This is a genomic window from Azospira inquinata (assembly GCF_018905915.1).
Classification (GTDB): Bacteria; Pseudomonadota; Gammaproteobacteria; order Burkholderiales; family Rhodocyclaceae; genus Azospira; species Azospira inquinata.
Window position 1 is genome coordinate 285,876 of the sequence record NZ_CP064782.1, and the last position, 458,891, is coordinate 744,766.

Sequence of the window (458,891 nt, forward strand, 5' to 3'; positions counted from 1 at the left end):
AGGAGAAGTTCAAACTGCCCACGGTCATCGGCCCCACCCCCATCGGCATCCGCAACACGGACACCTTCCTGCGCCACCTGAAGATGCTCACGGGCAAGCCCATTCCCCCGTCCCTGGTGAAGGAACGGGGCATCGCCCTGGACGCCCTCACCGACCTTACCCACATGTTCCTGGCGGAAAAGCGGGTAGCCATCTACGGCAATCCGGACCTGGTCATCGGCCTGGCCGAATTCTGCCTGGACCTGGAAATGAAGCCGGTGCTGCTCCTGCTCGGGGATGACAACGTCTATTACAAGGACGATCCCCGGCTCCGGGCCATGGTGGAAAACGTGGATTTCGACATGGAAGTGGTCACCAACGCGGATTTCTGGGACCTGGAAGACCGGATCAAGAACAAGGACCTGAAGCCGGACCTGATCCTGGGCCATTCCAAGGGACGCTTCGTGGCCATCGACAACGGCATCCCCATGGTCCGGGTGGGCTTTCCCACCTACGACCGGGCCGGCATGTACCGCTACCCGGTGCTGGGCTACGAAGGCGCCACCTGGCTGGCGGAGCAAATGGCCAACGCCTTGTTCACCGACATGGAATACAAAAAGAACAAGGAGTGGATTCTCAACGTCTGGTAGCCCCTTCCGGTGAGGGGCGCTCCCCCTTGAAGCCAACCACCGGCGGTGGGGAGCGCCCCCGCCCAGTCTGCACGGGCACAGCCATGAAAATCGCCGCCTACGTGAATTCCCGGGGTAACCCGGTGAGCCTCTACGAGCCCGGAGCCCTCCGCCTCTACGAGGCGGAAAACCTGCCCCCCGCCCCGCCCTCCTGGCGGCTGGTGCGGGAAATCCCCTTTGCCGTGGATCGAACCATGGGGCTGCCCGCCGTCAAAGCCGCGGTCCATGCCCTGGGTGCCCAGCTGGAGGATTGCCGCAGCCTGGTTTCCGGGGAAGTGCGGGGCATGATTTACACCGTTTTCCAGGAAGAACTGGGCTTCACCACCTGGAAATCCACCGGTCCCCTGGTTCAGCAGCTGGACAGCGTTCAGGCCCGGGAAAAGGAACAGGCGGCGCAAAAACGCTTCGACCTCATTTCCCTGGCGGGCAAGCCCATGCCCACTCCCCTGCTGATCGGTGATCCCCGGGAAGGCAGCTTCTGGATCGACCTCAAGGAAGCCCTGGAACACCCTTCGGGCCCCACTTCCCGGCAGATTCTCATCCCCTTCCTGGAAAAAATTCCCTTCCGCAAACTGGAAATTGTCTGCGACCACCTGCCCAAATGGCTGGCCTGGGAACTGGAACGGCTGGACATGAGCGCGGAAAGCGATCTGGTGGATGTGACCGGCAACGGCCTGCGGGTCACCGTCTATCCCCGCAACACCCCGGAAGGCCGGGCCCGCAAGGTGGGCCTGCTGGGGGCCGGACCCGCCCTGTGCCTGCCCTGCCCCCGGGAAAAACGGCGGCGGGCCGCGGACCTCCAGGACATTACGGACCTTTAACTCCCCATTTCCTTTAAGCCCTATTTGCCAAGGACCTCCCATGACCTCCACCCCGCCCCCCAAGCGTCTGCACTTCATCTACGGCGTTCATCTGGACCCCAAACTCCTGGCCACCCACTGTTACGGGGCCCAGGCCCTGGCGGTGGCCCGGCTGGACGGTTTTCAGCTGGATTTCTGCGGCTACACCATGAAATGGGACGGGGGGGAAGAAGCCCTCCAGCCCTGCCCTGGCGCCGCCACCTGGGGCGTGGTCTATGCCCTGGACCTGCTGGACGGGGAACGCCTGGACCAGGAGTTTTCCGTGCGCCTGGACGGCACGGGCAGCTATTTCCACTATCCGGCGGAGGTGGTGGACCGCCAGGGCAACGCCCACTCGGTGCTGCTCTACATGCGCAACAGCTTCGGGGCGGCCCGCCCCCCCAGTGGGGAATATCTCCAGCGCCTGGTAGCAGGCGGCCGCCAGATGGGCCTGCCGGAAGACTACCTGACCGCCCTAGCCGCCCACCCGGCCGTCCCCGCCGCTTACCCGGTGCCCAAGGGGGGCACCTTGCGCCACATCATCAACCTGGAACAAAGCGACTGCCACTGCTAGGGAGCCCGGCGCTCCCCTTTTTGCCAAGGAAAGAAACCGACCATGTCCGAGACGCCCCATACCGCCGCCTATCCCCACGGCCCCATGCGCCGCAAAAACCGTGAAATCAAGGACCGGGGGGAGATAGACACCATCCTCCACCGGGGCACGGTGATGCGCATTGCCCTGGCGGAGGACAACCTGCCCTTTCTGGTGCCCGTGTTCTATTGCTACGACGGCCAGGCCCTCTATTTCCACTCCGCCCCGGCGGGCACCAAGATCGAAATGCTGAAGCGCAATAACCGGGTCTGCTTCGAAGTCAGCATCGAGCAGGGGGTCATCGAAGATGAAAAGGCCTGCGATTTTGAAGCCCGGCACAAAACCGTGATCGGCCTGGGCCAGGCCAATTTCGTCACCCTGGAAAAGGAAAAAATCGCGGCCCTGGACGGCATCGTGGCCCGCTTTACCGACCAGCATTTCACCTACCCCCAGGCCAATCTGGACCGCACCGCCGTCATTCGCATCGACATCGAATCCATGAAGGGCAAGCAGTACGGCTTTGCCTGACCGCCCCTGCCACCGCCCAGCCCCCCCACCCGAAAGGAAAAGCCATGCCCCAGGAAGCAACCATTACCGCCCTCCCACTGAACGACCAGGACCGGCCCCGCATTGAAGCGGTACTGGCCGAAATCCGCCCCCTCATTGAGGCAGACGGCGGCGCCCTGGAACTGGTGAGCGCCGCCGGGGACACGGTGGTGGTGCGCCTGGGAGGCCAGTGCATGGGCTGCATCCAGACCGGGGAAACCCTGGGCTGGATACGCCGCCTGCTCATGCAGGCCCTGGGCAAGGCCCTGCGGGTGCTGCCGGCCCGGCCCGAGTAGGGGCCGCCCCAGGGGAGGTTCTTCGCCACGGACCACGGAAAGCCTGCCATGCCCATCTACTTCCCCTGGAGCCCCACCCTATCCGTGGGGCTGGATGAAATCGACGCCCAGCACAAACTGCTGGTGGACATCATCAACCGGGTCTATCAGGCCATGATCGACCGGGCGCCCCGGGCAAGCTCGGCCCGGGTCCTGGATGAACTGGTGCAATACACCGCCGTCCATTTCGCCGTGGAAGAAAGCCTCTTCCGCATGACAGACTACCCGGGCTACGAGGGCCACAAAGCCCAGCATGAACGGCTGAAACGGGAGGTGATGCAGATTCGGGAAGATTTCGCCGCCGGACGGATCGGCCTGGACCTCCATCTCATGGCTTTTCTCAAGCGCTGGTTGGAAAACCACATCTGCCGGGAAGACAAAACCTACGTGGGCCATCTGCTCAAATCCGGCATCAAAGCCCATTGGAATCAACCCGGCTGGGTGGGCCGGATCTGGAGTTCCCTGCGGGCCTAGGGCCCCTTCCGGCGCCCCGTCCCCACCCGGGCGGCTCGCCCCTTACCGGAATAAGCCATGGCCCCCGAATCCGCCCCCCTGCCCCCCGCCAATCCCACCCCGGACCTGGAGGCCCTTTACGCCATTGGCCGGGAACTGGGCCGGGGGCCGGAGCTGGCCCTCAGCCTGGGCCCGGCCCTCCAATGCCTGCAAACCCGGCTCGGCGCCCAGGAAATCCGGCTCCTGCTCCAGACCGGCCCGGGCCTCTGGCAATGCCATGGCACCCGGCTGCCCAGGGAGGAAGGGCCGAACGCCGCCGCCACGCCGGAAGCGTGGCTCGAGCGCCTGTCCGGAGACCTGTCCGACCCCGGCGCCACCAACCCGGAGCGAATCACCCGGGCCGTCCCCGTGGGGGACGCCCGACCGCCGACGGGCTGGCTCCTGGCCCGCTTCGACCGGGCACCGGCGGGGGAATCCACCCTGCTGGCCCTTACCGCCGGACTGGTGGCCCAGCAACTGGCTGTCCGGGCCCAACCGGCACCAGGGGACGGCCAAGCCCCCAGCCTGGGGGTGCGCCGCCAGATCGCCGCCTGGGAACAGTTGGAAGGTCTGGTGGGCACCTCCCGGGCCATGGAGGAGATTTTTACCGATCTGCTGCGCATCGCCCCCAAAGCCGGTCCCGTCCTGCTGGAAGGAGAACCGGGCACGGGCAAGGCCCGGGTGGCCCAGGCCCTGCACCGCCTCTCCCCCCGCCAGGGCGGGCCCTTCGTGGCCGTGGATTGCCATGACACGCCGGAAGCGGTGCTGATCCGCCGCCTGTTTGGTCCGGGGGAAGGGGGGGAAACGGGCGCCTGGCACCGGGCCCTGGGGGGCAGTCTCTATCTGGACGGCATCGGAAGCGTGGGGCCCGCCGTCCAGGCCCGCCTACTCCATCTGCTCCAGGCCCAGGAAGGGGGCCAGGGAACCGCAAGGGAAGACGTGCGCCTGCTGGTGGCCACCCCACCCAATCTGGAAAGCCTGGTGGTGAGCGCCCGTTTCCGGACCGACCTTTATTACCGCCTGCACGGGGAAGCCCTGCGCCTTCCTCCCCTGCGGGAACGGCGGGAAGACATCCCGGCCCTGGTGGCCCAGGTGCTAGGCCGCTTGAGCCGAAACCGGCCCCAGCCCCTGGAGCTGGCCCCCGGGGTGCTGGAAACCCTGTATCGCTGCCAGTGGCCGGGCAACGTGGCCGGGCTGGAAAGCTGTCTGGCCCAGGCCGCCGCCCAAAGCCCGGAAGCCCTCATCCGCCACCTGCCCTGCGGCACCTCCCGCTGTCAGGCCGCCGGGCCCCACGGCCTGCCCCCCCAAGCCACCGCCCCGGCATTGGCAGCGCCGCCTCCGCCGGAAGAAGGCCCCCGCCCTCGCCCCGCCTCCCAGGTCCCGCAATCCCCCCCAGGAGCCACCGCCAGAAACGGGGACATCATCGACCGCCAGAGCGTTCTCTGGGCCCTAGAAAAATGCGGCTGGGTCCAGGCCAAAGCCGCCCGCCTCCTCCACATCAGCGCCCGCCAGATGTGGTACGCCGTGCACAAATACGGCATCCAGCTCAAAAAGCTCTGAATCTTTCCCCAGAACCTGGGGGGAAAGCTGGGGATAAGTCCGGATTTCCCTGGCCCATCAGGGATATGACGAAGCGGTGAAAAATCAGGCAAAACGGGGTAAAACCCCGAAAGGACGGGACACCAAGGGCCAGGGAAAATCCAGGCTCGGGGCAAAACCATAGGCCGGAATAAATATCCCCCTAAGACCTCAAGCCGAAACTCTGGGATTCGGCTCCCCCTGATTGTCAATCCCCCATGCAAAGACCATAATGCCGTAGGTATTCTCCGTGCAATCCTTTGTTTTAGCTTGCACATAATTCTAATGTCATCAAAATTACCTAAAGCATTTCCCATGTTCCCCCGTATGCTCCCCCGGCTTTTCCCCTTGGTATTGTTTTGCGCTTCCGTTTTCACCCTGGCCCAGGCCGATACCTGGGATGGCTGGTTGGTTGGTCTGAATGCCGGGATGGCAAGCACCACCGCCAAATATCAAACCGGCCCCGATGACACATCCTGGTTTTATAACGCACACCAAACCGCAGGAATGTGGGCGAATGGCCATAAAACCAAGACAGACAATAGTGCCGTGGCTGGCCTTTCCCTAGCCTACAATCGTCAAACCGGCGCCCTGGTTTATGGTGGAGAAATGGGATTTGATTTTGCGGATATTTCCCTGGAAAAATCCACCACCTACCCTTATAACCAAGGCGCTTACGCCTACCATTACAACTACAAGCAAAACGCTAAACTCAACGGGCTCCTGATCTTAAAAGGCCGGGCCGGATATGCTTTTGGCAATTCCCTCCTATCCGCGACGGCGGGTGCGGCTTGGACCCAATTGCGAACAAGCATGGACTATGTGGATTCCTACACAGGCAGCGCTCAATATTCTGCCAGCCACGAAAAACGGAATCTCCGGCTGGGATGGACAGCGGGCATTACCTACCAATATAAATTACCCAGCAATCTTATCCTCAAAGCAGAATACCAATATTTCGACTTTGGCCGGTCCAGTTTCAATACCCCCATCCATGCAGCCAATGGCCAATACATTGCGCCAATGAACTTCTCAGCCAAAGTGGATGTAAATATGTTTACGGTTGGGGTGGAGAAACAGTTCTGATACTGGGGGGCTATTTGGTGAGATTTAAATCCTACCGAGACCGAAATCGGCCAGTAGCGGCCAGTAATTAAGTTGCCCAAAAGTAACCGTATAATGCCATTGATACTTTCAAGCACCCTTACAAGGTTTGACGGGACATTTAGCACTGGAATGAACTAATATTACTCAAAAAATTCAGTGAAAAACAGTGGATTGCTCCGATGAGTACCGCCAGGTTGTCCGCCATGACGCCGAGGAACCCTGCAAAATTGCTGCCCACTTTACGTTGAGCATCTATAGGCTTTGAGATATTTCCATATGCTCAAGAAAGAACTAGCTGTTATTGGTGAAGATATAATTGTCAAAAAACCAGACAGTCCAATGAACAACAAGCTCGGCCAAATCTTGAAAGTAAAGATTGATGCGGGGCTGTATCGACTCTCTGTCTCATTTGAAGGCGAGATTTACAACTTCCAACTCAGCGATTCAATTCTTGCGTAGGAGTAATTGAAATGTCAGTCTCAATAAGTGACCTCAAGATCATTGCTAGTAAAGGCGGAGGCATGATTCTCGATGCACGAAATATTCCAGCCAGCGATCTGAAGATCATCGCTTCAAATGCGAGTTACAGTGGAGCTCAGATAACTCTGAAAAACGTGGATGCCGTTAGCCTAAGTGACTTAAAAATCATTGCATCCTATTCCAAGGGTTGTGTCGTATTTGATTTCTTTGGTTCTTAGGCCTATGCCCACCCCATCATTCCACCGGGCCTTGCGCATAAAGCAGCGCAAGGCCGATGAATTCAGACGTTAGCCATTTTGCATGCAAAAAAAAGGTAGCAAAGCCCAGTTACGAGCCAAGCAAGATTTGCTTTCCAGTCTTGAGACGGCAATGCGTATCTACGGCCCTGCAAAGGAGATGTGCAAGTTTGATGGTGAGTCTTTCGAAGAGACGACTTATCAACCAAATGTCGCGGCAAAGGTTGTCGGGCTCGCTTTTCTCAGTGCAGTCGCCGCATGGGAGGACTTTGTAGCGAATGTCTACCTCGGTTATCTAAGTGGTTATCCAGCTCCAAATGGGAGTCTACCGGAGCTGCGTGCAGGAAAAGCAGAAGACAAAAACCATGCACTCCTACTTGCGGCGGGAGAATCAAACAACCGAGAGGCTGAACGACGTATGAGGTGGAGCAGTTTTCGTTGGGTGCAATCGATTTCCGAAGTCCATTTCAAGAAGGCGAATCCTTTCCTCGTAGTGTCTATTAAAGACATTGAATGGTTAGATTTTTCTGTAATCATTCGGAATCGTGTTGCACACAACTCCGACAAAGCAAAAAAACAGTTCAAAGATTCATTCAATAAGTTAGTCGGCAATCCAAAAGACGCGCCTTTACCTAACGGCTTTTCCCCGGGATGGCTACTAAATGCAATCCTCCAATCGCATCCTAAGCTCAAGACCCTAGATTCATACGATCACCATTACGGAGACCTATTTGAAGGCTATGTAAGTCTCTGGCTTCGGATCGCCGAGCTCATTTGCCCAGGGGAGATCAGCAATGGCTAATCCATCACTCAACACGGACTAGCGCGATAAAACCGCGCAGGCCGGTGAATTCAGACGTTCCTAAAAGTCTCGTCTGCTTTTCAAAATCATCAACTTCCGCTTTGGGTCGTCACTTGCCTGACAGTCAGAAATGGTAAAGATTTGCTAATCTTCTGGCCAGTGGCCAGTTTCCAATAATAAGAATTCATAGAAAGAAATCCATGTTATTTAAAAAGATATTTTGCTTTCCGTTTAGCGTTTTTCTTTTTCTCACCTCTCAGACACTTCTTGCCCAAGAATTAATTCCGCCAGAACAGATTAACCTATCTGGTCGGGTATTCAATCTAGCCTACAAAAGCGCAACGAAAAATGGGCGGGCAATTTACGAATACACGGCAAACGGGGAAAACATCGAGAATTGGATAACCTTGGTCACGCTCAACTACGCGAAGGACGTCAACGTCACTCCCGAAAAGTGGGTAAAGTCAGTCGGAATTTCACTTGAGGCAACCAAGCCGAAACCACATTACAAGCTTTATTTGAAGGCTGACCATGGTTTTGCTCGATTCATCTTTGAGCCTGACCCGAATAATCCCACCTACGAATCCAACGTTCACAAAAGCTTTCACATGGGGACTTGCGGCACGGTGGTCTTTCAGTACGCCAGCAAACATCCAATGGGTGAAGATCCCGCCAATAGTGGGACCTTGCTGAAGACAATTAACACAGAGAATGAAAAGATGGCGGCCGACCTGGAACAAAGCGATTGGAAGCCGACGTGTAACTAGGCAGTAGGCTGCTTCCATGACAAGCAACTTCATCAGCAAACATGGAAAGGTAGCCCTTCATTCCACTGGATTGCCTACGGTGGCCGATAAATTCAAGGGTTTCTGAACATCCGTTTTCCTAGGCCAGCAACTTCCGCTTAGGGTCGTTTCCCGCCCTTCAATGAAAATCCCGACTACTCGTCGGCAGTTGTCCTAGCCACGGCGTCAGGTCCACCAGCCGTTTGGCCAGCAGGTGGGCGGTGCCTTCTCGAGATTCCAGGACGCCGTAGACGCCCAGCAGGCGGGCGCCTAGGAGTTCCCGGCGCTGCTTTTCCACCAGGTCCGGTTTGACCACCACATTGACGTTGCCCGTTTCGTCTTCCAGGGTGAGGAAGACGATGCCGCTGGCGGTGCCCGGGCGCTGGCGGTTGGTGACGATGCCCGCGCCCCGCAGGAGTTTGCGGTCCGGGGCGGCCCAGAGCTGGGCGGCGGTGACGAAGCGGCGGGCGCTCAGGGCGGTACGCAGCAGAGCTAGGGGGTGGCGGCCCAGGGTAAGGCCCAGGCTGGTGTAGTCCGCCACCAGGTTTTCCCCTTCCGTGGGGGCGGCCAGGGTAACGGGGGCTTCGGCGGGGGCCAGGCCGGCGAAGAGGTCGCCCTGTATTCCCTGCCCGGCCCGGGAGCCCCGTCCACTGGGCCCCTCCAGGGCCGCCACCGCCCAGGCGGCCTGACGGCGGTGGGTGGCGGGGCGACCTTCCGGAGACGGGCGATTCTCGGGCATTTGCGGGGTGCCTGCAAGGAGAAGGCCGTCGTTCTTCCCTGTCCCCTGGGCGTTAAGGAAAAAGTCCGTCCCTTGGGGTTGAGAGGCCGTTTTTTGGGGAGGAGTCAGGGCGAATTCGAGGGGGCTAAAGCCGGACCGCGCCGCCGGCGCTGCTGACGCCCTTGGACCGGAAGCGCCGCCTTCTCCTGGGGCCTCCGCTCCGGCCAGAGGGGAACCTGCCCCCCTCCGCTCCGCCGGAAGTTCCCCCGCCTGCATCTTATCCCGCCCTCCATTCCGCACCTCATTCCGCTCCCCACCCCGAGCCCCACCCCGAGCCCGACCCAGCCCCCCATCCCGCTCCCCATCCCAAGCCCTACCCTGCTCCTTATCCGGCTCTCCATCCCGCCCTCTCACCCAAGACCTCTCCTCAGCCCCATCCGCCCGCCCCTCCCCGCTCCCCAGCAGCCGGGCCAGGGCGTTGGCGGCGGCCAGGGCTTCCAGGTCCCGCCGGTCCAGGCCGCTGCGGGCGGCCAGATCGGCCAGATGGGCGAAGGGCCGCTCCCGGCGGGCGGCCAGGAGCCGTTCTGCCCCCGTCTGGGAGAGCCCGGCAATGCGGCCCAGGCCCAGGCGCAGGGCGGGTTTGCCGAAACGGCCCGGGGGCGGGGGCCCGTCCCGGTCTTCCAGGGTGCAGTCCCAATCGCTCACCGTGACCTCCGGGGGCAGCACGGTCACCCCGTGGCGGCGGGCGTCCTGGACCAGTTGGGAGGGGGAGTAGAAGCCCATGGGCTGGCTGTTCAGGAGGCCGCAGTAGAAGGCGGCGGGGGCGAAGCGCTTGAGCCAGGCGGAAACGTAGACCAGGAGGGCGAAACTGGCGGCGTGGGATTCGGGAAAGCCGTATTCCCCAAAGCCCTGGATCTGGGCGTAGATGCGCTGGGCAAAGCTCTGGGGCAGGCCGTGGGCGGCCATGCCCTGGATCAGCTTGGCCTGGAAGGGTTCCAGGCCCCCCTTGCGCTTCCAGGCGGCCATGGCCCGGCGCAGCTGGTCCGCCTCCCCCGGGGTGAAACCGGCGGCCACCACCGCCAGCTGCATCACCTGTTCCTGGAAAATGGGCACCCCGCAGGTCCGCTCCAGGACCCGGTCCACCGCCTCGGAGACCCGTTCGATGGGTTCCCGGCCATGACGCCGTTTCAGGTAGGGATGGACCATGTCCCCCTGGATGGGGCCGGGGCGGACGATGGCCACTTCCACCACCAGATCGTAAAAGCGCCGGGGCCGGAGCCGGGGCAGCATGGCCATCTGGGCCCGGGATTCCACCTGAAACACCCCCATGCTGTCGCCCTGGCAGAGCATGTTGTACACCCGGGGCTCTTCCCGGGGAATCTGCTGCATGGCGAAGGGGTGGCCCAGGCGGGCGGTGATCAGGTCCAGGCTGCGACGAATGGCGGAAAGCATGCCCAGGGCCAGCACGTCCACCTTCATCAGGCCCAGGGCGTCGATGTCGTCCTTGTCCCACTGGATCACGCTGCGCCCGGCCATGGCGGCGTTTTCGATGGGCACCAGGCGAGACAGGGGCCCCCGGGAAATGACAAAGCCCCCCACGTGCTGGGTCAGATGGCGGGGAAAGCCGATGAGGGCCTCGGTCACCGCCAGCCACTTGGCCACCCGGGGGCTGTCCGGGTCCAGGCCCACGCTGCGCAGCCGCTCCGGCAGCTGGTCCCGCCGGTCCCACCAGGCCAGGGTGCCGGCCAGGGCATCGATCTGCTCCCGGCCAAAGCCCAGAACCCGGCCCGCGTCCCGCAGGGCGCCCCGGGTGCGGTAGGTAATCAGGGCGGCGGCTAAAGCCGCCCGGTCCCGACCATATTTTTCGTAGATGTGCTGGATCACCTCTTCCCGGCGCTGGTGCTCAAAATCCACGTCGATATCCGGCGGCTCCCCCCGCTCCTTGGAAACAAAGCGCTCAAAGAGCAGTTCGGACTGGGCCGGGTCCACCTCCGTAATGCCCAGGGCGTAGCACACCGCCGAATTGGCCGCCGAGCCCCGGCCCTGGCAGAGAATGCCCCGGCTGCGGGCAAAGCGGACGATCTCGTACACCGTGAGGAAATAGGGCTCGTAGCGGAGTTCCCCGATCAAGGCCAGCTCGTGGGCAATGCGCTCTGTCACCGGGGCCGGGGTGCCTGCCGGATAGCGCCGTTCCAGGCCCACCGCCACCTCCGCCGCCAGATAGGCGGCCGGGGTCAGGCCCGGGGGCACCACCTCGTCCGGGTATTCATAGCGCAGCTCGTCCAGGGAAAAGGTGCAGCGGGCCGCCACCGCCAGGGTTTCCGCCAGCAGGGCGGGGGGATAGACCCGGGCCAGGCGCAGCCGGGACCGCAGGTGGCGCTCCCCGTTGGGAAAGAGGGCGTGGCCGGCGGCAAAGACCGTAGTTTTCAGACGCAGGGCGGTGAGCACATCCTGGAGGGGGCGGCGGGAACGGAGGTGCATATGCACGTCCCCCGCCGCCACCAGGGGCAGGCCGCAGGCGGCCCCCAGGGCGGTGAGGGATTCCAGCCGCCCCCGGTCGTCCGGCCCGGCGTGGAGTTCCACCCCGATCCAGACCCGGCCAGGAAAGCGCCGGGCCAGCCAGGCCCCATCCTCCGGATCCCAGGGCAGGAGGTGGTCCGGCGCGGTAGCGGAGGAGGAAGCCTCCGCCCCACCGGCGCCCGGGGGAGTCGCCGCGCCCCCTGCCCCCAGGCCGCCCCAGCTTGCTGCGGTGGCAGAGGGGGCGGATAGGGGGGAAGCGTCCGGGGCCCAGGCGGCGCCCTCGCCGGGCACGGGAGGAGTGCCGGGGGCCCCCGCCTGATCCCCCGCCTGATCCCCCGCCTGATCCCCCGCCTGATCCCCCGCCTGATCCCCCGCCTGAGTTCCCTGAGTTCCCTGAGTTCCCTGGGTTCCCCACCCCGCTGGCGCCCCGGGGCCGAACCCAGTCACGGCCCTGGCCCCCCTGGACCCAGGATTCACGCCCTTTTCCGCCGGATGGGGCGCCCCGGGCCAAGCCAATCCTTCCTCTCGCTCCTCTGGGCCAGCCCCGCCCTCGGCGGCGGGGCCGGGTAGCCACAGCACCAGGCAATCGGGGAGCGCTCCCTGGGGGCCCACCGGCCCCAGATCGCCCCGGGTCAGGTGATAGCGGCCCTTTTCCGCCCGCCGCCGCCCCAGGGTCACCAGGGCGGAAAGGTTGCCGTAACCGGCCCGGTTGCAGGCGAGAAATACCAGCCGCAGGCCGTCCGCCAGGGTCACTTCCGTGCCGTGGATGAGGTGGAAATCCGCCCCCAGAGCCCGGGCCGCCAGATGGGCCCGGGCCGACCCGGCAAAGGAGCATTCGTCCGTAATGGCCAGGGCCCGGTAGCCCAGGTCCCGAGCCCGAGCCACCAGTTCTTCCGGGTGGGAGGCGCCCCGCAGAAAGGTGAAATTGGAAAGGCAGTGGAGCTCGGCGTAGTCGGGCAGGCCGGGGGCTTCGGGGGCGGAGGGTGGGGTGGAAGTGACCATGGCGGGCGCCCAGGCTCAGAGAAAACTGCCGTGGAGGAACCAGCCCCGGGCATCCCGAAAAATCCACAGCCATTCCCCCCGGGGATTGGCGGCCACGAAATAATCCCGGCACAGGTCGCCGGTCAGGGCCGGGGCCTCCCCGGGGGCCTCCGGGCCCTCCTCTCCTTGATCCCACCAGCCGCTTTCGATCCGTTCCGGCCCGGCCAACAGGCTCAAGGGGCCGGCATGCCAGGGGCGGCCCTGGCGCTCGTCCAGAGGACGGGGAGGCTCCAGCAGCCAAAGGGGACGGGGCCCGGGGGGCGGGGGGGCGGCAGAGGGCCTAGCCTCGCCCCCCTCCCCGGGCCGGGTGGCCAGCAGCCCGTCCGGCGGGCATTTGCGGGACGCCCGTTCCGGGCGGTAATCCGCCACCGTGGTCAGGCCATAGACCTTGTCCTCCCCCAGCCGGGCCCGGAGCCGCTCCAGCACCACCGCCACCCGGGCCGGGTCCCCCTCCCCGGGGCCAGACTGGCCGGGCAGGACGCCCTCTTCCCCGGCCAGTTCCCCCACCTCATCCGCCTGGAGCACCAGGGCCCGGACCGGGGCCGCCAGGGTGAGTTGCCCCAGCCGTTCCCCCAGCACCCGGGTCAGCCGGGCCCCGTCCCGGGTCAGGCCGGCAAAACCCAGCACCAGATCGGTGGGGGCCCGGTACTCGTGTTCCAGGGTCAGGGTACAGCGGCTCACCCCGGCGCCCCGCACCGCCAGCCAGCCTTGCAGGCTTTCCAACAGGCGCCGGGCGGCAAACAGCAGGGCACCGGCCTGCTCCACCCGGGCAGGGAGTTCCAGGGACTGGCGGAAATGTTCGGGAAAGGGGAAACGGGCCCTGGGGTCCGGCACTTCCCCCAGGGCCCGGGCCAGATCCCCGGCCAGGGAGGGCCCAAAACGGCGGGACAGCCCGGCCCGGGGCAGGCCCAGCAGGCCCCCCAAGGTGGTCATGCCGAAATTGGCCAGACGGCGGCAGACCCCCGCCTCCAGGTCCAGACAGGCCAAGGACAAGGGGGCCAGGATGGCGGCCAGCGCCGCCCCCCCGTCACTGCGGGGCACGGCCCGAGCCAGACAGGCCAGAAAATCCGGATCAGCGGACAAGGCCTCCGGGGCCTCGTCCGGTAGCCAGGGAAGGGTTGAAGCGCCAGAGGCCGTCATGGCGCCCTCTTGGGGTTGGGGTTGGGGTTGGGGTTGGGGTTGGGGTTGGGGTTGGGGTTGGGGTTGGGGTTGGGGTTGGGGTTGGGGTTGGGGTTGGGGTTGGGGTTGGGGTTGGGGTTGGGGTTGGGGTTGGGGTTGGGCCTGAGACGCGGTCGGGGTCGTGGTCGGGGTCAGGCCAGCGGGGGCAAGCTTCCTGGCGCGGAGCTCGGGGGAAAAAGAAGGAGTTGCGTCTGGCTGGCCCGCCGCCCCGGTCCCAGCCTCGGCGTCCCGGTGCCCCGGCCAATCTTCCGATTCCAGCCAGGGGGCGCCGTTGGCCAGCCAGCGGGCCGCCAGGGGAGTGGGGGCACAGGCGGCGCAGAGGGCGTAGCCCTGGGCCAGTACCCCGCCGCAGGCCCGGGCTAGCAAGGCGTCCAGGCCGCCGAAGAGGCGCAGGCAGCCGCCGATTTCCAGCACCAGCCCGGCCGGGCCGTCCAGGCTCACCTGGGGGGTGAAACGGCCCGCCCAACAGGCCAGGGCATCCAGGGCCCGGGCTTCCGCCGCCCCGTCCCGCTCCTGCACCGCCAGCCGGGGCGCCAAGCCCCAGGCGGAAGACTGGCCCATGCCCGGTTCCACTCCCAGGGTCCGGGCCAGACCGTCCGCCGCCACCACCCGCCCCCGGGCCACCACGGCCCGGGGCAGCGCGTCCCCGCCAGCCTCAGACGGGGAGCGGCAGGGGGACAGGGCGTCCAGGGGCAAGCGGGGAAATCGCAGGGCGAGCCAGAGCACGATCACGCTCCAGAAAACGGGCCACGGGCAGGGGCGGCACCAGGGTCAAGGGCCGGGTTAGGGCGCCGCCCCGGCGCTTTAACAGGGTCACTTCCAGGCCCTGGGGCAGGGATTTCAGGGCCAGCCGCAGGGGGGCGGGGGACGCTTCCCGGGCCCGGGCCGGGGGGCGCACCAGAAAGGCCGCCCCGGCAAAGCCCTCCGCCGCCAGCTGGAGCCGGCGCAGGCCCCGGGCGTCGATGTCCGGTAACCAGGCCAGCACCGCCCCCAGGCCCCCTTCCGCCAGGGCGGTTTCGCAGGCCCAGGCCCCGTCCCGTCCGCCGGCTTCCACCACCAGCAGCCGGGCCGGGTCCAGGCCCACCGAGGCCCAGCCCGGGGCATACACCCCCCGGGGGGGCGCCACCAGGAGCACCCCGCCTCGGGCCGCCGCCAGAGCCGGGGCCAGCAGCCCGGCCACCCCCGTCCCCGGGGCCGCCAGAATTTCGCTCAAGGACTGGCTAGGCCAGCCGCCCCCGGGCAATTGCCGATCCAGAGCCCGGTAACCGGTGGGCAAGCCGGGCAAGGCCGTGGCTGCCAGGGCATCTCCCCGCCACAGATCGGGCCGGGCCAGCAGATCCGCCAGGGCCACGGGGGTCGGGCCGGAAAGCGGAGTGGGAGCAAGGGAGGCGGAGGCGTTCATGACAAGCACGGGGCGGGGTCAGGAAATGGGGAGGGAGACAGACGGGGTTCGGGGTTCGGGGTTCGGGGTTCGGGGTTCGGGGTTCGGGGTTCGGGGTTCGGGGTTCGGGGTTCGGGGTTCGGGGTTCGGGGTTCGGGGTTCGGGGTTCGGGGTTCGGGGTTTGGGGTTTGGGGTTTGGGGTTTGGGGTTTGGGGTTTGGGGTTTGGGGTTTGGGGTTTGGGGTTTGGGGTTTGGGGTTTGGGGTTTGGGGTTTGGGGTTTGGGGTTTGGGGTTTGGGGTTTGGGGTTTGGGGTTTGGGGTTTGGGGTTTGGGGTTTGGGGTTTGGGGTTTGGGGTTTGGGGTTTGGGGTTTGAGAATCTGGATGTTGGTGAATCGCCCAATCGGCGGTCGGCGGCGAGGCTCGGGGCCGGGACTATGACCGTCAAGCTCTCCCACTCGGGATCAGGCGGGCGGACCGGTGGCGGGGCATCAGCGCCCTGGCCTCCGGTTAGAAGGCCGAAGGAGCTGGTCCAGAGCAGGTATCCAGCCTCCGGAATGGGCTGCCTGGGAACTACCTTGGACCGTCCTGGAGAGCCCGCCTTGCTGAGCTTTAGCGGGCGCTTGATGGCCCGATCCCGCCTCGCCCCGCCCCTCTCCGGCTGCCAGGGCGCCTAGCTCAAACTTCCGGCAAAGCCGCCCCGGATCAGGCCCACGGCCACCCCTTCGATGGCGAAATCTTCCCGGCCCGGCTCCACCAGAATGGGGGAAAAATCCGGGTTTTCCGCCACCAGCTCAATACGCCCCAGCTGGCGGCGAAAACGTTTTACCGTGACCTCGTCCGCCAGCCGGGCCACCACGATCTGCCCTTCCCTCACCTCGGTGGTGCGGTGCACCGCCAGCAGGTCCCCATCCAGGATGCCGGCGCCCAGCATGGACAGGCCCCGCACCTTGAGGAGGAAATCCGCCCGGGGGGAAAAGAGTTCCGGAGCCACCCCGTAGCGGCCCTGGATGTTTTCCACGGCCAGGATGGGGGAACCGGCGGCCACGCTACCGATCAGGGGCAGGCCCAGCTGCTCTACCAGACGGATGCCCCGGGCGGAGCCGGGCTCCAGCACCACCGCCCCTTTTTTCGCCAGGGCGCGCAAATGCTCCTCCGCCGCGTTGGGGGAGGCGAAATCGAAGGCCCGGGCAATCTCCGCCCGGGTGGGGGGAGCCCCCAGGGTTTCCAGGTGATTGCGGACGAAATCGAGAATTTCCTGCTGACGGGGGGTGAGCTTGACCATGGGAGACTCCGGTGTGACTTGTGGCGTTATCTGTATATATATACAGTACACCGGTTTTTGGCAAGCACCCGGCCCCCCCGGCACGCCCTTTCGGGAAAGGAAGGCGAGCTATGGGCGGGGCCTGGGGGTGAGGGGGAGCGGCGGCCGAAAGGCTGGTTTTCCCTTCTCTCCACTGGGTAAAACGCTGCGGGTAGCGGTGCGGCAGCGGGCGCCCGGACACCTAGGTTGGAGATCTGCTCCCGGGGAACTTGTTGCTAGAGCCAGTTTTAGAGATCGGCTTCCCAGACCATTGGGGCCGCCTATTTGCAACAAACAGACGCCAAAGTAGGTTTCCGGGCTTAGCACCGGCCCTGGTTTCCCATGCTTGGCGGCGAACCAGGGACGTACCGGACATGGCCCAGGCCGCCGCACTGGCTTGGGAGGCTTATGATGATGTCTTCAAATCTTCTCTTGCCCCTGCTGCCCCAGCCCAGTTTCTACGACACCGCTCCACCCTGAAGTCTTTCCCCCACCCTACCTTTTTCTGAAAGCCTCCCATGTGGACACACCAAGACAGTATCGACACCCTGGCCGATCCGGCCACCGTCTGGCGGTTTTTTGCCGACGTTCCCGGCTGGCAGCGCTGGAACGAGGGCATCGCCCGGATTGAAATCCACGGTCCCTTCGCCCCGGGCACCCAGTTTTTCATGGAGCCCCCGGGGGAAGAAGGCTTCACCAGCACCCTCCTGACGGTGGAGGAAAACCGGGGCTTTACCGACGAAACCTGGATCGGGGAAACCCGGGTGCTGGTGCACCACCGGCTGGAACCCCTAGCCCGGGGCACCCGGATCACCTACGCCACGGAAATCACCGGCCCGGAGGCGGCCAGCTTCGGCCCCCTGGTCACCGGCGACTTTCCCCAGGTGTTGGCGGCCCTGAAGGCCCAGGCGGAGGCAGACTGAGGCGGCCCCGCCCCGAGCCCGCCCCGGCAGACGGAGAACGGCGCCCGGCGGCCTTTCCCAGCCCTTTTCCCGCGCCCTGTTCCCCCCGGGTTATAGGGCATAATGGGGACCGGGACGGGGTGCCCGGCGGGGCCCGGCAGCGGGCCACCGGGGTTGGCCCCGTTCCGGAAAACCGCGCCCCTGGTGCCCCCTAGCCCTAATCTACCCCTTTACCCGAGCCCAATTTGTCTCCGGCCAGCCCTTTCTCCTACCAAAAACTACGCGCCCTGGGTGCCGTGGTGGTGGGACTGGCGTTTTATTTTTTCGCCACGGCCGATCTGGATCTGGACAAGCTGCGCCTCTCCTTCATTTCCCATTTCAACGCCGCCCACGGCAGCGCTCCCTTAAGGCGTTTTGACGACTGGCGCCGCCTGCTGCTGGACAGCCGGGAGATGGGAGAGACGGAAAAAATTCACCGCATCAACGATTTCTTCAACCACACCGTCCGCTACGACACGGACCAGAATATCTGGGGACAGAACGATTACTGGGCCACGCCCCTGGAAACCCTGGCCCTGGCCCGGGGCGATTGCGAGGACTACGCCATCGCCAAATATTTTTCCCTGATCAACCTGGGCGTACCCCTGCAAAAGCTGCGCATCGTTTACGTCAAGATCACCATCAGCGATTTTTCCGGCCGGCACCAGGAGCCCCACATGGTCCTGGCCTATTACAAAACCCCGGAGGGGGAACCCCTGATTCTGGACAGCCTGAATGGGGAAATCCTGTCCGCTTCCCAGCGCCCGGACCTGAAACCCATCTTCAGCTTCAACAGCGCCGGCGTCTGGTTCGGCACCGGTAATCTGGCCACCCAGAGCAATCTCTCCCGCTGGCAGGATTTGTTGAAACGGGTCCACGCCGAAGGTTTTTGAAGGGATATTTCATGTCACTTATCCGCCAACTCTGGCTCACCATCATCGCCAGTACCCTGATCGCCTTTCTTGGCAGCTTTGCCATCAGCCTGGTCACCGCCCGCCAATACCTGGAATATCAACTGGCGGTGAAAAACAATGACAATGCGGCTTCCCTGGCCCTATCCATGTCCCAGCTGGATAAGGACCCGGTAACCACGGAATTGCAGATCGCCGCCGTGTTCGACAGCGGCCAGTACAGCCTGGTCAAGCTCATCAGCCCCACGGGCAAGACTCTGATGGAAAAACAGCGCAGCGGCGCCCTGGCCAATGTGCCCGCCTGGTTCATCCACCTCTTTCCCATTGAATCCAAGCCGGGCTACGCCCAGGTTTCCGCCGGATGGAAGCAGTTCGGCACGGTGGAAGTGGTGAGCAGCACCCAGTTCGCCTATGGGGAATTGTGGCGGGGTGGCATTAAGCTGGCCTATCTGTTCTTTTTCTCTGGCCTGGTGGTGGGCCTGCTGGGCACCGCTTTGCTCAAGCGCATCAAAGGCCCCCTCCATGCGGTGGTGGAACAGGCCAAGGCCATCGGCCAGCGCAATTTTATTCACCTGCCCCTGCCCAAGGTCCCCGAACTGCGCACCGTGGTGAAAGCCCTGAATGCCATGGTGGGCTCCCTGCAAACCCTGTTCAATGAACAGGCCAAGCACCTGGAAGAACTGCGCCGGGAAAATCTGCTGGATAAGCTCACGGGCCTGGCCAATCGGGAAAATTTCCTCGACCAACTGAACAACGTCCTACGCGGCAACGAGGACCTGCCCCCCACGGGCAGCCTGGTACTGCTGCGCATCACCAACCTGCTGGACATCAACCGGCGCCATGGCCGGGAAGCCACGGACGACCTGCTGCGCCAGGTGGGCACGGCCCTGGCGGCCACGGCCCGGGATCAGCACGGAGCGGCGGCCCGGCTGAACGGCTCCGACTTCATTCTCCTGCTGCCCAGCGTGGAAGACCCGGAAGGGGCGGTGAAGCACTTGATGGGCGCCCTCCAGGCCCTGGGGGACACGGGCTGGGAAGACATTTCCGGCACCTGGCACCTGAGCAGCTGCCCTTATCTCCAGGGGCAAAGCGCCAGCCATCTGCTGGCCCGGCTGGATCAGGCCCTGGCCACGGCGGAATGGCAGCAGGATGAGGTCTGGCGCCGGGCGGACAACCCCATCGACCTGCCCCTGACCAACCACGGGGAATGGAAAGCCCTCATTGAAACGGCCCTCCGGGATAAGCGGGCCAAGCTGGCGGAATACCCGGTCCAGGCCTTCGCCGGCGGCCAGCTCCTGCACCTGGAATGCCCCCTGCGCCTGGGCGCCCCCACCGCCGATGACTGGCTGGTGGCCGGGAAATTCATGCCCATGGCGGTGCGCCTGGGGCTCACGGATCAGCTGGATCTGCTCACCCTGCAATTGGTGCTGGAGCGGCTCACGGAGGAAAGTCCGGCCATGGCCATCAACCTTTCCGGGGAATCCCTCCGCAGTCCCCAGTTCCGGGAGCAGTTCTATAAGACCCTGGTCAATCACAAGCCCCTGGCCCCCCGGCTGTGGATCGAAATTTCGGAAACCGGGGCCTTTGAAAACTTCCTGGACTTCCTCGCCTTTTGCCACCTGATCCGGCCCCTGGGCTGCCACCTGGGCATTGAGCACTTCGGCCACCGCTTCAGCAATATCGGCCAGCTCTACCAGACCGGCCTGGAATACATCAAGGTGGATGGCAGCTTTATCCAGGATTTGGACAGCAAACCGGGCAACCAGATTTTCCTCAAGGGGCTGTGCGGCATCGCCCACGGCATCGGCCTACAGGTGATCGGGGAAAACACCCGGACCCAGGCGGAAATGGAATGGCTGGAAAAACTCGGCTTTGACGGGGTCACGGGCCCGGTGCTGGCCTGATCCGCGCAGGGAGGGGCTCTGGGCTCTGGGGTCTGGGGTCTGGGGTCTGGGGTCTGGGGTCTGAGGTCTGAGGTCTGAGGTCTGAGGTCTGAGGTCTGAGGTCTGAGGTCTGAGGTCTGAGGTCTGAGGTCTGAGGTCTGAGGTCTGAGGTCTGAGGTCTGAGGTCTGAGGTCTGAGGCTTAATGAGGGTTGGCCGCTGGCCGGAAGCAGGCAAGGCCAGCCCCCAAGCCAGCAGGGGCCGAAGACTGAAGCCCCCGCGGGCGGGGGCAACAAAGCTTGGACCCCTTTCCCCCAGGCTGCCTTGCCCCCAAAGGACACCGGCCAATCCGCCTCCCTGAATCGCCCCCAGCCAACAAAAGGGCGCCCACCGTTGCCGATGGGCGCCCTTGTTGTATCTGCCCTTCAGAAGATCACCGGGCTGCCCCGGTCACCGGACCTCAGGCAGGCAAACCGGCATCGGTGAAAATGCCGTCGAAGAGAATGGAGCTCAGATAACGTTCGGCGGAGTCGGGCAGGATGGCCACAATGGTCTTGCCCTGATTTTCCGGCTGGCGGGCCAGGCGCACGGCGGCGGCCACGGCGGCACCGGAGGAAATCCCGGCCAGAATGCCTTCTTCCTTGGCCAGACGGCGGGCATAGGTCACCGCATCCTCGTTGCTCACCTGCTCCACCCCGTCGATGAGGGAGAGGTCCAGCACTTCGGGCACAAAACCGGCGCCGATCCCCTGAATCTTGTGGGGTCCGGGTTTGATTTCCTGACCGGCCCGGGCTTGGGTCAGCACCGGGCTGGTGCTGGGTTCCACGGCCACGCTGCGAATCGCCTTGCCCTTGGTCTTTTTCAGGAAGCGGGTGATCCCGGTAATGGTGCCGCCGGTGCCTACCCCGGCCACCAGCACATCCACTTTGCCTTCCGTGTCTTCCCAGATTTCCGGGCCGGTGGTGGCTTCGTGGATGGCCGGATTGGCCGGATTCTTGAACTGTTGCAGGAGCACGTATTTATTGGGATCGGAGGCGGCGATTTCTTCCGCCTTGGCCACCGCCCCCACCATGCCCTTAGGCCCTTCCGTGAGCACCAGCTTGGCCCCCAGGGCGATGAGCAGTTTGCGCCGTTCCAGGCTCATGGTTTCCGGCATGGTCAGGGTAATGGGAATGCCCCGGGCCGCCGCCACGAAGGCCAGGGCGATACCGGTGTTACCACTGGTGGGCTCCACAATTTCCTTGCCCGGGCCGAGCAGACCCTTCTTTTCCGCGTCCCAGATCAGGGCCGCGCCGATCCGGCATTTCACGGAATAGGCCGGATTGCGGCCTTCCACCTTGACCAGCACGGTGGCCCCGGCGCCATCCGTAATCCGATTCAGTTTCACCAGGGGCGTATGGCCGATGGACAGGGAATTGTCTGCATACCAGTGGGACATGGTGTTCTCCTCAAAGGGTTCGGTGTTGGGGCGGCTGTCGCCGGAAGGGGCCCGGGCGGCAGCGGCAAAGCGTGGAAAGCACTATAGCCCGGTTACTTATACGAAAATAGAATGTTTCATTATTATCAATAAACCGCTGGTTATAAGCCTTGGATTCCGCCCCCTTCAGGCCTTCAGACCGGGCCCCGGCGCCCCCGTTCCCGGTATCCGGCCCGGGAACGGGTAGAATAGGGCCACCTTTCTCAAGCCGGTCCCATGTCCCCCGCCACTCCGCCCCAGCCCCCCGCCCATCCCTGGATTGCCGTCGTCGGCGGAGGCCCGGCCGGGCTCATGGCCGCTGAGGTGCTGGCCCGGGAAGGCTGGCCGGTCAAGGTTTTCGACGCCATGGCCAGCGTCGGGCGCAAGTTTCTCCTGGCGGGCAAGGGGGGCATGAACATCACCCACGGGGAAGCCATGGAGCGCTTTCTCGACCGTTACGGCCCCCGCCGTCCGGTGCTGGAACCCCTGCTCCGGGATTTCGGCCCCCCCCAATTGCAGGAATGGATGCGGGGCCTGGGCATCGATACCTTTGTGGGCAGCTCGGGCCGGGTCTTTCCCATGGACATGAAAGCGGCCCCCCTGCTCCGGGCCTGGCTGCAACGGCTGCGGGCCCTGGGGGTGGATTTCCGCATGCGCCACCGCTGGCAGGGCTGGGACCGGGAGGGGGCCCTGAGCTTCCAGGGGCCGGAAGGCCCCCTGAGCCTGCGCCCCGCCGCCACGGTCCTGGCCCTGGGGGGCGGTAGCTGGCCCCGGCTCGGCTCGGACGGCGCCTGGGTACCCTATCTCCAGGAGCAGCGGGTCCAGGTCCACCCCCTGGAACCTTCCAACTGCGGCTTTGACGGGGGCAGCCCCAAGGGCCCCTGGAGCCCCTATTTCCAAGAACAATTCGCCGGCCAGCCGGTGAAAAACGTGGCCGCCTGGGTGGCCACCGGCAGCCCCCACGCCTTTGCGGAAGGGGAAGCAGCGGCCCCCACCCAGGCCCGCCGGGGGGAATTTCTCCTCACCGCCAGCGGAGTGGAGGGCAGCCTGATCTACGCCCTTTCCGCCCCCTTGCGCCTGGCCATCAAGAGCGACGGTCAGGCCATCCTCCTGGTGGATTTGCTCCCCGATCACAGCCCGGAACAGGTGCGTCAGGAAGTGCTGCGTCCCCGGGGCTCCCGCTCCCTGTCCAGCCACCTGGGCCTGAAAGGCCCCCGGGCCGGGCTCTTGCGGGAATGCCTGGACCGGGACAGCTATCAGGACCCGGAACGGCTGGCCGCCGCCATCAAGGCCCTGCCCCTCCGCCTTACCGCCCCCCGCCCCCTGGCGGAAGCCATTTCCAGCGCCGGGGGGGTGGATTTCGCCGACCTGGACCCCCAGCTCATGCTCACCCAGCTCCCCGGGGTCTTCTGCGCCGGGGAAATGCTGGACTGGGAAGCCCCCACCGGGGGCTATCTCCTCACCGCCTGCTTCGCCACGGGCCGGGCGGCGGGCCTGGGCGCCCTGGCCTGGCTGGACGCCCACCCGCCCCGCCAGGCCTGAACCTTGGCACGGCTGCATACCAGGGCTAAGCCCTGGAACGGCAGAAGTCCACTGCCCGCTTAGCCCCCAGCAGCAACGCGCCTACACCGCCGGCCCCACGCCACCTACCCTGGGGCCCCTTTCCCGCCCCAGCCACCTTTTCCCTCGCCCCGATTAATCCTGGGCAAAGCCCCTGGTTTATGCCATAAACATAGACAGGAGCCGAGCCGTTGCCCCGGCTCCCCCTAAGCGCCGCCCGCCGGGCGGGGTATGGGGAAATCCACCACACCAAGGGGAATCATCATGGAAAAGACACTGGGGGAACTGGGAAATCTGCTCAAACCCACCGTACTGCGGGAACTTCAGGGCCGCCCACCCGCCGCCCTGGCCGCCACGCCCCTCACCGGCCTTCAGGGCCTGACGGCGGAACAGCTGGGGCGGCTCAACCAGGCGGGGCTGAAAACCATGGAAGATCTGGCCAGCCTGAAGGACCCAGAGCAGCTCAAAGACCTGAAAATCGATCCGGAAATACTCCAGGGCGTAATCTGCGCCCTTTTCTACCCCCAATATGACCGGGGCCCCGGCTGCGCCTGGGAACAGCTCTTTCTGGCCGCCCCGGTAAATGACTACGTCAACTATCCCAACCACCCCTTCCACACCCGCTTTGGCCCGGTCTTCTACCGGGGGCGGCTGGACGGCTCGGCCCGGGTCCTGGTGGTGGGCCAGGACCCAGCCACGGACGAAATTCTGGCGGCCCGTATTTTCGTCGGCCAGGCCGGGCAGCTGGCCCAGAATTTCCTCACCAAACTGGGCCTGACCCGCTCCTACCTGATGTTCAACACCTTTCTCTACGGAGTACAGAGCGCCTCCCTATCCCAGGACATGGTCACCAGCCCGGCCCTCCTGGCCTACCGGAATAAGCTCCTGGACCGGGCCCGGGCCACCAACAAGCTGGAAGCCATCATCACCTTTGGCAAATACGGGGCCCTGAGCGTCCAGAACTGGCCGGGCAAGGGCAATCTGCCGGTGTTTGAACTCACCCATCCCACCGCCCCCAATGGGGTGGCCACCTCCTGGAACAGCAAACTGGCCGCCGCCCACGCCGCCATCGCCCCGGATTTGGGAGCCCCGGTGGATACCAGCCCCTACAACACCAGCGTCCCCCCGCCCGCCACGGACATCCCCCGCTACGACCTGCCCTTCGGCCTGCCCTCCTGGCACGGCACCGGGGGCCACACCTGTAGCGCCCGGGGCGCAGGCAACCTTTTTGAAACCCAGATACTCTGGAGCGCCCCCTAGGCCGGTTCCCGGCGGGTAGAGCCATCCGTCCAAGCCCAGGCCCAGGCCCGCGCACAGCCGCACAGCCGCACAGCCGCACAGCCGCACAGCCGCACAGCCGCACAGCCGCACAGCCGCACAGCCGCACAGCCGCACAGCCGCACAGCCGCACAGCCGCACAGCCGCACAGCCGCACAGCCGCACAGCCGCACAGCCGCACAGCCGCACAGCCGCACAGCCGCACAAAAAAAGGCAGCCCGAAGGCTGCCTTTTTTGCTTTCGCCCCTGGGGCGAAAAGCCGGGCTCAATCGTAGTTGAAGAAGCCCTTTTTGGTCTTGCGGCCCAGGTAACCGGCTTCCACCATTTCCACCAGCAGGGGAGCGGGACGGTACTTGGGGTCCTTGAAGCCTTCGAAGAGCACCTGCATCACCGCCAGTTCCACATCCAGGCCGATCAAATCGCCCAAGGCCAGGGGGCCAATGGGGTGATTGGCGCCCAGCTTCATGGCGTCGTCGATTTCCGCGGCGGTAGCCAGACCTTCGCCCAGGGCGAAAATGGCTTCGTTAATCATGGGGCAGAGCATGCGGTTCACCACGAACCCCGGGCTGTTCTTGATCTGCACCGGAGTCTTGCCCACGGCCTTGGCCACGGTTTCCACGGCGGCATAGGTGGCGTCGGAGGTTTGCAGGCCCCGGATCACTTCCACCAGGGCCATCATGGGCACCGGATTGAAGAAGTGCATCCCGATCACTTGGCTGGGACGGCTGGTATCGGCGGCCAGCTTGGTGATGGAAATGGATGAGGTGTTGGAGGCCAGCACGGCTTCCGGCTTGGCCAGTTCGTCCAGCTGCTTAAAGATTTTCAGCTTCAGGCCCAGGTTTTCCGTGGCCGCTTCAATGATCAGATCCGCATCCTTCAGCACGGACACGTCGGTGCTGGTCTTGATGTGGCTCAGGGCCGCAGCCTTCTGGGCTTCGGTCATTTTTTCCTTCTTGATCAGGCGGTCCAGGCTCTTGGTGATGGTAGCCAGACCTTTTTCGACTGCCGCATCGGCGATGTCGGTCATGGTCACGTCAAAGCCCGCCACGGCAAACGCCTGGGTAATGCCATTGCCCATGGTGCCGGCGCCGACGACGCCAATTTTCTTCAGTTCCATCGAAAAACCCTCCAAGGAGTTGAAACAGAACGCGCCGGCCATACCGTCGCGTATGGAAACCGCTAATGTAACCTATTGCGCCGCACCATTCCACCGGGAAGCTGAACCGGGAAAGGGCCTCCCCCGGACCCGGGGAAGCAAAGGGAGAACGGCTCCCCGCTTCCCGGGCAGGGCCGGAAGGGCCGAGCAGCGGCGCCTTTCCCGGCCTTGCTTCCAGGCTTGAGGGCCACCGGGGGCCGGAGGGAGGACCAACCGCGGAGGGTACTGGCTGGCTGGCTGGCTGGCTGGCTGGCTGGGCTGGGCTGGGCTGGGCTGGGCTGGGCTGGGCTGGGCTGGGCTGGGCTGGGCTGGGCTGGGCTGGGCTGGGCTGGGCTGGGCTGGGCTGGGCTGGGCTGGGCTGGGCTGGGCTGGGCTGGGCTGGGCTGGGCCTGGGCCTGAGACGGAGACGGAGACGGAGACGGAGACGGAGACGGAGACGGAGACGGAGACGAACGAAAGCATCGGCATCGGGTCCGGGAACAGCGGTTCAGCGGTTCAGCGGTTCAGCGGTTCAGCGGTTCAGCGGTTCAGCGGTTCAGCGGTTCAGCGGTTCAGCGGTTCAGCGGTTCAGCAAATAGCGTACAGATGAAACTCCGTTGCATTTGCAACCCGATTGTGTTTTCATTCGCCCCTATGTCCGCCCCCTCCCTTTCCCCTCTGGAATCCGCCATCCGGGCCACTGGCGCCCGGGTGACCCCGGCCCGGCTGCGGGTGCTGGGGCTGTTGCGGCAGGCCCCCACTCCCATGAGCCACGGGGAAATGGAGGAAGCCCTGGGCCGGGAAACCGGGCCCGGGGTGGACCGGGTCACCCTGTACCGGGTGCTGGACTGGCTGGTAGCCGCCGGGCTGGCCCGCAAGGCGGCGGATGCCCGGGGGGTGTTCCGCTTCACCCCCCAGGAGCCGGACGGGGAACACGCCCGCCACGTGCATTTCCGCTGCACCCGCTGCGGCGGCGTGTTTTGCCTGGATTTGCCCGCCCCCGTGGCCCCCGCCCTACCCCCGGGCTTTCGCCTCAGCGGCATGAGTCTGGATTTACACGGTAGCTGCCCGGCCTGTAGCGCCACGGCGGCAGCCCCGGCACTGGGGGCGGAAGACGCCCAGGGGACGGCCTCCGCCACTCCGGCACCTTGCCGCCCCAGCAAAGACGCCCCAACCCGCCCGGATTCCCGGCCAGCCCAAGCCCTGGGCGCCGCTCCGGCTGCTTTGGTGGAAGACTGAGACGCCATGGGCCTCTCCAGCCTTTTTTCCATGTCCTCCGGCGCCCCTGGCCCTCTTTTCCCGGTCTCTGGGAAAAGCCCCGGCCCCCTGGCCCGGGAAAATCAGGCACCAACGGCCTCCGCCCGGCCAGCTTCGGCTTCGGCTTCGGCTTCGGCTTCGGCTTCGGCTTCGGCTTCGGCTTCGGTTTCGGTTTCGGTTTCGGTTTCGGCTTCGGCCCAGGCCCAGGCCCAAGTGCCCGCCCAAGCCGGTGGCCGCCGGGCTCCCTGGGTTCTCTGGCTGGTAGCCCTGGTATTTCTCTGTCTGGTGGGTCTGCGGCTGGTGGAATCCACCCACCTGCACTTAACCGATGCCCTGGAACGGGATTGCCCGGTGTGCCAGATGGGGGGCCAGCCCGCCCTGGATGCCCCGCCCCCCCTGCCCACGGCAGCCCTGGCCCTGCTGTTCCTGTGCTATTGCCTGCCCCCCCTGCCCCGCCCGGGGCGACGGGAAAGCTTTCTCCTGCTCCGTCCCCACCCCCGGGGACCGCCCGCCGGCGCCGAGGAATCGGAAGCCGGATCGGACCACTGAACCAGCCCCCGGGCGCCCCTGAGCCTGAGCCTGAGCCTGAGCCTGAGCCTGAGCCTGAGCCTGAGCCTGAGCCTGAGCCTGAGCCTGAGCTTTGAGCTTTGAGCTTTGAGCTTTGCCCGTGGAGCTTGGCACCCCCTGCCCCCCCCAACCCCAACGGACACGACGGGGAAGTCCCTTTCCCGCCGTGGCAAGGGGCGGTGCCAACCCTGGGGCAAGCGATCAGTCAGTGCTTTTGCCGGGCAGACAGTGCCCCACCGCTTCGCCCTAGCCCAGGTCCATCCGGGGCCATCCCCCGAACCGGTCCCCTTCCTTTTCCCGATCCCACTCTCCGCCCCTTCCCCCTAGGAAGCTTTGATCGATGCAATAGGGCCTTGCCGCCCCGGCGCCGTTTCCCGGCCCCCGGCGCCCATGCCCGGATTTGGAAAAGACCATGGATTTTCACGCACCCCACCAACCCACCCGCCGTCCCACCCGGCGCCACCCGCCCCTGCCCGGCGCCCTGGCCCCCCTCACCCTGGCCGTGGCGGCCCTGTTTTATACCCTGCCCGCCGCGGCGGAAGACCTGCAAGGTCAGGTGAAAGACGCCCTAGGCCGTCCCCTGGCAGACGCCGCCCTGGCCCTCCAGGATGGGGCAGGCAAGACCCTGGCCAAGACCCGCAGCGACGCCCAGGGCCGTTATCACTTCACCGTGCCCGCCGGGGCCTATCTGGTGCAGGGGGACAAGACCGGCTTCCAGTCCGGTTCCACCTTTGTCCAGGTGGCCGCCGGTAAAACCGGTACGGCGGAGGATCTGACCCTGGCCGCCAGCCAGGCCCTGGAGGTGACGGTGAGCGCCCAGCGCCTCAACCGGGCCCGCAACGCCCTTTCCCCCCGCACCGGCAGCAGCGTTTACCGCTTTAGCGCCGACGACGTGGAAGCTTTGCCGGAAGGGAGCAACACGGCCTTCAACCAGGTGCTGCTCCAGGCCCCCGGGGTGGCCAACGATGCCTATGGCCAACTCCACATCCGGGGCGACCACGGCAACACCCAGTACCGCATTAACGGGGTCATTCTGCCCGAGGGCATCAGCGGCTTCGGCCAGTCCCTGGACACCCGCTTCGCCCAGCGCATTGACCTGGTCACCGGGGCCCTGCCCGCCCAGTACGGCTACCGCACCGCCGGGGTGGTGGAAATCGACACCAAAAACCGGTTTGAATCCGGGGGCCGGGTGGATTACACCTTCGGCAGCCGGGGCACGGGCAATACCAGCCTGGAATACGGCAATACGGTGGGTAATTTCAGCTACTACGTGAGCGGTTCCTTCCTGGATAACCAGGTGGGGATCGAAAACCCCACCAGCAGCACCACGCCTCTCCACGACCGCACCCAGCAGAGCAAGGGCTTTGGCTATTTCTCCTATCTGGTCAATCCGGAAACCCGGATCAGCGCCATGGTGGGCACCTACGACGGCAGCTTCCAGATCCCCAACAACCCGGGCCAAAGCGCCGATCCCAACTTTATGGCCGCCGCCGGGGTGACTTCGGTGGATTCGGCCAAGCTCCGGGCCACCCAGCACGAATCCAACCGCTACGGCATCCTCACCCTGCAAAGCACCCTGGGGGCGGATGTGGATTACCAGATTTCCCTCTTCAACCGCTACACGGAAACCCGCTACAACCCGGACCCGGTGGGGGATCTGGTCTTTAACGGGGTTTCCGCCAAGGTGCTGCGCAGCAGCAACAGCAGCGGTATCCAGGGGGATGCCAGCTACCGGGCCAACGACCGGCACACCCTGCGCTTCGGCCTCTTCGCCAGCACGGAGGACGTGCGCAGCAACAATACCTCCACCGTCTTCCCCGTGGATAGCAGCGGCAATGTAAGCGGCGGCCCCTTCACCATCGTGGATAACAATCCCCGCAACAACAACCGGCTCCTGGGCCTTTACGTCCAGGACGAGTGGAAGGCCACGGACCGGCTCACGGTCAATTACGGCCTGCGGGCGGATCAGGTGGATGCCTACATCAAGGCGGGCCAGCTGAGCCCCCGGCTGGGCATGATCTACCAGCTCACCCCGGCCACCACCTTCCACGCCGCCTACGCCCGCTACTTCACCCCGCCCCCCACGGAACTGGTGTCCTCCGGCTCCCTCTCCCGCTTTGCCGGCACCACCAACGCCGGGGCCAATGATCTGAATTCCAGCGTTCAGGCGGAGCGCTCCCACTACCTTGACGCGGGCATCAGCCACCGCTGGAGCCCGGCCCTGACCCTAGGGGTGGACGCCTACTACAAGGAAGTGACCAATCTCCTGGACGAAGGCCAGTTCGGCCAGGCCCTCATCTTCACCCCCTTCAATTACGCCAAGGGCAAAATCTACGGCCTGGAACTGTCCGCCAACTACAAGCAGGACAACCTGGGGGCCTACGCCAACCTGTCCCGTTCCGTGAGCCTGGCCAAGGAAATCACCTCCGGCCAGTTCAACTTTGACCAGGACGAGCTGAACTACATCGCCAACCACTGGGTGCATACGGACCACGATCAGGCCTTCACCGGCTCCGCCGGGGTGTCCTACCGCTGGGGCCCCACCACCTACAGTGCCGACGCCTTCTTTGGCAGCGGCCTGCGGCGCGGCTTCGCCAATACGGACCACCTGCCCGCCTATACCCAGGTCAATGTGGGGGCTTCCCGGCAATGGCTGACCCCGGGCATTGGCAAGGTGGAAACCCGGGTGGCGGTGGTGAATCTCTTCGACAAGGTCTATGAACTGCGGGACGGCAGCGGCATCGGCGTGGGCGCCCCCCAATTCGGGCCGCGCCGGGGCATTTACGTCACGGTGGGCAAACTGTTCTAAGGGAAAAGCCGTTCAAGCAGGCTTAAAAAACCGGTGGAGAGGCCCGTGGATAGGGCTTCTCCTTTTTTGCCCCGCCATCATGGCCGTTTTACGCCCATCTCCAGCCCCTCCCTTGGAAGAAGCTTGAACCACGGGCCCCCCCGAATACTCTGGCTTTGATTTTCCCGGCAAACCGCCCCTATTCCGCCAGCCGTCAGCCCCCTCTTTTACCCTGAACCCCCAACCCCTGTTTCACCCCTAACGAGGAAAAAATTCGTGGAAAACCTCAATGAAATCCTGGAAGCCCTCCGTTTCGGCGGCGCCATGGTCTATCCCCTCCTGGTCCTGGCCCTGGTGGCCCTGGCCATCGTCTTCGACAAGGCCTACGTCTATTGGCGCTTTGTGCGCCTGCCCGGGGAATTGCAAAGCCTGGCGGAAACCTACGCCTTCTCCTGGGAAACGCTGAACGCCCGCCTCGCCGCCATCGGCCCCCGCAACTACTTCGCCCGCTTTTTCCGCACCATTGCGGACAACCGGCAGCAGCCCGCCTGGTGGGTGGAATCCCGGGCTGGGGACGAGGCCCAGGTGATTGAAAAATCCCTCAGCCGGGGCCTCTGGGTGCTGGAAACCGTGGTCACCGCCGCCCCCCTCCTGGGCCTTCTGGGCACCATCGCGGGCATGATGCACTCCTTCAAGGTCATCGGCGGCAACGGCCTGGTGGATCCCACCGGGGTCACTGGGGGCGTGGCCCAGGCCCTCATCGCCACCGCCCTGGGCCTACTCATCGCCATCGTCGCCCTCTTCGCCTTCAACTTCTTCTCCCGCCGTCAGGCCCAGGCCCTGGACGAAATGGAGCGCCTGGGCACCCGGCTCATCGACAACATCCGCCTGGGCCAGGAAGGAGCGCCGGACCATGAAGCTGCGTAAAACCCGCAGTGCGCCCAAGGGACGCATCGAGATCATTCCCATGATCGACGTGATGTTCTTTCTCCTGGCCACCTTCATGCTGGCCTCCCTGTCCCTGCAAAATCTCCATTCCCTGCCAGTAAATCTGCCCCAGGGTCAGGCAGCGCCCCTGCACGGCAAAAATCCCGTGACCCTCACGGTGACCAAGGACAGCAAAATTTACCTGGACAGCACCCCGGTCACCCTGGAAACCCTGGCCGCCACCCTCAAGCCCCGGCTCCAGCCCCAGGGCGACGTCATCGTCGCCGCCGACAACGACGCCCCCAACGGGGTAGCCGTACGGGCCATGCTCCAGGCCCGGGCCGCCGGCGCCCAGCACTTTCTCATTGCCGTGAAACATGGCCAATAAGCCCATTCTTCCTCCCAAGCCGGAACCGGGGGAGCGGGCCATCCCGGCCCCTCAGACCGCCTCGGTTCCCCAAGCTTCCCTGGCTGCTTCAGGCGCCCAGGCCAGCCCGGACGCCCAGGCTAGTCGGGAACCCCAGACGGCCCCCTCCGCCGGGCCGGATCGGGCCGTTCCCCAAGAGGCAATCCGGACGCCGGAGGACCGAGGCAATGCCCTGGCGGGGGCCCCGGCCACTGGCCTTGCCCCCTTGGCCAGCCCCCTGGCCGCCGCCCTGGCCATCCCGGCCCTCCCCAGCCTAGCCCGTCTGGACAATCCCTGGCGGCGCCTGCCCTACACCCTGGGGGCGGCCCTGGTCTTCTGGCTCCTGCTCCTGGCCGCCTTCACCGGCCTGCTCCAGCCCCCGCCCCCCAGCCCCGAACCCCTGGCCCCGGTGGATGCCCAGCTCATAGAAGAGCCCCCGCCGCCGCCCCGGCAGACAAAATCTACCCCGACCCCGGCGCCCAAAGTGGAACCCAAAGGGGCGCCCCAACCCGCCCCTGCCGCCCCCCGGCCCGCCCCGACGCCGCCGATACACAGCGTCCCGGCCCCCTTGCCCAAAGCCGCCCCCAGCCCCAACGCCCTGCCCTCCCCACCGGCCAAGGCGGCCCCAGCACCAGCCCCGGCAGAGGCCAAGGACAGCCACGCCGATGCCCAGGCCAGCAGCGGCGCCCGGGCCGTGACCAAGCCCATGCCCACCATTCCGGACGACCTGCGGGATGAGGCCTTCAGCGCCTCGGCCCTGGCCCGTTTCCATGTGGCGGCGGACGGCAGCGTCAGCGTGGAACTGGTCAAACCCACCCAGAATCCCCGGCTCAACCGCCTGCTCCTGGACAGCCTGAAAAAATGGCGCTTTTTCCCCGCCATGAAAAACGGCAAGCCGGTGGCTACCACGGAAGAACTGGTGGTGCACTTTCAGGTGCAATAGGGTCGGTACGGGGCAAGGGGCAGAGCGGGAGGGCCGCTCCGGGGCTCGCCCTCGGGGAACGCCCCGGTCTGCCCCGCTCCGCTCCAGAAGCAGTTTCCTGAGCTTGCCTCCTGAGCTTGCCTCCTGAGCTTGCCTCCTGAGCTTGCCTCCTGAGCTTGCCTCCTGAGCTTGCCTCCTGAGCTTGCCTCCTGAGCTTGCCTCCTGAGCTTGCCTCCTGAGCTTGCCTCCTGAGCTTGCCTCCTGAGCTTGCCTCCTGAGCTTGCCTCCTGAGCTTGCCTCCTGAGCTTGCCTCCTGAGCTTGCCTCCTGAGCTTGCCTCCTGAGCTTGCCTCCTGAGCTTGCCTCCTGAGCTTGCCTCCCTGGCCGCCGTATCCGGCGGCCAGGGAGCAGGGCCCGGCGCCCGGTCCGGAGGGGGCGGGGAACAGGTGCTTGTGCTATCATTTCGCCCGCCATGCGCCAATCCTGCCCCTTCTCCCTACCCCCTTATTGCGCCTATCGCGCCTCGCGGCGGTAGGGAAGCAGGTATCCCAGTCCGCCCGAGGTGCGGACTGGCCCCTTTCCAGTCTCTCCCGGGCCTTCGCCCCCTATCCCTTGGAAACTGACATGCCCGAAGCTTCATCCCAGACCCGCGATCTCTTCCAGCTGTTGCAGGAACGGGGTTTCGTCCATCAAGCCACCGAAGGCCTGCCCGCCGCCCTGGCGGAAGGCCCCATCACCGCCTATCTGGGCTTTGACGCCACGGCGGACAGCCTCCACGTGGGCCACCTGCAAGGCCTGATGCTCATGCGCTGGCTGCAAAAGGCCGGCAACCAGCCCCTGCTTCTGGTGGGCGGCGCCACCACCCGCATCGGCGACCCCAGCTTCCGTGACACCAGCCGCCCCATGTTGGACGAAGCCACCATCGGCGCCAATATCCGGGGCATCAGCCAGGCCTTCAGCCGCTACCTGGATCTGGACGGCGCCTCGAACCGGCCCAACGCCGCCAAGCTGGTGAATAACGCGGACTGGCTGGATAACCTGAGCTATCTGGATTTCCTCAACCAGACCGGGCGCCACTTCACCATCAACCGGCTGCTGAGCCTGGACGCCATCCGCAACCGGCTGGAACACAGCCTCTCCTTCCAGGAATTCGGCTACACCCTGCTCCAGGCCTACGATTTCGTGGAACTGCAAAAGCGTTACGGCTGCACCCTGCAAATCGGCGGCGCCGACCAGTGGGCCAATATCATCAACGGTATCGAGCTCTCCCGGCGCAAAAACGGGGTGCCCCTCTACGGCCTCACCATGCCCCTGCTCACCACCTCGGACGGCAAGAAAATGGGTAAGTCCGCCAACGGGGCTGTGTGGCTCAACGGGGACCGGCTCTCCCCCTACGATTTCTGGCAATTCTGGCGCAACACGGATGACCGGGACGTGGGCCGTTTCCTCGCCCTGTTCACCGAACTGCCCATGGAAGAAGTACGCCGCCTGGGCGCCTTGGAAGGGGCGGAACTGAACGACGCCAAGGTCATCCTGGCCAACGCCGTCACCGCCCTGGCCCACGGGGAAGCCGCTGCCCAGGCCGCCGCCCAGGCCGCCAGCAACGCCTTCGGCGCCGCCCACAGCGACGAAGGCCTGCCCACCCTGACTTTAAGCGCCCAGCGTTGGCAAGCCGGGGTCACCCTGGCTGAACTGGCGGTGGAAGGCAAACTGGCCGCCTCCCGCAGCGCCGCCCGGCGCCTGGCCGCCGGCGGCGGTCTGCGCCTGGACGGCCAGCCCGTGGCCCAAGCCGAATCCCCCCTGCCCCAGGACAAACGGGAATGGCGCCTCTCCGCCGGCAAGAAATCCCACCTGCGGGTAGTGATCGGCGACTAAGGCTTTTGCCGAACCGCAAAAAGGCCGGACGCCCCTAGGGCGTCCGGCCTTTTTTTATCGCTTCCCCGGAGGAACCGCTTTTCCGCTGCCTATCCCCGGCTACCCCGGGGAATCACGCCGCCCTTAAAGCACTCCCTCGGCAAATCCCACGCCTAACCCAGGCTATCCACGATTTTCCCCAACTGGGCGTATTTCTGAGGTTGAAACCAGCTCAGATACTGGGCCAGACCATAGCCCACCAGGGCCACGCCCCCCACCAGATAGGGCAGCAGGAAAATGGTCCGGGAATTGGAGCCACTTAACACATCCAGGTGAGCCGCCACCATGTAAAGGGCACCGAACATGCCCAGGGCCGCCAGGACCGGAGCACCCCGGGTACTCCAGCGGGAACCGGAAAGATGGGGATTGCGCAGGAAGAAGCAAAGTACGGCCACGGATACCAAGCCTTGCAGGCTCAGGATAGACATGGTGCCGATGGCGGAACACCAGGCAAAGACCCCTTCCAGGGGATCCAGGGCCGCCAGGCTAACCCCGGCCAGGAGCACCAGCATCATGCCCGTCTGAACTATGCTGGCCACGTAGGGGGTATGGAAGCGGGGATGGACCCGGGCCATTTTTTTCCAGAGAAAACCGTCCCGGGCAATGGAAAACAGGTAGCGGGACATGGTGTTATGGAAGGCCTGGGTGGCCGCAAAGAGGCTGGTCACCAGCAGCAGGGACATCAACTGCACGGCCCAGCCCCCCAGCACCGAATTGGCCACATTAAAGACGAAACGCCCCGGGTCTTTGGCCGCCACCTGGGCCACATGATCCTGGCCGTACATTTCCACAAAACCCCAACTGGTGGTGGCAAAAAACAGGCTGATGAGGATCACCGCCAAAATGGTGGCTCGGGGAATGACCTTTTCCGGTTCCTTGCATTCTTCGGAATAGATGGCCGTGGCTTCAAAGCCAACAAAGGAAGAAATGGCGAAAATCATGGCAATGCCCATGGAACCGCTCAAAGCCAGCTTGGGCGTAAAGGAGTTGAAGTCCAGGGAAGCCACCCCTTTGGTCAGCAACACCCCCAGCACGGTAAGCAGGGCAATGCCGATTTCCAAGAGCATGAGGGAGCCGAGAATGCGCCCTCCCAATTCCACCTTGCCCATCCCCAAGCCCAGCACCACCACCAGCATAACGGCACTGAAGGCCCACCAGGGGCCGGTCAGGCCCAGGTGGTCGGCACAGAACTGGGCGGCGAAAAAGCCGAACATGGCCACGACAGAGAGCTGGATGGCGGTGTAGGCCAACAGGGCCAGACTCAGGCCGGCAATGCCCAGCTTGCGCCCCAGCCCCACGGAAATGTAGGAATAAAAGGCGCCCGCATTGACCACATGGCGGCTCATAGCCACAAAGCCGAAGGTAAACACCAGCAAGATCAGGCCCGCAATCACATAGACCCCGGGCACCCCCGCCCCGTTGCCCGCCATGAAGGCGATGGGCAGCGCCCCGACGATACCGGTCAGTGGGGAAGCGGCCGCCACCACAAAAAAGATCACCGCCCAAAGTCCCAGGCTGTCTTTTCTCAAGGATTTGTTTTCCATCATGATTCTCCTAATCCGTCGCCAAAGCCGACTCAGAAGGTTTTGCTGAGCGCAAAAGAAAAGAGCTTTTTGCCCACATTTCGAGTGGCATTGGCATCGTTATTGGAGGGGGTGTTATCCAGCAGACCCCGGTTGCTGTTCCAGGTATAGGCCAGGTTGGCGTTCCAGCCCTGCCCCAGATTCTTGTTTAAGGCCAGGCGGTAATCACTGAAATCCGTGTGGCGACTGCCGTTCACCGTAGGCGTCACCAGGTCGGCGGCCAGATTTTCATGACCGGCGTGGAGGTTGAGGGTCCAGGAAGGTGCCAGGGGAATGTTGGCGGACAGATCGGTATAGACCGAGCCCCGGGTGGAACCGGTGTAACCGGTATTTTTGTTGAAGCCCATAAGGTCGGTCAGGGTGTAATAGAACTTCAGGCTCAACCACTTGTAGGAAATACCCCCATTTGCCTCGGTGAAGTTGTATTCCTGGTGAGGGAAAGGGGCGTACTTGATCTTGCTGTAATCCCCATCCGGGTAAAACACCCGCATCACCCCGAAGGTATAGCCCCAGTCCGGGTTAATCACCCCGTTGTAGCCCGCCGACAGGTCGATTTCCTGATTGGCTCCGGCCATTACGTTGGAATCCACGTTGGACGTCCAGACACTGGCATAGACGCCGTTCGCCCCCACGTAATCCAGACTGGCCTGGAGGGCTGGTTTGCCCCAGGTTTGGGTCATGCCCCGGAAAATGTAATCGGAAGCGAAGGTGACCGTAGCAGAGAGTTCCTTGGGGGCCTCCTGCACCTCCTCACCATGGGCGTTGGCCCAGACCAAACCCGCCAGCACCAAACTCAGATATTTTGCTTTCATGTTTAACCCCGTTTGCTTGGATTGGAAAAATGCCGTTTTAAAAATCTGTTGCGGTCATTTTTGCAAAAGGGGGTTTTCCGGGTTATCAAAATCCGGCAATCCTAATTACGCTATTTCCAATAAACGGCCGTCATGATGACAATAAGATAATGCCATTTTCTTTTCTGAGGAGGAGCCCAGCGCTTCGTCTCAATATTTCAGCCATTCCAATAACGGCGGGCAAAATGCAGCGTAGCAGAGGGAGATTCACCAAACAGGCGCTTGTAGTCACTGGAAAATTGGGAAAGGTGCCAAAATCCCCATTCCGCTGCCACATCTCCAATACTTTTAGCGTTCAAGGGGGCGAGTAATTCCCGACGTATCCCATTGAGGCGCTGGGCCTTGAGAAAACTGGCCGGACTTTCCCCGGTAATTTTTTCAAAACAGTTTTGTAAGGTCCGACGGGAGGTATAGGTGCGCTGGCAGATTTCGTCGATCGCCACCGCTTCCCCCCGCCGCTCATCCACAAAGCTGCGGGCTTTCTCCACCACATCTTTGGCCCGGCCAGCAGCCAGCTGGGGCCCCCCTTGGGCGCTCTGACAGATGAAATCGGAAACCAGATTTTTGATATTCAGAGCAAACAATTCCCGGGAGCGCTGACTGCTATAGCTCAAGGGACGGGACACGAGATGATTCAGAGCCCCCAGAATGTCTCGCCGCAGGGAATTGGCGAGAGCCGAGTTACGCACGTAAGTCCGATTTAAAGACCGTTCCAGGTCCCCGCAGTCAAACAGCCGTTCCGGCAAACTCAAGACCAGCAGGGAGCTGCGATGGGGTGTGGTGAGCAATAGCTCGTCCTGGCTGCCCAGATACATCACGTCATCCGTGGTCAGGCTTTCGCCAAACCATCGGGCCTCCCCGGAAAGGGCGGTAAATACCCCCAGGCAGATGTGCCCGTCGCAGGCCATGCCGGTCTGGAACACCTTCTGGGAGAGGGATTCCTGATAAAGATGAATGCCGTTGATCCAGGCCTCCCGCAGCGCTCCCTCAAACTTGCCGCTGGATAGCTGTTCATAGCGCAGATGCCAGTTTTGCAGCAAACGCATATGGTCCGAGGCTTCCTGGATACGGGAGGAAAGGCGCACCGCATAATTGCCGCCGGTCGCCCCTAAGGATTCATGAAGTAAGGCAGACATGGAAATTTATCCTGGCCAAAGATTTTTATTTAATAACGCAAAATTCAGGCCAAATAAAATGACACACCAAGAGAAGCCATGGCAGCGCACCAAAAAAGTTCGCCGCCCTAAAACAGGGCAATTCATTTAAATAAAGCACCAGAATGGATAACGCTGCCATTCATTTTTCCCAATCTCTGAAAAAGAAAGAGAGGGGTTTAAAACCCCTCTCTTTCTTTACTTCAGTCGCTCCGTTTTAAACGGCGGCGAAATAATGCTTAATGCAATAGTCGCTTTCCACATCCCAAATCACCGTCGTCCCCTTGCTCACCACCCAGCTGTCCCCCGGACCATAGACGGCAGACACACCGGTGGCGACCTCGGTCACCTTGACCTGCCCGGCCACAACGGTAGCTTGCTCATTGAAGGGGTAGGTCATTTTGAAAGCGCCCCGATTCACCCCAAAATATCCGGCGCTCACCGGGTCCACCGGTTGGCCCAAGGTGCCCAGCCCGTAAGCGGTCACCGGACCGTGAATGATTTCGGCACCCAGCACTTCCACCGAACCAATTTCCTGCATTTCCGCCAGGGTCACATCCCGACGAATGGTCATAAGGGTCATATTTTCTCTCCTTGGTAAAAATCAGCGACGCCCGGTCCAGTAGCCGGAAATCTGATGCCAGACCTTGCCAGCGGTACAGATCAGAGGACGGAAATCATCTTTGCCGTAAATGGTGGAACGGTTCACGGAACTAATCAGGTCATAACGCTCCGAGCCTTCCGCCATGCCTTCCGCCAGAACCTTGCAAATAATGTGGCTGGGGGTAACGCCAAAGCCGGAATAGCCCTGCACGTAGAACACATTGTCCTGACCTGGCAGGGAGCCGATCTGGGGAAACAGATTGGCGCCGCAGGCCATGGGACCACCCCAGGCCAAATCAATCTTCACGTCCTGAAGGTAGGGGAAAACCTTGAGCATCAGGGCCCGATTCCAGGCCTTCAGGTCTTTCGGAATATGGTCCACCAGGGGGGTGGCCGCGCCGAACAAAAGACGGTTCTCCCGGGTAACCCGGTAGTAGTCGATGACCGGGCGGATATCGCTGTAAGCCCCGCGGATCGGGCTGATGCGTTCGATCAATGCATCCGGAAGGGGCTCGGTCATGCACTGAAATGCGTAGGTATTGATGGTGCTGCGATGGAGTTCCGGTTCCAGCTTATTGAGGAAGCTGTCACAGGCCCACAGCAATTTGTTCGCAGTGACGCTGCCCTTGGCGGTCCGCACCTTGATGCGCGGTCCATAGGTCACCTCCACCGCCGGGGAATATTCAAAAATCCGCACCCCATGCCCATGCAAAGCCTGGGCTTCCCCCAGAAGCAGGTTGAGGGAGTGAACATGGCCGCCCCCCATGTGGAGCAAGGCACTGGAGTAGGCATCCGAGCCAATGATCTGCCGGACTTCCCCCCCTTCCAAATAGCGGATTTCGTGCTTGGAATTGAGGGATTTGAATTCTTTTTCCCACTGACGCAGGGTCTTGGCTTGGCGATGGTTGTAACCCATATAGCCGTAGCCATGGCAAAAGTCGGCCTTGATATCGTATTTGTCGATACGGGCCTGGATGATATCCGCCCCCATATCGCTGATTTCAAAGATGGCCTTTATGCCCTCCTCCCCCACATCCTTGCGAATCTTGTCCAGGTCATGGCCGATACCCGCCATGATCTGGCCACCGTTACGCCCGGTGCCGCCAAAGCCCAGGTAACGGGCCTCCAGCAGGACAATGTTTTTGAAGCCCTTCTCCGCCAGTTCCAGGGAGGTATTGACCCCGCTGAAACCACCGCCGATCACCACAATATCGGCATCCAGGTCCTCTTCCAGACTGGGGAAGTTCAGTTCATATTTTTTGGTCGCGGTGTAGTAAGTGGGCGTTTCGATATTGATCATGGCCGTCTCGCACTTTCGTGCGGCTCCTTAAAAACTCAGGGTGAGGCCAGTATGGGAGGCCCCAGGAAACGGCGTTATCGAAATCCGGCAAACCCTGCCCTCGGCCCCTCCCCAGGGCGCCACCCAGGCTCAGTGCCTTTCCCCCTTTTCCGCCACCTCCAGCACCGCCTGCCGGATAAAGGTTTGTACCGGGTCCGAGTCTAGGCGGGGGTGCCAGAGGAGTTCGATGGTGAAACGGGGGCAGTCTGGTGGCAGGGCCAGGCTGATCAGGTTGGGGAGAGGGGCGGCGGCCCATTCGGAGACGATGCAGCGGGGCAGGAGGGCCACGGCCTGGAGTTTGGCCAGCAGGGCGGGGATGGTGAGCAGGTTGGCGGTGGACACCAGGATGTTCCGGGCCAAGCCCTTTTTTTCCCAGAACCGGTCCATGACCCCGGCGCTGTTGCCCAGATAGGAGGTATGCACGTGGGCGTAGGTGGCCAGGGCTTCCCAGGTGGCCTGGGGGGCCTCCGTCCAGGGGCGACGGTCAAAGAAGGCGAGGAAATCCGTGGTCAGCAGGGGGGCCCGGGAAAGGGGCCGGGTCAGGCTGGGGAAGTAGCCCACAGCGGCATCGATGGTGCCCGATTCCAGGGCGTCTTCCACGGCGCTGGCAGGCATGGCAATGACCGCCAGGGAAATACCCGGAGCCCGGGCCTGCAAGGTGCTCACCAGATCGGGCAGGAGCCAGGATTCCAGCAGGTCCGGCATGGCCACCCGCCAGCAGCGGCGCACCTCCGCCACCGCCACGGGGGCCCGGGCCACCAGCCATTCCTGGGCTTGCATGAGCCATTCCGCCAGGGGCTGTTTGAGGGATTCCCCGTAGGGGGAGAGGCGCATGCCCCGGCCATAGCGGTACAGCAGGGGGTCCCCCAGCAATTCCCGCAGGTGTTTCAGCACATGGCTTACCGCCGGTTGGCCGAGACACAGCTGGCGGGCGGTCAGGCTGACGCTGGCGGTCTGCAACAGGCTGTGGAGGACCACCAGGCTGTTCAGATCCAGGCGGCGCAGGCCCAGGGCATTAATATTATCCAAAGTAATAACTCCCTATCGATTTATCAATTTTATTGTTAGACCAGGGAAAAATAAAATCCAGGTTTTGGCTGCCGTTTCCCATGGTCCTTTCCGCCCGCCCCGCCGCTCCCGGGCTTTTCCTCTTCAGCATCATGAGCATTACGGTGCTGGAGTTTTTTCAGAACAGTCAGCTCAATTTCGCCGCCACCTATGTGATGGGCGGCCTGGGCGCCACGCCGGAGGAATACAGCTACGGGGCTATGGCCTACGGGGCCTGCGCCGTGGTGGCCATTTTTAAGCACCGCTGGCTCAGTGACCGGCTGGGGGTGCGGCGCTTTGTCGCCATTTCCCTGGTCCTCTACACCCTGGGCACCGCCCTCTGCGCCCTGGCGGAACGCCCGCCCCTGTTCATCCTGGCCCGGGCCATTCAGGGGGTGGGGGGTGCCACCTTTTTCACCGCCGCCCGGCTCCAGCTCAACCGTTTTGAGGGCAAGGACCGGCTCCTGGCCCTGCTGGTTTTCGGCTACACCATGATGATCGGCTCGGCCCTGGGGCCCCTCCTGGGCAGCTACATGTTGCAGCGCTACAGCTGGCGCTGGGCGTTCTGGAGCGTGTTGCCCTTTGTCGCCCTGGCCGCCGTCTGCGTTCCCCGGCTCCAGGAAATTCCCCCGGTCAATCCTCCCATCGAATACCACCCGGGGGCCATGGTCTGGCTGCTGGTAAGCGCCTTTGCCCTCCAGTTTCTTTTTCAGCAGACCCCCTACGACTTTTTCAGCCGCCCGAACCTGCTCCTGGGCCTGGGGGGCCTGTGGCTGGTAAGCGGCCTGGTTTTCCTCTTCCGCTACCGGCGCAGCGCCAGCGACACGCCCTACTGGGATCACTTGGTGCAGAAGCGTTATCTGTTCGGCCTCAGCGCCTATCTGCTGCTCTATGTGCTGGTGGCGGGCAACAATTACATCCTGCCCCAGCTGCTCCAGGCCATGGGCTTTGACCTGCCCACCGCCGGGCTGCTGCTGTCCGTCAGCTTTTTCTCCGGCATGGTCTTCGCCACCCTTTACGCCAAAACCCTCCTCTCCCCCTGGCGCCCCGGGCTCAAGCACGCCATGGCCTTCGCCACCTTGCTCCTGGCCGCCTACGGCTATCTCATGGCCCACCTGGACGACACGGCCACCCCGGGCCAGATCGCCGCCCTACTGGTGATTAACGGCGGCTTTCTCTCCATTTTCATTGCCGCCGTGGCCATCGGCACCTTTCAGGAAATCCGTCCGGAGGTCTTTGCCCACGCCTACATCACCAAAAACGTGCTGCGCCAGACGGCCCTCTCCTTTTCCGTCTCCGCCGCCAATGTTTTTCTCCAGTCCCGCAACAGCCTCCACTACAACCGGCTGCGGGAGCGCTTTTCCCTGCTGGACAACACTTTTCTGGACCTGATACGCCGCACCCGGGAACTGTTGCCCCAGCTTTCCCTGGAACAGGCGGTGGGCCTGTGGCAGCAAACCCTGGTGCGCCAGAGCCAGCTGCTCTCCTGCCTGGATTTTTATCAGCTCTTTTTCGTCGCCGGCCTGGGCCTGGCCCTGATCATCACCTGGCAGCGGGTATTCCGTTAGCCCATAAAAAAGCCGGAAACCTTCCGATTTCCGGCTTTGGACTGCCAGGCCCCGAACCACCGGGGCGGAGGCTTATTTGCCCCCCAAAGACAGGGCCAGCATCAGGTCATTAATCCGTTTGACGAAGCCCGCCGGATCTTCCAGCTGACCGCCTTCCGCCAGTTGGGCCTGTTCAAAGAGCAGATTGGCCCAGTCGTCGAAGCGACTTTCCTCGTACTTCAAACGCTGCACCGCCGGATGGTGGGGATTGATTTCCAGGATGGGCTTCACTTCCGGCACAGCCTGGCCGGCGGCCTTCAGCATCCGGGCCAGATTGCCGGACAAATCCTGGTCGTCGGACACCAGGCAGGAGGGGGACTCGGTGAGCCGGTGGGTGATGCGCACGTCCTTCACCCGGGCGTCCAGAGACTTTTTCACCTTTTCCACCAGGTCCTTGTATTCCCCGGCCTCCTTTTCCTGTTCCTGCTTTTCCGTTTCATCCGCCAGCTTGCCCAGGTCCAGGCCACCCTTGGCCACGGACTGGAGGGGTTTGCCGTCGAATTCGGTGAGGTGGCCCACCACCCATTCATCCACCCGCTCGGAAAGGAGCAGCACTTCGATGCCCTTTTTGCGGAAAATTTCCAGATGGGGGCTGTTCTTGGCGGCCAGGAAGGTTTCCGCCGTGACGAAGTAAATCTTGTCCTGGCCTTCCTTCATGCGCCCCACGTAGTCCGCCAGAGACACGGTCTGATCCGGGGTGTCGTTGTGGGTGGAAGCGAAGCGCAGGAGCTTGGCCACCCGTTCCTTGTTGGCGAAGTCTTCCCCCACCCCTTCTTTCAGCACGGCGCCGAATTCTTTCCAGAAGGTGGCGTATTTGTCCTTTTCTGCCTGGTCGTCGCTGTTGGCCATTTCTTCCAGCAGGCTCAAGACCTTTTTCACGCAGCCGCCCCGGATGTGTTCCACATCCTTGCTCTGTTGCAGGATTTCCCGGGAAACATTGAGGGGCAGGTCCGCCGCATCCACCACCCCGCGCACAAAGCGCAGGTACTGGGGCATGAGCTGATCCGCGTCGTCCATGATGAAGACCCGCTTCACATAGAGCTTGACCCCGTGACGGGTGTTCCGGTCCCACATGTCGAAGGGGGCCTTGCTCGGCAGGTAGAGGAGTTCCGTGTATTCCTGTTTGCCTTCCACCTTGGCGTGGGTCCAGGCCAGGGGGTCCTCGAAATCGTGGGCCACGTGCTTGTAGAACTCCCGGTACTGTTCCGGGGTAATGTCGTTCTTGGCCCGGGTCCACAGGGCGCTGGCCTGATTCACCGTTTCATCTTCGTCGGTGAGCACCTGCTCCTTCTTTTCCTCGTCCCATTTTTCCTGCTTCATCACGATGGGCAGGGTGATGTGATCCGAGTATTTGCGGATGATGGATTTGAGGCGCCAGGCGGAGAGGAATTCCTCTTCCCCGTCCTTCAGATGCAGGGTCACATCCGTGCCCCGGCCTTCTTTTTCCACCATGGCCACGGAAAAGTCCCCGGCCCCTTCCGATTCCCACTGCACGGCCTGATCCTGGGCCACCCCGGCCCGGCGGGAAACCACCGTGACCTTGTCGGCAATGATGAAGGAGGAATAGAAGCCCACGCCGAACTGACCGATCAGATGGGCGTCCTTCTGGGCGTCACCGGTGAGGGCCTGGAAAAATTCCTTGGTGCCGGATTTGGCGATGGTGCCCAGGTGGGCGATGGCGTCGTCCCGGGTGAGACCGATACCGTTGTCGGAAATGGTGATGGTCTTGGCGTCCTTGTCGAAGGACACCCGGATTTTCAGTTCCCCGTCGTCCCCGTAGAGGGCGGCGTTGTTCAGAGCTTCAAAACGCAGCTTGTCGCAGGCGTCAGAAGCATTGGAGATCAGTTCCCGGAGGAAGATTTCCTTGTTGCTGTACAGGGAGTGAATCATCAGCTGCAGGAGCTGCTTCACTTCCGTTTGAAAGCCGAGGGTTTCCTTGTTGTTTGCGCCCATGTGGGTCTCCATGCGATGAACGTATGGGCCTCCACATGGGGGCGCCGGGCGTTATTTCAAGAGCTGATTTAATCCTGGTGACTCTCCAGCCCGGAAGCCGGGCCCGTATCCACACAGACCCGGTTGCGCCCGGCCCCCTTGGCCTCATACAGGGCCCGGTCCGCCCGGCCCAGGAGCCGGTCGATATTCCGGTCCCCGGGCTGCAATTCCGCCACCCCGATACTCACGGTGAGGGGAATGGTCTGGCCCGGGCCGATTTTTACCTGGGCCTTGGCCACCGCCCGGCGCAGTCGATCCGCTGCCTCCAGGCCGCCCTGGGCGTCGCTGCCGGGCAGCAGCACGGCGAATTCCTCCCCGCCCATGCGGCCGCACAAATCTACGGCCCGCAGTTCCTGGGCGATGAGACTGGAAATGGCCTTGAGGGCCAGATCTCCGGCGGCGTGGCCCCAGGTGTCGTTGATGCGCTTGAAATAGTCGATATCCAGCATGAGCACCGCCACCGGCCGTTCCAGGCGGAAAGCCCGGTTCAGCTCCGCCTCCCCCTGCTCCAGGAAGTGGGCCCGATTGGCCAGGCCGGTGAGGGTATCCACGGTGGCCAGGCGTTGCAGGGAACCGATGGCCCGGTCCCGCTCCACCGCAATGCTGGCCAGGTGACTGAGGTGGGAGATCACCTCTTCTTCCCCGCCGCTTAAGCGCCGTTGGCCCCGGAAAAATAGGGTCACGGTACCCAGCACCTCCCGGTTGGCCGCCAGGATGGGATTGGACCAGGCGCTGTTGAAGCCCTTGGCCCGGGCAAAGGCCTGGCTGGTGCCCCAGGAGGGGTCTTCCTGCAAATTCATCGCCTCCACCAGGCGACCGCTGTGGGCAGCCTGGGCGCAGACGCAGCCCTGGCCCGCCGCCGGACATTGCTCCGTGATGCGGCAGCAGCCCCGGCCCAGGGTGGGGGCCGCCCCCAGGGTCATGGTCTCATTCAGGCCGTCATAAAAGAGGAGCACCACCCGGCTGTCGGCGATGAGGGATTCGATACTGCGGCACACCGCATCCAGCACCACGGCCAGGGAAGCATCCCCGGCAATGAGTTCCAGCACATGCTTTTCCGCCGCCAGCAGATTCACCGTCTGGCGCCGCTCCGTAATATCGGAGGAGGAACTGATGAGATAGCGGCTGTCGCCGATCTGCACGGAACGCTTGTGGGTCAGCAGGTAGCGGGGCCCTCCCACGGTGCGATGCAGCACCTCTTCTTCCTGCACCTGGGGGGACGCCAGGGCATTCAGATCCCCCTGATGCACCCGGGCCGCCATTTCCGCCGGAAACAGGTCGAAGTCGCTCAAGCCCGCCACCTCGCCCCGGTTGCGGCCAACGAAATCCGCCGCCGCCTGATTCATCATCAGATAGCGGCCCACCTCGTCCTTAACGAATACCATGGCGGGTAGGGTGTCCAGGATCATTTCCGTGAGACTGGATTGCTGGGCCAGCTTTTCCTTGCTCTGCTGGAGATCCTCCCGCACCCGCTTCTGCTCGGTGACGTCGGTGAACACGCAGACATAGCTCAGGAGCTTGCCGTTACTGCCCCGCACCTCCGTAATGGTGAGGCTCTCCGGGAAAATTTCCCCGTTCTTGCGCCGGTTCCACACCTCCCCGTTCCACAGACCGTGCTGTTTCAGGGAGGCGTACATGGCCTGATAAAAGGCGTCGTCGTGGAGCCCGGATTTGAGCAGGCGGGTCTTTTTGCCCACCGCCTCGTCGGCCAGATAGCCCGTAATGGCGGTAAAGGCCGGATTCACGGACTGGATGACGTTCTCTTCATCCACGATCATGATGGCCTGGTGGCTGGTCTCCGCCACCTTGGACGCCAGCAGCAGGGCGTGGTAGGACCGTTCCAGGCGCAGGCTCTGTTCCTGAAGGGCGGCCTGGAGTTCGGCCACGTATTCTTGCTCCACGCTTTCCAGAATGTCCGCGTAAGACAGGAGCCCCACCACCTGGCCCTGGGTATCCACCACCCCCAGGTGGCGGATGCGGTGCTCATCAAAGAGCTTGCGGGCGTGGTAGAGGGTGGAGCGGCGAGGCACGGTCATGAGGGGGAAGGAAGCCATGTCCCCCGCCGTGCGGTGGGGTAGCCCTTCGCAAATCAGGCGCAGCACGTCCCGGCCGGTGAGCAGGCCCCAGCGTCCCCCATCCTGAACGATCACCGCATCGCTCTTGCGCTCCTTCATGGCTGCCAGAACCTGGACCATGGGCATGTCCGAAGGCACCAGGGGAGGAGAATCCTTGACCACGGAATTCACTTCCCGCATGCGTACGTAAAATTCCACCCCCTGGTGATTGACGATGTCGGTCTGGGTGACGATGCCCAGACGGCGGCCGTGGCCGTCCACCACCAGCAGATGGCGAATGCCTTCCTGCTTGAAGCGGATGGCCGCCTCCGCCACGGTCTGCACGTCCAGGATGGTCTTCACCGGGGTGGACATGACCCGGGCGATGGGCTGTTTCAGGCTTTCCGGATCGGCGATGTCCAGTTTCAGGGCATCCCGATCGGTCCAGATGCCCTGGACTTCCCGCTTATCCACCACCAGGATGGAACCACAGCGGGCCACGTGCATACGGGCCGCCGCCTCCGCCACCGGGGTCTGGGGCGGGCACTCCAGCAGGTCGTGATGGAGAATGCGGCTTAAGGGCTGGTCGTAGTGCATACCCTAGGCTTCCAGGGCCAGATAGGCCACTTCCACCACCTCGATTTCCCGCACTCCCACCGGGCTGGCAAAGCGCACCAAATCCCCTTCCCGAGCCTTGAGCAGGGCCCGGGCCAGGGGGGAAATCCAGCTAATACGGTTACGGGTCACATCCGCCTCATCCACCCCGACGATGGCAAAGGTTTGGCTTTCCCCCGCCTCGTCGCAGATGGTCACGGTGGCGCCAAAAAAGACCTGGGTCTGGTTCTGCTGCAATTCCGGGTCCACCACCTGGGCAATATCCAGGCGCTTATTAAGGAAGCGGATGCGCCGGTCGATTTCCCGCAGGCGCTTTTTGCCGTAGATGTAATCCCCGTTTTCCGAGCGGTCCCCATTGGACGCGGCCCAGGCCACGGTCTCCACCACCTTGGGACGATCCACCTTAATGAGGAATTCCAGCTCATCCTTGAGCTTGGCGTGGCCCGTGGGGGTAATGTAGTTCTTGGTCCCGGGGGGCAGATGGAAAGCCGCAGGGAGTTGTTCCTCGTCTTCCGCGTCGTCGTTTTCTTTGGTGAAGGCCTTGTTCATAGCTACCTATCCCTATAACCCGGGAATGATAGAGCAAACCCTTCCCCACGCCCAGCCCGATCCCGGGCGGAGGGCCCGGAAAACCTGGAAAAATCTAATGTCCCTGACCGAGAAAGGTCTTCAGGAAACCCCGCCGGGCCGGTTCCTTATCCGTCCGGGAGGGTGCCTGTTCCCCAGCAGCCGGGGACAGGGGAGCCTCTGGACCGTCAAGAGAGGCTAAAAGGGGCGTATTGGGGGCTTCTACAGGGCCTCGGGCCGGGCCTTCCCCGGGGAGAGCCATTTCCGCCGCCTCCCCTTCCGCCGCCACGGGCAGCAACAGGGTATCCAGGGCCTGCCGGGCCACCGCCGCCGCTTCTTCCTGACCCGTCAGGTCTTCCACCGGAGCCACCAGGGGACAATATTGGAAAGGCCCCAGGGCCGGGGCCTGATCCCCGAGGAAATCCATTTCCCCCACGGGCAGAGCCACCCGGCGCCGTTCCCCCTGGGACAGGTCCTGCCATAGGGTGCCGCCCCCGGGCAGAAGGAAGGCGTTGAGAAACCAGGGGGTCCACACCACCCCCAGCCAATCCCCTTCCACCCGGCAAAACGGCAGGGCCGCCACGGTGAGTCGGGGATTATAAAAAGGCAGATCGGCCATGTTGGCCGCCACCTCCTGGTAATAGGCCACCAGCCGGGCGCCCGGGTCTTCTCCCCAGGCCACCCCCGGCAGGGGCGGCGGTGGGGTCCAGGCGGGGCGGCGCACAGGATGCATGATCAGGCCAGGTCGGCGAAGTGGTCGGCGGGCCGGTAATCCCCGGTGAGGGAATCGGCCAGGGCTTGCAGGGCGTCTTCGATGAGTTTCAAACTTTCCTCATCCAACACCTCCTTGGCCAGGCCCAGGGAGGCCAGAACCCAGGTACCCAGGGGTTGGGGTCCCACCAGCATCATGTTCAGCCGTTCCCGGCGCAACTGGTCCCCGGCGCCCCGTTCCACCCAGGCGAATTCCCCGTCCCCTTCCACTTCCACCACCTGCATGGGTATGGAGAGGCACATCAGACGGCTCCTTCCAGGTGGCAGGCGCCGTTCACGGCTCCGGGAGCCGGTCCGCTCAGGGGAGTGATGCCGTGAGCCGCCAGTTCTTCCACCACGGTACGGACCATGAGGGGCAAGGCGGCCTGGGCGGCGGGGGTCAATTCCATGCCCGTGGCCAGGGACACGGGTTGGAGGCCCACCACCACCACCTGGCCCGGATACTGGCCGGTCAGGGCCAGGGTGGCGAGGACGTCGGAGAGTCCGATCTGGTGGGGGGACAGCTTGGTACGGAAAAAGGCAGGCACCTGATCCCCCCGTAGCACCGCCACGCTGCCCGGTTCCTGGCCCACCCGCACCGCATCGGCGATGATCAGGCAGTCCAAGCCTTCCAGGGGCTCCAGCAATTCCATGCCCGTGGTGCCCCCGTCCAGGAGTTCCAGGCCCTGGGGCCAGGTGTAATCCCGGCCCAGGGTATCCACCACCCGGACGCCGATGCCTTCGTCGCTCAGGAGGACGTTGCCCACCCCCAGTACCGCGCTGGTCATGTTAGACCGCCTTTACGGAAACGGCAGAACCCTGTTCCTTGTCCATCACATGGACGGCGCAAGCCAGGCAGGGATCGAAGGAGTGGACCGTGCGCAGCACTTCCAGGGGACGTTCCGGGTCCGCCACCGGGTTGCCCAGGAGACAGGCCTCGTAGGCACCGATTTCCCCCTTGACGTTGCGGGGCGCCGCATTCCAGGTGGTGGGCACCACCGCCTGGTAGTTCTTGATTTTGCCGTCGTCGATGACGATCCAGTGGGAGAGCACGCCCCGGGGCGCTTCCAGGAAGCCCACCCCGGCCACTTCGTCCTTGGGGAACACGGGCTTGTTGAAGGTTTTCACATCCCCCTTGCCGATGTTGGTGACCAGCAGTTCCCATTGCTGGGCCAGGTTGTCCACATCCACCGCCGCCATGATCGCCCGGGCCGCATGGCGACCGATGGTGGAGTGCATGGCTTCCAGGCCCACCTTGGTCTTGGCCAGGGAAGACACGGTGTCCAGGGTTTGGGTGGCGTACTTCATGCCGGTTTCGTGCTTGGTGGCCACCATGGCCATGAGCCGGGCCAGGGGCCCCACCTGGGCGGGCTTGCCGTAGAAGGTGGGGGACTTGAGCCAGGAGTATTTGCCTTCGTCCTGGAAGTCCGTGTAATGGGGCGTGGTTTCCCCCTTGTAGGGATGGAGCACCTGATCGTCCCCGTCCTTGTAGGTGTACCAGGCGTGCTTGACCCCTTCCGCCACCCCGTCCTGGAAGTACTTGTCCCCGTACTGGCTGATGGGCTTGAAGGTGGCGATATCCGCGTGCTGGATATAGCCCCCGGGAGTGGCAAATTTGGTGCCCTTACCGTCCAGGGCCAGTTCGGGCACGGACAGGTAATCCACCACGCCCCGGCCATACTTGGTCCATTCGGCGTAATGGGCGCCGATCAGGGCCACGTCGGGCATGTAGACGTTCTTGATGAAGTCGTCCAGCTTGGCGATCCATTCCTTCACCGCCAGGAGCCGTTCCAGGGTGAGCACGGACTGGGAGTCCAGATTCAGGGGATTGGCCACCCCGCCCACCGCCACGTTCTGGATGTGGGGGGACTTGGAACCCAGCACGGCCACGATCTTGGAGGCAAAACGCTGGTATTCCAGGGCTTGGAGATAGTGGGTTACGGCAATCAGGTTTTCTTCCGGAGACAGGGTCATGGCCGGATGGCCCCAGTAGCCGTTGGTAAAAATGCCCAGTTGGCCGCCCTTCACAAAGCCCGCCAGCTTTTCCTTCACCTTGGTGAATTCGGCCTTGGAATTCCGGTTCCAGGAAGACAGCCCTTCCGCCAACACCGCCGCCTTGCCCGGATCGGCCTGGAGGGCGGAGACCACATCCACCCAGTCCAGGGCGGAGAGGTGGTAGAAGTGAACCACGTGGTCATGGATGGAGTGGGCCGCCAGAATCATGTTGCGGATGTACTGGGCGTTCACCGGGATTTCCAGTTGCAGGGCGTTTTCCACGGCCCGCACGGAACACAGGGCATGCACCGTGGTGCATACGCCGCAGATACGCTGGGTGATGGCCCAGGCGTCCCGGGGGTCCCGACCGATGAGGATATTTTCCACCCCACGCCACATCTGGCCCGAGGCCCAGGCCTTGGAAACCTTGCCCCCATTCACTTCCACATCCACCCGCAGATGGCCTTCGATACGGGTCACCGGGTCGATCGTTACACGCTTGGTCATAGTCGATTCCTTGCTTTCTTAAATTCGGTAAAGGTGCCGGAGCACATCCGGCGTGGCATGGGGCTCAGGCGGCCTCCCCGTCTTCCCGGGGCAGTACCGGGAAGCGGCGGCTGATGGCGATGTAGCCGAAGACCTCAATGGCGAACATGCCCAGGGTCACCAGCATTTCCGGGACCGAGGGGAAGTAGTGCCAGCCCTCCCCGGTTTCGTAGCCGATCAGGTAGGAGTTGATGCGCAGCAGCACCGCCCCCAACATCAAGAGTATGGCCCCGACAAAAAGCCGGGCCGGATTACGGCGGGAAGATTCCCGCCCCAGGATGAACAGGGGCGCCACGAAGCAGGCGTTTTCCAGCCAGAACATGAAGGCTTCCAGGGTGGGTTTGAAGGCTTCCACCCAGGCCCCCCGAATAATCAGGTCGCCCCAGCGCACCGCCAGGAAAACGCAGAGCAGCCCCAGCATCACCTTGGAAAGGGGCGTGAGGATGTGCATTTCCAGCTTGCGCCGGTAACCGGCCGCCGCCAGGCAAGACTCGAAGAGCACCACCGCATAGCCGATGGTGACCGCGGAAAGGAGGTAAATCAGGGGCAGGGCCAGGGTGCGCCAGAGGGGATGTATCTGTACCCCCAGCACCACCAGCAGGGAACCCAGGGAGGATTGGTGCATCATGGGCAGCACGGTCCCCAGGGCGATGAAGAAGAACATCACCTTGTTGAGCTTTTTGCGCTGGACATGAAGGCCCCATTGTTCCAGGAAGGCGGGGGAAAACTCGATCCACATGACGCAGATGTAGATGGAGATACAGGCTGCCACTTCAAACATCACCGAATTGGGGGAGGCATAGCCCGGGGTCAGGATGTGCCAGAAGTTCCACCAACGGCCCAGGTCGAAGATCACCCCCACCCCGGCCAGGGTATAGCCGAAGAGGGAGGCCAGCAGGGCCGGCCGGACCAGGGGATGGTATTCCCCCCGATTGAAGATATAGACCAGCATGGCCACGGAAAAGCCGCCGCAGGCGAAAGCGGAACCGATGACCACGTCGCCCACCACCCAGAGGCCCCAGGGGAAACCGTCGTTCAGGTTGGTGACGGCCCCCAGACCGAAGAGGAAACGCACCAGGAGGACCGCCAGGGTCACCCCGATCAGGGTCAGGGCCACATAGGTGACCGGGTTGAGGATGCGGCCGCCCACCGGGGCGGGCACGGCATGGGAATGAACGGACATGAATGCCTCCTTAGCGACCGGACCGGTCCTTGGGGTCGCCGTCGTCCTGGTCCTCCGGCTTGACGTTGCGCTTGGCGAAATAGGTCATGCCCCCCAAGACCACCAGGGGCAGGGCCATATGGCCATACAGGGTGTGTTGCAGGGTTTCCGACTTGGAGGAGGAGGATTCCTCCGGCAGGGGCCGCTGGCCCACTTTGTCGAAGGGCACGGCGGACAGCTTGATCACCTGGGTGCCCCCCACTTCCTTTTCCCCATACACATGCTGCTGGTAATGGCCCACCACGTTTTCGTAGCTCTGGTCCTTACCCCCCAGTTCGCCCCGGGGAAACACGGCGGTAGTCCCCGGCTTCAAAGCCAGGCGGCGCTTGGCTTCAGCCAGCAGGTCGGTGGCCTTGCCGAACAGGGTGGCCCCGGTGGGGCAAACTTCGGCACAGGCAGCGTAATGGCCATCTTTCATGCGATGGCGGCAGAGCTGGCACTTGCCGATCTGACCCGTGGGGGAGGAATAGTCGTACTTGGGAATACCGAAGGGGCAGGCCGCCACGCAATACCGGCAACCGATGCAGATATTGGGGTCATAGCCCACGATGCCCGTTTCCGGATTCTTGGTCATGGCCGAGACCGGGCAGGCGGACACGCAGGAAGGATCGTTGCAGTGCAGGCAGGAGGTTTTCATGAAGGCGTAGCCGTTATCCGGATCGTCCTTCGTCTCCATGGTGCCGATGCGGAACATCTTGATCACGTTGAAGGTCTTGGCGGTGGTATCCACCGGGGTATCCCACAACTGATCGGGAGTGGTGAATTCGGCGGGCAGGTTGTTGGCTTCCTTACAGGCCGCCACACAGGCCTTGCAGCCCACGCAAAGGGCCGCGTCGTAGAGCAGGCCCACCGCGTTCTTGGGCTGGGGATTGTTGCCCCGGGCACAGGCCGGTTCGCTGACGGTGCTCACCGCCGCCGCGGCGGCCCCTCCTAGCAAAGCCCCTTTGAGAAAATTACGCCGGCTGGTCATGGTTACACCCGCTCCGCCGGTTTTTCCGCCTCAGCCTTGGCCGCTTCGGCCTTCAGCCGGGCCTCTTCCGCCTCGTGGGAAAGGCCCAGGTTTTTCGCCACCCGGGCACCGGCCCCGGCAGCCACCCCTACCACGGCGGCCAGCACAGCGGCGGCCCCCAGGGTCGCCCCCTTGCCCTGCTCTTCCACAATGCGGGGGAAGGTGGCGGGGGGCGAGAAGGTCTTGATGTGGGCCGTCTGGTGGATCGGCTTGGCAAAGCCCACCCCCTGCTCCGTACAGCCGATGCAGGGGTGGCCACAGGCCACGGGCCAGGTGCCAGCCCCCGCGTCACCGAAGAGGATGACGGAGCAGTTGGCGTAGGTTTCCGGCCCCTTGCAGCCCAGCTTGTAGAGGCAGTAGCCCTTGCGGTGACCTTCGTCGCCGAATTCCTTGGCAAAACGTCCGGCGTCGAAGTGGGCCCGGCGTTCGCAATTTTCGTGGATGAGGCGGGAATAGGCGAATTTGGGACGCCCCAGAGCATCCACCGCCGGGAAGCGGCCGTAGGTCAGGTAATGGACCACGGTGGTCAGGAAATTGTAGGGATTGGGGGGGCAGCCCGGAATGGTGATCACGGGCTTGTCGATGACCTTATTGACCCCGGAACAGCCGGTGGGGTTGGGGCCGGTGGAGGGCATGCCGCCCCAGGAGGCGCAGGAGCCGATGGCGATTACCGCCGCCGCATCCGCCGCGCATTCCCGCACCAGTTCGATGGCGGTCTTGCCACCCACCTTGCAATAGACGCCGCCGTCCTTGGCGGGAATGGCCCCTTCCACCACCAGGATGTACTGGCCTTTGTGCTTTTCCATGGCCTGGAGCCGGGCCGCTTCCACCTGGTGGCCGGCGGCGGCGAACAGGGTTTCGTGGTAATCCAGGGAAATCATGTCCAGAATCAGCTTTTCCAGGGTGGGGTGTTCCGCCCGCAGCAGGGACTCGGTACAGCCCGTGCATTCCTGGAAGTGAAGCCAGATCACGGAGGGACGGGGCTTGGTCGCCACCGCCTCGGCCACGGCCGCTTCCGCGCCAGCGGGCAGGCCCAGGGTGGCCGCCGCCGCCGTGCAAAAGCGGAGGAAATCCCGCCGGGACATTTCCAAGCGGTCCGCTGCGGCAATGATATTGCTGTCGTTTTCCAGCAATTCGAATTTTTGTTCTTGCATGACTAACCCTCTGTCCAGGTCCCGGTGGTGGCCGGGTTTTCCGAATCTGGCACGGGATCTCCGCACCCTCGGGTTAGCTCTTATACAAGAATCGTGCCACAGTCATCTATAAGACATAACTCATTAGATTAATTACAAGTTTCCCGATGTCATGTCACAAAAGCGAAAACTTATTTGTAGCTTAGGTCACACAAGTGCAAACCTAGTTATCAGACCGGTAAGCAATCTCTCAGTAAACCGGCCCCACCCTTTTCCCCAGGGGAAAGCCTTGCACTTCCCCCACCTTCCCACCGGGGAGATGTCCCCGATGGGAAGCCAGAGCGTCACACATCCACCGTCAAACCTTCCACGTCGATGCGCAGCACGTCCTTACCCAACACCAACGCCGCATACAGGGCGTAGCGCTTTGCCCAGGTATCGCCCTGGGCAAAGGCCGCCGGGCCCACGGCCCGAGCCACGCCGAGAATGCGGTCCAGCACCAGGACCTTACCCACCGGATTGGAAGGTTCGCAGGCCAGTTCCTCATACTGGGTTTCGAACCAGCGTCGCGCTTCCTCCGCCGTATGGCCGGCCAATTCGCTTTCGGTGAGGCCGATTCCATATTCCTGATGCTTACCGAAAGCTACGATAACGTTATAAGACATGGTCTCCTCTCTCGGTTAGAATTGTTCATCCATTCTAAGCTCAAATTCCGGCGCGGGCGTCGGCAGACGCACCGCGCCAGCCCCCGTGGGAGGCCGGGCCCAGCCATCATGACCGAACTGACGGAAGAGGAAGTCGCTGCCATCCGGGGGCAACTTCACGAAATGCGGGTAGAACACCGGGATCTGGATCTGGTCATCGACCACCTGACCCTTTCCCCGCCCCCCGATCAGCTCCTGGTCCGCCGCTTGAAAAAGCGTAAGTTGCTGTTGAAAGACCGCATGGACCAGCTGGAACGACTGCTGGTGCCCGACGTCCCCGCCTGAGCTTGTGTCGCCCGATCCGGGCTAAATTCACAAGGAGTCTGCCATGGCCGGTACGGACGGCTTTAACCTGGACACCCTGGCGTTGCACGCCGGGCAATCCCCCGATTCCCAATTTGGCGCCCGCGCCACCCCCATCTACCTGTCCACCTCCTTCGTTTTCAAGGACTCGGATCAGGCCGCCGCCCTCTTCAATATGGAACGGGCGGGCCACGTTTATTCCCGCATTTCCAATCCCACCGTAGCAGTTCTGGAAGAACGGCTGGCCGCCCTGGAAGGAGGGGTGGGCGCCATCGCCACCGCCTCGGGCCAGGCCGCCCTGCACTTAGCCATCGCCACCCTGATGGGGGCCGGCGGCCATATCGTCGCTTCCCGGGCCCTCTACGGCGGCAGCCACAATCTGCTGGAATACACCCTGCCCCGCTTCGGCATTGAAACCACCTTCGTTCCCACCCGGGACCTAGACGCCTGGCGGGCCGCCATCCGCCCCAACACCCGGCTCCTGTTCGGGGAAATCCTGGGCAATCCGGGCCTGGACGTGCTGGATATTCCCCGGGTGGCCGACCTGGCCCATGAACACGGCCTGCCCCTGCTGGTGGATTCCACCTTCACCACTCCCTACCTGATCAAGCCCTTTGAACACGGGGCGGACCTGGTCTACCACTCCGCCACCAAGTTCCTCTGCGGCCACGGCACGGTGGTGGGCGGGGTACTGGCGGATTCGGGCAAATTCGACTGGGATGGCTCGGGCAAATTCCCCACCCTCACCGAACCCTACGACGGCTTTCATGGCATGGATTTCACCGAAGAATCCACCGTGGCCGCCTTCCTCCTCCGGGCCCGTCGGGAAGGCCTGCGGGATTTCGGCGCCTGCCTTTCCCCCATGAACGCCTTCCAGATTCTCCAGGGCATCGAAACCCTGCCCCTGCGCATGGCCCGCCACGTGGAAAACACCCGGCGCATCGTGGCTTTCCTGGCGGAACACCCGGGGGTGGAACACATTTCCTACCCGGGATTGGCGGACCACCCGGATCACGCCCTGGCGGAGAAGCTCCTGCCTCGGGGCTGCGGCTCCGTGTTCAGCTTCAGCCTCAAGGGCGGCCGGGCCGCCGGGAAAAAATTTATCGAAAGCCTGAAACTCTTTTCCCATCTGGCCAACGTGGGGGACGCCAAATCCCTGGTAATCCACCCGGCCTCCACCACCCACTTCCGCATGACCGACGAAGCCCTGCTGGCGGCAGGCATCGGCCCGGGCACTATCCGCCTGTCCGTGGGTCTGGAAGACCCGGAAGACCTGCTGGAAGACCTGAACCGGGGCCTGCGGGCCGCCGCCAAGGTTCAGGCGTAAGGGGAACACCATGGAACTGAATGTCCTCGGCCAAGCCACCTACGCCTACACCGGCGGTAAAACCTTCGACCCGGCCAAGCCCACCCTGGTATTCGCCCACGGGGCGGCCAACGACCACGGGGTCTGGGGACTGCAAAGCCGCTATTTCGCCAACCACGGCTACAACGTGCTGGCCCCTGACCTGCCCGGCCACGGTCGCTCCCAGGGCGCCGCCCTGGACTCCGTGGAAGCCCTGGCGGACTGGCTGCCCGCCCTCCTGGACGCCGCTGGCGCCCGGGAAGCGGGCCTCATCGGCCACTCCATGGGTTCCCTGGTCACCCTGGAAGCCGCCGCCCGTTATCCGGAGCGGATCAAGACCCTGGCCCTGCTCGGCACCGCCGCCCCCATGGCCGTTTCCGACGCCCTGCTGGAAGCTGCCCAGAAGGATCCGGACCAGGCCTATCGGATGATCAACCAGTGGTCCCACGGCCGCCCCCTGGGGGGCAACCCGGCCCCGGGCCTGTGGCAGCCGGGTTGCGGTCTGGCCCTGCTGCGCCACGCCCATCCGGGGCTGATCCACCGGGATCTTCTCAACTGCCGCCAATACACCCACGGCCTGGAAGCAGCCGCCGCCGTGCAGTGCCCCACCCTGCTGATCATCGCCTTAAATGATCTGATGACCGCCCCCAAGGCTGCCCGAGCCCTGCTCCCTGTTTTAAGGGGCACCCCCCGGGTGGCGGAAATTCCCGCCTGCGGCCACGCCATGCAGGGGGAACAGCCGGACGGAGTGTTGGACGCCCTGCGGGCCTTCCTGCTGTAAACTGACGGGCGGAGCCCTTCCCAGCCCCGCCCCCGGACTTGGTCCCAGCTTGGGCAGCGGCCGCCGGCGCCCAAAGGGGCCACGGGGAAAAACCCACCCCAGGGACTCCAGCGTCACCCAGTTCGGTGTTTCGTGAAAGGCATGCCATGATTTCCCCAATTCCGTTGTTCCGCCCCCGGGCACTGCCCCGCCTGCCGGCCCTGGCCCTGGCCGCCGCCCTGCTGGGGGCCGCCCTCCCCGCCGCCGCCGAAGACATTGGCCGCAGCCGGGGTCAGACCCTCTACCTGCCCATCTATTCCCATCTCTGGCACGGCAACCGGGACAAGGCAGGCAATCCGGAAATGTCCCTGCTCTCGGCGCTGGTGAGCATCCGCAACACGGACCCCCGCACCCCCATCCGGGTCACCTCGGCCCGGTATTACGACACCGCCGGACGGCTGATCCAGGAATATCTGGCCGCCCCCCGGGTAATTCCCCCCCTGGGCACCCTGGAACTGTTCGTGGAGCGGAAGGAAACCGCCGGCGGCTCGGGGGCCAATTTCCTCATCCGCTGGCAAAGCGAAGGCAACGGCACGGCCAACGCCCCCCTGGTGGAAGCGGTCCATGTGGATATGTATGGCACCCGGGCCATTTCCTTCACCACCAACGCCCGGGCCATTCAGGACTGAGTCCTGGCCACGCCGCCTCCCTTCCTCCCCCACCAACCCACAACAAAAAAGGCAGGCCCGTTATCGGTGCCTGCCTTTTTTATCCTTACCCCGTTCCCGGGTAAGTCTGCCTAGCTTCCTTCTTCGTCCCGGGAAACTTCTTCCCGGCCCTTGGGCGGACGGGTAAGGATGTAGGCGATCATGCCGATCACCGCCGCCAGCCCGATTTCCCACAAAAAGGGGAAATGGTAGATGAGCACGGCCAGAAGTCCGGTGATGCCAACAAATCCCAACCACAGCATGGCGGTGTTCCCTGCCCCGGTAAGGCTTACAGAATCCGGCTACCCACCCACCAGGCGGCGGCGGAAATCAGGGCCGTCCCCGGAATGGTGAGAATCCAGGCCCAGACAATGCCCCCGGCCACGCCCCAGCGCACGGCGGAAAAGCGCCGGGTGGAACCCACCCCGACGATGGCGCCCGTAATGGTGTGGGTAGTGGACACGGGAATGCCCATGGCGGTAGCCAGGAACAGGGTCATGGCCCCGCCGGTTTCCGCACAGAAGCCGCCCACGGGTTTGAGCTTGGTAATCTTCTGCCCCATGGTGCGCACAATGCGCCAGCCGCCGAACAGGGTGCCCATACCGATGGCCACATAACAGCAGGCCACCACCCAGATGGGCACGGAACCGTGGGGATCGGACATCCCGGCGGCGATGAGCAGCATCCAGATAATACCGATGGTTTTCTGGGCGTCATTGCCCCCGTGGCCCAGGCTGTAAAGGGAAGCCGAAAACAGCTGGAGGCGGTGGAACCATTTGTCCACCTTGCGGGCTGGGGTATGGAAAAAGGTCCAGCCCACAATCAGGGTCATGATGGAGCCCAGAATGTAGCCCAGCAGGGGGGAGATGAAAATAAAGGCAATGGTCTTCCAGAGCCCGCTGGCAATGAGGGACTGGGGCCCGGACTTAATCAGGGCCGCCCCCACCAGACCGCCGATCAGGGCGTGGGAAGAAGAGGAAGGAATGCCGTAATACCAAGTGATCACATTCCAGGCGATGGCCCCCACCAGGGCCCCGAAGACCACCACATGGTCCACGATGGCCGGGTCGATGGTGCCCTTGCCGATGGTAGCCGCCACCTTGAGCTGAAAGATGGAAATGGCCACCACATTAAAGAAGGCGGCGAAAGCCACCGCTTGATGGGGTTTCAGGACCCCCGTGGAAACCACGGTGGCAATGGAGTTGGCGGCGTCGTGGAAGCCATTCATGAAATCGAAGGCTAGGGCCAGACCCACCAGAAGGACAATCATGCCCAGGCTGATATGGATGCTGCTCATGGCAAAGGCTCGGGATCAGGCGTTTTCGAGAACGATGCCTTCGAGGATGTTGGCCACATCCTCACAGCGATCCGTCACCGTTTCCAATAATTCGTACATGGCCTTGAGTTTGATGATCTGGCGCACGTCCGGCTCATCCCGGAACAACCGGGACATGGCAGAGCGCATCACCCGATCCGCTTCCGACTCCAGGCGATCAATTTCCTCACAGGTTTTGAGAATGGCCACCCGCTGTTCCGCCGTGCGCAGCCGGCTGACGGCCTGCTGCACCCCGCTACAGCAGGCCATACAGAGATCGGCCAGCTGTACGGCTTCAGCGGTGGATTCGCGGATATCGTAAAGGGAAACGGTCTGGGTCACGTCCTGGATGAGGTCCAGAATGTCGTCCAGCGCATTGATCAGGGAATGGATTTCGTCCCGATCCAGGGGCGTAATGAAGGTGCTGTGGAGCAGGGAGATGGTGTCGTGGGTGATCTTGTCAGCCTGGGCTTCAGCGGTATCCACGGCATCCGAAGCTTGTGCGGCGAGTTGTTCGTCTTTGCCCAGATTGGCGATGAAGCTGACCAACGCGTTTCCCCCTACGACGATCTGCTCCGCGTGGGCATTGAACAGATCGAAGAATTTGCCCTCTTTGGGCATCAGGCGACCGAACATATATAGATTAATTTTATGTGACAGCTTGCTAGTTTACCACGTTGCCCCCTCCCCCAAGGGGGTGTTACGCCAAGGAAAAAAGCGGGGGCGGCAGCGACCATTCCTTCGTCATTTTCCGTCCAGCCAGAGACCGGGCCCGAGGTCCCTCAAGCCCCCAGGCGGAGGGCGAAATTCCGGGCCTCCCGGGCCCACAGATCCGGGTCCGGCGTCGCCAGCAAAGGCTGGAGAAATGCCCAAGCCGCCTCCAGATGTTTGAGGGCGGAGGGGCTGGGACTATGGCCCAATTCGAAGGCCGCTCCCCCCAGGGCCAACACATAGGCAGGGGGAGGCGGCGTTCCCAGGGCTCGGGTATGCACCGCCAGCACCTCCGCCGGTTCCAGGCTGTGACTGCTATGCACCGGATGGCGGGCCGGGCCCACCGGACCAAAGCGGAAGGGGCGGCCCAGACCCACCGCTGCATCCATGAACAGGGCCAGATCCCGGCCCTGCAAATCCAGGGCGTGTTCAATCTGGAGCTGGAAATCTTCCACCGTCACCAGGGCAGGAAACTGGCTTTCAATGCGCCGCAACAGGAGGGGCCCCAGGGCATCGTCCCCCCGGCTGGGATTGCCGACGGCGAAGACGATCAGACTGCCCATCATTCCCGGACCAGGCGGTCCACCAGTTCGCCCCGGACGTCCCGCAACTCCAGGGCCAGGGGCATCTGGCCCAGGGCATGAGTGGCGCAGGACAGGCAGGGATCAAAGGCCCGGATCGCCACTTCAATATGGTTCAGCAGGCCTTCCGTGAGGTTCTGACCATCCAGGTAACGCACCGCCACCTGGCGCACCGCCTCGTTCATGGCCTGGTTGTTGTGGGTGGTGGAAACAATCAGATTGCACATGGTCACCAGATCGTCTTCCCCCACCTGATAGTGGTGGATCAGGGTGCCCCGGGGCGCCTCGATAAGGCCCACCCCTTCCCGGCCCCGGGGGCCCGTGGCCATACATTCCCCTGCCAGCAGGTCCGGGTCGTGGAGCAGTTCCTTAATGACTTCGGCGGCGTGGAGCATTTCGATCATGCGCGCCCAGTGGTAGGCCAGCGGGGCGTGGATCAAGGAACCCTGGCCATAATCCATGAATTCCCGGCGCTCCGCTTCGGCCAGGGGCGAAGGAATAAAGTCGCAGTTCTGCACCCGGGCCAGGGGCCCCACCTTGTACCAGCCCGCTTCCTTGCCCAGGGCGGTCAGGTAGGGGAATTTCATGTAGCTCCAGGGTTTGACCTCTTCCCGGATCAGCTGGGCGTAGCCCTGGTAATCCGCCCCATCCACCAGGATTTTGCCGTCCCCGTCCCGGGCCCGCAGTACCCCGTGGTAGAAATCCAAGGCCCCGTCGGCCCCCACCAGGCTCAGGAGATTGGAGCGGAAGGTGCCAAACACGTCGTAAAGCCCCGGATTGGCCGTATGCAGCCGCTTCACCAGCTGTACCGCTTCCCGGGCCCAGGCCACCATCTGATAGGCGTCCTTGAGTAGCAGGTCCCGGTCTTCCGGAGCCAGATGTTTATTGATGCCTCCGGGCACCGCCCCCGTACCGTGAATGCGCTTGCCCGCCGTGACCCGAATCACTTCCTGGCCGAATTTGCGCAGCAGCACCCCCTGCTTGGCCACCTCCGGATATTCCGCCGCAACCCCGACGATATTGCGCTTTTCCACCTCCGCCTCGAAACCGAAGAGGAGGTCCGGGGAGGAAAGGTGGAAGAAATGGAGGGCGTGGGACTGGAGCATCTGGCCGTAATGCATGAGGCGCCGCATTTTTTCTGCCGTGGGGGTAATGCTGTGGGCCCCCACAATCAGATCCATGGCCTTGCAGGCCGCCAAATGGTGGGACACGGGGCAGATGCCGCAAAGCCGCTGCACCATCACCGGCACCTCCCAATAGGGACGGCCCTGGATGAATTTCTCGAAGCCCCGGAATTCCACAATGTGCAGACGCACTTGATGCACCCGGTTGGCCTCGTCCAGCAACAGGGTCACCTTGCCGTGCCCCTCCACCCGGGATACCGGATCAATGGCCACCCGGCGCAATTTTTCCGGATGGGCGGCAGTTTCCAGTTGAAAAGCCATACGGCAACCTCTTCGCCAAAAATGGGGAAGACCGGCCAGAGCCGGGCCTTCCGCCTCAATCGAAATGGAGCAAACCGTGGGTCAGCCGGGGCGTGTGCCCGGCGATGAGATCGGAGAGGAATTTCCAGATGGCGTCCCCAGAGGGAGGACAGCCGGGAATGAAGTAATCCACCCGCACCACCTCATGGAGGGGCCGCACCTTGTCCAGCAGCAGGGGCAACTCCGGGTCGTTGGGAATCTGGCCGTTCTCCACCCCCAGGCTGTAGTGGTACACCTCCTGCAAACAGGCCCCCAGACCCACATGGTTACGCTGGGCGGGAAGGCCGCCGGTCACGGCGCAGGCCCCCAGGGCAATGAGGGTTTTGCAGTTTTTCCGGAATTCCCGGAGCACGTGCACGTTTTCCCCGTTGCAGATGCCCCCTTCAATAATGCCGATGTCGCAGGGGCCGCAATGCTTGATATCCGTCAGGGGAGAACGGTCGAATTCCACCAATTCCAACAACTGTAAGAGGCGCTCGTCGATATCCAGAAAGGACATGTGGCAGCCGAAACAGCCCGCCAGGGAAGTGGTGGCGACCCGCAGTTTTTTCTTCGGAGCTGAGGGCTGAGTCATGGCCGCACCTCCCTCGCCGTTTCAACGTGCCCCGCCAATGGGCGGCGGGCAAACCGTCCCCGGGCTGCCTGTAATTGGCGCTTGGTCATTTTTCCCCCTTTTCCCCGGCCATGGCCACCACACTGATGGGGGCCCGGTCATAACGGCGCTCACCGATGGGTACCCGGAAACCCTGGCGCTTGGGCAGGATCACCCCCACCGGGCAGATGTGGGCGGCCCGGTCCTCGGCGCTGAAATCCGTGTCCGCCAGACGGCCGCTTTCCGCATTGACCGTCAGATGTTTGTGAATTCCCCGACCGGTGAGGGCAAAGACATTTTTGCCATCCATATCCCGGCTGGCCCGCACGCACAGTTCGCAATAGATGCAGCGGTTGAAATCCAGCAGGATGTCCGGGTGGGAGGCATCCACGGGACGGTCCGGGAAAAAATGGGCGAAGTGGGCGGAAAGCATTTCCAGGTCGTAGGCCAGGGCCTGCAACTGGCAATTGCCGCTCTTTTCGCAGGAGGGGCAGAAATGGTTGCCTTCCACGAACAGCATTTGCAGCAGGGCCCGCCGCTCCCCGTTCATTTCCGGGGTGTTGCTCTCCACTTCCATGCCTTCCTTGGCTGGGGTCGCGCAGGAGGACACGTGGCGCCCCCCCACCTTGACGATGCACAGCTTGCAGGAACCGTGGGGCGGAAAATCCGGATGCCAGCACAGGTGGGGAATGTAATGGCCCGCCGCCCGGGCCGCTTCCAGAATAGTCTGGCCCTCGAAAAAGGGCACGGGCTGGCCGTCCAGGATAAATTTTTTACCGTCGCTCATGACCTATTCCTCTTCCAGGGAAGTGAGGTGGGCCCCCGCATCGTCCCGGCCCGTCATCTGCCGGGCCTCGGCCAGGGCCTGATCCAGATCGAAAGCGGGCTCGAAGTCCAGGGTCTGAAGCCGCCGCTCATAGGCCGGGCGGAATTTCACCAGGGTGTCGATCACCGGATTGGCCGCCGCCGCCCCCAGGCCGCAATGGCTGGCCCCCTTGAGCAGGCGATTCACCCATTCGATATCCACCAGGTCGTATTTAGCGCCCCGGCCCACCGCCAGCTTGTCCATGAAATTTTTCAGGAGGGAGGTGCCCACCCGGCAGGGAGTGCAGAAACCACAGCTTTCGTGGGCGAAGAAGTGGATGAAATTGCGGGCCACTTCAAACATATCCCGGCTGGAATCGAAAATCATGAAGGCCCCCGCCGTGGGCACGTCTTCGTAGGCGATGGAGCGGTGAAATTCGTAGGAGGAAATGCAGGTGCCGGAAGCGCCCCCCACCTGCACCGCCTGAACATCCGTGGCACCGCAGTCATCCAGGATGCGGCGGATTTCCACGCCGAAGGGGTATTCATAAACCCCCGGATAGGCGCAGTCCCCGGAAATGGAGAGGAGCTTGGTGCCGGTGGACTGGGATGTCCCTTCGGCGGCGAAGGTTTCGCCCCCTTCCAGGGCCACCAGCACGGTCTTGGCCAGGGTTTCCACGTTATTGACCACCGTGGGCCGCCCCAGATAGCCCTTGGTCACGGGGAAAGGCGGGCGAATGCGGGGGGTGCCCCGCTTGCCTTCCAGGGATTCAATGAGGGCCGTTTCCTCGCCGCACACATAGGCCCCAGCCCCCAGATGGATTTCGATGTCGAAGTCAAAACCGGTCTGCCCCAGGATGGCGCTGCCCAAAAGGCCGCTTTCCCGGCGCCGGGCCAGCACGGAAAGGAGATGATCTAGGAGGTAGCGGTATTCCCCCCGCAAATAGAGAAAGCCCTGGTGGGCGCCCACGGCGTAGGCGGCCAGGGTCATGCCCTCGAAAACGTGGTCCGCGTAGGAGGTGAGCAGCACCCGGTCCTTGAAGGTACCCGGTTCCCCCTCGTCCGCGTTGCACACCACCACCCGTTCCCGCCCGGGAGCATTGCGGCAGGCTTCCCACTTCACGCCGGTGGTAAAGCCGGCGCCGCCCCGGCCCCGCAGATTGGATTTCTGCACTTCCGCCAACCAGCCCGCCGAGCCCTTTTCCACGGCCACCTTGAGGGCCGCCCCGGGAATCAGTTCGCTATTGAGCAGCCAGTCCCGGCGGCAGATGTTGTCCTGCACCCGGAAGAATTCGCTGGGCCACTGGCTTAAGGGTTTGCGATGGCGGATCAGCTCGCAGATTTCATTGACCCGCTGGTGATTCATCATGGTCACCGGCATGCCATTCACCAGCAGGGCCGGGCCCTGATCCCCCATCCCCGTACAGGAGGTGGTGGTGACGGAAACCAGGCCGTCTTCGGAAACCTTGCCCGGCTCCACCCAGAGCTTCTGGCACATGGTTTCCAGCAGCTCCTGGTTGCCTAACAGGCGATCGGTAGCGTTGTCGGAAAACAGAACCCGGTATTCCCCCACCGGTTCCAGATGGAGAAAGGAGTAGAAACCGGCCACCCCTTCCACCCGGGCCCGGGGCAACTGGAGCCGCTCCGCCACAAAGGTGATGGCTGGCGGGGGCAAATAGCCCAACTGATCCTGAATAGCCAACAGGATCTGCAACAACCGGGAAGGGTCCCGGCGATGCCGGGCCAGGATGCCTTCCAGGGTCTCAACTAAAGACACTTCCGAACCGAACGCCACGTTGACCTCCCGCTACGGAAACAGGTGGGGCATTATAAGCACGGCCCGGCTCATCCGTCATAGAAACTCACGGCGAGGACGGCCGAGCTTTTTCCCGGCACCAGATTGTCACAGCCCTGCAAATCGGCGGGTGTCCAATGGGCTAGGCAGCCCGTCCGGACGCCTTTTCCGGAAGTTTCCGGAAAAATGACCGATGTATTGCCAGGGGCGGGGAAAAGCCGTTATGCTGCATCGCAACACGTCCTCTCGGGGGGAGCGTGTGGTAGCCCTTTTTCCAAAAACACATCACGGGAGTCCTCGCCATGTTTAACCTGAATGGCAAAAAAGGCCTGGTTGTCGGCGTCGCCAACAACCACAGTATTGCTTACGGTTGCGCCAAGGCTTTCAACATCTGCGGTGCCGAGCTGGCCATCACTTACCTGAACGACAAAGCTGAGCCCCACGTCCGTCCCCTGGCCGAACTCCTGGCCGCTCCCCTGATCTTGCCCCTGGACGTGGAGCAAGAAGGGCAGCTGGAAGCGGTCTTCGAGGCCATCAAGGAAAAATGGGGCCATCTGGACTTCCTCGTCCATTCCATCGCTTTCGCCCCCAAGGAAGACCTCCACGGCCGGGTGGTGGATTGCTCCCGGGAAGGCTTCATGCGGGCCATGGACATTTCCTGCCACTCCTTCCTGCGCATGGCCAAGCTGGCCGAACCCCTGATGGTCAATGGGGGCACCCTGCTCACCATGAGCTACCTGGGCGCCGATGAAGTGGTGGAAAACTACGGCATGATGGGGCCGGTCAAGGCCGCTCTCCAGGCCTCCACCCGTTATCTGGCCTCCGAACTGGGCCCCAACGGCATCCGGGTGCACGCCATTTCCCCGGGGCCCCTGGCCACCCGGGCCGCCTCCGGCATTGCCCACTTTGACAATCTGATGCGGGAAGCGGAAGAACGGGCGCCCCTGCACCGGCTGGTCTCCATTGACGACGTGGGCGCCCTGGCCGCCTATCTGTGCAGCGATGTAGCCAAGACCCTGACCGGGGGTACGATCTTCATCGATGGCGGTTTCCACATCGTTGGCGGCTAGCCCCGGATCAACCTCACTTCAGGGAGTTCTTATGGATACGGAACATAACAACGACCAATTCATCGAAAATCGGACTTTCGACGAAATTCAGATTGGCGATTCCTCCCAGTTGGCGCGCACCCTGCGCCCGGAGGACATCAAAATGTTTGCCGTCATGTCCGGCGACGTGAATCCTTCGGTGGTGGACCCGGAATTTGCCCATAGCGGCATTTTCCGGGAGGTGGTGGCCCACGGCATGTGGAGCGGGGCCCTCATTTCCACCGTGCTCGGCACCCAGTTCCCCGGCCCGGGCACCATCTACATCGACCAGTCCCTACACTTTTCCCGCCCGGTCACCCTGGGGGACACCATCACCATTACGGTGACCGCCAAGCAGAAGTTTGAGCACAACAAGCACATCCTCTTTGACTGCGTCTGCACCAATCAGGAAGGCTTGCTGGTGGTGGGCGGCACGGCGGAAGTCTTGGCGCCCACGGAAAAAATCCGGCGCCCCCGGGTCCACATGCCCCAGTTCACCATTTCCGACAAGGAAGAGCGTTACCAGGCCCTGCTGGCCCTGGCCAAGGGCCTGGAAGCGGTGCCCGTGGCCGTGGCCCACCCCTGTGACGCCGAATCCCTGAAGGGACCGGTGATCGCCGCCCAGGCCGGGCTCATCGACCCCATTCTGGTGGGGCCGGAAGCCAAAATCCGGAGTCTGGCGGCGGAACTGGGGCTGGATATTTCCCCCTACCGCATCGTCAATACCAAGCACAGCCACGAATCCGCTGCCATGGCCGTTTCCCTGGTGCGCAACGGGGATGCGGAAGCCCTGATGAAGGGTAGCCTGCACACCGACGAGCTGATGGGGGAAGTGGTTTCCCGGGCCACTGGCCTACGCACCGGACGGCGCATTTCCCACGTCTTTTACATGGACGTGCCCACCTATCCCAAGCCCATCATGATTACGGATGCGGCGGTGAATATCGCCCCGGGCCTGGAAGACAAGGTAAGCATCATCCAGAACGCCATCGACCTGTTCCATATTCTGGGACGGCCGGAACCCAAGGTGGCCATTCTTTCCGCCGTGGAAACGGTGAATCCCAAGATCCAATCCACCCTGGACGCCGCCGCCCTGTGCAAAATGGCGGATCGGGGCCAGATTAAGGGCGGCATCCTGGACGGCCCCCTGGCTTTCGATAACGCGGTGTCCATCGTGGCCGCCAAAACCAAGGGCATTAAGTCCGTGGTGGCCGGGCAGGCGGACATTCTGGTGGTGCCCGATCTGGAATCGGGGAATATGGTGGCCAAGCAGCTGGAATACCTGGCCAATGCCCTGTCCGCCGGGGTGGTGCTGGGGGCCAAGTGCCCCATCGTGCTCACCTCCCGGGCTGACACGGCGGAAGCCCGCACCGCTTCCTGCGCCATCGCCGCCATCATGGCCCACGCTTATCGGAAACAAACCCCATGACCGACTGCATTCTGACCCTTAACGCCGGCTCCTCCTCCATCAAATACTCCCTCTATGAGTTGCTGCCGGAGGGGGGCATTGCTGCCGGCCCCGTCATGTCTGGCCAGATCGACGGCATCGGTAGCCAGCCCCACATCAAGGCTGTGAATGGGGAAGGCCGTTCCCTGGACAACGTGGACATTCCCCTCACCGGGGACATGGACAGCCAGCACCACGAGGCCCTGGAATTTCTGGTGAGCTGGCTCCACGCCCACGAACAGGGCTGGCGCATCGTCGCCGTGGGCCACCGGGTGGTCCACGGAGGCGAACGCTACAGCCGCCCCATGGTGCTGGACGACAACATCATCGAGCACTTGGTGGATCTGATCCCCCTGGCCCCCCTGCACCAGCCCCACAACCTGGACGGGGTGGCGGCCCTGCGCCAGCTCCTGCCGGAAACGCCCCAGGTGGCCTGCTTCGACACCGCCTTCCACCGCACCCAGCCGGAGGTGGCCCAGATGTTTGGCCTGCCCCGCTGGATCAGCGGCGCCGGGGTCAAGCGCTACGGCTTCCACGGCCTCTCCTACGAGTACATTGCCCGCCGCCTGCCCGAATACACCCGCCGGGCCGATGGCCGGGTGGTGGTGGCCCACCTGGGCAACGGTGCTTCCATGTGCGCCATGGAACGGCGCCAGAGCAAGGTTTCCACCATGGGCTTCACGGCGGTGGATGGCCTGATGATGGGCACCCGTACCGGCAGCCTGGACCCGGGGGTGATTCTCTTCCTCCAGGAAAGCAAGGGCATGGACACCAAGGCCATTACCAAGCTCATCTACAAGGAATCGGGCCTCCTGGGGGTTTCCGGTCTGTCTCAGGACATGCGCACCCTCCTGGCCAGCGAAAAGCCGGAAGCCAAGGAAGCGGTGGATTTGTTCTGCTACCGCATTAACCGGGAACTGGGTTCCCTGGCCGCCGCCGCTGGCGGGCTGGATGCCCTGGTATTCACCGGGGGCATTGGCGAACACGCGGCGGAAATCCGCCGCCGGGTCTGTCTGGCCGCCGACTGGATGGGCATTGTGCTGGACGAGGCGGCCAATTCCCGCCATTCGGACCGGATCAGCGCCCCCCGCAGCTCGGTGGATGTGATGGTGATCCCCACCAACGAAGAGTGGATGATCGCCCACCACACGGCTACCCTGCTGAATCTGTAAATTTTTTCCGCACCAAGGCGGTGCACCGGTCCCGGTGCACCGCCTTTTTTGTTCCCGTCAAGGGTTTCCATCCCGCCCCATCCCGGGTCTATACTCCGCCCCCCGTCGCCCGGACCGCCCCTTTCGGCCCCCTCTTCGGGCACCCCTCCGACCCCCGCCCCAAAAGGGGGGAAACGCCCTGTTTTCGAGCACAGGAGCATGTTTCCGGCCCGGAGTACCGACAACTACATTTAGTCAACTGTTTGCCACCACCCACTAGATGTAGTAGCTTACACGCCGATTTCATTTCTCCGGACCCATCCTGTCCCGGGGAGATATGACCTCTTTCATACCCACCTTAAAAGGATGCTCACCATGAGCCAGGTTGCAGAACAACTCTCATTGTCCGCCATCCCCGACGCACCGGAAGTCACCCCCCTGCCCGACCAGGAGATTTCGACTGAGGTGTTGCTGGAGAAATATGCCAAAGGCAAGGAACTGGATGTGCACGACGTGCGCCGCCGGGTCGCCCGAGCCCTGGCCGGCATTGAGCCGGAAAAAGACCGTAGCAAGTGGGAGGAGAAATTCCTCTGGGCCCAGGAAAACGGTTTCATTCCTGCGGGCCGCATCAACTCCGCCGCCGGTACCGATCTGGCCGCTACCCTGATCAACTGCTTCGTCCAGCCCGTGGGCGATTCCATCGTGGAAGTGGTGGATGGCCGTCCCGGCATCTACACCGCCCTGGCCCAGGCCGCTGAAACCATGCGGCGGGGCGGCGGGGTCGGCTACGACTTCTCCTCCATCCGTCCCGTGGGCGCCCAGGTCAAGGGCACCCAATCCCGGGCCTCCGGCCCCGTTTCCTACATGCGGGTCTTCGACCGCTCCTGCGAAACCGTGGAATCCGCCGGGGCCCGCCGGGGCGCCCAAATGGGTGTGCTGCGCTGCGACCACCCGGACGTGGAAGACTTCATCCACGCCAAGGACAAAGGGGATCTGACCAATTTCAACATTTCCATCGCCGTTACCGACGCCTTCATGCAAGCCGTGGAAGGGGACGGCACCGTGGAACTGGTGCATAAGGCCGAACCCAATAGCGAAATGAAAGCCTCCGGCGCCTTCCAGCGGGAAGACGGCATGTGGGTCTATCGCAAGGTTCAAGCCCGGGAACTGTGGGATCAGGTGATGAAATCCACCTACGACCACGCGGAACCGGGCATTCTGTTCCTGGACCGGATCAACAAGGACAACAACCTCTATTACTGCGAAGAAATCGAGGCCACCAATCCTTGCGCCGAACAGCCCCTGCCCCCCTACGGCTGCTGCTGCCTGGGCTCCATTAACCTGACCCTGTTCGTCTCCCAGCCCTTCAGCGAAGGAGCGGACTTTGACTTTGACAGCTTTGCGGAAGTCATCCGGATTTCCACGCGCATGCTGGACAACGTGCTGGACGCCACCCACTGGCCTCTGGAACGGCAGCGGGAAGAAGCTTCCAACAAGCGCCGGGTGGGCCTGGGCTTCACCGGCCTGGGGGATGCCCTGGCCATGCTGCGCCTGCGCTACGACCGGCCGGAAGCCAAGGCCATGGCCACCCGCATTTCCGAATTCATGCGGGATCAAGCCTACCTGGCCTCCGTGGAACTGGCCAAGGAACGGGGCCCCTTCCCCCTCTTTAACGCGGAGCTGTACCTCTCCGGCGGCAACTTCGCCTCCCGCCTGCCCGCGGAAATCAAGGCGGAAGTCCGCCAACACGGGCTGCGCAACTCCCACCTGCTCTCCATCGCCCCCACCGGCACCATTTCCCTGGCCTTCGCCGACAATGCCTCCAACGGCATCGAGCCCCCCTTCTCCTGGACCTATAACCGGAAGAAGCGCATGCCCGACGGCACCCTGAAGGAATACGCGGTGGAAGACTACGCCTGGCGCCTTTACAAGCACCTGGGCGGGGACGTGGAAAAGCTGCCCGACTACTTTGTCACCGCCCTGGAAATCTCCGCCGCCGCCCACAAGGACATGGTGGCCGCCGTGGCCCCCTACATCGACACCTCCATCTCCAAGACGGTGAATGTGCCCGGGGATTACCCCTACAGCGACTTCCAGGACCTTTACCTGACCGCCTGGAAGTCCGGCCTGAAGGGCCTGGCCACCTACCGGCCCAACAGCGTTCTGGGCTCCGTGCTGTCCGTGGAATCCAGCAAGCCCAAGACGGACGAAAACAAGCAATCGCCCCAGGATTTCGTCTCCGACGCCAACCGGCGCCTGTCCATCAAGAACCTGCCCGCCCCGGTGCTCTCCTCCCTGCGCTGGCCCGGCCGCCCCACCCTGCCCGACGGCAACATGGCCTGGACCTACATGCTGGAGTACCCCCAAGGCAAGTTCGCCATTTTCGTCGGCCATGTGGATCAGGAAGACGACGCGGGTCACCCCTACTCCTGGCCCTTTGAAATCTGGGTCAACGGCCCGGACCAACCCCGTGGCCTGGGCGCCATCGCCAAGACCCTCTCCATGGACATGCGGGCCAATGACCGGGGCCTCCTGAACGCCAAGCTGGATATTCTGGCCAAGGTACCGGGGGACGCCTTCGACATGCCCTTCCCGCCCCACGGGGAACGGAAGCGCATGCCCTCCATCACGGCCGCCATGGCCCAGGTGGTGCGCTGGCGCATCGACCAGTTGGGCAAGCCGGAACACGAAGAAACCACCCCGGTGATGGACGCCATGTTCAGCACCAGCGAGCCCAAGACCGGCACGGACGGCACCCTTTCCTGGACCGTGGATGTGATCAACCCCACCACCAGCGAAGATTTCGTCCTGGGCCTGAAAGAAATCACCCTGCCCGACGGCGTCACCCGCCCCTACTCCATGTGGCTCTCCGGCAACTACCCCCGGGCCCTGGACGGCCTGTGCAAGCTCATGTCCCTGGACATGCGGGTGGTGGACCCGGCCTGGATCGGCATGAAGCTGCGCAAGCTCCTGGACTACTCCGAACCCCTGGGGGATTTCATGGCCTTCGTGCCCGGCACCCGGCGCCAGACCAACTACCCCTCCACCGTCGCCTACGTGGCCCAGCTGGTCATCCACCGCTACGCCATGCTCGGCATCCTGGACGAAAAGGGCATGCCCCTGCAACAAATGGGCATCCTGGAAACGCCCCAGGACGGCACCGCCGCCAAACCCATGCAAGGCAAGCTGTGCAAGGAATGCGGCAACACCACGGTGATCAAAAAAGACGGCTGCGAATTCTGCACCGCCTGCGGCGCAGTAGGCTCCTGCGGCTAAACCAGTTAGCCGGATAGGCCCGATGCTGGAAGGACGTTCCAGCAGAAGCTAGCAGCAAAAAAGAAAGCCCCAAGATCGTTGGTCTTGGGGCTTTTTTAATTTGCTAAGGAACGGGGGAGAACTCCGGCCGAAATTCGGCGAGTGTTTGCGGTTATCGGCCGATTCCATTGTTCACAAATGAAGAAGGCCCGACAGGTTTCCCTGCCGGGCCGGATTCGGTCGTCACCCGAAGGTGACACCTTATTGTAGCAACGGCTCTCACCCCGGAAAGCTACATGGCGTTATTCTACGCACTCTAGATAAAAAAATACAAATCATGAGTACGACATACACCATTGGTCTTGATATTGGGATTGCCTCAGTTGGGTGGTGCGTTCTTGGTGAGAACCACATCATCAATCTAGGTGTTCGAGCATTTGACAAAGCGGAAACGGCTAAGGAGGGAGAGTCACTAAATCTCGTACGACGGAACGCTCGACTGATGCGCCGACGCTTGTTTCGACGGGCATGGCGATTGAAGAAATTGTCCCGCCTATTAAAAAATGAAAGGCTGATCACTGACACCAAGATATTCCAGCCAAAGCACCCTTTTACCCGCCCGCTCTGGCAATTGCGCGTTTTCGGCATCGACCACCGCCTGAACGACGAAGAATGGGCGCGTGTCATTTACCACCTGTGCAAACACCGGGGCTTCCACTGGATCAGCCGCGCCGAAGCGAAGCAAGCGGAAGGCGACAGCAAGAGCGAAGGCGGCAAAGTCAAAAAGGGATTGGCTGGTACGGCCGAGCTAATGGCGGGAAAAGGCTATCGCAGTGCTGCAGAAATGGTCGTCAATGAATTCGTAAAACCCCAACTCGACAGTGACGGCTTGATTAGGACAGACAAACAGGGAAACCCGATCCCAACAAGCGCAGCGCGAAACAAGCAGGGCGAATACACCAAAGCGCTTTCGCGAGAACTGCTCGCCAAGGAACTGACCCTGCTCTTCGAAAAGCAACGAGAATTCGGCAATCCACATGCATCAAGTAGGCTAGAAACCACCATCCTCGGCAACGGCGACAAAAAGAGCGGATTATTCTGGCAGCAAAAGCCCGCTTTGGCCGGAGCCGACCTGCTCACGATGCTTGGTGCCTGCACCTTCGAAAAAGACGAATACCGCGCTCCTAAAGCCAGCTTCACCGCCGAACGTCACGTCTGGCTGACGCGCCTGAACAACCTACGCATCGTTACCGGTGGCGTTACCCGCCAGCTGACTGAACAGGAACGCCAACTCTGCCTGCTTCTACCTTATCAACAAGCTGGCGACCTAACCTACAAACAACTCGGTAAAGCACTGACCCAAGCCGGGCTGTTGGAGGCTGGCAGCTTCAAATTTATCGGCCTCGCTTACCCCACTGAAGGGCAAAAGGCCAACAGCAAGACGGAAGACCCGGAGTCCGCCACGCTGATCAAAGTCCCGGCCTGGCAGGAACTGCGCAAAACGCTGACCAAGGCCGGCCTCAACGAGGAGTGGAAAAAACTCTCAGGCGATGCGCTCTGCGGTCAGCCAGAAATTTTCGACCAAATTGCCTGGGTACTCAGTGTCTACAAAGATGACGATGAAGTCCGCGCCGAACTCGCCAAGTTGTCGCTCCCCAACCGCGACGCGCTCATCGACGCCCTGCTTAACATCCGTTTCGACAAATTCCACGCTCTTTCTCTAAAAGCCCTGCGTGCCATCGTGCCGCACATGGAAAAAGGGCTGCGCTACGACGAGGCCTGCATTGAGGCCGGCTATCACCACAGTCAGTTGCACAAGATAGGAGAAGGCGAACACAAGTATCTGCCGTCGCTCTATGCCGGACGCGACGAAGATGGCCGCATGCGCTTCACTGAAGATGCCGACATCCCGCGCAACCCCGTCGTCCTACGTTCATTGAATCAGGCGCGCAAGGTAGTCAATGCCATCGTCCGCCGCTATGGCTCACCGGCTGCAGTGCACATCGAAATGGCCCGCGATCTTTCGCGCCCCCTCGACGAGCGCAACAAGATCAAGAAAGAACAGGACGAATACCAGGCCCGAAATCAACGCGATAGGGAACGGTTCATCGAGTTGTTCGGCTACCCACCCAAAGGTCTTGAATTTGAAAAATGGCGCCTGTACAGGGAACAGAACGGGCAATGCATTTACACGCAGAAGCCGCTGGCGCCTTCAGGCAACGTTGCCGAAATCTTCCTGGATGGCTCTACCGAAATCGACCACGCCCTGCCCTACTCGCGCAGTTTCGACGACAGCAAGAACAACAAGGTGCTGGTCCTGACCCGCGAAAACCGCGACAAGGGCAACCGTACCCCCTATGAATATCTGGGCGGCGCAGAAAATAGCGAGCGATGGCAACGCTTTGTCGCCTTTGTTGAAGCGAACAAAGCTTATCGGCTAGCCAAGCGCACCCGCCTGCTTCGCAAGGATTTTGGCGAAAAGGAAGCAGAAGAGTTCAAGGAACGTAATCTTAATGACACCCGCTACATCTGCAGGTTTTTCAAGAACTATGTTGAGCGTTATTTGAAACTGGCAGACGGAAGTCAAGCCAAGCATTGCGTTGTCCTGAGCGGCCAACTGACCAACTTCCTGCGCGCCCGCTGGGGGCTGCTCAAGGTGCGTTCCGACAGCGACCGCCACCATGCGCTTGATGCGGCGGTTGTCGCGGCGTGCAGTCACAGCATGGTGCAGCGCCTATCCAATTACTCGCGTACCCGGGAATTGGAACAGGTCCGCAATGGCTTTGTCGATATTGAAACCGGCGAAATCGCCAATCCGGCCATGCACAAGCAACTGCGCGAACACTTTCCCGATCCGTGGCCCTACTTCCGAAACGAACTCGAAGCCCGTCTAAAAATCGATTCGCCGGAATTGCTGCGCGAAGAAATGGCTCGCCTGGGCAGCTACAGCGAGGAAGAACTCGCGGCACTGAAACCGTTGTTCGTTTCCCGCGCACCGCAACGCCGCAACGGTGGTGCTGCTCACAAGGACACCATCTACGGCCAACCAGAAAGATTCAAGGGAAAAGGCAGCGTCACGCAGAAGGTTGCCCTCGCCAGCCTGACATTGAAAGACCTCGAGTCGCTCGCTGATCCGCACCGAAACACCAAGCTTTACGGAGCCATCCGGGAACGCTTGGAAGCCCACGGCGGCAAGGGCGACAAAGCTTTTCCGGCCAGTAACCCATTACGCAAACCCGACAAAGACGGCAACCCAACCGGCCCCATCGTTCGAAGCGTCACAAAAGTCATCGACAAACTGTCCGGTATCCCCGTTCGCGGTGGCATCGCCAAGAACGACACGATGCTGCGGGTGGATGTCTTTACCAAGGCTGGCAAGTTCCACTTGGTACCGGTTTATGTGCATCACCGGGTAACGGGTTTGCCGAATCGGGCAATTGTGGCTTTCAAGGACGAAGAGGAATGGACGCTGGTTGATGAAAGTTTCGAGTGGTGCTTCTCACTGTATCCAAACGATCTCGTCCAGATACGTCTTAAGAAAGAGAGTTTTTTGGGGTACTACACAGGAACCGATCGTTCCACAGGAGCTATAAGTTTGTGGGCTCACGATAGAAATCAAGCCGTTGGGAAAGAGGGTTTAATGCGCGGCATTGGAGTTAAAACAGCCGTGAGCATCGAAAAATTCCACGTCGACACCCTCGGCAACATCTACCCCGCCCCGCCGGAGAAACGTCGTGGGCTGGCGTAGTGTAATGATTTCCCGGCCAGCCAAACTGCGCCGGGAGCATTTTTCCCTGGCCATCGAGCAGGAACAAACGGCTTTCGTCCCCTTCGAGGACATCGCTATCATTGTCCTCAACCACCGAGAAATTCTACTCACCCATCCTGTTCTCTCGGCCTGCGCAGACTACGGGATAGGTCTCTACGCCACAGGCGACAACCACCAACCCAATGGCGTCTTCCTCCCGTTTCTCGCGCACTCCCGCACCACGCGCCTGATGCGCAGACAGATGGACCTTCCCCGCCCACTCGCCAAACAAGCCTGGGCCAGCATCATCCGACGCAAAATCGAAAACCAGGCGGCCGTGCTGCGTTTTTGCGCGAAGAATGGCGTCGACCGCATGGATTCCTATGCCCGGCGAGTTCGTTCAGGCGACACGGGAAACCTGGAAGGTCAAGCCGCCGCCTTCTACTTCACCCAGCTTTTCGGCCAGGGTTTTTATCGCGCCGAAGAACATTGGGCCAACGCCGCGCTTGATTATGGCTATGCCGTGTTGCGCGGCGCCATTGCCCGGGGATTGGTAGCCCACGGCATGCACCCACCCATCGGCCTTTTCCATGCCAGCGAGCAGAACGCATTCAATCTAGCCGACGACTTGATCGAACCTTTTCGCCCCCTGGTCGACCTGTACGTCGCCAAAAATCCTACTTTCATCGAAGACGATCTCAGCCCGCAGCACAAGGCAGAACTGGTCGCCTTGCTCAATGTCGATGTCGGTATGCCGCAAGGCAAGATGTCCGTACTATCCGCCATCGAATACACGGTCGAGAGCCTTGCCCGGCTATTCGAGGAAGGCAACAGCGAACTCGAACTTCCAGCCTTAATCGGATTGCAAGCTCACCGGCTGGAATGCTAAGGCATGGGACAGGAGACACGACGCTTTATGCGACTCATCGTCTTCTTTGATCTACCCATGGTCACCAAGATAGAGAAACGCGCCTACGTTCAGTTTCGCCGCTTTCTGCTCAACGATGGCTACGACATGATCCAATGGTCAGTCTACGCCCGCTTGCTAAACGGTAGTGATGACCATGAAAAACACCTCAAACGCCTGATCGACAGCCTCCCGCCCGCTGGCTCAATCCGATGCATGACCGTCACGGAAAAGCAATTCGCTGGCATTCGCCTGCTGGTCGGCATGCCACTTTTTCAGGAAAAAAAGGTTCCAGCAAATCAAATGCTGCTGTTTTAATAAACTTTTTCACAAAAAAAAAATCCCTCCCAGCTACACCAGGAGGGATTTTCACTTCGGTCTGATTGTAGCTTTCCGGGGTGAGAGAGGGAGCTACAACAGCCGTAGGCGCACAGCAGCACCAGGACGCGATTGTAGCTTTCCGGGGTGAGAGAGGGAGCTACAACGGACTACGGACTCGCTGCTCATTTGGGGACGATTGTAGCTTTCCGGGGTGAGAGAGGGAGCTACAACCCTCGATATGGTGGTGGTGGACAACTGTTCGATTGTAGCTTTCCGGGGTGAGAGAGGGAGCTACAACACCCGTCCTTGTCAGGCCGGGTCCAGGTGAGATTGTAGCTTTCCGGGGTGAGAGAGGGAGCTACAACTGCTGCCGTATTGGGGGTGATCGGTCTTGTGATTGTAGCTTTCCGGGGTGAGAGAGGGAGCTACAACGCTCAAAGCCTAGGTTCGTCGGATAAATATGATTGTAGCTTTCCGGGGTGAGAGAGGGAGCTACAACCAATAGATCGGAGGGAGAAAATGGAAAATCGATTGTAGCTTTCCGGGGTGAGAGAGGGAGCTACAACCCTCTCTAGCCAGATTCTGGACAAGAACATGATTGTAGCTTTCCGGGGTGAGAGAGGGAGCTACAACAATTTTTCCGCGAAGGGTTCTTGTTTTTTCGATTGTAGCTTTCCGGGGTGAGAGAGGGAGCTACAACGGTGCTGGCGTACTGCCCACCAAGAATATCGATTGTAGCTTTCCGGGGTGAGAGAGGGAGCTACAACCCACTTATTGAATGGCATATGCCCTAGCTGGATTGTAGCTTTCCGGGGTGAGAGAGGGAGCTACAACCAGCGTGGCACCGTCCTTGTCACGCTCTCCGATTGTAGCTTTCCGGGGTGAGAGAGGGAGCTACAACCACGTAGATGGAGAGGCCGCCGTAGAGGGCGATTGTAGCTTTCCGGGGTGAGAGAGGGAGCTACAACTCGGTGCGGTCTGCTATATCGGAGGACCAGGATTGTAGCTTTCCGGGGTGAGAGAGGGAGCTACAACCAATTCGATCACGTAGCGGATCATGGGTTAGATTGTAGCTTTCCGGGGTGAGAGAGGGAGCTACAACCGGATCAAACATATCCTCCACCCCAACGCCGATTGTAGCTTTCCGGGGTGAGAGAGGGAGCTACAACCACGTAGATGGAGAGGCCGCCGTAGAGGGCGATTGTAGCTTTCCGGGGTGAGAGAGGGAGCTACAACTCGGTGCGGTCTGCTATATCGGAGGACCAGGATTGTAGCTTTCCGGGGTGAGAGAGGGAGCTACAACCAATTCGATCACGTAGCGGATCATGGGTTAGATTGTAGCTTTCCGGGGTGAGAGAGGGAGCTACAACCGGATCAAACATATCCTCCACCCCAACGCCGATTGTAGCTTTCCGGGGTGAGAGAGGGAGCTACAACCCGTCACCGTGTCACCCGCATGGATGCGGCGATTGTAGCTTTCCGGGGTGAGAGAGGGAGCTACAACCACCTTCACGAGTCGGGTATCGATCCCGTTGATTGTAGCTTTCCGGGGTGAGAGAGGGAGCTACAACTCGGCTGCCCGTTGGAGCGCTGACGAAAAAGATTGTAGCTTTCCGGGGTGAGAGAGGGAGCTACAACCTGGGACTGCTTCTGGATGTATCCGCCTTCGATTGTAGCTTTCCGGGGTGAGAGAGGGAGCCGACGTCCCCCCGGAATTGAGTAGCACCTGACTTTAGAGTCCAATCTTTCAAGACAAGGAGATTGGACATGAAGAAGCGATTCACCGAAGAACAGATCATTGGGTTCCTGCGGGAAGCGGAGGCAGGGATGCCGGTGGCGGAGTTGTGCCGTAAGCACGCTTTCTCCGAAGCGAGTTACTACCTCTGGCGCAGCAAGTTTGGCGGCATGAGCGTGTCGGACGCCAAGCGGCTCAAGGAACTTGAAACGGAGAACACGCGCTTGAAGAGGCTGCTAGCCGAAACGATGCTGGAAAATGAGATCGCTAAGGAAGCCCTGCGAAAAAAGTGGTAAGCGCACCGTCACGACGTGATCTGGTGCGCTATCTAATCGACAGGGGACTCAGCGAGCGAAAGTCGTTGCGTTTTGTTGGCATGAGTCCGAGTTCATTCCGTTACCAACCAGCGACGGATCGCAATGCTGCTTTGAAGGAGAAGATTGTTATGCTCGCCCAACGTCATCGGCGCTACGGGGCCGGGATGATCTATTTGAAGCTGAGGCAGGCTGGCATGGTGGTGAATCACAAGCGGGTGGATCGGCTCTACGCCGAGGCTGGTCTGCAAGTCAGAAGGCGCAAGCGGAAGAAGATTCCGGTGTCGGATCGTCACCCGTTAGAGCGGCCTTCGGCCGCGAATCAGGTCTGGTCGATGGATTTCGTGTTCGACCGGACGGCAGAAGGGCGAGTCATCAAAAACCTGACCATTGTGGATGATGCGACCCACGAAGCAGTCGCGATTGTTCCGGAACGTGCCATCGGCGGCATGCAATTGACCAGAGTGCTTGATCAGTTGGCCGAGACGCGAGGATTGCCCAAGGCGATTCGGACCGATAACGGCAAAGAATTCTGTAGTCGAGCCATGCTGACTTGGGCTCATGCACGGGACGTTCAGCTCTTCCTCATTGAACCTGGAAAGCCCAACCAGAACGCCTACATCGAATCGTTCAATGGACGCTTCCGGGACGAATGTTTGAACGAGCATTGGTTCACCAGCCTACGCCATGCTCAGGTCGTTATCGAAGGCTGGCGCCGAGAATACAACGAGGAGCGACCCAAAAAGTCCCTGGGCCGTTTGACGCCTGCGGCTTATGCCAAATCACTTACCCAGAAATCGGGTAAATTACCCCCGGACTCTAAAGCCCTCTGCTACTGAAAACGGGGGAACGTCGGAGCTACAACGTCTCTTGTTGATGAACTAACTAGCAAAACGATTGTAGCTTTCCGGGGTGAGAGAGGGAGCTACAACTGTCGCCCCAGGGGCTACGCAACGGGAAGCGATTGTAGCTTTCCGGGGTGAGAGAGGGAGCTACAACTGGAATGTCTACAATCTTATATTCCGGAGGGATTGTAGCTTTCCGGGGTGAGAGAGGGAGCTACAACCAACAGGCCGCCGCAGCTTCCGGGGAAACCGATTGTAGCTTTCCGGGGTGAGAGAGGGAGCTACAACTGCCCCGCCGATGGTAATGGTGGCGTTTAGGATTGTAGCTTTCCGGGGTGAGAGAGGGAGCTACAACGATGCGGTCGCCGCTGGCGTCGAAATTCAAGATTGTAGCTTTCCGGGGTGAGAGAGGAAGTCACAATCAAAGGTAAGAAAATATAAGGCAAAAGAAAAGCTCCACTCCCTCCTCACCCCCGTCCCCAAAGAATCATCTGGGTACAACGAAACAACGCAATACGGCGGCCGGTGATTTCGTCGCTGACCACCCCGTCCCAGACCTGGGTGGTTTTGCCCAGGTGCTGGGGGGTGGCGACGCATCGGATGGCGCCTTCTCGGCAGGTGCCCAGGTGGTTGCTCTTCAGTTCAATGGTGGTGAAGGATTCCGCCCCCTCGGGCAGGTGGGCCATGGTGGCGTAGCCGCAGGTGGTATCCGCCAGGGCCACGATGCTGGCGGCGTGGAGGAACTGGTTCGGGGCAAAGTGCCGGGGCTGAAGCACCATGCGGGCACTCAGCCGCCCCTCGCTCAGATCCGTTAGCTCAACGCCCAAATAACCGGGCAGGTAATCCGTACCGATTTGATTCAGGTGATCCAGGGTCACGTCTGCCCGCAATTTGGTCATGGGCTTGTCTCCTTATTTTAGTGAGGGCACAACAAAAAAACTTTGCTTGCCCTGGAGATACTAGCGGGCTAGAGCCCATGGGGCTTATGAAACCAGGACACCTTCCATCCAGAATCCGCCAAATTGGGCTTATTCCACCCCCCCGTCCTCTGCGGTACCCAATTCAATAGCGCTCCAATCCTGATTCTCCCGCCCCTTGGCCAGCGCCGACAACAAGCGGGCATGCAGTAAATCCGCCAGAGGCATGGGTTGAGCAACAGACTCTGCGGTCTCCCGAACCAGGCGCAGGTCTTTCATCCCTAACGAGAGTTTGAATCCGGCGGGTTCATAGCGCCGCTGAGCCAGGAGATTGGCATAGTTTTGATAGATGGGGCAGGCAAACACGGTCTGGCTCAAAAAGTTCGCCAAATCCTCCCGACCCACCCCATTCTTTTCCCCCAGCGCCAGGGCTTCGGCCATAGCTTCCACGGCAGAAAGGATCAGAAAATTACCAGAGAGTTTGACCACATTGGCGGCCTGGGGGGCCTCGCCAAAATCGAATACCCCTTGTCCCAGCGCCTCCAACAGAGGCCGGGCCCGTGCTTTAGCCGCTCCCTCCCCCGCCAGACAAATCCAGAGTTTACGGGCAGCCGCCGCTTCTGGGCGACCAAACACCGGTGCAGCCAGAAACTCACAGCCCACGGCCTGGTGCAACTTTGCCAGACGGGCCGAGGTTTCCGGGGCCACGGTGCTCATGGAAATATGTAATCCCCCGGGGCCCAGCCGGGATAACAGCCCCCGAGTTCCCAGAGTCACCGCCTCCACAGCCTGGTCATTGGCCAACATGGAAATCACCACGCCCCCGGGCACCACCGCGTCCTCAGGGGACGTCACGACCTGGGCACCGAGTTGGCGAAAGGCTTCCGCTTTTTCCGGGTGCCGGTTGTATACCGTCAAGGAAAAGCCTTGGGCGATCAAATTGCGCGCCATGGGAGCCCCCATGTTCCCCAACCCCAAAAAACCCACACGCTGCTCAACCATCGAAAACTCCTAGAAAAAAGCCCCGTCCGAAAGGGACAGGGCATCACAGGAAACTGGAAACCGGGCCACACTCAATGAAAGTTGAGCCGCTCCGCCAGACGCCTGATTTCCGCTACCGTATCCAGGTCCGCCGCATGGTAGGCGGATTCCAGATAGCCCACATAGGCCCGGGCTTCCGGGTCCGGCCCTTCCGCAAAGGAGGTTTGATAGGTAAATCGCAGGAACAACCGATCCGGCTCCGGTTCTTCAATATGGATAATCAACGATCCTCCGGCATGATGCTCCGTGGCTTCGGTGTCAAAGCGTACCCAGTGCCCCACTGCATAGGTCACCCGATCCCGCACCTGCGCGGCGCCGAAAACCAGCAGACGCTCCACCTGATTGTCTCCCCGGGAAAGAATCTGACACTCTTCCAGCCCGTGGACGAAAGACCGGGCATCCTCCACCCGGCACATCAGGCCCTGCCAGAGCTGGTCCCGGGAGAGGGAAAAGACCAGGGGATTGTCCCCGTCATTAATTTCCACCAGATGTTCGAATTTCATTGGACCTCCGGCAGACGGCGACGGAATACGTAGGTTTTGGCGTCGGAAACTTCCGGCACAAAGGCGTAGCCCTCCGCCGTAAAGCTTTGCAGGCCCTCGGGCCGGGTCAGGCGATGGGTGACGATGTGGCGGGCCATGAGGCCCCGAGCCCGCTTGGCGTAGAAGCTGATGATCTTGTATTTGCCGCCTTTCCAGTCCTCGAAGACGCAGTTCAGGATGTCCGCCTTGAGAAGCTTGGGCCGCACCGCCTTGAAATATTCCTCGGAGGCCAGATTAATGAGCACCGGGGCATCCTGATTGGCCGCCAGCTGGTCGTTCAGGGCCAGGGTCAGCTGGTCGCCCCAAAAGGCATAGAGATCCTTGCCCCGCAGGTTGTCCAGGCGGATGCCCATTTCCAGCCGGTAGGGGCGAATCCGGTCCAGGGGCCGGAGCAGGCCGTAAAGGCCGGAGAGAATGCGCACATGGTCCTGGGCCCAGGCCAGATCCTCCGGGCTCAGGGTGGCGGCCGCCAGGCCTTCGTACACATCCCCGTTAAAGGCCAGAATGGCCTGCTTGGCCGCTTCCGGCCCCATTTCCGGGGACCATTCTTGGAAACGGGCCGTGTTCAGGGCAGCCAGGGCATCGCTGATGCCCATGAGCCGGCTTAAGTCCGCCGGGGTCATTTGGCGCAGCCGTTCCACCAGCAGGGCGGACTGATCCAGGTACGGGGGCAGGGTAAAATCGGGGACCTGGGGCGGGGTTTCAAAATCCAGGGTCTTGGCCGGGGAGAGGACTAAAATCATGGTTCAATCCAGCTGAGAAGAATTCGCAATGGAGCATCAATTATGACACGCCGGGAATCCCTGGAAAGCGTTTTGCTGCGCTTCGCCGAGGCCTACGAGCAGCCCCGGAGCGAAGGTCATGGGCCCCGGGACACCACGCCCCTCTTCGCCGATCTGGTGGATCAACTGCGTCCGGACCGGCCCGAGGACGGCAACGCCGCCCGGGAACGGCTCCACGCCCTGTGCTATCTCCTGGAAACCCGGCCCGAATTGCAAACCGCTCTGCGCCAAGGGGTGCTGGATCTGTTCGCCCAGAAAAAGCAGGTGTCCCTGTACGTGGATAGCGGGGTTTTTCCCGCCACCGGCTTTTTCTCCGAAACCGCCCGGCGCTTTTCCCGCTCCCTGCTCCCGGACGTAATCGACACCGCCTACCTGAAAGACGTGCTGGGCCTCATGTTCCGGCGCGGCGACGACCACCTGTGGGTAAGCCGCATCGGGGATGGGGACTGGATCGGCCTAATCCACGCCATGGGCCTTTTGGAGGCGGAGGACGCCGCCCCCGGTAGCGCCCTGCCCCCGGCCCTGGCCCAGTTGCTGGAAGCCTTGCGGGTCCTTTCCTACCGTATTTCCGCCATCGGTCTGGAGCCGGAATTGCTCCGGGTGGAGCCGGTGATCGAGGAATTTGAATCCCCCTTCCTGGCCCAGAACGTGGAAATCCAGCGCTTCGTCGGCCAGTTTTCCCGCTGGTGGCAGGAACGGGATTTCCCGGCGGAGGACGACCGGCAGATTCTGGTGCTCTTCGACCAGTGCCGCACCATCCGGGAACGCATCCGCACCCGGGCCGGCCGGGAAGGCACCAGCCTCTCCCTCACCTTTCTGCTGCAACGGCTGCGCCAGCACCTGGAACGGGCGGAAACCCTCCTGGAAATATTGCGGGACCTGCGGGAAGCGCCCGATCTGGCCGGGGTGCTGCCCCGGCTGGTGCCCTTTTTCAAGGAACTGGTCCAGGCCGAATGCCGCAAGAACAATCTGGGGGATTACTGGCGCCAGAATGTGGAATTGCTGGCCCGCCGGGTGGCGGATAACGCGGGGCGCACCGGGGAACACTACATTACGGAAAGCCGCCGGGATTACTTCGCCCTGCTCCGTTCCGCCCTGCTGGGGGGCTTTGTCATCGCCTTCATGGCCTGGAACAAGCTGGAACTGGCCAAGCTCCACCTGCCCCCCCTCACCGAGGCCTTAAGCTTCTGCCTCAATTACGGCCTGGGCTTCGTCCTCATCCACATTCTCCACGGCACCGTGGCCACCAAGCAGCCTGCCATGACCGCCAACGCCATCGCCGCCAGTATGGATGAGGCCAGCGGTGCCAACGGCAGCAATGCCAAGGCCCGCAATCTGGAAAATCTGGTGTCCCTTATCGCCCGCCTGGGCCGCAGCCAGATGGCGGCCATTGCGGGCAATGTGGGCCTGGCCATTCCCATGGCCATGGCCATCGGCTACCTCTTCCAGCTCAGCACGGGCCATCCCCTGATTACCCCGGAAAAGGCCCGGCACCTCCTGGCCGACGTCCATCCCTGGGCCAGCGGCGCCATTATTTACGCGGGCATTGCCGGGGTCTGCCTGTTCCTGGCCGGCCTCATCGCCGGGTATTACGACAATCTGGCGGCCTACAACCGTATTCCCCAGCGCCTGCGCCAACTGGGCTGGCTGCGCCGCCTCCTGGGGGAAGACCGGCTGGACCGGGTGGCCACCTATGTGGAAGACAATCTGGGGGCCCTGGCGGGTAATTTCTTTTTCGGCTTTCTCCTAGGGGGCGTCACCGCCCTGGGCACCCTCCTGGGCCTGCCTTTGGATATCCGGCACATTGCCTTTTCTTCCGCCTACCTGGGTTTTGGGGAAGTGGCCCTGAATTTCGCCGTGCCCACCGCCGCCCTGGCCACCGCCTTTCTTGGGGTGCTGGCCGTGGGGCTGGCCAATCTCAGCGTCAGTTTCGGGCTGGCCCTTTACGTGGGGCTCAAGGCCCGTCAGGTCTCCTTCGCCCAGCGCCGGGATCTGGCCCGCCTGCTCTGGGAACGGCTGCGCCATCATCCCCGGGAATTTTTCCTGCCTCCCAAGCATTGAGCCCCCCCGGGCCCGGCTTTCCCCCCGGGCCCGTTTCCCCGTTTTTTCCCGCCTCCCCTCGTTCCGGCCCCCGGCCCGGCGGGCCAGGGTTTTTCGCCCTCCCGCTCCCGGGTTGCTAGAATGGCCCCTTCTCCCGCCGGGTGTCCCCCGGTCCACTCTTTAGGCTCCCCATGAAACGACCCCGCTTCGGTTCCCGCTCCCGTCTCTCCCGCGACGTCACCCAATTGTGCTGGCTGGCCACCGGCCTGGCCGAATCCGGGGGACGGCTGGAAGACGCTTTCTGGGAGCCGAAACTGGCGGCCCTGGTGGACGGCCTTCTGGAAAGCGGCGGGGACGAGGACATTACCCTGGCCCTGGACCGGCTCTATGAAACCCAGCCCCGGGCCCACGACGAGCTGGCGGATATGGTGGAATCCCGGGCCGAATCCTGCATCCTGCGCCAGGAAAGCCAGGAATTCGACGTGCTGCTCATCGCCGCCCCCATCCTCTCCTGGTCCCGCTTCACCATTCCCACCGCCACCCTGCCCGCCGCCCCCCTGGCCACCCTGAAGGTCCATCTGGGCGCCCATGTGCTGGCGGCCGGGGCCCGGCTGGCCCTGTGCGACTACCTCTTCAGCCCGGACCAGCTGCCCCGCAGCTTTGCCGATACCCGCCAGCTGGTGGCCCAGCTGGGACTCCGAGCCCTGGCCGGGGAAGACCTGGCGGTGGATACCCGGAATCTGCCGGAAACCAACCGTTTTCTCTCCGACACCCGCTATCTCCTGGGGGCCGTGGTGGTGCCCCGGGGCCAGGGGCTGTTTTTCTGGAACGAAAACGACGGCAACCGGGAAGTGGCCTTAAGCCAATGGCAAAGCCAGGCGGGCCCCACCCTGGAACCCCTGATGCCCGGCTGCGCCTGGGAAATGGTCCTGCCCGACGCCTATCACGCCGCCTGCCGGGCCGCAGACCGGCTCTCCCGCCCCTATTCCCTGCGGGCCTCCGTGGCCTTCCTGCAAACCGTCCTGAACGCCCCGGCGGACCAGCTCCACGTGGCCATGGGCCCCTTCCACGACCAGCGCCTGGAGGAATACCGCATCGGCTTTTCCTTCCAGGACCGGCCCGAAGTGGTCCACGGGGTGGTCTGGCCCCTCCTGGGGGACGAGGATGAAAACACGGACGTGGCGGCGGAAATCGAAGCCACCCTAAAGGATTGTGGCGTCACCCATCTGGTCTGCCACGAACACCGTTTTCCCTTTGAATTCTGCGAAGACTGCGGCGCTCCCCTCTACCCCAACGGGGAAGGGGAACTGATGCACGCCGAGCTACCGGAAGGGGAAATGGAACAGCAACCGCCCCGCCTGCTGCACTGAGTTTCCCGGGCCTGGGGGCTGGGGCGGGGTGTCCCCCTCCCCCAACCGGTGCCCCACTCCGTCCGGGAAGGCCCGCCGGGACTAGGGATTTCCCTGGATTGCCCCCCGGGCGCTTACAGCAGGGGGTGGGGAACGAGTAAAATAAAAAGTTATCTTTTTGTCCCCTGCATTCCGCCTATCCATGTCCGCCAATCAACGTCTCCTGGAGCGCAGCCTGGCTGCCGTGTGGCATCCCTGCACCCAGATGCAGCATCACCTGGATGGGGACGGCACGCCCCTCATTCCCATCGCCCGGGGCCAGGGCCCCTGGCTCTATGATTTCGACGGCAAGCGCTACCTGGACGGGGTGAGTTCCTGGTGGGTCAATCTTTTCGGCCACGCTAATCCCCGCATCAACGCTGCCTTGAAAGCCCAGCTGGACACCCTGGAACACGTGATTCTGGCCGGTTTCACCCATGAACCGGTGGTAGAACTGTCGGAACGGCTGGCCGCCCTCACCGGGGGCCGCCTGGGCCATTGCTCCTACGGCTCCGACGGGGCGTCCGCTACCGAAATCGCCCTGAAAATGTCCCACCATTACTGGCGCAACACGGGGCATCCGGAAAAAGACCGCTATCTGTGCCTGGAAAACAGCTACCACGGGGAAACGGTGGGGGCCCTGGCGGTCACGGACGTGAGCCTGTTCAAGGAAGCCTACGCGCCCCTGGTGCGCCCTGCGGGCACCGTGCCCAGCCCGGACTGGCGCCGGGCCGAAGCCGGGGAAACGGCGGCGGATGTGGCCCGACGGGCCGCCGCCGCCCTGGAAGCCCGGCTGGAAAAGGAACACGCCCAGCTGGCCGCCCTCATTGTGGAGCCCCTGATCCAATGCGCCGGGGGCATGGCCATGCACGACCCCCTCTACCTGAAGCTGGCCCGGGAACTCTGCGACCGCTACGGGGTGCACCTCATCTGCGACGAAATCGCCGTGGGCAATGGCCGCACCGGCACCTATTTCGCCCACCAGCAGGCGGACATCATTCCCGATTTTCTCTGCACCTCCAAGGGCCTCACCGGGGGCTACCTGCCTCTTTCCGTGGTGCTCACCACGGATAAGGTTTATGAAGCCTTCCTGGACGAAAAGGTGAGCCGGGCCTTTCTCCACTCCCATTCCTACACGGGCAACGCCCTGGCCTGCCGGGCGGCCCTGGCCACCCTGGATATTTTCCAGGAAGACCGGGTACTGGAGCGCAACCGGGAAAAATCCGCCCGGTTCGACGCCCTCCTGGCCCCCCTCAAGGACCATCCCCAGGTACGCCATTACCGGCATCGGGGCATGATCTTCGCGTTCGACGTGGCCGACGCCCCGGCGGACTTTTCCCGCCGTTTCTACAAGGCCTGTCTGGCCCGGGAAATTCTCCTGCGGCCCTTCGGCAACACGGTCTATTTCATGCCCCCCTACGTGGTGGAGGAAGCCGAACTGGCCTTCCTCAGCGAACGGGCCGCCGCCGCCCTGGAAGAGGCCCTGTCATGATCTGGGAAGACCTGGGCCCCCAACTGGATGCCATCGACGCCGAAGGCCTGACCCGGCGCCGCCGCATTCTGGATTCCAACTGCGGACCGGAAGCGGTGGTGGATGGCCGCCTGCTCCTGGCCTTCTGTTCCAACGATTACCTGGGGCTGGCCAACGACCCCCGCATCGCCCAGGCCATGGCCGATGGGGCCCTGCGCTGGGGCGCGGGCTCTGGCGCCGCCCATCTGGTAAGCGGCCACCTGCGCCCCCACCATGAGCTGGAAGAAGCCCTGGCCTGGTTCGAGGCCCGACACCGGGCCATTTATTTCTCCACTGGCTACATGGCCAATCTGGCCCTGGTCCCCACCCTGGTGGGCCGGGGGGACGCGGTATTCGCCGACAAGCTGAACCACGCTTCCCTCATCGACGCGGTGCAGCTCTGCCGGGCCGAGAGCCACCGCTACCCCCACCGGGACATGGCCGCCCTGGAACGGCTGCTGGCCGCCTCCGAGGCCCGCCACAAGCTCATCGTCACCGATGCGGTATTCAGCATGGACGGGGATATGGCCCCCCTGGACACCCTTTACGAACTGGCGGAAAAGTACGACGCCTGGCTGGTCATTGACGACGCCCACGGCTTCGGCGTTCTGGGCCCCCACGGCCAGGGCTCCACGGGCCACTTCGGCCTGCCCCCTTCGGGACGGGTGCTCTACATGGGCACCCTGGGCAAGGCCGCCGGGGTTTCCGGGGCCTTTATCGCCGGCAGCGCCCGGGTCATTGAATGGCTCTTGCAACGGGCCCGCACCTATATTTTCACCACCGCCTCCAGCCCGGCCGTGGCCTGCGCCCTGTTAAAGAGCCTGGACATTATCCGGGGCGAGGAAGGGGATCAGCGCCGCGCCCACCTGCAAACACTGATCGCCCACCTGCGCCAGCGTCTGGCGCCCCTGGCGGAAGCCGCGGGCTGGGAGCTGGCGGCCTCGGAAACCGCCATCCAGCCCCTCATCATCGGCGGCAACCAGGAAACCCTGGCCGTGGCCAAGGCCCTGGACGAGCGCAACATCTGGGTGCCCGCCATCCGTCCCCCCACCGTGCCCAAGGGCCATTCCCGCCTGCGCATTTCCCTTTCCGCCGCCCACACCCTGGAACAGGTGGATCGGCTGGCGGATGCCCTGACGGACATCGCCGCCCGCCACCCCGCCCCGGCGCCCGCAGGGGCCTCGGCGTGAGCGGCCCCGCCGCCTCCCCCTCTGCCCTGGTACTGATCCACGGCTGGGGCCTGGACAGCCGGGTCTGGCAGGGTCTGCTGTCCCCTCTCCATGCCTACCTGGGCCGGGACTTTCCCCTGATATGCCTGGATTTGCCCGGCTACCAGGGCCGCCCGGACCTGGAAGACCCCATCGCCCGCAGCGTGGACGCCCTGCTGGAACAGGTGCCCCCCGGCGCCGTGGTGGCCGGCTGGTCCCTGGGGGGCCTGCTGGCCCAGCTCATGGCGGTACGGGACCCAGCCCGGGTGGCCCGGCTGGCCCTGATCGCCACCACCCCCTGCTTTGTCCGGAAAAAAGCCTGGGCCCACGGCCAACCCGCCGCCCTGTTAACCGCCTTTGCCGCCGCCGTGGACGAAGACCCGGCCGGGGTGCTGCCCCGCTTTTCCGCCCTGATTAACCAGGGGGACCACCAGCAGCGGGCCCTGGCCCGCCAACTGGCGCCCCTGGCCCACCCTCCCCTGCCCGCCACCCCGGCCCTGGCCCGGGGCCTGGCCTGGCTCAAGGACCTGGATCTGCGCCCCCTGGCGCCCCGCATCCACCAGCCCACCCTGGTGCTGCACGGGGACCAGGACCCCCTCATGCCCCTGGGAGCCGGGGCCTGGCTGGCGGACCATCTGCCCCAGGCCCGGCGGGTCACGGTGCCCGGCGCCGCCCATGTGCCCTTTCTGGCTGATCCGGAAAGCACCGCCCGGGCCCTGGCAGAACTGATTCAGGATGGGGAGCCCCGGCCTTGATCCGCCCTGCCGACAAAATCCTAGTGCGCCGCTCCTTTGACCGGGCCGCCGCCACCTATGATCGGGCCGCCCAGTTGCAGCGTCAGGTCTGCGAAGCCCTGGCCGCCCGCCTGGACGGCGCCCCCCAGGGCCCCTTGCTGGACGCGGGCTGTGGCACGGGTTACGGCGCCCGGCTCCTGGCCCGGCGCTTTCCCGACCAGCCCCTGATCCTGGCGGACTTCGCCCCGGCCATGCTGGGCCTGGCCCGTCAGGCCCAGCCCACGGCCAGCAACACGGCGGCCCTGCAAAATCCGGTGGGCGCCCCCATCGGCCTGCCGGTCTGCGCCGACGTGGAAAGCCTGCCCCTGAAATCCGCCAGCCTGGGCCTGTACTGGTCCAGCCTCACCCTGCAATGGTGCGACCTGCCCCGGGCCCTGGGAGAAGCCCACCGGGTGCTATTTCCTGGGGGACGACTGGCGGTGAGCACCCTGGGGCCGGGCACCTTTCAGGAATTGCGTCAGGCCTTCGCCGGGGTAGACCCCCACCGCCATGTGCTGCCCTTCCGGGATGCCCCGGCGGGAGCCGCTGCCGCCCTGGCCGCCGGTTTTTACGGGGTACGGGCGGAACGCCTCCAATTCCGCCTCCATTACCCCAACCTGCGCCAGCTGCTGCGGGCCATCAAGGACGTGGGGGCCAATCAGGTGGGGGGCCCCCGCCGCCCCGTGCTCATGGGCAAAGCCGCCTGGCGCACCGTGGAAGCGGCCTACGAACGCTGCCGCACCCCCCAGGGCCTACCCCTGAGCTACGACGTAGTCCTGCTCACCGGCCACAAATAGGGCGCGGCCCCCAGGCCCGGGCGCTACCTCGCCCGGCGGCCTGCCGCCGCCATCCCGTCCCTTTTTTACGGGCCCCGACGCTCCGCGTCGGCCACCCACTGCGGCCCGGCGTTTGACGCCCGCCGCCCTTTTTAGAAAGGACAAATTATGCAAAAAGGCTTTTTCATCGCCGGTACGGATACGGAAATCGGCAAGACCTTCACCGCCTGCGCCCTGCTCCACGCCGCCCGCCGGGCCGGATACAGCGCCCTGGCCATGAAGCCCATCGCCGCGGGCGTGGAGGCCGACGGGGAAAACGAAGATGTGCGCCGCCTCATGGCCAATGCCTCCGTGGCCGCCCCCCGGGACTGGGTCAATCCCTACCTCTACGATCCCCCCATCGCCCCCCACGTGGCCGCCCAGGAAGCCGGACGCCCCATTGAACTGCCCGTGATCCTGGACGCCTACGCCAAGCTCCAGCCCCTGGCGGAGGTGGTCATTGTGGAAGGCGTGGGAGGCTTTCGCGTGCCCCTGGGAGACACCATCGAGGCCGCCGATCTGGCGGTCCAACTGGGCCTGCCGGTGATCCTGGCCGTGGGGGTTAAGCTGGGCTGCATCAGCCACGCCCTCCTCACCGCCGAAGCCATCCAGGCCCGGGGCCTGACCCTGGCCGGCTGGGTCGCCAACTGCGTGGATCCGGCCATGGCCCGCCGGGAAGAAAACATCACCGCCCTGGAAACCCGCCTAGCCGCCCCCCGCCTAGGCACCCTGCCCTTCCAGGAACAATTGAATCCGGCGGAAGCGGGGGCGTTGCTGCGTTTGCCTTGAGGGTGGATTTCCCGGCTTGGGCCGGGAATGCAGGGGGAAAGCGACCGCAGGTAAATCCTCAGAGTCCCCCTCCTCTCTTGAGGAAAGGCATAAGGATTGCGAAGGCAACAATTACAAAAGCAAAATAGTGCAGCGGAATCCAAAAGATTGTGTGCTTTTCTTTAAGCACCACCTTCTGCTGGGTTTGTGGATCAATGAGCTCTTTTCCAGGCAGATCGTTAAGACGTTTTCCGAACCACCAAACAACCATAGCCGATAAAATCAGCACAAACATCGGCGCCCAAGCATGAGAGGAATAGTAACCGTCACCAAAGACTTTATCCAAGCCCAAATTTCCCAGCAAGACAAAAACCAAGGGAACCAATACACCAGCAAAGCCCGCCCCTTGCCATACAATCATTGAAAACCCCTTAAATAAATACAACGCCCGCCGCATTCAATATAATTTTGCCAAACAAATTAGCAGCACCAATTATTTTATTAACCTTCAATCAAGCACCATTTCACCAAAACCAGTTAGCAAGCAGATACTTGACAACAGCATTATATAACCAATTTATGCAATTTGGGCAAGCCTCTACTCCAGGGCACAGGCGTACTCGCCCAGTTTTTCAGATCAGCGGTATTGTTTGGCCAACGCCCCGAATCGTTATTATCTAAGGACTCCCGCCACCATCAGCACACATATATTAGATTGGCAGTCATTGGCGTACGTCCCCGATTGACTGATACCTCCAGGCCGGATGGGTTCATACTTTTGTGCCGCAGGTGGATTGAACCTAACTGCCACAAAAGAACTACCGACACTTTTAAACCCAACAAAATTTTGAATTGTATGCTTATGACGGAAAAAATGGGTCAACAGAAAATGTATCAGCAATATAAGATAGACCGCGTAGCGCATCCTATATACGATTCATTTATTCGCCAGAAATTTACTAAAAACAACAGTTGAGCATTTATCCGGATCAATATACCCCCAATACACCAAGTCCCCACATAGCCAAATTATTTTATTCACTTGGTAGCCACCATTAATAAAATAGGCTATTTTAAATATATATTTCTTGATACTGTCACCCTGTATTCGCCCCCCCTAAAAGCGCTCAAATATTGCCAATAGCATTACAACCGCTTTCGAACAAAATAACCACGGGCCGCCCCTGCTCACCTCTAGCCCAGCATTATCTATAGGCTATCCCCACTCAGTTTATTCCCAACGTTTCTGCTTCCGTATCAACAAAAAACCCAATCTTTAGGACAGCCATGCCCCGTATTCTGCTTCGCTCCCCCACCCTTGCCGACCAAGACGAGTTCTTAGCGCTCGCAAAAGCCAGCCGGGCATTGCACCGGCCCTGGGTGTCCGCGCCATCCACACCAGAAGCGTTTCGCGACTATCTGGAGCGCATGTCTCAACCAGAAAATGCGGCTTTCCTGGTTTGTGCTGCCAACTCTGGGCAGATTGCAGGGGTAATTAATCTCACCAACATTGTGCTTCGCGTATTTCGCAGCGGCTATCTGGGTTACTACGCCTTTGCTGGCTTCGAGGGCCAAGGGTTTATGGGCAGCGGCTTGCGTGCGGTGGTGCGCCACGCTTTCACCCAGCTCAAACTCCATCGCCTTGAAGCCAACATTCAACCAAGCAATGTTGCGTCTATCGCCCTGGTTAAGGCCTGTGGTTTTGCTCAGGAGGGGTACTCACCGCGCTACCTCAAGATCGGCAATCGGTGGCGCGATCATGAGCGTTGGGCCATTCTCGCCTCCTAGTCCCTTGATCAATTGATCAACGCCCCTCAGCGCTTCCCCTCCCCCTAACCGCCTTCCCAATCTCCCCCGCTACCCGGCGCAAAGCCTGGCGCTGGGCGGCGACTAGGGTCAGAGGATCTTCCGGGGTGCCGGCCAGGGGCTGGCGGAAGGTGCTGCGGCCGGTGAGGGATTTGCCGTTGGGGGCTTCCAGGCGCCAGAGCACGTCCACATCCACGCCCTGGCCCACCAGGGCGTCCAGCTGCTGGACTTCTAGGGTGAGTTTGTAGTCCAGGGGGAAGCCCGCGTCGTCCGGCAGGACGGCGGCGACCCGGCGGGAATTGAGTATTTGGCCCAGGTCCTGGGCGATGAGGCGGGGGATTGCCTGGCGCAGGGGTTCGGCCCAGCGGTATTGGTCGCTTAAGACTACGTGATTGGGGTCCTGGCGCAGTACCAGCTGGGGCCGGTCGATGAGTTCGGGCACATTGGCCCGGACCACGGCGATGGCGGGGGTGGTGGCGGTTCCGGCCTGGGGCGCCCGGTCATCCGCCAGGGTGACGTAGCGGGTGGGGGGCGCGCTGGCGCAGGCCCCCAGGGTGGTGAGCAGGGCCAGGCAAACCAGGTGGGCGGCGCTTTTCATGGGTTGGGCTTCTTTCCGGTAATGAGGGCTTGGGGCTGCTGTTCCAGCATGTCGGACAGATTGCGCACCGCCGTGGCGGCCCGCCCCACTTCCCGCAGGGCATCCCGCAGTTCGCTCTGGGCCGGGGAGTCTTTGTCCAGCACGGCGTTGGCCCGGTCCAGGGTCTTGCGGGCATCCCGCAGGGTGGGGGCCAGTTCGGGCACCACGTCCCCATCCACGTGCTTGATCAGCTGATCCGTGCGTTTCAGGGTGCCCTGCAAGGATTCCACCACGGCCAGCAGCTGTTCCTGGAGGGAATCCAGGCTACCGGGCTGGGTGGGCAGTTCGGGAATGGGGCCGTTCCAGTTAATGCGCCCGGCCTTGGCCTTGGGGAAGTAATCCAGGGCCACGTAGCGCTGGCCGGTGAGCAGGTTGCCGGTGCGCAGCTGGGCGCGGAAGCCCTTGGCCACCATGTCCTCCAGCATCTTGCGGATCACCTGGCGGCTGGGGAGTTCCGTGGGGCGGTAATGTCCCTTGCCGGTAAAGCGGGCCGGATAGAGGTTGATTTCCACGGCCATGGCCACATCCTTGGAACTCCGATTGAAATCCACGTCGATGCGGGACACTTCCCCGGCCAGGAAGCCCCGGAAGTCCACCGGGGCGCCCACGGTGAGGCCCCGTACCGATTCGTTAAAGAACAGAACGTACTTCTGCACCACGCTGTCCGGCACCCGGAAGGCCGCCGTCTGGTCGGCAAACAGGGTAAAGCGGGACTCGGAGGGGGCTTCCGCCTCCCCTGGGTCGCCACCGGCAAAGGCGATGCCCCCGGCCACCACGGAGAGCAAGGACTGCATTTCCAGCTTCATGCCGTCCGCCCCCACGGAGAGGTCAATGCCGCTGGCGTGCCAGAAACGGGTCGCCCCGGTGACGAAGTGGTCATAGGGCGCATCCACGAACACCCGCACATCTACCCCCTTGCCGTCCGGGCGCAGGGCGTAGCCCACCACCTTGCCCACGGGAATGTGGCGGAAATACAGGGGAGCGCCGATATCCAGGGAACCCAGGTCTTCCGCCCCCAGGACAAACTGGCGCCCGGGCATGTCCCCCACCACCAGGGGCGGGGTTTCCAGGCCGACGAAGTGGCGCCGGGCCTCGGGGGATTTACCCGGGTCCAGGGCGATATAGGCGCCGGATAGCAGGGTGCTCATGCCGGATACCCCGCCAGCGGCAATGCGGGGACGCACTACCCAGAAGCGGCTGTCCTCCACCAGCAGGGGCTGGGCCTGCTTGTCCATCTGGACGGTGACCTTGACGGCCCGCCGGTCGTCGGAAAGGGCGATGGCGGAGACCGTGCCAATATCCACGTCCTTGTACTTGAGCTTGGTCTTATTGGCCTCCAGCCCTTCCGCCGAGGCGAATTGCAGCTCGATTACCGGGCCCCGCTGGAGCACCGCGCTAATGGCCAGCCCGGCGCCGATCAGCACGGCCACCAGGGGCACGATCCAGATCAGGCTGATGGGGGAATGGAAGCGGGAGACGATCTTGGTCTCCGGGAGGTCTTGACTCACGGCAGGGGTTCCTTGGCGGCGGGGGAATGGGCCGCGTCCCAGATCAGGCGCGGTTCAAAGGCCATGGTGGCCAGCATACTGAGGACGACTACGGCGGCAAAGGCGATGACGCCGCTGCCGGGGCGAATGGAAGCCAGGGTCTGGATTTGCACCAGGGCGACCAGGATGGTCACCACATAAACATCCAGCATGGACCAGCGGCCGATTAATTCGAGAAAGCGATAAAGCTTAGTGCGGGGCTGGGTCTGCCGCCGCCAGCGGCCCTGGACGCTGATCAGGAGCAGGGTGAGGGAAACCAGTTTCAGCAGGGGCACCGCAATGCTGGCGATAAAAACCACCAGGGCCAGCACCCAGGAACCACTGCCCCAGAGATAAACCACCCCGCTCATGATGGTGTCCCGCTGCACGCCAAACATGGAACGGGTTTCCATAATGGGCAGCAGATTGGCGGGCAGATAGAGCACGTAGGCTGCAATGAGCAGGGCCCAGGCCCGTTCCAGGCTCCGGGGCTTGCGAAAATGGAGGGGCGTGCCGCAGCGGCGGCAGACCGGGCTTTCGGCGGGGGCACCCAGCAATCCGCAGGTGGGACAGAGGGCCTTGCCCAGGGAAGCGGCTTGCACGTCACTCATGGCCGAGCTTCCTCCCAGGCCTGCCAGATATCCCGGGGCTCCATGAGGGAGGTCATGGTAGTGAGTAGTAGCATCAGCACCCCAAACCCCAGCATGGCCGGGCCGGGCAGCACGTCCGCCAGGTGGGAGAGTTTCACCAGGGCCACCAGTATGCCCAGGATAAACACCTCCACCATGGCCCAGGGATGGGCGGCCTGCATGGCCCGGAACACGGGGGCAAAGCCCGGGGGGCGCCGGCCAAGCAAAAGGGGCTGCATGAGCCAGATGACCCCAAGGATTTCCAGGAGGGGCATGACGGTGGTGGTGGCCAGCACCAGGAGGGACACCTCCGGCATATCGTCCCGCCAGAGCTGGAGCGCCGCCCCAATGATGGTGGTGTCGATGCGCTGCCCCTGTATTTTCATGCCCACCACGGGAAAAGCATTGGCGATGATGAGCACCACCAGGGCGGCCCAGGCCAGGGCCAGGGTGTGCTCCAGCCCATGGCGGTCACGCCGGTAAAGCAGGGCCCCGCACCGGGGGCAGAGGCTGCTGTAGGGCGGCTTGGCCCCATCGCTCTGATCACGGACGAGCAGATCGCATTCCGGGCAAGCCGTAAGGGTTGGGTCCTGGGTCTGGGTCGGCATTTGGAATCAGGCTCCCTGGCCCAAATACTCGGCCACCGCCCGGGTGGTGGCACAGAGGGCGGTGACCAGTTCCCGGGCCTGATCCGGGGCGGGGGCGCCGGCGGGGGTATCCCGGGCCAGGCGTTCCAGGCTCAGGGCCAGGGCGGCCCCGGCGTCGGCGGAAAAAGTGGCCAGCAGGCCTTTCACCGTATGGGCTTCCCGGGACAAGGCCTCCCAGGCCCCCTGGGCCAGAGCGTCTTCCAGCCGCTGGCAGTGGCCGGGCACGTTAGTGGCAAACATCTGCACCAGGGTATCCAGAAGCTGGGCATCCCCTTCCAGGCGGGCCAGGGCTGCCTGACGGTCCGCCGGGGGTGCCCCTTCCCACGCCGCCGATTTCCCGGAGGGAGCCCCAGGGGCAGAGGGATGGGCCGGAGAGGAGGGGATCGAGTTTTCCACCTCCCCGGAAACAACCGTTGGCATCATGGCTTCCCTTTCTTCCTCCGCCGTCCGGGGCAAGCCCGCCTCGGGCGGCACACAGGACTGAATGACCGCAAAAAAATCCGCCTGGCGCAGGGGCTTGGCCAGATAGCCGTCCATGCCCGCCGCCAGGCACTGTTCCCGGTCAGAAGCCATGGCGTTGGCGGTCATGGCCACAATGGGCAGGGGCGCCGTAACGCCCCGGATGGCTTCTTCCCGGCGGATGCGGCGGGTGGCTTCCAGGCCGTCCATTTCCGGCATCTGCATGTCCATGAGCACCAGATCGTAATCCTCCCGGGCCACCGCGGCCACCGCCTCCCGGCCATTGTCCACCAGCACAGGCCGGTGCCCGGCCTTTTCCAGGAGCAGGGCCACCAGACGCTGATTCACCGGATTGTCTTCCGCCACCAGCACCTTGAGGGAACGGCCCCAGGCCTGGGCCGCCCGCAGGGAAGCGGCCGGATCGGGCCGGGCCGGGGCGCTTTCCCCGCTCAGGGCCAGGCATAGGGCCTGGCCCAGGTCGAAGGGGGAAACGGGTTTGCAGAGGTAGGCATCCACCCCCAGCTGGCGACAGCGTTCCCCGTCCCGGGCCAGCCGGGCGGCGGGCAGCATCATCACCGTGCGTTCCGGGTGGGCCCCATCCCGGGCCAGGGCTTCCACCAGGGCAAAACCGTCGGGCAGGGGCATGTCCCCATCCGCCAGCACCAGGGCATAGGGCTGTTCCCGACTGCGGGCCTGGGCTAGCTCCACCAGGGCATCCCCCCCGTCAGCCAGGGCAGTGACGGCCACGCCCCAATGGCTCAGGGAGTTTTCCAGGGCTTGCCGGGTGGCCGGGTTGTCATCCACCAGCAACAGGGTCGCCCCCGCCAGGGCGGGGAAAGTGGGACCAGCCCCGGGCAGGGCTTCCAGACGGGCGGTGCAGTGGAAGACACTGCCCTTCCCCACTTCGCTTTCCACCCACAGCCGTCCCCCCATGAGCCCGGCCAGCCGGGCGCAGATGGCCAGCCCCAGGCCGGTGCCGCCAAAGCGCCGGGTGACCGAGCTGTCGGCCTGGGAAAAGGCGTCGAAAATCAGGGCCTGCTTGTCCGGCGCAATGCCAATGCCGGTGTCCGCCACAGCGAAATGGAGACAATCCGGCTGCTCCCGGTCCGGCGCCACGGAAACCCGGATATGGCCCCGGTGGGTGAATTTGATGGCATTGCCCACCAGATTGAGAAGCACCTGGCGCAGGCGCCCCGGATCGCCCCGGTACTGTTCCCCCAGGGCCGGGTCCAGATCCGCCACCAGTTCCAGGCCCCGGTCTTCGGCCCGCAGGGCCTGAAGCTTCAGGGTATCCATGACCAGGGGGCGAAGGGGGAAGGGAATTTTTTCCACCTCCATCTTGCCCGCCTCGATCTTGGAAAAATCCAGGATGTCGTTGATGATGCCCAGCAGGGCATCGGCGGAGGATTTGACCATCTCCAGGTATTCCCGCTGCTCCGGGCTCAGTTCCGTCTCCAGGGCCAGGTCGGTCATGCCCAGAATGCCGTTCATGGGGGTGCGGATTTCGTGGCTCATGTTGGCCAGAAATTCCCCCTTGGCCCGATTGGCCAGTTCGGCCTGCTCCTTGGCCTGATGCAGTTCCGCCGCCTCCTGCTTGCGTCCGGTAATGTCCCGGAAGAGCCAGAGATGGCCCCGGTAATCCTCGGGCTGGGCCACCAGGGGAAAGAGGAAAATGGGGATGCAGTCCCGCTCCAGAATGCGGCCATCCTTGAGGCGGATTTCCTCCCCCACCACGGGACGGCGGGCGGCCACCACCGCCTCCACCCGGGCCCCGTGACCTTCCCCGTCCTGAAACAGGGGCCAGAGATGAGCCTGAACCCGGCGGCTGTCCGCGCCGATCAACTCTTGGGGATTCACCTCCAGGCGGAACAATTCCCCCAGGGCCTGATTGGCCAGGACAATCTGGCGGTTTTCATCCTCCACCAGAATGCCCACCTGCATACTCTCGATGAGAGCGGAAAGGCGGGAGGTGGTAGCCAGGAGGAAATCCTCGTCCCGCTTCCGCTCCGTAATGTCCTGGAAGGCCAGCACCGCTCCATGGGGCCGGTCCCCTTCCAGGAGGGGCACGGACACCAGGGAGACGGGAAAAATACTGCCGTCCTGCCGGGTAAAGGCGTCCAGATCGGAGCGATAGGCGTGTCCGGCGGCAGCCGGGCCATGGAGGGGGCAATCCGCCTGGGCCAGGGGCAGGCCCGTGGCGGTCTGGAAATGCACCTTATCGTGAAAGTTCTGCCCCAGGAGGGCCTCCCGGGGCCAGCCCAGGAGCCGGGCCGCCTCCCCGTTCACAAAGGTACAGCGCCCTTCTCCGTCCGTGGCCACCACCCCTTCCCCCAGGGTGTCCGTGACACTGGTGAGAAAGCGGTTATTTTCCTCAATGGTGTCTTCCTGGTCCTTCAGGCGCCGGGAAACCCGGTTCAGGGTCGCCACCAGACGCTGGATTTCCACATTGCCCCGATAGTCGGGGAGCCGGTCGCCCCGCCGGTCTTCCAGGCGGGCGGCAAATTCCGTCGCCCGATCCAGGGCCTGCAACGGCCGGGCGAGGAAGAGGAATAGCAGACCGTTGCTGCCCACCAGGGCCGCCAGGGCGGCCACCACGCTATCCCGCCAAATGTGGGCCTGGAGGGCGGTGACCCGCTCCAGGCTGACTTCCAGACGTAGCCAGCCGGCGCCGGCGGCCAGGGGCTGCCAGAGCACCAGGGCGCCCCCCCGATCTTCTTCCTGGTCCCCCCGTCCGGCAGGCGGCGTCAGCCGGGAGGTGGCTTGCCCCCGGGCCCAGGTGCCCGTGCGCACCCGGCCATCTGCCCCCACCAGGGCCAGGGACATGAGTTCCGGGCTCTGCACGGCCCGGCTCAGGAGGGCCGCCCCATCCATGTCCTGGGGCAGAGCGTCCAGCAACCGGCTCAGATCCCGGGCCATGGCCCGGCTTTGCTCCAGGGTCGCCTGCCGGGCCATGGCCGCCTGTTCCCCAGCGGTGTACCAGGTGTAGCCGAACACGGTGGCCATAAACAACAGGGACACCAGCAGGGCGATCTGGGCACTGAGACGGTTGGGGAAAAAACGTCGGCGAAAGGAAGGGGCGTCCATGGTTGGCCTGAAAACGGGACGGGGCGGGCCGCCGCCCAAAGGGGACAGGCGCCCATCCTAGCATTTCGCCTCTGCTCCGGGGAGCGCCATCCGGGCGCCCTGGGCTGCCCCCACAGGCGCGGCCCGTCGGGCTTTTCCGGGTGGGGGCGCATGGACAGTGGTCAGGAAAAGGGGCCATAATCACCGTCCCCTTTGCCAGGTTTTGCCATGAAGTTTCTATTCGACTTTTTCCCCGTTCTGCTCTTTTTCGTCGCCTTCAAATTCGGCGGCATCTACGCCGCCACCAGCGCCGCCATCCTGGCCTCTATTGCCCAGATCGCCTGGGTCAAATTCCACGGACGCAAGGTAGATGGCATGCTCTGGGTGAGCCTGGTGATTATTCTGGTGTTCGGCGGCGCCACCCTGCTGCTCCACGACGAAACCTTCATCAAATGGAAGCCCACGGTGCTTTACTGGCTGTTCGCCGCCATTCTGCTGTTTTCCACCCTGTTTATGGGACGCAATCCCATGGGCGCCATGCTGGGGGAAAAGATCCAGCTGCCTCCGGCCGCCTGGCACAAGATGAATCTGGCCTGGGGCGGCTTTTTCGCCTTCATGGGGGCGGCCAATCTCTACGTGGCCTTCCACTATTCCCTGGATACCTGGGTCAATTTCAAACTCTTTGGCGGCATGGGCCTGATGCTGGTTTTCACCCTGCTACAAGGGCTCATGCTGGCTCCCTACCTCAAGGAACAGGAGGAAAAATCCTGATGCTCTACGCCATTATCAGTGAAGACCGGCCCGGTTCCCTGGCCCTGCGCCTGGAAGCCCGACCGGCCCACCTGGCCCGTCTCCAGGTGCTACAGGACGAAGGCCGGCTGATCCTGGCCGGCCCCTGCCCGGCCATCGATAGCCCGGACCCGGGCCCGGCAGGCTTTACCGGCAGTCTGGTGGTGGGAGAGTTCCCTTCCCTGGAAGCCGCCCAGGCCTGGGCGGATCAGGACCCCTACGTGGCCGCCGGAGTCTATCAGGCGGTCACGGTGAAACCCTTCCGCCAGGTTTTTCCCGCATGACCGGGGACGCCGCCAAGGCGGCTCTGCTGGCCCAGATTCAGGACCGGCTGGCCGCCCTGACCCCCACCCATCTGGAACTCCAGGACGAATCGGCCCGCCATGCGGGTCATGCCCACAACGGCGGCGGCCACTTTCGTCTGGAAATTGTTTCCCCCGCCTTCGCCGGGCTTTCCACCCTGGCCCGGCACCGGCTCGTCTATACGGCCCTGGGGGAATTGCTGCAAGGACCGGTTCATGCGCTTGCCATAAAGGCCATGACACCGGAAGAAGCTTCGCTATAATCACCCTTTCCTCAACACCCTTTTATAAAAGGATCATCCATGCATAGCGCATCCAAGCTGGCCGTTGCTCTGCTGGCCGGCGTTCTGGCCTCCGCTCCCGTCTTCGCCGCTGGCAAGAGTGCCAAAGGCCCGGCTGTGGCCACGGTCAATGGCGTGGCCATTCCCGAGTCTTACGCTGAGTCCTTCATCAACGAACAAAAAGCCCAAGGCACCCAGGACTCGCCCCAACTGCGCAACGCGGTCAAAGAAGAACTGATCCGCCGGGAAATCCTCAGCCAGGAAGCCCGCCGCCAAGGTCTGGAAAAGAATCCGGCTGTCACCTCCCAAATGGCCCTGGCCTCCCAGGCCGTGCTGATCCGTGCCTACATTCAGGACTATCTGCGCACCCATCCGGTGAGCGACACCCAACTGCAAAAAGACTATGAGGCCATTACGGCCAAGCTGGGCGGCACGGAATACAAGGCCCGCCACATCCTGGTGGAAAACGAGGCGGATGCCCAAGCCATCATCGCCAAGCTGAAGAAGGGCGAAAAGTTCGACGACCTGGCCAAGCAGTCCAAGGACCCGGGCTCCAAGGACAAGGGCGGCGATCTGGGCTGGAGCACTCCGGCCAGCTACGTGAAGCCCTTTGCCGATGCCCTGGTGCAACTGAAGAAGGGCCAATTCACCGACACGCCGGTGAAGAGCGAATTCGGCTGGCACGTGATTGAACTGGAAGACACCCGTCCCCTGACGCCCCCCAGCTTCGACCAAGTGAAGCCCCAGCTGCAACAACGGGCCCAGCAACAACTGGTGGAACAAATGGTGCAAAACCTGCGGGCTAAGGCTCGGGTGAATTAATCCGGCACTCCAGTTTTCCACACCCAGAAAGGGGAAGGCTTGGCCTTCCCCTTTTTTTGTCCACCGGCCAGGATGGCGACGCTTCACGTCCCTGTAACCTCCCCCCCTTATAGTCTGAGGCCCTGTTTTCGGTCGCCCGCGCCCATGACCGCCGCCCCATTGATTCAACGTCTCGCTTCCAGTTTTCTCAAAGAGGATAGTGATCCCATGGATGAGGCCCATGCCCTGCAAGCCCTGATCGATGGAGACGCCCTCACTCCGGTGTTCCAGCCCATCCTGGACTACCGCTCCCACACCTATATCGGCTATGAAGGCCTGATCCGGGGTCCCCAGGACAGCCCCTGGCACATGCCCCTGGCCCTGTTCGAGGCGGCCCGCCGCCACCAGCTCACCATGGCCCTGGAACGGGCCTGCCGGGAAGCCATATTCCGCCGCTTTGCCGAACTCCAACTGGCCGGCAAACTGTTTATCAACGCCAGCCCGGGCTGTCTCCAGGACCCGGCCTTCCGCAATGGCCGGACCATGGGCCTGCTCCGGGACCTGGGCTTGAGCCCTTCCCGCATCATTATCGAAATTACGGAAAACGAGCAGATCGAGGATTTCGGGGAAATTCACGACGCCCTCCAGTATTACCGGGGCCAGGGCTACCAGGTGGCCATCGACGACCTGGGGGAAGGCTTTTCCAATCTGCGCATGTGGTCGGAACTGCGCCCGGAATACGTAAAAATTGACCGGCACTTCATCGCCGGCATCGCCCAGGACGGGCTCAAATTCCAGCTGGTCCGTTCCATGCACGAACTGGCGGAAGCCTGCGGCGCCTTCATCATCGCCGAGGGCATTGAAACGGAGGAGGATTTCGCCACGGTGCGGGATCTGGGCATTGCCTGCGGCCAGGGCTTTTTCATCGCCCGCCCCCATCCAGCCCCGGCCAGCCAGCCGCCCCTGGAGGCCCTGAATGCCCTGCGGGACCGGCATATCGCGGTTTTTCCCAAGGGCACCCATGGTCACGGAGCCAAGACCGCCCGCCACCTGGCCCAGCCCATCCAGCCCATTTCCCCGGAAACCCTGAATGACGCGGTGTATCAACGCTTTGAACAGGACCCCCAGCTCCACGTTCTGCCCGTGGTGTGCAACGGCCAGCCCCTGGGCCTCATCAACCGGCACAACCTGATCGACCGCTTCGCCCGGCCCTACCGGCGGGAGCTGTACGGACGCAAGGCCTGCACCCTGTTCATGGACCCCACCCCCCTGATCGTGGATCAGGACCTGTCGGTCCAGGAGGTGGGCCTGCTCATTTCCCGGGCCGCCCAGCACAATCTCTACGATGGCTTCATCGTCATCGCAGACGGCGCCTATTTGGGGGTGGGCAGCGGTCAGGACCTGATGGCCCTGATTACGGAAATGCAAATCTCCGCCGCCCGCTACGCCAATCCCCTGACCCAGTTGCCGGGCAACGTGCCCATCAACGAACACACGGAGCGGCTGCTGGAAAACCGCACCCCTTTCGCCGCCTGCTACTGCGATGTGGATAACTTCAAGCCCTACAACGATGCCTACGGCTACCGCCGGGGGGACGACCTGATCCAGCTCCTGGGCAATGTGCTGACGGCAGAGGGAGACCCCCATCTGGACTTTATCGGCCACATCGGTGGCGACGATTTCATCGTCCTGTTCCAGAGTCCGGATTGGGAAAGCCGCTGCGCCCGCATTCTGCGGCGCTTTGATGACTGTCTGGTGGACTTGATCGATGCCCCGGACATGGCTCGGGGCGGCTTTATCGGGGAGGACCGGAAGGGACGCCGGGTCTTCAATCCCCTGCCCAGCCTGTCCATCGGCGCCTTACGGGTGGAACCCGGGCTCTACGCCTCCCATCACGACATCGCGGCAGCGGCGGCCCAGGCCAAGAAACAGGCGAAAAAACAGGCGGGCAGTTCCTTTTTCATCGAACGCCGCAAGCCCGGCTTCCCCACCCCCTAAGCCCCGGGGAAGGCCCTTTACCCACAAGAACGGCTCTGGGCCTTATTTGACGCCCTGGGCCTTGAGGAAGGGGGCGTAGGCCCGATCCACCTGGCAAATGTGGTGCACCAGCCATTGCTTCAAAAATTCCAGGGCTTCCTGCCCCACCCTTTCCCCCGCCTCGAAACGCAGGAGAAGCTTGGTGGCGGTGGAGGTGAAGGCGTCGTGCTCCGCCCTGTGGTCTTCCGTTTCCGGATAGCCGTACTGGAGGAGCAGCACCTCTTCCGCCACAAAGTGGTTATAGGTGTAATCCACCAGGCCTTCCAGTACCTGCCCCACCACCTGGGGCCGGGGGTCGGGGCGGGAAATTTCGTCGTACAGAGCGTTGGTTAAATCCACCAGCCAGTGGTGCTGGCGGTCAATCTCAGCCAGGCCCAATTCCAGGTCCTGGGTCCAGGGCATAAACGCCATGGCTTTCCTCCCTCGCGGTATATATGCGATGTGTTTTTCTTGATTCTACCCGAGGCATTCCCCGGCGGGCCCAATTATTACCCCCCTGGGCCCATAAAAAAACCCCGATGCATATCGGGGTTTTTCGGGACGGGGAAGAAAGGGATTAACCCACCCACACCCGGGCGTTGCGGAACATGCGCATCCAGGGACTGTCTTCGCCCCAACCCGCGGGGTGCCAGGACATCTGGACGGTACGGAAGACCCGTTCCGGATGGGGCATCATGATGGTGAAGCGGCCATCCGCCGTGGTAAAGCCCGTCACCCCGGCGGGGGAACCGTTGGGGTTGTAGGGATAGGCTTCCGTGGCCTGACCTTGGTGATCCACGTAGCGCAGGGCCACCAGGGCCCGGGCCTGATCTTCCGCCGAGGCGAACTCGGCCCGACCTTCCCCGTGGGAAACCACGATGGGCATACGGGAACCGGCCATGCCAGCGAAGAACAGGGAGGGAGACGGGGTGACCTCGGCCATGACAAAGCGGGCCTCGAACTGCTCCACCGTGTTGCGCTTCAGGGCGGGCCAGTGGTCGGCCCCGGGAATCACTTCCTTCAGGGCGCTCATCATCTGACAGCCATTGCAGACCCCCAGGGCGAAGGTGTCCTGGCGGCCAAAGAAGGCGGCAAACTGGTCCCGGGCCCGGGCGTTGAAGAGAATGGTCTTGGCCCAGCCCTGGCCGGCCCCCAACACATCCCCGTAGGAGAAGCCGCCGCAGGCCACGGCTCCCTTGAAGTCGGCCAGATCCACCCGGCCCCCCAGGATGTCGCTCATATGCACATCCACGGCGGCAAAGCCGGCCCGGTCAAAGGCGGCAGCCATTTCCGTATGGCTATTCACCCCCTGCTCCCGCAGGATCGCCACCCGGGGCCGGGCCCCGGTGGCAATGAAGGGCGCGGCCACGTCCTCGGCGGGATCGAAGTCCAGCTGGGCGGACAGCCCCGTGTCCTGGGTATCCAGCAGCCGGTCGTATTCTTCCTGGGCACAGGCCGGATTGTCCCGCAGGGACTGGAGCCGAAAGGAGGTTTCGGACCAGGCCCGTTGCAGGTCCACCCGGCTTTCGGAAATCACCGCCTTGGCGTTGCGGATCACCCGGATATGGTCCCGATCGTTGGGATAGCCCACCAGGGCGTAGCAGGCGCCCAAGCCGGCGTCCCGCAGGGCCTGGCAGACTTCGTCCCGCTGCTCCCGGCGAATCTGGATCAGGGCCCCCAGTTCTTCGTTGAACAGGGCCTTCACCAGCCGTTCGTGGGAACGGCCCCCCAGCACGTCGGGCTGCTTTTCGTAGCCATCCACGTCGTTCATCAGGGTGTCGTAGGTGAGAATGTCCATGTTCAGACTCACCCCGCAGCGGGAGGCGAAGGCCATTTCGCAGGCGGCGGCGAACAGACCACCGTCGGAGCGGTCATGGTAGGCCAGCAGCTTGCCCTCCTGGTTCAGGGACTGGATTACCTTGAAGAAGGCCGCCAGACGGGCGGGTTCGTCCAAATCCGGAGCCTCGTCCCCAGTGGCGTTGTACACCTGGGCCAGGGCCGAGCCCCCCAGGCGGTTTTGTCCAGCGGACAGGTCGATGAGGACCAGTTCCGTTTCCCCCTGATCCAGTTGCAGCACCGGGGTCAGGGTACGACGCACGTCCGGGCTGGGCGCAAAGGCGGTGACGATGAGGGACAGGGGAGACACCACCTGATGCTTGGTCCCCTCCCCTTCCCAGGCGGTACGCATGGACAGGGAGTCCTTGCCCACCGGGATGGACAGGCCCACCTGGCGGCACAGTTCGCTGACCGCCCCCACGGTGTCGAAAAGACGGGCATCTTCCCCGGGGTAACCGGCGGCGGCCATCCAGTTGGCGGAGAGCTTCACCTGGCCCAGATCCGCCACCGGAGCGGCGGCCAGATTGGTGATGGCTTCCCCCACGGCCATGCGGCCGGAGGCGGGAGCATCCACCACGGCCACCGGGGTCCGTTCCCCCATGGCGAAGGCTTCGCCCTGATAGCCCTGGTAACCCATGAGGGTCACCGCCACATCGGCCACGGGCACCTGCCAGGGGCCTACCATCTGATCCCGGGCGGTCATGCCGCCCACGGACCGGTCGCCGATGGTAATAAGGAAGGTCTTGTCCGCCACGGCGGGCAGTTGCAGCACCCGGTAGGCCGCTTCTTTCAGATCTACCCCCGTGGGGTCGAAGGCCAGGGTAACGGGGAGCTGATGCTGGGCGTCCCGGGTCATGCGGGGGGGCTTGCCCAGCAGGGCTTCCATGTCCATATCCACCGGATCGGCCCCCAGCAGTTCGTCCTTCACCCGCAGACGGCCGTCATCCGTGGCCACCCCCACCACGGCGAAGGGACAGCGTTCCCGTTCGCAGAGGGCGCGGAATTCTTCCAGTCGGGTGGGAGGCACGGCCAGTACGTAGCGTTCCTGGGATTCGTTGCTCCAGATTTCCGCCGGGCTCATGCCCGCCTCTTCCACGGGCACCGCCCGCAGATCGAAGAGGGCGCCACACTGGCCCGAATCCGCCAGTTCCGGGAAGGCATTGGAAAGGCCCCCGGCCCCCACGTCGTGGATGGAGAGAACGGGATTGCCGTCCCCCGGGGTGGCCGGGTCCAGCCGGGGCGTGCCCAGCTGCCAGCAACGGTCGATCACCTCCTGGGCACGGCGCTGGATTTCCGGATTGCCCCGCTGCACGGAGGCGAAGTCCAGGTCTTCCGCATTGGCGCCGGTGGCCATGGAGGAGGCGGCACCGCCCCCCAGGCCGATGAGCATGCCCGGTCCCCCCAGCTGGATAAGCAGGGTGCCGGCGGGGAATACCTCCGCCTTGTGGGACTGGCCGGCGGCGATGTTGCCCAGGCCCCCGGCGATCATGATGGGCTTGTGATAGCCCCGCACCTCCGTGCCCAGATTTTCCTCATAGGTACGGAAGTAGCCGGTCAGGTTGGGGCGGCCAAATTCGTTATTGAAAGCCGCCGCGCCGATGGGCCCTTCCAGCATGATGGAGAGGGCGGAGGCGATGCGGGAAGGCTTGCCCACGGTCTGTTCCCAAGGACGCTGGGCATCGGGCAGGAGCAGGTTGGAAACGGTGAAACCGCAGAGCCCAGCCTTGGGCTTGGAGCCCCGGCCCGTGGCCCCCTCGTCCCGAATTTCCCCACCGGAGCCGGTGGCGGCGCCGGGGAAGGGGGAAATGGCGGTGGGATGGTTGTGGGTTTCCACCTTGGCCAGGATATGGGTCAGCTCTTCCCGATAGCGGTAATGGCCTTCCCCATCCGGGTAGAAGCGGGGCACGGCGGCCCCTTCGATAATGGAGGAATTGTCCGAATAGGCCACCACCGTGCCCTGGGGATGGGCCTGGTGGGTGCTGCGGATCATGCCGAACAGGGTTTCCGGACGGGCTTCCCCATCCACCACCCAGGAGGCGTTGAAAATCTTGTGGCGGCAGTGTTCCGAATTGGCCTGGGCGAACATCATCAGTTCCACGTCCGTGGGATTGCGCCCCGCCTTGCGGTAGATGTCCAGCAGGTAATCGATTTCGTCCTCGGAGAGGGCCAGACCCAGATCCCCGTTGGCCCGCACCAAGGCGTCCCGGCCACCGGCCAGTACATCCACGGAGGCCAGGGGACGGGGGTCGAAATCCTGGAACAGGTCGGCGGTGCGGGCAAAATCTTCCAGCACCGACTCGGTCATCCGGTCATGGATCAGGGCCGCCAGCTGGCGCCGCTCCCCTTCCGTAAAGACGTACTTGGCCTTGGCCTGAAAGTAATAGGCGATCCCCCGTTCGATGCGCCCCACCCCGGTGAGACCCGCGTTCACCGCAATGTCCGTGGCTTTGGAGGACCAGGGGGAAATGGTGCCCACCCGGGGCGTGACCAGGAACAGGTCGCCCCGCCCCTTGGCCTCGGTTGCCCGTTCTTCCAGGAGCCGCCCGAGCTGGGCCCGGGTCCCTTCCGTCAGGGGCTGGTCGAGCTGAACGAAATGCCAGTATTCGGCCTGGAGGGCGGCCAGGGAAGGCACGGCCTGGGTCAGGCGGGCTTGCAGGCGTTGCAGACGGAAAGCGGAAAAGGCGGGAGCCCCCCGCAGGAAAAGGATATCGGCCATGGAAATCTTGGGAGAAGGAGGAGCGAAAAGGGAAGATTATACCCGGCCTCCCCGCCCCCCGCCCCACCAGCTTCCCCGGGCCCGCCCCCATCCGAGCGCCATCCCCCGGCGCCCCGGGGCCGGATTCAGGCGGCGCTGCTGCCGTCCCGCCCCGGCCCTTCCAGATCCACAAGCCAGTCGTCGAAAAGCCGAGCCGGGCCGAACCAGTCGCCCTGGCCCCAATCCACCCCTTCGTCCTGCAAGGCCAGGAAGGTGCCCTCCCCCTCCACCCGGGTCGCCACCACCTGGAGCCCCAGGGTCCGGCAGATGGACTGGACGGCCCGGATCAGGCTGCTGCTGATGGGATTGGTGTTCAGTTCCCGGGTCAGCTTGGCGTCCAGCTTGACCCAGGAGAGGGGCAATTCCTTCAGGTAAGCAAAGGAGGAGAGGCCGGAGCCGAAGTCGTCCAGGGCCAGTTGGCAACCCAGGCCCCGGACCTGGGCGGCAAAATCCCGCACCCGGGGGCCATCCCGACCCACCAGGTCTTCGCTGATTTCAAAGCACAGCTGGTCCGCCTCCAGACCGTGGCTGGTAAGCCGTTCCCGGATGAAGGTGAGCAGCTGGGTCTGTTCCAGGCTTTGCAGGGAAAGGTTGATGCAGCAGCAGGCCCGGCGCCCGGGGAAGCGGGCCTGTAGCCGCTCCAGCCCGGTGCAGGCGGCCTCGATCAGCCACCGGTCCAGGGGGGCCAGCAATTCAAAGCGCTCGGCGGAGGGCAGAAAAGCGGCGGCCGGAATCACCGTTCCCCCATCCTCCAGCAGGCAGGGGAAAACTTCGTAACGCAGATCTCCGGTCTGGGCTCCTTGCAGGGGCACCAGGGACTGGGCGAAAAGGAGAAAGCGGTTTTCCTGGAAACCCCGCTGCAAGCGGCTGGCCCAGCCCATGTCGGCCTGACGCTGCATCAGTTCCCGCCCGTCCAGCTGGAACTGGACCACCCGGTTGCGGCCCTGGGCCTTGGCGGCGTAACAGGCGTTATCCACCGCCGAGAGCACCTCCTCCAGGGTGCCCAGGGTGCCATCCAGGGCCACCAGGCCAATGCTGGCGCCGATGGAAAAGAGCTGCTGGTTCCACTGGAAGCGGAAATCCTGGACCAGACAGCGGAGGTTTTCCGCCACCTGGAGGGCGTCCGACACCGGGCAGTTTTCCAGGAGAATGCCGAATTCGTCGCCCCCCAAGCGCCCCAGCACATCCCCCTCCCGCAGACGCTCCTGGAGCAGGCGGGTAATCTGGCGCAAGAGCTCGTCCCCGGCCCCGTGGCCGCAGGTGTCATTCACCGCCTTGAAGCGGTCCAAATCCAGGTAGCAGAGCACATGGGAATTATCCGGGGAAGCGGTGGCCAGCACTTCCAGAATGCGCCGCTCGAATTCCCGCCGATTGACCAGACCGGTGAGGGGATCATGGCTGGCCTGGTAGGCCAGCTGGGTGGTAGCGGCGGCAATCCGCTCCTGCTGGATGTGGTAGTTATTTTCCAGCCGCTCCGCCATGTGATTAAAGCCCTGTTCCAGTTGCCCCAGTTCCCCTTCCGACACGTTGGGCACCCGGGTTTCCAGGGAACCGGCGGCCATGGCCCGCACCGCCCCCACCAAGCGGCTCACGGGGCGGGAAAAGGAGCGGGCCACCCGCAGGGCGAAGAGGCTGGTGGCCCCCATGACCAGCACAAACAGCAGCACGGCCCGAAGCAGAAAACGGTGTTTCTGGGCCGCCAGACCGTCCGTGCCGATTTCCACGTAGGCCACGCCGATCCGTTCCCCCCCCGCTTCCGTCCCGGCGGACCGGGCCCCGGTGGGGGCGCTCAGATCCAGGTCGTCCAGGGCCACCTCCGCCCGGCGGATGGGGGCGGCAAAGCCGATCCAGCCCTTCCCCTGGGACTGGAGCAGACCGCCCCGGCCCTGGGAGGCCACCTGATTGGGGCTCTGGGTAGCCCGGCCGCTCAGGGCCATGGGCTGGCCTTCCATGTCCAGTACCATCACCGCCCGCACATCGGATTGCTGCATGGCGGCCTGAGCCAGGGCTTGCAGCCCCGCCCGGTCCCCCGCAATCACCCCATATTCACAGGCCGGCGCCAAATAACGGACCGTGGCCTGGCCCCGCTGGCGCAGCTGGGCGTCCAGCACATCCAGGCCGCTGATGGCGTAATACAGGGTCAACAGGGCCGCAATCACCGCCGCCGGGGCCAGGGCCAGGAGCAACACCCTTTGTCGGATGGTCCAGCCGGTGGGCGTCATTCCCCGTCCCCACCTTTCGCCAGCGCCTCGGCCAGGCTGTGTTCATCCCCTACCTCCAGGCCCAGGGAACGGGCCACGCTCCGATTCACCGCCACGTTGAAATAGGCGGGATACTGGGGGGCGGGCAACTGCACCCGCCCGGCGGGCATGGCCCGCAGCCAGTCCCCCACCTGACGGGCGATATGCTGGGGCGAGGAATAGACCGCCGCCAGGGCCCCCGCCGCCACATAGGCCTGGGAAAAACCAAACACAGGGCGGCGGAACCGGTAGGTGGTGAGCAGAATGGGCCGGGCCGTCTCCCGGGTGTAGACCATACTGTCCGGCAGGGCCCAGAGCATGTCGGAGAGGGGCAGAAGCCGGTTCAGCACCGGCACAATGTCGGCGCCGTTACTGATCTGTTCGGTCTGGACCTCCAGCCCCTGGTGGGCGGCAGCACTGCGTAAATGGCCCTGCTGGGCAGCGGAATCCGGCCCCACCAGCACCGCTACCTTGTGCTTGCCCGGCATGATGAGGCGCATCAGGCCCAGCTGACGACTAAGGGGCTGATCCAGGTAAATGGCCGACTGGCCCCCGTGGCGCCGCCCCATTTCCAGGTGCTCATAGGCCTGGCGGGGCACCAGCACATGGAGCACGGGCACCCCCAGTTCCATGTGATTCACCGCCTGTCCCGCCTTCACCCCCACCGCCAGCACCAGGGCTGCGTTGCCCAGTTCGGCCCCATCCAGGTGCTGGCCCGCCACCCCGGCCAGTTTCACCGAGCGGCGCACTCCGGACTGGGCCAGGGCCGCATTCAGGGCATCAAAAAATTCCCCGTACACGCCCCCCCGGTCGGAGAGCACCACCGCCACCCCGTCCCCGGCCCAGACCCGGGGCGCGCCCAGGCACACCAGGAAAAATGCCATAAAAATATGACAAAAGGCCAGGCGGCGCAAAAGGGCGGGGAGGATGGGAAAAACCATGGACGAAAAACCTAAAAATCCAGAGTCAGGCTGAGGAAAGCCCGGCGACTGTATTGGTTTTCGTAGAAAAATTCCTGATAGGCCCGATTGCCCATGTTCTGGATGGTCAGGGCCACCTCGCCACGGAAGACCGTATCCCGGAAACGCTTAGCCAGCTTGCCGTCCCAGCGGAAATAGCCGGGCAGGGCGTCCCCGTCGCTTAAAGGCCGCACCCGGTCCATATCGTAGCGGGACAGACTCAAGGTCCAATCCGTGCCCAGATCCTGGGCCACCAGCAGATTGGAGGTATGGCGGGGGGTAGATTCCCCGTAATTGAAATTACCGGTCACGGACTGGCCATTTACTTTGGTGTAGGCCCAGCTCCAGTAAATCCGGGTTTTCTCTCCCCAATACCATTTCAGCTGGGCTTCCAGGGAACGCACGTCCGCCTCCCCGCCCCCCACGAAGGTCACCGCCTTGCCCGCGTCACTGCCCGGTCGGGCAAACAGGGCATTGATGTAATCCACGGAGGAAGGCAAATAACGGGTGGTTTCGATGAGGTGGTCCAGATGGTCCAGGGAATACTTCAGGTCTAGGCTGCTGCGGGTGTTGATTTCCCAGAGGTAGCCGATTTCCCGGGAATAGATATTTTCCGAATCCAGCCCCTGGGTGGTGCCGAAACTCAGGGCGGAGCAGGTGTTGCCCCGATGCAGGAAGCTGGGACAGGGGGTGAAGTCAATCTGGGAATGGACCGCCTCTTCCAGGATCACCGGGGAATGGGTGGCCTTACTCAGGCCCAGACGCACCGTCTGGCCGGGCAGAAAGCGGTAATTGGCAGCCAGCCGGGGGGAAGCGTGGGTGCCGTTATAGCTGTTGTTTTCCACCATGAGGCCCCCGTTCATCACCAGATCGTGCCAGGGCCGCCATTCCAGATTGGCGAACAGGTCGGACTGGTGGTAATTGCGGGAATCGGAGGTGCCCAGGTAAAGCCGGTCACTGACCCGATCCAGACGGAAACCGCCGCCCCACACCAGGCGGGTATTTTCCGTGGGGGCAAAGGTATGTTGCAGCTCGAAATCATCCCGCTCCGCCCAGCTGGATAGGGGGGCGTTGTAGGGGGCGGGCAGGGGCAGCATGCTTAGGCCCGGGTCCATGGAGGCAGTCTTGGAAACGTCCATGTCCAGGGAATCCCGGTTATGGTAGAAGCGCAGGGACAGCTGGCGGTCTGGGCCATCGCTACGCTGCCATTTGAGCATGGCGTACTGACTCTGCAAGCGGTTTTCCCGCTCCGGGTTCAAGTTGCCCGAACCCGGGTCTTCCCGCACCCCGGCCTGATATTGACCCACAGACAGCCCCAGCTGGGCTTCCAGGGAATCCAGGTCATTGATCTGATATTCCCCCCGGAAGGCCAGGGTATTAATGTATTTGTCGTCGTGCCGGGGATAAACCGTACTCCGTCCCGGATCCTGATCCGGGGTATCCGTCACCCCTTTATCTTTGACGTAACCCAGGGTAATGCGATAGTCCAGATCCCCCTGGCGCCCGCCGTAACGGTAGGAACCGGTCAGGCCCGGGGTGCCCCCGGCCAGGGAAACATGCTGGCCCTGGGTGTCGGTGGCAGAGCGGGTGATGATATTGATCACCCCCAGGAAGGAATTGGCCCCATAGGCTGCTGAAGCCGGCCCCCGCACCACCTCGATACGCTCGATTTCATCCAGGGTCACGGGCAGGGCGCTCCAGATGGGGCCGCCGAACAGGGGGGTGTAAATGGAACGGCCGTCCACCAGCACCTGCATGCGGCGGGAATAGGAATCCGCCAGACCGTGGTAACTCACCGTGGCATTGGGGACGAAGGCTCCCTTGTCCGCACTGTTGCCCACATACATGCCGGGCACCAGACGCAGCACATCCGTAATATCCCAGGCCCCCGAATCCCGGATCATCTGCCGGTCAATCACGGTCATGGCCGCCGGGGCCTCACTCACCGGTTGCTCCAGGCGGGAAGCGGTGAGCACCGTAGGCACATCCGCCAGCAGATCCTCCTCGGACAATCCACCCCCGTCTCCCTCTGCCCCATGGGCCAGGGAAGACAGGGCCAGCACCAACAGCGAAAGGGCTCCCGATTTATGCATTTGTCAATTATGTTCCATTTTTTGTCGCCGGCGGAAAATGCCCCATAGGCCTGTGGCGTAGGCCCTATCTCTCCCGGGATTTCCGACCGCTACTTTTAGCATATTTTAAAGTCCCGTCACAGGAAAAATCCCACCCCCGCCCTTCCACGGCCCCCATCCCCCTCCGCCACCGGGCCGATTACAATAGGTCCCTATGAACACTCAAAACTCCCTCCCCCTTTACCTGTCCCGGGAGTTGCGCCAAATCGAACAGGCGGCCCGGGAACTTCCCCTCATGCAGCGGGCTGGTCAGGCCGCCGCCAAGCTGGCGGCCAAGCTGGCCTTACCCGGACGGCCGATCCTGATTCTGGCCGGGCCGGGCAACAACGGTGGCGATGCCTGCGAAGTAGCCTGCCATTTAGTAGCCCAGGGCCAGGACGTGCGCCTGGTGTTGAGCGCCCCGGAGGCCAACCTGCCAGCCCAGGCGGCGGCCGCCCTGGCCCGCAGCAAGGAAGCCGGCGTGCGCCCCCTAGGCACCATTCCCCAGGGTCAGCACTGGGGGCTGATTGTGGATGGCCTGTTCGGCATCGGCCTGGGCCGGGCCATAGAAGGGGACCATGCCCGCCTGATTGAGAGTGCCAATACCCTGGCGGAGCAGCACGCCTGCCCCCTCCTGGCCCTGGACTGCCCCTCGGGCCTGGACAGCGACCGAGGCGTACTGCGGGGCGCCGCCATCCGGGCCAGCCACACCCTCACCTTCATCGCCGCCAAGCCGGGCTTGCTCACCCTGGACGGGCCGGATCAGGTGGGGCGGCTGGAGGTGGATAGTCTGGAACTGAATCCGGAAGCCATTACCGCCCCCTCGGGCCGGAGTATCGCCCGAGATCTGTTCGCCCATCGCCTCCATCCCCGCCAGGCCAACAGCCACAAGGGCAGCTACGGCTCCGTGGGCATTCTGGGGGGCGGGGAAAGCATGGTGGGAGCGGCCATCCTGGCTGGCCGGGCCGCCCTCAAACTAGGCGCCGGGCGGGTCTATCTGGGCCTCCTGGCCCCCAGTCGTCCGGCTTTCGACCCGGCCCAGCCCGAGCTCATGCTGCGCAGTCCGGAAGCTCTTTTTGCCGCCCCCCTCACCGCCCTAGCCTGTGGCCCGGGCCTGTCCATGGCCCCCGCCGCCCAGCCCTGGGTGGAAAAGGCAGTGGCCACGGACCTGCCCCTGGTGCTGGATGCGGATGCCCTCAATCTCCTGGCGGAAGACGAGCCCCTGGCCGCCGCCTGCGCCGCCCGCCAGGCCCCCACCCTGATGACCCCCCATCCGGCGGAAGCAGCCCGGCTGGAAAGCTGCGGCGTGGCGGAAATCCAGCAGGACCGGATCGGCGCCGCCCGCTCCCTGGCCGCCCGGCTCAATGCCTGGGTGGCCCTGAAAGGGGTGGGCACGGTGGTAGCCGCCCCGGACGGCCGTTGGTGGATCAACACCAGCGGCAACCCGGGTATGGCCTCCGCGGGCCAAGGGGACGTGCTCACCGGCCTCACCGTGGCCTTCCTGGCCCAGGGCTGGGAGGCAGAAGCCGCCCTGCTGGCCGCCGTGTATCTCCACGGCAAGGCGGGGGATGCCCTGGTACGGCGTAACATCGGCCCGGCGGGCCTCACCGCCGGGGAAACGGGGGATGAAGCCCGCCGGGTCTTCAACCGCTGGCTGTCCGGCCCCCGCTAACTCCAGCACCAGGGGCCCCAGCCCCCAGCGCAGCACCCATAATTAAAACCAGCCCCGGCACCGGATGCCGGGGTATCTCCCCGACCCATGACCTCTTCCAAGCCCCTGCGCGGCGTCTGCCTCATTCTCGCCGCCGTGTTTTTCTTCGCCCTCCTGGACGCCACCACCAAGCAACTGGCCAAGACCTATCCGGTGACCTTCATCGCCTGGGCCCGCTACCTGCTCCACGGCCTGCTCATGGCCATCATTCTGGGACCCCGCATGGGGCGGCGCCTGGTGCTCACCGCCCGGCCCGGCCTCAATGTGCTGCGCTCCCTGATGCTGGTGGGCACCACCTGCTTCGCCATCGCCGCCTTTCGCACCATGCCCCTGGCGGAAACCTCTTCGGTCATCAACATCTCTCCCCTGCTGGTGGCTCTCCTGGCCGGGCCCTGGCTCGGGGAAAAGGTGGATCGGGGCCACTGGCTGGCCTCCGCCGCCGGCTTTCTCGGAGTCCTGCTCATTGCCCTACCCACCGGTCACGGCGCCCCCCAGTTCAACGCCCTGGGCCTTGGCTTTGCCCTGCTGGCGGCGGTGAGCAACACCTTTTACCAGATGTTCACCCGCCAGCTTTCCGCTACGGAAAACACCCTGACCATGCTGTTCTACAGCGCTCTGGTGGGGTTTTTCGCCATGACCCTGACCCTGCCCTGGGCCGGCCCCATCCACGCCCCCCAGGGCAATGAGGCCTGGCTCATCGCCGCCACCGGGGTACTGGGGGCCCTGGGCCACTTTCTCCTCACCGCGGCCTTCCGCTACGCCCCGGCCTCGGTGATTTCCCCTTTTCTCTACGTGCAACTGGCCTGGGCCACCCTGCTGGGCTGGCTGTTCTTCCACCATCTGCCCCCCTGGAGCGCCGCCGCTGGGATGGTGGTAATTGCCGCCAGCGGCCTCTGGCTGGCCCTACGCCCCCGGGCCAAGCCCTAGACCGGCACGGTAAGGGGATAGGGGTAGAGGGAACTCAAGGCCACGCTGTCCCCGTTGGGCTGGACCAGGCGCACATGCTGGCGGCGGAATTCCCGGGCATGGTGCAGGCCGCAGGCGTGGGCGATCATGTCAATTTCCTGGCCCATGTTGCGGCAATAGGCGGCCACCCGCTCCGCCTTATCCTCCACCACCAAGCCCCGCTGGAGCCGGGGATCGTGGGTGGTAATACCCGTGGGGCAGGTATTGCTGTGGCAGCGCAGGGCCTGGATGCAGCCCAGGGCAAACATGAAGCCCCGGGCCGTATTGACGAAATCCGCCCCGCAGGCCAGGGCCCAGGCCACCTTGGCCGGGGTCACCAGCTTACCGGCGGCAATGACCCGGATGCGCTCCTTCAGACCCGCCTCCATCAGGGCATCCACGGCCCGGGGCAGGCCTTCCATGATGGACAGGGACATATGGTCCGCCAGAGCCTGGGGCGCCGCCCCCGAGCCCCCTTCCCCCCCGTCGATGGCAAGAAAATCCGGCGCGCTGTGTAGGCCCCGGCGCTGCACCGCTTCCCCCAGGAGATGGAGGAATTCCCAGCCGCCAATGGCGGTCTTCACCCCCACCGGTTTGCCCGTCGCCTCCCGCACCCGCTCCACCATGTCCAATAGCTGGTCCATGGTGGCGATATCCCGATGCCGGTTGGGGGAAAGGGAATCCTGCCCCACTGCAATGCCCCGAATGGCGGCGATTTCCGGGGTCACCTTAGCCCCCAGCAAAACGCCCCCCTTGCCTGGCTTGGCCCCCTGGGAAAGCTTGATTTCAAAGGCTCGCACCGTCTCGTGGGCGGCCAGCTGGCGCAGTTTTTCCAAGGACAGGCTGCCATCTTCGTTGCGGCAGCCGTATTTGGCCGTGCCAATCTGGAAAATGATGTCGCCGCCCCCTTCCAGATGATAGGGAGACAGGCCCCCTTCCCCCGTATCCATCCAGCACCCGGCCTGGGCTGCGCCCCGGGACAGGGCCTGCACCGCCGGTTTGGAAATGGCGCCGAAACTCATGCCGCTGATATTCAACGGGGAGCGGGCGGTGAAAGGCTGTTGGCACCAGCCCTCCCCAATAATCAGGGGCGGGGTGGGCAGCTTGTCCTCCTCCAGCACCGGAAAGGGGGCGTTGACGAAAAGGATGGCCCCCGTCTGCTGCAAATCGTAGGTGGAGCCGAAACCCAGCATGCCCCCTTCGTTTTTGGCCAGACGATAAACCCAGCGCCGGGTAGCCCGGTCGAAAGGACGCTCTTCCCGGTCGTTAAGGAAGAAATACTGGCGGAAATATTCCCCCAGGCGCTCGAAGAAGTAGCGCAGATGGCCGATCACCGGGTAATTGCGCAGCACCGTATGGCGTTTCTGGGTAATGTCCTGCACATACCAGTAGACCACCCAGAACAACAGGCCAAAGGCCAGCAATACCCCCAGTCCTACCCACAGCACCTGTAGCCAGACCATCACCATGTGACCTCCCCCGGCCTGCGGCCGATGCTAGAATGCGCTCCCAGCCAATCTAGCATGACGAAAGACCGCCGTGGAACTGATCCTGCCCCCTGCCGCTGAAATTGATCGCAATGTGGATGCCGCCCTGGCCGAAGATGTGGGAGCCGGGGATTTGACCGCCCAGCTCATTCCCGCCGGGCAGATGGGCAAAGCCACGGTTATCTCCCGGGAACCGGCGGTACTGGCCGGAGCCCCTTGGTTCAACAAGGCTTTCCGCCGGGTCAGCGAAAATGTGACCCTGCACTGGCACGTCAAGGACGGGGAGCGGGTGGCCCCCAATCAGCTGCTGTGCGAAATCACCGGCCCGGCCCGGGCCCTGCTCACGGCGGAGCGCACCGGCCTCAACTTTCTCCAGCTCCTCTCCGGCGTGGCCACCCACACCCGCCAGTTCGTGGATGCGGTGGCGGGCACCCGGGCGCGCATCGTGGATACCCGGAAGACCCTGCCGGGCCTGCGTCTGGCGGAAAAATACGCGGTCACCTGCGGCGGCGGCGCCAATCACCGCATCGGCCTCTACGACGCCATTCTCATCAAAGAAAACCACATTCTGGCCGCCGGCAGCATTACCGCCGCCCTGGCCGCGGCCCGCAACACGGCGGCTGCCGCCGGGGAGCGCTGCACCTTCATTCAGGTGGAAGTGGAAAGCCTGGGGGAACTGGACGAAGCCCTGGCGGCGGGCGCCACCATGGTGCTGCTGGACAACATGAGCCTGGACGACATGGCCGAAGCCGCCCGACGCAATCAGGGCCGGGCCGTGCTGGAAGCCTCCGGCGGGGTCAATCTGGACACGGTGCGGGCCATCGCGGAAACCGGGGTGGACCGGATTTCCATCGGCAGCCTGACCAAGGATGTGCGGGCCCTGGATTTGTCCATGCGCTTCAAAGCGGACTGAGCTGGCTCTGGGGTCGAGGGCCAGCTTCGGGCCCCCCCCAGCGCTCCCGCCCCATCGCCTCAACGGCAGTGGGACGGCCTACAGGTGTAGGTACAGGCTGAGACAAAAATTCAGGCCGGGATTGCCCGGCCTTTTTCTTGCCGGCTTTTCCCTTGTTCCTTAGAGGAAAAACCGGCCCCTGTCCGCCCGCCGGTTAGTCCGCCGGGCGACGGGCCACCAGATCGATAAGGGCGGAACGGCCCCGGTGAGCTTCCCCTTCCTGCATTAGGGTTTCATATTCCCGCAGTTCCTCGATCTCCAGGCTGGCAAAGGACTCACGGAGCAGCTCGCCGGTGTAGAGGTTTTCCACCGCCTTGGGGCCGCCGGTGCCGTATACCAGCTGTTTCGGGGTGTAGCCGTGGAGCAGCAGGCGCCCCCCCGGTTTGAGGGCCTTCACCATGCCCCGGAACAGCCGTTCCCGTTCCGCCGGGGCGGCAAACTGGATGAACATGGCCACCACGAAGTCATAGGCGCCTTCCGGCCACTCCCAATTGAGGGTGTCGGCCACCAGAAAGTCCACGGCCACATGGCGTCCCGCCGCCAGTTTGCGGGCCTTTTCCACGGCCACGGGGGAAATTTCCACGGCGGTCACATTGAGCCCCTGCTCCGCCAGCCAGACACTGTTGCGCCCTTCCCCATCGGCCACGGACAGGGCGCTCTGGCCCACTTCCAAAAGATGGCTGTGGGCGGAAAGGAAACGGGTAGGAGCGGTGCCGAACAGGTAATCTTCCCCGGCGGCCCGAAAACGTTCGCTCCAGAAAGCTTCATGTTGATTCATGGGAACTCCCAACTTGAAACCCAAGAAAAAGGGGCGCGGAAACGCGCCCCTGGGAATGTCGCTCCTGCCGTCGGATCAGGCTCCGGCGTTGGCAGCGATATAGGCTTTGACCGCCGCCGCATCCGGGTCCATGGACTGGACCCGTTGGGGCAGCAGTTCCAGACCGGCCAGCTTGGCGGGAATATCCGGGTCCCGGTTCAGGGCTTCCCGGATGGTGTCAGCGAATTTGGCGGCCTGGGCGGTTTCCAGCACCACGGTGGGAATTTCCACCGCCCGGTGATCCCGGGCCACCTTGAGGCCGTCCGCCGTGTGGGTGTCGATGAGCACGTTGTAGCGCTTCCAGGCATCCCGAATGGTGGCCAGCCGGTCCGGGTGGCGGCTGGAGCCGGACACCATGCGGTAGTCGGCCAGGGCGTACCAGGGCTCCGTCCCCTTCAGGTCGAAACTGCCCCCCTTGTCCACCTCGGCCCAGAGTTCCCGCACCATGGCCGGGTCCCGGCCCACCAGGTCGAAGACGAAGCGTTCGAAATTGGAGGCCTTGGAAATATCCATGGAGGGGCTGGAGGTGACCACGGTTTCATCCAGACGGCGGGGCCGGTAAACCCCGGTGCGGAAGAATTCGTCCAGCACATCGTTTTCGTTGGTAGCCAGAATCAGCTTGCCGATGGGCAGGCCCATTTGACGGGCGATGTGGCCAGCGCAGATATTGCCGAAGTTACCTGAGGGCACGGCAAAGGCCACCCGCTGGTCATTGCGCTCGGTGGCGGCGAAATAGCCCTTGAAGTAATAGACCACCTGAGCGGCAACCCGGGCCCAGTTGATGGAATTCACCGCACCGATCTTGTACTTGGCCTTGAATTCGGCGTCGTTGGACACGGCTTTGACGATGTCCTGGGCTTCGTCGAACATGCCGCCCCGGATGGCGATATTGAAGATGTTGGCATCCTGAAGGGAGTACATCTGGGCCCGTTGGAAGGCGCTCATCTTGCCTTCCGGGGAAAGCATGAAGACCCGCACCCCCTTCTTGCCCCGCATGGCGTATTCGGCGGCGGAACCCGTGTCCCCGGAGGTAGCCCCCAGGATATTCAGGGTTTCGCCCCGCTTGGCCAGCACGTATTCAAAAAGATTGCCCAGGAGCTGCATGGCCATGTCTTTGAAAGCCAAGGTCGGGCCATTGGACAGTTCCAGCAGGGCCAGACCGCCCCGCCCGTTCTGATTGGGTTCCAGCCAGCGCAGGGGCACGATCTCCTGGGCATTCTCCCCTTCCCGCACGTTGCAATAGACTTCCGGGGTATAGGTCTTGAGACAGATGGCGTGAAGGTCTTCCGCCGGAATGTCGTCAATGAACTTGGAGAGAATGCGGAAGGCCAGCTCCCCATAGGGCAGGGTCCGCCATTCCTCCATCTCCGCCCGGGTCACCCGGGGGTAGGTTTCCGGCAGATAGAGGCCCCCATCGGGAGCCAGACCGCCTAGCAGGATGTCACAGAAGGGAAGAGCCGGCGCAAGGCCGCGAGTGGAAATGTAGCGCATGGGAAAAATCGGAGGGTTCAAAGACTTGAGCAAGGGCGGAAGGATACCACGCCGCCCCCCCGGACGCCGAGGCTTGGAGGACGGTCACGCCCCAAGCCCTGGCAAGGACATGAAAAAGCGGGGAAATCCCGGCGCCAAGGGCCCCAAAGAAAAGCCCCCGCACCGGGCGGGGGCATCTGGGAAGGAGCGATGACGACCGCTTAGAGCAGCTCTTCCAGACGCAGCCGGATGATCTTGGCCTTGACCACGGGCAGGGATTCTATTTTGGCGATGGCCGCGTCGATATGCTTTTCCCGGGTGAGATGGGTGAGCAGGATGATGTCAGTCTGCTCTTCCCCTTCCCCCGGTTCCTTCTGGATCATGGCGTCGATGGAAATGGACTGGTCGGCCAGGATGCGGGTGATCTCCGCCAGCACCCCGGGACGGTCTTCCACCCGCAGACGCAGGTAGTAGCTGGTCTGCACCTCGGCCAGGGGCAGGATGGGCAGATCCACCATGGCGTCGGGCTGGAAGGCCAGGTGGGGCACCCGGTTTTCCGGGTCGGAGGTGTGCATCCGGGTCACATCCACCAGGTCGGCGATCACGGCGGAGGCCGTGGGTTCGGCCCCGGCACCCTTGCCGTAGTAGAGGGTAGCCCCCACCGCGTCCCCCTTCACCAACACCGCATTCATGGCCCCTTCCACATTGGCGATGAGGCGTTTGGCGGGAATCAGGGTCGGATGAACCCGCAGCTCCACCCCTTCCGGCGTATGCCGGGTCAGGCCCAGGAGCTTGATCCGGTAGCCCAGCTGTTCCGCGTATTTGATGTCTTCCGCGTGGAGCTTGGTGATGCCTTCCACGTGGGCCTTGTCGAAATGGACCGGGATGCCGAAGGCGATGGCCGCCATAATGGTCAGCTTGTGGGCCGCATCCACCCCTTCCACATCAAAGGTGGGATCGGCTTCCGCATACCCCAAACGCTGGGCTTCCTTGAGCACCACGTCGAAGGGCAGGCCCTTGTCCCGCATTTCGGAGAGAATGAAATTGGTGGTGCCGTTAATGATCCCGGCAATCCATTCGATACGGTTGGCGGTGAGGCCTTCCCGCAGAGCCTTGATGATGGGAATGCCCCCGGCCACGGCAGCTTCAAAGGCCACCATCACGTTCTTGGCCTGGGCGGCGGCAAAAATTTCGTTACCGTGGGTGGCGATCAGGGCCTTGTTGGCGGTGACCACGTGCTTGCCGTTTTCAATGGCCTTGAGCACCAGATCCTTGGCTACCCCGTAGCCGCCGATCAGTTCCACCACAATATCCACTTCCGGATCGGTCACCACGGCAAAGGCGTCGTCCGTCACCCGCACGTCGCCGCCGGTGATTTCCCGGGCTTTTTCCACGTTCCGGTCTGCGACCATCGTAATGCGAATGGGCCGGCCGGCGCGCCGGGTAATTTCTTCCTGGTTGCGCTTAAGAACGGTAAAAGTGCCGCCACCGACGGTGCCGATGCCCAAAAGCCCTACGTTGATCGGTTTCATGTAAGTTTTTTCCTAAAGCTGAAAGAAGGGATGAAAAAGCCTTCCCGAAAGTAAAAACGATGGGCGTCGCCCCGCTGCACCCCGGAATCCAGGGCCAGCGCGGCGCACCCCAGGCGCCCGGCGGTCATTTCCAGCCAGGCCAGGAGGCCGTGGCCCACGCCCCGGGAGCGACAGGCGGCGTCGGTGACCAGGTCATCCACATAGAGACGCCGGCCTTCATAGGTGTTGTCCACCACCCGCCACAGGGCCAGGCCGAGCACCCGGTCCCCGTCCACCGCCAATACCAGACGGCCGCCCGTGGCGAAAATTTCCGTCAGGCGGCCCCGGTAATCGGCCGGTAGCTTATCACGCAACTGCCGGTGTACGGGCTCCGCCCGTGCCAGCCACTGGGGTTCCAGGAGGACGCCCCGGTCGTCGGTCACGGGCAGAATGTCCATTTGACGCCCTATCCGGCCAGGCTGGCGGCGGGCTTGCCGCCTCGACGCCGATAGCCATCCAGGAAGCGGCCAAGGCGGCCCAGGGCTTCGTGGAGGTCATCCACATTGGGCAGGAACACCACCCGGAAGTGGTCCGGCTCATGCCAGTTGAAACCGGTCCCCTGGACCAGCAGCACCTTTTCCTCCATGAGCAGATCCAGGATAAATTGCTGGTCGTCGGTGATGGGGTACATCTTCAGATCCAGGCGGGGGAAGAGGTACAGGGCCGCCTGGGGCTTGACGCAGGAAACCCCGGGAATGTCGTTGAGCATCTGCCAGGCCAGGTCCCGCTGCTTGCAAAGGCGACCGCTGGGAGCCACCAGATCGTCGATGCTCTGATAACCGCCCAGAGCGGTCTGAATGGCAAACTGGGCGGGCACATTGGCGCACAGACGCATGGAGGAAAGGATGTTCAGGCCTTCGATGTAATCCCTCGCATGGCGCTTTTCCCCGGACACCACCAGCCAGCCGGCCCGGTAACCGCAGGCCCGGTAATTTTTGGAGAGGCCGTTGAAGGTGACGAAAAGCACGTCATCCGCCAGGGAGGCGATGGAGACGTGCTTGCGGCCGTCGTAGAGCACCTTGTCGTAAATTTCGTCGGCGTAAATGATGAGCTGGTGCTGGCGAGCGATTTCCACCACTTCCTGGAGGAAATCCGTGGGATAGAGGGCGCCGGTGGGATTGTTGGGATTAATCAGCACAATGGCCCGGGTAGCCGGGGTGATCTTGGCCCGGATGTCGTCCAGGTCGGGAATCCAGCCCGCTTCCTCGTCGCACATGTAGTGCCGGGGCGTGCCCCCGGCCAGACTCACGGCGGCGGTCCACAGGGGATAGTCGGGGGCCGGCACCAGCACTTCGTCCCCGTTGTTGAGCAGGGCCTGCATGGCCATGACAATGAGTTCGGACACCCCGTTACCCACGTAGATGTCGTCCAGCTTCACATTGGCGATGCCCTTCTGCTGGCAGTAATGCATGATCGCCTTACGGGCGGAAAACAGGCCCTTGGAATCGGAATAGCCGGAGGCGGCGGGCAAATTGCGGATCATGTCTTCCACAATCTCTTCCGGGGTTTCGAAGCCGAAGGTGGCCGGATTGCCGATATTGAGCTTGATGATGCGCTGGCCGTCCTCTTCCATTTTCTTGGCGTGGGCCAGCACCGGCCCCCGGATGTCGTAACAGACATTGGCGAGCTTGGCGGATTTCAGTATGGGTTGCATGGTTTCCTCTCGGAAGGGATTCGGGAAGGGGCCGGCGGGCGGCCCCAAAAGGGATCAGGCGCGGCGCCGGGATCGCCGGCGGGCCAGAGGCAAGCAACGGTGGGGCGGGTTCGGGCCCCGGCGCCCGGCCGGGGCGCCGACTCCGGCTAGAGCAAACCGTCCTTGCGGAACATTTCCTTGATGCCCCGGACAGCCTGCCGGGTGCGTTCTTCGTTTTCGATCAGGGCGAAACGCACGTGATCGTCCCCGTATTCCCCGAAACCGACGCCGGGGGACACGGCCACATGGGCCTCGTGGAGCAGCTTTTTGGCGAACTCCAGGGAACCCAGATGGGCATAGGCCGGGGGAATCTTGGCCCAGATATACATGGAAGCCTTGGGCACTTCCACCATCCAGCCCGCCTCATGGAGGCCCTTGGCCAGCACATCCCGGCGCAGCTGGTACATCTGGCGCACCTCTTCCACACAGTCCTGGGGACCGTCCAGGGCAATGATGGAGGCCACCTGGATGGGGGTGAAGGTGCCGTAATCGTGGTAACTCTTGATCCGGGCCAGGGCAGCACAGAGTTCCGGGTTGCCCACCATAAAGCCCACCCGCCAGCCGGCCATGTTGTAGCTCTTGGACATGGTGAAAAATTCCACCGCCACGTCCCGGGCGCCCGGCACCTGCATGATGGAGGGGGCTTTATAGCCATCAAAGACGATGTCCGCGTAGGCCAAATCATGGACCACCAGAATGTCGTGCTGCTTGGCCAGGGCCACCACCCGTTCAAAGAAATCCAGCTCCACACAGCGGGCCGTGGGGTTGCTGGGAAAGCCCAGAATCATCATCTTGGGCTTGGGAATGGTTTCCCGGATGGCTTTCTGCAATTCGTCGAAGAAATCCACATCGTCGGTCATGCGCACGGAGCGGATGTCGGCCCCGGCGATAATGGCCCCGTAGATATGGATGGGGTAGCTGGGATTGGGCACCAGCACCGTATCCCCCTTGTCCAGGGTGGCCAGCATGAGGTGGGCCAGACCTTCCTTGGAACCGATGGTGACCACCGCTTCCTTGTCCGGGTCGAAACTCACTCCGTAGCGGCGTTGATACCAGTCACAGATGGCTTTGCGCAGCCGGGGAATGCCCTTGGAAACGGAATAGCCGTGGGTATTGCCCCGCTCCGTCACTTCCACCAGCTTATCCACGATGTGTTGGGGGGTGGGCTGATCCGGATTGCCCATGGACATGTCGATGATGTCTTCCCCGCGCCGCCGGGCGGCCATCTTCAGTTCGCCGGTGATATTGAATACGTAGGGGGGAAGACGCTTGATGCGGGGAAAGTCTTTCATGGCGGCGACGGCGATAGTTGGGTGGCGGTGAAGCCGAACCTGAGCCCCGGCGTTCTGGGCCGCCTGGGGCAGGACGGTTAAAAAGGCTATAATGCTACTCTTTCTTCCCCGGTTTGTGCATGACCCGGACCGGGCCCCTGGAGGCCGCTTTCCGCCCCTTTTCGCCCCACTTCGGGAGCGGCAAACGCCCTCTTTTTTGACCCTGCCCCACTGCCACCGATCCGCCATGAAACTCCACCTCGCCCAGAATTCCGGCCGCTATGCCTTCACCGGCTACGGCGACGACTATGTGGCGATCAACGAGGTGCGCCATCGAGCCAGCGTCATCGTCACTCCCACCCAGGTGTTTCCCCAATGGACCGAGGCCCGCTTTGATACCCTGACGTTGGCGGAATTCGAGCGTCTGGCAGCCCTGGAGGCGGAGGTTCTACTGTTCGGCACGGGCACCAGCCTGCGCTTTCCCGCCCCCGAATTGCTGCGTCCCCTGATCGCCCAGAACCGGGGCTTGGAGGTCATGGACACCCGGGCCGCCTGCCGTACCTACAACATCTTGCTGGACGAAGGCCGCAAGGTGGCCTGCGCCCTGTTGCTGTAAGTCTTACACCGCCCTTCCCGCCGCCCATTCTTTTTCTTCTTACTCCCCAACTCCTGACCCTGCCCCCGACCCCATGCCGGACCGCGACAATATCTCACGAGGCCTTCTGGTCCTCCTCTTCGTCTGCTTCACCGCCGTCTGGTTCGGCACCCTGGATTACCGCAAACTCATCGGCCCGGACGAGGGCCGTTATGCGGAAATTCCCAGGGAAATGGTGGCTTCCGGGGACTGGACCACGCCCCGCCTGAACAATCTCAAGTATTTCGAAAAACCGCCCCTGCAATACTGGGCCACGGCCGCCGCCTTCGAGGTCTTCGGGGAACACGACTGGGTGCCCCGGCTGTGGCCCGCCCTGACCGGCTATCTGAGCATTCTCCTGGCCGGATTCGCCGCCCTACGCCTATTTGGCGGACGTAGCGCCCTCCTGTCCATGCTGGTGCTAGGTAGCGCCTTCTGGCACAACCTGATCGGCCACATTGCCACCCTGGACATGGGCACCAGCTTTTTCCTCCAGCTAGCCCTTACCGGGGTGCTCTTCGCCAACGCCCAGGACACCCAGGAAAACCGGCGCCGCCCCTGGATGCTGGTGACCTGGGCGGCCCTGGCCCTGGCCATGCTGTCCAAGGGCCTCATCGGTCTGGTCCTGCCCGGCGCCACCCTGGTGGCCTACAGCCTGATTACCCGAGACTGGAAACCCTGGCGGCGCCTGGAAATTCTCCGGGGTCTGCCCCTCTTCCTGGTCATTGCCGTACCCTGGTTCGTTTCCGTATCCCTGGCCAACCCGGAATTTCCCCGGTTCTTTTTCTGGCATGAGCATGTGGAGCGCTTCCTCACCAAGGTGCACCGGCGCTACCAGCCCGACTGGTATTTCATCCCCATTCTGCTCATCGGCTTTTTGCCCTGGTCCCTGGCCGTGGTCCAGTCCTGGTTCGCCAATCTCTTTGGCCGCCCAGGCCGGGAAGACGGCAGCCGCATTTTCCATTCCTTCCAGCCCGGCAACTTCCAGCCCCGGCGTCTGCTGGCCCTCTGGAGCCTGGTGATTTTCGCCTTCTTCAGCCTCTCCAGCTCCAAGCTGCCCTCCTACATCCTGCCCATTTTCCCGGCCCTAGCCATACTGGCCGGGGATACCCTGGCCAATATCTCCCGCCGGGCCCTGCTGCTCCATCTGCTAGTAGCCACGGCCCTGGCCGCCGCCGCCCTGGCCCTCCTGCCCCAGGCCGCCCACCTGAATACGGTGAATGCCCCCGCTGATCTAGTCCCCCGCTACGTCCGCTGGCTCACCGTAGCCGCCGCCCTGTGGCTGGCGGCAGGGGTCGCCGCTCTCTGGCAGACCCTGCGCCACCGGCCCCTGGGAGCGGTGCTGACCCTGGCCATGGGCACCTTTTTGAGCGGCAACATCGCCCTCCTGGGCCACGACATCCTGGGCCGCTCCTATTCCGCCTACGACCTGGCCAAGGACATCCGCCCCCTGGTCCAGGCCGAGACCCCCTTCTACAGCGTGGGCATGTACGAACAGACCCTGCCCTACTATCTGGACCGCTTTGTCACCCTGGTGGATTTCAAGGATGAACTGGCTTTCGGCATCGGCCAGGAGCCGGACAAATGGCTGCCCAGCCAGGAAGCTTTTATTGCCCGCTGGAAACAGGACCGGGACGCCTTTGCCGTCATGGAACCGGGCACCTATGAACAACTCCAGGGCAAACTGCCCATGGCCGTGGTGGCCCGGGACCATGACCGGGTAATTGTCAGGAAACCCCAATGAACGCCATCAGTTTCGCCCTTATCCTTACCGGGGTGCTGCTTAACGCCGCCGCCCAGTTGCTGCTCAAGGCAGGCACCACCGCCGTAGGTCATTTCGCCTTTACCCTGGAAAACGCCCTGCCCATGGGCCTGAAGCTGGCCTTCGAGCCCCACATCATGGGGGGCCTGGGCTGCTACGTGATCAGCGTGGTGGTGTGGATCATGGCCCTCTCCCGGGTGCCCGTGTCCGTGGCCTACCCCATGCTCTCCATCGGCTACGTGGTCAATGCCCTGATCGCCTGGCAATGGTTCGGCGAAGCCCTGTCTGCCCCCAAGCTCCTGGGCATCGGGATCATTATCGTCGGCGTCTTTCTGGTGGCAAAATCCTGAACTTTTCCCCGTCCTTCCGTTCCCCCGCCCCCCGCTTCCGGAGGGCGCGCCGGGACTGGAAGGCAACCAGGCCAATCCATGTCCGCTGATTTCCTGCCTTTCACCCGCCCCGCCATCGACGAGGCCACCATTGCCGCCGTAGGGGAGGTCCTCCGCTCCGGCTGGATCACCACCGGCCCCAAGTGCGCCGAACTGGAAGCCGCCCTGTCCCGCTATTTTGGCGGCCGCACCGTGCGGGTGTTCAGCTCCGGCACCATTACCCTGGAAATCGCCCTGAAGCTGGCCGGGGTCGGCCCCGGGGACGAGGTCATTACCACGCCCCTGTCCTGGGTGGCCACGGCCAACGTCATTCTTCACGTGGGGGCCCGGCCCGTGTTCGTGGATGTGGCGCCGGATACCCGCAATCTGGATCTGGACCGGCTGGAAGCCGCCATCACCCCCCGCACCAAGGCCATTATCCCGGTGGATCTGGCCGGGCTGCCCGTGGATCGGGACCGGCTCTACGCCATCGCCCAGCGCCACTCGCTGCGGGTCATCGAGGACGCCGCCCAGTCCATGGGCGCCTCCTGGCAGGGCAAGCCCATCGGCGCCCAGGGGGATTTCGTTTCCTTCAGCTTCCACGCCAACAAAAACATCACCACCACGGAAGGGGGCTGTCTGGTGCTGCCCCCGGATATAGATCCGGCCCGCTGCGAACGGCTGCGCCTGCAAGGAGTGCAACGCTTCCCCGACGGCACCATGGACGTGGCGGTGGCCGGAGACAAGGGCAACATGACCGACGTGGCCGCCACCATCGGCCTGGGTCAGCTGGTCCATCTGGACCACTTCACCGCCCGACGCCGGGAGCTGGCCCGGCGCTACTTTGAAGGGCTACCCCGGGACCTGGGTCTGGAACTGCCCGTAGCGGATTTCAGCCAGTCCAACTGGCACATGTTCCAGGTGCTGCTGCCCGTGGACCAGATGACCCTGAGCCGGGGCGACTTCATTGCCGCCATGAAGGCCCAGGGCATCGGCATCGGCGTCCATTACCCGGCCATGCACCTCTTCAGCCTTTACCGGCGCCAGGGTTACCAGGACGGGGATTTCCCCGTGGCCGAACGCATTGGCCGCAGTACCATCACCCTGCCCCTTTTCCCCGCCATGGCGGATAGCGACGTGGATCGCGTCTGTCAGGCCCTTTCCCAACTTCTCCAACAAGCGCAAAAATGAGCCATCCGGAAGTTTCGGTCATCGTTCCCGTCTATAACGAGGAAGACGGCCTGGCCGCCTTGTTCGACCGCCTCTACCCCGCCCTGGACGCCCTGGGCACCACCTACGAAGTCGTTTTCATCAACGACGGCAGCCGGGACCGGTCCGCCGCCCTGCTCCGGGAGCAATGGCAGCAGCGCCCGGACGTGACCCGGGTAGTGCTCTTCGCCGCCAATGCGGGCCAGCACATGGCCATCATGGCGGGCTTCGAGCATTGTCGGGGGGACATGGTCATCACCATTGACGCGGATCTGCAAAATCCCCCGGAAGAAATCCACAAGCTGGTGGACGCCATGCGGGCGGGCCACGACTACGTGGGCACCATCCGCCAGGACCGCCGGGACACGGCCTTCCGCCGCTATGCCTCCCGGGCCATGAACCGGCTGCGGGAGCGCATCACCCGCATCAAGATGACGGACCAGGGCTGTATGCTGCGGGCCTACAGTCGCTCCATCATCGACGCCATCAACAGCTGCCAGGAAGTGGCCACCTTCATCCCCGCCCTGGCCTACACCTTCGCCCGCCGCCCCACGGAAATCGGGGTGGCCCACGAAGAGCGCCATGCGGGGGAATCCAAGTATTCCCTCTACAGCCTGATCCGGCTCAATTTCGACCTGATGACCGGCTTCTCCCTGGTGCCCCTCCAGTTCGTTTCCGTCTGCGGCATGGGGCTGTCCTTCGTCTCCGCCGTATTCGTGGTCTTCCTGGCCCTGCGCCGCATCATCGTGGGACCGGAGGCGGAAGGCCTGTTCACCCTCTTCGGTATCGCCTTTTTCCTCATCGGCATCCTGCTCTTTTCCGTGGGCCTGCTGGGGGAATACATCGGTCGCATTTACATGCAGGTCCGCCACCGCCCCCGCTACCGGCTAGAAGCGGTGCTGGGCCTGCCCGATGAGCCAGCGGTCCATCCGGGCAACGGGGAGGACCGCCCCCAATGAGCGCCACCGCGGTAGTCTTCGCCTACCACAACGTGGGGGTGCGCTGCCTGGCTACCCTCCTGGCCCACGGGGTGAAGGTGCCCCTGGTGCTCACCCACCAGGACAGCCCGGGGGAAAACATCTGGTTCGGCAGCGTCGCCCAACTGGCCCAGGACCACGACATTCCGGTCATCACCCCGGAAGACGCCAACCAGCCTGACGTGTTGGCCCGGCTTCGGGAAGTGGGCGCGGATTACTTCTTCTCCTTCTACTACCGGCAGATGCTCAAGCCCGAGCTCCTGGCCCTGGCGGCCAAGGGCGCCTACAACATGCACGGCTCCCTGCTGCCCCACTACCGGGGCCGGGTGCCGGTGAATTGGGCCATTATCCGGGGCGAGGGGCAAACCGGCGCTTCCCTCCACGAAATGGTGGAAAAGCCCGATGCGGGACGTCTGGTGGATCAACAGGCCGTGCCCATCCTGCCCGACGACACGGCCCTGGACGTGTTCAACAAGGTCACGGTCGCGGCGGAAATCTGTCTGGACCGGGCCCTGCCCAAAATTCTGGACGGCAGCGCCCACCCCACCCCCCTGGACCTCCGCCTGGGCAATTACTGCAAGGGCCGCAAACCGGAGGACGGCTGCATTGACTGGCACCAGCCCGCCCGGGATATCCATAACCTGATCCGGGCCGTGGCCCCGCCCTACCCGGGAGCCTTTACCGATCTGGGGGACCGGCGCCTCTTTGTGCTGAAGAGCCTGCCCCAGCCGGAGCGGAGCCCCCTGCCTGGCGGCCCGGGGCTCTATGTGGAAGGCGACCGGCTCTTTGCGGACTGCGGCGATGGCCGGGTTTTGCGCCTGCTGGCGGCCATTCTGGCCCCCGACCAGCCCCGCACCGTGGACGGCCTCACCGGGCTTTTGACGGCGGAAGCTTTCACGGAAGCCTTCGGGCGTGGGAAAATAGCGCGTTAAAGATTTCCGGGCGCCTCGACCAGACGATTTGGCCGGCTCACCCTTTTCGCATTTCCGACTTTTCTGGACTGACCCATGAAAAAAGTACTCATCCTCGGCGTCAATGGCTTCATCGGCCACCACCTCTCCCAGCGCATCATCAACACCACCGACTGGGAGGTGTACGGCATGGACATGAACTCCGAGCGGGTCGCCGATCTTCTGGACCATCCCCGGTTCCACTTTTTCGAAGGCGACATCACCATCAACAAGGAATGGATCGAGTACCACGTGCGCAAGTGCGACGTGATCCTGCCCCTAGTGGCCATCGCCACCCCGGCCACCTATGTGAAGGAACCCCTGCGGGTTTTCGAGCTGGACTTTGAAGCCAACCTGCCCATCATCCGCCAAGCGGTGAAGTACAAGAAACGGGTGATTTTCCCCTCCACTTCCGAAGTGTACGGCATGTGCAAGGATCCCCAGTTCGATCCGGAAACTTCCGAATTCGTCCTGGGCCCCATCAACAAGCCCCGCTGGATTTACTCCTGCGCCAAGCAGATGATGGACCGGGTGATCCACGCCTACGGCCAGCAGGAAGGCCTGGATTACACCCTGTTCCGCCCCTTCAACTGGATTGGCCCGGGCCTGGATTCCATCTACACCCCCAAGGAAGGCTCTTCCCGGGTGATCACCCAGTTCCTCGGCCACATCGTCCGGGGCGAATCCATCAAGCTGGTGGACGGGGGCAGCCAGAAGCGGGCTTTCACCTACATCACCGACGGCATTGACGCCCTGATGAAAATCATCGAAAACAAGGACGGCATCGCCACGGGCAAGATCTACAACATCGGCAACCCGACCAACAATTATTCCGTGCGTGAATTGGCCACCCTCATGCTCAACCTGGCCAAGGAATATCCGGAATATGCGGAAAGCCTGGCCCAGGTGAAGATGGTGGAAACCACCTCCGGGGAATACTACGGCAAGGGTTATCAAGACACCCAACACCGGGTGCCCAAGATCGACAACACCATGGCGGACCTGGATTGGGCGCCCAAGGTGCTCTTCGAAGATGCCCTGAAGCACATTTTCGAAGCCTATCGGGGTCAGGTGGCGGAAGCCCGCAAGCTGGTGGACTAAAAGCGCCAGCCCCACGCCGGGAGCGCAGGGAGACGGGCCGGTCCCATCCCCTGCGCTCCCGGCGTTTTAGCAACTGGCCAGCCCCCGGATCGGGGGCGGCCGGTTAAAATCCGCCCAGTCCCCTAACCTTTTTCCTTTGTCCCTCGCCCCCATGAAGCTTGCCCTGAAAATCGACGTGGATACCTATCGGGGTACCCGCATCGGCGTGCCCCGGCTGGTGGAACTGCTGCAACAACACCAGGCCCAGGCCACCTTCCTCTTTTCCCTGGGCCCGGATCATACCGGGCGGGCCATTAAGCGGGCCTTTCGCCCCGGCTTTATGAAAAAGGTGAAGCGCACCTCGGTGACCGAGCATTACGGTCTGCTCACCCTCATGTACGGCACCCTGCTGCCCGGGCCGGACATCGGCAAGCGCTGCGCCCACATTATGCAGGCGGTACGGGACGCAGGCTTCGACACGGGCATCCACTGCTGGGACCACGTACTGTGGCAAGACCGGGTCACGGAAGCGGACAACGAATGGACCGAAGTGGAAATGGCCAAGGCGGTGCAGCGCTACGAAGATATTTTCGGGGAACGGCCCCATACCTTCGGGGCCGCCGGCTGGCAGATGAATGCCCATGCCCTGCGCCTCACCCAGCGCCTGGGCCTCCAATACGTATCCAACGCCCGGGCCGGCCGGGAACCCTTTATTCCGGTGGTGAACGGAGAAGTCATCCGCTGCCCCGAATTACCCAGCACCCTGCCCACCCTAGATGAACTCATCGGGGTGGATGGCATCACTCCGGACAATGTGGCCGACCACTTGTTGCAGATGACCGCTGGCGGCGCCCCGGATGGCCATGTCTATACCCTCCACGCGGAGCTGGAAGGCATGAAGCTGGCCCCGGTCTTTGAAAAGCTCCTGGAAGGCTGGAAAGCCCAGGGCTATGAACTGGTATCCCTGGCCCAGATGGCCGCTGATCTGAATGAGGCCACCCTGCCCCGTTGCGAAATGCACCGAGGGGAAATCCCGGGCCGTTCCGGCACCCTCATGGTCCAGGGTCAGGAATTTCTGCCGGGCCGTTAAGGCTCGAGCTAGTCGCCCTCGGGCCCCGGTCCGACCGAGAAGGACGGGGCCGGGCTGGTGATCCCAAGCCCTCCCTGCCGCCCCTATTCCCCTAAACGGGGCAGGCTCCAGACTTCCCGTATTCTCCAACGGCCCCCCCGGACAAACTCACGTCCGGATTCACCGCCAGCCTTTCTCCCCTATCCCCTTCCCGCGCCACCACCAACCGGTGGCTTCCTAGTTCTTCGCCCCAAGCGCATTTTCCACCCCTCTGGCGGCTGCCCAGACGCATTAGCCCCAAAACCCAGGTTACTTCAGGCGCCCCCTATTACCCGGGTACGCGATTCCAGGAAACCCGCCCCCCCTGAAACGGCGGGCCGGTCCCAACTGGAAATTACAGAGAAGCGGCCGAATCCCCCGCCCCGGCCCGGGCCACCAGAACCCCATTGCTGCCACCGAAGGCGAAGGAATTGGAGAGGAAAACGGAGGAAGCAGGCGCCTGGCGACTCTCCGGGGCGACCCAAGCCAGATCGCAGGCCGGGTCCGCCTGTTCCCGGTGCCAGGCGGGCAGCAAACGCCCCCGGGCCAGGGCGGTCAGGCTGGCGATGAATTCCACTGCCCCGGTGGCCCCCATGCAATGGCCATGGAGGGCCTTGGTGGAGCTCACCGGTACCCGATTGCCCAGGACCTGGGCAATGGCTGCCGCTTCCACCTGGTCCCCCACCCGGGTGGCAGTGCCGTGGGCATTCACATAGCCCACTGCCTCCGGCCCCAGGCCGGCTTCCGCCAGGGCCTGGGTCATGGCCCGCACCTGGCCGTCCACGGCGGGATGGGAAAGATGGCTGGCATCGCAGCTGCTGCCATAACCCAGCAGCTCCCCGTGAATCCGGGCGCCCCGGGCCCGGGCGTGTGCCGGGGATTCCAACACTAGGGCCCCCGCCCCTTCGGCCAGGACCAGACCGCTCCGGTCTGCGGCAAAGGGGCGGCAGCTGGTTTGGGGCGCTGCGGGGTCCGGCGTGGCCAGGGTGGCCATGGCCTGCCAGGCCCGCAGGGTAGCGGGGGTCAGGGGGGCGTCGGCGCCCCCCACCAGCACCACCTCCGCCAGCCCCTGGCGTATCCAGCGGGCCCCTTCTCCGATGGCCATGGCCGACGAGGCACAGGCATTGGAGAAGGTGACGGAAGGACCCCGCAGGCCGTGGGCCATGGCGATGTGGGCCGCCGCCGCATTGTGCATGGCCATGACCACGGTGAGGGGCCGCAGGCGCTGGCTCTGGCGTTCAAACAACTGGCGATAGGCGTCTTCCAGGCTGTGGATGCCCCCCATGCCCGTGCCCCAGGCGATACCCGCCTGCAAACCCTGGTCCCCGGAGAGGCTCAGCCCCGCATCCCCCATGGCCTGGTGGGCAGCGGCCAGGGCTAGGCGGCTGCACCGGTCCAGGGAGGCCTGCTGGGGCTTGGACAGGCCCCATTCCGGGATTTCCTGCAAAGCGCCCACCACAGCGGGGGCCAGGCCCAGGGATTCGTCCCCCGGGTATAGGGTCACCCCGGAACGGCCCGCCAATAGGGCATCCACCAGGCTATCCGGGCTGTTACCGCAGGGGGACAGCACCCCCATGCCGGTGATGCAAACCGGGGTTTCCACCTCAGGCACCGGCTTTCTTTTGCAGTCCTTCCACATAGGCGGTGAGCTGAGCCAAATTAGTCAGGGGCTCATCCGCCGTGGGGGGAATGGTGATGTGGAAGGCGTCTTCCAGTTCAAAAATGAAGTCGATGAGGGCCAGGGAGTCGATGCCCAGCTGGTCAAAAGGAGTTTCGGGGGTGACGCCGGCCAGATCGATGCCGAAATGGTCCGCCGCCAATTGCTTGATGGTTTCCAGGGTATTCATGGGAAGGGGGCCTTAAGCCACGTGTTGCAGGGGAGGAAGGGGGAGATGGCGGTGCAGGAAATCCACACAATGGGCCTCTACCGCCTCCCGGTCGTTATCCAGGGTGAGCATGTGATAGCTATCGTGGAACCAGTGCAGCTCCTGGGCCGGACTGCCCAGGTACTGGGCCAGATAGCGGGCGTTGCGGGGGCTGGCCACCTCGTCCTCCTCCGCATGGAGAATCAGGGCCGGCACCCGGATATTGGGCAGGTCGGCCCGCACCCGGCGCATCAGGCGGGAAGCTTCAAATACGGCGGAAACCGGCATGCTGGCGGCCCCGGCGGGGGAATCCCCTTCCCCGGCCATGAGGGCCGCGATCCATTGGCGGCGCCGTTCGTTTTTCAAGCCGAAGGGCTCGGTTTCCTGAAAGCGGCAGCGCTCCCGCAGGGGGCGAATCCAGGCCAGGGGCAACAACCAGCGTTGCAGCCGAGGAATATTCCAGCCGTCGTAGAACAGGGTGGTGGAAATGAGCAGCAGGGCTTTGAGCCGCCCCGGATTCCGGGCCGCCAGGGCCAGGGACACCACCCCGCCCATGCACAGCCCCCCCGCCGCCACCTGGGTGCAGCTTTTTTCCAGGCGGGCTAAGGCCTGCTCGGCCCGTTCCACCCACACCGGCCAGGGGGCCTGTTGACGCCCGTCCAGATTACCCCCGTAAGCGTCCAGAAAGGGGGCATAGACCGTGTAGCCCTGGCGGTGGAGGCGCTTGGCCACGGGCTGGACTTCCAGGGGATTGCCGCACAGGCCATGGAGCAACAACACGCCCCGGGGGCCGCCGGCGAGAAAGAGAGATTTACTCATCTTTACAATTATCCGGTGCCAGACTGCCGCTTTCCTGACGGCTCCCCCAGGCCCGCCGACCCTTGACCCGGCGGGCCTTTGCCCCAACAATTCCCCCATACCTTAACAACAACAGGAGCCCCAGATGGCCGCAACCCTCCCCGACTTTTCCCTGCCCGCCACGGGCGATAGCGACTTCACCCTTGCCGCCCACCGGGGTCATCCGGTGGTGCTCTATTTCTACCCCAAGGACAGCACCCCGGGCTGCACCACGGAAGCCCAACAGTTCCGGGACCTGTATCCGGAATTCCAGGCCCTGGGGGCAGTGGTGGCCGGGGTTTCCCGGGACAGCGTGAAATCCCACGAAAATTTCAAAACCAAGCAAAACCTCCCCTTCCCCCTGATTTCCGACAAGGAAGAAAGCCTCTGCCAGCAATTCGGGGTCATCAAGCTGAAAAAAATGTATGGGAAAGAGGTAAGAGGCATTGAACGCAGCACCTTCGTCATTGACGCTGGGGGCGTGTTGCAACGGGAATGGCGGGGCGTGAAAGTGCCCGGTCATGCCCAGGAAGTGCTGGATTTCGTCAAAACCCTGTAATTTCAGCCAACCACCAGGAAACCTCCCACTATGGTCCGTAAAACCGGCGCGCGTAGTAAAAAGGAAACCTCCCCCGAACCCGGCAAGCTTTTTGTGCTGGATACCAACGTGCTGATGCACGATCCCACCAGCCTGTTCCGCTTTGAGGAACACGATGTCTTTCTCCCCATCATGACCCTGGAGGAGTTGGACAACAACAAAAAAGGCATGTCGGAAATCGCCCGTAACGCCCGGCAATGCAGCCGGACCCTGGACGAGATCCTGGCCCACCTGGAAGACGACAACATCGAGGAGGGCATTCCCCTGGAGGGGCCTTCCAACAAGCTGGCCAGTGGCCGCCTGTTCCTGCAGACGGAGGCCATTAATTCGGAACTGCCCCCGGCCCTGCCCAAGACCAAGTACGACAACCAGATCCTGGCCGTGGTCATCCACCTCCAGCGCCGCTATCCCAAGCGTTCCGTGGTCCTGGTGTCGAAAGACATCAACATGCGCATCAAGGCCCGTTCCCTGGGCCTGGCGGCGGAGGATTACTTCAACGACAAGGTGCTGGAAGACACGGACCTGCTCTATACCGGGGTCCGGGAACTGCCCCCGGATTTTTGGGATAAGCACGGCCAGGGCATGGAATCGGGCAAGAAGGAAGGGCGCACCTATTACCGCCTGCAAGGCCCCCTCTGTGCCCAGTTGCTGGTCAATGAATTTGTCTTCCAGGAAGGCCCCCAGCCCCTCCATGCCATTGTGCGCAGCGTGGAAGGGAAAAAGGCGGAACTGGAAACCCTGATCGACTTCACCCATCCCAAGAACAATGTGTGGGGCATCACCGCCCGCAACCGGGAGCAGAATTTCGCCCTCAACCTGCTCATGGACCCGGAAATCGATTTCATCACCCTCCTGGGCCAAGCTGGCACCGGCAAGACCCTGCTGACCCTGGCGGCGGGCCTCACCCAGGTCCTGGAAACCAAGCATTACTCGGAAATTATCATGACCCGGGTGACCGTTCCCGTGGGGGAAGACATCGGTTTCTTACCGGGCACGGAAGAGGAAAAAATGGCCCCCTGGATGGGCGCCCTGGAGGACAACCTGGACGTGCTCAACAAAACCGAAGAACAGCCAGGTTCCTACGGCGGCGACTGGGGACGGGCGGCCACCATGGACCTGATCCGTAGCCGGATCAAGGTCAAATCCCTCAATTTCATGCGGGGCCGCACCTTTATCAACAAATACCTGATTATCGACGAGGCTCAGAATCTCACCCCCAAACAGATGAAGACCCTCATCACCCGGGCCGGGCCGGGCACCAAGGTGGTCTGCCTGGGCAATATCGCCCAGATCGACACTCCCTATCTGACCGAAGGCTCCTCCGGCCTCACCTACGTGGTGGATCGCTTCAAGGGCTGGCCCCACTCGGGCCACATCACCCTGCAACGGGGTGAACGCTCCCGTTTAGCGGACCATGCGGCCGAAGTGCTATAATTTTCCTCGTTAGTCATTCTTTATAGCCGCACCCGTCGCGGGCGCGGCTTTTGTTTTTTTCCCCGGAGGGACGACGATGAAACGCCGCGCTTTCCTCGCGCTTGCCGGCGGCCTCGCCCTGGCACCCGTACCGGCACTGGCCGGTAAGAAAAAAGGCGGTGGTGCCGCCAAATCCGCTAAGTCTTCCGCCAAAGCGGGGGGCGCCGCCAAAGCTTCCGGCAAGGGCTCCAAAAGCTCCGCCAAAGGTAGTCGCTCCAGCAAACGCCACGGCGGCGTGGAAAAGGCAGATCGCTCCGAACGCATCGCCACCGCCCGGGCCGCCGCCCACCGGGCCCCTCCCACGGGTCTGCGCCCCCTGTCCAACGGCGGTTTCGGCGCCCCCGCACCGGCTCCGGTGCGCAAGGACAACGAACCCTGGCGCCACTATGAACTGACCCTCAAGGTCACCCCCCCGGCCCAGGGCGATGCCCTGCGCCTGTGGATGCCCATGCCCATGGAAACCCGCTGGCAGCGCCTGGAAAGCCTGGAATGGTTGGGCAATTTCAGCCACGGCGGCATTCTTCGGGATAACGATTCGGGTCTGCTCACCTTTCTTGGGGACTGGAAGCCGGGCACGGCCAATCCCAGCCTGACCCTGACCATGAAGGTGGGCACCCGGCAGCGGCTCTTTGACATCACCCGCCGGGCCCCCACTCCGGAAACGGAAGACACCCTGTCCCCCTTCCTGGACCCCTACGGGCCCTGGTCCGACGAGGTCATTTCCGAGCTGGCCGATACCATCATCGGCCGCATCCGGGAACCCATGCCCCAGGCCCTGGCCGTTTTCAACTGGGTCACCGAACACGCGGGAGCCGCCGGCAGCAGCTGTAAGGGCGGGGAAGTTCCGGAAAGCGTCGCCCCGGCCCTGTGCAGCGTCCGGGAAGAGGATGACGGCCACGGCGTGGCCGGGTTGTTTGTGGCCCTGTGCCGGGCCACGGGCATCCCCGCTCGCATCGTGGTAGGCCAACGCCTGGGCCTGTCCCGTCAGTCCCCCGCCCTGGGCCGCAGCGGCGATGTGAGCCGGGCCTTCCACGTCCGGGCCGAGTTCTACGCGCCTTACTACGGCTGGGTCCCGGTGGATCCGGCGGATGCGGCCCGGGTCGCGGTGCTGGACCGGAGCAACGGAGAAGGGGCCGCCCTGCGCCGCCGTCTCTTCGGCTTCTGGGAAATGAACTGGATCGCTTACAGCAACGCGGACAGCGTCCATCTGCCCCAGGGTCCGGACCAGTCCTACCTGCTCAACAGCCCGGTGCTGGCCGCCTCCGTGAGCGGCAACCAGGTGCGCATGTTGGCCCGCCCCACCAGCCTCAGCCTGGAAGCCCGCCCCACCGACGCCTGATCCGTCCCCGGCGCCCTGCCCCCATCCGCGGGGGCGGGAAATGGGGCCTCACCCTCGCCCCCTTAATCGGGGAACCGTGACCTCATCGAACGGCTCCCCGGACCTACCGGCAAGCAAAGCAGACACAAAAAAAGGACGGCTTCCCGTCCTTTTTCTTTTGGAGGTGCGCCCCCTGGGCGGCGCCTCCGCCTTCCCCGTATTCCGGGAAACCTCAGTATTCGCTGCCCGTGGCCAGATTGTCGAAGCGGGTGTATTCCCCCAGGAAGGCCAGGCGCACCGTGCCCGTGGGGCCGTTCCGCTGCTTGCCGATAATGACTTCCGCCGTGCCTTTGTCCTGGGTGTCCGGTTTGTAGTAGTCCTCCCGGTACATCATCATGATCACGTCCGCATCCTGTTCGATAGCGCCGGATTCCCGCAAGTCGGACATCATGGGGCGCTTGTCGTTACGCTCTTCCACCTTCCGGGAAAGCTGGGACAGGGCGATGACCGGCACTTCCAACTCCTTGGCCAAGGCCTTCAGGGAACGGGAAATTTCCGACACTTCCGTAGCCCGGTTTTCCGAGCCCCCGGAACGGGCGGAGACCATCAATTGGAGATAGTCGATGACGATCAGGCCCAGCTTGCCGCCAAACTGGCGCGCCAGACGCCGGGCCCGAGCCCGCAAATCCAGAGGATTCAGGCCGCCGGTTTCATCGATATAGAGGGGCTTTTCGTGCATTTTCCCCAGGGCGAAGGACAGCCGGGACCATTCATCGTCGTTGAGCCGGCCAGTACGCACCTTGTGGGAATCCAGACGCCCCAGGGAGGCCAGCATCCGCATGGCCAGCTGGGCGCCTCCCATTTCCATGGAAAACACCCCCACGGGCAAGCCCTGCTCCACCGCCACATATTCGGCGATGTTCAAGGCGAAAGCGGTTTTCCCCATGGACGGCCGACCGGCCACAATAATCAAATCCCCGGGCTGGAGGCCGGAAGTCTTCTGATCCAGGTCCAAAAAGCCCGTGGGAATCCCGGTGATATCGGAGGGGTTGTCCCGGTCATGGAGTTCCTGGATACGTTCCACCACCTGGGTCAGCAAGGGGTTGATGTGGACAAAGCCCTGCTGGTGGGCGGCGCCCTTTTCCGCAATTTCAAAGACTTTGGATTCCGCATCGTCCAGGAGGGATTTGGCATCCCGGCCCATGGGATTCAAGGCGTTGGTGGCGATTTCGTCCCCGGCGCTCACCAGCTGGCGCAGGATGGCCCGCTCCCGGACAATTTCCGCATAGCGGCGGATATTGGCAGCGGAAGGGGTATTGGCGGCCAGTTCCCCCAGATAGGCCAGGCCGCCGCTATGTTCCCCGTCCCCCGCCGCATCCAGGGCTTCCGCCACGGTCACCACGTCCGCCGGTTTGCCCGTGGTAAAGAGCCGGACAATCTGGCGGAAGATGCGCCGGTGTTCGTCCCGGTAAAAATCCCCTTCGTTAATCAGGTCCCCTACCTTGTCCCAGGCCTGGTTGTCCAGCAACAGGCCGCCTAACAGGGACTGCTCCGCCTCCACGGAATGGGGCGGCACCCGCAGCTGGGCGACCGCCGGATCAAGGGCCGAAGGGGAATCTTTTTTACGGGGGAAATCAGGCTTGCTCATGGTGGTCTTCAAATCGGGAGGGGGACGATTTTACACGCCCTCCCCCCGCCCCGATCAGGGGTTTTGCAGGGAGGCGCCGCATTCGGCGCAAAAACGCTGACCCGCTTCCACAGTGACGCCGCACTTGGGGCAAAGGGGCGCGGCCTCGGGGGCCGGAGCCACGGGTTCCGTGCCCAGCAGACCGGCCTGGACCGCCTTGACCGCCTTGACCGCGTCTTCCAGCTTGACCCCGGCGCTTTCCCCGCCGAGCCGGTTGATGGCTCCCAGGGCCGTGGCCCGGCGCAAGTCTTCCGTGGACGTGGGGGCCACCAGCAGGCTCTGGCCAGCGGCAAAGCGTTCCAGATGTTCCCCATAGACCTTGGCCAGATCGGGGCGGCCCCGCATGGCCACCACGGTACGACCGCCTTGGCGGCCGTAAATGATGCTATCCACTTCCGCCGCCCAAACCCGCAGGGTCATGTTTTCAATATTGAACAATTCCTTGGCAGTTTTTACCCGGTCCTGGAACTGGTTGCCGTAATCCACCCGGGCGGACTGGCAGCTGCCCCGCATTTCAATCCAAAGCAGGGTGGAGGTGAAATCAAAGCGGCCCCAAAGGAACTGGCTGCCCCGGAAGGCGTAGGCGCTGGCCATGAGCATCCCCAGGCCAAAGGTGAGGAAGCCCCAGGAGCTGTCCCCATCCGTCAGCCGGGCCGCAAAGAGGGCCACCCCCAGGGTCCCCAGAAGGGCCAGCAGGGCGGCGTAGAAGCTCAGGGCGGTGAGCCAGCGGAACGGATTGGCTTCCAGGCAATTGGCGAAGCTGGGATAGAGATGGTTGCTTTGGGGGAAGGGCTGGGTTTCTTCCAGCAGCTCGGCCCCAAACGCCCCCTTGGCACCAATCACCGGGGGCTGGCGCACGTAGCGCCGGTTGGGAATCTGCTCCTGCCACTGGGCCTGCAACTGGCGTTCCAGTTCCTCGGTCAATTGGGCCGGATGGGCGTTCATGGTCAGGGTGCGCTGGTCACAGGCCACCGGGGTGATCTGGGGGCGGGAACCGAGCTGGGCCATCATGGCGCCGAAAAAGAGGCCCGTGGCCACCAGAATGGCCAGCAGGGTAGCCAGCACCTGGCCGTTCACGGAAACGCTTTCCAGGGGCGGCAGCACATGGGACACCAGGCCAATGATGGCCGGCAGGAGAATGGCCAGGAGAATCAGCACCACAAAGCCCCCCAGGCCCACCTGGGCGGAGGCGGTGGCGCCCCCCACGGACAGGCGGCGCAGGATGGTGCGGGTGGCGAAGAGGCCGTAGAAAATCCCCACCCAGGCCCCGTGGGTGGAACCGGCGAAGAAGAACCAGGCCAAGAGGAAGCTGGCCAGGGTGGCCAGCACCACCAGGAGATTGTGGAACTGGGCTTCGGCCCCGTAGCGTAGGGGCTGGGGCGCGTAAATCAAATCCCGCAGCCAGGCGTGGAGCAGGCCGTTGATGGGGCCGCTGGGCTCCTCGTAGGTCAGGGCGCTCTGGCGCAGCATGTCTTTGACCCGGTCCGCCCCCCGGCCCGCGCCGGTGGCGTCGGAAGCCAGTTCCTGAGCCAGGCTGACCGGCTTGCCCCGGCCAAAGTAGAAGCGCAGCTGGGTGGCGGCCAAGGCCACGGCCAGCAGGCCCAGCACCAGGAGCCCCAGGGAGGCCACCAGGGCCGCCACTTCTCCGGCGTGCACCCCGTCGGTCTGGAGATGGTGGCGGATCAGGAACAGCAGCAGCACACCGGCGATGATGCCGACGCCACCGGCCAGGACCAGGGCCAGATTCTGGATGGAATAGGGATTGGGTAATTCCAGACGGGGACTATTGGGGTTGTATTCGTAGCTCATGGGGACAAACAAACGGCCCACCCGGAGGAAGGCCGGCAATGGAAAAAGGAAAGGGGACGAAGGAGAACCGCGAAGGGGATGACCCGGCGGGGGCATCAAAACGCCCAGGCGGAATCATCCCCCTCTTTCCGGCCCATGGGAATGGGCCTTTTCCCGCCGGACTCAGGCGTGGAACTGCTGCTGATCCGTGGGCTGGACCCGCAGATAGGGCAGGCTGCCCTTCTTGTAGGGCACTTCCTGAATCTTGGGCGGCGTCGTGTCATTGGCCGCCGTGCCTTGCTGGAAGCCGTTGTTGAGCCAGAAGAGCACATTTTCCCGCTGCTTCGCCGGGACGCTCACAATCACCGTGGTGGACTCGTGGCGGGAAACCGCCAGCTGACCGGCCAATTCCACGCTATGTTGCAGATCCGGGTCCCCCGCCGCCAGGGCCTTGGGGGGCAGGCCCACATTGGTGCCCCGCCAGGCCGTATAGGCCACGGGCTGGCCCTTGTCGTCCTGGTGCCGCACCGTGCCCGTGTCGGTCTGCACCGGCACCTTGGACTGGCGCATCTTGTCCGCGAACGCCTGGGCTTCCGCCAGATCCTGCTCCTTGCCCTGCTTCCAGCCGATATAGCCCCCGGCCGCCGCCCCCACCACCGCCAGATTGCGGCAGGCCACATTGGAGCCCCCCAGGAGCTTGCAGCCCAGATAGGCGCCGCCCCCACCGATCACCGCCCCCACCGCCGCCTTATCCCCGGCGTGGGAACCGGTGGCCGTACCATTGCCATTGGAAGCGCAGGCGGAAAGGGTAAGCAGGGCCGCCAGGCTCAGGGAAAGTTTCATATCCATGGTGGATTCCTCAAGGTCAGTGTTGTTGCAGATCCCGGATCTGCCGTTCCAGTTGGTCGTTCATCTTGCGAATGTAGGCGGCTTCATCCCCATCCTTGGCGCCGCTTTTAGCCGCTTCCGTCTTATCCTTGGCAGCCCCCTTCGTTCCCTTATGGCTGCCTTTCTTGGTCCCTTTGGGGGATTCGGAAGCAGGCGCCGGAGCCTCCTCCGGGGCTGGGGCCGGGGCCGCCGCCGGGGCGCTGGGCGCCGGAACGGCCTGGGGAACCGGAGCGGGCGCCGGTTGGGGCGCGGCGACCGGAGCGGGTTGGGAGGAGGGAGGCACGGAGGCTTGAGGGGCGGGCATCGGGACTGCGGGGGCATTAGCCTCCGCCGGCGCCGCCTTGCTGGCCTGGAGATACCACACCACGGCCCCAAAAATCACCAGGGCAATGACGCTGACCCCGGCCCCCAGCAACAGGGGCAGGGCGGACTTCCGGGGCGGCGCGTCCTCTCCGGCACTTGCTTCCCGGGGCGCGGCGCTTCCCGTATCAGCAGGGGCGCCAGCAGGCCCGGCGCTTAACTGGGCACCCAGGGCTACAGCCGCGGGGGCAGAAGGAGTCTCCGGGGGGGCCATCTGGAAGGTCCGGGGGGGCACCTCCGGGGATGGGGTCCCAGTAGGTTCGGAGAAAAAGGTCAGGGGGGGAACGACTGCAGCGGCCGCCGGAGACTCGGCAGCGGGCACGAACGCTGGCGCCGGCGACGCTGGAGGGGCCGCCGCGGGAATAGGTTCCCCAGGGGCTACCTGGGCCTCCGGCACCACGGGAGAGGCAACCTCCAAGGCCTGGCCGCAGGCACCGCAGAAGCGGGCACCGGGTTTCAGGGGATGGCCGCAGGCGGGACAGGTCGGCCCTACGGGTTGAGGATCGGCGGAAGCGGGAGCGCCGACAGGGGTCTGACGGGCCCCGCAATGGGGACAAAACTGGGCGCCGGGCTTGAGTTCAGCACGGCAGGCGGAACAGGTGGACATAGGGCCTTAAAACGGAGAAAAAAGGGAAAAATCGGGAGAGGAAAAACAGGCCTAATCCAGGCGCCGCCCGCAGCTACCGCAGAAGGTGTCCTCCGGCCCCACGGGCTGGTGACAGGCGGGGCAGAGGCTGGGCCGGGTCGGTTGGAGCACTTCCCGGAAAGAGGTGGGCGCCGCTTCCGCCAGACGGGGATTGGCAGGGGCGCCACCCAGGCTCACCTGGGCGGGCACCGGCGTACCGGCCAGCAGGTGTTCCACAATGGCGATAATGCGCCGCAGGGCTTCCTCGTTGATTTCCTGACCTTCGATGACGGAACGCTTAAAGGTGATGCCCAGGGCCGCCCCGCTGTCCTCATGGAAACCCAGGGTCAGTTCCCGGTTGAGGAAGTAATAAATCAGGGCGCCAACTCCGCCCACCAGGAGCAGAAGCAACCCCAAGGTGCTCAACACGCCTCCCTTGCCCACCAGGGAACCGCTCACAAACAGGGTAAACAGCAGCAGGCCGCCAGCGGTTTTCCAGGGCTTAAATCGGCCGTAAAAGGCCGAGCTCATGTGGGCAAACGGGGTAATGCGGCGGATGAAACCGGACAGGGAGCCGGTTTCAAATTCCATGTGGGTGTGGGTAATGACCAGGGTGGTGGTGGCATCCACCCCCACCAGGGAAAGGAGAAAGGAAAGCAGACCGCTTTCCCGCCCCAGAATACGCACATAGGGCTCATTTGCGGTCGGTGAAGTTTTCACCGACCAGGACTTGATGACCAGCGCCATACCACCCCCCTTATTTTTTGAAGGGCTTATGGTAACGACAGGGGCATGGCAGGACAAGGGAATTTGCCACGGCCCGCCCATCTCCGGGAACCGCCATAAAAAAACCCCGGCCGTAGCCGGGGTTTTTCCTTTTCCTTAACGGAAAAGCTTAGTGTTCGCCGAGGACGGACACGGTCACTTGAGCGATCACATCGGTATGCAGGGCGATATCGATGGTGTAGTCGCCAATGGCCTTGAGGTGACCCAGGGGCATGCGGATGGTGGCTTTTTCCACCTTGTGGCCTTGGGCTTCCAGAGCTTCGGCGATGTCGAAGTTGCTCACGGAACCAAACAGGCGACCGTCCATGCCAGCCTTACGGGTGATTTGCACCATCAGACCGTTCAGCTGTTCGGCCTGGGCCTGGGCAGCGGCCAGCTTGTCAGCTTGGGCCTTTTCCAGATCGGCGCGCTTCAGTTCGAACTCGGCCATGGCGGCGGGAGTGGCCCGCTTGGCTTTGCCGGAGGGGATCAGGAAGTTACGGGCGTAACCGTCCTTGACCTTGACCACGTCACCCAGTTCGCCCAGGTTGACGACCTTTTCCAGAAGAATGATTTGCATGTTACGGTCTCCCGATTAGGCGTGGTTGTCGGTGTAGGGCAGCAGGGCCAGGTAACGGGCGCGCTTGATCGCAACCCCCAGCTGACGCTGGTAGTGGGCCTTGGTACCGGTCAGGCGGGCGGGCATGATCTTGGCGTTTTCGGCGATGAAATCCTTCAGCACGTCCACGTCCTTGTAATCAATCCATTCCACTTTCTCGGCAGAGAAGCGGCAGAATTTCCGACGCTTGAACATGCCACCACCACGACGCTTCTTTTTGTCATCGTCCTTTTTCTTGAAAAAGGGTCTAGCCATTTTCGTTTCCTTCCAAAAATTCGATTCGTTCTACATGCAATACGGGCTGTCGGCTGTTGCGGCTGCGGGAGGCGAGGAATCCGATGATCTTCATCCGCCCGCCGGCTGCCGCGCTTTGTAACCACTGAGCTGAATCTCCCAGGGCAATTACCCCGATTTCACATTCGACCAGCCGTGGTTTTCCCGCTTCCGTCAATTCCGACTCGTGGCGCAGGCGCCCTTCCGAGACCGGGACTCCGGCCGGCGTATAACGCAAGGCCTTGCGTTCAATGAGAACGCCGGAGATTTCGACGTGATTCGCGGAAACAGCCAACGTCCGATTAGGCGGCGGGCTGTTCAGCGGCAGGCTGCTCAGCAGCGGGCTGAGCGGCGGCTTCAGCCTTGACCTCGCCCTTAGCTTCCAGCAAGGACTTGGACTTTTCTTCCTTCATCATGGGAGAAGGCGTGATTACCGCAGCCTTCATCTTGACGATGAGGTGACGCAGCACGGCGTCGTTGAACTTGAAGGAGTGTTCCAGTTCGGCCAGGGTTTCCGCATCGCACTCGATGTTCATGAGCACGTAATGGGCCTTGTGCACCTTCTCGATGGGGTAGGCCAGTTGGCGACGGCCCCAGTCTTCCAGACGGTGAATGAGACCACTGCGGCTGGTGACGATGGACCGATAACGCTCGACCATGGCCGGAACCTGCTCGCTTTGGTCCGGATGGACGATAAAGACGATTTCGTAATGGCGCATGTATTCTCCTTTTGGCAGTAAACCCTCCGCCATGCGGATTACGGTAGGGTAAGGTTGGAAAGGCGGGCATTCTAGCGTAGAATCCGCCGCAAATCAATGTGTTTGGCTGATTTCCAGGGTTCCCCTCCGGCGCCCGCCCCCTCCGGGAACCGGGACGCGCCCCTTGCCCCCACCGAGGTTGGGCCCGAGCATTTAGCAGCAAAAACCGGGTTCAGGCAGCCAAGCGCCAGGTGTCACCAGATCGTCCTCGGGGCGCCCCCCATAAGGCCTGCGCCCCCCTTTTCCGACCGACCGGAACACCGCCGACCTTCGCGCCGCCCATGCCCAAGTCCGCTCCCCTCCGCCCCCAAGCCCACTTTTCCCCCGTTGATATCGGTGCCCTGATCCTGGCCGGACTGGCCCTGGTCCTGGTGCTCTGCCTCCACCTACTGCCCGCTCTCCTGGCCGGGCTGCTGATCTACGAACTGACCCACCTGCTGGCGCCCCACGTGCCCGCCTTTCTCTCCCGGGCCGGACGGCCCAAGATGGTGGCGGTCATCCTCCTGGCGACCCTGATCATTACCATTCTGGTGGCCGCGGCCATGGGCATTACCACCTTCATCGCCCAGGAGGGAGGCTCCCCTGCCGCCCTGCTGCAAAAAATGGCGGACATTATCGAAGGCACCCGGCCCCACCTGCCCCTCTGGCTGGGGGGCACCCTGCCCAGCGATCCGGAAGTATTGAAGGGCTACATCATTGACTGGCTGCGTAACCACGCCACGGAATTGCAGGGCATTGGCAAGGACGCGGGCCGGGGCCTGGTCCATATTCTCCTGGGCATGGTGGTGGGGGCCATTGTGGCCCTGCACCAGGCCCGTCCCCCCAAGGACAGCCGCCCCCTGGCCGCCGCCCTGACCCTGCGGGCCGCCCGGCTGGGCAACGCCTTCCGCCGCATTGTCTTTGCCCAGGTGCGCATCGCCGCCCTGAACGCCTGCCTCACCGGTCTCTACCTGGAAGGGGGTCTGCGCCTGAGCGGCATCGACCTGCCCTTCAGCAAGACCCTCATCGTCCTCACCTTCTTCATCGGCCTAATCCCGGTGCTGGGCAATCTGGTCACCAACACCATTATCGTGGTGGTCAGCCTGAGCGTTTCCGTCCCCGTGGCCACCGCCTCCCTGGTGTTCCTCATCCTCATCCACAAGCTGGAATACTTCCTCAACGCCCGCATCGTGGGCGGCCAGATCGACGCCCATTCCTGGGAACTGCTTATCGCCATGCTGGCCATGGAAGCGGCGTTCGGCGTACCCGGGGTGATCGCCGCCCCGGTCTATTACGCTTACCTGAAGACAGAATTGCGGGCTGCCCGGCTGGTTTAATCCCCGGGAAAAACGCCCCAAAAAAAGGCCGGGAAATCCCGGCCTTTTCTTTTGCGGAGACGGCCAAGACCGCCCGTCGACCTACAACTGGTATTCGTCCGCCCCGCTCAGGGCGCCCTGCATGGAGCGCTCCACTGCCTTGCGGGTCAGGTGGGGAGCGAAGAATTCGATGAAATCGTATTCATAGCGGCGCAGGTAGGTACCCCGGCGCAGGCCCAGACGGGTGGTATTGGAGGGGAACAGGTGGGCCGCGTCCAGAGCCTGGAGGCCCGTGTCCCGGGCCGGATCGAAGGCGATGCGGGCGATGATGCCCAGGCCCAGGCCCAAACCCACATAGGTCTTGATCACATCCGCATCGATGGCGGAGAGGACGATGTTGGGGGTCAGGCCCTGGCGCTCAAAGGTCTGGCTGATGCGCCCGCCCCCGGTGAACGCCGGATCATAGGTGATGAGGGGATAGCGGGCCAGGAGGGACAGGGTAAGGGGCCCCTGGTTCAGCACCGGATGGCCGTCCGGGGCAATGACGCAGTGGGTCCATTGGTAGCAGGGCATGGTGAGCAGCTGAGGGAAACTATCCAGGGCCTCGGTGGCAATGGCCAGATCCGCCTCCCCGCTGGAGGTCCATTCCGCAATCTGGGCGGGACTGCCCTGGTGAATGTGCAGGCGCACCTTGGCGTAGCGCTCGGTAAAGCGTTTCACCACCGGCGGCAGGGCGTAGCGGGCCTGGGTGTGGGTGGTAGCTACCACCAGACTGCCCGAATCCCCGCCGGCGAATTCTTCCCCCACCCGCTTCAGGTTTTCCGCTTCCCGCAGAATGCGGTTGGAGATTTCCAGCACCGCCTTGCCCGGTTCCGTAATGCCGGTGAGGCGCTTGCCGCTACGCTCGAAAACGATGATGCCCAGCTCGTCTTCCAACATCTTGATCTGTTTGGAAACCCCGGGCTGGGAGGTGTAAAGTGCCTCCGCCGCCTCGGAAACATTCAGTCCCCGCCGGGAGACTTCCACCAGGTAACGTAGCTGTTGCAGCTTCATGACAGCGGCCTTGTAATAACTTTAAGTTATAACAAGATACCACAATATTCTTTTGTGGCAAATTTACCCCTGTTAGGATGCGCCCCGTTGATATAAGGACGGCGCAAATGGACTGGCTCTACACCCTTTCAGGCTTCATCGTCGGCACCATTGTCGGGTTCACCGGCGTGGGAGGCGGCTCCTTGATGACGCCCCTGCTGGTCCTCCTGTTCGGGGTCCATCCCAGCACCGCCGTGGGCACCGATCTGCTCTACGCCGCCGTAACCAAAAGCGGCGGCACCCTGGTACACGCCCGCCAGGGCCAGGTGCGCTGGGACATCGTGGGCCGCCTGGCCATCGGCAGCATTCCGGCCACCGCCCTGACCCTCACCATTCTGGCCCAATTGCCCAAACAGGGCCCGGCCGCCGCCCACCTCATTTCCATTGGTCTGGGCCTGGCCCTGCTGGGCACCGCCGCGGCCATTCTGCTGCGCAAGCGGATTCAGGCCCTGGGCCAGAAACACAGCCATCCGGAAGGCGGGCCCGCCGCGCCCCGCCATCTGACGGCCATTACGGTGGCCGTGGGCGCCCTGCTGGGAGTGCTAGTCTCCCTCTCCTCCGTCGGGGCGGGGGCCCTGGGCACCGCCGCCCTGTTTTTCCTCTACCCCCGCCTGCCCACCCAGCAGATCGTGGGCAGCGACGTGGCCCATGCGGTGCCCCTGACCCTGGTGGCGGGCATTGGCCACTGGTTTATTGGCAGCGTGGATTTCCACCTGCTGGGCACCCTCCTGCTAGGCTCCCTGCCCGGCATCTGGATCGGCAGCACCCTGTCCGCCCGGGTGCCGGAGCGGGTGCTGCGGCCCCTGCTGGCCGGTACTCTGGTCCTGGTAGGCACCAAGCTCATCGCCGCCTAAAATCCCGGCCTGACCAATATAGACAACCCCAACGACCTCCAAGAGGCCCCCGATGTATCAATACAACGAAGACGACAAACGCTTTCTCCAGGAACGGGTCAGCCAGTTCCGGGGGCAAGTGCAACGCTGGCAGAGTGGCGAACTGAGCAACGACGAGTTCAAGCCTCTGCGCCTGCAAAACGGCCTCTACGTCCAGCGCTATGCCCCCATGTTCCGTATTGCCGTGCCCTACGGGCTCCTGGCTGCCCGCCAGCTGCGCCGCCTGGCCCGCATTGCCCGGGACTACGACAAGGGCTACGGCCACTTCACCACCCGGCACAATCTCCAGTTCAACTGGATTCCCATCGAACGGGTGCCCGACGCCCTGGGGGAACTGGCGGAAGTGAATCTCCACGCCATCCAGACTTCCGGCAACTGCATCCGCAACGTGACCAGCGACCAGCTGGCAGGGGTGGCCCCGGACGAAATCCTGGACCCCCGGCCCTTCGCGGAAATCGTCCGCCAGTGGAGCACCTTCCACCCGGAATTCGCCTTCCTGCCCCGCAAATTCAAGATCGCCATTTCCGGCGCCCGGGAAGACCGGGCCCTGACCTGGTTCCACGACGTGGGCCTGCGTCTGGTGGAGGATGCCCAGGGGGAACCGGGCTTTCAGGTCATTGTGGGGGGCGGCCTGGGCCGTACCCCGATCCGGGGCCAGGAGATCAAAGCCTTCCTGCCCTGGGCCCATCTGCTCACCTACCTGGAAGCCATCGTCCGCACCTATAACCGCTACGGCCGCCGGGACAACGCCTTCAAGGCCCGCATCAAAATTCTGGTCCAGGCCCTGGGGGTGGAGAAATTCGCCGCCGAGGTGGACCTGGAATGGCAGTACCTGAAGGATGGCCCCAGCACCTTGACCCGGGAAGAATACGACCGGGTGGCCCAAGATTTCGCCGCCCCGGCCTACCAGACCCTGCCCGCCCAAAGCGCCGCCCAGGAACAATTGGCCGCAACGGACAAAGCCTTCGCCCGCTGGCTGGAGCGCAATGTGGCCCCCCACCGGGTGCCGGGCTACGCCGCCGTGACCCTGTCCCTGAAAGCCCCGGGCCGGGCCCCGGGAGACGTGACGGCGGAACAGATGGACCTGGTGGCGGACCTGGCGGAACGCTACAGCTTTGGCGAGCTGCGGGTCACCCACGAACAGAATCTGGTCCTGGCCGACGTGGTCCGGGACCAGCTCCCGGACCTGTGGCGGGAAGCCCGGGCCGCCGGCCTGGCCACCCCCAACATTGGGTTGCTCACGGACATCATCTGCTGCCCCGGGGGGGATTTCTGCGACCTGGCCAACGCCAAGTCCATTCCCATCGCCAACGCCCTCCAGGCCCGCTTTGAAGACCTGGACTATCTCTACGACATTGGCGACCTGGAACTCAATATTTCCGGCTGCATGAATTCCTGCGGCCACCACCACGTGGGCCACATCGGCATTCTGGGGGTGGATAAGGGCAAGGAGGAGTGGTACCAGATCACCCTGGGGGGCCGTCAGGGCAACGACGCCCGCCTGGGCAAGGTGCTGGGCCCCTCCATTCCCGGGGCCGAGGTGCCGGATGCGGTGGAAACCATCATCCGCCTCTACATTGATAATCGCCAAGAAGGGGAAAGCTTTCTCCAGGCCCTGGACCGGATCGGCACCGGGCTCTTCAAGGAAACCCTCTTCGGCGCCCGTCTGAAGGGCGTCAATGCTGCTCCTGCGGCCTGAACCGGATTTGAGACAAGGAAGCCCCATGGCACACATCATCAAAAATCGCCGCCTGGTGGAAGACACCTGGCAACGCCTGATCCTGGCGGAAGGGGAAACGGCGGCCACCGTGGCCCTGCCCCCTGGCCCCCTGCTGGTTCCCCTGACCGTCTGGCAGGCCCGCCAGGCCGACCTGGCGGAGCGGGCCGCCGCGGGAGAAATCGGCGTCTGGCTGGCCGCCGGAGAAGCCCCGGAAGCCCTGCTCCCGGACCTGGACCGGATGGCCCTGGTGGCCGTGGATTTCCCCAAATTCACCGATGGCCGGGGCTATTCCAGCGCCCGCCTGATTCGGGAACGGTATGGCTACCAGGGGGAAATCCGGGCCGTGGGAGACGTGCTGCCGGACCAGCTCTTTTACATGAGCCGTTGCGGCATCGACGCCTTTGCCCTCCAGGAAGGCCGCAGCCCGGACACCGCCCTGGCGCTCCTGGACACCTTCCACGACGCCTACCAGACCGGAACGGACCGGCCCGTTCCCCTTTTCCGCCGGAGATAAGCCCATGAGCGTCATTCCCAGCCAATTCAAAGTCAGCCCGGAACTCAAGGCCGCCGTGGCGGCCAAGGCGGACAGCGCCCGCCGCCTGCTGGCGGACATCGCCCGGGATTTCAGCCCGGTGGCCTTCGCCAACAGCCTGGGGGCGGAAGACATGGTGCTCACCGACCTGATCCGCCAGGACCAGCTCCCCATCACCATCTTCTCCCTGGATACGGGCCGCCTGCCGGCGGAAACCTACGATCTCATGGCCGCCGTGGAAGAACGCTACGGCTTCCACCTGGAGGTGTACTACCCCCGCCATGAGGCGGTGGAAAGTTATGTGCGGGACCAGGGTATCAACGGCTTTTACCGTTCCGTGGAACTGCGCAAGGCCTGCTGCCACGCCCGCAAGGTGGAGCCCCTGAGCCGGGCCCTGGCGGGCCGCCAAGCTTGGATCACCGGCCTGCGGGCCCAGCAGTCCGCCACCCGCCAGGGCCTGCCCCTGCGGGAGCGGGACGAAACCCACGGCCTGGAAAAATTCAATCCCCTGGCGGACTGGACGGAAAAGGAAGTGTGGGCCTACCTCCTGGACCATGAGGTGCCCTACAACCGGCTCCACGACCAGTTCTACCCCAGCATCGGCTGTGCCCCCTGCACCCGGGCCGTGACCCCGGGGGAAGACATCCGCTCCGGCCGCTGGTGGTGGGAAGCCCCGGCCACCAAGGAATGCGGCCTCCACGTCAAAGGCTGAGCCGCCCAGAACAACCCTGAAACGAGACCATTATGGCAACCATCCCCCCTCGCACCCTCTCCCACCTGGACCGGCTGGAAGCGGAAGCTATCCACATCCTGCGGGAAGTGGCCGGCCAATGCGCCAACCCGGTACTGCTCTTTTCCGGCGGCAAGGATTCCATCTGTCTGCTGCGCCTGGCGGAAAAAGCCTTCCGCCCCGGCCATTTTCCCTTTCCCCTGATGCACATCGACACCGGCCACAATTACCAGGAGGTAGTGGCCTTCCGGGATAAGCGGGCCGCCCAGCTGGGGGAACGGCTGATCGTCCGCTCCGTGGAAGATTCCATGGCCCGGGGCACGGTGGTGCTCAAATCCGCCGGGGAATCCCGCAACAAGCACCAGTCCGTGACCCTGCTGGAAGCCATTGAAGAATTCGGCTTTGACTGCTGCATCGGCGGCGCCCGGCGGGACGAAGAAAAGGCCCGGGCCAAGGAACGGATTTTTTCCTTCCGGGACGAATTCGGCCAGTGGGACCCGAAAAATCAGCGCCCCGAGCTGTGGAGCCTTTACAACGCCCGAGCCTTCAAGGGGGAAAACATCCGGGCCTTCCCCATTTCCAACTGGACCGAGCTGGACGTGTGGCAGTACATCGAACGGGAAAACCTGGAACTGCCCAGCATCTACTTCGCCCATGAACGGGCCGTGATCCGCCGCCAGGGCGCTATTTTCCCGGCCAACGTGCCCCTGGCGGACGGCTCGGTGATCAACCAGCCCAAGCCGGGCGAAGCGGTGGAAACCCTCCAGGTCCGTTTCCGCACCGTGGGGGACATTACCTGTACCGCCCCGGTGGAATCGGACGCGGACACGGTGGCCAAGATCATCGACGAAACCGCCACCACCACCATTACGGAGCGGGGCGCCACCCGCCTGGACGACCAGACCAGCGAAGCTTCCATGGAGCAACGCAAAAAGGAAGGCTACTTCTGAGCGCCCCGGCCCCCTGGGCCGCCACCGAACATTCCAGAGGATTTTCCATGTCTGCCACCGAACAAAACACCCAAGACCACGGCCTGCTGCGCTTTCTCACCTGCGGCAGCGTGGATGACGGCAAAAGCACCCTGATCGGGCGCCTGCTCTACGACACCAAGGCCATTCTGGCCGACACCCTCCACGCCATCGAGCGCACCTCCCACAAGCGGGGCATGACGGCGGTGGATTTGTCCCTCCTCACCGACGGTCTCCAGGCCGAACGGGAACAGGGCATTACCATTGACGTGGCCTACCGCTACTTTTCCACCGGGCGGCGCAAATACATCATTGCGGACGCCCCGGGCCACGAGCAATACACCCGCAACATGGTCACCGCCGCGTCCACCGCCGATCTGGCCATTATTCTGGTGGATGCCCGCAAAGGGGTGCTCACCCAGACCCGGCGCCACTCCTTCCTGGCCCACCAGGTGGGCATTCCCCAACTGGTGGTGGCGGTGAATAAGATGGATCTGGTGGATTACGACCAGGCCGTCTTCGAAAAAATCCGCCAAGACTACCTGGCCTTCGCCGAGCAGCTGGGCATCCAGGGGGTGCGCTTCATTCCCCTTTCCGCCTTAAACGGGGACATGGTGGTGGATCGGGGTGAAGCCCTGTCCTGGTACGACGGTCCCACCCTGCTGGACATCCTGGAAGCCGCGGGCACCGCCGACAGCGAAGCCGCCGCCGGCTTCCGCTTTCCCGTCCAATACGTGTGCCGGCCCCAGGAATCCGCCAATCCGGAACTCCACGACTACCGGGGCTTCATGGGCCGGGTGGAAACCGGGGCCGTGGCCGTGGGGGACCCGGTGGCCGTGCTACCCTCGGGCCGGGAAACCCGCATCAAGGACATTCAGCTGGGGGGGGAATCCCGGCCCGACGCCATCGCCGGGGAATCGGTCACCCTGCTCCTGGAAGACGAGATCGACATTTCCCGGGGCGACATGATCGTCCCCGCCGCCCCGGCAGAAGCCCGGCCCGACGCCGCCAAGCAAATCCAGGCCGTGGTCTGCTGGCTGGGGGAAACGCCCCTGGATCGGGCCCGCACCTACCTGATCCGCCACACCACCCGGGAAGTGAAGGCCAAGGTGGCAGCCATCGTCCATAAGCTGGACATCAACAGCCTGGAACACCTGCCCGCGGACCGGCTGGCCATGAACGACATCGCCCGGGTGGATTTCAAGCTGGCCCAGCCCGTCTTTGCCGATGCCTACCGGGATAACCGGGCCACGGGGGCCTTCATCCTCATCGACGAAAGCACCAACAACACCGTGGGCGCCGGCATGATCGGCTAAGGCCCAGGGGGCCGGAACGCCTAGGTTCCAGCCCCTTCTCAGCGAACAACGGCGGGAATATCCCGCCGTTTTTTGTAAGGGCCCGCCACAATTTTTACCCGCCTTTGCACTTCTTTCCCCACCCCCGGGCCACCCCGGCCCAGTGCCCGTGTTTGCCCCGCGCCGCCCCCCATTTCCCGGGCAACCCCAGGGCCAATCCGCCCCGCCCAACCCGGCTTAAGCCCATGATTTCCCTGGGGAACCCCAAGAACCGCCCCCCTCCCCTGGTTTTACCCTCTTAAGCCGGCTCCCTTTCCCGCCCTTTTGCCCCTTTGAAAATAACCCTACCAGAAACAGGGCCATGCCCCGCAAACCCAGCATTTATCCCTATTTCAGGCTAGGCAGGCCGAATTGGTTATGCCAGAATGCCGCCCTGGTACGGATTTCCGCGCCAACTTCGAAACCAAGGAGAATTAGTCAATGAACAAAAGCGATCTGATCGACGCCATTGCCACCGGTGCTGATATCAGCAAGGCTGCTGCCGGCCGCGCCCTGGATTCCGCCATCGAAGCCATCACCAAGTCCGTCGCCACGGGCGATAGCGTCACCCTGGTCGGTTTCGGTTCCTTCAAGTCCGTGAAGCGTGCCGCCCGCACCGGTAAGAATCCCAAGACCGGCGCCACCATCCAGATTCCGGCTTCCACCAGCCCCAAGTTCACCGCCGGCGCCGCTTTCAAGGCTGCCGTCTCCAAGAAGAAATAATTTCTTCCTGGCCTCCGGGAAGCGCCGGGCCTTGGCCCCCCGCTCCCGGCCTGTAGCCCCTCTCTGTAGCCCCCCTCCTCCTGGCCGTTCTGGCTGGTGCAGTACCCTCCCCCGAAATCTCCCCGTATTGCTTGGCCTAGAAGACGCTTGTCGTCCACAAGCGGCCTGTTGTCGCGTCTCCCCAACACCGCCGTATAATGCCATTGGCACTCTTTAAGAGTTTGCAGGGTTTAACGGAATATTTAGTAAAAGATTTGGCGCGTTTGCCGCATCACGCAAATGAACCTACCCATTCATTCCAACGGACCGTCAAAAGCTGCGCTTTTGCCGCCCGCTGAATTCAAACGTTGGGGGTGTCCATGATCCGCGACTTTGATCTCATCCGAAAAATCCTCCTTGAGGTGCAATCGTCTCCCGCGGGAGCACATCCGTTTTCGATTGAGTTCCCCGGCGAGTACGAGCAGGCCTTCGTCAATGAGCACGTTGAACTTCTCATTGAGGCCGGATTGATTAAGGGCAAAGTCATCAAGGGATTGTCCGGCGTCGTCGGCATGGCCATCCTGGGTCTCACCTGGGAGGGGCACGACTTCATCCAGGCCGCGGAAAAAGATGCAATCTGGAAAAAGTCCCTCGAAATCGTCAAAGACAAAGGGGGCGCCATCACGTTCGACCTCCTGAAGGAACTACTGAAGTCGGTGGCAAAGTCTGCGCTAGGGCTTCCTTGAGATCTTGCGCACAGTTGAAATAGCACATCGTCCCATGCTCAATCAGCCGCCGCCCCATCTCGTCAGGTTCGCTATCCACATCGGCAAATTTTCGCCGCGCCATCGCTTCCCATTTGCCTATCAGCGTGAGCAGTTTGTCTTTACTCATCGCGGCCACCCCCAACCCGGCGGTCGAGAGGGACCGTCGGCCCCCCACCTAGCACGTTAGGCACTATGGAAACCTCAACTGCACAAACGATTAAATTGGCAATTGTCCAGGCCACAGGACTCTCGAAAGATGCACTCCACATTTATGTCGGCCTTGCCGTTATGTTTACGGCGGCTGTTGTCTTACATAAGCCGCTACGATCTATTGTTCCTTGGCTTGTGGTTCTCGCCGTGGCGGTTGCAGGAGAGATGATCGATATGCATGACGACATTACAAGCTTGGGTTACTGGCGCTGGGGAGCAAGCCTTCATGATGTAGTCAATACCCTTTTCTGGCCCTCAGTGCTTTTGTTTCTCGCTCGGTTCAGCATTTTTTTCGGAGCTTCAAATGACCGCAATGCCTAACATTGCGGTCAAGCGGGACGCGCCAAAAGCGGCGCGCCCCTTATACCTTTACGTTAGCCATGAAAATCTCTCGCAACCATTTATCCTTGGTCTCAAGCATTATTTTGCTGGCCTCCGCCATGGTTGTTTGGCCCAATCTTTTTCTTTGGTCAAAGGTTGCTCATCTTCCTGCCTGGGCGGAGCATCTTCCAGCACCTGTTTTTACTGGTGCCTATGTCTCTTTCGTATGCCTCATCCCGGCAGCGTTGTGGACTGATACATTCTCAAGCGCCAAACGAGCATTGCTATCCGCTGTAATCGTGGCCCCGGTTTTTGCAGTTGCCACCTACACGTTATCTCCTGAACATCAGGATCAATACTTGTTGTTCAATGTGTTGTTTCACTATGTTTGGGTAATTCTGTTTTGCATGTTTGTGCCAGCATGCGCCTTGGCGGCCATAAGAAAGATCATTGGTAATCGGAGGCCCCATGGCGACACCTCACGGCAAACCTTGGACGTCATGAACCTAGAACCTCCGAGCCTCAATGTTCCGCTGTACCGTCGTGATTCCTCAAAGATTTGGCTTCCCATCCTTGCAGGCCTTACCGCTTGGCTTTGGCATCGTCCAATGGCTATACCCCAAGCCGCTATCTCGTTTTTCGTCGGTGGTGCGTTTCTATGGCTCGTTTTCTGCTCTGATATTAGCGATCGCATTTCCAATCACCGCGTCCCCGTCATTCGCGGGCTGTGGTTTGTGGCCATCATTTTGGGTATCACTTGGTTCATGCGGCACGTTATTCCTTATCTTCATGCACTCGTTTAGGCAGCCCCCAACAAAAAACCCCGCCCAATCCGGCGGGGTTTTTCTTATCTGCCGCCCGTTGCCGGGCGGCCCGCCCTTCCCCTATTTCAGAGCGAAATCCGCCCGGCCGCCTTCCGGGGCGCCTTGGGGGGCGTCCAGGCCGACTTTGGGAGTCAGGAGAAAGACCCGGTCCGGGGGAATGGCGCCCTTGTCCAGGAGCCAGGCCTGGACGGCGGCGCCCCGGCGTTGGGCTAGTTGTTTCAGGTCGTCTTCCTCCAGGGTGGCGTTGGCCAGGAGGAGCCGCTCCATTTCCGCCGGGGGCAGGCTCTTGGTGAGGCCGATGAGGTTGCGGGGCTTTTTGAAGTCCGCCGCCTTGTAGGCCTTTTCCAGGTAGTGGTTGTATTCCTCCGGGCTCAGGGTGATGTCCGCCAGGCTGCCCCCATCCTTGCCCGCCTTGGCCAGATCGGCGGCTTTAGCGGCCTTAAGCTTCCGTTCCAGCAGGGCCTGTTTGAGCCCATCCGCGTCCTTGGCCGGATCGGCGTGGCCGGTGATTTCCAGGTCCAGGGAAGGCCGGTCCCTCAGGGCCTTGGCCAGATTGCCCAGCTGCTTTTCCATGGCCGGGGTAATGCGGGAGCGGCCCGGATCGAAGGGCAGATAGGACAGGTCCGCCCCGTCAGAAAAGAGGGAGGAAATGAGGGAGAAGGGAGCGGTGGCGGCTTTGACGATCAGGTTGCCGATCATTTTCAGCACAATGCCCCCCACGCTGAACTGGGGATCGTTGATGGAGCCCTGGATGGGCAGGTTCAGGTCGATCTCGCCCCGGGAATTTTTCAGCAAGGCCACCACCAGCTTAATCGGGCCGGAAATGGCGTCCGGGCTCTCCACCTTGTCCCCCAGGGTGAGCTGGTCCAGGAAAATATGGTTGCTTGCCTGCAAGCTGCCCTTTTCCACGTGGTAGGCCACGTCCATGGAGAGCTTGCCCTTGTCGATGGTGTAGCCCAGGTAGCGGCCGGAATAGGGGGTGAAGCCCGCCATTTCTATGCCCCGGGCCTTGCCCTTCAAATCCAGGAACAGGTCCTTGCCCAGCGGGTCCACCTGGCCGCTCATTTCCATGGGGGCGGACCGATCCACCCGGCCCCGCAGGGACACGGGAGTGCGGGTGCCCGCCGCCAGGGTGCCCAGGGAGCCGGTGAGATCGGTGAGGTTGGCGTTGTAATTGGGCTTCACGTAGCGGTCGGAGAAATTCACGTGGCCGCCGCTAAACACCACCTTGCCAATGCGCAGGGGCAGCCCGGCCCCACCGCCGGAGGCGGGGGCTGGAGTCGGAGCCTTGGCCTGGACCGGGGCAGGTGCGGCCCGGCCCGGGTGTTCCAGCGCCGGGGCGGTGGTCAAATCCTTCTGGGCTTCCCCGGGGGACTTGAGGGCGTCCCGCAGATTGAGGCGACCATCCTTATTGAGGATGATCCGGGCGTAAAAATCCTGGGCCGTCACCTGGCCGATGCGTACCCCTTCCGGCCCCGTATCCGCCGTCACTTCCGCCAGGGCCAGACGCTTCCAGCGCAGCAGGTCCGTGGCATTGAGCCGGTCCAGCACATTGAAATCCGCCAGTTCCGTGGCCCCGGTAAAGCGGGCCCGACCAGCCTGGTAATCCAGCTGGCCCTGGACGCTTACCTCGCCCCGGGTCAGCACCACATTGAGCCGATCCGCCACCCAGCCTTGCAGGGCCACCAGATTAACCCGCTCCATATCCAGCTTGAGCCGGGCCGTAGGGGGCGCCCAGCCGCCCTGGCCGGTCAGGGCCAGGCGGCCCCGGTCGTTCACCTTGGCCAACAAGCTCAGGGGCACGGCCTTACCGGAGGAAGCCAGCCCATCCACCTTCAGGCTCAGGTCGGCTACCTTCAGGGGAGGCACCTTGTCCAGGCCCAGATCGGCATAATCCGCCCGGCCGCCGCTCACCCGAACCTTATCCACCTGCCAGACCCAGGCCTTAGACCGGGCCTGGGGCGCAGGAACCGAGCCCCGGCTGGGGGCGGATGCACCGGGCCGGGCCGGGGAACGGGCTCCACGGCTCCCCTTAGCAGGGGCCTGGGGCCCCTCCTTCAGCAGGGCGGCCAGATCCAGATTGCCATCCGCCCGCCGCTTCAAAGAAAGCTGGGGGCCGTCCCAATCCACTTCTCCCACCCGGGCCCGCTGGTGGCCCCAATCCACGGCCACATCCTGCACCACCAACTGGTGGAAGCTGGCGAAGGGGGCCTTTTCCCCGCTGCGTCGCAGGGCCAGGTCGTCCAGTTCCAGCCCCCCCTTGTCCAGGCGCTGCTGTTCCAGGTGCAAATCCCGGAAATGGGCTTCCCCCTTGGCCAGGGTCAGGGCCACCCCGGAACCGGGGCGCAGCAGGCTCACGTCCCGCAGGCTCACGTCCCCGGCCAGGGAAATGCTGGGCTTTTTGCCGGTGGGGCGGGCAAAATCCACCGCCAGCCGGGTATCGGCCCAGGCCTTTTTCAGCTGGAACGGCAGGAGCACAGGCACATAGTCATCCAGGCGGGACAAATCCAGGTCCAGCACCCGGAATTCCAGGCGGGCCACCTGTTCCGGGCCGAAGGGCCGCAGCTTGCCGCTCAACACCAGGGGAGCACCGTTGAGCTTGGCGGAAAAGCGAGGCTCCACGTCGATGTTGGTGGCAGACGGGGTGTTGGCAATAAAGGGGATGGACAAATCCACGTCCGTGAGCCGGTGGCTTTCCCCCATGGGCCGGTCATCAAAATCCACCTGACCGTCGCTGATTTCGATATTGGCCACGGAAAATTCCGGGGTAGGCCCGGCGGGCCGGGCCAGCCAGGCCTGGATCAGGTCGGAAATGTTGTAGTGCCCGGGAGCCACCCGGCTCAGATATACATAGGGCTTTTCCAGGCTCACGGCGCTGATTACGGGAATCAGGCGGAACAGGCTTTCCGAAGAAATATCCAGGGCAAGGCGCTGAAAGCCCGCCAGACGGCGCCCGTCCCGGTCCTTCACCTCCAGGCCATCCACCGCCGCCCGCAGGGCGAAAGGTTCCACCTCAATGCGAGCCACGGTCACCGGCCGCTGGAGCTGGGCGCTCAACTGGGTTTCCAGCTGGGCCTTGGCGTAACCGGGCAGCCAGTAATAGCCCAGCAGGCCAAAGGCCGCCACCAGCACCACCAGGGTAGCCAGGGCATAAAGGCTGAAACGCCCAGCCCGGCTGCGGCGCCAGCGATGCCAACGGAAAAGGGCGGAATCCGGCCGCCGGGGCGGCTCACCGGCGGGGGAAGGAGAAGAGGAGGGGGAATTGGGCTGGGGGGTCTCGGTCGTCATAGGGAAATACCAGGCGAAGCGGGAAGAAACCGGATACGGGGCCCCTGGGGGCCGGTCGCCGCCGTTCCGGTGCCGAGCAAACTGACTGCTAGTGTATGCGCTCCCCCGCCCCGGGCCCAGTCCCCAACACCAGGGACCAGCCCGGAGGCGGGCACTGGCAGGGTTAACGGATGGCAGGGGCGGTGGGAGGACAAGGGGATATGGGAGGTGCAGGTTACGGGGTGGGCGCGATGACAAGCAGTTGGTGGGTTGGTGGGTTGGTGGGTTGGTGAGCGGGTGGCGGGTGGCGGGTGGCGGGTGGCGGGCGGCGGGCGGCGGGCGGCGGGCGGCGGGCGGCGGGCGGCGGGCGGCGGGCGGCGGGCGGCGGGCGGCGGGCGGCTAAAGTATGAATTTTTCCACTGGAAAAACAAGAAGCTAAGCCTCGCCGCCCCAGCCGCCCCTAAAGTCAGTCGATCCCCCGTCGGCCCCTCCCCCCGGCCCTTTGCCTGCCGCCCCGGGCAACAGAAAAATCCTTCTACCCCACCCGGGAACGTTTTTCCGACAAAAACTGTCAACTTTATGAAGAAAAAACCCGGGATTTACACAAATTTCCGCTTTTTTTCCATTTTTTTGGCGAAAAGGGCGACTTATGACAACTCCCACGGACAAATCCACCCCGGTCAGCCTGCTCCAGGTTCGACATTGGACAGATAAACTCTTTTCCATCCGCACCACCCGCCCCGCCGGATTCCGCTTCGAGGCCGGCCAGTTCGCCCGCCTCGGACTGGAAGACGGGGCGGGGAGTCGCCTCTGGCGCCCCTATTCCATGGTGTCCGCCCCCTACGAGGAAGCCCTGGAGTTTTACTCCATCCGGGTGCCGGAAGGGGCTTTCACCACCCGTCTGGCCCGGCTTAAGGCCGGGGACCGCCTGCTCCTGGACCCCACGGCCTATGGCTTTCTCGTCCCCGGGCGCCTGGAAAGCGGGCCCCGGCTCTGGCTCCTGGCCACGGGCACCGGGTTGGCCCCCTTTCTCTCCCTGATCCGGGACCCGGGGGTATGGCAGCGCTTTCCCCAGATTTTTCTGGTCCATAGCGTGCGCTACGGGGAAGAGCTGAATTACCGGGACCTGCTGGCCGACCTATCCGCCCATCCCCTGGTGGGGGAATACGCCCCGGGCCTCCGCTACCAGGCCGTGGTCACCCGGGAAACGGCGCCAGGCGCCCTGCACCAGCGCATTCCCGCCCTTTTGCTGGACGGTTCCCTGGAGCAAGCCCTGGGCGCCCCCCTGGCGCCGGACCAATCCCGGGTCATGCTCTGCGGCAACCCGGCCATGGTGGAAGAAACCCGCCAGCTCCTCAGCCAACGGGGCTTCGCCACCGGCCGCCGGGGCCAGCCAGGCACCCTGGCGGTGGAAAATTCCTTTTAGGGAACGGCGAGGGGGGGCCGTCGGCCTCCAGAGAGGAGGCCGGAGACCGTACAGGCCCCAAGGGTAGGCGGCTGGAGCCTACCCAAAAACTGAATCGCCCGCCTCTTTCCGGACTCGGGCAAGCCCCGTCGCCCGTCGCCCGTCGCCTTCCGCCTTCCGCCTTCCGCCTTCCGCCTTCCGCCTTCCGCCTTCCGCCTTCCGCCTTCCGCCTTCTGCCTGCTGCCTGCTGCCTGCTGCCTGCTGCCCGCTGCCCGCTGCCCGCTGCCCGCTGCCCGCTGCCCGCCAGCATCAGCCTAAGGCTTCCCCACCCTGAAGCCCCTGCTCTTTCTCCCGCCCACCGCCCAGGCGCCGGGCCGTCCTTCCCCATGCCCCCTTTTGGCCCCCCCCTTTTCCGGCCGTCTTTCCCTTCCAATCTGCGCCCGGGCCCTTGCTGGCATGGGCTGTTTCATATTCTGCAACGATATAAACAAACCACTATTTATTCTTTTCATTTCTTTTCCGTCTTCCTTAAAGTACCCCTGTCCCGGATTTTTTTGGAGCTTGTCCATGCCCGCCCCCACTCTGACTTGTCGAATGTCCCCTCCCCTGGCCCCTGCCCTTGGCCCGGAATTACCCCGGGAACTTCCCGCCCTTCGTCTTCGAGGAGACCACCATGCCCTTGACCGATCTGGTCCATTACCTGAACACCCGTAACCGGGAGCAATACGGCCTGCCCCTGACCCGGGAAGATGGCCTGATTAACCGGCACGACCACATTCTGGGTCGCTTTGCCGATCTGAACCTGTCCTCCGTTTTCCAACCCATCGTGGATACCCGCAGCGGCCGGGTGTCCGGCCACGAAGCCCTGCTCCGGGCCCATACCGCCCAGGGCCAGCCCCTATCGCCGGAAGCGGTGTTCGTACTGCCCAGCGATGCCACGGAACTGGTCTTTCTCGACCGCCTCTGCCGCACCCTGCACACCCTCAATTTCCTGCTGCAAAACCAGCGCCAGAACGGCTATCTCTATCTCAACGTCCATCCCCGCCACCTGCTGGCCGTGGGGGACAACCACGGTCTGGTGTTCGAGACCATCCTCAAGCGCTGCGGCGTAACGCCGGACAACGTGGTCCTGGAAATCCTGGAAAGCGCCATCGACGACAGCCCCCGGCTGGCGGAGGCGGTGTCCAACTACCGGGACCGGGGCTATCGCATTGCGGTGGATGATTTTGGCCGCCATAGCTCCAACTTTGACCGGCTCTGGCAGCTCTCCCCGGACGTGGTGAAAATCGACCGGCACCTGCTGGTGCGGGCGGAACAGGACGACCGGGCCCGGCGCCTGCTGCCCAAGCTGGTGGAGTTGGTCCATGAACTGAACGCCCGGGTGGTCATTGAAGGGGTGGAAACGGAAAACCAGCTGGCCCTGGCCCTGGGGGCCGGCGCCGATCAGGTCCAGGGCTTTTACCTGGCCCGCCCCGCCCCCCATTGCCTGGCGGTGGATGCCCAGTTGGTGAACCGGGACATCCGGCTGCCCTTCCTCACCGCCCTGCCGGAGGACGAGGACGGCCCACCCCCGGGCAAGGACGACTTGCCCCACATCCGGTCCGCCTGGCAGGCCGCCGCCTAGCCCGCTCCCGGCGGTGCCGGGAAGCCCGGGGAAAAGCCCCGGACTGTGCCGATGCGCCCCCTAAAAAGACCGGCCCAGGCCGATCCACCAGGCCCGCCCGGGAAGGGCCAAAGCACGGCCAACATATAACCTTACGAACTAAACAAATCTAAAAACATTATTTTTCGGTTATTTGCCACCTGCCTATAGTGGCCCCATTCAACCGATAAACAGGAGCAACCATGATCTCTCGTCGTTTCGCCCAACGCCTGCTGGCGGCCCTCGGGGTCGCCGCCGGGATCGCCGCCGCCCAGGCGGAAACCCTCAAGGTGGGCTATCTCCCGGTCACCGGCCACGCCAAGTTCTTTGTCGCCAAGGAACAGGGCTTCTTCAAGAAAGAAGGCCTGGACGTGGATTTGATCGAATTCCAAAACTCCGCCGACGGCCTGAACGCCGTGGTGGCGGGCAAGCTGGACGTGGGGGCCTTCGGCACCACCGCCCCCCTGGTGTTCTATTCCAAGGGGGCCAACATCAAAATCATCGGCGGCATCATGGGGGGCGACGCGGCCCTGGTGGTGAAGCCGGAGGTGGCTGCCTCCTTCCGCAGTCTGGCGGACCTGAAGGGCAAAAAAATCGCCACCGTGCGTCTGGCCTCCGGAGACGCGGTACTGCGGGGCGCCCTTAAGGACGCCCACATCAACTGGAAAAAAGACCTGCACATCTTCGAACTGAAGAATCCCCCCGCCGTCATTGAGGCGGTGAAATCCGGCCAGGTGGATGCGGGCCTGGTGTGGGGTCCCCACGATCTGCGGGCGGAACAGCAGGGCCTCAAGGTGGTGCTCCACTCCACCGCCCTCCAACCCGGCCACCCCTGCTGCCGACTGGTGGTGAGCGGCGGCAAGCTCAAGGACACAGACACCCTGGAGCATTTCCTCCGGGCCATTCTGGAAGCGGAGCACTACACCGCCACCCACCGCAAGGAAACCATCGACGCCATCCAGAAATACGTGAAGCTGGACCGGGCCCTGCTGGAAAAGGGCTACTACTCCCCCTACCTGGATCAGCGTAGCGATCCCAATGTGAAGGGCACGGAAAAGTTCTGGCTAACCATGGTGTCCTCCGAGTTCGCGGAAGGAAAATGCCCCCTCCAGCCCATTTTTGAACTCTCCCTCTACCAAAAGGCCCTGGAATCCCTGGCCAAGGAAAATCCCAAAGACCCCTTCTGGCAAACCCGTCTGAAGGAATTCAAGCAAAGGGATGTGCTATGAGCGCCCAACCGATCAAAGCCAACTGGAATCAGGCCCCCGCCGCCCCGGCCCCCCGGGAAGGGCTGGTCATCGACCAGGTGTCCTTCGCCTACGGCGACGGGGAGCCAATCCTCCGCAAGGTAGCCCTGGAAGTGCCGGAAGGCACTTTCCTCACCCTCCTGGGCCACAGCGGCTCGGGCAAATCCACCCTGCTGCGCCTCCTGGCCGGCCTGGAAAGCCCCAGCGGCGGCCTCCTGAGCTGGCGCGGTGAGCCCATCACCGGCCCCGGCATTTCCCGGGCCGTGGTGTTCCAGAACTACTCCCTCTTCCCCTGGATCAAGGTGGTGGACAACGTGGCCCTGGCCGTGGCCAAGGCCCACCCGGATTTCAGCCGGGCAGAACGGCGCAAGCTAGCCCGGGAGGACCTGGCCCGGGTGGGGCTGGCGGAAGCGGCAGACAAATACCCCTTCCAGCTCTCCGGGGGCATGCAGCAGCGGGCGGCCATCGCCCGGGCCCTGGCCCTGGAATCCCCGGTCCTGCTCATGGACGAGCCCTTCGCCGCCCTGGACCCCATCAACCGGGGCAAGCTCCAGGATCTGCTCCTGGAAGTCTGGCAAAGCACCAGCCCCCGCCGCACCATCGTCTTCGTCACCCATGACGTGGATGAAGCCCTCTATCTGGGGGACCGGGTAGCGGTGCTGGGTTCCTCCCCGGGCCGGGTGCTCACCGAACTGGCCGTGCCCTTCCCCCGCCCCCGGGGCCGGGCCCAGTTCTTTGCCGACCCGGTCTTCCACCGGCTCCGGGAAGAAATTTCCGACCGCCTGGATACGGACGTGTTGAGCGGTCTGGCCGCCGCCTAAGACCCGACCCTAACGAGAAACAAGGAGCAAAACCATGAGTAAAACCTTAACCCTGGATCAGGAAGCCGCCCTGGTGGCGGAATCGGAAAGCGATCTCGCCCCCCGGGCCGCTAAGAGCGGCAGCGGCTGGCGCTTCAACTGGGAAGCCGCCCTCCTCTGGCTGGCCCTGCTGGGCGCCTGGCAGGTCTATAGCCTGTTCGTGGATCAAAGCACCAATCCCATTCTGCCCGGGCCCCAGACCGTGGCCCACGCCCTCTGGGAATCCCTTCCCGAACTGGGCACGGGCACCCTTTCCTCCCTGCTCATCCTGGTGCCCGGCTATCTCCTGGCCGTGGTCCTGGGGGTCAGCCTGGGCCTCATCACCGGCCAGGTGCCCCGCCTGGGCCGGGCCCTGTTCCCCTTCGCCAAGGTGGTGGCCCCCGTGCCCCCCACGGTGTACATCCCCTACGCCATCGCCGTTCTGCCCACCTTCCACCTGTCCGCCACCTTCGTGGTCTTTATCGGCGCCTTCTGGCCCATTTTCCTCAATGCGGCCTCCGGCGCCCTGGCCCTGGAAAAGCGCCACCGGGACAACGCCCGGGTGCTGGGCTTCACCCCCTGGGAAAGCCTGCGCCGGGTGGTCTTCCCCGCCAGCCTGCCCCACATTTTCTCCGGCATGGCCGTGGGCCTGGGCTTCTCCTTCATTCTCCTCACCGTGGCCGAGCTGTTCGGCGCCAACGCGGGCCTGGGCCGCTTCGTCCAGTATTACGCGGACTTCGCCGACTACCCCCGCATGGTGGCGGGCATTCTCTACACCGGCCTGATCACCTTCCTGGCCATGACCGCCCTGGACAAGCTGCGCCATCGGGCCCTGTTCTGGCTGCGCTGACCCCTGGAATCGAGGCCCCCATGTCCGCCCACGCCCTCCGCCCCTCCCGGCCCGCCGCCCCCCAACAAGGGCAACGCCGCCCGTCCCGCCCCGCCCCCGGATCGGGACGGGGCCTGCTCCTGGCCGGACTGGTGGGCCTGACCCAGGCCGCCTGGGCCGGGGAGGCCCTCCCGTCCCGGCCCCTGTCCGGCCCCGCCCCGGCGACGGAAGCGTGGACCACCGGGGCCCCTCAAAGCATAAACACCGCCGGCACCCCGGGGGAGGCTCGGGAAGCCGCCCCCCTCTTCGCCAGCAGCAGCAACGATCTGGCGGCGGAGGCGGCGGCCGCCCGGCGGGAAGGGCGGCGGCTGGTGGTGGCCTTTACCCTGCCCGACTGTCCGGGCTGCCGGGAAATGGGCCGGGAGGTATTCCCCGATCCGGCCACCCGGACCGCCTTCGCCCACCGTTTCCGCACCGTCCACGTGGATCTGGCCGCCAGCGCCCCCTTGGTGGGTCCGGACGGCAAGACCTGGAACCGAGTGGAATTCGCCCAGTCCCTCCACGCCTACGCCACCCCCTCCTTCGCCTTTTTCGATGACCAGGGGGCGTTTCTCTACCGCCACACGGGCACCCTGGACCGGGCCGAATTTCTGCGCCTGGGGGATTACGTGGCCAGCGCCGCCTATGAGGACCAGCCCTTTGTGCCGGGCCAGGCTGTCGGCCACCAGACCCACGCCGGTAAAAGCCACCAGGCCTCCGGCGTGGCCCCGACCCTGCGAGCCGACGCCCCGGACCCGGGCCTGCCCCGCCATCCCCAGTTCCGCCTCACGGACAGCCAGGGCCAGAGCCGCCGCTTGAGCGACTTTCGGGGCCGGGTGGTGGCCCTGGCCGTGGGTTACACCCGCTGCCCGGATGTGTGCCCCACCACCCTGAGCAGCCTCAAGGCCGCCCTGGAAGCCCTGCCGGAACGGCTGCGCCGCCGGGTCCAGGTGATTTTCGCCACCCTGGACCCGGAGCGGGATAGCGCAGCCCTGCTGGGGGAATACACCGCCGCCTTCGCCCCCCGGGGCGGCCTGCCCTTCCTGGGTCTGGGGGGCAATCCGGAAGAAACCCAGGCCCTGATCCGCCAACTTTCCCTGGTGGCGGAAAAACGCCCGGCCCCGGGCATGGATTACACCCTGGATCACACGGCGGGCATTTTCCTCATCGACGCCCAGGGCAAGCTCCAAGGGCTGGAACCCTACGATGGCCCCCTGGCGGACCTTCAGGCCGATCTGGCCACCCTGGCCGCTGGGGCTCGGCCGGCCAAGGCTCTGGCCCCCACCGCCGAACATACGGCGTCCCCTCGGGCAGCCCCTTCGATCAAGGCCTCTCGCCACGGTGGCCCCACCGCCCGGGCCCCCAGGGCCGCCCCAGCCCCAGCGCCCCTGGGGCTTCAGGATCAGCCGCCCCCCAGCCCTGAGGCCCACCCGGCGCCCCGATCCGAGCCGGTGGCCCGGGCTGCCCTTTCCCCTTCCGGGCCGGACCCTGTCCCTCCCCTTTAACTGGAACGTTTCGGACCTTTTCGCCCTTCACTTTTGCGAGCCTGCCATGTCTTTGAACAAACTGCTCCCCCTGGCGGAAGCCGCCAGCCGTTATGCCGCCGACGGCATTCAATACGCCTCCGGCGCCGCCCTGCCCGTGGGGGCCGACCCCACGGTTTTTGGCCGAGAACTGGTGCGCCAGGGCCGTCGGGACCTCCACGCCATTTTTAACTGCAACACCCAGCAACTGAATCTGCTGGCCGCCGCCGGGACGGTGAGCAAGGCGGAATGCGGCTTTTCCGGCCTGGAGGGCTTCGGCTTTGCCAACGGCCTGCGCCGGGCCGTGGAAGGGGGCAAGCTGGCCCTGGAGGATTACTCCAATCTGGCCATCGCCCTGCGCTTTCTCGGCGGCGCCCTGAACTGGCCCTTTGTCCCCGCCACCACCAACATCGGCTCGGACATCCAGTTCCGCAGCGCCTTCGCCCCGGACGACTACCCGGCCCAGGCCAAGATTCCGGACATCACGGACCCCTTTTCCGGCCGCACCATCGGCGCCTTCTCCCCCTTGAAGCCGGACCTGGCGGTCATCCACGTCACCCTGGCGGACCCGGAGGGCAACGCCATCATGATCGGCTCGGAATGGAGCCGCTTTGAAATGTCCCGGGCGGCCAAGCGCCTGGTGCTGGTGGCGGACCACATCGTGGATGGGGCCTGCATCCGCCAGTATCCCAATCTGGTCCGCATTCCCAGCCTGATCGTGGATGCGGTGGTGTGGTGGCCCTTCTCCGCCTGGCCCGCCGCCTCCCCCGGGGTCCATGACGTGGACGAAGCCCACATGAAATTCATGAACCAGGCCCTGGCCACGGAGGAAGGCACCTACCGCTACATCCAGGACTACATTTTCAGCTACCAGACGGTGGACGATTACCTGGCCCTCATCGGCCAGGAAACCCTGGAAAAACTGGCCGCCACCCCCAGCGCCTTTCTTCTGGACCCCTACCGGCAATGGATCCTGCCCCGCCAGGACGTGGAAGCCCTGCTGGCGGAAAACCGGGTACTGCGGAGAGCCGCATGAATCGGACTACTCCCGGCAGCCCTTCCGGACAAGGCCGCCCCACGGCCTTAAGGGGAGAGGCAAACGCTAGATCGCCTATCCACGCCACTCTCCAGGCGATTTTTGGGGCCATGGGGCGGGGTTTTGGCCCGGTTCCGGCCTTGGGAGGCCCATCCCTCCGCCGAGTCAGGAGCCAGGGGGGTTCCGTAGAAGGGACCAAGGCCGAAGGAGAAGGACGCCCCGCTGCCCCCCGGCTGGCCCGTGGGGAACGGCACCCGGCAGCCCAGCCCCAGACCAGGGCCTTGGCCCAGGCCGGTACCCAAACCCGACTTCAGTCCCGGGCCCCGCTTCCGTCCCCAGGCCAGCAGCCCTGGCCTGCCAAGGCCGAGCAGCCGACCTATCACCCCCATCAGCCCCCGGTTCAGCCCCATGCCGATTGGCACGCCTACACCCGGCAGCGGCTCCTGGCCGCCTGGCTGGGACGAGCCCCCAAGTCTGGGCAAACAGCTCCTGGCCTGGGTCCTGCCCCCGCAAACCCGGTAGCCCCTCTCCCCTCCTTTTTTCCCCTTTGAGATTGCCATGACCACTGCCACCGCCTCCCTCGCCCCCCGGGCCGAAAAGCCCAGCCTCAGCCGCTATACCCGTCAGGAAATGATGGCCATTGCCGCCGGACGGGAAATCAAGGATGGGGAAATGGCTATTTTCGGTGTCGGCCTCTCCCTCCTGGCCGGCTTCTTCGCCCAGGCCCACCACGGCCCCCATATCCGCTCCCTCACGGAAGGGGGCGTCTATGGCGCCACCCCTATCGGCGGCCTGCCCTGGGGCATTGAATGCAACCGGCTGTGCACCAACGCCACCTCCTTCACCAACGGCCTGGACGCCCTGGGCTTTCTCGTCGCCTCCGGGCGCTGCGACGTGGGCATTATCGGCGCCGCCCAGGTGGATAAATTCGGCAACGTGAATACCACGGGCATCTGGAACGGGGAAATCGGGGACCATTTCCGCCCCCCCAAGACCCGCCTCACCGGTGCCGGGGGCGCCAACGACATCGCCAGCGGCGCCAAGCGCACGGTGATTATGGTGAGCCACGAGAAAAAGCGCTTTGTGGAAAAGGTGGATTACCTCACCTCCCCCGGCTACCTGGAAGGAGGGGATTCCCGGGAACGCTACGGCTTCGTCGGCCAGGGCCCGGCGGCCATTGTCACCACCCTGGGCATCCTCCGCCCCCACCCGGAAACCAAGGAATTCTGGCTGGACGCCTATTTCCCCTTTTCCAGCATCGACGAAATCAAGGCCAACACGGGCTGGGACCTGCGGGTCGCCAACGACGCCCACATGGTGCCGCCCCCCACTCCCCGGGAACTGGAAGTGCTGCGGGAGGTGGATGAAACCGGGATGCTGCGGCGGGAAAAATAGGGCGCCCCCCAGGGCACCAGGCACAAAAAAGCCCGGGAAGGATCGCTTCCCGGGCTGCTTTTTTTGGGGCTGGGGGTTCCCCGCCCCAAGGCGCCGTCAGAACTTGGTAGCGTTGATGGCGTAGTTATCGGACAGGGGCACGAACTGCTTGCTTTCCCCATCCAGGGCGTCGATCACGCCCCGTTCAATGTCATAGACCCAGCCGTGCAGATTCAGCCGCCCGTGGGAAATGGCCAGGGCCACCGCCGGGTGGGTCTTGATATTGGCCAGCTGGGCAATGACGTTTTCCCGAACCAGGGCGTCCGCCTTTTCCCGCTGGGTGGCGTACTCATTGGACTCCACGATGGCCTTGGCCGCATCCGCATAGCGCAGCCAGTGGCCCACGGCGGGCAGATGGTCCAAACACTGGCAGCTGGAAATGGCGCCCATGGCCCCACAGTTGGAGTGGCCGCAGATGACGATATCCACCACCTTAAGGGCGGATACCGCATATTCCACCGTGGCCGAAACACCGCCGGGTTCGGGACCGTAGGGGGGAACGATATTCCCCGCGTTGCGGATGACGAACAGGTCGCCCGGATCCTGCTGGGTAAACAGCTCCGGTACCACCCGGCTGTCGGAACAGGTCACAAACAGCGCTTTGGGGCTCTGTCCCTCTGCCAGCGTCTTAAACAGGCCGGCTCTCTGGGGATACACCTCACGTTGAAACTTCAAGAACCCTTCTATTATTTTTTGCACAGACAAAGCCTCCAGATTGAAACAACACACCCCGTTACCGGGCGCAGGCGCAACCATCCGAACGGCCCCCTCTCTCCAGGAAACCGCCCGTCCTGCTGATGGTGATATTAGGCCCTTCGGCCTAGGGGGCCAAGGGGCGGGGGTGCGCCTGAACTAGCCCCGCTGGCGCCGGGGGAAGCCCTTGGCCCGCTTCGATGCGTTGCGGTAAGCGGACCACCGCCGGGCTGGTTGGTAATGGAGAAAGGGCCACCCCAGCCGAGGAAAAGGGATTCTCAACGCTGGGCTATTCGACTGAAGGAGAAGGAAATGGTTCAGAAGATGAGGGTTCCCAAAACCTCACCCCATAAAGCATCGCGGGGAAACTATCCCAAAGGCTTTTAAATAGATACCCACTGACTCGGGTCAGGTCTCCATTGGTCTGAAATGGGCTTTTCAAGAAGAGCGCACACATAATGTCCCAAATCAATTCCCAAACAATCCTTGGCCGCCTGCAACCCACTATCCTCAATCTTGGCTTGGCGGACAAATTTAACGAAGGCAGGCCAATTCTTGTTCATTTGTTCGACAAGAATTCTGGCCAATTCGTAAGAAAGCAAACTTCCCTCGTCTGGGCGGAAAAAAGACGCTCCACTCCAAAACTGTTGGATTCTCCTTTCTTCCCAGAATGAAGCATGCATATTCCGAAGTTCGTTTATGGAATAGAGCATATATTTTGTACCGTCAATGACCAAGCGTTCCGTATTGACGGCCAAGCCCTCATCTATCCAGTTGGGCAAGTGTAAATAAGCCAAGGCACAATGGGTCAGCTCATGGGCAATAATCGGCTCCATTTTTGTTAATTGGTTTGCCGTCGCCACAAAATGTCCAACCCCCTTCTTTATAAACATCCCAGAGGAAAAGGAAAACTCCCCTTCATCCGGGTAATAGCAACCCACGTAGTTGTAGTAGGTATCCTCGTCATGCAGCACGACGAAAATGATCGTCTCTTCGCTATCCCACTGGGCAATCTCTTCGCTAAGAATACTGAAAATTCGCTGACGGGCGGTGACAATAAAATTGGCCGTAGCCATAGCCACGCGAGGCTCCAGGGGTGACAAAACGAAAACACCATTTTTTTCAAACAGTGAATATTTTTTGCCAAGCATCTCTCGCAGGTAAATTAACCACGCTTTTTTGGCATCAACCATGGCTTTCCGGCGCAATTCCTCGCTTTCCAGCTTTTCCAAGAAATTTTCAAAAGCATCCCAATCCAGCAAAGGAAAGCCATTGACCATGGACAAATTGGACTTCACGGAAAATTTTTCCGATGCACCGACGCCGATCTCATCGACAGCCTCTTCCAGCACAAAACCAGGCGGTAATTCACCAATGGGTATATTTTCGAATTTTTCTTTTCTGGTTTTACCTATTGCATTTAGAATCGTCATAAAAGACAAAACATAAGGCACAAGCCAAACACCGACTATTTTTATGAACTTACGATGCTCGAATTCATCTTCTTTTTGAATGAGATAGGTCGCAGTTAAATTCAGCGCCCCCCAAATTCCCAAAAACACTAAAAATCCAGACATTGAATCGCCCAATTCAACAAATTCAAAAAAAAATGGCGAGCAACTCACCTCATAATATTATGACATAAAACTAATCATAAAAAATTTTTGACTTATTTTTATGTGATTTCAATTAGTTACAAAAAAAATGGGCAGCACCATCAGCCATTCCAATTCACCAGCCCCCCTAGCAATTAGCCATAACAGACTGATTCCATTAAAAATGTGACGGCTTGGCGCCCCCTACTGCCGCCACGGCAGCTGTTTATTCCGCCAGCCATTCACCGTGCGCTGACCCCGGCCATCCTTGTCCCCTTCAAAACCTTCCAGCACATTGAAGCATTGCCGGTAGCCGGCCCGGGCCAGTTGGGTGGCGGCCCGGTGGGAGCGTTGGCCGGAGCGGCAGAGGAGGAAGACCAGGGCATCCGGGGCCACTTCCTGGCGCAGGCGGGGGAGAAAATCCGGGTGTTCGGTCCAGTCCGGGTATTCCATGAATTCCACTTCCAGGGCCCCGGGCACCCGGCCCACCAGCTCCCATTCGGGGCGGGAGCGGATATCCACCAACCGGGCGTCGGGCCTGAGTTTGAGCAGCAGCCAAGCCTCTTCCGGTAACAGGGCCCCCGCGTAGGGCAGTTGCTCCGCTTCTCCCCGGGCGCGGGCCCGGGCCAGGATGATGTCTTCTTCCATGTCCCGCTCTCCTTGTTGATCAATGGGAGCCCGCACCGGGCCGGCGGCTTCCGGTAGGGGCAGGCCATCCCCCAGCACCTGGCGGATGGCGGCATTGCCCCCCTGGCCTACGGCTTTATCCAAAGGGTGGGGGCTCCCGGCCGGGCCACAGCCTGCTTCCGCCAGGGGCCGTACCGTGCCCGCCGCCAGGCTGCCCAGGGCCCACACCGCCCGGGCATCCCCCGCATCCGCCGCATTGACCAGGGCCAGCAAGCGCTGGGGCTGCTGCCGGGCCCCCAGGCGCACATCCACCAGGGCCCCGGGGCGATGGCGGCGAATACGGTCCAGCCGTTCCGGCAGATCGGCCCGCCGGGCGGCGGCGGGGTGGCTTTCGATAAGAAAGAGGGGCATGGGGCACTCCGAGGGCAAGGGAATGACATGATCCTAGCCCGGCGCCAATAGCTCACGAAGTTATATTTAATTATTTTTTTATACCTAAAACTTATCTTAAGGTCCGGCCACTCCCCCTGCCCTCCGCCCCAAAACCCAGGGGAAACCGGGTCCAGGCCCCCCCTATCCGGTTTTTCCCCGGGCCTTATATAACCGTCTGTTATCGTTTTATCGCCACTTATTCTTTTATAGCCATGGCATCCGGTTCTAAAGTGTCCGGGTCTTTTCAACGCCCCTCACGGGAGCCCTACCATGACCAAAACCGCTTTAGCCACGCCCCCCCGCAGCAGCCTGGACCTGATTGGGGCCACTCCCCTGGTGGAAGTGACCCACTTTGATACGGGCCCCTGCCGCCTCTTTCTTAAACTGGAAAGCCAAAATCCGGGGGGCTCCATCAAGGACCGGGTGGCCCGGACCATGGTGGCGGCGGCGGAACGGGACGGCCTGCTGAAACCCGGCGGCACCCTGGTGGAAGCCACGGCGGGCAACACGGGCCTGGCCCTGACCCTGGTGGCGGCCCAACGGGGTTACAAGGTGATCCTGGTGGTGCCGGACAAAATGAGCCAGGAGAAAATTTTCGCCATCAAGGCCCTGGGGGCCCGGGTGATCATGACCCGCTCCGACGTGGGCAAGGGCCATCCGGAGTATTACCAGGACATGGCAGAACGGCTGTCCAAGGAAATTCCCGGGGCCTGGTACGCCAACCAGTTCAGCAATCCGGCCAATCCCCTGGCCCACGAAACGGGCACGGGCCCGGAAATCTGGTCCCAGCTCAAGGGCCGGGTGGATGCGGTGGTGTGCGGCGTGGGCAGCGGCGGCACCCTCACCGGCCTGACCCGCTTTTTCCGCCAGAAATCCCCCCGGGTGAAAATGATTCTGGCGGACCCGGCGGGCTCCGTGCTGGCGGATTACGTGGCCCACGGCTACATCAAGGAGGCCGGTTCCTGGCTGGTGGAAGGCATCGGGGAAGACTTCGTGCCCCCCATCTGCGACCTGTCCGGGGTGCGGGAGGCCTATACGGTGCCTGATTCGGAAAGCTTCGCCGCCGCCCGGGAGCTGCTCAAGAAGGAAGGCATCATGGCCGGTTCCTCCAGCGGCACCCTGCTGGCCGCCGCCCTGCGCTACTGCCGTACCCGCACCCGGCCTGAGCATGTGGTGAGCCTGGTGTGCGACCACGGCAACCGCTACCTGTCCAAGATGTACAACGATTACTGGATGTCGGATCAGGGCTTTCTGCCCCGGGAAGTGCGGGGCGACCTGGGGGATTTGATCGCCCGCCGGGCCGAGGAAGACGGGCTCATCACCGTGGCCCCGGAAGACGCCCTGCTCACCGCCCATGGCCGCTTCAAACTCTATGACGTTTCCCAGCTCCCGGTCATCAACGGGGACGGCAAAATCGTGGGCATTATCGACGAGTCGGACGTGCTCCTGGCGGTGGCCAGGGATCAGGCCAATTTCCGCCTACCGGTGAAAAAGTTCATGACCACCCGGCTCACCACCCTCTCCCCCAGCGCCCCCATCAGCGACCTGCTGCCCCTCTTTGACCAGGGCCTGGTGCCCATCGTCATGGACGGGGACCAGTTCCTGGGCCTGGTGACCCGCATCGACCTGTTGAACCACCTGCGGCGCAAGCTGAAATAGGCCCCAGGCGACAGGAGGAGAAGGAAGCGACGGGCCAAGGTGCAAAGCAAGGAGCGAAGCCGCCTTAAGCCGATCCCCTCGGCCCCCCACCGGGGCAGAAAAATGCCCGGACAGGGAAGCAGGACGGCCTTCCGGGTTTTATCCCGGTGGAAAGGGCCGAGGGACGGGCACCTTCCCGGTAACTCCGGGGAAAAGCCCAGCCCTCGGGCTTTTCCCTGGTCCGGCAGTCCCCAGCCCCTTTGTTCGGCCCCTTCCGGCCCCGTGGGATAAGGCCCGCTCCGAAACGGCCCTTTCCGCCCCCACACGGGGGACAAGCCGGGGGCCGGGAGGGCTTAGGGGTAAAAGGCGGACGGGAAGCTCGAAAGGGAAGCGCCATGCCCGGTTCCCCAGCCCCAGTCCTCTACCCCCCCGCCCAAGCCCAGTCAGGCCCTTCACCGCCCCTAACCCGCTCCAGCCGGTCGCTGCCTGCCCAACTCGCCCCCAGCCCTCATTGACCAACCAGACCAACCAATTAACCCCCAGACCTCGTTTGAAAGTTGCCCCATGACCCAACCCGGTTTTTCCACCCGCGCCATTCACGCCGGCCAAGCGCCGGACCCCAGCACCGGCGCCGTTTCCGTGCCCATTTACGCCACCTCCACCTACGTCCAGGACGGCCTGAACCGGCCCAAGACCCGGGACGGGGCGGTGTTCGACTACGCCCGCAGCGCCAACCCCACCCGGCTGGCCCTGGAAGCCTGCGTCGCGGACCTGGAAGGGGGCCGTCAGGGCTTCGCCTTCGCCTCCGGTCTGGCCGCCGCCGCCACCGTGCTGGAACTGCTCCCCGCCGGTAGCCACGTGGTGGCCTCCGACGATCTGTACGGCGGCTCCGTGCGCCTCTTCAACCGGGTGCGCAGCCACTCCGCCGGGCTCACCGTGACCTACGCGGACTTTTCCAGCTGGGAAAGCATCGCCGCCGCCCTTACCCCGGAGACCCGGATGCTCTGGGTGGAAACCCCCAGCAATCCCCTGCTCAAGGTGGTGGATCTGTCCCTGGTGGCCGCCATCGGCAAGGAACGGGGCCTGCTGACCGTGGCCGACAACACCTTTGCCAGCCCCTGGATACAACGGCCCCTGGAACTGGGAATCGACATCGTCACCCACTCCGCCACCAAGTATTTAAACGGACATTCGGATGTGGTGGCTGGCGTGGCGGTTACCGCCCGGGCCGATCTGGCGGAGCGCCTGGCCTTTCTGCAAAACGCCGCCGGGGCCGTGCTCGGCCCCTTCGACGCCTTTCTCGCCCTGCGGGGGGTCAAGACCCTGGCCCTGCGCATGGAGCGCCACAGCGCCAACGCCCTGGCCGTGGCCCGCTGGCTGGAACGGCATCCGGCCATCGCCCGGGTCTATTACCCGGGCCTGGTCAGCCATCCCCAGCACGCCCTGGCCCAGCGCCAGATGCGGGCCTTCGGCGGCATGGTGTCGGCGGTACTGAAAGGGGGCCTGGAAGCGGCCCGGGGCCTGATCGAACACACCCAGCTCTTCGTCCTGGCGGAAAGCCTGGGAGGGGTGGAAAGCCTGATCGAGCTGCCCGCCCTCATGACCCACGCCTCCGTGCCCCCGGAACAGCGCCGCCGCATCGGGGTGGAAGACGGCCTGGTGCGCCTCTCCGTTGGGGTGGAAGACGTGGCGGACCTGATCGCCGACCTGGATCAGGCCCTGAAACAGGTGCCCCACTGAGGACTGGGGACGACGGCCCCGGCGGCGGCTTTTCCCACCGTCACCGGGAACCGGCCGGAGCGGGGCGCACCTAAGCTTTAGGCCCCCGGCTTCCGGGCCGGAGGGCCCCGGGGCCATGGGCGAATCCCACGCCCCGGCCCCGCCCCAGGCTTTAGGCAAAACCGTCGTCCCCGGCTTTATTTCCCTTTTCCTTTTTTCCGGAGGACCCCATGTCCCAAGAAGAACCCATCCTGCTGCGCCAGGACGCCGACGGCGTCGCCCACCTCACCCTCAACCGGCCCCGGGCCCGCAACGCCCTCTCCCGGCCCATGATCGCCGCCCTGCAAAAGGAACTGGACGCCATTGCCGCCGCCCCGGATATCAGGGTGGTAGTGCTGGCGGGCAACGGCCCGGCCTTCTGCGCCGGCCACGATCTGAAGGAAATGCAGGGGGCCGACTATGGCCGGGCCTACGCGGAAGAGCTGTTTGCCGCCTGCGCCACCCTCATGGAACGCATTGTCCATCTGCCCCAGCCGGTGATCGCCCGGGTGCACGGCATTGCCACCGCCGCTGGAGCCCAGCTGGTGGCCAGCGCCGACCTGGCCATCGCCGCCGCCGACGCCCGCTTTGCCACCCCCGGGGTCAATATCGGCCTCTTCTGCTCCACCCCCATGGTGGCCCTGTCCCGCAATGTTTCCCACAAACACGCCATGGAAATGCTCCTCACCGGGGACCTGATCGACGCCCCCACGGCGGAACGCTTCGGCCTTATCAACCGGGCCGTACCGGCGGAGGAACTGGATGCCACCGTGGCGGCCCTGGCCGCCAAAATTGCCGCCAAGTCCCGGCTCACCCTGGCGGTGGGCAAGGAAGCCTTCTACCGCCAGGCCGAGCTGCCCCTGGAACAGGCCTACGCCTACGCCAAGGGGGTGATGGTGGATAACCTCCAGGCCAAGGACGCCCGGGAAGGCATTAACGCCTTTATCGAAAAACGGGTACCGGTGTGGTGCCACGCCTGATGTACCGGGGGCCCCGCCGGGCCCCCGGATTGGCCCCCCAGTTTTCTCCAGGAGACGCCCCATGAGCGACATTGCCACCCTGCGCTCCGTCCTCAAGTCCTGCCACACCATCGCCGTGGTGGGGCTTTCCGCCGAATGGCACCGGCCCAGCTATTTCGCCGCCAAATACATGCAGGAACACGGCTACCGGATTATTCCGGTGAATCCCAAGTATCCGGAAATCCTCGGGGAAAAGTGCTACCCCAGTCTGGCCGCCATTCCGGAGCCGGTGGATATGGTGGATGTGTTCCGCAAGCCGGAGGATTGCCCCCCCATCGCCCGGGAGGCGGTGGCCATCGGCGCCAAGGTGCTCTGGCTCCAGCTCGGGGTGGTGAGCCCGGAAGCCCAAGCCATAGGGGAAGCCGCCGGGCTCACGGTAGTCATGGACCACTGCGTCAAAATCGAATACGCCCGGCTTTTCGGCGGCCTCAACTGGATGGGAGTGAATACGGGCATCGTTTCCTCCCGCCGCCCCACCTGACCTTTTTTCCGGAGTCCCCATGGCCGACCGCTCCTACGGCTTCGACACCCTCGCCCTCCACGCCGGACACATTCCCGATGCCGCCACAGGCAGCCGGGCCGTGCCCATTTACCAGACCACCTCCTACGTTTTCGATTCCCCGGAGCAGGCCGCCAGCCTCTTCAATCTGCAAACCTTCGGCAACGTCTATTCCCGCCTCTCCAATCCCACGGTGGCAGTGCTGGAAGAACGCATCGCCGCCCTGGAAGGGGGCCGGGCAGCCCTGGCCACGGCCAGCGGCATGGCCGCCACCAGCGTGGCCCTCCTGGCCCTGTGCCAGGCCGGGGACGAGATTGTCGCCAGCCGCCGCCTCTACGGAGGCACCTATTCCCAGCTGGACGTGAATTTCCGCAAACTGGGCATCCACACCGTCTTTGTGGAAGAAGACACCCCGGAGCATTTCGCCCGGGCCATCACCCCCAAAACCCGCCTCCTGTTTGCCGAAACCCTGGGCAACCCCAGTCTGGAGGTGCTGGACCTGGAAGGGGTGGGCCGGGTGGCCGCCCAGGCGGGCCTGCCCCTCTTCGTGGACAACACCTTCGCCAGCCCCTACCTGTGCCGCCCCTTCGACTGGGGTGGGGCGGTGGTGATCCATTCCGCCACCAAATTCATCGGCGGCCACGGTACCACCCTGGGGGGCCTGATTGTGGAATCGGGGAAATTCCCCTGGGACAATGGCAAATTCTTCTCCATGACCGAACCCAGCCCGGGCTACCACGGGGTGAAGTTCTATGAAACCTTCGGCAATTTCGCCTTCACCGCAAAATGCCGCATGGAGGTGCTGCGCACCTTCGGCCCCGCCCTCTCCCCCTTTAACGCCTTTCTCCTGCTCCAGGGCACGGAAACCCTGTCCCTGCGCATGGAGCGGCATTGCGCCAACGCCCTGGCCGTGGCCCAGTATCTGGAAGCCCATCCCCGGGTGGCCTGGGTCAATTACCCCGGGCTAGCCAGTAGTCCCCAGCGAGAATTGGCCCGAAAATACCTGCCCCGGGGCGCCGGCGCCGTACTCAGCTTCGGCATTAAAGGGGGGGCGGCAGCGGGCCAGCGCTTTATAGAAAAGGTCCAAATCCTCTCCCACCTGGCCAATATCGGGGATGCCAAAACCCTGGTGATCCACCCGGCCTCCACCACCCACCGCCAGATGACGGAAGAACAGCAACGGGCGGCGGGCATTTCCCCGGACCTGATCCGCCTCTCCGTGGGCCTGGAAACCCTGGATGACCTACTCTGGGACCTGGATCAGGCCCTGGCTCCGGACCATGGCTGAACTCGCCCGCAGGGGCGGGAGGCCGCCCGTCCCTGGGGCCTTGGCCACATTCCGGCCTATGCCCTCTTCCGTCGCCCCCACGCCCCAGCGCCCTGGCCCGGTTCTCCGGACCGCTACGCACGCCCCCTGGGCCCCCCCGACCGGGCGCCAAACTCCGCCCCGTCTTCCCCCCGTTCCCTCCGGCTCCGCCCGGGCCCGGCACCCGGCCGCCCCATGCGCGGCCCCGGGGAAAAGACTAGAATGGACGCCACTCTCCGAACGCCGTCCGCCCCATCCTCCAGCGGCCAGCACCCGGGAAAGGCTTTGGGAATGGCGCCTTTAGGGGATCGACCGGCAAACCCCGGTAGGCCGGGCACCTCGGACCGCCCCCAGGGCCAGAGGCAATTCCCCTCCGACCCCGAGGGCTTAGGGTGGGGAGCCCCGCCTTCCTCCCCGTTCCCGATGACCGTCGCCCCCGCTTTTTCCCGGGAGCACTACCAGGACCAGGGTCAAGGCAAAACCACGGCTTTTTCGGTAAAACGGAGAAACCCGAATACCCTGAACCGGGCTGCCGCCCCCTTGCCATCACGGCCCACCCACCGGGATCGGCCCTGAAAGCGGAGGGCCGCCCCTAAACGCCCTCCAACTTCAATTCCACCCCCCCCTGTCCCCGACCTTCACCGTTCCAGCCACCATGAACTCCCATTCCCCCGTCCTTATTCTTCCCGGCTACCAGGGCTCCGGCCCCAGCCATTGGCAATCCCGCTGGCAGGCCCTGCACCCGGAATTTCTCCGGGTGGAACAGGCCGACTGGGCCCATCCGGATTACCGGACCTGGCGGGACCGGCTTGAAGCGGCCGTGGCCGCCCTGCCCCAGCCCCCTATCCTGGTGGCCCACAGCCTGGGTTGCCTGCTCACCGCCTTCTGGGCAGGGGAAACCCGGCTGCCGGTGAAGGGCGCCCTGCTGGTGGCTCCCCCCAATTCCACCCGGCCGGACTTTCCCCCGGACATTTCCGGTTTCGGTGCCCCGCCCCGCCAGCCCCTGCCCTTTCCCACGGTGGTGGTGGCCAGCAGCGACGATCCCTACGGCTCCCTGGATTACGCCGCCGACTGCGCCGCCGCCTGGGGCGCCCGCTTTGTGGCCGTGGGGCCCCGAGGCCACATCAACGCGGACAGCGGCCTGGGGGACTGGCCGGAAGGTTACGCCCTGCTGGAAAGCCTGTTTTAAGCGCCCGGCCCCAGTAAGGGGAAACCCAGGCAGGTAGGGAAGATTTCGGCCAGGGGGCGGCCTTTCCTGCCTTTGCCTTTGCGTCTGCGGCCCCTATCCCGCCGCGCCAGGAGCCTTTCCGGCCACCGTTCCCGAGTGCTTCCCGGCCGCTACCGCCCCACCCCGTTTCCCCGTCCCTTCATGCCGCCTGGGAGCCACCGGCCCTTGGCGCTACAATAGCGCCGCTCTGCCGGAAGGGCGGTTATGCCGCTCCGAACCCGACCTCCCTTTTCCCTTGCTGCTGCACCGGATCGCTCGCCCTCCATGGATCAACTCAACGTCGCCCGCCTGGGCCAGGTTTTCACCCCGGACAGTCTGGTGGAGCGCATGCTCCAGCTGCGGCGGCGCCAGGGCCGGGTGCTGGAGCCCTCCGCCGGGGCCGGGGCTTTCAGCCGCCGCCTGCCGGACTGCGTGGCCATTGAGCTGGACCCCAAGGTGGCCCCCCCGGGCGCCCTGATCCAGGACTTTTTCGCTTACCCGGTCACCGAGCGCTTCGACACCATTATCGGCAACCCGCCCTATGTGCGCTTTCAGGACATCCAGGCCCAAACCAAGCGGCGCCTGGATCGGACCCTGTTCGACGGGCGTTCCAACCTCTACCTGTTTTTCATCGAAAAGGCGGTGCGCCATCTGAATCCGGGGGGGGAGCTGATCTTCATCGTGCCCCGGGATTTCATCAAGCTCACGGCGGCCAAAAAGCTCAATCGCTTTCTTTTCGACCAGGGCACCATCACGGACTTTTTCGAGACCGGGGATGCCCGGGTCTTCGACGGGGCGGTGCCCAACTGCGCCGTATTCCGCTTTGAAAAAGACCGGTTCGACCGGCGCCTGGAAGATGGCCGGACCTTCCATTGCGTGGACGGCCAGCTCCTTTTCCTCAAGGGGGATTACACCGTGCCCCTGGGAGACCTGTTCGAGGTGCGGGTGGGGGCCGTTTCCGGGGCCGACCCGGTCTTCCGCCATCCCCAGGGCAATGCGGAATTTGTCTGTTCCAAAACCGTGGATACGGGGGAAACCCGGACCATGATTTTCGGCATCCGCCACCCCCATCTGGAGCCCTACAAGCGCCGCCTCCTGGCCCGAAAAATCCGCCCCTTTGACGAAAGCAACTGGTGGATGTGGGGCCGGGTCCATCACCAGAGCGACCGGCCTCGGCTGTACGTGAATCAGAAAACCCGCCGGGCCCAGCCCTTTTTCCGCCACCCCTGCCCCAATTACGACGGCTCCATTCTGGCCCTGTTCCCCAAGGATCCGGAGATGGACCTGGACCTGGCCCAAGAGCTCCTCAATACGGCCGTGGATTGGCAGGAGCTGGGCTTTGTCTGCGACGGCCGCTACCTCTTCGCCCAGCGCTCCCTACAAACCTGCCTGCTTCCCGCCGCTTTCAACACCCTTAGGCACCTCCATCCGGTGGGCCAGCCCCCGGCCCCGCCCGTCGGGGATACGGCTAACACGACTGGGACGGCGGCCGCCTCGGACTTGAAGCGGGCTTAGGCGCCTGGCGGCCCCAGCGGAGGCTTGGGCTTGGGCTTGGGCTTGGGCTTGGGCTTGGGCTTGGGCTTGGGCTTGGGCTTGGGCTTGGAGCCAGGGTCCGGGTCGGGGCCCCCCCTTAACGCCCCCTTACCGGTTCGTCCCATTCACCGTGCCGGTCCGCTCCGTCCCGCCTTCCCCGGCGGAGTGCCCCCCAAAATCAGGCCACAAAAAAGCCGACCGGCAACACCGATCGGCTTATTAGGTTTTTCCGGCAAACCGGTCCGCTAGCCTTAGCTCCCCAAACGCCGCTTGGCCTCGAACAGGCACACCCCGGCGGCCACGGAGACGTTCAGGCTTTCTACCGCCCCGGCCATGGGGATGCGCACCAGCTGGTCGCAGTTTTCCCGGGTCAGGCGGCGCATGCCTTCCCCTTCCGCCCCCATGACCCAGGCAGTGCCCGTGGGCCATTGGGCGGTGTAGAGGTCGTCGCTCCCCTGGTCGTCCGTGCCGATGACCCAGATATTCCGTTCCTTCAGCTCCCGCAGGGTGCGGGCCAGATTGGTGACGGTGATGTAGGGCACGGTTTCCGCCGCCCCGCTGGCCACCTTGATGGCGGTCTGGGTCAGGCCCACAGCCCGGTCCTTGGGGGCAATGACAGCATGGGCCCCCACCGCATCCGCCACCCGCAGGCAGGCCCCCAGGTTATGGGGATCGGTGACGCCGTCCAGGATCAGGAGCAGGGCCGGTTCTTCCAGGGTATCCAGCACGTCATCCAGGGCGGGCTGGCGCTCGTTGGCATCCACCCGGGCCACCACGCCCTGGTGGCGCATCCCCGGGGCCATGCCGTCCAGGCGCTTGGCTTCCGTAGGAATGACCCGCACATCCTGGGCCTGGGCATGGCGCAGCAGATCCTTGGCCCGACCGTCCTGACGCCCCTGTTCCAGGTAGATTTCCTGAACGGCGGCCGGATTGTGGCGCAGCTTGGCGATGACGGCGTGGAAGCCGTGGATGAGACGGGAGGGGCGGGTGTCGTTCTGAGCCATGGGGAACCAAGGGGGAAAATCGGGAAAGGCCGCCATTCTAGTCCAGGGGGGCGAAACCTGCTGGAAAAGCGCGGTTAGGGTAGGATGATCCCCACAAGTAGGGATAAAGGGCAAATTTACGGAAATATTCCCTTGTTTCCGGCCGAGGGCCTCTCTAGTATGGAGAAAAAGCTCAAGAAATCCCGGGGGGCTCCGTTAAATCAGGAGCTTGGAGACAAATCTTAGCGTAACTTTTTAAGCGCCACGCCATCATGCTCGATCAAGCCCTGCCCAATCTGGATTCCTGGGTCAGCTATTTCAGTCAGGAAAACCTGCCCATCCTGCGCCGTACCGCCCGGCAGCTGGCGGCTGCCCGGGAAAATATTGACGACATCAATGGCCGGGATATTGCCGCCATCGTGCTCCAGGACCCCCTGCTCACGGTGCGGGTGCTGGCCTACATCCAGCCCATGGCCAATCAACGGCTGCGCAACGACATCACCACCATCGACCAGGCCATTGTGATGCAAGGGGTGGAGCCCTTCTTCCGCCGCTTTGAAAACCTGCCGGTGGTGGAAGATGGCCTCAGCGCCCATCCCCAGGCCCTTCTGGGGATGCTGCACACGGTGCGCCGGGCCCAGCGGGCGGCCCGCTACGCCAACGACTGGGCCTACTGGCGCCACGACATGAATGTGGAAGAAGTGGTGGTGGCCACCCTGCTCCACGAGCTGGCGGAAATCCTTATCTGGTGCTTTTCCCCCACCCTGGCCCTGCGCATCAAAGCCATGAAGCGCATGGACCGGAATCTGCGCAGCACCGTGGCCCAGCACGCCGTGCTGGGGGTGACCCTGGCGGACATCCAGCAGGCCCTGTGCCGGGCCTGGCACCTGCCCGAGCTGATGATTACCCTGACCGACGACAAACAGGCGGACCATCCCCGGGTGCGCAATGTGCTCCTGGCCATCAATCTGGCCCGTCATTCCGCCGAAGGCTGGGACGACGCGGCCCTGCCCGACGACTACAAGGACATTGCCAATCTCCTGCACCTGAACCTGGATACGGTGAAAAAGCGTATCGGGGTGCCGGAAGCGGTAGTAGAGCCTGAGGAAGAAAACGCCCCGGCGGATGCCGAGACCGGGACCCCCCCGGCCCCCTCAGTCTCCCCGGCCCCGACAGACCTTCCCCCCGCCCACTGAAGCTGTCACCGGCGCCCCAGGCCCGGACGAGACGGCTGGGGGCGGGATCGGTATGATGGCCGAGTTTTCCCTTTCCCCTCTGCTTCGGGAGTATCCATGAGCATCTCCTCCATGATCGGCCTGGGTGTGGCTGTGGTGGCCGTTTTCTATGGCATTACCCTCTACAACGGCCTGGTGACCCTGAAACACAACGTGGCCCGGGCCTGGGCCAATATTGACGTGCTTCTCAAGCAACGTCACGACGAACTGCCCAAGCTGGTGGAAGTCTGCAAGCAGTACAAGGAATTCGAGCAAAGCACCCTGCAAAAGGTCATTGAGGCCCGGGCCCAGGTGCATAACGCCCGGGAACAGCAGGACATGGCCGCCCTGGGAGGCGCGGAAGGCGCCCTGCGCCAGGGCCTGGGGCGCCTCTTTGCCGTGGCCGAGGCCTACCCGGACCTGAAGAGCAACGAAAGTTTCATGCAGCTGCAACAGCGCATTTCCAACCTGGAAAACGCCATTGCGGACCGTCGGGAGCTGTACAACGAAGCGGTGAATATCAACAACGTGCGGGTGGAGCAGTTCCCGGATGCCCTCATCGCCGCCCTGTTCCACTTCGGCCCCCGGGCCCTGCTGGAATTTTCCTCCACGGAAAAGGCGGATGTGGATATGGCCGCCCTCTTCAAGCAATCCTGATCCCCTCCCCCCGGCGGCCCCGGGCATCCCGGGCCGCCTGTCCCCTCGCCTATGCTGGAAAAATTACAGCAGCAATACGCCCAACTGCTCACCTCCGGGGTTCAGGTGGTGCTGGTCATTTTTGGCTTCAAATTAAACAGCAGCCTGGGCTGGACCGTGATCCTGGCCCTGGTGGCGGGCCTCAGCCTGCTGGCCTGGAGCAGCACCCTGAGCCGCCGCCGGGCCATTGCTGACACCCCCACCGCCAAGGTGGCCTCCGCCGCCCAGGGCTATGGGGAACTGGAAGGCCGGGGCCGGGCCCTGGAAGGCCAGCCCCTGCTGGCCCCCCGCTCCCTCCTGCCCTGCCTCTGGTACCGCTATCAGGTGGAGGAAAAGGACAGTGACAATAACTGGAAGGTAGTGGATCAGGGCCGCAGCGACGCTTGCCTGATTCTGGAAGATGAAACGGGCCAATGCCTAGTGGACCCGGCGGGGGCGGAAATTCTCACCCAGCACAAGGACACCTGGACCCTGGGGGACCAGCGCACCACCGAGTGGCTGCTCCAGATCGGCGATCCCCTCTATGCCCTGGGCCAGTTCCGCACCCTCACCGGAGGAGACAGCCTGTTGGACCCGGCAGAAGACGTAAAGCTGTTGCTGGCGGAATGGAAAAAGCAGCCGGAAACCCTGCTACGCCGCTTTGACCTGGACGGTAACGGGGAACTGAGCATGGAAGAATGGGCCCTGGCCCGTCAGGCCGCCCGGCGGGAGGTGGCCAAGGAACGCCAGGCGGTGCAGGCCCAGCCCGACGTCCATATTCTGGAAAAGCCCCGAGATGGCCGTCCCTACTTGCTTTCCAACTATTCCCAAAGCGCCCTGGCACGCCGCTACGGCCTCTGGGCCCTGTACCACCTGAGCGTCTTTTTCCTCAGCCTGGGGGCCATTCCCTGGGCCCGCCACTTTTATCTGGCGGGCTAGGGGGCAACACCGGCCGGGGCAGTCTCCTGCCCCGGAGCCCCGAAGACCCAGCGCCCCCGCTTAACCCGCCTGGCCGTTGGCCTTGGCCTCCAGGGCTTCCCAGCGTTCCAGCAGCACCATCAATTCTTCGTCAATTTCCCCCAGGCGGGCGGAAAAGCGCTGGGCTTCCTGGGGATTGGCCTGGTACAGGGTGGGATCTTCCAGGCGCTGGGTGAGACCGGCCTGTTCCGCCTCCAGGGCGCTGATCCGGTCCGGCAGGGTCTCCAGCTCCTTGGTTTCCTTGTAGGACAGTTTCACCGCCTTGGGCTTGGCGCTCTTCCCCCCTTCCGCCGGGACCTTGGCCTTGTCCGCCTCCCGTTCCGCCTTGGCGGCCTGGGCTTCCGCCGCCTTCACCTTGGCGTGGTAGGCCGCCCAATCGCTGTAGCCCCCCGCGTATTCCCGCCACAGGCCGTCCCCTTCGGCGGCGATGGTCTGGGTCACCACATTGTCCAGGAAGGCCCGGTCATGGCTCACCAGGAACAGGGTGCCGTGATAGTCCTGGAGCAGGGATTCCAGGAGCTCCAGGGTTTCGATGTCCAAGTCGTTGGTGGGCTCGTCCAGCACCAGCACATTGGCGGGACGGGCGAAGAGCCGGGCCAGGAGCAGCCGGTTGCGCTCCCCCCCGGAGAGGGATTTCACCGGGGAGCGGGCCCGTTCCGGGGCGAAGAGAAAATCCCCCAGATAGCTGATGACGTGCTTTTTCTCCCCGCCGATATCCACGAAGTCGGACCCGGGGGAAATCACGTCCGCCAGGGCCGCCTCGTCATCCAGCTGGACCCGGAACTGGTCGAAATAAGCCACTTCCAGCTTGGTGCCCCGGCGCACACTGCCCGAATCCGGCTCCAGTTCCCCCAGAATGAGGCGCAGCAGGGTGGTCTTGCCCGCCCCGTTGGGGCCGATCAGGCCCACCTTGTCCCCCCGCATGAGGCGGCAGGAAAAATCCCGGATCACGGTACGTTGCTGGGCACCGCTGGCAAAGCTCTTGCTCACATGGTCCAGCTCGGCCACCAGCTTGCCGCTTTTTTCCCCCGCATCCACCGCCAGACTTACCTTGCCCTGGCGATCCCGCCGGGCCGCCCGTTCCCGCCGCAGGGCTTCCAGACGCCGCACCCGGCCTTCGTTCCGGGTGCGCCGGGCCTCAATGCCCTTACGTATCCACACCTCTTCCTGGGCCAGGAATTTATCGAATTTGGCATTGACCACAGACTCATCCGCCAGCATCTGTTCCTTGCGGGCCAGATAGGTGGAAAAACTGCCAGGGAAACTGGTCAGGATGCCCCGATCCAGTTCCACGATACGGGTCGCCACATGTTCCAGAAAAGCTCGGTCGTGGGTGATGAACAGGAGGGTGAGGCGGGACTCCAGGAGCAGGTTTTCCAGCCATTCAATAGCCGCCACGTCCAGGTGATTGGTGGGCTCGTCCAGAAGCAGCACCTCCGGTTCACTGGCCAGGGCCTGGGCCAGGGCCAGGCGTTTTTTCTGGCCGCCGGACAGGCTGCCCACCCGGGCCTCCGGATTGAGGCCGAAGCGCTGCATGGCCTGCTCGGCCCGGGCCGTGTAGGACCAGGCCCCCAGAGTCTCCAGCTCCCCCTGCAAGCGGGTCAGGCGGGCCAGCAGAGCTTCCTGATCCCCCTTGCCCTCCGCCAGCTGGACGGAAACCTGGTGGTATTCCCCCAGCAGCCGGGAGGTTTCCCCCATGCCCGCCACCACCGCCTCATACACCGTGTCTTCCGGGGCAAAGGGCGGCTCTTGGGGCACATAGGCGAGGCGCATGCCTGGCTGGCGCCAGGCCTCCCCGTCGTCCAGGTGGCTCAGCCCGGCCAGGGCCGAGAGCAGGGAAGATTTGCCCGTGCCGTTACGACCGATCAGGGCGACCCGCTCCCCCGGGTCCAGCTGGAATTCCGCATGATCCAACAGGGGCACATGGCCGAAAGCGAGGGAAGCATCCTTGAGTTGCAGATAGGGCACGGTGGGGGTCGCCAGAAAGAAAGGGGGCTATTTTACCGTTCATCGGGGAAAGGCCGGGGGATAGGGCGCTGATCCGGGAAAAACAGGCCTCCCAGCTCCCCCTATTCAGCTCCCGGGGAAGGATGAATCCCGGCAGAAAGGGGGCGTCACCGGGGCTCCGTTTTAGATCGGGGCCCCCTCGGTGACCACCCTCCCGCCCTCCCCAGGGCGGGAAAGGGGAGGTTCAGGCAAGCAAGAGGGCCAAGGGAGCCGGGGTCACGGCTTTGCCCCCGGAGAAGCCGCCGCCTCGGGCTCCGGCTCCAGATCCCAGTCACCATATTCGAGCCAGTCTTCGCCGAACAATTCCTGGGGATGGGGAGTCCGCTCCGAACCATTGCCGCAACTGAGGGCATTGACGGCGCAGTATTTGTCACACCCCCAGCAGATGCGCTCCGGATGCTTGGGATGGAGAGGAATTTTCTTGGTCGTCATACCGGTTTCAAGGCCTGCACCGCTTCAAACAGCTCCCGTTCTTCAAAACGGACGTGGTCGGCCAACAGATGGGCAAAGCTGGCCAGGGTCTCCCTCTCCGCCTGGGTTGCCAGGGCATGGGCCAGCTGTCGCAGTTTTTTGTGGTCCGCCACCGTCCGATCCGCCAACAGGGGCTCGCCCCCCGTTTCCAGCAGGGGCAGGAGGTCCAACTCCTCCCGAAGGAAATGGGGGTCCAGGGTCAGGGGAAATTCCTGTACCACCAGCCGGGCCGCTGCCAGAACCGCTTCATCATCGCCGGTTTCGGCGGCCAGACGGGCTTTGCGGGCCAGTTTCAGGGCCCCATGATGCTCCCGGGAGAGCTGGAGAAGCGCCGCATGTCGTTTCATTTTTTCCTATCCGAGGAAAGGGCGGAAAGGGGACCGGGACGGGGGGAGACCTTTTCCCTGGAAGAACGGGAGGCCATTAGCGGCCTCCGGGCGTCTCTTTCCGTCCCCGAATAACGCTGACCACCACGGTAACAATGAACAGGGCCAGGGCCACCCCATTGAGGAGTCCGCCCAGGTGGCGCAGGGGGAAACGGTCCGCCAGGCTGCCACACACCCGCAACACCAGGGAACCGTGCAATACCACCAGGGGCAGGTAAAGAACCGGCGTATAGGGAATTTTGACCCGCACCACCGCCGGAAAAATAATCGGCGCGTGACCCAGGATCATGGAAAACACAAAGCCCAGACAGACCCCATGGAGGGTAGCGTCCCGCCAGGGATGCCCGGGCAGCAGGCCGCCGGCCAGACCAAGGCCACCGGCCAGGGCCAACCAGCCGTAGCCGGAAAGGAGACACACGGCAATGAAGCGGGTCAGGCCCTGCTGATGAACATTGCGCCGGGCCAGGTCATAGCGTAGCAGCCAGAGGGCCAGGGCCAGCATCCCGGCGGAAAACAGGGCCAGGCCCCCTGCCAGGCGCCAGAACGCGATGGCGGCACCGACCAGAATAATGGTCACGATAAGGGCAAACAGCTTGGCTGCCCCGGGCGGGGTGGGCAGGAAACGGGTCATTTCCAGCCGTTCCCCCGCAATGGTGAGAATCAGGAATCCCAGCCACCAGGGCACCACCGCCCCCAGGGAACCGTCCAGGAGCCAGACCAGACTGCCCACCAGCCAGCAGGCCGCGCCGATCACCAACACCACGGTAAAGGTAGCAAACACCCGCTTCAAGACCTGGAGGCTGGCCCCCACCATGATGGTCGCGGCAGCGATGGCGAGGACCTGGGGCAAAAGGAGGGGCGCTCCGGCCAACAGGGCCAGGCCGCTGAATCCGGCCACCAGGGGCGCCAGATAGGCCCAGCGCCGGGCCAGGGCCACGGCCCGTTCCAGGCTGATCACCGTGCCGAGAAAGGCGGAAATCATCAACACCCCGTGGCCGGAGGCCGCCTCAGCCGTAATGTCGGGGGTTACCCAACCCAGCCGGGCCAAGCCTGCCAGGACCCCGGCAACCAGGGACAGCATGCCTAGCAGCAGAAGCGGCAACCGGGCCGCGGGGCGTAGGTCGGCCATGTTAGTGGGCGCAGCAATGACCGGAGGAGCAGGCATCACCCTCACCGGCAGGCTTGCCGATTCTCACCTGCCAGACATCGGGACCGGACGCCAGGTAATCCCAGGTAAACCGGCCTTGGGACTCGGCCTGGAACTGGTAGTAGAGGGGCTTGGGATCATGGTCGTTCACCAGCAGCAGGGCTTCCCCGGCGGCCAGTTGATCGAAGGTGCCGAAAATCAGGGGATGGCGGTAGCGGGGCTCAACGGTGCGAACGTCGATGGTGGTTTTCACATTCTGTGCACTGCTCATGGTTTGCCTCTAAGGGTCGTGGGGAAAAAAGAGTGAGGTCGGGGCCCGGGCCCTAATCCGGCGTCCAGCCGAAATGGTCCTTTGCCGCCTGGGTCATCATGGCCGGGTTCCAGGGCGGCTCCCAGACCAGGCGGACGTCCACCGTCAGGTGTTCCGGCAGGGTCTCTGTCAGGGCCGTCACCACCTCGTCATGAATCATGTCCCCCATGGGGCAGGCCGGAGAGGTCATGGTCATTTCAACCAATACCTGGTCGGGCGAAATATCGACCCGATAAACCAAGCCCAGGGCAACGATGTTCATGCCGATTTCCGGATCGATGACTCCGCTGAGAATGTCCCGGATGGCCGACTCATCCACCGGCGTGCCGGTGGGGGTGCTGACAGGTGTGGTGGTCATGGCGTCACTTAAAGCTGTATAATTTTTACATGTTAACCATAGCACCAGCCCTTCCCTAAAGCAATATATTATTTACCGCTTAACAGACCGGGCCCGGCACCATGAAACTTTCCTCTTTTTCCGACTACACCCTGCGTGTCCTGATGTACCTTGCCATTCACCGAGACCGCCTGGCGACGATCCCGGAAATCGCGGCGGCCTACGGCATTTCAGAAAATCACCTGATGAAGGTGGTGCATCAACTGGTGCGGGGAGGCACCCTGGAATCGGTGCGGGGCAAGGGGGGCGGCATTCGTCTGGCCCTGGCTCCGGAGCAGATCCGGCTCGGGGCCGTGGTACGGGCCAGCGAAAGCGGCGCCCCCATCGTGGAATGTCTTTCCGAAGATCGGGGCAGCTGCCGCATCGCCCCGGCCTGCCACCTCACGGGCATATTGGTGCGGGCCTTTGATGCCTTGTACAAAACCCTGGACGAATACACCCTGGCCGACCTAGTCCGCACACCCCAGACACTGGAAACCCTGCTCTCCGCTCCCTGAACGGCCCCCCAGATCGCCCTCTATCAAGCCTTGGGAAAGACAAAAGAGGCTTCTGTAGTTCGCAGAACTTCGTGGGGAAACGGCCCCCATCCCGCCGACGCTCCCGCCCACCGGGAAGGAAGAAAAGGGAGAAAACCTCTCGCAGAAAACGGAAGGGGCAGGAAAGCCCTTCAGAGCAATCAACCGATAGGCCACCCCAAACACCCCAGGGAGGGTTAGGTCGTCCGGGGCATTCCTCAAGCCCCGTTTCCATCCATCATCAATTCACCTCGGCTGAATTATCGGCAGAGCAAAACCGATAACCCAGCCATACAAATATGCTTAATGGCTAGTCCCTTCCGACCGATTTATTTTATTCCACACATTATATTTACCGATCGGCTTACTCATTGGAATACGCTTCACCTCTTTCAGGGTCACTCCATCGAATACGATAATGGCGCCCTTATTCTCCATTAAGCTCGCCAAGGCATAGCGCCCATCCCGGGTGAATTCCACATGGGCCAGGGTTTTTCCGGGCTCCGGCGTCAGGTTTTTGACGACAGTCAGGCTTTCCTTATCAATCACCTGCAAGGTATCCTTGCAAGCCGGGCTCATCATGGAATCCACAAAGGCATAACGGGAATTTTCATGGCTGCGCAGGAAAAAACCCGGACCGCAGGTCGGAATTTCCTTAATCGGCTGCCAGGTTTCCATATCAATAATGGAAACCCGCCCCTCTTTCAGATTGGTGGTCGCCATGACCATCCGCCCCTTCCATTTCCAGGTAATACCGGAGCCGAGATGGGGCATTCCCGCCAGGGGCAGATCGGCAATTTTTTTCCTCACATCCAGGCTAATCACCTGCCCCATGCCTTCCCGGGAGGTTCCCATCACCTCTGAGTAGGAGGCGTTAAAAAAGAAATCATCCAACGGAGCCGCCAGCTGAATACGCCGCGGATTCAAAAAGCCCGGCTTACCCAGCCCCTCCTGCATTTTGTAGTCATGGACATAACCATCAAAAATCGGGGCGGCGTTCGGGTCATAACTGATTTCCCAGACTTCCGGAATATCTTTAAGGGCCGCAATAAAGCTTTTGCGGGGCGCCGCATCGTACACCGCCGATACTCGGGAACTGTCTTTTCCGTCCAAACTAGTGGCGGGAAGGATTTTTATCAATTGCAAATCCCCGTCCAATAAAACCAGGTTACGGGGCAAATAATTGGCCGCAATTACGTATTTGCCATCATCGCTGATAGCCAGGTTGCGGGTATTAATGCCGACCCGGATTTCCGCAAGGATTTTGAATTTCCACAAATCAAATTTCGTCAGCCAGCCATCCCGGGAGGCAAAGTACACATAGCGGCCATTGGGAGAAAATTTCGGCCCCCCATGGAGGGAAAAGCGGGAGGCAAAGCGGTAAATCGGCGTCAGGCTATCCCCATCCAGAATGGACACATGGTGGTCCCCCCCCTCCACCACCACAAACAGATTCAAGGGGTCTCCCTTGAAAACCGGCTTGTCATCCAAAGACGGGGCTTCCTTGTTTTCCACCCTCGACGCTTTAATATCCGCCGACGTCCACTGGGGCGCAGGAAACACGGGGGTATAAATCCATCCAGCCAGGGCGCGGATCTGGGCATCGCTCAAGGTAGGGGCAAATCCCTGCATCTGGGTGGCGGGGCGGCCTTCCCCGATGACCTTGATGGCCTCTCCCTGACGCAGGCGTTCCAGATTTTCCGGCAGCAAGGCTGGGCCCATTCCCCCCCGGCGGTCGGCGCCATGGCAACTGGCACAATGCTGGGCAAACAACTGGGCGGGCCCCCCTGCCCCCCCTTCGTCGGCCATGGTCTGCTCACAGGCGATCCAGGCCCCCAGCATCAGCAGGCACAGAATGGTCAAGCCTCTGCCCAGGCTTCCGGGCCAGGGCAGAGAGAAAAAGGAAAACGGGGAGCGGCTCATGGCAGGACTTTCAGGGGAATAAGAGTTTTCTCAAGGGCCTGGGCGGACGCTTCAGGGGACATACCAATTTCCCTATCCTCCAGATAGCAACCCGGATCTTCTGACCAGGGATCACCGGTCAGCTGTTGGGCCCTCACCCGGGTATTTCCATTGCAAATATCCAGGTATTGGCATTGGCCACAGCGGCCGGTCACCGGGCGGGGATGCTGTTTCAGGCCCGCCATGAGGGGATCAGAAACGTCATTCCAGATTTGGCCAAAGGGTCTGTCTCGCACACTGCCCAAGGGGTAATGCCACCACATGGTGTCCGGATGAACGATACCCAGGTTGTCGATATTGGCCACATTCACACCGCTGGAATTGCCGCCCCAGCGCTGAAGCATGGCTTTGACGGTTGCGGCTTTATCGGGGAAATTTCGCGCCACCCAAAGGAGGAGATATACCCCGTCCGCATCATTATTCCCGGTCACAAATTCTTTTGTTCCCCCCTTTTGAATATTTTCCAAACAGGTGGAGAACAATAAATCCATCGCCCGGCGGATAGTCAGATGCAGGGCGTCTGATTTTCTATTTTTATTGCCCCGCCCGGCATAATTGAGATGGGAGAAATAAAACTTATCAATATTTTCCGCCTCCACCAGTTTTAAGATGGCAGGAAAATCCTGGGCATTATTTTCTGTCATGGTGTAGCGCAGCCCCACTTTCACACCACGGGCCTGGCACCGCTTTATACCGGCCAGGGAGGCATCATAGGCCCCCTGGCTGCGGCGAAACTGGTCATGGGTCGCCCCGATACCATCCAGGCTAATCCCCACGTAATTAAAACCCGCTTCGGATATTTTATCCGCCAGACCGTCGTCAATCAGGGTTCCATTGGTGGATAAACCCACATAAAAACCCAGGGCTTTAGCCTGGGCTGCCACCTGGAAAATATCGGGACGCAGGAGGGGTTCCCCCCCCGAAAGAATAATGGCCGGGACGTGAAAAGCTTTCAGGTCCTCAAGTACGGCAAAGATTTCCTGGGTAGATAATTCCCCGGGGAAATTGGTATCGGCGGAAATGGAATAACAATGGAGGCAATTCAGATTGCATCGCCGGATCAGATTCCAGATGACGATGGGACCGGGTCTATTGCCCCCCGGTTTCCGGCGGCTCTGGTCCCCGGTGGGGGAAGAAACTTCCTTCAAAAACTGAGAGACGCGCAGCATATTTCCTCCGGAACCAAATTTTCCTCATTGCAAACGACAAACCAGGCCCTGTCCTTGACTTGTATCAATTTGATTCCGGCAGCCCCTCTGGGAGTTAGTTCCCCGCCAATATGCCCAAGCGGTATCTCCTGCCTTCGGGGATTTTTGCCGTTGCAAGGGGCAGCTAATTGGTCACTTTCGCCTTGGCGCCGGGGGCTTCTTTTCCCCCTCCTTTTCTGCCCAATCGGCAGAAAATTAATGCAAATAGAATCGCAAAATATTCCAAAAGGAATTCACCGATATTCCGGTGTGGGTGCAATCCGCAGCCCCGTTTTTTTCAGAATACGGGAAGAGAACAGAACGTCGTGGGAACGGAGAATGTCTTTGCCAAATTCTCGGCCTAGGGTTTCCGCCAGGGCATCCACTTGAACCATCACTTCGTCCCGTGATTTGCCATGCACCATGGCAAAGAGATTAAAGGGCCAATCGGGAAGCCGGCGGGGACGACGATAGCAATGGGTGACCTGGGACAGGGCCCCAAATCTTTCCCCCACCCGGTCCACAAATTCGTCCTGCACATCCCAAACGGTCATCCCGTTGGCCACGTATCCCAGGGCGTAATGATTGGGAACGGCGCCGATACGACGAATCACGCCCCGATCCAACATATGCTGCAACCGGGCCAAGACCAATTCCGGAGAACACCCCAGGGATTCGGCCAGCCTTTGGTAGGGTCGGCTGACCAGGGGTAGACCTTCCTGGGTTGCCAGCACTAGGCGGCGATCAAGTTCATCCAGGTCCCTTGAATCCATGGGGTCAGGCCCTTAACTGTAGATTGACGAAGTATTCCCGCTCTTTGGGAAAGGCAAAAACCGGCAGCCCGGTGGCTCCTTGAATGCGCTCAATCACCCCAGGAATCCCCTCGGGGGTTTCCGTCGCCAGGACAAACCACATATTGAATTTGTGGTTACGGCGATAGTTATGGGCAACTTCCATAAAATGGTTAACCACGGCACAGACCTGATCAAAACGGTCTTCCGGCACGCTCATGGCCGCCAGGCAAAACGCTCCCCCCATCCGCTCAATTTGGAACAGGGGGCCGAACCGGGACAACACCCGCCGGTCCAGCAAGCGTTGCAGGCGGGAGAGCAATTCGGACTCCCCCATCCCCAGCTGGGAGGCCACCTGGGCATAGGGTTCGGCACAGAGGGGAAAGCCCCCCTGCATACAGTTGATAATCGCCCGGTCCGTGGCGTCCAGGGCCTCTCCGGCCCCCAGACTATCCGCAGAGGGCGCCCCTCTTGGGCGCTTATCTTGTCCCATAGCAGGCCCCCTGTTGTTTGTACTGGCGTAGGGAAAACAAAATCTCATGGGGCCACCCATCCAGCCCCAGCTTTCGCCCAATGGACTCCCGTAGGGCCATCACCTCCTCCCGAGCCTTGCCATGGATCATGCAATAGAGGTTATAGGGCCAGTCGGGCAGTGCCCGCCGCCGCTGGTAACAGAGGGTGACGCCGGCTTCCTGCCCGAGCAAGGGCCCCAAAACCGGCACCTGCTCATCGGGCACGTTCCAGACGCACATGGCATTGGCCACATACCCCAGTTCCGCATGGCGCAACACCACCCCGAAGCGTTTCAACACCCCTCCTTCCAAACATCGGTCTAGCACCGACAGCAGGTCCGCCTCCGTCAATCCCAGGGTCTCCGCCAGATCATGGTAAGGCCGGGGCACCAGGGGCAGACCTTTTTCCAGGCCCCCCAGGGTCAACCGCTCCCCCTGGGTGAGCCGAACCGGTGTTTTTTCCTGGGGAAAAGCGCTGGCTTTTTTCTGCCCCCCCAGGAAGTCAAAGCCCAGGTCAATATGGAATGACGCCTCCATGGGCAAGACAATCAGGGGGTGGGCATGGTGCCGGGCCATATGGGCCAAGACGGAATCCAGATGGGTCTGATCCGAGGCAGTGACCACAAACCAAAGGTTGTAGTCATTCTCCCGGCGGTAATTGTGGTTCACCTCCGGATAATCGCTGATTAAAGCGGCGACCCGCTCCAACTCCTGGTCGGGAACGGCCATGGCGGCCAGGGTGCTCTGGCCGACCCGGCCTGAGGCGAAAACGGGGCCGATCCGGCTAATCAGGGATTGGGCTTGAAACCGGCGATAAAGCCCCAGGGCGGTCTCCTCCCCACAGCCCACCGTTTCCCCTATGGCGGCGAAAGGCCGGGAACACAGGGGAAAGTTATGCTGGAAGTCATTCAACAGACGTTGTTCAAGCGCCGAAGAATTCAACATAAGGGTTAAAACCCGATACGGGCCGCACGGGACGTAAAGAAAATACCGCTGGGACTTTCCGCCGAAAGGGTTGCGGTGGGCCGATGGGTCCGGGTGTCGTAGACCGTGACCTTATTATCGTCCCGAGCCGAAATCCAGACGCTCTCCCCCCTGGGGGTGAACTCCAGGTGGAGAACGGCGCGCCCCGGTTCAATGGTTTCCATGACCTGATCCCTGAGGGTATCGATAATCTGCACGTAGCCATTATCCGGGAAGGCAAAATTGGCCCAGATCTCCCGTCCGTCCGGGCGGGCCATGACGAAGACCGGCTGGCTTTTCACCGGAATACGATCAATTTCCTGCCAGCTCCGGGTATCCACCACCAATATTTCGTGGTGCCCGATGGCGGGCAGATAAATCTTGTTTCCGGCAACGGCCCAGCCGCGCAGGTGGGGCATCTTGTAAACCGGCAGAGGCTGTTCTCCCCGGCCATAGCCGCTCAGGATTTTCCGCACCCCCTGCTCCGGCTTCCAAGTATCCAATAGGGCCAGACCATCTTCCCCAAACAGACCGGCCAGATAATAGCGGCCATCCGGGGTCACCAGGCCGTCATAGGGCTGTTTGCCCGCGGCAAATTTCTGGGTTTGGGGATGGGCCGGGTCGCTGAGGTCGGTGATGCGAATTTCACCGGCATCAAACAAGGCATAGGCAAACCGGTTGCCGGGAAGGTCGGCCAGGCCAACCACCTTGGAACGCTTGCCTTCCTGGCCGTAATAGGCGGGAATATCCGCCAGTAAATCCAGGGTCTGGGCGTCAAAAGCCTTGATACCGCCCGGTTCATAGTTTTGGGCGACAAGCAGCTTGCCGTCCTGGGAAATGGCGCCGCCAATGGAATTTCCCGCTTGCACCACCCGCTTAACCAAGGTGCCGGTGAGCAAGTCCACCTTGCTGATCGCCCCGTCCCGGCCGAAAACGTAGGCATATCGCCCGTCCCGGGAAAAGACGGCGGAGGCGTGGGACAAATCCCCCAGTCCGCTAACCTTGGTAAGGATGGCGTTCTTGCTGGTGTCCACAATTTCCACCCGCCCCGCGGCACGCTCAATCACCACCCCCAGATCTCCGCTGCCCCGTAGGGCGGCCGGTTGGCTGGCGCAACCAGCAAGAAGGAGGATTAAGCACAGTACTATCGGATTATTTTTCATGGCTCCGCCCCTTGGTCAGGTGAGCGCTTATTCATGGGGAAAGCCGGACAACAACTGCCCGGCGATCCAGGTGGCTTCCGCATCGGTAACAATCCCATGGAACGGCGGCATGGGCGTGGAGGGCCGCCCCCACAGGATGGTGGCCCTCAATTCTTCCACCGAGCGATTCTTTAAAGCTTCGGCGGTAAGCGCCGGGCCAATGCCCCCCTTCAAGGTCAGTCCATGACAGGAACCGCAGTCCTGACGCACCATATGCACTAACTGGTGGATGCGTTCAGGGGAAAGGGGGGCTTGCTCCCCCGGCTGGGCCCAGGCGGAGGTAACCAGCAACAGCCCCAGACCAACCAGGGCCAGAGGCCGGATTCCACGCCCCAGCCCCCGGGCAAAGCATAGGCCCGACGCCCCCATGGCCTTATCCCTTCAGAATCCACTCGATCACCGACTTCAGGTCGGCGTCGCTGATTTTATCCACCGGATTGGGGGGCATGGGAATGGGACCCCAGACCCCCGATCCCCCCTTCCGGACCTTGGCCGTCAGCTCCGCCACCGCGTTGGCCTTGCCCTTGTACTTGGCGGCCACGTCCTTGTAGGCGGGGCCCACAATTTTCTTGTCCTTGGCATGGCACGCCAGGCACCCGGCTTTGGAAGCCAGGGCCTCATTGGCCTGAACCGTGGATGCGCCAAAACACAGCAGCGCCCCGGCCGCCAGCCATCCCATTGCAGCTTTTTTCATAAAACCCCCTCTGGTCAAAAAGACGGAAAAGGCAGCGGCTTCCGCCGCTGCCCCAAGGATTAGTAAATGTCGTGCAGGGTGTTATTGACGTTGAATTTACCGGTGGGCGTAATCAGGCGCGGGTCCTTAATCACCGCCTTCAGTTTCCGGGTCTTGTCATCCACCACCACAATGGCCGATTCCTGATTCTTGGCGGACCAGACGGAGAACCACACTTCGTCCCCAGCCTGATTGTATTCAGGCTGCAGCACCCGCTTGGCCCCTTCACCCAGGCCGGACCATTTGGCGATAGGCAACACGGTGGGCCCTTGTTCCAGATGCCGGATATCAAAAACGGCCACGGACTGGCTGATATTGGGATCCGGATTCAGGGCCGTATCCACCCACAGATTGGTGGACTTGGGATTGGTCTTGATAAACAGGGAACCGCCGCCCTGGCCCTTCAGGGTCCGCACCACCTTCCAAGCGTACTGCTTGTGCTTGTCCGGATCGGTGCCGATCAGGCTGATGCCGTCATCCCCCAGATCCCCGGTGGCCCAAACGGGACCGTACTTGGGATCAACGAAGTTGGCGCCCCGGCCCGGGTGGGGAATCTTGCCCACATCCACAATGGCCACTTTCTTGCCCGTCTTGGTATCCACCACCGCAATCTTGTTGGATTGGTTGGCCGCCACCATGAAGTAACGATGGCTGGAATCCAGACCGCCGTCATGGAGGAAGCGGGCCGCCGGGATTTCCGTGGTGGTCAGATTGACGATGTCCTTGTAATTGACCAGGAGGATTTTGCCCGTTTCCTTCACATTCACCACAAACTCGGGCTGGAAGTGGGAGGCCAGGATGGAGGCCACCCGGGGTTCCGGATGGTATTCCTGGGTATCCACGGTCATCCCCCGGGTAGCCACAATCTTCAGGGGCTCCAAGGTGTTACCGTTCATGATCACGTACTGGGGCGGCCAGTAGGAGCCGGCGATGGCGTATTTGTCTTCGTAGCCCTTGTACTTGGAGGTTTCCACGGACCGGGCTTCCAAGCCCACGCGGATTTCCGCCACCGTCTCCGGCTTGGGCATCCACAGGTCAATCAGGTTAATCCGGGCATCCCGACCGATCACAAACAGATAGCGCCCGGAAGCGGACATCCGGGAGATATGCACCGCATAGCCGGTGTTGATGACATTGATGATTTTCTTCGTATCACCGTCAATCAAAGCAATCTGGCCCGCATCCCGCAAAGTGGTGGAGAACACGTTGGCCAAGTTGTAATTGTTCATTTTCTTGGTCGGACGTTTTTCCGGCGGCACCAGCACCTTCCAGGTTCCCTTCATTTCCGCCATACCGAATTCCGGCGGTTGGGGAGGGGTTTGCTGCACGTAGCGGGCCATCAAATCCACTTCCTCGTCGCTCAGTACACCGGACGTCCCCCAGTTCGGCATCCCGGCCGGCGACCCGTATTTGATGAATACCTTGAGATATTCCGTGCCGTTCGCCAGGGTCTTATCGGGGGTCAGGGGTTTCCCCGTCGCCCCCTTGCGCAGCACCCCGTGACACCCGGCACAGCGTTCGAAATAAATTTGGCGCGCCTTGTCGAACTCCGCTTTGGTCATCGCGGGCGCTTTCGGGTTGATGTCCTGATACATCTCCACGTCTTTCACCGGCGAAGATGCCCCCTGGTAAGCCGCTGTCGCGGGCGAGATCGCTTTATGCCCGCCGTCATCGGCAGCGGCGCTGCCGATAGCGAATGGCATGACAGCCATGGCCATCATTCTTCCTAATTTCTTATTCCCCATTTTGGTTCCCCTAGTCGATGAAAACAGCGTTGGACAATCAGAATCACGAAGCATCTTTTGCTACGTGCGGAAAGAATGACTGGTCACCCCCCGAATTTCATTGATAGCAATCAATTTTTTTTTGGCCGCGAACTTGTACATTGGGCAGCAGAGATGGCGAAACGCCCGGCATTAAAAACGGGCTTTACCAAGGAGACAGGAGCATGAGAGATACCCCCCCGTGGCGTAACCTCGACGGTTGCACTCCTCGTTCAGGCGCGCCGAAAAACACCTTGGGCCGCGTCTATCTGGTGGGTTCCGGCCCGGGGGACCCCGAGCTGCTCACAGTCAAAGCCGTCCGGCTCCTGGCGGAAGCCGAGGCCGTGGTCTTCGATCATTTGGTGGGGGACGCCATTACGGCCCTGATTCCCGCCAGCGCCCGGCGTATTTATGCGGGCAAGGAGGCGGGACGGCACACCCTGCCCCAGCGGGACATCAACCAGGTATTGATTGACCTGGCCAGAGAAGGCCTGCGGGTCGTCCGGCTCAAGGGAGGAGACCCGTCCATCTTCGGTCGGGTGGGGGAAGAAATGGAGGCCCTGGCGGCCGCAGGCATTCCCTATGACATCGTGCCCGGCATTACCGCAGCGGCGGGAGCCGCCGCCTACACCGGCTTTCCCCTCACCCACCGGGATCATGCCCAGACCCTGGTGCTGACCACCGGGCACCGGCAGGACGGCAGCATCAACCTGGATTGGGAAGCTTTGGCCCGGCCAGGGCAGACCCTGGTCATTTACATGGGCTTGGGCGCTTTGCCGGAAATCTGCGACGGACTGATACACCACGGGCTTCCCCCTTCCACGCCGGCATCGGTTATCCAACAGGCTTCCACGCCGGAGCAACGGTATGTCACCGCAACCCTGGCCACATTGGCCGCCAGGGTTGCAAAAGCGGGACTACAGCCCCCTTCCCTGATCGTCGTGGGGGAAGTGGTGGCTTTACAGCAGACCCTGGCCCAGCTGGGCAGCGGGGGCGAAACGGCCGCTTCGCCCGCCCAATCAAGCCTTGGGGGGATTCCGGTCACCCAGGAGTTGGCCGGATTGGTGGCATCACTATAAGGGGAAAAGCCCCGGGGAAAAATAAATTTTCTATATGACAACGGGGCTATACACCAAACTTTTTCAATCGTTGTACGTCGTGGATAAGGATCTGCTTACCCCGCACATCGATGAGCTTAGCCCGGGTGAGATCATGAAAAATCCGGGACAGGGTTTCGGGCGTCAGGTTCAGGCGGGAAGCGATCACGTTTTTGGAGGTGGGCAACAAAATTTCCACGGCACCGGCATCCCGGTCCGGGCAGAGCTGGAGAAGGTAACCAATGACCCGCTGGGCGCTGGAGCGGACCGAATAGGCCTCCACGTCTTGCACCAGGGAATGGAGACGTTTCGACAGACCGGCCAGCATGGCACAGGCAAAAGACGGGTCCCGTTGCAGCAGATGCTTGACCGGGGCCTGGGGAATATGGACCAGCACACTTTCCACCACTGCTTCCGCAAACACCGGATAGGGACGATTCATGAACATCAAGGCCTCACCAAAACTCTGGCGCGCCCCCAATATTTCCACCACCTTTTCGTTGCCCTGGGCCGACGGAAAAGCCAGTTTCACCTGACCGGTAATCACCACATAGAACCCGTGGGCCTGATCATCTTTGTGAAATAACACTTCCCCCTTGGGTAAGCGAATTTCCCTGGACTCGGCGGCAATATCAATTAATTGATCAGCGCTCAGTTCATCAAATAACGCCAACCCAGAAATAACCTCAATAATATCCCGTGGAGCCCGCTTCGCCTCAATCATAATCTCTCACCTTTTTTGATCTTGGACCTTAAATTATCCATGCTTATAGGGGAAACGCAATCCCCCAATAACCCTAGATCGGGTGAGTCAATCGACTTACTTGCGGAGTCAATCCCCCTCAAGCCCCCTTCATCTACTAATAAACCATAGGAATATAAACAAACACTGATTTTCAAATAATATTTTTCTTTCGGCTCACCGCTGCCCCTCTAAAACCAATATTTATTACCTAAACCCCAAGGAGAAATAATGCCCGCTATTATCGATGGTCGCAAAATGACCCCACCGGAACCTTTGGTAAAAACCCTGGCCGCCCTGGATGGACTGGCCCCGGAAGACGAGCTTATTGTCATACTCAACTGTTACCCCACCCCCCTATTTTCCGCTTTAGAACAAAATGGATTTGTCTGGGAAGAAATCAGCAAAGAAAGCGGGGAAATGGAAATACACATCCGCCGCGCCCCCTAAGCATTACCCCCCAACCCTGGACACCTCCATACCTGGCCCGGAAGATCCCGCCAGGGTGGAGGTGGCTCCTAGGCCCTGCCTGGCCACGGCAAAGGCCCCGGGGCAAAGGCGACGACCCGGATTTAGCACGGATCAAAGAATCCCGCCCCCGGTTCAACTATAGTCGGCGGCACTTTTATCCTGACCGGGCAACAACCTTGAGCGATTCAGCAACCTCCGAGCGTCAGCTACCGGGAGATTTGGCTATCTGGTTTTTCATCATAGCCGAGCTACTGGTCTTTGCCATTTTCTTTATCGCCTATGGGTATACCCGGACTAAACACATTGATTTATTCAATGCGGAGCAGCTCACTTTAAATCGCAATGCGGGGGCTTTGAATACCGCATTCCTTCTTTCCGCCAGTTACTTTGTTGTTCGTGGTGTGCAGGGAGCCCGCACCGGGAGCCGATCCATTGCCTCCTGGTTACTCGCAGCCATTTTCTGTGGACTGGGTTTTGTCGTCACCAAATTATTTGAATACTCCGACAAAATAGCGGCAGGTTTCAGCCTTTCCAGCAATATATTCTTTACCTTCTATTTTTCCCTGACCTTTTTCCATTTTATGCACGTCATACTGGGCCTCGTCATTCTGGCCGTGCTATGGAGAAATGCCCGGCGCGGTTTTTATACCCCGGATAATTTAAATGGCCTGGAATCCGGGGCTTCTTATTGGCACATGGTGGACCTGGTCTGGGTCGTCCTGTTCCCGCTCCTCTATATTCTTCGCTAATACCATGACGACACTGCGGCATCCATGCAGCCATAGCACCGCCACCTGGCTCCTCCTCATGATCGCCACCTTCATTTCCTGGAGCATTGGGGAAAAAGGGGAGTCCGGATTGGCATGGGCCGGAGTGCTTTCCCTGATTACGGTCATAAAAGGGAGCGCCATCATTCTGGATTTCATGGGCTTGGCCAAAGCGCCGGCCCTGTGGCGAGGATTGGTGCTCGGCTGGCTGATCTTTGTCTTGCTCCTTATCGGCCTCATCTACTGGAACGGGGTATCCCAATGAATAGGACCACTGAGCAGCTGCCTTATTACGCCCAGGCCGGTAATGAGATCGGCATTTTTGAAAACGCCTGGAAAAATCGCTTACCCCTGTTAATCAAAGGCCCCACCGGCTGTGGCAAAACCCGCTTTGTCACCCATATGGCGGCCCGCCTGGGCGTGCCCTTATACACGGTGGCCTGCCACGACGACCTGACCGCAGCGGATCTGGTGGGTCGGCACCTGATCGGCAACGGGGAAACGGTATGGTGCGACGGGCCACTCACCCGGGCCGTGCGGGAAGGGGGCATTTGCTACCTGGACGAGGTCATCGAAGCCCGCAAGGACACCACGGTGGTCTTGCATCCCCTGGCGGATGACCGCCGTATTCTGCCCATCGACAGAACGGGGGAAATTCTGTCGGCGCCCCCCTCTTTCATGCTGGTGGTGTCTTACAACCCGGGCTATCAGAATCTGTTGAAGGGGATGAAGCCGTCCACCCGGCAGCGCTTTGTCTCCCTGCGCTTTGACTTTCCCAAGCCAGAACTGGAAATGTCCATTTTGCAGGGGGAAACCGGCATCGACAGTGATCTGGCCCGGCGCCTGGTATCCATCGGCAACGCCTGCCGCTCTTTAAAGGACCATGACCTGGAGGAAGCGGCCAGTACCCGGCTGCTGGTCTACGCGGCCACCCTCATCACCAACGGCATGGACCCCATCACTGCCTGCCACGCCTGTATCGTGGAAAGTCTGACCGACGATCAGGAGACCACCGAGGCGTTGTTGGAAGTGGTGCGGGCCACCTTTGGCGCCTAACGGGGGGGCAAAGCCCCGGGCCTGCCATGGGAAACCGGGCTTGCCCGGTACCCCACCCCCGGCCTTGACCGGTTCAACCGCCCGCCCCACCCCGGCTCAATGAATGGCTAGCCTATCCCCCTCCCGGCCTTTGCTGTCACGCCAGCGCCAGCGGCGGCTCTGGCAAATGGCGTTCTTTGTTTTATTCCTCACCGCCCCCATTTTTGACCTGTTGCGCTACGACCTCTATGCCGGCCACGCCTGGATACTGACCTTTGAATGGCACCTGGGGTTTGACGCCGCCCCGGGCCAAGGCCCGGCGGCCATCCGGCCCCTGGCCATACTCACCGGCCTGTTTCTCCCCATCATCGGGGTAGCCCTGACCTTTCTCCTGGTGGCCTGGCGCTGGGGCCGCCTCTACTGCGGCTGGCTGTGCCCCCACTTTTCCGTGGTGGAAACCCTGAATGGCCTGATGCAGCGGGCCACCGGCAAGCAGAGCCTGTGGGACCGGCAGTCCGCCCCCTGGCAAGCGGACGGCAGCCGGATTACCCCCAATCCCTACCAGTGGGCCCTGGTCATTCCCCTGGCTATCGGCTTCGCCTTTGTCTGGGCCCTAGTCCTGCTCACCTATCTGGTGCCTCCCCGCCATGTCTACGGCAGCCTTTTCCAGGGCAATCTGAGCCTCCACGAAACCCTCTTTATCGCCGTGGCCACCCTCCTCTTTTCCCTGGAATTTCTCTTCGCCCGCCATCTGTTTTGCCGGTACGCCTGCGCCATCGGCATATTTCAGAGCATTCCCTGGCTCGCCAATCCCAAAGCCATGGTGGTGGGCTTTGACCACCGGCGGGCCAGCCAATGCGCCAACTGCCTGCCCCAGCAGTATTCGGCCTGCGACACGGTATGCCCCATGCGGCTAAAGCCCCGCACCCTAAAGCGGAATATGTTCACCTGCACCCAGTGCGGCCAATGCATTGAAGCCTGCCAGATCAGCCAGGGCCACCAGCCCCAGGGCCCCCTGCTGAAATGGATCACCGGCCAGGAGGCCAAGGAAACGAAGGCCCGTTTTTCCGCCACCGGGCTGAATCACCAGGCATCGCCGGGAGAGAAATCATGGAAGAATTAATCGGCAAATTCTGGCATCGCTACATTACCCGCCTGGCCTCCTCCGACTATCCCAAAGCGGCGGTCCGCCTTAAGGAGGTGCAAGGCACTTTGGCCATCCTGTTTCGCGCCTTTGGTGGCGACCCGGGCCTGCGCCTTGCCACGGCGGTGGAACGACGCCATGGGGCCCGGCGCAAACTCCTTGCCCGGGTGGCTGGTACCGATGAAAAGACGGCTCAGGGCTACATGGACGAGAGCACCCTGCGCCTGCCTACGGAAATCGCCATTTTTCCCGAGGCCCCCCTCAATCGTGACCTGTATGTATGGCTAGTGGCGCTGGCCGCCGCCGCCATCAGAACCCCGGCCCGGGAGGATGCCCTGGTACGCAATCAGGAGGCCACCAGCCTGGCCCTGACCCTTTGGCCGGGGCTGGCTCCCCGCTACCGCCGCTTGGTGGAAGCCCACATCGCCCAACGCCTCCCCGAAGAGCGCCTGCCTGGGCCGGAGCAGGCCCAGGAGGCGGCGATTCGCCGCGCCCTGAGGCGCCCCGGGAGCGCCACCCAAATTCCCTCCGCCCCCACGCCCCCGGCCCCCGTGCCGCTCTGGTTATGGGGCTTTGAGGAAAATGACGAGGCCAGGGGGATACGCCGCCCCACTCCCACGGGGGAAAACGCCGGGCCCCGGCCCACCGCGCCGGTCAATGAGGACCAGCAGGCCCATGCTGCCAAAAACATCGAGCACCAGCAGGAAAAAAACGGCCTGCTCCTGCATTTCCGTGCGGAAAGCCTGCTGTCCTTAGGGGAGTTCATCAAAGTCAATCGGCCGGACGAGGAGGACCCGGACCCCCACGCGGATGGGGCCGCCCGGGATCTGGATTATTTATCCATCGCCCCGGACGGTCAGCGGGTGGCCTCCCGGGTTCGCTTTGACCTGGATCTGCCCTCCGCGGCGGAGGACGACCAGGTGCTGGGGGAAGGCATTCCCTTGCCCGAGTGGGATTACCGGAAGGAAACCCTCCGGGAAGATTTTGTGCGCCTGTTGGAAATGGCGCCCCGCAACACCGCCCCCGCCCCCTTGCCTTCCCATTTGATCAGGCTCGCCCGGCGTCTCCACCAGCAATTTCTCCTACTTTCCTCCGCACGCCGATGGCTCAAAGCCCAATCGGACGGCCCGGAGCTGGACCTTGACGCTACGGTGCGGGCCATTACGGACAAGGCCTGCGGCAATAATCCCTCGGATAATCTCTATCTGTCCCTGGAACGGCGGGACCGGGATCTGGCCTGTCTGGTGCTGGCCGACCTGTCCCTCTCCACGGACGCCTGGGTGAGCAGCCAGGCCCGGGTGGTGGACGTGATCCGGGACACCCTGTTGGTCTTTGGGGAAGCCTTGACCGCGACCGGGGATCGCTTCGCCCTGTGCGGCTTTTCCTCCCTCAAACGGAGCCATGTGCGCTTTTCCCGCCTGAAAGATTTTGATCGCCCCTTCGACGCCACCGTCCGGGGACGCATTCTGGGCATCAAACCCGGCTACTACACCCGGCTGGGGGCCGGGATTCGCCACGCCAGCAACCAGCTGGTGAAACAGGCCGCCAACCAGCGCATTTTGCTCATACTCTCCGATGGCAAGCCCAACGACCTGGATTTGTATGAAGGCCGCTACGGTATCGAAGACACCCGCAGAGCCATCATGGAAGCCAAGAAAATGGGGCTGCAAGCCTTCTGCGTCACCATCGACCGGGAGGGCCAGTCCTATCTCCCCCATTTATTTGGTCCTAAAGGCTACGCGGTCATCCACCGTCCGGAAGACCTGCCCAAAGAGCTGCCCCAGCTCTACGCCCAGCTAACCCGCTAAGTCGGGAGCAACGGCCCGGGCCCATCCCGGCGCCGGAAAGGGGCACCTCTCACCCTAGCCCGGGCTGGGGATGCCAAAGCTCGCCCCCTCTCCACCAGACATCGGGGAGAGGGGCTTAGGGCTTGGACATTCCGGCCAAAGCTTCTCGGGGAGACCGGGCTATGGCGCGTGCCTCCAAGATGCCAGGCCAACCTGGCCTGAGCAGGCCAGAGGGTTATAGCCGAGGCCATATCATTTGGCCTAAATCAATCGCCCCAAAGCAGAAGCCCGACTGGAAGCCGTTTTTTGCCAATGTCGCCGGTGACATGGCCGCTCCTTCCTTGCCCAGGGAAAGGGCAAAAGTCCCTTCCCGCCCCCCCATAAAAAAACTGCCACTACCGTCATCTTCCACGGTAGTGGCAGCCGTTTTACGCCGGAGGCTTACCCTTAGGCGGACTGTTTTTCTCCTTTGACGAAGAAGCTGGCCACATAGACCACCAGGCCGATAAAGAAGCCCACACCGGCCCATTCACGCATCCAGTAGAAAATGCTGATTTTTTCCTGGACATCCATAAAGGGCAGGGGATTATCGGAAATCCGTTGCAGCCACACCTGCAAAATACCGGCAGCGGTGAGGAACAGGGTGATCAGCAGCATGGAAATGGACATCAGCCAGAAGCTCCACATTTCCACCAGCTGAGCCTTGGCGGAGTTGGCCGCCCGACCCCGCAGGATAGGCATGGCGTAGGAAATGATGGTCAGGACCACCATCACATAGGCCCCGAAGAAGGACAGGTGGCCGTGGGCGGCGGTGATCTGGGTGCCGTGGGTGTAATAGTTCACCGGCGCCAGGGTATGGAGAAAGCCCCACACACCGGCCCCCAGGAAGGCCATCACACTGGTCCCCAGGGCCCACAGGGTTGCCACCTTGTTCGGGTGTTCCCGACGCCGCCGGCTGACCATATTGAAGGCAAAAATGGTCATAGCGAAGAAGGGAATGGGTTCCAGGGCGGAGAACACGGAGCCCAGCAGCTGCCAGTATTCCGGCGTACCAATCCAGTAGTAGTGGTGCCCCGTCCCAAGAATGCCGCTGATCAGGGTCAGGGTAATGATGACGTACAGCCATTTTTCGATCACTTCCCGGTCCACCCCGGTCACCTTGATCAGCACGAAGGCCAGCAGGGAACCCAAGATCAATTCCCACACCCCTTCCACCCAAAGGTGCACCACCCACCACCAGTAGTATTTATCCAATACCAGGTTGGTCGGGTTGTAGAAGGAGAACAGGAAGAAAATCGCCAGCCCCCACAGCCCCAACAGCAGGACCGAGCTGATGGCAGTTTTTCTGCCCCGCAGGACGGTCATGGTGATGTTGAACAGGAAGGCCAGGGCCACGATGACGATGCCGATCTTGGTCAACAAAGGCTGTTCGAGGAATTCCCGCCCCATGGTCTGGACGATGTTATTCCCGGACCATTCCGCCAGGGTGGCGTAGGGCACGGCCAGATAACCCAGGATAGTGAGGGCCCCGGCCACCAGGAAAATCCAGAACATGATCAAGGCCAGCTTGGGACTGAACAGTTCCGTCTCGGACTCTTCAGGAACCATGTAATAGGCGGCCCCCATAAAGCCGAACAGCAGCCACACGATCAGCAGGTTGGTGTGGACCATACGGGCCACGTTAAAGGGAATCGCGGGAAACAGAAAATCCCCGATCACATATTGCAAGCCCATCGCCAAGCCAAAAACGATCTGCCCCACAAACAAGGCAATCGCGGCAATGAAATAGGGCTTAGCCACTACTTGAGATTTATACTGCATTAATAACTCCTTATATTCGGCTTCAATTCCTTAGTGAGCACCCAACATTAACCTTGGATATTGGGCGGCCAATTGGAAGTTTGAATTTCCGAAACATATTTAAAGAATGCAGTCAGATCATCCAAATCCTTGTCACTGAAATTGAAGTGAGGCATTTGGCGCCGTCCGGGAGCCCCCGTGGGCTGGGCTTTAATCCACGCTTTAATGAAATCCGGGCCACGGCGTTTGTAAACATTGCCCAGCTCGGGAGCAAAATAAGCCCCTTCCCCAAGCAGGGTGTGGCAACCGATGCAATCGTTGGTTTCCCACAGTTTTTTGCCATGGGCCACCGATTCATTAATGGCCCCCCGGTTATCGCGCTTAGGCGATGAACTTTGTGTATCGAATGTCAGGGCTAAAAATAACAGGAAGAAAAAAACCGACCCCCCGTAGAAAATATTTCTCGCCATTGACTTGGTGAATGTTCCGCTCATCGGACCCCCTCAGATAATCAAATACTGCTTGCGCAGCGTGGGCGGATAATGCTACGCACACAAAAACTTTCCCTTGATACCTATCAAATTATTCCAATGACATTGATTTCAAAATAATCCCGCCCGGAGAAGCCTCTCTCTGCCCTGGAAAATGGGGAAATCCGCCGCCTTTTCCCGGGGTATCCCCCGCCGGTGAATTCCATAGACCGCCCCCCGGCTGGTCGCCCTTTTTTCCCCGGCCCAGTGCCCATCCCCCCAAACCAAGCCCGCCGCCAGCCCCGGGAATAACGGTTCCTGGAGAGGTATCGCGCCCCCGGGACGGAGAATGGGGTAGAGCGCCCCTAATGCCCGTCCCAGCAACGGCCCCAGCAGTCAGGCCCGCCAAACCCAAGCCTCTCCCCGGGAATGCCTCCGGCCCTGACCGGGAAGGGGTTCCAGGGCGGTCCATGGGTGGAGCGAGGGGAAATGGGGCTGCCCTATCCCCCCGAATCCCCGACGAAGTCCGGAATAGGGAATTCGATCTGCCCAGGCGCTCGCCACAGGTGAGCCCTTACACCCTACCCCGCCCTCCTGCCATTCCCCAATCGGGCATATGGCCCCCTCCCCTTGCCCTAACCGGCATACGTCCTTCAGCTTAGGTCCATCGACTTATTTAATCTCGTTATATATTTTTATATATTTCGATGTTTAAAAATAATGTCTTCTTTACTCTGACAATAAGTCCCCATCCCGAATTTATAAAAATTCCGGGAATGGGGAAAACAACGGGGTCATTTAATTAACGCTTTCAACGAGGGATTTATGCCTGATACCGCGAGAAAAAACCATTCCCCCTATTTTTATCTCTACTACCTATTACCCGCTTTGACCGCCTTACTCGCGTCCCAGCCCTCCCCGGCGAGCGATACGGCCAATACTCCCCCGGCAGAAGCACCCGCTCCTTCCAAAATGTTTACCCTGGGGGAAATTACTGTCACCGCATGCCAGTCCCAGGATAATTTTCCCGGGACCAGCACCATTACCAGCGAAGACATGTGGGATTTTTCCCGGGACTCCCTCCCCGACGCCTTAAATCTCATTCCCGGGGCTACTACAACACCGGGGGCGGGAAGCCGAAACGAATCCCTCATCAGTATCCGGGGCTTTGATCGCAGCCAGGTGCCTCTGTATATGGATGGGATTCGCCTCTATCTCCCGGCGGATAACCGCATCGACTTTGACCGCTTTCTGACGCCGGATTTATCGGAAATTCAGGTATCCAAGGGCTACGTATCCGTCATCAATGGGCCGGACGGCATGGGGGGAGCCATCAATCTGGTCACCAGAAAGCCTACCAAAGCCCTGGAGGGGGAGATTCGGACTTCCGCTTCCCTGGATAGCGCAGGCAAATTCAGTGGCAATACGGAATATCTGGATGTGGGTTCCCGGCAGGAAAAATTTTATATCCAGGCCAGTGCGGAACAACGGGATGTGGGGCATTGGCGTCTCCCCGACAGCTATCAATCCACCCCGGCGGAAAATGGGGGGGACAGAAACCACTCCAGTAAAAACGACAGCCGCTTTAATTTTAAAGCGGGAATAACGCCTAATCCGACGGATGAATATTCCATTAACTACGTCCAGCAGTCGGGGGAAAAACATGGCATTGGCTCCGTAATGGGAGCGCCGGGCACCGGGGTCAGCGCCTGGGATTGGCCTACCTGGGATACTTCCAGCCTCTATTGGCTTTCCCATACCCAGCTAAACGACACAACTTATCTCAAAACTAAAGCCTATTACAATACCTTTAAAAATTCCCTATTGGCCTATACCGATAGCACCCTGAGCCAGAAAAACTGGGAGAGCTATTATGACGACAAGGCCACCGGCTTTAGTGCGGAATTGGGCACCGATTATTTCCAGCAGCAGACCATTAAGGGCGCAATCCATTACCGGAGGGATGAACATACGGAATGGCAATACTTCTACAAAAAAAGCAACAGCCCTTCCATGCCAGCCGGGTCCACGGAGCCTAAACAAAAGTCCGTGGAAGACCTGTGGTCCATCGCTCTGGAAGATACATGGCATCTGACTTCACGGCTCGACATCGTTGGCGGTATTAGCCACGATAAACGCCACACCCTGCAAGCCCAGGAATTTGCCAATACCCCCACGCCGCCGAGCCCGCAATTATTTAGCCAGCCCATGGCGGACAGCAGCGCCACCAACTATCAGGCCGCCGCCATCTACCACTACAGTCCCGCCGGGAAAGCCCACTTCTCTGTTTCGGACCGTACCCGCTTCCCGACCATGGCGGAACGTTACAGCACCCGGATGGGGGGCGCCGTTTCCAATCCCTGGCTGGCTCCGGAACGTGCCCTAAACATGGAGCTGGGAGTGGCGGACAAAATCACCCCTAAGACCTCGGGTGAAATCGCGTACTTTCACAACGATGTGAAGGACGCCATTCAATCCACGAATATTCTTTATCAGGGGGGCATTTATTCCCAGAGTCAAAATATCGGGAATGCGGTATATCGGGGCGTAGAATTATCCTTGACTTCGGCAGTGGAGAAAAATCTGGAGATTGGGGGCAATTACACCTATATCCAAACCTCCCTACACAACCCCAATGATGCGGCCGCCCAATTGACCACCACGCCCCAACATAAGGCCTTTATCTACGCCAAATGGTCTCCCACCGCCCGGCTCAAGGTCATCCCAACCATCGAATATGGGGGCAGTCGTTGGTCTTCCAAATCCACGGGCACCGGCTATATCCAAACCGGCTCCTATACCCTGGTGGGAATAAAAACCGAATATCAGGCCACCAATGACTTTTCCGTTGCCTTTTCCGGACGAAACCTAACGGACCGGAACTACCAGGTCGTTGATGGCTACCCCCAGGAAGGCCGCAATTTCATGCTGTCAGCCCGCTTGCAATTCTAATTTCCTCTCCCCCTATCCTTCTAATTTTTAAAAGTATTGGAGAATTTTTTATGGCAAATCCAGTTAGCAGAAATCTAGCCGCCGGCCTGCTGTTTTTTTTAGTGGCTCTCACCTCCTCCGCCTACGCCGCAGAGGATCCCGGGGAGCTGGCTCAACGGAGCGGCTGCCTGGCGTGCCATACCAGTGACACCACAAAAATCGGCCCCCCCTTCAAAGCGGTAGCCCAAAAATACGCCCATCAAACCAATGGGGCCCAGGTGATGGCGGACCACATCATCGGGGGCACGGAGCCCAATGGGGTTGGCTGGATGAAGGAAGGGAAGGCTAACTTACCGGCCATGCCCCCTAACGGCTACGTTTCCCGGGAAAACGCCGTCCGCCTGGCCAAGTGGATACTAGAAAGTGGCGGCATGACCCATGGCAATGAGAAATTCGTCTCCCAGCACCTGGAAATTGCCGGTTTAATCAAACATCCGATCACCCTGGATGTAGGCGATTTGAAAAAATTGGCACAGCAATCCATTGGCGACACCCCACTCACCTGCCAATCCGGCGCGGATATGGGGAAAACGGGAAAACTCCAAGGGGTATTGCTACGGGATGTGCTGGAGCGGGCGGATGTTATTTCCAAAGCCCATAACGACGTAAAGAAAATCATCGTGGTGGCAACGGCTACGGATGGCTACAAAGTGGTCTTTTCCTGGAGCGAATTATTCAATTCCCCGGTAGGCCAAGGCGTCGTTATTTTCTTTCAACGGGATGGTAAGGCTCTGGATGACGATGAAGGGCGGATTGCCCTTATCTCCACCCAGGATATTCGCACCGGTCCCCGCCACGTTAAATGGCTCAACAAAATCGAGGTAATCAAGGTGGTGGATTAGTTTTCCACACGCCCCCGCCTAGGCCGCGCCCCCTTCCCCGGGGAGCGCGGCTTTTTTTCTGCTCATTAGACGCTTTCCCCGAGCGCCCGCCCGAATTGACCGGCCAGATCGGGGGCTTGAGCCCCATCCCTCCATCCCCGAACCAGCGCTGACGGGAAGAAAAACGGCGTCTTTCTTCCCTAACCTATGGCCACCCAGGGCAAATATTAGGCGAACAATCTGCCAATCCAGGGAGCCCGCTCCTTGACCCATCATGGCCAATATCCCAACCGGGCAACCTATGGGAATTTGCCCTAGGGGATAGCCATTACGCGACGGTTCGCAATATTGTTATCTTTACTACGGATAGCCTTTATCTCGAATATGGAGAGCCTGATACCCATGAACAATTTTTCTTAGATTATTTTTAACCTGGATTAAAGATAATGGGGCCGGGAATTGCTCTACTAGGCAGATCACCATTTCCTTCTACGTGACATCGTGAGGAACCACCGGATTGTTTTAGGGGTATGGGCCTTCCTGGCATTTTTAGCCCCCATCGGGGTCGACGCCGGCCCTGAGCGCCTCCACCTTTCTCCCGGGGTGGTTTGTGATGGCTGCCACGGCCCCAGGGGAAACAGCCAGGGGGCCTCCGTCCCCACCTTGGCGGGCCAACCGGAAGCCTATTTCCTTACGGCAATGGACGCCTACCGGTCGGGAAAGCGCAGGGCAACGGTGATGGGGGGAATCGGGAGGGGATATTCGGATGCCCAGTTAAAGCAAATGGCCGCCTATTACGCCCAGCAGCGGCCCCAGCCTAATCGGGAAGCCCTTGATCCCGACCAGGTAAAGCAGGGAAGCAAGGTGTTTTATCAGCGCTGCAATACCTGCCATTTGGATGGCAAGCTGTGGTCCAGCACCCACGCCAACCGTGCCTATGAAGCAAATTGCAGTGGCCAATGTCATCTGGACTACGGCCCGGAGAATAAAGCCCCCACCCCTTTTATTGGCGGACAACGGGCCGCTTATATGGAAACGGAGCTAGGGGATTTTGTCACCGGGGCCCGTCCCATGTCCCCCCGGAAATCCCGGGCACTCAAGAATCTATCCGAGAGCGACATCCGGGCAGTCGCCGCTTTTTATGCAAGCCAGCTACAAATACCCCAATGATGAATATAACGCGCCGATCTTTCGGAAAAATACTGGGCGGCACCTTAAGCAGCACCATCCTGGGCTGCGCCAGTGAAATCGTACCTAAAACAAACCGGCGGGTAGTCATTGTGGGCGCCGGTTTTGGGGGAATGACGGCGGGCAATTACATCCACCAATTAGACCCTTCCATCGAAGTCATTTTTATTGAGCGCAACAAGCAATATGTGGCCAATCCCTTCAGCAATGAAGTCCTGGTTGGCAGAAGGCAGATTGGTGATTTGACCCTGACTTACCCGGGTAGCCAGGGGAATAAGAAATTTCTCCACACGGAGGTGACGGATATTAATCCGAACCGCCAGCAGGTCTTTACCCCCCAGGGCCGGGTGAGTTACGACGCCCTGATTTTAGCCACGGGCATTGATTTCTCTGGCACCAATATCGAGGGATATGATGAAAAAACCACGCCCCTTCTCTTCCCCCATGGCTGGCAAGGGGGAGAACAAACCCTCCTCCTGCAACGCCAAATTCAGGCAATGGGGGACGGAGGTGTAATCATTGTCAGTATTCCCAAAGCCCCCTACCGATGCCCCGCGGGGCCCTATGAGCGGGTCTGCCTGCTGGCGGAATACCTGAAAGCCCAAAAGCCTCGCAGCAAGCTCCTGGTCCTGGATGGGAACAGGGACATCGTGGCGCTGCCGAAGCAGTTCAAGGCTGTTTGGCAAAGCCGCTACCCCCACCAGATTGAATATCTGCCGGACAGCACGGTAGTCGGAATTCACGGTCATACCCGCAGCCTCATCACCAACGACGGCAGCACCTATGAGGGAGAGGTGATTAACCTGATTCCTCCCCAGGGAGCCGGCCCTCTGGCCCGTCTGGCGGGTCTGGTGGAAAAAAATGAACGCTGGTGCGCCGTTAATGGGCAATTTGAATCCATCCACCAGCCCCAGATCTATGTGCTTGGAGATGCGGCCAAGGTTGGAGATATGCCCAAAACGGCTTACGGGGCCAACGTCCAGGGGAAGCTTTGCGCCCTAAACGTGGTGGCAAAACTCAACAATCTAGCCCCCATGGATTTTCCCCTGCTCAACGTCTGCTATGGCTCCATTGGCACCAATGAAGCGATTAGCATCGCCCAGGTCTTTAGAAATGAGGAAACAAGCCCATTCAAACTCATCCCCGGAGCTGGCTCAAGCTCACCCTTGGATATGTCTTTAACCCACAGGGAATATATAAATGGGGAAGGCTGGCTGGCCAATATGCTGGCGGAGTTTGCAGAGACAACCTGAAGGATTCCATCACCCATTTTTCAAAAGCCAATCGCCTATATTTTTTGAAATACCTCGACATGAAACACCCCGGCAGTTGGCCTACATCGGCCATCTCATCACAATACCGACTTGATTTTCAATAAAAAATCACACCCCAATTTCTCCGAACCCCCCCAGCCCAAACTCTACCAATCCCTATAGCTTCGCATACAGGAAAGTCAACTTCTCCAGAACCTCCAATATATTTTCTGACGCCACCGCCAGATCATTCAACCGGGTTCCTTTTTTAATATTTGAAAAAAACTGGTCGTAGAAAGACCATTGGCTATCGCCCAAGGTAAGCCAGGACAAGGTTTCCGGGGTATTTTCCGGTGCCGCTTTAAGTATATTCATGGCAGAGGAGAATTCTGATCTTGCCCGGATAATATCCTGGGTGTAATTCTTCTCGCTATAGCCGTTCGCGGAAAAGAACAAATATTTGGCCAGTTGCTGAGATAGCATTCTTTGCCTGCCCGAGAGATTCACAATCCCGCCGATTTTCGATCCCACGCTCCGTTGCAGCAGGTCGGCAAGGCTGTTGGCCGCGCCCAGTATTGCATCACTGTATTCCGAAATCTCGGGAAGCTTGGCCACCGAGGGTTGGCCAGCCAGAATAGCCTTGTACTTCCCCCATTGCCGCCCCATCAGGTCAAGATATTTTTCCTGGCCCTTTTCCCCTTTGAGAAAGCTCTTCAAATAGGACAACTGCTGTTCAAACTCCAATATCGTCCCATTGATATTCTTTTTCGCCACATCGACCCGGATATTCAATAATATCTGGGCGTAAAGCTTGGCCCCCCGTTGGGACAACATCCGTTGCCGCCCCGCCAGATTAATGGCCTGGGATATTGTTTTCGGTAATGAGATCAGCCCCAGTTCGCCAGAAGCGTAGCATTTAAAACCGTACAGCACCCCTATAGCGCCAAGCAAAAAACTTCTGCGTTTCTTCAAAAAGCCAATATTTTCTACAGTATTTTGTTCTTGGCTTTGAGATTCTCCCACATACAAATGCATGTCGATCTCTGGTAGAAAAATACTTTCAGACTATTCCTCTCTCGCGCCTAAATCCTTAATTCAAATCAATTATTTAACTTACAAGATATAAATCGAAGGCCTCCTGTCAGCCCCTGATTGCAGCCCTAGACGGCCGGATAAGGGAGTATCCTTTTTTCCCCATACACCATAGTTATCCCTATTCCCAATAGGCTCTTTTCAACAGCCCCCCGCGCTTCCGTCTCCCCGAGGAATTGGAGGGCGCAAGCTTTCTTTGGGGACAGTTTGCATATAGACTTGTGGCCCTCGCGGTGGGAGGGAATCTTTCCCGCCGTCCTTCGACGGCTTAGATGCCTGCCCTCCGCAAATGCAGAATGGCAGGGCATCCTCCAGCTCGCCGAGGGATACACAAGGCAGGGTGTCCGCGCCTCGCGGCGAAGCCTCCACTCCTCGTAGTTCAATGGATAGAACGAGTGCCTCCTAAGCGCTAAATACAGGTTCGATTCCTGTCGAGGGGACCAAATCCACCGAGAGGTCCCGCCTGGCAACAGCTCCGCCCCAGGGCTTTATCCGATCTCCCCCTCCCCTCGCCCCACCGCCCGATGATCCTTCAGCCAGGCTTCTCGGCGGGCAAACAGGGGGGGAACGGCCCGGTTGGCGTCGGCAATCAGGGCATCCAGATCGGCGCTGAGCAGGCGTCCCCCCTCCACCAGCACCTTACCCGCCACCATGGTGAGATCCACGTCTCCGCCTTGGACGGCAAAGACCAGGTTGTGATGGAGGTTGAGGTAGGGGCCGGTGAGCAGGGGCGTCATACGGGGAGTATCCGTACGCACGGCGATCATATCCGCCGCCGCACCGGGCTTCAGACAGCCCAACCGGTCTTCCTGGCCCAGGGTACGGGCTCCATACACCGTGGCCATGCGCAGTACTTCCCAGGCATCCAGGTGGGCCGCATCCATGGTGGCGAATTTGGCCAGGAGGGAAGCCACCTTCATTTCCTCAAACAGATCCAGGTTGTTGTTTTCCTTTTCCCCGTCTGTCCCCAGCCCCACGGGAACACCGGCCTCCAGCAGGCGGCTGACCGGGGCGGCGCCGCTGGCCAGTTTCATGTTGCTGGTGGGATTGTGGATGACGCCGATATTGCCCCGGCGGGCCAGGATGGCGATTTCCGCCTCGTCCAGCCAGACCCCGTGGGCCAGCATCACCCGGGGCACATCCAGCAGGCCGAATTGCTCCAGCGCCTGGACCGGACGCAGGCCAAAGCGCCGCCCCATTTCCCGGATATCCACCTGGCTTTCGTTGCTATGGGTGTGGAACCCCACCCCGTAACGGCGGCACATTTCCGCCGCCCGGCGCCAAGCTTCGGGCACCGCGTAAAACAGGTGTTCCATGCCCACCCAGACCTGGATACGACCGTTTTCCGCCCCGTGCCAGGCCTGGATCAGGGCTTCGTTGCTGTCCAGGGTCTCGAAATAATTGTGATCCGGATGTTCCGCCACATAGGGCACCAGCACGGCCCGAATGCCCAGATCCCGGGCCGCCCGGGCGCCCCCATCCAGATAGCGCCACATATCGGTGATGGTGGTGGTCCCGGACAGCAGGGCTTCCCCATAGCAAAGCCGGGAGGCGATTTCCGCCTCTTCCGCCGTGAGCACCCGGTGCATGGGGTCGATATAGCGTTGCAGCCACTCATAGACCGGCAAGCCCTCCGCCGTGCCCCGCAGCAGGCCCGAATGGCAATGGCCGTTAATCAGGCCGGGCATGAGTAAGCGCTTGGGCAGATGGCGGCAGGGCGCCTGGGGATAGGCGGCCATCACCGCCGCTGCCGGACCCACCGCCGCCAGGGTGCCGGTGGCTTGATCCACGGCCACCGCGCCGTCTTCAATCACCGGATTACCTTCGGTCATGGGCAGCACATGGTCGGCCCGGAACAGTTCTATGGACATGGGAACTCCTGAAAAAGTAAGCAGAAAGGAAGGCTGCCGCCGGGAGCGGCTCCCTATCAATCGCCCCCATGATTCAGCAAAATTCCCGATGGTAAAAATCAACCACCATCGATTTTCTCGATGGATAATGGACCCATGCGCTATTCACTGGATCAACTGGAAATGTTCGTGGCGGTGGCGGACCGGGGCGGTTTTTCCGCCGCCGCCCGGCACCTGGGCAAAACCCAATCCACCGTCAGCAGCGCCGTCGCCAATCTGGAGCTGGATCTGGGAGTCAGTCTCTTCGCCCGGGACAACAAACGCACCGCCCTCACCCCCCCGGGGGAAAGCCTGCTCAGGGAGGCCCGGGAAATTCTGGAGCGCTGCCTGGCGCTGGAAGGCCACGCGGGCAGCCTGGGCCAGGGGGTGGAGGGGGAAATCACCATCGCCATCGAAATTCCCCACGACGTGCTCATGGGGGCCCTCACGGATTTCGCCAACCAGTTCCCCCACCTGGACCTCCACGCCCGCCATCCCCGCCAGGGGGATATCCGGGCCCTGCTCCTGGAGGGAGGCGCCCAGTTGGGCATTCTGTTCGCCCAGCCCCACTACCCGGCGGAACTGGACTTCACCCAGATGGGACGCCTCACCCTCACCCACGTGGTCAGCCGGGACCATCCCCTGGCCCGCCTCCCCACGGTGCGCTTCGCCGATCTCCACGTGCATCGCCGCCTGGCCTTCAGCCCCCACGCCCACCGCCTGCCCACCACCGAGTACCTGGCTGCCACCCCCTGCTGGCAGGCGGAAAGCTACCCGGCCCTCCTGGAAATGGCCCTGGCCGGACTAGGCTGGACCACCCTGCCCCGGCAGATGATTCGCCGGGAGCTGGCCCGGGGGGATTTGGTGGAACTGGCCCTGGAAGCCTATCCCCACACGGATTGGCAGGTGGGGGTGGATCTGGTGTGGAGCAAGACCGCCGCCCTGGGCCCCGCCGCCCGCTGGCTGAAAGCCCGCCTGCTGTCCCGGGCCCTGGGGGAAGAAAAGGCCTGAGCCGGAGGTTGCCCGGGAAGAGGGGCCCCGTACCCTGCGCCCCAATCCGCCGCCCCCGAAAGCCTACCGATAACGGCAGTCTGATTCACAACACTGGGTCCCAGCCAAAAACGCCGAAGGCCCGCACAGGGCGGGCCTTCGAGGCGGCTACCCCATGCCTTAGCACGGGGTGAAGCGGAATTACTTGCCGGTGCTGGGAGTGGCGACGGGAGCGGCTTCGCCCTTTTCCGTTTTTTCCACCTTTTGCACCGCCTTCTTTTCTTCCTTCTTTTCCACTTTCTTCACCTTCTTTTCCACCTTTTTGGCAGGCTTGGCGGCCTTTTTGGCGTCAGGGGCTTCCGCCTTCGGGGCGCTGGCGCTGGCCGTGGGAGCAGGCTTGGCGGCCGGAGTGGGGGCAGTGGTTTGGGCAAAGGAAGCGGAGGTGAAGCCAGCGGCCACCACCAGGGCGATCAGGGTCTTGGAAACTTGCATGGTGTAACTCCTTCAAGAAATAGGGGGTGAAACCTTGGCTCGGTACCGGCTTTTTCCAGCACCTTGCTTCCTTTAACGCCTTCCCCCCGGCCCTTGATGTCAGGAGCTATGTAAGCCCAGGTATCCGACTGTCACCGAAAAGTAAGGGATTTGTATCCGGGGCCAGAAGGAGCCACTTTTCCCCCGGGCGTGGGAAGAAAAGGAGTGATCCTGTATGCTCCCGGTCCCCCCACGGGCCCGCCTATTTCCGGCATTTTTCCCCCTTACTCCCTTACCATGATCGTCCGACCTCCCCAGCATTGGTTCCGCCGCCTCTTTGATTGGCGCGGTTCGGTTCTGCCCAATATTCTCTTCCGCCTCAGCCTCAATTTCATGATGGCCGTGGCGGCAGTCATTTCCTTTCCCTGGTACGAGCGCCTCAGCCTCCGGCTTACCACCGCCCCTTTTAGCCTCCTGGGGGTAGCCATCGCCATCTTTCTCGGCTTCCGCAACAACGCCAGCTACGCCCGCTTCGTGGAAGCCCGCCAGCTCTGGGGCAACCTGCTCATCACCGAGCGCTCCCTGCTGCGCCAGGCGAAAAGCCTGGCCCTGGCCCCGGCGGCCCGACAATCATTCACCGCCCTGCTGGTGGCCTTTGCCTGGGCCCTTAAACACCAGTTGCGCCAGACCGCCCCCCGGGAATATCTGGAACGTCACCTGCCCGCCCGGGACCGGGCCGAAATCCTAGCCAGCCCCCTGGCCGCCAACCGTATCCTCCTGGCCCTGGGCCGCTGGCTGGGAGAACAGCGCCAGCAGGGAGCCTTGAGCGACATGCTCTATACGGGCATGGATCGCAATCTGGACGAGCTTTCCCACATCCTGGGAGGCTGCGAACGCATCGCCACCACCCCCATTCCCTTTGCCTACAGCCTGATCCTGCACCGTACCGTCTACCTCTTCTGCACCCTGCTGCCCTTTGCCCTGGTGGAGGACCTGCGCTATATGACCCCCCTGGTGTCCGTGTTCATTTCCTACACCTTCCTGTCCCTGGAATCCCTGGCGGAAGAGCTGGAAGATCCCTTCGGCACCGCGGCCAACGACCTGCCCCTGGACGCCCTGTGCAACACCATCGAAATCAATCTGAAGGAAATGGACGATCAGTCCCCCCTGCCGGAAAAACACCAGCCCGACGCCCACTTCAACCTCACCTAAAAAGCAAAAGGGGAAGGCCTCAGCCTTCCCCCCGTGGCGTTGCAAAAAGCCCCGCTCCTAGCCGCCGGAAGATTCCCCGGTACGCTCCCGCACCCCGCCCCCCAGCACCTTGTACAGGGTGACCAGATTGGTCTGCCGGTTAAGCTTGGCGGTAATGAGACTCTGCTGGGCGCCGTAGAGGGAGCGCTGGGACACCAGCAAATCCATATAGCTGGAAATCCCCGTGTTGTAACGGGCCCCGTAGAGCTTGAAGCTTAAGGCCGCGGCCGCTTCGTTGGCCTGGAGGGCCTGGAGCTGATCCCCCAGGGTGCCCCGCTGAGCCAGGGCATCCGCCACTTCCTTGAAGGCGGTCTGGATGTCCTTTTCGTACTGGGCCACCCCAATTTCCCGGTCCGCCTTGGCAGAGGCCAGGGCGAAGGTTAGGGCGCCGCCCCGGAAAATGGGCAGGTTGATCTGGGGCACGAAATTCCAGGTGCCGTTGCGCCCGAGGAACAGGCGGGACATTTCGTCGCTGCCCGTGCCCACTCCGGCGGTCAGGGTAATGCTAGGGAAAAAGGCGGCCCGGGCGGCACCGATATTGGCGTCATAGGCTCGCAGCAAATGCTCGTCCGCCACCAGATCCGGGCGCCGCAGCAAGACCTGGGAAGACACCCCGGCAGGCACGTCCTGCAACACCGGCGCCCCGTCCAGCAATTCCCCGCCGGGCAAAAGCTCCCCGGCCACCGGGCCGCCCACCAGCAGGGTCAGGGCATTCATATCCTGAGCCACCGCCGAGGTATAGGCCGCCACATCGGCCCGGGCCGTTTCCACGCTGGTCTGAGCACCGCTCACATCCAGTTGAGAGCCCACCCCCAGGGCAAAACGCCGCCGGATCAGGTCCAGGGTTTCCCCCTGGCTCCGTTCCGTGGCCTGGGCCAGGCTCAGCCGGGCCTGATCCGCCGCCAGGGTCAGATAGGCGCTGGCCACTTCCGCAATCAGGGTGATCTGCTGGGAATTGCGGGCCTCCACCGTATTCAGATAACGCTGGAGGGCGGCATCCTTGAGATTGCGGATACGCCCGAAAAAGTCCAGCTCATAGGCACTGAAGCCCAGGCTGGCCCCATAAACGTGGGTGGTACGGGCCGTGTCGGCGGGGGTCAAATCCTGGGCGGTGCGGGCATGGGTTCCGCTGGCCGCCCCATTCACCGAGGGGAAAAGGTCCGCCCGGGCGATGCCGTACTGGGCCCGGGCTTTTTCAATATTCAGGGCGGAAATACGCAAATCCCGATTCTGGGCCAGGGCCTGCTCCACCAGGGCCGCCAGACGCCGGTCCAGGATAAAGTCCCGCCAGCCCAGTTCCACGGCCGCCGGGCCCTTATCCCCCTGGGGCGCCCCAGCATAGGCCGGGCCCGTGGGCCAGGCCTGGGGTATGGGGGCGGCAGGCCGCTGATACTCGGGGGTAAGCAGGGAACCGCAGCCGGACAAGGCCAGGGCAACCCCCAGGGCCAGCAGGGGATTCCGCCAGGCACCGGGGAAAGGTGGGGGAAGGGGCAGAGAGGGAGCGGTTCTCATGGCTGGGACTCCTGCTGGGAGGCGCTGCTGGCACTAGGGCTGGCGCCACTATCACGACTGAAATATTTGCGGACCTGCACGAAAAACAGGGGGATAAGGAAAATACCCAGGGCCGTGGAGGCCAGCATGCCCCCCAGCACCCCGATACCGATGGCGTTCTGAGCCCCGGACCCGGCCCCGTTGCTGATGGCCAGGGGCAGCACCCCGAAGCCGAAGGCAATGGAGGTCATGAGAATGGGGCGGAGCCGCATCCGGGCCGCTTCCAGGGTCGCATCCACCAGGGACTTGCCCTGTTCCTGCAAGGTCTTGGCGAATTCCACGATCAGAATGGCGTTTTTGGTGGCCAGACCAATGGTGGTGAGTAGCCCCACCTGGAAGTACACGTCATTGGAAAGCCCCATGAGCTTGGTCAGGGCCAGGGCCCCCACCACCCCCAGGGGCACCACCAGCATCACGGAAAAAGGTACGGACCAGCTTTCATACAGGGCCGCCAGGCAGAGGAAAACCACCAGCATGGAAATGGCGTAGAGGGAAACGGCCTGGGAACCTGCCAGCCTTTCCTGGTAAGAAAGGCCGGTCCAGGAATAGCCGATGCCCGAGGGCAACTGGGCGGCCAAGCTTTCCATGACCTTCATGGCGTCCCCGGAGCTCTTACCCGGCGCCCCTTCCCCCAGGATTTCCACGGACGGCACCCCTTCGTAGCGTTCCAGTCGGGGAGAGCCGAAACTCCAGTGGGCCTGGGCAAAGGCGGAGAAAGGCACCATCTGGCCATCGCTATTGCGCACATACCAACGGCCCAGGTCCCCGGGCTGCATCCGGAAGGGGGTGTCCCCCTGGATATAGACCTTTTTAGTCCGGTTCTTGTCCAGGAAGTCATTCACATAGGTGCCGCCCCAGGCCGTGGCCAGCACGTCATTCACGTCCCCCATGCTGAGGCCCAGGGCCCCGGCCCGGGTCTGATCCACATCCAGCTTGTACTGGGCGCTGTCGTCCATGCCGTTGGGCCGTACCGCCACCAGATCCTTGCGCTGACTGGCTTGCATGAGGAGCTGATTACGGGCGGCGATGAGCTTTTCGTGGCCCAGGCCGGCCTTATCCTGCAACTGGAAGTCGAAGCCGGAGGCATTGCCCAGGTCCATCACCGCCGGAGGCACAAAGGCGAAAACCTGGGCCTCCCGCAGCTTGGAAAACGCCCCCATGGCCCGATTGGCCACGGCTTTGGCCTTCTGGGCCGCGGCCTTGCGCTGATCCCAATCCTTCAGCATGACGAAGGCAATGCCGCTGTTCTGGCCGCTACCGCCGAAACTGAAGCCCTGGACGGCAAACACGGAGGTCACGTTTTTGCCTTCCTCATTGAGGAAATAATCTTCCACCTTTTTCAGCACCTGGACCGTGCTTTCCTGGGTGGCCCCGGGGGGCAACTGAACCTGGGTGAAAATCACCCCCTGATCCTCATCGGGCAGGAAGGAGGTGGGCAGGATGAAGAAGAGCCCCACCATGCCCCCCACCAGGAGCAGATAAATCAGGGAAAACCGGGTGCTGCGGACGAGAATACGGCCCACGGCGCTCTGGTAACGGTTGGTGTTGCGCTCGAAAAAGCGGTTGAACCAGCCGAAAAAGCCCCGGTGGTGCTTGTCGTGGCCCTTTTCCACCGGCCGCAGGAAGGTGACGCACAAGGCGGGGGTCAGGATCAGGGCCACCAGCACGGACAGGGCCATGGCGGACACGATGGTGATGGAGAACTGGCGGTAAATCACCCCGGTGGAACCGCCGAAAAAGGCCATGGGCACAAAGACGGCGGAAAGCACCAGACCGATGCCCACCAGGGCCCCGGTAATCTGGTCCATGGAGCGCCGGGTGGCCTCCTTGGGCCCCACCCCCTCCTCACTCATCACCCGCTCCACGTTTTCCACCACCACAATGGCGTCATCCACCAGCAGGCCGATGGCCAGCACCATGGCAAACATGGTCAGGGTATTGATGGAAAAACCGCAGGCAAAGAGCACCCCGAAGGTGCCCAGCAGCACCACGGGCACGGCGATGGTGGGAATCAGGGTGGCGCGGAAATTTTGCAGGAACAGGTACATCACCAGGAACACCAGCCCCACTGCTTCCACCAGGGTTTTCACTACCTCATGGATGGAAATGCGCACAAAGGGAGTGGTATCGAAGGGATAAACGGTCTTCATCCCCCGGGGATAGAACTTTTCCAGTTCCGCCACCCGGTCCTGCACGGCCCGGGCTGTGGCCAGGGCATTGGCCCCGGTGGCCAGATTAATGGCCATACCGGTGGCGGGCTTGCGGTTGAAACGGGAAACGAAGCCGTAGCTTTCCTGGCCCAGATACACCCGGGCCACATCCTTCAAATGCACCGTGGAGCCATCCGGCAGGGTGCGCAGCAGAATGTTGCGGAATTCCTCCGGAGTCTTGAGCAAAGACTGGGAAGTGACGGTGACGCTGAAGCGCTGACCGGGCTCCGCCGGGGTGCCCCCCAGCTGGCCCGCGGACACTTCCGCATTCTGGGCATTGATGGCCGCCACAATGTCCGCGGGCACCATCTTGTAGTTGTTGAGCTTATTCGGGTCCAGCCAGACCCGCATGGCCCGGGGAGAACCGAAGAGCTGGATGCTGCCCACCCCGCTCACCCGGCTGATGGGATCCATGATGTTGGTGGAGACGAAATCCGCCAGTTCCGCATCGCTCATGCGCCCGTCTTCCGAGACAAAGCCCAGCACCATGAGGAAGTTGGGGGTGGCCTTGGCCACCGTAATGCCGGATTTCTGCACAATGGCGGGCAACCGGGGGGTGGCCAGTTGCAGCTTGTTCTGCACCTGCACCTGGGCGATGTCCGGATTGGTCCCGGCCTGGAAGGTCAGGGTGATCTGGGCGTTGCCCGCCGAGTCGCTGCTGGAGGACATGTAGGTCAGACCGTCCAGCCCCTTCATATTCTGCTCGATGAGCTGGGTAACGGTCTTTTCGATGGTGTCCGCCGAAGCCCCCGGGTAGAAGGCGTTAATGGACACCTGGGGCGGGGCGATGTTGGGATACTGGGAGATGGGCAAGCCCGTAATGGCCAACACCCCCGCCAGCATGATGATGATGGCGATAACCCAGGCAAAAATGGGCCGGTCAATGAAAAAGCGGGACATGGTTGGGGGCTCCCGGGCTTATTTGCCGCTATTGGTCAGGGCAGACACGGTCTTCACCGTCACCCCGGGGCCGATGGACTGAAGACCGTCCACCACCAGCTTGTCTCCGGACTTCAGGCCCCCCTTCACCAGCCATTGGTTGCCCACGCTACGGGGGGTCTCCACGCTGCGGGACTGGACCTTGTTGTCCGCCCCCACCACATAGACCGAGGACTTGCCCTTGGAATCCCGGCTCACCGCGTCCTGGGGTACCAGGATGGCCTGCTCGTTGATCCCCTCCGTAAGCCGGGCCCGAACGAACATGCCGGGTAAGAGCTCATGCTTGGGATTGGGGAAAATGGCCCGGAGGGTGATGGCCCCGGTGCTTTCATTAACCGTCACGTCGGAAAACTGGAGCTTGCCCTCCAGGGGATAAAGACTGCCGTCTTCCAGGATCAACCGGGCCACGGCCCCGTTGGCTCCGGCTTTTTTCAGGGTACCGTCCGCCAGATCCCGCTTCAGTTGCAGCAATTCCCCGCTGGAGCGGGTCACATCCACATAAATGGGGTCCAGCTGCTGCACCGTGGCCAGGGCCGTGGTCTGATCCACCGTCACCAGGGCCCCCTGGGTGACACTGGACTTGCCGATGCGCCCGGTCACCGGGGCCAGCACCCGGGTATAGCGCAGGTTGATGTCGGCTTGCTCCAGGGCAGCCCGATTGGCCTGCACCGTGGCCACCGCCGCTTTGGCCGCCGCCGCCGCGTCATCGTATTCCTGCTGTCCCACCGCCTTCACGGCCAGGAGCTGCTGGTAACGCTCCGCCTTGAGGCGCAGGGTGGTGAGATTGGCTTCGGCCTGAGCCAGATTGGCCTTAGCGCTGTCATAGGCCGCCCGGTAGGTGGCCGGATCAATCTGGTACAGGGACTGGCCTTCCCGCACGTCCGCCCCTTCGGTGAACTGGCGCTTGAGAATAATGCCCCCCACCTGGGGCCGGACTTCCGCCACCTTATAAGCGGAGGTCCGGCCCGGCAAATCCATGTCCAGGGCCACCATCTGGGGCTTGATGGTCACTACCCCCACGGTGGGGGTGGGTGCCTGGCCCTGGTCCGCCGGACCGCCGCAGGCTGCCAGCACCAGGCACAGGCCCAGGGACAGGGCGGCCCGGGAAGACAGGGGGGAAGGGAAACGGGGGGCGGAAAAGGGCTTCATCGGGTAGCCTCGTCGCAGAGATTTAAAAGGTGGTTGAGGAGCGCCGTACGGCGCGCTTCGGAAATGGCATAGATATCGAACATCTGGGCACACCAGAAACCATCCGCCGCCAGACGCAGGGCCAGGAGCTGATCCACCGCGGCGGGAGCTTCCTGGCGGTCTTTTTCCAGTTCCGCCAGCATGTCCTGGCGCCAGCGCTGGGCCGCATCCGGCCAATTCAGGGTGAGCAGGCCAATGGCCTTCTGGCGGCGGGGATCCATGGGCAGGAAACTGGTGCGGATATAGGCCCGGGCGTGGCGGCCGGGTCGGTCATCCTCCTCCGCCAGCACTGCGTCCATTTGGCGAAAGCACTCGTCGGTGAGGTGCAGGTAAAGTCCTTCCAGCAGGGCGGCTTTGGAACGGAAATGGTATTGCAGACCGCCCTTGCTCACCTCCGCCCGCCGCGCCACCCCATCCAGGGTCAGGGCGTGGAAGCCCTCATCTACCAGGAGATCCAAGGCGACGGAAAGGAGCTGGGCGCGCAACTGTTCCGGCTGTTTGGGGCGACGATGGGCGACTGACATAGAAACAATCCGTCCGGATGGATTGCATATGATTCCACAACCCGAAATGAATTACAACTTTGGGGAACTTTTTATTTTTGCTGGATTTTACCCATAAAAAAGGAGCCCCCAGGCTCCTTTTTTATGGGGCTTGCATAGCCCTCAGGACTTTTGGCCGCTGCTGCTGGAACTGGTGCTGGTGGCAGCGCTGGAAGAGGTGGTAATGGTGTGGATGAGGGAATTGAGCATGGAGGTCAGGGAGCTGGAACTGGTGGACGAAGCGCTGCTGCCGCTCATGCCGATCTGACCCGGCAGGGTCACGCCCCCGTTCTCATCCCCGGAGGCCAGCAGGGGGTCGGTCAGACCGCTCTGGGCGTTAAGCTGAGCCATCAGGCCCTGGGCGTTGTAGGTGCTGGTGGTACTGGAATTCGTGCTGCTACTGCCGGACAGGGAGCTTAGGGTCACCAGGCTCTTGTAGAGGCTGGCCGCCGTGCTATCCCCATTGGCTATGGCAGAGGAGACGGCGGCGGAAAGCTTGTCGGACAGGGTGGAGTTGGCACTGGAACTGGAGGAACTGGTGCTGTTGGAGACCGACTTCAACAGGGCATCCACCTGGGTCTGGGTATAGGCCGAGTAAATGGACGAAACGCTCATGGGGTTCTCCTAAATACGCCCCGCCGCCCCTACCGTTATCCCCCCGGCTTACCAAAGGGCGGCAATTCCTGCCGCCCGGACGGCAGCAAGCCCCAGGGGATGAATAAAAACCGGCAAAGTCGGCGCAGCTAGTGGGTGATGCCGGTGTTACAGCAGATTCCATGCCTGAGCCCAAGGTCGGCCAGGGCAGGCAGGGGCCTAACAACCGCCAGAGGATTGCCCCCAGGGCATAAGAACCCAGAAAATCCTTGTATTTCCTGGACCCTATTCATATTTCAGGTGGGCGAAGAAGTTCATCAATTTATCAATTTCGGAACGGGGGGCCTGCTGCTCACGGCTTTTCAGCAGCTTCTGGTAAGCCTCCGGGTCATTTTTCGCCAGGGCCTCGTACTCGGCCAGGGTCATACCCTGGGCCTTGCCCGCCTCTTCCCGCACCATGAGGTCCTGGGCAGAGCCCGTCTCCACCACCTGCATACGGTCATGGCCACTCAGAAAAGTCACCATTTCCGGACTGAACCAGCCAATCAGGCATAGGGCCACCAGGGTGGTGAGTAACAGGGCTTTCATCTTTCCTCCTTCAGGGAAATAGGGGCGGTGGGAGGATAAGCCCGGTGTTTCCAGGCCAACCCACGGCGGCCAATAATACCATTCACATAACCCTGTCACTCTTCCCGATAAAAATCGGAAAAAGCCTCCATCAAGAAAAAAGGCGCCCCGCAAGGCGCCCTTTTTCCATCCTCGGAAAGGTTCAGCTAGCCAGCGCCCGGCCAATCACCAGGCGCTGGATGTCATTGGCCCCTTCGTAGATCTGGCATACCCGCACGTCCCGGTAGATGCGCTCCACGGGAAAATCGCTCACGTAACCGTAGCCCCCGTGGATCTGGATGGCGTCCGAAGCCACCTTTTCCGCCACTTCGGAAGCGAACATCTTGGCCATGGAAGCCTCCGTCAGGCAGGGCCGACCCGCGTCCTTGAGCTGGGCGGCCCGCCAGACCATGAGCCGGGCCGCATCCACCTGGGTGGCCATGTCGGCCAGACGGAAATTCACCGCCTGGTGCTGGATGATGGGTTTACCGAAGGTCTCCCGCTCCTTGGCGTAGCGCAGGGCCGCCTCCAGGGCTGCCCGGGCCATGCCCACGGACTGGGCGGCAATGCCGATGCGCCCGGCTTCCAGATTGGAGAGGGCGATCTTGTAGCCTTCCCCTTCCGTCCCCAGCATGGCGCTGGCGGGCACCCGGCAGTTGTCGAAGAGAATCTGGGCCGTGTCCGAGGCCTTTTGCCCCATTTTTTCCTCCAGCCGGGCCACCTGGTAGCCCGGGGTAGCAGTGGGCACCAGGAAGCAGGAAATGCCCTTTTTCCCCGCTTCCTTGTCGGTAACGGCAAAGACAATGGCCACCTCCGCGTGTTTGCCCGTGGTAATGAACTGCTTGACCCCGTTAATGACCCAGTGGTCCCCGTCCCGCACCGCGGTGGTTTTTATGGCGGAAGCGTCCGATCCCACGTGGGGCTCGGTAAGGCAGAAGCAGCCCAGGGCTTGGCCGGAGGCCAGCCGGGTGAGCCATTCCTGCTTCTGGGCCTCGCTGCCGTATTTGAGGGTAATGCCGCAGGCCAGGGAATTCTGCACGGAAACGATGGTGGAGGTGGCCCCGTCCCCGGCAGCGATTTCCTCCAGGGTGAGCACCAGGCTCAGGTAATCCATCCCCGCCCCCCCGTAGGTGTCGGGCACCACCATGCCCAGGGCCCCCAACTCCCCCAGCTCCCGGAGGGCTTCCCGGGGGAAGGTGTGGTTTCGATCCCACTCCGCCGCAAAGGGCGCCAGGCGCTCCTGGGCAAATTGGCGCATGGTGTCTTGAATCATCTGGTGTTCCTGATCCAGCAGCATGGTTTGTCTCCTGATGTGATTGTTATGGCGGCCGGCCCCCGCCCCCAGGCAGGGTTCGGCCAGAATCGGCGCCAGGCGCCGAAGGGACGCACCGGGGTGAGCCGGCGCAGAAAACAATGGGAGCGGACGTGGGGGAAAGGGGAAGGAGGCGGGGGCCCCCCCCGGGACATCGGCAGGGCTGGAGGGTGGAAAAACCATCAGTACCCTGCCAAAAACCGGCCGGAAAGGGGCGTGGTTGCTGCATCTAGCCCAGCACCCCGGGCCCTGCCCCGTGGATCGGGCCGATGGGCCTAGCCCCGTCCCCCAGCCTTAAGGGCCGGGCCGAGCTACCCCACTAGGCCGCTCCACCTGATGGGACGGGCTTCACCGGAGGGGCCCGCCCGGGCTTGAGCCTTGGCACGCTCCGGGGCGATTTCGCCCCCGTCCCTGGCTTTCCTGCCCTTCCCTTGCTTTTCCCTTGCCCTGCCTTACTTGGCGGCCATGCGAATGGCCCCATCCAGACGGATCACTTCCCCGTTCAGGTAGGGATTGACCAGGATGGCTTCCACCAGGGCCGCGTATTCCGCCGGTTTGCCCAGCCGGGAGGGGAAGGGCACCATTTTTCCCAGGGCTTCCTGGACTTCCGGGGGCATGCCCAGGAGCATGGGGGTTTCCATAATGCCCGGGGCAATGGTCATGACCCGGATGCCGGAGCGGGCCAGTTCCCGGGCCACGGGCAGGGTCAGGGCCACAATGCCCCCCTTGGAAGCGGCGTAGGCGGCCTGGCCCAACTGGCCTTCGTAGGCCGCCACGGAGGCGGTGTTCACCATCACGCCCCGCTCCCCGGTGGCCAGGGGTTCCTTGGCCATGAGCCGTTCCGCCGCTAGGCGGATCATATTGAAGGTGCCCACCAGATTGATCTGAATGACCTTGCTGAAGCTTTCCAGCCGATGGGGGCCTTCCCGGCCCACCACCTTTTCCGCCGGGGCAATACCGGCGCAATTCACCAGGCCCCGGAAATCCCCCAGGACTTCCGCGGCATCGAAGGCGGCCCGGGCGCTGGCCTCGTCGGTCACGTCCGTGGCCACAAAACGGGCGTCCGGGCCCAGTTCCTCGGCCATGGCGGAGCCAGCTTCCCGGTTCACATCCGCCAACACCACCTTGGCCCCCTTGCCCAGCAACATGCGGGCCGTAGCCGCCCCCAGACCGGAGCCACCGCCGGTCACCACAAACACCTTATTTTGAATTTCCATTGTCCTTGTCTCCTTCACCGAAAATGGGGACCGGCCTGGGTCCGGCGCCAGGGCACCCTCTGGGCCCGCCGCCCGGCTTGGACCGGTTTTTGTGCGTCAGCCAGTCTAGGGAAGGGCCGCCCGGGGGCCCATGCCGGAAGCGCTCAAATGGGGTGATAGAATTTGCCAGATAGGAGTTGGCTGCCCGCCCCCAAAACCAGGAGATGGGGGCTTGCCGTGCCGCCGCTCAGGCCCCGCCAGGCGCCGGGCATCGAACCACGCCCCCGCCGCCCAGCGCCCCTGGGCGGATTGCTGCCCCCATTTCCCAACCACCTTCCCCGACCCTTCCCCTCTTCCACCATGCCCCCCCGCCCCGACGCTCCCGACAAAGGCACCATCGCCATCGCCTTCGTCCATGAGGCCCTGGCGGAAGTGCGGCGGCGGGGGCTGGAGGAGGGGCCGATTCTGACGGCGGCGGGCATTTCTCCAGAACTGCTGCACACGGACCAGGCCCGGGTATCCTCGGAACGCTACGGCCTACTCTGGCACGGCATCGCCCAGTTGCTGGACGATGAGTTTTTCGGCATGGACCGGCACCCCATGAAAACCGGCAGCTTTACCCTGCTGTGCCACGCCGTGCTCCATGCCACCACCCTGGAACAGGCCCTGCGCCGGGCTCTGCGCTTTCTCCGCCTGGTGCTGGACGGGCTGGCCGGGGAGCTGGTGGTCCAGGGGGAAACGGCCACGGTGCGCCTCCTGGAACCCGGATCGGCGGCGGACGCTCCGCCCCGCCGGGCCTTTGCCTACGGCACCTTTCTCCTCATCGTCCACGGCCTGGCCTGCTGGCTGGTGGGGCGGCGCATTCCCCTGAGCCGGGCGGATTTTCGATGTGCCGAACCGGCCTACAGCGGGGAATGGCGGGTGCTGTTTTCCCCCCAGCTGGCCTTTGACCAGCCCTGCTCCGCCATTCACTTTCCCGCCCATTACCTGGCCATGGCCACGGTGCCGGACGAGGGGGCCATGCGCCAATTCCTGCGCCGGGCCCCGGCCAATTTCCTGATCAAATTCAAGAATAGTGCCGGGCTCACCGCCCGCATCCGGCGCCGCCTGCGGGAAATTCCCCCGGAGGCCTGGCCCGATTTCGACACCCTGGCCCGGCGCCTGCACCACTCCCCCGCCACCCTGCGCCGCCGCCTGGAAGGGGAAGGCCAGACCTACCGCAACATTAAGGAAGACCTGCGCCGGGATCTGGCCATTTACCTGCTCTGCCACTCCCCCAAATGCGTGGCGGAAATCGCCGCCGATCTGGGCTTTGCCGAGGCCAGCGCCTTTCATCGGGCCTTCAAGAAATGGACCGGGGCCCGGCCCGGGGAATACCGGCAAAGCCTCCGCCCCCCGGCCACGCTGGCCGGTCGCTAAAAAAAAACGCCGGCGTCAAAGCCGGCGTGGGGAGGGCCGCCGGGCCTTTAAGGGCCGGCGGTTACAGGGGCACCCCTAGCAGGGGCATTTGCTGATCTTGCCGTTCTTGCCCGGATAGCGGGCATCCTGGCAGGCCCGGAAAAACTCCACCTCGGTCATGACCTTGTGGCCCGGATGGCATTGGGCCATGTGGGCCACATAGGTGGGGTAATCCTGCACCCCCACCATGAGCCGAGCGGTGCGGGCCGCTTGGCCCGCGAAATAGCGCAGTTTTTCAAGCATGGGCAGGCTCCCGGCGTTGGGGTTCCGACTCTTTCACCGTGGCGTGGGAAACGGCCAGGGCCTTGAGACCGGCCCGGATGCCGAAAAACACCATGCCCAGCACCACGGCCATGAAGAGACCGGTGAGAGTGGCATCCACATAGTCGTTGAAAATGATCTGTTGCATCTGGCCCAGATTCTTGGCCGGCGCCAGCACTTCTCCGCTGGCCGCCGCCGTGGCGAACTTGTGGGCGTGGGTGAGGAAGCTGATCTTGGGATTGGCATCGAAGAGCTTTTCCCAGCCCCCCAACAGGGTCACGATGAGGAGCCACACCGTGGGCACCAGGGTGACCCAGAGGAAGCGTTCCTTCTTCATCTTCACCAGCACCACGGAGGCCAGGATCAGGGCAATGCCCGCCAGCATCTGATTGGCGATGCCGAACAGGGGCCAGAGGGTGTTAATGCCCCCCAGGGGATCCACCACCCCTTGGTAGAGGAAGTAACCCCAGCTGGCCACGGCCAGGACGGTGGCAAGGAAATTGGCCGTCCAGGAATCAGTCCGGCCCAGGGGCTTGATAAAGCCCCCCAGCAGATCCTGAATCATGAAGCGGGTCACCCGGGTGCCCGCATCCACGGTGGTGAGGATAAACAGGGCTTCAAAGAGGATGGCGAAGTGGTACCAGAAGGCCATCATGGCGTGGCCGCCGATCACCTTGGAAAGGATGTGGGCCATGCCCACGGCCAGGGTGGGAGCGCCCCCGGCCCGGGAGAGGATGGAGTTTTCCCCCACCGCCTGGGCCGTCTGGGTCAGCATGTCCGGGGTAATGACAAAGCCCCATTGGGAAATCACCTGGGCCGCTTCCGCCGCCGTCTTGCCGATCACCGCCGCCGGAGCATTCATGGCGAAGTAGAGCCCGGGTTCCAGCACACTGGCGGCAATCAGGGCCATGATGGCGACAAAGGACTCCATGAGCATGGCGCCGTAGCCGATGGCCCGGGCGTTGGCCTCATTGTCCAGCATCTTGGGGGTGGTCCCGGAAGACACCAGGGAGTGGAAGCCGGACACGGAACCGCAGGCGATGGTGATGAACAGGAAGGGGAACAGGTTGCCGGAGAACACCGGACCGGAACCGTCGATGAAACGGGTCACCGCCTGCATTTGCAGGTCCGGGGCCACAATACAAATCCCCAGGGCCAGGGCCGCGATGGTGCCGATTTTCAGGAAGGTGGACAGGTAATCCCGGGGAGCCAGGAGCAGCCACACGGGCAGCACGGAGGCGATAAAGCCGTAGGCCATCATGGCCCAGGCCAGGGTTTCCCCGTTCAGGGTAAACCAGGGGCCGAAGGTGGGGCTCTTGGCAATGTCACCGCCGTAAATCAGGGCCAGCATGAGCAGGACAAAGCCGATGACGGACATTTCCCCGATCTTCCCCGGCCGGATAAAGCGGCAATAGATCCCCATCAGGAGGGCGATGGGAATGGTGGCGGCAATGGTGAAGGTACCCCAGGGGCTGCCCGCCAAGGCCTTAACCACCACCAGGGCAAGCACGGCCAGGAGAATGACCATGATCATCAAAATGCCCACGGAGGCAAACAGGCCGGGCACCGGCCCCAGTTCCGTACGGATGATTTCCCCCAGGGACTTGCCGTCCCGCCGGGTGGAAATAAACAGAATAATGAAATCCTGGACCGCCCCGGCAAACACCACCCCGGCCAGAATCCACAGGGTACCGGGCAGATAGCCCATCTGGGCGGCCAGCACCGGGCCCACCAGGGGACCGGCCCCCGCAATGGCGGCAAAGTGGTGGCCGAACAGCACCCATTTATGGGTCGGCACATAGTCCAGGCCATCGTTCAGGCGTTCGGCGGGGGTCAGGCGGTGGGGGTCCAGCTCCACCACGGTTTTCGCCAGAAAGCGGCTATAAAAGCGGTAGGCGATGGCGTAAACGGCCAGGGCGGCAGCCACCAGCCAGATGGCATTAACGCTCTCGCCTCGATTCAGGGCCACCACGCCCAGGGATAGGGCACCGCCCAGGGCAATGGCGGACCACAATAAGGTTTGTTGGAGTTTTCCCATGTCTCTCTCTCGGTAAAGCGGGCCCCAAGGGCCCACAATGTTGCCGGCGTAAAGCCGGAACCTCCTGTCGGGGGACCGCGTCGCCGAGGGATGGCCGGAGACGGCCCCGCGTCCGGGTGGCGCACGCGGGGGGAACGGAAGGGCAGCCGGGATGGGGCAGAGCTTCCGACGGTGAAGGGGAAAGAAGCCCAGTCAGGCTCCTATCCTGGGGAAGGGGTATACCCCAGGGAAAGTCCCCTGACAATGAGGGCTATCCCCTAGGATTGGCAGCCTTCTCCAGGGGGCACAGGGACGCTTGAGAAAAGACACGGAAGAGCGCCCCGGCAAGGCCAAGGGGAAGGGGCCGGGAAAGAATGGGGCAGGGCACCCCGCCCCCGGCCAGACGCGGGAAAAGCGGCCCCCCTTCCCTGCCCAAACGGGAGGAGCAGGGGGCGCTCAGGTCTTGGACTTAAGTCTTGAAATCAAATCTTGGCCTCAGCTCTTGGACTGAGGCCTGGAACTCAGGCTTTGGCAGCGGCCAGGGGCGCGGCGGCAGGGACGGGGGCCGGGCGCCGCAGATTGAGGTGGGTATGGATACGGCGAGGCACATCCAGCTGTTCCCCCTCCGCCTCGGGCAGGGAAATCCATTGGTTGAACAGGCCGGTGATAAAGGCTAGGGAATCCGCCGCCATTTCCTCCGGATCCAGGCCCGGGCGCAGTACCCCCTGGCTAGCCGCCTTTTGGTAAGCCAGACCCAGCTTGTGTTTAAAATCGCTGCAAGGCTCATTCACCACCTGGAGCACGGGGGTGAATTCCTCCACATATTCGCAGCGCAGCATCATGATTTCAAAGGTCTGCCGGGCATGGGGGGAAGCTTTCAGCAGACGGAAAAACTCCAGCATGGACGCGGCGATACCCTCCAGGGCATCAGGGAATTCATCGGATAACAGGGCCGCATCCGCCGCCTGAACCCCCTGGGTAAATTCGTCCCGCACGGCAAAAAACAACTCCGCCTTATTGGCGAAGTGCCAATACACCGCCCCCCGGGTGACCCCCGCTTCCTGGGCCACCTTTTCCAGGGAACTGCGGCTCACGCCGCAATTGTGGAAAACGCGGCGGGCCGCGTCGAGAATCTGCAAGCGGGTCAGCTCCGCTTCCGCTTTGGTTTTCCTGGCCATGATGCCGTCTCTCCTCCGTAGCCCCAGTATCGGGGCGGCTTCGGGGCTGCCTGCGCCAGACGAAAAGGCTGGCGCAAGGGCGATACTCTTTGTCTGATCCGACACAGTTTCGGACAGCCCGCCGCTTTACATACAACCGTGATTGTATATAATTCTGCGCTGTATTGCCAATAATGGAGAATTCCATGTTTCGCCACCCTCAACGGAAGAACGCCCCCTACCCCGCCCTCGCTGCCGCCGCCCTGGTGGCCGCACTGACCCTGGGCTGCTCCAAAGCCCCGGACGGCCAGGGCCAGGCCATGCCCCCCCTGCCCGTCTCAGTCCTCAGCGTCCAGCCCACCCAGGTCCCCAACGCCATTGAAATCATGGCCCAGACCGAAGGGGCCAAAGAAACGGAAGTCCGCCCCCGGGTGGGCGGCATCCTAATGAAGCGGCTCTATGAAGAAGGAGCCCCCATCAAGGCCGGTCAGCCCATGTACCAGATTGACCGGGCCCCCTACGAAATCGCCCTGGCCAACGCCAAGGCCAGCGCCGACCAGACGGCCCGGGAAGAAGCCCGGCTGAAGGGCCTGATTGCCCAGCAAGCGGTGAGCCAGAAGGAATACGACGATGCGGTTTCGGCCAATGAAATGGCCCAGGCCAATTTGCGCAACGCCCGGCTGAATCTGTCCTGGACCACCGTGGTGGCCCCGGTGTCCGGTGTCTCGGGCCGCTCCAACAAGTCGGAAGGCAACCTGCTGACCATTTCGGATGCCCAGGCCCTCACCTCCATCTACCAGACCAACCCCATCTGGGTGCGCTTCGGCCTGTCGGATAGCGACATGGCCAAACTGCCCCAGGGCCACATCACCCCGAAAAACGTCACCGGGGTGGAACTGGTCCTGCCGGACGGCACGGTGTACGACAAGAAGGGCAAGCTGAACTTCACCGCCAGCAATATCGACACCGCCCTGGGCACCCAGCAACTGCGGGCCGAATTCCCCAACGGGGATAACCGGCTGCTGCCCGGCCAATACGTCAAGGTGCGCCTGATCACCGGTATGCGGGACGGGGCCTTCCTGGTGCCCCAAGGCGCCGTGATCCAGAGCGACCAAGGGTCGGTGGTGATGGTGGCGGATGCCCAGAACAAGGTGGCCCCCCGTCCCGTGCAGACCGGCAACTGGCTCGGACAGAACTGGGTGATCCTGGGCGGCCTCAAGGCCGGTGACCGGGTCATCATCGACAATCTGATGAAGCTCAAGCCCGGTGCCACCGTGGTGCCCCATCCGCCCCAAGCGGCAGGTGCCCCTGGCGCCGCCCCTGGTGCTCAAGCCGCTCCGGCCAAGCAGCCCAAGGCCTGAGCGGAGACTAAACCATGTCAAAGTTCTTTATTAACCGCCCGATTTTCGCGGCGGTCATCTCCATCATTATCGTCATCGCCGGGATCATGGCCTCCCGGGTGCTGCCTATCGCCCAGTACCCGGACATCGCTCCCCCCACGGTGATTATTTCCGCCTCCTACCCGGGGGCTTCCGCGGAAACCCTGGCCAAGACCGTGGCTGCGCCTATCGAGGAGCAGCTTTCCGGGATTGAGCACTTGATGTACTTCAATTCCACGGCGGCTTCCAACGGCACCCTGACCATCACCGCCACCTTCGAGGTGGGTACGGATGTGGATATGGCCACGGTGAACGTCAATAACCGGGTGAAGATCGCCGAACCCCGTCTGCCCGACGTGGTGCGTCAGTACGGCGTGACGGTGCAGAAGCGTTCCAACGACATCCTGATGGTGGCTTCCATCACCTCCCCGGACGGCAGTCGGACGCCTCTCTACCTGTCCAACTACACCCTGGTGAATATCCTGGACGATCTGAAGCGCATCCCCGGGGTCGGGGACGCCCAGATTTTCGGCGCCCTGGACTACTCCATCCGGGTGTGGCTGAAGCCGGACCGGATGGCCCAGCTGGGGGTGACCACCACGGACATCGCCAACGCCATCACCGCCCAGAACAAGCAGAACGCGGCAGGTAAGATCGGCCAGGAACCGGCGCCCAACGGCCAGCAGCTCACCTTTACGGTGACCGCCAAAGGCCGCCTGGTGACCCCGGAACAGTTCGGCAATATCGTGGTCCGGGCCAAGGGTCCCCAGGGGGTGTTGTACCTGAAGGACGTGGCCCGTATTGAACTGGGCGCCCAGAACTATGATGCCTCCACCTCCCTGCTGGGCAAGCCGGTGGTGGGCGTAGGCATCTTCCTCCAGTCCGGGGCCAACGCCCTGGAAGTGGCAAGCGCCGTGCGGGCCAAGATGGAGGAACTGAAGCAGAAGTTCCCCAGCGGGGTGGATTACGTCGTCCCCTTCGATACCACCAAGTTCGTCGATGCCTCCATCCATGAAGTGGTCCACACCCTGGTGGAAGCCCTGATCCTGGTGGCCATCGTGGTGTACGTGTTCCTGCAAAACTGGCGCGCCACCCTGATTCCCATGATCGCCGTACCGGTGTCCCTGGTCGGCACCTTCGCCGGGCTCTGGGTCTTCGGCTTTTCCATCAACACCCTGACCCTGTTCGCCATGGTGCTGGCCATCGGGATCGTGGTGGATGATGCCATCGTGGTCCTGGAGAACGTGGAACGGCTGATGTGGGAAGAGAAAATGGCGCCCAAGGCGGCAGCCATTGAGGCCATGCGGGAGGTATCCAGCGCCGTGGTAGCCATTGTGCTGGTGCTCTGCTCCGTGTTCATCCCCGTGGCCTTCCTGGGCGGTATCGCCGGGGCTCTGTACAAGCAGTTCGCCGTGACCGTGGCCATTGCCGTGACCCTCTCCGGCATCGTCGCCCTGACCCTGACCCCGGCCCTGTGCGCCCTGCTGCTGCAAACCAAGCACGAGGAACACACCCTCTTCAAGCCCTTCAACCGGCTCTTTGAGCGCTTCACCAAGTCCTACACCACCACGGTGAACAAGACCCTGCACCACCGCATCATCGGCGCTACGGCCAGCACCATCATCGTCGGCGGCTGCATCCTGCTGTTCCGTCTGGTGCCCGGCGGCTTTGTGCCGGCGGAAGACCAGGGCTACCTGATCAGCGCCCTGATGCTGCCGGACGGGGCCAGCCTGCAACGGACCCGGGCCACCGGGGAGCAGTTCCGTTCCATGATCACCCAGGATCCGGGGGTGGATAAGGTGTTCGTCATCGCCGGTAACGACATTATCGGTGGCGGCGTCAAAACCAACGCGGGTACGGTCTTCATCCCCCTGAAGGATTGGGATCAACGGAAGACCGGGGCGGACGATCTGGCCAAGAAATTCACCGGCATGGGCATGATGCTGCCGGACGGTCTGGGGCTGGTGTTCAATCCCCCGGCCATCCGGGGCCTGGGCTCCGCCGGCGGTTTCGAAGCCTATATCCAGGCCCGGGGGGACAGCGATCCCATGAAGCTGGCCGGGGTCATCAAGCAGTTCATGGACGGCCTGAAGAAGCGGCCGGAGCTGGTGGGCATCAACACCTTCTTCCGCCCCACCTCGCCCCAGTATTACGTGGAAGTGGATGAAAGCAAGGCCATTTCCCTGGGGGTGTCGGTGGCGGACGTCTATACCACCCTCCAATCCACCATGGGCGCCTTTTACGTGAATGACTTCAACCTGAATGGCCGGACCTACCGGGTCCAGCTCCAGGCGGATGCCCCATTCCGTAGCAAGCCGGAAGACCTGGGCAAGATGTACGTCCATTCCGACAACGGAGACATGATTCCCGTCTCCGCCCTGATCAAGACCAAGCCCGTGGTCGGCGCGGAACAGCTGGAACGCTTCAATGGCTTCCTCGCCGCCAAGGTGCTGGGCAATTCCCTGCCCAACATCAGTACGGGGGAAACCATCAAGATCGTGGAAGAGGTGGCCAAGGAAACCCTCCCCGCCGGCTATGAGCTGGCCTGGACCGGCCAAGCCTTCCAGGAAAAGCGTACCGGCTCCACCTCCGCCATCGCCTTCGGCTTCGGTATTGTCATGGTGTTCCTGATCCTGGCCGCCCAGTACGAAAAATGGTCCCTGCCCCTGGCGGTAATCATGGCCGTGCCTTTCGCCCTCTTTGGGGCCCTGGTGGCAGTGCTGTTGCGGGGTATGCCCAATGACATCTACTTCCAGATCGGCCTGGTGGTGCTAATCGGCCTGGCCTCCAAGAACGCCATTCTGATTGTGGAATTCGCCGCCCAGAAACGGGCGGAAGGCATGGGCGTGCTGGAGGCTGCCCTGGAAGGGGCCCGCCTCCGCTTCCGCCCCATCGTCATGACCTCCCTGGCCTTCATTCTCGGGGTCTTCCCCCTGGTGATTTCCACCGGGGCCGGCGCCGCCGCCCGGAAGTCCATGGGGACGGGGGTGTTCGGGGGCATGATGGCCGCCACCTTTATCGCCACCCTGTTCATCCCCATGTTCTTCACCTGGATGACCGGTCGCAAGCCGACCCACCGGCCCGGGGACAAGACCCTGGAAAAACCGGAACAGGGCCCGGACCAAGAGGAGAAATCCGAATGAAATCCCTAAGCCAAACCCCAGCCGTCTTTCCCCTGAAGCGGGGAACGGCGGCGGCCCTGACGCTCCTGGCCCTGGCCGGGTGCGCCGTGGGTCCTGACTACAAGCGCCCCGCCACCGCCCTGCCCCAGGCCTACCAAGAAAACCAAGCCACGGCGGAAAGTACCGCCCCGGTGGAAGCCCAATGGTGGACCCTGTTCCAGGACGCCACCCTGAACGATCTGGTGCAGCAGGCCCTGGCCAACAACACGGACATGCTCACCGCCGTCGCCAAGGTAGAAGAGGCGGACGCGGTAGCCCGTCAGGCCGGTGCCGCCCTGTTCCCAGAAATCGACCTGGACGCCAACGGCAACCACAGCCGGGCCAGCCAAATGGCCAACAACCAGGTCAACAACCCGGTAACCAAGGATACCAAGGTGGGCCTCTCCACCTCCTTTGAACTGGACGTGTGGGGCCGCCTGCGCCGGGCCAAGGAAAACACCCTGGCCCTGTCCCTGGCCAGCCGCTACAACCAGGATACGGTGAAGCTTTCCCTAGCCGGTCTGGTGACCCAGTATTACCTGCAACTGCGGGCCCTGGACGCGGAACTGGCGGTGACCCGGGATGCCATCCAGACCCGGGAAACCAGCCTGAAAATCACCCAGGCCAAGCTGGCCCGGGGCCTGGTCTCCCCCATCGACGAGCAACAGGCGGTGGGCGCCCTGGCCGCCGCCCAGGTTTCCCAAGCCCAACTGGTGCAACAGCGGGCCATCGCCGAGCATCAACTGGGGGTCCTCACCGGCAAGCTGGATCTGAAGCTGGCCGCCGGGGATCTGCGCCAGCTGCCCCTGCCCCCCCTGCCCCCCGCCGGCCTGCCTTCCAGCCTGCTGGAATCCCGGCCTGACGTGCGGCAGGCGGAAGAAAACCTGGTGGCGGCCAATGCCAAGATCGGCGCCGTCAAGGCCACCCTCTTCCCCAAGCTGACTCTGACGGCGGGAATCGGCAGCGAAAGCGCCGCCCTAACCAACCTGTTTTCCTCCAAGGCGGGAACCTGGGCCCTGGGCCTGGATATTCTCCAGCCCCTGTTTGACGCGGGCCTGCGCTCCGCCCAGGTGGCTCAGGTAACGGCCCAGCAGAAACAGACCGCCGCCGGTTACGTGGCCACCCTGCGCACCGCCTTCAAGGAGGTGAATGACGCCCTGGTCACCGTGCGTCAGACCAAGGAAGCCAACACCGCGTTGGAAACCCAGGTGCAAGCTACCCGCAAGGTGCAGCAGCTAGCCACGGTACGCTATCAGGCGGGCTACGTGGCCTATCTGGACGTGCTGGATGCCCAGCGCACGGCAGACGACGCGGCCATCAGTTACATTACCAACCGTCAGGCCCAATTGCAGGCCGCCGTGGATTTGTTCAAAGCTCTGGGCGGCGGCTGGAAAGATGAACTGATCGCCAAGAGCGAAGCCCGGCCGGGCAAGGGCAGCTAAAGCCCACCGGCGGTTCCGGCAGCCCCGGACCGCCGCCCATCAACACTGGCAGCGCCCCCGCATCGGGTCTGCCGCAAAAGAAAGGGGAAGGCCTTAGCCTTCCCCCTCTTTCCCCCGAGGATCGGCCTGTGGCGGGCCGGTCCTTCTTTTCCCGGATCGTCTCCTTGCGGAGCGATCCGGTTTTTTTTTTGCCCGGATTCCCCGGTCAAGCCCCTTGTTCTAGGACGCCAGACCATCCGGACCAAGCCCGGAAACCCGGGACAGCCGCCACCTTACCCCATTCCCCGCCCCTCGGCTGGACGCCGATTAGCTACCTAGCCGGGGGAAAAAGCTTAAGAAAAGTCAGCAGGAAGGCGAAAAAGAGCGGCAAAGGGGGAAAATCGAGGGAAAAGGGCACCCAACCTGCGACACACGGCGCCATAAAGCGGACCGGAAGGCCCGAATTCCAACTTGATCCAACCCGACCCAACCCCGTACACGCCCCGTATCCCAGCCCGGCCCTGGCCCGGCCGCCTGACCGCCCTGGCAGGGAAAGCCCCAGTCGTTTCCGCAGAAAAAAGACGAACGGAGCCAGGAGCATCAAGGGCTACAGGGGGGTAACCCTTGGCCGAAGTTAGGCCGACGCTTGCCCCTTCCCCCGGCAGTCCGACAACGCCCTTCCGGCAACCCACCGGCGCTGGCACCAGCCCCCAGCAAATCTCCCCGCTAGGGAAGCCGCCCCGCCTCGCCTTAGGGCCGCCCTTCCACGCAGTAATCCAGCCGTCCCCGGGGAGCCAGATATTCCACCACGGCCAGGGGTAGGGTGCGGGGGTTCAGGGCCTGTTCCACCTTCAGATCCGCTTCTTCCAGATCCACCATGAGGGCTTCATTACGGGGAATATCCGGGTCATGGACCAGCACCAGGGGGCGCAGCAGGCGGGCCCCGTCACTTTCGATGACCAGCCCCACGGTGCCGTTGGAAAGGGCGACGAAGCTGCCCGGGGGATAAACCCCCAGGGTTTTGATGAACAGGGGCAGGAGGGCCGGGTCAAACGCTCCCCCTTCCCGCTTGAATATCTGGGCCAGGGCTTCCGCCGGGGTCGCGGCCAGCTTCAGATCAAAGGGATTGCAGAGATTGTCGTAACGGTTGGCAATGGCCGCCAGCCGGGCAAGACGGGGAATGCGCTCCCCCGCCAGCCGGTTGGGAAAACCTTCCCCGTCCCAGCGCTCGTGGTGGCAGGCAATCACGTTGCGGGCCGCCACCGCCAGGTTTTTTAGCCCGGCCACGGCCTTGATGCCGTAACCGATGTGGGCCCGGTAGAACTCTTCCTCCGGCGGGGTGCGGCTGGCCGCCCGCAGAATGCGGGGAGGGATTTCCGTCTTGCCCGCGTCGTGGAGCAGGCAGCCCAGGGCCAGAGCCCGCATTTCCTCCCCGGACAGTTCGGCGCTTTTGCCCAGGAGCAGGGCCAGCATCATCACATTCAGGGAATGGAAAGCCAGGCCCCCGTCCCGGCTCGGCTGATTCACCAGTTGAACCACCGCGCTGCGGGCTTCCAGCAGGCCGGACACCACCCGCTCCGCCAGGGCCTGGGCGTCCACCAGGGCTTCGGCGGGACGGCCGGGCAGGCGCTGGAAAACGGTTTCCAGGCGGGCCGCCTCCTGTTCGTACTGCCGTTCCCGCCGGGCCAGGGTTTCCCGCTGGTGCCGCACCCGGTCGATGCGCCGCTGCTTTTCGTCCAACATGCCCGCCAGGGCCGCCGCGCCGAAATCCAGCTCCTCCCCTGCCTCTGACTTGGCAGCCTCGGGCAGGGGCCGGGCGGTGCTGCGGCCCGGGTCCCAGACCACTTCCTTAATGCCCATTTCCCGCAGGGCCCGAATCTGCTTGGCGCTGGTCAGGCGAAATTCATTGAAGAGAAAGGGATGGCGAATCCAGCCCAGGGAAGCGAGGGAAATGAAAATGCCCGGTTGCAGGCGATCGACGCTCAAAGACGGCATGGAAGACTCGGGGAAAAAAGGGGAGCCCCGCCATTTTAGTGCACAGCTTGGAGAAAACGCGGCAATATCGGGGGTGAGCCAGGTGGCCAAAGGGGGGCGGCGGACGTAATATGCTTATGTATTAACGCTTTTCTCCCCCACCTTGTCTGCCCACCGTCCTTCCTCCCCGTCCTCTTCGCGCCCGCCGGAGCCTGACATGACTTCGACCTCCTCCGCCTCCCGCCGCAGCCGGCAGCTGGTCTGGCTTTTCGCGGGAGCCCTGCTGGCCCTCACCTGGTTCGCCATTCTCTACAAAATCCAGACCGAGCGGACCCGGGAAATCGACAATATCAACCGGGCCAATCTGAATCTGGCCAGCTCCCTGGAAGAACACACCCTGCGCACCTTGAAGGAGGTGGATCAGGCCGTACTGTTCCTCAAATTCCGCTACGAAAAGGAAAAGGGCCGGGTGCCGATCCGGGAATATGTGCAGGAGGGCATGTTGCTCAGCAACCTGTTCAACCAGATGGGCATTATCGACGCCCGGGGCATGTATATCCTGTCCAGCCTGCCCCGGCACCAGGTTATCGACCTGTCGGACCGGGAACATTTCAAGGTGCACCGGGAACGGGACTGCCATTGCCTGTTCGTCAGCAAGCCGGTGCTGGGCCGGGCCTCGGGCAAGTGGTCGATCCAGCTCACCCGGCGCATCAACCGGCCGGATGGCAGTTTTGACGGGGTGGTGGTGGTGTCCCTGGACCCCTTTTATTTCATCAAGCTGTACGGGGAAATGGACCTGGGCCGCCAGGGGGTGATTGCCCTGGTGGGCCAGGACGGCATTGTCCGGGCCCGCCGCTCCGGGGATCAGGTGTCCGTGGGCCAGGACCTGCGCTACACCCATTCCCCTCTCATCGCCCAAGCCAAAGACCAGACCCAGGGGGTTTATCACGCGGACAGCAGCATCGACCACATCCCCCGCTTTTACGCCTTCCGCCGCCTCCCCGATTACCCCTTTGTGGTGCTGGTGGGGGTAGGGGAAAAGGAAGCCCTGGCGGATTACCACAACCGGGTGCGCACCTATCTGCTCTTCGGCCTGTTCACCAGTCTTACCATCCTGGCCTTTTCCCTGGCTTCCCACCGGCTCATTGTGCAGCTGATCCGGGCCCGTAACCGGGCGGAGGAAGCCAACCAGCTCAAATCCGAGTTTCTCGCCTCCGTTTCCCACGAGCTGCGCACCCCCTTAAACGGCGTCATCGGCTATGCGGAACTCCTGGAAGACGGCCTGCCCCCGGGGGACAGCCAGCGGGAATACGCCCAGACCATCCGGGAAAGCGGCAATCACCTGCTCCATCTGGTCAATTCCATCCTGGATCTGGCCAAGGTGGAGGCGGGGCGCCTGGAACTGGATAACCAGCCCATCTGTCCCCAGGCCCTGGCCCACAGCGTGGTGGCCGCCCACCAGCCGGAAGCCGGACACAAAGGCCTCCATCTCAGCCTGGAAACAGCCCCGGACCTGCCCCCCCGCCTCAGCTGTGATCCCCTGCGCCTGACCCAGGTGCTCAACAATCTGGTCCATAACGGGGTGAAATTCACGGACCAGGGTCAGGTCACCCTGATCCTGGAGCGGGAAGGGGATCGGCTGCGCTTTACGGTGCGGGACACGGGCCCGGGCATCCGCCCCCAGGATCAGGAACTGATATTCGAGAAATTCCGTCAGGCGGATGTGTTTCTCACCCGCCCCCACCAGGGCGCCGGCCTGGGCCTGGCCCTCTCCCGCCAACTGGTGGAACTCATGGGGGGCCACCTCCGGGTAAAATCCCAGCCCGGTTCCGGTAGCGATTTCTTCTTTTCCCTGCCCGTGGCGGGACCGGACGCCCCCCTCCCCCCCTCCGGAGACCGATCATGATAGTGCTGGTGGTAGACGACCAGGAAATCAACCGCAAGTTACCCCTGGCCATTTTAAAGAAGCAGGGCGTGGCAACGGCGGAAGCCGCCGACGGGGAGGAAGCCCTGGCCCTGCTGGCCCGGGCGCCGGAAATCCGCCATATTCTCCTGGACGTGAGCATGCCCGGCTTAAGCGGCACGGAGGTCTGCCAGCGCCTGCGCAGCCAGGCGGACGGCGGGCGTTACCACATCGTGGCCTACACCGCCCACGCCTTCGATAACGAAACCCGGGCCATTATGGCGGCGGGGTTTGACCGGCTGCTGATCAAGCCCATCAACCGGGCCAGCCTGCTCCAATCCCTGGGCCTGGAAGAGCACCCGGCCCCTTAAGCCCGAGCCTCAGTGTTCCGCCGCCCCCGGGGAACTTTCCAGCCGGGCGGCCAGGGCCCGGTTCAAAGCCTCCAGCTCCCGGGTCAGGGCCTCCAGCGACGGCACCGGGCTCCCGTTTTTCACCGCCTTTTCCACCGCCGCCGCCCCGTCCACCACCGGACTGGGGCCAAAATTGGCCGCCGCTCCCTTGAGACTGTGGGCCAGACGACCCAGGGTAGCCCAATCCTCCGCCGCCCTGGCCGCGGCCATGGTGCCCAGATCCGCCACCGACTGTTGCAAAAACAGGGTGCCGATAATTTCCAGCACTTCCCCATCCGCCCGGGCCAGCAGGCTGGGGTAATCCACGGGAGCAGACACCGGGCTTACAGCGAGGGCGGAGGCTGGCGCGGAGGGGTCCTTGGCCTTGCCTAGCCCGTCGCCAAGGTCCGATCCCTTTGCCTGAGCCCCCCCTTCCCCGTTGAGGGAGGACGCCCCAGGAGGCCGGGCCTTTGGCGCACCGGACCGGGCCTGGGCCGCCCCCGCCGTGCCGGAATGCCCCAGCAGGGCCTCCACCCCTTCCAGGGTCAGGGGTTTAGCCAGACAACCATCCAGCCCCGCCGCTTTTGCCCGCTGCCGGATATCCGGCGCCAGATCGGCGGATAGGGCGTAGATGGGCAGGGGGGCGCTTCCCTCCGCCGCCTCCCGCTCCCGAATCTTGCGGGTGGCGGCCAGGCCGTCCAGCACGGGCATCTGCACATCCATGAGGACCAGATCAAAGGGTTCGGAAGCCGCCAGGGCCACGGCCTGGGCCCCGTCCTCCGCCAGACGCAGGCGGTAACCCGCCCCTTCCAGCAGAGCCTGGGCCAGGCGCCGGTTCACCGGATTGTCGTCCGCCACCAGAAGGCGGGGGGAAGCCCCCGGGGCGGGCACCTCGGCCGCCGGAGGGGACAGCCAGACATCGGCCAGGGCCTCCGGCAGCAGGGGACGGGAGAGCAGCACCACCCCGGGCCAGTCCTGGACCCGAGCCGCCAGACGCCCTTTGGTCAGGGCCCCGCCCAAGAGCACCGCCCAGGCCCCCTGCCCCGCCCCCCCCTGGTCCCGCCACTGCTGCAACAGCCGCCAGGCCCCGTCTTCTGGCCAATCCCCATCCAGCACCAGCCGCTCCCCGGAATGCGGGGGTGCCGCCAGGGCCTGGACCAGCCCCTCCGGCCCGGCCGCCAGACAAACCTCCCCGCCCCATTGTTGTATCCAGGGCGCCAGGGCCCGGGCCCGATCCCCGTCCTGGAGCACCAACCAAACCCGGACCCCGCCCAGGGCCGGGCCCGGGCCTGGGGACAGGTCTTCCCCTGCCAGGGGCAGGCTGAAATGAAAGCAGCTACCTTCGCCCAGCCGGCTTTCCACCCAGATTTCTCCCCCCATCAGGTCCATCAGACGGGAGCAGATGGTGAGCCCCAGGCCCGTGCCCCCGTAGTGGCGGGTGGTGGAGCTGTCCCCCTGGGTAAAGGGGGAAAAAATGTGGGCGCATTTTTCCGGGGCAATACCAATGCCCGTATCCTGAACCCAGCCCCGCAGGCAGACCCGGCCCGGGCCTTCCCGGGTAATGCCCAGGCCCAGGGTGACCCGGCCCGTTTCCGTGAATTTCACCCCGTTGCCCAGGAGATTGACCAGCACCTGGCGCAGCCGGCCCGGGTCCCCCACCAGACGGGCGGGCAGATCGGGGGCCAGATCGGCGCCCAGCACCAGGCCCTTCTGCTCCGCCTTGAGGGCCACGGTGGCCAGGGCCCCCGCCGCCACGGTCTGGGGATCGAAGGGCACGGCTTCCAGTTCCACCTTGCCCGCCTCGATCTTGGAGAAATCCAGGATGTCGTTAATGATGTCCAGCAGGGATTCGGCGGAGGCCTTCACGGCCAAGAGATATTCCCGCTGTTCCCCGTCCAGGGCCGTATCCAGGGCCAGATCGGTCATCCCCAGAATGCCATTCATGGGGGTGCGGATTTCGTGGCTCATGTTGGCCAGGAATTCGCTCTTGGCCACATTGGCCGCCTCCGCCGCCTCCTTGGCCTGGAGCATTTCCTCTTCCCAGCGCTTGCGCTCGGAAATATCCAGAATGGAGCCCACCAGGCCCCGGATGCTGCCGTCCGGCCGGGTCAGCACCGCCTTGCTGAAAATGGCGTGGCCCCGGCTGCCGTCGGGCTTGAGAAAGTCCGCCTCATAGACCTGACTGCCGCCCCCCGCCACCATCAGGACCCGGTCCTGGTCCGCGTGGGTACGGGCCATATCCTCCGGCAGCACGTCGAACACCGTGAGCTGGGCCTCTGCTTCCAGGGACTGGCCGAAAAATTCCGCGCAGGCCCGGTTAATGCCCTGGTAATGGCCCTGGGTGTCCTTGAAATAGAGAGGCACGGGGACGGATTCCACCAGCTGGCGGGTGAGCAGCAGCTGTTCGTCCAGCCGTTCCTCCGCCACCTTGCGGTCCGTGATGTCGGTGCGGATGGCGATGTACTGGTAGGGCCGCCCCTGGTCGTCAAGAAAGGGCACGATGGTGGCGTTGACCCAGTAGAGGGAGCCGTCCTTGTGCCGGTTGCACATTTCCCCCTGCCATACCCGGCCCTGGCTGATGGTGCGCCACAGGGTGGCGAAAAAGTCCTGGGGGTGTACCCCCGAATTGACCAGCCGGTGGTTTCGGCCCACCAGTTCTTCCCGCCCGTAACCGCTCAGTTCGCAGAACTTGTCATTGGCGTAGGTGATGACCCCGTCCACGTCCGTAATGCTCACCACCGCGTGCTGGTCCATGGCGAATTTCTGCTGGGCCAGGGCCCCGTTCAGCTCGTGGAGGCGGCGCTGGCTTTCCCCCTGCTCCCGCACCAGCTGGCCCACCAGGGCCGCCAGGGTTTCTAGATTGGCCTCCCCTTCCGCCATGGGCGGCAGGCCAGCCTCCGCCAGCAGCCGGTTCACCGTCTGGCCCAGGGAATCCATGGCCCCCTGGCGGGTTTCCAGATCCTGGCGCAGCCGGTCATTGGCGGAAACCAGCTCCTGGGAGCTCAGGTCCAGGCTGCGGGTACGCAGGGTCAGATCCCGCTCGCTCTGGGCATAGGCGGTGGAAACGGCCTGGAATAGGCCTTCCAGGCCGGCCATGGCTACCGCCAGGCGCGGCGGGGTGTCCCGCCGCGCCCCCAGTTCCAGAAGTTCTGCCAGGAGACTGCGGCATTCCTCCTCGTCCGCCACCCCCAGGGTGCGGCGCAGCTGGCGCAGCAGCAGCCGGTGCAGGGCGTTATCCGGCGGCAGGCCGGAGGGTGGGAGAACGGGGGACATGGAAGGACTCCCGGGCAGAGGGCTTCACCGCTCCGCCCACAGGGAAACAGTCATGGTCTGGTTGTGCAGGCGGCCATAATTGGCCCCGTCCAGGGGACTGATTTCCCCGTAGGCGTAAAAGCCGGTGAGGGGCACCCCGTGGCCTACCACGTCGGCCACCGCTTCCACCTCCTCGTCGGTCTGGGTGCCCATGACCACCCGCCGCCCCACGCAGCTCACCAGCAGGGCCAGCTGGGGGGGCACACCCAGGCGGGTGGCAGCGGACTTGGCGGCCCACAGGGCCCCGTCCACCAGGGCATCCCGACTGGCATGCATGAGCCGGAGATAGCCTTCCGGATCGATTTCCCCGGCCAGAATCATGCTGCCCTGCTGCCCATCCACCCCCAGGACGGAACGGATCAGGCCCGAACATTCCCGGTTGCGGCCTTCCATGGCCAGGGGGAAATGGAGGGCGGAGGCGGGCAGATCCACCGCATAGTCCCCCAGATAGCGCTTGTACACCTCCAGGGCCGGCTCCCCATCCAGTTCGTAGAGCACGTTGCCGGCACAGCGGGTCACCCGGCGGGCCGGGCCAAAGGGAGTCCAGCCGCCGAAAGCCCCGTAGCCCAGCTGCAGGGCCGAGCCATAAAGGCCCACCGCCACCAGATGGGTGGTACTGGGCCCCTGGTTAGACAGCACCCAGGTCTGGCGGAAGGCCGTACCGTCCCCGGCCAGACCGCCGATGATGGGCAGTTGGTCCCCCAGCACATCGGCCAGCCCCGCCACCACCGCACTGCCATTGACCCGTACCCCCTGGGCGAAAACCAGAACGGCGTCCAGCTCCGGCCCCACCAGCTGTTCCCCCAGGCGCATGCCCGCCGCCCGGGATTCCCCCATGTGGCTCAGTTCCGTCACCGCCTGGCGCACCTGGGTGTGGTCGAAATGGAGGGCGGTGACAGTGGCGGCCCCGGTCATGGCGCCACCGGGTACGATTTCCCCCGCCGTGCTGCATCCCGCCAGGCAGGCCTTGGGAAAGGCCTGGGCCAGGACTCCGGCCAGTTCACCGGCGATAAAGTGTTCCGGGGCGGCAAAGACCAGCACCAGCTGGGGGTCCATGTCCTGCCAGCCCTGCCATTGCAAGGGGGTCAGGGGGCCGCCGCCGTGGGCCCATTGTCGGACTTTGAGGGTCATGAAGGATTGTCCTTATCGGCTTCAGGCTCGGGCCTGTCCCCGTATTGGTCCCGGATGGTCAGTACCGCCCCCCAGTCATCCAGGAAGGCGTTCACACAGCGGGGATCGAAGTGGCTGCCCGCCCCTTCCTTTAACAAAGCTACCGCCTTTTCCAGGGGCCAGGCCGGCTTGTAAGGGCGCACCGAGGTCAGGGCGTCGAACACGTCCGCCACGGCGGTAATGCGGCCAAAGAGGGGAATGGCTTCCCCCGCCAGCCCTTGGGGATAGCCACTGCCGTCGAATTTTTCGTGGTGGCTGTGGGCGATTTCCGCCGCCGCCTGGAGCAGGGGGGAACGGCCCTGGCTGAGAATGTCGTGGCCCAGGGCCGCATGGCGCTGCATGATGCGGAATTCATCCGGGTCCAGGCGCCCGGGCTTTAAGAGAATGTGGTCCGGAATGCCCACCTTGCCCACGTCGTGCATGGGGGCGGCGGCCAGGAGCAGTTCCAGGGCCGCTTCGTCCAGGCCCAGATGGCGGCCGATGAGGCGGGCGTAGCGGGCCATGCGCAGAATGTGGGCCCCGGTTTCCGGGTCCCGGTATTCCGCCGCCTTGGCCAGACAGATGATGGTTTCCTGCTCCCGGGTCACCAGGGAGGCGGTGGCCTTGGCCACCTCTTCCGCCAGCCAGGCCGCCCGGTCATGGAGCAGGCGCTGGCTGCGGCGCAGTTCGCAGAGATTGCGCAGGCGGGCGAGGAATTCGGCCTTATCCACCGGCTTGGTGAGGAAATCGGAGGCTCCCGCCTCCAGGGCCTGGTAGCGCACTTCCCGCTGTTCATTGGCGGTGACCATGAGCAGAGGCACGGTTTCCATGCCGGGCATGGCGCGAAAACGGCGGATAAATTCCAGGCCGTCCGGGGCGGGCATCATGTAGTCCACCACCACCATGTCCGCCTGGCCTTCGGCGCACCAGGTCAGGGCTTCCCCGGAGCGGGGAAAGCACCATATCCGGGTTTCCGGGATGCGTCCGGCCAGGGCCTTGAACAGAGCCAGATTAATTTCCGCATCATCGACGATGACGATGTTGAGCAGCACGGCGCCTCCAGGGCAGAAGGGGTGGGAGCTGCCCCCGGGGCACCGGCCAGGGTGCGAATGGGGCCGGAGTCATTATCCCCAATTCCGGGGAAAAAAGCCTCGGTCTAACGCGGCTTTTTCCCCGTCGGATGGCTTCCCCTGGCCTTTTCCCGGTCAAAGGGAGCGGCCAGCCCCGCCCCCCGGGGATTTCGCCCTTCCGCCTCAGGCGGCAGGGCCGTCGCCGTCCAGGCCGGAGACTTCCCACAGGGCTTTGCCAAAGGCTTTCCAGGCGGTGCCCCCGTGGGTGAAAAAGCCCTCTTCCGCACTTATGGCCATGGTGCGCAGCATGAGGGCGGCAAAGCCGAACAACTCGGCCTTGGCCTGTGCCTGGTGATCCTTGCCCCCGTGGGCGGCCTGACGGGAAGCGTCCCGGCCATGGGAGAGGGCTTCCTCCGCCAGGGCCCGGACTTGGGCCGTATCGTTCCAGTCGATGCCCAGGATCACGCCGCGCCGCTCGATTTCTTTTTCCAAGGCCCGGGTATCCCGGTCCAAACTGGTCAGGGGACCGGTTGCCTGTGGCTTATCTGTCATGGTCTCTCCGGGGGAATAGGATTTTTGGTCGTCTATTTTCGCCCAGGGCCGCCCGAATCCCAAGGGGGAATTGGGCGGGCCCCGGCCTCAGGCCACCCGGCGGGCGGCTTCCCCTTCTCCCTCCCCTTCCCGCAGGCAGGCCAGCAGGGCCCGAATAGCCGCCGTATCGCCGCCCTGGCGCCAGACGGCCAGGGTGGCCACCCGACCCTCGTCCCCCGCCAGGGGATGGAGGCGCAGGCCGCTGCGGGCGCCGTAGCTTTCCACCACCCGCCGGGGCAGGAGGGCCACCCCCATGCCCGCCAGCACACAGCCCAGAATGGTCTGGTAGGAGGACACGGGCACGATGCGCTCCGGCATGATCCCGGCCCGGGAAAACCAGGCTTCCAGCCGGGTCCGGTAGGCACAGCCCTCTTCAAAGGAAATGATGGTGCGGCATTGCAGTTCGGTGGCGGCCACCATGGGGGGCTGGGCCGCGTCGGAGACCAGCACCAGCTCTTCCTCGAACAGGACTTCCCGGGCCAGGCGGGGATCGGCCACGGGGGAGGCCACCAGGGCCAGATCCAGTTCTCCGGCCAGGACCTGAGCCACCAGGCCCCGGGTGCCCCGGGTCTGCAATTCCAGGCGCACATCCGGATAGCGGCGGTGGAAGCGAGCCAGGGGCTCGGCCAAGCGCACGCCGGCGGTGGTTTCCATGGAGCCCAGGCGCAGCTGGCCCCGGGGCACGTCGTCCGCCAGGGATTGGCGGGCCTCGTTGGCCAAGGCCAGGAGCCGATCCGCATAGTCCAGCAGCTGGCGCCCGGCGTTGGTGGGCACCAGACGCCGCCCTTCCCGGAGAAACAGGGTCACCCCCAGGTCCTCCTCCAGCTGGCGTATGCGGGTGGTCACATTGGACTGGACCCGGTTGAGCCGGACCGCCGCCCGGGTAACCCCCCCTTCCCGAATAACGGTACGGAAGATGTGCAGATCGTTCAGGTCCATGGACGGGGCTCCGGTGTATTCATCTCAAAAAATGATCGTTTCGATCTTAATAATTCATTTTTCAAGAACATATTGCCCGGCTACAGTGCTTAGCACAAGACCCAACCCCAAGGAGAAACCATGCATCCCCAAAACGCTGCCTCCCCCGGCGGCCCTTCCCTCCGGAGCGGCTACCTGTGGGCCGGGCTCACGGTCATGATCTGGTCCGGCTTTATCCTCATGTCCCGCTTCGGCGGCAAGAGTCCCCTCACCGGCTGGGACATCACCGCCCTGCGCTTCGGCACCGCCGCCCTGGTGCTGCTGCCCGTGTGGCTGCGCCACCACCGGGACCTCCACTTCAACGGCCAGACCCTGGTGCTGGCCCTCACCGGGGGGGCCGGTTTCGGCATGCTGGTCTATTCCGGCTTTAAGTTTTCCTCCGCCGCCCACGCCGCCATTCTTCTCCCCGGCATGTTGCCCTTTGCCGTCTCCATCATGGCCTGGCTGATACTGGGAGAACGGCCCGGGAGTCAGCGCTGGGCCGGGCTGGCCGTTATTGGCGGCGGCCTGGTGTGCCTGGGCATGGATAGTTTCAAGGACGGCCTGGGCCACTGGCAGGGGGATCTGCTACTCCTGTCCGGCTCCTTTTCCTGGGCCCTGTACACCGCCCTGGTGCGGCGCTGGCGGGTCTCCCCCTGGGACGCTACCCTGGGGGTGGCCCTCACCTCCGCCGCCCTCTACATGCCGATTTATCTACTCTGGTTGCCCAAGGAGATCAGTCAGGTGAGCTGGGGTTTTCTGGCTTTTCAGGCGGCTTACCATGGCATTTTGGTGGTGATTGTGGCCATGCTCTTTTACATGCGGGCCATGGTCATCCTGGGCCCCACCCGGGTCGGCACCCTAATGGCCCTGGTACCGGCCATTGCCGGTCTGGCCTCCGCCCCTATTCTGGGCGAAGCCCTCTCCCCCCTGATTCTGCTGGGTCTGGGGCTGGTCAGCGGCGGCGCCTGTTTCGGTAGTCTCACCCGTATTCCTTTCATCCGGAGAAGCCCATGCCCTACGTAAATATCAAAATCACCCAGGAAGGCGCCACGGCGGAGCAGAAGGCCCGCCTGATCCAAGGCGTTACCGAACTGCTGCGGGACACCCTGGGCAAAAATCCCCAGACCACCGTGGTGGTCATCGAGGAAGTGCCCACGGATAACTGGGGCATAGGCGGCGAAACCATTACCCAGCGCCGCAGCCGGGGCAGCTGAGGCGGGCGGAGGAAGACCCCGGGGACGGGACGGTAACCGGATTCCCGCCCCCCAACGGTTCTTTCCCTCCCCCCGCCCCTAAGCCAGATAATACGGGCCTCTTGAGGCTACCCGCCGCAAGAGGCCCGTATTGCCTTCGGCTGCCAGAAGCCCTTAGCTAAATCCTTTATCCACGCCACTCTCCAGGCCGTTTTTTAGCCCGCCGGAAAAACTTTCTTCCCCCTTCCCCGGCCCCCCTTCCCCCCCGCCCCCTTTCCGGTCATCATGGCGCCCGTTTTTCTCTCCGCCCGTGCCCCATGCCCGATCTGGATCATCCCATCGACGTCAGCGAAGCAGCCGGCGTCCGCTATCTCCACTTTGGCTCCGACTGGGTCCAGGGGGCCATGCGCATCGCCCGCCCCTATTCCCTGGAGCTGGCCTATACCCGGGAAATGATGGCCGGGCTGCTCCTGCGGGAACGGGAGCCCTGGCCGGAGACCCTGCTGCTCATCGGCCTGGGGGCCGGTTCCCTGACCAAGTTCGCCTGGCGCCACCTGCCCCACTGCAAAGTCACCGTGGTGGAAATCAATCCCCGGGTGGCCGCCATGGCCCGCCAATGCTTTAAATTGCCCGAGGCGGGCCCCCACCTGGACTACCGCTTTGAGGACGGGGCCCGCTTCGTGGCCCGGGCCCGGGAGGCGGGGGAGCGTTACGACTGGATACTGGTGGATAGCTTCGATCCCCAGGCCCGGGCCGGCGCCCTGGATCGCCAGCCCTTTTACCGGGACTGTGCCGCCTTGCTAGGGCCCCGGGGGCTGCTGGGGGTCAATTTTCTCGGCCGCAGCCGGGGCTTTGGCGCCAGCGTGGCCCGGCTGGAAGAGGCCTTCCCCGGGCGCACCCTGGTCTTTCCATCCTGCGACAGCGGCAACGCCATTGCCTTTGCCGCCGTGGGAGAGCGGGTGGATGGGAGTCAGGAGGAATTGAAGGAACGGGCCCAGGCCCTGAAAAAAGACACGGGCCTCAACCTGCTGCCCACCCTGGCCCGGCTGGAGCAGGCCGGCCACTTTCAGGGACGGCGGCTGGTGCTTTAGGCACCACGGCCTTCTTCGGCACCACGGTCTGCTCGGGGCTTTGCCCCGAAAATGGGCTTGGGGAGAAAGGTGCCACCGGCGCCATGCCCGGCCCTCGCCCCCTTGCTCCGCCCCCAGCCTTAGCCCAGGCTGTCTTCCTGGAAACGGTTCTGGATGGCCGTCACCAGATCCGGGTGATCCACCAGTACCGCCACACAATCCTGATCCAGCTTGGCCCCCATTTCCCCGGTCATCACCGCCAGGGCTTCCCCGTTGCTCCAGGCTTCCTTATAGGGACGGCGGCTGGTGAGGGCGTCAAAAACATCGGCCACCGCCACAATCCGGGCTTCCAGGGGAATTTCCGTGCCCGCCAGCCGGTCCGGATAGCCGCTGCCGTCCAGGGCTTCATGGTGGTGGCGCACGATGTGGCGCAGCATGGCCGCCTGGGGCAGGCCGGAGAGGCCGAAATTGGCCAGCATGGCGTCCACCATTTCCGCCCCGTGCACCGGGTGTTCCTGAATGACCCGGAATTCCTCCCGGGTCAGCTTGCCCGGCTTCTGCAACAGGGCGTCGGGCACCGCCACCTTGCCCAGATCGTGGAGGGGCGCAAAGAGAAAAACGTATTCCACAAAGCTGTCGTCCAGGCCCTGGGCCGCCCCCAGCAGGCGGGCGATAAGGTGGGAATAGTGGGCCATGCGCTCCAGGTGCAGGCCGGTTTCAAAGTCCCGGTGCTGGGCGATCTGGGCCATGGTGCGCACCCCGGCCCCCAGGGTCCGCAGGCAGACCAGTTCGTTGATCACCACCAGGCTTAATTGGTGCCCCACTTCATCGAGGAAATCCAGGTCCTTTTCCTTGAAAGCGAAGGTCTGGCGGGAATTGAAAAAAATGAAGCCGAACAATTCCCCGTTGTAAATCATGGGCAGGGTGTAGCTGGTGCCGTAACCCTGGCCGCTAATGCGCCGGCTGTGCTCCCGGGAGCGCCAGTTGGCCGCCGCAATGTCATTCACCAGCCGGGGATGGCCCCCCTGGGCAATGGAGGAAAGGGACTGGGACTGGGCCAGGGGGCTGGCGTAGAAGGACAGGGGATCGGCGCCCCCGCTGGCGTGGAGAAAGGTTTTCAGCAGATCGGTACGGGGGTCGTAGGTGACCACCGCCACCCGGTCCAAATCCGGCAGCCGTTCCCGGGCGTAGCGGTGCAATTCCTGCAGTTTGTCCGGCAAGGGCTGGCTGGCATGGAGAAAGGCCAGCTTATCCCGGCGAAACACCGTATTCGGCAACACTTTGTCCTGCCCCAACAAACCGAAGGATTTGTCCCAATCCATCCTGACTCCCGAGCAAAAAAATCCCGTGCCGTGGCCCTTGTCACGCTTCCGACACGTAAGCCCTGCAACATGACTGTCATTGGTACGCCTGAAGGCGTTCTTTTTGGTGTGACCGGAAGTAAAACAGAAGAAGGGGCGGCATGCACGTACTGATGATATCCGACGTTTATTTCCCACGAATTAACGGGGTTTCCACCTCCATCGAGACCTTTCGCCGGGAATATCAAGCCCTGGGCATCCGGGTCACGGTGGTCGCACCGGACTATCCCTTAGCAAAACCCGAGCCAGGCATTATCCGCATCCCCTCCCATGCCATTCCCTTCGACCCGGAAGACCGGCGCATGGCCTACGCCCCCCTGCTGGCCCTCCTGCCCCAACTCAAACAGGAGGGGGTAAGCCTGGTCCATATCCAGACCCCCTTCGTCGCCCATTACGGCGGCCTACGCCTGGCCCGGGCCCTGGGAGTCCCCTGCTTGGAGACCTACCACACCCTGTTCGAGGAATACTTCCACCACTACATTCCCGGCTTGCCTCGGGCCTGGCTGCGGGCCGCCACCCGCCTCCTTTCCCGCCGCCAATGCAATGCCCTGGACGCCATTGTGGTGCCTTCCCGGGCCATGGCGGAGCGCCTCACCGCCTACGGCATCACCCGGCCCCGCCACATCATTCCCACGGGCATTCCCCTGGAACGTTTCCGCCCGGGTAACCGCCAGGCCCTGCGCCAGCGCCTGGGCATTGGGGAGGCCCCCATAGCCCTTTACGTGGGCCGGGTGGCAGGGGAAAAAAATATCGATTTTCTCCTCCACATGACCCGCCACGCCCTGGACAGCCAACCGGACCTCCATCTGGTGGTGGCCGGGGAAGGCCCGGCCCTCCCGGGCCTACAACGCCTGGCCCAAAAACTGGCCATCCACCAGCGGGTCCATTTCATCGGCTATCTGGACCGAAACCGGGAACTGCCCGACTGTTACGCCGCCGCGGACGCCTTCGTCTTCGCCTCCCAGACCGAAACCCAGGGCCTGGTGCTCCTGGAAGCCATGGCCATGGGCATTCCGGTGGTGGCCCTGGCGGAAATGGGCACCCGGGACATTCTGGAACCGGGCCGGGGCTGCCTGGTGCCCCCGGCGGAGCCCGGGGCTTTCGCCCAGGCCCTCACCGGCCTCCTGGCCGATCCAGCCTTGCGCCAGCGCCTCGCTCGGGAAGCCCAGGAGTACGTGCAGGAGTGGTCCGCCCCGGCCTGCGCCAAGCGTCTGGCGGATTGCTGCACCGCCATTTGCGCTCCCCAAAATCTTGGATAAACTGGAAGTCGGTTCTCCCACCCACAACACCCTGAACTTAAGGGGGAGCTCGCCGCGACCGGCCCTCGGGCCGACGGCCCGCCCCGGAACACCCGGTTCCGGGCATCCCCCAGGATGAAAACGTAGGAGAAAGCCCATGTTAACCCTGCAAGATTGTCTGGATTTTTGCGACATGGAGCGTGGCGAAATCGACGCCATCGCCTGCCATGAACACATTCCCCCGGTGGTGGCCGTGGAGCTGTGCGACACCCTGCTCCATTCCCCGGAAGGTCTGTGCAACCTCCACGCCATGTTTCTGGAAAATATCGAAAACGCCCTGGCCCATGGGGAAGGGGCCCGTGCCCAGGCCCTAACCTGCCAATATCGGCACTTTCAGGCCACCCATCCCCTGCCCTTGCCGTAAGCACCCTGGGCAAAAAGTAAAAGGCCGGAGCCTGTAAAGGTCCGGCCTTTTATTTGGGAGGAAGGGGCCTTTTCGTGCCCTTTTCCGTGCCCCTTGCCCTCCCTCGCGGCTCAGGCAACCGGCCCCAGGGCGTAGGCGGCCATGGCCGCCATGACTTCTGGCGCCTCCCCCACGGGCCCCAGGAGTTCCAGGGCTACCTGGGGAAAGCGTTGGCCCAGCATCTCCAGGAGGGCGGGCAAATCCCGGGTCAGATGGCCGCTGGAGGCCATGAACAGGGGCACCACCCGAATCCGGGTCATTTCCAGGCCCGCCAGTTCTGCCACGCAGGCTTCCAGACTGGGGTTCTGGGTTTCGAGAAACGCCAAACGGGTGACCGTGGTCGGAGACCGCTCTGCCACCATTTCCCGCAGCCGTTCCATAGCGGAGGCCCAGGCCGGGTTGCGGGAGCCGTGGGCAAAAAAGATCAGGGCTTGGGGAGGTTGTTCTAGGGGCATAGGGGGCAAAACTAAACGGTGGCGGTCAGACCATTGCCTTCCAGGGCGACGATGGCCTTGGCCTGGTTGAAATCCTCCGCATAGCCGCAGGCGTAAAGGCAGCAGGCCAGCTGATTGGCTAAGGGCATGGGGAGCGGCGCCTGGCCGTCCAGAATGCGCCGTATCCATTGGGCCGTGGCCTTGGCGTCGCATTCATCCGGGAGGCTGGGCAGGGATTTTAAGCTTTCGTGCTCCGCCTCGAACAGCACTTCCAGGCTTTCCTCATGGATGTATTCAATGCGGGGCCGGCGTTTGGGATTGGCGAAGGGTTCCCCTTCCGTGGCCCGCAGCAGCAGGGCCCGGCCCCCCAGATAAGAGAACACGTCCCGCATCAAATCCATGTAGGCCGGATGGGTGGCCGCTCCCAGCACCACCCCGGTGCCTTTGAAAGGGTCCAGCATTTTCACCAGGCTGTGGGCGCTGTTTCGCAGCCCCAACCGTCCCCGCAGGGCCAGCAGGCCGTTCAGACCGGGGGACAGGACGGGCAGGGGGATGAAGGCCAAGCCCTTTTCATTGAGGGTCTGCTGGGCAGAAACCACGGTGGTGCAGGGCATTACCCCCAGTTCCCGAAACACCTGGGCGGTGGTCACCCGGCCATAGCCTTCCAGCAGCCCGTGGACCACCACCGGGATATTGAAGCGCTGGAGCAGCAGGGCCAGCAGAGGGGTAAGATTGGCCCCCTTGCGGGCGCCGTTGTAGGAAGGAATGACCAGGGGGCGAATGCGGTTGGTGGCGCATTTGAGGCCATGGACCCGGTCATTGACAGCGGCCAGGAAGCCGATCATTTCGTCGGCGCACTCCCCTTTCACCCGCAGGGCCAGGGCAATGGCCCCCAGTTCCAGGTCCGGCACACCGCCGTCCAGCATGGCCCCGTAGAGCTGCTGGGCCTCTTCCAGGGTTAAATCCCGGGCACCGTCGGCGCCCCGGCCCAGTTCCTTGATATAGGGTACGAAATTCATCGGTCTCCGCTCCTCTCTTCCGGCCCGCTTCTTAGTTAGGGTGAAGCGGTCCTGTCGGCAGCTAGGCCTGGGTGCTGAACGCTTCCGGGAATTAGAACCCGGATGGTCCGAAAAAAATCCCCAAGGCCCCTCTTATCGCCAGGCGCGAAATACATACGCATGGCATAACTTTGGTTCGTGGACAATTAGCAACAGCCGTGCCACGCCTGGATTTGGGGAGAATCGGGGATCAGGGGCCCGGCCAGGGGGGCCGGGCCGCCTCGGGATGGTGCGTCAGCGGAGAGTTGGGCGCCACCCTGGTGCCGGGCGGCCCAATTTACTTCACCCGCTGCAACTTGGGGCGGCCGCCAGCCGGAGGGGCGGGAGGCTCGGGCTCGGGAGAAGCATCCGGCAGAGGGGTGTCTTCCACTTCGAAGGCCATGCCGGCGCCGTTTTCCTTAGCGTAGATGGCCACCACGTTGCCCACGGGAAAGGAAATATTCCGGGCCACGCCGCCGAAGCGGGCGACGAAGGAAATGTAGTCGTTGTCCATGGCCAGCCGGGACGTGGCGTCGGCACTGATATTCAGAACAATCTGGCCGTCCCGGGCGAATTCCCGGGGCACCTCGGTCCGTTCATCCACGACCACCGCGATATAGGGCGTAAAGCCGTTATCGGTGCACCACTCGTAAATGCCCCGAACCATGTAGGGCTTGGTAGATGGTAAATCCATGATGATGGGCCGAAAAAAGGGCGCCGCAGCGCCCGTGGTTGCTTACTTGCGCATGACCTTTTCCGACGGGGTCAAAGCATCGATAAACCCTTGTCGGCTGAAAATGCGCTCCGCGTACTTCATCAAGGGCGCCGCGCTCTTGGGCAGTTCAATGCTGTAATGGTCCAAGCGCCACAGCAAGGGGGCGATGGCCACGTCCAGCATGGAAAATTCGTCCCCCAGCATAAACTTTTGCTTGGAGAACATGGGCGCCAGTTCGGTGAGCCGGTTTTTCACTTCCGTGCGCGCCTTCTCCGCCGTCTTCTGGTTCTTTTCCAGGGCTTCGATGTGCACGAAAATCTCCCGTTCCATGGTGGACAGGAGCTGGCGCGCCCGGGCCCGCATAATGGGATCCGGCGGCATCAGCTGGGGATGGGGGAAGCGCTCATCAATGTATTCGTTGATGATATTCGGTTCATACAGAATGAGCTCCCGCTCCACCAAGACCGGCACCCGGTTGTAAGGGTTGATGACGGCGATGTCTTCCGGTTTGTTGAAGAGATCCACGTCGATGACCTGGAAATCCATGCCCTTTTCGTACAGGACGATGCGGCAGCGATGGCTAAACGGGTCAGTGGTCCCGGAGTAGAGGTTCATCATAGTCAATACCTCAAAATGGAATCGGCACCGCCGCCGGGGAAAGCCCCCGGCAAACGATGCCGTTGCCTGGATCAGGCGGGGTTAATGCACGTCTTTCCAGTATTCCCGCTTCAGCAGGTAAGCCAGAACACCCAGCACGGCGAGGAACAGCAGCACGCCGACGCCCAGTTGCTTACGGAAATTGGCGCCCGGTTCGCTCATGAACACCAGGTAGCCGACCAGGTCAGCCACTTCCTTGTCGTACTCGGCGGGGGACAGCTTGCCGGGCACTGCAAGTTTCAGGTGCTTATGTTCGTTACCGGCGGCATCCTTTTCCACGTCCAGCACTTGCTGGCCTTGGAGTTCCCACAGGACGTGGGGCATGCCGACGTTTTCAAACACGGTGTTGTTCCAGCCGGTCGGACGGTTGTCGTCCCGGTAGAAAGAACGCAGATAGGTGTAGAGCCAGTCGGCGCCGGAACCCGCCTCGGATTCCTTGGCCCGGGCGATAACGCTCAGGTCAGGAGGCGTGGCACCGAACCACTTCTTGGCTTCGTCAGGACGAATCCCGACGCGCATGGTGTCACCCACTTTTTCGCCGGCGAACATCAGATTGTCCTTAATCTGTTGCTCGGTCAGACCGATGTCCTTGAGGCGGTTGTAACGCATGGAGGAAGCGCCGTGGCAGCTCAGGCAGTAATTCACGAAGAGCTTGGCACCGTTTTGCAGGGCGGCCTGATCGTGGGAAACGTCAGGAGCCTTGTCCAATTCCAGGGGGGCACCACTGGCCAGCACCGTCAAGGGTGCGAAAAGCAGTGCGAGGAGCAGTTTTTTCATTTCTCTCGTCCTTTGCTTAGTGGGTGACCCGCTCGGGTTCCGGGCTGTACTTGTCCACCTTCGAGTACCAGGGCATGGTCAGGAAGAAGGCAAAGTAGATAACGCCGCAGATCTGGGAAATCTTTTCACCCCAGAAAGACGGCGGTTGGGTACCCAGGTAGCCGAGAATGACAAACGCCACCACAAACAGGGCCAGGAAGGTCTTGTAGATAGGACCGCGGTAACGGATGGACTTCACCGGGCTGCGATCCAACCAGGGCAGGAAGGCGATGATCACCACGGAAGCGCCCATGGCCACCACACCCCAGAACTTGGCATCCAAACCGAACAGGGGGTAGGTCACCGCCCGCAGGATGGAATAGAAGGGGGTGAAGTACCACACCGGAGCGATGTGGGGCGGAGTCTTCATGGGATCGGCCGGAATGAAGTTGTTGGATTCCAGGAAGTAACCGCCGCCTTCCGGCGCGAAGAACACCACGCAGGAGAAGACGAAGAGGAACACCACCACGCCAACGATATCCTTCACCGTGTAGTAGGGATGGAACGGAATCCCGTCCAGGGGAATACCGTGTTCATCCTTGTGCTTCTTGATTTCCACACCGTCCGGGTTGTTGGACCCCACTTCGTGGAGGGCCAGCAAGTGGGCAACCACCAGACCCAGGAGAACCAGGGGCATGGCGATAACGTGGAAGGAGAAGAAGCGGTTCAGAGTCGCATCCCCCACCACGAAGTCACCCCGCAGCCACACGGACAGGTCCGGGCCAACGAAGGGAATGGCGGAGAACAGATTGACGATCACCTGGGCGCCCCAGAAGGACATTTGTCCCCAAGGCAGGAGGTAGCCGAAGAAGGCTTCACCCATCAAGCACAGGAAAATCCCGATCCCGAACAGCCAGATCAGTTCCCGGGGCTTACGGTAGGAACCGTAGAGCAGACCGCGGAACATGTGCAGATAGACCACGATGAAGAAGGAAGAAGCACCGGTGGAGTGCAGGTAGCGGATCAACCAGCCCCAGGGCACGTCCCGCATAATGTACTCGACGCTGGCGAAGGCCACCGGCACACCGGCAGCGTTCAGGGAAGCATCGGGCTTGTAGTGCATGACCAGGAAAATACCGGTCACGATCTGGATCACCAGCACCAGCAGGGCCAGGGAGCCGAAGAAGTACCAGAAGTTGAAGTTCTTCGGTGCGTAGTATTCGGCCAGATGGCCACGCCACATGGCCGTGGCCGGGAAACGGGCATCCACCCATTCGAGCAAGTTGCCGGCCTTAGAGCCGTCGGACTTGTACTTTTCAAAGTTGGTATTGGCAGCCATTCCTTACGCTCCCTTCTTGTCTTCGCCAATCATCAGGCGGGTATCAGAGAGATACATGTGGGGCGGGACTTCCAAGTTGAGCGGCGCGGGTTTGCTCTTGAAAACCCGACCGGCCAAGTCGAAGGTGGAACCGTGGCAGGGGCAAAGGAAACCACCCAGCCATTCTCCGGGCATCCCTTCTTCCGTACCAGACTTGAACTTGGAACCGGGAGAACAGCCCAAGTGGGTGCAGATACCGATGGCCACCAGGTATTCAGGCTTGATGGACCGGTGTTCGTTGGTGCAGTAGGTCGGTTGCTGGGGCTTTTCGGACTTGGGGTCCAACACTGCGCCATCCAGCTTGGGCAGGGTCGCCAGCATTTCCTTGGTGCGGTTAATAATCCACACCGGTTTGCCGCGCCACTCCACGGTCATCATTTGGCCCGGCTCCAGCTTGGAAATATCCACTTCCACCGGAGCGCCAGCCGCCTTGGCACGCTCGGACGGCAGCATGCTGGAGACGAACGGCACGAGGGTGGCGACTGCCCCCACTCCACCGACGGCCGCAGTAGCGACCAGCAAGCGCCGCCTCCCGCAGTCCACTTTGTTCTCTTTGCTCATAGCGCTGATCCCTAAACTTAGAACGTAGAAAATTTTTGAAAGGCAAACCGCACACTATCCGACGATTAGCCGAATAAAACTTTGTGATTATACTTGAATCGCTCCGGGAACTGGAAGGCGGCCCCGAGGATCAAAGGCCCTTTTTATCAGGCTTTATCCGGGTCCCGCCGGTCCCGCAGGGCCTGGGCTAAGGTACCCGGGTCCACAAATTCCAACTCGCCCCCCACCGGCACACCCCGGGCAATACGGCTAACCTTAAGGCCCCGAGCCTTAAGCAGCTCCCCCAGATAGTGGGCGGTGGCCTCCCCTTCGTTGGTGTAATTGGTGGCAAGAATCACTTCTTGAACCGTGCCGTCGTCCGCCCGGGTAAGCAGGCGATCCAGGCCTAAATCCTTGGGCCCCAGGCCGTCCAGGGGGGAAAGGCGGCCCATGAGTACATAGTAAAGCCCGTTATAAGCCAGGGTCTGCTCCACCATATTCATGTCCACCGGGGTTTCCACCACACACAGCAGACTGGCGTCCCGCTTGGGGGAAGCACAGCGCTCACAGACTTCCTGCTCGGTCAGGGTATTGCACCGGGCACAATGACGCAGCCGCTGCAGGGCGTCCTGCAAAGCCCCCACCAAACGCTGGGCCCCTTGCCGATCCTGTTGCAGCAAATGAAACGCCATGCGCTGGGCGGATTTTGGCCCGACGCCGGGCAGGCAGCGCAACGCGGCCACCAGCCCGTCCAGACTGTTACCGATCATCAGAAGGGGAGCTTCAACCCGGGGGGCAGATTCAGGCCGGAGGTAAAGCCGGACATTTTATCCTTGGTCAGCTCTTCACCCCGACGCACCGCATCATTAACGGCTGCGGCAATCAGGTCTTCCAGCATTTCCTTATCGTCCATCACGGAAGGATCAATGCTGACCCGCCGGACGTCATGGGCGCAGGTCATTTGCACCTTGACCATCCCAGCCCCGGCCTGACCTTCCACTTCCAGCAGGCTCAGTTCTTCCTGGGCTTTGCGCATATTTTCCTGCATCTGCTGGGCTTGTTTCATCAGCCCGGCAATTCCACCCTTCATCATAAAGGTCTCCTCAAAGGGGTTTAATGGATGATTGAATCAACGTGGCGTCCAGCAACTGCACCGCCGCGTTAACAAAAGAATCTTGGGCCAGGGCCTCGGTAGCCTGGGCCAGCCTGGCTTTACGGGCCTTGGAAGCTTTAATGGCCGGCGTGTCCCCTGCCACGTCCCCCACCTGGATATGTAAGGACACTGGCCGCCCCAAGCGGGCCTGGAGCGCTTCCCGGAGTTTATCCTGAGAGGCCTTCAAAAGGAGATGGGATTTATCCTGGGCCAGACGTAAATTCACCGCCCCTTCAACCAGGGATTCCAACAAACAGTTCTGGGCCAGCTCCCGGGCCATGCCGCCGATGTCCAATTGACGCAACAGGCCTTCCCAGGTGCTAGGCACCTCCAGTTCCCCAGAGGCCTCGGACACGGGGGCCACCTCCGCCTTAGTCTGGGGAGCGGGGGAAGGTTCCTGGGCAGGAGGCGTTGAGCGGGAACCTGGGCGCTCAGCGCTCGAAGCTTTTTTTGCTGGAGTCTCGGGGGGAGGCGCCCCCAGCCCTTTGGCAGGGGAAAACGTTAGCAAACGCAGCAGGGTGACGAGAAAACCGCTGTAGGGATCTGGAGCCAAGGGCAGGTCTTTACGTCCCTGAATCAATATCTGGTAGGCCAACTGCAAGCCTTCGGGATCGAAACGCTCCGCCAATCCCTGCAAGACTTCCCGGTCAGGAGCATCCGGGGGTAAAGCCCCCGGCGCCAACTGGGCCACCTGGATTTGGGTTGCCAAAACAGCCAACTCTTCCAGGGCGGAGTTGAAAGAGAGGGATTGGGCCGCCATATCACCGGCCACACGAACCAGCGCCTCCCCATCCCCCGCCAGAACGTGGTTCAGAATCGCCGTCAAATGGCCCCGATCCACCGTCCCCAGCATTTCCCGGACTAGGGCGCTTTCCACTTTACCACTGCCGTAGGCAATGGCTTGATCCAATAGGGAAAGGGCATCCCGCATACTGCCATTGGCAGAGCGGGCCAGCATAGAAAGTCCCTCGCCCTCAAACGGAATCTGTTCCTGGCCCAGAATATAGGCTAGGTGATCCACAATGGCGTTGATGGGCATCTGCTTCAGATTGAACTGCAAGCAGCGAGACAGAACCGTCACGGGAATTTTCTGGGGGTCCGTGGTGGCCAGAATAAACTTCACATGTTCGGGGGGCTCTTCCAAGGTCTTCAACATGGCGTTGAAAGCCGAATTGGAGAGCATATGGACTTCGTCAATGACGTAGACCTTGAACCGGCCACGGGTGGGCGCATACACCGCATTTTCCAGCAGCATGCGCATTTCATCGACTCGGGTATTGGTGGCCGCATCCACCTCCAGCAAATCCACAAAGCGACCGCTATCGATTTCCTTGCAGGCAGAACATTCGCCGCAGGGCTCGGGGGTAATGCCCTTTTCGCAATTCAGGGATTTCGCCAGAATGCGGGCCAGGGTAGTTTTTCCCACCCCTCGGGTGCCCGTAAATAGATAGGCGTGATGTAGTCGGTTTTCCGCGAGCGCATGGGTCAATGCCTTAACAACGTGCTCCTGCCCCACAAGACTCGCAAAGTTCCGTGGGCGCCATTTCCGCGCCAAGACCTGATAACTCATAGTCGCATCGACAAAAGGGGAATCGGATATTCCGCCCGTAAAAACAAAAGTGGCGAGCCTTACCCCCGGCACTTGCAGTAAGTAGCTGTGGCTGCTTCCTTCCGGACCTGACCCGATTCACTACCCTGCAATGCGGGGAGACCCGCCGAGGGCCATTATACTGGGGAACGGGGGAATACACCAATAAACAGGATGGAGGAAGCTGTACGAGTTAATCACGGAGACGCAGAAGGACGTCACGGGGATCATGGAGGAGCACTACAACAGCCTGTCCCAGCGGGCGGCGTCGGCGATTGAAACGTCTTCGTCCAAGGCGCCGTTGGGAGGCGACGTAATGGCGGCCGCCATGAAGACCCTGATGGGAGCCTCCACCCAGGCTTTCGAGAACTTCACGAAGTTGAGCAAGCAGATCACAGAGATAACGGAGGGAGGGGTAACGGCGGGGAGCGTGACGGCGAAGGCAGCGCGGAGCACGGCGAAGAAAGCGTAAGCCAAGGAATAGGAAGAAATGGAACCCGGCGGAAGCCGGGTTTTTTTATGGGGGGGGCTGGGGGAAGGAGTTGGCGGGAAGCGCTGGCGGCGGGGAGAAAGGAAGCCTAGAGAGGGGATGCAGGGGTTTTCTCCGTCGGAGGCCGGGAAGCCCACAGCGGATAGCCTAGGCAGCAAGGAAACAAGGAGAGGGAGGAAGGTAAAGCGAGGAGAAACGAGTGGGGGGAGATACAAAAGTAAAAGCCCCCGCCAAGAGAATGGCAGGGGCTTTTGAGGAGGAGCCTGGCGGTGACCTACTTTCGCACAAGAGATATGCACTATCATCGGCGCAACTCCGTTTCACGGTCCTGTTCGGGATGGGAAGGGGTGGGTCCAGAGCGCTATGGCCGCCAAGCGTAACTTGTCCGTGCTCCGCTAGGCGGGGCACGCAAAAAGGAGAAAGAGTTGTGATTGCAGCTGAGTTGCTACTTAAAGTTATAGGATCAAGCCTCACGGGCAATTAGTATCGGTTAGCTTAACGCATTACTGCGCTTCCACACCCGACCTATCAACGTGGTGGTCTTCCACGACCCTACAGGGGGATTGAATCCCCAGGGAAGTCTCATCTTGAGGCGAGTTTCACGCTTAGATGCTTTCAGCGTTTATCTCTTCCGAACTTAGCTACCCGGCGATACGACTGGCGTCATAACCGGTACACCAGAGGTTCGTCCACTCCGGTCCTCTCGTACTAGGAGCAGCCCCTCTCAAACTTCCAACGCCCACGGCAGATAGGGACCAAACTGTCTCACGACGTTTTAAACCCAGCTCGCGTACCTCTTTAAATGGCGAACAGCCATACCCTTGGGACCGGCTACAGCCCCAGGATGAGATGAGCCGACATCGAGGTGCCAAACACCGCCGTCGATATGAACTCTTGGGCGGTATCAGCCTGTTATCCCCAGAGTACCTTTTATCCGTTGAGCGATGGCCCTTCCATACAGAACCACCGGATCACTATGACCTGCTTTCGCACCTGCTCGACTTGTGGGTCTCGCAGTCAAGCACGCTTATGCCATTGCACTATTAGCACGATGTCCGACCGTACCTAGCGTACCTTCGTACTCCTCCGTTACTCTTTGGGAGGAGACCGCCCCAGTCAAACTGCCTACCATGCACGGTCCCCGATCTGGATTCACAGACCAAGGTTAGAACCGCAAACAAACCAGGGTGGTATTTCAAGGTTGACTCCACCAGAACTAGCGTCCTGGTCTCACAGTCTCCCACCTATCCTACACAGGTCGGTTCACAGTCCAATGCAAAGCTACAGTAAAGGTTCATGGGGTCTTTCCGTCTAGCCGCGGGGAGATTGCATCTTCACAAACATTTCAATTTCGCTGAGTCTCAGGAGGAGACAGTGTGGCCATCGTTACGCCATTCGTGCAGGTCGGAACTTACCCGACAAGGAATTTCGCTACCTTAGGACCGTTATAGTTACGGCCGCCGTTTACCGGGGCTTCGATCAAGAGCTTGCACCCCATCACTTAACCTTCCGGCACCGGGCAGGCGTCACACCCTATACGTCCACTTTCGTGTTTGCAGAGTGCTGTGTTTTTATTAAACAGTCGCAGCCACCATTTCACTGCAACCCCATCGAGCTTCAATCGCGAGGATCTACACTCTACCGGGGCGCACCTTATCCCGAAGTTACGGTGCTAATTTGCCGAGTTCCTTCTCCTGAGTTCTCTCAAGCGCCTTAGAATTCTCATCCTGCCCACCTGTGTCGGTTTGCGGTACGGTCTCTTTGTAACTGAAGCTTAGAGGCTTTTCTTGGAAGCTTGGTATCAATCACTTCGCGGTCAAAGACCACTCGTCATCACGCCTCAGCTAAGCTTTCCGGATTTGCCTAGAAAGCACGCCTACACGCTTAAACCGGGACATCCAACACCCGGCTGACCTAACCTTCTCCGTCCCCCCATCGCATTACAAAGAGGTACAGGAATATTAACCTGTTTCCCATCGACTACGCTTCTCAGCCTCGCCTTAGGGGCCGACTCACCCTGCGCCGATGAACGTTGCGCAGGAAACCTTGGGCTTTCGGCGAGCGGGCTTTTCACCCGCTTTATCGCTACTCATGTCAGCATTCGCACTTCTGATACCTCCAGCATCCCTCACGAGACACCTTCGCAGGCCTACAGAACGCTCTCCTACCATATCTAAAAGATATCCGCGATTTCGGTGCATAGTTTGAGCCCCGTTACATCTTCCGCGCAGGACGACTCGACCAGTGAGCTATTACGCTTTCTTTAAAGGGTGGCTGCTTCTAAGCCAACCTCCTGGCTGTCTAAGCCTTCCCACCTCGTTTCCCACTTAACTATGTCTTTGGGACCTTAATCGGCGGTCTGGGTTGTTTCCCTCTTGACACCGGACGTTAGCACCCGATGTCTGTCTCCCAAGCTCGCACTCCACGGTATTCAGAGTTTGCTATGGCGAAGTAAGTCGCGATGACCCCTTCAACCATTACAGTGCTTTACCCCCGTGGGTGATACTTGAGGCACTACCTAAATAGTTTTCGGAGAGAACCAGCTATTTCCGGATTTGTTTAGCCTTTCACCCCTATCCACAGCTCATCCCCTAACTTTTCAACGTTAGTGGGTTCGGACCTCCAGTGCGTGTTACCGCACCTTCATCCTGGCCATGGATAGATCATCCGGTTTCGGGTCTACGCCATGCTACTAATCGCCCTTATCAGACTCGGTTTCCCTACGCCTCCCCTATTCGGTTAAGCTCGCAACATAACGTAAGTCGCTGACCCATTATACAAAAGGTACGCAGTCACCCCACGAAGGGGCTCCCACTGTTTGTATGCATGCGGTTTCAGGATCTATTTCACTCCCCTCCCGGGGTTCTTTTCGCCTTTCCCTCACGGTACTGGTTCACTATCGGTCGATCACGAGTATTTAGCCTTGGAGGATGGTCCCCCCATGTTCAGACAGGGTTTCACGTGCCCCGCCCTACTTGTCGCAAGCTTAGTTCCACTAAAGGGTTGTCGCGTACGGGGCTATCACCCACTACGGCGCAACTTTCCAGATGCTTCCACTAACCCTTCAGCTAAAACTTGCAGGCTGTTCCCAGTTCGCTCGCCACTACTTTGGGAATCTCGGTTGATTTCTGTTCCTCCGGCTACTTAGATGTTTCAGTTCACCGGGTTCGCCTCCCATACCTATGTATTCAGTATGGGATACTCCTTGCGGAGTGGGTTTCCCCATTCGGATATCTCTGGATCAAAGCTTTATTGCCAGCTCCCCAGAGCTTTTCGCAGGCTTACGCGTCCTTCATCGCCTGTGATCGCCAAGGCATCCACCACATGCACTTAGTCGCTTGATCCTATAACTTTAAGTCCTCCGAAGAGGCGTTATAGGCAACTCAGTTTGTGCGTATCGTGCTAGCTGTAACACGATACGATGCAATCACAACTTGTATCTGGTCTTCGGTTGTCGGCAACCAGATACATCTTTCTCCAATTTGTTAAAGAACGAACAGCATTTAAGCTTTCTGACCAAGGGTCAGAGATAAGAGCACTGCGTGCGCTTATCTCTAAGTCCTGGTGGAGGCAGACGGGATCGAACCGACGACCCCCTGCTTGCAAAGCAGGTGCTCTCCCAGCTGAGCTATGCCCCCGATAAGTTGGTGGGTCAGGTTGGAATCGAACCAACGACCCCCGCCTTATCAAGACGGTGCTCTAACCGACTGAGCTACTGACCCTGTTTGTCGGGGCCAGCGGCAAGACCAGGAGCCAGCACCTTTCGGTTACTCCTCACTCCTTGCTTCTTACCCCTTGCTGCTCTTTATTGACAACCGATAGGTTGTGGATACTTGGCGGATGCTTTCTCTAGAAAGGAGGTGATCCAGCCGCACCTTCCGATACGGCTACCTTGTTACGACTTCACCCCAGTCATGAATCCTACCGTGGTAATCGCCCTCCTTACGGTTAGGCTAACTACTTCTGGTAGAACCCACTCCCATGGTGTGACGGGCGGTGTGTACAAGACCCGGGAACGTATTCACCGTGACATGCTGATCCACGATTACTAGCGATTCCGACTTCATGCAGTCGAGTTGCAGACTGCAATCCGGACTACGATCGGCTTTCTGAGATTAGCTCCACCTCGCGGCTTGGCAACCCTTTGTACCGACCATTGTATGACGTGTGAAGCCCTACCCATAAGGGCCATGAGGACTTGACGTCATCCCCACCTTCCTCCGGTTTGTCACCGGCAGTCTCATTAAAGTGCCCAACTAAATGATGGCAATTAATGACAAGGGTTGCGCTCGTTGCGGGACTTAACCCAACATCTCACGACACGAGCTGACGACAGCCATGCAGCACCTGTGTCCAGGCTCCCTTTCGGGCACCAATCCATCTCTGGAAAGTTCCTGGCATGTCAAGGGTAGGTAAGGTTTTTCGCGTTGCATCGAATTAATCCACATCATCCACCGCTTGTGCGGGTCCCCGTCAATTCCTTTGAGTTTTAACCTTGCGGCCGTACTCCCCAGGCGGTCAACTTCACGCGTTAGCTGCGGTACTAATGGGTTTAACCCCACCAACACCTAGTTGACATCGTTTAGGGCGTGGACTACCAGGGTATCTAATCCTGTTTGCTCCCCACGCTTTCGTGCATGAGCGTCAGTACTGGCCCAGGAGGCTGCCTTCGCCATCGGTATTCCTCCACATCTCTACGCATTTCACTGCTACACGTGGAATTCTACCTCCCTCTGCCGTACTCTAGCCTCGCAGTCACAAGCGCAGTTCCCAGGTTAAGCCCGGGGATTTCACGCCTGTCTTACGAAACCGCCTGCGCACGCTTTACGCCCAGTAATTCCGATTAACGCTCGCACCCTACGTATTACCGCGGCTGCTGGCACGTAGTTAGCCGGTGCTTCTTATCAAGGTACCGTCATCTACACCAGGTATTATCCGGTGCAATTTCTTCCCTCGCGAAAGAGCTTTACAACCCGAAGGCCTTCTTCACTCACGCGGCATGGCTGGATCAGGGTTGCCCCCATTGTCCAAAATTCCCCACTGCTGCCTCCCGTAGGAGTCTGGACCGTGTCTCAGTTCCAGTGTGGCAGATCATCCTCTCAGACCTGCTACGGATCGTCGCCTTGGTGAGCCTTTACCTCACCAACTAGCTAATCCGACATCGGCCGCTCCAAGAGCGCGAGGCCCGAAGGTCCCCCGCTTTCCTGCTCACAGAATATGCGGTATTAGCGTAACTTTCGCTACGTTATCCCCCACTCCAGGATACGTTCCGATGCATTACTCACCCGTTCGCCACTCGCCACCAGGAGCAAGCTCCCGTGCTGCCGTTCGACTTGCATGTGTAAGGCATGCCGCCAGCGTTCAATCTGAGCCAGGATCAAACTCTTCAGTTCAATCTCTGCTTAAAACTCGCTTGACGGATGTGAATTCAAGTTTCCTTGAACTACATCTGTGTAAGCGCTCAATCTTTTGCCTGACTTACGTCAGTACATCCAACCAAGCACCCACACCTATCGGTTGTCTTCTTTTTAAAGAACTCTCTGCAAATTCAACTACTTACCGCTCTTTTGCAGCGCTGCCGTAGCAACGAAAGATGCGCATTTTACGCTGTTTTCTCAAAAAATCAACAAAAATTTAATTTTTGTTGATTTGGTTGCGGGGGCAGGATTTGAACCTACGACCTTCGGGTTATGAGCCCGACGAGCTGCCAGACTGCTCCACCCCGCGACCGAGAAGGCTGATCATTATATCAGAACAACCCATCTTCGCAACCCCTGTTTTTTGCTTTTCGCTTTAAAAGCTGGAAGCAGAAGAGCCAGACGGCTGCGACGAGGGGCGAACTATAGGCTATTCATTGAGCCATTGCAAGAGCGGCGCCCACTGTTCGATATCTTTCTTATTTTTACCCCTTGGGGGATCGAACAGACTTAGCCCGGAAACCGCCACGTTTACATAGCTTTGGGTGGTGCGCAGGTAAGTCACGATCGGGATATCAAAATGGGCCAGGAACTCCTCCAACATGGCGGCAGCCCTGGTGCGGGGCGCCACTCGCATGGCGACGATACCCACCCGCTCCCGAGCAGCAGGCGATTCCCGGCGTAAGGAGTGAAGGAAATCCTCCGTCGCCGCCATATCAAACACAGAGGGAACAACAGGGACCAGGATTTTGTCCGCTTTGTGCAAATATTCCGAGAGCTTGAAGCCCTGAAGGCCAGCGGGGGCATCCAGCACCACCCAATCTGCATCCTTCGGCGGGGAATAGAGCAGCTGGTTGCCGCCGAAATACCCGGTTACCGCAGGCACCCCCGCATCCCGAAAGGCCAGCCAACGCAGCGCGGACTGTTGACGGTCCAGATCGCACAACGTCACGGACTTTCCTTCGTTGGCAAAGTACCCCGCCACATTAGTAGCCAAGGTCGTTTTCCCGCACCCCCCTTTAGGATTCGCAACCAATACCGATCGCATCGCTCACCTTTCGATGTAGATATTTGAGGTGCATTCCTTATACCTCGCCGGAGCCCGGGGCCACAAGAGACTGAACTCGTGTAGTCCCCCTCAGGGGCTCAAGGGCAACACGTCGGTAACCAAGCGAGTTAATCTCTCCGGAGGTCCAATAACTCTCGCAACTGTCCAAGAGTTCCCTCATCTTTGATTACACTTCCCAGCCACTGGTCCAGGGGCATTTCTGCCCATTTAGCCGCTCGCTCTACCAAATAGGAGACCGGGCTATGGGGTTCGTGTTGGCGGAAATATTGGGCGACCTGGCGTAGCTGGTTTACGGCCGAGGCTCGATCCAGCCCCGCACGACCAGTCCCCAACTCTTCAGACTTGCTGCCAAACAAAGCCGAAAGAATTTTTTTGGGCGCGACACTCAGGTTGGAGGAACTTCCCTCTTCTGGAGAACCCTCTTCGCCTCCACTACAAAGCTCCGCTCCCTCAACGCCCCCACCTAACCGAGTAACCAAACCTAGACAGTCTGTTAAGGCCTGGCGAATATCCTTTAAGCTGGGGCTTTCCGATCCAAACAACCGATCCACATTGCCTTCCAGTTCTGACAGGCGCTCCAGGGATTCCTTTATTTCTTTGTGCAAACCTTCATAGAAAGCTCGGCCTGAGGCTCCCGCTGCCTTATCAAACACTTCCCCCGTCAGTTTGCCCTCTGCTACGGCTGTTTTCATAGCCTCAGCGTCTTTGAGGCCAAGGTTATTCACTTCCCGCGACTCTTCCCAATCTCGCCAGGAATAGCCTCCCGCATCTCGGGCCACGAGAGGGATGGCGCGGATAACCAGAGGCAGCTGGGAGTTAAACCACTCCAGCTTGCCCGCCCTCTCGTCCAAATCTGACAAATCCAGTTCCGGATAACAAAACTCCCAGAAATCCGACACGACCCCATTAAGAACAGCCACACCGAGGCTCAGCCCAGAAAAACCATCCAGATGGGTCAGGGCTTCTCCATACCAGCAGGCCACCTGAATGTCCTTGCTTTTGGTTTCGAGCAACACTTCGCATAACTGACGAACCCGCTTCCAATCGGAAGTTTTGAGCTCTCGCTCCCAATCGCCTTGAGCCAAGGCCGGGTCATCCGCCCGACGCGCCTCTTTTATTTCATCAAACTCCTGGCTGTAGGAAATATCTTGGCCCCCAGGGTTTTCTCCTGGGATAGGCATCAAAAGTCTGGACAACACATCTTCTTGGCCCATGCTTACCCCCTTCCCAAAGCAGACAACGTGGAAATCAACGTCGCTCCGCAACTGGTTTTATGCCCCTCCAGAGCTACCGCCCGTCCATCGATAACCCAATTGGGGTCACCCTCCACAATGACGGCCATAGGATGCCCCTTTATGGGACAGGTGACCTGATCCCCCACTCGAGCAACGGGTTTTCCCATAATCGTGTAGTTACCTGCGGCACTCACCACAACCCCACCATGGCTGGTGGGGTCTCCTAAACGAATCACGCCTTTCATGAGCCTCTCCCAAACAATTTAGACTTCCTTGGCGGCACCCACAGGGTTAGCGAAGCCTAAGAAAAAGCCAGCATCTTCTCGAAACCGAATCCAGCAACACGGGCCTTGAGTCTCTTCCGTCTTATTTGCCACCTGAGCCAACATCGCCAAAGGCAATACCGCGCCCAGATTTCCAACTTTCGCAGGGAAATTGGTCGCCTCATCAACGGGATTCATTTCCTGAGAAAATCCATGCAACGCCAGCCCAAGTGCAGCTAGCCGAGGGCCACAGACATCGACCCCCCCCGCGTTGTGGACTAACCATTCACACTGATACTGCTCGTCTTCGGATGAGTTTTCTTCAGCAGCCGTAGCTTCCATTCCAGGCAATAGGGCTGCATTCACCATGGCTCTTTCCATTGCTAAGCGCATCACCTCTCCAAGGCGATTGGAGCGCCCGCTTTTCTCCTCCCAGCGCCCTTCCGACGACTTATGAAAGCGAGCCAAGGCCCTTACGTTACAAAGGAAACCGCGACTCTCTCTCGGCAACTGAGCGAGGAAAATTTGATTCTGAGAAAATGCAACGCCCCGCTCCCAAAAAGGGGTATAGCAGTCCGCGATCTCTCCCTCGCCAGATAAATTTTCTTCTACTGACGCCACCAAACCTTTTAGCTCCGTGTTTGCAAACACCATGGCGACTACACCTTGGGAGGGTCGTCCGAGCCACTTATCCTGCGCAGACGGTGGCGGAGGCACCGCATCAAATTGCTGAGGTTGGGTACGACAGCAAGGGGCATCAAAGCCTACCACCACCACCCCTGGCAGATCGGGCTGCCCCTGGAATCGCTCAATCAGGCAGTCGATCAACGCCCGCCCCTCTCCCCCCAGGCAAGAAACGGGTGGAAGTAAGCGTGAAGCGTGATCCTCTCCTCCCTCCCCCATATCATAAGGCGACTCACCCTCAGCCACGGCCTGCACACGACGAATCAGGGTGCCAAGCATTTCCTCCGGCAGGGAATCCGGCCCTAACGCTAAAATCGGAAATGCCTCGGATCCAGGACATTGGGCATAGATATTGGAAAGCGTCTGGCCTATGACTTCCTCTAAATATTCCTCCGCTGGCGGGGCATCCCTATCCTCGTCCTCGTCAAAGAAATATGGGGGACGATCCAGCCTATCGACGCTCACCCGTTCATTGACGGCTTCGATAACGGACTCATCAGAGCCTGATCTTTCCCACAAGCCCCCAAATGCAACGGAAAGGCAATCAATGGCAAACCGCCTTTCGGACAACTCCTGCCGACGTTTGGCTACGGCCTCTTGTACTGCTTTTTGTGCGGACTCTCTCTCCAATTCTGCCTGACGCTGGGCAGTTTCCTGCTTCTTACGCAAAACGCCACGCCAAATAAGCCAACCGCAGGAGAATGCACCTACCGGCGGACCAAGGTGGGCCATAGCCAAAGCAAGAAGAGAATGCCCTCCCAAGTCAAAACCAACCACATACCACAAACAAAATATCCAGACACCAAGCAACAAAAGAAATAGAAAAATCTTTTTCAACATAGATCCACCAGATGGGAGCTCGGATATCTCACACCAAAGTTTTTACTATTTTTGAAATTTATAGGCCGCAAAAAAAGGGAGGCAAAATGCCTCCCTTTTTTCACCAATATCAGGCAATAGTCTTGTTGGCAGTCAAATCCCAGCCAGCATTCACATTACCGCCACCAGCACCATCCGCCCGTTTTTGCTGGGTATAGGTCCAGGTAATTTTACCGTAGCTAAAACTCACCAACTCATTGGGGAATCCTTCCGCCGCGGTACCGTGAGGTTCCACTTTGGATACCAAAACCTGTTCCAGCTTGACTTCCATATATTTCAGCTTATCACCGCCAGCCCGGCAAAGTTCGATACTCACATCTTTGATGTGCTTGCCGGTACAACAGGCCTCATAAATCTTCGGGCTAGCTTTATCCAAGAGGTGAACGATGTCGAAGGTGGAATGATTTACCCGTTCCGCCGTTGCACCGCCGGCAGAGCTCGCCGTTGCGGAAGCCGGTTGCTCCATTTTGTGAGCGAAATGGGTAATTTCGATCCAATCCTTATGTTTATCGTCCGTACTTTCCCCCGGAATGCCATCAATCTTGATGAACGCATCAAAAGCCATAAGACTCTCCTAAATAAATGATTTGAATATGCTCAAACTTCGTTACCGAGCGGGCTTGGGCAACTCAGCCACCAACCGCAAGGAGATGGTGAGTTCGTCCAACTGGAAATGGGGACGAAGAAAAGCTGCCGCCTTATAAACACCGGGCTTACCAGGCACTTCTACAACGTCCACATGGGCCTCCCGCAGAGGGTATTTGGCCTTGGCTTCTTGGGATGCAGAATCATCCAACAGCACATATTGGGCCAACCAGGTATTCAAATAATCCTGGACATTCTGGCGGGAAGCAAAACTACCTATTTTATCTCGCATAATAGCCTTCATATAATGAGCGATACGAGAGGCGGAGAATATATAAGGTAATTGGGTAGAAAGACGAGCATTGGCATTTGCCGCGTCAGTATTATAGGTCTTGGCTTTTTGGGTAGATTGCCCCCCAAAAAACGCGGCGTAATCCGTATTTTTACAATGCACCAGGGAAATAAAACCCAAGTCAGAAAGTAGCTTTTCCGTACGATCAGTAATAGCCACCTCAGTCGGACATTTCAATGCAATTTCCCCGTCATCGGTAGTAAAGGTATGGGTTGGCAAACCTTCCACTAGCCCTCCCCCCTCAACCCCTCGAATAGCGGCAAGCCAACCATATTTAGCGAAGGCATCGGTCAGACGGGAAGCAAACGCATAGGCGGCATTGGTCCACAGATATTTACTGTGATCTGAACCATCCGTATCCTCTTCAAAATTAAACTCCTCCACAGGTACGGTATCCCTGCCGTAGGGGAGACGGCCCAGAACATGAGGCAATACCACTCCAACATAACGGGAATCTTCCGACTCCCGGAATGACTTCCACTTGGCGTATTCAACAGTATCAAAAATTTTTGCCAAGTCCCGGGGCTTGCCTATATCCGTAAAACTTTCTAGCCCGAACAATCCAGGAGCAGCTGCGGTCAGAAAGGGGGCATGGGCAGAAGCCGCCACATGGGACATTTCATCGAGAAGATAAAAATCTTCCGGATGGCGGGTAAACTCATAATCACCGACCATCGCGGCATAAGGAGCCCCCCCAAAAGTACCGTATTCCTCCTCATACACTTTTTTAAACAGAGCGCTTTGATCAAACTCTGGCGCAGCCTTTAAATCTTTAACCAAATCTTTTTTACTAGCATTAAATACCTTAATTTTTAGAGTGGTACTTGTCTCACTCTGCATTACCAAATACTTTAAGCCACGCCAGGATGCTTCTAGACGTTGAAACTCGGGATGATGCATAATTGAATTGACTTGATCGGATAATATTTTATCCAGCTCCGAAATACGCAGGTCAATACTAGCAGCCAAATCCGAAGATACCGTTACGGCCCCTTCCAAGACTTGATCCACTAATTCCCCTATCAAGTCCCGAGCATGGGCTTTCTCACCTTCACTAACAGCTACCCGACTTTGGTCAATAATGCTGTCGAGAAGACTTGGAGTAACCGCCCCCGCATCAGCAACAGCCAAGTTTTCATCCTGTATAGCGGCTTCATTCATCGACTTACTCCTTATTAGCTTCACGCCCGGCGTTTAATTGATTAAGTTTCTCCGTATCCCGGACAATGTCATCCAATAACTCTTCCAGTTTGTCATTGCCAATAAGTTTATTGCGAAGATCAGCCAACTTCGATCGCACTTCCAGCAGCTTCTTCAAAGGCTCCACTTGTTTGATTACGTTTTGCGGCTCAAAATCTTCAAGTTGGGAGAAATTCAAATCCACAGAAAGCTGACTCCCGTCATTTTTCAGTTTATTTTCGACTCGGCCAGCAAATCGGGGCGCCATCCCTTTCAGCACATCATCAAAATTGTCCCGATCGATAGCAACAAACTTTCTATCTTTTACTTTTGGCAAGGGTTTTACCGGATTCCCAGAATAATCTCCAAGAACCCCCATCACAAACGGCAGTTCCTTAGTTTCGATAGCGTCCCCAATCTCCACATCATAGGTAATCTGGACCCGCGGCGGGCGCACTCTTGACAGTTTTTTTTGAGTACTTTCTTTTCCCATAATCACACCTCTTTATTGATGAATAATTTTTTGTCTTTTAGGCAGAAAGCTTTTCGCCGATTTCTTCAACAACACCCACAACCACAGATAGGGGTTGTTGGGGATCCGATACCACCCGGCTTAACGCAAACGCGGTTTGAGCATATTCAGCATGGGTTCTCCATAACCCGTTCTCTGTAGCCAAATCCAACGCGCTTTCTTTGCCCTGGCCTCCTAGTCCCTCAAAGACATACCCCAATTTCATTGGCATCCGACTAAAGGAGACAGACAACCCCGGGGTATCGGTTCCTGTATGGATAAAATAGCTACCTCTCCATGGAGTCTTGCCCCAGAGAGCGGACAGGATTGTTAGCCAAGTACTGGCAAATAGCGCTCCTTCCCCTTTGCCTTTAGGTAACGGCAGCGCAATTTCCTGGATTAATGCCGGATTATCGTAATTGCGCAGGAAAGCCAAATAGAAGGCAATATTCAATAAGGCTTGATGCAAGGACGGAATCCCTACACTGGATAAAAACAACTCCAAATCAGCCACGGTATGATCGGACAAAAACTGCCCCACCAATCCCCGTGCCAAATCCCTGTCAGCGCCCCCTCTCGATTCCATTCCTCCTTGGGATTGAAGAAACTCCCGGCAGGCAACGGCTTCCACTGAATTCTCGATGGCATTACTAATTTGGCTATGCAGGCTATCGAAATACACCTCATGGGAAATGGGTACTAAAGGAGCGTCCCAGGACAATTCCTCCACAGGCCGTATTAACCCCGCCCAGAAGGGATAACGTCGCCCGGACTGATCCCGACTCACTTGCCAGCCCCCATAAAACACCCAGCGACCGTCGGCGGACGTGTAGTAGAAGTCCGTACGTGGCGCCCTGTCATACAAGGCCTCCCACCCCAAATCCACGGATAGCTGCTCCAGAGCGGTTTGTACGACACCATCAAATTCCCGGATGACGGGATGAACCGCGTTATATCGGACGAAATCCGGGCGATTGGGGAGCTTGCCCAGTACCGCATAGGAACAGGTGTCAGGGGAAGAACGACTCATAAACGGAAGTGCCATATTTTTTCTCAATGAACGATGCTAGCCGGGAGCGCCAAACGACGAAGACTTGCCAATGCCAGGGGATTGGATCCACTAACCGGGTGGAAATTGAAGCGAATCAAGCCACCGTCCTCCCGGCCAGAGCCTCGCCATTGCAGCTGGCCACCTTGACCGCTTCTATCGGTCGTTCGCGCGAGGGACAAAAGCCTCATTAGCCCCATGCGTCCCGAATAATTCGCCACCTCCGTGGTTGCCCCACTATTGGATACCACCTGTAAACGTGCCCCTTGTCCACCAGCGGGATTGGGCCAAGCAAAAGTCGTCCAGGTTTGAGGACCATTCCGATAACGCATGACTTGGCCATCAATTTCCAACACGATTTCACTAATACCCGGCGTTGGAACCGGCTGTAATTCAAACTTGGAGCCGTCCCCTTCTTGGAATACCCCACTCGCCCCCAATAGTTTTCCCGCCCCGGACAGGAATGCCGGATTAAAGCGGATGCCCAAGTTGGCCCAAGTTCTGGGGACCAGAACATCGCCGCGCAGGGTCGCCAACGCACCAATCTGTTGGGAAACAAATTTGCTCAGCAAGCCCTCTCCAGGCTTAAAGAACTTGCCCATTTCCCCCACCGACGCCTCATTTCCCGTATCAGCAAAAGGGTATTTGCGCGCCAGGGAAGACCAGGGCCCATAAACTTGGGCAGTCCAGGCTTTATTGATTTCATTTTCCGCAGGAGGAATTAGGGCCGCGTAACTGTTGATCAACGGGCGCACCAACAGAGGCCGCAAATAATTCCGCGTTTCCTCACCGGCACTCCCCAACATAGACACATCCACCAGTTGCAAAGCATCCGCCAGTTCGGAACCACTACCCGCCAGGGTTTGTTGCATCAGCTGCCTAGCCCCCGCCCCTGGCTCATCCGATGCTGTAATGCTGGCCAGATGCATGCGCAGCTTTGCCAGGAGTTGCAGGTACTGCTGCAGCATTGGACCTGGTGCTTCTTTGGTGCCGGCCAGGCCTGCTAATAAAGCGAACTGACTACCGACAACACCGTATCGCCCCGCGGAATCCTGGGTATTGCCGGAACCGCCTTGGATAAACTCCTGGGTTTTTTCCAACACGGAGGATTTCGCTGACTCCAGACGCTTAGCGAGCTCAGAGGGATTGTCCCAAGCCGTTTCATAGGCCACCCGGGTAACAATGGCTTTCAAGGGGGAATTCTGGGCATCGCCCAGGCGTCCCAATGCGGCCTGAGCTTCCTGCATGCCGGTAAAGTCCTTAACTGCCACCCCTTGAAGGAATTTCTTCCATTCCACAGCGTAATCAGCCCGATACATGGCTTCCAATGCCGCTTGATTACGCAGAGCATCCCCGTCCTGACCAAGATTGGTCGTCAGGCTCGACGCCAGCACCCAGTCATCCCCCTTCACCTCTCCACGGCTCGCCTCGGCAATGGCATTACGAAAATACTTATCCCACGCTTCCCGGGTAAAACATCCCGGCACCGCATAACTAGCTGAAAACAAGTCACTATCTTTGTTATTCAGCAAGCGGGCCAACGTCATCGCGGGATAACGCGTATTCGCCCGAGCCTTTAATTCGTTATAGACCTGTTCCTTCGCAGACATATGCTTGAGAGAGGCGCGTAATACATGTCGGGCGTTCTCCACCACATCTTGCCGATTTGCGATCAACGGCAGATCCGGCTCTTTTAATTGAGTGAGGAAAAATGCCACGGTGCGTTCCGCCATGCGGGTCACTTCCGGATCAGGATGATTGCCCGTTTGGGACTCCAGCCAGGGACGCCAATAGCGAGGCAGTTGATCGGAAAGATGGCCGACCTCCAAACGCTCCCGCATGTGCAACATCAAATAGGTTTTGAGGGCGTTGTAGGCTTCCTCCAGATGTTTCTGATCGCCTCCGGAGTGATCCATAGATGCTGAGGTAGCCCCATCTCCAGCACTCTGACCCGCATCTTTTTGCTGCAACCGGGCCAAAGCCTCCCTGGCGTCTCTCGGCTTACTTCCTATCCCTGCGGGAAATTTCTGAGCCAGCGCCGCAACCGCTAATTTTGCTGGACTGGGTTGTTGTTCACCGGTCGCCATCCCCGCCTCATCCAGAGACTGCAACTTTTTCTCCAGATTCACCGTAATCGGCTGCAGCATCAAACGACGGATTCCAGCGAAGTACTGCAGCCGTAGAGCTTTCTCCACCTCCCCCCCCCGATACAGGCCAAAGCCTAATCCCCAGGGGTGACCGTTCTGACGATAGCCGTACAGCTGCTCAATCCGCAGTTGGAGGATAGACAAGCCCTTCAGCTGATCCGCTAGACTGGCGCTACGGCTCAAAGACAAAGCCGTCGCCATCTCCCCTTGGGCTGTCTCCTCCAGTTTCTGGTTACCGATAAAGGACCAGGTCCAAACACCCACCAAGGAAGCCACCCCAACCAAGCCCGCCACAATTCCCACCAAGCGGGCATTCCCAACCTGGGGACGAGTTTGGCGTCCTACCAGAAACTGGTCCTCAAAAATGATCTGACGGAATAAATCCCGAAGAAAATAGCTGTGGCTCGACGGTACTTGAGAGGCGTCGAATCCGGCCCGGGATAGATCGAATTGGGCTGACACCCGGGTACCCGCAGCAATGCGCGGCATCCCTTCCTGCAACGCACTACTGAAATAGAAACCTCGAAGCAGGGGCTTGGTGTGGTAAGGATCGTCTTCAAATAGCAGCTTGATGAAGTGACAAAGTCCGTCTTTCAACCCATGGAATTCAATGGGGAAGGCAAACAGGGCCGCATTTCCCGACGCCCCCCGATTATTCGCCAACTGAGCATGGCCGCTCTCTAGCAAGCCCCGATATAACAGATCGAAATGCTGGGCAACCACCCTAGCCGCATCAAAATCTCCCGCTTGCTCATGGGATAGCGTCGCCCCCCACACCCGCCCCCGCTCGTCTTCAGGCAACCCCATAAAAAACTGGGAAAATCCACCCAACAAATCCAGTTTTGTCAGTACCAGATAAACCGGAAGCTTCACGCCAAAGGCGTCATCCACTTCATTAATGCGCTCCCTCACCTGCCGGGCGTAGCTCGTAAACTCCTCAGTCTTGTACTTCGCCAACTCGGGCAGGCTAATGGCCACAACAATGCCATTCAGGGGAGCCTTGGGACGGTAATGGCGCAACAACTTGAGAAACTCCAGCCATTCCTGACGGTCCTCCCGCTGGGTCGAATATCGGCCAGCAGTATCTAGCAACACACCTTCCGACGAAAAAAACCAATCGCAATTACGGGTACCGCCTATCCCTTGAATTCCGGCTGCCCCTTTGTCTCCCAAAGGGAAGGTCAGTCCCGAATTCACAATGGCACTTGATTTCCCCGCAGAGGGGTGACCAATCACCATGTACCAGGGAAGTTCATATAGGGCCGCCTTGCCCCGGGTTTTACCGATGTTGGATTTTTTCAATACATCGATGGCATCGAGTAACCGGGTTCTTAAGGCTGCTACCTCCGCCCGTTTTTCAGGAGAAGCTGCCAACACCGCATCATCCCCCTGCTGCCGAAGAACTTTCTCCAGCAAACCTGCGGCCCGTTCCGAAAGCGCTTTTCCCACCAGGAGGATTGCCACCCAAAGCAACATCACCCCAAATATCCAGGCAAAGCGACTTTCAGAAGAGGCCAACCCCAACCAGGGCCCAACAAACCAGATCAAGGCGATCAACACCAAAAACACCACCGCCATGACAGCTTTCTGGTTGTGCAGCAATTTCCGAATCATGCTCAAACTTCCCTCAATCAGAATTAATCGGCGGAACTACTTGGCTTTCGCCATGGCCGCAGCTCTAAGATTTTTCGAAATTGATCCCGGGGCTTCGATATGCCCCAGATCACGGAAGCTCCAATGCCCCCCCCAGGTGAGCCCCACCGCTTCCGCTTCCTGCCCCAACAACTCATAGACCTTGGCCGCCCACGGGTCAGCTTCGGAAATAATCAAATGGCCGTCCCGGTAGGGTGCCAAATCCACCGCCAAACCAAACTGGTGCTTGCTCTGAAAAGCCCGGGCGTCCGTCACCTTATTGGCCTGATTAGCCAGGGCCTCCTGACGTTCAGGAGAGCGATAGCCTTCAAGCAACACGACTTCCACCCCTCGTTGCCGAAGCCGCTCCATAACCCGCAACACCAACTGAGAGAACACCGGGTCCAGTTTTGACCAGTCCCGATCCGCCCCCGTGAAAGACCGGCTTTCCGTATTGGCAAAAACAGCAGGAGGCAGGGGGGCAGGAGGCGCTAATTTCTGTTCCCGCAACACGTTGCCAACAGCGGCCTCATACAAATTCGCCTGAGCTCGAGCGGGAGCCACAACCACCCGGTCCCGCTGAGACAGCACGACCAACGCCGTCAGAACCACTAGCCCGACAGGAGTAAGGATTAACAAAACAGAGGATCGGGTTACACCTGACAAAAGGCAGCGAAAACCTTGTCCCCACCCGGACAACAAGGCCAACCAAGCACCCCAAAAATTCTTTCCAGACACTGAACGAGAGCGCTGTTCACTATCAACAGAAACCGGTGCCGGAACCATCACTCCAGCGGACATGGATGACTGCAGGAAATAAGCCCACCCCACCCAACCCAGGAGAGCCACTACCACCACCATCAAAACGATCAGCACACCGCTTTCCTTTAGAAAAACAGTTATTTATACAAAAAATTTTAAAAAATTGAAAAACAAGTAAATTTATAAAAAAACATTAATAATCAATTAATTAAAAATATTCCATATGCAATTTATCATAATATTTCGTGAAAAAAGTCACGTATTACGATAATCATATGAACTATTGGATGCATATAAATAGATTAATTTCTAAAATTTTGCGTATACTCATTGAATGACATACAATAGTCAACCGTCATAGCTCCATTCGTCATACAAAGTCACATCTAGGACTCAAAGGAAAGGAACAACATGCGTATCAAAGCATTCGGAGCGAGCGCCATTGCTACCATTGGCAGTCTGTTTCTATTCGGCTGTGCCGCGACTCCGACCAAATATCAAATCAAGACATCTGGAGACCCTGTCATAAACAGAGACACCACCGGCAAGCCCCTCTCGGTCGTGGTGCGCCTTTACCAACTCAAGGACTCTGCGGAGTTTTCCAAGCTAACCTTTGCCACCGCTGCCAGTGGCCGGAGTGACGCAGAACTTCTTGGCGCCGACTTAGTGGATCGTTCGGAAACAGTGGTAGTCCCAGGGGTACAACGGGTAGACGCAGGCACCCTGGGGACGGATACAAAATATGTGGGGATCGTGGGTTATTTCCGACGTCCGGACCGGCATTTTTGGCGCTATTTGGTCAAGGCCGATGACGTACGTCGCAACGGACTCACCTTCACAGTGAAGGATTGCTACATTGAGCTCTCCGGAATCAAGCCCGTACTGCTACCCAGTCAGCCCGCCAATGCCAAACCCGAATGTATTGACCCCAATGCCCCGGTAGTCACTGGCAGTGACGGCGTTCCGGTTCAATCCAGCGCTACCAATTCTGGAAGATCAAAGGCCAAGAAGCGGCTGCATAAGCACAAAGCGGCTCCTGCTGCGTTTTAACCAGGGAGCGGTATCTTGCCGGGATCTTTGCGCATCCTTTGGGGCGAAGGAATGTTCCTTCGCCCTCAACACTTCCAGCAACAAGCTTGCTATACCGATGTCCAACTGGCCCGGGTGGCAAGCTTGACCCACCTGCACCCGTGGGGCTTGCAGTCCCTGGAAATAGATCAGGAAGCATTGGCTGGCGGCTTTTTGCGCTTAGCCAAGCTAGAACTCCTATTTCAAGATGGTCTAGGTATCAAAGCCCCTGATGAAACACCGCTACCGGCCCAGAGGAACCTGAACGATCTTCCCCAATTGGGAGCTTCCAGCCTGGTATTCGCATGTCTCCCCGCCTACAACGAATTTGGGGGAAATTGCCAGGCAACAGATGAAAACGCCGCCCGCCCGGTACGTTTTGTCACCGACCAAGCACCAGCCCCGGATTTATTCTCCCAAGCGTTGGAAACGGATATCACCGTTCTCCGAGCCAACGTCAAAATCATGTTGGAGCCGGAAAACCGAGATGGGTTTCTGTGCATTCCCGTCGCGAGATTGGTAAAAAATGCCTCCGGAAGCTGGGGAGTCGATGAACAGTACATTCCCCCGCTTCTCTGCCTCCAAGCATCGCCTGCCTTAATGGCCCAACTCCGGCGCCTCATCGACATCCTGGAGGTCAAGAGCCAGGCCTTGGCGGCTACCCATAGGGAGCGGGTGAAAAGTGTCGTGGAATACGGCACCACAGACATCGCCTCTTTTTGGCTGTTGCACACGGTCAATCGGAGCTTTCCCCAGCTCAATCATCTACACCACTTCCCAGCAGTTCATCCAGAAAAACTGTATGAAGTACTTGCCCAGCTCGCTGGTGAGTTGCTGACCTTTTCCTCTTCACTCACCCTGGCAGAAATCCCCCTCTATCATCATATGGAAGCGGATCGGGTATTTACAAAGCTGGATGAGCTAATCCGGAGTTTGCTAGACACGGTTATCTCCAGCCGCTATCTGATCATTCCCCTCACCAACCCCAAGCCCTCGTTTTACCAAGGGCATTTGGATTCGGATCGGCTTCAGGACAAAACCGACTTTTACCTGTCCGTATCCAGCGAAATGGCACTCCCCAATCTGGTAGAAACGGTCCCGGTCAAACTCAAACTGGGCGCTCCTGATGATGTGGAGCGGGTATTGAATTCCGCGCTAGGTGGCATCCGTTTGCACCACACCCCCCAAACACCAGCGGCCATTCCTGTCCGGGTGGGCAATTACTACTTCGCCCTGGAACCCAGCGGCACCATGTATGAACGCATGATGAAAGCCCGATCCATCTCCATCTACGTCCCTCAAAGTTTGGATGGTCTGAAGTTGGAATTGATCGCCGTCTTCCATTAAGGAGATTGTGTTGAACGCTACCGCGCCTTTCCCCGCTTCCCCAGCGGCCCCAACCTCATCGGTCCAGGTACCGCTGACTGCGGCCAACAACGGCCCCACCTTGGATGAATTGCTGGAAGATGGGATTTATCTCCTGTTCCTGCTCAAGGATGGCAATCCCCCCAATAGCGTCGCCGAATTCAACAAGCGTATTGATCGCTTTCTCGCCCAGTTCGAAAGTAACGCCCGTAATTTCGGCAAATCTCCCGAAGCCATCAATGACGCCAAATTCGCGTTCTGCGCCTTACTGGATGAAATCATCCTGGGCTCCGACTTCGCCTTAAGGGACGAATGGGAACTGGCCCCCCTCCAGTTACGGCTTTTCGGCCAGCACCTTGCTGGCGAAATCTTTTTTGACAAGCTGGAAACCCTGCGTCTGGATCCGGTAGCCAATGTGGAACTCCTGGAAGTGTTCCGCACTTGCCTGCTGCTGGGCTTCCAGGGGAAATACCTGATTGAAGGCACAGAAAAGCTCAATTATCTGGTTGCCCGCCTGGAACAGGAAATCACCCATGCCCGGGGAGGTAAAGCGGAATTCGCCCCCCATTGGCGGCTACCCCTCAAATTCCAAGAGTTTGTCCGCCACGAACTTCCCATCTGGATGTACTACACCCTACTGGCCGTCGTTGCCGTTGTGGTCTTCATCGCCTTCCACTGGCAGTTAGGCAACAAGGCCTCCGCCTTGCAAGTCCCCGCCACTCCCTCCGCTTCTGCACCATTGAAGTCATGAGACTAGATAAGCAGCAGCAGGCGATCCAGCCCTCTTTTCTGGATCGCCTGTTGGACGATAGCCCCAAGGACAGTGAGGAACGGGCAGATAGCTTCTACCTGGATTTACGCCGTTATCGTCAGATCGTCGCCCGGGATTTGGAAGCTCTTCTCAATACCCGCCGCAGTGATCCGGACGAAAAAGTCATGGATTACGACGAGGCCTCCCGCACCATGTTGGCCTACGGGGTCATGGATTTAAACAGCCTCTGTCTGCAAGATCCGGATGACCGTTCCCGGCTCCAAGAAGACCTACTCCGCAGCATTGAGCGCTTTGAGCCCCGGCTCAAGCGTGTCCGGGTCTCCCTGGATTTGGCCAACGGCAATGAACGTTCCTTGCGTTTTCGGGTGGCCGCCGTGCTCGCCCCCTACCCCAACCGCCCCACCGTGACCTTTGATGCCACGCTTCAACTGGCATCCAACGCCTATCGGGTTCAAGACAAAGACTAAGCGCCATGTTGGACGAACTATTACCGTATTACGAACGGGAATTAGGCTATTTGCGCAAGCTGTCCGGTGAATTCGCCCAACGCTACCCGAAAATCGCTCGCCGCCTGCAACTGGAAGGGGAACAGTGCGAAGATCCCCATGTAGAGCGCCTTATTGAGGCCTTTTCTTTTCTGGCTGCCCGCATTCACCGAAAGATCGACGATGAATATCCGGAAATCGCCGAGTCCTTTCTGCAGGTGTTATACCCTCACTATCTCCGCCCATTTCCCTCTTGTTCCATCGTCCAACTAGACATTGATCCAAGCAAGCCCACCATTGCCGACCGCTATCCCATTCCCCGGCATCACCCCCTGATTTCTCCCACGATCAACGGCACCTCTTGCCGCTTCCGTACCGCCTATGATGTGGAAATTTGGCCGCTTTTAGTGGCCTCGGCCAAACTCGAACTAAGCCAGACCTCCGAATACTTGAGCCGTCTCATGCCGGCAGCGGCCGTCATCACCCTGGAACTGGAAACTCTCGGTGGTCAGGACTTTGGGGCGCTGGACCTGAGCTCCCTGCGCTTTTTCCTGGACGGAGAAGGTCCTCTGATGCATTTGCTCCACGAAACACTCTTCTCCCGCCTGAAAGCCATCCGTATTGATGACGGAAAAGACACGCCAGCCCATACCGTCCTATTGACGCCGGAGGCGCTGGAGGAGGTGGGGTTTGGGGAGGAAGAATGCCTATTGGATTATGACCAGCGCTCTTTCCTCGGTTACCGGCTACTCAGTGAGTATTTCGCTTTCCCGGAAAAATTTCTTTTCTTTCGCCTGAAAGGGCTGCGATCACCAGCGCTCCGCCATCCCGGGAATCGTCTGCGCATCCAGTTTTTCCTCAGCCAATACGGCCAGGATGAGCGTTACCTCCGGCTCCAGCAGACCCTGTCCGCCAGTAATTTCAAATTGGGCTGTACGCCGGTAATCAATCTTTTCCGCCACGCCGCCGAACCCATCCGCCTCACCCATTATCGGGAATCCTATCCCGTAATTCCGGACAGCCGGAAACCGCGGGCTTTTGAAGTGATTTCCGTGGATAAGGTGAATCGGGCGGAGCGTCTGGGTAACCAGGAAGTTTCGGAACAGGTTCCTCCTTTCTACGCCATCGGTCAGCATGGGGGACCGGCCGCCGCTTACTACTGGTACACCAGCCGTGACCGGGCCACCGGAGAAGGCGATGGGGGGACGGAAGTGCACATGCACCTCACCGATCTGCATTTCACCCCGGTACGCCCCGAAGCGGAAGTCCTGAGCCTAGATTTAACCTGTAGCAACCGGGACCTGCCAGCCTCTCTCCCCTTCGGGGGCAATCAGGGGGATTTCCAAATCCCCGGGCATTCGGTCATCAGCCGGGTCAAAGTTCTGCGCAAGCCCACGCCCAGCCTGCGGATTACCCACAAGAGAGGGCTGCAATGGCGGCTCGTTTCCCACCTGGCCCTCAACCATCTTTCCATTGCCAGCCAGGGCAAAGCCGCACTTCAGGAATTACTGGGGCTATACAACTTGACCGATAGCCAGGGCATCTCCCGTCAAATTCAGGGAATCCAGGCCATAGACAGTCGCCCCCACACCACCCGGGTCTCCGGCCCCCTATTTTCCGGTTTCGTCCGGGGAACGGAAATCGACTTAACCCTGGATGAATCTTTCTACGTAGGCACCGGCACCCATCTGTTTGCCATGGTACTGGAACGCTTTTTTGCGCTGTATTGCGCACCGAACAGCTTTACCCGACTCCGGGTTTTCACCAAGCAGCATGAAGGAATTCTCTTCCAATGGCCGCCGAGAACCGGTACCGCACTCGTGATCTGATTGACGAGTTGTCCCGACACCCGGAGCGTTTTGGCCTTTTCCAAGCGCTCCGGGTGCTGGCCAATGGCCGCGACCAACCGTCTACGGCAGCGCTACCGGAATCCCTACGCTTCCGTACGCCAGCCAATCTAGCTTTTCCCCCAGCAGAAATCACCCATTTTTCCGGGAAAGAAAAAGATGCTGCACCCGACGCTACCCAAGAGATGGTCGTCGCCTGCATGGGGTTAACCGGGCCTTCCGGTGCCTTGCCCACCCCCTATACCGAATTGCTCATTGAGCGCCAGTATCAATATCGGGATCACACCGCCCACGCTTTTTTCGACATTTTTTCTCATCGGGCCCTCAGCCTCTTCTATACCGCTTGGCGCAAATACCATTTCCCTTTGAGCTTTGAGCAATTACAAGGTCGGGATGTATTCACCCGCAGCCTGCGCAGCTTTATCGGCCTGGGTTGGCATGCGGATCAGCCCAAAAGGGAAGCCCCCGCCCCCGCCCCCGCACCGGAGGGAAACCCACCCAGGCCCCTTAAGGAAAAGCTCCTATTTTTCGCCGGCCTATTGGCGCAACGCCCCGTATCCGCGACCGCCATCGCCGAATTGGTGGAAGGCCTCTTCCAAGTCCCTGCCCGCCTAGAAAACTTCGTTGGAACCTGGATCACCGTTCCAGAAGAACAGCAAAGCCGTCTGGGCGCCAACGCTTGCACCTTGGGTAGCAGTGCTTTCGCTGGCCAACGCATATGGGACCGGCAAACCCGTGTCCGTCTGCACCTGGGGCCGTTGAGCAAAAGCCAATACCAGAACTTCTGTCCCGGCAATCCGGGAGCCTTGGAATTGAAAGAATTGTTGGCGTTCTGTGTCGGTCACGGTCTGGGATGCGACATCAAGCTCACCCTAAAAGGCACTGAAGTCGCCCCCCTGCAACTCCCCGGCCCTAGCCACCCTGCCCCCCGCCTGGGGCTGGACAGTTGGCTCACTCAGGAGCCTTTTCCCCACCATCCCAGCGATGCCGCATTCATGCTGCTCGCTTAGAAATACAAAGGATTGTTCATGAAATCCCTGGCGGAGCTATTGGAGAGTTACGGAAGCGGGTATTTGCAGGCGGGGCGGCAGTTCGGGTTGCAACTGGGGGATGGCCAAGTCTGGTCGGAGCGGCTGTTGCCCCACGCCCTGGAAGGGGAAGAAGGCCTCTCCCAGTCCTATCGCTACCGGGTGGAATGCCTGTCCCCGGACGTGGGTCTGGAACTCAAAAGCCTCCTGGGCTTAGCCGCCGCCCTGACGGTGGAAGGCCAGGATGGGGCCCCGGTGGTGCGCTGCGGCGTGGTCAGCGGTGCCGAAGCCCTGGCCAGTGACGGGGGCTTCGCCCGCTATGCCCTGACCCTGGAACCGCCCCTGGCCCTGCTCAAGCTCCGCCACACCAGCCGGGTCTTCCAGGACCTCACCCCAGACGCCATCATCCGCCAGATCCTGGACGAACACCGGGCCGCCAACCCGGTCTTTGCCGCCCAGCAACAGCTGGACTTCCACCTGACCCAGCCCCTCTCCCCCCGCAGCTACTGTCTCCAGTACCGGGAGACCGACTACGACTTCATCGTCCGCCTGCTCCACGAAGAAGGATTGGCCTGGCGCTTTGACCATAGCCAGGAAGGTACGCCCCACGTCACCCTGGTGGCCTTCGACGATCCCTATGCGGTCCCGGCCGCCCCCCTGGAGCGGGTACGCTTCCACCGCAGCGACGCCACGGAGCAAGAAGACGGCCTCAGCCACTGGGAAAGCCAGCGCCAGGTGGTCTCCAGCAAAGTGAGCCTGGCCAGCTTCGACTACCAGCCTGTCACCACCCTGCAAGGAGGGGATGGGAGCCACGTGGAACAGGGAAAAGACGGCCAGGCCGCCGGCACCACCCTGGAAGACTACGACCCCCAAAGCCTCTACTACGCCCAAGACCCGGATCAGCTGGAACGCTACGCCCGCCTGCGCCAACAGGCCCATGACCGGAGCGCCAAGGCCTTCACCGGCCAGGGCACGGTGCGGGGCCTTCTGGCGGGTCAATGGTTCCGCCTGGACGACCACCCGGCCCTGGACGGGAAGGGCAGCGACCAGCGGGAATTCGTGGTTACCCGGCAACAGTTCGCGGCCAGGAACAACCTGCCCGGAGAACTGGCCCAGCAACTGCCCCCCAGCCTTTTGGGGCAAAGCGCCCTGACCAGCCCCACCGCCGGCACCTCAGGCGCCGGGAGCCTCTCCCCCACAGAAGCCCAGCCCTTCCAGACCCACCTCACCGCCCAGCGCCGGGGCCTCCCCCTCACCCCGGCCTATGCCCACAGCGACCAGGCCAAACCCACGGCCCGGGGCGCCCAGACCGCCACCGTGGTGGGCCCCTCGGGGGAAGAAGTGCATACGGACGCCCAGGGCCGCATCAAGGTCCAGTTCCACTGGCAACGGCCCGACGAACACCCCACCGTGGGGGCCAATCGGGACGACACCTCCAGCTGCTGGCTCCGGGTCGCCATGCCCAGCGCCGGGGCCGCCTGGGGCCACCAGTTCATTCCCCGCATCGGCCAGGAAGTGCTGGTGGACTTCCTGGAAGGGGACATTGACCGGCCCCTCATCACCGGGGTGCTCTATAACGGCAGCCACCTTCCCCCCACCTTCAGCGGCGCCGGCACCCTCCCCGCCAACAAAACCCTCTCCGGCATCAAGAGTAAGGAACACCAGGGGGGCCAATACAACGAACTGCTCTTCGACGACACCCCGGGGGAAGTGCGGGCCAAACTCTCCAGCGAACACGGCAAAACCCAGCTCAACCAGGGCTTCCTCACCCATCCCCGGACCGAGGGCAAAGCCACGCCCCGGGGAGATGGCTTTGAACTGCGCACCGACCGGCAAGGCGCCCTAAGGGCGGGCCAGGGCCTGCTCCTCAGCACCGAAACCCAGGCCAACGCTGGCGGCAAACAACTGGCCCGGAGCGGCATCCAGCACCAACTGGAAAGCGCCCTGGCCCTAAGCCAGGCCCTGGGCGAAAACGCCACCCATCAGCTAGCGGATACGGTGGAAACGGGCCCGGAACAAATTCAGCCCAACAACGCCAAGGCCAGCAAAACCCCCACGGGCCACCTGCACCACCAGGTCAGCGCCTTGAAAGCCTGGGAAGGGGGCAGCAACACGGACCCGGAAGGGAAAACCGCCCAGGACCAGACCGGGCGCCAGCCCCTCATGATCCTCTCCGCCCCCGGGGGCCTGGCTGCCGGCACGGAACAGAGCGCCACGGTGAGTGCCGGCACCAACCTGGACCTGATCGCCCAACGGGACACCCAACAAACCTCGGGCCGCCGCTGGCTCCACAACGTGGGCCAACACATCAGCCTCTTCGTCGCCGGAGTGAAAGATCAGATCGCCCTCAAGCTTATTGCGGCCAAGGGCAAGGTCCAGGTGCAGGCTCAGAGCGATGCTTTGGAAATTACGGCGGATAAGGATGTCACCATTACTTCCTGTAAAGGCAAGGTACAAATCCTGGCGAGTCAGGAACTGCTGCTGACCAGTGGCGGGGGATATATCCGACTGAAGGGCGGCAATATTGATGTGCATTGCCCAGGAACGACCAGTATCAAGGGGACGGATTACACTCTTAGTGGACCAGCAAAAATATCAAAAAAATTCACAAACATTCCAAAATTGGAATCCAACTTTACAGAATGTTTTGTACTAAAAGACAAATTAAAAAAACCATTGGGAAACGCGCTGTACACCGCGGTATTCAATAATGGCGAGCGTTTTTTTGGAGAAACAGATAGCAACGGGAAAACAATTCGTTTTCACACTAGCACCCCCAAAAATATAAAAATATACCTAGGGCACCTGGAAGACTAAATTATGGCAATTAACAGCACCACCAACGAAAAAACAGAATCTGAAAAAGAAGGCATATCGCCACGCCTGTGGAAGCCCTGGAAAATATCAGATTCTGGATTGAAATTTTTAGCCATTCAGGAAAGTGGAATAGAAAATGGTACATTTTACGACAAGAAACACAAAAAAAAATACCCCGTCACAAATGGATTTATTCTGACATGTTACTTAGACCAAAGAGACCTTCCGACGATCGGAATGGGGCACCTAGTAAAACCGTCAGATAAAATATCAATTGGGGATAGCATACCCTTGGAAAAAGCCCAAGAATTTGCCTCTAACGACTTAGCTTCAATAGAAGAAAAAGTAAACTGCGGCGTAAAAGTTCCATTACACCAGTACGAATATGATTCCTTAGTATCTATAGGCTACAATTGTGGAACAAACGGAATATCAAAATTATTAGAATCCATAAACACAAAAAAGTATTCAGAAATACCCTCAGCAATAGAAAAATACAGAGCAAAAGGAAATTCACGCAGAAGGAAGCAAGAAGCTTCACTATTCTTTTCTGGGGAATACAATGCCAATCATTAAAATTCAAAAAACGCAAAACCTTCTATTGATTATTTCAATAATCTACCCAATCTTTTCTTTGGCTGATGATGGATACGCAAAACTATTTTTTATTTGTTCTAAGTCAACATCGAATCTTACCGTTACAGTTAGGCAGCCCCCCGCGAACGACAAGACATCCGTGATGGCAAAAGAAATTAACTGGCAAAGTTTATTAATAGAAAAAAACAATGGGGGCGTTATAACCAAAAACGGATCAAAGACCAGTACGCACAACTGCGGGCAAGCAACGGTAAAAATAAAATACGGATACGTAAGTAATGACTTCAACGCAGCATCTGGAGCGGACGACTTTCCTCTAGTCGCCCTACATTACAAAAAACAACTAATAATCCCATTTACCGCCATGGAAGCATGTGATGTAACTGACAAACTTGCTCAATCGGCAATGGGAGATTGCTACCACGCATGGGCGGAACAAATATCTATAAATAAAAAAACAAACCTTGCTTTAGTAACAAGAAAAATAACAGACAAAACAAACAACACAAAAGATTTTATAACAAAAATAAAGCTCCCATAAAGCCAAAAACCAACCCAACGAAGACCATAAGTCATGGCCAAGTCGCTTAATTTCTCTCGATCAATCGTGGCTCCACTGATTCTGCTGCCCTCTTTTGCCTTTGCCGATCACTTATTTCGTCCAGTGGGCACCATTTCCCTAAGTAACGGCTATCACGTTGATGTCATGACAGAAAAAGCTGCAGATTGGGGGCAAGCGATCTTTACTCTGTTCAAAGATGGAGATTCCCATCCTATTGCCGTTCAGAGAGCCCCAACATACCCAACAAAAATTTCTCGCCTAGGTTTATTGAATATCGACCTAGACCACAACAATCGTCCAGAATATTTAATTATCGGAGGCGCAGGTGCGGAAACAAGCGATGAAATTACAACAAAGCAACAAATATCTTGGCCATCAGCCAACAACCAAAATACTGATTGGGTATGTGGGTTTACTACTATCATTATCATTCATGATGACATGAAACACATGGATGTCATCAAATACTCTAACGCCGACAATCCTCTCGCATCCTCTTCTTTTCAAGTCATGGGGCCAGATCGCGCCAAAGCAATTATCGGGGGAAAGACAGAGGAAAGGCTAAGTGTAACACCCGGTTTTTTAATTGACATGTGGAAGACGTACGTCAACCACTTTAACCCAGAATGCAAAAAATCTGGCACTGATTTACCGCTTCCTCTTGCCATAAAGGAAATTCCATTAAACGCGCTAAAGTGGCAAGACTATCTCCCCTATTTATTAGAAATGTACGCCAATGCTCAACAGGCTTATCAAGATGCCATTCGAGAAGGGGGTGCAGACTATCGCAAAAAAGCTTTGGGCGTCTTTCGCTTTAGGCATTTCTTTTCCACATTTCCTTTCGATGCAGTAGACCCTGAAAACAAGGAACCACGATACACAGCACTAATGAACGATTATGCGTTTTATTTATACAACTATGACATAGACGGCCTAGATCAACTAAGAAAGGAAAATAAGTCCTCAGAAGTGGATTATTGCGAAAGGAATCTGAGAGAGTCCGCAATTCCAATCTTACAGCATGTATTAAAACGTGAGCCTACCCGCACGGTGGCGTGGCTGAACCTAGCCGACGCCCAATGGGAAGTTCCCGAGCTCCACGCAGAATCAGCCAATACTTATCGCCGATATCTGGATTTACTCCATCGCAGCGCTCCACACAGCAAACCACCAAAACGCGCTTTGCAACGAGCCAAATGACCTCCCATTTATTCAACCGGGTCTTTTTTATAAAGAAAACAATTTGATGGCTAGGCGTTGCCACCCAGATATCCTTTAAAAAAAATAATTACCTGCCAAAGCCATTTATTTTTTCCTTTAATTCTTCAATAGACGGATAACTTTTCATTCCTATCTATAACATCCCCATGACCAACCTAAAATCCCTGATCGCCAAGCTATCTCCCGCTTCCCGCCGTGCCTTGGAGGCTGCAGCCAATGTTGCGTTGTCCCGAACCCACCATGAGGTGGATATTGAGCATGTGTTATTGGAATTACTCAGCCAGGGGGATGGGGATTTACCCCCCATGCTGAAAACCCTGGGGGTGGCAGAAAGCCGGCTGCGGGATGAGTTGATGGGCGGGCTGGCCCGGCTGCGTAGCGGTAATACCCGTAACCCTGTGCTTTCCGAACGCATCCCGCGCTGGCTGGAGGCTTCTTGGCTAATCGCCTCGGTGGATTTTGGCGCCACACAATTACGGGGAGGCTTCCTGTTGCTTGGCTTACTGGCCACCCCGGAATTGTGGCGGTCCGTGGAAAGCTCCTGCGCCAGTTTGACCCGGGTAACGCCCGATCAACTACGGGAATTGCTCCCGGAACTGCTGCGTCGTGCCCCGGAAGCGCGAGTGGCCACCACTGCCACCGAAAAGGATATTTCCGGCAGCGAAGGGGAAAGCGCCCCTACGGGAGCTCTTGGGGCAGGTGTCCCCACGCCCTCTCTGGACCGCTTTACCGTGGATTTGACCACCCAGGCCCGGGCAGGAAAGATCGATCCGGTATTGGGGCGGGAAGGGGAAATTCGTCAGATGGTGGATATTCTCCTGCGGCGGCGCCAGAACAACCCCATCCTCACAGGGGAACCGGGGGTAGGGAAAACCGCCGTAGTGGAAGGCCTGGCCCTGCGCATTGCCGCAGGGGAAGTCCCCGAGCCGCTTCAGAATGTGGCCCTGCGTACCCTGGACCTGGGATTGCTCCAGGCGGGCGCCAGTGTCAAAGGGGAATTTGAGAACCGACTGCGGGGCGTGATCGATGAGGTCAAGGCCAGTCTGGTCCCCATTATTTTGTTCATCGACGAAGCGCACACCATGATTGGCGCCGGAGGCCAGGCAGGGCAAAGCGATGCAGCCAATCTGCTGAAACCCGCCCTGGCCCGGGGAGAACTGCGCACCATCGCCGCCACCACCTGGGCGGAATACAAAAAGTACTTCGAAAAGGATGCGGCCCTGGCCCGACGCTTTCAAGTGGTCAAAGTGGAAGAGCCGGACGAAGAAAACGCCATCCAAATGCTGCGGGGAGTGGTCGGCACCATGGAGACCCACCATCGGGTGCGCATTCTGGACGAAGCGGTGGTGGAAGCGGTAAAGCTCTCCGCCCGCTACATCGCCGGGCGCCAACTGCCGGACAAGGGGGTAAGTGTTCTGGATACGGCCTGCGCCCGGGTCGCCCTTTCCCGAGCATCCAAACCGGCGGTGGTGGAAGATTTGACACGGCTGGTGGAAAACGTGGATCGGGAAATCGCCGCCCTGGGCCGGGAACAGGACGAGGCCGCCCACGGCCCTCGCCTTAAGGAGCTGGCGGCCCGCAAGGAGGAACTGGCGAAGAGCCTGAAAGAGGCCCAAGACGCCCAGGCCGCCCAGCAAGCCCTGATCGACACCATTCAGGAAACCCGCCAGGCCCTGGCAGCACTCCCTCCGGAAGGCGCCGAAGCCCCCAAGGGCAAACGCAAGGCAGGGAGCCAGGAAAGCCAGCGGGCGCAATTACGGGCAACCCTCCAGGCCACCCAAGCCCAGCTCCATGAATTGCACCAGCAAAGCCCCCTGGTCTATGACTGTGTGGACGGAGCAACGGTGGCTGAAATCGTGTCAGCCTGGACCGGCATTCCCCTGGGACGCATGTTGAGCGATGAAATCGACAATGTGCGCCGCCTCCAGGACCTGCTGGAACAAAGGGTCGTGGGGCAAAACCACGCCCTGGCCTTGATTGCCCGGCGACTGCGCATTGCCCGGGCTAATCTGGAAGATCCGGGGAAACCCAAGGGCGTTTTTCTCCTCGTCGGCCCCTCTGGCGTCGGCAAAACGGAAACGGCCCTGGCCCTGGCCAATGAGCTTTATGGAGGAGAACGGAATCTGGTCTGCATCAATATGTCCGAGTACCAGGAAGCTCATAGCGTTTCCGGCCTGAAGGGCTCCCCTCCGGGGTACGTGGGCTACGGTGAAGGAGGCGTGCTCACAGAAGCGGTGCGCCGCCGCCCCTACAGCGTAGTGCTGCTGGACGAGGTGGAAAAGGCCCACCCGGACGTACTGGAGCTGTTTTTCCAGGTGTTCGACAAGGGAGTGTTGGAAGATGCGGAAGGCCGAGAGGTGGATTTCCGTAACACGGTCATCCTGCTCACCTCCAACGTGGGCACCCAGCTCATCATGCAGGCCGTGGAACACGGGGTCACGGTGAACGGCCAATCCCGGGCCCCCACCCCGGAAGACCTGGCTGAATTACTGCGCCCCGACCTGCAAAAAGCCTTCAAACCAGCGTTTCTCGGACGGCTCAATGTGGTGCCTTATTACCCGGTTCAGGATGACGTAATGAAGCGCATCATCCGCCTCAAGCTGGAACGGGTTCGGGCCCGAATCGAGGCCAATCACGGTGCCAGGCTGGACTTTGGTGACGCCCTGGTGGAGCTCATTGCCAGCCGCTGCACCGAAGTGGATAGCGGTGCCCGCAATGCGGATGCCATCATTGCGGACACCGTTCTCGCCAATCTTTCCGACGCAGTTCTAGAGCGCATGGCGGCGGGGGAACCGGTGCGCAAGATCAGCCTCAAGGTCAAAAAGGACAAACTCAGCGTCAGCGTCGCCTGACCCGGGGTAGCTAAAGAAGAAGGCCGCCCTTATCCGGCGGCCCTCTTGTTGGTAGAACCGCCGCCATGTCCGGGTTTGGGGGGGAGGGGGAGTCTATGAGACAATCCGGCTCCTTTTCTGGGCTTATGGGGCAGAAAAAGGCAACAGGGCGCAGGCGGAAACGAACGCAGCCTGAGCAGAAATACCTAAGGGAATTTGGTGCCGAGAGAGGGACTCGAACCCTCACGTTGTTACCAACGGCGGATTTTGAATCCGCTGCGTCTACCGATTCCGCCACCTCGGCATGAGAAGCGCCGGGAGATTTCCCGGGCTGGGGAAGGCGCGCATTATCGCTTATTCCCCCCGGCCCCACAAGCCGTTAAAACCATCCACCGTATTTTTTCATGTCAGCCTCCGAACTTACCCTCGACGATTTCGATTTTCCCCTTCCCCCGGAATTGATTGCCCAGCATCCGGCCGCCCAACGCACCGCCAGCCGCCTACTCCATGTGGACGGTAACCAACTGGAGGACCGGCATTTTGCCGACCTGCCCCAGTTCCTGGCCCCGGGGGATTTGCTGGTCTTCAATGACACCAAGGTCATCAAGGCCCGCCTGCTGGGGCGCAAGGAAAGCGGCGGCCAGGTGGAAGTGATGCTGGAGCGCATTGTGGACGCCCATCACGCCCTGGCCCTAGTGCGGGCCAGCAAATCCCCCAAGCCCGGCTCCCGGCTGATTCTGGATGAAGCCTTCGCCCTCACCTGCACCGGCCGCCAAGGCCAGTTTTTCGAGCTGGAGCTAGCGCCAGGGGATGGGGATTTGTGGCAACTGGCCGAAGCCCACGGCCGCCTGCCCCTGCCCCCCTACATTACCCACACGCCGGAGGCGGAGGACCAGTCCCGCTATCAGACGGTCTATGCCAAACACCCGGGGGCCGTGGCCGCCCCCACGGCCGGGCTCCATTTCGATGAGGCCCTGCTGGCCACCCTGGCCGCCCAGGGCATCCAACAAGCTTGGCTGACCCTCCATGTGGGGGCCGGCACCTTCCAGCCCGTGCGGGAAGACCGCATCGCGGACCACCAGATGCATAGCGAACGTTACAACGTGCCCGAAGCCACCGCCCAGGCCATTCGGGACACCCGGGCTCGGGGCGGCCGGGTCGTCGCCGTGGGCACCACCTCCATGCGCACCCTGGAGGCTGCTGCCTTGGGGGACGGCACGGTACGGGCGGGGAGCGGGGAAACGGACATTTTCATCACCCCGGGCTATCGCTTCCAGACCGTGGATCGGCTCATCACCAACTTCCACCTGCCCCGCTCCACCCTGCTCATGCTGGTTTCCGCCTTTGCGGGCATGGAACCCATCCGCCGGGCCTACGCCCACGCGGTGGCAGAGCGCTACCGGTTTTTCAGCTATGGGGACGCCATGTTGCTGGAAAAGGCGGCGCCGACCCAGGGCTGAGGAGCCCAGGGCGCCTTCGGGCACCCCGTCCTCTTCCCCTTAAGGCCAGGAGCCTTACCCCGACGGAGGCGGAGGGATTGGAACCCTTCACCCACCCTTTTCCCCTTAAGATGGGGCCTTTGCCCCTTCCCTGATCCGGCACCACCCTTGGCGCCCTTTCCCGGCCGCCGCTTTACCAGGACTTGCCATGCACTACGAACTACTCACCACCGACGGACAGGCCCGGCGCGGCCGCCTCACCCTCGCCCACGGCGTTGTAGAAACCCCCGTGTTTATGCCCGTGGGTACCTACGGCTCGGTCAAGGCCATGACGCCCCAGATGCTGCGGGACATCCAGGCCCAGATCTGTCTGGGCAACACCTTCCACCTCTGGCTGCGGCCGGGGCTGGAAGTCATCCAGGCCCATGGCGGCCTGCATCGTTTCATGGGCTGGGAAAAGCCCATTCTCACCGACTCCGGCGGCTTCCAGGTCTTTTCCCTGGGGGCTCTGCGCAAAATCAGCGAAGAGGGGGTGAAATTCCAGTCTCCCCTGAACGGGGACCGACTCTTCCTCACCCCGGAAGTGTCCATGGCCATTCAGAAGGTCCTCAATTCGGACATTGTGATGAGCTTTGACGAATGCACCCCCTTCCCCGCCACCCGGGACCAGGCGGCGGATTCCATGCGCCTCTCCCTGCGCTGGGGCAAGCGCTCCCGGGACGAATTCAACCGACTGGAAAATCCCAACGCCCTCTTCGGCATTGTCCAGGGCGGCATGTATGAAGACCTGCGGGACGAATCCCTGGCCGGACTCACCCAGATCGGCTTCGACGGCTACGCCATCGGCGGTCTTTCCGTAGGGGAACCCAAGGAGGACATGTTCCGGGTGCTGGGCCACATCGCCCCCCGCCTCCCCGCCGACCGGCCCCGGTACCTGATGGGGGTGGGTACGCCGGAAGACATAGTGGAAGGGGTGACCCAGGGGGTGGATATGTTCGACTGCGTCATGCCCTCCCGTAACGCCCGCAACGGCTGGCTATTCACCCGCTATGGCGACGTGAAGATCAAAAACGCCGCCTATCGCCAGGATCTACGTCCCCTGGACGAAAGCTGCGACTGCTATACCTGCCGCAATTTCACCCGGGCCTACCTGCACCATCTGTTCCGGGTAGGGGAAATCCTGGGGGCCCAGCTCAACACCATCCACAACCTGCGCTATTACCAGGTACTCACCGGGGAACTGCGGGAAGCCATTGCCGCCGGGCGTTTGACGGAATACCGGCAACGCTTTGCCACGGACCGGGCGAGAGGGCCCCTGGCCTAGGCGTCAGGGGGCATTCCACCGACACGGCAGGGTCATGGACCGGTGGTACAATGGCCCGTTTAATCCATCACCAATCCGAGAGGAGTTAGACCGTGCTGATTAGCGCCGCTTATGCGCAACAGGCCGGCCAGGCCGCCGCTACCGATCCCGTCAGTGGGATCATGTCCTTTCTGCCCATGATCGTCATTTTCGCCATTTTCTGGCTGCTGATGATCCGCCCCCAAATGAAGCGCGCCAAGGAACACAAAGCCTTGCTGGGCGCCATGCAGAAGGGTGACGAAGTGGTGACCCAGGGCGGCATTGCCGGCCGGGTAACCAAGGTGGGCGAGGAATACGTCCACGTGGAAATTGCTCCGGAAACGGAAATCGTGGTGCAAAAGCCCGCCGTGCAGATCATTCTGCCCAAAGGCACTCTGAAGTCCCTCTAAGAACGCGACGCCAGGGCGGGAGCAATTCCCGCCCGTTGTTTTTGGCCGCGCCTCTTTTCTTGCGCGAAGAAACACACTATGAATCGCTACCCCCTCTGGAAATACATCACCGTTGCCGTGGCGCTGGTGATCGGCTTCCTTTACACCCTGCCCAATTTCTTCGGCGAATCGCCGGCGGTGCAGGTCTCCCCCACCCACGTCACCATCAAGGTGGATAACCAGCTCCTGGCCCGGGTCGAAGGCACCCTGAAAGACGCGGGCGTGACCAGCGAAGGCATTTTCCTGGACAGCAACGGGGTCAAGGCCCGCTTCCGGGATACGGATACCCAGCTGAAAGCCAAGGATCTACTGGAAAAAGCCTTCAATCCCGATCCGGCCAACCCGGAATACGTGGTGGCCCTGAATCTGCTCTCCGCCACTCCCCAATGGCTCACCAGCATGGGCGCCCTGCCCATGTACCTGGGCCTGGACCTGCGGGGCGGGGTGCACTTCCTGCTGCAAGTGGATATGCAGGGGGCCCTGACCAAGCGTCTGGATTCCACCGCCGCCGACCTGCGCAGCCTGCTGCGGGACAAGAACATCCGCCACGCGGGCATTGACCGGCAGGGTAGCGGGGTCATCATCCGCTTCCGGGACGAAGACACCCTGAAGGCTGCCCAGACCGCCATTGAAGACAATCAGGCGGATCTGCAACTGGCGGAAAGCGGCAGCGGCTCCGATCTGAAGCTCTACGCCACTATGAAGCCGGAAGCCATCAAGCGCATCCAGGACTTCGCCATCAAGCAGAACATCACCACCCTGCACAACCGGATTAACGAACTGGGCGTGGCCGAGCCGGTGATCCAGCAACAGGGCGCTGACCGTATCGTGGTGCAGCTCCCCGGGGTGCAGGACACGGCCAAGGCCAAGGACATCCTGGGCCGCACCGCCTCCCTGGAAATCCGCATGGTGGATGACGATCCCAGCGCCATTGAAGCCGCTCGGGCCGGACAGACGCCCTTCGGCGACGAAATCTATTCGGAGCGGGCCGGCCTGCCCATCCTGGTGAAGAAGCAGGTGGTGCTCACCGGGGATCGGCTCACGGACGCCCAACCCGGCTTCGACGGCCAAACCCACGAACCGGCGGTGCACCTCACCCTGGATTCCGCCGGCGCCCGGATTTTCAAGGACGTGACCCGGGATAACGTGGGCAAGCGCATGGCCATCCTGCTCATCGAAAAGGGCAAGGGGGAAGTGGTGACCGCTCCGGTGATCCGGGGTGAAATCGGCGGCGGCCGGGTGCAGATCAGCGGCAAGATGAGCACCCAGGAAGCCAGCGACACCGCCCTGCTGCTCCGGGCCGGTTCCCTGGCCGCCCCCATGGACATCGTGGAAGAACGGACCATCGGCCCGTCCCTCGGCGCGGACAACATCAAGAAGGGCTTCCACTCCAATCTGTGGGGCTTCTCCGCCATCGCCATTTTCATGATCCTGTACTACATGGTCTTCGGCATGGTCTCCGTGGCGGCCCTGGCTTCCAACCTGCTGTTCCTGGTGGCCATTCTCTCCATGTTGCAGGCCACCCTGACCCTGCCCGGGATCGCGGCTATCGCCCTGACCCTGGGGATGGCCATCGACTCCAACGTGCTGATCAACGAGCGGATCCGGGAAGAGCTGCGTAACGGGGCCAGTCCCCAGGCGGCCATCTCCGCCGGTTACGAACGGGCTTTCGATACCATCATCGACTCCAACATCACCACCCTGATTGTGGGGATCATGCTCCTGGCCTTCGGTTCCGGCCCCATCCGGGGCTTTGCCGTGGTCCACTGCCTGGGCATCCTCACCTCCATGTTCAGTTCCGTGGTGGTCTCCCGGTCCCTGGTGAATCTGATCTACGGCCGCCGTCGCAAGCTGGAAAAACTGGCCATCGGCCAAATCTGGAAGCCCGGCAACGTTGCCGGCAGCGCCAAGTAAGGAAACCGCCATGGAATTCTTCCGCATTCACAAAGACATTCCCTTCATGCGCCATGCGCTGGTGTTCAACGTCATTTCGGCGATTACCTTCGTAGCGGCCATTTTCTTCCTCGCCACCCGGGGCCTCCACCTGTCCGTGGAATTCACCGGGGGCACCCTGATCGAAGTCCATTACAGCCAGGCCGCCGATCTGGAGAAAATGCGGGGCGCCCTAGAACACTCGGGCTACAGCGATTTCTCCGTGCAGAATTTCGGTTCCTCCGAGGATGTGCTGATTCGCCTGCCCCTGAAGGGCGAACAGAACACCGCCAAGCTGGGTGAATCCGTCATGGGCGCCCTCCACGCCGAGGACGCTTCCGCCTCCCTGCGCCGGGTGGAATTCGTGGGGCCCCAGGTGGGTCAGGAACTGGCCACCAACGGGGCCCTGGCCCTGCTCCTGGTGGTCATCGGCATCATCATCTACCTGGCCTTCCGCTTTGAATGGCGCTTCTCCATTTCCGCCATCATCGCCAACCTGCACGACGTGGTGATCATCCTGGGCTTCTTCGCCTTCTTCCAGTGGGAATTTTCCCTCTCGGTGCTGGCGGCGGTCCTGGCCGTGCTGGGCTATTCGGTGAATGAATCCGTGGTGGTGTTCGACCGGGTGCGGGAAACCTTCCGCAAGGTGCGGGGCTTAAGCACCCATGAGGTGCTAGACCATGCCATTACCAGCACCATCTCCCGGACCATCATCACCCACGGTTGTACCCAGATGATGGTGCTCTCCATGCTGGTCTTCGGCGGCGAAACCCTGCACTACTTCGCCCTGGCCCTGACCATCGGCATCTGCTTCGGGATTTACTCCTCCGTGCTGGTGGCCAGCCCCCTGGTGATGTGGCTGGGGGTTTCCCGGGAGCAGTTCATCAAGCCCCTCAAGGCCAAGGACCCCAACGTGAGTTCCGACGGCGCCTGCGTCTAAGGCGCGCCAGTCGTACCGGACAGGCCTTCATGCTCTTTGGCGTGAAGGCCTTTTTTCTTTTCTCCTTCGGAGTATCCCCATGAGTGACACACAGCAAATCAAATTATGGGACCTGCCCACCCGCCTCTTCCACTGGACCCTGGCCGCCGCCGTCATCGCCGCCATCGTCACCGGCCATGTGGGGGGCAACGCCATTGAATGGCACGGCCGTCTGGGCCTGCTGGTGGTAGGCCTGGTAGTGTTCCGCCTGGTGTGGGGCTTTATCGGTTCCACCTACGCCCGCTTCGCCACCTTTTTCCCCACCCCCGCCGGTATCCGCCGCTACCTGAAAGGCCAATGGCAAGGCGTGGGCCACAATCCCCTGGGGGCCCTCTCTGTTTTCGCCCTCCTCGCCCTGACCGCCTGCCAGGTGGGCACCGGGCTCTTCGCCAATGACGACATCGCCTTCCAGGGCTATCTCTTCAACCTGGCGGGCAAGGACCTGTCCGATACCCTCTCGGGCATCCACGAGCTGTGCGGCAATCTGCTCACCGGCCTGATCGTGCTCCACGTGGCCGCCATCGTTTTCTATTTCCACATGCGCCACCACAACCTGGTACGCCCCATGATTACCGGCAAAGCTCCCGCCCCCGCAGGGACGCCGGATGCCCAGGGCGGCCGCCTAGTGGCCTTTATCGTGGCCCTGGTCCTGGCCCTGGCCGCCGTATGGGGCGCCAGCGGCACCTGGCTGCCCGCCCCGCCCCCCACCACCAGCAATCAGGACTGGTAGGCACGGGGAAAGGCGTCAGGAAACCCCTTTCCTCCGCCCCAAAGAAAAAGCCGCCCAAGGGCGGCTTTTTCTTTGGTCACAGCGGTTTGGCCACTAGGACCAAGAGCCCGCTGGGGTGAAATCCCGGGGCTTATTCCTTTTCCCGGAACTTGTCGTGGCAGGACTTGCAGGCTTCCCCGGTCTTGCCGAAGGCCACCTTGACGGCCCCCGCATCACCGCTGGCAGCAGCCCGGGCCAGTTCGTTGGTGGCCTTGGAAAGGCCGATGGCCAGTTCCTTCACCTTTTCCGGCTGCTTGAAGAGTTCGGGCTTCACATGGGTATGCACCCCGGCACCAGCCTTGTCGGAACCGGCGGGATAGAGGGCGCCCATGCCGGAATTGGCGATGGCGTTAATGGTGTTGGCAGCGGCGGCCACCTGTTCCTTGTTGTAGTTGCCCGCCAGATTTCCCTTGATCTTGCCCATGTTCCAGGCCATGAACTTGTAACCGGCCTGCCGGGTGACAATGGCTTCATCGGTGGGGCTCATGTTTTCCCGGGCCAGGGCCAGGGAAGCACTGCCGACCAGGGTGGCGCCAAGCACCAGGGAAACGAGCAAAGAAGAAGACTTCATGGGTGATACCTCCAGGTTGGGTTGAGCGGAAGGGTCTTCCCGGACGGGAAGCCCGTTTCTTCTGGGTAAATTATAGAGCCCCCACCCCCGGGTCATGCCGTGGGGATGGTAAAGATAGGTAAAAGGAACGCTGAGGAACGCCAGCCCATCCCGCCTAGAGATTGAAAACGTGCTTGACCCGCAGGGTGGCGCCGCTGGCGATCACTTGCAGCAGCCGGTCGATATTGGGGTGCTTGCCCGGATGGCGCTTGGCATCTTCCCCATGTTCGGCAAACAGTTCCACCCCTTTTTCCGCCGCCTGGGGGGTAATGGCCCCATAGGTCTGGGCCAAGTGGTTATAGACCGCCAGGGAACCCTGGCTGCCCGGCTTGTTTTCGATCAGGCCCACGGCGTTGCCCTCCCCATCCAGCAGGTTGATGGCGGACAGATGGGAAACGCCGGGTAGTTTTTTCAGGTTTTCGGCAAAACTCATGGAAGGAACTCCGGTTTGGGGTTAGGAAAGAAAAACGGCCCCGCAAGGCCGTTTTCAAAGCAGGGAAGGCGGAGGCGGCACCGCCCCCGGCCCGGGTTAAATACGCTTGGCCAGCTCGGCAGCCTTACCCGTGTAATCCCAGGGGGTAAGCTGCAACAGGGATTCCTTGGCGGCCTCCGGAATCTCCAGGCTGCGCACGAAATTCTGCATGTCTTCCCGGGAAACCCGATGCCCCCGGGTCAGTTCCTTCAGCTTTTCGTAGGGATTGGCAATGCCGTAGCGGCGCATCACGGTCTGGATGGGCTCGGCCAGCAGTTCCCAGTTGGCGTCCAGGTCCGTCTGCATGTTCTCGGGCCGGGCTTCCAGCTTGCCCAAGCCCTTGAGCAGGGAATCGTAGCCCAGGAGGGTGTAACCCAGACCCACCCCCATGTTGCGCAGCACGGTGGAGTCGGTCAGATCCCGCTGCCAGCGGGAGATAGGCAGCTTTTCCGCCAGATGGCGCAGCACCGCGTTGGCCAGCCCCAGATTGCCTTCGGAATTTTCGAAGTCGATGGGATTGACCTTGTGGGGCATGGTGGAAGAGCCCACTTCCCCGGCCTTGACCTTCTGTTTGAAGAAGCCCAGGGAAATGTAGCCCCACACGTCCCGGTCCAGGTCGATGAGGATGGTGTTGGCCCGGGCGTAGGCGTCAAAAAGCTCCGCCATGGCGTCGTGGGGCTCGATCTGGATGGTGTAGGGATTGAATTCCAGCCCCAGGCTTTCCACAAAGCGCTTGGCGAAGCCTTCCCAGTCAAAGCCCGGGTAGGCGGCCAGGTGGGCGTTGTAGTTGCCCACTGCCCCGTTGATCTTGGCGGTGAGGGACACCCCGGCAATGCGGCTGTAAGCCCGGCCCAGGCGATAGGCGCCGTTGGCCATTTCCTTCCCCAGGGTGGTGGGGGTAGCCGGCTGGCCGTGGGTACGGGCCATCATGGGCACTTCGGCCAGCAGATGGGCCAGTTCCCGCAGCCGTTCCACCACCTTGCCCAGGGTAGGCAGCAGCACCTCTTCCCGGGCCGCCTTGAGCATGAGGGCGTGGGACAGGTTGTTGATATCCTCGGAAGTGCAGGCGAAGTGGATGAATTCCCCCACCTTCATCACTTCCTGGTTATGGGCCAGGCGCTTCTTGATCCAGTATTCCAGGGCCTTCACGTCATGGTTGGTGACGGCCTCGATTTCCTTCACTTCCGCCGCCTGTTCAGGGCCGAAAGCCCCTACCAAGGCATCCAGTTCCGCCACGGTGGCCGGGGAAAAGGCCGGAATTTCGGCGAAATGGGGTTCGGCGGCCAGGGCCTTAAGCCATTCGATTTCCACCTGCAGGCGGCGGTGGATCAGCCCGTATTCGGAAAATTGGGGACGCAGGGCATCCACCTTGGCGGCGTAGCGGCCGTCCAGGGGAGACAGGGCTGTAAGAGCAGTGAAAGACATGAATAGCATCCTATTGAAACGAGGGCGGAATTTTACCTGTCGGGGCTCCCTCCGGGCAAACCGGCCGTTCCCCCGACCCCGGCGAAAACGCCGGGAACACGGCAGAAGGGCCCGCCGATGCTATAATCGGGGCGCAACAAAAATGACATAGCGACACCAGATCGGCTCGTTCCATAAAGCCTTTATCCTAGCCCCGGCAGTTCCCTACAAGAGCGCCCATGAAACTGATCGGCACAACCACCAGCCCCTTCGTACGCAAAGTCCGCGTCGTGCTGGCGGAAAAGAAAATCGAAGCGGAATTCCAGATCGACTCCCCCTGGACTCCCGACACCCATGTTCCCGATGTGAATCCCCTGGGCAAAATTCCGGTCCTGATCCTGGATGACGGCAGCCCCATGTTCGATTCCCGGGTCATTGTGGAATACCTGGACAACGTCACCCCCAACAACAAGCTCATGCCTGCCCCCAACCGGGAGCGGATGGAAGTGAAGCGTTGGGAAGCCCTGGCGGACGGGGTCTGTGAGGCCGGGGTAGCCGCCTTCCTGGAAGGCAAGCGCCCCAAGAACGAAAAAAGCCCGGCCTGGATCAAGCGTCAGCGGGAAAAAATCACCCGCAGCCTGGACTTTATGGCCGGGGAACTGGGGGAAGGTACCTGGTGTATGGGTACCCACTTCTCCCTGGCCGATGTGGCCGTGGGCGTAGCCCTGGGCTACCTGGATTTCCGCTTCCCCGATATCGACTGGCGGGTGGCCCATCCGGGACTGGCCCGGGTGTACGAAAAGCTCATGCAACGCCCCTCCTTCGCCGAGACGGTGCCCCAGGAATAAGCCTCCAGGCCCCCAAAGAAAAAGCCGCCGCATTCGGCGGCTTTTGCGTTCACGGTCACCGGCCGTGACCGTCCCTCAAAGCTTGAGACGCTTAAAAATGGTCTCCGGCACGTGGCGGATGATGAACATGATGAAGCGCCAGAAGCTGGGCACATAGACCACGTCGTCCCCTTCCGATACCGCTTCCACGATGCGGGCCGCCACGGTTTCCGGCTTGGCCCACAGGGGGCCCTTGGGGAAAGCAGCGGTCATGGGGGTATCCACAAAGCCGGGCTTCACCAGCAGCACCCGCACCCCCAGGGGAAAGAGGCGATTACGCAGGCCCTGGAAGAAATGGTCCACCAGACCCTTGGCGGCCCCATAGACGTAGTTGCTCTGACGCCCCCGGTCCCCGGCCACGGAGCCGATGGCAGCCAGGGTGCCCCGCCCCCGCTCGGCAAAATACTGGCCGAAGCGGGTGGCCAGGGCCACCACACTGGTGCCGTTGTTGGCGATTTCCGCCAGGGTCTTTTCCACCGAGGCTTCACAGGCCACCTGATCCGGCAGGGTGCCGTGGGCGATGAAGAGCACATCCACTTCCCCCAGGGTATCCCGGGCATGCTGTAACAGGGCCCCGTGGGCAGCCACATCGGTGGCGTCCATTACATAGGTGGCAATGGTGCAGGATTGGCCCCCGGCCCGGACCTTAAGATCCGTGGCAATGTCTTCCAGGCGCTGGGGATTACGCCCCACCAGCAGCAGGGAATTGCCCAGGGTGGCCCAGAGACGGGCGCAGCGTTCCGCAATGGCCGAGGTGGCGCCGACGATGACGATATTGCTCATGGCTTACTCCATCATCCGACGCCGGAAGTCGGACGAAAATTGGGGGTCGATAAAGTTCTGAAAGCGTTCCCACTGGGGATAACCCTGGCGGAACAGGCTGGCGGGCATACGGGCGTCCTTGGCCGGATAGAGGCGCCCCCCGGCCTGGGCCACCAGGCTGTCCAGCACCTGGAAGAGCTGCCGGGTCTTGTCCCCCAGATTGGGGAAATCCAGGGCCAGGGTAACCCCAGGCTGGGGAAAGGAGAGCATGCCCGGGCTGGACACGTCCCCAAAGGTTTTCAGCACCGCCAGGAAGGAGCCCTGGCCGCTTTTGGCAATGGCTCGGAGCATGGCCGCCACCCCGTCCCGCCCCACTGCCGGGGGCAGCACGCACTGGTACTGGTAAAAGCCTTTGCGGCCGTAGAGCCGGTTCCAGTGCAGCACCGCGTCCAGAGGATAAAAGTAGGGCTCGTAGTGCATCAGCCCCCCGGGCCGCCCCAGGGGCTTGCGGGCATAAACCGCGTTAAAGAGCCGCAGGCTCAGATTATTGATCAGGGAAATGGGGGGCTGGACCGGCACATTGCGGGGATGGCTGCGGTATTTGGGCAAGCGGGAAACCGGCCCGGCGTGATCCCCGGCCATGAAAATGCCCCGGCCCAGTTGGGGCCCCTTGGCCAGGCAGTCGATCCAGGCCACCGTGTAGGCGTGTTGGGCCTCCGCCTCCTGATTGATGGCGAAAAATTCGTCCAGATTGCCGAAGCGGGTGCTGGTGACGGAGAGGAAGGGATGGTGAATGGGGATCAGGCGCAACTCGGCCCAGGTAATCAGGCCGGTAAGACCCAGGCCCCCCACTGTGGCGGCGAACCACTCCGGATTCACCTCCGGGGAGCACCAGCTGCGGGAACCGTCGCTGCGCAGCAGCTCCAGCCCCCCCACATGGCAGCCGAAGGTGCCCGCCCCATGGTGATTTTTGCCATGGACGTCATTGGCGATGGCGCCTCCCACGGTAACGAACTGGGTCCCCGGGGTGACCGGCAAAAACCAGCCCTGGGGCACGGCCAGGGCCAGGATGTCGGACAGCAGCACCCCGGCCTCGCAACGCAAAACGCCCGTGGCCGCATCGAAAAAGAGGAACCGGTCCAGGGCCCGGGTCAGCACCAGGCCGCCGTCCCCGTTCAGACACACGTCCCCGTAACTGCGGCCGTTACCCTGGGGAATGAGGCTCACCTCATCCCGGGGCAGAAGGGCATGGCGATCCGCCAGGGGAAACACCCGCCGGGGCGGCCGGGAAGGCAGATTGCCCCAGGAAGGATAGGGATTCATGAAGACGCTCCGGAAAGACGGATTTCCCGCTGCTGCCGCCCCAGGGCCACAATGCCCAGGACCACGGCAAACCACAGGGTAGCCAGACGGGTAATGAGGGTCACGGTCACCGCCAGGGGATGGGCCACCCCCTGCCAGACCAGCAGTCCGATCATCACCGCCTCGCTACCCCCCAGCCCGCCGGGCAGGAAGGAGAGGCCGCCGATGAGCATGGCAAAGGAGTAAATAAAGACCGCCATGGGCAGGCTCACCTGGCAATCCAGGCGCACCAGCAGCCAATGAAAAGCCAAGGCCTCCGCCCCCCAGGCCGCCACCCCCAGCACCAGGGCCAGGGCCAGGGTGGGCCAGGCGAAGCAGCGGCGGAAGCTCAGCACCAGCTGGCACAGATGGCCCAGCAGCACAAAGATCCGGCCCCGGCGCCCCTCACTCCACCGTTCCACCAGGGCAATCCAGCCCGGGTATTGGACCGCAAAGAGCAGTACCCCCACCCCGGCCACAATGGCCAGAAGCAGGCTGGCTCCCGCCGGGTAATGCCAGAAACCCAGGGAAGAGAGAATGAGGATGCCCATGAGATCGGCGCACCGCTCCGAGAAAAACGCCGCCGTGCTGGCCAAAAGGCCGATGCCATAGGGCTTGAGCAGGGCGCCCCGGAGCAGTTCCCCCAACTTGCCCGGGCTGGTGGTCAGGGCAAAACCGGCGAAATAGATGCGCAGGCTGGGGCGCCAGGCCGGCGCACCGCCCAGGAGATGGAGGTAATGCTGCCAGCGTACGAAACGCAGGGAGTAATTGACCAGAGAGAGGGCCAAGAGGCCCAGGGCCACCCCAGGGCCAATACGGTTCAGGGCGGCGGCAATGGCATCCCAACCGGCCCAGACGGACAGGGCCAGATAGCCCAGCACGGCCAGAATGACGGTAATCAGGGAGAGGCGCAGGGTACGGGGGGAAAGGAACCCGGCCACGCTGTCCCGGGATTCCCCTGGGTCCCGAGAGGGCTGCAATTCGGGAGCGCTCATTGGATGATGCCGCCTCCCAGGCAGACCCGGGATTCATAAAGCACCACGGACTGGCCCGGGGTGACCGCCCACTGGGGTTCGGCAAATTTCACCGTGCAGGCCTCATCCCCCACCCGTTCCACCTCGCAGGGGGCATCCTCCTGGCGATAGCGGGTTTTGGCGTTGTACACCCAGTGGGCATGGGGCGCCCGGCCCGCCACCCAGGACAAATCCCGGGCTTCCAGCTCGCTCCGGTAGAGGGCCGGATGGTCGTGGCCCTGAACCACATAAAGAATGTTGCGGGCCACGTCCTTGCGGGCCACGAACCAGGCGTCGTGTTCCCCGCCGCTGCCCTTGAGGCCGCCGATGTGCAAGCCCTTGCGCTGGCCCAAGGTGTGGTAGGTCATACCGTCGTGTTCCCCCAGGACCCGATCCGTATCCAGATCCCGGATTTCCCCCAGCTTGGGGGGCAGGTAATGCATGAGGAAGTCCTTGAAGGGCCGTTCTCCGATAAAGCAGATGCCCGTGGAATCCTTCTTAGCCGCCACGTGGAGACCGGCGTCCAGAGCCATTTTGCGCACATCCCGCTTATACACGTCGGCTAGGGGAAAGAGAGCCTTGGAAAGCTGGGCCTGGTTCAGGCGATGGAGGAAATAGCTTTGATCCTTGGTGCCGTCCTCCGCCTTGAGGAGCTGGTACTCCACCCCCAGGCCGCTGGGGCTGGGCACTTCCCGCACCCCGGCGTAATGGCCCGTGGCGATTTTGTCCGCCCCCAGGGTGAGGGCGTGTTCCAGGAAGGCCTTGAACTTGATTTCCGAATTGCACAGCACGTCCGGATTGGGGGTGCGCCCGGCCTGGTATTCCCGGAGAAATTCGGAAAACACCCGTTCCTTGTATTCCTGGGCGAAATTCACCACTTCCACGTCAATGCCGATGGTGTCCGCCACGCTCATCACGTCGATCAGATCCTGGCGGGAGGAGCAGTATTCCTCCGTGTCGTCGTCTTCCCAGTTTTTCATGAACAGGCCGATCACCTTCCAGCCCTGGCGCTTCAGCAGCAGGGCCGCCACGGAGGAATCCACCCCGCCGGACATGCCCACCACTACGGTCTTTTCCTTCATGGTTTTTCCTTTACCTGTGTTTGCTTGGCCGCCAAACGGGCCAGGGCGGCCTGGAGCGCCTCGGGCAGCAGTCCGCCCCTGGTGGGAGCCCCTGCCTTGGCGGGCGCCCCCACCTTGATGGGCGCCGGTACCTTGGCGGGGACCGGGCCCGGGGGCACCGGGTCCCCTTCCACCATTTCCCGGGGATATTGGAGCAGGGGCTGGCCCGGTTCCCCGGGCAGGCTCCGGTGGATCACCTCCGGATCCCGCCCGGCCCGCCAGTCCGCCAGGGGCAGCACTTCCGCCGGGTCCCCGTTGTCGCCGAACCAGCTATCCACCGCATACAGTTCCCCGCTGGCCTTGTCCCGCAGCACCGCCGTCCAGTGGTCCATGACCAGGAAGCGGCTGCGCATGACCCGGGGCTGAATGGTGTGGAAGCGGAGGCGACCGGAGGCCACCAGCATTTCCAAAAAATGGGTGGTGGTGGTGGAGTGGTCGATGCAGTCCATGCGCCCTTCCACCCCGTCATCCTCCGTATTGCCCCCCTTGTCCTGCCAGATGGGGGTACGGGTCCCCGCATAGCGGTAGAGCCGGCCAATCACCTCCCCCAGGGCCGCCCGTTCAGCGGCGGCATCCTTTACCCCGACCAGGGGCGCGGCGGCGGCCGCCAGCACCGCGGGGGGAAAGGGAACGGCGGTCTCCATCCGGCAGCCATAGTCGTAGCAGACCGTGGCCGTCGGTTCCGCCCCCCGGACCGGGCCGGAGAGCACCAGGGCCAAGCCCAACAGCCAGGGAACCGGACGTCCGATCATTGGGGATTGTCGGTGAGAAGGTCCAGGGGATAGCGCTTACCCGCGGCGTAATCCTCAATGCAGCGCAGGATCATGGGGCTACGGTGCCGGGCGGCGGTGGCCCGGACTTCGTCCAGGGTCATCCAGCGGGCCGCCACAATCCCCTCGTCCAGAGCCCGGCCCACCTCTTCCCCGGTGATTTCCCCGGCGAAATTGAAGCGCAGATAGGTCATGTCCTTGGTGGGATGGGGCCAGCGGTAGATGCCCACCAGGGCCGTGGGCCGGAAATGGTAGGCGGTTTCTTCCAGGGCTTCCCGGATGCAGGCGTCCACCAGGCTTTCCCCTTCTTCCAGGTGTCCGGCGGGCTGGTTGAACTGGAGGCCGAATTCGGTTTCCTCTTCCACCAACAAAAAGCGACCGTCCCGCTCCACTACGGCGGCCACGGTCACATGGGGTTTCCAACGGGTCATGGGGGTGTCGAAAAAGCAAAAGACGCATTTTACCTTGTTGCTTCCGGGAAGGTGGGGCCGGGACCGGCAGGCGCCGCTCCGCCCCCCGCCACCCCTCGCAAACGCCCCGTGGGCCGGGCCTTAGCCCCCCCTTGCCCCGCCCCGCCCCGGGGGGCGCCCATGCAGGCGGGGTCGAAATCGGCTAGAATCCTGAGCTTTAGAAAATACGCAAGCGAATTGGAGAAGCAACATGTCTATGTCGGATCGTGACGGTTTTATCTGGATGGACGGCAAGTTGGTGCCCTGGCGGGAAGCCAGCACCCACGTTCTCACCCACTCCCTCCATTACGGTATGGCCGTATTTGAAGGGGTGCGGGCCTATAAGACCGTCAAGGGCACCGCCATTTTCCGTCTCCAGGACCACACCGCCCGCTTGATGCGCTCCGCCCACATCTTCCAGATGAAGATGCCCTTTGACGCCCAGACCCTGGACGAAGCCCAGAAGGAAGTGGTGCGTTCAAACAAGCTGGAATCCTGCTATCTGCGCCCCATCGCCTTCTACGGCTCGGAAAAGATGGGGGTGTCCCCCAAGGGCGCCCAGGTGCACGTGGCCATCGCCGCCTGGCCCTGGGGTGCCTACCTGGGCGAAGAAGCCCTGGAACGGGGTATCCGCATCAAGGTGTCCTCCTACACCCGGCACCACGTGAATATCGCCATGGTGCGGGCCAAGGCTTCCGCCAACTATCTGAATTCCATCCTAGCCAATAACGAAGTGACCGCCGCCGGTTACGACGAAGCCGTGCTGCTGGACCCGGAAGGCTACATCTGCGAAGGTTCCGGGGAAAACGTGTTCATCGTGCGCAAGGGCGTGCTCTACACCCCGGACCTGACCTCCTGTCTGGAAGGCATCACCCGGGACACCATCATCCAGCTGGCCGGTGAAATGGGCATCAAGGTGGTGGAAAAGCGCATCACCCGGGACGAAATGTACAGCGCCGACGAAGCCTTCTTCTGCGGTACCGCCGCCGAAATCACCCCGATCCGGGAACTGGACGACCGGGTCATCGGCGTCGGCCACCGGGGCCCGGTGACCAAGGCCCTGCAAGACAAATTCTTCGACTTGGTGAATGGCCGCAGCGACACCCACGCCGACTGGCTGGCCCTGGTTTAAGGAGACCTCCCCCATGAGCGACAAGCAAGACGCCCTGACGGTCGAAGTGACCGCCGCCGACCTGCCCCTCCACTGCCCCACCGCCGAGGCCCCCCTGTGGGCCCGGCATCCCCGGGTATTCCTGGATGTCACCAAAACGGGGGAAGTCACCTGCCCCTATTGCAGCGCCCACTACGTCTTCAAGGGCGAACTGCCCAAGGGCCACCACTAAGGCTCGCCGGGGCGGCAGCCCGGGTCCGGAACGCGCCTCGCGTTGCCGCTCCCACCGGTCGCCGCCCCGCCTCTTCCTCTCCCGCCTATGCAAGGCCTGATCGTCGCCCCCGCCTGGATCGGCGATGCCGTCCTCGCCCAGCCCCTATTTCAGCGGCTGAAAGAACGTCATCCCGATCTGGAGCTGGACGCCCTGGCCCCCACCTGGGTGGCCCCCGTCCTGGCCCGGATGCCGGAAATCCGGCACACCCACGCCAGTCCCTTCGCCCACGGCCAGCTGGCCCTGGGGGAACGCTGGCACCTGGCCCGGCAACTGGCCGCCCAGGGCTATGACGCCGCCTGGGTGCTGCCCAATTCCCTGAAATCCGCCCTCATCCCCTGGATGGCCGGTATTCCCCTGCGGGTGGGTTACACCGGGGAAGCCCGCTACGGCATTCTGAACCGGCGCCACACCCTGGACAAAAAGGCCACCCCCCTGATGGCGGAGCGCTTCGCTCAGCTGGCGGAAGCCCCGGGTGCCGCCCTGGCCCGGCCCCTGCCCCAGCCCCGGCTGATCAGCGATCCGGACCAGCGCCAGGCCACCCTGGACGCCCTGGAACTGGAGCGCCCCATCAAACTGGCCGTGTTCTGCCCCGGGGCCGAGTACGGCCCGGCCAAACGCTGGCCCCCCCGCCATTTCGCCGCCCTGGCCGCCCTTCTGGGGGAACAGGGCTGGTGCGTGTGGCTCCTGGGTTCCCCCAAGGACAAGGCCGTGGGGGAAGAAATCGCCGCCCTGGCCCCGGGCCGGGTACGCAATCTCTGCGGCCGCACCCGGCTGGATCAGGCCATCGACCTCCTGGCCCAGGCGGATCATGTGGTCTGCAACGATTCGGGCCTGATGCACGTGGCCGCCGCCCTGGGCCGCCCCCTCACTGCCCTCTACGGCTCTTCCTCCCCGGGCTTCACCCCGCCCCTGTCGGACAAGGCGGGGGTTCTCTCCCTGGGCCTGGAATGCTCCCCCTGCTTCAAGCGGGAATGCCCCCTGGGCCATTTGCGCTGTCTGGAAGACCTGGGCCCCCTGAAGGTGCTGGCCGCCATAGAGGAGGCCCGGTCATGAGTGACAGCCCCCGTTTTGCCACCCCGGAGGAGGTGGAAAACGCCTTTTACGAAGCCTGGGAGCGGGGCGACCTGGAAGCCCTGATGGCGGTCTGGGCCGACGACGAGGATGTGGTCTGCATCCACCCCGGCAGCCCCCGGCTCACCGGCCACGCCCAGATCCGGGAAACCTGGCAGCAGATCCTCAGCCAGGCCCCCAACTTCAGCGTCCGCCTGCTCCAGCGCATCCGCTGGCAGGGCGGTCTGCTGGCCATCCACAGCCTGCACGAACAATTCCTGATCCCGGGAGGCGACGCCGAAGTGGAGCCGGTTCTGGCCACCAACGTCTATGTGCGGGGCGGGGACGGCTGGCGCCTCCTGTCCCACCACGCTTCCAACGCCCCCGAGCTGCCCGACAGCCTGGGGGAGGTCCCCCGGGTACTGCACTGACCCCCATGCGGAAGACCTCCCCGCGTAAGCCCCTGCCCCCCTACTCCGCCTACCGGTCCCCGGCCTGGCTGCCCGGCGGGCATCTGCAAACCATCTACCCCCTGCTCATCAAGCCCCGTCCTCCGGCCTACACCCGGGAGCGCTGGGATACCCCGGACGGGGATTTCATCGACGTGGACTGGCTATCCGCCCCCGTCCCGATCACAGCCCAGGACCCGGCCACGCCCCTGGTGGTGCTCTTCCACGGCCTGGAAGGCAGTTCCCGCAGCCATTACGCGGTCAGCCTCATGAGGGCCCTGACCCACCTGGGCTGGCAGGGGGCCGTACCCCATTTTCGCGGCTGTTCCGGGGAATTGAACCGGCTGCCCCGGGCCTACCATTCCGGGGATTCGGCGGAAATCCAGTGGGTGCTGGAACGCTTCCGGCAGCGCTATCCCCAAGCACCCCTCTACGCCGTAGGGGTCTCCCTGGGGGGCAACGCCCTGCTCAAATGGCTGGGGGAACGGGGGGAGACCGCCCAAGCCCTGATCCAGGGCGCCGCCTCCGTCTGCGCCCCCCTGGACCTCACCCTCTGCGGCCATGCCCTGGCCCGGGGCTTCAACCGGCTCTATACCGCCAATTTCATGGGCACTTTGAAACGCCGCGCCCTGCTTCAGGCCCAGCACTTCCCCGGCCTGCTGGATACGGCCCGGGTCAAGGCCGCCCGCAATCTCCACGATTTCGACGAGGCGGTCACCGCCCCCATGCACGGCTTTGCCAATGCGGACGACTACTGGCGGCGCTGCTCCAGCAAGCCCTGGCTGGCCGCCATCCGGGTCCCCACCCTGGTGTTAAATTCCCGCAACGACCCTTTTCTTCCCGCCGCCGCCCTTCCCTCCCCGGCCCAGGTGTCACCCCAGGTGCATCTGGAACTGCCCGGCGAAGGCGGCCATGTGGGCTTTGTCGCCGGCACTCTGCCGGGACGGTTGGACTGGCTGCCCCATCGCCTGCTCCATTTTTTCCGCAACGAAATTCCCCAGTGAGACTGATGGTCATGAGTACTCCCTCCCTTCCCGCCGAAATTTTCAAGGCCTACGACATCCGCGGCATTGTCGGTAAAACCCTGACCCCGGACGTGGTCCGGGCCATCGGCCAGGGCCTCGGTTCCCTGGCCCGGGAACGGCGCCAGACCGCCATTGCGGTGGGCCGGGACGGCCGCCTCTCCGGTCCGGAACTGACCGAAGCCCTGGCCGAAGGCATCCAGGCCGCCGGCATGGACGTGATCGACATCGGCTGCGTACCCACTCCGGTCACCTATTTCGCCGCCCACCACCTGGGTTGCAATAGCTGCGTTTCCGTCACCGGCAGCCACAATCCGCCGGACTACAACGGTCTGAAAATGGTCATCGGTGGAGAAACCCTGGCCGGTGAAGCCATCCAGGCCATCCGCCAACGGGTGGAAGGGGGGCGCCTGACCCAGGGCTCAGGCCAGCTGAGCCACACCAATGTGGTGCCCGCCTATCTGGAACGGATTCTGGGGGACGTGAAGCTGGCCCGCCCCATGAAAATCGCCATGGACTGCGGCAACGGGGTAGGCGGCGCCGTGGCGCCCCAGCTCTTCAGCCGCCTGGGCTGCCAAGTGGTGCCCCTGTTCTGCGAGGTGGACGGCCAGTTTCCCAACCACCACCCGGACCCCTCCAAGCCGGAAAATCTCCAAGACCTGATCCGGGCCCTGAAGGAAACGGATGCGGAAATCGGCATCGCCTTTGACGGGGATGGGGACCGGCTGGGGGTGGTGACCAAGGACGGAGAAATCATTTTCCCCGACCGCCAGCTCATGCTCTTTGCCGCCGACGTGCTCTCCCGGGTGCCCGGCGGCCAGGTGATTTACGACGTGAAATGCACCCGGCTCCTGGCCCCCTGGGTTCGGGAAAAGGGCGGCGAACCGGTGATGTGGAACACGGGCCACGCCCTGATTAAGGCCAAGCTCAAGGAAACCGGCGCCCCCCTGGCTGGGGAAATGAGCGGCCACGTGTTTTTCAAGGAGCGCTGGTACGGCTTTGACGACGGCCTGTACGCCGGCACCCGGCTGCTGGAAATCCTTTCCCGCAGCCCGGACGCCAACGCCGTGCTGAAAGCCCTGCCCAATTCCACCGCCACCCCGGAACTGAACATCAAAATGCAGGAGGGGGAACCCTTCGCCCTGTTGGACAAGCTCAAGGCCCAGGCCCAGTTCCCCGCCGCCCGGGAAATCATCACCATCGACGGCCTGCGGGTGGAATATCCGGACGGCTTCGGCCTGGCCCGGCCCTCCAACACCACCCCGGTGGTAGTGCTGCGCTTCGAGGCTGACTCCGACGCCGCCCTGGCCCGCATCCAGGCCGATTTCCGGACCGCCCTCAACGCCGCCTGGCCCGGCTTAAGCCTGCCTTTCTAAGCCATGGACCCGGAACAGCTGCCCCCCCACCCGGACGCCTTGGCGGGCGCGGAAATTTTCCTCGCCCGTCAGCCTATTCTGGATCGGGACCAGCAGCTGGTGGCCTATGAACTCCTGTTCCGGGGCTCCAAATCCAACCGGGCCATGGTCCAGGACGAAAAGCTGGCCACCGCCCAGGTGGTCACCCACGCCTTCGGCGAACTCTCCTTCGGCGACGTGCTGGGCCCCTACCGGGCCCACATTAACGCGGACCCGGCCTTTCTCCTCTCCGAAGCGGTGGAAATCCTGCCCGGAGAGAGCGTGGTCCTGGAACTGGCCGCCGAAACCCCGGCGGACCCGGAACTGATCCAGCGCTGCCGCCAGCTGCGGCGCAAGGGCTTTTCCTTCGCCCTGGGGGGCGTGGCCCGCTACCCGGACAGCCACCTGCCCCTGGCCGGGGAGGTGGATATTCTCAAGGTGGATCACCAGCTCCTGAACAACCATGAGCTTTTCCTTCTCACCTGCCATTTAAAGCCCCTGCACAAAAAGCTCCTCGCGGAAAAAATCGAGGACCGGATGCAGATGGAGCACTGCTTCGACCTGGGCTTCCAGTATTTCCAGGGCTATTACTTCGCCCGCCCCACCCTGCTGGAAGGCCGCAAGCTTTCCCACGGCGCCCTTTCGGTGCTGAATCTGCTCAACCTGATTCTCACCGATGCGGACACCCATGTGCTGGAGCGCACCTTCAAGCAGGAACCCGGGCTCAGCATCAATCTTCTGCGCCTCACCAATTCCTGCGCCAGCGGCCTGGCGGTGCGCATTGCCTCGGTACGCCATGCCATCACCATCCTGGGCCGGCGCCAGCTGCAACGCTGGCTGCAACTCCTGCTCTACGCCAATCCGGACGGGGGTCCTTTGAGCCCCCTGCTGCAACTGGCCGCCACCCGGGGCCGGTTCATGGAGCTGGGGGCGGAGCGGCTGCGCAGCCGGGACCGGGACCTGCCGGACCGGGCCTTCATGGCCGGCATCCTCTCCCTACTGCCCACGGTCATCGGCCAGCCCATGGCCGATATCCTAGCCCCCCTGTCCCTGCCCCAGGACGTCCATCTGGCCCTGCTGGAACGGCGTACGGAACTGGGGTACCTTCTCTCTCTTACGGAAAAGCTGGAGGAAGATCAGGACATGGACTGCGCCGAATTGCTCACCCAGCTGCCGGGCCTGCGCCCCCGCAGTGTCAGCGAATGCCTGGCCCAGGCCCTGTCCTGGGCCAACCGGCTCACCCAGGAACGCTGATCCGTGGTCGCCCCGGTTTCCGCACCCCCCATCTACCTGGGCCGCCAGCCCATCCTGGACAGCCAGCAGCAGCTTTACGGCTACGAACTGCTGTTCCGGGCCGGGCCCAATCCCAATCGGGCCCTGGTGCACGATTCCCTCTCCGCCACCGCCACCGTGGTGGCCTACGCCTTCGGGGAACTGGGGCTGGGGGACGCCCTGGGCCAGCACCGGGGCTTCATCAACGTGGATCAGGCCTTTCTCGACAGCAGCGCCTCCGAACTTCTGCCCAAGGATCAGGTGGTGCTGGAAATCCTGGAAGACGTGCCCCTTACCGCCGACCTCCTGGAACGCTGCGCCAGCCTGCGTCAGGCGGGCTTCACCCTGGCCCTGGACGACGTCACCGCCCTCACCCCGGCGGTCCAGGCCCTGCTGCCCCTGGCCCACATCGTCAAGGTGGTGATCGGCGCCCTGCCGGGAGACAGCCTCAATGAACTGGTGGCCGCCCTGGCCCCCTACCCGGTGGAACTGCTGGCGGAGCAGGTGGAAACCCGGGAACAGATGGAACGCTGCCGGGCCCTGGGCTTCCGCTACTTCCAGGGCTACTACTTCGCCCGGCCCGATATTCTCACCGGCCACCGCCTGGGCCACGCCCGTCTCTCCCTCCTGAAAATTCTTACCCAGGTGCTGGACGATGCGGAAACCGCGGCCCTGGAAAGCCTGTTCAAACGGGAGCCGGGCCTCAGTATCAATCTCCTGCGCCTGGCCAATTCCGCCGCCGTGGGCGCCCGGGCCCAGATCGACTCCCTGCGCCACGCCATCACCCTGCTGGGGCGCCGCCAGCTGCAACGCTGGCTACAACTGCTGCTGTACACCGACCCCAGCGGCATCACCTACGCCACCCCCCTGCTGCAACTGGCCGCCACCCGAGCCCGGCTCATGGAAATTCTGGCCGGGGCCCAGCAGCCGGACCTGCCGGCCTACGGGGACAAGGCCTTTCTCACCGGCATCCTGTCCCTCACTCCTGGGCTCTTCAATCTCACCATGGAAGACATCCTGGCCCAGATTTCCAATCTGGCGGATGACGTGTGCCAGGCCCTGCTACAACACCAGGGGCCCCTGGGCCAACTGATCCGCCTAGTGGAAAGCCTGGAAGAGGAAAAACTGGAGCAAGTTCCCCGCCTTCTGGCCCAAATTCCCGGCCTCAGCCCGGAACAGCTCAATCAGGCCCAGGCCCAAGCCCTGGCCTGGACCGCCGCCCTGGAAGAAAACCACTCCCGCTAAGAGCGGCCCCGCCTGGGTCCGGCCCCTGACGTGCCCTAGGCACGGCCTTTCCGGGCCTTTTGTTACCCCCAAGATCATGCAGCGAGGAACGCTCTCGTCCGGGCGTCCCTTGGTGCACCGCAGCTTGCATGGCCCAGCGCCATGGCATAAAAAGAAAGCTCCCGTCCCACCGTTCCCGAACCGATTCCCCGTGGCCCCCTCCGGCCGGAAAGGAAGCCCCATGTTCGAGATTCGCCGAGCCCAAGGCGCCGATCATCCGGCCATACTCCATTTGCTGGCCCTGACCCCGGTAGGGGAACCCACCCATCCCCTGCGGGAAGACGACGTGCTCTACGTGGCGGAAACGGACGGGACCCTGATCGGTATCAGCGGCCTGGCCCCCTGCGCCCCCCACATGGGCCTCTTCCACTCCCTCCTGGTACGCCCCGGTTTCCGCAAACGGCACATCGCCCGCCAGCTGTACCAGCGGGTCATGGACCATGCCTACGATCTGGGTATTCGGGAGCTGTACACCCTCACCGCCAGCGGCCGCACCTATTTCGAGACCCTGGGCTTTCTCCCCGCCTCCCAGGAACAGCCTCCCGCTCCCCTGCAACGCCTGTTGCATGACGCCAGCTATGAACCGGGCCAGACGGCCCTGCTGGTGCGCTCCCTGGCCCGCCAGGGGGATGGCCCCCCGCCCCGGCCGGAGCCGGGCCGGGAGGAGGATCCGGGGCTGGCCGCCGCCCGCCATTTCGACCAGGGCTATTACTGCGCCGAAAGCGTGTTGCTGGCCCTGAGCCATCATCTGGGCCGGGACAATCCCCTCATTCCCCGCATTGCCACGGGCTTTTGCACCGGCCAGTCCCGCGCCTGGGGCACCTGCGGCGCCCTTTCCGGGGCCATCATGGCCCTGGGGCTGGAACTGGGGCGCAGCGACCCTCAAGCCTCCGCCAGCCCCGTGTACCGGGCAGTGCAGCGCCTCACCCAGGAGTTCGGCCAGGCCTGCGGCGGTACCCGGTGCAGCGAATTGCTGGGCTGCGATCTGGATACGGAAGATGGCCGCCAGGTCTATTGCCGCACCCAGGCCCACGTCCAATGCCGGGAATACGTCAGTCTGGCCGCCCGGCTGGCGGTCCAGATTATCGCCGCCAGCCCGGCCCAGGACCCCAACGGCAGCCTGTTCTAGGGCCCGGGCGCTCACTGAATTGGGTTCCCGGAAGGAATCCCTGGCTTAGCTCTTAGTTTTGGCCGTAGCTTTGGCTTTGGCTTTGGCTTTGGCTTTGGCTTTGGCTTTGGCTTTGGCTTTGGCTTTGGCTTTGGGCTTTGGGCTTTGGGCTTTGGCAACAGCGTAAAAACTTTCGGCTCCGGATCACCGGAAAACCAACGCCCATCGGGGCCCTGCCTAGGACCCGTCAATCCTGGTGCTAGGCCCAGGGGGCTTGACCCCAGCGCCTAAACCCCGCCCTCCGGCTGGCGCTTGGCCAGCCAGTCCCGCACCGCCAAACCGGTGCCGAAATCCCAGCCCTGGAGCTGATCCGGGGCCACCAGTTTGACCTCACACAATTCTTCGCTAAGGCGAATTTCCCCCTCCGCCTCCACGTGGTAGGCGATGATCACCTCATTTTTCCGGGGGAAGGGGTAGGCGCCGATCAGGGACCAGCGCTGGCAATCCAGATCCAGCTCTTCCTTCACTTCCCGCATAGCCCCGGCCTCGGGGGATTCATCCCGCTCCAGAAAGCCGGCGATGATGCCGAACTTTTTCTCCTCCCAGGCCGCGTTGCGGGCCAGAACCATCTGCCCCCGCCATTGCACCAGGGCCGCCACCACCGGGGTGGGATTGTTCCAGAATACATAGCCGCACAACTCGTCCCGACAGGCCAGCCGGGCCAGCCCCCCCAGCTCCCGGGGACTCAGGGAGGCGCCGCAATAGGGGCAGAAACGGGGGGCACGAACGATGGGAGGCAAAACCAGTTCATCAGACATGGCAAAACTTTCCGAGACAGACGGGGCCCTGGCACCGGCCCCGGGCAAGGGCCCGGCACGGCGGCAGGGCGGCAGGGCGGTAAAAGAATCAGCGGCCCTTGGGATTCAGGCTGCCCCGGTTGTAATCCTTGTCCCCGGGCATGATGGCCCGGGAGCCGGGCACCCAGCCACCCTGGGCGGAAATGGGACGCACCTGGTTTTCCGGGTACTTGGCGGCCTGATCCCGGGCAACGGCGGCCTTGGCCTTATCCACGTATTCCCATTTCCCCGTGGGGTAGAGGCGCACCTTGTCCCCCTGGGCCGTGGTGGCCTCCAGGGGCGTGCGATCCAGATCATCGGCCCAGGACTGAAGGGCGGGCAGGGCAAGCAGAAGGGTCAAGGGCAGAGCGGAGAGGGAAAGACGGGGCATGGCTCACCTGGCAAAAAGTGGGAGAACGGGCCCCGCCACCAAGGGCAGGCCCGGGAAAAGTCCCGAGCATACCACCGGGGGGCGGGGGTTTTGCCAGGGACCGGGCGGGGACCGCCCCGGGGTGGCTTAAGAAAAACGAGGGAGAAAAGGTCAGGGGTAGCCGGGGCCAGCAAGGCTGGGGCTTACCGCGGGAAGGCTGTGGCTGTGGCTGTGGCTTGTGGCTTGTGGCTTGTGGCTGTGGCTTGTGGCTGTGGCTTGTGGCTGTGGCTGTGGCTGTGGCTGTGGCTGTGGCTGTGGCTGTGGCTGTGGCTGTGGCTGTGGCTGTGGCTGTGGCTGTGGCTGTGGCTGTGGCTGTGGCTGTGGCTGTGGCTGTGGCTGTGGCTGTGGCTGTGGCTGTGGCTGTGGCTGTGGCTGTGGGCTGTGGGCTGTGCGGCCAGCCCACAGCCCACAGCCCACCAAGGCAGAAGCTGATCCGCGACGACCCACCGCCGCCCCAGCGCCAAAGCCCCCGGGGTAGGCGTAAGCGGCCCCCGGGGAACCGGCTTCAGCCCTTTACCGGACGCAGGTAGCCGGTGACTTCTTCCCGGTCGTGGTAGAGCTGCTTGAAATCCAGGCGGTATTTGATGCCCGCCTCGGCCAGCCGGGCATCCATGATGTCCCGGCAGCGCTCCAGTTCGTCGTAGCGCTTTTTCATGGGGAGTTTGAGATTAAACAGGGCTTGACGGCACCAGCCGCTGGCCAGCCATTCCCCCATCACCCCGGCGATACGGGAGGGGCTTTCCACCATGTCGCAGACCAGCCAGTCCACGGGCCGCTTGGGGTGGTAGTGGAAGCCATCCACCCGCAGGTGCTCCACCTGGCCCGAGGCCATCAGGGCCGGGTCCATGGGACCGTTGTCGATGGCGGTCACATTCAGTTCCCGCTGCACCAGCTGCCAGGTCCAGCCCCCGGGGGCGGCCCCCAGGTCCACCGCCGTGAGCCCGGCGTGGAACAGGTTATCCAGATGCCGTTCCCCCACCAGTTCCAACAGGGCTTCCGCCAGCTTCAAGGTAGAGCGAGACGGAGCGGCCCTGGGCATGCGCAGCCGGGGAATGCCCATGAACCAGCCCGAATGGTTGCCCGGGAAGGAGACCCCTACATAGGCCGCCGCCGAGCCGAGGAAAAAGAGGTGGAGCCAGGGCAGGTCCGCCGCCTCGGGCTGAAGCAGCCCGGCTTTTTCTAGGGCCCGGGTGAAGGGGGTGGAAAATTTGCGGCAAAAGGCCAGCAATTCCTTGGCCTCGTTGGTATCCGCCGTTTCCACCTGGAGGCTGGAAAAGGCACAGCCCAGGGATTTGGCCCGAGCCAGGAGGGGCGTCACCCGGTCCGTCGTGGGCAAGTCGCCGTCCAGGGGGGCCACAAACACCAGCTGGCGGGCAAAAACCAGGCGCTTCCAGCGCAGCTTGTCCATCAGGATGGCCATATCCTCCTGCTGGTGGGGCACAAAGAGCACATAGCCCGAATCGGGCTTGGCCTTCACATAGCCGAAGACGGCCAGTTCCGCCCCCCGGTCGGTAATTTCCTGGGCCATTTCCTTTTCAAAGCCAGGACGGCAATAAAACAGCACAGCGGAAAAGGCGGAGGGAGCAAGGGAGACCCCGGAGGCCGGGGTGACAGCAGGTTTTTTCATGGCCCCAAGGATACCGGGAAGGCAGGAGGGAAGCCACCGGGCCGGGGAACGAGCCAGTGGCGAGGCGGGGATTCCGCCCACCGGGAGGGCTGCTGCTGGGGCCCGGGCCGGGGTAGCCGGGAGGCGCAAGGGAGGGCGGGGAGATGGGCCTCCCACCACCCCCGTGAGGCCGCCCCGGATGGGGATCTAAGCGCCACGGCCCTCCCGGGCAAAGCCGCTGCCTAGTCCTTTAGCTTGCTGGCTCGCCACCAGACGCTCCCGGGGGCAGCGGTCTCCCCAGAAGGGAATACCGCCGAATGGCGCAGCCCCGGCAGAATCCGTCCGGCTGCCGATGGCGCCCGGACGCTGGAAGGGTAGGATAGGAAGCTTTTCACCCCCCATCGGCAAGGAGCAGCTCCATGGATTACCGCCAACTGGGCACCAGCGACCTGCGGGTTTCCGCCGTCTGCCTGGGCACCATGACTTTCGGCCAGCAAAACAGCGAAGCGGAAGGCCATGCCCAACTGGATTACGCCCGCAGTCAGGGCATCAATTTCTTCGACACCGCCGAAATGTACCCGGTCCCGGCCCGGGGCGAGACCACGGGCGCCACGGAAAAAATCGTCGGCACCTGGCTGAAACGCCAGCCCCGGGATCAGATCGTTCTGGCCACCAAGGCCGCCGGTCCGGGCCGGGGCATGGGCTGGCTGCGGGGCGGCCAGGGGCCCAAGGATTTCAGCAAGGCCAGCCTGGAAACGGCCCTGAACGGCTCCCTGGCCCGACTCCAGACCGACTATGTGGATCTCTACCAGCTCCACTGGCCAGCCCGGAACCAGCCCATGTTCGGCCGCTGGCAGTTCGATCCGGCCGGGGAAGGGGAAGCCGCTTCCCACGACACCCCCCTACGGGAAACCCTGGCCGCCCTGGCGGACCTGGTGAAGGCGGGGAAAATCCGCTACGTGGGGGTCTCCAACGAACACCCCTGGGGGCTGATGCAGTTCCTCCGCCTGGCGGACGAGATGGGCCTGCCCCGGGTGGTGTCCCTCCAGAACGCCTATAACCTGATGAACCGGGTGTTCGACATCACCCTGGCGGAAGTCTGCTATCGGGAAAAGGTGGGCCTGCTGGCCTATTCCCCCCTGGCCTTTGGCCTGTTGAGCGGCAAGTATCTGGCCGATCCCCAGGCTCCGGGGCGGGTCAATCTGTTCCCCGGCTTTGCTCAGCGCTACAGCAAAACCAATGTGCAGGAAGCCGTGGCCGCCTACCAGGAACTGGCCGCCCGCCACCATCTGAGCCTCACCCAGCTGGCCCTGGCCTTCTGCTACCGGCGCTGGAGCGTCACCAGCACCATCATCGGCGCCACCTCCCTAACCCAGCTGGAAGAAAATCTGGCCGCCTACGCCACGCCGGTGACGCCGACGCTTCTGGAAGCCATGGACCAGATCCATCTCCGCTACCCCAATCCGGCGCCCTGAGGCGCCCCGGGCCCTCCATCCGCTCCCCGGCGCCAAGCCGGGGCCCCGGAGGCTCCCGAAGGGGAAAATGTCATGGAACTACGGGCGGGGGCTGTTATATTGCCCCCGCCCGTTTTCTTTTCCGGTCCCTCTTTTCTCCGACCATGAGTTCCCAATTTTCCCTGCTGCGCAGCCGCCGTTTCGCCCCCCTGTTCTATACCCAGTTTCTCGGGGCCTTCAACGACAACACCTTCAAGAACGCCCTGGTGGTGCTGCTCACCTTCCACGCCGCCAGCTGGACCGACCTCTCCCTGGGGGTGCTGGCCAATCTGGCAGCGGGCCTTTTCATACTGCCTTTTTTCCTCTTTTCCGCCAGCGCCGGGCAACTGGCCGACAAGTACGACAAGGCCCGTCTGGCCCGGTTGGTGAAGGGACTGGAAATCATCATCGCCCTCCTGGCCGGTCTGGGCTTCTGGAGCCATAGCCTGGCCCTGCTCCTGGGGGCCCTGACCCTGCTGGGGCTCCATTCCACCCTCTTCGGTCCGGTGAAATACGCCCTTCTGCCCCAGCACCTCAAGGAAGAGGAATTGCTGGGGGGCAACGCCCTGGTGGAAGCGGGCACCTTTATCGCCATTCTGCTGGGCACCCTGGCCGGAGGCCTGCTGGCGGCCCAGGACCAAGGACCAGCGTGGATCACCGGGGTGGTGCTGGGGGTGGCCCTGGTGGGATACCTGGTGAGCCGCCACATTCCCCCGGCCCCCGCCCCGGACCCGAACCTGGCGTTCAACCCCAATCCCCTGGGGGAAACCTGGCGCAACCTCCGGGGCGCCCGAACCAATGGGCCCGTATTCCTGGCCATTCTGGGCATTTCCTGGTTCTGGCTTTACGGCGCCCTGTTCCTGGCCCAATTTCCCGCCTACGCCAAGCTCACCCTGGGGGGAGAAGAAAGCGCCGTCACCCTGCTCCTAGCCCTGTTCACCCTGGGGATCGGGGCCGGTTCCCTGGCCTGCGACCGGCTCTCCCGCCACCGCATTGATGCCCGGCCCGTGCTGCTGGGCGCTCTGGGATTGAGCCTCTTCGGTGTGGATTTCGCCTGGACCTCCGCCACCCTGGTTCCGACCGCCAATCCCCTGGCCCTGGGCCCCCTCCTGGCCCGGCCGGGGGTCGGGCATGTGATGCTGGACCTTCTGGCCCTGGGCTTTTGCGGCGGTCTTTACGGCGTGCCCCTCTATGCCCTGATGCAGCAGGGCAGCGCCCCCAGCCATCGGGCCCGGATCGTGGCCGCCAACAATATTCTCAACGCCCTGTTCATGGTAGCGGGCGCCCTGGGGGCCGCCGCCCTCCTCAGCCGGGGCGTTTCCCTGGCCCACCTGTTCGGCCTGGGGGCCGTCCTCAACGCCCTCATCACCCTACCCCTAGCCTGGCTTACCTTCCGGCCTGCCCCGGGGGCAAGCGTCGAGAAGCCTTAACCCCCTCAGGAAGTGGGGCTGGAACCTGGGCTAGATGGGGCGGGCCGGACGGGGCCACTCAGCCTCCCAGCCCCGGGAAAGCAGGCGTGGGGCCCGGGCGGAACACTTCGTCCAGGCTAATGGCTTAGGACTTGCCCTCGCCTGCCGCCTTGGCCTCATCGCCTCCAGGGGAGCCCTTGTCCCCGTCGCTACTGGGAGCGGTCGTCCCATCGGCGGGGGCAGGGGCGGGGGCCCCCTCCGCCGCCTTCTTCTTTTTCTTGGCCTTGGGATCTTCCGGGGGCGGAGGCGGGGGCAACACGGGCTTCACCGTATCCAGCTTGTTGTCCCGCATATAGGCATCCATTTCCCGCCAGCCAGCAAAGACGGCGGCCTTGGGCAGCCAGTTATACAGGCTGTAGCAGTCCTCGATGGCCCGACCGGACTGGCGACAGGCACCGCCCACCGCCTTGCCCTCCGCGTCCTGCTTGGCGGCCTTGGCGGCGGCGTCCTCGATGCCCAGCTTGCTCTCCAGCTGATCACAGCCGGAAAGCCCCAAACTCAGGGCCAGGGCGGCCCCCAATGCGACGATCGCTTTCATCTTTTTCCTTTTTTCCCGACGCCTTTCCCGACAACGGGAGCAGCGTCCGGACCTTATTCTACCCGGCGGCCGGGGACGGTTTGGCGGCGTCCGGGAAGGAGAATTCCGGCAGCGGCCCCAGGGCTCCGGCCCGATAAACGGGCCGGGAATCGGCCCTATCCGGGCTTATAACGGCATTCCGCCGCCGCCCTTTACGGCTGGACGGGCCCCGCCGGGGAAAATATGTCCTCCGGGTCCGCCAGGCGCCCAAAGCCCGCCTCTCCTGAAATGGTTACAACTTTGGCCCTATTTTTAAGCAAAATTGGGGCGCTATAATGGCAAGCTCAACCGTTACATGAGGATCGGCGATGTCTTTCCGGCTTCACTCTTTGATTAGCAACCGTCTCAGCCGCGCCCTCCTGGCCTCCGGTCTCCTTTCCCTTTCCCTAGGCGCCAGCGCCGCCGTGGAAATCACCATCGCCCACCAGCTGGACGACGCCCGGGCCAACCGCCTGCAACAGGTGGTGGACCGCTTCAACGCCGAGCAAAAGGATTACCACGTCGTACTCAAATTCCACAACGACGGGGAAGCCCCCGGGGACCTCAACCTGGCGGACCGGGACAATCTCTCCCATTTCGTCGGCGGTAAGGTGGAATACAAGCCCCTCTTCCAGGTGCTGAGCGACGCCCGGGTCAAGGTGGATTTGTCCCATATCGCCCCGGCCCTGAAGGGCGGAGTGACGGATAGCCGGGGCCGTCTGGTGGCCCTGCCCGTGGCCTATTCCACCCCGGTATTGTTCTACAACAAAGCGGCCTTCCGCCGCGCCGGTCTGGATGCGGAAAATCCCCCCAAGACCTGGTGGCAGGTGCAGGCAGCGGCAGGCAAGCTGGTTAAGGCGGGCTATTCCTGCCCCTACACCACCTCCTGGCCGGCCTGGGTGCACATTGACAATGTGAGCGCCCGGAGCGGGGCGGAACCGGTGGTGCACGGAACGGAAACCACCTTCAACAGCATGGCCCAGATCAAGCATATCGCCCTGCTCTCCAGCTGGTACAAGGCCAAGTATTTCGTCACCTTCGGCCGTACCAACGAAGCGGATGCCCATTTCGCCAAGGGGGAATGCGGCATGCTCACCAGCAGCTCCGACCTCTACGCCAGCCTGCGGGACAAGTCCGATCTGGAAGTGGGCGTGGCGCCCCTGCCCTACTACGACGACATCTTCGGCGGCGCCCGTCAGGCCCTGGCCGACGGCGCTTCCCTGTGGGTAGGCCCGGGCCGCAAGCCGGTGGAATACAAGGGCGTGGCCAAGTTCGTCTCCTTCCTCATGGCGCCGGACATGCAGCTGGAAATCTCCAAGGCCGGGGGTTTCCTGCCCCTCACCACCGCCTCCGCCTTGGCGACCCGGGGTAAGCTCCTGGGCGCGGACTTCGCCAACCAGCAGGTAGCCTATTCCCAACTGGGCGGCGCTGCCCCCCGGTCTGCCTATAGCAAGACTGGCAGCAATCTGACCATGGTTTCCCGCATTGAACCGGTGCGGGTCATCATTGACGAGGAACTGGAAGCGGTATGGGCCAACAAGAAACCGGCCAAGGAAGCCCTGGACGACGCGGTAGCCCGGAGTAACGCGGTGCTGCGCAGCAACCGTCCCCTGCAACACGTGGCCACCATCCGCTAAGGTCCGCCACTCCCGGGCCCCCGGTCGAAACCCGCCTACTGGCAAGGTTTCCCCGGGGGCTTTGTTTTTGGGGGCCGCGGATTGCCGCCCCCGAGTTGTTTTGGCGTTGCTCGGCGTCGGCCCCTTAAGCCCGGTTAAACCAGGGATACGAGCCGCAGCCGCCTTAAAGCAGGACCCGCCGCACGCCACAGCCCCACCCAACCCCATTGCGGGAGTTTCCCCATGACCACCACCGTTCCCTGGCCCTATCCCCGCCTCATCGCCCATCGGGGCGGGGGCAAGGCCGCCCCGGAAAACACCCTGGCCGCCCTGGCAGTGGGCCGCCGGGCCGGTTTCCTAGGCGTGGAGGTGGACGCCATGTTGAGCCGGGATCGAACCCCCTATCTGCTCCACGACCCGGACCTGGAGCGCACCACCAACGGTCAGGGCACCCTGGCGACTACCGGGGATGGGGAAGTAGCCCGGCTGGACGGAGGGGCCTGGTTTTCCCCCCAGTTTGCCGGGGAACCCGTGCCCACCCTGGTCCAGGCCCTGGACCGGTGCCGCAGCCTGGGCCTCTGGATCAATGTGGAAATCAAACCCGCTCCCGGTTGGGAGGAGGAAACCGGGGAGGTGGTTGCCGCCACCCTGGGGGACTGGCTGGCCCACCAGCCAAAAGGCCCAATACCGCCGCCCCTGCTTTCCTCCTTTTCCCCCCTGGCCCTGGAGGCAGCCCGCCGGGTCGCCCCCGCCTGCGCCCGAGCCTGGCTGGTGGGCCAGGTACCGGAAGACTGGGCAGACCGGGCCCGGGCACTGGGGGTGGTCGCCCTCCACTGCCAGGGGGAAAGTCTGGGGCCGGATCAGGCCCGGGCCATCAAGGCGGCGGGCCTGGGGCTGGCCTGCTATACGGTCAATGGGGGAGAACAGGCCCGGGCCCTGCTGGCCCAGGGGGTGGATGCCCTGATAACGGATAATCTGGCCCTGGGGCAGGAGCTGGGGCTACTGCCCCAGGCAAGCTAGCCCCTTCGGCAAACTCCAGGGGAACCGGAGTCGTCCCCGGCCCGCCTCAACTGCCCACGGCGGGTGCCGCCGCCAGAGCCTGTTCCGCCCGCACCGCCAGTTCCCGCAAATGGCCTTCGGAACGGCGGAATTCCGCCAGTTCCTCCGCCGCCAGGGTGTAACTCAACACCCGCTCAATGCCGCTCCGCCCCACCACGCAGGGCACGCTGATCACCACATCCCGGGTCTCATATTCCCCATCCAGCAGGGCCCCCACGGGCAGTACGGAATGCTCGTTGGTCTCAATGGCCCGAATAATGCGGAAAACGCTGGCCGCAATGCCGTGGTTGGTATTGCCCTTGCGCCGGAAAATCTCGAAGCCCGCCTCCAGCACCTGGTGATGGATCTGCTCCCGATCCACCGGGGTAATGGCGTTGTCCTGGCAATAGGTGTCCAGGTCCAGGCCGCACACATTGCAAATGCTCCAGGGGATAAAGCTGGTGGAGCCGTGTTCCCCCAGCACATAGCCGAAGATATTTTTCGGGTCGATGCCCACATGGTCGCTGAGGATGCGCAGGAAACGGGCGGAATCGATCACCGTCCCGGCGCTGATGACCCGCTCCCGGGGCCAGCCGCAGTGGCGCACCGCCACCCAGGCCAGCACATCCACCGGATTGGTAACCATGATTAGGATGGCGTTGGGGGAATAGGCCTGCACCTTGGCCAGGATGTTGCGCACGATTACCGCATTGGCGCTCACCAGATCGCCCCGGGTCTGGCCCGCCTTGAGCTGAGTGCCGGCGGTCACCACCACAATGTCGCTCGCCGCCGTATCCGGGTAGTCGCCCACGGTGAGGAGAGGGTTCTTGCTGTAGGTAAAGGCGGTGGTATGGGCGAAATCCCACATTTCCGCTTCCGCCTTGGCCCGATCCCGGTCCACGGCGACGATTTCGGAAATGTCCGTGAGATTAATGAGGTTGCCGACAATTTCGGTGCCCACCGCACCCATGCCGATAATAGAGACTTTCACCGGAAAACCTTTCTGTAAAAGGGGACCGATCCGTCGCGGCGGGCTTGTGGCCCCCAGTGCGACCTGATCCCGGGGTGAAAAGGGGAGGAGTTACCGGCCCATTTTACCCGCCCCCGGCATCGGCGCCAGCCGGTCATGTCTCCCGCCCTCCTCTGAAGAGTGGCGTGGATTGGGGCTGACAGACCAGTCCCAGGATAGAACGCCGGTTTACGCCCTTCTCCAAGGCAAAGTCCGGTCCCCCGGGCGTCGCCCCCGCCTCCTGGCGCTGCCCATTTCCCACCCCATTTCCCGCCCCGGAGCGCAGCCATCCGGGCCCGAAATGCTAAAATGCTTCCTTTGCCATAGATCGCCTCCGACCGACCCGGTTCGGGGCCAGGAATGCCACGACGATGAAAAGCGCCGAAATCCGTCAAAAATATCTTCAGTTTTTCGCCTCCAAGGGCCACCAGATCGTGCCCTCCAGCTCCCTGGTCCCCCACGGCGACCCCACCCTGCTGTTTACCAACGCGGGGATGAACCAGTTCAAGGACGTGTTCCTGGGCTTTGACAAGCGCCCCTATTCCCGGGCCACCACCGCCCAGAAGTGCGTGCGGGCCGGGGGCAAGCACAATGACCTGGAAAACGTGGGTTACACCGCCCGCCACCACACCTTCTTCGAAATGCTGGGCAATTTCAGCTTCGGGGATTATTTCAAGCACGACGCCATCCACTACGCCTGGGAACTGCTCACCCAGGTGTTCAAGCTGGCCCCGGAAAAGCTCTGGGTCACCGTCTATGCGGCGGATGACGAAGCCTACAAAATCTGGAACGAGGAAGTGGGCGTGCCGGCGGAACGCATTGTGCGCATCGGCGACAACAAGGGCGCCCCTTACGCCTCCGACAATTTCTGGATGATGGGGGACACGGGCCCCTGCGGCCCCTGCACGGAAATTTTCTACGACCACGGGGAAGACATCGCCGGGGGGCCTCCCGGGTCTCCCGATGAAGACGGCGACCGCTACATCGAAATCTGGAACAACGTGTTCATGCAGTTCAACCGGGACGAAGCCGGGGTCATGCATCCCCTGCCCAAGCCCAGCGTGGACACGGGCATGGGCCTGGAACGGATTTCCGCCGTACTCCAAGGCGTGCACAGCAATTACGACATCGACCTGTTCCAGAACCTGATCCGGGCCGCCGCCCGGGAAACCAGCGACTCGGACATGGAAAGCCCCTCCCTCAAGGTGCTGGCCGACCACATCCGGGCCTGCACCTTCCTGGTCTCCGACGGGGTCATCCCCAGCAACGAAGGCCGGGGCTATGTGCTGCGCCGCATCATCCGCCGGGCCATCCGCCACGGTTACAAGCTGGGCGCCCGCCAGGCCTTCTTCTACCGCCTGGTGCCCGACGTGGTGAAGGAAATGGGGGAAGCCTATCCGGACATTAAGACCGGCCAGGACCGCATCGCCCAGGTGCTGCGCACGGAAGAAGAGCGGTTCTTCGAAACCATCGAACACGGCATGGGCATCCTGGAAGGGGAACTGGCCGCCATGGCCCAGTCCGGCAACACGGTTTTCAACGGGGAAACCGCCTTCAAGCTCCACGACACCTACGGCTTTCCCCTGGATTTGACCGCCGACGTCTGCCGGGAACGGAATGTGACGGTGGACGAGGCGGCCTTTGACGCCGCCATGGCCCGGCAAAAGGAACAGGCCCGGGCGGCGGGCAAATTCAAGATGGCCCTGGCCCTGGAATACAACGGCCCGGAAACCACCTTCCACGGTTACGACACCCTGAACTGCCAGGGCACGGTGTATGCCCTCTACAAGGACGGCGCCCCGGTCACCCAGCTCAATGAAGGGGATCTGGGCGTGGTGGTGCTGGACAACACCCCCTTCTACGCCGAATCCGGCGGCCAGGTGGGGGATCAGGGCGTGCTCCAGGGCGCGGCCCTGTTCCAGGTGGAAGACACCCTGAAAATTCAGGCCAAGGTCTTCGGCCACCACGGGGTGGTGAAGACCGGCACCCTGAAGGTGGGGGATAACGTTACCGCCAAGGTGGATACGGAAATCCGGGCCCGCACCCGGCGCAACCACTCCGCCACCCACCTGATGCACAAAGCCCTGCGGGAAGTACTAGGAGGCCACGTGCAACAGAAGGGCTCCCAGGTGGACGGGGACAAGGCCCGGTTCGACTTCGCCCACAACTCCCCCCTGAGCGCCGAGGAAATCACCCGGGTGGAAGCCCTGGTGAATGGGCAAATTCTGCAAAACACCGCCACCCAGACCCGAGTGATGAGCATTGAGGAAGCACAGGAAACCGGCGCCATGATGCTCTTCGGGGAAAAATACGGCGCCACCGTGCGGGTGCTAGATATCGGCAATTCCCGGGAATTCTGCGGCGGCACCCACGTGACCCGCACCGGGGATATCGGCCTCTTCAAGATCGTGGCGGAAACCGGCGTGGCCGCCGGGGTGCGTCGGATTGAAGCGGTCACCGGGGACAATGCCCTGGCCCTCATTCAGCAACAGCAGGACGTGCTGGCCCAGGCCGCCGCCGCCTTCAAGGCCCCGGTAGGGGAAGTGCCCGCCAAAATCGCCCAGCTCCAGGACCACATGAAGGCCCTGGAAAAGGAACTGGCCAAGCTCAAATCCAAGCTAGCCGCCAGTCAGGGGGACGATCTCCTGGCCCAGGCCACCAAGATCAAGGACGTGGCCGTGCTGGCCACCCTGCTGGAAGGGGCGGACGTGCCCACCCTGCGGGAAACCCTGGACAAGCTCAAGGATAAGCTGGGCTCCGCCATCATCGTCCTGGGTAGCGCCAACGGAGACAAGGTGAGCCTGATCGCCGGCGTCACCGCCGACCTCACCGGCAAGGTGAAAGCCGGGGAACTGGTGAACTTCGTTGCCCAGCAGGTGGGGGGCAAGGGTGGCGGCCGTCCCGACATGGCCCAGGCCGGCGGCACCCAGCCGAAAAACCTGCCCGCCGCCCTGCAAGGGGTGGGCGCCTGGGTGGAAGGCAAGCTGTAGGCACCACGCTAATACAAGAAAGAATTCGGGGAGCCACGGCTCCCCGTTTTATTTCCAGCTTCCAGCCCCCGAGCTAACCGCGGCCACGCTTCCTCGTTCGTAAAGCGCAAGGCCACGGGAAAACAGGGAACGAACTACGATCTTTCCTCCCCTCCGCCCCGAAAATTAGGGATACATCTGAGGCTGGAGGCGATGCCACAACTCTGGCCAACGCTCCGCCCAGCAACATTGATGATCAAAGCCAGGAACGGTCACCACATGAGGCCGTTGGCCAGCCGGGAAACGGGCAGCAAAGCCTTCCACCAGGGCGGGGGAAATATTCTCATCCTTGGCCCCCACAAAATGCCATTGGGGCACCGAGGCCAGGGCGGTCACTTCCTCCACCGGACTAAGAGAGCCAGATAAGGCTTCCAAGCCATGCCACTGCACCCAGGCTTGGGGGTCCAGGTTTCCCGCCACCGTCACCAGCCCCACCACATCCCGACGCCGGGATGCCACCAGGGCCGCCACCGCACCACCACCGGAATAACCAACCAAAATCAAGTGCTGGGCCTGAAAACGCCGTTTCAGCGCCTCCACCCCCTGATTGGTGGCCTCAATCACTTCCGGGGCAAAGCGCCGGTTGGTCCAAAAGGGCATTCCGCAAGGAACTGACTCAGCCTGACCATACTGGCATGGCCGCCCCAGGTAAGCCGCATTGCCCTCAGGTTGGGCCAGGGCCAGAGCGAGGCCGAGGGGATGAATTGGGGTAGGGTCGGAAGACGGAGTTGAAGGAGAAAGCCAAGCCAGTCCATCCCCCTCCACATACACCGTCAGCACGGGAGCAGGAGTTACTTGCCGGGGAAGATAAGCCCGTAAGCCAAATGGCTGGGAAGGAATGTCCCAGGCTTGCCATTCCAGGGCTTGAGCCTGGCGGTCAATCGCCAACATCCGCTCCTGGGGCGTGGGTAAGGCGAGGCAGGCCGTCAGCGCCAGGCTAGCCACACCGGCTAGGCTTTTCCAAAAGCGACCGATCCCCATCCCGCTTCTCCAAAATAAAGGCCACAGGATGCCCCGGGGGCTTTGGGGGCGCAAGGCGACACCTTGGAACAACCAACGCAGACTGGCGGAAATGGTTTGCCCCCCCCCCGATGCTCCAGATCACAAGGAGCGGTCAATTCGAAGCTCGATTTCAACTTCATTACCGCCCCCCAGGCCTCCACGGTACAACACGGGGCAAGAGCAACTACCGTAGGTCACAAAAGTGGCACTGCTGGCACCGGCAGAGACAGAAATCAGGCTATTCCGCTAATTCTTGGTGTTCTAACCGATCCCGCCATCCACCGCCAGAGTGGTCCGCTCACTCAGCTGGTGTGCAATTTCCCCCCGACGACGAGCGCCTCCGTAGCATGGCCCTGCACCTTGAGGTTCGCCAGCCCTGCCCTCTTTTCCTGATAGCCATCGCCCCGGGTTTCGGTGTAGTCCGCGCTTACGGAAAGCGTGAAGCGGGCTTTTTTGCTCAGGGCATAGGTCCGCCCCAGGCTGGTCCCCAGGGGCCGGGTCTGGCTATCTATCGTCATTAGGCGCCGCCGTGGTCCCCATAAAATAAATCCGGCGCTTGCCTTGGTTGGTGTTTTACCCAACATCCGCCGGAAACTTCACTTCCGCTCGGTCATTCGGGGACCAGCTACCGTGGCCGGTTAGCTGATACCACTGAATATCCCCATTTTTTTGACCATACTGGAATTGCCATCCACATAACTGGCCCCATAAGCAAAGGCGCCCCTACGCACGGGGTTGAGTAAGCCGCGCCATCAACCCCCTTGGCAAAGCCATAGATGTCGGCTTTGTAGCCCGCTCCCCGTTTTGATTTTCCGGATCAGCCCGGGAGGCAAAGGGTTTGATCCAGAGATGCTGGTCACCATAAAAACTATCCCCAGGCGCCCTACCATTGCCCCCATCCGTCCGGGCATTCACCTCATTGTTGATGCTGTCCTGGGTATGGCGGGCAATGGACATCGACGCCCCGGTCAGCACAGGCTGGGGCACCGTGATCCTGTTGGACAGGTGGGCTTTGGTAGCCAAAGGAGCAAACAGGAACAACAAGCTGGGATTGGCCTCAATGGTGCGGGCGCCGGCAAGTCGGCTGAATTCCCCTGGGCCGCAGCGGCACTAGCCACCCGGCTGGCAGAAATGGTATCGATCGCCAGATTCCAGGAGGTGTCACTTTCAGCATCAACCAGGTGATAGGTCACCCCGCTGATAATTTTCCAGCAGGTTAACGGTCAGGCCCCTATTGGAGAGCGTTCCCCGGTATGGGAGTTCACAGCATCATTCTGTCCATCAGCAATACGGAGATCATAGGGGTAAGGGGTGCTCCACCCGAAGAAGAGAAGGTAATCATCCCCTAATGGGCGCAAGTATTGAAATAGGACACATAGCCCCCTGGTAACTCCTACTAAAAACTCAAATCACTCCGACCATTAGCCAAGTGGGTAATGCCTCCGCGAGAGCCCGCGTCGTTGAAAATACCCGCAGCCCCTCCGCTCCCTCCTTCTCTATATAGGAGAGAGCCTGCGTTATTGATCACACCACCGCCAGGGGGATAACCAATGGCATCTGCTCCATTTCCTCATTTCCACCAGCGCCGCTGCACCAGAAGCCCCACTCAAAGTGCCTACACAGGGAATTAACCAATCGAGAACCATCCACTTCACAGAATTTGCCGATAAAAATCTGGCAGGCGAAGCAATAGAAATTGCTTTTTTATCCCAGCATCTTTTATTAATTATTTTTTTGATATGAATCCTTGATGGCGCATTTTATTAACACAGAACCCTTAGAAACAAACAAACCGCAAACTTCATTAAATGAATAAATTAACACAATCAAATCAACCACTAAATTTTAGCACAAGCAACAACCACAAGAATTTTAAAATAAAGCCACGCCAAATAAAATATTAAAAAGCATTAGCTTTATATTTAAAAAATACCTCCGAATTATTATCATTACAAAAAATCCTAACGAGCGTTTTAAAATTAGAATCATCGTCCCCTCTAGTCTCGGGGAGGCCCGAGCGGGGGTGTATAATGGTGATCTATATCTTTGATCTCTCTTCCTCTTTCTTGTGGAGACGCACCCTTTGCGTTTTGATGAGCTGGGCCTGGCGCCCGAAATCCTGAAAGCCGTTGCCGACCTGGGCTATGCCGAGGCCACCCCCATCCAGCAGCAAGCCATTCCCCTGGTGCTCCAGGGCAAGGATCTGAAAGCCTGCGCCCAGACCGGCACGGGCAAGACGGCGGCCTTTACCCTGCCCCTGATCCAGCGCCTGCTGCCCTTCGCTACCCCCAGCCCCTCCCCGGCCAAACACCCGGTACGGGCCCTGATGCTGGCCCCCACCCGGGAACTGGCCCTGCAGGTCTACGAGTCGGTGAAGGCCTACACCAAATACACCCCCTTCCGCAGTATCTGCCTCTTCGGCGGCGTGGACATCAAGCCCCAGATCGCGGAAATGAAAAAGGGGGTGGAATTTGTGGTGGCCACCCCGGGCCGTCTCCTGGATCACGTGGAGCAAAAGAGCATCCACTTCAACCACGTCCAGGCCCTAGTGCTGGATGAGGCGGACCGGATGCTGGACATGGGCTTTATCCCGGACATCCAGCGCATTCTCAACATGCTTCCCGCCGCCCGGCAAAGCCTGCTTTTTTCCGCCACCTTTTCCACGGAAATCCAGCGCCTGGCCGATTCCATGCTGCACGAGCCCATCCTGGTGGAAGTGGCCCGGCGCAATGCAGTCAACGAAACCATCAGCCATCGGGTTTATCCCGTGGCGGAAGAACGGAAAAAGAGCCTGCTCATCAAGCTGCTCCGCTCCGGGGAAATCACCCAGACCCTGGTCTTCGTGCGCACCAAGCAGGGCTGCGGCCGTCTGGCCCGGGAACTGGAACGGGCCGGTATTCCGGCAGACGCCATCCACGGGGACAAATCCCAGGGGGAACGGATCAAAGCCCTGGACGCCTTCAAGAGCGGTGCCTGCAAGGTGCTGGTGGCCACGGACGTGGCCGCCCGGGGGCTGGACATTGAAGACCTGCCCTACGTGATCAATTACGAGCTGCCCCACACTCCGGAAGACTACGTGCACCGCATCGGCCGCACCGGTCGGGCCGGACGCCAGGGCAACGCGGTGTCCCTGGTGAGCGCCCACGAGGTGGTCTATCTGGTGGACATTGAAAAGCTCATCAAGAAGCAGGTGGAACAGGTCATCCTGGAAGGCTACGGTCCGGAAGCGGACTGGGAATATCCGCCGGGGGAAAAGAAAAAGCACCACGCCCGGGAAGTGCACGCCGCCGCCAAACCGGTGGCCGGTCGGGCCCAGGCCCCGGCCCGGAGCGGGGAAAACCGGCGCCGCCATGTGGCCGCCGACGGTTTCGATTTCGACAAACCCTACGAATCCGCCGCTGCCGCCAATACGGAAACTCCGGAAAAGAAGCCGGCTCCCGCCGCCAATCCGGGCAATCCCCATCAGCGCAAAAAGCCGGTGGTGGCAGCCCTCCTGGGGGGCCTGGGACGCTAAGCCCCCATCCCACCGGGCCCGTCCTCCCGGGATCGGCCCCACCCCACAAAAAAGCCACCCTTACCGGTGGCTTTTTCTTTATCCCGCCCCATCCTTGGACCGCTCCCTGGGCCTCATGCTTAGGGAATCAGCAAGTTCTCAGGCCTCTCCAGCCCCAACCTCAAGCTTTCAGGCGCTCACCCCTTGGAGACCACCGAAAAAGATTTCGCTCTGACCACTCCCCACGGTGATGTAGGGATTCTGCCGCTCCTGGGCCACCCGGGCCTCCACCAGGGCGGCCTGGGCCTGGGGATTGCCCACCAGCTTGGCGTAGCTGTTGGCGTAATCCCCATAGGTCTGGGCGGAGCGCAGCAGGCTGGCGCCGGAAGACACCTTGGCAAACTGATCCCGCAGATTTTTGTTGGTGTGGAAAAGCTGCTCGATCTTGGCCTTGTCCGGATGATTGTTGGCCACACTCACATAGCCCTCACTGTCCGGGGTCAGCACGGCCTCGGGAGGCACCCGGATGCCCGCCTCCCGGAACGCTTCCCGGGTGCTGGCGGTAAAAGTTGCCGTGGCGGCGGCAAAGGATTCCCGGGTGGGGAGTTCCAAAGGTGGCACCGAGACAGTCCCGCCGCTGTTGGACCAGCCGGGGGCCGTGGTCTGGGCGGCGCTAGGGCTATCACTGCTCGCCGCCTTGGTGGCACTGACGCTGGAGGCAGAATAGGTGGGCAGCAGGGCGGCCAGGGCGGCGATATTCATGGGCGGGGCTTTCCAAAGGGAGACCCTCACCTACAGCACTTTCCGGGCCAGCATGGCCGGGGGATTCAGGCCTTGCCTGCCTCCAGGCGCAGCACCGCCAGGGAACAGTTGTCCCCCTTGCCCCGGCAACGCTGGCGGGCCAGATCAATGAGAATGGCTGCCCCTTCCCGGGCGGAATTGGCAGCCAAAATACGGCCCAGCTCTTCCTCGGAAAAATAGGCCCAAAGACCGTCGGAACAGAGGAGGAAGCAGTCCCCGGGCTGGACCTCCCCGTGGCCCCAATCCACCCGGGGCTCTTCCCGGTCCCCCAGGGAGGTGAGCAGCACATTGCGGTTGGGATGGGATAAGGCCTGGGTCGGGGTGATTTTCCCCTGATCCACCAGATGCTGGACGTAGGAATGGTCCCGGCTACGGCACAGGAGCGCCTCGCCACGGAAATGGTAAAGCCGGGAATCGCCACAATGGGCCCAGGTGGCCTGACGCCCCTGGAGCAGCAGAAGCACCACGGTGCTATGGGGGTCCTGCTCGTTGAGCAGGCGCCCCGTGCGGATCAGCAGATGGGATTCCCGGATAATTTCCGCCAGCAGGTTTTCCGGAGTTTCTTCCCGGGGGGCGTAGGCCTGGAGGTCATTGGTGGCGGTGACAATGACCTGTTCCGCCGCCTGGGCGCCCCCGGTATGTCCCCCCATGCCGTCGGCCAGGACTGCCAGGGCCACCTGGGGCTGACGGGGATGGGGGACCAGGGCCACCCGGTCCTGCTGTTCCCGCCGATCCCCCTGATGTTGGGCAACGCAGGCATCCAAAATCAAAGACATAGAAAAGACAAAGGCCCGAGGAAAGGAAGCCGAGAGGGTGCCCGCCGCGGGCAACGGCCCGGGCACCGGCAGAAAGCCCCGAACCGGGTGTCCCCGATCCGGGTTCTGGGCGGAGGCGCCGCCCCTAGCGCAGCAGTTCCGCCGCCACGCTGTCTGGGGACGGGGCCTGACCGCTCAGGTGGGGATTGCGCCGGTGAAATACCCGGCTGGCGGCGATGATCACCTGGTGCACCTCTTCCCGGGTCAGTTCCGGGTAGCTTTCCCGCACCACCCGATAGGCCAGCTGGCCCAGGGACTGGCCGCCCCAGGTATTTTTCGGATCAAAGAAGGGCTCGATCTGCACATACACGGCGTCAAAAACGCTGCGCAGGGCCGGATTCTGGCGCCGTTCCGGGTGTGCCTCGCCCGTGGCCGGGTCGATGAAGGTGTCGCTCACGTCGTACCTCGCTTCTTGAAAAAGCCATCCTGTACCGGATGTTGTCCTGATCGGTGCCCCTGGGCACCCCTCCCCGTCAGGCGTAAGGCCGAGGCCTCATTCCCCGTCGGTCTGAAAACGATACAGCAATTCTTCCACGTATTCCCGCTCTTCTTCCGGGGCCAGCCCCAGCTCTTCCCCCACATCCCCCCGCAGGGTAGGCCAGTCCGGCTCATCCAGGCGATGTTCCAGGTGATAGGCGTGCATGGCCAGTTGCAGAATGGCCGCCAGGGAGCGGGATTCCCCCCCTACCAGGCGGGGCAGGTCGTGGTGGAAGCGGATGGCGTCCGCAATGAAATCGGGCAGGCCCCAGTGCCGGGCGATGAAATAGCCCACCACGCAGTGATCCGCCTGAAAGCGCCGATCCTCTTCCCGATAGTCGATCCAGCCCTGATCCCCCTCCAGGCCCATGGCCTCCCCGTAGGAAGGAAAGCGTTCCAGCAGCAGGGGCACGCCGCAATCGTGGAAAATCCCCGCCAGATAGGCCTGGTCCGGGAAAACGTTGCACACCGCCACTTTGTCCCCGGCGATCAGCATGGCGAGCCGGGCCACATCCTGGGAACGGCTCCAGAAGCGTTCATAGGCCTTGCGCCGCCGGGTCACCCGCTGACTTCCGGCCAGGGCCACGGCCTGCACCAGATGGAGAGTCTGGCTCAAACCCACGGCCTGGAGAATTTTTTCCAGGGAAGAAAAGGGTTGGTGCTGCCGATAGGCGGAAGACTGGACCGCCTTAAACAGCAGGGAGGTAATGCCCGCATCCTGGGCAATGGTGCGGGCGATAGCCCGCAGATCCGTATCCAGCCCCTGGATCTGGCGCTGCAACTGCTCCACCACCCGGGGTTGGGGCGGCAATTTAATGCCCTGGCCCAGAATCCGGTCGAGTACCTCCTGATCCTGTTGCTGTTGGGCTTCCCGGGAAACCGGGGCCCCGGGGGCGGGTGGGGAAGAACGGGTCATAGGGCAAAGGGCAGGGAAGAAGCCATAGGGAAGGGGGAGTTCAGGCCGGCCCGGAACAGCCGGGCGGCGCAAACACCTGTTGCCATTCTAGCCTGAAAGTGGGGGCGCCCACCGTGCCATAGGACCTTGCCGGAAAAGCCCCATTGTGCCGGGAATAGGGGGGCCGGCGCCCCTGGTCTCCAGCCCCGCCGGCCCCGCCCTGGAACCGGGCCAAACATTCCCACACATCTTGTTACGGACCGTTGCACACAAGGCTCCCGGAAACCCCTATAACGGACCCCATGGATCAGCCGGGGCCCGCCCCCCACCGTCAAGGAGACATCATGACCCCCCAAGAACAGCAATTGCTCAGCGCTTTTCTCCAACAAATGGAACAACTGCCCGGCCAGGTGCTGGACACGGAAGCCAACCAGCTCATCCAACGCAGTCTGGCGGCCCGCCCCGACGCCCCCTATCTGCTGGTGCAGAAAGCCATACTCCAGGAACAGGCCCTGCACGCCGCCCAGGCCCGCATCGCGGCCCTGGAAAATGATGTGCGCCAGCTGCAAGCCGCCCAGGGCGCGGCTCCCGCCACCGGCGGCTTCCTCGGCGCCTCCGCCTGGGGCAATTCGGCGGCCGCACCCCAGGCCCCCGCCGCCCCCCGCAGCGTGGCAGGCTACAGCAATAGCGGCCTGCCCATCAGCAATTACACCCCGGCCAACAATCAGGCCCCGGCCGCTCCGGCCCGGAGTTCCGGCGCCATGGGAGGCTTTCTCGGCACGGCGGCGGCCACTGCTGCTGGCGTGGTGGGGGGCTCCCTCCTCTTTCAAGGGGTGGAAAGCCTCTTCGGCCATCACCAGAGCGGTTTCGGCCAGGGCGGCGGCTGGTTCGGCGGCGATGCCCAGAACAACCCGGAAAATGTAACGGTAAATAACTACTACGGTGACCGTCAGGACAGCCTGACGGACAGCGGCAGCGCCGATTTCGGCGATATTGGCGGCGACGCCAGCACCATGGATTTCGGTACGGACGACGATTTTTCCTGACCCACCCTTTCCCCCCATCCGGACCTCGGCGATCGGGTCCGGCATGTCCTTTGGCCCGGGCCCGTCCCGGGCCTTTTTCTTGCCCGCCCCCCGGGCCAGGGGCGTCCCCGGGCTTGACCCAGATCAAGAGGCCCAAGGCCGATCCGTCTTAGGCTGATGGAAACTTTTTTCCGGGTCTGCCCATGGTGACCACTGACCTTTCCTATGCCTGGAACGATGCCTACAGCGTGGGCATCCAGGAGGTGGACGAACAGCACAAGGTGCTCCTGCAACTACTGGATGCCCTGCACCTGGCCATCCGGGCCGGCCAGGGGGCGGAAAGCCTGGCGGTGCTGAACCAGCTGGTGGATTACACCCGCCACCACTTCACCATGGAAGAAAGTCTGATGCGGGTCACCAATTACCCGGATTTCGGCCCCCACAAGGAGCTGCACCAGAATCTCATGGCCCAGATTCACAAGGTCCAGGATGAACTGGCGGGTGGCCAGCTGGACCTGGACGGAGAAATGCTCCAGTTCGTCAAAATCTGGCTGATCCAGCACATCAACGAAACGGATCGGCGCTTCGGGAAGTTTTTCCACAGCACGGGCCTGGAGCCCCAGTGGTCCCCCGCCGTGGCGGAAGCCATGGGCAAAAAGAAGTGGTGGTGGCAGTTCTGGTGAGCCGAAGGGCGGGGCTCTAAGCCTTGGCGGACGCCAGGGCGCTCGTTTCCAGAGCACGCCGAGCACTCAGGATACGACGGTTTAAAAACCCCGTTTCTGGGACAACTGGAACCTGAAACAGGGAAGCAGCCAATTCAGCGGAGTCCGGCGGTACCGCCCGAGCGTAGGGAGACCCGCCCTGCGCCGCTCTAGCTTGGCGAAGCCCTGTCCCTTGCCGCAGCTCCCTTGCCTAACAAGGCTAGGTCCCACACCGCGCCTTTGAGACTTTGGGGCCACCTTGAGCCGGCCCGTCCATGCTTTCCTCCGCTTCAGCCCGTCCTCCGGGCCTAACCCCTGGGCCCGTTAAGCCCTCAAGGCGCCCGACGGCAGCCAGCCCAGGCCCGCCGCCGTTGTTGACTGGGGCTTGTATTCGCAGCCAATCCAGCCCTGATAGCCGAGCCGTTCCAGAAGGGCAAAGAGGAAGGGATAGGCGATTTCCCCCGTGCCCGGCTCGTGGCGCCCCGGGTTGTCGGCGATTTGCAGGTGGCCGATGCGGGGCAGATGCTTTTCCAGAAAGCGGGCCAAATCGCCGGCCATGATCTGGGCGTGGTAGAGGTCGTACTGGAGCGCCCCGCAACCCGCCCCATCCAGGGCCGCCAGGCCCTTGTCCGGGGTATCCAGCCAGAAACCGGGCATATCCACCCGGCTGTTGATGGGCTCGGTGAGCAGGGTAATGCCCGCCGGGGCCAGGCGGGCGTGGGCATAGCGGAAATTTTCCCGGAAGGTGGCAGCTACCTCCGCCTCCGGCACCCCGACTGGACGCAGCCCGGCCAGGCAGTTGAGACGGCGACAGCCCAGGGTCCGGGCGTATTCCAGGGCCAGCCCCACCCCCTCCCGGAATTCCTCCTCCCGCCCGGGCAGGCAGGCGATGCCCCGCTCCCCCCCGTCCCAGTCGCCGGCGGGCAAATTAAACAGCACCTGGGTGAGACCCTCTGCCTTCAGGCGGGCCGCCAGTTCCGCCGCCGGATAGGCGTAGGGAAACATGAACTCCACCCCCCGGAAACCGGCCCGGGCCGCCCAGCCAAAGCGTTCCAGGAAAGGGGTGTCGGCAAAGAGAAAGCTCAGATTGGCGGCAAAACGCAGCATGGGACATCCTGAAGACAAAGGGGAACGGACTTGGGGACCGGAGCCCCGGGGGGGAACGGGGAGAAAGGGGGATGCAGGCCAGGGCCGGGAACGGGGGACTTTCAGGCGAGGCTGCGCTTCCCCGGCCCATCCCATGCCCCATCGCTCCGCCAAGCCCCGTCACCCCGACCGAATCCCCCTGGACTCGGCGGGCATTGTAGCCCAACTCCCCAGGCCCCTTGTCGGGCTGAAACCGGGGCAGTGGGAGACAAAACGGGGAATGGCTCGGGGGCAGGACCGGGGCGCCCCACCCCGCTATAATGGCCCCTCCACCGGGCCCCCCATGCCCGTTCATGTTCATAACAAAAGGAGACACCCCATGGGCCACCGGCTTTCCAAAATCGTCACCCGCACCGGCGACCAGGGCGAAACAGGTCTGGGAGACGGCTCCCGGGTCGGCAAGGACTGTTTGCGCATCGACGCCATCGGGGAAGTGGACGAGCTCAATTCCAGCATCGGCCTGATCCTGGCCGAACCCCTGCCCCACCCGGTGGATGTGGGGATGCGGGAGATGCTGATCCAGGTCCAGCACGATCTCTTCGACCTGGGGGGAGAGCTGTGCATTCCGGGCATGGTGATGATCAAGGAAGACCACATCCTGCGCCTGGAAGACTGGGTGGAGGAACTGAACGGCAATCTGCCCGCCCTGAAGGAATTTATCCTCCCCGGCGGCACCCGTCCCGCCGCCCTGGCCCACCTGGCCCGCACCGTCTGCCGCCGGGCCGAACGGGCGGTGGTCCATCTGTCCCGCAGCGAAAATGTGGCCGACGGCCCCCGCCAGTACTTAAATCGCCTCTCCGACCTGCTCTTCGTCCTGGGCCGGGCCCTGAACCAGGCCTCCGGGAGCGGGGACGTGCTCTGGAAGCATCAGCGGGTGCCCCGCCCGGCGGCTTGATACACTGGCATTCCCATTCATCATCGAAAGGCCAGTCCTATGGAACGTCGGGATATGTTGAAAACCGTGGCCGGGACGGTGGCCGGAGTCCTGGCCGCCCAGGCCATGGCGGCGGAATCCACCGGTACTCCGGACGCCCATCACCACCACCAGCACGGCGCCATGGGTCAGCCCTACACCGCCCTGAGCACCACCGCCGGCCATTGTCTCCAGGCGGGGGAAACCTGCCTCAGCCACTGTCTGGTGCTCCTGGGCCAAGGGGAAACCCACATGGCCCCCTGCGCCCAGGCGGTGCGGGAAATGCTGGCGGTCTGCGACGCCCTGGCCCGGCTGGCCCTGCAACAATCCTCCTTCACCCCGGCCCAGGCCAAAGTGGCGGCGGAGGTCTGCGCCCATTGCCAGAAGGCCTGCCAGGAACACGCGGACCAGCACGAGGAATGCCAGGCCTGCGCCATAGCCTGCGCTGCCTGCGAAAAGGAATGTCGGGCCCTGGCGGCCTGAACCCGCACCAGGCCCGGAACCAGCCCGCCCACCGGCGGGCTTTTTTCTGCCCGGTGCCGCCGCCTTTCCGCCTTTCCGCCTTTCCGCCTTCTACCTAAACGCCTGAACGCCTGAACGCCCCCCCGTCTTTACAGTTCCTTACCCGGGCTTAAGCCTGTCTTAAGCTTGGCCAACTAGACTGGGGGTCAAAATCACTCCGGGTATTGCCATGATCTCTCGCCCCTTTTCCCTCACCGCGGCGGCCGCTTTGCTGTGTGCCGCCTTCGCCCTGCCCCTCCAGGCTGCCCCGGCGGCCCCCGCCAATTTCGTTCCCATCAGTCCGGCCCAGGCCCAGGCCCTGGGAGTGGTAAGCCAGCCCCTGGCCCCGGCCGGACAGGGCCAGATCGCCAGCTTGCCCGCCAAGGTGGTGGTGCCGGTGGAACAGCTGCGGGTGGTGGCCGCCCCCCTGGCCGGCTTGATCACCCAGGTGGCGGTGGTGGCTGGCCAATCGGTGAAAAAAGGCCAGGTGCTAGCCCGGCTCTCCAGCCCGGGGCTCCTGCAAATCCAGCGGGATTATCTCCAGGCCCGGCAACAGGCGGACCTCATGGGGCGTAACGCCCGGCGGGACGAACAGCTCTACCAGGAAGGCATCATTGCCCAATCCCGCTATCAGGCCACCCGGGCCGGACAAAAGGAGGCGGAAGTAGCCGCCGCCGCCCTGGGTGAGGAATTGCGCCTGGCCGGGGTGGCCGGGGGCAAACACGGCATCACCCCGGAAGTGGCCATTGTGGCGCCCCTGACCGGGGAGGTGCTGGACGCTCCGGCGGCCATCGGCACCCGGGTGGATATGGCGGCCCCCCTGTTCACCGTGGGCCGCCTTTCCCCCCTGTGGCTGGAAATCCAGGTGCCCGCCGCCCTGGCCGCCCAGGTAAGGGAAGGCCAGCCGGTCCAGGTGGTGCGCAGCCCGGCCCGGGGCCGGATCATTAATGTGGGACGGCAGATCGCCGGCACCAGCCAGACCGTGACCCTGCGGGCCCGGCTGGATCAGGGCACGGACAGTCTGCGGCCGGGCCAGCTGGTGGAAGCCGCCGTGGGGGCCGCGCCCGGCGCTGCCCCTGCCGGACAGGCGTCTTTCCTGGTGCCCCAGGGGGCCCTGGTGCGGGAAGGGGGCAAAACTTACCTCTTCGTGGCTGTGGCCAAGGGCTACCAGGCCTGGCCGGTACGGGTCCTGGGCACCACGGGGAGCGGCGCCCTGGTGGCCGGTCCCCGCCTGACAGGTGGACTGCGGGTGGCGGTGAAGGGCCTAAGTTCTCTGAAATCCGCCTGGACCGGCGCTGCGGCTGAGGGGGAATAATGCTCTCCCGTCTGGTCGAATTTTCCCTCACCCAGCGCCTCCTGGTGCTGGTGCTCACCGCCCTGATGGTGGTGGCGGGCGTCATGGCCTACCGCAGCCTGCCTATCGACGCCTTTCCCGATGTATCCACCACCCAGGTCAAAATTATCATGAAGGCCCCGGGCATGACCCCGGAAGAGGTGGAAAACCGCATTGTGGTGCCCATTGAACAGGAAATGCTGGGCATTCCCCACCAGCGCCTGCTGCGCACCACCTCCAAATACGCCATCGCCGACATCACCATCGACTTCGACGACGGCACGGACATTTACTGGGCCCGCCAGCAGGTGGCGGAGCGCCTGGGTAACGCCAGCGGCGCCCTGCCGCCCCAGGCCAGCGGGGGCATGGCCCCCATTACCACCCCCCTGGGGGAAATGTTCATGTTCACCATTGAAGGCCCCTTGAGCCTGGAACAGAAGCGCAGCCTGCTGGACTGGACTATCCGGCCCCAGCTGCGCACCCTGCGGGGGGTGGCGGATGTGAATAGCCTGGGGGGCATGGCCCGGGCCTTTGAAGTGGTGCCGGACCCGGCTGCCCTGAACGCCCGGGGGGTTTCCCTGGCGGACCTGAAGGCAGCCGTAGAGGGCAATAACCGCAACGACGGGGCGGGCCGCCTCACGGAAGGGGAAGAAACCCTGCTGGTGCGGGTGGAAGGGGCGGTCCGGTCCCTGGACGATCTGCGGGCCATCGTCATCGCCAACCGTAACGGGGTGCCGGTGCGGGTGGGGGATGTGGCCCAGGTGCGCCTGGGCTCCCTGACCCGCTACGGGGCCGTCACCAAGGACGGCAAGGGCGAGGCGGTGGAAGGCCTGGTGCTGGGCCTGCGGGGCGCCAACGCCCAGCAGGTGGTGGCCGGGGTCAAAGACAAGCTGGCGGATATCCAGAAAACCCTGCCCAAGGGCGTCACCATCGAGCCCTTCTACGACCGGGGCAACCTGGTGGAACGGGCCGTGGGCACGGTGGCAGAAGCCCTGGGGGAAGCCATTGTGCTGGTCATCCTCCTGCTCCTGGCCTTCCTCGGCAATTTCCGGGCGGCCCTGGTGGTGTCCCTGATTCTGCCCCTCTCCGCCCTGCTCACCTTCATTCTCATGAACTGGTTCGGCCTTTCCGCCAATCTCATGAGCCTGGGAGGCCTGGCCATCGCCATCGGCATGCTGGTGGACGGGGCCGTGGTGATTGTGGAAAACGTGGAATCCCACCTCTCCCAGCCCGCCGACCAGACCCGTCTGCCCCTGCTCCACGTGGTCTATCGGGCGGTGCGGGAAGTGACCCTGCCCGTAGCCTCCGGCATCGCCATCATCATCATCGTCTTTTTCCCCCTGCTCACCCTGGAGGGCCTGGAAGGCAAGCTCTTCATTCCCGTGGCCCTGACCATCGTCTTCGCCCTGGCCGCCTCCCTGGTGCTGGCCCTGACCGTGATTCCGGCCCTGGCCTCCCTGCTCATGCGCCAAGGGGAACACCATGAATCCTGGCTGGTGAAAAAGCTCAACGCCGCCTACGCCCCCCTCCAGGCCTGGTCCTTCACCCACACCAAGGCCATGGTCCTGGGCGCCCTGGGCCTCCTGGCCCTGGCGGCGGGGGCCTACACCCTGCTGGGCAAGACCTTCCTGCCCACCATGGACGAGGGGGACATGATCATGCAGCTGGAAAAGCTGCCCTCCATCAGCCTGGATAACACCACGGCCATGGACAGCCGCATCCAGAAAGCCATCCTGGCCCGGGTGCCGGAGGTGAAAAAAATCGTCGCCCGGGTGGGGGCGGATGAAATCGGCCTGGACCCCATGGGCCTCAATGAAACGGATACCTTCCTGGTGCTCAAGCCCATGGACCAGTGGCGCAAGCCGGACAAGGATTGGCTCACGGACCAGGTGCGGGGAGTCATGGCCGACTTCCCGGGCATCGCCTACAGCTTCACCCAGCCCATCGACATGCGGGTTTCGGAAATGCTCACCGGGGTGCGGGGGGATATCGCCATCAAGATTTTCGGCACGGACCTGGACCGGCTCAACCAGCTGGCGGACCAGACCGTGGCCATCGTCAAGGCCGTGCCCGGGGCGGAAGACACCTTCACCAAGAAAAATGCCGGGGTCCAATACCTGAAGGTGGATCTGGACCGGCTGGCGGTGGGCCGCCTGGGCCTGCCCGTGGAACAGGTGCAGGACGCCCTAAAGACCCTGCTGGAAGGCCTCCCCGCCGGTCAGGTGGTGGAGCCGGGACGGCGCACCCCGGTGTTGCTGCGGGGCGGGGCTGACCTCCAGGCCAGCGTGGACCGCTTTGCCGACCTGCGCCTCACCCTGCCCGATGGAGGCACCGTGCCCCTGGCCCAGGTGGCCCGCCTGGAGCGGGTGGAAGGGCCGGTGAAAGTGGATCGGGAAAACGCCCAGCGTTACGTGGTCATCCAATCCAATGTGCGGGGCCGGGATCTGGTCAGCTTCGTCCAGGACGCCCAGGCCGGGGTGGCCCAGAAAATCAAGCTGCCCGCCGGTTACCACATTGTCTGGGGCGGCCAGTTTGAAAACCAGCAACGGGCCGCCCAGCGCCTCATGCTGGTGGTGCCCGTGGCCCTGGGGCTGATTTTCCTGCTCCTCTTTTCCACCTTCGGTTCCCTGCGTCAGGCCGGTCTGGTCCTGGGCATGATCCCCTTCGCCCTGGTGGGTGGCGTGCTGGCCCTGCTCATTTCCGGCCAATACCTGTCCGTGCCCGCCTCCGTGGGCTTCATCGCCCTCCTGGGTATTGCGGTGCTGAACGGGGTGGTAATGGTCACCTATTTCAACCAGCTCCAGGCCCAGGGCCTGCCCCTGGATCAGGTGGTGCGGGACGGGGCAAAGCGGCGTCTGCGCCCGGTGCTCATGACCGCCTCCATCACCGCCCTGGGCCTGGTGCCCCTGCTTTTCGCCAGCGGCCCGGGCTCGGAGATCCAGAAACCCCTGGCCATTGTGGTCATCGGCGGGCTGGTGAGTTCCACCCTGCTCACCCTGCTGCTCCTGCCCATTCTTTACCGCCATTTCGAAGCCAAGGCCCGGTCATGACCTCTATCCCACGCCCCAGCGCCCCCCGTTTTCCCGGGCATTCTCGGGCCCTGGGGCCCTTGACCAGCCTTAGCTCTATCGACGGAGTTATTCATGCATAACCCCTCCCGCCCCGTGGATATCTGCCTCACCCTGGTGATTCCTCCCACCCTGGAGGATGCCATGGTGGATTTTCTCCTCGCCCATAGCGACGCGGTGGGCCATTTCACCTCCCGTCCGGTGGATGCCCATGGCAATGATTTGGACTACGCCTCCGCCGCTGAACAGGTCCGGGGCCGGGCCCGCCGCATGCGCCTCCAGGCCCTCATGGCCAGCGGCGACGTGCATCAACTGCTACGGGAATTACAAGACCAGTTCAAAGGGGCGGACCTGTTTTACTGGACCACCCCCGTCCTGGAAACGGGCCGGATCTAAGGGGCATTTCCGCCCCCCGGCCCCTTTGTCACGAGACTGCCATGCCCCATCCTCATTTTCCCCGTCCCCTCCGCCCCCTGGGCCTGATCCTGGGGCTGTGCTACGCCCTGTCCGGCCCTGCCTGGGGCGCCGAGGGTCTGCCCACGCCCCCCTATCCCAGCGCCGACCTGCCGCCGCTCCAGGCCGCTCTCCAGGCCATTCGCAATGCCCCCATGGCCAAGGAGGCCGACGCCATGTTGAGCGCCGAACAGGCCAACCGGAAACGTCTGGAAGCCGGGCCCTACGAATGGACCACCCGGCTCACCACCCAGCAACGCCGGGTCAATCCCAGCGATGAGCGTTTCCGGGAATGGCAGGGCGCCCTGGAACACACCCTGCGTCTGCCGGGCAAGGCCGCCCTGGACGCCAAAATCGGCGCCCAGGGGGAAGCGACGGCCCATACCGCCCTGGGGGACGCCCTCCATGAAACCTCCCGCAGCCTGCTGCAAACCTGGTTCGACTGGCTGCGGGCCCGGGAAACGGCCCGCCAGTGGGCCGCCCAGGCCGATTCCCAGGAAAAGCAGCGGCGCACCACGACCCGCCGGGTGCAGCTGGGTGACGCCCCCAAGCTGGAACTGATGCAGGCGGAAGCCGCCGCCGCCCAGGCCCAGGCCGCCCGGGAACAGGCCCGGCTCCAGGAACAGGTGGCTCTGGCGGCCCTCAGCGCCCGCTTTCCCACCCTGCCCCGGCCCGAAAATATCCATCCCAGCGAGCCCCAGCCCCTGGAACCGGGCCCCTGGCAGGAACGCCTGCTGACCCAGAGCCATGAACTGACCCTGGCCCGGGCCCAGACGGAACACGCCCGTCTTCTGGCCTCCCGGGCCGATGCGGACAAGCTGCCCGATCCCACCGTGGGCGTGCAGATTGGCTCGGAACGGGCCGGGGAAGAACGGCTGGCCGCCCTGACCCTGACCATTCCCCTGCCCGGGGGCGCCCGCCGGGCTGCCGCCGACCAGCAGGTGGCCCTCTCCAGCGCCGCCGCCAGCCGGGAAGCCGCCGCCCAGGCCAAGGTCAGCGCCGAAGTAGCGGGCCTGCTGGCCACCGCCCGGGCCGCCTACGACAGCTGGCGCCTGGCGGAAGACGCCGCCCGGCGCATGGAAGAGTCGGCCCACCTCATGGGCCGGGCCTATCAGCTGGGGGAAGCGGGCATTGCGGAATTGCTGGTGGCCCAGCGCCAGGCCAACGAGGCCCGGCTGGGCGCCAACCGGGCCCGGCTGGACGCCCTGGAAGCCCGCTATCGGGTTTATGTGGATGCCCATCTACTCTGGGACGCGGACGAGGATTAAACTCCTGCTTTGCTCCGGGGGAGGCCGGGGCAAAACCCTAAAAATCTTACCCGGCCGGGTTATGCCGTAATGCTAAACTTGGCCGCCAACGTCCAGATTGTTTGCCCAGGGGCCCGCTATGCCACAGACCTCCATCCGACAGCGCCTTTTTTTCCTCACCGCCATTCCCCTCCTGGCCCTCCTCCTGGGGGCCGCCGTCCTACTCCTTGACGCCTACCGGGGCCTTTCCGGGGCCCAGCGCACCGCCGAACTACTGCGCTATTCGGTGGCCGCCGGCAACCTAATCCACAGCCTGCAAAGCGAACGGGGGGCCAGCGCGGGCTTTCTCCAATCCCAGGGAAGCAAGTTTGCCGATGTCCTGCCCGGCCTGCGCCAGGAGACAGACAGCCGTCTGGCGGCCTACCGGGACCGGCTGGCAAACCTAGCACTGGACGACCTGCCCACCCTCAAGGCCGGGGTCGCCCAAGTGGACCAGCAGTTGGCCGAATTGGCCTCCATGCGCCAGGGGATCAGCGCCCTGCAAACCACCCCGGCCCAATCCACCCCCTATTACAGCCGGACCGTGGAAACCCTGATCGGCGCCATGGGCCGGGTGGCGGACTACAACACGGATGCGGCCATCAGCACCCGGATCACCGCCTATATCGCCTTTGTCCGGGGTAAGGAAAACGCCGGGCAGGAACGGGCCCTGACCACCCAGATTCTGGTGGCCGACCGGGCCCCCCTGCCCTTGTACCGCCAGCTGCTGGAAAGAATCCATAAGCAGGATGCCTATTTCAGCCTCTTTTCCGGCTACGCGGAGGAGACGGAAAAAGCCGCCTTCGATGCCGTCATGGCGGCCGCCCCGGCCCAGGAAGTCAGCCGTATGCGGGAACTGATCGGGGGCAAGGTGCCGGAGGGCGGCTTTGGGGTGGACCCGGCCCTGTGGTTTAAAACCGTCACGGAAAAAATCCAGGGCCTGCATCAGGTGGAAGAAACCCTGGCCGCCCACATCGACCGGGAAGCCAACGCCCTGATCGCCAGCCACCGCCACACCCTGATCCTCACCGCCAGCGGTGCCGCCCTGGCCCTGGCCCTGACGGTAATCCTGGCCTGGGTTATGGGCCGCAGCATCAGCGGCCCCATGGAGGCAGCGGTGGCGGAAGCGGAATACGCGGTGGCCCACAACGATTTCACCCGCCAACTGGCCACCGGGGGCGCCACGGAGGTGGTCCGGGTGGCCCAGGCCTTCAACAGCCTGTTCCAGAAATTCCGCCAGACCCTCCAGGAAACCGCTGCTTCCAGCGCCCAGATTGCCGCAGCGGCGGACGATCTGGTGCGCTCTTCCGCGGAAGTGGACCAGACCGCCTCCCACGCCGCCGATTCCACCTCCACCGTGGCCGCCGCCGTGGAACAGGTTTCCGTCAGCGTCAGCGAAACCGCCTCCAGCGCCCATGCGGCCAGCGACCTGGTGAGCCGCTCCGGACAGGAGACGGAGGAAGCTCTGGGGGTCATGAGCCGGGCGGTACAGAACATCGACCGGATTGCCCTGCTCATCGGCCAATCCGGTCAGCAGGTCACGGTCCTGGAACAAAACTCGGACAAAATCGGCGGCATTATCCAGGTGATTCAGGATATTGCGGACCAGACCAATCTGCTCGCCTTGAACGCCGCCATCGAGGCGGCCCGGGCCGGGGAACAGGGCCGGGGCTTTGCCGTGGTGGCGGACGAGGTGCGCAAGCTGGCGGAGCGCACCTCCCAATCCACGGGGGAAATCACCGGTCTGGTGGATACCATCCGGACCCAGATCGGCAACACGGTCACCTCCATGCAGGGGGCCCAGGAGGCGGCGGAAAGCAACAAGACCCTGGTGGGGGAATCCCAGCAGGCCCTGCGGGGCATCGGGGACAATTCCAGCCAGGTGGTGAGCCATGTGCACAGCATTGCGGACGCCATCCAGGAACAGGACCAGGCCCTGCAACAGGTGGCCACCAATGTGGAACAGATCGCCCAGCTCACGGAAAAAAGCCGGGAAGTGGCGGATAACAACAGCCGCACGGCAGACCAGCTCAACGCCCTGGCCGCCCGCTTGAAGGAAATCGTGGGCCGCTTCAAGGTCTAGGTCGGGGTACTTGCCCCAAACGCAAAAAAGCCGCCCGAGGGCGGCTTTTTTATCGGGCTGGAACCGGAGTTCCAGCCTTTTACGGTGGCCTCAAGGGCTTACCAGAGTTTCATGGCCTTGGCCTGTTCCGTCAGCTCATCCCGGAACTTGGGGTGGGCGATGGCAATCAGGTCCCGTACCCGCTGGTGCACCGGCTTGCCCCGCAGTTGGGCCACGCCGTACTCGGTCACCACGTAATTGATGTCGTTCTTGGTGGTGCTCACGTGGGTCCCCGCCGTCAGGGTGGGAACAATGCGGGAGATGGTGTCGTCCTTGGCGGTGGAAGGCAGCACGATGAAGGACTTACCCCCCTTGGAACGATTGGCCGCCCGAACAAAGTCCAGCTGACCGCCGGTGCCCGAATGGGGCTTGGCCCCCAGGCTTTCCGAACCGCACTGGCCGAGGAAGTCGATCTGCATGGTGGCGTTGATGGACACCAGCTTGTCGTTCTGGGCAGCCACGAAAGGATCGTTGGTGGTATCCACCGGATGCATGGCCACTTCCGGATTGTGGTCCATGAATTCGTAAAGCTTGTTGGACCCCAGGGCGAAGGTGGCCAGCATCTTGCCCGGCATGAAGGTCTTTTTCCGGTTGGTCACGTTGCCGTTTTCCACCAGGGCCATGATGCCGTCCCCGATCATTTCCGTGTGGATGCCCAGGTCATGCTTGTTCTTGAGCTGGACCACCACCGCGTCCGGAATGCCGCCGTAGCCGATTTGCAGGGTGGAGCCGTCTTCGATCAGGTCCGCCACGTATTTGGCGATGGCTTCCTGGAGGGGGCCGATTTCCGGCAGACCCACGGCGATCACCGGGTCCTGGCTTTCCACCAGGGCGGCCACTTCGGAAATGTGCACGTGGCAGTTGCCGTAGGCGAAAGGCACGTTGGGATTCACTTCCAGCACCACGGCCCGGGCCTTCTTGACGGCGGCCATGGTGTAGTCCGGCGCCAGGGAGAGGGAGAAGTAGCCGTGTTTATCCATGGGGGACGCCATGGAAAACACCACGTCGGACGGGTAGTAGTCCCGCTCGATGAGGGAAGGGATTTCGGAAAAATGGTTGGGCACGAAGTCCACCCAGCCTCCCTGGGCCCCGGGACGGGTCGGGGAGCCGAGGAAAAAGGCCACGTGACGCACGTGTTCCGCCGTTTCCGGGTCCATGTAGCCGAACTTGCGCAGGGTCAGAATCTGGCTGACCCGCACGTCGTGGAAGCGGCGCCGCTCTTCGGAAAGGGCGGTGAGCAGCTGGGGCGGTTCGCCAGCCCCGGTGGGAACGATAATGGTGTCGCCGTCCTTGACCAGTTTCAGAGCGTCAAGGGCATTGACCCGCTTTTGTTGATAGAGAGCCTGCACGTCCAAGGTTTCCTCCTAGGTTTTATGGGTGTTAAAACTTTTTTCGTTGGACCGATGCTCATGAGCATCAGCTTTTTATTATAGTCCCCGACGCCTTTCCCGAACCTTACCCCGTCCGGGAAAGCCCCGCCCCGCTTCATTTCCCAGAGCGGAGGCGGGGTTTGGCCGCCACTTTGCGCGATAAAAATCCCGGGGCCCCCAAGGGGGCCGGAGGAGAACAGAAAAGAGGGGAAAGCGCCCCTCAAGCGGCCTTCCCGGGCCGGTGGAGGAAGGCCTCCATGGCCGTGGCGTTGATCGGCCGGGTATAGAAGTGGCCCTGAATTTCGGCGCAAGCCCGACCTTTGAAAAAGCCCGCCTGGTCCGCCGTTTCCACCCCCTCCGCCACCACCTTGAGTTGCAGGGCACCGGCCAGGGAAATGAGGGCATCCACAATGCGCCCTTCCGCCTGATCCCGGCCCAGGCGGGCCACCAGGGAGCGGTCGATTTTCACCGTATCCACCGGCAGCTTCTGCAACAGATTGAGGTTGGAATAACCGCTGCCAAAGTCGTCCAGGGTAATGCCCACCCCCAGGGCCTTCAAGGCGGCCAGGAGTTCCAGATTGCTGTCGCTGTTCTGCATCAGCACGGCTTCGGGAAACTCAAAGACGAACCAGCGCCCTTCTAGCCCTTCCCGCTGCAACAGCTGGGCGAAGTCGTCCACAAAATGGGGCAGGCGTAGCTGATTCTGGCTCAAATTAACCGCCAGGCGCAGCAGGGTGAGTCCCTCATTGCGCCAGGTGACCAGCTGACGCACGGCGGTGCCCAGAATCCAATGGGTAAGGGGCTGGATGAGCCCCGTATCCTCCGCCAGGGGCAGGAAATCCCCGGGCAACAGCAGGCCCAGGCGGGGATGGTGCCAGCGAATCAGGGATTCGATACCATGCACATGGCCGGTCACGTTGTCCAGCTGGGGCAGGTAGAAAAGCTCGAACTCGCCCCGCTCCAGGCCGTGGCGCATATCCACTTCCAGTTGCAGGCGGTTTTCCGTACCCGTTTCCAGGTCGGCGGAAAAATACTGGTAATTGTCCCGACCCAATTGCTTGGCCCGGTACATGGCCAGGTCCGCGTTCACCACCAGGCTTTCCCCGTCCTGGCCGTCCTGGGGATAGCAGGCGATGCCGATACTGGCGCTGACGGCGATTTCCTGGCCCTCGCAGAGCACAGGCCGGGCCAGGGCGGAGAGAATCTTGGAGGCCACGGCCCCGGCCTGCTGGGGCCGACTCAAGCCGGACAGGAGAATGACGAATTCATCCCCGCCCCGACGGCTCACTGTATCGTCTTCCCGCACACATTCCTTGAGCCGGGCGGCGATGGTCTGCAATAGCTGGTCCCCGGCCCGGTGGCCGAGGGAGTCGTTGACCCGCTTGAAGCGGTCCAGATCCAGGAACAGCAGAGCCACGTTCTGGTCTGTGCGCCGAGCGTGTACCAGGGCCTGCTGGAAGCGGTCGGCAAACAGCACCCGGTTGGGCAGGTCGGTGAGCACATCGTAATGGGCCAGGTAATTGATCCGGGCCTCCGCTTCCTTGCGCTCGGAAATGTCCGACCACATGGCAATGTAGTTGATTACCTTGCCGTCGTCCCCACTGACCCGGTCGATGGAAAGCCATTCCGGGTAAAGCTCCCCGTTCTTGCGCCGGTTCCAGATTTCCCCCCGCCAGTGGCCGTCCGCATTCAGGGCGGCCCACATTTCCCGGTAGAACTCTGGGGACTGGTTGCCGGAGCGGAGCAGGCGGGGATTGGCCCCCAGCACCTCGTCCCGGCTGTAGCCCGTAATGCGGGTGAAGGCCGGGTTGGCATCCACAATGCGGTTTTCCCCGTCGGTGATAAGAATGGCCTCGCTGGCATTGCGGAAAACGGAAGCCGCCAGCCGGTGCTCCAGACGCACCCGGGCCTGCACCGCCACAGCCTGCAACACCTCCAGCACGGCCCGAGCCTGGATGGGCTTCAGCACATAGCGATCCACCCCCGCTTCAATGGCCTGTAACAGCCGTTCGCTGTCGCCGAAGGAGGTGGCGATAATCACCGGTACATGGGGGTCCAGGGCCTTCACCTCCCGGGTCAGGGAGAGGCCATCCCGGCCCGGCATTTGCAGGTCAGTAAGCACCACGTCGGGCCGGTGCTGGCGGAATAATTCCCAGGCCTCATCCCCGTCACCGGCCTGCCACAGCTGGGCCACCCGGGGCGCTACAATGGCAGCGATGGCGTAGCGGGTCACGGGCTCGTCTTCCACCAGCAACACCCGCAGCCCCCCCAGCAAATCCTCCGCTGCCGGCACCGCGGCACCGACGCCGCCGCTAGCTGCGGTTTCCGGCGCAGGAGACAAACCCGGCAAGGAGGAGGAAGCGGGCCAGTGGCTCATGGATAATGGGGGCGAGAAAGCACAACACCGAAACCGGTATCGAGCCCGCGCCCGACGCCATGCCGGTGGAAAGTCGCCCATTCTAACGCCTCTTCCGGGCAAACATCAGCATAAAAATACACCATGCGCATTCTCTTGATCGAAGACGATCCCCTCCTGGGGGACGGCATCCAGGTGGGCCTGGGCCTCACTGGTTTTGCCGTGGACTGGGTGCGGGACGGGGAAACGGCCTGGACCCGTCTGGAGACCGAGGCGTTCGATGCCCTGGTGCTGGACTGGAACCTGCCCCGGCTCTCGGGCCTGGACCTGCTCAGCCGCTGCCGCCAGCGGGGCCAGAATGTCCCCATCCTGGTCCTTACCGCCCGGGACACGGTGCCGGACAAGCTCCGAGCCCTGGACGGAGGGGCCGACGATTACGTGGTCAAACCCTTCGATCTGGACGAGCTGGCGGCCCGGCTGCGCAGCCTGATCCGGCGCAGTCACGGGCGCACCAGCCCGCGCCTGGCCCACGGCCCCATCGAACTGGACCCGGCGGCCCGGCGGGCCTACCTGGCCGGTGAGGAAGTGGAACTCTCCCCCCGGGAATTCACCCTCCTGGAAACCCTGCTGGAAAACGCCGGTCGGGTACTGACCCGGGCCCAGCTGGAAGAAGCCGCCTACGGGGGCGACGGGGCGGTGGAAAGCAATGCGGTGGAGGTATACATCCACCATCTGCGCCGCAAATTCGGCAATGACCTGATCCGCACGGTGCGGGGGGTAGGCTATCTGGTGGACCGCCCGGCCCCCACCGGGGAAAGCCCCGCCCCATGACCCTTCCGCCTTCCACCCCAGGGGAAATCCGGGCCCCGGCGTTGCCCACCGCCCCCCTGCCAGCCAACGCTCCCTCCCAGCCCCCGGGCAATGAATACCGTTATTCCCTGCGCCGCCGCCTGCTGGGGGTGCTCATCTCCACCCTGGCCCTGCTCTGGCTGGCCACCCTGGGGGCGGCTTTCCTGCGGGCCCACGCGGTGGCGGACGATATTTTCGACGCCCACCTGGAGCAGACCGCCCACATGCTCCTGGCGGCCCCCTTCGTCGGCGCCGCCGTGCTGCCCCCGGTGCCCGCCTCCCACCTGCCCCCGGCCAACGACGCCATTCTTTTCCAGGTTTGGGAAACCCGGCCCGGCCAGCCCCCCCACCTACTCTTCCACGCGGCGGGGGCGAACAACGGTCCCCTGACCCGCCAGGATGGCTTTTCCGAGACCCAATGGCGGGGGGACCGCTGGCGCTTTTACAGCGAGCGCAGCCCGGACGGCCGGCGTCAGGTGCAGGTGGCCCAGAGCCACGACATCCGCTTTGCCCTAGCCCAGGACGCGGCCATCCGCCTGCTCCTGCCCCTTTTGGCCGGACTGCCCCTCCTGGCCCTGGCCGCCTGGATCGCGGTAAGCCGCTCCCTGGCGCCCCTGGGGCGCATCGCCACCCACCTGGAGCAGCGCCGGCCGGAAGCCACGGAACCCGTGGCCCGGGACGCCCTGCCCGACGAGGTGGCCCCCCTGGTCACGGCCCTGGACCGGCTCTTCGCCCGCATTGGCCGGGTGCTGGAAAACGAACGCCAGTTCACCGCCAATGCCGCCCACGAGCTGCGCACCCCCCTGGCTTCCCTGAAAACCCAGGCCCAGGTGGCCCTACGGGCGCCCCGGGAGGACACCCGGGAACGGGCCCTGCATCAGGTGCTGGAAGGAGCGGACCGGTTGGGACGCCTGGTAGATCAACTGCTCACCCTGGCCCGGCTGGACCCCACCCTGCGGGAATGCCCGGGCCAGCCGGTGGATTTGCTGCCCATTGCCCGGGAAGTGCTGGCCCAGCAGGCCCCCGCCGCCCTGGAACGGGGGGTGAATCTGGCCTTGGAAGCGCCCCCCGCTGGCACGATGACGGTACTGGGCAATCCGGATCTGCTGGCCATTCTGCTGCGCAATCTAGTGGATAACGGGGTGCGCTACAGCGCTGCCGACACCCAGGAAGAGGGGAGCCAGGTCCGGGTCTGCCTGGAGGGGAGTCCGGCAGGCCCTCTGCTCCGGGTCTCGGACAGCGGCCCGGGCATTCCGGCAGATCAGCGAGAGGCGGCCCTGGGCCGCTTCACCCGGCTGGCCCCGGAGCGGGCGGAGGGAAGCGGCCTGGGGCTCTCCATCGTGGCCCGCATCGCCACCCTGCACGGCGCCCACCTGACCCTCAGCGACGGGCAGAATGGCCGGGGGCTCACGGTGACCGTCCGCTTTCCCTCCGGCACACCGGTTGGCCCGGCCTGAGGGCCTTGCGCCCTCCCCCACGGCCCGGAGAAGGTGCGCACTCCCGGCCTCCATCGGGCTTCAGATCGGGCTTCAGATCGGGCCTCGGATCGGGCCTCGGATCGGGCCTCGGATCGGGCCTCGGATCGGGCCTCGGATCGGGCCTCGGATCGGGCCTCGCTAAAAAAAGGGCGCCGCAGCGCCCTTTTTTCTTGGGGGAGGGAAACGCCCTTGCCCCGATCTCATGGCCCCACTTCAGGCAAGCAGACCCACCACCGCCACCAGCCAGCCCAGGAAGGCCACCAGGAGATGCTTGTCCCGCAGCAGTTCCGCCGCCGGATCCCCGCCCCCGCCCCGACGATGGAGGAGGAACAGGTAGCGGAAAATGCCGTAGACCACGAAGGGCACGGTATAGATCAGGTAACGGCTGCCATGCAGGGCCACGGTTTCCGGAGCCACGGTGTACAGGCTGTAGCTGACGATGGCGGCCCCGGCGCTGATGGTGATGAACTGGTCCAGCATGGCCGGATCGTAGTCGTTGAGCACCTTGCGATGGCTGCCCGCCTTGCCCGCCAGGGCGTCCAGTTCGGCCCGGCGTTTGGCGAAGCCCAGGAAGAGGGTAAGCATCAGGCCGCAGAGCAGGAGCCAGGCGGAAGGAGCGATGCCCACCCCCAGGGTCCCGGCCAGAATGCGCAGCATGAAGCCGGCGGCGATAATGAAGACGTCCAGCACCGCCACATGCTTCAGCCCCAGGGAATAGGCCCCGTTGATGAAGAGATAGATGGCCACCACGGCCAGCACGCCCCAGGAGACCTGCCAGGCCAGGGCCAGCCCGGCCACCAGGCAGAGGGCGCCCAATACCACGGCCTGGGGCGCCTGTACCGCGCCGGAGGCGATGGGGCGATGACGCTTGGCGGGATGCTGCCGGTCCCGTTCCCGGTCCGCCAGATCATTGAAGACGTAGATGCAGGAGGCGGCCAGGGAAAAGGCCAAGGCCGCCAGCACCACCTGGGCCACCAGGGCGGGCTGTTCCCAGCCCCGGCTAAAAATCAGGCCGACAAAGACAAAACCGTTTTTCACCCACTGATGGGGGCGCAACAAACGCAAATAGGGGGATAAACCGCTCATGGGCGGGCACTTTCCTCGGAAAAATAACGCTCACAGAATTCGCAACGGCCCGGGGGCAGCCAGGAAGGAAACCGGTAGAACCGCTCCCGGATACGGGTCAGCACCCGCTGCCGATAGGTGTCGTAATCGAAACCGTGGCCCAGCACCAGATAAAAGGTCACCCCGTCCTGCTGGAAGGCCAGGGTTTCCACCCGGCGGAAATAGGGCTCGAAAGCCTCCCGTTCCGGCTCGGTTTTTTGCAGGACCAGGATATTACGCCCATCCAGGGCGCGAAAATCCGTAATCAGATCGTCCTGGCGGGCGTGGGACGCCCCTTCGCCAAAAATAGGGAAATAGCGCCGGGCGTGAAAGCCCAGCACCGCCCCATCCGAATAGCCGTCGCTGGCCAGCACGTAATCGTCCCCGTAAGGGGCCAGGCGCTGCACCAGGGCGTCCGTACGGAAGGTCAGCACAATGCCGTCGTAGAGATGGCTGTGGCGCCAGGTGGACAGGGGCAGCTGGGCAATGGCCAGAATCAAGGCCAGATGCAGCAGGGCAAAGCCCCCCAGCCAGCCGGACAGGCGCCGCAAGCGCTGGGGCGGCAGGGCCAGGGCCGCCACCACCACCAGCAGGGGCACAAAGGAGAGTAGCCAATGGAGCCCCACTTCCTTGACGAAGGAAAGCAGGCCGAAGAGGGCCAGGGGCACCAGGGCCAGCCAGGCGGCGCCCCGGGCCACGGGGGAAGCAGCCAGGGTAGCCCGGAGATCGGCCCGGTAACGCCAGCCATAGACCAGCAGGAAGGGGGTAATCAGGTAGGCCAGGGTGGCCCCGTAGACCACCGGGGTTACCAGGGACCAGCCATTGCCGCTGCCGTCGTGGCGGTTGAGAAAATTAAAAAGAATGTTGTCCCAGCAATGGCCCCAGTTCCACCACAGATTGAGGAGGGGCCCGGGCAAGGCGCAGAGAACCAGGAGGGTCAGGCCAATCCAGGGCCATTTGCCCTCCCCCCGCCGCGCCAGGAGGGTGTGGGCCAAGATGCCCAGGCCCAGGAGCACGGCGAAATATTTGGAGAGGAAAGCCATGCCTAGCCAGAACCCGGCCAGGGCGTAGCGGGCCAGGAGACGACGGCGGCTGATGCCCTCATGGAGGGTATCCAGATAGGCCAGGGCCGCCAGGAGGGAAAAGAGAATGAGGGGGGTGTCCGTGGTAATGAACACATTCCACACAGAGGTAGGCAGGAGCAGCACCAGCAGGGCCACCAGCCAGGACCGTTCCTTGGCAAATTCCACCGGGGCACGGCGCACCATGGTGCCCGCAATGGCGGCCATGGCGGGGGACAGGAGCAGAGCCGGCAGCCGGGCCAACCAGGGGGACCAGGAAATTTTCAGCAGGGGAATCAGCCACCAGCCCACCATGGGGGGATGGTCGTAATAGCCCCAGTCCGGATGGCTGGCCCAGATGGCGAAATAGGCTTCATCCCCCGTAATGGGCATGACCGCCGCCAGCCAGCAGCGGAAGAGCAACAGCAGCCCCCCCACCAGGAGCACCAGCCGGGGCAGGGGCAGGCCAAAGGTGTCCAGCACGGGAGGCGGCGGCGGGGGCGTATCTTCCCCCTCCCGACGCCCTTCACCCCGGTCCCGGGGCTCCTCTCTGGCCCCGCTACGCCCGTTGCCCGGCTCGGCCCCCCGTTCCAGGGAGGACATGCCCCGGCCCCGCACCGGGGCCTCCGCCGAGGGCGCCTGACCGGCTTCATCGGCCGCCTCCCCCGCCCCTTCCGGCGCGGTCCGGCGGAAATGTTTGGCGAACCAGCCCATGTCAGCCGGCGGCCTTCACCACCCGCCGGGCCCGCACCGCTTCGGCCAGCAGGTCCAAGACCCGCACCGAATCGTCCCAACCCAGGCAGGGGTCCGTAATACTTTTGCCGTAGGCCAGGGGCTTGCCCGGCACCAAATCCTGGCGGCCTTCCTGGAGATTGGATTCCACCATCACCCCCAGGAGCCGTTCTTCCCCGGCGGCCACCTGGGCGGCCACCGCCTCCGCCACTTCCACCTGGCGCTGGTACTGCTTGAAGCAGTTGGCGTGGGAGCAATCCACCATCACCCGGGGGGCCAGCCCGGCCCCGGCCATATCCCGGCAGGCCTGATCCACGCTGGCGGCGTCGTAATTGGGTTCCTTGCCACCCCGCAGGATGACGTGGCAATCCTCATTGCCCGTGGTGGAAACAATGGCGGAGTGGCCCGCCTTGGTCACGGAGAGGAAATTGTGGGGCGCGCTGGCCGCCCGAATGGCATCCACGGCAATTTTCACATTGCCGTCCGTGCCGTTCTTAAAGCCCACCGGGCAGGAAAGGCCGGAGGCCAGTTCCCGGTGCACCTGGGATTCGGTGGTGCGGGCGCCGATGGCGCCCCAGGCCACCAGCCCGGCAGTGTATTGGGGAGAGATGGTGTCGAGGAACTCGGTGGCGCAAGGCATGCCCAGCTCGTTGATGTCCAGGAGCAGCTTGCGGGCCAGGCGCAGCCCTTCGTTAATGTGGAAGGAGCCGTCCAGCCGGGGGTCGTTGATCAAACCCTTCCAGCCCACGGTGGTCCGGGGCTTTTCAAAATAGACCCGCATCACCACCAGCAGATCGTCCTTGAGCCGTTCCCCCTCCTTGGTCAGGAGCCGGGCGTATTCCATGGCCGCTTCGTAGTCGTGGATGGAGCAGGGGCCGATGATGGCCACCAGCCGGTCGTCCGCCCCGTGGAGCACCCGGTGCAGGGCCTGGCGCGCCTGACTGGTGGTGGTGGCGGCCTTCAGGGTAACCGGGTATTCCCGAAAAATATGGGTGGGGGGCACCAGCTCCCGGATCTCCCGGATGCGCAGGTCTTCAGTGGCAGGTTTGGTGAGGGGATTCATAGCAGGCACTCCCCGCCGAAGCGGCGGCAACGGGGGCGGCCAGGGAAAAGAAGCCGGAAATCCCCGGCCTGCCTGAAATTCCGCCCTAGAAAGGCCTAGATTCTACCCAAAGCGGCCCGTCCCGGATATGTACCCCCCCTTTCCCCCTCCCCCGGCCGGGCCTTGCCCTGTCTTTTTCATCCTTTTGCCACCCTTTTCTCCCCCATTTTCAGCCCCCTGGCCGCCTGCCCCCCCAGAGTTTTCGGCCTGATTTCCGGGGGAGGGCATCGCTGTCTTTCTATCCCACCGGTAGGTGGTCAAAGGGCCCCGCCCGGCCCCGGTCGCCCCCATTTACTTGCCAATATCATAGCCATCCACCGCCAAGCCGCGCCCCGCCTGGATCGACAAAAATCCATGCAATCAATGGCCTAATGGGCTTACGGGAGGACTATACTTTCGTCCTAGTCTGCCCCGGGTTCCGGCCCTTTTCTCCCTTTTTATCCTTCGGCTTTGCCGTCTTCCTTCCATGTCTTCCGCCGCCTTCCGCCGTTCCCCACCGCCGCCCTCCCGGGACGAAGAGGCGCCGGATACGGCTCTGCCCGCGGCGGTATTCAAAGGACGGGGCGCCATCGGCAATCCGGACAGCCGCCATGTGGCCTGGACCCGGGTGCGGGAAGACGACGGCTGGCAGTCTCCAACCACCCCGCCCCCGGCAGCGCCCCGGGCCCCCAAGTCCTCTTTCCGCAGCGGGCTGGGGACCGCCTCCCGCCTCGCTCCCGGTCACCCGGGGACGTCTCCGGCAGCACCGGAGGCCGGGACGGACAAGGGGGAAAGGGCTGCCCCCCAAGAAGAGGTCCCCCCCAGCGCCCCCCTCACCCGGCTGGTGGAAGACCATAGCCGCAGCATCCTCAGCCACAACGATTCCCCCGATCTGCCCTTTGACCAGTCCCTCAACCCCTACCGGGGCTGTGAACACGGCTGCATCTACTGCTATGCCCGGCCCAGCCACGCCTGGCTGGGACTCTCCCCCGGTCTGGATTTCGAGACCGTGATCAGCCACAAGCCGGAGGCCCCGACCCTGCTTACCGAGGCCCTGGCCAAGCCGGGCTACCGCTGCCGTCCCCTGGCCCTGGGCACCAACACGGACGCCTACCAGCCCGTGGAACGGCGTCTGGGCTTGACCCGGCGGGTGCTGGAAGTGCTGGAGGAAACCCGCCACCCGGTCACCCTGATTACCAAGTCATCCCTGGTGGAGCGGGATCTGGATCTGCTCACCGCCTTGGCCCGGGACGGCCTGGTTCAGGTGATGATTTCCATCACCAGCCTGGACCCGACCCTGGCCCGCCAGCTGGAGCCCCGGGCGGCGGCTCCGGCCCGGCGCCTGGAAACCGTGTCCCGCCTGAGCGAGGCGGGCATTCCCGTGGGGGTCATGGTGGCCCCGGTGATCCCTGGGCTGACGGACCGGGATATGGAATCCATCCTGGCCGCCGCCCGCCAGGCCGGCGCACTGGATGCGGTCTATACGGTGCTGCGCCTGCCCCGGGAGGTGGGGGATCTGTTCCGTGCCTGGCTGCACCACCACGCCCCGGAAAAATCCGCCCGCATCCTGGCCCTGCTCTACGACCTGCGCCGGGGCAAGCTGGATGCCCCCCGTTTTGACAGCCGCATGACCGGGCTCGGCCATTACGGGGATTTACTCGGCCAGCGTTTCGCTCTGGCCAAGCGGCGGCAGGCCTTCCCCGGCCTGCCTGCCCTCAATACCGGGCTTTTTCAGGCGCCCCCTGCCCCCCTTCAGGCCCCGGCACCCACCCCCCAGCTGGATTTGTTCTAGCCCCTTCCCCCCTTTCCCTCCCAAGTCTCTGTTTTACCTAAGTAATAGATGTTTAAAAAATCTATTGCCTGATCCTAAATCCATGACAAATAATTCCTAAAACACGACTCCCCTTGCCCCCATAATGGGAGTCATCTAGGCGCCCCCGCGCCCCCCCCACTGGAGACAAGGAGCGAAATGTGACGGACCCCGCCTGCCATGTGGCCATCGTGGATGACGATCCGGTCTTGCGTCTGGCCCTCCAATCCGCCCTGGAGGACCATTTTTCCGTCACCGGCCATGCCTCGGGTGACGACTTTCTCGCCGCCCTGGAAAGTGCCGCCCCGGACGTGATCCTGCTGGATATCGCCATGCCGGGTCAGGACGGCTATGAGGTCTGCCGCCGCCTGCGGGCCAATCCCAGCCATCGGGGCACCCCCCTGATTTTTATCTCCGCCCATGAGGATAAGGCCTCCCAGCTGGCGGCCTACGAGGCCGGGGGCGATGACTTCATCGTCAAGCCCTGCGCCCCGGAGGACGTGCTGCGTAAGGTGCGCCTGGCCACCCGGTTGGCCGCGGAACGCAAGGCTCTCGACCGGCAGGTGGGGGAAGCCCGCCAGGCGGCCTTCGCCGCCCTGTCTTCCATGGGGGAATTAGGGGTAGTGCTCCAGTTCGCCCACGACGCCGCCCTCTGCCCCGACCCGGAAGCCCTGGCCCTGGCCCTGATCCGGGCCCTGGACCAGTACAGCCTGGGGGCCACGGTGGCCCTGCGGGATGACCAGGGGCAGGTGCTCCAGTCCAGCGACGGCCCCCCCTCTCCCCTGGCCAGCGCCGCCGTGGACAATCTGCGCACCATGGGCCGTCTGGTGGAATTCCACTCCCGCCTGGCGGTGAATTACGACCACGTCACCCTCCTGGTCCACAATCTGCCCCAGGCGGACCGGGAACGCTGCGGCCGCATCCGGGACAATCTGGCGATTCTGGCGGAAACGGCGGAAAACCGGCTTTGCAGCCTGATCGACCGGCGTCGGCTGGACGCCCAGAGCCTGGGCATCCGCCAGGCGGTTCAGACCCTGAGCCACACCCTGGCCCATTTCGAGCAATCCCAGTTGCAGGCCCTGGCGGACAGCCGCAGCCTGATCGCCGACGGCCTGCGCCAGCTGGAAGAGGGGCTGGTGGGCATGAATCTGAACGAGTCCCAGGAGGTCTTCATCCTGGGACTGCTGCGGGAATGGGGCCAGCAGATGGTCCAGCTCCTTACCCCCGGAGACGGGGTCCTGGCGGGCCTGCGCCAGGGTATCGCCGATCTCCGCCCCCTGCTCCAGGAACTGGCCGCCGCCCCCGGGGACAGCCCCGGCCCCGGAGCCTGACCCCATGGCCGCCCCTCCCCCCAACGCGCCCCCCACCGGCGGACGCCCCACCCGACTGGTGGTGGTGGGCACCTCCGCCGGCGGTCTGGCGGCCCTGCGGGCCTACCTCCGGGGCCTCCCCCAGGAAGGGCCCCAGCTCTGCCACATCATCGCCCAGCATATGGCGCCCCGGCATCGCAGCCGGCTGGCCGAACTGCTGGCCCCCTTCACCGTCCAGCCGGTGGTGGATCTGGAAGACGGCCTAAGGCTGGAGGACGGCACCGTTTACATCATGCCCCCCGCCGCCCACCTCCACCTGGATCGGGAAGGCCGGGCTCATCTCAGCCAGGAAGAAAACCCGCCCAGCCCCAGCCCCAACATCAACGATCTGCTCCACCAGTGCCTGGGCTTCGCTCCCCAGCTGGGGGTGGCCATTCTCTCCGGTACCGGCCACGACGGCCTGGCTGGCGCCCGGGAAGTGGCGGCGGCGGGCGGCGTGGTGGTGAGCGAAGGGTCGGCCGAATATCCCCAGATGCCTGGGGCCATCCAGACCACCGGTCTCAGCCGCTTCACCGCCCCCCCGGGGGAACTGGCCCGCTATCTGGTGGCGGCCTTAAGCGGCCGTCTGGATGAGGCCCCCCTGGCCCACCTCTCCCCCCTGGAGGAAGTGCTCCAGATTCTCCAGGGAGATGGCTTCAATTTCATCGGCTACAAGGGCAATACCCTGCACCGCCAACTGGACCGCCGGCAGCGGGAAAAGGGCCTGGATTTCCCCGCCTATCTGGCCCTTCTGGAGCGAGATCGGGAAGAACGGGAACGGCTGGGGGCCAGCTTCCTCATTTCCGTCACCAGTTTTTTCCGGGACCCGGACGTGTTCCAGGCCCTGGAACAGCAACTGGCCAGCCTGGTGGCCCGCCGCCCGGAAGGCCATTGCCTGCGTCTCTGGGTGCCGGCCTGCGCCACCGGGGACGAGGCCTACAGTCTGGCCATCCTGGTGCAGGAGGAACTGACCCGCTGCGGCCGCCAGGACATGGACTACCGAATTTTCGCCACGGATCTGGCGGATTCGGCCCTGGCCGTGGCCCGCCAGGGCGTTTATCCGGAAAAGGCCCTGAGCCACCTGCCGCCCCTGCTGCGGCAACGCTGGTTTCTCCCCGCCGGACGGGATTTCCGGGTCACCCCGGAGCTACGGGAACACCTGATTTTCTGCCGCCACAATGTGCGCCATGCGCCCCCTTTCCTGCACATGGACCTGTTGTCCTGCCGCAACCTGTTTATCTACCTGCAACCGGCGGAGCAGGAAAAGCTGCTGCAAATCTTTCACCAGTCCCTGGTGGAAGGGGGGCTCCTGATCCTGGGGCGCAACGAATCCGTCCCCGCAAGCTCGGAGCTGTTCCAGGTGCTGGACGGTAAAACCCGCATCTACCAATCCAATCCCCTGGACCAGAGCTTAAGCCGCCCCCTCCTGCCCGGCCTGGGGCGCCCGTTTTCCGGCGATACGCCCCGTCCCGCCGGGGCCGAACCCAGCCTCTCCCAGCGCATTCTGGATGCCCTGGCCCCCAACGGGGTGGTGGTGGATCACAACGGGGTGTGCCAGCAGTTTCTCGGGGAAATCCGCAATTTCCTCCTCCTCGGCCAAGGGGAGGCCAACCTGGCCCTGGCCGCCCTGCTGCCCAAGACCTGGCGCTTCGCCTGGCGGGAGCTCCTGACCCAGAGCCGGGAACACCCGGGGGAATGCCTCTATTCCGTCGCCCTGCCGGAGGGGCAGGAACTGCCCGTGGGTGGGCCTTTCCGCCTGCGCCTCCTGCCCCTGGCCAGCACCACCGCCAGCCTGTCCCTGGTGCTGGTGGAACCCCTGCCCGCCCCCATCGCCGCGCCCGACACAGCCCCCAGTACCCCCCAGGTGGCGGCTCTGGAAGGGGCTCTGGAAGAAATTTCCGCCCGCTACCAGCTCACCCTGGAGCAGCTGGAAGCCACCAACGAGGAAATGCAGTCCGCCAACGAGGAGCTCCAGGCCACCAACGAGGAACTGGAAACCACCACGGAGGAAATCCGGGCCGCCAATGAGGAACTGGAAGCGGCCAACGAGGAACTGGAGGTGCGCAACCGGGAAGTTCAGGCGGCCGGGGAGGAACTGCAACAGCTCCTGGACTCCTCTGCCCTGGCCCTGGTGGTACTGGACGAAAGCCAGCTGATCCGCCGCATCAATGCCCAGGCCCAGAGCATTTTCCGCATCAAGTCCGGGGCCGTGGGCCACGGGCTGGACGAAACCATCCTGCCCACCCTGGTGCCTAATCTGCCCGCCATGGTCAAAGACACCCTGGCCGGGCAGGTGGCAGCCCCGGAGGAAATTCTCCTCGGGGAACAAAGCTATCTGCTCCGAGTTCAGGCCTACCAGACCCTGGAGGGCGGCCGGGCCCGGCTGCTGCTCACGGCCATGGAAACCACGGAGGTGCGCAAGGCCTACGCCGCCCTCCAGGAATCGGAACAGCGCCACGCCCTGGCCATGGAAGCGGCCCAGGACGGCATCTGGGACTGGACCGTGGGGGACAACCAGCTCTACGTCTCCCAGGCCTTTCTCGACATCATCGGCTGCCGCCGCAAGGATTTCGACAATTCCGTGGGCCATTTCTTCGACCGGGTCCATCCGGACGACCGGGATATTCTGGAACAGGCTAACCGGGACTTCCTCCGGGGACGGCGCAAACGTCACCACCTCACCTACCGGCTGCGCCACGAGGACGGCAGTTTCCGCTGGGTGGAAACCCGCTACATCGCCCTGCGCCACCCGGATGGTCAGGTGTTCCGGGTGGCCGGCTCCACCCGGGACATTACGGGCCGCAAGGAGGCGGAAGACGCCCTGCGGCAACGGGAAGTTCTCCTGCAAAAATCCTTCGATGCGGCCGCCATCGGCATGGCCATCACCGACCTGGAAGGCCGCTTCATCCGGGTGAACAGCGCCTTAAGCCGGATCAGCGGCTTCAGCCCCAAGGAACTGCTGACCCGGAGTTATCTGGACATCACCCACCCGGACGATGTAACGGAGGACCGGGAAATGGACCGCCGCCTGGTGGCGGGGGAACTGCCCCAGTTCCAGCGGGACAAGCGCTACGTCTGCAAAAACGGCCAGACCCGATGGATTTCCGTCTCCGTGGCCCTGGTGAGCAAGGACGACGGGGCGCCGGACTACTTCATGCGCCAGATCCAGGACATCGACGCCCAGAAGCGCATGCTGGACGCCCTGCGCCTCAGCGAGGAACGCTTCCGCCGCACCATGGTGGATGCCCCCATCGGCATGTGTCTGGTGAGCCCGGAAGGCAAATTCCTGCAAGTGAATCAGGCCCTTTGCGATCTGGTGGGCTACAGCGAGGACGCCCTACTCAACCTCACCTTCCAGAACATCACCCACCCGGACGACCTGGAAATAGACCTGAGCTATGTGGGGGAACTGCTGGCAGGCAAGCGTAGCCATTACCGGCTGGAAAAGCGCTACATCCGCAAGGATGGCCGGGAAACCTGGGTGCAGCTGGCGGTCACCATGCTGCGGGATGCCCAGGAACAGCCCCTCTACTTCCTCGCCGAAATCGTGGATATCGACGAGCTGAAGCACAGCCAGCGGGACCTGGAACAAAGCGCCGCCCTGGTGGAAGACCTCTACAACCACGCCCCCATCGGCTACCACTCCCTGGACGCCCGGGGGGTCATCGTCCATATCAACGACACGGAACTGCAATGGCTGGGCTACCGCCGGGATGAGGTGGTGGGCAAGCTGCGCTTTTCCGACATCATCACCCCGGCCAGCCAGACCACCTTTAACTCCCATTACCCCACGTTCAAGCGGGAAGGGGTGTTGGAGGACATGGAATTTGAAATGCTGCGCAAGGACGGCGGCAGCTTTTTCGTGCTCCTCAGCGCCAGCGCCATTTTCGACGCCCAGGGCCATTACCAGATGAGCCGCTCCACCATGGTGGATATTACCCAGCGGCGGGCGGCGGAGCAGGCCCGGCGGCGCAGCGACGAGCTGTTCCGCCGCACCATGACCTACGCCCCCATCGGCATGTTGGTGAGCGCCACCGCCGGCCGCTTCCTCCAGGTCAATCCGGCCTTCTGCAATCTCCTCGGCTACTCGGAAGCGGAGCTACTGGATAAGGGCTATGCGGACATTACCCATCCGGAAGACCGGGAAATGAGTGTGCGCTACGCCACCGAACTCCTGGAAGGCCGGCGGGGGGATTACCGGCTGGAAAAGCGCTATCTGCGCAAGGATGGCTCCCCGGTCTGGGTGCTGGTGTCCGTGGCCCTGCTACCGGACATGGAAGGGGTGCCCCGCCACTGCGTCGCCCAGATCGTGGATATCGACCGGCGCAAGCGCATGGAGGAAGACCTGCGGGACATGGGCCAGCGCATCGACCTAGCCTTAAGCGCCGCCAATCTGGGCACCCTGACCTGGGACGTGGCGGCGGGCAAGGTGGGCTACGACTCCCGTCTGGCGGCCATCCTCAACCAGCCCCCGGGCCAAGGCCCCCTCTCCCTGGGGGAATTCAGCGCCATGATTCTGGATGTGGACCGCTCCCACGTGCTCCAACAACTGGAGGAAACCGCCCGCCAATTCAGCCAGTGCCAGCTCCAGTTCAGCCTGCGCCGCAACGGGGATCAGGCCCTGCGCCATCTGTCCGTACACCTCATCGTCCCGCCCCCCGCCCCGGACCGGCCCTTGCTGGGCATCGCCATCGTCCAGGACATCACCCAACTGCGGGAGGCGGAACAGGCCCTCCAGGAAAGCGAAGGCCGCTTCCGGGCCATTGTGGAATACCTGCCCGTAGGCATCAGCTACCAGGATCTCCACGGCAAGGTGCTGTTCGTGAACTGGCACTTTTCCCAGATGTTCGGCTACACCCAGGAGGACATGCCCTCTGCCGGGGCCTGGGGCCGACTGGCCTATCCGGACCCGGACTACCGGGCCAAGATCAAGGCGGAATGGAAAGAGGACCTGGCCCGCTACCGGCGCGGCGACATCAACCACGCCCCCCTGCGGGAACACCGGGTGCGCTGCCGGGACGGTACGGAAAAGGTAGTGGAAATCAATTTCACCCTTTACGGGGACGGCATCTACGCCGTGTTCAACGATGTCACGGAAAAACGGCGCATTTTCGAGGCCCTGCAACAGGCCATGGAGCAGGCCAATGCGGGGGCGGCGGCCAAGTCCGAATTCCTGGCCAACATGAGCCACGAAATCCGCACCCCCATGAACGCCATCATCGGCCTTTCCGACCTGGCCCTGCGCAGCGTCCAGGACAGCCGCCAGCGGGACTATCTGGCCAAAATCCACGCCGCCGGCAGCTCCCTCCTGGGCATCATCAACGACATTCTGGACGTGACCAAGATCGAGGCGGGCAAGCTGTCCCTGGAAAGTGAGCCCTTCCTGCTCCACGACGTTCTCGCCCGCATTCTGGATATGCTCTCCCCCCTGGCCCTGACCAAGGGCCTGCGCTTCGAGCTGGACATCACCCCGGCGGTACCCGACGCCCTGGAAGGCGACGCCCTGCGTCTGGGCCAGGTACTCCTCAATCTACTCAACAACGCCATCAAATTCACCGCCAAGGGCTTTATCCGGCTCAGCATCAGCCTGGTAGGGGACGAGCCCCCGGCCCTGCGCTTCGCCATCGGGGACAGCGGCATCGGCCTCAAGCAGGAACAGCAGGCCCGGCTCTTCGAAGCCTTTTCCCAGGCCGACACCTCCACCACCCGCCGCTTCGGCGGCACGGGACTGGGGCTCTCCATTTCCCGCCGTCTGGTCACCATGATGGGGGGCACGGTGACGGTGCGCAGCGAATACCGGGTGGGCAGTGAATTCAGCTTCACCATTCCCTGCCGGGAAATGGCCCATCCGGGAGGCCCCGCCGCCCCCCGGCTGACGGACCTGGAACTGCCGGAAAACCGCATCGTGGTGAGCAGCGACTGCCGCCAGATCCTGGGGGACCCCCGCCCCCTCCTGGAACATTGCGGCCTCCAGGTGGTGGAAGAGGCGAAAGCCGTGCCCCGGCCCGGGGAGCTTCCCCCCCTCCATCTCCTGGCCTGGAGCCCCACCCTGCCGGCCAATCTGGAAGCCATCGCCCGCCTGGCGAACCGGGAGCCGGGCAAGGCCGGGGACCGGACCGGGCGCCTGCTGGTGGTGGTGCCCCGGGGCGATGATGTGCCCCCCCTGCTCCGTTCCCTGGAAGGCGCCCAGGCCATCGCCCTCCTGTCCTACCCCTTCCTGCCCCAGGAACTGGCCCGGGTGCTCCTGGCCCCGGACACCCGCCCCCCCCACCTGAGCGCCGGCCATTCCCCGGACGTGCGCCTGGACGGTTTCCGCCTGCTGGTGGCAGAGGACAATGGGGTGAATCAGATGATTATCCGGGAATACCTGGAATCCGCCGGGGCCCAGGTGGTTATGGCGGACAACGGTCGGGAAGCGGTGGAGGCCCTGCGCCAACCGCCCCCCGGGGGCTGGAGCGCCATTCTCATGGACGTGCAGATGCCGGAAATGGACGGCATTACCGCCACCCAGGTGATTCTCCAGGAACAGGGCCCGGACCATCCCCCCATCATCGCCCTCACCGCCCACGCCCTGCGGGAAGAGGTGGACCGGTGCCTAGCGGCGGGCATGGTGGCCCATCTGACCAAGCCCATTGAACCGGGTCTGCTGCTGGAAACCCTGCACCGCCTGGCCCGCCCCGTGGGGGCCCGGATCGGAAGCGGAGCAGCCGAGCCCGTGGAGGCCCCCCGGGATTTCCCCGGCCGGGAGGATTTGCCGGGCATTCAGGTGGACGTGCTCCTGAGCCGGACCAACCACAAGGCCCACATCGTCCAGCAGGTGCTGGAAGCCACCCTGGAACACCACCGGGACGACCCGGACAATCTGATAGCCCTGGTGCAGAGCGGGGACCGGGCCACCCTGGCCCGCCAGGCCCACACCCTGAAAGGCCTGGGGGGCACCCTGGGAGCCATGGAACTGGCCGATCGGGCCCTGGCCCTGGAAAACCTGCTGCACTCGGAAGGGGCGGACGGCGCCGCCCTGGAAGCCGCCACCCGTTCCCTGGGGGACGGCCTGGCCCAGATCATTGGGGGCATTGCCACCTACCTGGAGCGGACCCGGAGCTGGCCCCCGGTAGAAGCCGATCTCCCGGTCGGGGAACGGGACGCCCGGCTGGCCCGGCTACACAGCGCCTTAGCCAATAGCGACGGCAATGCGGGCAACCACCTAAAGAGCCTGTTCGGCGCCCTGGATGAAACGGAACGCCAACATTTGCGGTCAGAACTCATGGCACTGGAACACCAGATTACCGAATTCAATTACGAACAGGCCCTCCAAGACCTGGATAACTTAACCGCCCGGCTGTGCCACTGGGCGAGGAGCGAGACCCCATGACCCCCCCTCCCCCTCTGGACCGGGAAGCCCACGTGATTGCGGTGGACGATCAGGTGGAAAACCTGGCCCTGCTCACCGAACTCCTCTCCCCCCATTTCACCGTCCATCCCCTGCGGGACGGGGAAGCCCTGCTGCGCTACCTGGAACAGGACAAACCAGCGGATCTGATTCTGCTGGATGTGGTCATGCCCGGCATGGGAGGCTATAACGCCTGCGCCCATCTCCAGGGCGATCCCCGCTTCAAGGACATTCCCGTGGTCTTCCTCACCGCCATGAATGCCCCGGAGGACGAGGAAAAAGGCCTTTCCCTGGGGGCCATGGATTTCATCACCAAGCCTTTCTCTCCCGCCGTGGTGCTGGCCCGGGTGCGCAACCACCTCCATCTGTCCCGGGCCACCCGGCTGATCCGCCAGCAGAATCACTGGCTGGAAGAAAAGGTGGCGGAGCGGACCCGGGAACTCCAGGACAAAAACCAGGAGCTGGAAGCCCGCTCCGCCCTCATCAGCGCCACCCGGGACGCCACCATCGGCGCCTTCTGCGCCCTGGCGGAAACCCGGGACAACGAAACCGGCGCCCACATTCGCCGTACCCAGAATTATGTGCGCCACCTGGCCCTGTCCCTGCGGGCCCGGCCCCGCTACGCCGAAGTGCTGGGGGACAATACGGTGGATTTGCTGTTCAAATCCGCCCCCCTCCACGACGTGGGCAAGGTGGGCATTCCGGACCACATTCTCCTCAAACCGGGCAAGCTCACCCCGGAAGAATTCACGGTCATGAAAACCCACACCACCCTGGGACGGGATGCCATCCGCCAGGCGGAAAGCCAGCTCGGGGAAGACAGCTCCTCGTTTTTGAGCTGCGCCCGGGAAATCGCCTACGGCCATCATGAATGGTGGGATGGTTCCGGCTACCCGGAAGGCCTTAGCGGGGAAGCCATTCCCCTCTCCGCCCGGCTCATGGCGGTGGCGGACGTCTATGACGCCCTGATCAGCAAACGGGTGTACAAGGCCGCCCTGGCCCATGAACAGGCGGTGGAAATCATGGCCCTGGACCGGGGCACCCATTTTGATCCGGAAATTCTGGATACCTTCCTGGATCAAAGCCAGGCCTTCCAGGCCATTGCCCAGCGTTACCAGGATTAGGCCGTCCCCTTGCCGGGGCAGCTACCAGCCGAAGAAAACCCCGCTGCGCCCGTAAGGCCCAAAGCCCCCGTAGCCCCCATAGTCCCAGCCCGGCCCGTAATAGTAAGGGTAGGCGGCGGGCCAGGTAGCCTGGGCTTGCTGGGCCTGTTCTCTGGCGGCGGCCGCCGCCTGACGCTGATTCTGGGCCACGGTCTGGGCCTGGGCCAGATCGGCTTCCAGTCCCCGCCGCCAGGCCTGATGCAGGCCGTCCAGTACGGCCAGGGGCACGCCCTGACCATGGAGTTCCCAAACCTGAGTAGGCGTCAGTTCCAACCGGGTGCCCGTACTGTGAATCCGGGCCAGAATGGCTTCCGCCCCCAAGCCCTGGCGATGCAGGACAAGAATATCCGCCACCGTGAGGGGCTTGGAGGGCGCCGGAAGGGCAGCCACCGCCGCCGGACTCATCCGGGCGATAACCGGACCGGTTTGGGGACCGGGAGCGGGGGCGGCGGCGCAGCCCCCTAAGCCCAGGCCCACCCAGCCCGCCACCAGCCACGCCCGAGACCGGCCGCTGACCGGCTTCCCCAGCGGAGGGGCAACCGTCGCCTTAGCCTTTTGAGGCTGGTGCCAAGGGCGGCCCTCGGGCCGCCACGAAGACCGTTGCATGGGGCTCAGGCCGTACCGCCCACGGTCAGGCCGTCCATGCGCAGGGTGGGCTGGCCCACCCCCACGGGCACACTCTGGCCTTCCTTGCCGCAGGTGCCCACCCCCGGGTCCAGAGCCATGTCGTTGCCGATCATGGACACCTGGGTCAGGGCGTCCGGGCCGTTGCCGATCAGGGTGGCCCCTTTCACCGGATAGGTGATTTTGCCGTTTTCGATCATGTAGGCTTCGGCCATGGAAAACACGAATTTGCCGCTGGTGATATCCACCTGACCGCCGCCGAAATTGACGGCATAAAGGCCTTTTTTCACGGAGCGGATGATTTCCTCCGGCGCCTTGTCCCCGGCCAGCATGTAGGTGTTGGTCATGCGGGGCAGGGGCAGGTGGGCAAAGGATTCCCGCCGCCCGTTGCCCGTGGATTCCCCGCCCATGAGCCGGGCGTTGAGGGAATCCTGGAGATAGCCCTTGAGAATGCCATCCTCGATGAGCACGGTGCAGCGGGTGGGATTGCCCTCGTCGTCGATATTGAGGGAGCCCCGGCGGTCCGGCAGGGTGCCGTCATCCACCACCGTCACCCCCTTGGCCGCCACCCGTTCTCCCACCCGACCGGAGAAGGCGGAGGTGCCCTTGCGATTAAAATCCCCTTCCAGGCCGTGGCCGATGGCCTCGTGGAGCAGAATGCCGGGCCAGCCCGGGCCCAGCACCACGGTCATGGGGCCGGCGGGGGCGGGCCGGGCGTCCAGATTCACCACCGCCTGATGCACCGCCTCGGCGGCGTAGCCCTTCAGCACCGCTTCCGTGAAATAGCTGTAGTCGTAGCGGCCGCCGCCCCCGGCGTAGCCCTGTTCCCGATGGCCTTGGCCGCCGTCCACGATCACCGTCACCGAGACCCGCACCAGGGGCCGCACGTCGGCGGCCAGGCGGCCATCGCTGCGGGCCACCAGCACCACGTCGTATTCGGAGGACAGGGAGGCCATGACCTGGGTGACCCGGCTGTCGATTTCCCGGGCATAGGCTTCCAGGCGCTCCAGCAATTCCACCTTGGCCGCCGCCTCCAGGGAGGCGATGGGGTCCAGGGGCGGGTAAAGGCCCGCGCCCTTGCGATGTTTCAGGGCTGGCACCTTGCGGTTTTGCCCGGCGGCGGCAATGGCCCGCACCGCCAGGGCGGCGTCGTTCAGAGCGGGCATGCTGATGTCGTCCGAGTAGGCGAAGGCCGTCTTTTCCCCGGACACGGCCCGCACCCCCACCCCCTGGTCGATGTTGAAGCTGCCCGATTTGACGATGCCCTCTTCCAGGCTCCAGGCCTCGGACCGGTTGTACTGGAAGTAGAGATCGGCGAAATCCACCCCGTGGGCCATGATCTGGCCGAATACCCGGGACAGGTCCCCCTGGTCCAGGTGAAAGGGGGTCAGCAGCAGGTCGCTGGCTTGGTGGAGGATTAACTCGGGTTGGGACTTCTTGCTCATAACTGGCTCGAAAAAGGGAAAATCAAGAAGAAAGGCAATCTTAGCGGCAAATGGGGCAAAGGCCCCGGTTTTCAAGGCGCGCCGGGAATGCCCCTAGGGCGAGGGCCGGGGAATGGGCCCGGCAAGGGCGGGGGGCTGGGGGCTGGGGAGCCAAGGCCGCCGGGCCTGACCGCCCGGCCCTGCCGTAGCCCCAGGCAGGGCCGCCTTCTGCCGACCGGCCGTGCCAGGCACCCCGTGAATCGGGGCGCCGCCGGCAGCCAAAAAGAAGATCGTCTATCCATGGGCCTCTCCGGCCCGTTTTCAGGAGGCAATGGGCCATCCTCACAGCACCCGGTGACGCAGGGCGGGCAGATTGGCCCGCACCTCGGCAATGAAGGCCGGGTCCAGGGGGGCCAGCACCAGGCCCGGCCCCTTTTGCTTGCGGTCCAGCACCGTGCCCCAGGGGTCCACGATCATGCTGTTGCCGTGGGTTTCCCGGCCGTTTTCATGGCGCCCTCCCTGGCCCACGGCCAGGACGTAGCATTGGTTTTCAATGGCCCGGGCGCGGAGCAGCACCTCCCAGTGGGCCCGGCCCGTGGTTTCCGTAAAGGCGGCGGGCACCAGAATCAGATCCACCGGCCCCAGGGAACGGTACAGCTCGGGAAAGCGCAGGTCATAACAGATGGACAGGCCGACCCGGCCAAAGGGGGTGGTGAAGGCCACGGGCTGGCTGCCGGGCTCAATGGAGGCGGCTTCGTCGTAACGCTCCTGGCCCTTCTGGAAGCCGAAGAGGTGGATTTTGTCGTAGCGCGCCACCCGTTGCCCCTGGGGGTCGTACACCACGGAGGAATTGAGCACCTTGGCCGGGTCCCGGGCGGCCAAGGGAATGGAGCCCCCCACCAGCCAGATGCCGTGTTTGACTGCGGTTTCGGCGAGAAAGTCCTGGATGGGGCCGGCCCCGTCCGTTTCCCGCACCTTGAATTTGTCCCCGTCGGTCAGGCCGATGATGGGGAAATATTCGGGCAGCACCACCAGACGGGCACCCTGGGCGGCGGCTTCGGCCACCAGGCGGCCCGCCTGGGCCAGGTTGTCCCCCACCCGGGGGGAGGACACCATCTGCACCCCGGCAATAAGCACGGGGGCCGGATTGGGGACATTACGGTTTGCCATCGCTCTTGTGGCCTCCCACAGGTAGTCGGCTCAGTTTTTCCACCTTGGGATCGTCCCAGGTGCCGGTGACGTGATACTGGTAGGCAAAGACCTGATCCAGGGGATTACGCAGAATTTTCTGGGCCACCAGGGCCGCCACTCCGGCCACCGGATTGGCCAGCACCGCCGTGCCCAGGGCCACGGAACTGCCCAGGGCGGGCTGGATGCGCACCTGCAAATCCTGGCTTTCCTTTTCCAGATTCACCGTGCCCTGCATGTCCACCTTGGCCGCCGGGCCGTTGATCTGGAAGTCCCCGGTCTTCATCAGACCGTTTTGTACCTGAACCGTGCCCTCGATGTGGTCAAAGGCGAAGCCTTCGGAAAATACGTCCCGGAAATCCAGGGTAATGCGCCGGGGCAGAGACTGGAGGCTGAGGAGGCCGATGAGCTTGCCGATGCCCGGTTCCACCTTGGCAAACTGGCCCTTTTCCGCCGCCAGCTTCATGTCCCCGCTCAGGCTGGGGTAATCCAGGCTGGTGGGGGGGCCCTGCCAGGTGAGATGGCCGGAAAGCTTGGCCCCGCCCCGTTTCACCGTGCCGGGGAACCCCAGCCGGTCCAGGAGCTTGCCCACATCCGCCGCGTCCAACTTGAAATCCAGCTGGGTGCGATTGATGGCCTTGGCCCCGGGCCGCCATTCCCCACTACCGTTCAGGCTGCCGTCCGGATTGGTGAGGCCGATCCGGTCCAGGCGCCACAGCTTGCCTTCGTTACGGGCCTGGAGATCGAGGCGGCCGAAGCGCTTGTTGTCCAGGGTAAAACTGTCCGCCACCACATCCAGGGCGGGCAGTTCGTCCAGCACCTCCCCGGCTTCCCCAGCCTTGGCCGCCTGGATTTGGTGGGGCGTGGCGTCGGGCATGACCAGGTGGCGCAGGCGGGCTTTCAGGCGACCATGGCCGAAGCCATCCCAGTTCAGATTGCCCGCCAGTTCCTTAGCGCCGATATCTACCTGCCAGGCATTGCCCACAGGCACCGCTTTAATGGTCACGTCGTGGAGACGACGCCCGAAAATGTCCAGCTGGGGCGTTTTCAAGAGGGTCTGGCTGAAAGAGAAACCGCCGGCACCACTACTGCCGGCACCAGTGCCGCTCCCTGTGGCATCACCGGCATCCGACATGGCCCGGCGCCAGAAATCCCCATCGATGGTGGGTTGATTGACGCTCAGCACCAGGCCCTGGGCGGGCAGGGGGGGCACATCCCCCAGGGCCACATAGCCCCGTTCGGTAACAAAGGCGTTGCCTTCCTTGCGGCGCAGGATCAGGGCCGTGGCCACCTTGCCCAAGCTTATCTTCAACTGCTGGCGCAGGGGAGCGTTCTTGCCCTTGGCCCCATCCGGGGGCAGGGCTCCCTCTTCCAGATGGAAGGCCAGGGGCTGGGTGGCGCTCTTGTTCAGGGGGGCGGGCAGGCTGGAGGAAATACCCAGCAGATTGGAGTCGATCACCAGGGTGGCGGCCTTTTTCTGCACCGTTACCGAGCCCCGCCAGTTGGCGCTGCCGGACAGATGGTCCAGCACGGGCAGGCCCAGGGTACGGCGCAGACCGGCCGCACTCAGATTGCCCTGGGCATTGACCTGGACCTTGTCCCCCTCCGTGCTGGCGTTCAAGCGCATGGGGGCGCCGAACATCTGGGCCCCCAGATTCTGGATGCGCATGCCCTTTTCGGTGAACTGGAGACGGCCACTGACCTGGGTCAGGGGTGGCAGGTCCGGATCCACCGTCACCTGGTTATTGAGGAAATCGAAGTCCCCCGCCACCTTGGTATCCCCCATGTGGTTGAGGGGCAGGTGGAATTCCAGGCCCAGGCGGCCATTGCCCTGGGCCTTCATGTCAGCGGTGAAGTTGCCGATCATGTCCCCCACCGGGCTGCGGGCGATAAAGCGGAGGAATTCCCCGGTGGCCCCTTCCGCCTTGCCTTTCAGGTGCAGCACCGGGTCCCGGGCATCCAGATCGGAAATTTCTGCCGTCACCCCGGTGACCCGGGCCCCCAGAATGCGCCCCGATTGGGCCAGGATGGTGAGGGCCGGACCGGCAAAGCGCAGTTCCCCCTGGATATTGTCGGCCACGGGCCACCCCGGGCCGTAATCCAGGGTGGCGCCCCGGACCTTGGCGGTCAGGGCAAACTGGCCGTCCCGGGGGCTGCGGAAGGGGAAGCGGTCCAGATCCCCTTTGAGCACCAGCCGGGCGTCGCTGGCCTGACCGGCGGTGACGGAACTCTGCACCCAATCCCGGGCGTCCTTGGCCACCACCCAGGGCAGGTAGCGCCACACCGCCTTGCCCTCAGCCCGGGAGAGATTGGCCTTGAGATCGATAATGCCGCTGCCGTGGCCGGTGTAGCGGTAGGTGCCCAGGGCCACCCCCGCCGCGTCGGCGTTGGCGAACACGGCCCGCTTCAAATCCACTTCCAGGTTCTGCCCATCCCATTGCCAATCCGCCAGGGCGGTCAGGCTATCCAGGGAAATTCGGGACTCGGGGAAAATGGCGGGGAAGTCCAGGGCCGCCCGGCGAGCGTCCAGGCTCAGGCTGCCCCCCTTCTGATCCGCTTCCAGCTTGCCGCTCAAGCCCGCAAAGCCGGGCCGTTCCCCCTGGGCCGCCAGGCCCAGGTTGGTGAAATCCCCCTTGAGCTGGTATTGCTTCAGTTCCGTCCCTTCCATGTGCCAGGAGGCTTCCAGATTGCGCAGCAGCCCTTGGGGGGCGTACTGGGCCAGGAGCTGGCGGGTGGCATTACCCAGGGGCAGGCGTCCGGCCAGGGAGGCGAGAGCCCCCAGGTCCAGGGTCTGGGCCGTGAACCGGCCCTGGGGCTTCTTCCCCTGGCGCCAGGTGGCGGCAAAGTCCGTGGGGCCCACCCCCGCCCCGTCCCGGGGCTGGATGACCAGCTGGCGACCGGACAGGGTGGTGTCATCGTCCGCCGCCGCTCCTTCCCGGGTGTATTGGAGACGCCCCTGCAAGCGGCGCAAATCCAAGGCTTCCAGGCTAGGGGCCAGGCGCAGCCGGGTATCCACCAGGGCCACGTCGCCGGTGGCCTGGGTCAGCCGCCCCTCGTCAAATCCGGCCCACAGGCGCAGCGCCCCTCGACCCTGATCCAGGTGGACGGGCAAATCCAGCCACTGGCGCCAGCGGCCCAGGTCGGTGTAATCGAATTGGGTAAACAACTGGCCCCGCCAGTCTTCCAGGTGGGCAAAGCTAGCCCCCCGCACATCCCCCCGGATATCCAGACGGGACGCCAACTCCGCCGGGGGCAGGGCGGACAAGCCGAACTGGTGGTGCCGGCCACTGTTCTGCACCACCAGATTCACCGCCTCCAGGGCCAGGGGCGGAGCGCCCCGCTGGGCGTCTTCCCACACCAGGGTGGCGTCCTTGACCACAATGGCATGCTGGATCAGGAACCAGTCCCCCAGACCGCCGCCGCTTCCCTGGGTATTGACCGGAATGCCCGCCACCAGCAGGCGTCCGTCCGCCTCCCGGCGGATTTGCAGGGCCGGATTGTCAATTTCCAGGCGCCGCAGCCGCAGTTCCAGGGTGGGCAGGGACCACCAGGAGAGCACCCCTTCCACCCGGGGCAGAATCAGGGCCGGGCGTCCGGCCCGGTCCGCAATGCGCACATCTTCCAGGGCCAGTTCGGGGCGCAGGCCCTCCCAACTCGCTTGAATTTTGCCGATGCTCACCGGCAGCCCCACGGCCTGGGTGGCCAGACGCTCCAGATCGGGCCGGTAAACCGTGATATTGGGCAGAATCCAGTAGCGCAGGGCCAACACCAGGGCGACAAAGGCGAAATAGCCCACAACCCCAGCCACCGCCGCCACCCGCCCGGCAATACGCCACCCCCGCCGAGCCCGGGGGCTAACTAGCCAGGGCAGCAGGCGGTAAAAGCGGTGATAGAGCGCGGAGCGCAGTTGGGGATCGGGCATGAAGGATCGGGGCGCCCTCCCGCCCGGGCACGCTTTGCCAAAGCCGAAGGAGGGTCACTACAATGGTCGGGTATTCGGAATGGGCATTTTACCCTAGGCGGCAGCGCCCGCCCCGCCTGATTCCGGGAAATCCCGCCGGTTTTCCCGGGGACCGGGTCCAGGGACGCTGCCCCTCCCTGGCCGGAGCCCTCCGCCCCGGTCCCCTCACCCGTTCCGCCCGACTCACCCAACCCTACCCTGCCTATGACCGCCGACCTCCCTTCCGCCCTCCCCTCCCTGCCCCCCACCCCCACCGGCTGGCAAGCCGGGCTGGAGCACAGCTTTTTCCTGCGCCAGCTCCTGGCCACCCACGGCTGGCTCATTCCTCTGCTGGAAAGCACCTGGGAACGCCCCTTGAGCGCCGCCGACATGGAGCAATGGATAGCCCAGGATGCCCCGACGGATGAGGACAGCCTGAAGCGCAGCCTGCGCCGCCTGCGGCAACGGGTCATGGCCCAGCTGGTGATCCGGGACCTGGGGGGACTGGCGCCCCTAGCGGAAGTGGTGGAAACCATGACCCTGCTGGCGGACGTGACCACCAACCGGGCCCTCGACTGCCTGCACCGGCAGCTGGTGGAACAATACGGGGAGCCCCTGGACCACCAGGGCCGCCCCCAACGCCTGCTGGTTATCGGCATGGGCAAACTGGGGGGCCGGGAGCTCAATGTGTCCTCGGACGTGGATTACATCTTCGTTTATCCGGAGGAAGGCAACACCGCCGGGCGCCCGGACGGGGGCGGGGTCATCGAGGCCTATGACTTCTTCTTCCGCCTGGGCCGCCGCCTCATCGCCGCCCTGGGGGAACTCACCGCCGATGGCCAGGTGTTCCGGGTGGACATGCGCCTGCGTCCCAACGGGGATTCGGGTCCCCTGGTCCTTTCCCTGGACGCCCTGGAAAACTATTTCATCACCCAGGGTCGGGAATGGGAGCGCTACGCCTGGATCAAGGCCCGGGTCATGAACGCCGGCCCCAACCAGATCGGCGACTGGAGCCAGGCCCTGTCCGCCACAGCCCGCCCCTTCGTCTTCCGCAAATACCTGGATTTCGGCGCCATCAACGCCATGCGGGAGCTCCACGCCCAGATTCGCCGGGAAGTGGCCCGCAAGGACATGGCCAACCACGTCAAGCTGGGGCCGGGGGGTATCCGGGAAATTGAATTCATCGCCCAGGTCTTCCAGCTCATCCGGGGCGGCCGGGACCGGGGCCTGCAGATCAAGCCCACCCTGGGAGTCCTGGCCCGACTCAAGGACAAGGGCCTGCTGGCGCCCCAGGCCGTGGATGAACTGAGTCAGGCCTATGAATTCCTGCGCCGCCTGGAACACCGGATCCAGTACGTGGCCGACCAGCAAACCCACAGCCTGCCTGAAGAACCGGCGGCCCAGGCCCAGATCGCCCGATCCATGGGCTTTGCCGACTACCCGGCCCTGCTGGCCGTGCTCGACGCCCACCGGGAGAAGGTGAGCGGCCACTTCCACCAGGTATTCGGCGCCCCGGAAGCGGAAGGGGAGGAAAACGAAACCCTCACCGCCCTCTGGCAGGGCAGCGGGGACGAGGACGGGGCCCTGGCGGACCTGACCCGGCTGGGCTTTCAGGACGCTCCGGCGGCCCGGGAACGGCTGGCGGAATTCCGCCACAGCAGCCGCTACCGGCAGCTCGCCGCCTCCAGCCGGGAACGGCTGGACGCCCTGGCCCCCGGCCTCATCGGCGCCGCCAGCCGCACCCCGGAACCGGATGTGACCCTGGCCCGGGGCCTGGGCTTTCTCGAAACCATCGCCCGCCGGGGCGCCTATCTGGCCCTGCTGCAGCAGTATCCGGAAGCCCTGCACAAGGTGGCCTCCCTCATCGGAGCCTCCTCCTGGGCCGCGGATTATCTGAATCGCCATCCCCTGCTCCTGGATGAACTGCTGGACCCCCGGCTCCTGGACGTGGCCACGGACTGGTCCGGCTTCCGCAACGAACTCCGGCTCCAGCTGGCCCAGTGCGGGGAGGATACGGAACGGCAGATGGACCTGCTGCGGGAAATGCACCACGCCCAGGTGTTCCGCCTCCTGGCCCAGGATCTGGCCGGACTCCACACCCTGGAGCGCATTTCCGACCACCTGACCCAGCTGGCGGACATCATGGTGGCCACCACCCTGGACCTGTGCTGGAGCAAGCTGCGCAAGCGCCACCGGGATAAGCCCCGCTTCGCCGTGATCGGCTACGGCAAGCTGGGGGGCAAGGAACTGGGCTACGCCTCGGATCTGGACATGGTCTTCGTCTACGACGACCCGGCCCCGGAGGCGGAGGAAAACTATGCCCGCCTGGCCCAGCGCCTGAGCACCTGGCTTTCCACCCACACCGCCGCCGGCCAGCTGTTCGAGGCCGATCTGCGCCTGCGCCCCAACGGGGAAGCCGGGCTCCTGGCTCTATCCCTGGAAGCTTTCCGGGAATACGAGCTGCACCACGCCTGGACCTGGGAACACCAGGCCCTGACCCGGGCCCGGTTCTGCGCCGGGGACGCCCAGGTGGGGGGCAGTTTCGAGGCGGTGCGGGAGGAAATCCTGCGCCTGCCCCGGAACCCGGAGACCCTGCGGGTGGAGGTGCTGGCTATGCGCCGCCGCATGCTGGACGCCCACGCCTCCAATCCGGAAGCCGTGGCCCGGGGGGAATTCGACCTGAAGCAGGACCCGGGGGGCATCATCGACGTGGAATTCATCGTCCAGTACCTGATCCTGGCCCACGCCCAGCGTTATCCCCAGCTCTGCCTTAACCTGGGCAACATCGCCCTGCTCAAGATGGCTGCGGACCTGGGCCTCATTCCCGCCGATCAGGCGGACCCGGTGCGGGACGCCTACCGCAGCTACCGACGCCGCCAGCACGCCAAACGCCTGAACGGCAGCCCCCAAGCCCGGGTCAGCCTGACGGACATCGCTCCCCATGTGGCGGCGGTGCATCGGCTGTGGCTCACGGTGTTCGGCCAGAGCGCCCAGGAAGGAGAGCTGCCCGGGGTGGGAGAAACAGCCCGGGGCCCGGTACCCCTGCCCCCGGAAATCCCCTGACCGCTCCCTAGGTCTGGGGACTGGCCCCCGGCGGGCCCGGGCGCTACCATGCCCGGGACATCCCTCGCCCCGGAACCCCGGGGACTTGGCCCAGGAAAACGGGGAACGCCCCGGCCCGGGCCGTTGCCCCGGGAACTAACGCCCTTGCCCCGCCCCCACCTTCGGGGGCCGGACTTTTTTACCCGCCGCCTTCAGGAGTTGCCATGGCCGCCCTTCCCCCTTCCCACGACTGGCGCTTTTTCCGCGCCGGCGGATTCGACCAGGTCCGGCTCGACCGGGGTACGGACCTGCTCCATCTGGATGAACTGGATCAAAAGCTCTGGGTCGCCCTCTCCTGCCCGGTCTCCGGCCTGGAATTCGACGCCCGTACCCTAGCCCTGCTGGACACGGACGGGGATGGCCAGATCCGGGCGCCGGAGCTGATCGCCGCCCTGCAATGGGCCGGTAGCCTGATCCAGGACCCGGACCTCCTGGCCCGGGGCACCGATCCCCTGCCCCTGGCCGCCATCGCCGCGGACACGGAGGCGGGAGCCCAGCTCCTGGCCTCGGCCAAACGCATTCTCCACAGCCTGGGCAAAGATCAGGCAGAAACCATTTCCGTGGCGGACACGGGGGACAGTACGGCCATCTTTTCCCAGGCCCGACTCAACGGGGACGGCATTCTGCCCCCGGAAGCCTGTGGGGACCAGGCCCTGGCCGCTCTAGCCCTGGCCATTATGCAAACCCTGGGGGGAGAAACGGATCGGAGCGGCGTTCCCGGAGTTTCCCGCCCCCTGGTGGAACGCTTTTTTGCCGAAGCCCGGGCTTGGCTGGACTGGCAGAAGGAAGGGGCCGCCGATCCGGCCCGCCGTCCCTTGGGGAATAACACGGCGGACGCCTATACGGCCTATGGGGCGGTACGGGAGAAGGTGGAGGACTATTTCACCCGCTGCCGCCTGGCCGCCTTTGACCGGCGGGCCGGGGACGCCCTGAATGGCAGCGACGAGGAACTGGCGGCCCTGGCCCCCCTGGCCCTGAATCCCCAGGATCCGGCGGTGGCCCGCCTGCCCCTGGCCCGCATCGGCGCCAATCAGCCCCTGCCCCTGGGCAACGGCCTCAATCCGGCCTGGACGGAGGCCATGGCCACATTTCACCACCAGGTGGTAACACCCCTGCTAGGGGAGCGGGAAAACCTGAGCCGGGCCGACTGGCAAAGCCTGGAAGCCAGCCTGGCCCCCTTTGGGGAATGGCAGCAGCGCCGAGTGGAAACCCCGGTGGCCGACCTGGAAGCGGTGGATCTGGGCCGGTGGGTGGCAGACGGCAGCGAATCCCGTCTCCTCGCCCTGATAGACGAGGACGCCGCCCTGGCCCCGGAATTTGCCGCCATGGGGGAAGTGGACCGGTTGGTGCGCTATCTCCGGGACCTGGGCCGACTGGCCAATAATTTCGTCAATTTCCGGGACTTTTACACTCGCCGGGACGGGGCCGGGCAACCGGTCCAGGCCATTTTCCAGGCGGGCACCCTGTATCTGGATGGACGTAGCGCCGACCTGTGCCTCAAGGTCACCGACCCGGCCCGCCACGGCGCCCTGGCCAGCCTCTCCAAGATTTACCTGGCCTATTGCGACTGCCGCCGGGGGGACGAAAAAATGACCATTGCCGCCGCCATCACCGCAGGGGATGCGGACCAGCTCATGGTGGGCCGCAACGGGGTGTTTTACGACCGCCAGGGCCGGGATTGGGACGCCACGGTAGTGCGCATCGTGGATCACCCCATCAGCATTCGCCAGGCGTTCTGGAGCCCCTACCGAAAAATGGGCCAGTTGGTGGCAGAACAATTGCAGAAATTTGCCGCCGCCAAGGCCAACGGAGTGGAACAGCAGGCCGGAGCTGCCATCAGCAGCGGGGCCAAACAGGTGGAAAGCAGCGCCGCCGCCCCCAAGCCTCCGGAAGCCAAGCCCACCCCCTTTGACGTGGGCAAATTCGCCGGCATCTTCGCCGCCATCGGCCTGGCCGTGGGAGCTTTAGGTACGGCCCTGGCCTCAGTCATTACCGGTTTTCTCAACCTGCACTGGTGGCAAATGCCCGTGGCCCTCATCGGCCTGATCCTGATGATCTCCGCCCCGGCCATGATCCTGGCCTGGTTCAAACTGCGTAAACGTAATCTAGGCCCCCTGCTGGATGCCAGCGGCTGGGCGGTAAACGCCCGGGCCCTGATCAACATCCCCTTCGGCACCACCCTCACCCAATTGGCCCACCTCCCCGAAGGTGCCGACCGGTCCCTCACCGACCCCTACGCGGAAAAGCCCCTAATCTGGCCCTGGGTGGTGGGTGGCCTGGCCGCGACCCTGGCCCTGGCCTGGTATTTGGCCCACAAAATGTTGGCGTAACCAAGGCAAAAACGAAAAAAGCCCACCGAAGTGGGCTTTTTTTCACAAAGGGGAGTCGCTGCTCGGGCCAGGTGGTAATGACACACGCGGGTAGCCCATGGAGCATTTTGAGAATCTAAGGGAGACGCCTGACGGCTGGACTGATGCGGTACCCCAGAGAGGCACCTGAGCCCCTTAACAGAGGCGGCGGGAAAAATACTAGCAGCGGATTTCAAATCTCCCAGGCGCAAAAACGCTCAGAAAACCAGGAGTTGGCTGGTGCCGGAGATAGGAGTCGAACCTACGACCTTCGCATTACGAATGCGCTGCTCTACCAACTGAGCTACACCGGCAGCCAAGCGGGCGGATTATACGCAAGAGGCCCCGGCGAGGCAAACGGGACAAAAGCCCAGGAAGGAAGCCGCAACCGCCTCTACCCTGGTCTCCCCCTCCCCCATGATTTGTCCCCTTTGATGGCATAAAATCCCAGGGGGCTGGCGGGGACCGTGATGGAGACACCGATCATCGCTTACATCCTACCGCTAGTCTTTTGTCACTTACGCAGCCCCAGTCCGCCGATAAACTTTAAGAGAAGAGGAGAGTCTCCCAATGAAACCCCTGCGTACCTTCCCCATGGCGGGCTTTACACTGATCGAGCTAATGGTGGTTGTAACCATCGTAGCCATTCTGAGTAGCATCGCGATACCAGCGTATCAAGACTATATCCGGCGCGGCCAGATTTCTGAGGCATTCACGGAATTGGCCACTTTAAAAACCAACATGGAACAGTACTATCAGGACAACCATAGCTACGCTAACGGAGGAGCCTGCGGAGTTGCTATGCCGTCTTCCACAACCGGTGCAGTGAAATACTTCGCTTACGCCTGCGCCCCAACCGCTGCGGGGGGATATTTGATCACCGCCACCGGCAACGCGGGCAGTGCTACAGGTAACGTTTACACCATAGACGACAGTGATACCAAGCAGACTACCTCCTTTAAAGGAAACACGGTGGCAAAAAGTTGCTGGCTAATCAAAGGTGATGAATGCTGAACCAAGGATCTGTCTGCCGAAGTGGGAGCCAGGGGGTTACCCTCATTGAATTGCTTGTCGGCATGGCAATTTTCGCCATTCTTATGCTGTTTTCCATTCCCGCTTATCAGGAGTGGATACAGAATGTAAAAATCAGGACTATGGCGGATGGGCTGCAAAACGGTCTACAAATAGCTCGCAACGAAGCCGTCAAGCGCAACCAAGAGTCCCGTTTTCAGCTGGTAAGCTCCATGACTGGCGCTTGCGCGTTGAGTGCCACCGGTCCCGACTGGATAGTGAGCATGTACCCCGTTACCGGGCTATGCGACCAATCCCCGGATCCTAATACGTCCCCCCTCAGCGCTGACTTTTCGGCGGCAACCAATCCCCTGATTATCCAAAAAAGCCCCCCCGCCCCCGTCACCAATCCCCTGGTGCTCTCCGCCACCCAGGCGGGGGTTTGCTTTACCGGCATGGGTGCTATGACCGGAGATGCGGACTGTGGCTTGATTACAACCAAGATAGATATCAAACCGGCCCAGGGTACGTGCAAAGCAGATGGTGGAGACTTGCGCTGCTTAAGAGTTTGCATCTCCACGGGAGGCCTGATTCGCATGTGCGATCCGGCTGTCACAGACCACTCTGATCCCCGCTATTGCAGCACGGATGCAGGGGCATGTTAGATATCCCCATGAAACAACCAACGATCCAACGCCAAACCGGCACCATCCTTATTGAGTCCCTGGTGGCCATATTGATTTTTTCCATCGGGGTCTTGGCCCTGGTGGGCTTCCAGGCCAATGCCATCAAAGCCAATACGGACTCCCGGGCCCGGGCGGAAGCCAGCTATCTGGCAGACCAGATTCTCGGGGATATCTGGGCTGGCGATAAGAAAAACCCAGGGAACTATGCGGGAACCTATAGCAACAACTCCACCGCTTGGGGAAAGCAGGTTCAAGCTCTGAATTTTACTTCTGCGACTGTTGAAGTAACCGCGGACAAGGTTACGGTGACCATCGCCTGGAAAACCCCGGGGGGCGGAAACCACAATTTCGTTCAGACCAGCCGGGTCAATACAAGCTCTTAGGAATAAAGACGGTGTCCCAAAAACGCCCCATCCCCCGCCAAAACGGCTTCAGCCTGATTGAAATCATGATCGGCTTGGTCATGGGCATGCTACTGGTGATCATCATCATGCAAACCCTGTCCGTTGCTGAAGGGTTGAAAAGGACTACCACTGGAGCTGGTGATGCCCAGACTACTGCGGCCATCAGCCTTTTCACTCTCGAACAGGATCTGCGAGCAGCCGGCTTCGGATTCAACAACGTGGACGCCAATGGCCCCATGGGAGTTTGCACCCTGGGAACCCTAACCGCCAACAATAGTAATCGCAGCCCAGCGGATATTTCTTTTACCGCAGGAAACTTCGCCCCCTTTGTCATCAATCCCAGTCAGATTCCGGCGGGCGATGGGGGCAGTGACGTCATTCAGGTGGTTTATGACAATAACTTTGGCATCGGCAGCATGGGAACCACCTTTACCCAGCAAGGAGGAGCGGACGGGGATTACAAAGTCAAAAGCCGGACGGGTTTCCGTCAAGGGGACATGGTTCTGGTCGTGCAGCCCGGATATGCCTGTAGCCTAGCCGAAATCACCAGTTTGCCAGGCTCCGGCCGCTGCGGTGACGCCCAAAGCAACGTCAATACGGACATCATCAAGCACACCGCGATCACCTACAACAGCTTTTACGTAGACCCTACCAACTGCGCCCTGAGCACCCCCTCCACCTGGAACGGGGGAACCAAAGTCACCTACACCAGCGGCATGATCTATAACTTTGGTCCCTCCGCAGGGGTCATCGTCCGGGTGTACGCGGTGCGAGGGCAGCGCCTGACCGTCTGTAACCGGATGGCCGCCGACTGCACGGATGCCACCAAGTTGGCTGATTCCACGGTATGGACACCCATTGGGGATGACATCGTAGCCCTAAAGGCTATCTACGGTAAGGATGACGGGGCAACCGGAACCGCTGGGGACGGCATTGTGGATACGTGGGACATCAACACCCCTACCACTTTCGAGGGCTGGACCCAGGTGGTGGCAACCCGGGTGGCCTTGGTAGCCCGCAGCAAACAGTATGAAAAGAACACAGTCACTACCGTTTCTGCACCAGCGTGGCAGGGATCTACGGTAAATCCCATTGATTTAAGCAATCTGAGTGATTACGGCCATTATCGATATCGGGTTTTGCAAACCACCATCCCCTTTAGAAATCTGTTGTGGGGACATTAATAATGTCAAAGTTTCCCCCTAAATCAACAGCCTCCGGTCAATTTCCGGCAAAACACCAACAACAGGGGGTGGTGCTGTTTTTCGCCCTCATTTCCCTGGTCATTCTGACCTTGGCGGGATTGGCCATTATGCGTTCCGTAGATACGGCCACCCTCATCGCCGGCAATATCGCTTTCCGGCAAAGTGCCGCCCAGGCCGGAGATTACGGGGTAGAAGATGCCAGAACCTGGTTAATGAACCGGAATACCAGTGAGCTCTCCCAAAATAATGGAGGGGGCGCCTATAACTGGTATTGGGCCAACTGGCAGGATACTTTTGATCCCCATGTTTACGACTGGAATAACGCCGCCTTCACTATGAATGATACTTACGCGGGCAATACAGTTTCCTATGTCATTCACCGCATGTGCCAATATGCGGGGGATTACACAGACCCCAATACCTATTGCCTGACCGCCCAACTGTCTGCCACGCCGGGGAATTCCAACCGGGTTTCCGGCTATGGCGGTAGCGCTGCTGTCAACGCCTCCGTCGCGCCTTACTACCGCATTACGGTAAGGGTTAGTGGCCCCCGTAATACCCAGGTATTTGTCCAGTCGGTCGTTTATTGATCGGGGAGTGACCTCATGAAAGCCAAACTTCTACTCAAAGCGGCCCCCTTGTATTGGATCGGGAGCCTCATTGCCCTAGGCTTTTCCAATCAGGCCATGAGCGCCGCCGTTGATTTAACTCAGGTTCCCCTGGCTTCCGCCACCACGACCCTGGTTAAACCCAATTTGATGTTTATCTTGGATAACTCCGGCTCCATGGCTTGGGATTTCACCCCGGATCACGTCGGTCCCGGACAGGACAGCACCTCCAGCTATATGTGTGCGCGGTCAGGAGGTGGCACCACCACCTGTAACATTGGGGATCCTCCCAGGATGTCTGCGGATTTCAATTATCAGTATTACAACCCCGCCATTAACTACACCAATGGGGTGGATAGCTCTGGACATCCCTACCATGCACCCACCTCCGTATCATCCGATTCTTCAACGGTTTATGTAGACGCCTATGACACGACCCAAGGCACCATAAATCTCACCAACAGCTACCCTGATTTGCAATGGTGCAACACTAGCTGGGGATGGGGGCAGGTCTGTTATAAAAACAGCAACTATTCTTATCCGGACTACACGTACAAATATTCCAGCAGCACCAGCGGAAGCCCATATTACTATACGATCCAAGTTTCCGAATATTGCACCGACAACAACCTCACTAGCTGCCAAGCAACGGCGGATGCCAACCACACGGTTCCGGCAAAAATGCGGTGGTGTAATTCCAACAAACTCACTACCTGCCAGGCGAAACGGACGCCAACCTTCGCCTATCCCCGCTATCTGGGTAGCCACAACGGTTCCAGCACCCTGGCCCCCTATACTTTTGTACGTACGGATATTGTTCCCAGCAACAACTCCTATCCCAAAGCCAGCACCCGCACAGATTGTGCTGGCAGTACCTGTACCTATAAAGAGGAATTAGCCAATTTTGCCCGCTGGTACACCTATTACCGGACCCGGATTCAAATGATGAAGTCGGCGGCCGGACAGGCATTCAGCTATATCGGCAGCAATTTCCGGGTAGGTTTTACCACCATTAATTCGGATACCAGCAATTTCTTGGCTATCCAGGATTTTGATACCACTCAAAAAGGTGCCTGGTATGCTAAGTTTTACGCAATCGACCCGAGTGGGGGAACACCTTTAAGAACGGAATTGACGAAGGTAGGACGTATGTTTGCTGGGCAACATCCGTTTAATCAAAATGATGACCCCATGCAGTATTCCTGCCAGCAGAATTTTGCATTGATCACTACGGATGGATGGTGGAACGACAGCGACTCCGGACCGCGCCTCATTGACGGTAGCCAATCCACCGTAGGGGTAGGGAATCCGGACCATGCCACCGGGGTAGTCACACCTTATTTTGATGGCTCGAATACATCTACCACTTCTTGTGTAGCCACTTCCAGCAGCTCTTGTAAATTCAGCTCCTGCACGGCCAGCCACAGCAGCTATTATTCATCCTGCAATACCTTAGCCGACGCCGCCTACTATTATTATTGGACAGATTTACGCACTCCCGCTTTAGGGAATTGTACTGGAGCTGCAGTAAGTGGCACATCTTATGACGTGTGCGCCAATAATGTACCCAGCGGCGCCAATGACACCAATCAGCAGCAGCACATGACCTTGTTTACCTTAGGGCTAGGGGTGGATGGTTATCGGACCTATACCTCCGACTATCTTTCCGCCACCTCCGGGGATTATTACGCTATTAAACAGGGGACTTTGGATTGGCCCCAGGTTCTGGCCAATAACATTTCCACCGTTGATGATCTTTGGCATGCGGCCGTGAATGGCAAAGGCCAATATTTCAGCGCCAAAAACCCCACTACGCTATCCAATGGTTTGAATAGTGCTCTGGCCGGTGTTTCCGCCCGTCTGGGTTCGGGGGCGGCGGCGGCTACCTCCAATCTCCAGCCGGTTGCAGGAGATAACTACGCTTATATTGGCAGCTATACCAGCGTCAAATGGTATGGCAATTTGGAATCCCGCAGCGTGGACGTTAATACGGGAGTGATCGCCCCCAATGCCAACTGGTGCGTCAGCGACATTACGGCCAATGCCACCACGGGGGCGACCGCCTGTACAGGGCAATTAAAGGGCCAGGTAGGCAGCCGGAATATCTATTTCTATAAGGCGAATACCGGCAATAAACTCGCCACCTTTTCTTATACCAATCTGTCGTCTACCCAGCAGTGCTATTTCAATGTGGATCCCACCAGCAGCAATCCTTGCGCAGGGAAAACCCTTAGCCAATATCCCACCTTATCGTCCAATGCCCAGGCAGCGTCCACCGGCACTAATCTTGTGGAATATCTGAAGGGCAGTGCAACCTATGAGATGCGGGACAGTAACCCGGTGGACCAGCAGGTGTTCCGAGCCCGGGACTTCATTTTCGGGGACGTGGTGGACTCCCAGCCTGTCTATGTGAAAAAGCCCTATTACTCCTATACGGACCCGGGCTATTCTGCCTTCAAAAACAATAGTACTCGGGTCGGAACGGTCTATATCGGCTCCAATGACGGCATGCTCCACGCCTTTAATGCGGACAATGGGCAGGAACGTTGGGCCTATGTGCCCAGTCAGGTCATGAGCCAGATGTACCGGCTGGCCGATTCAAACTACAGTTCCGGCCACCACTACTACGTTAATGGTTCTCCCACGGTAAGCGACATTTGTACGGCCAACTGCAATAGCGACAATGCCACCTGGAAAACCATCCTGGTCGCCCCTCTAAACGGTGGCGGTTTTGGCTATTACGCCCTGGACGTTACCAATCCGGACAGCCCCATAGGCCTGTGGGAAGTGGATAACACCACGGATCCAGACTTTGGTTACAGCTACGGCTCCCCCATCTTTACCAAGGACGCCTCCGGGAACTGGATTATGTTGGCCACCTCCGGTTATAACAACATCACCAGTGTCACCAACGGCGCTTCTGGCCGGGGTGTGCTGTTCGTCATGAACCCCATGACCGGGAGCATCATCCGCAAGATCGCCACTTCCGCCGGGGACACCACCACCTCCAGTGGTTTAGCTAAAATCGCCGCATGGACCAGCAACCCCATGCAGAACAACCAAGCCAGCTACGTCTACGGAGGGGACTTACTGGGCAATGTCTGGCGTTTCGATTTCAACGGAGGCACGGCAACCAAAATTGCCCAGCTGACTGACCCCAGCGGTACGGCCCAACCCATCACCACCGTACCGGAACTCACCACCATCCAGGATGGTAACGGAATGGAGCGCACCCTGTACTTCGTGACGGGCAAGTACCTGAGCACCGCAGATTTGTCCAACACCCAGACCCAGACCGTCTATGGCTTCAAAGACCTGTATGACATCAATGGGGTGCTGACCACCCCCCGTTCCACCCTGGTTAAGCAGACCATCGTCAATAGCGGCCCTAATTCCTCCGGCGTCAATATCCGCTCCGTAAGTAGCACCTCCAACACGGCGGATATGAGCGGCACTGATCGGGGCTGGTATGTGGATTTGCCAGAATCCGGAGAACGGGGCAACGTGGACCCCATTCTGGTGGCTGGTTCCCTGGTAATTGCCTCCAATGTGCCCGAATCCAGCGCCTGCACCACAGGGGGACACAGCTGGTTCAACATCTTCGATTACAAGAAAGGGGCCACCACCTGGGTTTCCACCTATGCGGGCAATGCCATGATCGTGGGCTTCGTGGTTTTGCAAACCTCCGGCGGGCTGGTCATCAGCCCCATCATGTCGGACGGTAGTGGGGGCGCCAATCCTCCTGCGGTGCCGTGGAAATCCGCTAACGGAACGGTGCAAGGCTTCCGGGCAACTTGGCGCCAGCTTCCCTGAGTGACCCGCTTCGCCCGCCACAAAGGGCTGATAGGACCTCTGGTTCTATCAGCCCTTCTCCATTTGCTCGCCTGCTTTGGCCTCCCTCTGCACCTACAGGGAGGGAGAACCAGTCATGCCGGCTTTCCCCGAGCCGCTTCCCGTGCCACCCTGGCCCTGGATGTCCGTCTCCCGGAAAAAGCGCCAACCCCAGCCTCCCTGCCACTCCCCAGTCTTAAGGTTCCCAGCCCCCGGCTACCGCCCATGCCCCTTCCCCCGGCACTACAGCCGGAAACGGGCAAGCCCTCGGAAAAACCAGCTTCCACTCCTGCTGCCCGCCCCCATCCGGATGGGACCTCCAGCACCTCCCAGTTAGCCCCCCGCCCTGGATTGCTGGATGTGCATTACTACCCGGTGGCAGAAACCAATCCTCAACCCCTGGTCCAGGAGCTGGTGCCTTTGGAATTCAAAGATCTGGGCCAATATCAGGAAGGGGGAAAGCTGATCCTGGATATCTGGATTAGCCAATTCGGCGGGGTGGATGATGTGACGGTGGAAAGCAGTGAGTTACCGCCCGCCTTCCTGAACCACGTGCGCCAGGCTTTTCTTGGGGCCCGGTTCTCTCCTGGCTACAAGGATGGGGAGGTAGTGAATTGCGTCATGCGCATTGAGGTCAATTACGCGGAATTGCTACGTCTGGTGCCCGTTCGGCCCATCAGTCAGAATGCGGGGGAGCACCTCGCCCCCCAACATTGACCACACCCAGGGTAGCCCTACTCCGCCAGATTGCGGGGTAGCGCAAACACCACCTGTTCTTCCACCCCGGACAAATCCCGCACACTTGCCGCCCCCAGTTCCCCCAAACGTCGGATCACCGACTGGACCAGCACCTCAGGGGCGGAAGCACCAGCGGTAACCCCTACCCGCTGTTTGCCCGCCAGCCAGGCACCATCAATGCCCGCGGCCTCGTCCACCATGTAGGCGGGAACGCCGCATTGTTTGGCCACTTCCCGCAGGCGGTTGGAATTGGAGCTGTTGGGGGAGCCGATGACAATGACCAGCTCCACTTGGCTAGCCAGGGCCTTCACCGCGTCCTGGCGATTCTGGGTGGCATAGCAGATGTCGTCCTTGCGGGGGCCGACGATGGCGGGGAAGCGGGCTTTCAGGGCTCCTACCACGGTGGCGGCGTCATCCACGGACAGGGTGGTCTGGGTGACGTAGGCCAGCCGCTCCGGGGTTTTCACGGTCAGTCCGGCCACATCCTCCGCCCGCTCCACCAGATACATGCCGTCCGGATTCTGGCCCATGGTGCCTTCCACCTCCGGATGGCCCTGGTGGCCAATCATCACCACTTCCATGCCCTGGTCGTGCATCCGGGCCACTTCGTTATGGACCTTGGTCACCAGGGGGCAGGTGGCATCAAAAACCGTCAGGCCCCGCTTTTCCGCCTCGGCCCGCACTGCCTTGGGCACCCCATGGGCGCTAAAAATCACCGTGGCGCCAGCGGGCACCTGGTCCAGCTCATCCACAAACACCGCCCCCTTGGCCTTCAGGTCCTCCACCACAAAGCGGTTATGCACCACCTCGTGACGCACATAGATGGGGGCGCCAAAGCGGGCCAGGGCCCGTTCCACAATGGCAATGGCCCGCTCCACACCGGCGCAGAATCCCCGGGGATTGGCTAACAAGACTTCCATGATGGCTCCAGAACGACGGGGGCCGGGCGCCCTGGCCCGGCCGGAATGGAAAAAGGCCCTCAAACAAAGGGCCTCAGGGGCATTTCCTTGGTTAGAGAATACCGATGATCTGCACTTCGAAACGAACCTGCTTGCCCGCCAGGGGATGGTTGAAATCCACCAGGGCATAGCGATCCGTCAATTCCCGGATGAAGCCGGCGAAATCCCCTTTTTCCGAATCGGAAAATTCCACCAGGGCGTTTTCCTTCAACTCCACCCCGGCAGGCATAGCAGACAAGGCAATGCGTTCCACCAGCCGGGGATTGTGTTCGCCAAAGCCCGTATCCGGCGGCAGGTCGAAACTATGCACTTCCTTGCCCGCAGGGAGCCCCAGGAGGCAGCGCTCCAGGTTTTCCGCCAGCTGGCCACTGCCCATTTGCAGGGTGGCGGGCTTCATCTCGAAGGTGTTGAGAATTTCCGTCCCGTCCCCCGTAGTTACCCGGTAGTGGAGGGTCAAAAAACTGTCGGCTTGTACCGTGACTGGGGTTTCTGCGTTCATTCCGCGTATCTCTCTTCTTTCCAGGGATCTGCATCGTTATGGTAACCGCGGACTTCCCAATAACCGGGGCGGTCCTCGGCGTGAAATTCCAGGCCCACCAGCCATTTGGCACTCTTCCAGGCATAGCGGCGGGGTACCACCAGGCGCACCGGTCCGCCATGGGCATCGGCCAGGGGCCCGCCGTCCAGGCCATCCGCCAGGAGCACGTCCGGGTCCAACAGGGCTTCCAGGGGCAGATTGGTGGTGTAACCATCCGCCCCGTGGAGGGTGACAAAGCGGGCGTCGGCCAGGGGCCGGGCCAGAGCTATCAGGGTCTTGGCGGCCACGCCTTCCCACTGGGCATCCAGGCGGCTCCAGTGGGTCACACAGTGGAAATCGCTGCACCGGGCCTCCCGGGGCAGGGACTGGAAGTGGTCCCAGTCCAGGCGCAGCTCCTGTTCCACCAGACCGAACAGGGCCAGGGACCAGTTTTCCGGCCTCAGGTCCGGGCGCAGCCCCAGGTCCAGCACGGGCAGTCCGGTGGTCAGGGTCTGGCCGGGAGGAATACGGGGCTGGTCCATGGGGACTCCAAATCAGGAAGAGAGCCTATTGGACAGGCTTTTTCCTCAATTGATCCCAGGCCAGCAAAATGGCCCCCAGGGTAATGGCGGAATCCGCCACATTAAAGGCGGGCCAATAGTGGCTCCCCGCATGGACCTGAATGAAATCCACCACGGCGCCGAAGCGCAGCCGGTCGATCACATTGCCCAGGGCGCCCCCCATGATCAGGGTCAAAGACCAGGACAGCAGACGCTCCCGGGGCCCCTTCCAGAGAGCCACCCCGATCCAGGCGGCGACCCCCAGGGCCAGGGCGGTGAAAAACCAGCGTTGCCAGCCATCCGCCCCCGCCAGGAAGCTAAAGGCCGCCCCCCGGTTGAAGACGAACACCCAGTCGAAAAAGCCGGTGACGGTGCGGGTGCTGGCATAGGCCAGGTTTTCCACCACCCACCACTTGCTCAACTGGTCCAGCACAATGACGCCCAGGGCCAGGCCGTACCAGGCAGCCGGGCCTTTGCAGGGGCAGGCGCACTTAGGCATGGTGGCGGGACTCCCCGTCACCGAACAGATTGGCCACACAGCGGCCGCACAGTTGGGGATGGTCCGGATTGGTGCCCACATCGGCCCGTTGATGCCAGCAGCGTTCGCACTTGGGGGCCGGGGTGGGTTCCGCCAGAATGGCTTCCTGGCCTTCCGCCACAGCACTCACCGTGGCCGCCGAGGTAATCAGCACAAAGCGCAGGTCGTCCCCCAGGGACGCCAGACGGGCCGCCCGTTCCCCGGCCGCCCGGATTTCCACCTGGGCCTGGAGAGAGGAGCCGATCTTGCCCGCCCCCCGCAGGTCCTCCAGGGCCTTGGAAACCTCGGCCCGCACATTGCGGATATCCAGCCATTTATCCAGCAGTTCGGCTTCCCCGGCTTGTTGGGGCAGGTCGTGCCAGGTGTGGAGCATGACCGACTCTTCCGGGTCCCCGTTATGCAACACGGCCCAGATTTCTTCGGCGGTAAAGGCCAGAATCGGCGCCATGAGCCGAACAAAGGCTTGGAGAATGTGCCACAGGGCGCTTTGGGCGGAGCGGCGCGCCAGGGAGTCGGGGGCCGAGGTGTAGAGGCGATCCTTGAGGATATCCAGGTAAAAGCCCCCCAGGTCTTCGGAACAGAAGGTCTGCAATGCCTGGGCCACCCGGTGGAATTCGTAGGTGTCGTAATCCGCCCGGCACTGATCCTGGAGTTTGCGTGTCAGGGCCAGGGCGTAGCGGTCGATTTCCAGCCATTGGTCCAGGGGCACCTGATTCTTGGCCGGATCGAAATCCGCCGTATTGGAAAGGAGGAAGCGCAGGGTGTTACGAATGCGCCGATAGGCTTCCACCACCCGCTTGAGGATTTCCTGGGACAGGGCCAGTTCCCCGGAATAGTCCGTATTGGCCACCCAGAGGCGGAGAATTTCCGCCCCCTGCTTGTCGTTGATCTGCTCCGGCAGAATGGTGTTACCCAGGGACTTGCTCATCTTCCGACCCTTTTCATCCACGGTGAAACCATGGGTGAGCAGGGCCTTGTAGGGGGCATGGCCGTCAATGGCCGCCCCGGTGAGCAGGGAGGAATGGAACCAGCCCCGGTGCTGGTCCGAGCCTTCCAGATACAGATCGGCCCGGGGCCCCTGGTCGTGGCCCATGGGGTGGGAGCCCCGCAGCACATGCCAGTGGGTGGTGCCGGAATCAAACCACACGTCCAGGGTATCGGTGACCTTTTCGTACTGGTCCGCCTCATCCCCCAGCAATTCCTTGGGGTCCAGCTTGAACCAGGCTTCGATACCTTCCTTTTCCACCCGCTGGGCCACCTGTTCCAGGAATTCCCCGGTGCGGGGATGGAGGGTGCCGCTTTCCTTGTGCAGGAAGAAGGGAATGGGCACGCCCCAGTTGCGCTGGCGGGAGATACACCAGTCCGGGCGCCCGGCAATCATGGCGTGGAGCCGGGGACGGCCCCAGGCCGGGTAAAAGTCGGTGTGGTCAATAGCCTCCAGGGCCTGCTGGCGCAGGGTCTTGCCCTCCTTGCCCGGAATATCCATGCCCACAAACCACTGGGCCGTGGCCCGGTAGATCAGGGGCGTTTTGTGGCGCCAGCAGTGCATGTAGCTGTGCTTGATGGTCTCGTGCTTGAGCAGGGCACCCACTTCCTCCAGCTTGGCCACGATCAGGGGATTGGCCTTCCAGATCAGCTGACCACCGAAGAAGGGCAGGCTGGCGGCATAGACCCCGTCGCCCTGTACCGGGTTGAGGATTTCGTCAAAGCCCCGGCCATTGGCCCGCCATACGGCAAAGTCGTCCGCCCCGTAGGCAGGGGCGCAGTGGACCACCCCGGTGCCCGCGTCCAGGGCCACGTAGTCGGCCAGATAGACGGGGGCGGAGCGATCGTAGAAAGGATGGCGGAATTCCAGTCCGGCCAGATCCGCGCCCTTGGCCCGGCCAATTTCCTTGCCGCTCAAGCCATAGCGTTCCAGGCAGGCGCTCACCAGTTCCGCCGCCAGCACAAGACACCGATCGCCCGTATCCACCAGGGCGTAATCGAATTCCGGATGAACGTTCAAGGCCTGGTTGGCCGGGATGGTCCACGGGGTGGTGGTCCAGATCACAATGGCGCTGGGCTTGGGCAGAGCGGCCAGGCCGAAAGCCTTGGCCAGAGCGGCTTCCGAAGCCGGGGCCACGGTAAAGGCCACGTCGATGGCATCCGACTTCTTGTCTTCGTATTCCACCTCCGCTTCCGCCAGGGCGGAACCGCAGTCGAAACACCAATTCACCGGCTTCAGGCCTTTGAACACGTAGCCCCCCTTGACCATTTCGGCCAGGGCCCGGATTTCCCCGGCCTCATTGGCGAAATTCATGGTCAGGTAGGGGTTATCCCAATCCCCCAGCACCCCCAGGCGGATAAAGCCCGCCTTCTGGATTCCCACCTGTTCCTTGGCGTAGGCCCGGCACAGCTCCCGCACCTGATCGGCGGGCAGATGCTTGCCGTGGGTCACTTCCACCTTGTGTTCAATGGGCAGGCCGTGGCAATCCCAGCCCGGCACATAGGGGGCGTCAAAGCCAGATAGCGTCTTGGAACGGACAATGATGTCCTTGAGCACCTTGTTCAGGGCATGGCCCAGGTGCAGGCTGCCGTTGGCGTAGGGAGGGCCGTCGTGGAGAATGAACTGGGGACGGCCGGCGCTGGCCTTACGAATCTTCTGGTAAAGCTTGCGCTCCTGCCATTCCTTCACCCACTGGGGCTCCCGCTTGGGCAAATCCCCCCGCATGGGGAAAGGGGTGTCGGGGAAATTCAGGGTTTTCTTGTAGTCAGCCATAGCAGTCTTCCGTATCAATCCGATTCAGGCCGGGCCTCAACGCCCGAAAAAGGCCCGGGCGGCCTGCACATCCCGGCCGATCTGCGCTTTCAGCGCCTCCAGCCCGGAGAATTTCATTTCATCCCGCAGCTTGTGCAGGAAAGCGACGGACAAATGGGCGCCGTACAAATCGCCCTGAAAATCGAACAAATTCACTTCCAGCAGGGGCCGGGGCGTTCCCAAAGTGGGCCGCACCCCCATGTTGGCCACCCCTTCCACCGGCAGTTCCCCCGCCCCGGTAACCCGCACCGCAAAAACCCCGGTAAGGGGCATGGGATTGTGGCGCACCCGGATATTGGCCGTGGGGAAGCCCAGCTGGCGGCCGATCTTGTCCCCATGGACCACCCGGCCATCAATGCCGTAGGGGCGACCGAGGAGCTTGGCCGCCTGTTCCAGCTCGCCAGCGGCCAGGGCCTCCCGGATGCCGGAACTGGAAGCCCGCTCCCCTTCCATGAGCACCGTATCCATGGCCTCCACGGTAAAACCGTGGCGGCGTCCAGCGGCTTCCAGGAAGGCGAAGTCCCCTTCCCGGCCAGCGCCGAAGCGGAAATCGTCGCCGATAATCAGATGCCGCACCCGCAGGCCCTGCACCAGCACCCGGGTCACGAATTCCTCGGCGCTCAAGGCGGCAAAGCGCTGATTGAAGCGACAGACGCAAGTCAGCTGGACCCCGTAGCCCCCCAGCAATTCCAGCTTTTCCCGCAGGGTGGTGAGCCGAGCGGGGGCGGAGTCGGGGGCGAAAAATTCCCGGGGATGGGGTTCAAAGGTCAGCACGGCCCCAGGCAGGCCCAGGGCCTCCGCCTTTTCGGTGAGCCGATGCAATAGGGTACGGTGGCCCAGGTGCACCCCATCGAAATTACCGATGGTCAGCACGGTCGGACCGGGCGCCGGGGTGGACACACCTCGCAGGACAAGCATGAATCTGCCGCTAAAAAGCTTGAATTATAGCGTTTTTACCCGCTCCCCGTGGCACCGATGCCGGGCCCCTTGGGCGGAGACAACACGCCACGCCCCACCTCCCCCGGGCATCCCCCCTAAGCTTTCCCCTTGCCCATACAAAAAGCCGGGCATGGCGCCCGGCTTTTGAGGGAAAGAAAGCTTTTCCTAACGGATCAGCCCGGTGGATTCATCAATATCCGCCCGAGCCAGGGTGGATTTGGGATGGGGCGGATTTCTGGCGAAATACTGCTTGATGCCCCGGAACAGGGCATCGGCCATCTGCTCCTGATAGCCCTGGTCGATGAGCTTCTTTTCCTCTTCCGGGTTACTGATGAAAGCGGTCTCCACCAGCACGGACGGAATATCCGGGGCCTTGAGCACGGCGAACCCTGCCTGCTCCACCGCCCCCTTGTGCAGGCGGTTGATGTTGGAGAGTTCCCCCAGCATGGCCTTGCCCAGTTTCAGGCTGTCGTTGGCGGTAGCGGTCTGGGACAAATCCAATAGGGTCTTGGCCAGCACCGGGTCCTTGCCCCCCAAATTGACGCCACCGATCAAATCCGCGTCATTCTGCTGCTTGGCCAGCCAGCGGGCCGCCGAACTGGAAGCTCCCTTGTCGGAGAGAACAAAGACGGAGGAGCCCCGGGCTTCCGGATTAACCCAGGCGTCGGCGTGGATAGACACGAACAGGTCGGCCTGGACCCGCCGGGCCTTCTGCACCCGCACCCCCAGGGGCACGAAAAAGTCCGAATCCCGGGTCATCAGGGCCCGCATATTGGGTTCCCCATCAATCCGGGCCTTGAGCAGGCGGGCGATATTGAGCACCACATCCTTTTCGTGGTTACCCATTTTGCCGCTGGCTCCCGGATCTTCCCCGCCGTGCCCCGGGTCCAGGGTCACCGTCACCAGCCGGTCCACCACCCCCTTGCCACTCCGCTTGGTGTCGGCGCGCTTGGGGGTGGGGGGATCCGCCGGCTTGGGATCCTGGCGAGCCACGGTTTTGGGACTACTGGGGGTACTAGGGGTGCTAGGTGCGGGCTGGAGATCTGGAGCAGGCGCCACATGGTCCGGCTGTCCCTGCAAAAGGGACAGGAGGGGATCCACCGGATGGGCCGGATAGATGTCCAACACCAGCCGGTCCGCGTATTCCCCCACGGGCTTCAGGGCAAACACCTGGGGCGCCACCTCGGTCTTCAATTCCATGACCAGACGCACCACCCCGGGCTTGAAGCGGCCGGCCCGCAAAAGCTTGATATAGGGATCGTCCGGGCCCACCTTGTTAGCCAGGCCTTCCAGAACCCCATTGAATTCCACGCCCTCGATATCCACCACCAGGCGTTCCGGGTTTTTCACCGTAAAAAAGGAGTACTTCAACTCCCCATCATGTTCCAGAGTCACCCGGGTGTAATCGGTGGCGGGCCAGACCCGCACTGCCAGAATGCCCGGACGGCCCATGGCCGCCTTGGCCAGGGGCGTGACCAACAAAGCCATGGCGGCACCGCCAGCCTGCAACAGACGGCGGCGAATCAGGCGTTGGGATTTACTGAATTGAGCTGTTTTACGCATCGCTTCCCCTCCTCGCTACCCGGCTGTAGCACCACTGTCCGCCCCCCTTCTCCCTCCTGGGAAAAGACCACCCGCAAGTCGGGCGGGGGCAGGTAAGTTCCTGCTTTTTCGGGCCATTCCACAAAACAGAGGGCCCCCTGCCGGAAATATTCGTCCAGTCCTGCATCGAGAAACTCATCTGGATGATTGAAGCGATAAAAATCAAAGTGATACAAGTATAAGCTCGAAAGTTTGTAAACTTCAACCAGGGTATAGGTAGGGCTTTTCACCGGACCGGTATGGCCCAGACGCCGCAACAGGGCCCTCACCAGGGTGGTTTTCCCACTGCCCAGATCCCCTTCCAGGAACACCACCATGCCCCCTTGCACCAGGGGCGCCAGGGCCTGACCCAGGGCCTGGGTAGCAGCCTCATCAGGCAGATGCAAAGCCGGCGTCGGCTGGTTATGATCGGACGTATGCACGAGTTAGACTCCACAGAAAATATGCCCCAAACCACCCTCCCGGGCCCTTTGGGCACGGAAGACGGGACGGATTGGCCGACCACCCTGGGGCAATGGGCCCGGGAACTGGGCTTCAGCGCCCTGGGCATCGCTCGCCCGGACCTGAGCCGGGCCGGGCCCCAGCTGCACCGCTGGCTGGAACTGGGGCGCCACGGCCACATGGATTATATGGCCAAGCATGCGGACCTTCGCCTGGCCCCGGAGCGCCTGGTGCCCAACACCTTGAGCGTTATTTCCGTGCTCCAGTCCTACCTGCCCCCCGGGGCCGACCCGGCCCAAATCCTGGCGGACGGGGAACGGGCCTATGTGGCCCGCTATGCCTTGGGCCGGGATTATCACAAACTCCTGCGCAGCCGGCTGCAAAAACTGGCGGAACGGCTGCAAGAGACCATCGGCCCCTTCGGCTTCCGCTGCTTTGCCGACTCGGCCCCGGTGCTGGAGGTGGAACTGGCGGGTCAGGCCGGTCTGGGCTGGCGGGGCAAGCACACCCTGCTCCTCACCCGGCAGGGTTCCTGGCATTTTCTTGGGGAAATCTATACGGACCTGCCCCTACCCGCCGCCCAGCCCCAAACCAATCACTGCGGCCAGTGCCGGCGCTGTCTGGACGTCTGCCCCACCGGCGCCATCCTGGCCCCCTACGAACTGGACGCCCGGCGCTGCATCTCCTACCTGACCATCGAACTCCACGGCCCCATACCGGAGGCCTTCCGCCCCCTGCTGGGCAACCGCATCTACGGCTGCGACGACTGTCAGCTGGTTTGCCCCTGGAATCGCTTCGCCACCCCGGGGGACCCCCAGTTTTCTCCCCGGGAGGGCCTGGATGCGGCCACCCTGCTCCAGTTGTTCGCATGGGAAGCCACGGATTTCAACGATCGCCTGGCGGGCAGCCCGATCCGGCGCATCGGCCATGAACGCTGGCTGCGCAATATCGCCGTGGCGCTGGGCAACGGTCCCGGAGGCCCAGCGGTGATGCAGGCCCTGCGCCGCCGTCTGGACCACCCCTCGCCCCTGGTGCGGGAACATGTGGCCTGGGCCCTTAATCGGTTAACGGGAAAAAAACCCGACTGATTTCCCGGGTATTCCGTTTTTCCCTGTAAAAACAAGTTTCAGGACGTTGGAAAAAGAAAAAGCCAGGCAAAGCCTGGCTTTTTCCAGCATCGTTTAAAAAAACGATTACTTGGCGGCGTCAGCAGGAGCGGCGTCGGCAGGAGCGGCTTCAGCAGCCTTCTTAGCCTTCTTGGCCTTCTTGTGAGCCTTCTTGTGAGCCTTCTTGGCAGGAGCGGCAGCAGCGGTGTCGGCGCTGGCTTCAGGAGCGGCAGCGGGAGCGGGAGCGGCATCAGCAGCGAAAACGGAAGCGGCGAACAGGGAGGCCACCAGGGCGGAGAGGAGCTTGCTCATTATTTATACCTCGTCAAATGATCAATTGATGATGGTTCTTGTAACCCACCCGCGTTGAGCGGGTTACAGGCAATAACGTATCAGTTTCTCGGTCGGTTGACACTATTTTTCATAAATTCACTTTTCCACCGGCCGGGCAGGGTCGCTGCACCACTCACTCCAGGACCCGGCGTAGAGCTTGGAGCCGGGCAGGCCCGCCACTTCCATGGCAAGTACATTGTGGCAGGCGGAGACCCCGGAACCGCATTGGTGGATCACCTGTTCCGGGCTCAAGGAGCCCAGGATTTCCAGGAATTCCCGTTGCAATTCATGGGCCGGTTTAAACTGGCCTTCCGGGGTGAGATTGTTGCGGAAGAAGCGATTCCGGGCCCCCGGGATATGGCCGCCCACCGGGTCCATGGTTTCGTTTTCCCCATGAAAGCGGTCCGGCGCCCGGGCGTCCAGAATCAGGCGCCCCGGATGCCCCAACCCCGCCAGGACCTTGCTGGCCAGCACCACCCAGGGCTGCACCCGGGCTGTGAAATGGCCCAAACGGGGCTGGGGCGCCGCCCCGTCCACCGGCTGGCCAGCCCCTACCCAAGCGGGGAAGCCCCCATCCAGGACGGACACCGCCCCGTGGCCTAGCCAGCCCAGCAGCCACCACAGCCGGGCCGCCATCATGCCGCCACAGTCGTCGTAGGCCACCACCCGGGTCTGGTTGCCGATGCCCAGCATTTCCAGACGGCGCACCAGCAGCACCACCTCGGGCAGGGGATGACGGCCGTTATGGCCGGTCTTGGGGCCGGACAGATCCCGGTCCATGTGCATGAACACGGCCCCGGGAATGTGATTTTCCTGGTAGGCGGCTTCCCCGGCCTCAGGAGCCGCCAGGTTATGGCGACAATCCACCACCCGCCAATCCGGGTCTTCCAGATGGTCGGCCAGTTCCGCCACGGAAATCAGGGGGGAGACGGTCATCAGGCCTGCTCCGCCAGCCAGGCCTTGGCTTCGGCTTCGTCGCTGAAAACCTGCACATCGGCGTGCACAAAGGCCTGGGATAGCCAGGCGCTCCAGGCCACCCACTGGCTATCGGTCAGGACCGCCACCCGGCGGAAGGCGTCCCCGTGGGTCCGGCCGAATTTCACTTCGGCCCAGGCAACGTCCAGGGTGAAATCGGCCATCTCCCGCAGATCGAAGAAGAGATCCACCGGGCCTTCGAATTTAGTCTTGTAATTGACCAGCTCTTCGAATTCCCGGTAATCGGCCAGGGTAAATTCCCCGAAAACGGACACCGATACCAGGCTGCCTTGATGGTCGGTTGCGATCATAGTTTTGCTCTCCACTAAAAATTGGGGATGCCCAAGTGTATCCCAAGCCCCGGCCAAACGCGGCGTCCGGCGCCCCGGGCAAGGGCAAAGAAAAAGGGCGCCCCCTGGGACGCCCTGTTTCGGCTGACCACCCGCCCTACAGGTGGGGGGCCATGATGCGACGATAGAATTCGTGGAAGTGCTGCATGCCGTCTTCCATGGGAGATTGGTAGGGCCCCACTTCGCTGCGGCCTTCCTTGAAGAGACGCCAGCGACCCCGGTCCATGCGTTCGCCGATGTCGTCGTCCTCAATGGCGGTTTCCATGTAGGCGGCCTGCTCGGCTTCGATGAACTCCCGTTCGAAATCCACGATTTCTTCCGGATAGTAGAACTCCACCACATTCATGGTCTTGTTCACATCCTGGGGTACCAGGGTGGACACCACCAGGACGTGGGGATACCACTCCACCATCACATTGGGGTAGTAGGTCAGCCACACGGCGCCCTGCCGGGGGGATTCCCCCTTGGCGGCGTAGAAGTCCCGCACCGCCTTCTGCCAGCGGGCATAGACCGGGGAGCCTTCCTTGAGCAGGGAGGTAATGCCCACCCGCTGGACGGAATACCATTCGCCGAACTGCCAGGTAAGGTCGTCGCAGGTGACGAAATTGCCCAGACCCGGATGGAAGGGGACCACGTGGTAGTCCTCCAGATAGACCTCGATGAAGGTCTTCCAGTTGTAGTTGCACTGGTGCATTTCCACCCGGTCCAGCTTGTAACCGGCGAAATCGAATTCCCCAGCCACATTCATCCCGGCCAGATCCTGACCGACGGAGCGGGGCCCCTTGAAGAGCAGTCCGTTCCAGGATTCCAGCTTGCGCTTATTGAGATTGAGGCAGGGATTGGCGGGGAAATGGGGGGCGCCGATGAGGCTGCCTTCCGTGTCATAGGTCCAGCGGTGCAGGGGACACACCACGTTTTCCGCATTGCCGCTGCCCTGCAACATGACAGCCTGGCGGTGGCGGCAGATATTGGACATGTCGTACACCCCGTCCGGCTGGCGCACCACCATACGGCCATGATCCTGCCATTCCAGGGTCCGGTAATCGTGCACATGGGGCACCATCAGCTCATGGCCGACGTACCCGGGCCCCTGCTCGAAGAAGAGTTTCTGCTCCAATTCGAACATTTTTTCGTCGAAATACCAGTCGACGGGGAATTGGGTTACGGCCGGAGCCAAATGGTTGCTGGTGACGATCTCGGACATCTCCACACCTCCGGGAAGTGGCAAAGGGTAGAAATCAGTTAATAAATCAAGGGAGGCGGGATTGTAGCCTGGATCAAATTTGACCAAAAGCCCCTGAATAAGTTATTTTTTCCCGTTTCTGATGGCTATTGACATGGATCAAACCGCCCCGTCATCCACGCCTGCGGACGGGCAAGAACCCGCCCCTCTCAAATTCGAAACCGCCCTTACCGAACTCGAGCGCATCGCCCAGGCCATGGAGGGTGGCAAACTGTCTCTGGAAGAATCCCTGGAAGCCTATCGCCGGGGCACGGAACTGCTCCAGTTCTGCCAGCGTCAACTGCAAGTCGCCGAGGAAAAAATCCAGGTACTGGAAAACGGCTCCCTGCGCGACTTTCGCCCTACCGAATCCCACTGAAAGCCTTGTCCATGTCCGCCACTGCCCTGCCTTTTCCGGAATGGATGGGGGCCGTTCAGGCCCGCACCGAAGCGGCCCTGGGCCGCTTTTTGCCGGCCCCGGATCACGCCCCCGCCACCCTGCACCAGGCCATGCGCTATGCCGCCCTGGGCGGGGGCAAGCGGGTACGGCCCCTGTTGGCCTTCGCCGCTGGGGAAATCACCGGGGCCCCGGCGGATCTGCTGGACAGCGCCGCCTGCGCCGTGGAGCTGATCCACGCCTATTCTCTGGTCCATGACGACCTCCCGGCCATGGACAATGACGTGCTGCGCCGGGGCCGCCCCACCTGCCACGTGGAATATGGGGAAGCCACGGCCATGCTGGCCGGGGACGCCCTCCAGACCCTGGCCTTCGACCTCCTGGCCCGGCCCCTGGAACTGGCACCGGCCCGGCAGGTGGAATTGCTCGCCCTCCTGGCCCAGGCCAGCGGCTCCCGGGGCATGGCCGGCGGTCAGGCCATTGACCTGGAGGCGGTGGGCCGGGCCCACGACCAGGCCCTGACCCAGCCCGAACTGGAATTGATGCATGCCTTAAAAACCGGCGCCCTGATCCGGGCCGCCGTGCTCATGGGCGCCCTGTGCGGCGAGGCCCTGGCACCGGAGGCCCGGGCGCGCCTGGACACCTACGCCAAGCGGGCCGGCCTGCTGTTCCAGGTGGTGGATGACATTCTGGACTGCACGGCCAGCACCGCCACCCTGGGCAAAACCGCAGGCAAGGATGCGGCGGCGGACAAACCCACCTACGTCAGTCTCCTGGGCCTGGGCGGCGCCCAGGACTACGCGGAAGAGCTGCGCCGCCAAGCCGTCACCGCCCTGGATATTTTCGGCCCCCGGGCCACCCGCCTCATCGCCCTCACCGACTTCATCACCCACCGCAAATTCTGACCGGCTTATCGGAGCGCAAGCCCAGCCATGTCCGCCTACCCCCTCCTCGACACCATCCACGATCCCAGCCAACTGCGTCGGCTGGAGCGGCGCCAGCTGTTGCCCCTGGCCGATGAAATCCGGGCCTTTCTCATCGAATCCGTGGCCCGCACGGGGGGGCACCTATCCTCCAACCTGGGAACGGTGGAACTGACCATCGCCCTCCACTACGTCTTCGAGACCCCCCGGGACCGGCTGGTCTGGGACGTGGGGCATCAGTGCTACACCCACAAGATCCTTACCGGCCGCCGGGAGGGCATGGCCCGGCTGCGCATGGCGGGAGGCGTTTCCGGCTTTCCCAAGCGCACGGAAAGCGAATACGACACCTTTGGGGTCGGCCATTCCTCCACCTCCATCTCCGCCGCCCTGGGCATGGCCCTGGGGGCCAAGCAGAAGGGGGAAAAGCGGGCGGCCATCGCCATTATCGGCGACGGGGCCATGTCCGCCGGCATGGCCTTCGAAGCCCTGAATAACGCCGGGGTGGCGGACGCGGACATGCTGGTCATCCTCAACGACAACGAAATGTCCATCTCCCCCCCGGTGGGCGCCCTGAACAAATACCTGGCCCGGATCATGTCCGGCAACTTCTATTCCGCCGCCCGCAAGGCCGGAGAAAAGGTGCTGGGCATGGCCCCGCCCCTGCTGGAACTGGCCAAGCGGGCGGAAGAGCACGTCAAGGGCATGCTCACCCCGGGCACCCTGTTCGAGGAACTGGGCTTCAACTACATCGGCCCCATCGACGGTCATGACCTGAATGCCCTGATCCCCACCCTGCAAAACCTGAAGGACATGAAGGGCCCCCGTTTCCTCCACGTCATCACCAAAAAGGGCCATGGCTACAAGCTGGCGGAGGCGGACCCGGTGCTCTACCACGGGGTCTCCAAGTTCAAGCCGGAGGAAGGCATTCAGACCGGCAAGGGCGGAGGCAAACTCACCTACACCCGGGTGTTTTCCGACTGGCTCTGCGACATGGCCGCCGCCGATCCCCGGCTGGTGGGCATCACCCCCGCCATGGGGGAAGGCTCCGGCCTGGTGCGCTTTGCCGAGCTGTTCCCGGAGCGCTACTACGACGTGGGTATCGCGGAGCAGCATGCGGTCACCTTCGCCGCCGGACTGGCCTGCGAAGGGTTGAAGCCCGTGGTGGCCATCTATTCCACCTTCCTCCAGCGGGCCTATGACCAGCTCATCCACGATGTGGCCCTGCAAAACCTGCCGGTGACCTTCGCCATCGACCGGGGCGGCCTGGTGGGGGCGGACGGGGCTACCCACCACGGCGCCTTCGATCTCTCCTTCCTGGCCTGCATCCCCAATCTGGTGGTGATGTGCCCGGGGGACGAAAACGAATGCCGGCGCATGCTCACCACCGCCTTCCTCCACGACGGCCCCGCCGCCGTGCGCTACCCTCGGGGCGGCGGCATGGGCATAACGCCGGAGACGGCCCTGGAACCCCTGCCCCTGGGCAAGGGGGAAATGCGCCGCCGGGGCCATAAACTGGCCTTTCTGGTCTTCGGCAGCCCCCTGGGTGCCGCCCTGGAGGCCGCCGAGGCCCTGGACGCCAGCGTAGCCAACATGCGCTTCGTCAAACCCATGGATGAAAAGCTGTTGTTGGAATTGGCAGGGAACCATGAGGGCCTGATTACCCTCGAAGAGAATGTGGTGAGCGGTGGCGCGGGCAGCGAGGCGGCCCGTATCCTGGCCAGCCATGGGGTGGTCAAACCCCTGCTGCACCTGGGCCTGCCGGACCGTTTCATGGATCACGGCGACCAGGGGCTGCTCCTGGCGGAAGCCGGACTGGACGGGGCGGGCATCCTCCGCAGCGTCCAGGAATGGCAGGCCCGGCAGTTTCCCGCCTGAACCGCCCCGTCAGCCACCGCCTCCGCCCCAACCCCGACCAACAGGACAAGAATATGAACGCACCCCAACACCCCGCCGCGCCCATGCCCGACGTGCAGAGCAGCGCCGATACCCGGCACCTGGCCATTAACCGGGTGGGCATCAAAGCCATCCGCCACCCGGTCCGGGTGCGGGATGAGCATGGACAAGATCAGGCCACCATCGCCGTCTTCAACATGTACGTGGGATTGCCCCATAATTTCAAGGGCACCCACATGTCCCGCTTTGTGGAAATTCTCAACAGCCAGGAAAACGCCCTGTCCGTGGAGTCCTTCCCGGTGATGCTCCAATCCATGGTGGAGCGCCTGGAAGCCCAGACCGGCCACATTGAGATGAATTTCCCCTATTTCATCAACAAATCCGCCCCGGTTTCCGGGGTCAAAAGCCTGCTGGACTACGATGTGACCTTTATCGGGGACATCTGCCACGGGGAAATCAGTTCCACTATCAAGGTGGTGGTGCCCGTCACCAGCCTCTGCCCCTGCTCCAAGAAAATCTCCGACCGGGGCGCCCACAACCAGCGTTCCCACGTCACGGTGACGGCCCGCACTAACGACCTGCTGTGGATAGAGGAACTGGTCCGGCTCATCGAGAAACAGGCGTCCTGCGAGCTTTACGGCCTGCTCAAGCGCCCGGATGAAAAGTACGTCACGGAAAAGGCCTACGACAATCCCAAGTTCGTGGAAGACATGGTCCGGGACGTGGCCGCCGCCCTCAATGCGGAGCCCCGCATCGATTACTACGTGGTGGAATCGGAAAATTTTGAATCCATCCACAACCACTCGGCCTACGCCCTGATCGAGCGGGACAAAAAAGCCAGCCACTAGGCCAAAGGCTAAGGGCGGTCTTCGGCACCAGCCTGCCACCGCCCCTTACCCACCAAGGCGCCCCATCCGGGCGCCTTTTTTTTGCCCGGTAGCCGCACGCCGCCTCCCTGGCCCGGAAAATCGGTGCTCCGAAACAGACCAGGGCAGCGCATGGGCCTTCACACTAGGCGTGGCGCCCCCCCTCCAAGGCCACCGCCCAATAAAAAAGGGTGCCCAGGGGCACCCTTTTAATACCGGTAAAGGCTGGATTAGCCTTGCTTGGTAACGAGCTTTTCCTTGATCCGGGCAGACTTGCCGGAACGTTGACGCAGGTAGTACAGCTTGGCACGACGCACGTCACCACGACGCTTCACTTCGATGGAAGCGATCATGGGGGAATAGGTTTGGAAAGTCCGTTCCACGCCTTCACCGGAAGAAATCTTCCGCACGGTGAAAGCGGAGTTAAGACCCCGGTTGCGCTTGGCAATGACCACGCCTTCATAGGCCTGGACCCGCTTGCGGCTACCTTCCACCACGTTCACGCCAACCACCACGGTATCGCCAGGGGCGAATTCGGGAATGGTCTTGCCGGCGGTCAGGCGGGCCAGCTCTTCCTGTTCCAGTTGTTGAATCAGGTTCATGTGAGTTCCTTCAGTTATGTTTTATCTCACCGCATTGCTCCTCTCGCGATAGCTCGCTGAGGAGTTGCGTCACTTCCTTGGAAAGCTTTTTGCCTTCCGCGGTCTGCTGCGCCAGCCATTTGGCAAACAACTCCGGACGGCGCTTCCGGGTTCGGGCCAGCGACTGTTTCAGACGCCAGCGACGAATGGCTTCGTGGTGGCCGGACAACAACACCGGCGGCACCTCCATGTTTTCATACACTTCCGGCCGGGTGAAATGGGGGCAATCCAGGAGCCCTTCCACAAAGGAATCCTGCTCCGCCGAAGCCGCATCATGCAAGGCTCCCGGCAGTTGCCGAACGATGGCGTCCATCAGGGCCATCGCCGGGATTTCGCCCCCCGACAGGACAAAATCCCCCATGGAAATCTCTTCATCCACGCAGCGTTCAATCACCCGCTCGTCGATGCCTTCATAACGGCCGCACAACAGAATCAGCCCCGGCTCGTCCTTAAGACGCATGACCGTGGCGTGGTCCAGAGGGCGCCCCTGGGGGGAAAAATGCACCACCCGGGAATGCTCCAGCCCCAGATCCCGCTGCCGCTGCTTGGCGGCGGCAATGGCTTTTTCCAGAGGAGCGGGCAACATCACCATACCGGGGCCGCCGCCATAGGGCCGGTCATCCACGGTACGGTAATGGTCTTCGGCAAAATCCCGGGGATTCCAGGTCGCCAGATGCCACAAACCGTTTTCCAAGGCCCGGCGGCTAATGCCGTAATGGGCCAGGGCGTCAAACATTTCGGGAAAGAGGCTGATGACATCGAAGACGGGGGACGGCCCCTTTTCCGATCGGGCTTCCTGCTCCGCCCCGCTCACCAGTCCCGCTCCCACGCCACGCGAATCAGGCCCTGGGCCTGGTCCACCTGGGTCACCACCGCATTCACGAAGGGGATGAGGCGTTCTTCCCCATCTTCCCCATGAACACGCAGCACATCATTGGCGCCGGTCTCGATCAAACCCTGGACCACGCCCAGGCATTCATCCCGGGTGTTTAGCACCTTGGCACCGATTAAATCGGCCCAATAGAATTCGTTTTCCCCGGTTTCCGGCAAAGCCGTCCGGGGAGCCGCCACCAGCAGTTTCTGGAGGGCTTCCGCCTGGTTACGGTCGGTGACGCCATCAAAGGCCACCACCAACCCATCCCCTTGCAGCCGACAGCGGGAAATTTTCATCTCCTGCCACGGACCAGCCTCAGGGCCCAGCCACCAGACGGGCATTTTCGACCAACTTAAGGGATCATCCCCGAAGGGATGCACCCGTACCCAGCCGTGAACCCCATGGGGGCCGGTCACGGCCCCCAATACAACCATGGTGTTCCCGGCTGCGTCAGACAAGGCGATTAGGCAGCAGCCTTGGCGGATTGCTTAACCAAGCGGGCCACGGTGGGGGACAGCTTGGCGCCCTTTTCGGCCCAGTAGGTAACGCGATCAGCCTGGATCACCAGACCGTTTTCGCTATCGGCAGACATGGGGTTGTAGTAGCCCACGCGCTCGATGAAACGACCATCGCGACGGTTACGGGAATCAGCCACGACCAGATTGTAGAAGGGGCGCTTCTTGGAACCGCCGCGAGAGAGACGAATGACGACCATCGTGAGTTCTTCCGGAATCAGAAAAAGGGGGAGAGTATAGCAAAAATCCCCGACAATGGAAGAGCTTTTCCTTAGGGTTTTGCTGCCAGAACAAGCAATTGGATCATCCCGGCTTTAACCCGGGCTGAAACCCTCCGGGCGGCCCTTCCGCCTTCCGCCTTCCGCCTTCCGCCTTCCGCCTTCCGCCCCCGGAGTTCGCCTTCTCGCCCTTCTCGCCCTTCCCGCCCTTCCCGCCCTTCCCGGCCTTCCCGGCCTTCCCGGCCGCCGGCCACCATACGCCACCCGGGCCGGGGCGACACCCTCCAACGCCACAAGGCCAGACGGGAAAACCCTTGTCTTTTTTGTCTTTGGAGGCCCTTGCCCCCTTTTTTCTCCAGTCCCAAACCGTCAAAAACCGTGACTTTTGTCACAGAAAATCCACCCTAAGTCATTCAATTTTCTGGATTAGTCCGGAACTCCCTATAATAGCCATCCGGTATTTCAACCTCGGGACACCATGACCCTTAATGCTCCGGCCACCGCCTCCACTCGTCCCGATCCGGGCGCCATGTTGCAATGGTTCGCCCAGCCGGAGGAGGCGCTTGGCCCGGAGGTTTTAAGCACTCTCCAGGATTTTCTCGACACCCTGCGCCAATCCCCGGCCAGCCCCCAACAGCGCCACAAGCTTCTGGAGCTGATCTATCAGCGGGCCATGGGTCTGGGCCGGGCGTTGGGGCCGGAAGTAAGCGCCAGCCCCCTGCCCCTGGGGAAGAAAATGCGCCAGCAGATACGCCAGCAACAGCGCCTGCTGGAAGCTGTGGCCCTGGATTACCTGGCGGACGTGGAAAATCCCGTGGATTTACACTTGGTCAAAGGCCTGCGCCAGCCCCCGGAAGTGGGGCTGTGGCGCATGCTGCAGTGCCTTTACCTGCATCTGCTCATCAGCGCCCTGGCCGCCGCTCCCGCCGGCATCGGTATTTGGCAAACCATCCACCGGAGCTACCGTCTGGCCCAGAGCAAGGGCTTAAGCCGGGCCACGCCGCCGGGGGAAACGGAGGATATCGCCCGGGCCTATGGCAGCACCCTGCTCCTGGCCTGCGCCCAGCCCGCCTCCTATTCCGGGGAAGAGCTGGCTTTTGTGGCCGCCATGACCCACCGGCTGAGCGAGGACATGGAAATTCTTTCCGTGGCCGACGAACGCCATCACGGCCTTTTCTGGGTGGATCCGGAGCGGGACGGGGGGCCGGTGGCCATGGTGCGCCGCCTGCCGCCCCCGGAAACCACGGTGCTTTGGTTTTCCTGCGACCGGCTGGCCCGCCAGCTGGATACCTGGGTCGAAGCACTGAATGGGGGCGCCAGCCCGGACAGCCTGCAGCTCCCCCCCGGAGCGGCGACGTCCACCGGTCAGGGGCTGATGCACCGGCTAGCGAAAAGCTGGGGTCATCCGGCCAAACGCCGCTTTCCTCGCCGTCGCCAAAGCTTCCGGGCCAAGCTGTGCCTGGGGTTGGAACAATTGTGGCTGACCCTGGAACAGGGAGAACGGGAAGACAGCCCCCTTTCCCAATGGATGGTCACCAATGAAAGCCCGGAAGGCTACGCCATCATGCATCTGGCCGGTCACACCACGGGCCTGGCGGTGGGCAATGTGGTGGCACTGAAACGGGAAAACGGCGCGGATTGGGAAATCTGCCTGGTACGCTGGGCCCTCTCGGAAAATCCGGAGCATCTGGAGCTGGGTCTGCAAATCCTTGCCCCCCGGGCCATTCCCGCCACCTTCGCCGTTCCCGGGAAAACCCAGGAGGCGGTGACCGGCGCCCTGCTCTTTCCCCCCATTCCAGGACTGCGGCCGGAGGAACATCTGCTCGCCCCCGCCGGGGCCCTGCGCCCGGATATGGGCATGGTGGTGCTGCTGCTTCAGCAGGAAAACCTGGCCGTGCGGGAAATCGGGATACAACGGCTGGAAGAGCAGACCGGCGCCGTGGAGACCTTCGCCATCGCCCCCTACGTCCCGGCCGCCAACGCCTAGCGGTGCCGATGCAGGGTGGCGGCGATGAGGCCGCCCAAGAGCAGCACCAACCAGCAGAGATAGAGCCACACCAGGAATATGGGCACCACGGCAAAGGCGCCATAAATCAGGGTGTAGGACGGCACATTGCTCAGGTAAATTTCAAAGCCCCGCTGCATGAGGGAAATGCCCACGGCAGCAAACAGCCCCCCGGCCAGGGCATGACCCAGGCGCACCCGGGCATTGGGCACGGCGTAATAGAGAAAGGCGAAAAAGCCCCACAGCAGGGCCAGGGACACCCCTTTGAAAAGGTAGTGTTGCAGCCAGGGGGGCTCCCCGAACAGGCCCAGGGACACGGTCACCCCGTAGGACATGGCGCCGAAAATGCCCCCCAGGACCAGGGGCCCCAGGAGCAGCATGATGCAGTAGAGCTTGATCCTTTCCCCGATGGGCCGGGAAGCATTGACCCGCCACACATGGTTGAAGGTTTTTTCCACGGAAACCATGAGCAGCAGGGCGGTTAGGGCGAGGAAGGCCAGGCCCAGCCAGGTCATATCCTGGGCCTTCTGGGAAAAGGTCAGGGTATATTGGGCAATCACCGCCCCCGCCTTTTCCGGCAACAGGTTTTGCACCAGAAAGCGGTTAACCTGGGCCAGCACCGCGTGGAAAAATGGAAAAATGGAAACGATCCCCACCACCAAGGCCACCAGGGGCACCAGGGACAGTAGGGTGGTATAGGCCAGACTGGCGCCGATCTGGAAAAAGCGCTCCTCCACAAAACGGTGCAGGATTTCCCCCACAAAGCCCCGCTGTCTGCTGTTGCCCCGCCTGCTGCTTGCCATGGATGCGCTCATCCTTACCCAGTTTTGCTTGCCGTTATAATACCCGCCCAACCTGAATCCGCCCCGCCATGCCCCAACGCCTCGTATTCCTGGCCAGCGCCAGTCTGATCGCCCTCATCGCCCTGTGTCTGGCCTGGGAACTGCGCCTTGCCCCCCTCCATCCGGGGGGCTCGGCCCTGGCCTTTAAGGCCATTCCCCTGCTGGCGCCCCTCTTCGGCATTCTCAAGGGACGGCGCTACACCTACCAGTGGAGTTCCCTTTTCATCCTCTTCTATTTTACGGAAGGGGTGGTGCGGGCCACCTCGGACCAGGGCCTGAGTCAGTGGCTGGCCTGGGGGGAAACTGGGCTAAGCGTTATTTTCTTTACCGCCGTGGTGCTCTACGCCCGGCTCACCCGCCCGGGCAAAGAAAAGGCGGCCTAAGGCCGCCTGGGCACCGGATCGCCCCTGGCTTCAACAGCGGGGCGGGCACCGGTCGGGCAGGGAAAGGCCAGTGGGTCACACCGGCCCCTCCCAATCCAAGGAAACGTCAGTCCATCACACCCCGGCGCCCTGGGGATTAAGTTTCACCAGGGAGGAATGGAGCTTGTTCAGGGCATTGAGATAGGCCTTGGCGGAGGCGATGACGATATCCGTATCGGCGCCCTGGCCATTGACGATGCGGCCCTCCTTGGCGAGGCGCACGGTCACTTCCCCCTGGGCGTCCGTACCCGTGGTAATGGCATTCACCGAATAGAGGAGCTGATCCGCACCGCTCTGGGCGATAGCTTCAATAGCCTTGAAAGTGGCGTCCACCGGACCGCTGCCTCCGGAGGTGGCCTTTTTCTCCCCCCCATCCACGGAGAGGGTAACGGTGGCCATGGGCTTTTCCCCGGTTTCGGAACAGACCTGGGAATAGACCAACTTGTAGCGTTCCAGCTCGGGGGTCACCACCTCGTCGGACATAAGGGCCTGGAGATCCTCGTCGAAAATCTCGTGCTTTTTGTCCGCCAGTTCCTTGAAACGGGCGAAGGCCGTATTCAGGGCCTCATCGCTGGACAGCTCGAAGCCCAGTTCCGCCAAGCGGGTCTTAAAGGCATTACGGCCGGAGTGCTTACCCAGCACCAGCTTGTTCTGGGTCCAACCCACATCCTGGGCCCGCATAATTTCGTAGGTTTCCCGGTGCTTCAGCACCCCATCCTGGTGGATGCCCGATTCGTGGGCGAAGGCATTGGCCCCCACAATGGCCTTGTTGGGCTGCACCGGGTAGCCGGTGATCTGGGACACCAGCTTGGAGGCGGGCACGATCTGGGTGGCGTCGATGCGGCTTTCCACGGGGAAATAGTCGCCCCGGGTCTTCACCGCCATCACCACCTCTTCCAGGGAGGCGTTGCCCGCCCGTTCCCCCAGGCCGTTGATGGTGCATTCCACCTGGCGGGCCCCGGCCAGCACGGCGGCCAGGGAATTGGCCACGGCCAAGCCCAGGTCATTGTGGCAATGGACGGACCACACCACCTTGTCCGCATTGGGCACCCGGGCCAGCAGCTGGCGGATGGTTTCGGCAAACTGGTTGGGCAGGTTGTAGCCCACCGTATCCGGCACATTGATGGTGGTAGCCCCGGCCTTGATCACCTCTTCAAAAATGCGGCAGAGGAAATCCAGTTCGGAACGGCCCGCATCCTCGGCGGAGAATTCCACGTCGTCCGTATATTGGCGGGCCCAGCCGATGGATTTCACCGCATGTTCCACCACCTGATCCGGGCTCATGCGCAGCTTCTTTTCCATATGGATGGGGCTGGTGGCGATGAAGGTATGAATACGGCCCCGGTTGGCGGGCTTAATGGCTTCCCCGGCCTTACGGATGTCGTTTTCGTTGGCCCGAGCCAGGGAGCAGATGGTGGAATCCTTCACCACCCGGGCAATGCTTTCAATGGCATCCGCGTCCCCCGGGGAGGCGGCGGCAAAACCGGCCTCGATCACATCCACCTTCATTTTTTCCAGCTGGCGAGCCACCCGCAGCTTTTCTTCCTTGGTCATGGAAGCGCCGGGGCTTTGCTCCCCGTCCCGCAAGGTGGTGTCGAAAATTACCAATTGATCTTTCATGGTCTGGCTCCAATGGGTACGCCTGATACACGGTCGGGCGCCGGAGGCGGCGGCCGAAGGAATACGGGGAATTTGGGGGGAAGAATATTAGCGCGCGAGGCGCAGCAGCGGGCGAGCCAACAGCAGGGTTCGCAGGGTAAAGCGGGAGGAAAAACGGTTGCCGATGGGATTAGCCATAGTGGGGAAAACTATAATGGCTTTTGCCGCCCCCGGCAAGGGCATGGCCGGGTCAAGCCCAGTGGCCAGGCCCCTTTCCGGGGCATTTTCCTCCCCAAGGGGCCTGGCGGGCGAAACTAACGCTGGGTCTTGCACATGGCGGGGAACAGGAGGGGCAACAGCACCAGGGTGAAGATGGTGGCGGAGACAATACCCCCCACAATCACCACGGCGAAGGGCCGCTGGGTTTCCGAACCGATACCGTGGGACAGGGCGGCAGGCAGCAGCCCCAGCCCGGCCATGAGGGCGGTCATGAGAATGGGCCGCAGGCGCCCCACCGCCCCTTCCCGCACCGCATCGGTCACGGAATGGCCGTTGCGCACCCCTTCCAGGAACTGTTCCACCATGATCACCCCGTTCTGAACCGAAATCCCGGCCACGGCGATGAAGCCCACCGCCGCCGAGACGGACAGATGCAACCCAGCCAGCCCCAGACCGAGAATACCGCCGATCCAGGTAAAGGGCACCATGAACAGAACCAGGAGGGCGAAGCGCATGGAACGGAAGGCCCAGAACAGCAGGACAAAGATGCCCAGCACGGACAGGGGCACGATCACCATGAGGCGCTTGGCCGCCCGCTGCTGATTCTCGAACTGGCCGCCCCAGGTCATGGTGTAGCCGTGGGGCAGACGCACCTGGGCTTTCACCTTCTGCATGGCTTCGGCCACGAAGCTGCCCTGGTCCCGGCCCAGCAGGTTGGCCTTCACCGCCACATAACGGCCTCCCGCTTCCCGGGAAATGCGGGCCGGGCCCTGGCGCACCTCAATATTGGCAATGGCCGCCAGGGGAATGGTGGCGGGCGCCGCCCCATCCCCGCTCCCAGGCAGGGCCACGGGCAGGTCGGAGACATCATCCACCGCATCCCGGTAGGGCCGTTGCAGGCGCACGGAAATGTCGTAGCGCTGGTCATGGTCATAGAAGGAAGACACGGCCTGGCCCGCCAGGGCGGTCTGCACCGTGGCATTCACGTCCGCCGCCTTGAGGCCGTAGCGGGACATGCGGGCTCGGTCCAGGGTAATGTCCAGCTCGGTCTGGCCGCTCACCTTGATGGCCGCCACATCCGCCGCCCCCTGGATACTGTTGAGAATGGCCGCCACCTGCTCCGCCTTGTCTTCCAGAATATCCAGATCCGGGCCGAAGACCTTCACGGCAATTTCCCCCTTGACCCCGGAAATGGACTCTTCCACATTGTCCTCAATGACCTGGGAGAAGTTGGTGGGCACCCCGGGAATGGTGTGGATTTTCCGGGTCATGTCCCCGATCAGGGCGTCCTTGTCCGGGAAACGCCACTGGTCGTGGGGTTTCAGGTCGGCCAGGATTTCCAGATTATTGGGGCCCTTGGGGTCCGTGCCGTCATCCGGGCGCCCCACCTGGGCGATCACTTCCCGCACCTCCGGGTAGCTCAGGAGAATGCCCCGCACCTGGCGTTCCACCTCCTTGGTCTTTTCCAGATTGGTGGCGGGCGGCAGGCTGATGGTGAGCCAGATATTGCCTTCATCCAGCTTGGGCAAAAATTCGCTGCCCAGCTGGGGAGCCACCGCCAGGCAGGCAACCAGCAGTCCTAGGGAAGCGGCCAGAATGGCCTTACGCCGCCCTTCCGTCCAGGCCATGACCCGGCGGTAAAAGTCCTGGAGTTTGCCCATCCAGGCCAGATGCTGTTCCGCCAGATTGTGCTGCTTCAGGTAGAAGGAGGTCAGGGCCGGGGTCAGGGTGAGGGTCAGAAGAATGGCCCCCAGAATGGCGAAGGACAGGGTGTAGGCCATGGGGGTAAAAATCTTCCCTTCCACCCGCTCGAAAGTGAAGATGGGCAGGAAGGCGAGAATGATGATGGCCTTGGAGAAGAGAATGGGATGGCCCATTTCCACTGTGGTGTGCTTCAAGGTCAGCATGCGCCATTGCAAGGTGCCGTTGGGCGGCCCTCCTTCCTGCTCCGCCGTGGCCAGACGCACCATCAGGGCCTCCACCAGCACCACCGCCCCGTCGATGATGATGCCGAAGTCCACCGCCCCCAGGGAGATAAGATTGGCCGCCACCCCCTTGACGTGCATCATGATGAAAGCGGTGAGCAGGGCCAGGGGAATGACCAGGGCCACCACGGCAGCAGCAAACCAGGAGCGCAGGAAAATGATCAGAATACTGACCACCAGACAGGCGCCCACCACCAGGTTTTCGCTCACCGTGTGCACCGTATGATTGACCAGCTGGGTCCGGTCATAGATGGGCACCAGCTTCACCCCCGGGGGCAGCTTGTCTCCCAGACGATCCAGTTCGGCCTTAACCCCCGCCACCACGGTGGAGGCATTCTGGCCCTTGGTCATCTGCACCACCCCCTGAACCACGTCGTCCCGCTCATTGAAGGAGACGATGCCGGAACGGGTGTGGGGGCCGATGGCCACATCGGCCACGTCGGAAACCAGCACGGGCTTGCCGTTATTCACCGCCACCGTCACCCGGCCAATGTCGTCCAGGCTGTTGAGGAGGCCAATGGAACGCACCACCAGGGCTTCGTCCCCCCGGTGGATAACGCCGCCCCCCGTGTTGGCATTGCTGTTGGTCAGGGCCTGGGAAAGCTGATCAATGCTGACCCCGAATTTGCGTAGCCGGTAAGGATCCACCTTGACCTGGTATTCCTTCACCGCGCCGCCAAAGCTGACCACATCCGCCACCCCGCTCACCCGGCGGATAGCCGGGCGCACCACCCAGTCCTGGAGGGCACGGAGTTCATAGAGGGGCATATCCGCCGGGCCTTCCAGCACGTAGCGGTACACTTCCCCGACCGCGGTGGACAGGGGGGCCAGGGAGGGCTGCACATTGGGGGGCAGGGTCACATCCTGGAGATGTTCCGTCACCTGCTGGCGGGCGAAGTAATCGTCCGTGTTGTCGGCAAAGGTCAGGGTGACGATGGACAGGCCGGTGATGGACACGGAGCGCAGCTGGGTCATGCGGGGCACCCCGTTCATTTCCCGCTCAATGGGCAGGGAAATACTCCGCTCCACCTCCTCCGGCGCCAAACCCTGGGCCTGGGTAACGATATTCACCTGCACATCCTGCACATCGGGAAAGGCCTCAATGGGCAGGTTGCTCACCGCATACCAGCCGAAGACCACCAGAATCACCGCCGCCGCCAGCACGAAAACCCGCTGGGAGAGGGCAAAAGTTACGAGACGTTCCAGCATCATCGGCCTCAATTACCGCCCAGTTCGGCGTTCAACAGGAGGGCGCCGGCGGTCACCACCCGCTCCCCGGGATTCAGGCCTTTTTCCACGTAGCTGGCCTCATGGCCCCGGTAGGCAAGCTGGACTTCCCGCCGTTGCAAGGCCCCCGGTTGGAGTTCCACGAAAATGTAGGTGTGCAGGCCAGTGGTCACCAGGGCCGCATTAGGCACCCGGGGCAGATGGCGCCCCTCTTCCACGGGCATCAGGCGGGCAAACATTTCCGGCTTCAGTTTCCGGTCCGGATTGGGCACGGCGCAGCGCACCGGCACCCGGCGGGATTGGGCGTCCAGCACGTCCCCCACGGATTCCACCACGGCCTGGAAGCGCTGATCCGGATAGGCATCCACCATCACCGCCATGGGCTGGCCCGGGTGGACCTTGGCCAGATCCTTTTCCGGCAGTTCCGCGTAGGCCCAGAGATGGCGGGGGTCGCTGACCACGAAGAGGGGATTGTCGCTGTCCGGCCGCACCTCGGAGCCCGGGGTGGCCTGGCGTTCCGTCACCACCCCGGCCAGGGGGGTGCGCAGGGCGAAGCCGGCTTGACCCGGCAGGGCTTCCACATTACGCAAGCGGCTGCGGGACCGGTCCGCCTCGGCGGCGGCGGCCTGAAGATCGTTCTGAGCCCCCTCCAGATCCTTGCGGGCCAGCACCTCCCCGTCGAACAGGGCCTTGGCCCGGTTGTAGGCGGAACGCTTCATGGCCAGATCCGCCTCCGCTTTGCGCAGGTCCGCGTAGTCCGGAATATCCAGAGTCACCAGGGGCTGGCCCGCTTTGACCTGGGTCCCGGGCTCGGTGAGCACCTTGAGCACCCGGCCCTGAACCGGGGCAAAGACCCGGGCGGTATGGTTTTCATCGTAAGCCAGCCGGCCGTTAAGGGGCTCCAGCAGGGGCACCGGGCCTTCCACGGCGGCCTCGATGCGCAGATAGGCCAGCTGGGGCGCTCCGGGGGCGAAATGGAGGGTCTGATTTCCCGTAGTCGCCGGCGCCTGGAGCGCCCCCTTGTCCGGCAAGGGGGCCGTGCTGTGCCGGGAGAGGGCCCAGGCAGCCAGGGCCACCAGGGCCACCGCTCCGGCCCCCAGGGCCAGGCGGGTGGATTTCCGTTGCAGGGAGATCATGGTCTTGTTCCTTGTCCGTTAGCTTGGCTCGGCCACCGGCTCCCCAGGGGGCTCCGGTCACCGCTTCACAGGGTTCTGTGGGGCACCCCGGGGCTTACTTGCCCTGGGCCGCTTCCCAGGCGGCCAGGGCCTTGGCGTAATCCGCCCGCAGGCCGACGCCGTCCAACTGCACCGCTTTCAGGGTACGACGGGCATCCAGCAAATCCACCAGGCTGGACGCCCCTTTGGTGTAGGCAAATTCCGCCGCCTTGGCAGCCCGCTCCGCATCCTGGAGCAGCCCCCCTTCCAGGCGCTGGCGACGTTCCCGGGCGGAAGCCAGCTGGGACGCCGCCTGGGCCAGATCAGTCTGGGCCTGGCCCCGCACCTGATCCAGGGCTTCCCGGGCCTGCTCCAGATCCGCCTCGGCCCGGGCAATTTCCCCTTCATAGCTGTGGCGCAGGAACAGGGGCACGGAAACGCTCACCCCGTAAGTATTGTTGGCCGACTGGTCCGGTTCGGGGAAATGCTCAAACTGCACCCCCACGGAAATATCCCGGCTTCGGTTGGCCCGGGCCAAATCCCGGGCGTGTTCCGCCGCTTCCACCCGGGCCTGGGCCGCCCGCACATCCGGACGCTGATCCAGGGCCTGGCTCTGGGCTGTGGGGCTGGCTTCCCCCCCATTCAGGGCCGGCCAGGGGTCCGTGGCCACCAGATCGGCAGCCCGAATTTCCCGGCCCAGCTGATAGGCCAGGGCGCTCTGGGCCTGGGCCAGGTCGCTCACTGCGCCCCGGGCGTCGTTATCCGCCCGGGCCGCTTCCACCTTGAGCCGGGCCAGATCCGCCGCTGCCACGTCCCCTACTTTGAGGCGCAGTTCCGTGGCCCGAATGGTGCGGTGATAAAGCTCCGCCGTGTCCTGGGCCAGACTGAGCCGCTCCTGAGCCTGACGCAGATCCCAGTAGGCGGACACCAGCTGCATGCGCCCCTGGCGCAGGCTCTCCTGAAGGTCTTCCCGGGCCGCCTGGACCAGGGCCCCGGCGGTCTTGGTGCGCAGTTCCCGCTTGCCCCCCCGTTCGATCTGCTGGTCGATACGGATCACCGAATCGGCCCGCTTTTCCCGCAGGCTGCCGCCACCGATACCGGTACGGGGATTGAGGGAGGTGGAGGACAGGGTAAGCTGGGGATTGGGGGCCTCGTTGGCCGTCACCCGGTCCGCTTCCGCCGCCTTAACGGCGATGCGGGCCTGTTGCAGTTCCCGGTTTTTCTCCAGCCACAGCTTTTCCGCCCCTTTTAGGGACAGATCACCGCTCCCGGCCTGAAGCCCGGTGCTGGCCTGGGCCCAAGCGGAGGCGCCGGGGTAGACGGCGGCCAGCCCGGTGGCCAGGGAAAGGGAAATAAGGAGGAAACGCCCCATGGATTTTCTTCCGTTGAAGGAGGCTGGTATTGTATGAACCCTTCCTGACCAGCCAATGACGCGCATCCGGGCATTAGCCCCTTGATAATCTGGATAAAAATACCATGCGGATACTGCTTGTTGAAGACGACGCCCTGCTCGCCGACGGTCTGACCCGGGCCCTGCGCCACTCGGGCTACGTGGTGGACTGGACCAAGGACGGACGCCAGGCCGACCAGTGGCTGGCGGACAATGAATACGACCTGTCCATTCTGGACCTGGGCCTGCCGGGCCTGGACGGCACGGAGGTGTTGCAGCGCCTGCGCAGCCGGCACCAGCCCACCCCGGTGCTCATTCTCTCCGCCCGGGAAGCCCTGGAGGAGCGGGTCAAGGTGCTGGACATGGGGGCGGACGATTATCTGGTGAAGCCCGTGGCCCTGTCCGAGCTGGAAGCCCGGGTACGGGCCCTGATCCGGCGCGGCCGCACCCAGCCGGAACCGGAACTGGTCCTGGGCCAGCTGCGCCTGGACACGGTGGGCAAGCGGGCCTGGCTGGGCCAGGAGGCCCTGGATCTCACGGCCCGGGAATGGGCGGCCCTGGAATTCCTGGCCAGCCGGGCCAACCGCATTGTGAGCAAAGAGCAGATCATGCAGTCCCTCTACAGCTGGGACGAGGACATTACCCCCAACGCCATCGAGAAATTCATTTCCCGGCTCCGGGCCAAGCTGGAACCGGGCGGCATCTCCATCCGCACCGTCCGGGGTCTGGGCTATTACCTGGAAAAGCCCCAGGATGACCCGGCGGCCTAGTCTCCGCCGCCTGCTCCTGGTGTGGCTGCTGCCCGCCATGGTGGGCCTGGTCACCGCCGGGGGCATTACGGCCTACGCCATCGCCCTGCGCAGCGCCACCCGGGCCTACGACCGGGCCCTGCTGGACACGGCCCTGGCTATCGCCGGGCAGATTCAGATCGTGGGCGGCGTGCCGGTACTTAACCTGCCCAACCAGGCGGAGGAAATTCTCCTCACGGACCGTTACGACCAGGTCTATTTCGAGGTTCTCGGACCAGAAAATAATTTCGTCGCCGGCCACCGGGGCCTGCCCCCACCCCCCTGGGGCATGGAGGAGGACGGGCGGCTTTACTACGACGGCTGGTATGGGGGCCACTCGGTGCGCATGGCGGCCTTTTTCACCGAGCAGGAAGGGGTTCCCCTGGTGATTCTGGCGGCGGAAACCCAGAACAAGCGCAACAGTCTGGCCCACGAAATTCTTCTCTCCATGCTCCTCCCCGAGGTGCTGCTGGTGGTGGCCACCCTGGGCCTGGGCTGGGTGGGCATCCGCCACGGCTTAAAGCCGGTGGAGGATCTGCGCAGCGAACTGGCGCGCCGCTCCCACCATGACCTGAGCACGGTCTCCACGGCCCAGGTGCCGGAGGAAATCACCCCCCTGGTGGAGGAACTGAACCACCTGCTGGCCCGCCTGGAAGCCTCCCTCACCGCCCAGCGCCATTTCGTTTCCGACGCGGCCCACCAGCTGCGCACCCCCCTGGCCGCCCTCCAGGCCCAGGCCGAACTGGCCCTGCGGGAGGTGGATGGACCCAAAACTCGGGAGGAACAACGGCAGCAATTACAGCGCATCCTGAGCGCCACCCGGCGCCTCACCCACCTGACCCATCAGCTCCTGGCCCTGGCCCGGGCCGAGCCCGGGGGCCAGCAATCCATGGAAGCAGTGGATTTGGCGGACATCGCCCGGGAAAGCGCCGAAACCTGGCTGCCCCTGGCCCTCCGGGCCAATGTGGACCTGGGCTTCGATCTTGCCCCGGCAACGGTTTCCGGCGCCCGCCTATTGGTCCAGGAACTGCTCGCCAATCTCATCGACAACGCCATCCGCTACACCCCCCGGGGAGGCAGCATCAATGTGCGCTGTTTCAATACGGCGGAAGGCGCCAGGCTACAGGTGGAAGACAGCGGCCCGGGCATTCCCCCGGAAGATCGGGAACGGGTCTTCGAGCGCTTTCAGCGCCGGGATTCGGAACATACGGATGGATGCGGTCTGGGCCTGGCCATTGTGCGGGAAATCGCCCGCCAGCATCAGGCCCAGGTGACTATCAGCAGCTCCCCCAACCTGGGGGGAGCGCTGTTTGAGGTGCGCTTCCCGCCGGCCTGATCAGCCGAGGCGGGAAGCGGTGGGACGGCGACGCAGCAATTTCCAGGCGGAAATCACGTAGCCGGAGATGGCATAAACGACGAAGAGGCCGAAGAGAATTCCCGGGGGATAGCTGGAAATCAGCACAAAGCCCAGGGCAATGAAGGCCACCACAAAAAAGGGCACGCTCTTACGCAGATTAATGCCCTTGAAGCTATGGAAGCGGCAGTTGGTCACCATGGATACCCCGGCAAAAATGGTCAGGGCAAGGGCGACCCAGCGCACATCCTGGCCGCTGATGCCGTTGTCCAGCATGAGCCAGACAAAACCGGCCACCAGGGCGGCGGCGGCGGGGCTGGGCAGGCCTTGGAAATAGCGCTTGTCCATGACTTCCAGGGTGGTATTGAAGCGGGCCAGGCGCAGGGCCGCCCCCACGCAATACACGAAAGCGGCGATCCAGCCCAGCTTGCCCATGCCCCGCAGGGCCCATTCATAGGCCACTAGGGCCGGAGCGGCACCAAAGCAGACCATGTCGGACAGGGAATCGTATTCGGCGCCGAAAGCGCTCTGGGTATGGGTGAGGCGGGCCACCCGCCCATCCAATCCATCCAACACCATGGCCACAAAAATGGCCACGGCCGCCTGTTCAAAGGCGCCATTCATGGCCTGCACAATGGCGAAAAAGCCCGCAAACAGGGCAGCGGTGGTGAAGAGATTGGGGAGGACGTAGATGCCGCGGCGCTTCAGTTCGGGATTAAAAATCGCCTTACGCGGTTTGAGTTCTGGCATGGATTATGAGAGTTCGGCTAAGACCGACGTGGAAGCATACACTTTTTCCCCAATGCTCGCCTTGACGCGGGCGTTCAGGGGCAGATACACATCCACACGGGAACCGAAACGAATAAAACCGTAGCGCTGACCCCGGGCCAGGGGAATGTCGGCGTCCACATAATTGAGGATACGGCGGGCCACTAGGCCGGCCACCTGGACACAGGTCACGTCCTGACCGTCTGCCGTCTGCAGCCACAGGGCGCAGCGCTCATTTTCCACGGAAGCCTTGGCCAGGGCCGCATTGAGGAAAGAGCCCGGGTTATACCACTTGCGGCGCACGGTGCCGTCAATGGGGGAACGGTTGGAATGGACGTTGAAGACGTTCATGAAGACGCTGATTTTCAGGGCTTCACGGCTCAAATAGGGGTCTTGCACCTTTTCCACGGCCACGATACGGCCGTCGGCGGGCGCCACCACGGTCTTGCCGTCGCCGGCGATAGGACGGGCCGGGTCACGGAAAAACTGCAGCACAAACAGGGCGATGATCCAGAAGGGCGAAGCCCAGAGGATACCGGCGGAGAGTTGCACCAGCAGGGCAACGACGAAGGCAATGGCGAGAAAGGGCCAGCCTTCCCGGGCAATCAGAGGGTGGGGATAATTCATAAGCAAGGCAAAGTGGGCGTGGAAGGGAAGGGACGAAAAAACGGCAGGCGCCCGAAGGCGCCTGCCGTTCCACGCGGACTTAGTTCTTGCTCTTGTCCACCAGTTTGTTCTTCTTGATCCAGGGCATCATGTCCCGCAGCTTGGCGCCAACCTGTTCCACAGGATGGTCGGCCATCAGACGGCGACGGGCGCTCATGGACGGATAGCCGGTCTTGCCTTCCAGGATGAATTGCTTGGCGTATTCGCCGTTCTGGATGCGCTTCAGGGCGTTGCGCATGGCATCCCGGGATTGGGCGTTAATGACTTCGGGGCCGGTCACGTACTCGCCATACTCCGCATTGTTGGAGATGGAGTAGTTCATGTTGGCAATGCCGCCTTCGTAGATCAGATCCACAATCAGCTTCATTTCGTGGAGGCATTCGAAGTAGGCCATTTCAGGAGCGTAGCCCGCTTCCACCAGGGTTTCGAAACCGGTCTTGATCAGCTCCACGGCACCGCCGCAGAGCACGGCCTGTTCGCCGAACAGGTCAGTTTCCGTTTCTTCCTTGAAGGTGGTTTCGATCACGCCGCCCTTGGTGCCGCCATTGGCAGCAGCGTAGGACAGGGCCAGATCCCGGGCCTTCTTGGAGGTGTCTTGGTAGACGGCGATCAGGGAAGGCACGCCGCCACCCTTGAGGAATTCGGAGCGCACGGTGTGGCCCGGGCCCTTGGGGGCAATCATGATCACGTCCAGATCTTCACGGGGCACCACTTGGTTGTAATGCACGTTGAAGCCGTGGGCGAAGGCCAGGGCGGCCCCCTTCTTCATGTTGGGTTCCACTTCGGCGTAATAGACTTCGGGAATGGTTTCGTCCGGCAGCAGCATCATGACCAGATCGGCGCCCTTCACGGCCTTGGCGATTTCTTCCACTTTCAGACCGGCCTTTTCGGCCTTGGCCCAGGAGGAACCGGTTTTGCGCAGGCCAACGGTGACCTTGACGCCGGAATCCTTCAGGTTTTGTGCGTGGGCATGGCCTTGGGAGCCGTAGCCGACGATGGTGACTTTCTTCCCTTTGATCAGGGAGAGGTCGGCGTCCTTGTCGTAATAAACTTTCATAGTTACCCCTTAGAGCAAATTAACCGCGCAGGGTCGGCGGATGGACAGCCACCCGGTCCGCCCCTGCGCGGCGCGAATCAGACCTTGAGGATGCGATCGCCGCGGCCAATGCCGCAGACGCCGGTCCGCACGGTCTCGAGAATCAGGCCGCTGTCGATGGCGGCCAAGAAGGAATCCAGCTTACCGCTGGCACCGGTCAGTTCGATGACATAGGTGGAATCCGTCACATCGATGATACGCCCGCGGAAAATATCCGCCATGCGTTTCATTTCTTCCCGGTCCTTGCCGGTGGCCCGTACCTTGATGAGCATCAGTTCCCGCTCGGTATGAGCGGCTTCTGACAGGTCGACGACCTTGATCACATCCACCAGCTTGTTGAGCTGCTTGATGATCTGCTCCACCACCTCCTCGGTTCCGGAGGTGACGATGGTCATGCGGGATAGGGAGGCATCCTCCGTGGGTGCCACCGTCAGGGATTCGATATTGTACCCCCGGGCGGAAAACAGGCCGGCGACCCGGGACAGGGCCCCCGCTTCGTTTTCCAGGAGGATGGAAATATTGTGCCGCATGGTATTCAGTTCCGCGCTCATAGGTCCTCCGCCAGAATCATTTCCGCCAAGCCCTTGCCCGCCGCCACCATGGGGAACACATTGGCCGTCGGGTCAATGAGGAAGTCCATGAACACCAGGTCATTCTTGTGTTCGGTGAAAGCCTTGCGCAGAGCCGGTTCCACATCCTCCGGCTTGTCGATGCGCATGCCCACATGGCCGTAAGCTTCGGCCAGACGTACGAAATCGGGCAGGGAGGAAACATAGGACTGGGAATAGCGGGCGGAATAGAACATTTCCTGCCACTGACGCACCATGCCCAGATAGCCGTTGTTGAGATTGATGATCTTGATGGGCAGCTCGAACTGCTTGCAGGTGGACAGCTCCTGAATGCACATCTGGATGGAGCCTTCCCCGGTAATACAGGCCACGGGCATGTCCGGGTTGGCGAACTGGGCCCCCATGGAATAGGGCAAGCCCACCCCCATGGTGCCCAGGCCACCGGAATTGAGCCAGCGCCGGGGCTTGTCGAACTTGTAATACTGGGCGGCAAACATCTGATGCTGGCCCACGTCCGAGGTAATAATGGCGTTGCCGCCGGTCACTTCGTGGAGCTTCTGCACCACGAACTGGGGCATGATCTTGCCTTCCTGCTTGAAGTCCAGGCAATGCTTGCCACGCCATTCTTCCACCTGGCGCCACCAGTCGGCCACCGCCGGATCGGCCTGGAAGCCGCCATCGGTCAGGCGCAGCAGTTCATCCAGCACATCCGGCACACTGCCGACGATGGGCACATCCACCTTGACCCGCTTGGAGATGGAAGAGGGGTCGATATCCACGTGGATGATGCGCCGGGGCTGGGCGGAGAAATTGTCCGGATTGCCGATCACCCGGTCATCGAAACGGGCGCCAATGGCCAGCACCACGTCCGCGTACTGCATGGCCATGTTGGCTTCGTAGGTGCCGTGCATGCCCAGCATGCCCAGAAATTGGGGATCGGAGCCAGGGAAACCGCCCAAGCCCATGAGGGTGCCGGTCACCGGGCAGCCCAAGCGCTTGGCCAGCTTGGTGAATTTTTCCGAGCCGTTGGAGAGGATCACCCCGCCACCGAAGTAGATGATGGGCCGCTTGGCCTCACCCAGCAGTTGGGCCGCCTTCTTGATCTGCCCCAGATGCCCCTTCACCACCGGGTTGTAGGAGCGCATCTGGATGGTCTCCGGATAGGAGAACTCGCAGCGGGCGGCAGTCACATCCTTGGGGATATCCACCACCACAGGCCCGGGACGACCGGTCTGGGCGATATGGAAGGCCTTCTTCAGGGTCAGGGCCAGATCCTTCACGTCCTTCACCAGGAAATTGTGCTTCACACAGGGGCGAGTAATCCCCACCGTGTCGCATTCCTGGAAGGCGTCCTGGCCAATGGCCGCCGTAGGCACCTGGCCGCAGAGCAGCACCAGGGGAATGGAATCCATGTAAGCCGTAGCCACGCCGGTAATGGCATTGGTAACGCCCGGGCCAGAGGTCACCAGGGCCACCCCAATTTTTTGGGAGGACCGGGAATAGGCATCCGCCGCATGTACGGCAGCCTGCTCGTGACGGACCAGAATGTGCTTGATGCTGTCTTGCTTAAACAGCTCATCGTATATATGCAGCACCGAACCGCCCGGATAGCCGAACACATGCTCGACCTTTTCTTCCTGGAGGCACCTGATTACAATCTCCGCACCGGTAAGCGTCATTTTCTTGGCCTTACATGAGAGCTTTCGCTCGAAAAACCTGCTACGTTATAGGGTCGATCAGGATTGGTCAAGGCGTAAAATAGCGCCGCTGATTCTCCCTTTCCCCGAAGGAACCTCCCCTGGCCTCACCCAAAGAACTTTCGGATTTTCTCGCATCCGTTGAACGTCGTGCCTTCAAACAGGCAGCTTTTGCCACGCGCGACGAAGAGGCCGCCCTGGACATCGTGCAGGACGCCATGATGCGCCTGGCGGAAAAGTACGGCGACAAACCGGTGGAAGAGCTGCCCATGCTCTTCCAGCGCATTTTGCAGAATGCCACCTACGATTTCCACCGCCGCAGCAAGGTCCGCTCCCTGTGGACCACCCTGCTGTCCTCCTTGGCGCCGGGCAACGATGAAGACGCAGACCCTCTGGAAACCCTGGAGAGCGAGGACGGTGCCTGCAGCAAAGACACGCCGGAAAGCGCGCTCCTGCAGGCCCAGACCCTGGCGGCAATCGAAAAGGAAATCAAGGAATTGCCCACGCGTCAACGGGAAGCCTTCCTCATGCGTTACTGGGAAGACATGGATGTCGCCGAAACTGCCGCCGCAATGGGCTGCTCAGAAGGCAGCGTCAAAACCCATTGCTCCCGCGCCACTCACGCGCTCGCAGCGGCATTAAAAGCAAAAGGGATCACATTATGAACGAGCAATATTTCGCCCATCAGGTGAAGCAACACCTGAACCGGAGCCTGCAAAAGCTCCCGGAAGACACGCTGGCCAAGCTTGCCGCTGCCCGCGAGGCGGCGCTCGTTCACCAAAAGCAAACCGAAGCGATCAGCCACCCCATCCTGGCCGGTATCGGCGCCCACTTCCGGGACCACGGGCACAAGCCCGGTCGCCTGGCTTACGCCCTGGTTTTTGTCATGGCCGTGGCCTCCCTCGTTTACTGGCAGGCCCAGGACCATCTGTCCGACCTGGAAGACGAAGACAGCGCCCTCCTGTCCGATGATCTGCCCATCAACGCTTACCTGGACAAGGGCTTCGATACATGGCTTGCTCAGAATTCATCCGGACGATAGTCCTGGCCCTGGGCATCACCCACGGTCCGTGCTTCGCCGGCGGTACCGTCCTACCGCCGGCGGTCATGGTTACCGCCCCCCAGCCGAACTGGAACCAGCTGTCCCCTGAGCAGCGCCAAATCCTCGCCCCCCTCGCTGGAGAGTGGGACCGGATGGAGGATTACCGGCGCAAGAAGTGGCTGGGTATCGCCCAGCGCTACGCCAAAATGAAACCGGATCAACAGGCTCGCATGCAAGCCCGTATGCGGGAGTGGGCCTCTTTGACCCCGGAACAACGGCGGGCCGCCCGGGAAAAGTACAACAACCTAAAAAAACTGCCTCCGGCCAAGAAGGCGGTGGTCCAGGAAAAGTGGCAGCAATACAACCAGCTACCTCCGGACGAAAAGCAGAAACTGCAAGCCAAAGCCGCTGCCCGCAAACCCCGGCCGGGTAAGGTAACGGAGGTCCCGAACCTGACGCCCCTGCCCACCTCTGTGCCAGCTCCCGCCGGCATAGCTGTCAGCCCCGTGCCTGTGGCACCGGGTACGCCGCCCGCGCCAGCGCCGGCAACCCCAGCGACCTCCGTTACCGCCCCCCTTCCGGTTGCTCCTGCCCCCGTAAAGCCCTAAGCTAGGCGCCCTCTTTCTTCCCGGACCCTGACGGGCCTACCGATGAAACAAGACGCCCCCCGCTCCACCCCCATTCCCAATCTGGCCCCCGGCCTGCCGCGCCGGCTGGCCAGCATGTTTTACGAAATGCTGCTGCTCTGTGGGGTACTGCTGTTTCTGGTGCTGGCACCCCAGATGGTGCTGGCCATGTTAACCCACCACCTGCTAGCCCCCCGCCTGGCATTCGCCCACCTTTTCCTAGTGCTACTGGCCTATTTTGGCTGGTTCTGGATACATACTGGTCAAACCCTGGCCATGAAAACCTGGGGCCTGCGCCTAGTCACCCGAGAAGGCCACCAAATGCGCCCTCTGCAAGCCCTGCTGCGCTTCCTCTACGCCTGGCCGAGCCTGGGTCTAGCCGGCGTGGGCATCCTCTGGGCCCTGGTGGATCGGGAACACCTGTTTCTCCACGACCGTTTGGCGGATACCCGGATTATCCAGCTCCCCCGCTAAGGCAAGCTCCAGGAACACCAAAACAAAAAGGGGAGGAACCGGCAGCGGTTCCTCCCCTTTGTTTTTCAGCACCTCCCCTGCCCCAATAGGGCTGGGGGGAATTACCCTGGACGTCCCAGGCCTAGCGCCGCTCCACCCACCAGATCATAGCCCCCGCCGCCAGCAGAAACAGGGCGGACGGAGCCACCGCACTGGAGAAGGGGGGCCAGCTGTTAATCACCCCCAGATTGGCGAACAGGCCATTGAGCATGTGGAAAAACACCCCCAGCATGACCCCACCGAATATGCGCAGGCTAACCCCCCCCACCCGGTCATGGGTATAGCCAAAGGGCAGAGCCAGGGCCACCATGACGAAGCCCGCCAGGGGATAGATGATCTTTTTCCACAGGGCGATCTGGTAGCGCTGGGTCTTCTGGTGATTGACGGATAGGTGCTTCAAATAGGTGACCAGATTGATGACCGACATGCGCTCCGGCACCACCAGCAGCACGGACAAAATGTCCGGGCTGAGGGCAGATTTCCAGGTCAGGGACGGCAGGCGCTGCACCCGCCCCCCGTTGTTATCCACAAAGGTCCGCACCACCCCGTTGAGCCGCCAGGCATCCGGGGGCACGTACTCCCCTTCCTTGGCGTCGCTCACCGATACCAGATGGCGCTGGGCGTCGAATTCGTAAATACGGATACCCAGCAGCCGGGTATCCGGCAGCACCTGGGCCACGTTAATGAAGCTCTGGCCGTCCTTGACCCACAGGCCGGTACGAAAATCCGCGGCCACCACCGTACCCATGGCCTTGAGGCGCACTTCCTGGGCCATTTGCTCGGCGGGCGGCGCCACAAATTCCCCGATCAGGAAGGTCACGAGGGCAAACACCCCGGCCACCCGAAACAGGGACCCGAGTAAATCCCGGGTGGACATGCCGGAAGCCCGCAGCACGGTGATTTCCGAGTGGCGGGCCAGGGTGGACAGGGCATAGAGGGCGCCGATCAGTACCGCGATGGGCATCAGCTCATAGGCCCGGCCCGGCAGGCTGAGGAGCACATAGACAAGGGCGTGGTGGAACTGGAAGCCCCCCTTGCCGATGTCCCCCAATTCTCCGATCAGGTCAAAAAAGCCGAAAAGCACCAGAAACGCCACCAGCACCAGCAGGGTTCCCAGCATGACCTCCCGGAAGAGATAGCGCTGGTAGGTCAGGGCAAAAATTTTCTTCATCGACGGAAACTGAACAAGGAATGCAGGGCAATGCGGCGGAAAAAGAGCAGGGGCAGCAGGGCCAGCATAAGCAGGTGGATGGGCCACCAGGCGGCGTCAAAGCTCATCTTGCCCTGGGCCACCCAGGCCTGGCTGACGGACAGCAGATTGCTGTAAATGGCGTAAATGAGCAGGGCCATGATCAGGTTGGAGGAACGCCCGGCCCGGGGATTGACGAAACTCATGGGAATGGCCAGGAGGGCCAGCACCAGGGCGGAAATGGGCACCCCGATACGCCACAGCAGTTCCGCCATATTGGCCGGATTGGCGGGATGGCGCAGCAACTCCCGGGTGGACGTGTTTTTCGGCGTTTTTTCGATGCCCTGGGATTCCTTCGTCTCCACCCGCAGAGCGTAACGGGCGAAATCCACAATGCGGAATTCCGGGCTACCCGGAGTCACTTCATAGCGTCGCCCGTTTTCCAGCACCATGAACCGGTCCCCGTTAGGCGCGTGTTCCTGATGGCCGCCAGCAGCCATCATCACCCCCAGCTGGCCGTCCTGCATGGAGCTGACAAAAACGTTGCGCACCTGGGAAGCGTCGTCGGACAGGGCTTCCACAAAGACCACTCGGTCCGCCGTCGTGGCTTCCTTAAACGCCCCGGGGGCCACCTGGGAGGAATCGCTCCGATCCGTCACCTTTTGCCGGAATTCGGCGCTCTTGGAGAGAGCCCAGGGGGAAAGGAGTAGGGACAGCAAAGCGATAGCCGCCACCACAGGCAGGGCGAAAGCCAGCACGGGCCGCACCCAAGCGGTCAAAGGCAGGCCGGAAGAAAACCACACTACCATTTCCGAATCCCGGTAACTCCGGGACAGGGTCAGGAGAATGGCCATGAACAGCGTGAGGGACAGGAGAACGGGCAGATAGTTGAGGGCGGAAAAGCCCAGCAGGGCCGCCACCGCCTCAGAAGCCACGCTCCCCACCGCTGCCTCATTGAGCAGCCGAATCAACTGGGTGGTCAGCAGAATGGCGAACAGGGCCACGAACACGCCTATTGCCGTTTGGGTAAATTCCCGACGGACGGCCCGGTGGAAAATCATATTTTGACTTGGAATAAGGGAAACGGTGATAATCAGTGCCGAATTTGAATTTCAGCGTTTTTTGGCCGATTTATCACAAATAGCACTGGGTGCCAGATAGGAGCGGACGGTGGAATTTAGCATAAAAAGCGGCAGTCCGGAAAAACAGCGCAGCGCCTGCGTCGTCGTCGGTGTCTTCGAACCCCGCAAGCTGACCCTGCCAGCAGAACTGCTGGACAACGCCGCCCGCAGCTACATCTCCGACATCATCCGCCGGGGCGATCTGGAAGGCAAACTGGGCACCACCCTGCTGCTCCACAATGTGCCTGGCACCCTGTGCGACCGGGTGCTGCTGGTGGGTCTGGGTAAGGAAAAGGAGTTCCGGGAAAAGGAATTCCGCCAGGCCATGCGCACCGCGGTCAAAACCCTCAATGAAACCGGTTCCTTCGACGGCGTGGTATTTCTTACCGAAACCGCCGTCCGCAAGCGCTCCATCAGCTGGCGGGTACGTCAGGCGACCATCGTGGCCCAGGAAACGGTTTATCGCTTTGACCAGCTGAAAAGCAAAAAGGATGAATTGCGGCGCCCCCTGCGCAAGCTCACTTTCGCCGTGGAACGGCGTAACGAGCTAACTCCGGCGGAAGAAGCCCTGGCCCAGGGCCTGGCCATTGCAGAAGGCATGACCCTGGCAAAAAACCTGGGCAATCTGCCGGCCAACCTCTGCACCCCCACCCATCTGGCGGATGAAGCCAAATCCATGGCGGAAAGCCTGGGACTGGACTGCCAGATCCTGGAAAAGGCCGATATGGAAAGCCTGGGCATGCAGGCCCTGCTGGCCGTGGCCCGAGGCTCCCACCAGCCGCCCAAATTCATCGTGCTCCAGTATAAGGGGGGCAAAAAGGATCAAAAGCCCATCGTCCTGGTAGGTAAAGGCATCACCTTCGATAGCGGCGGCATTTCCCTGAAGCCCGGGGCGGGCATGGACGAAATGAAATACGACATGTGCGGCGCCGCCACCGTACTGGGCACCATCAAGGCCACCGCCTTGATGAAGCTGCCCCTGAATCTGACCGTGCTCATTCCCACCACGGAAAATATGCCCGGGGGCTCCGCCACCCGGCCGGGGGACGTGATCGCCACCCTGTCCGGCCAGACCGTAGAAATCCTCAACACGGACGCGGAAGGCCGCCTGATCCTCTGCGACGCCTTGTCCTATGCGGAGCGCTTCGAGCCGGAAACCGTGGTGGACGTAGCCACCCTCACCGGCGCCTGCGTCGTGGCCCTGGGCCATGTGGCCACGGGCCTCTTCAGCAATAGCGACTCCCTGGCCAAGGACCTGTCCCATAGCGGTGACGAGGCTTTCGACCGGGTCTGGCATCTGCCCATGTGGGACGATTACCAGGATGGGCTAAAGAGCAATTTTGCCGACATGGCCAATGTGGGAGATCGATGGGGAGGCGCCATCACCGCCGCCTGCTTCCTGTCCCGCTTCACCAAGAAGTACGACTGGGCCCACCTGGACGTGGCGGGGACGGCGTGGAATTCCGGCAGCGACAAGGGCGCCACCGGGCGTCCCCTACCCCTCCTCGCCCACTATCTGCTGGAACTGGCAGGCAAGCTGGATTAAGCTTCGCCCCCCCATGACCCGGATCGACTTTTACTACGACGTTCCAGACAAGCTGGCCATTGCGGTCAAGCTGGCTCACAAGGCCTATGCCCAACGTCTGCCCCTGCTGCTCTACGCCTCCACGTCGGAGCGGGCCATGCAGGTGGACCGGTTGTTATGGACCCAACCGGCCCTGGGCTTTCTCCCCCATTGCAGGGCTACTTCCCCCCTGGCCAAGGAAACCCCAGCCCTCATCGCCGAAACCCCTGAAGCCGTCGGCAGCGCACCCCACGATGAGCTGCTGATCAATCTGGATGACGACGTGCCGCCGGGCTTTGCCCGCTTTCAGCGGGTCATCGAAATCGTCGGCCGGGACGAAGCCGACAAGGCCCCGGGCCGCCACCGTTATAAGTTCTATAAGGACCGGGGTTACGCCATCCAGCGTTACGACCTGTCCAATAAATAAATGATTCCCAGCGACAACCTGACCTCCCGTGCCGATGCCCTGATGCGCAAGCGGCGCAGTTTTGTGGCCAAAGCCACCCCCCGGAGCACCCCGGCGGAAGTGATCGCCTTCGCCCCTCCGGCGGAAGCCGTCCCCCAGGCCATCCCCACGCCGGAAGCTGCTGCCCCCGCTCCCGAGGACGATCTCCCGGTCCTGACCGAGGTGGTGGACCCGGCCCTGGTCTCCCCGGAAGTGCCCGAACCTCCGGACCCGGAAGCCATCCGGGCCAATCTGGAAGTCCTCCTCAGAGGGGAACTGGCCCAAGCCCTGGAAGCCCGTCTCTTGGAAGAAATCCCCGCCCTGGTGGCCAGCTTCCAGGCAGATATGGGCGGCCTGCTGGAACAGCGCCTCACCGCGGTGGCCGCAGCCACCGTCCAGGACTTCCTCACCCGCCATCAGCCCGACCCGGCCGATCCAGCCCCCCTCCCAGACCCGTCCTGACGGGCGGCCCGGAAAGACCGGTGCCGTTCCGGTATAATTAGCGGCTTTTCCAGCACTTTCCCCCCTTTTTCAGATCCCCTATGGAACTCGCCAAAAGTTTCGAACCGGCGGCTATCGAACGCCACTGGTACCCCCTCTGGGAAGAGCGCAATTACTTTGCCGCCGGCCTGGACACCTCCAACCCCAACGCCTTCTGCATTTTGCTGCCGCCACCCAATGTGACCGGCACCCTGCACATGGGGCACGGCTTCAACCAGACCCTGATGGACGCCCTCACCCGCTACCATCGCATGAAGGGGGATAACACCCTATGGCAGCCGGGGACGGACCACGCGGGCATCGCCACCCAGATCGTGGTGGAACGCCAGTTGGACAAGGAAGGCATTTCCCGCCACGACCTGGGCCGGGAAAAATTCCTGGAACGGGTCTGGCAGTGGAAAGAATATTCCGGCGGCTCCATCACCAAGCAGATGCGCCGCCTGGGCACCAGCCCGGACTGGAAGCGGGAACGCTTCACCATGGACGCGGGCCTGAACAAAATCGTCACCGAGACCTTTGTCCGCCTCTACAAGGAAGGCCTGATCTACCGGGGCAAGCGTCTGGTCAATTGGGACCCCAAGCTGCATACCGCCGTATCTGACCTGGAAGTGGTGTCGGAAGAGGAAGACGGTTTCCTCTGGCACATCCGCTATCCCCTGGCGGACGGCAGCGGTAGCCTGACCGTGGCCACCACCCGGCCGGAAACCATGCTGGGCGACACCGCCGTCATGGTGCACCCGGAGGATGAGCGCTATCAGCACCTGATCGGCAAAACCATCAAGCTGCCCCTCACCGACCGGGAAATTCCCATCATTGCCGACGCCTATGTGGACATGGCTTTCGGTACGGGTTGCGTCAAGGTTACCCCGGCCCACGACTTCAACGACTACGCGGTGGGTCAGCGGCATCACCTGCCCATGATCTCCGTCCTCACCCTGGACGGGCATATCAACGACCAGGTGCCGGAGAAATACCAGGGCCTGGACCGTTTCGAGGCCCGCAAGGTGATCGTGGCTGACCTGGAAGCCATGGGCATCCTGGAAAAGGTGGAAAAGCACAAACTCAAGGTGCCCCGGGGCGACCGGACCGGGGTAGTCATCGAGCCCATGCTCACGGACCAGTGGTTTGTAGCCATGTCCAAGCCCGGTGCCAACGGTGCCTCCATCACCCAACAGGCCCTGGATGTGGTGGCCTCCGGAGAAATCAAGTTCTACCCGGAAAACTGGGTGAACACGTACAACCAGTGGCTCAACAACATCCAGGACTGGTGTATTTCCCGCCAGCTCTGGTGGGGCCACCAGATTCCCGCCTGGTACGGGGAAAACGGGGAAGTGTTCGTCGCCCATAACGAGGCGGAGGCCCAGGCCCAGGCAGATAAGCTGGGTTACGCCGGCCCCCTGATGCGGGACCCGGATGTGTTGGACACCTGGTTCAGCTCCGCCCTGTGGCCCTTCTCCACCCTGGACTGGACCCCGGACTACCCGGCCCAATCCAATCCGGCCCTGGATCTGTATCTGCCCTCCTCCGTGCTGGTCACGGGCTTCGACATTATTTTCTTCTGGGTGGCGCGCATGGTCATGATGACCAAGCACATCACCGGCAAAATCCCCTTCAAGCACGTCTATGTGCACGGCCTAATCCGGGACAGCGAAGGCCAGAAGATGTCCAAGTCCAAGGGTAACGTGCTGGACCCCATCGATCTGATCGACGGTATCGGCATCGAAGATCTGGTGAAAAAGCGCACCTTCGGCCTGATGAACCCCAAGCAGGCGGCCCAGATCGAGAAAAAGACCCGCAAGGAATTCCCGGAAGGTATTCCCTCCTTCGGCACCGACGCCCTGCGCTTTACCTTCGCCTCCCTGGCCAGCCCGGGACGGGACATCAAGTTCGACCTGAACCGCTGCGAAGGCTACCGGAATTTCTGCAACAAGCTGTGGAATGCCACCCGCTTTGTGCTGATGAACGTGGAAGGCCAGGACCTGGCCCTGGAACACCAGCAGACTGGTCCGGGTTGCAGCGGCGGCGCCGGCTCGGAAAAACTGGATTTCTCCTTCGCCGACCGCTGGATCGTCAGCCAACTGCAACGCCTGGAACAGGATCTGGCCCAGTATTTCACCGATTACCGCTTCGATCTGGCCGCCCAGGCCCTCTACCGCTACGTCTGGGATGAGTTCTGCGACTGGTATCTGGAAATTGCCAAGGTCCAGATCAATGGCGGCAGCGACGCCCAGGCCCGGGCTACCCGGCGCACCCTGGTGCGGGTGCTGGAGGTGATCCTACGCCTGGCCCACCCCTTCATTCCCTTTATCACGGAAGAGCTGTGGCAGGCCGTGGCTCCCATCGCCGGCAAGAAGGACCAGGAATCGGTCATGCTCTGCGCCTATCCCCAGGCCAATCCGGACAAGCTGGACCCGGACAGCGAAGCCCGGGTGGCCCAGCTCAAGGAACTGGTGGGCGCCTGCCGTAACCTGCGGGGGGAAATGAACCTGTCCCCGGCCCAGAAGGTACCCCTCATCGCCGCAGGGGACGCCGCCGCCCTGGAATGCTTCGCTCCCTATCTGGCTGCCCTGGCCAAGCTCTCCGAGGTGCAGATCGTCAGCGACATGCCCAAGGACGCCCTGGCCCCCGTGGCGGTGGCCGGAGAAATCCGCCTCATGCTCAAGATTGAAATTGACGTGGCGGCGGAAAAGGACCGCTTGAGCAAGGAAATCGCCAAGCTCCAAGGGGAAATCGCCAAGGCCAAGGCCAAGCTGGACAACGCCAGCTTCGTCGCCCGGGCTCCCTCCGCCGTGGTGGAACAGGAAAAGAAACGGCTCGCCGACTTCTCCGCCACCCTGGAAAAGCTCCAGCCCCAGTTGGACAAGCTAGCCCAGGCCTAAGCCCAACGCCTCACGGGGGGCGGCCTGATCGCCCCCAAGCCCGCCCTTCCCCCAGGGGAACGGCGGGTTTTTTTCGGTCCTTATTCGCACCATCGGCCCCGTACGGATGGCTCATCAGAGGGAGCCTATTCCCGTCCCCAAGCCACACCAGGCTAGGCTTCCGGCAGTTCCCCGGCCAGGGTCACCGGCACCAGGCCCCGCAGGCTGTTGCCCATCCACAGGGCTTCGGCCTGCTGCACATCGGACCAATACAGCACCCGTTCCCGCACCGCCCCGGTGTCCAGCAGATGGCGGCGCAACACCCCGGGCAACAGGCCCGAGGCCAGGGCGGGGGTCCAGCACTGGCCGTCCAGCTGGAGGAACAGATTGCTCCTGGCCCCTTCGCAAACCTCGCCCCGCTCATTGAGGAACAGGGCGTCAAAGCCCCCCGCCCGGGCGGTCACCCGAGCCAGGGTCTGGTCATACCGGCCCCGTACCGTGGTTTTATGGGCCAGGAGATAGTTGCCGCTATCCAACACCTCCCGGGCCAGATACAGCCGCTGTTCTCCATGCAAGGGGGTCAGGGGCTGAATGAGGTGGGTCAGGCGCCCCCCATGATCCAGGCTCAACCGGAGGCGATAACGGCCCTGGGGATGGTCCGCCGCCAGACGATCCAAGAGGGCATCGAAAGCCCCTGGGTCAAAGGCAAACCCCAGACTGCGGGCAGAAGCTTCCAGGCGCTGCCGGTGGTAATCCCGGTAGGGCAAAGCCCCGTCATGGAGCCCCAGGGTTTCCAGCAGGGCAAAGCCTGGATCGTGGTCCGTAAGAAAGCGGGCCTTGAGCAGGCACTCCCGGTATTCCCGGTCTGGCGCCGCGTCCAGGGTGATACCGCTGCCCACCCCCAGACTGCCCGTCCCCCCTTCGTTCCAGAGTAGGCTGCGGATCGCCACATTGAGGCAAAAGCGCCCGTCCGGGGCCTGCCAGCCCAGGCTGCCCGTATAAAGGCCCCGGGGGCGCCCCTCCAGTTCACCGATGATTTCCATGGCCCGTAGCTTGGGTGCCCCCGTAATGGAACCGCAGGGAAACAGGGCAGGCAGCAGCCGATCCCAGCTTTGTGCCGCCCCCCGGGCCTGAATGGTGGAGGTCATCTGAAACAGGGTGGGATAGGCCTCCACGGTAAAGAGTTCGGGCACCGTCACGCCTCCCGGGGGGGCCAGACGCCCCAGGTCGTTACGGAGCAAATCCACGATCATGAGGTTTTCCGCCCGCTCCTTGGGGGAAGCCCGCAGGTCGGCGGCCAGGGCCTGATCCTCCGCCGCCGTAGCGCCCCGGGGAGCGGTGCCCTTCATGGGCCGGGCGGTCAGCAGCCCACCCTCCCCCGCCACGAATAATTCGGGGGATAGGGACAGGCAGGTCATTTCCGGCATGGCCACCAGGGCGCCCAGGGGGCCGGGCTGACGCCGACGCAGCGCGGCGTAGAACAGCAGGGGGTCCCCGTAGCAGCGGAAATGGAGGGGGATGGTGAAATTGACCTGGTAGCAGTCCCCCGCCCGGATATAGGCGTGGATGGCCTGAATGGCCCGGGTGTAGGCAGCTTCATCCAGCGCCGGGCTCAGGGCGCCGACCCCCGGGTAGCACCGGGCTTCGGGCAGACTGGCCCGATGGCATTCCAGGGCTTGGGCAAACTCCGCCTCGTCCAGCCGCCGGGGCTCGGGAAAGGCCCAGAGATGCCCCAGCCCCCCATCCTCCGGACCGGGCAGCTTGGCGGCCCGGGGCTCCAGGGCCGTCCCCAGTTCGTAATCCAGGGCCAGATACAGCCAAGCGCCCCCGGCCCGGGCCTCTTCGGCCTGGGACAGGCTGCTACGCCAGTTGTCCCGGGTCAGGCGCCAATGGTGGGAGGGCTGGCTGAAGAGGCGTAACCCATCCTGGGTTTCACTGAGAATGAAACCGTTGGCGGGAAAGGGAGAAGGAGGAACGGCGGGGCGGCCCCCCAAGCCGGAAGCGGTCTCCCGGCGGGGACTCATTTACGCCGGAAGTAGAATTCAAAGACCTGATCGGTCTCCGTGGAAGACAGCAAGTCATTGCCCGTTTGCCGGGCAAAAGCTTGAAAATCCTTCACCGAGCCCGGATCGGTAGCCTGGACCCGGAGGATTTGGCCGGTTTCCATAGTAGCCAGGGCTTTCTTGGTACGCAAAATGGGCAGGGGGCAGTTCAGGCCCTTAACGTCTAATTCCCGGTCGAAGGTCATTTTAATTCAGCAAGTGGAACGGTTGGGAGGCCATTTTAACCCTGGCACCAGCCTCCCACCCAGGGTCCGGGGCTAACGATCCTTCATTTCATCCTGCTGGCGCCGACGCAGTTCCCGCAGCCGGGCATCCACCATGGACAGCTCATAGAAATTGCCGTCCCCGGCCTGCTGGGCCAGTTGCAATTGCTCAATGGCCTGAGCCGTCTGGCCCAGCAGGGCGTAATACTCGGCCTGGGCCCGATGCTGCTGCAAATGACGGCCCATGGCCGAATAGGTCTTGGCTTCCAGGCCGTAGAGCCGGTAATCCTGGGGCCGGTACTGGCGCTGGTTATCCAGGAACGCAATCAGGGTGCTGTACTGGCCCTCGGCGTAAAGGGCATCCCCGTAGGCGTAAATCAGGGCCGGATTGCCCGGATAGGTTTTCATGGCACTACGCAGCAAGGCTGCCGCCCCCGCCGGGTCACCCTGGGCGGACCGCAGACTGGCCGCCAGATTATCCACCAGGGGAGAAACAGCTTTCAGGCGGTGCAACAGCTGCACTTCCTTCTCCGCCCCGGCAAAATCCCGGGCCCGCAGCTGGGCCTGGGCCAGGCCGTAATGGGTGGCCGCCTCGCTGGAAAACTTCTTTTCCTTAAGCAGGCTGGAGAAATCTGCCACCGCATCCGCCGGAGTCCCCTGCTGGGCCCGGAGTTTGGCCCGTATCAGTTGAAAATCCAGGCTGTCCGGCACCTGCTTGTAGTGGGCGTTCTGGGCCCGGTTTTCCATATCCGCGATCCGCTCCGTAGTCAGAGGGTGGGTGCGCAGATAGGCAGGGGCATTGTTTTCATAGACCCGGGTGGCCTTGGCCAGACGGCTGAAAAATTCCCCCATGGCCCGGGGATCAAAACCCGCTTTTTGCAGGGTCTGGAAGCCGATACGGTCCGCTTCCCGTTCGTAATCCCGGGAATAGGCCAGCTGGGATTGGACCGCTGCCGCCTGGGTGGCCGCCATGGCCCCCCCGGCCACCTGGGGATTGTTACGGGCCGCCAGGAGGGCCAGACCCATGGCCACCATGGCCGCAATGGATTGCTGTTTGGAGGTGGTAATGCCCCGGGCCAGGTGGTGCTGGGTCACGTGGGACAGTTCGTGGGCCAATACCCCAGCCAGTTCCGACTCACTCTGGGCCGCCAGCAAAAGGCCCGTATTCACCCCCACATAGCCCCCGTAGGTGGCAAAGGCGTTGATGGTGGGGTCTTTCATGGCAAAAAAGATGAAGCCGTAGCCCGGGTCCGGGCAGGCCGCCGCCAGCCGCCCCCCCACCTGATTCAGGTAGGTGGTCACTTCCGGATCGTCGAGAAAGCTGGGGTCCTGGCGGATCTCATTCATCACCTTCTGGCCGATCTGCTTTTCCATGGCCGGACTCAGCTCGTTTTGGGAAACATCCCCCAAATCCGGCAAATCATCCGCATGAAGCAACGCCGGATAGGCCAACAACAGGGAGAGGGCCAGGGCGGAAAGGCGAGACAAACGGGAAGCACGGGACAGGGAAAGGAACATGGCCAGAAAGCCCGAAATGAGGAAAGCAAGGTACTATGATACTCGAAGCCATTTCCCCTGATCCTGACCATGCCTGACGCCTCTCCCCTCACCCATTTCGACAACCAAGGACAAGCCCACATGGTGGATGTGGGCGACAAGCCGGAGACCCATCGCCGGGCCGTGGCGGAGGGCCGGATCACCATGGCCCCAGCCACCCTGGACCTGATTCTTGCTGGCAGTGCCAAAAAGGGCGACGTGCTGGGGGTTGCCCGCATCGCCGCCATTCAGGCCACCAAGCGCACGGGTGAACTGATTCCCCTGTGTCACCCCATTCCCCTCACCCGGGTTGCCGTGGAACTGATCCCCGAGCCGGAACAACAGGCGGTCCGCTGCATCGCCACCACGGAATGCTACAGCCGCACCGGGGTAGAAATGGAAGCCCTCACCGCCGTCAGCGTGGGCCTGCTCACCATCTACGATATGTGCAAGGCTGCCGACCGGGGTATGTGCATCGACGGCATCCGCCTGCTGCGGAAAGAAGGGGGAAAGTCGGGGATTTGGACGGCGGAAGCCTAGGGGCAGGATTCCCTGCGTCGCAGAAACGGGCGGAATTTCCGGGGAGCCACGGACACCAGGATAGCCTCTCGGTCCCCCTGACCAGCCCCCCAACCTCACAGAACAACGGCAGGTTCGGTACACTGGCGGCTAATAGCGGGAAGCGGCAGGCTAGAAAAAGCCCTTGGATGCGCGGTTTCGCTTACACACGCCCCCCATTCTCCATCCCACCCAAAGAAAAAAGCCCGCCAAAACTGGCGGGCTTTTCTGGGATCCAGCGAACGATTAGGCGCGTTGGATATTGGAAGCTTGCTTGCCCTTGGGGCCTTGGGTCACGTCGAAGCTGACCTTTTCGCCTTCCTTCAGGGTCTTGAAACCATTCATGGTGATGGCGGAGAAGTGGGCGAACAAATCTTCACTGCCGTCGTCCGGAGTGATGAAACCAAAACCTTTGGCGTCGTTAAACCATTTAACCGTACCAGTTGCCATAGTGCTACTTTCCTTCATGAATATAGGTGAAACCGGGAACTACTTTGCGTTGACTCCCCGACTGTCATGTTTGGATTTCAAGGAACGGCATGCAGTCGAGGTTGTTACCACGGCAAAACCAGTACGGCTTGAAGCCAAACACTTTGGGCTTTTTACGCTAAGTTATTTAGAGACGTCAAGCTTTTTTGCAGTTTGCAAGGAAAATTATTTCGGCATAAACCAGAAATGCCTATTTTTTAGGCACTTTGGGCGTATTGCACATTACTGAAACCCTATTAGAATGGACCACATGGGCACCCTACAGGAAAACAGTCAGGACGGCGTTTTGCTTGAGAAGGAGAGATCCAAGTTAAAGCCGCCGCCCCTCTTTAAGGTACTGTTGTTGAATGACGATTTCACCCCGATGGATTTCGTTATTGTGGTCCTGCAGAAGTTTTTTGCCATGAACCGAGAACAAGCGACGCGAATCATGCTCAAAGTTCACAAGGAGGGTCGAGGTCTCTGCGGCGTCTACCCCCGAGATATTGCCGCCAGCAAAGTGGAGCAAGTCGTTGCATTTGCGCGCCAGAACCAGCATCCCCTGGCGTGCGTCATGGAGGAAAACTAAATGATTGCGCAGGAACTGGAAGTCAGCTTGCACATGGCCTTTGTGGAAGCGCGACAAAAACGCCACGAATTCATTACGGTGGAGCATCTGCTGCTGGCTTTGCTGGACAACCCGTCCGCCGCAGAAGCTCTACGCGCCTGCGCCGCCAGTCTGGAGCAATTGCGCCGGGATCTGGGCAATTTCATCACCGAGCACACCCCCACCGTGGCCGGTGAGGAAGACATCGACACCCAGCCCACCCTGGGCTTCCAAAGGGTTATCCAGCGGGCCATCCTCCACGTCCAATCGTCGGGCAAGAAGGAAGTCACCGGGGCCAATGTGCTGGTGGCCATTTTTGGGGAAAAGGATTCCCACGCGGTCTATTTCCTGCAAAAGCAGGGGGTAACTCGGCTGGATATCGTGAATTTCATCGCCCACGGCATCAGCAAAGCGCCCCAGGCCGCCAAGGCGGAAGCGGAGCAGGAAACGGAAGGGGAAGCCCGGAGCGAAAGCGGCCCCCTGGAGAACTACACCATCAACCTGAACGCCCTGGCCCTGCAAGGCAAGATCGATCCCCTGATCGGCCGGGACAAGGAACTGGAACGGGTAATCCAAACCCTGTGCCGGCGCCGCAAGAACAATCCCCTCCTGGTGGGGGAAGCGGGGGTGGGCAAAACCGCCATCGCGGAAGGCCTGGCCCGGCGGGTGGTGGAAGGCAATGTGCCGGACATTCTGTCTCAGGCCAATGTCTACGCCCTGGACATGGGCGCCCTGCTGGCTGGCACCAAGTACCGGGGGGATTTCGAGCAACGCCTGAAGGGGGTGTTGAAGCAGTTGCAGGAAAACCCCAACGCCATTCTCTTCATTGACGAAATCCATACCCTGATCGGCGCGGGTGCTGCTTCCGGGGGCACCCTGGATGCGTCCAACCTGCTTAAACCGGCCCTGTCCGGCGGCCAGTTGAAGTGCATTGGCGCCACCACCTACACGGAATACCGGGGCATTTTCGAGAAGGACCACGCCCTCTCCCGGCGCTTCCAAAAGATCGACGTGAATGAGCCTTCCCAGGCGGAAACGGTGGAAATCCTCAAGGGATTGAAGACCCGCTTCGAGTCCCACCACGGGGTCAAGTATTCCTCCGCCGCCATTCACTCCGCCGTGGAGCTGTCGGCCCGCTTCATCACCGACCGGCACCTGCCGGACAAGGCCATCGACGTCATCGACGAGGCAGGGGCAGCTCAACGCATCCTGCCCAAGTCCCGGCAGAAAAAGCTCATCGGCAAGCCGGAAATCGAAGAAATCGTGGCCAAGATCGCCCGTATTCCCTCCACCCACGTGTCCAATGATGACCGGACCGTACTGAAGAATCTGGAGCGGGATCTGAAAGCCACCGTTTTTGGCCAGGATCAGGCCATCGACGCCCTGGCCAAGGCCATCAAAATGGCCCGCTCCGGCCTGGGCAATCCGGGCAAGCCCATCGGCGCCTTCCTCTTTTCCGGCCCCACCGGGGTAGGCAAGACGGAGGTGGCCAAGCAGCTGGCCTATTGCATGGGCATCGACCTGGTGCGTTTCGATATGTCCGAATACATGGAGCGCCACGCCGTCTCCCGCCTGATCGGAGCGCCTCCCGGGTATGTGGGTTTTGACCAGGGCGGCCTGCTCACGGAAGCGGTGACCAAGAAGCCCTATTGCGTCCTGCTCCTGGACGAAATTGAAAAGGCCCATCCGGACATCTACAACATTCTGTTGCAGGTCATGGACCACGGCACCCTGACGGACAACAACGGGCGTAAGGCGGATTTCCGCAATGTGGTGATTATCATGACCACCAACGCGGGAGCCGCCGATTTGCAAAAGCCGGTGATGGGCTTTACCAACGCCAAGGAAACCGGGGACGAACTGGTGGAAATCAAGCGCCTCTTCAGCCCCGAATTCCGCAACCGGCTGGACGGGGTAATTTCCTTCCGGCCCCTGGACCACGACATCATCCTGCGGGTGGTGGACAAGTTCCTCATGCAGCTGGAGGAACAGCTCCACGAAAAGAAGGTGGAAGCCATCTTTACCGACGCCCTGAAGGACATGCTGGCGGAGCGGGGCTTTGATCCCCTCATGGGGGCCCGGCCCATGGCCCGCCTCATCCAGGACACCATCCGGTCAGCCCTGGCGGACGAGCTCCTATTCGGGCGGCTGCTCCACGGGGGTAAGGTAACGGTGGATGTGGATGAAAAGGATCAGGTGAAGCTGGCCTTCGCGGAAGAAGCGGAAACCGTGGCCTGACCCCGTTTTCCATCCGCTGTTACAACAAAAGCCATGCCCCCGG

General features: G+C 62.6%; 390 protein-coding genes, 6 tRNA genes, 3 rRNA genes, 1 other RNA gene, 2 pseudogenes and 2 CRISPR repeat arrays (1 of these 404 only partly in view). Of the genes and pseudogenes, 199 read left to right on the forward strand and 203 right to left on the reverse strand.

Annotated features, from left to right (window positions below; translation table 11 throughout):
• The 12 genes from anfK to Azoinq_RS01325 form a co-directional block, all read left to right on the forward strand.
• Positions 1-629 carry the end of a Fe-only nitrogenase subunit beta gene (gene anfK / locus Azoinq_RS01270; RefSeq protein WP_216127668.1) on the forward strand. Its footprint begins 760 nt before the window's first position, so the window shows 629 of its 1,389 coding nt (coding positions 761-1,389); the start codon falls outside the window, past its left edge; the stop codon is at positions 627-629.
• An 83-nt stretch (positions 630-712) separates the two neighbouring features.
• Entirely contained in the window at positions 713-1,489 is a 777-nt protein-coding gene (gene anfO / locus Azoinq_RS01275) for a Fe-only nitrogenase accessory protein AnfO (RefSeq protein WP_216127667.1), read from the forward strand.
• A 40-nt stretch (positions 1,490-1,529) separates the two neighbouring features.
• Positions 1,530-2,081 (forward strand): gamma-glutamylcyclotransferase family protein, encoded by a 552-nt coding sequence (locus tag Azoinq_RS01280; RefSeq protein WP_216127658.1) that lies wholly within the window; start codon positions 1,530-1,532, stop codon positions 2,079-2,081.
• Between the two features lie 42 nt (positions 2,082-2,123).
• On the forward strand, positions 2,124-2,627 hold the full coding sequence (locus tag Azoinq_RS01285; protein WP_216127656.1) for a pyridoxamine 5'-phosphate oxidase family protein: 504 nt from the start codon (positions 2,124-2,126) through the stop codon (positions 2,625-2,627).
• 44 nt (positions 2,628-2,671) lie between these two features.
• Positions 2,672-2,941 (forward strand): NifU family protein, encoded by a 270-nt coding sequence (locus Azoinq_RS01290; RefSeq protein WP_216127654.1) that lies wholly within the window; start codon positions 2,672-2,674, stop codon positions 2,939-2,941.
• A 48-nt stretch (positions 2,942-2,989) separates the two neighbouring features.
• Positions 2,990-3,454, forward strand: a complete 465-nt coding sequence (locus tag Azoinq_RS01295; RefSeq protein WP_216127652.1) for a bacteriohemerythrin — start codon at positions 2,990-2,992, stop codon at positions 3,452-3,454.
• 57 nt (positions 3,455-3,511) lie between these two features.
• Positions 3,512-5,032, forward strand: a complete 1,521-nt coding sequence (locus Azoinq_RS01300) for a sigma 54-interacting transcriptional regulator (RefSeq protein WP_216127651.1) — start codon at positions 3,512-3,514, stop codon at positions 5,030-5,032.
• A gap of 333 nt (positions 5,033-5,365) precedes the next feature.
• Positions 5,366-6,136: an outer membrane protein gene (locus Azoinq_RS01305; RefSeq protein WP_216127648.1), complete on the forward strand. Its 771-nt coding sequence runs from the start codon at positions 5,366-5,368 to the stop codon at positions 6,134-6,136.
• 297 nt (positions 6,137-6,433) lie between these two features.
• Positions 6,434-6,616, forward strand: coding sequence for a hypothetical protein (locus Azoinq_RS01310; protein WP_216127646.1), 183 nt, complete (start codon positions 6,434-6,436; stop codon positions 6,614-6,616).
• 11 nt (positions 6,617-6,627) lie between these two features.
• Positions 6,628-6,855, forward strand: a complete 228-nt coding sequence (locus Azoinq_RS01315) for a hypothetical protein (RefSeq protein ID WP_216127644.1) — start codon at positions 6,628-6,630, stop codon at positions 6,853-6,855.
• A gap of 82 nt (positions 6,856-6,937) precedes the next feature.
• Complete coding sequence (locus tag Azoinq_RS01320) at positions 6,938-7,675, forward strand: hypothetical protein (RefSeq protein ID WP_216127640.1); 738 nt, start codon at positions 6,938-6,940, stop codon at positions 7,673-7,675.
• Between the two features lie 200 nt (positions 7,676-7,875).
• Positions 7,876-8,442 (forward strand): hypothetical protein, encoded by a 567-nt coding sequence (locus Azoinq_RS01325; RefSeq protein ID WP_216127637.1) that lies wholly within the window; start codon positions 7,876-7,878, stop codon positions 8,440-8,442.
• Between the two features lie 157 nt (positions 8,443-8,599).
• Here the strand turns inward: Azoinq_RS01325 and Azoinq_RS01335 are convergent, their stop codons facing one another.
• The 4 genes from Azoinq_RS01335 to lexA form a co-directional block, all read right to left on the reverse strand.
• A complete protein-coding gene (locus Azoinq_RS01335; RefSeq protein ID WP_232368528.1) occupies positions 8,600-12,700 on the reverse strand; it encodes an error-prone DNA polymerase in 4,101 nt (1,366 codons plus the stop codon).
• Positions 12,701-12,715: 15 nt separating this feature from the next.
• A complete protein-coding gene (locus Azoinq_RS15040; protein ID WP_216127634.1) occupies positions 12,716-14,644 on the reverse strand; it encodes a Y-family DNA polymerase in 1,929 nt (642 codons plus the stop codon).
• Positions 14,574-15,320, reverse strand: coding sequence for a translesion DNA synthesis-associated protein ImuA (gene imuA / locus Azoinq_RS01350; RefSeq protein WP_216127632.1), 747 nt, complete (start codon positions 15,318-15,320; stop codon positions 14,574-14,576). The genes Azoinq_RS15040 and imuA overlap by 71 nt, the downstream gene beginning before the upstream one ends.
• Positions 15,321-15,970: 650 nt before the next feature.
• Positions 15,971-16,582 carry a transcriptional repressor LexA gene (lexA, locus tag Azoinq_RS01355; RefSeq protein ID WP_216127625.1) on the reverse strand — a complete coding sequence of 204 codons (612 nt, stop codon included), beginning with the start codon at positions 16,580-16,582 and terminating at the stop codon, positions 15,971-15,973.
• A 536-nt stretch (positions 16,583-17,118) separates the two neighbouring features.
• On the opposite strand from lexA, the gene Azoinq_RS01360 reads away from it, so the two are divergent.
• The 3 genes from Azoinq_RS01360 (at position 17,119) to Azoinq_RS01370 (ending at position 20,356) form a co-directional block, all read left to right on the forward strand.
• Positions 17,119-17,523 carry an SRPBCC family protein gene (locus tag Azoinq_RS01360; RefSeq protein ID WP_216127622.1) on the forward strand — a complete coding sequence of 135 codons (405 nt, stop codon included), beginning with the start codon at positions 17,119-17,121 and terminating at the stop codon, positions 17,521-17,523.
• Positions 17,524-17,747: 224 nt separating this feature from the next.
• Positions 17,748-18,434: a transglutaminase-like cysteine peptidase gene (locus tag Azoinq_RS01365; protein WP_232368529.1), complete on the forward strand. Its 687-nt coding sequence runs from the start codon at positions 17,748-17,750 to the stop codon at positions 18,432-18,434.
• A gap of 11 nt (positions 18,435-18,445) precedes the next feature.
• Positions 18,446-20,356 carry a bifunctional diguanylate cyclase/phosphodiesterase gene (locus tag Azoinq_RS01370; protein WP_216127608.1) on the forward strand — a complete coding sequence of 637 codons (1,911 nt, stop codon included), beginning with the start codon at positions 18,446-18,448 and terminating at the stop codon, positions 20,354-20,356.
• Between the two features lie 437 nt (positions 20,357-20,793).
• Here Azoinq_RS01370 and cysK read toward each other — a convergent pair whose 3' ends face one another.
• Positions 20,794-21,771 carry a cysteine synthase A gene (gene cysK / locus Azoinq_RS01375; protein WP_216127595.1) on the reverse strand — a complete coding sequence of 326 codons (978 nt, stop codon included), beginning with the start codon at positions 21,769-21,771 and terminating at the stop codon, positions 20,794-20,796.
• Between the two features lie 255 nt (positions 21,772-22,026).
• On the opposite strand from cysK, the gene Azoinq_RS01380 reads away from it, so the two are divergent.
• Positions 22,027-23,331 carry a TIGR03862 family flavoprotein gene (locus Azoinq_RS01380; RefSeq protein ID WP_216127593.1) on the forward strand — a complete coding sequence of 435 codons (1,305 nt, stop codon included), beginning with the start codon at positions 22,027-22,029 and terminating at the stop codon, positions 23,329-23,331.
• Between the two features lie 282 nt (positions 23,332-23,613).
• Positions 23,614-24,609 (forward strand): uracil-DNA glycosylase family protein, encoded by a 996-nt coding sequence (locus tag Azoinq_RS01385; RefSeq protein ID WP_216127591.1) that lies wholly within the window; start codon positions 23,614-23,616, stop codon positions 24,607-24,609.
• A gap of 283 nt (positions 24,610-24,892) precedes the next feature.
• On the opposite strand, the gene Azoinq_RS01390 is transcribed toward Azoinq_RS01385, so the two are convergent.
• Positions 24,893-25,744, reverse strand: coding sequence for a 3-hydroxybutyryl-CoA dehydrogenase (locus Azoinq_RS01390; RefSeq protein ID WP_216127588.1), 852 nt, complete (start codon positions 25,742-25,744; stop codon positions 24,893-24,895).
• 672 nt (positions 25,745-26,416) lie between these two features.
• Between Azoinq_RS01390 and Azoinq_RS01395 the strand changes: the two genes are divergently transcribed.
• From Azoinq_RS01395 to tyrS, 7 genes are all read left to right on the forward strand, one after another.
• Positions 26,417-27,001 carry a Fur family transcriptional regulator gene (locus Azoinq_RS01395; RefSeq protein ID WP_216127585.1) on the forward strand — a complete coding sequence of 195 codons (585 nt, stop codon included), beginning with the start codon at positions 26,417-26,419 and terminating at the stop codon, positions 26,999-27,001.
• Positions 27,002-27,232: 231 nt separating this feature from the next.
• A complete protein-coding gene (locus Azoinq_RS01400) occupies positions 27,233-27,568 on the forward strand; it encodes a hypothetical protein (protein WP_216127574.1) in 336 nt (111 codons plus the stop codon).
• A 430-nt stretch (positions 27,569-27,998) separates the two neighbouring features.
• The gene (locus Azoinq_RS01405) at positions 27,999-30,395 is read left to right on the forward strand and encodes a TonB-dependent receptor (RefSeq protein ID WP_216127570.1); all 2,397 of its coding nucleotides are present in this window, start codon (positions 27,999-28,001) and stop codon (positions 30,393-30,395) included.
• Between the two features lie 255 nt (positions 30,396-30,650).
• Positions 30,651-31,301 carry a MotA/TolQ/ExbB proton channel family protein gene (locus Azoinq_RS01410; RefSeq protein WP_216127568.1) on the forward strand — a complete coding sequence of 217 codons (651 nt, stop codon included), beginning with the start codon at positions 30,651-30,653 and terminating at the stop codon, positions 31,299-31,301.
• Complete coding sequence (locus Azoinq_RS01415; RefSeq protein WP_216127566.1) at positions 31,288-31,689, forward strand: ExbD/TolR family protein; 402 nt, start codon at positions 31,288-31,290, stop codon at positions 31,687-31,689. The genes Azoinq_RS01410 and Azoinq_RS01415 overlap by 14 nt, the downstream gene beginning before the upstream one ends.
• The gene (locus tag Azoinq_RS15045) at positions 31,679-32,650 is read left to right on the forward strand and encodes an energy transducer TonB (protein WP_216127557.1); all 972 of its coding nucleotides are present in this window, start codon (positions 31,679-31,681) and stop codon (positions 32,648-32,650) included. The genes Azoinq_RS01415 and Azoinq_RS15045 overlap by 11 nt, the downstream gene beginning before the upstream one ends.
• A 602-nt stretch (positions 32,651-33,252) precedes the next feature.
• Positions 33,253-34,503: a tyrosine--tRNA ligase gene (gene tyrS / locus Azoinq_RS01425; RefSeq protein WP_216127554.1), complete on the forward strand. Its 1,251-nt coding sequence runs from the start codon at positions 33,253-33,255 to the stop codon at positions 34,501-34,503.
• A gap of 152 nt (positions 34,504-34,655) precedes the next feature.
• On the opposite strand, the gene Azoinq_RS01430 is transcribed toward tyrS, so the two are convergent.
• The 6 genes from Azoinq_RS01430 to Azoinq_RS01455 all read right to left on the reverse strand — a co-directional run bounded on the left by Azoinq_RS01430 (position 34,656) and on the right by Azoinq_RS01455 (position 41,101).
• Positions 34,656-36,089 (reverse strand): APC family permease, encoded by a 1,434-nt coding sequence (locus Azoinq_RS01430; protein WP_216127551.1) that lies wholly within the window; start codon positions 36,087-36,089, stop codon positions 34,656-34,658.
• 29 nt (positions 36,090-36,118) lie between these two features.
• Positions 36,119-36,937 carry a TorF family putative porin gene (locus Azoinq_RS01435; protein WP_216127548.1) on the reverse strand — a complete coding sequence of 273 codons (819 nt, stop codon included), beginning with the start codon at positions 36,935-36,937 and terminating at the stop codon, positions 36,119-36,121.
• Positions 36,938-37,134: 197 nt separating this feature from the next.
• Positions 37,135-38,112, reverse strand: a complete 978-nt coding sequence (locus tag Azoinq_RS01440; RefSeq protein WP_216127545.1) for a helix-turn-helix domain-containing protein — start codon at positions 38,110-38,112, stop codon at positions 37,135-37,137.
• 235 nt (positions 38,113-38,347) lie between these two features.
• Positions 38,348-38,713: a cupin domain-containing protein gene (locus Azoinq_RS01445; protein ID WP_216127542.1), complete on the reverse strand. Its 366-nt coding sequence runs from the start codon at positions 38,711-38,713 to the stop codon at positions 38,348-38,350.
• A gap of 21 nt (positions 38,714-38,734) precedes the next feature.
• Complete coding sequence (locus Azoinq_RS01450) at positions 38,735-40,033, reverse strand: NAD(P)/FAD-dependent oxidoreductase (RefSeq protein WP_216127539.1); 1,299 nt, start codon at positions 40,031-40,033, stop codon at positions 38,735-38,737.
• Positions 40,034-40,162: 129 nt separating this feature from the next.
• A complete protein-coding gene (locus tag Azoinq_RS01455) occupies positions 40,163-41,101 on the reverse strand; it encodes a LysR family transcriptional regulator (RefSeq protein ID WP_216127537.1) in 939 nt (312 codons plus the stop codon).
• An 80-nt stretch (positions 41,102-41,181) separates the two neighbouring features.
• Here Azoinq_RS01455 and Azoinq_RS01460 point away from each other — a divergent pair, with 80 nt between their 5' ends.
• Positions 41,182-42,687 carry an MFS transporter gene (locus Azoinq_RS01460; protein WP_216127534.1) on the forward strand — a complete coding sequence of 502 codons (1,506 nt, stop codon included), beginning with the start codon at positions 41,182-41,184 and terminating at the stop codon, positions 42,685-42,687.
• A gap of 72 nt (positions 42,688-42,759) precedes the next feature.
• Here the strand turns inward: Azoinq_RS01460 and htpG are convergent, their stop codons facing one another.
• From htpG to Azoinq_RS01515, 11 genes are all read right to left on the reverse strand, one after another.
• The gene (htpG, locus tag Azoinq_RS01465) at positions 42,760-44,679 is read right to left on the reverse strand and encodes a molecular chaperone HtpG (protein ID WP_216127532.1); all 1,920 of its coding nucleotides are present in this window, start codon (positions 44,677-44,679) and stop codon (positions 42,760-42,762) included.
• Positions 44,680-44,747: 68 nt separating this feature from the next.
• On the reverse strand, positions 44,748-47,369 hold the full coding sequence (locus tag Azoinq_RS01470; protein WP_216127530.1) for a diguanylate cyclase: 2,622 nt from the start codon (positions 47,367-47,369) through the stop codon (positions 44,748-44,750).
• A gap of 3 nt (positions 47,370-47,372) precedes the next feature.
• On the reverse strand, positions 47,373-47,936 hold the full coding sequence (gene greB / locus Azoinq_RS01475) for a transcription elongation factor GreB (RefSeq protein ID WP_216127514.1): 564 nt from the start codon (positions 47,934-47,936) through the stop codon (positions 47,373-47,375).
• A 94-nt stretch (positions 47,937-48,030) separates the two neighbouring features.
• Positions 48,031-48,687, reverse strand: a complete 657-nt coding sequence (gene hybE, locus Azoinq_RS01480) for a [NiFe]-hydrogenase assembly chaperone HybE (RefSeq protein WP_216127511.1) — start codon at positions 48,685-48,687, stop codon at positions 48,031-48,033.
• A 2-nt stretch (positions 48,688-48,689) separates the two neighbouring features.
• Positions 48,690-48,968 (reverse strand): HypC/HybG/HupF family hydrogenase formation chaperone, encoded by a 279-nt coding sequence (locus Azoinq_RS01485; protein WP_216127504.1) that lies wholly within the window; start codon positions 48,966-48,968, stop codon positions 48,690-48,692.
• On the reverse strand, positions 48,968-49,492 hold the full coding sequence (locus Azoinq_RS01490; protein ID WP_216127501.1) for a HyaD/HybD family hydrogenase maturation endopeptidase: 525 nt from the start codon (positions 49,490-49,492) through the stop codon (positions 48,968-48,970). Before Azoinq_RS01490 ends, Azoinq_RS01485 begins: the two co-directional genes overlap by 1 nt.
• Before the next feature lies 1 nt (position 49,493).
• Complete coding sequence (locus Azoinq_RS01495) at positions 49,494-51,206, reverse strand: nickel-dependent hydrogenase large subunit (protein WP_216127500.1); 1,713 nt, start codon at positions 51,204-51,206, stop codon at positions 49,494-49,496.
• 64 nt (positions 51,207-51,270) lie between these two features.
• Positions 51,271-52,428 (reverse strand): Ni/Fe-hydrogenase cytochrome b subunit, encoded by a 1,158-nt coding sequence (gene hybB, locus Azoinq_RS01500; protein ID WP_216127498.1) that lies wholly within the window; start codon positions 52,426-52,428, stop codon positions 51,271-51,273.
• Between the two features lie 10 nt (positions 52,429-52,438).
• The gene (hybA, locus tag Azoinq_RS01505; protein WP_216127488.1) at positions 52,439-53,437 is read right to left on the reverse strand and encodes a hydrogenase 2 operon protein HybA; all 999 of its coding nucleotides are present in this window, start codon (positions 53,435-53,437) and stop codon (positions 52,439-52,441) included.
• A 2-nt stretch (positions 53,438-53,439) separates the two neighbouring features.
• Positions 53,440-54,630 carry a hydrogenase small subunit gene (locus tag Azoinq_RS01510; protein WP_216127485.1) on the reverse strand — a complete coding sequence of 397 codons (1,191 nt, stop codon included), beginning with the start codon at positions 54,628-54,630 and terminating at the stop codon, positions 53,440-53,442.
• Between the two features lie 323 nt (positions 54,631-54,953).
• Positions 54,954-55,274, reverse strand: a complete 321-nt coding sequence (locus Azoinq_RS01515; RefSeq protein ID WP_216127483.1) for a hypothetical protein — start codon at positions 55,272-55,274, stop codon at positions 54,954-54,956.
• Positions 55,275-55,382: 108 nt separating this feature from the next.
• Between Azoinq_RS01515 and Azoinq_RS01520 the strand changes: the two genes are divergently transcribed.
• The 4 genes from Azoinq_RS01520 to Azoinq_RS01535 all read left to right on the forward strand — a co-directional run bounded on the left by Azoinq_RS01520 (position 55,383) and on the right by Azoinq_RS01535 (position 58,410).
• Positions 55,383-55,598 (forward strand): DUF465 domain-containing protein, encoded by a 216-nt coding sequence (locus Azoinq_RS01520; RefSeq protein ID WP_216127479.1) that lies wholly within the window; start codon positions 55,383-55,385, stop codon positions 55,596-55,598.
• 43 nt (positions 55,599-55,641) lie between these two features.
• Positions 55,642-56,943 (forward strand): O-acetylhomoserine aminocarboxypropyltransferase, encoded by a 1,302-nt coding sequence (locus Azoinq_RS01525; RefSeq protein WP_216127476.1) that lies wholly within the window; start codon positions 55,642-55,644, stop codon positions 56,941-56,943.
• A 10-nt stretch (positions 56,944-56,953) separates the two neighbouring features.
• Positions 56,954-57,742 (forward strand): alpha/beta fold hydrolase, encoded by a 789-nt coding sequence (locus Azoinq_RS01530; RefSeq protein ID WP_216127474.1) that lies wholly within the window; start codon positions 56,954-56,956, stop codon positions 57,740-57,742.
• Positions 57,743-57,888: 146 nt separating this feature from the next.
• Positions 57,889-58,410, forward strand: coding sequence for a DUF3124 domain-containing protein (locus Azoinq_RS01535; protein ID WP_216127471.1), 522 nt, complete (start codon positions 57,889-57,891; stop codon positions 58,408-58,410).
• 110 nt (positions 58,411-58,520) lie between these two features.
• On the opposite strand, the gene Azoinq_RS01540 is transcribed toward Azoinq_RS01535, so the two are convergent.
• The 8 genes from Azoinq_RS01540 to Azoinq_RS01575 form a co-directional block, all read right to left on the reverse strand.
• A complete protein-coding gene (locus tag Azoinq_RS01540; RefSeq protein WP_216127468.1) occupies positions 58,521-58,691 on the reverse strand; it encodes a hypothetical protein in 171 nt (56 codons plus the stop codon).
• Positions 58,692-58,717: 26 nt separating this feature from the next.
• Positions 58,718-59,725 carry an inorganic phosphate transporter gene (locus Azoinq_RS01545; RefSeq protein WP_216127465.1) on the reverse strand — a complete coding sequence of 336 codons (1,008 nt, stop codon included), beginning with the start codon at positions 59,723-59,725 and terminating at the stop codon, positions 58,718-58,720.
• Positions 59,726-59,740: 15 nt separating this feature from the next.
• Positions 59,741-60,379, reverse strand: a complete 639-nt coding sequence (locus Azoinq_RS01550; protein ID WP_216127462.1) for a DUF47 domain-containing protein — start codon at positions 60,377-60,379, stop codon at positions 59,741-59,743.
• Positions 60,380-60,525: 146 nt separating this feature from the next.
• Positions 60,526-61,020, reverse strand: coding sequence for a hydrogenase maturation protease (locus tag Azoinq_RS01555; protein WP_216127453.1), 495 nt, complete (start codon positions 61,018-61,020; stop codon positions 60,526-60,528).
• Complete coding sequence (locus Azoinq_RS01560) at positions 61,017-62,480, reverse strand: Ni/Fe hydrogenase subunit alpha (RefSeq protein WP_216127451.1); 1,464 nt, start codon at positions 62,478-62,480, stop codon at positions 61,017-61,019. Before Azoinq_RS01560 ends, Azoinq_RS01555 begins: the two co-directional genes overlap by 4 nt.
• Before the next feature lie 55 nt (positions 62,481-62,535).
• A complete protein-coding gene (locus Azoinq_RS01565) occupies positions 62,536-63,093 on the reverse strand; it encodes an NADH-quinone oxidoreductase subunit B family protein (RefSeq protein ID WP_216127448.1) in 558 nt (185 codons plus the stop codon).
• An 85-nt stretch (positions 63,094-63,178) separates the two neighbouring features.
• A complete protein-coding gene (locus Azoinq_RS01570; RefSeq protein ID WP_216127446.1) occupies positions 63,179-63,898 on the reverse strand; it encodes a 2Fe-2S iron-sulfur cluster-binding protein in 720 nt (239 codons plus the stop codon).
• Positions 63,899-63,901: 3 nt separating this feature from the next.
• The gene (locus Azoinq_RS01575; RefSeq protein ID WP_216132297.1) at positions 63,902-65,692 is read right to left on the reverse strand and encodes an NAD(P)H-dependent oxidoreductase subunit E; all 1,791 of its coding nucleotides are present in this window, start codon (positions 65,690-65,692) and stop codon (positions 63,902-63,904) included.
• Between the two features lie 320 nt (positions 65,693-66,012).
• Between Azoinq_RS01575 and fabI the strand changes: the two genes are divergently transcribed.
• The 8 genes from fabI (at position 66,013) to Azoinq_RS01615 (ending at position 80,515) form a co-directional block, all read left to right on the forward strand.
• Complete coding sequence (gene fabI / locus Azoinq_RS01580) at positions 66,013-66,780, forward strand: enoyl-ACP reductase FabI (RefSeq protein WP_216127444.1); 768 nt, start codon at positions 66,013-66,015, stop codon at positions 66,778-66,780.
• A 31-nt stretch (positions 66,781-66,811) separates the two neighbouring features.
• Positions 66,812-68,227 (forward strand): bifunctional enoyl-CoA hydratase/phosphate acetyltransferase, encoded by a 1,416-nt coding sequence (locus Azoinq_RS01585; RefSeq protein ID WP_216127442.1) that lies wholly within the window; start codon positions 66,812-66,814, stop codon positions 68,225-68,227.
• The gene (locus Azoinq_RS01590; protein WP_216127439.1) at positions 68,224-69,417 is read left to right on the forward strand and encodes an acetate/propionate family kinase; all 1,194 of its coding nucleotides are present in this window, start codon (positions 68,224-68,226) and stop codon (positions 69,415-69,417) included. Before Azoinq_RS01585 ends, Azoinq_RS01590 begins: the two co-directional genes overlap by 4 nt.
• Positions 69,418-69,771: 354 nt before the next feature.
• On the forward strand, positions 69,772-72,672 hold the full coding sequence (locus Azoinq_RS01595) for an adenosylcobalamin-dependent ribonucleoside-diphosphate reductase (RefSeq protein WP_216127436.1): 2,901 nt from the start codon (positions 69,772-69,774) through the stop codon (positions 72,670-72,672).
• Positions 72,673-72,988: 316 nt separating this feature from the next.
• Entirely contained in the window at positions 72,989-76,399 is a 3,411-nt protein-coding gene (gene cas9 / locus Azoinq_RS01600) for a type II CRISPR RNA-guided endonuclease Cas9 (protein WP_216127425.1), read from the forward strand.
• 4 nt (positions 76,400-76,403) lie between these two features.
• The gene (gene cas1, locus Azoinq_RS01605) at positions 76,404-77,288 is read left to right on the forward strand and encodes a type II CRISPR-associated endonuclease Cas1 (RefSeq protein ID WP_216127423.1); all 885 of its coding nucleotides are present in this window, start codon (positions 76,404-76,406) and stop codon (positions 77,286-77,288) included.
• A 27-nt stretch (positions 77,289-77,315) separates the two neighbouring features.
• The gene (cas2, locus tag Azoinq_RS01610) at positions 77,316-77,624 is read left to right on the forward strand and encodes a CRISPR-associated endonuclease Cas2 (RefSeq protein ID WP_216127421.1); all 309 of its coding nucleotides are present in this window, start codon (positions 77,316-77,318) and stop codon (positions 77,622-77,624) included.
• Between the two features lie 63 nt (positions 77,625-77,687).
• Positions 77,688-79,333: direct repeats of the CRISPR family, unit length 37 nt; unit sequence GATTGTAGCTTTCCGGGGTGAGAGAGGGAGCTACAAC.
• A 61-nt stretch (positions 79,334-79,394) separates the two neighbouring features.
• Positions 79,395-80,515, forward strand: a protein-coding gene (locus tag Azoinq_RS01615; RefSeq protein ID WP_216127411.1) for an IS3 family transposase whose coding sequence is annotated in 2 segments (ribosomal slippage) — positions 79,395-79,647 and positions 79,647-80,515 — 1,122 coding nt in all. Because the reading frame shifts where the segments join, the coding sequence is not laid out codon by codon here.
• 56 nt (positions 80,516-80,571) lie between these two features.
• A CRISPR array of direct repeats spans positions 80,572-80,943; the repeat unit is 37 nt; unit sequence GATTGTAGCTTTCCGGGGTGAGAGAGGGAGCTACAAC.
• Positions 80,944-80,988: 45 nt separating this feature from the next.
• Here the strand turns inward: Azoinq_RS01615 and Azoinq_RS01620 are convergent.
• The 4 genes from Azoinq_RS01620 to yaaA all read right to left on the reverse strand — a co-directional run bounded on the left by Azoinq_RS01620 (position 80,989) and on the right by yaaA (position 83,764).
• Complete coding sequence (locus Azoinq_RS01620; protein WP_216127409.1) at positions 80,989-81,420, reverse strand: PaaI family thioesterase; 432 nt, start codon at positions 81,418-81,420, stop codon at positions 80,989-80,991.
• Positions 81,421-81,549: 129 nt separating this feature from the next.
• Positions 81,550-82,389, reverse strand: coding sequence for an NAD(P)-dependent oxidoreductase (locus tag Azoinq_RS01625; RefSeq protein ID WP_232368530.1), 840 nt, complete (start codon positions 82,387-82,389; stop codon positions 81,550-81,552).
• Positions 82,390-82,511: 122 nt separating this feature from the next.
• Complete coding sequence (locus Azoinq_RS01630; RefSeq protein ID WP_216127403.1) at positions 82,512-82,982, reverse strand: SRPBCC family protein; 471 nt, start codon at positions 82,980-82,982, stop codon at positions 82,512-82,514.
• The gene (gene yaaA, locus Azoinq_RS01635; protein ID WP_216127401.1) at positions 82,979-83,764 is read right to left on the reverse strand and encodes a peroxide stress protein YaaA; all 786 of its coding nucleotides are present in this window, start codon (positions 83,762-83,764) and stop codon (positions 82,979-82,981) included. The genes Azoinq_RS01630 and yaaA overlap by 4 nt, the downstream gene beginning before the upstream one ends.
• 42 nt (positions 83,765-83,806) lie before the next feature.
• Between yaaA and Azoinq_RS01640 the strand changes: the two genes are divergently transcribed.
• The 7 genes from Azoinq_RS01640 to bioD all read left to right on the forward strand — a co-directional run bounded on the left by Azoinq_RS01640 (position 83,807) and on the right by bioD (position 92,326).
• Positions 83,807-85,864 carry a site-specific recombinase gene (locus Azoinq_RS01640; RefSeq protein WP_216127398.1) on the forward strand — a complete coding sequence of 686 codons (2,058 nt, stop codon included), beginning with the start codon at positions 83,807-83,809 and terminating at the stop codon, positions 85,862-85,864.
• A 170-nt stretch (positions 85,865-86,034) separates the two neighbouring features.
• A complete protein-coding gene (locus Azoinq_RS01645; RefSeq protein WP_216127387.1) occupies positions 86,035-87,213 on the forward strand; it encodes a DUF2863 family protein in 1,179 nt (392 codons plus the stop codon).
• Positions 87,214-87,394: 181 nt separating this feature from the next.
• The gene (gene bioA / locus Azoinq_RS01650) at positions 87,395-88,723 is read left to right on the forward strand and encodes an adenosylmethionine--8-amino-7-oxononanoate transaminase (protein WP_216127385.1); all 1,329 of its coding nucleotides are present in this window, start codon (positions 87,395-87,397) and stop codon (positions 88,721-88,723) included.
• Positions 88,720-89,931, forward strand: a complete 1,212-nt coding sequence (gene bioF / locus Azoinq_RS01655) for an 8-amino-7-oxononanoate synthase (RefSeq protein WP_216127383.1) — start codon at positions 88,720-88,722, stop codon at positions 89,929-89,931. The genes bioA and bioF overlap by 4 nt, the downstream gene beginning before the upstream one ends.
• Positions 89,928-90,704: an alpha/beta fold hydrolase gene (locus tag Azoinq_RS01660; RefSeq protein WP_216127380.1), complete on the forward strand. Its 777-nt coding sequence runs from the start codon at positions 89,928-89,930 to the stop codon at positions 90,702-90,704. The genes bioF and Azoinq_RS01660 overlap by 4 nt, the downstream gene beginning before the upstream one ends.
• The gene (gene bioC, locus Azoinq_RS01665; protein WP_232368531.1) at positions 90,701-91,519 is read left to right on the forward strand and encodes a malonyl-ACP O-methyltransferase BioC; all 819 of its coding nucleotides are present in this window, start codon (positions 90,701-90,703) and stop codon (positions 91,517-91,519) included. The genes Azoinq_RS01660 and bioC overlap by 4 nt, the downstream gene beginning before the upstream one ends.
• A gap of 147 nt (positions 91,520-91,666) precedes the next feature.
• A complete protein-coding gene (gene bioD / locus Azoinq_RS01670; protein ID WP_216127367.1) occupies positions 91,667-92,326 on the forward strand; it encodes a dethiobiotin synthase in 660 nt (219 codons plus the stop codon).
• Positions 92,327-92,384: 58 nt separating this feature from the next.
• On the opposite strand, the gene Azoinq_RS01675 is transcribed toward bioD, so the two are convergent.
• Positions 92,385-92,726 carry a hypothetical protein gene (locus Azoinq_RS01675; protein ID WP_216127365.1) on the reverse strand — a complete coding sequence of 114 codons (342 nt, stop codon included), beginning with the start codon at positions 92,724-92,726 and terminating at the stop codon, positions 92,385-92,387.
• Between the two features lie 866 nt (positions 92,727-93,592).
• On the opposite strand from Azoinq_RS01675, the gene Azoinq_RS01680 reads away from it, so the two are divergent.
• Positions 93,593-94,093 carry a GNAT family N-acetyltransferase gene (locus Azoinq_RS01680; protein WP_216127363.1) on the forward strand — a complete coding sequence of 167 codons (501 nt, stop codon included), beginning with the start codon at positions 93,593-93,595 and terminating at the stop codon, positions 94,091-94,093.
• A 16-nt stretch (positions 94,094-94,109) separates the two neighbouring features.
• On the opposite strand, the gene Azoinq_RS01685 is transcribed toward Azoinq_RS01680, so the two are convergent.
• Genes Azoinq_RS01685 through Azoinq_RS01705 form a run of 5 tightly spaced genes read right to left on the reverse strand, consistent with a single transcriptional unit; the run spans position 94,110 to position 101,093 of the window.
• Entirely contained in the window at positions 94,110-94,709 is a 600-nt protein-coding gene (locus tag Azoinq_RS01685; protein WP_216127351.1) for a PqiC family protein, read from the reverse strand.
• Positions 94,706-96,256 (reverse strand): PqiB family protein, encoded by a 1,551-nt coding sequence (locus Azoinq_RS01690; RefSeq protein WP_216127348.1) that lies wholly within the window; start codon positions 96,254-96,256, stop codon positions 94,706-94,708. The genes Azoinq_RS01685 and Azoinq_RS01690 overlap by 4 nt, the downstream gene beginning before the upstream one ends.
• A complete protein-coding gene (locus Azoinq_RS01695) occupies positions 96,253-96,885 on the reverse strand; it encodes a paraquat-inducible protein A (protein ID WP_216127345.1) in 633 nt (210 codons plus the stop codon). The genes Azoinq_RS01690 and Azoinq_RS01695 overlap by 4 nt, the downstream gene beginning before the upstream one ends.
• Positions 96,882-97,511: a paraquat-inducible protein A gene (locus Azoinq_RS01700; RefSeq protein ID WP_216127342.1), complete on the reverse strand. Its 630-nt coding sequence runs from the start codon at positions 97,509-97,511 to the stop codon at positions 96,882-96,884. The genes Azoinq_RS01695 and Azoinq_RS01700 overlap by 4 nt, the downstream gene beginning before the upstream one ends.
• 6 nt (positions 97,512-97,517) lie before the next feature.
• Positions 97,518-101,093: a hybrid sensor histidine kinase/response regulator gene (locus Azoinq_RS01705; RefSeq protein WP_216127339.1), complete on the reverse strand. Its 3,576-nt coding sequence runs from the start codon at positions 101,091-101,093 to the stop codon at positions 97,518-97,520.
• 207 nt (positions 101,094-101,300) lie between these two features.
• Between Azoinq_RS01705 and Azoinq_RS01710 the strand changes: the two genes are divergently transcribed.
• The 5 genes from Azoinq_RS01710 (at position 101,301) to Azoinq_RS01730 (ending at position 105,243) form a co-directional block, all read left to right on the forward strand.
• Complete coding sequence (locus Azoinq_RS01710; RefSeq protein ID WP_216127336.1) at positions 101,301-101,843, forward strand: septation protein A; 543 nt, start codon at positions 101,301-101,303, stop codon at positions 101,841-101,843.
• Positions 101,843-102,145 (forward strand): YciI family protein, encoded by a 303-nt coding sequence (locus tag Azoinq_RS01715; protein WP_216127333.1) that lies wholly within the window; start codon positions 101,843-101,845, stop codon positions 102,143-102,145. The genes Azoinq_RS01710 and Azoinq_RS01715 overlap by 1 nt, the downstream gene beginning before the upstream one ends.
• The gene (locus tag Azoinq_RS01720; protein ID WP_216127330.1) at positions 102,142-102,426 is read left to right on the forward strand and encodes a BolA family protein; all 285 of its coding nucleotides are present in this window, start codon (positions 102,142-102,144) and stop codon (positions 102,424-102,426) included. The genes Azoinq_RS01715 and Azoinq_RS01720 overlap by 4 nt, the downstream gene beginning before the upstream one ends.
• Before the next feature lie 39 nt (positions 102,427-102,465).
• Positions 102,466-103,266 carry a peptidylprolyl isomerase gene (locus tag Azoinq_RS01725; RefSeq protein ID WP_216127327.1) on the forward strand — a complete coding sequence of 267 codons (801 nt, stop codon included), beginning with the start codon at positions 102,466-102,468 and terminating at the stop codon, positions 103,264-103,266.
• A gap of 207 nt (positions 103,267-103,473) precedes the next feature.
• Complete coding sequence (locus Azoinq_RS01730; RefSeq protein WP_232368532.1) at positions 103,474-105,243, forward strand: GGDEF domain-containing protein; 1,770 nt, start codon at positions 103,474-103,476, stop codon at positions 105,241-105,243.
• A 42-nt stretch (positions 105,244-105,285) separates the two neighbouring features.
• Here the strand turns inward: Azoinq_RS01730 and Azoinq_RS01735 are convergent, their stop codons facing one another.
• From Azoinq_RS01735 to Azoinq_RS01755, 5 genes are all read right to left on the reverse strand, one after another.
• On the reverse strand, positions 105,286-105,693 hold the full coding sequence (locus Azoinq_RS01735; RefSeq protein ID WP_216127322.1) for a bacteriohemerythrin: 408 nt from the start codon (positions 105,691-105,693) through the stop codon (positions 105,286-105,288).
• A gap of 145 nt (positions 105,694-105,838) precedes the next feature.
• Positions 105,839-109,813 (reverse strand): phosphoribosylformylglycinamidine synthase, encoded by a 3,975-nt coding sequence (purL, locus tag Azoinq_RS01740; RefSeq protein WP_216127320.1) that lies wholly within the window; start codon positions 109,811-109,813, stop codon positions 105,839-105,841.
• Positions 109,814-109,938: 125 nt separating this feature from the next.
• Positions 109,939-112,074, reverse strand: coding sequence for a putative bifunctional diguanylate cyclase/phosphodiesterase (locus tag Azoinq_RS01745; RefSeq protein WP_216127316.1), 2,136 nt, complete (start codon positions 112,072-112,074; stop codon positions 109,939-109,941).
• The gene (locus Azoinq_RS01750; RefSeq protein ID WP_216127313.1) at positions 112,071-112,976 is read right to left on the reverse strand and encodes an ABC transporter substrate-binding protein; all 906 of its coding nucleotides are present in this window, start codon (positions 112,974-112,976) and stop codon (positions 112,071-112,073) included. The genes Azoinq_RS01745 and Azoinq_RS01750 overlap by 4 nt, the downstream gene beginning before the upstream one ends.
• Before the next feature lie 68 nt (positions 112,977-113,044).
• Positions 113,045-115,144 carry a TonB-dependent receptor plug domain-containing protein gene (locus tag Azoinq_RS01755; protein ID WP_216127310.1) on the reverse strand — a complete coding sequence of 700 codons (2,100 nt, stop codon included), beginning with the start codon at positions 115,142-115,144 and terminating at the stop codon, positions 113,045-113,047.
• A gap of 193 nt (positions 115,145-115,337) precedes the next feature.
• On the opposite strand from Azoinq_RS01755, the gene Azoinq_RS01760 reads away from it, so the two are divergent.
• Both Azoinq_RS01760 and Azoinq_RS01765 read left to right on the forward strand, forming a co-directional pair.
• Positions 115,338-116,834, forward strand: coding sequence for an NAD(P)H-hydrate dehydratase (locus tag Azoinq_RS01760; protein ID WP_216127307.1), 1,497 nt, complete (start codon positions 115,338-115,340; stop codon positions 116,832-116,834).
• An 87-nt stretch (positions 116,835-116,921) separates the two neighbouring features.
• A complete protein-coding gene (locus Azoinq_RS01765; RefSeq protein ID WP_216127304.1) occupies positions 116,922-117,800 on the forward strand; it encodes a DMT family transporter in 879 nt (292 codons plus the stop codon).
• Here Azoinq_RS01765 and Azoinq_RS01770 read toward each other — a convergent pair.
• Positions 117,797-119,287 (reverse strand): FMN-binding glutamate synthase family protein, encoded by a 1,491-nt coding sequence (locus Azoinq_RS01770; protein WP_216127301.1) that lies wholly within the window; start codon positions 119,285-119,287, stop codon positions 117,797-117,799. The genes Azoinq_RS01765 and Azoinq_RS01770 overlap by 4 nt on opposite strands.
• 70 nt (positions 119,288-119,357) lie before the next feature.
• Here Azoinq_RS01770 and nadC point away from each other — a divergent pair, with 70 nt between their 5' ends.
• Complete coding sequence (gene nadC / locus Azoinq_RS01775; RefSeq protein ID WP_232368533.1) at positions 119,358-120,218, forward strand: carboxylating nicotinate-nucleotide diphosphorylase; 861 nt, start codon at positions 119,358-119,360, stop codon at positions 120,216-120,218.
• A gap of 193 nt (positions 120,219-120,411) precedes the next feature.
• Here nadC and Azoinq_RS01780 read toward each other — a convergent pair whose 3' ends face one another.
• The 6 genes from Azoinq_RS01780 to alaC form a co-directional block, all read right to left on the reverse strand.
• Positions 120,412-121,035 carry an SAM-dependent methyltransferase gene (locus Azoinq_RS01780; protein WP_216127299.1) on the reverse strand — a complete coding sequence of 208 codons (624 nt, stop codon included), beginning with the start codon at positions 121,033-121,035 and terminating at the stop codon, positions 120,412-120,414.
• A gap of 75 nt (positions 121,036-121,110) precedes the next feature.
• Positions 121,111-122,565: a threonine synthase gene (thrC, locus tag Azoinq_RS01785; protein WP_216127297.1), complete on the reverse strand. Its 1,455-nt coding sequence runs from the start codon at positions 122,563-122,565 to the stop codon at positions 121,111-121,113.
• A gap of 200 nt (positions 122,566-122,765) precedes the next feature.
• Positions 122,766-124,076, reverse strand: a complete 1,311-nt coding sequence (locus Azoinq_RS01790; RefSeq protein ID WP_216127295.1) for a homoserine dehydrogenase — start codon at positions 124,074-124,076, stop codon at positions 122,766-122,768.
• Positions 124,073-124,513, reverse strand: coding sequence for a GNAT family N-acetyltransferase (locus tag Azoinq_RS01795; RefSeq protein WP_216127292.1), 441 nt, complete (start codon positions 124,511-124,513; stop codon positions 124,073-124,075). Before Azoinq_RS01795 ends, Azoinq_RS01790 begins: the two co-directional genes overlap by 4 nt.
• Before the next feature lie 8 nt (positions 124,514-124,521).
• On the reverse strand, positions 124,522-125,769 hold the full coding sequence (locus Azoinq_RS01800) for a pyridoxal phosphate-dependent aminotransferase (RefSeq protein ID WP_216127277.1): 1,248 nt from the start codon (positions 125,767-125,769) through the stop codon (positions 124,522-124,524).
• Between the two features lie 146 nt (positions 125,770-125,915).
• Positions 125,916-127,100: an alanine transaminase gene (gene alaC / locus Azoinq_RS01805; RefSeq protein ID WP_216127274.1), complete on the reverse strand. Its 1,185-nt coding sequence runs from the start codon at positions 127,098-127,100 to the stop codon at positions 125,916-125,918.
• Positions 127,101-127,326: 226 nt separating this feature from the next.
• Between alaC and Azoinq_RS01810 the strand changes: the two genes are divergently transcribed.
• The 8 genes from Azoinq_RS01810 to Azoinq_RS01845 all read left to right on the forward strand — a co-directional run bounded on the left by Azoinq_RS01810 (position 127,327) and on the right by Azoinq_RS01845 (position 135,149).
• Positions 127,327-127,695, forward strand: coding sequence for an Mth938-like domain-containing protein (locus tag Azoinq_RS01810; protein ID WP_216127271.1), 369 nt, complete (start codon positions 127,327-127,329; stop codon positions 127,693-127,695).
• 73 nt (positions 127,696-127,768) lie between these two features.
• Positions 127,769-129,457 carry an ArnT family glycosyltransferase gene (locus Azoinq_RS01815; protein WP_216127259.1) on the forward strand — a complete coding sequence of 563 codons (1,689 nt, stop codon included), beginning with the start codon at positions 127,769-127,771 and terminating at the stop codon, positions 129,455-129,457.
• Positions 129,454-129,825, forward strand: coding sequence for an SMR family transporter (locus Azoinq_RS01820; protein WP_216127257.1), 372 nt, complete (start codon positions 129,454-129,456; stop codon positions 129,823-129,825). Before Azoinq_RS01815 ends, Azoinq_RS01820 begins: the two co-directional genes overlap by 4 nt.
• Positions 129,826-129,903: 78 nt before the next feature.
• Positions 129,904-131,034 (forward strand): DegT/DnrJ/EryC1/StrS family aminotransferase, encoded by a 1,131-nt coding sequence (locus Azoinq_RS01825; RefSeq protein ID WP_216127254.1) that lies wholly within the window; start codon positions 129,904-129,906, stop codon positions 131,032-131,034.
• Positions 131,031-132,011, forward strand: a complete 981-nt coding sequence (locus Azoinq_RS01830) for a glycosyltransferase (protein ID WP_216127252.1) — start codon at positions 131,031-131,033, stop codon at positions 132,009-132,011. Before Azoinq_RS01825 ends, Azoinq_RS01830 begins: the two co-directional genes overlap by 4 nt.
• Positions 132,008-132,961: a formyltransferase gene (locus Azoinq_RS01835; protein WP_216127250.1), complete on the forward strand. Its 954-nt coding sequence runs from the start codon at positions 132,008-132,010 to the stop codon at positions 132,959-132,961. Before Azoinq_RS01830 ends, Azoinq_RS01835 begins: the two co-directional genes overlap by 4 nt.
• A gap of 75 nt (positions 132,962-133,036) precedes the next feature.
• Positions 133,037-134,080 (forward strand): bifunctional UDP-4-keto-pentose/UDP-xylose synthase, encoded by a 1,044-nt coding sequence (locus tag Azoinq_RS01840; protein WP_216127248.1) that lies wholly within the window; start codon positions 133,037-133,039, stop codon positions 134,078-134,080.
• Between the two features lie 151 nt (positions 134,081-134,231).
• Positions 134,232-135,149: a polysaccharide deacetylase family protein gene (locus Azoinq_RS01845; RefSeq protein ID WP_216127245.1), complete on the forward strand. Its 918-nt coding sequence runs from the start codon at positions 134,232-134,234 to the stop codon at positions 135,147-135,149.
• Positions 135,150-135,522: 373 nt separating this feature from the next.
• On the opposite strand, the gene Azoinq_RS01850 is transcribed toward Azoinq_RS01845, so the two are convergent.
• The 3 genes from Azoinq_RS01850 to Azoinq_RS01860 are packed head-to-tail and all read right to left on the reverse strand — an operon-like array spanning position 135,523 to position 137,851.
• The gene (locus Azoinq_RS01850; protein WP_216127242.1) at positions 135,523-136,770 is read right to left on the reverse strand and encodes a beta-ketoacyl-[acyl-carrier-protein] synthase family protein; all 1,248 of its coding nucleotides are present in this window, start codon (positions 136,768-136,770) and stop codon (positions 135,523-135,525) included.
• A 1-nt stretch (position 136,771) separates the two neighbouring features.
• On the reverse strand, positions 136,772-137,014 hold the full coding sequence (locus Azoinq_RS01855; protein ID WP_216127239.1) for an acyl carrier protein: 243 nt from the start codon (positions 137,012-137,014) through the stop codon (positions 136,772-136,774).
• Positions 137,015-137,026: 12 nt separating this feature from the next.
• Positions 137,027-137,851, reverse strand: coding sequence for an alpha/beta hydrolase (locus tag Azoinq_RS01860; protein WP_216127236.1), 825 nt, complete (start codon positions 137,849-137,851; stop codon positions 137,027-137,029).
• Between the two features lie 124 nt (positions 137,852-137,975).
• On the opposite strand from Azoinq_RS01860, the gene Azoinq_RS01865 reads away from it, so the two are divergent.
• The 3 genes from Azoinq_RS01865 to Azoinq_RS01875 all read left to right on the forward strand — a co-directional run bounded on the left by Azoinq_RS01865 (position 137,976) and on the right by Azoinq_RS01875 (position 141,279).
• Positions 137,976-138,428: a peroxiredoxin gene (locus Azoinq_RS01865; protein ID WP_216127234.1), complete on the forward strand. Its 453-nt coding sequence runs from the start codon at positions 137,976-137,978 to the stop codon at positions 138,426-138,428.
• Between the two features lie 30 nt (positions 138,429-138,458).
• Complete coding sequence (locus tag Azoinq_RS01870) at positions 138,459-139,901, forward strand: PhoH family protein (protein WP_216127231.1); 1,443 nt, start codon at positions 138,459-138,461, stop codon at positions 139,899-139,901.
• A 76-nt stretch (positions 139,902-139,977) separates the two neighbouring features.
• The gene (locus Azoinq_RS01875; protein WP_216178441.1) at positions 139,978-141,279 is read left to right on the forward strand and encodes a transglutaminase-like domain-containing protein; all 1,302 of its coding nucleotides are present in this window, start codon (positions 139,978-139,980) and stop codon (positions 141,277-141,279) included.
• A 211-nt stretch (positions 141,280-141,490) separates the two neighbouring features.
• Here Azoinq_RS01875 and dnaB read toward each other — a convergent pair whose 3' ends face one another.
• From dnaB to rpsF, 10 genes and pseudogenes are all read right to left on the reverse strand, one after another.
• Positions 141,491-142,906: a replicative DNA helicase gene (gene dnaB, locus Azoinq_RS01880; protein ID WP_216127225.1), complete on the reverse strand. Its 1,416-nt coding sequence runs from the start codon at positions 142,904-142,906 to the stop codon at positions 141,491-141,493.
• A 54-nt stretch (positions 142,907-142,960) separates the two neighbouring features.
• Entirely contained in the window at positions 142,961-144,754 is a 1,794-nt protein-coding gene (locus tag Azoinq_RS01885) for a zinc ribbon domain-containing protein (protein WP_216127223.1), read from the reverse strand.
• Positions 144,755-144,916: 162 nt separating this feature from the next.
• Positions 144,917-145,582: a hypothetical protein gene (locus Azoinq_RS01890; RefSeq protein WP_216127221.1), complete on the reverse strand. Its 666-nt coding sequence runs from the start codon at positions 145,580-145,582 to the stop codon at positions 144,917-144,919.
• A gap of 16 nt (positions 145,583-145,598) precedes the next feature.
• Positions 145,599-146,195, reverse strand: coding sequence for a hypothetical protein (locus Azoinq_RS14780; protein WP_232368534.1), 597 nt, complete (start codon positions 146,193-146,195; stop codon positions 145,599-145,601).
• A 231-nt stretch (positions 146,196-146,426) separates the two neighbouring features.
• Positions 146,427-146,588: pseudogene (locus tag Azoinq_RS15195) on the reverse strand (zinc ribbon domain-containing protein); the annotation flags it as partial.
• A 51-nt stretch (positions 146,589-146,639) separates the two neighbouring features.
• A complete protein-coding gene (locus Azoinq_RS01900) occupies positions 146,640-147,353 on the reverse strand; it encodes a zinc ribbon domain-containing protein (RefSeq protein ID WP_216127218.1) in 714 nt (237 codons plus the stop codon).
• 148 nt (positions 147,354-147,501) lie between these two features.
• Entirely contained in the window at positions 147,502-147,951 is a 450-nt protein-coding gene (rplI, locus tag Azoinq_RS01905) for a 50S ribosomal protein L9 (protein WP_216127215.1), read from the reverse strand.
• Positions 147,952-147,966: 15 nt separating this feature from the next.
• Entirely contained in the window at positions 147,967-148,245 is a 279-nt protein-coding gene (rpsR, locus tag Azoinq_RS01910; RefSeq protein WP_216127212.1) for a 30S ribosomal protein S18, read from the reverse strand.
• Entirely contained in the window at positions 148,238-148,558 is a 321-nt protein-coding gene (gene priB, locus Azoinq_RS01915) for a primosomal replication protein N (protein WP_232368535.1), read from the reverse strand. Before priB ends, rpsR begins: the two co-directional genes overlap by 8 nt.
• Positions 148,559-148,565: 7 nt before the next feature.
• The gene (gene rpsF / locus Azoinq_RS01920; protein WP_216127209.1) at positions 148,566-148,982 is read right to left on the reverse strand and encodes a 30S ribosomal protein S6; all 417 of its coding nucleotides are present in this window, start codon (positions 148,980-148,982) and stop codon (positions 148,566-148,568) included.
• Between the two features lie 320 nt (positions 148,983-149,302).
• On the opposite strand from rpsF, the gene Azoinq_RS01925 reads away from it, so the two are divergent.
• Positions 149,303-150,337: an AI-2E family transporter gene (locus Azoinq_RS01925; protein WP_216127206.1), complete on the forward strand. Its 1,035-nt coding sequence runs from the start codon at positions 149,303-149,305 to the stop codon at positions 150,335-150,337.
• A gap of 81 nt (positions 150,338-150,418) precedes the next feature.
• Here Azoinq_RS01925 and cysB read toward each other — a convergent pair whose 3' ends face one another.
• Positions 150,419-151,369 carry an HTH-type transcriptional regulator CysB gene (cysB, locus tag Azoinq_RS01930; RefSeq protein WP_216127203.1) on the reverse strand — a complete coding sequence of 317 codons (951 nt, stop codon included), beginning with the start codon at positions 151,367-151,369 and terminating at the stop codon, positions 150,419-150,421.
• A 107-nt stretch (positions 151,370-151,476) separates the two neighbouring features.
• Between cysB and Azoinq_RS01935 the strand changes: the two genes are divergently transcribed.
• The 10 genes from Azoinq_RS01935 to Azoinq_RS01980 all read left to right on the forward strand — a co-directional run bounded on the left by Azoinq_RS01935 (position 151,477) and on the right by Azoinq_RS01980 (position 160,388).
• Positions 151,477-152,262 carry a sulfite exporter TauE/SafE family protein gene (locus Azoinq_RS01935; protein ID WP_216127186.1) on the forward strand — a complete coding sequence of 262 codons (786 nt, stop codon included), beginning with the start codon at positions 151,477-151,479 and terminating at the stop codon, positions 152,260-152,262.
• Positions 152,263-152,314: 52 nt separating this feature from the next.
• Entirely contained in the window at positions 152,315-154,000 is a 1,686-nt protein-coding gene (locus tag Azoinq_RS01940) for a nitrite/sulfite reductase (RefSeq protein ID WP_216127161.1), read from the forward strand.
• Between the two features lie 25 nt (positions 154,001-154,025).
• On the forward strand, positions 154,026-154,535 hold the full coding sequence (locus Azoinq_RS01945) for a DUF934 domain-containing protein (protein WP_216127150.1): 510 nt from the start codon (positions 154,026-154,028) through the stop codon (positions 154,533-154,535).
• 4 nt (positions 154,536-154,539) lie between these two features.
• Positions 154,540-155,265, forward strand: coding sequence for a phosphoadenylyl-sulfate reductase (locus Azoinq_RS01950; RefSeq protein WP_216127147.1), 726 nt, complete (start codon positions 154,540-154,542; stop codon positions 155,263-155,265).
• 32 nt (positions 155,266-155,297) lie between these two features.
• Positions 155,298-156,233 carry a sulfate adenylyltransferase subunit CysD gene (gene cysD, locus Azoinq_RS01955; RefSeq protein WP_216127144.1) on the forward strand — a complete coding sequence of 312 codons (936 nt, stop codon included), beginning with the start codon at positions 155,298-155,300 and terminating at the stop codon, positions 156,231-156,233.
• 47 nt (positions 156,234-156,280) lie between these two features.
• Positions 156,281-157,567: a sulfate adenylyltransferase subunit CysN gene (gene cysN / locus Azoinq_RS01960; protein ID WP_216127141.1), complete on the forward strand. Its 1,287-nt coding sequence runs from the start codon at positions 156,281-156,283 to the stop codon at positions 157,565-157,567.
• 459 nt (positions 157,568-158,026) lie between these two features.
• The gene (locus tag Azoinq_RS01965) at positions 158,027-158,308 is read left to right on the forward strand and encodes an HU family DNA-binding protein (RefSeq protein WP_216127138.1); all 282 of its coding nucleotides are present in this window, start codon (positions 158,027-158,029) and stop codon (positions 158,306-158,308) included.
• Positions 158,309-158,667: 359 nt separating this feature from the next.
• The gene (locus Azoinq_RS01970; protein WP_216127136.1) at positions 158,668-159,033 is read left to right on the forward strand and encodes a DUF2513 domain-containing protein; all 366 of its coding nucleotides are present in this window, start codon (positions 158,668-158,670) and stop codon (positions 159,031-159,033) included.
• 213 nt (positions 159,034-159,246) lie between these two features.
• A complete protein-coding gene (locus Azoinq_RS01975) occupies positions 159,247-159,585 on the forward strand; it encodes a hypothetical protein (RefSeq protein WP_216127134.1) in 339 nt (112 codons plus the stop codon).
• 59 nt (positions 159,586-159,644) lie between these two features.
• On the forward strand, positions 159,645-160,388 hold the full coding sequence (locus Azoinq_RS01980; protein ID WP_216127131.1) for a hypothetical protein: 744 nt from the start codon (positions 159,645-159,647) through the stop codon (positions 160,386-160,388).
• An 81-nt stretch (positions 160,389-160,469) separates the two neighbouring features.
• On the opposite strand, the gene Azoinq_RS01985 is transcribed toward Azoinq_RS01980, so the two are convergent.
• A complete protein-coding gene (locus tag Azoinq_RS01985; RefSeq protein ID WP_216127121.1) occupies positions 160,470-163,697 on the reverse strand; it encodes a DUF748 domain-containing protein in 3,228 nt (1,075 codons plus the stop codon).
• A gap of 628 nt (positions 163,698-164,325) precedes the next feature.
• On the opposite strand from Azoinq_RS01985, the gene Azoinq_RS01990 reads away from it, so the two are divergent.
• The 8 genes from Azoinq_RS01990 to Azoinq_RS02025 all read left to right on the forward strand — a co-directional run bounded on the left by Azoinq_RS01990 (position 164,326) and on the right by Azoinq_RS02025 (position 173,631).
• Positions 164,326-165,102 (forward strand): ferredoxin--NADP reductase, encoded by a 777-nt coding sequence (locus Azoinq_RS01990; protein ID WP_216127119.1) that lies wholly within the window; start codon positions 164,326-164,328, stop codon positions 165,100-165,102.
• Between the two features lie 652 nt (positions 165,103-165,754).
• Positions 165,755-166,705 (forward strand): EAL domain-containing protein, encoded by a 951-nt coding sequence (locus tag Azoinq_RS01995; protein WP_216127116.1) that lies wholly within the window; start codon positions 165,755-165,757, stop codon positions 166,703-166,705.
• Between the two features lie 221 nt (positions 166,706-166,926).
• Complete coding sequence (locus Azoinq_RS02000; protein WP_216127113.1) at positions 166,927-167,952, forward strand: ABC transporter substrate-binding protein; 1,026 nt, start codon at positions 166,927-166,929, stop codon at positions 167,950-167,952.
• Entirely contained in the window at positions 167,949-168,791 is an 843-nt protein-coding gene (locus tag Azoinq_RS02005; RefSeq protein WP_216127111.1) for an ABC transporter ATP-binding protein, read from the forward strand. Before Azoinq_RS02000 ends, Azoinq_RS02005 begins: the two co-directional genes overlap by 4 nt.
• A 34-nt stretch (positions 168,792-168,825) precedes the next feature.
• The gene (locus tag Azoinq_RS02010) at positions 168,826-169,659 is read left to right on the forward strand and encodes an ABC transporter permease (RefSeq protein ID WP_216127109.1); all 834 of its coding nucleotides are present in this window, start codon (positions 168,826-168,828) and stop codon (positions 169,657-169,659) included.
• A 20-nt stretch (positions 169,660-169,679) separates the two neighbouring features.
• Positions 169,680-171,182, forward strand: a complete 1,503-nt coding sequence (locus Azoinq_RS02015; RefSeq protein ID WP_216127107.1) for an SCO family protein — start codon at positions 169,680-169,682, stop codon at positions 171,180-171,182.
• Positions 171,183-171,228: 46 nt separating this feature from the next.
• The gene (locus tag Azoinq_RS02020; RefSeq protein ID WP_216127105.1) at positions 171,229-172,236 is read left to right on the forward strand and encodes a CoA transferase subunit A; all 1,008 of its coding nucleotides are present in this window, start codon (positions 171,229-171,231) and stop codon (positions 172,234-172,236) included.
• Between the two features lie 558 nt (positions 172,237-172,794).
• A complete protein-coding gene (locus Azoinq_RS02025) occupies positions 172,795-173,631 on the forward strand; it encodes a CoA-transferase subunit beta (RefSeq protein ID WP_216127103.1) in 837 nt (278 codons plus the stop codon).
• Positions 173,632-173,727: 96 nt separating this feature from the next.
• On the opposite strand, the gene Azoinq_RS02030 is transcribed toward Azoinq_RS02025, so the two are convergent.
• From Azoinq_RS02030 to Azoinq_RS15175, 3 genes are all read right to left on the reverse strand, one after another.
• The gene (locus tag Azoinq_RS02030; protein ID WP_269751304.1) at positions 173,728-174,261 is read right to left on the reverse strand and encodes a carbonic anhydrase; all 534 of its coding nucleotides are present in this window, start codon (positions 174,259-174,261) and stop codon (positions 173,728-173,730) included.
• A 485-nt stretch (positions 174,262-174,746) separates the two neighbouring features.
• Positions 174,747-175,940 (reverse strand): hypothetical protein, encoded by a 1,194-nt coding sequence (locus Azoinq_RS02035; protein ID WP_216127097.1) that lies wholly within the window; start codon positions 175,938-175,940, stop codon positions 174,747-174,749.
• 222 nt (positions 175,941-176,162) lie between these two features.
• Positions 176,163-176,996 (reverse strand): rhodanese-like domain-containing protein, encoded by an 834-nt coding sequence (locus Azoinq_RS15175; protein WP_332460834.1) that lies wholly within the window; start codon positions 176,994-176,996, stop codon positions 176,163-176,165.
• Positions 176,997-177,287: 291 nt separating this feature from the next.
• On the opposite strand from Azoinq_RS15175, the gene Azoinq_RS02045 reads away from it, so the two are divergent.
• The 7 genes from Azoinq_RS02045 (at position 177,288) to Azoinq_RS02075 (ending at position 185,959) form a co-directional block, all read left to right on the forward strand.
• Positions 177,288-178,676: a pyridoxal-phosphate dependent enzyme gene (locus Azoinq_RS02045; protein ID WP_216127096.1), complete on the forward strand. Its 1,389-nt coding sequence runs from the start codon at positions 177,288-177,290 to the stop codon at positions 178,674-178,676.
• A gap of 543 nt (positions 178,677-179,219) precedes the next feature.
• Positions 179,220-180,395, forward strand: coding sequence for a trans-sulfuration enzyme family protein (locus tag Azoinq_RS02050; protein ID WP_216127093.1), 1,176 nt, complete (start codon positions 179,220-179,222; stop codon positions 180,393-180,395).
• A 209-nt stretch (positions 180,396-180,604) separates the two neighbouring features.
• Positions 180,605-181,393 (forward strand): enoyl-CoA hydratase, encoded by a 789-nt coding sequence (locus tag Azoinq_RS02055; protein ID WP_216127088.1) that lies wholly within the window; start codon positions 180,605-180,607, stop codon positions 181,391-181,393.
• A 61-nt stretch (positions 181,394-181,454) separates the two neighbouring features.
• Positions 181,455-181,913, forward strand: coding sequence for a CoA-binding protein (locus Azoinq_RS02060; RefSeq protein WP_216127085.1), 459 nt, complete (start codon positions 181,455-181,457; stop codon positions 181,911-181,913).
• 19 nt (positions 181,914-181,932) lie between these two features.
• A complete protein-coding gene (locus Azoinq_RS02065) occupies positions 181,933-183,219 on the forward strand; it encodes an O-acetylhomoserine aminocarboxypropyltransferase/cysteine synthase family protein (protein ID WP_216127082.1) in 1,287 nt (428 codons plus the stop codon).
• A gap of 673 nt (positions 183,220-183,892) precedes the next feature.
• The gene (locus Azoinq_RS02070) at positions 183,893-184,426 is read left to right on the forward strand and encodes an RBBP9/YdeN family alpha/beta hydrolase (RefSeq protein WP_216127079.1); all 534 of its coding nucleotides are present in this window, start codon (positions 183,893-183,895) and stop codon (positions 184,424-184,426) included.
• A 303-nt stretch (positions 184,427-184,729) separates the two neighbouring features.
• Positions 184,730-185,959 carry an Eco57I restriction-modification methylase domain-containing protein gene (locus tag Azoinq_RS02075; protein ID WP_216127076.1) on the forward strand — a complete coding sequence of 410 codons (1,230 nt, stop codon included), beginning with the start codon at positions 184,730-184,732 and terminating at the stop codon, positions 185,957-185,959.
• Positions 185,960-186,228: 269 nt separating this feature from the next.
• On the opposite strand, the gene rlmB is transcribed toward Azoinq_RS02075, so the two are convergent.
• Positions 186,229-186,981 (reverse strand): 23S rRNA (guanosine(2251)-2'-O)-methyltransferase RlmB, encoded by a 753-nt coding sequence (rlmB, locus tag Azoinq_RS02080; protein WP_216127073.1) that lies wholly within the window; start codon positions 186,979-186,981, stop codon positions 186,229-186,231.
• 251 nt (positions 186,982-187,232) lie between these two features.
• Between rlmB and Azoinq_RS02085 the strand changes: the two genes are divergently transcribed.
• From Azoinq_RS02085 to Azoinq_RS02095, 3 genes are all read left to right on the forward strand, one after another.
• Positions 187,233-188,156 (forward strand): HDOD domain-containing protein, encoded by a 924-nt coding sequence (locus Azoinq_RS02085; RefSeq protein ID WP_216127070.1) that lies wholly within the window; start codon positions 187,233-187,235, stop codon positions 188,154-188,156.
• Between the two features lie 96 nt (positions 188,157-188,252).
• On the forward strand, positions 188,253-188,831 hold the full coding sequence (locus tag Azoinq_RS02090; RefSeq protein ID WP_216127067.1) for a LemA family protein: 579 nt from the start codon (positions 188,253-188,255) through the stop codon (positions 188,829-188,831).
• 51 nt (positions 188,832-188,882) lie between these two features.
• Positions 188,883-189,788 (forward strand): hypothetical protein, encoded by a 906-nt coding sequence (locus Azoinq_RS02095; protein ID WP_216127064.1) that lies wholly within the window; start codon positions 188,883-188,885, stop codon positions 189,786-189,788.
• A 60-nt stretch (positions 189,789-189,848) separates the two neighbouring features.
• On the opposite strand, the gene Azoinq_RS02100 is transcribed toward Azoinq_RS02095, so the two are convergent.
• The 6 genes from Azoinq_RS02100 to Azoinq_RS02125 form a co-directional block, all read right to left on the reverse strand.
• The gene (locus Azoinq_RS02100; RefSeq protein ID WP_216127062.1) at positions 189,849-191,795 is read right to left on the reverse strand and encodes an ATP-binding cassette domain-containing protein; all 1,947 of its coding nucleotides are present in this window, start codon (positions 191,793-191,795) and stop codon (positions 189,849-189,851) included.
• Between the two features lie 255 nt (positions 191,796-192,050).
• Positions 192,051-192,266 (reverse strand): DUF3079 domain-containing protein, encoded by a 216-nt coding sequence (locus Azoinq_RS02105; RefSeq protein WP_216127051.1) that lies wholly within the window; start codon positions 192,264-192,266, stop codon positions 192,051-192,053.
• Positions 192,263-192,652 carry a hemerythrin domain-containing protein gene (locus tag Azoinq_RS02110; protein ID WP_216127048.1) on the reverse strand — a complete coding sequence of 130 codons (390 nt, stop codon included), beginning with the start codon at positions 192,650-192,652 and terminating at the stop codon, positions 192,263-192,265. Before Azoinq_RS02110 ends, Azoinq_RS02105 begins: the two co-directional genes overlap by 4 nt.
• 76 nt (positions 192,653-192,728) lie before the next feature.
• Positions 192,729-193,856, reverse strand: a complete 1,128-nt coding sequence (locus Azoinq_RS02115; protein WP_232368536.1) for a hypothetical protein — start codon at positions 193,854-193,856, stop codon at positions 192,729-192,731.
• Positions 193,822-194,109: a DUF2249 domain-containing protein gene (locus Azoinq_RS02120; RefSeq protein ID WP_216127045.1), complete on the reverse strand. Its 288-nt coding sequence runs from the start codon at positions 194,107-194,109 to the stop codon at positions 193,822-193,824. Before Azoinq_RS02120 ends, Azoinq_RS02115 begins: the two co-directional genes overlap by 35 nt.
• 52 nt (positions 194,110-194,161) lie before the next feature.
• Entirely contained in the window at positions 194,162-194,506 is a 345-nt protein-coding gene (locus Azoinq_RS02125) for a metal-sulfur cluster assembly factor (protein WP_216127043.1), read from the reverse strand.
• A 101-nt stretch (positions 194,507-194,607) separates the two neighbouring features.
• Here Azoinq_RS02125 and Azoinq_RS02130 point away from each other — a divergent pair, with 101 nt between their 5' ends.
• On the forward strand, positions 194,608-195,042 hold the full coding sequence (locus Azoinq_RS02130) for an RrF2 family transcriptional regulator (RefSeq protein WP_216127040.1): 435 nt from the start codon (positions 194,608-194,610) through the stop codon (positions 195,040-195,042).
• Positions 195,043-195,363: 321 nt separating this feature from the next.
• On the opposite strand, the gene Azoinq_RS02135 is transcribed toward Azoinq_RS02130, so the two are convergent.
• The 9 genes from Azoinq_RS02135 to Azoinq_RS02175 all read right to left on the reverse strand — a co-directional run bounded on the left by Azoinq_RS02135 (position 195,364) and on the right by Azoinq_RS02175 (position 204,155).
• The gene (locus tag Azoinq_RS02135) at positions 195,364-196,869 is read right to left on the reverse strand and encodes a cytochrome D1 domain-containing protein (protein WP_232368593.1); all 1,506 of its coding nucleotides are present in this window, start codon (positions 196,867-196,869) and stop codon (positions 195,364-195,366) included.
• Between the two features lie 110 nt (positions 196,870-196,979).
• Positions 196,980-198,191: a heme d1 biosynthesis radical SAM protein NirJ gene (nirJ, locus tag Azoinq_RS02140; RefSeq protein ID WP_216127037.1), complete on the reverse strand. Its 1,212-nt coding sequence runs from the start codon at positions 198,189-198,191 to the stop codon at positions 196,980-196,982.
• A gap of 272 nt (positions 198,192-198,463) precedes the next feature.
• Positions 198,464-198,982 (reverse strand): siroheme decarboxylase subunit beta, encoded by a 519-nt coding sequence (gene ahbB / locus Azoinq_RS02145; RefSeq protein ID WP_216127024.1) that lies wholly within the window; start codon positions 198,980-198,982, stop codon positions 198,464-198,466.
• A 4-nt stretch (positions 198,983-198,986) separates the two neighbouring features.
• The gene (locus Azoinq_RS02150; RefSeq protein ID WP_216127021.1) at positions 198,987-199,493 is read right to left on the reverse strand and encodes an Lrp/AsnC family transcriptional regulator; all 507 of its coding nucleotides are present in this window, start codon (positions 199,491-199,493) and stop codon (positions 198,987-198,989) included.
• Positions 199,480-200,457, reverse strand: coding sequence for a siroheme decarboxylase subunit beta (gene ahbB, locus Azoinq_RS02155; RefSeq protein WP_216127019.1), 978 nt, complete (start codon positions 200,455-200,457; stop codon positions 199,480-199,482). Before ahbB (Azoinq_RS02155) ends, Azoinq_RS02150 begins: the two co-directional genes overlap by 14 nt.
• A gap of 5 nt (positions 200,458-200,462) precedes the next feature.
• Positions 200,463-201,638: a cytochrome D1 domain-containing protein gene (locus Azoinq_RS02160; RefSeq protein ID WP_216127016.1), complete on the reverse strand. Its 1,176-nt coding sequence runs from the start codon at positions 201,636-201,638 to the stop codon at positions 200,463-200,465.
• Between the two features lie 27 nt (positions 201,639-201,665).
• Positions 201,666-202,046, reverse strand: a complete 381-nt coding sequence (locus tag Azoinq_RS02165) for a c-type cytochrome (protein WP_216127013.1) — start codon at positions 202,044-202,046, stop codon at positions 201,666-201,668.
• Between the two features lie 4 nt (positions 202,047-202,050).
• Entirely contained in the window at positions 202,051-202,371 is a 321-nt protein-coding gene (locus Azoinq_RS02170) for a c-type cytochrome (RefSeq protein WP_216127011.1), read from the reverse strand.
• A 59-nt stretch (positions 202,372-202,430) separates the two neighbouring features.
• Positions 202,431-204,155: a cytochrome D1 domain-containing protein gene (locus Azoinq_RS02175; RefSeq protein ID WP_408627091.1), complete on the reverse strand. Its 1,725-nt coding sequence runs from the start codon at positions 204,153-204,155 to the stop codon at positions 202,431-202,433.
• A 272-nt stretch (positions 204,156-204,427) separates the two neighbouring features.
• Here Azoinq_RS02175 and cobA point away from each other — a divergent pair, with 272 nt between their 5' ends.
• A complete protein-coding gene (gene cobA, locus Azoinq_RS02180; RefSeq protein WP_232368537.1) occupies positions 204,428-205,252 on the forward strand; it encodes a uroporphyrinogen-III C-methyltransferase in 825 nt (274 codons plus the stop codon).
• 46 nt (positions 205,253-205,298) lie between these two features.
• On the opposite strand, the gene Azoinq_RS02185 is transcribed toward cobA, so the two are convergent.
• Positions 205,299-205,994 carry a Crp/Fnr family transcriptional regulator gene (locus Azoinq_RS02185; RefSeq protein WP_216127004.1) on the reverse strand — a complete coding sequence of 232 codons (696 nt, stop codon included), beginning with the start codon at positions 205,992-205,994 and terminating at the stop codon, positions 205,299-205,301.
• A 249-nt stretch (positions 205,995-206,243) separates the two neighbouring features.
• On the opposite strand from Azoinq_RS02185, the gene Azoinq_RS02190 reads away from it, so the two are divergent.
• The 6 genes from Azoinq_RS02190 to Azoinq_RS02215 all read left to right on the forward strand — a co-directional run bounded on the left by Azoinq_RS02190 (position 206,244) and on the right by Azoinq_RS02215 (position 211,237).
• Positions 206,244-206,462: a DUF2249 domain-containing protein gene (locus Azoinq_RS02190; RefSeq protein ID WP_216127003.1), complete on the forward strand. Its 219-nt coding sequence runs from the start codon at positions 206,244-206,246 to the stop codon at positions 206,460-206,462.
• Between the two features lie 197 nt (positions 206,463-206,659).
• Positions 206,660-207,232: a cytochrome c oxidase subunit 3 family protein gene (locus Azoinq_RS02195; protein WP_216127001.1), complete on the forward strand. Its 573-nt coding sequence runs from the start codon at positions 206,660-206,662 to the stop codon at positions 207,230-207,232.
• A 4-nt stretch (positions 207,233-207,236) separates the two neighbouring features.
• Positions 207,237-207,515 (forward strand): cytochrome C oxidase subunit IV family protein, encoded by a 279-nt coding sequence (locus tag Azoinq_RS02200; RefSeq protein WP_216126999.1) that lies wholly within the window; start codon positions 207,237-207,239, stop codon positions 207,513-207,515.
• On the forward strand, positions 207,512-208,306 hold the full coding sequence (locus tag Azoinq_RS02205) for a CbbQ/NirQ/NorQ/GpvN family protein (protein ID WP_216126997.1): 795 nt from the start codon (positions 207,512-207,514) through the stop codon (positions 208,304-208,306). Before Azoinq_RS02200 ends, Azoinq_RS02205 begins: the two co-directional genes overlap by 4 nt.
• A gap of 166 nt (positions 208,307-208,472) precedes the next feature.
• Positions 208,473-209,408 carry a 4Fe-4S binding protein gene (locus tag Azoinq_RS02210; protein WP_232368538.1) on the forward strand — a complete coding sequence of 312 codons (936 nt, stop codon included), beginning with the start codon at positions 208,473-208,475 and terminating at the stop codon, positions 209,406-209,408.
• The gene (locus Azoinq_RS02215; RefSeq protein WP_216126989.1) at positions 209,396-211,237 is read left to right on the forward strand and encodes a nitric oxide reductase activation protein NorD; all 1,842 of its coding nucleotides are present in this window, start codon (positions 209,396-209,398) and stop codon (positions 211,235-211,237) included. The genes Azoinq_RS02210 and Azoinq_RS02215 overlap by 13 nt, the downstream gene beginning before the upstream one ends.
• Before the next feature lie 426 nt (positions 211,238-211,663).
• On the opposite strand, the gene Azoinq_RS02220 is transcribed toward Azoinq_RS02215, so the two are convergent.
• Entirely contained in the window at positions 211,664-213,037 is a 1,374-nt protein-coding gene (locus Azoinq_RS02220; RefSeq protein ID WP_216126988.1) for a cbb3-type cytochrome c oxidase subunit I, read from the reverse strand.
• 47 nt (positions 213,038-213,084) lie between these two features.
• Entirely contained in the window at positions 213,085-213,510 is a 426-nt protein-coding gene (locus tag Azoinq_RS02225) for a c-type cytochrome (protein ID WP_216126986.1), read from the reverse strand.
• A gap of 801 nt (positions 213,511-214,311) precedes the next feature.
• Here Azoinq_RS02225 and Azoinq_RS02230 point away from each other — a divergent pair.
• The 5 genes and pseudogenes from Azoinq_RS02230 (at position 214,312) to Azoinq_RS02245 (ending at position 219,739) form a co-directional block, all read left to right on the forward strand.
• Positions 214,312-216,438 (forward strand): TonB-dependent receptor plug domain-containing protein, encoded by a 2,127-nt coding sequence (locus Azoinq_RS02230; protein ID WP_216126983.1) that lies wholly within the window; start codon positions 214,312-214,314, stop codon positions 216,436-216,438.
• Between the two features lie 50 nt (positions 216,439-216,488).
• Positions 216,489-217,319 carry a molybdopterin-dependent oxidoreductase gene (locus Azoinq_RS02235; protein WP_216126980.1) on the forward strand — a complete coding sequence of 277 codons (831 nt, stop codon included), beginning with the start codon at positions 216,489-216,491 and terminating at the stop codon, positions 217,317-217,319.
• Between the two features lie 582 nt (positions 217,320-217,901).
• Positions 217,902-218,033: pseudogene (locus Azoinq_RS15200) on the forward strand (c-type cytochrome); the annotation flags it as partial.
• Positions 218,034-218,081: 48 nt separating this feature from the next.
• Entirely contained in the window at positions 218,082-218,468 is a 387-nt protein-coding gene (locus tag Azoinq_RS02240) for a c-type cytochrome (protein ID WP_408627124.1), read from the forward strand.
• Entirely contained in the window at positions 218,465-219,739 is a 1,275-nt protein-coding gene (locus tag Azoinq_RS02245) for an FAD-dependent oxidoreductase (RefSeq protein WP_216126974.1), read from the forward strand. Before Azoinq_RS02240 ends, Azoinq_RS02245 begins: the two co-directional genes overlap by 4 nt.
• A 177-nt stretch (positions 219,740-219,916) precedes the next feature.
• Here the strand turns inward: Azoinq_RS02245 and Azoinq_RS02250 are convergent, their stop codons facing one another.
• Complete coding sequence (locus tag Azoinq_RS02250; RefSeq protein WP_216126971.1) at positions 219,917-220,774, reverse strand: type IV pili methyl-accepting chemotaxis transducer N-terminal domain-containing protein; 858 nt, start codon at positions 220,772-220,774, stop codon at positions 219,917-219,919.
• 425 nt (positions 220,775-221,199) lie between these two features.
• Between Azoinq_RS02250 and Azoinq_RS02255 the strand changes: the two genes are divergently transcribed.
• Positions 221,200-221,274, forward strand: a tRNA-Arg gene (locus Azoinq_RS02255).
• A gap of 45 nt (positions 221,275-221,319) precedes the next feature.
• Here Azoinq_RS02255 and Azoinq_RS02260 read toward each other — a convergent pair.
• Positions 221,320-222,702: an amidohydrolase family protein gene (locus Azoinq_RS02260; RefSeq protein WP_216126965.1), complete on the reverse strand. Its 1,383-nt coding sequence runs from the start codon at positions 222,700-222,702 to the stop codon at positions 221,320-221,322.
• A gap of 135 nt (positions 222,703-222,837) precedes the next feature.
• Between Azoinq_RS02260 and Azoinq_RS02265 the strand changes: the two genes are divergently transcribed.
• Positions 222,838-223,731: a LysR family transcriptional regulator gene (locus Azoinq_RS02265; protein WP_216126962.1), complete on the forward strand. Its 894-nt coding sequence runs from the start codon at positions 222,838-222,840 to the stop codon at positions 223,729-223,731.
• A gap of 180 nt (positions 223,732-223,911) precedes the next feature.
• Here the strand turns inward: Azoinq_RS02265 and Azoinq_RS02270 are convergent, their stop codons facing one another.
• Entirely contained in the window at positions 223,912-224,202 is a 291-nt protein-coding gene (locus Azoinq_RS02270; RefSeq protein ID WP_216126953.1) for an amine oxidase, read from the reverse strand.
• Positions 224,203-224,478: 276 nt separating this feature from the next.
• Between Azoinq_RS02270 and Azoinq_RS02275 the strand changes: the two genes are divergently transcribed.
• Positions 224,479-225,393 (forward strand): bestrophin family protein, encoded by a 915-nt coding sequence (locus tag Azoinq_RS02275; protein WP_216126950.1) that lies wholly within the window; start codon positions 224,479-224,481, stop codon positions 225,391-225,393.
• A 57-nt stretch (positions 225,394-225,450) separates the two neighbouring features.
• Here Azoinq_RS02275 and Azoinq_RS02280 read toward each other — a convergent pair whose 3' ends face one another.
• The 8 genes from Azoinq_RS02280 to Azoinq_RS02315 all read right to left on the reverse strand — a co-directional run bounded on the left by Azoinq_RS02280 (position 225,451) and on the right by Azoinq_RS02315 (position 235,591).
• Positions 225,451-226,944, reverse strand: coding sequence for an efflux transporter outer membrane subunit (locus Azoinq_RS02280; RefSeq protein WP_216126947.1), 1,494 nt, complete (start codon positions 226,942-226,944; stop codon positions 225,451-225,453).
• On the reverse strand, positions 226,941-230,093 hold the full coding sequence (locus Azoinq_RS02285; protein ID WP_216126945.1) for an efflux RND transporter permease subunit: 3,153 nt from the start codon (positions 230,091-230,093) through the stop codon (positions 226,941-226,943). The genes Azoinq_RS02280 and Azoinq_RS02285 overlap by 4 nt, the downstream gene beginning before the upstream one ends.
• An 18-nt stretch (positions 230,094-230,111) precedes the next feature.
• A complete protein-coding gene (locus Azoinq_RS02290) occupies positions 230,112-231,281 on the reverse strand; it encodes an efflux RND transporter periplasmic adaptor subunit (RefSeq protein WP_216126943.1) in 1,170 nt (389 codons plus the stop codon).
• Positions 231,278-231,844 carry a TetR/AcrR family transcriptional regulator gene (locus tag Azoinq_RS02295; protein ID WP_216126941.1) on the reverse strand — a complete coding sequence of 189 codons (567 nt, stop codon included), beginning with the start codon at positions 231,842-231,844 and terminating at the stop codon, positions 231,278-231,280. Before Azoinq_RS02295 ends, Azoinq_RS02290 begins: the two co-directional genes overlap by 4 nt.
• Before the next feature lie 141 nt (positions 231,845-231,985).
• On the reverse strand, positions 231,986-232,477 hold the full coding sequence (locus Azoinq_RS02300) for a hypothetical protein (RefSeq protein WP_216126939.1): 492 nt from the start codon (positions 232,475-232,477) through the stop codon (positions 231,986-231,988).
• Between the two features lie 264 nt (positions 232,478-232,741).
• Positions 232,742-233,044, reverse strand: coding sequence for a hypothetical protein (locus tag Azoinq_RS02305; protein ID WP_216126936.1), 303 nt, complete (start codon positions 233,042-233,044; stop codon positions 232,742-232,744).
• Between the two features lie 181 nt (positions 233,045-233,225).
• The gene (locus Azoinq_RS02310) at positions 233,226-234,359 is read right to left on the reverse strand and encodes an acyl-CoA dehydrogenase family protein (protein ID WP_216126933.1); all 1,134 of its coding nucleotides are present in this window, start codon (positions 234,357-234,359) and stop codon (positions 233,226-233,228) included.
• Positions 234,360-234,826: 467 nt separating this feature from the next.
• Entirely contained in the window at positions 234,827-235,591 is a 765-nt protein-coding gene (locus Azoinq_RS02315; protein ID WP_216126930.1) for a 3-hydroxyacyl-CoA dehydrogenase, read from the reverse strand.
• Between the two features lie 339 nt (positions 235,592-235,930).
• Between Azoinq_RS02315 and Azoinq_RS02320 the strand changes: the two genes are divergently transcribed.
• Positions 235,931-236,989 (forward strand): AraC family transcriptional regulator, encoded by a 1,059-nt coding sequence (locus Azoinq_RS02320; RefSeq protein ID WP_216126926.1) that lies wholly within the window; start codon positions 235,931-235,933, stop codon positions 236,987-236,989.
• A gap of 75 nt (positions 236,990-237,064) precedes the next feature.
• Here the strand turns inward: Azoinq_RS02320 and Azoinq_RS02325 are convergent, their stop codons facing one another.
• The 3 genes from Azoinq_RS02325 to Azoinq_RS02335 form a co-directional block, all read right to left on the reverse strand.
• Positions 237,065-237,271: a YbdD/YjiX family protein gene (locus Azoinq_RS02325; RefSeq protein WP_216126923.1), complete on the reverse strand. Its 207-nt coding sequence runs from the start codon at positions 237,269-237,271 to the stop codon at positions 237,065-237,067.
• Positions 237,264-239,327, reverse strand: coding sequence for a carbon starvation CstA family protein (locus Azoinq_RS02330; protein ID WP_216126920.1), 2,064 nt, complete (start codon positions 239,325-239,327; stop codon positions 237,264-237,266). Before Azoinq_RS02330 ends, Azoinq_RS02325 begins: the two co-directional genes overlap by 8 nt.
• A gap of 500 nt (positions 239,328-239,827) precedes the next feature.
• Positions 239,828-240,484, reverse strand: a complete 657-nt coding sequence (locus Azoinq_RS02335) for a TetR family transcriptional regulator (protein ID WP_216126918.1) — start codon at positions 240,482-240,484, stop codon at positions 239,828-239,830.
• A gap of 185 nt (positions 240,485-240,669) precedes the next feature.
• Here Azoinq_RS02335 and Azoinq_RS02340 point away from each other — a divergent pair, with 185 nt between their 5' ends.
• Genes Azoinq_RS02340 through Azoinq_RS02350 form a run of 3 tightly spaced genes read left to right on the forward strand, consistent with a single transcriptional unit; the run spans position 240,670 to position 246,445 of the window.
• On the forward strand, positions 240,670-241,824 hold the full coding sequence (locus Azoinq_RS02340; protein WP_216126915.1) for an efflux RND transporter periplasmic adaptor subunit: 1,155 nt from the start codon (positions 240,670-240,672) through the stop codon (positions 241,822-241,824).
• 14 nt (positions 241,825-241,838) lie between these two features.
• Positions 241,839-244,985 carry an efflux RND transporter permease subunit gene (locus tag Azoinq_RS02345; RefSeq protein ID WP_216126913.1) on the forward strand — a complete coding sequence of 1,049 codons (3,147 nt, stop codon included), beginning with the start codon at positions 241,839-241,841 and terminating at the stop codon, positions 244,983-244,985.
• Complete coding sequence (locus tag Azoinq_RS02350; protein ID WP_216126911.1) at positions 244,982-246,445, forward strand: efflux transporter outer membrane subunit; 1,464 nt, start codon at positions 244,982-244,984, stop codon at positions 246,443-246,445. The genes Azoinq_RS02345 and Azoinq_RS02350 overlap by 4 nt, the downstream gene beginning before the upstream one ends.
• 729 nt (positions 246,446-247,174) lie before the next feature.
• On the opposite strand, the gene Azoinq_RS02355 is transcribed toward Azoinq_RS02350, so the two are convergent.
• Positions 247,175-248,419: an HD-GYP domain-containing protein gene (locus Azoinq_RS02355; protein WP_216126909.1), complete on the reverse strand. Its 1,245-nt coding sequence runs from the start codon at positions 248,417-248,419 to the stop codon at positions 247,175-247,177.
• A 196-nt stretch (positions 248,420-248,615) separates the two neighbouring features.
• Between Azoinq_RS02355 and Azoinq_RS02360 the strand changes: the two genes are divergently transcribed.
• Positions 248,616-250,304, forward strand: a complete 1,689-nt coding sequence (locus Azoinq_RS02360) for a sensor histidine kinase (RefSeq protein ID WP_216126907.1) — start codon at positions 248,616-248,618, stop codon at positions 250,302-250,304.
• Positions 250,301-250,672 (forward strand): response regulator, encoded by a 372-nt coding sequence (locus Azoinq_RS02365; RefSeq protein ID WP_216126905.1) that lies wholly within the window; start codon positions 250,301-250,303, stop codon positions 250,670-250,672. Before Azoinq_RS02360 ends, Azoinq_RS02365 begins: the two co-directional genes overlap by 4 nt.
• Before the next feature lie 9 nt (positions 250,673-250,681).
• Here Azoinq_RS02365 and Azoinq_RS02370 read toward each other — a convergent pair whose 3' ends face one another.
• The 5 genes from Azoinq_RS02370 to Azoinq_RS02390 form a co-directional block, all read right to left on the reverse strand.
• Positions 250,682-253,963: a hybrid sensor histidine kinase/response regulator gene (locus tag Azoinq_RS02370; RefSeq protein WP_216126903.1), complete on the reverse strand. Its 3,282-nt coding sequence runs from the start codon at positions 253,961-253,963 to the stop codon at positions 250,682-250,684.
• A 24-nt stretch (positions 253,964-253,987) separates the two neighbouring features.
• Complete coding sequence (locus Azoinq_RS02375; RefSeq protein ID WP_216126900.1) at positions 253,988-255,133, reverse strand: FIST signal transduction protein; 1,146 nt, start codon at positions 255,131-255,133, stop codon at positions 253,988-253,990.
• Positions 255,130-256,203, reverse strand: coding sequence for an HD domain-containing phosphohydrolase (locus tag Azoinq_RS02380; RefSeq protein ID WP_216126894.1), 1,074 nt, complete (start codon positions 256,201-256,203; stop codon positions 255,130-255,132). The genes Azoinq_RS02375 and Azoinq_RS02380 overlap by 4 nt, the downstream gene beginning before the upstream one ends.
• A 201-nt stretch (positions 256,204-256,404) precedes the next feature.
• Entirely contained in the window at positions 256,405-256,773 is a 369-nt protein-coding gene (locus tag Azoinq_RS02385) for a hypothetical protein (protein ID WP_216126888.1), read from the reverse strand.
• Positions 256,774-256,860: 87 nt separating this feature from the next.
• A complete protein-coding gene (locus Azoinq_RS02390) occupies positions 256,861-257,751 on the reverse strand; it encodes a LysR family transcriptional regulator (protein WP_216126886.1) in 891 nt (296 codons plus the stop codon).
• Positions 257,752-257,871: 120 nt separating this feature from the next.
• Here Azoinq_RS02390 and Azoinq_RS02395 point away from each other — a divergent pair, with 120 nt between their 5' ends.
• The 3 genes from Azoinq_RS02395 to Azoinq_RS02405 all read left to right on the forward strand — a co-directional run bounded on the left by Azoinq_RS02395 (position 257,872) and on the right by Azoinq_RS02405 (position 260,056).
• Entirely contained in the window at positions 257,872-258,795 is a 924-nt protein-coding gene (locus tag Azoinq_RS02395) for a DMT family transporter (RefSeq protein ID WP_216126883.1), read from the forward strand.
• Entirely contained in the window at positions 258,783-258,986 is a 204-nt protein-coding gene (locus tag Azoinq_RS02400) for a tautomerase family protein (protein ID WP_216126880.1), read from the forward strand. The genes Azoinq_RS02395 and Azoinq_RS02400 overlap by 13 nt, the downstream gene beginning before the upstream one ends.
• A gap of 305 nt (positions 258,987-259,291) precedes the next feature.
• Positions 259,292-260,056, forward strand: coding sequence for a spermine/spermidine synthase domain-containing protein (locus tag Azoinq_RS02405; RefSeq protein WP_216132277.1), 765 nt, complete (start codon positions 259,292-259,294; stop codon positions 260,054-260,056).
• A gap of 119 nt (positions 260,057-260,175) precedes the next feature.
• Here the strand turns inward: Azoinq_RS02405 and Azoinq_RS02410 are convergent, their stop codons facing one another.
• Entirely contained in the window at positions 260,176-261,357 is a 1,182-nt protein-coding gene (locus Azoinq_RS02410; RefSeq protein ID WP_216126879.1) for an HD domain-containing phosphohydrolase, read from the reverse strand.
• A gap of 140 nt (positions 261,358-261,497) precedes the next feature.
• Here Azoinq_RS02410 and Azoinq_RS02415 point away from each other — a divergent pair, with 140 nt between their 5' ends.
• Together Azoinq_RS02415 and Azoinq_RS02420 are read left to right on the forward strand one after the other, a co-directional pair.
• Positions 261,498-262,655, forward strand: coding sequence for a glycosyltransferase (locus Azoinq_RS02415; RefSeq protein WP_216126871.1), 1,158 nt, complete (start codon positions 261,498-261,500; stop codon positions 262,653-262,655).
• Between the two features lie 136 nt (positions 262,656-262,791).
• Positions 262,792-263,058 (forward strand): hypothetical protein, encoded by a 267-nt coding sequence (locus Azoinq_RS02420; protein ID WP_216126863.1) that lies wholly within the window; start codon positions 262,792-262,794, stop codon positions 263,056-263,058.
• A 110-nt stretch (positions 263,059-263,168) separates the two neighbouring features.
• Here Azoinq_RS02420 and Azoinq_RS02425 read toward each other — a convergent pair whose 3' ends face one another.
• The 11 genes from Azoinq_RS02425 to ffs form a co-directional block, all read right to left on the reverse strand.
• A complete protein-coding gene (locus Azoinq_RS02425; protein WP_216126860.1) occupies positions 263,169-263,552 on the reverse strand; it encodes a sirohydrochlorin chelatase in 384 nt (127 codons plus the stop codon).
• 11 nt (positions 263,553-263,563) lie between these two features.
• A complete protein-coding gene (gene ybiB / locus Azoinq_RS02430) occupies positions 263,564-264,550 on the reverse strand; it encodes a DNA-binding protein YbiB (protein ID WP_216126858.1) in 987 nt (328 codons plus the stop codon).
• Between the two features lie 316 nt (positions 264,551-264,866).
• Entirely contained in the window at positions 264,867-265,262 is a 396-nt protein-coding gene (locus Azoinq_RS02435) for a ClpXP protease specificity-enhancing factor (RefSeq protein WP_216126855.1), read from the reverse strand.
• 42 nt (positions 265,263-265,304) lie between these two features.
• A complete protein-coding gene (locus Azoinq_RS02440; RefSeq protein ID WP_216126853.1) occupies positions 265,305-265,901 on the reverse strand; it encodes a glutathione S-transferase N-terminal domain-containing protein in 597 nt (198 codons plus the stop codon).
• An 81-nt stretch (positions 265,902-265,982) separates the two neighbouring features.
• Complete coding sequence (locus Azoinq_RS02445) at positions 265,983-266,717, reverse strand: cytochrome c1 (RefSeq protein ID WP_216126851.1); 735 nt, start codon at positions 266,715-266,717, stop codon at positions 265,983-265,985.
• A 16-nt stretch (positions 266,718-266,733) separates the two neighbouring features.
• Positions 266,734-268,035 carry a cytochrome b gene (locus tag Azoinq_RS02450; protein WP_216126849.1) on the reverse strand — a complete coding sequence of 434 codons (1,302 nt, stop codon included), beginning with the start codon at positions 268,033-268,035 and terminating at the stop codon, positions 266,734-266,736.
• Positions 268,036-268,038: 3 nt separating this feature from the next.
• On the reverse strand, positions 268,039-268,635 hold the full coding sequence (gene petA, locus Azoinq_RS02455) for a ubiquinol-cytochrome c reductase iron-sulfur subunit (protein WP_216126847.1): 597 nt from the start codon (positions 268,633-268,635) through the stop codon (positions 268,039-268,041).
• 146 nt (positions 268,636-268,781) lie between these two features.
• A complete protein-coding gene (gene recR / locus Azoinq_RS02460; RefSeq protein WP_216126845.1) occupies positions 268,782-269,384 on the reverse strand; it encodes a recombination mediator RecR in 603 nt (200 codons plus the stop codon).
• The gene (locus tag Azoinq_RS02465; RefSeq protein WP_216126842.1) at positions 269,384-269,707 is read right to left on the reverse strand and encodes a YbaB/EbfC family nucleoid-associated protein; all 324 of its coding nucleotides are present in this window, start codon (positions 269,705-269,707) and stop codon (positions 269,384-269,386) included. Before Azoinq_RS02465 ends, recR begins: the two co-directional genes overlap by 1 nt.
• Before the next feature lie 10 nt (positions 269,708-269,717).
• A complete protein-coding gene (gene dnaX / locus Azoinq_RS02470; RefSeq protein ID WP_216126839.1) occupies positions 269,718-271,337 on the reverse strand; it encodes a DNA polymerase III subunit gamma/tau in 1,620 nt (539 codons plus the stop codon).
• 48 nt (positions 271,338-271,385) lie between these two features.
• Positions 271,386-271,484: signal recognition particle sRNA small type (gene ffs, locus Azoinq_RS02475), an RNA gene on the reverse strand.
• Positions 271,485-271,584: 100 nt separating this feature from the next.
• On the opposite strand from ffs, the gene Azoinq_RS02480 reads away from it, so the two are divergent.
• The gene (locus Azoinq_RS02480; protein WP_216126836.1) at positions 271,585-271,827 is read left to right on the forward strand and encodes a hypothetical protein; all 243 of its coding nucleotides are present in this window, start codon (positions 271,585-271,587) and stop codon (positions 271,825-271,827) included.
• A 279-nt stretch (positions 271,828-272,106) separates the two neighbouring features.
• On the opposite strand, the gene rrf is transcribed toward Azoinq_RS02480, so the two are convergent.
• The 16 genes from rrf to Azoinq_RS02560 all read right to left on the reverse strand — a co-directional run bounded on the left by rrf (position 272,107) and on the right by Azoinq_RS02560 (position 289,722).
• Positions 272,107-272,220, reverse strand: a 5S ribosomal RNA gene (rrf, locus tag Azoinq_RS02485).
• Between the two features lie 84 nt (positions 272,221-272,304).
• A 23S ribosomal RNA gene (locus Azoinq_RS02490) occupies positions 272,305-275,189 on the reverse strand.
• Between the two features lie 218 nt (positions 275,190-275,407).
• Positions 275,408-275,483: transfer RNA gene (locus Azoinq_RS02495), tRNA-Ala, on the reverse strand.
• 7 nt (positions 275,484-275,490) lie between these two features.
• A tRNA-Ile gene (locus tag Azoinq_RS02500) sits at positions 275,491-275,567 on the reverse strand.
• Between the two features lie 131 nt (positions 275,568-275,698).
• Positions 275,699-277,238 (reverse strand): 16S ribosomal RNA (locus tag Azoinq_RS02505).
• Together the 16S, 23S and 5S rRNA genes with 3 tRNA genes alongside form the textbook arrangement of a ribosomal RNA operon.
• Positions 277,239-277,495: 257 nt before the next feature.
• Positions 277,496-277,572, reverse strand: a tRNA-Met gene (locus tag Azoinq_RS02510).
• A 120-nt stretch (positions 277,573-277,692) separates the two neighbouring features.
• Positions 277,693-278,259 carry a ParA family protein gene (locus Azoinq_RS02515; RefSeq protein WP_232368539.1) on the reverse strand — a complete coding sequence of 189 codons (567 nt, stop codon included), beginning with the start codon at positions 278,257-278,259 and terminating at the stop codon, positions 277,693-277,695.
• Positions 278,260-278,438: 179 nt separating this feature from the next.
• Positions 278,439-279,545, reverse strand: a complete 1,107-nt coding sequence (gene tssA, locus Azoinq_RS02520) for a type VI secretion system protein TssA (RefSeq protein ID WP_216126831.1) — start codon at positions 279,543-279,545, stop codon at positions 278,439-278,441.
• Between the two features lie 2 nt (positions 279,546-279,547).
• A complete protein-coding gene (locus Azoinq_RS02525; RefSeq protein WP_216126829.1) occupies positions 279,548-279,811 on the reverse strand; it encodes a PAAR domain-containing protein in 264 nt (87 codons plus the stop codon).
• An 18-nt stretch (positions 279,812-279,829) separates the two neighbouring features.
• The gene (locus tag Azoinq_RS02530; RefSeq protein ID WP_216126827.1) at positions 279,830-281,353 is read right to left on the reverse strand and encodes a DUF4355 domain-containing protein; all 1,524 of its coding nucleotides are present in this window, start codon (positions 281,351-281,353) and stop codon (positions 279,830-279,832) included.
• 109 nt (positions 281,354-281,462) lie between these two features.
• On the reverse strand, positions 281,463-281,957 hold the full coding sequence (locus Azoinq_RS02535) for an Hcp family type VI secretion system effector (RefSeq protein WP_216126825.1): 495 nt from the start codon (positions 281,955-281,957) through the stop codon (positions 281,463-281,465).
• A gap of 42 nt (positions 281,958-281,999) precedes the next feature.
• Complete coding sequence (tssC, locus tag Azoinq_RS02540) at positions 282,000-283,490, reverse strand: type VI secretion system contractile sheath large subunit (RefSeq protein ID WP_216126823.1); 1,491 nt, start codon at positions 283,488-283,490, stop codon at positions 282,000-282,002.
• Positions 283,491-283,494: 4 nt separating this feature from the next.
• Entirely contained in the window at positions 283,495-284,001 is a 507-nt protein-coding gene (gene tssB / locus Azoinq_RS02545) for a type VI secretion system contractile sheath small subunit (protein WP_216126822.1), read from the reverse strand.
• Between the two features lie 37 nt (positions 284,002-284,038).
• Positions 284,039-285,064, reverse strand: a complete 1,026-nt coding sequence (gene tagF / locus Azoinq_RS02550) for a type VI secretion system-associated protein TagF (protein WP_216178444.1) — start codon at positions 285,062-285,064, stop codon at positions 284,039-284,041.
• An 8-nt stretch (positions 285,065-285,072) separates the two neighbouring features.
• The gene (tssM, locus tag Azoinq_RS02555) at positions 285,073-288,828 is read right to left on the reverse strand and encodes a type VI secretion system membrane subunit TssM (RefSeq protein ID WP_216126812.1); all 3,756 of its coding nucleotides are present in this window, start codon (positions 288,826-288,828) and stop codon (positions 285,073-285,075) included.
• A gap of 36 nt (positions 288,829-288,864) precedes the next feature.
• Positions 288,865-289,722 (reverse strand): M15 family metallopeptidase, encoded by an 858-nt coding sequence (locus Azoinq_RS02560; RefSeq protein ID WP_216126811.1) that lies wholly within the window; start codon positions 289,720-289,722, stop codon positions 288,865-288,867.
• Positions 289,723-290,019: 297 nt separating this feature from the next.
• Between Azoinq_RS02560 and tssJ the strand changes: the two genes are divergently transcribed.
• The 11 genes from tssJ (at position 290,020) to tssH (ending at position 304,222) form a co-directional block, all read left to right on the forward strand.
• Entirely contained in the window at positions 290,020-290,658 is a 639-nt protein-coding gene (tssJ, locus tag Azoinq_RS02565) for a type VI secretion system lipoprotein TssJ (protein WP_216126804.1), read from the forward strand.
• A 15-nt stretch (positions 290,659-290,673) separates the two neighbouring features.
• A complete protein-coding gene (gene tssK / locus Azoinq_RS02570) occupies positions 290,674-292,023 on the forward strand; it encodes a type VI secretion system baseplate subunit TssK (RefSeq protein WP_216126801.1) in 1,350 nt (449 codons plus the stop codon).
• 10 nt (positions 292,024-292,033) lie between these two features.
• Entirely contained in the window at positions 292,034-292,792 is a 759-nt protein-coding gene (icmH, locus tag Azoinq_RS02575) for a type IVB secretion system protein IcmH/DotU (RefSeq protein WP_216126795.1), read from the forward strand.
• Positions 292,789-293,280, forward strand: coding sequence for a type VI secretion system baseplate subunit TssE (tssE, locus tag Azoinq_RS02580; protein ID WP_216126788.1), 492 nt, complete (start codon positions 292,789-292,791; stop codon positions 293,278-293,280). The genes icmH and tssE overlap by 4 nt, the downstream gene beginning before the upstream one ends.
• Before the next feature lie 5 nt (positions 293,281-293,285).
• Positions 293,286-295,127, forward strand: a complete 1,842-nt coding sequence (gene tssF / locus Azoinq_RS02585) for a type VI secretion system baseplate subunit TssF (RefSeq protein ID WP_216126786.1) — start codon at positions 293,286-293,288, stop codon at positions 295,125-295,127.
• Positions 295,091-296,155, forward strand: a complete 1,065-nt coding sequence (tssG, locus tag Azoinq_RS02590; protein WP_216126776.1) for a type VI secretion system baseplate subunit TssG — start codon at positions 295,091-295,093, stop codon at positions 296,153-296,155. The genes tssF and tssG overlap by 37 nt, the downstream gene beginning before the upstream one ends.
• A gap of 18 nt (positions 296,156-296,173) precedes the next feature.
• A complete protein-coding gene (locus Azoinq_RS02595) occupies positions 296,174-298,990 on the forward strand; it encodes a type VI secretion system Vgr family protein (protein ID WP_216126774.1) in 2,817 nt (938 codons plus the stop codon).
• 3 nt (positions 298,991-298,993) lie between these two features.
• Positions 298,994-299,566 carry a lysozyme gene (locus Azoinq_RS02600; RefSeq protein WP_216126772.1) on the forward strand — a complete coding sequence of 191 codons (573 nt, stop codon included), beginning with the start codon at positions 298,994-298,996 and terminating at the stop codon, positions 299,564-299,566.
• On the forward strand, positions 299,553-300,128 hold the full coding sequence (locus tag Azoinq_RS02605; RefSeq protein WP_216126763.1) for a hypothetical protein: 576 nt from the start codon (positions 299,553-299,555) through the stop codon (positions 300,126-300,128). Before Azoinq_RS02600 ends, Azoinq_RS02605 begins: the two co-directional genes overlap by 14 nt.
• 66 nt (positions 300,129-300,194) lie before the next feature.
• The gene (locus tag Azoinq_RS02610) at positions 300,195-301,349 is read left to right on the forward strand and encodes a hypothetical protein (RefSeq protein ID WP_216126760.1); all 1,155 of its coding nucleotides are present in this window, start codon (positions 300,195-300,197) and stop codon (positions 301,347-301,349) included.
• Between the two features lie 167 nt (positions 301,350-301,516).
• On the forward strand, positions 301,517-304,222 hold the full coding sequence (gene tssH, locus Azoinq_RS02615) for a type VI secretion system ATPase TssH (RefSeq protein ID WP_216126759.1): 2,706 nt from the start codon (positions 301,517-301,519) through the stop codon (positions 304,220-304,222).
• A gap of 196 nt (positions 304,223-304,418) precedes the next feature.
• Here tssH and Azoinq_RS02620 read toward each other — a convergent pair.
• A tRNA-Leu gene (locus Azoinq_RS02620) sits at positions 304,419-304,505 on the reverse strand.
• 100 nt (positions 304,506-304,605) lie between these two features.
• On the opposite strand from Azoinq_RS02620, the gene queA reads away from it, so the two are divergent.
• The 6 genes from queA (at position 304,606) to Azoinq_RS02650 (ending at position 311,072) form a co-directional block, all read left to right on the forward strand.
• Positions 304,606-305,661 (forward strand): tRNA preQ1(34) S-adenosylmethionine ribosyltransferase-isomerase QueA, encoded by a 1,056-nt coding sequence (queA, locus tag Azoinq_RS02625; RefSeq protein WP_216126749.1) that lies wholly within the window; start codon positions 304,606-304,608, stop codon positions 305,659-305,661.
• Between the two features lie 187 nt (positions 305,662-305,848).
• Positions 305,849-306,964 (forward strand): tRNA guanosine(34) transglycosylase Tgt, encoded by a 1,116-nt coding sequence (tgt, locus tag Azoinq_RS02630; RefSeq protein WP_216126746.1) that lies wholly within the window; start codon positions 305,849-305,851, stop codon positions 306,962-306,964.
• Between the two features lie 92 nt (positions 306,965-307,056).
• Positions 307,057-307,392 carry a preprotein translocase subunit YajC gene (yajC, locus tag Azoinq_RS02635; protein WP_216126736.1) on the forward strand — a complete coding sequence of 112 codons (336 nt, stop codon included), beginning with the start codon at positions 307,057-307,059 and terminating at the stop codon, positions 307,390-307,392.
• A gap of 78 nt (positions 307,393-307,470) precedes the next feature.
• Entirely contained in the window at positions 307,471-309,345 is a 1,875-nt protein-coding gene (gene secD, locus Azoinq_RS02640; protein ID WP_216126734.1) for a protein translocase subunit SecD, read from the forward strand.
• Between the two features lie 10 nt (positions 309,346-309,355).
• Positions 309,356-310,303, forward strand: a complete 948-nt coding sequence (secF, locus tag Azoinq_RS02645; RefSeq protein WP_216126732.1) for a protein translocase subunit SecF — start codon at positions 309,356-309,358, stop codon at positions 310,301-310,303.
• A gap of 79 nt (positions 310,304-310,382) precedes the next feature.
• The gene (locus tag Azoinq_RS02650; protein ID WP_216126730.1) at positions 310,383-311,072 is read left to right on the forward strand and encodes a cytochrome b/b6 domain-containing protein; all 690 of its coding nucleotides are present in this window, start codon (positions 310,383-310,385) and stop codon (positions 311,070-311,072) included.
• A gap of 130 nt (positions 311,073-311,202) precedes the next feature.
• Here the strand turns inward: Azoinq_RS02650 and Azoinq_RS02655 are convergent, their stop codons facing one another.
• From Azoinq_RS02655 to purB, 3 genes are all read right to left on the reverse strand, one after another.
• Positions 311,203-311,682: a c-type cytochrome gene (locus tag Azoinq_RS02655; protein WP_216126714.1), complete on the reverse strand. Its 480-nt coding sequence runs from the start codon at positions 311,680-311,682 to the stop codon at positions 311,203-311,205.
• A 154-nt stretch (positions 311,683-311,836) separates the two neighbouring features.
• Positions 311,837-312,154: a DUF2322 family protein gene (locus Azoinq_RS02660; protein ID WP_216126711.1), complete on the reverse strand. Its 318-nt coding sequence runs from the start codon at positions 312,152-312,154 to the stop codon at positions 311,837-311,839.
• A gap of 96 nt (positions 312,155-312,250) precedes the next feature.
• The gene (purB, locus tag Azoinq_RS02665; protein ID WP_216126709.1) at positions 312,251-313,618 is read right to left on the reverse strand and encodes an adenylosuccinate lyase; all 1,368 of its coding nucleotides are present in this window, start codon (positions 313,616-313,618) and stop codon (positions 312,251-312,253) included.
• A 218-nt stretch (positions 313,619-313,836) separates the two neighbouring features.
• Between purB and Azoinq_RS02670 the strand changes: the two genes are divergently transcribed.
• Entirely contained in the window at positions 313,837-314,445 is a 609-nt protein-coding gene (locus tag Azoinq_RS02670; RefSeq protein ID WP_216126707.1) for a glutathione S-transferase, read from the forward strand.
• Positions 314,446-314,520: 75 nt separating this feature from the next.
• Here the strand turns inward: Azoinq_RS02670 and Azoinq_RS02675 are convergent, their stop codons facing one another.
• Genes Azoinq_RS02675 through Azoinq_RS02700 form a run of 6 tightly spaced genes read right to left on the reverse strand, consistent with a single transcriptional unit; the run spans position 314,521 to position 319,922 of the window.
• A complete protein-coding gene (locus tag Azoinq_RS02675) occupies positions 314,521-315,267 on the reverse strand; it encodes an SDR family oxidoreductase (RefSeq protein ID WP_216126706.1) in 747 nt (248 codons plus the stop codon).
• 3 nt (positions 315,268-315,270) lie between these two features.
• A complete protein-coding gene (locus tag Azoinq_RS02680; protein WP_216126693.1) occupies positions 315,271-316,569 on the reverse strand; it encodes an FAD-binding oxidoreductase in 1,299 nt (432 codons plus the stop codon).
• Positions 316,566-317,582 carry a lysylphosphatidylglycerol synthase transmembrane domain-containing protein gene (locus Azoinq_RS02685; RefSeq protein ID WP_216126679.1) on the reverse strand — a complete coding sequence of 339 codons (1,017 nt, stop codon included), beginning with the start codon at positions 317,580-317,582 and terminating at the stop codon, positions 316,566-316,568. Before Azoinq_RS02685 ends, Azoinq_RS02680 begins: the two co-directional genes overlap by 4 nt.
• Complete coding sequence (gene mnmA / locus Azoinq_RS02690) at positions 317,579-318,682, reverse strand: tRNA 2-thiouridine(34) synthase MnmA (RefSeq protein WP_216126676.1); 1,104 nt, start codon at positions 318,680-318,682, stop codon at positions 317,579-317,581. Before mnmA ends, Azoinq_RS02685 begins: the two co-directional genes overlap by 4 nt.
• A complete protein-coding gene (locus Azoinq_RS02695; protein WP_216126660.1) occupies positions 318,679-319,473 on the reverse strand; it encodes a hypothetical protein in 795 nt (264 codons plus the stop codon). The genes mnmA and Azoinq_RS02695 overlap by 4 nt, the downstream gene beginning before the upstream one ends.
• Complete coding sequence (locus tag Azoinq_RS02700) at positions 319,470-319,922, reverse strand: NUDIX hydrolase (RefSeq protein ID WP_216126659.1); 453 nt, start codon at positions 319,920-319,922, stop codon at positions 319,470-319,472. Before Azoinq_RS02700 ends, Azoinq_RS02695 begins: the two co-directional genes overlap by 4 nt.
• Before the next feature lie 229 nt (positions 319,923-320,151).
• On the opposite strand from Azoinq_RS02700, the gene Azoinq_RS02705 reads away from it, so the two are divergent.
• From Azoinq_RS02705 to Azoinq_RS02745, 9 genes are all read left to right on the forward strand, one after another.
• Positions 320,152-321,072, forward strand: a complete 921-nt coding sequence (locus Azoinq_RS02705) for a branched-chain amino acid transaminase (RefSeq protein ID WP_216126650.1) — start codon at positions 320,152-320,154, stop codon at positions 321,070-321,072.
• Between the two features lie 13 nt (positions 321,073-321,085).
• Positions 321,086-321,283, forward strand: coding sequence for a zinc-finger domain-containing protein (locus tag Azoinq_RS02710; RefSeq protein ID WP_216126647.1), 198 nt, complete (start codon positions 321,086-321,088; stop codon positions 321,281-321,283).
• A gap of 87 nt (positions 321,284-321,370) precedes the next feature.
• Positions 321,371-322,378 carry a lipopolysaccharide heptosyltransferase II gene (gene waaF / locus Azoinq_RS02715; RefSeq protein WP_216126643.1) on the forward strand — a complete coding sequence of 336 codons (1,008 nt, stop codon included), beginning with the start codon at positions 321,371-321,373 and terminating at the stop codon, positions 322,376-322,378.
• On the forward strand, positions 322,375-322,806 hold the full coding sequence (locus tag Azoinq_RS02720) for a YybH family protein (protein ID WP_216126637.1): 432 nt from the start codon (positions 322,375-322,377) through the stop codon (positions 322,804-322,806). Before waaF ends, Azoinq_RS02720 begins: the two co-directional genes overlap by 4 nt.
• 5 nt (positions 322,807-322,811) lie before the next feature.
• On the forward strand, positions 322,812-323,828 hold the full coding sequence (locus Azoinq_RS02725) for a hydrolase (RefSeq protein ID WP_216126631.1): 1,017 nt from the start codon (positions 322,812-322,814) through the stop codon (positions 323,826-323,828).
• An 11-nt stretch (positions 323,829-323,839) separates the two neighbouring features.
• Positions 323,840-325,222: a phosphomannomutase/phosphoglucomutase gene (locus Azoinq_RS02730; protein WP_216126622.1), complete on the forward strand. Its 1,383-nt coding sequence runs from the start codon at positions 323,840-323,842 to the stop codon at positions 325,220-325,222.
• Positions 325,223-325,225: 3 nt separating this feature from the next.
• Complete coding sequence (locus Azoinq_RS02735) at positions 325,226-326,494, forward strand: EAL and HDOD domain-containing protein (protein ID WP_216126620.1); 1,269 nt, start codon at positions 325,226-325,228, stop codon at positions 326,492-326,494.
• A gap of 3 nt (positions 326,495-326,497) precedes the next feature.
• The gene (locus Azoinq_RS02740) at positions 326,498-327,757 is read left to right on the forward strand and encodes an EAL and HDOD domain-containing protein (RefSeq protein WP_216126618.1); all 1,260 of its coding nucleotides are present in this window, start codon (positions 326,498-326,500) and stop codon (positions 327,755-327,757) included.
• A gap of 220 nt (positions 327,758-327,977) precedes the next feature.
• Positions 327,978-328,925 carry a C-GCAxxG-C-C family (seleno)protein gene (locus Azoinq_RS02745; protein ID WP_216126616.1) on the forward strand — a complete coding sequence of 316 codons (948 nt, stop codon included), beginning with the start codon at positions 327,978-327,980 and terminating at the stop codon, positions 328,923-328,925.
• A 266-nt stretch (positions 328,926-329,191) separates the two neighbouring features.
• On the opposite strand, the gene Azoinq_RS02750 is transcribed toward Azoinq_RS02745, so the two are convergent.
• The gene (locus Azoinq_RS02750; RefSeq protein ID WP_216126615.1) at positions 329,192-329,722 is read right to left on the reverse strand and encodes an NUDIX domain-containing protein; all 531 of its coding nucleotides are present in this window, start codon (positions 329,720-329,722) and stop codon (positions 329,192-329,194) included.
• Positions 329,723-329,810: 88 nt separating this feature from the next.
• Positions 329,811-330,131 carry a hypothetical protein gene (locus Azoinq_RS02755; RefSeq protein ID WP_216126613.1) on the reverse strand — a complete coding sequence of 107 codons (321 nt, stop codon included), beginning with the start codon at positions 330,129-330,131 and terminating at the stop codon, positions 329,811-329,813.
• Positions 330,132-330,362: 231 nt separating this feature from the next.
• On the opposite strand from Azoinq_RS02755, the gene Azoinq_RS02760 reads away from it, so the two are divergent.
• On the forward strand, positions 330,363-330,602 hold the full coding sequence (locus tag Azoinq_RS02760) for a hypothetical protein (protein WP_216126610.1): 240 nt from the start codon (positions 330,363-330,365) through the stop codon (positions 330,600-330,602).
• A gap of 73 nt (positions 330,603-330,675) precedes the next feature.
• On the opposite strand, the gene rlmM is transcribed toward Azoinq_RS02760, so the two are convergent.
• On the reverse strand, positions 330,676-331,797 hold the full coding sequence (rlmM, locus tag Azoinq_RS02765) for a 23S rRNA (cytidine(2498)-2'-O)-methyltransferase RlmM (protein WP_216126607.1): 1,122 nt from the start codon (positions 331,795-331,797) through the stop codon (positions 330,676-330,678).
• Positions 331,798-332,195: 398 nt separating this feature from the next.
• Here rlmM and Azoinq_RS02770 point away from each other — a divergent pair, with 398 nt between their 5' ends.
• Both Azoinq_RS02770 and Azoinq_RS02775 read left to right on the forward strand, forming a co-directional pair.
• A complete protein-coding gene (locus tag Azoinq_RS02770; protein WP_216126604.1) occupies positions 332,196-333,251 on the forward strand; it encodes an aldo/keto reductase in 1,056 nt (351 codons plus the stop codon).
• 143 nt (positions 333,252-333,394) lie between these two features.
• Positions 333,395-334,699, forward strand: coding sequence for an MFS transporter (locus Azoinq_RS02775; RefSeq protein ID WP_216126602.1), 1,305 nt, complete (start codon positions 333,395-333,397; stop codon positions 334,697-334,699).
• Between the two features lie 124 nt (positions 334,700-334,823).
• On the opposite strand, the gene Azoinq_RS02780 is transcribed toward Azoinq_RS02775, so the two are convergent.
• Positions 334,824-335,276 (reverse strand): hypothetical protein, encoded by a 453-nt coding sequence (locus Azoinq_RS02780; protein WP_216126599.1) that lies wholly within the window; start codon positions 335,274-335,276, stop codon positions 334,824-334,826.
• 347 nt (positions 335,277-335,623) lie between these two features.
• On the opposite strand from Azoinq_RS02780, the gene Azoinq_RS02785 reads away from it, so the two are divergent.
• Both Azoinq_RS02785 and ugpQ read left to right on the forward strand, forming a co-directional pair.
• Positions 335,624-336,931: an extracellular solute-binding protein gene (locus Azoinq_RS02785; RefSeq protein WP_216126596.1), complete on the forward strand. Its 1,308-nt coding sequence runs from the start codon at positions 335,624-335,626 to the stop codon at positions 336,929-336,931.
• Positions 336,932-337,153: 222 nt separating this feature from the next.
• Complete coding sequence (gene ugpQ, locus Azoinq_RS02790; RefSeq protein ID WP_216126593.1) at positions 337,154-337,930, forward strand: glycerophosphodiester phosphodiesterase; 777 nt, start codon at positions 337,154-337,156, stop codon at positions 337,928-337,930.
• Positions 337,931-337,976: 46 nt separating this feature from the next.
• Here the strand turns inward: ugpQ and Azoinq_RS02795 are convergent, their stop codons facing one another.
• The gene (locus tag Azoinq_RS02795) at positions 337,977-338,939 is read right to left on the reverse strand and encodes a malate dehydrogenase (protein WP_232368540.1); all 963 of its coding nucleotides are present in this window, start codon (positions 338,937-338,939) and stop codon (positions 337,977-337,979) included.
• Positions 338,940-339,328: 389 nt separating this feature from the next.
• On the opposite strand from Azoinq_RS02795, the gene alaS reads away from it, so the two are divergent.
• Positions 339,329-341,947, forward strand: coding sequence for an alanine--tRNA ligase (gene alaS, locus Azoinq_RS02800; protein ID WP_216126590.1), 2,619 nt, complete (start codon positions 339,329-339,331; stop codon positions 341,945-341,947).
• Between the two features lie 165 nt (positions 341,948-342,112).
• Here the strand turns inward: alaS and Azoinq_RS02805 are convergent, their stop codons facing one another.
• Entirely contained in the window at positions 342,113-342,586 is a 474-nt protein-coding gene (locus tag Azoinq_RS02805; protein ID WP_216126575.1) for an alpha/beta fold hydrolase, read from the reverse strand.
• A 704-nt stretch (positions 342,587-343,290) separates the two neighbouring features.
• Positions 343,291-343,506 (reverse strand): autotransporter domain-containing protein, encoded by a 216-nt coding sequence (locus Azoinq_RS02810; protein ID WP_216126572.1) that lies wholly within the window; start codon positions 343,504-343,506, stop codon positions 343,291-343,293.
• 1,565 nt (positions 343,507-345,071) lie between these two features.
• Between Azoinq_RS02810 and Azoinq_RS02815 the strand changes: the two genes are divergently transcribed.
• On the forward strand, positions 345,072-346,502 hold the full coding sequence (locus tag Azoinq_RS02815) for a DEAD/DEAH box helicase (RefSeq protein WP_216126558.1): 1,431 nt from the start codon (positions 345,072-345,074) through the stop codon (positions 346,500-346,502).
• A gap of 168 nt (positions 346,503-346,670) precedes the next feature.
• Here Azoinq_RS02815 and Azoinq_RS02820 read toward each other — a convergent pair whose 3' ends face one another.
• The 4 genes from Azoinq_RS02820 to Azoinq_RS02835 form a co-directional block, all read right to left on the reverse strand.
• Positions 346,671-347,243 carry a hypothetical protein gene (locus Azoinq_RS02820; protein ID WP_216126555.1) on the reverse strand — a complete coding sequence of 191 codons (573 nt, stop codon included), beginning with the start codon at positions 347,241-347,243 and terminating at the stop codon, positions 346,671-346,673.
• 65 nt (positions 347,244-347,308) lie between these two features.
• Complete coding sequence (locus tag Azoinq_RS02825; RefSeq protein WP_216126550.1) at positions 347,309-348,058, reverse strand: PP2C family protein-serine/threonine phosphatase; 750 nt, start codon at positions 348,056-348,058, stop codon at positions 347,309-347,311.
• Positions 348,059-348,182: 124 nt separating this feature from the next.
• The gene (locus Azoinq_RS02830; RefSeq protein WP_216126547.1) at positions 348,183-348,494 is read right to left on the reverse strand and encodes a hypothetical protein; all 312 of its coding nucleotides are present in this window, start codon (positions 348,492-348,494) and stop codon (positions 348,183-348,185) included.
• A 96-nt stretch (positions 348,495-348,590) separates the two neighbouring features.
• Positions 348,591-349,490, reverse strand: coding sequence for an HDOD domain-containing protein (locus tag Azoinq_RS02835; protein ID WP_216126546.1), 900 nt, complete (start codon positions 349,488-349,490; stop codon positions 348,591-348,593).
• A gap of 323 nt (positions 349,491-349,813) precedes the next feature.
• Here Azoinq_RS02835 and Azoinq_RS02840 point away from each other — a divergent pair, with 323 nt between their 5' ends.
• Positions 349,814-350,515, forward strand: a complete 702-nt coding sequence (locus Azoinq_RS02840) for a DUF2076 domain-containing protein (RefSeq protein WP_216126537.1) — start codon at positions 349,814-349,816, stop codon at positions 350,513-350,515.
• A 182-nt stretch (positions 350,516-350,697) separates the two neighbouring features.
• Positions 350,698-351,177, forward strand: a complete 480-nt coding sequence (locus tag Azoinq_RS02845) for a bacteriohemerythrin (RefSeq protein WP_232368541.1) — start codon at positions 350,698-350,700, stop codon at positions 351,175-351,177.
• 342 nt (positions 351,178-351,519) lie between these two features.
• Here Azoinq_RS02845 and hyi read toward each other — a convergent pair whose 3' ends face one another.
• Positions 351,520-352,302, reverse strand: a complete 783-nt coding sequence (hyi, locus tag Azoinq_RS02850; protein WP_216126534.1) for a hydroxypyruvate isomerase — start codon at positions 352,300-352,302, stop codon at positions 351,520-351,522.
• A 358-nt stretch (positions 352,303-352,660) separates the two neighbouring features.
• Between hyi and Azoinq_RS02855 the strand changes: the two genes are divergently transcribed.
• From Azoinq_RS02855 to Azoinq_RS02885, 7 genes are all read left to right on the forward strand, one after another.
• Entirely contained in the window at positions 352,661-353,236 is a 576-nt protein-coding gene (locus Azoinq_RS02855) for a cob(I)yrinic acid a,c-diamide adenosyltransferase (protein ID WP_216126531.1), read from the forward strand.
• A 39-nt stretch (positions 353,237-353,275) separates the two neighbouring features.
• Positions 353,276-353,737 (forward strand): four-helix bundle copper-binding protein, encoded by a 462-nt coding sequence (locus tag Azoinq_RS02860; RefSeq protein WP_216126530.1) that lies wholly within the window; start codon positions 353,276-353,278, stop codon positions 353,735-353,737.
• A 208-nt stretch (positions 353,738-353,945) separates the two neighbouring features.
• A complete protein-coding gene (locus tag Azoinq_RS02865) occupies positions 353,946-355,070 on the forward strand; it encodes an efflux RND transporter periplasmic adaptor subunit (RefSeq protein WP_216126528.1) in 1,125 nt (374 codons plus the stop codon).
• Positions 355,070-358,138: an efflux RND transporter permease subunit gene (locus Azoinq_RS02870; protein ID WP_216126527.1), complete on the forward strand. Its 3,069-nt coding sequence runs from the start codon at positions 355,070-355,072 to the stop codon at positions 358,136-358,138. Before Azoinq_RS02865 ends, Azoinq_RS02870 begins: the two co-directional genes overlap by 1 nt.
• Before the next feature lie 93 nt (positions 358,139-358,231).
• Complete coding sequence (locus Azoinq_RS02875; protein ID WP_216126525.1) at positions 358,232-358,552, forward strand: DUF3240 family protein; 321 nt, start codon at positions 358,232-358,234, stop codon at positions 358,550-358,552.
• A 41-nt stretch (positions 358,553-358,593) separates the two neighbouring features.
• On the forward strand, positions 358,594-359,877 hold the full coding sequence (locus Azoinq_RS02880) for a TolC family protein (RefSeq protein ID WP_216126523.1): 1,284 nt from the start codon (positions 358,594-358,596) through the stop codon (positions 359,875-359,877).
• Positions 359,878-359,995: 118 nt separating this feature from the next.
• A complete protein-coding gene (locus tag Azoinq_RS02885; RefSeq protein WP_216126521.1) occupies positions 359,996-361,978 on the forward strand; it encodes a methyl-accepting chemotaxis protein in 1,983 nt (660 codons plus the stop codon).
• A gap of 98 nt (positions 361,979-362,076) precedes the next feature.
• Here Azoinq_RS02885 and Azoinq_RS02890 read toward each other — a convergent pair whose 3' ends face one another.
• Together Azoinq_RS02890 and Azoinq_RS02895 are read right to left on the reverse strand one after the other, a co-directional pair.
• Positions 362,077-363,372 (reverse strand): acetyl-CoA hydrolase/transferase family protein, encoded by a 1,296-nt coding sequence (locus tag Azoinq_RS02890; RefSeq protein ID WP_216126519.1) that lies wholly within the window; start codon positions 363,370-363,372, stop codon positions 362,077-362,079.
• 235 nt (positions 363,373-363,607) lie between these two features.
• Positions 363,608-365,764 (reverse strand): putative bifunctional diguanylate cyclase/phosphodiesterase, encoded by a 2,157-nt coding sequence (locus Azoinq_RS02895; protein ID WP_216126516.1) that lies wholly within the window; start codon positions 365,762-365,764, stop codon positions 363,608-363,610.
• Positions 365,765-365,887: 123 nt separating this feature from the next.
• Here Azoinq_RS02895 and Azoinq_RS02900 point away from each other — a divergent pair, with 123 nt between their 5' ends.
• Together Azoinq_RS02900 and Azoinq_RS15050 are read left to right on the forward strand one after the other, a co-directional pair.
• Positions 365,888-366,574, forward strand: a complete 687-nt coding sequence (locus Azoinq_RS02900; RefSeq protein WP_216126514.1) for a response regulator transcription factor — start codon at positions 365,888-365,890, stop codon at positions 366,572-366,574.
• Positions 366,571-368,049: an ATP-binding protein gene (locus tag Azoinq_RS15050; RefSeq protein WP_216126499.1), complete on the forward strand. Its 1,479-nt coding sequence runs from the start codon at positions 366,571-366,573 to the stop codon at positions 368,047-368,049. The genes Azoinq_RS02900 and Azoinq_RS15050 overlap by 4 nt, the downstream gene beginning before the upstream one ends.
• A 234-nt stretch (positions 368,050-368,283) precedes the next feature.
• Here the strand turns inward: Azoinq_RS15050 and Azoinq_RS02910 are convergent, their stop codons facing one another.
• Genes Azoinq_RS02910 through aroG form a run of 3 tightly spaced genes read right to left on the reverse strand, consistent with a single transcriptional unit; the run spans position 368,284 to position 372,030 of the window.
• Positions 368,284-369,156 (reverse strand): decaprenyl-phosphate phosphoribosyltransferase, encoded by an 873-nt coding sequence (locus Azoinq_RS02910; protein ID WP_216126485.1) that lies wholly within the window; start codon positions 369,154-369,156, stop codon positions 368,284-368,286.
• Entirely contained in the window at positions 369,153-370,949 is a 1,797-nt protein-coding gene (locus tag Azoinq_RS02915; protein ID WP_216126482.1) for an ArnT family glycosyltransferase, read from the reverse strand. Before Azoinq_RS02915 ends, Azoinq_RS02910 begins: the two co-directional genes overlap by 4 nt.
• A 1-nt stretch (position 370,950) precedes the next feature.
• The gene (aroG, locus tag Azoinq_RS02920) at positions 370,951-372,030 is read right to left on the reverse strand and encodes a 3-deoxy-7-phosphoheptulonate synthase AroG (RefSeq protein WP_216126479.1); all 1,080 of its coding nucleotides are present in this window, start codon (positions 372,028-372,030) and stop codon (positions 370,951-370,953) included.
• A gap of 505 nt (positions 372,031-372,535) precedes the next feature.
• On the opposite strand from aroG, the gene Azoinq_RS02925 reads away from it, so the two are divergent.
• The 4 genes from Azoinq_RS02925 to Azoinq_RS02940 all read left to right on the forward strand — a co-directional run bounded on the left by Azoinq_RS02925 (position 372,536) and on the right by Azoinq_RS02940 (position 383,721).
• A complete protein-coding gene (locus Azoinq_RS02925; protein ID WP_216126471.1) occupies positions 372,536-373,840 on the forward strand; it encodes a PA0069 family radical SAM protein in 1,305 nt (434 codons plus the stop codon).
• A gap of 179 nt (positions 373,841-374,019) precedes the next feature.
• Positions 374,020-375,189 (forward strand): response regulator, encoded by a 1,170-nt coding sequence (locus Azoinq_RS02930; protein ID WP_216126467.1) that lies wholly within the window; start codon positions 374,020-374,022, stop codon positions 375,187-375,189.
• Positions 375,190-375,193: 4 nt separating this feature from the next.
• On the forward strand, positions 375,194-382,579 hold the full coding sequence (locus Azoinq_RS02935; protein WP_216126464.1) for a PAS domain S-box protein: 7,386 nt from the start codon (positions 375,194-375,196) through the stop codon (positions 382,577-382,579).
• On the forward strand, positions 382,576-383,721 hold the full coding sequence (locus Azoinq_RS02940; RefSeq protein ID WP_216126461.1) for an HD domain-containing phosphohydrolase: 1,146 nt from the start codon (positions 382,576-382,578) through the stop codon (positions 383,719-383,721). The genes Azoinq_RS02935 and Azoinq_RS02940 overlap by 4 nt, the downstream gene beginning before the upstream one ends.
• 21 nt (positions 383,722-383,742) lie before the next feature.
• Here Azoinq_RS02940 and Azoinq_RS02945 read toward each other — a convergent pair whose 3' ends face one another.
• The 4 genes from Azoinq_RS02945 to Azoinq_RS02960 form a co-directional block, all read right to left on the reverse strand.
• Positions 383,743-384,249, reverse strand: a complete 507-nt coding sequence (locus Azoinq_RS02945; RefSeq protein WP_216126458.1) for a hypothetical protein — start codon at positions 384,247-384,249, stop codon at positions 383,743-383,745.
• Positions 384,250-384,371: 122 nt separating this feature from the next.
• Entirely contained in the window at positions 384,372-385,829 is a 1,458-nt protein-coding gene (gene tldD / locus Azoinq_RS02950; protein WP_216126455.1) for a metalloprotease TldD, read from the reverse strand.
• Between the two features lie 321 nt (positions 385,830-386,150).
• Positions 386,151-386,978 carry a carbon-nitrogen hydrolase family protein gene (locus Azoinq_RS02955; RefSeq protein WP_216126452.1) on the reverse strand — a complete coding sequence of 276 codons (828 nt, stop codon included), beginning with the start codon at positions 386,976-386,978 and terminating at the stop codon, positions 386,151-386,153.
• The gene (locus Azoinq_RS02960; protein WP_216126449.1) at positions 386,965-390,918 is read right to left on the reverse strand and encodes a YhdP family protein; all 3,954 of its coding nucleotides are present in this window, start codon (positions 390,916-390,918) and stop codon (positions 386,965-386,967) included. Before Azoinq_RS02960 ends, Azoinq_RS02955 begins: the two co-directional genes overlap by 14 nt.
• A 243-nt stretch (positions 390,919-391,161) precedes the next feature.
• Here Azoinq_RS02960 and glnE point away from each other — a divergent pair, with 243 nt between their 5' ends.
• A complete protein-coding gene (glnE, locus tag Azoinq_RS02965; RefSeq protein WP_216126446.1) occupies positions 391,162-393,999 on the forward strand; it encodes a bifunctional [glutamate--ammonia ligase]-adenylyl-L-tyrosine phosphorylase/[glutamate--ammonia-ligase] adenylyltransferase in 2,838 nt (945 codons plus the stop codon).
• Positions 394,000-394,202: 203 nt separating this feature from the next.
• Positions 394,203-396,368, forward strand: coding sequence for a hypothetical protein (locus Azoinq_RS02970; RefSeq protein ID WP_216126443.1), 2,166 nt, complete (start codon positions 394,203-394,205; stop codon positions 396,366-396,368).
• A gap of 256 nt (positions 396,369-396,624) precedes the next feature.
• Here the strand turns inward: Azoinq_RS02970 and Azoinq_RS02975 are convergent.
• A tRNA-Thr gene (locus Azoinq_RS02975) sits at positions 396,625-396,700 on the reverse strand.
• Between the two features lie 256 nt (positions 396,701-396,956).
• On the opposite strand from Azoinq_RS02975, the gene Azoinq_RS02980 reads away from it, so the two are divergent.
• Genes Azoinq_RS02980 through Azoinq_RS03000 form a run of 5 tightly spaced genes read left to right on the forward strand, consistent with a single transcriptional unit; the run spans position 396,957 to position 400,282 of the window.
• Complete coding sequence (locus Azoinq_RS02980) at positions 396,957-397,400, forward strand: type IV pilin protein (RefSeq protein ID WP_269751305.1); 444 nt, start codon at positions 396,957-396,959, stop codon at positions 397,398-397,400.
• On the forward strand, positions 397,394-398,062 hold the full coding sequence (locus tag Azoinq_RS02985; protein ID WP_216132262.1) for a GspH/FimT family pseudopilin: 669 nt from the start codon (positions 397,394-397,396) through the stop codon (positions 398,060-398,062). Before Azoinq_RS02980 ends, Azoinq_RS02985 begins: the two co-directional genes overlap by 7 nt.
• An 8-nt stretch (positions 398,063-398,070) precedes the next feature.
• Positions 398,071-398,466: a type IV pilus modification PilV family protein gene (locus Azoinq_RS02990; protein WP_216126441.1), complete on the forward strand. Its 396-nt coding sequence runs from the start codon at positions 398,071-398,073 to the stop codon at positions 398,464-398,466.
• Between the two features lie 11 nt (positions 398,467-398,477).
• Entirely contained in the window at positions 398,478-399,671 is a 1,194-nt protein-coding gene (locus Azoinq_RS02995; protein ID WP_216126438.1) for a PilW family protein, read from the forward strand.
• Positions 399,672-399,673: 2 nt separating this feature from the next.
• The gene (locus Azoinq_RS03000; RefSeq protein ID WP_216126435.1) at positions 399,674-400,282 is read left to right on the forward strand and encodes a pilus assembly PilX family protein; all 609 of its coding nucleotides are present in this window, start codon (positions 399,674-399,676) and stop codon (positions 400,280-400,282) included.
• Between the two features lie 912 nt (positions 400,283-401,194).
• On the opposite strand, the gene Azoinq_RS03005 is transcribed toward Azoinq_RS03000, so the two are convergent.
• Positions 401,195-401,365, reverse strand: coding sequence for a hypothetical protein (locus Azoinq_RS03005; protein WP_216126432.1), 171 nt, complete (start codon positions 401,363-401,365; stop codon positions 401,195-401,197).
• Between the two features lie 483 nt (positions 401,366-401,848).
• Between Azoinq_RS03005 and Azoinq_RS03010 the strand changes: the two genes are divergently transcribed.
• A complete protein-coding gene (locus Azoinq_RS03010; RefSeq protein WP_216126427.1) occupies positions 401,849-404,113 on the forward strand; it encodes a pilus assembly protein in 2,265 nt (754 codons plus the stop codon).
• Between the two features lie 243 nt (positions 404,114-404,356).
• A complete protein-coding gene (locus tag Azoinq_RS03015; RefSeq protein ID WP_216126425.1) occupies positions 404,357-404,848 on the forward strand; it encodes an energy transducer TonB in 492 nt (163 codons plus the stop codon).
• A 17-nt stretch (positions 404,849-404,865) separates the two neighbouring features.
• Here Azoinq_RS03015 and ispH read toward each other — a convergent pair whose 3' ends face one another.
• The 8 genes from ispH to tsaE all read right to left on the reverse strand — a co-directional run bounded on the left by ispH (position 404,866) and on the right by tsaE (position 413,203).
• Entirely contained in the window at positions 404,866-405,789 is a 924-nt protein-coding gene (gene ispH / locus Azoinq_RS03020) for a 4-hydroxy-3-methylbut-2-enyl diphosphate reductase (protein ID WP_216126423.1), read from the reverse strand.
• Positions 405,790-405,880: 91 nt separating this feature from the next.
• Positions 405,881-406,327 carry an FKBP-type peptidyl-prolyl cis-trans isomerase gene (locus Azoinq_RS03025; RefSeq protein ID WP_216126421.1) on the reverse strand — a complete coding sequence of 149 codons (447 nt, stop codon included), beginning with the start codon at positions 406,325-406,327 and terminating at the stop codon, positions 405,881-405,883.
• On the reverse strand, positions 406,324-406,887 hold the full coding sequence (locus Azoinq_RS03030; protein WP_216126419.1) for a sulfite oxidase-like oxidoreductase: 564 nt from the start codon (positions 406,885-406,887) through the stop codon (positions 406,324-406,326). The genes Azoinq_RS03025 and Azoinq_RS03030 overlap by 4 nt, the downstream gene beginning before the upstream one ends.
• A gap of 25 nt (positions 406,888-406,912) precedes the next feature.
• Positions 406,913-407,404, reverse strand: a complete 492-nt coding sequence (gene lspA / locus Azoinq_RS03035; protein ID WP_216126417.1) for a signal peptidase II — start codon at positions 407,402-407,404, stop codon at positions 406,913-406,915.
• Complete coding sequence (gene ileS / locus Azoinq_RS03040) at positions 407,397-410,201, reverse strand: isoleucine--tRNA ligase (protein ID WP_216126414.1); 2,805 nt, start codon at positions 410,199-410,201, stop codon at positions 407,397-407,399. The genes lspA and ileS overlap by 8 nt, the downstream gene beginning before the upstream one ends.
• 36 nt (positions 410,202-410,237) lie before the next feature.
• The gene (locus Azoinq_RS03045; RefSeq protein WP_216126412.1) at positions 410,238-411,158 is read right to left on the reverse strand and encodes a bifunctional riboflavin kinase/FAD synthetase; all 921 of its coding nucleotides are present in this window, start codon (positions 411,156-411,158) and stop codon (positions 410,238-410,240) included.
• A gap of 186 nt (positions 411,159-411,344) precedes the next feature.
• The gene (locus tag Azoinq_RS03050; protein ID WP_216126410.1) at positions 411,345-412,742 is read right to left on the reverse strand and encodes an N-acetylmuramoyl-L-alanine amidase; all 1,398 of its coding nucleotides are present in this window, start codon (positions 412,740-412,742) and stop codon (positions 411,345-411,347) included.
• The gene (tsaE, locus tag Azoinq_RS03055; RefSeq protein WP_216126408.1) at positions 412,703-413,203 is read right to left on the reverse strand and encodes a tRNA (adenosine(37)-N6)-threonylcarbamoyltransferase complex ATPase subunit type 1 TsaE; all 501 of its coding nucleotides are present in this window, start codon (positions 413,201-413,203) and stop codon (positions 412,703-412,705) included. Before tsaE ends, Azoinq_RS03050 begins: the two co-directional genes overlap by 40 nt.
• A 21-nt stretch (positions 413,204-413,224) precedes the next feature.
• On the opposite strand from tsaE, the gene queG reads away from it, so the two are divergent.
• Entirely contained in the window at positions 413,225-414,310 is a 1,086-nt protein-coding gene (gene queG, locus Azoinq_RS03060; RefSeq protein WP_216126374.1) for a tRNA epoxyqueuosine(34) reductase QueG, read from the forward strand.
• A gap of 105 nt (positions 414,311-414,415) precedes the next feature.
• Here the strand turns inward: queG and Azoinq_RS03065 are convergent, their stop codons facing one another.
• From Azoinq_RS03065 to Azoinq_RS03080, 4 genes are all read right to left on the reverse strand, one after another.
• Positions 414,416-414,640, reverse strand: coding sequence for a hypothetical protein (locus tag Azoinq_RS03065; RefSeq protein ID WP_216126371.1), 225 nt, complete (start codon positions 414,638-414,640; stop codon positions 414,416-414,418).
• 117 nt (positions 414,641-414,757) lie between these two features.
• On the reverse strand, positions 414,758-415,597 hold the full coding sequence (locus Azoinq_RS03070; protein ID WP_216126368.1) for a sulfurtransferase: 840 nt from the start codon (positions 415,595-415,597) through the stop codon (positions 414,758-414,760).
• Positions 415,597-415,947, reverse strand: coding sequence for a SpoIIAA family protein (locus Azoinq_RS03075; RefSeq protein ID WP_216126366.1), 351 nt, complete (start codon positions 415,945-415,947; stop codon positions 415,597-415,599). The genes Azoinq_RS03070 and Azoinq_RS03075 overlap by 1 nt, the downstream gene beginning before the upstream one ends.
• A gap of 136 nt (positions 415,948-416,083) precedes the next feature.
• Positions 416,084-417,190 (reverse strand): aromatic ring-hydroxylating oxygenase subunit alpha, encoded by a 1,107-nt coding sequence (locus Azoinq_RS03080; protein WP_216126364.1) that lies wholly within the window; start codon positions 417,188-417,190, stop codon positions 416,084-416,086.
• A gap of 133 nt (positions 417,191-417,323) precedes the next feature.
• Here Azoinq_RS03080 and Azoinq_RS03085 point away from each other — a divergent pair, with 133 nt between their 5' ends.
• Genes Azoinq_RS03085 through folE2 form a run of 4 tightly spaced genes read left to right on the forward strand, consistent with a single transcriptional unit; the run spans position 417,324 to position 421,269 of the window.
• Complete coding sequence (locus tag Azoinq_RS03085) at positions 417,324-417,587, forward strand: exodeoxyribonuclease VII small subunit (protein ID WP_216126354.1); 264 nt, start codon at positions 417,324-417,326, stop codon at positions 417,585-417,587.
• 11 nt (positions 417,588-417,598) lie between these two features.
• Positions 417,599-418,510, forward strand: a complete 912-nt coding sequence (locus tag Azoinq_RS03090; protein WP_216126333.1) for a polyprenyl synthetase family protein — start codon at positions 417,599-417,601, stop codon at positions 418,508-418,510.
• A 27-nt stretch (positions 418,511-418,537) separates the two neighbouring features.
• Positions 418,538-420,403 carry a 1-deoxy-D-xylulose-5-phosphate synthase gene (dxs, locus tag Azoinq_RS03095; RefSeq protein ID WP_216126330.1) on the forward strand — a complete coding sequence of 622 codons (1,866 nt, stop codon included), beginning with the start codon at positions 418,538-418,540 and terminating at the stop codon, positions 420,401-420,403.
• Between the two features lie 53 nt (positions 420,404-420,456).
• On the forward strand, positions 420,457-421,269 hold the full coding sequence (folE2, locus tag Azoinq_RS03100; RefSeq protein WP_216126327.1) for a GTP cyclohydrolase FolE2: 813 nt from the start codon (positions 420,457-420,459) through the stop codon (positions 421,267-421,269).
• 248 nt (positions 421,270-421,517) lie between these two features.
• Here the strand turns inward: folE2 and rplS are convergent, their stop codons facing one another.
• The 4 genes from rplS to rpsP form a co-directional block, all read right to left on the reverse strand.
• Positions 421,518-421,889 carry a 50S ribosomal protein L19 gene (gene rplS, locus Azoinq_RS03105; protein ID WP_216126324.1) on the reverse strand — a complete coding sequence of 124 codons (372 nt, stop codon included), beginning with the start codon at positions 421,887-421,889 and terminating at the stop codon, positions 421,518-421,520.
• A 10-nt stretch (positions 421,890-421,899) separates the two neighbouring features.
• A complete protein-coding gene (trmD, locus tag Azoinq_RS03110) occupies positions 421,900-422,664 on the reverse strand; it encodes a tRNA (guanosine(37)-N1)-methyltransferase TrmD (RefSeq protein WP_232368598.1) in 765 nt (254 codons plus the stop codon).
• A gap of 74 nt (positions 422,665-422,738) precedes the next feature.
• Complete coding sequence (gene rimM / locus Azoinq_RS03115) at positions 422,739-423,236, reverse strand: ribosome maturation factor RimM (RefSeq protein WP_216126322.1); 498 nt, start codon at positions 423,234-423,236, stop codon at positions 422,739-422,741.
• A 29-nt stretch (positions 423,237-423,265) separates the two neighbouring features.
• Positions 423,266-423,517: a 30S ribosomal protein S16 gene (gene rpsP, locus Azoinq_RS03120; RefSeq protein ID WP_216126311.1), complete on the reverse strand. Its 252-nt coding sequence runs from the start codon at positions 423,515-423,517 to the stop codon at positions 423,266-423,268.
• Between the two features lie 496 nt (positions 423,518-424,013).
• Here rpsP and Azoinq_RS03125 point away from each other — a divergent pair, with 496 nt between their 5' ends.
• The gene (locus tag Azoinq_RS03125) at positions 424,014-425,522 is read left to right on the forward strand and encodes a hypothetical protein (protein WP_216126308.1); all 1,509 of its coding nucleotides are present in this window, start codon (positions 424,014-424,016) and stop codon (positions 425,520-425,522) included.
• Here Azoinq_RS03125 and Azoinq_RS03130 read toward each other — a convergent pair.
• Positions 425,519-426,343: a YihY family inner membrane protein gene (locus tag Azoinq_RS03130; RefSeq protein ID WP_216126305.1), complete on the reverse strand. Its 825-nt coding sequence runs from the start codon at positions 426,341-426,343 to the stop codon at positions 425,519-425,521. The genes Azoinq_RS03125 and Azoinq_RS03130 overlap by 4 nt on opposite strands.
• A 68-nt stretch (positions 426,344-426,411) precedes the next feature.
• Between Azoinq_RS03130 and Azoinq_RS03135 the strand changes: the two genes are divergently transcribed.
• Positions 426,412-426,765, forward strand: coding sequence for a DUF2069 domain-containing protein (locus tag Azoinq_RS03135; RefSeq protein WP_216126299.1), 354 nt, complete (start codon positions 426,412-426,414; stop codon positions 426,763-426,765).
• A 114-nt stretch (positions 426,766-426,879) separates the two neighbouring features.
• Here Azoinq_RS03135 and Azoinq_RS03140 read toward each other — a convergent pair whose 3' ends face one another.
• From Azoinq_RS03140 to Azoinq_RS03155, 4 genes are all read right to left on the reverse strand, one after another.
• Positions 426,880-428,424: a 2-isopropylmalate synthase gene (locus Azoinq_RS03140; RefSeq protein WP_216126296.1), complete on the reverse strand. Its 1,545-nt coding sequence runs from the start codon at positions 428,422-428,424 to the stop codon at positions 426,880-426,882.
• Between the two features lie 293 nt (positions 428,425-428,717).
• Positions 428,718-431,816, reverse strand: a complete 3,099-nt coding sequence (locus Azoinq_RS03145; protein ID WP_216126293.1) for an efflux RND transporter permease subunit — start codon at positions 431,814-431,816, stop codon at positions 428,718-428,720.
• An 8-nt stretch (positions 431,817-431,824) separates the two neighbouring features.
• A complete protein-coding gene (locus Azoinq_RS03150) occupies positions 431,825-432,970 on the reverse strand; it encodes an efflux RND transporter periplasmic adaptor subunit (protein WP_216126290.1) in 1,146 nt (381 codons plus the stop codon).
• Positions 432,971-433,064: 94 nt separating this feature from the next.
• Positions 433,065-434,360 carry a TolC family protein gene (locus tag Azoinq_RS03155; RefSeq protein ID WP_216126287.1) on the reverse strand — a complete coding sequence of 432 codons (1,296 nt, stop codon included), beginning with the start codon at positions 434,358-434,360 and terminating at the stop codon, positions 433,065-433,067.
• Between the two features lie 104 nt (positions 434,361-434,464).
• Between Azoinq_RS03155 and Azoinq_RS03160 the strand changes: the two genes are divergently transcribed.
• On the forward strand, positions 434,465-435,148 hold the full coding sequence (locus tag Azoinq_RS03160; protein WP_216126284.1) for a response regulator: 684 nt from the start codon (positions 434,465-434,467) through the stop codon (positions 435,146-435,148).
• The gene (locus Azoinq_RS03165; protein ID WP_216126281.1) at positions 435,132-436,502 is read left to right on the forward strand and encodes a sensor histidine kinase; all 1,371 of its coding nucleotides are present in this window, start codon (positions 435,132-435,134) and stop codon (positions 436,500-436,502) included. The genes Azoinq_RS03160 and Azoinq_RS03165 overlap by 17 nt, the downstream gene beginning before the upstream one ends.
• Here the strand turns inward: Azoinq_RS03165 and pssA are convergent, their stop codons facing one another.
• The 5 genes from pssA to ilvB form a co-directional block, all read right to left on the reverse strand.
• Positions 436,503-437,270 (reverse strand): CDP-diacylglycerol--serine O-phosphatidyltransferase, encoded by a 768-nt coding sequence (gene pssA, locus Azoinq_RS03170; RefSeq protein WP_216126278.1) that lies wholly within the window; start codon positions 437,268-437,270, stop codon positions 436,503-436,505. It abuts the gene before it with no gap.
• 3 nt (positions 437,271-437,273) lie between these two features.
• Entirely contained in the window at positions 437,274-437,915 is a 642-nt protein-coding gene (locus tag Azoinq_RS03175) for a phosphatidylserine decarboxylase (protein WP_216126274.1), read from the reverse strand.
• Between the two features lie 79 nt (positions 437,916-437,994).
• Positions 437,995-439,011, reverse strand: a complete 1,017-nt coding sequence (gene ilvC / locus Azoinq_RS03180; protein WP_216126259.1) for a ketol-acid reductoisomerase — start codon at positions 439,009-439,011, stop codon at positions 437,995-437,997.
• Positions 439,012-439,088: 77 nt separating this feature from the next.
• Positions 439,089-439,580 (reverse strand): acetolactate synthase small subunit, encoded by a 492-nt coding sequence (gene ilvN, locus Azoinq_RS03185; RefSeq protein ID WP_216132256.1) that lies wholly within the window; start codon positions 439,578-439,580, stop codon positions 439,089-439,091.
• A gap of 17 nt (positions 439,581-439,597) precedes the next feature.
• Positions 439,598-441,298 carry a biosynthetic-type acetolactate synthase large subunit gene (gene ilvB / locus Azoinq_RS03190; protein ID WP_216126256.1) on the reverse strand — a complete coding sequence of 567 codons (1,701 nt, stop codon included), beginning with the start codon at positions 441,296-441,298 and terminating at the stop codon, positions 439,598-439,600.
• A gap of 119 nt (positions 441,299-441,417) precedes the next feature.
• Here ilvB and Azoinq_RS03195 point away from each other — a divergent pair, with 119 nt between their 5' ends.
• The 4 genes from Azoinq_RS03195 to Azoinq_RS03210 are packed head-to-tail and all read left to right on the forward strand — an operon-like array spanning position 441,418 to position 443,458.
• A complete protein-coding gene (locus Azoinq_RS03195; RefSeq protein WP_216132254.1) occupies positions 441,418-441,981 on the forward strand; it encodes an RNA polymerase sigma factor in 564 nt (187 codons plus the stop codon).
• Complete coding sequence (locus tag Azoinq_RS03200) at positions 441,978-442,358, forward strand: DUF3619 family protein (protein WP_216126254.1); 381 nt, start codon at positions 441,978-441,980, stop codon at positions 442,356-442,358. The genes Azoinq_RS03195 and Azoinq_RS03200 overlap by 4 nt, the downstream gene beginning before the upstream one ends.
• Entirely contained in the window at positions 442,328-442,966 is a 639-nt protein-coding gene (locus tag Azoinq_RS03205; protein WP_216126251.1) for a DUF3106 domain-containing protein, read from the forward strand. The genes Azoinq_RS03200 and Azoinq_RS03205 overlap by 31 nt, the downstream gene beginning before the upstream one ends.
• A 42-nt stretch (positions 442,967-443,008) precedes the next feature.
• Entirely contained in the window at positions 443,009-443,458 is a 450-nt protein-coding gene (locus Azoinq_RS03210) for an RDD family protein (RefSeq protein WP_216126249.1), read from the forward strand.
• Between the two features lie 121 nt (positions 443,459-443,579).
• Here the strand turns inward: Azoinq_RS03210 and lptG are convergent, their stop codons facing one another.
• Both lptG and lptF read right to left on the reverse strand, forming a co-directional pair.
• The gene (gene lptG, locus Azoinq_RS03215; protein WP_216126239.1) at positions 443,580-444,668 is read right to left on the reverse strand and encodes an LPS export ABC transporter permease LptG; all 1,089 of its coding nucleotides are present in this window, start codon (positions 444,666-444,668) and stop codon (positions 443,580-443,582) included.
• Positions 444,665-445,747 carry an LPS export ABC transporter permease LptF gene (lptF, locus tag Azoinq_RS03220; protein ID WP_216126237.1) on the reverse strand — a complete coding sequence of 361 codons (1,083 nt, stop codon included), beginning with the start codon at positions 445,745-445,747 and terminating at the stop codon, positions 444,665-444,667. Before lptF ends, lptG begins: the two co-directional genes overlap by 4 nt.
• Positions 445,748-445,856: 109 nt before the next feature.
• Here lptF and Azoinq_RS03225 point away from each other — a divergent pair, with 109 nt between their 5' ends.
• The 4 genes from Azoinq_RS03225 (at position 445,857) to Azoinq_RS03240 (ending at position 451,196) form a co-directional block, all read left to right on the forward strand.
• Positions 445,857-447,353: a leucyl aminopeptidase gene (locus Azoinq_RS03225; RefSeq protein WP_216126235.1), complete on the forward strand. Its 1,497-nt coding sequence runs from the start codon at positions 445,857-445,859 to the stop codon at positions 447,351-447,353.
• 13 nt (positions 447,354-447,366) lie between these two features.
• A complete protein-coding gene (locus tag Azoinq_RS03230; RefSeq protein ID WP_216126233.1) occupies positions 447,367-447,798 on the forward strand; it encodes a DNA polymerase III subunit chi in 432 nt (143 codons plus the stop codon).
• The gene (locus Azoinq_RS03235) at positions 447,799-448,278 is read left to right on the forward strand and encodes a hypothetical protein (RefSeq protein ID WP_216126231.1); all 480 of its coding nucleotides are present in this window, start codon (positions 447,799-447,801) and stop codon (positions 448,276-448,278) included.
• Between the two features lie 80 nt (positions 448,279-448,358).
• Positions 448,359-451,196 carry a valine--tRNA ligase gene (locus Azoinq_RS03240; RefSeq protein ID WP_216126227.1) on the forward strand — a complete coding sequence of 946 codons (2,838 nt, stop codon included), beginning with the start codon at positions 448,359-448,361 and terminating at the stop codon, positions 451,194-451,196.
• A 152-nt stretch (positions 451,197-451,348) separates the two neighbouring features.
• Here Azoinq_RS03240 and pabB read toward each other — a convergent pair whose 3' ends face one another.
• The 3 genes from pabB to Azoinq_RS03255 all read right to left on the reverse strand — a co-directional run bounded on the left by pabB (position 451,349) and on the right by Azoinq_RS03255 (position 454,959).
• A complete protein-coding gene (gene pabB, locus Azoinq_RS03245; protein WP_216126216.1) occupies positions 451,349-453,199 on the reverse strand; it encodes an aminodeoxychorismate synthase component I in 1,851 nt (616 codons plus the stop codon).
• Positions 453,196-453,423 (reverse strand): sulfurtransferase TusA family protein, encoded by a 228-nt coding sequence (locus tag Azoinq_RS03250; RefSeq protein ID WP_216126213.1) that lies wholly within the window; start codon positions 453,421-453,423, stop codon positions 453,196-453,198. Before Azoinq_RS03250 ends, pabB begins: the two co-directional genes overlap by 4 nt.
• Before the next feature lie 72 nt (positions 453,424-453,495).
• Positions 453,496-454,959, reverse strand: a complete 1,464-nt coding sequence (locus Azoinq_RS03255; RefSeq protein ID WP_216126187.1) for a M48 family metalloprotease — start codon at positions 454,957-454,959, stop codon at positions 453,496-453,498.
• Positions 454,960-455,028: 69 nt separating this feature from the next.
• On the opposite strand from Azoinq_RS03255, the gene moaC reads away from it, so the two are divergent.
• Positions 455,029-455,517, forward strand: a complete 489-nt coding sequence (gene moaC / locus Azoinq_RS03260) for a cyclic pyranopterin monophosphate synthase MoaC (protein WP_216126179.1) — start codon at positions 455,029-455,031, stop codon at positions 455,515-455,517.
• A gap of 264 nt (positions 455,518-455,781) precedes the next feature.
• Here the strand turns inward: moaC and Azoinq_RS03265 are convergent, their stop codons facing one another.
• Positions 455,782-455,985, reverse strand: coding sequence for a cold-shock protein (locus tag Azoinq_RS03265; protein ID WP_203387001.1), 204 nt, complete (start codon positions 455,983-455,985; stop codon positions 455,782-455,784).
• A gap of 289 nt (positions 455,986-456,274) precedes the next feature.
• Between Azoinq_RS03265 and clpS the strand changes: the two genes are divergently transcribed.
• Together clpS and clpA are read left to right on the forward strand one after the other, a co-directional pair.
• On the forward strand, positions 456,275-456,592 hold the full coding sequence (gene clpS / locus Azoinq_RS03270; protein WP_216126176.1) for an ATP-dependent Clp protease adapter ClpS: 318 nt from the start codon (positions 456,275-456,277) through the stop codon (positions 456,590-456,592).
• Positions 456,593-458,848 (forward strand): ATP-dependent Clp protease ATP-binding subunit ClpA, encoded by a 2,256-nt coding sequence (clpA, locus tag Azoinq_RS03275; protein ID WP_216126173.1) that lies wholly within the window; start codon positions 456,593-456,595, stop codon positions 458,846-458,848.
• The last annotated feature ends 43 nt before the right edge of the window (positions 458,849-458,891 follow it).

What these genes read in the sequence shown, in the direction of transcription:
- anfO (WP_216127667.1), top strand. Translation starts at nt 713, where the DNA reads ATGAAAATCGCCGCCTACGTGAATTCCCGGGGTAACCCGGTGAGCCTC.
- Azoinq_RS01280 (WP_216127658.1), top strand. Translation starts at nt 1,530, where the DNA reads ATGACCTCCACCCCGCCCCCCAAGCGTCTGCACTTCATCTACGGCGTT.
- Azoinq_RS01285 (WP_216127656.1), top strand. Translation starts at nt 2,124, where the DNA reads ATGTCCGAGACGCCCCATACCGCCGCCTATCCCCACGGCCCCATGCGC.
- Azoinq_RS01290 (WP_216127654.1), top strand. Translation starts at nt 2,672, where the DNA reads ATGCCCCAGGAAGCAACCATTACCGCCCTCCCACTGAACGACCAGGAC.
- Azoinq_RS01295 (WP_216127652.1), top strand. Translation starts at nt 2,990, where the DNA reads ATGCCCATCTACTTCCCCTGGAGCCCCACCCTATCCGTGGGGCTGGAT.
- Azoinq_RS01300 (WP_216127651.1), top strand. Translation starts at nt 3,512, where the DNA reads ATGGCCCCCGAATCCGCCCCCCTGCCCCCCGCCAATCCCACCCCGGAC.
- Azoinq_RS01305 (WP_216127648.1), top strand. Translation starts at nt 5,366, where the DNA reads ATGTTCCCCCGTATGCTCCCCCGGCTTTTCCCCTTGGTATTGTTTTGC.
- Azoinq_RS01310 (WP_216127646.1), top strand. Translation starts at nt 6,434, where the DNA reads ATGCTCAAGAAAGAACTAGCTGTTATTGGTGAAGATATAATTGTCAAA.
- Azoinq_RS01315 (WP_216127644.1), top strand. Translation starts at nt 6,628, where the DNA reads ATGTCAGTCTCAATAAGTGACCTCAAGATCATTGCTAGTAAAGGCGGA.
- Azoinq_RS01320 (WP_216127640.1), top strand. Translation starts at nt 6,938, where the DNA reads ATGCAAAAAAAAGGTAGCAAAGCCCAGTTACGAGCCAAGCAAGATTTG.
- Azoinq_RS01325 (WP_216127637.1), top strand. Translation starts at nt 7,876, where the DNA reads ATGTTATTTAAAAAGATATTTTGCTTTCCGTTTAGCGTTTTTCTTTTT.
- Azoinq_RS01335 (WP_232368528.1), bottom strand. Translation starts at nt 12,700, where the DNA reads ATGGTCACTTCCACCCCACCCTCCGCCCCCGAAGCCCCCGGCCTGCCC.
- imuA (WP_216127632.1), bottom strand. Translation starts at nt 15,320, where the DNA reads ATGAACGCCTCCGCCTCCCTTGCTCCCACTCCGCTTTCCGGCCCGACC.
- lexA (WP_216127625.1), bottom strand. Translation starts at nt 16,582, where the DNA reads ATGGTCAAGCTCACCCCCCGTCAGCAGGAAATTCTCGATTTCGTCCGC.
- Azoinq_RS01360 (WP_216127622.1), top strand. Translation starts at nt 17,119, where the DNA reads ATGTGGACACACCAAGACAGTATCGACACCCTGGCCGATCCGGCCACC.
- Azoinq_RS01370 (WP_216127608.1), top strand. Translation starts at nt 18,446, where the DNA reads ATGTCACTTATCCGCCAACTCTGGCTCACCATCATCGCCAGTACCCTG.
- cysK (WP_216127595.1), bottom strand. Translation starts at nt 21,771, where the DNA reads ATGTCCCACTGGTATGCAGACAATTCCCTGTCCATCGGCCATACGCCC.
- Azoinq_RS01380 (WP_216127593.1), top strand. Translation starts at nt 22,027, where the DNA reads ATGTCCCCCGCCACTCCGCCCCAGCCCCCCGCCCATCCCTGGATTGCC.
- Azoinq_RS01385 (WP_216127591.1), top strand. Translation starts at nt 23,614, where the DNA reads ATGGAAAAGACACTGGGGGAACTGGGAAATCTGCTCAAACCCACCGTA.
- Azoinq_RS01390 (WP_216127588.1), bottom strand. Translation starts at nt 25,744, where the DNA reads ATGGAACTGAAGAAAATTGGCGTCGTCGGCGCCGGCACCATGGGCAAT.
- Azoinq_RS01395 (WP_216127585.1), top strand. Translation starts at nt 26,417, where the DNA reads ATGTCCGCCCCCTCCCTTTCCCCTCTGGAATCCGCCATCCGGGCCACT.
- Azoinq_RS01405 (WP_216127570.1), top strand. Translation starts at nt 27,999, where the DNA reads ATGGATTTTCACGCACCCCACCAACCCACCCGCCGTCCCACCCGGCGC.
- Azoinq_RS01415 (WP_216127566.1), top strand. Translation starts at nt 31,288, where the DNA reads ATGAAGCTGCGTAAAACCCGCAGTGCGCCCAAGGGACGCATCGAGATC.
- Azoinq_RS15045 (WP_216127557.1), top strand. Translation starts at nt 31,679, where the DNA reads ATGGCCAATAAGCCCATTCTTCCTCCCAAGCCGGAACCGGGGGAGCGG.
- tyrS (WP_216127554.1), top strand. Translation starts at nt 33,253, where the DNA reads ATGCCCGAAGCTTCATCCCAGACCCGCGATCTCTTCCAGCTGTTGCAG.
- Azoinq_RS01430 (WP_216127551.1), bottom strand. Translation starts at nt 36,089, where the DNA reads ATGATGGAAAACAAATCCTTGAGAAAAGACAGCCTGGGACTTTGGGCG.
- Azoinq_RS01435 (WP_216127548.1), bottom strand. Translation starts at nt 36,937, where the DNA reads ATGAAAGCAAAATATCTGAGTTTGGTGCTGGCGGGTTTGGTCTGGGCC.
- Azoinq_RS01440 (WP_216127545.1), bottom strand. Translation starts at nt 38,112, where the DNA reads ATGTCTGCCTTACTTCATGAATCCTTAGGGGCGACCGGCGGCAATTAT.
- Azoinq_RS01445 (WP_216127542.1), bottom strand. Translation starts at nt 38,713, where the DNA reads ATGACCCTTATGACCATTCGTCGGGATGTGACCCTGGCGGAAATGCAG.
- Azoinq_RS01450 (WP_216127539.1), bottom strand. Translation starts at nt 40,033, where the DNA reads ATGATCAATATCGAAACGCCCACTTACTACACCGCGACCAAAAAATAT.
- Azoinq_RS01460 (WP_216127534.1), top strand. Translation starts at nt 41,182, where the DNA reads ATGGTCCTTTCCGCCCGCCCCGCCGCTCCCGGGCTTTTCCTCTTCAGC.
- htpG (WP_216127532.1), bottom strand. Translation starts at nt 44,679, where the DNA reads ATGGGCGCAAACAACAAGGAAACCCTCGGCTTTCAAACGGAAGTGAAG.
- Azoinq_RS01470 (WP_216127530.1), bottom strand. Translation starts at nt 47,369, where the DNA reads ATGCACTACGACCAGCCCTTAAGCCGCATTCTCCATCACGACCTGCTG.
- greB (WP_216127514.1), bottom strand. Translation starts at nt 47,936, where the DNA reads ATGAACAAGGCCTTCACCAAAGAAAACGACGACGCGGAAGACGAGGAA.
- hybE (WP_216127511.1), bottom strand. Translation starts at nt 48,687, where the DNA reads ATGCATCCTGTGCGCCGCCCCGCCTGGACCCCACCGCCGCCCCTGCCG.
- Azoinq_RS01485 (WP_216127504.1), bottom strand. Translation starts at nt 48,968, where the DNA reads ATGTGCCTCTCCATACCCATGCAGGTGGTGGAAGTGGAAGGGGACGGG.
- Azoinq_RS01490 (WP_216127501.1), bottom strand. Translation starts at nt 49,492, where the DNA reads ATGACCAGCGCGGTACTGGGGGTGGGCAACGTCCTCCTGAGCGACGAA.
- Azoinq_RS01495 (WP_216127500.1), bottom strand. Translation starts at nt 51,206, where the DNA reads ATGACCAAGCGTGTAACGATCGACCCGGTGACCCGTATCGAAGGCCAT.
- hybB (WP_216127498.1), bottom strand. Translation starts at nt 52,428, where the DNA reads ATGTCCGTTCATTCCCATGCCGTGCCCGCCCCGGTGGGCGGCCGCATC.
- hybA (WP_216127488.1), bottom strand. Translation starts at nt 53,437, where the DNA reads ATGACCAGCCGGCGTAATTTTCTCAAAGGGGCTTTGCTAGGAGGGGCC.
- Azoinq_RS01510 (WP_216127485.1), bottom strand. Translation starts at nt 54,630, where the DNA reads ATGCAAGAACAAAAATTCGAATTGCTGGAAAACGACAGCAATATCATT.
- Azoinq_RS01515 (WP_216127483.1), bottom strand. Translation starts at nt 55,274, where the DNA reads ATGTCTTATAACGTTATCGTAGCTTTCGGTAAGCATCAGGAATATGGA.
- Azoinq_RS01520 (WP_216127479.1), top strand. Translation starts at nt 55,383, where the DNA reads ATGACCGAACTGACGGAAGAGGAAGTCGCTGCCATCCGGGGGCAACTT.
- Azoinq_RS01525 (WP_216127476.1), top strand. Translation starts at nt 55,642, where the DNA reads ATGGCCGGTACGGACGGCTTTAACCTGGACACCCTGGCGTTGCACGCC.
- Azoinq_RS01530 (WP_216127474.1), top strand. Translation starts at nt 56,954, where the DNA reads ATGGAACTGAATGTCCTCGGCCAAGCCACCTACGCCTACACCGGCGGT.
- Azoinq_RS01535 (WP_216127471.1), top strand. Translation starts at nt 57,889, where the DNA reads ATGATTTCCCCAATTCCGTTGTTCCGCCCCCGGGCACTGCCCCGCCTG.
- Azoinq_RS01540 (WP_216127468.1), bottom strand. Translation starts at nt 58,691, where the DNA reads ATGCTGTGGTTGGGATTTGTTGGCATCACCGGACTTCTGGCCGTGCTC.
- Azoinq_RS01545 (WP_216127465.1), bottom strand. Translation starts at nt 59,725, where the DNA reads ATGAGCAGCATCCATATCAGCCTGGGCATGATTGTCCTTCTGGTGGGT.
- Azoinq_RS01550 (WP_216127462.1), bottom strand. Translation starts at nt 60,379, where the DNA reads ATGTTCGGTCGCCTGATGCCCAAAGAGGGCAAATTCTTCGATCTGTTC.
- Azoinq_RS01555 (WP_216127453.1), bottom strand. Translation starts at nt 61,020, where the DNA reads ATGATGGGCAGTCTGATCGTCTTCGCCGTCGGCAATCCCAGCCGGGGG.
- Azoinq_RS01560 (WP_216127451.1), bottom strand. Translation starts at nt 62,480, where the DNA reads ATGGCTTTTCAACTGGAAACTGCCGCCCATCCGGAAAAATTGCGCCGG.
- Azoinq_RS01565 (WP_216127448.1), bottom strand. Translation starts at nt 63,093, where the DNA reads ATGACTCAGCCCTCAGCTCCGAAGAAAAAACTGCGGGTCGCCACCACT.
- Azoinq_RS01570 (WP_216127446.1), bottom strand. Translation starts at nt 63,898, where the DNA reads ATGAGCGACGGTAAAAAATTTATCCTGGACGGCCAGCCCGTGCCCTTT.
- fabI (WP_216127444.1), top strand. Translation starts at nt 66,013, where the DNA reads ATGTTTAACCTGAATGGCAAAAAAGGCCTGGTTGTCGGCGTCGCCAAC.
- Azoinq_RS01585 (WP_216127442.1), top strand. Translation starts at nt 66,812, where the DNA reads ATGGATACGGAACATAACAACGACCAATTCATCGAAAATCGGACTTTC.
- Azoinq_RS01590 (WP_216127439.1), top strand. Translation starts at nt 68,224, where the DNA reads ATGACCGACTGCATTCTGACCCTTAACGCCGGCTCCTCCTCCATCAAA.
- Azoinq_RS01595 (WP_216127436.1), top strand. Translation starts at nt 69,772, where the DNA reads ATGAGCCAGGTTGCAGAACAACTCTCATTGTCCGCCATCCCCGACGCA.
- cas9 (WP_216127425.1), top strand. Translation starts at nt 72,989, where the DNA reads ATGAGTACGACATACACCATTGGTCTTGATATTGGGATTGCCTCAGTT.
- cas1 (WP_216127423.1), top strand. Translation starts at nt 76,404, where the DNA reads ATGATTTCCCGGCCAGCCAAACTGCGCCGGGAGCATTTTTCCCTGGCC.
- cas2 (WP_216127421.1), top strand. Translation starts at nt 77,316, where the DNA reads ATGCGACTCATCGTCTTCTTTGATCTACCCATGGTCACCAAGATAGAG.
- Azoinq_RS01620 (WP_216127409.1), bottom strand. Translation starts at nt 81,420, where the DNA reads ATGACCAAATTGCGGGCAGACGTGACCCTGGATCACCTGAATCAAATC.
- Azoinq_RS01625 (WP_232368530.1), bottom strand. Translation starts at nt 82,389, where the DNA reads ATGGCGCGCAATTTGATCGCCCAAGGCTTTTCCTTGACGGTATACAAC.
- Azoinq_RS01630 (WP_216127403.1), bottom strand. Translation starts at nt 82,982, where the DNA reads ATGAAATTCGAACATCTGGTGGAAATTAATGACGGGGACAATCCCCTG.
- yaaA (WP_216127401.1), bottom strand. Translation starts at nt 83,764, where the DNA reads ATGATTTTAGTCCTCTCCCCGGCCAAGACCCTGGATTTTGAAACCCCG.
- Azoinq_RS01640 (WP_216127398.1), top strand. Translation starts at nt 83,807, where the DNA reads ATGACACGCCGGGAATCCCTGGAAAGCGTTTTGCTGCGCTTCGCCGAG.
- Azoinq_RS01645 (WP_216127387.1), top strand. Translation starts at nt 86,035, where the DNA reads ATGAAACGACCCCGCTTCGGTTCCCGCTCCCGTCTCTCCCGCGACGTC.
- bioA (WP_216127385.1), top strand. Translation starts at nt 87,395, where the DNA reads ATGTCCGCCAATCAACGTCTCCTGGAGCGCAGCCTGGCTGCCGTGTGG.
- bioF (WP_216127383.1), top strand. Translation starts at nt 88,720, where the DNA reads ATGATCTGGGAAGACCTGGGCCCCCAACTGGATGCCATCGACGCCGAA.
- bioD (WP_216127367.1), top strand. Translation starts at nt 91,667, where the DNA reads ATGCAAAAAGGCTTTTTCATCGCCGGTACGGATACGGAAATCGGCAAG.
- Azoinq_RS01675 (WP_216127365.1), bottom strand. Translation starts at nt 92,726, where the DNA reads ATGATTGTATGGCAAGGGGCGGGCTTTGCTGGTGTATTGGTTCCCTTG.
- Azoinq_RS01680 (WP_216127363.1), top strand. Translation starts at nt 93,593, where the DNA reads ATGCCCCGTATTCTGCTTCGCTCCCCCACCCTTGCCGACCAAGACGAG.
- Azoinq_RS01685 (WP_216127351.1), bottom strand. Translation starts at nt 94,709, where the DNA reads ATGAAAAGCGCCGCCCACCTGGTTTGCCTGGCCCTGCTCACCACCCTG.
- Azoinq_RS01695 (WP_216127345.1), bottom strand. Translation starts at nt 96,885, where the DNA reads ATGAGTGACGTGCAAGCCGCTTCCCTGGGCAAGGCCCTCTGTCCCACC.
- Azoinq_RS01700 (WP_216127342.1), bottom strand. Translation starts at nt 97,511, where the DNA reads ATGCCGACCCAGACCCAGGACCCAACCCTTACGGCTTGCCCGGAATGC.
- Azoinq_RS01705 (WP_216127339.1), bottom strand. Translation starts at nt 101,093, where the DNA reads ATGGACGCCCCTTCCTTTCGCCGACGTTTTTTCCCCAACCGTCTCAGT.
- Azoinq_RS01710 (WP_216127336.1), top strand. Translation starts at nt 101,301, where the DNA reads ATGAAGTTTCTATTCGACTTTTTCCCCGTTCTGCTCTTTTTCGTCGCC.
- Azoinq_RS01715 (WP_216127333.1), top strand. Translation starts at nt 101,843, where the DNA reads ATGCTCTACGCCATTATCAGTGAAGACCGGCCCGGTTCCCTGGCCCTG.
- Azoinq_RS01720 (WP_216127330.1), top strand. Translation starts at nt 102,142, where the DNA reads ATGACCGGGGACGCCGCCAAGGCGGCTCTGCTGGCCCAGATTCAGGAC.
- Azoinq_RS01725 (WP_216127327.1), top strand. Translation starts at nt 102,466, where the DNA reads ATGCATAGCGCATCCAAGCTGGCCGTTGCTCTGCTGGCCGGCGTTCTG.
- Azoinq_RS01730 (WP_232368532.1), top strand. Translation starts at nt 103,474, where the DNA reads ATGGATGAGGCCCATGCCCTGCAAGCCCTGATCGATGGAGACGCCCTC.
- Azoinq_RS01735 (WP_216127322.1), bottom strand. Translation starts at nt 105,693, where the DNA reads ATGGCGTTTATGCCCTGGACCCAGGACCTGGAATTGGGCCTGGCTGAG.
- purL (WP_216127320.1), bottom strand. Translation starts at nt 109,813, where the DNA reads ATGGCCGATATCCTTTTCCTGCGGGGGGCTCCCGCCTTTTCCGCTTTC.
- Azoinq_RS01745 (WP_216127316.1), bottom strand. Translation starts at nt 112,074, where the DNA reads ATGACGCCCACCGGCTGGACCATCCGACAAAGGGTGTTGCTCCTGGCC.
- Azoinq_RS01750 (WP_216127313.1), bottom strand. Translation starts at nt 112,976, where the DNA reads ATGGCATTTTTCCTGGTGTGCCTGGGCGCGCCCCGGGTCTGGGCCGGG.
- Azoinq_RS01755 (WP_216127310.1), bottom strand. Translation starts at nt 115,144, where the DNA reads ATGCATAAATCGGGAGCCCTTTCGCTGTTGGTGCTGGCCCTGTCTTCC.
- Azoinq_RS01760 (WP_216127307.1), top strand. Translation starts at nt 115,338, where the DNA reads ATGAACACTCAAAACTCCCTCCCCCTTTACCTGTCCCGGGAGTTGCGC.
- Azoinq_RS01765 (WP_216127304.1), top strand. Translation starts at nt 116,922, where the DNA reads ATGACCTCTTCCAAGCCCCTGCGCGGCGTCTGCCTCATTCTCGCCGCC.
- Azoinq_RS01770 (WP_216127301.1), bottom strand. Translation starts at nt 119,287, where the DNA reads ATGGTGATGGTCTGGCTACAGGTGCTGTGGGTAGGACTGGGGGTATTG.
- Azoinq_RS01780 (WP_216127299.1), bottom strand. Translation starts at nt 121,035, where the DNA reads ATGAATCAACATGAAGCTTTCTGGAGCGAACGTTTTCGGGCCGCCGGG.
- thrC (WP_216127297.1), bottom strand. Translation starts at nt 122,565, where the DNA reads ATGCGCTACATTTCCACTCGCGGCCTTGCGCCGGCTCTTCCCTTCTGT.
- Azoinq_RS01790 (WP_216127295.1), bottom strand. Translation starts at nt 124,076, where the DNA reads ATGAAACCGATCAACGTAGGGCTTTTGGGCATCGGCACCGTCGGTGGC.
- Azoinq_RS01795 (WP_216127292.1), bottom strand. Translation starts at nt 124,513, where the DNA reads ATGGACATTCTGCCCGTGACCGACGACCGGGGCGTCCTCCTGGAACCC.
- Azoinq_RS01800 (WP_216127277.1), bottom strand. Translation starts at nt 125,769, where the DNA reads ATGCAACCCATACTGAAATCCGCCAAGCTCGCCAATGTCTGTTACGAC.
- alaC (WP_216127274.1), bottom strand. Translation starts at nt 127,100, where the DNA reads ATGAAAGACTTTCCCCGCATCAAGCGTCTTCCCCCCTACGTATTCAAT.
- Azoinq_RS01810 (WP_216127271.1), top strand. Translation starts at nt 127,327, where the DNA reads ATGAAACTCCACCTCGCCCAGAATTCCGGCCGCTATGCCTTCACCGGC.
- Azoinq_RS01815 (WP_216127259.1), top strand. Translation starts at nt 127,769, where the DNA reads ATGCCGGACCGCGACAATATCTCACGAGGCCTTCTGGTCCTCCTCTTC.
- Azoinq_RS01820 (WP_216127257.1), top strand. Translation starts at nt 129,454, where the DNA reads ATGAACGCCATCAGTTTCGCCCTTATCCTTACCGGGGTGCTGCTTAAC.
- Azoinq_RS01825 (WP_216127254.1), top strand. Translation starts at nt 129,904, where the DNA reads ATGTCCGCTGATTTCCTGCCTTTCACCCGCCCCGCCATCGACGAGGCC.
- Azoinq_RS01830 (WP_216127252.1), top strand. Translation starts at nt 131,031, where the DNA reads ATGAGCCATCCGGAAGTTTCGGTCATCGTTCCCGTCTATAACGAGGAA.
- Azoinq_RS01835 (WP_216127250.1), top strand. Translation starts at nt 132,008, where the DNA reads ATGAGCGCCACCGCGGTAGTCTTCGCCTACCACAACGTGGGGGTGCGC.
- Azoinq_RS01840 (WP_216127248.1), top strand. Translation starts at nt 133,037, where the DNA reads ATGAAAAAAGTACTCATCCTCGGCGTCAATGGCTTCATCGGCCACCAC.
- Azoinq_RS01845 (WP_216127245.1), top strand. Translation starts at nt 134,232, where the DNA reads ATGAAGCTTGCCCTGAAAATCGACGTGGATACCTATCGGGGTACCCGC.
- Azoinq_RS01855 (WP_216127239.1), bottom strand. Translation starts at nt 137,014, where the DNA reads ATGAATACCCTGGAAACCATCAAGCAATTGGCGGCGGACCATTTCGGC.
- Azoinq_RS01860 (WP_216127236.1), bottom strand. Translation starts at nt 137,851, where the DNA reads ATGAGTAAATCTCTCTTTCTCGCCGGCGGCCCCCGGGGCGTGTTGTTG.
- Azoinq_RS01865 (WP_216127234.1), top strand. Translation starts at nt 137,976, where the DNA reads ATGGCCGCAACCCTCCCCGACTTTTCCCTGCCCGCCACGGGCGATAGC.
- Azoinq_RS01870 (WP_216127231.1), top strand. Translation starts at nt 138,459, where the DNA reads ATGGTCCGTAAAACCGGCGCGCGTAGTAAAAAGGAAACCTCCCCCGAA.
- Azoinq_RS01875 (WP_216178441.1), top strand. Translation starts at nt 139,978, where the DNA reads ATGAAACGCCGCGCTTTCCTCGCGCTTGCCGGCGGCCTCGCCCTGGCA.
- dnaB (WP_216127225.1), bottom strand. Translation starts at nt 142,906, where the DNA reads ATGAGCAAGCCTGATTTCCCCCGTAAAAAAGATTCCCCTTCGGCCCTT.
- Azoinq_RS01885 (WP_216127223.1), bottom strand. Translation starts at nt 144,754, where the DNA reads ATGAGCTACGAATACAACCCCAATAGTCCCCGTCTGGAATTACCCAAT.
- Azoinq_RS01890 (WP_216127221.1), bottom strand. Translation starts at nt 145,582, where the DNA reads ATGGATATGAAACTTTCCCTGAGCCTGGCGGCCCTGCTTACCCTTTCC.
- Azoinq_RS14780 (WP_232368534.1), bottom strand. Translation starts at nt 146,195, where the DNA reads ATGGCCCCCCCGGAGACTCCTTCTGCCCCCGCGGCTGTAGCCCTGGGT.
- Azoinq_RS01900 (WP_216127218.1), bottom strand. Translation starts at nt 147,353, where the DNA reads ATGGCGCTGGTCATCAAGTCCTGGTCGGTGAAAACTTCACCGACCGCA.
- rplI (WP_216127215.1), bottom strand. Translation starts at nt 147,951, where the DNA reads ATGCAAATCATTCTTCTGGAAAAGGTCGTCAACCTGGGCGAACTGGGT.
- rpsR (WP_216127212.1), bottom strand. Translation starts at nt 148,245, where the DNA reads ATGGCTAGACCCTTTTTCAAGAAAAAGGACGATGACAAAAAGAAGCGT.
- rpsF (WP_216127209.1), bottom strand. Translation starts at nt 148,982, where the DNA reads ATGCGCCATTACGAAATCGTCTTTATCGTCCATCCGGACCAAAGCGAG.
- Azoinq_RS01925 (WP_216127206.1), top strand. Translation starts at nt 149,303, where the DNA reads ATGCCCAAGTCCGCTCCCCTCCGCCCCCAAGCCCACTTTTCCCCCGTT.
- cysB (WP_216127203.1), bottom strand. Translation starts at nt 151,369, where the DNA reads ATGAAGCTGCAACAGCTACGTTACCTGGTGGAAGTCTCCCGGCGGGGA.
- Azoinq_RS01935 (WP_216127186.1), top strand. Translation starts at nt 151,477, where the DNA reads ATGGACTGGCTCTACACCCTTTCAGGCTTCATCGTCGGCACCATTGTC.
- Azoinq_RS01940 (WP_216127161.1), top strand. Translation starts at nt 152,315, where the DNA reads ATGTATCAATACAACGAAGACGACAAACGCTTTCTCCAGGAACGGGTC.
- Azoinq_RS01945 (WP_216127150.1), top strand. Translation starts at nt 154,026, where the DNA reads ATGGCACACATCATCAAAAATCGCCGCCTGGTGGAAGACACCTGGCAA.
- Azoinq_RS01950 (WP_216127147.1), top strand. Translation starts at nt 154,540, where the DNA reads ATGAGCGTCATTCCCAGCCAATTCAAAGTCAGCCCGGAACTCAAGGCC.
- cysD (WP_216127144.1), top strand. Translation starts at nt 155,298, where the DNA reads ATGGCAACCATCCCCCCTCGCACCCTCTCCCACCTGGACCGGCTGGAA.
- cysN (WP_216127141.1), top strand. Translation starts at nt 156,281, where the DNA reads ATGTCTGCCACCGAACAAAACACCCAAGACCACGGCCTGCTGCGCTTT.
- Azoinq_RS01965 (WP_216127138.1), top strand. Translation starts at nt 158,027, where the DNA reads ATGAACAAAAGCGATCTGATCGACGCCATTGCCACCGGTGCTGATATC.
- Azoinq_RS01970 (WP_216127136.1), top strand. Translation starts at nt 158,668, where the DNA reads ATGATCCGCGACTTTGATCTCATCCGAAAAATCCTCCTTGAGGTGCAA.
- Azoinq_RS01975 (WP_216127134.1), top strand. Translation starts at nt 159,247, where the DNA reads ATGGAAACCTCAACTGCACAAACGATTAAATTGGCAATTGTCCAGGCC.
- Azoinq_RS01980 (WP_216127131.1), top strand. Translation starts at nt 159,645, where the DNA reads ATGAAAATCTCTCGCAACCATTTATCCTTGGTCTCAAGCATTATTTTG.
- Azoinq_RS01985 (WP_216127121.1), bottom strand. Translation starts at nt 163,697, where the DNA reads ATGACGACCGAGACCCCCCAGCCCAATTCCCCCTCCTCTTCTCCTTCC.
- Azoinq_RS01990 (WP_216127119.1), top strand. Translation starts at nt 164,326, where the DNA reads ATGACAACTCCCACGGACAAATCCACCCCGGTCAGCCTGCTCCAGGTT.
- Azoinq_RS01995 (WP_216127116.1), top strand. Translation starts at nt 165,755, where the DNA reads ATGCCCTTGACCGATCTGGTCCATTACCTGAACACCCGTAACCGGGAG.
- Azoinq_RS02000 (WP_216127113.1), top strand. Translation starts at nt 166,927, where the DNA reads ATGATCTCTCGTCGTTTCGCCCAACGCCTGCTGGCGGCCCTCGGGGTC.
- Azoinq_RS02005 (WP_216127111.1), top strand. Translation starts at nt 167,949, where the DNA reads ATGAGCGCCCAACCGATCAAAGCCAACTGGAATCAGGCCCCCGCCGCC.
- Azoinq_RS02010 (WP_216127109.1), top strand. Translation starts at nt 168,826, where the DNA reads ATGAGTAAAACCTTAACCCTGGATCAGGAAGCCGCCCTGGTGGCGGAA.
- Azoinq_RS02015 (WP_216127107.1), top strand. Translation starts at nt 169,680, where the DNA reads ATGTCCGCCCACGCCCTCCGCCCCTCCCGGCCCGCCGCCCCCCAACAA.
- Azoinq_RS02020 (WP_216127105.1), top strand. Translation starts at nt 171,229, where the DNA reads ATGTCTTTGAACAAACTGCTCCCCCTGGCGGAAGCCGCCAGCCGTTAT.
- Azoinq_RS02025 (WP_216127103.1), top strand. Translation starts at nt 172,795, where the DNA reads ATGACCACTGCCACCGCCTCCCTCGCCCCCCGGGCCGAAAAGCCCAGC.
- Azoinq_RS02035 (WP_216127097.1), bottom strand. Translation starts at nt 175,940, where the DNA reads ATGTCTGGATTTTTAGTGTTTTTGGGAATTTGGGGGGCGCTGAATTTA.
- Azoinq_RS15175 (WP_332460834.1), bottom strand. Translation starts at nt 176,996, where the DNA reads ATGCCCCTCTTTCTTATCGAAAGCCACCCCGCCGCCGCCCGGCGGGCC.
- Azoinq_RS02045 (WP_216127096.1), top strand. Translation starts at nt 177,288, where the DNA reads ATGACCAAAACCGCTTTAGCCACGCCCCCCCGCAGCAGCCTGGACCTG.
- Azoinq_RS02050 (WP_216127093.1), top strand. Translation starts at nt 179,220, where the DNA reads ATGACCCAACCCGGTTTTTCCACCCGCGCCATTCACGCCGGCCAAGCG.
- Azoinq_RS02055 (WP_216127088.1), top strand. Translation starts at nt 180,605, where the DNA reads ATGTCCCAAGAAGAACCCATCCTGCTGCGCCAGGACGCCGACGGCGTC.
- Azoinq_RS02060 (WP_216127085.1), top strand. Translation starts at nt 181,455, where the DNA reads ATGAGCGACATTGCCACCCTGCGCTCCGTCCTCAAGTCCTGCCACACC.
- Azoinq_RS02065 (WP_216127082.1), top strand. Translation starts at nt 181,933, where the DNA reads ATGGCCGACCGCTCCTACGGCTTCGACACCCTCGCCCTCCACGCCGGA.
- Azoinq_RS02070 (WP_216127079.1), top strand. Translation starts at nt 183,893, where the DNA reads ATGAACTCCCATTCCCCCGTCCTTATTCTTCCCGGCTACCAGGGCTCC.
- Azoinq_RS02075 (WP_216127076.1), top strand. Translation starts at nt 184,730, where the DNA reads ATGGATCAACTCAACGTCGCCCGCCTGGGCCAGGTTTTCACCCCGGAC.
- rlmB (WP_216127073.1), bottom strand. Translation starts at nt 186,981, where the DNA reads ATGGCTCAGAACGACACCCGCCCCTCCCGTCTCATCCACGGCTTCCAC.
- Azoinq_RS02085 (WP_216127070.1), top strand. Translation starts at nt 187,233, where the DNA reads ATGCTCGATCAAGCCCTGCCCAATCTGGATTCCTGGGTCAGCTATTTC.
- Azoinq_RS02090 (WP_216127067.1), top strand. Translation starts at nt 188,253, where the DNA reads ATGAGCATCTCCTCCATGATCGGCCTGGGTGTGGCTGTGGTGGCCGTT.
- Azoinq_RS02095 (WP_216127064.1), top strand. Translation starts at nt 188,883, where the DNA reads ATGCTGGAAAAATTACAGCAGCAATACGCCCAACTGCTCACCTCCGGG.
- Azoinq_RS02105 (WP_216127051.1), bottom strand. Translation starts at nt 192,266, where the DNA reads ATGACGACCAAGAAAATTCCTCTCCATCCCAAGCATCCGGAGCGCATC.
- Azoinq_RS02110 (WP_216127048.1), bottom strand. Translation starts at nt 192,652, where the DNA reads ATGAAACGACATGCGGCGCTTCTCCAGCTCTCCCGGGAGCATCATGGG.
- Azoinq_RS02115 (WP_232368536.1), bottom strand. Translation starts at nt 193,856, where the DNA reads ATGCCTGCTCCTCCGGTCATTGCTGCGCCCACTAACATGGCCGACCTA.
- Azoinq_RS02120 (WP_216127045.1), bottom strand. Translation starts at nt 194,109, where the DNA reads ATGAGCAGTGCACAGAATGTGAAAACCACCATCGACGTTCGCACCGTT.
- Azoinq_RS02125 (WP_216127043.1), bottom strand. Translation starts at nt 194,506, where the DNA reads ATGACCACCACACCTGTCAGCACCCCCACCGGCACGCCGGTGGATGAG.
- Azoinq_RS02130 (WP_216127040.1), top strand. Translation starts at nt 194,608, where the DNA reads ATGAAACTTTCCTCTTTTTCCGACTACACCCTGCGTGTCCTGATGTAC.
- Azoinq_RS02135 (WP_232368593.1), bottom strand. Translation starts at nt 196,869, where the DNA reads ATGGCCGACGAAGGGGGGGCAGGGGGGCCCGCCCAGTTGTTTGCCCAG.
- nirJ (WP_216127037.1), bottom strand. Translation starts at nt 198,191, where the DNA reads ATGCTGCGCGTCTCTCAGTTTTTGAAGGAAGTTTCTTCCCCCACCGGG.
- ahbB (WP_216127024.1), bottom strand. Translation starts at nt 198,982, where the DNA reads ATGGATTCAAGGGACCTGGATGAACTTGATCGCCGCCTAGTGCTGGCA.
- Azoinq_RS02150 (WP_216127021.1), bottom strand. Translation starts at nt 199,493, where the DNA reads ATGGGACAAGATAAGCGCCCAAGAGGGGCGCCCTCTGCGGATAGTCTG.
- ahbB (WP_216127019.1), bottom strand. Translation starts at nt 200,457, where the DNA reads ATGTTGAATTCTTCGGCGCTTGAACAACGTCTGTTGAATGACTTCCAG.
- Azoinq_RS02160 (WP_216127016.1), bottom strand. Translation starts at nt 201,638, where the DNA reads ATGAAAAATAATCCGATAGTACTGTGCTTAATCCTCCTTCTTGCTGGT.
- Azoinq_RS02165 (WP_216127013.1), bottom strand. Translation starts at nt 202,046, where the DNA reads ATGGGGGCGTCGGGCCTATGCTTTGCCCGGGGGCTGGGGCGTGGAATC.
- Azoinq_RS02170 (WP_216127011.1), bottom strand. Translation starts at nt 202,371, where the DNA reads ATGAAAAAAGCTGCAATGGGATGGCTGGCGGCCGGGGCGCTGCTGTGT.
- Azoinq_RS02175 (WP_408627091.1), bottom strand. Translation starts at nt 204,155, where the DNA reads ATGGGGAATAAGAAATTAGGAAGAATGATGGCCATGGCTGTCATGCCA.
- Azoinq_RS02185 (WP_216127004.1), bottom strand. Translation starts at nt 205,994, where the DNA reads ATGATTGAGGCGAAGCGGGCTCCACGGGATATTATTGAGGTTATTTCT.
- Azoinq_RS02190 (WP_216127003.1), top strand. Translation starts at nt 206,244, where the DNA reads ATGCCCGCTATTATCGATGGTCGCAAAATGACCCCACCGGAACCTTTG.
- Azoinq_RS02200 (WP_216126999.1), top strand. Translation starts at nt 207,237, where the DNA reads ATGACGACACTGCGGCATCCATGCAGCCATAGCACCGCCACCTGGCTC.
- Azoinq_RS02205 (WP_216126997.1), top strand. Translation starts at nt 207,512, where the DNA reads ATGAATAGGACCACTGAGCAGCTGCCTTATTACGCCCAGGCCGGTAAT.
- Azoinq_RS02210 (WP_232368538.1), top strand. Translation starts at nt 208,473, where the DNA reads ATGGCGTTCTTTGTTTTATTCCTCACCGCCCCCATTTTTGACCTGTTG.
- Azoinq_RS02215 (WP_216126989.1), top strand. Translation starts at nt 209,396, where the DNA reads ATGGAAGAATTAATCGGCAAATTCTGGCATCGCTACATTACCCGCCTG.
- Azoinq_RS02220 (WP_216126988.1), bottom strand. Translation starts at nt 213,037, where the DNA reads ATGCAGTATAAATCTCAAGTAGTGGCTAAGCCCTATTTCATTGCCGCG.
- Azoinq_RS02225 (WP_216126986.1), bottom strand. Translation starts at nt 213,510, where the DNA reads ATGAGCGGAACATTCACCAAGTCAATGGCGAGAAATATTTTCTACGGG.
- Azoinq_RS02230 (WP_216126983.1), top strand. Translation starts at nt 214,312, where the DNA reads ATGCCTGATACCGCGAGAAAAAACCATTCCCCCTATTTTTATCTCTAC.
- Azoinq_RS02235 (WP_216126980.1), top strand. Translation starts at nt 216,489, where the DNA reads ATGGCAAATCCAGTTAGCAGAAATCTAGCCGCCGGCCTGCTGTTTTTT.
- Azoinq_RS02240 (WP_408627124.1), top strand. Translation starts at nt 218,082, where the DNA reads ATGGCCGCCTATTACGCCCAGCAGCGGCCCCAGCCTAATCGGGAAGCC.
- Azoinq_RS02245 (WP_216126974.1), top strand. Translation starts at nt 218,465, where the DNA reads ATGATGAATATAACGCGCCGATCTTTCGGAAAAATACTGGGCGGCACC.
- Azoinq_RS02250 (WP_216126971.1), bottom strand. Translation starts at nt 220,774, where the DNA reads ATGCATTTGTATGTGGGAGAATCTCAAAGCCAAGAACAAAATACTGTA.
- Azoinq_RS02260 (WP_216126965.1), bottom strand. Translation starts at nt 222,702, where the DNA reads ATGTCCATAGAACTGTTCCGGGCCGACCATGTGCTGCCCATGACCGAA.
- Azoinq_RS02265 (WP_216126962.1), top strand. Translation starts at nt 222,838, where the DNA reads ATGCGCTATTCACTGGATCAACTGGAAATGTTCGTGGCGGTGGCGGAC.
- Azoinq_RS02270 (WP_216126953.1), bottom strand. Translation starts at nt 224,202, where the DNA reads ATGCAAGTTTCCAAGACCCTGATCGCCCTGGTGGTGGCCGCTGGCTTC.
- Azoinq_RS02275 (WP_216126950.1), top strand. Translation starts at nt 224,479, where the DNA reads ATGATCGTCCGACCTCCCCAGCATTGGTTCCGCCGCCTCTTTGATTGG.
- Azoinq_RS02280 (WP_216126947.1), bottom strand. Translation starts at nt 226,944, where the DNA reads ATGAGAACCGCTCCCTCTCTGCCCCTTCCCCCACCTTTCCCCGGTGCC.
- Azoinq_RS02285 (WP_216126945.1), bottom strand. Translation starts at nt 230,093, where the DNA reads ATGTCCCGCTTTTTCATTGACCGGCCCATTTTTGCCTGGGTTATCGCC.
- Azoinq_RS02290 (WP_216126943.1), bottom strand. Translation starts at nt 231,281, where the DNA reads ATGAAGCCCTTTTCCGCCCCCCGTTTCCCTTCCCCCCTGTCTTCCCGG.
- Azoinq_RS02295 (WP_216126941.1), bottom strand. Translation starts at nt 231,844, where the DNA reads ATGTCAGTCGCCCATCGTCGCCCCAAACAGCCGGAACAGTTGCGCGCC.
- Azoinq_RS02300 (WP_216126939.1), bottom strand. Translation starts at nt 232,477, where the DNA reads ATGAGCGTTTCGTCCATTTACTCGGCCTATACCCAGACCCAGGTGGAT.
- Azoinq_RS02305 (WP_216126936.1), bottom strand. Translation starts at nt 233,044, where the DNA reads ATGAAAGCCCTGTTACTCACCACCCTGGTGGCCCTATGCCTGATTGGC.
- Azoinq_RS02310 (WP_216126933.1), bottom strand. Translation starts at nt 234,359, where the DNA reads ATGCTGCTGGATCAGGAACACCAGATGATTCAAGACACCATGCGCCAA.
- Azoinq_RS02315 (WP_216126930.1), bottom strand. Translation starts at nt 235,591, where the DNA reads ATGGAAATTCAAAATAAGGTGTTTGTGGTGACCGGCGGTGGCTCCGGT.
- Azoinq_RS02320 (WP_216126926.1), top strand. Translation starts at nt 235,931, where the DNA reads ATGCCCCCCCGCCCCGACGCTCCCGACAAAGGCACCATCGCCATCGCC.
- Azoinq_RS02325 (WP_216126923.1), bottom strand. Translation starts at nt 237,271, where the DNA reads ATGCTTGAAAAACTGCGCTATTTCGCGGGCCAAGCGGCCCGCACCGCT.
- Azoinq_RS02330 (WP_216126920.1), bottom strand. Translation starts at nt 239,327, where the DNA reads ATGGGAAAACTCCAACAAACCTTATTGTGGTCCGCCATTGCCCTGGGC.
- Azoinq_RS02335 (WP_216126918.1), bottom strand. Translation starts at nt 240,484, where the DNA reads ATGGCCAGGAAAACCAAAGCGGAAGCGGAGCTGACCCGCTTGCAGATT.
- Azoinq_RS02340 (WP_216126915.1), top strand. Translation starts at nt 240,670, where the DNA reads ATGTTTCGCCACCCTCAACGGAAGAACGCCCCCTACCCCGCCCTCGCT.
- Azoinq_RS02345 (WP_216126913.1), top strand. Translation starts at nt 241,839, where the DNA reads ATGTCAAAGTTCTTTATTAACCGCCCGATTTTCGCGGCGGTCATCTCC.
- Azoinq_RS02350 (WP_216126911.1), top strand. Translation starts at nt 244,982, where the DNA reads ATGAAATCCCTAAGCCAAACCCCAGCCGTCTTTCCCCTGAAGCGGGGA.
- Azoinq_RS02355 (WP_216126909.1), bottom strand. Translation starts at nt 248,419, where the DNA reads ATGCCGTCTTTGAGCGTCGATCGCCTGCAACCGGGCATTTTCATTTCC.
- Azoinq_RS02360 (WP_216126907.1), top strand. Translation starts at nt 248,616, where the DNA reads ATGACTTCGACCTCCTCCGCCTCCCGCCGCAGCCGGCAGCTGGTCTGG.
- Azoinq_RS02365 (WP_216126905.1), top strand. Translation starts at nt 250,301, where the DNA reads ATGATAGTGCTGGTGGTAGACGACCAGGAAATCAACCGCAAGTTACCC.
- Azoinq_RS02370 (WP_216126903.1), bottom strand. Translation starts at nt 253,963, where the DNA reads ATGTCCCCCGTTCTCCCACCCTCCGGCCTGCCGCCGGATAACGCCCTG.
- Azoinq_RS02375 (WP_216126900.1), bottom strand. Translation starts at nt 255,133, where the DNA reads ATGACCCTCAAAGTCCGACAATGGGCCCACGGCGGCGGCCCCCTGACC.
- Azoinq_RS02385 (WP_216126888.1), bottom strand. Translation starts at nt 256,773, where the DNA reads ATGACAGATAAGCCACAGGCAACCGGTCCCCTGACCAGTTTGGACCGG.
- Azoinq_RS02390 (WP_216126886.1), bottom strand. Translation starts at nt 257,751, where the DNA reads ATGGACCTGAACGATCTGCACATCTTCCGTACCGTTATTCGGGAAGGG.
- Azoinq_RS02395 (WP_216126883.1), top strand. Translation starts at nt 257,872, where the DNA reads ATGCATCCCCAAAACGCTGCCTCCCCCGGCGGCCCTTCCCTCCGGAGC.
- Azoinq_RS02400 (WP_216126880.1), top strand. Translation starts at nt 258,783, where the DNA reads ATGCCCTACGTAAATATCAAAATCACCCAGGAAGGCGCCACGGCGGAG.
- Azoinq_RS02410 (WP_216126879.1), bottom strand. Translation starts at nt 261,357, where the DNA reads ATGGATTGGGACAAATCCTTCGGTTTGTTGGGGCAGGACAAAGTGTTG.
- Azoinq_RS02415 (WP_216126871.1), top strand. Translation starts at nt 261,498, where the DNA reads ATGCACGTACTGATGATATCCGACGTTTATTTCCCACGAATTAACGGG.
- Azoinq_RS02420 (WP_216126863.1), top strand. Translation starts at nt 262,792, where the DNA reads ATGTTAACCCTGCAAGATTGTCTGGATTTTTGCGACATGGAGCGTGGC.
- Azoinq_RS02425 (WP_216126860.1), bottom strand. Translation starts at nt 263,552, where the DNA reads ATGCCCCTAGAACAACCTCCCCAAGCCCTGATCTTTTTTGCCCACGGC.
- ybiB (WP_216126858.1), bottom strand. Translation starts at nt 264,550, where the DNA reads ATGAATTTCGTACCCTATATCAAGGAACTGGGCCGGGGCGCCGACGGT.
- Azoinq_RS02435 (WP_216126855.1), bottom strand. Translation starts at nt 265,262, where the DNA reads ATGGATTTACCATCTACCAAGCCCTACATGGTTCGGGGCATTTACGAG.
- Azoinq_RS02440 (WP_216126853.1), bottom strand. Translation starts at nt 265,901, where the DNA reads ATGATGAACCTCTACTCCGGGACCACTGACCCGTTTAGCCATCGCTGC.
- Azoinq_RS02445 (WP_216126851.1), bottom strand. Translation starts at nt 266,717, where the DNA reads ATGAAAAAACTGCTCCTCGCACTGCTTTTCGCACCCTTGACGGTGCTG.
- Azoinq_RS02450 (WP_216126849.1), bottom strand. Translation starts at nt 268,035, where the DNA reads ATGGCTGCCAATACCAACTTTGAAAAGTACAAGTCCGACGGCTCTAAG.
- petA (WP_216126847.1), bottom strand. Translation starts at nt 268,635, where the DNA reads ATGAGCAAAGAGAACAAAGTGGACTGCGGGAGGCGGCGCTTGCTGGTC.
- recR (WP_216126845.1), bottom strand. Translation starts at nt 269,384, where the DNA reads ATGATCGGTAACAGTCTGGACGGGCTGGTGGCCGCGTTGCGCTGCCTG.
- Azoinq_RS02465 (WP_216126842.1), bottom strand. Translation starts at nt 269,707, where the DNA reads ATGATGAAGGGTGGAATTGCCGGGCTGATGAAACAAGCCCAGCAGATG.
- dnaX (WP_216126839.1), bottom strand. Translation starts at nt 271,337, where the DNA reads ATGAGTTATCAGGTCTTGGCGCGGAAATGGCGCCCACGGAACTTTGCG.
- Azoinq_RS02480 (WP_216126836.1), top strand. Translation starts at nt 271,585, where the DNA reads ATGGAGGAGCACTACAACAGCCTGTCCCAGCGGGCGGCGTCGGCGATT.
- tssA (WP_216126831.1), bottom strand. Translation starts at nt 279,545, where the DNA reads ATGGGCCAAGAAGATGTGTTGTCCAGACTTTTGATGCCTATCCCAGGA.
- Azoinq_RS02525 (WP_216126829.1), bottom strand. Translation starts at nt 279,811, where the DNA reads ATGAAAGGCGTGATTCGTTTAGGAGACCCCACCAGCCATGGTGGGGTT.
- Azoinq_RS02530 (WP_216126827.1), bottom strand. Translation starts at nt 281,353, where the DNA reads ATGTTGAAAAAGATTTTTCTATTTCTTTTGTTGCTTGGTGTCTGGATA.
- Azoinq_RS02535 (WP_216126825.1), bottom strand. Translation starts at nt 281,957, where the DNA reads ATGGCTTTTGATGCGTTCATCAAGATTGATGGCATTCCGGGGGAAAGT.
- tssC (WP_216126823.1), bottom strand. Translation starts at nt 283,490, where the DNA reads ATGAATGAAGCCGCTATACAGGATGAAAACTTGGCTGTTGCTGATGCG.
- tssB (WP_216126822.1), bottom strand. Translation starts at nt 284,001, where the DNA reads ATGGGAAAAGAAAGTACTCAAAAAAAACTGTCAAGAGTGCGCCCGCCG.
- tagF (WP_216178444.1), bottom strand. Translation starts at nt 285,064, where the DNA reads ATGGCACTTCCGTTTATGAGTCGTTCTTCCCCTGACACCTGTTCCTAT.
- tssM (WP_216126812.1), bottom strand. Translation starts at nt 288,828, where the DNA reads ATGATTCGGAAATTGCTGCACAACCAGAAAGCTGTCATGGCGGTGGTG.
- tssJ (WP_216126804.1), top strand. Translation starts at nt 290,020, where the DNA reads ATGCGTATCAAAGCATTCGGAGCGAGCGCCATTGCTACCATTGGCAGT.
- tssE (WP_216126788.1), top strand. Translation starts at nt 292,789, where the DNA reads ATGAGACTAGATAAGCAGCAGCAGGCGATCCAGCCCTCTTTTCTGGAT.
- tssF (WP_216126786.1), top strand. Translation starts at nt 293,286, where the DNA reads ATGTTGGACGAACTATTACCGTATTACGAACGGGAATTAGGCTATTTG.
- tssG (WP_216126776.1), top strand. Translation starts at nt 295,091, where the DNA reads ATGGCCGCCGAGAACCGGTACCGCACTCGTGATCTGATTGACGAGTTG.
- Azoinq_RS02595 (WP_216126774.1), top strand. Translation starts at nt 296,174, where the DNA reads ATGAAATCCCTGGCGGAGCTATTGGAGAGTTACGGAAGCGGGTATTTG.
- Azoinq_RS02600 (WP_216126772.1), top strand. Translation starts at nt 298,994, where the DNA reads ATGGCAATTAACAGCACCACCAACGAAAAAACAGAATCTGAAAAAGAA.
- Azoinq_RS02605 (WP_216126763.1), top strand. Translation starts at nt 299,553, where the DNA reads ATGCCAATCATTAAAATTCAAAAAACGCAAAACCTTCTATTGATTATT.
- tssH (WP_216126759.1), top strand. Translation starts at nt 301,517, where the DNA reads ATGACCAACCTAAAATCCCTGATCGCCAAGCTATCTCCCGCTTCCCGC.
- queA (WP_216126749.1), top strand. Translation starts at nt 304,606, where the DNA reads ATGTCAGCCTCCGAACTTACCCTCGACGATTTCGATTTTCCCCTTCCC.
- tgt (WP_216126746.1), top strand. Translation starts at nt 305,849, where the DNA reads ATGCACTACGAACTACTCACCACCGACGGACAGGCCCGGCGCGGCCGC.
- secD (WP_216126734.1), top strand. Translation starts at nt 307,471, where the DNA reads ATGAATCGCTACCCCCTCTGGAAATACATCACCGTTGCCGTGGCGCTG.
- secF (WP_216126732.1), top strand. Translation starts at nt 309,356, where the DNA reads ATGGAATTCTTCCGCATTCACAAAGACATTCCCTTCATGCGCCATGCG.
- Azoinq_RS02650 (WP_216126730.1), top strand. Translation starts at nt 310,383, where the DNA reads ATGAGTGACACACAGCAAATCAAATTATGGGACCTGCCCACCCGCCTC.
- Azoinq_RS02655 (WP_216126714.1), bottom strand. Translation starts at nt 311,682, where the DNA reads ATGAAGTCTTCTTCTTTGCTCGTTTCCCTGGTGCTTGGCGCCACCCTG.
- Azoinq_RS02660 (WP_216126711.1), bottom strand. Translation starts at nt 312,154, where the DNA reads ATGAGTTTTGCCGAAAACCTGAAAAAACTACCCGGCGTTTCCCATCTG.
- purB (WP_216126709.1), bottom strand. Translation starts at nt 313,618, where the DNA reads ATGTCTTTCACTGCTCTTACAGCCCTGTCTCCCCTGGACGGCCGCTAC.
- Azoinq_RS02670 (WP_216126707.1), top strand. Translation starts at nt 313,837, where the DNA reads ATGAAACTGATCGGCACAACCACCAGCCCCTTCGTACGCAAAGTCCGC.
- Azoinq_RS02675 (WP_216126706.1), bottom strand. Translation starts at nt 315,267, where the DNA reads ATGAGCAATATCGTCATCGTCGGCGCCACCTCGGCCATTGCGGAACGC.
- Azoinq_RS02680 (WP_216126693.1), bottom strand. Translation starts at nt 316,569, where the DNA reads ATGAATCCCTATCCTTCCTGGGGCAATCTGCCTTCCCGGCCGCCCCGG.
- Azoinq_RS02685 (WP_216126679.1), bottom strand. Translation starts at nt 317,582, where the DNA reads ATGAGCGCTCCCGAATTGCAGCCCTCTCGGGACCCAGGGGAATCCCGG.
- mnmA (WP_216126676.1), bottom strand. Translation starts at nt 318,682, where the DNA reads ATGAAGGAAAAGACCGTAGTGGTGGGCATGTCCGGCGGGGTGGATTCC.
- Azoinq_RS02695 (WP_216126660.1), bottom strand. Translation starts at nt 319,473, where the DNA reads ATGATCGGACGTCCGGTTCCCTGGCTGTTGGGCTTGGCCCTGGTGCTC.
- Azoinq_RS02700 (WP_216126659.1), bottom strand. Translation starts at nt 319,922, where the DNA reads ATGACCCGTTGGAAACCCCATGTGACCGTGGCCGCCGTAGTGGAGCGG.
- Azoinq_RS02705 (WP_216126650.1), top strand. Translation starts at nt 320,152, where the DNA reads ATGTCTATGTCGGATCGTGACGGTTTTATCTGGATGGACGGCAAGTTG.
- Azoinq_RS02710 (WP_216126647.1), top strand. Translation starts at nt 321,086, where the DNA reads ATGAGCGACAAGCAAGACGCCCTGACGGTCGAAGTGACCGCCGCCGAC.
- waaF (WP_216126643.1), top strand. Translation starts at nt 321,371, where the DNA reads ATGCAAGGCCTGATCGTCGCCCCCGCCTGGATCGGCGATGCCGTCCTC.
- Azoinq_RS02720 (WP_216126637.1), top strand. Translation starts at nt 322,375, where the DNA reads ATGAGTGACAGCCCCCGTTTTGCCACCCCGGAGGAGGTGGAAAACGCC.
- Azoinq_RS02725 (WP_216126631.1), top strand. Translation starts at nt 322,812, where the DNA reads ATGCGGAAGACCTCCCCGCGTAAGCCCCTGCCCCCCTACTCCGCCTAC.
- Azoinq_RS02730 (WP_216126622.1), top strand. Translation starts at nt 323,840, where the DNA reads ATGAGTACTCCCTCCCTTCCCGCCGAAATTTTCAAGGCCTACGACATC.
- Azoinq_RS02735 (WP_216126620.1), top strand. Translation starts at nt 325,226, where the DNA reads ATGGACCCGGAACAGCTGCCCCCCCACCCGGACGCCTTGGCGGGCGCG.
- Azoinq_RS02745 (WP_216126616.1), top strand. Translation starts at nt 327,978, where the DNA reads ATGTTCGAGATTCGCCGAGCCCAAGGCGCCGATCATCCGGCCATACTC.
- Azoinq_RS02750 (WP_216126615.1), bottom strand. Translation starts at nt 329,722, where the DNA reads ATGTCTGATGAACTGGTTTTGCCTCCCATCGTTCGTGCCCCCCGTTTC.
- Azoinq_RS02755 (WP_216126613.1), bottom strand. Translation starts at nt 330,131, where the DNA reads ATGCCCCGTCTTTCCCTCTCCGCTCTGCCCTTGACCCTTCTGCTTGCC.
- rlmM (WP_216126607.1), bottom strand. Translation starts at nt 331,797, where the DNA reads ATGAAAAAACCTGCTGTCACCCCGGCCTCCGGGGTCTCCCTTGCTCCC.
- Azoinq_RS02770 (WP_216126604.1), top strand. Translation starts at nt 332,196, where the DNA reads ATGGATTACCGCCAACTGGGCACCAGCGACCTGCGGGTTTCCGCCGTC.
- Azoinq_RS02775 (WP_216126602.1), top strand. Translation starts at nt 333,395, where the DNA reads ATGAGTTCCCAATTTTCCCTGCTGCGCAGCCGCCGTTTCGCCCCCCTG.
- Azoinq_RS02780 (WP_216126599.1), bottom strand. Translation starts at nt 335,276, where the DNA reads ATGAAAGCGATCGTCGCATTGGGGGCCGCCCTGGCCCTGAGTTTGGGG.
- Azoinq_RS02785 (WP_216126596.1), top strand. Translation starts at nt 335,624, where the DNA reads ATGTCTTTCCGGCTTCACTCTTTGATTAGCAACCGTCTCAGCCGCGCC.
- ugpQ (WP_216126593.1), top strand. Translation starts at nt 337,154, where the DNA reads ATGACCACCACCGTTCCCTGGCCCTATCCCCGCCTCATCGCCCATCGG.
- alaS (WP_216126590.1), top strand. Translation starts at nt 339,329, where the DNA reads ATGAAAAGCGCCGAAATCCGTCAAAAATATCTTCAGTTTTTCGCCTCC.
- Azoinq_RS02805 (WP_216126575.1), bottom strand. Translation starts at nt 342,586, where the DNA reads ATGCCCTTTTGGACCAACCGGCGCTTTGCCCCGGAAGTGATTGAGGCC.
- Azoinq_RS02810 (WP_216126572.1), bottom strand. Translation starts at nt 343,506, where the DNA reads ATGACGATAGATAGCCAGACCCGGCCCCTGGGGACCAGCCTGGGGCGG.
- Azoinq_RS02820 (WP_216126555.1), bottom strand. Translation starts at nt 347,243, where the DNA reads ATGAATATCGCCGCCCTGGCCGCCCTGCTGCCCACCTATTCTGCCTCC.
- Azoinq_RS02825 (WP_216126550.1), bottom strand. Translation starts at nt 348,058, where the DNA reads ATGTCTTTGATTTTGGATGCCTGCGTTGCCCAACATCAGGGGGATCGG.
- Azoinq_RS02835 (WP_216126546.1), bottom strand. Translation starts at nt 349,490, where the DNA reads ATGACCCGTTCTTCCCCACCCGCCCCCGGGGCCCCGGTTTCCCGGGAA.
- Azoinq_RS02840 (WP_216126537.1), top strand. Translation starts at nt 349,814, where the DNA reads ATGACCCCCCAAGAACAGCAATTGCTCAGCGCTTTTCTCCAACAAATG.
- Azoinq_RS02845 (WP_232368541.1), top strand. Translation starts at nt 350,698, where the DNA reads ATGGTGACCACTGACCTTTCCTATGCCTGGAACGATGCCTACAGCGTG.
- hyi (WP_216126534.1), bottom strand. Translation starts at nt 352,302, where the DNA reads ATGCTGCGTTTTGCCGCCAATCTGAGCTTTCTCTTTGCCGACACCCCT.
- Azoinq_RS02855 (WP_216126531.1), top strand. Translation starts at nt 352,661, where the DNA reads ATGGGCCACCGGCTTTCCAAAATCGTCACCCGCACCGGCGACCAGGGC.
- Azoinq_RS02860 (WP_216126530.1), top strand. Translation starts at nt 353,276, where the DNA reads ATGGAACGTCGGGATATGTTGAAAACCGTGGCCGGGACGGTGGCCGGA.
- Azoinq_RS02865 (WP_216126528.1), top strand. Translation starts at nt 353,946, where the DNA reads ATGATCTCTCGCCCCTTTTCCCTCACCGCGGCGGCCGCTTTGCTGTGT.
- Azoinq_RS02870 (WP_216126527.1), top strand. Translation starts at nt 355,070, where the DNA reads ATGCTCTCCCGTCTGGTCGAATTTTCCCTCACCCAGCGCCTCCTGGTG.
- Azoinq_RS02875 (WP_216126525.1), top strand. Translation starts at nt 358,232, where the DNA reads ATGCATAACCCCTCCCGCCCCGTGGATATCTGCCTCACCCTGGTGATT.
- Azoinq_RS02880 (WP_216126523.1), top strand. Translation starts at nt 358,594, where the DNA reads ATGCCCCATCCTCATTTTCCCCGTCCCCTCCGCCCCCTGGGCCTGATC.
- Azoinq_RS02885 (WP_216126521.1), top strand. Translation starts at nt 359,996, where the DNA reads ATGCCACAGACCTCCATCCGACAGCGCCTTTTTTTCCTCACCGCCATT.
- Azoinq_RS02895 (WP_216126516.1), bottom strand. Translation starts at nt 365,764, where the DNA reads ATGAGCCACTGGCCCGCTTCCTCCTCCTTGCCGGGTTTGTCTCCTGCG.
- Azoinq_RS02900 (WP_216126514.1), top strand. Translation starts at nt 365,888, where the DNA reads ATGCGCATTCTCTTGATCGAAGACGATCCCCTCCTGGGGGACGGCATC.
- Azoinq_RS15050 (WP_216126499.1), top strand. Translation starts at nt 366,571, where the DNA reads ATGACCCTTCCGCCTTCCACCCCAGGGGAAATCCGGGCCCCGGCGTTG.
- Azoinq_RS02910 (WP_216126485.1), bottom strand. Translation starts at nt 369,156, where the DNA reads ATGAGCGGTTTATCCCCCTATTTGCGTTTGTTGCGCCCCCATCAGTGG.
- Azoinq_RS02915 (WP_216126482.1), bottom strand. Translation starts at nt 370,949, where the DNA reads ATGGGCTGGTTCGCCAAACATTTCCGCCGGACCGCGCCGGAAGGGGCG.
- aroG (WP_216126479.1), bottom strand. Translation starts at nt 372,030, where the DNA reads ATGAATCCCCTCACCAAACCTGCCACTGAAGACCTGCGCATCCGGGAG.
- Azoinq_RS02925 (WP_216126471.1), top strand. Translation starts at nt 372,536, where the DNA reads ATGTCTTCCGCCGCCTTCCGCCGTTCCCCACCGCCGCCCTCCCGGGAC.
- Azoinq_RS02935 (WP_216126464.1), top strand. Translation starts at nt 375,194, where the DNA reads ATGGCCGCCCCTCCCCCCAACGCGCCCCCCACCGGCGGACGCCCCACC.
- Azoinq_RS02940 (WP_216126461.1), top strand. Translation starts at nt 382,576, where the DNA reads ATGACCCCCCCTCCCCCTCTGGACCGGGAAGCCCACGTGATTGCGGTG.
- tldD (WP_216126455.1), bottom strand. Translation starts at nt 385,829, where the DNA reads ATGAGCAAGAAGTCCCAACCCGAGTTAATCCTCCACCAAGCCAGCGAC.
- Azoinq_RS02955 (WP_216126452.1), bottom strand. Translation starts at nt 386,978, where the DNA reads ATGGCAAACCGTAATGTCCCCAATCCGGCCCCCGTGCTTATTGCCGGG.
- Azoinq_RS02960 (WP_216126449.1), bottom strand. Translation starts at nt 390,918, where the DNA reads ATGCCCGATCCCCAACTGCGCTCCGCGCTCTATCACCGCTTTTACCGC.
- glnE (WP_216126446.1), top strand. Translation starts at nt 391,162, where the DNA reads ATGACCGCCGACCTCCCTTCCGCCCTCCCCTCCCTGCCCCCCACCCCC.
- Azoinq_RS02970 (WP_216126443.1), top strand. Translation starts at nt 394,203, where the DNA reads ATGGCCGCCCTTCCCCCTTCCCACGACTGGCGCTTTTTCCGCGCCGGC.
- Azoinq_RS02980 (WP_269751305.1), top strand. Translation starts at nt 396,957, where the DNA reads ATGAAACCCCTGCGTACCTTCCCCATGGCGGGCTTTACACTGATCGAG.
- Azoinq_RS02985 (WP_216132262.1), top strand. Translation starts at nt 397,394, where the DNA reads ATGCTGAACCAAGGATCTGTCTGCCGAAGTGGGAGCCAGGGGGTTACC.
- Azoinq_RS02990 (WP_216126441.1), top strand. Translation starts at nt 398,071, where the DNA reads ATGAAACAACCAACGATCCAACGCCAAACCGGCACCATCCTTATTGAG.
- Azoinq_RS03000 (WP_216126435.1), top strand. Translation starts at nt 399,674, where the DNA reads ATGTCAAAGTTTCCCCCTAAATCAACAGCCTCCGGTCAATTTCCGGCA.
- Azoinq_RS03015 (WP_216126425.1), top strand. Translation starts at nt 404,357, where the DNA reads ATGCCCCTTCCCCCGGCACTACAGCCGGAAACGGGCAAGCCCTCGGAA.
- ispH (WP_216126423.1), bottom strand. Translation starts at nt 405,789, where the DNA reads ATGGAAGTCTTGTTAGCCAATCCCCGGGGATTCTGCGCCGGTGTGGAG.
- Azoinq_RS03025 (WP_216126421.1), bottom strand. Translation starts at nt 406,327, where the DNA reads ATGAACGCAGAAACCCCAGTCACGGTACAAGCCGACAGTTTTTTGACC.
- Azoinq_RS03030 (WP_216126419.1), bottom strand. Translation starts at nt 406,887, where the DNA reads ATGGACCAGCCCCGTATTCCTCCCGGCCAGACCCTGACCACCGGACTG.
- lspA (WP_216126417.1), bottom strand. Translation starts at nt 407,404, where the DNA reads ATGCCTAAGTGCGCCTGCCCCTGCAAAGGCCCGGCTGCCTGGTACGGC.
- ileS (WP_216126414.1), bottom strand. Translation starts at nt 410,201, where the DNA reads ATGGCTGACTACAAGAAAACCCTGAATTTCCCCGACACCCCTTTCCCC.
- Azoinq_RS03045 (WP_216126412.1), bottom strand. Translation starts at nt 411,158, where the DNA reads ATGCTTGTCCTGCGAGGTGTGTCCACCCCGGCGCCCGGTCCGACCGTG.
- Azoinq_RS03050 (WP_216126410.1), bottom strand. Translation starts at nt 412,742, where the DNA reads ATGCGTAAAACAGCTCAATTCAGTAAATCCCAACGCCTGATTCGCCGC.
- queG (WP_216126374.1), top strand. Translation starts at nt 413,225, where the DNA reads ATGCCCCAAACCACCCTCCCGGGCCCTTTGGGCACGGAAGACGGGACG.
- Azoinq_RS03065 (WP_216126371.1), bottom strand. Translation starts at nt 414,640, where the DNA reads ATGAGCAAGCTCCTCTCCGCCCTGGTGGCCTCCCTGTTCGCCGCTTCC.
- Azoinq_RS03070 (WP_216126368.1), bottom strand. Translation starts at nt 415,597, where the DNA reads ATGACCGTCTCCCCCCTGATTTCCGTGGCGGAACTGGCCGACCATCTG.
- Azoinq_RS03075 (WP_216126366.1), bottom strand. Translation starts at nt 415,947, where the DNA reads ATGATCGCAACCGACCATCAAGGCAGCCTGGTATCGGTGTCCGTTTTC.
- Azoinq_RS03080 (WP_216126364.1), bottom strand. Translation starts at nt 417,190, where the DNA reads ATGTCCGAGATCGTCACCAGCAACCATTTGGCTCCGGCCGTAACCCAA.
- Azoinq_RS03085 (WP_216126354.1), top strand. Translation starts at nt 417,324, where the DNA reads ATGGATCAAACCGCCCCGTCATCCACGCCTGCGGACGGGCAAGAACCC.
- Azoinq_RS03090 (WP_216126333.1), top strand. Translation starts at nt 417,599, where the DNA reads ATGTCCGCCACTGCCCTGCCTTTTCCGGAATGGATGGGGGCCGTTCAG.
- dxs (WP_216126330.1), top strand. Translation starts at nt 418,538, where the DNA reads ATGTCCGCCTACCCCCTCCTCGACACCATCCACGATCCCAGCCAACTG.
- folE2 (WP_216126327.1), top strand. Translation starts at nt 420,457, where the DNA reads ATGAACGCACCCCAACACCCCGCCGCGCCCATGCCCGACGTGCAGAGC.
- rplS (WP_216126324.1), bottom strand. Translation starts at nt 421,889, where the DNA reads ATGAACCTGATTCAACAACTGGAACAGGAAGAGCTGGCCCGCCTGACC.
- trmD (WP_232368598.1), bottom strand. Translation starts at nt 422,664, where the DNA reads ATGTTTGACGCCCTGGCCCATTACGGCATTAGCCGCCGGGCCTTGGAA.
- rimM (WP_216126322.1), bottom strand. Translation starts at nt 423,236, where the DNA reads ATGGTTGTATTGGGGGCCGTGACCGGCCCCCATGGGGTTCACGGCTGG.
- rpsP (WP_216126311.1), bottom strand. Translation starts at nt 423,517, where the DNA reads ATGGTCGTCATTCGTCTCTCTCGCGGCGGTTCCAAGAAGCGCCCCTTC.
- Azoinq_RS03125 (WP_216126308.1), top strand. Translation starts at nt 424,014, where the DNA reads ATGACCCTTAATGCTCCGGCCACCGCCTCCACTCGTCCCGATCCGGGC.
- Azoinq_RS03130 (WP_216126305.1), bottom strand. Translation starts at nt 426,343, where the DNA reads ATGGCAAGCAGCAGGCGGGGCAACAGCAGACAGCGGGGCTTTGTGGGG.
- Azoinq_RS03135 (WP_216126299.1), top strand. Translation starts at nt 426,412, where the DNA reads ATGCCCCAACGCCTCGTATTCCTGGCCAGCGCCAGTCTGATCGCCCTC.
- Azoinq_RS03140 (WP_216126296.1), bottom strand. Translation starts at nt 428,424, where the DNA reads ATGAAAGATCAATTGGTAATTTTCGACACCACCTTGCGGGACGGGGAG.
- Azoinq_RS03145 (WP_216126293.1), bottom strand. Translation starts at nt 431,816, where the DNA reads ATGCTGGAACGTCTCGTAACTTTTGCCCTCTCCCAGCGGGTTTTCGTG.
- Azoinq_RS03150 (WP_216126290.1), bottom strand. Translation starts at nt 432,970, where the DNA reads ATGATCTCCCTGCAACGGAAATCCACCCGCCTGGCCCTGGGGGCCGGA.
- Azoinq_RS03155 (WP_216126287.1), bottom strand. Translation starts at nt 434,360, where the DNA reads ATGGGGCGTTTCCTCCTTATTTCCCTTTCCCTGGCCACCGGGCTGGCC.
- Azoinq_RS03160 (WP_216126284.1), top strand. Translation starts at nt 434,465, where the DNA reads ATGCGGATACTGCTTGTTGAAGACGACGCCCTGCTCGCCGACGGTCTG.
- Azoinq_RS03165 (WP_216126281.1), top strand. Translation starts at nt 435,132, where the DNA reads ATGACCCGGCGGCCTAGTCTCCGCCGCCTGCTCCTGGTGTGGCTGCTG.
- pssA (WP_216126278.1), bottom strand. Translation starts at nt 437,270, where the DNA reads ATGCCAGAACTCAAACCGCGTAAGGCGATTTTTAATCCCGAACTGAAG.
- Azoinq_RS03175 (WP_216126274.1), bottom strand. Translation starts at nt 437,915, where the DNA reads ATGAATTATCCCCACCCTCTGATTGCCCGGGAAGGCTGGCCCTTTCTC.
- ilvC (WP_216126259.1), bottom strand. Translation starts at nt 439,011, where the DNA reads ATGAAAGTTTATTACGACAAGGACGCCGACCTCTCCCTGATCAAAGGG.
- ilvN (WP_216132256.1), bottom strand. Translation starts at nt 439,580, where the DNA reads ATGCGGCACAATATTTCCATCCTCCTGGAAAACGAAGCGGGGGCCCTG.
- ilvB (WP_216126256.1), bottom strand. Translation starts at nt 441,298, where the DNA reads ATGACGCTTACCGGTGCGGAGATTGTAATCAGGTGCCTCCAGGAAGAA.
- Azoinq_RS03200 (WP_216126254.1), top strand. Translation starts at nt 441,978, where the DNA reads ATGAACGAGCAATATTTCGCCCATCAGGTGAAGCAACACCTGAACCGG.
- Azoinq_RS03205 (WP_216126251.1), top strand. Translation starts at nt 442,328, where the DNA reads ATGGCTTGCTCAGAATTCATCCGGACGATAGTCCTGGCCCTGGGCATC.
- Azoinq_RS03210 (WP_216126249.1), top strand. Translation starts at nt 443,009, where the DNA reads ATGAAACAAGACGCCCCCCGCTCCACCCCCATTCCCAATCTGGCCCCC.
- lptG (WP_216126239.1), bottom strand. Translation starts at nt 444,668, where the DNA reads ATGAAGAAAATTTTTGCCCTGACCTACCAGCGCTATCTCTTCCGGGAG.
- lptF (WP_216126237.1), bottom strand. Translation starts at nt 445,747, where the DNA reads ATGATTTTCCACCGGGCCGTCCGTCGGGAATTTACCCAAACGGCAATA.
- Azoinq_RS03230 (WP_216126233.1), top strand. Translation starts at nt 447,367, where the DNA reads ATGACCCGGATCGACTTTTACTACGACGTTCCAGACAAGCTGGCCATT.
- Azoinq_RS03235 (WP_216126231.1), top strand. Translation starts at nt 447,799, where the DNA reads ATGATTCCCAGCGACAACCTGACCTCCCGTGCCGATGCCCTGATGCGC.
- Azoinq_RS03240 (WP_216126227.1), top strand. Translation starts at nt 448,359, where the DNA reads ATGGAACTCGCCAAAAGTTTCGAACCGGCGGCTATCGAACGCCACTGG.
- pabB (WP_216126216.1), bottom strand. Translation starts at nt 453,199, where the DNA reads ATGAGTCCCCGCCGGGAGACCGCTTCCGGCTTGGGGGGCCGCCCCGCC.
- Azoinq_RS03250 (WP_216126213.1), bottom strand. Translation starts at nt 453,423, where the DNA reads ATGACCTTCGACCGGGAATTAGACGTTAAGGGCCTGAACTGCCCCCTG.
- Azoinq_RS03255 (WP_216126187.1), bottom strand. Translation starts at nt 454,959, where the DNA reads ATGTTCCTTTCCCTGTCCCGTGCTTCCCGTTTGTCTCGCCTTTCCGCC.
- moaC (WP_216126179.1), top strand. Translation starts at nt 455,029, where the DNA reads ATGCCTGACGCCTCTCCCCTCACCCATTTCGACAACCAAGGACAAGCC.
- Azoinq_RS03265 (WP_203387001.1), bottom strand. Translation starts at nt 455,985, where the DNA reads ATGGCAACTGGTACGGTTAAATGGTTTAACGACGCCAAAGGTTTTGGT.
- clpS (WP_216126176.1), top strand. Translation starts at nt 456,275, where the DNA reads ATGGGCACCCTACAGGAAAACAGTCAGGACGGCGTTTTGCTTGAGAAG.
- clpA (WP_216126173.1), top strand. Translation starts at nt 456,593, where the DNA reads ATGATTGCGCAGGAACTGGAAGTCAGCTTGCACATGGCCTTTGTGGAA.